Source organism: Ligilactobacillus animalis (assembly GCF_009933595.1).
In the GTDB taxonomy this organism is placed as follows: domain Bacteria; phylum Bacillota; class Bacilli; order Lactobacillales; family Lactobacillaceae; genus Ligilactobacillus; species Ligilactobacillus animalis.
The window spans coordinates 495,001-956,373 of the sequence record NZ_CP047141.1; the positions used below are offsets into that span (position 1 = coordinate 495,001).

Sequence of the window (461,373 nt, forward strand, 5' to 3'; positions counted from 1 at the left end):
TTTTGTTAGGGTTTAGACTCAATTTGATGAAATTAGCTCAGGCTGGTGTTAAAACGATCTTGATCGCTATTTTCTTAGTTGCCGTGACGATCTGTTTAACGTATTATCTCTGTGAACGTTTTGGAGCGGAAAGTGATTTAGCGATCTTAACAGCTGCCGGTTGTGGTATCTGTGGCGCGGCTGCTGTTATGGGTGTTTCACCACAGATCACCGGTGATGGTGTTGATGAAGAGACTAAGCGAGAAAATGAAGTTTTAGCGATCGCAGTGGTCTGCGTGATGGGGACTTTATTTACTTTGATCGAGATCGGATTAAAGCCAGTATTACATATGACACAGTCGCAGTTTGGGATCATGGCAGGGGGCTCACTACATGAGATCGCCCATGCCGTTGCTGCTGGTGGAGCTGGGGGGACACTTAGTTTAGATGATGCTTTGATCATGAAACTATCACGTGTCTTATTGTTAGCTCCCGTAGCGTTATTGATCGGTATTTGGTATCAAAAACTACTTGCTAAAAGAAATCAAGCTAAGGGCACAACGACTACTGGAAAACAAAAATTACCAATTCCATGGTTTATGGCTGGTTTCTTGATCTCAAGTATCATTGGAACTTTTATTCCGTTACCTCAAGTTTTGATCGATGGTTTAGTTCAAGCAGCTTATATTTTCTTGGGAATGGCAATGGCTGCTTTAGGAATGTCGGTCAACTTTGCGGTAATTGCTAAACGTGGTAAAAGCGTCTTTACAGCAGCTTTGATCTCTTCGATCGTATTATTGATCTTAGCCGCTGGGGCTGCTAAATTATTCTTTTAGTTAATAGCGTACTATCTGCTGATAGTACGCTATTTTTACAGGTCTTTGTTTGAAATGAAAGCGGAATTATGCTATTTTTAAATTGTAATTGAAAATAATTCTCAATTAGAATTGGGGGGGGAGATAATGCAAAAATTATCTGAAGTAATGACGCGGGGCAAATATGTCGTAGCTCAAGTGACGGCGGAGCATCAATTGAAAAAACGTCTCAGCGAGATGGGGATGGTGCGAGGTAAAGTTTTAACAGTGATCACTCAAAATATGCAGGCCAATGGGGCTATGATCCATTTTCAAGGGCAACGTCTAGCTTTAAGTGATAGTATTGCAAGTTGTATTGAGGTTTTAAGTGTTAATGAGCTAGCGGAGCAAGAATTAAAGCCGCTTTCCCAGTTGAATTTAAAACAAAGCTGTTTAGTTGCCAAGATAGGTGGTAAAAAAGAATTAAAGCGGCGCCTGATGGATATGGGATTGACGCAAAATACTTTAGTTACTCTAGTAAACACAGCACCATTAGGCGACCCGCTCGAGATCTTGTTACGGGGCTATAAGCTGACCTTACGTCGATCGGAAGCTGAGTTGATCATGGTAAGGGAGATAAGCATATGAAAGAAATAGCACTAGCCGGAAATGCCAATAGTGGTAAAACGACTTTATTCAATTATTTGACTGGAGCTAATCAGCGCGTTGGAAATTGGCCAGGGGTCACGGTCGAGCGTAAGGCAGGGTATTTAAAAAAGGATAAGGCGATCTTATTACAAGATCTACCTGGGATCTATTCACTATCACCATATACACCAGAAGAATTAGTCACACGTAAGTATTTATTGGAAAAACGACCAGCCAAGATCGTTGATGTAGTTGATGCGACCAATATCGAGCGCAATTTATACTTAACTTTGCAATTATTAGAAACTAAGATACCGCTTGTATTGGCGTTAAATATGGCCGATCTCTTAAAAAAACAAGGGCGACGGATCAATACGAAAAAGTTAGCTTATCTTTTGGGGATCCCAGTGATCAAGATCAGTGCGCTCAAACGGAAAAATATCGATATATTAGTGGGGGAGATACAAAAAAAGCAAGCCCCACCAGAGATTATTCCCAAATACGATCCCCGGTTAGAATCAGCTTTAGCTCAAATAGTAGACCAGTTACAGGGAATCGTAGCCAAAGATGAGTTGCGGTTTTACGCGATCAAGTTGTTTGAACGCGATGAACAGATCCGGGCTGAATTGAAGTTAGATGCTAAACGCCGAGAAACGATCGCTGACTTGATCCAAACAGCAGAAAAGATTTTTGACGATGAGAGTAGCAGTATTATCATTAATGCCCGCTATGACTTTATTTCACGCGTTATGGATCAATGTGTGATCGATGAAGGCGATTTTTCATTGAGCATCTCTGATCGGATCGATCTTGTCGTGACGAATCGCTTTTTGGCATTGCCGATCTTTTTTGGAGTCATGTGGGCTGTTTATTATTTATCGATCCAAGTTATTGGAACAGCTGGATCGGATTGGTTAAATGATGTTTTATTTGGAGAGTATATTCCTAAATTTACCGCAGATCTGCTTAGCTCATGGCAAGTAGCTCTGTTTATGCAAGGACTGATCATTGATGGGATCATCGGTGGGGTCGGAGCGGTGCTCGGCTTTTTGCCACAGATCATGATGCTTTTTTTATGTTTAGGGATCTTAGAAGACTGTGGCTATATGTCTCGGATCGCCTTCGTGATGGATCGGATCTTTCGGCGTTTCAATTTATCGGGCAAATCGTTTATCCCGCTATTAGTTTCTACGGGCTGTGGAGTTCCTGGGATCATGGCGACCCGAACGATCGAAGCCGAAAAAGATCGCAAGATGACGATCATGCTAACGACTTTTATGCCATGTTCGGCTAAATTGACCGTGATTGCTTTGATCGTGGGGACTTTTTTTAAGGGTCAAAGTTTAGCTGCTCCAGCGGCTTATTTTTTAGGGATCATTGCTGTGATCGGCTCGGGGATCTATTTGAAAAAAACGGCTTTATTTGCTGGCGATCCTCAGCCCTTTGTGATGGAGTTGCCCGCTTATCATCTCCCCAGATTAGATAATATCGTACGGTATGTTTGGCTAAAGAGTAAAGGTTTCGTCCAAAAAGCAGGAACGATCATTTTTGCTTCAATGGTCGTGATCTGGTTTTTATCGAATTTCAATTTTAGATTAGAACAAGTTCCCCAAGAAAGCAGTATGTTGAAGAGTATCGGAAGCTTATTAGCTCCAGTATTTGTGCCCCTTGGATTTGGCGATTGGCGTGCTGTCTCAGCTGTCTTGACTGGTTTGATCGCTAAAGAAAATTGTGTCGCGACTCTTCAAGTGGCTTTTGGCAATCCGCCGACCCAAGCGCGCTTTGACCAACTTTTGACAGCAGCCTATACCCCAATGGCAGCCTATGCTTTTCTGGCGTTCAATCTGTTATGTGCGCCGTGTTTTGCTGCGATCGGAGCAATGCATAAAGAATATGGGGATGCGAGTTGGACTTAGCGTGCTATCGGTTACCAAACGTTTTTAGCTTATTTAGCAGCCATGTTGATCTATCAGATCTCAGTCCTTGCAAGTGGTGATTATTCAAGCTATAATGTGATCCTTGTTTTATTAGGTATCACATTGATCGTTTACGGCTTATTTATCAAGAAAAGTAAACCACAACCGTTAGAACAAGCAATAGAAATGAGGGATTCAGAATGGTCGCAACGGTGATCTTGGGTCTAGTGATCTTTGGGCTAGTTGCATGGGTCGTGTATACTAGGATCATTAAGCAAAAAAACAGCGAATGTAGTTCGTGCCACAATGCCGGCTGTCCGCTGATCGATGTCCAAAAGATTAATAAAAAAGAACGTTTATAGTTTTAAAAGGGTGAGAAGTAATTCTTACTCTTTTTTTAAGGTATAAAATTTAACTATTTTGATACGATCTGTGCTAAACTATTCTTGTTAATGTAAGTGCTTTAATTGCTATTTTTAAAGGTTTACTAAATATTTAGAGAATGGGGTGTAGCGGAAGATGAGTACACGTGAAAGATTTGAAACGACTGAGATAAATGGGCGTAATCGCTTATTTTCGCCAACTAAAACGATCATTGAGACTGCCTTCTATGGAAATAATGTTCAGGCGGTAACTGACTTAAAGATGGCATACGAGCTAGCTAAAAAGAGTCCAAAAACGATCGTGACCGATCAACCGATCAAGCATACCAGTGAACTAGGTTTACCTAAAGATGCTGTGATGTTAGTCGATAATCATGGACGGATCGTGGGTCGAACAGCAGCTGCACGGAAGATCTTAGGTCGCCCTGGAGTAGATAATGATGAATTAGAGGCCGTTTTGCGTGAAGCAGTCTATCAAGGAAATGAGCGTCAATTTTATCAAGCACAAGCGATCGTAGGCTTGGATGAAGAGTTCATGTTAAAAGCGCATCTGATGGTACCAAAGGGTTATGAGGTCAATTTGCTATCATATTTACTGAATTTCCAGATCCTTGATTCAGAGTATGCTAAGCGCTATGCAGCTTCTAAAGCGTACAGTGAAGACGATATCTATCTTTACTGTGATCCTGAATGGAATGATCCTCAATATCCAGATGGCTTAGCGCTTTTTGATCCCGAACATAATGTAGCTGCGATCCTAGGGCTACGCTATTTTGGTGAGTTAAAAAAGGCAACTTTGACCCTTGCTTGGGCAACAGCGCATCGCAATGGCTATACTGCATGTCATGGAGGGGAAAAGACATTTCATTTCAAAGATAAAGAGGATAAAGTCTTTGCCTTCTACGGTCTTTCTGGTTCAGGCAAGTCGACTCTGACTCATGCCAAACATGCTGGAAAATTCGATGATATCACGATCTTACACGATGATGCTTTTATCATTGATCGTAAGGATGGGAGTTCGATCGCGCTTGAACCAGCATATTTTGACAAGACAAGTGATTATTTACCTGGATCAAAAGAAATGGAATACTTCACTACCGTAATGAATGTTGGAGTTACACAAGATATGCAGGGCAAGAAGATCTTAGTAACTGATGACTTGCGCAACGGTAATGGTCGTACGATCAAATCACGTTATTCGGCTAAAAATCGGGTCGATCGTGAACAAGCACCACTTGATTCGATCTTTTGGATCATGAAAGATGACAGTTTGCCACCAGTCGTTAAATTATCGGATCCCGTGATCGCAGCGACCTTTGGATTGACTTTAGCGACTAAGCGTTCGACGGCGGAAAATGTTATCGGTGAATCCCGCAATAAGCTAGTGATCGAGCCGTTTGCTAACCCATTTAGAGTCTATCCGCTGACAGAGGATTATCAAGACTTCAAGGAACTCTTTGAAAAACAGCAGGCTAATTGTTATATCATCAATACGGATTCGTATAACGGTAAAAATATCGATAAAGATACGACGTTGGGCATTTTAGAAGCGATCGCCAATGAAACAGCTGATTGGACTGAATTTGGTGCATTACCACAGATGAGTTATCTAAGTCTTCCAGGGTATGAGGTTGATTTAAATGATACCGCCTATGCTAAAAAATTACGCCAACGTTTGCAAGATCGTCTAGATTGGGTAAATAATTACACCAAGACGCATCCACAAGAAGAATTACCCGTTGAGATCACTACAAAATTAGAAGAATTGGTCGCAAAACTGGGATAAAAAAAGAGCGTTCGAAATTTAAAGAATTTCGAATGCTCTTTTTTATCAGCTCTTGAGCCAAAAGTAGTAAGTCAAAATGACTAAGCTTATAGTATAGATCGTACCTACGCTAAACAAGATCAGGCTTAACATATCTGTCCTAGAGTCAGCAAAAGCTAATAAGATCAAAGCCAAGCCAAAGCTGAGCATGATCAAAGCAACATGTTTACCAGCTTTAGTGGCTGCTAGCGGTGAAATGTCACCAAAAGTGTTACCAGCCAGCAAACGTAACCATTTACCTCTAAAAAATTGAATACATAGCACTAAAAATGATCCACCGACAGTTAGTAAAAAAATTTGCATTCTTATCACCCATTCAGTGTGTCAAGTCACCAAGCTAATTTACCATAGTAAGCTTTGTTCTTGGCTTTTAGGTCAAGACGTGCCCAGTGATCGAGGATCGCAGCAATACAAAAACATAGCGGTTCATCGGCCTGTTCAGCAATATGAAATTCTAAGGCAGTCCCAGTAGCGGTTTGAACTTCTGAGATCGTCATGATACATTGGCGTCCATGGTAGACTTTGTAGTTAAATGTCATTAGATTACCGATGATAAACCAATTGAGCCCTTTGACAAAGAGCATTTCATGGCTGATACCATAATAACGTCGCAAAGAACCAACATGGTGGCGTTTGTCATAGAGATCAAATTTTGGAAAAAAGCCCAGGGTCCGCTGTTTGATCTCGGCTAGTCGCTTACCTGTAACGTCATAGACTGATAAGACGCCAGGTGAAAGGCCCCATTTGCCAACTAATAGGTAGATCAGGCGACCAGAACTATCTTTGACGCGGATGGTCCCACGATTGGACAGTTCGGTGCGTCGAGTATATAGATTGCGCACATTAAGCACCTCGCTCTTGCTAGCACTGATTGACTTTAATTTTTCTTAGCCAAAACTTCTTCGATCGCGATCCCAGCGCCATCTTCGGTGTTAGGTGCAGTGACGTATTTAGCTAACATCTTAACTTCATCACTACCGTTGCCCATGGCATAGCTGATCCCAGCAGCTTTGAGCATCGAGACGTCATTGTTGTTATCACCGATCGCCATTACATTGTCCATTGGGATGTTCAAGCTATCCGCATAAGCTTGGAGTGCGACACCCTTTTGTGCATTGACGTGGTTGATCTCGATATTTCCGGGACCCGAAGATGTGATCACAAGATTGTCATTTTTAGAAAGTTCATCTTTGATCGGTCCTAAAACTTTTTGGCCTTCAGGACTAAAGACCACGATCTTACCGATAACAGTTTTAGGATCATCAACTAAGTCCATATAGTTGTCAACGTAATTGATATTCATAAGTTCCATGCGGGCCGAAGCCAGAGTCACAGCTAATTTATAAGGGGTATCAGGACTGATGCTAGCTAATAATTCAGCAAAATTTTCGATCCGTTTAGCCTTGTTATCAGAGCAAACGCCTTTAGCTGTGATCACTTCAAAGTAGAGTCCATTTTTCTTCAAAGTCAACATGATCTTTTTGGCAATGGAGTCTGGGATCGGAGCAGCGCTGATCTCTTTACCTTCTTCGTCTAAAACAAAGGCTCCATTCAAGGTGATCATTGGGCAGTTAAAGCCTGCTTCGGTGATCAACGGTTTAACTTCATCATAAGCACGTCCAGTTGAAACGATAAAATGGACCCCTTGTTTTTGTGCTTCCTTGACTGCAGCAGCATTTCGCTTGGAAATGACCATTTTGTCGTTTAACAATGTTCCGTCCATGTCAGACGCAATAATTTGAACCATAGTATAATATCCCACCTTAATTTATCTAATGACTTTATTCTAACATGAAAGTAAAAATTTTACACACCCAGCACTTGTAAGCGCTAACGGTGTTATTATTTTTCAGTTATGGTAAAATTAATGCGAGGTGTAATATATTGAAAGAATTGATTCATAATGATTGGCAGCAAGTTTTAGCGCCAGTGTTCGAATCGGAAAACTATGCCAAACTGCATAACTTTTTAAAATATGAATATGGTCATTACGCGATCCATCCAGATATGTACCACATCTTCGAGGCCTTTGAATGGACACCTTTTTCACAAGTCAAAGTGGTGATCTTAGGCCAAGATCCGTATCATGGCCCTGATCAAGCTCATGGTTTGAGTTTCTCAGTTTTACCTGGAGTCAAAGTCCCACCGTCACTGCAAAATATCTATAAAGAATTGCAAAGTGACTTAGGGATCGCACCGGTAAACCATGGTTATCTCGAAAAGTGGGCTAAGCAAGGTGTATTATTGCTCAATTCGGTCTTGACTGTCCGAGATGGGCAAGCATTTTCTCATCGTGGTCAAGGCTGGGAAGCTTTAACAGATCTAGCCATCCAGGAATTGTCCAAGCGACCTATGCCAGTTGTGTTTGTCTTGTGGGGAAAAGCAGCACAAAATAAGCTGGCTTTGATCGATCAGAGTAAAAATGTAGTCATCATGTCATCACATCCGAGTCCGTTATCGGCAAGTCGGGGATTTTTTGGTTCAAAACCATTTTCAAAAACGAATGCAGCCTTAGAGGCAATGGGGGAAACACCGATCGACTGGCAATTGCCACAGACCGTAAATGTGTCACAAAAAGGAGGATTTTAAATGGAGATCTTAGAAACATTAAAGCAAAAAGTAAGTAAGCAAACACTGACGTTGGTCTTCCCAGAAGGAAATGACAGTCGGGTCGTCAATGCAGCGGTTCGTCTAGCCAAAGAAGAATTATTGACGCCGATCGTGTTAGGCTCTAGAGAACAAGTTCAAGCGCATAGCCGTGAGCCTTTACCACAAAATTTACAAGCTTTAGATCCAGAAACTTATCCTAAAGAAGAATTTGATAAGTTAGTGGCTGCTTTTGTGGAGCGTCGGAAGGGCAAAAATACGCCCGAGCAAGCTGCCGAGATGTTAAAGGACGTAAACTATTTTGGGACGATGCTGGTTTATTTAGGTCAAGCCGATGGAATGGTCTCGGGGGCGATCCACTCAACTGGGGCCACAGTTCGACCAGTGTTACAGATCATCAAGACAAAGCCAAATGTCAGACGGACAAGTGGGGCTTTCTTGATGCTACGAGGCGATGAAAAATACATTTTTTCAGATTGTGCGATCAATATCGATCCCGATGCCCAAGATCTAGCTGAGATCGCGGTCGAAAGTGCTAAAGCAGCACGCTTATTTGATATTGAACCCCGGATCGCTTTGATGAGTTTTTCGACTAAGGGTTCTGCTAAATCACCATTAGTTGAAAAAGTGATCGAAGCAACTAAGATCGCTCAAAAATTAGCACCCGAAGAAGAGATCGATGGTGAATTACAATTTGACGCTGCTTTTGTACCCGGAGTTGCTGCTAAAAAAACACCCGAATCACCGGTAGCTGGAAAAGCCAATGTCTTTGTCTTTCCGGAATTACAATCAGGTAATATCGGATATAAGATCGCCCAACGTTTAGGCGGCTTTGAAGCGGTCGGTCCGATCTTACAAGGCTTGAATCAACCAGTTTCAGACTTGTCACGGGGATGTGACGAAGAAGAAGTCTACAAAGTATCATTGATCACAGCCGCACAGGCAGCAGATGGGAAGTAACATGGAATTTCAAGTAAGTAATGCAGAAGAAACACAAGCGCTCGCTCAAAAATTGGCGTCATATTTAAAGCCCCAAGATCTTATCTTATTAGATGGTGATCTTGGAGCGGGAAAGACGACTTTTACAAAGGGCTTAGCTAAGGGACTTGGGATCAAAAAAAATGTTAAAAGTCCGACTTTTACTTTGATCCGTGAGTACCATGAAGGTCGTTTGCCTTTGTATCATATGGACGTTTATCGTTTAGAAGATACTGGTGGAGCTGATCTAGGGTTAGAAGAATATTTTAATGGTGAAGGTGTCAGTGTGGTCGAGTGGTCACAATTTGTTGCTGATGAACTTCCAGCGCAATATTTGGTCGTCAAGCTGTTAAAAGACGAAACAGACGATGACAAGCGGACACTAGTCTTTGAACCACATGGAGCTCACTATGAACAATTGATAGCCAACTTATAGCGGGTAAAATTCAATACAACAAGGGACCTAGTACGATGTAAATTCATGCTAGGTCCCTTGTTGTTTATACGGTATTGAACGTTTTTACTATTTATTGTATTGACGCACAAAAGGCTTTAACTTTGTTGTCCCAAATTCCTTAGCTTGGTGCAATAAGATCTCAGCACAAGCATGACTGTCAAAAAGCGCATTGTGGTGATGTTTTAAGTCGATACCTAGGCTATCACAGACGGTGTTTAGCTTATGGTTGGGGAGATCTTGATAAAATTTCTTGCTGGTTTTGACTGTATCTAGGACCATGAAGCTCGGGGTCGCTAGATCATAAGCTGCTAGGGTCCTGTTTAAGACGCTACAGTCAAATGGAGCATTATGGGCTACCACTAATTGATCGGGAGTAAAAAAGTCACTGATATGGGGCCAGAGCTCCACAAACGTTGGGGCATTGGCGACGTCTTTGGCGGTAATACCGTGGATCTTAGTGTTAAAGCTCGAAAAATAAGTCTGGGGATCGATCAAAGAATAAAGCTCATCAACGATTTGACCATCGCGAACAACAGAAAGGGCTAATGAACAGGCACTACTGCGTTTAGCATTAGCAGTTTCGAAATCAAAAGCAATAAAATTCATTGATAACTTCCTTTCATAGTATGATAAATTTAATTTAGTTCATTGGTCTCTAGCATTACGGGGCAGTGATCAGAACCTAAGATCTCAGGTAGGATCTGACTGTCCTTTACTTGGGGGAGTAGAGCATTGGAGCAGATGAAATAATCGATCCGCCAACCAGCATTGCGTGCTCTAGCATTGAACCGGTAGCTCCACCACGAGTAAGCGCCAGTTTTATCAGGGTAAATGTGTCTGAAAGTGTCGGTGAAGCCCCGTGCTAATAAGGCGGTCATCGCTTGGCGTTCTTGGATACTAAACCCGGCATTTTTTTGATTTGGTTTAGGATTTTTGAGGTCGATCTCATTATGAGCCACATTTAGGTCGCCGCATAAGATAACGGGCTTTTTGGTTGCTAAGTTGGTTAGATGATCGCTAAAAGCTGCTTCCCATTGAAGGCGAAAATCCAAGCGCTTTAATTTATCTTGCGAATTAGGGGTATAACAATTTACGAGATAAAAATCTTCATATTCTAACGTTAAAACCCGACCTTCTTGATCGAATTCAGCAAGTCCGAGCCCTTTAGTTACAGCCAGTGGCTTTTTCTTGGTGAAGATAGCTGTTCCGGAATAGCCCTTTTTTTGCGCATAATTCCAATATTGATAGTAATCAGGTAGATCTAGGTCAACTTGACCTGCTTGGAGTTTAGTTTCTTGTAAGCAGAAGAAGTCAGCATCTAAGTCGGTAAAAACTTCTAAAAAATTTTTCTTTAAAACAGCTCGCAAGCCATTCACATTCCACGAAATAAATTTCATCAGCACGCCTCACTATTAAATAAACTTATTTACCTAAGGATAAGGCAAGGACTATCGCAAGTCAAAATAAAAAATGGTAAAATTAAGAAGATAAAAGAGATTTAAAGGTGTAAAACATGACAATGACAATAAATGAAAAAATCATAAATGAATTTCCAGAGATCAAGATCCGTTTAGCTGAACCGTTATCTTTGTACACCAACACAAAAACCGGTGGGCCAGCGGATATCGTAGCATTTCCCACAACGGGCAAACAAGCCCAAGCTTTAGTTGTATTTGCTAAGGAAAATGATCTGCCTTTGACTGTGATCGGCAATGCTAGCAATTTGATCGTCCAAGATGGTGGCATCCGTGGATTAGTGATGATCTTGACCGAATTAAATGAGATCTGGTGTGATGGAAACAAAGTTCACGCGACTGCTGGGGCTTCTTTGATCGAAACGACTGAAGTGGCATATCAACACGGTTTGACCGGTTTGGAATTTGCCGCGGGGATCCCCGGTTCGATCGGTGGCGCGGTCTTTATGAACGCTGGTGCTTACGGGGGCGAGATCAAGGATGTCTTAGCCCAAGTTACCGTGGTAACACCTCAAGGCGAGCTAAAAACTTACACTAACGAAGAATTAAGATTTGGTTATCGGATGAGCCGTTTACAAGCCGAAGACGATATCGTATTAGAAGCCGCCTTTGAATTGGCAACAGGTGATAAGCAACAGATCCGGCAACGGATGGATGAACTCAATTTCTTGCGGGCATCTAAACAACCACTGGAGTATCCGTCATGTGGGAGCGTCTTTAAGCGTCCAGTTGGCCATTTTACGGGGAAATTGATCCACGATGCAGGACTTCAAGGTTTTACGATCGGTGGGGCGCAAGTATCTAAAAAACATGCTGGCTTTATCGTGAATATCGGTGGAGCAACAGCGACAGATTATTTGGCTGTGATCAAGCATATTCAAGCTGTGATCTTAAAAGAATTCGATGTTCGATTGGAGACTGAGGTCCGGATCATCGGTGAAGAAAAATAAAATAAGAATGTAGTAAAAGACCCAGCATGATTTGTACCATACTGGGTCTTTTGCTAACCATTTATGTTAGAGAAGCTTATTTTGACTGTCATATTGGTTGATCAACTGGCGACCAATGGCGATCGCAGCCCAAATGATGAGTTGAATGATCGTCATAAAGATCACAAAGATCAACATGCGTGGGTTCCACATCGCAATGAGTTGCTTGATGACGGCATCAGGCTCGATAAAAAGATAAGCTGTGTGAAGGCGTAAGAAACGCCCCACATAGATCCCGATCGAAGCGGCTAAAGTCAAGATCAAAGCAAGCGATGTGCGCGGGATCCAGCCTCGTAATTTGAAACGGGCTTGCAGCGTCTGGGCAACATGCTCCAAACTCCACATCCCCATCAGTGCACAACCAAAGGCGCTGGCAACTAGATTGGTAAAGTTGAGCCACATATGAAGATCAAAGCTCATTAATCCGTTGGTGGGATTATACGGATCCATCCGCGCTAAGTGAAAAAGATCGGTGATCACATAAGGGGCATTGGGATAGAATAAAAGCCATAGTAAAAATAACCCCCAGTAGATCAGTTTAGGTTGTGTTTTGTGCATATGCATAGCGATCTCGATCGGAATATAGCCGAGGAATGTATTGAGCAAAAGAAAGCTGTAAAACGATCCTTGCCGATAAACGGTCAAGTAAACATAGAGCATATATAGCCAAAACGTGACCCTAACGATCCAAGTCAATTTTTTTGTCATAAAAATCACCTGCCATTATTGCCCTCTATTGTAGCAAAAATCAGGGACGATGAGTAATCTTTGACTCGATTTAGCGAAATCTTAAATTATTGGGTGAGTAAGTATTCCCTGCCCCAAAGTTTGTGATCCATGCTATAATACAAATTGTTGAAATGTAGCAGAGGGGGGAATTTATGTCTTTTGATTGGAGCAATCTATTTTCATGGCAGAATCTAGTTAGCTTACTAGATGTTCTGGTCGTTTGGTATGTGATCTACATGCTGATGATGCTCTTACGCGGAACCAAAGCGGTCCAACTTTTTCGTGGGATCGTAGTTATTATCTTGATCAAGTTGGTGAGTTGGTATATCGGACTTGAGACTGTTTCTTGGATCATGGACCAAGTGATCAATTGGGGGATCATCGCGATCATCGTGATCTTCCAGCCCGAGATCAGGCGCGGGTTAGAGCATCTAGGTCGTGGGTCGTTATTTGCTAACTATAATAAGAAAGAAAATGAAGCCGAGATAAAATTGGTCGATGCCCTTGATCAAGCGATCCAATATATGTCAAAAAGGCGGATCGGTGCCTTGATCACGGTTCAAATGAATACAGGGCTAGATGATTATATCGAAACCGGGATCCCACTGGATGCGGATGTCAGCGGGGCATTATTGATCAATATCTTTATCCCTAATACTCCGTTACACGATGGGGCTGTTATCATTAAAGATAATCGGATCGCCGTTGCTGCGGCTTACTTACCTTTATCTGAAAGTAATTTGATCCCAAAGGAATTAGGTACGCGCCACCGAGCAGCTGTTGGGATCAGCGAAGTGACTGATGCTTTGACGATCGTTGTATCCGAAGAGACTGGTGGTGTGACGATCACTAAAAATAATGAATTGATCCGTGATCTAACGCAACAAGATTATCGTAAACTCTTGTATAATGAATTAGTACCAACACAAGAAGAAAAGACGAGTGCCGTTGCGCGCTTTTTTACTGAGATCTTTGGTAAGAGGGGGCAAAAACATTGAAATTTGACAAAATTTTAGGTACTAAAAATATGTATCGGTTACTCTCGCTGTTTTTTGCACTGCTCTTATTTTTCTATGTTAGCTATCAAAGGCTAGGAACGACGCGGATCTCGGATAAAGAAGTTGCTAATTCGAAATTGACGACGACTAAGACGTTATCACTTAAAGTGCCGTTGACCTTAAATGTTGACAATAGTAAGTATTACGTTACGGGTTATCCTGAACAAGTCAAAGTTGATATTTCAGGACCTAGTGCGCTGGTCACGGCCTTGGACAATACCCGGAATTTTGAAGTCTATGCCGATCTATCAGATCTAAAGTCAGGTACACACACCGTTAAGTTAAAGACGAGCGGTTTCAATAAAGAATTGAGTGTAGCTTTATCGCCTGAAAAGATCAAAGTCAAGATCGCGCCTAAAAAGACGGTCAAGATGCCGATCCAGGTCAGATATGATACCAGCTTGATCCAAAATGGTTATGTGGCGGGCAGTCCGTCACTAAGTACCCAAACAGTCGATGTGACCGGGGCTAAAGTCGATATCAATAAGTTGGATAGTGTGGTAGCTAACCTCAATTTACCTGAAAATAGTCACGGCGATTATGGTCGGACCGTTTTATTGCAGGCGTTAGATAAAGAAGGGCATCCTTTGCCCGTCAGCTTATCGCCAGAAACGGTCAAGGTCAATTTACCGATCAGCCAAGCCACCGCAACTAAGGAAGTCAAATTAGAATTAGTGACCGAGAATAACGGCGTTCCTGGTAAAACGTATCAGCTTTCAACGGAAACTAAGTCGATCAAATTGCGAGGGACTAAGAGTGCTTTAAATAAGATAAATAGCTTGCGGGTCCCAGTCTCAGTTACTGGGGTCAATGAATCAACGACTAAGACGGTCAGCTTGAGTCCGACCCAAGCGGGAGTAGCCAGTGTTACGCCAGCTTCGGTCGTTGTGCAAATAACAGTTGGCGATGAGCAAGCTGATGCTCCGCTCGAACGCTCACTACCAACGAGTTCGAGTTCAAGTAAAGCGGCGGAAAGCACAAGTTCAAGTCAGCCAAGTTCAACGGATGAGTCAAAAAAAGATACGACTGAAACTTCCAGTGCAACAAGTAGTTCAGAAGTTTCAAGCGATCAAACTACTAATTGAAAATGAGTATATAAAGAAATGAGGATTTAAGATGAAATATTTTGGGACTGATGGTGTCAGAGGGATTGCAAATCAAACATTAACACCAGAATTAGCATTTAAGTTAGGACGCTGTGGGGGCTATGTTTTGACGCAACACGCTAAAAATAGCGAACAACCACCACGGGTCTTAGTCGCACGTGATACCCGGATCTCGGGCCAAATGTTAGAACAGGCGTTGATCGCAGGTCTACTTTCAGTCGGGATCGAAGTTTTTTCACTTGGTGTGATCACAACTCCAGGTGTTGCTTACTTAGTTCGTTTACAAGCCGCTGATGCAGGGGTCATGATCTCAGCTTCGCATAATCCAGTTCAAGATAATGGGATCAAGTTCTTTGGGGGCGATGGTTACAAATTATCCGACGATCAAGAAGAAGAGATCGAAGCATTACTTGAAAAAGATGAAGATATCTTACCGCGTCCAGCAGCTGAAGGCTTAGGAACTTTGAATAATTATCGTGAAGGTGCCTTAAAGTATACGCAATTCTTGGAACAAACGATCCCAGATGATCTCAGTGGAATGCGGATCGCAGTTGACGGGGCTAATGGTGCAACTAGTGCTTTAGTTTCACGGTTGTTTGCTGATCTGGGGGCTGAATTTGAAACAATGGCTACAAGTCCAGATGGTCTAAATATCAATGCTGGGGTAGGTTCTACTCATCCAGAAGCTTTGGCTAAGTTTGTTTTAGAAACTAAAGCTCAAGTTGGGGTAGCATTTGATGGTGATGGCGATCGCTGTATCGCAGTCGATGAATTAGGAAATATCATCGATGGTGACAAGATCATGTATATCTGTGGGAAATATATGAGTGAACGTGGCCGTTTGAAGAAGGATACGATCGTAACGACCGTTATGAGTAACATTGGTTTGTATAAGGCAATGGAACAACATGAACTAAATTCGGTCAAGACAAAGGTCGGTGACCGCTATGTGGTCGAAGAAATGCGTAAGAGTGGCTATAATGTTGGTGGTGAACAATCAGGACACGTAGTCTTCTTGGATTTCAACACAACTGGTGATGGGATGTTAACAGCACTTCAATTATTGAATGTGATCAAACAAACTGGTAAGCCACTTTCAGAATTGGCTGCCGAAGTGACGACTTATCCACAAGAATTAGTCAACGTTCGTGTAACAGATAAGAAATTAGCCCTTGAAAATCAAGCAATCAAGGCTGTTATCGCACAAGTTGAAGAACAAATGGGAAATGAAGGACGTGTGTTGGTTCGCCCTAGTGGTACCGAAGATCTTTTGCGTGTAATGGCAGAAGCACCAACTAAAGAATTGGTCCACGACTACGTGATGCAGATCGTAGATGTCGTTAAGGCTGAAATGGGTATCGAAGAATAGTATCAAAAAAAGCAGGTGTGTATACCTGCTTTTTTAATATTTCACTTTATCTAAATAAATTGATTATGTAATTTAAGACCCTGAATGCCAAGTAGATACAGCTAGTTACGATGAAAAAGTAAAGTAGGGCAAATAAGATCGGAACAAACCAAGCATTGGTATGAAACAAGACTAACATAGTCTGAAGTTCAGCCTTAGCGCCCTTTGTTTGATCTAAGAGTAAAAAAACTAGACGAATAAGCGAAATGAAGAATCCTAAGTAGAGGCTTGCTTTAAATTGAGTACGATTGATCATGAATAGTAGCCAGGCTATCTGCGTTAGTTTAAATAGCGAATCCTTTCTTTATCTATTACTAAAACGTTTAGACTAGTGAAGTCTAAAGTGTTAGAACTATAGATTTATTATAATATGGATAAGCTGACTTGAGTAGGGATTTTTTGAAGGACAATAAAAATTTAAAAGTTTGAGAGTTAAAGTTTGACATCGCTTTCAAAAAGGTATATCGTGAGAGTGTAAGGTATGATTAATTACCTTCTAATCAATTCTCTTTCTCTCTTATGCAACCGCTGTAGTCTTAGTAGTCTTACTAGAAGCTATAGCGGTTTTTGTGTATAATGAATGGGACTTTTGATAAAAGGGAGGACGCCATTAGATGAAAAGTAATGAAACTTTGAATTTGATCGAAGAGATCACGCGTAAAGATGGCACTAAATATTACGAGATCTCCAATATTCCGCAAAACGGTCGGGCTGAATTAGCGGCTGTACGGGGATTTATTGAGAGCGTTAGGATCTTACAACTGAATATCCCACGTTCAAGTAGTTTGATCAAGTACGAAAAATATATCAATGAAAATTTTGAAATGCCAGCTGAAGATTTTGATCATTTTGAGGAATGGGTCAAAACACCTGAAATGCAAGAAGTTGTAAATACGATCTTGCGGGAAAATCATATTGCCTAATTATATATAAAAACCAGAGTCAAGAGATGATATTCTCAAAACTCTGGTTTTTATTTTATCTTTAATATTTTATATATTAGTAAAATGTTAATTAAAGGCTCAATTAATTCTTAAAATTCGATTATACACCTTGTGGGAGTGAGTATCAAACAAAAAAACCTGTAAAAATACGGATATTTTTAAATATCTTAACAGAATGTTATATATTTTTTTGTTAAAAATACAGGGTATATTTTTAATGTTTTTTACATTGATATGTTATTATGTATACAGGATATGTGTTAATTATTTTGATAAGGAGGAAAGAGGAATGACCGCTGGTTTTGATTTGTCTCAGGAAATAGAAGCGTTTGCCCGAGGCAAAAATTTTCATGCGCAAACTTTTTTGGGGGCACATCCAGCTGCAGAAGCGGGATATGTCTTTCGCGTGTGGGCCCCAAAAGCTCAACAAATTTGGCTAGTTGGTGAGTTTAATGATTGGGAAGAAGATCTACCAATGAAGTTGGGAGATCATGGTATTTGGAGTGCGGTGGCTCCCAATGCCAAACGTGGCCAAATGTACAAATTTAAAGTCAAACAACATGATGGGCGTATCGTATATAAGATCGATCCATTTGCCTTTCGCTTTGAAGAACGTCCAAATGATGCTTCGATCATCTATGATATTCCAGAATATAAATGGCATGATGGACTATGGCGCGGACGTCATAAACGTTCGAATTACTTTGAACGTCCAATGAACATTTATGAGATCCATCCCGGTTCATGGAAGTCACATGCTGATGGTACCCCGTATACGATCGGTGATCTAACAAAAGAGTTGATCCCATACTTAAAGAAAATGAATTATACCCATGTTGAATTTATGCCTTTAATGGAACATCCCTTAGGTGCTTCTTGGGGGTATCAATTGATCGGGTATTTTGCGGTCAGTTCCGCTTATGGAACTCCTGAAGAATTCCAAGCATTCGTTGATGCATGTCATAAAGAAAATATCGGAGTGATCGTGGATTGGGTCCCAGGTCATTTTTGTATCAATGATGATACCTTGCCATATTACGATGGGACGCCGACTTTTGAATATGAAGATCCCGATCGCGCCAAAAATATCGGTTGGGGTTCGCAAAACTTTGACTTGGGCAAACCAGAAGTTCAATCCTTCTTGCTTTCAAGTGCCTTTTTCTGGATCGAAAAATTCCATCTAGATGGTTTACGGGTCGATGCGGTCTCCAATATGATCTATCTGGATTATGATGAAGGTCCTTGGAAACCAAACATTTATGGTGGAAACAGAAATTTAGAGGGTTGGCACTTTTTGCGCAAGTTGAACAAAGAAGTCAAGTTTGCGCATCCTAAGGTGATCTTGATCGCTGAAGAAAGTTCGGCTGGGACGAAAGTGACGGGCATGTTAGAAGAAGATTCATTAGGCTTTGATTACAAGTGGAATATGGGCTGGATGAATGATGTCTTGAACTTTTATCAAATGGATCCACTCTTTAGAGGAGATCACTTAGATATGTTGACCTTTTCTTGGATGTATCGCTTATCGGAAAATTATATTTTGCCATTATCTCATGATGAAGTCGTTCATGGTAAGAAGAGCCTGTTGCACAAAATGTGGGGTGGGGATCGCTACAAGCAATTTGCCCAACTTAGGAATTTACTCACTTATCAAATAACACACCCCGGAAAAAAATTACTCTTTATGGGGGGCGAATTTGGTCAATTTATCGAATGGCGCTACTACGAAGGGTTGACTTGGGATAGTTTAGATGACGAACTGAATAAGAAAATGCAACATTTCACAGCTAAACTCAATGAATTTTATCGTGAACACCGTGCGCTATGGGAGTTAGAGGATAAAGAAGAGAGTTTAGAAGTGATCGATGCTAATAACAAGACGGCGACCATCTTGAGTTTTATTCGCCATGGCAAGCGGAAGAAAGATTTCTTAGTGGTGGTCATGAATCTCACCACGATCGAGCAACAAAACTTCGAGATCGGCGTACCCTATCCAGGGAGTTATCGTGAAGTTTGGAACACGGAAATGGAAGAATTCGGTGGAACTTGGACTAAACATAACCCATTGGCTAAGACGAAAGAAAAAGTCTTTAAGAACTATGATCAAGTGATCAGCTTAACGGTTCCGGCTCTAGGCGTCGTGATCTTAAAACCAGAAGATGTGAATTTGCGCTACATCAACAAGAAATATCTCGAACCTAAAGAACCAAAGAAAGTTAAAGCAAAAACAGTCGCTAAAAAGCAAAAACAACAAGCTAAGGGAGGTAAAGGACGTCAGGTGAAGCGTCCGAAAAAATAATGAAAAACGAAATGTTAGCAATGATCTTAGCTGGTGGTAAGGGTACCAGACTAGGGAAATTAACGCAAAATATCGCTAAACCCGCCGTACCGTTTGGGGGACGGTATCGTATCATCGATTTTACTTTGAGTAACTGTGTCAATTCAGGGATCAAAAATATTGGGGTCGTGACCCAATATCAACCGCTCGTTTTAAATAATCATATCGGTAATGGTGCTAGTTGGGGCTTGGATCGTTTGGATTCTGGGATCACGATCTTGCAACCTTATTCAAATAATGAGGGTTCTAAGTGGTTTGAAGGTACCTCACATGCAATTTACCAAAATATCGACTACATTGATTCAATGGACCCAGAGTATCTCTTAGTTCTCTCAGGTGATCATATCTACAAGATGGATTATGAAGATATGTTAGCTAAACACAAAAAGAGCAATGCAACTCTCAGTGTGGCCGTGATCGATGTTCCTTGGGATGAAGCTAGTCGTTTTGGAATCATGAATACCGACGAAAATGACCGGATCATTGAATTTGAAGAAAAACCCGAAAAGCCAAAGAGCAACCACGCTTCAATGGGGATCTATATCTTTACTTGGGCTCGTTTGCGCGATGTCTTGTTGAATAGTTTCAAAAAAGACGTTGATATGTATGATTTTGGTAAAAACGTTATTCCATTTTACATTAAAAGTGGCGATAATGTGCAGGCTTATCACTTCTCAGGTTACTGGAAAGATGTTGGGACGATCGATTCTTTATGGACGACCAACATGGAATTTATCGACAATGAAGGCGATCTAGATGTGCGCGACAAGACGTGGCCGATTTATTCGAAAAATCCGATCGCACCACCGCAATTCATCACTAACACTGCACGCGTTAAAAACTCGATGATCGTGGATGGTTGCTTTATCTCAGGTAGGATCGATCACAGTATTTTAGCAGCTAATGTACAAGTCAAAGAAGGCTCAGTCGTGAAGGATAGTGTTGTGATGACGGGCGCTTCGATCGGTAAAAATGTGATCATCAACCGTGCGATCATCGGTGAAAATGCAATTATTGGTGATGGTGCTGTGATCGACGGAACTGATGAGATCGCAGTCGTAGGCAATTCAGAAGTATTAGGGGTGACAATTAATGAAGGCTAATAAGATGTGTGCGATTTTAGGTAATGAGCATGAATATAACGGGTTATTGCCATTAACGGCAAATCGCCCACTCTCTACACTTTATTTTGATTGTAAATATCGGATCATGGACTTTGCACTATCAAGTGCTGTCAATGCCAATGTCAGGACAGTTTACATGATCTTAAATGAAGGGCGCTTTAAGTCAGTTTTTGATCATTTAGGTGGTAGTCGTGAATGGGGCTTGGATAGCATCGGGAGTTACCAATATCTTGGCTTTTATCAAGATATCTTACGTAAAAAAGTTGAAGGTAAACCATATTTTAGTGATATGATCGGCTTTTTGAAGAAATCAAAATCAGAATATACGGTTTTCTTTGGCAATAAGATGTTATGTAATGTCGACTTGCGTTCGATCTTGGATGTTCATCAAGCTCACGATAGCAAGATCACGGTCGTCTTTAAACGGGTACCTAAAGAAAAGATAGCGCCCGATGATTGCATTTTGACGCTTGAAGACGATAATAGAGTTAAGCAAACAGATATTTTCAGCGAGCTTGATGAAGCTTCTGACCTTTACAACTTATCGATGAGCATCTTTTTAGTCAAAACTGATTGGTTGATCGATCTGTTACACAAGGGTCAAAATGCAGGTGCACCAGCAAGTGTGCAGGAATTATTGAACCGTAAGATGACACGGACCAACACACGTGCTTACGAATATACGGGTTACTTGAGCAATATTTATGACATCAAGAGCTACTATGATGCCAACATGGATATGCTTGATCCAGAGCATTTCAACACTTTGTTGTTCTCCAGTCAGCGTGTGATCACTCGGACTAAAAACGAAGTGGCGACCCACTTTTACGATTCTTCTGATGTCAACTCCAGTCAATTTGCGACTGGCTGTGTCATCAAAGGTAAAGTCGATCGCAGTTTGGTCTCACGACGGACTACGATCGAAGAGGGTGCGCGTGTCAAAGATTCTGTGATCATGAGTAATGCGCAGATCAAACGCGGAGCTAAGTTGCAATATGCGATCTTAGATAAAAATGTTGAAGTAGAAGCTGGCGTCACCATTCAAGGAACACCTGAAAATCCAGTTGTGATCACAAAAGATAGTCATATTGTGGCAGATATCTACGGGGGCGAAAACTAGTGAAGATCTTATTTACCGCAGCGGAATGCGCACCATTTTTTAAAACGGGGGGTCTCGGTGATGTGGCCGGGGCGTTACCTAAGAGCATGGCTAAAAAGGGCAATGAAGTTAAAGTCTTTTTACCTTTTTACACAAAAATGCCAGAAAAATATCAGTCACAGTTGACTGATCTCTTTAATTTTTATGTTGCTGTTGGTTGGCGCAATGAGTATTGTGGTGTCAAAGTTTTAGAATTAGACGGGGTCGAATATTATTTCTTAGATAACAAGTATTATTTTGATCGCCCTGATCTTTATGGCTATTACGATGATGGCGAACGTTTTGCTTTCTTCCAACAAGCCGTGATCGAATTGATGGGGCGGATCAATTATATTCCTGACATCTTACATGTCAATGACTATCATACTGCCTTTATTCCTTTCTTGTTACGGGAAAAATACGGTTGGATCGAAGCATTCAGCCACATTGCAACTGTGCTTACGATCCACAACCTTGAATTTCAAGGGCAGTATGGGCGTGAAGTTTTGCCTGAACTCTTTGGCATGTCGACTAAACGCTACGATGATGGAACGATCCAAATGGGCACAGCCGTAAACTTTATGAAAGCAGGTATTTTTTATTCTGATCGGGTCAATACGGTCAGTCCATCTTATGCCGCTGAGATCCAGACGCCTGAATTTGGATGTGGCTTAGATGAAGTTTTACGGATGGTCAATTACAAGCTCTCAGGTATCTTGAATGGGATCGATTATGATACTTTTGATCCTAAGACTGATAAGGCATTGCCGTATAAATTCGACCGTAAGAACTTAAAGGGTAAAGCTAAAAATAAGGCTGCTTTGCAAAAGAAATTTGGGTTGCCAGTCAGAAAAGATGTCCCATTGATCGGGGTCGTCAGTCGCTTGACTTATCAAAAGGGCTTTCAGTTGGTAGTCCAAGAGATGGCAAATTTGATGCAATTTGACGTCCAATTTGTCTTGTTGGGCACCGGATATGAGAATTTTGAGCATGACTTTACTTATTTTGCAGGACGTTATCCAGATAAATGCAGCGTCAGCATCGACTTTGATGTTAATTTAGCTCAGCAGATCTATGCTGGCTGTGACATGTTCTTGATGCCATCTGCTTTTGAACCATGTGGATTATCACAATTGATCTCAATGCGTTACGGTACTTTGCCGATCGTTCATCAGATCGGGGGGTTACGTGACAGTGTGTGGGCTTATAATCCAATTGAACAGGTCGGGACCGGCTTTGGTTTTGAGAAATTCTCTTCATTTTGGATGATGGAAGAGATCAAGTTGGCGCTTAGCGTTTACAATGATCAACAAAAGGTTTGGCAAAAGATGATGCGCATTGCAATGGAATCAGATTTTAGTTGGGATAGTGCAAGTCAAAATTATTTGGACTTGTATACACAGATTTTAAGATAGTCGCAAGGAGTTTGTCAGCTATCGGTTTATAAGGGAGGATACTTAATGAAAATCACACAGGAGCGTTTTGTACGCGAGTTTAAGAAGCAATTAGCCGAGAAGTTTGCTTTAGATGTCAAAGATGCTGCTCCGATCGAGTTGTATCAGACTTTAGTTTCAGTGGTCAAATCCGGTTACTCCGAAATTTGGCGTAATACTTGGAAGAGTTATATCAAAAATGACCAAAAGCAAGTTTATTATTTTTCGATCGAATTTTTACCAGGTCGTTTATTAAAGAGCAATCTTTTGAACATGGGTTGGTACGATGTGGTCGATAAAGGCTTAAAGCAAATGGGACTTAGTCTGGATAAGATCTCGGAGTCTGAAGTTGATATGGCACTTGGCAACGGGGGCTTAGGTCGTTTAGCTTCTTGCTTTATGGACGCTTTAGCTTCAGATGGCTTACCAGGTAATGGAAATGGTATCCGCTATAAATATGGCTTGTTCAAGCAAAAATTTGTTGATGGTTACCAGATCGAGTTACCAAATGAATGGCTGACTGACGGTAACAATTGGGCTGTAGCACGTGAAAGTAAAGCGGTCGACGTTTTGATGGGTGGTCAAGTCCACTTGATCGATAATGGTAAATATTTAGAAGCGATCTATGAAGGGGCCGATGTGATCAAGGCTGTCCCTTATGACACGGGGATCGTCGGTTATCGCAATGATCACGTTAATACGATGCGCCTTTGGGATGCTCAGATCCCAGCTTCTGAAGAAGTTAAATATCCAACGATCGAGGACCGTCGTCGGGTCGAGGATCTGACCTCAGTGCTTTATCCTGATGATTCGAACTACGAAGGACGTATTTTACGCTTGAAGCAAGAATATTTCTTTACCTCAGCTGGGATCCAAAGTATCATTCGGCACTATAAGAAATATGATCGTCCGTTAAATGAGATCAGTGAACATATTGCGATCCATATCAATGATACGCATCCAGCTATGTGTGTGGCTGAATTCATGCGGATCTTGCTCGATAAAGAACACATTGATTGGGATGAAGCTTGGCAACAAACAGTCAAGACGATGAGTTATACTAACCACACGATCATGGCTGAAGCTTTGGAAAAATGGCCTGTTGAAATGTTGGCCACAGTCCAACCACGTATCTTGCAGATCATCCAAGAGATCGATCGGCGCTATGCCTTGGAACTTGAAGGTAAAAAAGATCATGACTTTATCGAACGGACACGGATCATCAAAGACGGTATGGTCAAGATGGCTCACTTAGCAATTATTGGTTCACATAGCACTAATGGTGTAGCTAAATTACACACAGAGCTGTTAGAAAATGATGTTTTACGTGATTTCTACGAATTGTACCCTGAACGTTTCAATAATAAGACAAATGGGATCACAGTTCGGCGTTGGCTCCAAGTAGCTAACCCTGAATTGTCCAAGACGATCGATCAAGCTATCGGAACGGCTTGGCGCTTTGATGCTAAGAAATTACATGAGCTAGAAAAACATGTCGGCGATAAGAAGTTACTAGAAAAGATCGGTAGAGCTAAACTGGATAATAAGAAAAAGTTAGCAGCCTTTATCAAAGAAGATACCGGGATCGAAGTTTCACCGCATGCGATCTTTGATGTTCAGATCAAGCGACTTCACGCTTACAAACGACAATTGCTCAACTTGTTACACATCGTTAAATTGTATCTAGATCTTAAAGATGATCCAAACCGCGATGTTGAACCACGGGTATTTATTTTTGGGGCTAAAGCCGCACCAAGTTACCACTATGCAAAGGCAATCATCAAGTGTATCAATGAAGTTGCCAATATGATCAATAACGATAAGACGATCAATGATAAGTTAAAAGTTGTCTTCTTGGAAAACTACGGTGTTTCATTGGCAGAAAAAATCATCCCAGCTGCTGATGTGGGTGAACAGATCTCGACTGCAACTAAGGAAGCTTCAGGGACTTCTAACATGAAGTTGATGTTAAACGGTGCTTTGACAGTGGCGACCTTAGATGGAGCTAACATTGAGATCAAAGATCATGTTGGTGAAGATAACATCTTTATCTTTGGTTTAACCAAAGATGAAGTTTTAGAATACGAGAAGAATCATCACTACTATGCTGCCGAATACTACAATAGCAATCCTGTCATCAAACGTGTCTTAGATGCTTTTGTTGATGGAACGATCCCAAATATTGAAGTTGAAGGGCATGAGATCTATGATTCCTTATTGCGGGTCAATGATGAATACTTTGTTTTACGTGATTTTGCTTCCTATGTCCAAGCGCAAGAGGCTGTCAGTGAGGCTTACAAAGATAAGCAAAACTGGAACAAGATGTGTTTGATAAATATTGCCAATGCAGTCTATTTCTCAGCTGATGATACGGTTGAAAAATATGCTAAAGAGATTTGGGATATCAAGCCAAACTCAACTGAAATGAGGGGAAAAGCAAAAGATGTATATCCACTTTGATTCGTGGCAAGAAAAGTATAAAAAACCATTTGGGGCTATCAAAGTCGATCGACCGGTAAAATTCATGCTTGAGGCCTATGACGTTGATGTTACCAGTGTTGAACTTTACGTCTATGCTGATGGAAAGTTGATCCCGGAGATCATCGGAATGGAAAATAAGAGTTCAGGGCGTTATTATACGACTTACATCCCAAGAAAAAGTGGATTATACTTCTATTATTTCAAACTGGTGATCCGGCAAAATGAACATGAACTTGTGCGCTATTACTGTGCTAATGGTGGTGGTCAGGGACAGTTAACTGAGAGTAGCGAAATATTGGAAAATAATTCTTACCAGCTGACCTGTTATGATAAAACGGTCAATGCACCTGAATGGTATCAAAATGGGATCTGTTATCAGATCTTTCCCGACCGTTTTTACAATGGAAATCTCGATGGTTACATCGAAGGTAAAAAGCGGGATACTTTTATCTATGCAACGATCCAAGATGATCCGATGTACATCAGAAATCACGACGGCAGTATTGCCCGCTGGGATTTCTATGGTGGAAATCTCAAAGGGATCATTAAAAAGATCCCGTATCTAAAGGAATTAGGTGTCTCGATCATTTATTTGAATCCGATCTTTGAAGCTGCAAGTAATCACCGTTATGATACGAGTGATTATTTCAAGATCGATCCGATGTTGGGCAATGAAAAAGTCTTTAAAGAATTAGTGACTAAGTTGCATAAAGCTGGGATCCACTTGATCTTAGATGGAGTCTTCTCGCATGTGGGGCGTAACAGTAAGTACTTTAACTTTAACGGCAACTACGGTGAACATGTTGGAGCTGCGCAGGATAAGAATAGCGAGTATTATCCGTGGTTTAGTTTTGAACGCTATCCCGACAAGTACCGTTGTTGGTGGGGCAATGCCGATCTCCCAGTTGTAGATAAGAACAACCCGCAATTTCAACAGTTTATCTACGGTGAAAAAGACAGTGTTTTAGCTAAATGGAATCAATTAGGTGTAGATGGTTGGCGGTTAGATGTCGCCGATGAGTTACCTGATCCTTTTATTGCTAAGATCCGTAAGAATTTAGACGGTTATCGTGACCGATTGTTGTTAGGTGAAGTTTGGGAAGATGCATCTAATAAAGTTGCTTACAGTCAACGTCGCCACTATGTCAAGGGTGATGAGTTAGATGGTGTTATGAACTATCCTTTACGCGAAGCGATCTTAGATCTATTGGAGCAAAAGCGTTCCGCTGAGACGATCGCTAAAGAGATGATGAAATTACGGGAAAATTATCCCCTGGACTTCTATCTAAATTCGCTCAATAATATCGGGACCCATGATACAAAGCGGGTCTTGACCGCTTTAGGTGGCGATATGACTAAAGTCAAGCGGGCTTTTGAACTACTTTTCATGTTCCCAGGAGTACCATGTATCTATTATGGTGATGAAGCTGGGGTGCCTGGTGGAACTGATCCAGATAATAGACGCTTTTATCCTTGGGATCGTGAAGATCACGCTCTTTTGGAACATGTACGTTCATTGACGGTTAAACGTCAAGCTGAACCCGCTTTGACCAAGGGAGAGTTGACGCTGCTAGCTGGTGAAGGTTTCTTTGGAGTCGGACGCTATCAAGCTGGACGTGAGATAGTCTATCTGTTGAATGCCAGTGAAAAACCAAGTATATTCTATGCCGATAAATTACAGCAATTCCATGATGAATGGAATCTACGGGCAATGACGACTAAGGCCAATGGTAAAGAATTTGGACCGTTTGAAAGCCTCACGCTAACATCTGATAATTGTTAAATAAAAATAGTGTTTAGGAGCGAGTTCTTCTAGACACTATTTTTTTGTGATCGTGGTATTTTTTATAGTTCGTTCTGTGTGTTGAATACGCTTGTTTTTTTACATAATCTTTACATAACGACCCACATGTTTTTACAAAAAAGGCATAAAATTAAAGGTGTAATTAACTCTAATATTTTAGGAGAAATTAGGATGAAAAAAGCAATTGTTAGTTTCGTAATGCTCTTGACAGCAGTCCTCTTTCTTGCGGGCTGTGCGGGACAAAAGAGTGATAAACAAAATATTACGATCGTTGGATCAACTGCCTTACAACCAATGGTAGAAATGGCGGCTGAAGAATATCAACGCGATCACAGTGATGTAAGTATCACAGTCCAAGGTGGCGGTTCAGGTACAGGTTTGAGCCAAGTTCAGGCTGGGGCGGTCACGATCGGTAACTCAGATGTGTTTGCCCGAGAATTACCGGGGATCAAACCGAAAGAACTAGTCGATCATACCGTGGCAGTTTTAGGGCTAGCGCCAGTTGTCAATAAAGACAGTGGCGTAAAACAAGTAACAATGGCGCAATTACGTGGTATCTTTACTGGTAAGTACACTAACTGGAAGCAGTTGGGTGGTAAAGATCAAAAGATCATGGTCATCAATCGTGCCCAAGGTAGTGGGACACGTGTTGCTTTTGAAAATAACGTGATGCAGGGACAGAAAATGTTGAAAGCTCAAGAACAAGAATCAAATGGGACGGTGCAACGTATGGTCGTAAGTACGCCTGGTGCGATCAGCTATTTATCATTTTCATATATCAATAAGGATATGACGGCCCTAAAAGTGGATGGCGTCAAACCGACCGCTCAAAATATCAAAGATAATTCTTGGAAGATCTGGGCATATGAACATATGTATACTAAGGGCAAACCAGATAAAATGACAAAACAGTTTTTAGACTATATGTACTCAGATGTCGTGCAAAAGAATTTGGTGACAGCATTAGGTTACATTCCGATCAATGAGATGAAAGTGCAAAAAGATGCTAATAACCAAGTAACACCAATTATCACAGATGAGGTGAAACAAGATGGATCCAATTAGAGAAAAAATTTTAAAACCGTCTAAGGAGACGCGCCAAGACTTCATTGGTAAAACATTGAGTTATGCCAGTATTTTCTTGATCGTCGGAGTTGTGCTAGCGATCTTTTTATTTGTTGCGTCGAAGGGGATCGCGACTTTTACACAAAATAAAGCTAGCTTAGTGGAATTTTTGACAGGAAGTGAATGGAATCCAGGAGCTACTGGACCAAATGGCCGACCGCTAGTAGGAGCATTACCGATGATCTTAGGATCTTTTGGGGTGACTTTATTGGCTGCGCTGTTTGCGACCCCATTTGCGATCGGGACAGCACTTTACATGACAGAACTTTCGTCTAAACGAAGTCAAAAGTTTATGCAAAGTGTCATCGAATTATTAGTTGGTATCCCGTCGGTTGTTTACGGGTTTATCGGATTGACGGTCGTGGTACCTTTTGTGCGCGATCATTTTGGCGGTTCAGGTTATGGGATCTTGTCCGGGGCGTTTGTGCTCTTTGTGATGGTCTTACCAACGATCACTTCAATGACAGTCGATAGTTTACGCGCTGTACCAAAATATTACAAATCAGCTTCCCTAGCTTTAGGGGCGACTGAATGGCAAACGATCTACCGCGTCTTATTACGCGCGGCCTTGCCGGGGATCATGACTGCGATCGTTTTTGGGATGGCACGAGCTTTTGGTGAAGCTTTAGCTGTTCAAATGGTCATCGGGAATGCGACCCTGTTACCAGAAAGCTTATTGGCTCCTGCTTCGACCTTGACCAGTGTCTTGACGATGGGGATCGGTAATACGGTCATGGGCACTGTCTCAAACAACGCTTTATGGTCATTGGCGTTAGTCCTCTTGTTGATGTCACTTATCTTCAACATTGCAGTGCGCTTTATCAGTCGGAAAGGAAAGATGTAATCTATGAATACGAAAAAAGTAAATAAACTTGCTTTAGGTGTGATCAAATTGATCGCCGGGATCGTGGTCTTGATCTTAGCCTTTTTGATCGGTCGGATCTTATTGAACGGTTTACCACATGTTTCGTGGCATTTCTTGACGACACCTTCACGTTCCTTTACTGCTGGTGGCGGGATCGGGATCCAGTTGTTCAATTCCTTTTATCTCTTGGTCTTGACGCTGTTGATCTCATTTCCACTTTCTTTAGGCGCTGGGATCTATCTAGCCGAATATGCACCTAAAAATCGTGTGACCGAAACTGTGCGAATGGCGATCGAAGTTTTGAGTTCTTTACCGTCAGTGGTTGTCGGCTTGTTTGGCTTCTTGCTCTTTGTTGTTCAATTCAAGATGGGCTTTTCGATCATTTCGGGTGCGATCGCTTTGACATTTTTCAACTTACCATTATTGACGCGTAATGTTGAAGATTCATTGAATAACGTTCCTAAATTGCAACGTGAAGCGGGCTTAGCTTTAGGTTTATCTAAATGGCACACGGTCACAAAGATCATTTTACCTGAGGCCTTACCGGGGATCATTACCGGGATCGTCCTTTGTGCCGGCCGTGTTTTTGGTGAAGCAGCAGCCTTGATCTATACTGCTGGTCAAAGTGCAACTAATATCGATTTTATGAATTGGAATCCTTTTAGTGAATCCAGTCCGCTCAACCTTTTCCGACCAGCGGAAACTTTGGCGGTGCATATCTGGAAGATCAACTCGGAAGGGATCATGCCGGATGCTGAACAGATCTCAGCTGGTGCGTCAGCAGTTTTGATCGTAGCCGTTTTGATTTTTAATTTATCGGCGCGTTATTTGGGTAATCGCTTGTATAAACGTTTAACTGCAAGTAAATAGATGAGGAAGATGACAATGAATGTAGGTAAATATGATTTAAATGAGACATCGATCTTAAAGTTTGATCCAAAAGTTCAAGAAGTTGCGCTCTCGACCCATGATCTGCAAGTTTATTATGGTAACAAACACGCTTTTTTTGATGGGAACCTTCAATTTGAGCGCTATAAGATTACCGCTCTAGTTGGGGCATCGGGATCTGGAAAATCAACTTTCTTACGTTCTTTGAACCGGATGAATGACGATGTAGCAACAGTGACGGGTGAGATCATGTATCGCGGGATCGATATCAATTCTAAGAAGATCAACCTCTATGAGATGCGTAAACAGATCGGGATGGTTTTCCAACGACCTAATCCATTTTCTAAATCGATCAAAGAAAACATCACGTTTGCACTCAAGGAAAATGGGATCAAAGATAAGCAAAAATTAGATGAGATCGTCGAAAAGAGTTTGCGCGGGGCTGCACTTTGGGATGAAGTCAAAGATGACCTAAATAAGAGTGCTTTGGCCTTATCTGGGGGACAGCAACAACGACTTTGCATTGCGCGGGCGATCGCAATGGGACCTGATATCTTATTGATGGATGAACCTTGTAGTGCGCTTGATCCGATCTCAACTTTAAAAGTTGAAGAAACGATGCTTGAATTAAAGAAAAAATATACGATCATCATTGTGACCCATAATATGCAACAAGCTTCGCGGGCCAGTGACTATACAGCCTTTTTCCATATGGGGCATGTGATCGAATACGATAAGACAAAAAATATCTTTACCAATCCACGGATACAAGCAACTGAAGATTATATCTCAGGGAATTTTGGTTAGGACGAGGTTTATCATGGAAAAAGAAAAAATTATTACTAGTCAAAATGTCCATTTGTACTATGGGCAAAAAGAAGCTTTAAAAGGGATCGATCTAGATTTTCCTAAATCTGGTATCCATGCGCTGATCGGGCCTTCAGGTTGTGGGAAGTCGACTTATCTGAGATGTTTGAATCGGATGAATGATTTGATCGATAATGTTAAAATTACAGGAGCGATCAAATTAGACGGGCAAGATATCTATAGTCCTAAGACAGACACGGTCGAATTGCGCAAAAAAGTTGGTATGGTCTTTCAACAGCCCAATCCTTTCCCGTTTTCGATCTATGAAAATGTTGTCTATGGTCTACGGATCGCTGGGGTCAAAGATAAACAACTGTTGGATGAGCGGGTCGAAACGAGTTTGAAGCAAGCAGCCGTATGGGATGATGTTAAAGATGACTTGCATAAGAGTGCTTTAGCCTTATCAGGTGGGCAGCAACAACGGGTCTGCATTGCCCGGGTGCTTGCGGTCAAACCAGAAGTTATCTTATTAGATGAACCGACGAGTGCGCTTGACCCAGTTTCAAGTAATAAAGTCGAAGAGATGCTTTTAACGCTAAAAGATGATTATACTTGTATTATCGTGACCCATAATATGCAACAAGCTTCCCGGATCTCAGATACGACTTCATTTTTCTTGAATGGAAATCTGATTGAAACGGGACCGACGAAACAGATTTTTGTTAATCCGAATAAAAAAGAGACCGATGACTATTTAAGCGGTCGCTTTGGTTAATTGAACAAGGAGGAATTTTATGCAACGCCACATTGATACTCAGATCCAAGCTTTACGTCAGGAATTTATCACAATGGGCCTTGAAGTTAAGGCGTCACTTGAAAAAGCGATCATCTCACTTAAAGAAGATGACAAACAAGCTGCCAAAGAGATCATCGAACACGATGAAGTGATCAACAATCACGAGACACATTTAGAGAAAAAGACAGCTCAGATCATTGCCTTGCAAAGTCCAGTAGCAGGCGATCTGCGTGAGATCATTTCGATCTTAAAAGCTAGTTCTGATCTTGAACGTTTAGCCGATCACGCTGTAAGTATCGCTAAAAATGTGTTATTACTCAAAGAAGAACGCCGTGACGATGAGATCGATATGATGATCGTTAAGATGGGTGATAATGTTTTAGAGATGCTAGCAAGTATTTTGAAAGCCTACACTGAAATGGATGAAAAATTAGCGATCAAGATCGCCGAAATGGATGCCGGTAATGATGGGATCTTTTTGGATATCAGAAAGCGTGCGATGGATTTGATCAAAACAAATCCTAAATTTGCCAGTGAGGGGATCGATTACTTGCAGATCGCTAATCACTTAGAGCGCTCAGGCGACTATATCACTAATATCGCGGAATGGATCGTATATACCAAAAAAGGTAAGATCACTGAATTAGGGCGCAACGATTTCTAAGGATTTTTACGCTAGCTTGATGAAGTTTAATTAAAATCTTGGGAAAATAGTACGTTTTCTTAAGCAAGTGTGTTAAAATGTATGTGTACTCGAAAGTGAGTAATTTACTGTAAAATCTTTAGGAGGCTGTTTTATGTCATTCGTAAACGGTAGTGAAATTTTTTCTGCAGCTCGCAAGGGCCATTATGCAGTAGGTGCTTTTAACACAAATAACTTGGAATGGACACGTGCTATTCTTAAAGGCGCTCAAGAAAAGAACGTACCTGTATTGATCCAAGTATCAATGGGTGCTGCTAAGTACATGGGCGGTTACAAATTAGTTCGTGACTTAGTTGCAAGCGAAATGGAATCAATGAACATCACTGTTCCAGTTGTTATGCACTTAGACCATGGTAACTACGAAGCTGCTAAGGAATGTATCGAAGCAGGTTTCTCATCAGTTATGTTTGATGGCCATGACTTACCATTCGAAGAAAACTTGGCTAAGACAAAAGAAATCGTTGAATTAGCACATGCTAAAGGCATTTCTGTTGAAGCTGAAGTTGGTTCTATCGGTGGTGAAGAAGACGGTGTTGTTGGTGCTGGTGAATTAGCTGACGTTGAAGAAGCAAAACAAATTGCTGCACTTGGCGTTGACTACTTAGCATGCGGTATCGGTAACATCCACGGTCAATACCCAGCAAACTGGCAAGGTCTTAACTTTGACCGCTTGAAGGAATTAGCAGACGCTATGCCAGATATGCCATTAGTATTGCACGGTGGTTCTGGTATCCCTCAAGAACAAGTTGTTAAAGCTATCTCAATGGGTGTTTCCAAGCTTAACATCAACACAGAATGCCAAATCGCATTTGCTGAAGCAACACGTAAGTACATCGAAGAAGGCAAGGATAAAGAAGGTAAAGGTTACGACCCTCGTAAACTTCTTGCACCTGGTACACAAGCTATCACAGATACAGTTGAAGAAATCATCGACTGGATCGGTACACCAGAAGCTAAATAATCTAAAGATTGCCAAAAAGGCCCTAGGAAATTTCCTAGGGCCTTTTTTTAGATATGATCATGTTTACTCTTGTATTGCAATAGCTGTTCGCCGACCATTTTGTAGATCACAGCATTGATGATCACGTGTTTTGTTAGTTTGCTCAGTGATAGACCGGTGGGTAGTGGCTTGGTATAACCGCCATTTTGCAGTGCTTGATTGAAGATCTGCGCAAAACTATCATAGGATTCCTTGATCGAAAATTCATGTAACAATTGCTCATTATAATTTTTGATCGTTTCTAAAGGATAGACCGATTTTAAGAGACTGATCACCAATAGTTCGGCTAAGTGAGTTGCATTGTACTTTTTCTTAAGGGGACGTGACATGAGGCCTTTTTTGACATAACTGTTGATCATTGAAGGCGTCAAAGGTGCTCCTAAAAAGCCAGTCAAATAGCGATTGCCAAGATTGACCAATTGATCCATATATAGTTCGAAATCAGGGAAATCTTCCCAATAGGGCAATCGCTTATTCGTGAAACGATCTAATTGCTTTTGGATGTTTAACTTCTCCATCGCGCTCGTCCTTTTATCTAGTTTAAGTGTATTATAACACATTATTTTAAGAACTATTGATTTTTAAAAACTTTTAAACTAGACTTTAAATCTATATATAATTGACTTATATATACAATAGGTGTAGACTGAAACTAGATTTTAGAAGGTGGTGTCAAATATGGATCGACGTGAACAGATCACAAATGAAGTTTGGAGTGCGATCACACACGGTATCGGAGTAGGACTAAGTATTTGGTTACTAGTTTTATTGATCTTAAAGGGGATCGCAACACAAAATATTGTCAGTTTTATAGCATATTTGGTCTACGGTTTGTGTTTGTTGAGCTTGTATTTAGCTTCGACTTTATTTCATTGTCTATATTTCACCAAAGCTAGGCGGTTATTTCAAGCATTCGACCACTCCAGTATTTATTTACTGATAGCCGGTACCTATATGCCATATTGCCTGATCGGGATCGGCGGCAAGTTTGGTTGGGGATTATGGATCGCGGTAGCTCTTTTGATGCTCTTTGGGATCTTGTATCATGCTTTAGCTGACCCTAGGCGCCAGATCGTTGAGACCGTGATCTGTGTTTTAGCGGGATGGCTGTGTGTCTTAGGTTTTAAACCACTATTTCAGGTCTTAGGTTTTCCCGGGTTATTATTGCTGTTAGCAGGCGGCGTTGCTTTTACTTTAGGCGCGGTCGTTTATAGCTTAAAACTGAAGTATGTCCATATTTATTGGCATTTGCTGGTGATCTTAGGCTCAGCTTTGATGTTTTGTTCGATCTATTTTTATCTATAAAATAAAAATATTTTATTTTTAGGTGGAAGCGTTTGCGACGAGTGCTATTTAATGTTATCCTTATCTTAGAGGATAGTGTCTCAAGAAAGGAGAGTGGTACTCATGCCAACGATACAGTTGACGACAGAACAGCGCAGAGCGTTAAAAGGATTTGCTAACGAATTTGAAACTGTAAATGCATTAGCTGATCGCAATCGGCAAAAGATAATTCTTTTATTATGTGAACGACTCCATGAAGGAATGACTGTTACTGAAATCACCAAAATGATGGCCATTACCCAACCGGCAGTTTCACATCATCTAAAAATCTTGCGCGAAGCTGGTCTAGTTTCATTTAAAAAAGAGGGATTGCAAAGCTTTTACCATGTAACACTTGAAGCACCTTTAAAAAGCTTGGAAGATGCGATCCATCAAGTTCGTTTGACGGTGGATACAACAACTAAATAGTAAGATAGTTGTTTCAGCTTGCACTAGGCTTTTAAGCAGGCCGGGTGCGACCGTTGGGACAAATTTTTTTATTACGAGAATATAAAAAGAGACGCTAGAAATTTTCTAGCGCCTCTTTTGTTTTAATTAGCAAAGTAAGTCAGGATCTGTTCTTCAGTTAGATTCTCTTTGTCACGGGTATCTAAGACGATCTGACCATCATTCAAGACGATAATACGATTGCCGTAACGTAAAGCATCTTGAAGACGATGGGTGATCATTAGACAGGTCAGATTCTTTTCGGTGATCACTTCATCGGTCAGCTTTAATAGTTCAGCACTCGTGTTAGGGTCAAGTGCAGCTGTATGTTCATCTAAGAGTAAGATATCTGGGCGTGCGATCGTTGCCATCAAAAAGCTCAATGTTTGCCGTTGCCCCCCGGAGAGATCACCGGTGAAAGTTTGTAATCGCTCGGATAGATTGTTAGGGAGTTTAGCTGTCAATTCTTTGAATTGGGGGAGATGAGCTTGTAAGCGTCGGGGACGCAAAGTGCGTTTTTGCCCACGTTTTAAAGCGAGTAAAAGATTTTCAGCGACGGTCATTCGAGGAGCGGTGCCCATCTTAGGATCTTGAAAGACTTGCGCGATATAGGAAGCACGTTTGACTTCTGAGAGTGGGGTCAGATCAAGTCCGTCTAAAAGAAGCTGTCCGGTAGCTGGTTTGAGCGAACCGTTGATCACATTTAAAAGGGTCGATTTTCCAGCACCGTTTGTACCTAGAAGTGTGATAAAATCACCGGCTTCGATCGTAAGTGAAAGGTCTTTTAAGATCTTTTTTTCTTCACTTGTTCCGGGGTTGACCACAGTCGTAATATTTTTTAATTCGAGTGTCATGGCTTTTGGACTCCTTTCTTCAATGTCTTGCTGAAATTAAATTTCTTCTCTAAGACCGGTAACATTAGGCATAATGCTAAGATCAAAGATGAAAGCAATTTGAAATCATTAGTACTAAATCCAAGTTTTAAAACGATAAGTAAAACGAAACGGTAGAAGATGCTACCTAGGATGACCGCGACTAACCGAGCAGTCAAACTGAGTTCACCAAAGGCAACTTCACCGATAATGATCGCAGCTAGGCCGATAACGATCGTACCGACCCCCATATTGACATCGGCATAACCGTCATTTTGGGCGATCAAGCCACCGCAAAGACCGATCAAGCCGTTAGAGATCATCAAGCCTAAGATCTCCATGTTATCCGTATTGATCCCTAATGAACGAGCCATCAGTTTGTTATCACCCGTCGCGATAAATGCTTGTCCTAGATCAGTATTTAAAAATAAAGCTAGCAGTAAGATCAAAAGGGTAAGCAAGATCAAGCCCAGAGTTACTGAAGGAAAACTGTTAGGTAGTTCGCGTAACATCCCAGTGTTGAGTAAAGTATTTTGGTTGAGTAAGCCAACGGTCGCTTTTCCTAGGACACGGAGGTTGATCGAGTAGATCCCTGTCATGACTAAGATCCCAGCCAATAGCACAGGAATCTTTCCTTTGGTGTATAAGATCCCTGTCAAAAAACCGGTCAAAAGTCCTGCCCCAAAGGAAGCTAAAGTTGCGATAAAAGGTGATGTTCCTTGGGTGATCAGGGAAACACAGACACAGGCGCCAAAGGGAAAGGTCCCTTCAACTGTCATATCGGGGAATTTTAAGATCCTAAAGGTCAAGTAAAGTCCGAGACCAAGGATGCCCCAGAGCAAACCTTGTCCGATTGCTGATACGATTAGATTCATTTGATAACAACTCCTTTTTTACTGATCTGTGTAATTAATTCATTAGGGAGAGTGATCCCTAGTTGTTGGGCCTGCTTTTGGTTGAGGTAGGTAGTCCCTTCGGTCGGGTATTTGATCGCCATGTCGGCTGGATCTTTTCCTTTCAAGATCGCAGCGGTCATCTTCCCTGTCATTTTACCAAGTTCGTATTGGCTAACACTGACAGTGGCTAGTCCACCTTGACGTGTCATTTCAGAAGTTGAAGGAAATATCGGGATCTTATTTTGGTTGGCATTTTTGAGGACCGTTTGAAAGCCTGAGGCCACAGTGTTGTCATTTGGAATATAGATCGCTTGAACGTTGCTTGCCATTGTAGCGGAAACTTGTTGGATGTCATTAGTCGAAGTGATCGTGTATTCTTTGACTTGGATCCCCGATTTTTGAGCTAGTTTTGAGAACTCTTTGACTTCAGCTGCCGATGAATCATCGCTTGAAGTGTGTAAGACGCCAACGGTTTTTAGATCAGGCATGAGCGCTTTGATCAATTGAAGTTGGCGGGCGATCGGTTCTCGGTGCTGAACTCCCGTGATATTACCACCGGGATGCTTGAGATCTTTAACTAGGCCAGCTCCGATCGGATCACTGATCGCCCCCATAACGATAGGGGTCGTCTTAGTTGTATTAGCTAATGATTGGGCGGCTGGGGTCGCGATCCCAATCATGACCGCGGCATCTTCATTTTCAAAGCGTTGGCTCATGGATTTGAGGTTGCTTTGATCGTTTTGGGCATTTTGAAAATCGATCTTGATGTTTTTACCCGCGACAAAGCCTTCTTCCTTTAAGGCGGCAACGATCCCGCGATGGATCTCATCTAAAGCGGGATGTGATGTTAATTGTAAGATCCCAACAGTTGGGGTCTGATTTTTTTTTGCTTGATCAGTTGAGCGGAAAAATGCAAAGATCAAAAATAAAAATAAAACTGCAATTGTGCTAATTAAGCGTTTCATAAGTAAATTCCTCCTTTTGATTTTTTACGTTCGTATCTATTGCGATAAGAAAAAAAGCACTTCCCACTGAGCGCGGGAAGTGCTTTTAACAAGACCCGCATGGTAGTTGATCCATGCGGGCCGATCTAAGAGAACCAGCACAGATACGAACGATACGTTACGTACGGTCGCATCTGTGCACACAGAAGCAACCTAGTGCTGGCTTTGCCAACGAATATTTGTAAGTTGCATAACTGTCTTGTTCATAGTTCTCTTCCTTTCCGAATTGATTATGAGTGAATTGTACTATACTAAAAATTAGTTGTCAATTAAAAAAATCACTTTTTTGCTTTTCTAAAAAAGGTGTGCTACAATAACTCAGTAGTCAACTTGGGGATGTTTAGGATTCGACAGGTATAGGTCGGGCTTGAGTTGCGCTTAGTAGGTTGCGGCTACTATAAAACGCTCAGTTTAAATTATAACTGCAAAAAATAATAACAACTCTTACGCTTTAGCTGCCTAGTCAGCACTGCGTAGATCCGTCTGATATCGTCTGTGTGTCAGTTGCGGGTCCTATATTAGCAGACTACGCTCAGTGTTTTAGCCTGAAATACTGAGAAGAGACTTTTAGGCTAGTCGTTGATGTTGGCCCTGTCATCCGGCGTGATCAACGATGAAATTCAAATAGTATGACTATGAGCGTAGAGACTTGAGTTACGATATGCTTGGACGCGGGTTCGACTCCCGCCATCTCCATAAGTAAAGCCCTTATCGATAAGATTTTCGATAAGGGCTTTTTGTTATTGTGTATCCTCTAAAGTCGATTCAACGGTAGGGGCTTGTTCGTTAGTATTTTCGCCACTATCACTTTGTTTGAGCTCTGGAGCATCGGAGTGATATTTATCAGCCGTCGTGTGATCGTTATTTTTAGACCATAGACTAGTTGAACGTCCCTTGAGCGCGGCTTGGATCTTATCCAATTGCTCAACTTGGTTTTTATAGTTGAAATCTTTGGGATCGACCGGCGTAAAACCAGTTGGCACATAGAAGCGCAAGAGGTTCTTATTGTTGAGCGAATCTGAAAGTGAAAGCGCCGAGTTAACATATTCTTGTGCTGCTTTTAGTTGAGCTTGTACTTTTTTAGACGGATGCGTCACCACATTGCCAGTGCTGTTTTCGTAGGTCGTGCTACCAACAACGGTATATTTTGGTGTGATGAAATTCTCATTTCTAAAAGCGACAGTTTGATCGTGATCTTTTGAGAAGAGATCTGAACCAAACAAAAGATATTTTTTCGAATCGATCCCGGCTAGATGAAGTAACGTCGGCATGACGTCGATCTCACCACCGTATTGTTCGAAGATCCCACCATTTTCTTGACCTGGGATGTGGACCATAAATGGAACACGTTGCATTTGAACATTATCAAAGTCACTCCAAGTCGAGGAAGATTTGCCTAAAAGAGAAGCTAATTTTAAATTCCGTGAGTTAGAGATCCCGTAATGATCGCCATAAAGTACGATCACCGAATCATCATAAAGTCCAGACGCTTTGAGATAATCAAAGAATTCTTTAACGGCTTGGTCCAAATAGTGGGCCGTAACAAAGTAATTATCGACTGAACTGTCGCCCGTATTAGCTGCTTCAAAGCTCTTGTTTTGGTCGTCTAAACTGAATGGAAAGTGATTAGAGACCGTGATGAATTTAGCATAAAACGGTTGTTGTAACTTTTCTAAGTATTTAACTGAATCATGGAACAACAACTTATCTTTAAGGCCGTATTCACTTAGGTTGTTAGCGTCTTGGTTATAGTAGCTTGCATCAAAGAAGTATTGGTAACCAAAGTTCTTATACACCTTGTCGCGATTCCAAAATGAACCGGAATTGCCGTGAAAAACGGCTGAAGAATAGTTTTGACTCTGATTCAAGATCGCGGGCATAGCCTCAAAGGTGTTATCTGTGCCTAAAGTTGAAAACATCGAACCTTGAGGCAAACCATATGCGCCAGTCTCAAGCATCGTTTCAGCATCGGAAGTCTTGCCTTGTCCGACTTGATTAAAGAAATTAGCAAACGAGAACGTCTCTTTACCGTGATAAAGACTGTTTAAAAACGGTGTGACTTCTTGGCCATTTAATTTATAGTCGATCAAGAATTGTTGGAAACTTTCAAGATGGATGACGATGATATTTTTATTTTTAGCGATCCCAAACATCTTTGGATCGGGAGCAGCATAGTTAGCTTGGGTAAAATCAATGATCTTGTTTAGATCAGCCCCAGTAGCTTTAGACCGTGTTTGGCTCGTCTTAGCTGTTTTTAGCCCATCATATACGGTAAAGGCATCGATCCCTAGGTATTTGACTAAATAGTTGCGGTCAAAGGTCCGTGTCAGTAATTGCGGACGATCGATCTCACCTAATGTGATATTTAATAGTAGAAACATTAAGGAAAAAGATGTCATGGCGACAGCCTGATTTTTGGGGATGAAGCGTTTATCGAGCTTGATCTGCCGTGTTAATAGCAGCAGTAAGACAACTACTACATCGATAATGATCACAAGGTCTTGGGGCTTTAAGAGTGAGAAGGAACTGCCACTTAGCCCTTGAGAGACCGAAGAATACCCAAAGATCACGTTCATAGTCATAAAATCAGTAAATTCGCGGTAATAGATAACGCTGATCAATAAAAATGCCGTATTAGCTATGTAAAGTAATAATAGACATAAATAGGCAGGGATCGTTTTTCGGATGTAAAGTGCGATGCTAAAGAGCAAGAGTGTCGTCGCGATCGGGTTTATCAATAGGATGAAATACTGATAGATCCCGTGAACACCAAGGTGAAAATCGATCAAATAAACTAGGATCGTTTTTAACCAAAACAGGCACGAGACAAGTGCAAAAAAGCCCCACCGTGTATTGATAAAATTTCGTAATTTTGTCCAGTTCACAGGTGCAAACCGTCCTTTCAAAGTAATTGACATATCACCTAATTCTAAACCAGTTAGCGGTCAAGCGTCAATTTTTCAAGGGAATTTTAGCAAATATTAAAGATATCGTTGGGTAAGTTTGAAGTTATGAAAACAGAAAAATCGTTTTCAATTATTATGGATTTCTTAAAAAATATATATTTTATTCACATAAAACAAATTACTACTGTGGCAAAGCCTAGTGGTGATAAAGATGGGAATTTGTGAAAAAAAGTATGTGAAAAAAGTTTTCATATAAAATAAAATGAAAGAATTAACCTAAAATTCTTCTTGTAATGGTTTGCATAAAACTGCTAAAATATTATCTTGCATGAGAATTATTGAGAAAAGAATTAAAGAGAAACGAGGGAATTAATTATGTGGATAGCCTTGATCCCCGCTTTAGCATGGGGAAGTATTGGATTGATCAGTGGTAAGTTGGGTGGTAATGCTAATCAACAAACCTTAGGGATGACTTGGGGGGCTTTGCTCTTTGCGATCGTAATGACCGTGGTTGCTCCAGGAAACTTTTTAGCAAATAACAATTGGCAACTTTGGGTAGCCGGTATCTTATCTGGTTTGTTCTGGAGTTTAGGTCAAAATCAACAGTTCCACGCAATGAAAGCAGTCGGGATCTCCAAGACTGTGCCGATCTCAACGGGGGCGCAGTTGGTGACTAACGCCTTAGCGGGGATCTTCTTGTTCCATGAGTGGACAACAACGCGCCAATTATCATTAGGTTCACTAGCTTTAGTCATTTTAGTCGTAGGTGCTGTTTTAACGGCTTTACGTGATAAGAGTGCTAATAGTAGCGAACAAAATGAAGACTGGAAAAAAGGAACGACTGCCTTAGTGCTATCAACAGCTGGTTACTTAGGCTATACGGTCGTTGTCAACTTATTAAAAGTTGATGCCCAAGCGATGGTCTTACCTCAAGCTTTAGGGATGGTCGCTGGCGCTTCGATGTTTGCTTTAGGTAAAGATGCATTCAAGAAGGAAAGCTTCAAAAATATCATTACAGGTCTAGTTTGGGGCACAGGTAACTTATGTATGTTCCAAGCAACTGCAATGATCGGGTTAGCAGTAAGTTTTTCACTTTCACAAACCGGGATCGTTATCTCGACATTTGGTTCGATCTTACTCTTAGGCGAACACAAAACGAAAAAAGAAATGGTCTATGTTACAGTTGGTTCATTGATGGTCATCATCGGTGGCGTAATGTTAGGTCTTTTAAAATAATGATCTATATGCCATGGCGCACGAGCGGCATGGCTTTTTATATATGGAGAACGGTGGCGTTTACATTTATGGTGATCGTCTAATTGTAAAATTAAGGGTTTTTAAGCGTAAATCTTAATTTATATTTGATTTTGACTTTAAAATTCTGTATTTTATAGTATAATTAAACCCGTAATAAAATTGTAAAGGGAGAGCGAATTATAACATGGCACACATTAAATTTGATAGTTCAAACTTAACAAAGTTTGTTCACGACAATGAATTAAACGAAATGCAAGCAATGGTCAATGCCGCTGACGAACAACTTCGTCAAGGTACTGGTGCAGGCGCAGATTTTCGCGGTTGGTTAGATCTACCAGTTGACTACGATAAAGAAGAATTTGCCCGTATCAAAGAAGCAGCTAAAAAGATCCAAAACGATTCAGAAGTTTTAGTTGTGATCGGTATCGGTGGTTCTTACTTAGGTGCACGTGCTGCAATTGATTTCTTGCAAAACACATTCTACAACTTGTTACCACAAGAAAAACGCAATGCACCACAAATTTTCTTTGCAGGTAACTCGATCTCTGGTTCATATGTTCATGACTTGGTCGAACTCATCGGGGACAAAGATTTCTCTGTCAACGTGATCTCAAAATCAGGTACAACAACTGAACCATCGATCGCTTTCCGTGTCTTTAAAGAAAAATTGATCGAAAAATATGGTGAAGAAGGCGCTAAGAAGCGGATCTATGCTACAACAGACCGCGCACGTGGCGCATTGAAGACCGAAGCTGATGCAGAAGGTTACGAAACATTCGTGATTCCTGATGATGTTGGTGGTCGTTTCTCAGTCTTGACACCAGTTGGTTTATTACCGATCGCGGTTTCAGGTGCTGATATCGATGCTTTGATGCAAGGGGCTGCTGATGCTCGTAGTGAATATACTGATGCAGATCTTGCTAAAAACGAAGCTTACCAATATGCTGCTTTGCGTAACATCTTGTATCGCAAGGGTTACACAACTGAGATCTTGGAAAACTACGAACCTACCTTACAATACTTCGCTGAATGGTGGAAGCAATTGATGGGTGAATCTGAAGGTAAAGATCAAAAGGGTATCTACCCATCTTCAGCTAACTTTACAACTGACTTGCACTCCTTGGGTCAATACATCCAAGAAGGCCGTCGTAACTTGATGGAAACAGTTATCCACGTTGGAACACCAACACATGATACTGAAATTCCTAAGGAAGAAGAAAACTTGGACGGTTTAGCTTATCTTGAAGGTAAGACAATGAACTATGTCAACGATCGTGCAATGGAAGGTGTTGTGTTGGCTCATACTGATGGTGATGTGCCTAACATGATCGTTAACATCCCAGATCAAACAGCTTATACTTTAGGTTACTTGATCTACTTCTTCGAGATCGCAGTTGGTATTTCAGGCTACTTGAATGGTATCAACCCATTCAACCAACCAGGTGTTGAAGCTTACAAGAAGAACATGTTTGCTTTACTCGGTCGCCCAGGTTACGAAGAATTAACTAAAGAATTGAATGCTCGTTTAGATAAATAGGCATTAATAAAAAAGATCCGCAAACTGATCTCAGTTTGCGGATCTTTTTATTTGGTAAATAATGCTGAAAAGAGCATGAATAGTGCGGGCAAAATATTATTTAGGAAGTGGATCATAATGCTGACCAAGAGTTTACCTGTCTTTTTGTAATAATATGCTAAGACCCAGCCCAAAGTACAATATAAAAGGAGCGTCCAAAAAATATCACCGAGATGGAAATGAAGCATGCCAAAGACTAGTCCACTAAAAAAGATCGCTAAAACGGTATTTTTAGGGAAGAAGTAACGCATAAAAATCCCCCGAAAGAGCAATTCTTCACATAGCGGAGCAAAGATCGCTGTCATCAGAAACATCATGAGTGCGGCATTAGTCGAAAGTTTAAACATTTGTTGTAAAGCTTGATCATTTTGGGTCTGTCCAAATTGACTCATGAACATTCCGTAGATGATCTTAATGATAAACAAAGTGATAAAACCTGTGATAATGGCATTGATATCCTGATTAGATAATTTTTGGAAGATCTTATCAGTATTAGGCTGATCTTTTTTGAATTGCCAGTTAAAAATAACGATCACGAGTGCATATCCCAGTAAAAGTAAGCCCCATGTCAAAATATTTGTCGCTAACGGACTGAAGTTTTGGGGGAGAATATGAGGTAAGGAAAAAACTTGTTGCGGCAAGATCAAGCACAAGCCTAATAAAATGAATTTGATAGTGCGCCAGGCATAACTTCCTAGTGTTTTTAAGTTCATAGTAAAGTCCTTTCTGTAAAAAGTGTAATAAAAAAAGGCTGACGTTATGACGTCAAGCCTTAACATAGGTATTATAACCCAAAAATAGCTTTATATAAAAGGGTCGCGCAAGCACCGGCTGCAAATGGTGCGACAACTGGGATCCACGCATAACGCCATTGGGATGATCCCTTGTGCTTAAGTGGGAACAACGCATGGACGATACGAGGACCCAAGTCACGTGCTGGGTTCAAAGCAGGACCAGTTGGACCACCAAAGGAAGTTACGATAACCATAACTAAGAGACCAATACCGATAAAGCCGGCACCTTGGTTACCATGGTTGAAGATCGGTGAATGTGTGATCGCTAAAGCACTGAAAACTAAGGTGAATGTACCAAAGAATTCATTGACAAAACCATTGAAACGACTTTCAGTCGCATCGATCGTTGAGAAGGTAGCCAAAACAGCTTCTGGATCTTCGGTGATATCGTAGTGTGGCTTGAAACAAGCTAATACGACCAATTGTCCGGCAATTGCACCTAAGAATTGCATACTTATGTAAGGTAAGACTTCATGCCATGGGAAATCGCCTGCGATAGCTAAACCTAAAGTAAATGCGGGGTTGATGTGGTTACCTGAGATCTTACCAAACATCAAAGCTGGGATCATTACGGCAAAACCGTAACCGATCGAGATAACGATCCAACCACTGTGGTAACCCTTAGTTCCTTTCAATTCAACGTTGGCCACAGAACCGTTACCCAACATGATCATGAGGGCTGTTCCGAAAAATTCGGCCATTAATCTTGAGTTTAATGCGAACTCCATATTTTCCTCCTAATAAATAACAATGAAATAATACACTCATATAACTATAATGATTGCAATGGCGGGTGTCAATAGGCTTTCAGAAATATTTTTTTACTAAAAAAGTAGCGTTTTAGTGAGCTAAACAGGGGGTAAGGGTTGTGTTTTTCACTAAAACGCATACAATTATAGGAGTAGTATCAATATTTGGATGAAAGGATAGTTTTAAATAAAAGTTATATGATATCAAAAGCAGTTGCACAATTGCTAAATCAGCGTAAAGAAAAATTTTTGATCCCAGCTGAGATCGTAGCTAATGTCCAAGAGAATAATAGTCTTGAACATGCATTTTTAGTTTTAAGTAAGGTCAAATACGCTAAGATCCCCGTCTTAGACCAAGATCAACATTTCAAGGGACTATTGTCGTTGGCGATGATCACAGAGACGATGTTAGGCTTGACCGGGATCGATCCGACTCGTTTGGGCCGGATCCAGGTCAAAGATGTCATGCAGACAGATGTTCCAACGATCTGTCCGCCATATGAAATGGAAGAGATCTTGCATCTTTTAGTCGATCAGACCTTTTTGGCAGTCGTCGATGAAGAAGGAGTCTTTACCGGGATCTTGACCCGCCGCGAAGTGATGAAAGCTGTCAATTATTTAGCGCATGATTTAGAAAAAGAATATACAGTCGAAAAAAAATAACCAAAAAAATGCTCAAACTACAGATCTGCAGTTTGAGCATTGATTTTATGCAGTAGCACCTAAATTCAACGGTGAAGTCGGGATATTGAAGCCTGCATCTTTTAGGGCCCGTAAGTAGTTATCCAGTAAAATGCGCTGGACTGTAGCTTGAGCACCATTTTTAGTATATGCAGTGACCCGGAAAACTAATTCGCCATTTGTAAGGGGCACCACGCCTAAGATCGTTGGGCCTGTGACGATCTCGGGTAAATTAGGGACGACTTTTTGATTTACTTGGGCGATGATTTTTTTCATTTCACTAGCATCCTTTTTAGGATCTAAGCGAATATCGATCACAGCTTGCATATTGTTACGTGACATGTTGCTAACGACGGTGATACTGCGGTTAGGGATAAAGTTTAATGTTCCGTCATCACTGATTACTTGCGTTGTGCGTAGACCAATAGCGTGGATCTTGCCCGTGATCGCATTTATTTTAACGACATCGCCGACAGAAAATTGTTGTTCGAGTAGAATGAAAAAACCAGTCACAATATCAGTGACAAAGCCTTGAGCCCCTAAACCAAGCGCCACACTGACGATCCCAGCTGAAGCCAACAAGGTACTGACAGGGATGCCTAAGATCGAAAGGATGGCGTAAAAGTAGAAGAACAAAACACAGTAATGAAAGATGTTTTGGGTCAGCGTATAGATCGTTCCTAAACGCCCGATCGAGTAATTAGAATTCTTTTTCTTAGCGGTAGAAAAACTGCGAGTGATGATCTTTTTCCCGATAGAATGAATGATCAAGAAAAGTAGGGAGATCAAAACAAGTGAGATAGTCACCATGATGATCTTAGTGATAATGTTGTCCCAATTGATGTTTTTTATGTAATTGTCCAAGACGCCCGTTTGTTTGACCACTTGTTTTGAAACGTCGGATGAGAGCGTCTTATCGGTTGCAACTAATAGATACAAGTATGATCCGTCCTTTATGTTCAGAATTTATGTACTAATGATAGCAAATTTTTTTGAAAAGTGCGAAAGAAGTTTTTTTATTTTGAACAATATTTTTTGCGTAATAATTGCAGTTTTTGTAATTGAATGATATTCTAAAGACAATGAAGACTTAATGGAGGGTATAAAATGACAATAACGTTTGGACAGATTGCTGGGTTAATTGCAGCGTTAGCATTTTTGATCTTAGTTGTTTTCATTTGTACAGTGCTAAAGCATTTAGTGACGACTGTTAAAGAGATGAATAACAGCATTCAGATCTTGACCAAGGACGCTAACAGTATTGCTGGCAATGTGGATGAGCTTTTGGTAAAGACGAATGTTTTGATGGAAGATGTCAACCATAAAGTAAGCGAATTAGATCCTTTGTTTAAAACGGCGGCTGAGCTAAGTGAAAGTGTATCTGATTTGAACGTAGCAAGTCGTTCAATGGCTGATAAGGTAGTACGTTCAACTGAAAGTGCAGCTAAGACAAGTGCTGCATTGCGCGTCGGTAAAATGGCACTTGGCTTTTACCAACGACACAAACAAAAGCAAAGTAAGTAAACTTTAAGGAGTGGAGTATTATGAGTAAGAAATTGTTAGTTGGTCTAGGAATGCTTGCAGCTGGTGCAGGTGCAGCTTTGGTCGCTTCAAAGAAGTTGACTGCTGACCAAAAAGATAAGTTAGCGATGAAAGTCGATGAGACCGTCTTGAACGGACGCGAAAAGGCATTGAAATATAATCAATACTTGCAACAATTCTTGGAAGAAAATGGCGTAGATGACTTAAAAGAAAAAGTTATTAGCCGAGCTGACGAATTCAAGAATGAACAAGCTGTTCAAGATGCTTTGGCTTCATTGAAACAAGCAACTTCTGACTTAAAAGAACGGTTGGAGAATACTAAAGATAAGTTCGATGATCTAGCTGAAGATGAAGCTTCTGAAGATTGGAACGACGATATCGTGATCGATGGCCGTTCTGCTTTTGGTGAAGCTAAGGATAAAAAAGATCAACCTTACGAAAAACCAACTGAAACATTTTATCCACACAACGATTAGAGTACAAAAATAGCGCCCCATCATTGGAGCGCTATTTTTGTACTCTAATTTTCTAATCTAAAGGGATGATCTGAAGTTCTTTGGTCGTATGTGTGAATGGTTCATTACCATCTTTAGTCAAGTAAACACAGTCTTCGATCCGGACACCAGCAACTCCAGGAACATAGATCCCAGGTTCGATCGAGAAGCACATGCCAGGTTCAAGGACCAATTCATTTCCTTCCATGATAGATGGAAATTCATGATCGCTTTGACCGATACCATGTCCTAAGCGATGGATGAAGTATTCACCGTAGCCGGCTTTAGTGATGATGTCACGTGCGATCTTATCTAATTCAAAAGCACGCATCCCAGGCTTAGCTGCAGCTTGAGCGGCTAATTGTGCTTCTAAGCAGACTTGGTAGATCTCCTTAGCTTTATCGCTGACTTTACCAAAAGCAACCGTTCGGGAAGCATCAGACATATAGCCTTTGTAATCAACACCTAGATCAAACAAGCAAAGTTCATTTGGTTTGATAAGATCAGCTTTGGGAGCTCCATGAGGATCAGCAACATTAGCACCACTCTGGACGATCGTATCGAAACTCATATGCATAATACCGTTTTTCTTCATCGTGTATTCGATCTCGGCCACAACATCTTGTTCAGTCCGTTTGGTCGAAAGCGCCTTAAAGCCAGCTTCAAAGGCAATATCAGCCCATTTACCAGCTGTTTTTAGCAATTCGATCTCTTCTGGTGTCTTAAAGAGCTTTTCACGTTCGATCACAGGCGAGAGATTGCCGGAAAATTCAGCTTGGGGGAAATATTTGCGGAGAGCTTCAAAGCGAACTACCGTCAAGTTATCTTTTTCCAAAGCCCAATGCTTAGGCGATGCTAACTCGGTGATATGTTCTTTGATCAAAGCATAAGGATCTTCATGGTCTAAATAGCCATAGACAGGATATTTCCAGCCGGCTTTTTTGATCGCTTCGACTTCAAGTGCAGGTGCGAAGATGAAAGGATCTTTATCCGGGAAGATAAAGAGTGCTAGTGTCCGTTCAAACGGATCGCTACCAAAGCCGGTAAAATATTGGATGTTTTTCCAATCACTGATATAAGCAATATCCAAGTTGTTGTCAGCCAACCATGTTTGGATAGTATTAAGATGTGACATAAAAGCACTTCCTTTAATTGTTTTCAAAGCGACTACATTATAACACACTTTAGCAATAAGTGATGGCTAGATATCTTTGAAAATGAAAATACATGAAAAGAAGCTTGCAAATTCTTGAAACGCTTGCAATTGGCTAAAAACTTTGATAAATTAAATAGGGTCGCAATGAAAACGATTTTGAAAATAAAATTAGTGAGAGGATAAAACCATGGAAAAACAAACAATTACAATCTACGATGTTGCACGTGAAGCTGCTGTCTCAATGGCTACGGTCTCACGGGTCGTTAATGGCAACCCAAATGTTAAACCGGCAACACGTAAAAAAGTGCTTGAAGTTATCGATCGTTTGGATTACCGTCCAAATGCGGTCGCTCGTGGCTTGGCAAGTAAAAAGACTACCACAGTCGGGGTCATTATCCCTGATGTGACAAACGTCTATTTTTCTTCTTTAGCTCGTGGGATCGACGACGTAGCTTCAATGTACAAATATAACATTATTTTAGCTAACTCCGATGGCAATCCTCAAAAGGAAGCACAAGTTTTAAATACTTTATTGGCTAAACAAGTTGATGGGATCATCTTTATGGGCAACAATTTGACAGACGAGTTACGCGCACAATTTACCCACTCTAAGACACCGATCGTCTTAGCGGGTTCAGTTGATGCTAAAAATGAAGTTGAAAGTGTCCATGTTGACTACGTGGCTGCGGTCGAAGAAGCCGTAGCTGATCTGATCAACCACGGTAACAAGCGAGTAGCTTTCATCACCGGACCAATGAGTGATCCGATCAACGGTGAATACCGTTTGAAGGGTTACAAGAACGTTTTGGCTAAGCATGGTATCGAATATGATCCAGATCTTGTATTTGAAACAGACTATAGCTATCGTGCAGGTGAAGTTTTATGGCCTGCGTTGGCATCGGCTAAAGCAACAGCTGCTTTTGTCGGGGATGACGAATTAGCCTGTGGTGTTTTGAACGGGGCTAAGGATGCAGGGGTCAAAGTACCAGCTGAGTTTGAGATCATTACCAGCAACAATTCTAAGTTGACTGAGATCGTTCGACCACAGCTTTCTTCGATCACACAACCACTGTATGATATCGGTGCGGTCTCAATGCGCTTCTTGACTAAGATGATGAATAAAGAAGATATGTCTTCAGATGAAAAGACGATCGAATTACCATACGGCTATATCAAGCGCGCTTCAACTAAATAAGTCACCTAACGAGCAGGGAAAGCCCTTGCTCGTTTTTGGTCATAAGGATAAAAAATGAAAACAAACAAATTATTTAATTGGCAAAATTTATGTTTATTTGGGGCTGGGCTCATTATACTCGTATTGTTTATCAGTTCATCAATGCCCTACACTAAACAAACTTCAGTCCCATTTTTAGAACAGCATCTAGCCCAAAAGCCACTCGAAAATTGGTTAAGTCAAATTTCATTCAGATATGCTGGGAAAGAGATCAGTATCGCAAATATTGGCTATTATAAATTTGTGGAATTTTTTATCCGCAAAGGGGCCCATTTTGGGACATATTTTCTACTAGGAGGGCTTACCGCTTTAGGACTCGCCCGCTATTGGTCTAAGTTAGGACACGTAGCGTTTGTTAGTTGGGCGTTAGCAACGCTTTATGCCGAGACTGATGAACTTCACCAAATGTTTACTGGTGACCGGACACCACTGATCCAAGATGTGATCTTAGATTCCTGTGGAGCGTTATTAGGGGTCATGTTGGCAGTATTGTTTTTATATAGGTTGCAAAAACGGCGAAATCGTTGAGAATCTTGCAACGGATAATATTTTTTGTTAAAATATACACGGCTTATTGCTAAATTTTACTTTTCGGAAAGAGGTATTAGAAATGTCAGGACATTCAAAATGGCATAACATCCAAGGGCGTAAAAACGCTCAAGATGCAAAACGTGGAAAAATTTTCCAAAAAATCTCGCGAGATCTATACATGGCTGCAAAGAGTGGCGGTCCTGACCCAGACGCCAACCCACAATTGCGCCTTGTAATGGAAAAAGCACGTGCTGCTAACATGCCAAAAGATAACATCAAACGTGCCCTTGATAAAGCTACTGGTGCAAATGGTGCTAACTACGAAGAGATCACTTATGAAGGTTATGGCCCAGCTGGGGTAGCGATCTTAGTTCACGCTTTGACAGATAACCGTAACCGGACTGCTTCGGCTGTGCGGACTGATTTCAACCGTAATGGCGGTAACTTAGGTGAAACAGGTTCCGTTAGTTTCATGTTTGATCGTAAAGGTTACATTGCGATCGTGCGTGAAGACCTAGATGTGGATGAAGATCAAATGTTTGAAGATGTGATTGAAGCAGGTGCTGAAGATCTGCAAACATCTGATGAAGTCTTTGAGATCTATACAGAACCAAAGATCTTCGAAGATGTACGTGATGCTTTACAAGCTAAGTATGACTTATATTCAGCTGAGATCACGATGGTACCACAAAATACGGTCCCAGTTCCAGAAGACAAGGTCGAACAATTACAACGTTTGATCGATCGCCTTGAAGACGAAGATGATGTGTCTGAAGTATTTACTTCAGCTGAATTTCCAGATGAAGACTAATTAAACATAGGGTTGCAATTTTTGCAGCCCTTTTATTTTACATAAAAATCCAGGAATGCCAAGTATTTTAACGCTATTTATGCTATAATATGGACTGTGACTAAAGATTTGGATTTTCAAATTACGTTAAAAGATATGCTAGTAATAAAACTTATGGAGGGAACTATGGTCAATAGAGTAACAGTTTTAGGCAGCTTGAACGTCGATAATATCATGCAAGTCAAGCGTCTGCCGTTGCCCGGTGAAACAATGACGATGTCAGCTAAAAAAATTGCAGGAGGAGGCAAGGGTGCTAACCAAGCGATCGCTGCTGCTCGCTCTGGGGCCCAAACCGCTTTTATCGGTAAAGTAGGAGCTGACGAACAGGGACGTTTGATGAAGGGTTACCTCGAAGATGCAAAGATCGATGCAACTAGTGTGACGTTGGCAACTGAAGAAACTGGCCAAGCATTTATTTTATTACAAGAAAACGGTGAAAATAGTATTCTCGTCTTAGGCGGTGCTAATCAAGCGATCACTGATGACGATATCGAAGCTGCCAAGGAAAAGATCACAACAGCAGATTTCTTGATCACTCAGTTTGAAACACCGATCGAAGCTTCGATCACGGCTTTTAAATATGCTAAAGAAAATGATGTGGTAACGATCTTAAATCCTGCACCGGCCAAACGTGTGCCAGAAGCATTGCTTAAAAATGTTGATCTGATCGTATTAAATGAGACCGAAACAGAATTGTTGACTGAGATCAAGATCGATGAAGAAGAATCTTGGCATCAAGCTGCAGCTAAGTTAGCTAAAATGGGTGTGAAAAATACGATCATCACTTTAGGAAGTAAGGGTGCTTACTATAAGACGACAACTGCTGAAGGCTTTATCAAGGCTTTTAAAGTTGCTACTTTGGATACGACAGCAGCAGGTGACACTTTCCTAGGTGCGCTTAGTTCGCAATTACACAAAGATCTCTCTAATATTGAAGAAGCGATCGTTTTTGCTAGCATGGCTTCGGCTTTGGCTGTACAAAAATTGGGGGCGATCCCATCGATCCCACAATTAAGTGAAGTCAATGACGCTTTAGGTGAAGCGAATTTTTAATAATATAACGACATTTGATGACTGTTGCGGCAGTCATTTTTTTTATCCCAAAATTCAAAAAATATTTTTCCCTGCTTTGCGTATTTATAAAGTGAAGGAGGGATGAAAGATGGAATTAGCAACGAAACTATTGACGGATGCGGTAGCTGTATCGGCCTTAGATATTTTACTTTTGCCGACCAAAACGTGTTATCAAGTTAAATACTTTATCCGTGATCGTTATCTTGTCCAAAGTGAATTAACTTTTGAACAAGCCCAAAAGTTGCTGGCCTTTTTTAAGTTCAAAGCGGATATGATGCTAAGTGAACATCGGAGGCCACAATTAGGTGCGTGGCAACAAAAGATCGGCAAGCAGCAGCTGTACCTGCGTTTTTCGACAGTTGGTGATTTTTTAGGTCGAGAATCAATGGTCATTCGATTGATATATCCACTAAAAAGCGTCAAATATCAATATTTAGTACCTGAGCAATGGACGCTCTTAGAACAAGCGTGTCAAAAACGGGGACTGGTTATTTTTGCTGGTCCGATGGGTTCGGGAAAGACCACAGCAATGTATCAACTGGCTAAAAATCAAAAGCAACAGCAGGTAATGTGTAATGAAGATCCGATCGAGATCAGAGAAGATAGTTTTTTGCAAGTCCAAGTAAATCCAAAGGCTCAAATGGATTATTCGACTTTGCTCAAAGCCGCGTTAAGACATCATCCAGATATCTTTATCGTCGGTGAGATCCGTGATCGGCAAACTGCTCGTGCTGTGCTGACAGCTGCTTTAAGTGGGCATTTAGTTTTGAGTACGTTGCATGCAACCAGTGCTTATGGTGTTATCGAGCGTTTAGCCGACCTAGGGATCACGTGGTCAGAATTGGAAAGTGTTTTGCAATTGGTCTCATATCAACGTTTGCTACCATTAAAGTCAAAAGGCCAAGCGGTTTTGTTTGACATCATTCAGTAAGATGAGCTTTTTAGCGCAAATGTAGAGCGAGCAAATAGTGGGATGTCAGCAGATTGGGGGCGCTATCTTGAACAAAATGCGACTAAGGGAAAAATTACCGTTGCGACAGCGAAAAAATTTGTACATGGCTAAGTGGACTTTGCGACAACAAGCGAATTTTTTTGATCTCTTAGCTGATCTCTTAACGGCAGGCTTTTCACTCAAACAAGCCTTACAGAGTTTAAAGATGTTTTTGCCCAAAAATGGGTTGGCGACGGTGATCGCAGAGTTAGAAAACGGTCAAAGCTTCAGTCAGGCCTTAAGATCTAAGGTGACAACTAATATTTACTGTCAGCTTGTGATTGCTGAAAAACATGGTAGTGTAGATCAAAGTGTTTTGCAGTTAGGAAAGTACCTAAAAAAGCGTGTGCAACAACGTGAGAAGTTACAGTCATTGTTGTTATACCCAGCGATCATTTTAGGATTATTATTTTTTTTGATGATCGCTTTGAAGATATGGTTGGCGCCTGAGATCGCACAATTTTCAGTCTCAACGACTGGTAAAGATCCATTTTCCTATCTGAACTTTGTTAAATTGGGTGGTCTGGTCTTGTTGAGTTTATTAAGCTTAGGGGGACTCTACTTTTTTTACTGGTGGAAAAAGCAGTCGATCTTGGGGCGGCACAGTTGGTATAGCAGCTTACCGATCGTTGGTAGCCTATATCGTCAATATAATTGTTATTATTTGACCTTTAATTTGGGATTACTGATCGAAAGTGGTTTGGAGTTTCAACAAATTTGTAGATTGCTAGAACAGTTTGAGGAAAAAAGTCTACTTTATCACTTGGGTCATGCCTTTTCACGGCGGTTAGCCCGTGGAGAAAATTTGGCACAGATCTTGGGGTACTATCCATTTATTTCACCTGAATTGGCGCTTTTTTTTCAAAAAGGTCGTTCGAAAGAAGAGATCGGTAAAGATCTATTGGCTTATTCCAAACTCGCCTATCAAAAATTATTAGAGAAAACGAATCAGTTGTTAGCTTGGATCCAACCGTTATTGTTTATGGTGATCGCAATAGTGATCATTTGCACATACTTAGCGTTATTATTACCGCTATATTCAAGTTTAGGGGGACTATATAAATGAAAAAAACTAAGATGAAAGCCTTCACTTTGGTGGAAATGGCGATCGTGATCTTTATCATCAGTTTGTTGATCTTGATCATCATTCCTAACGTCGCTAAACAGCGTTCCAATGCTGAAAATGTCAACACTCAAGCCTTACAAGCCGAGTTGGATACCCAAGCTCAACTATATGCCGATGAAAAAGGAACGGCGATGGAAAATGTTGCTCCAACAGATCTCGAAAAAGCTGGATATTTGACAGCTAAGCAAGTCGCTGCCATCGAAAAACATCATCTTAAAGTCGAAAAGAAAGATCAATGACCATGAAAGTTCAAGGCTTTACGCTGGTTGAAGTGACCTTAACGCTTTTTATTGCAACTTGTATATTTTTATTTGGGATCGGTCCAGGGACGCATACATTAGCTAGTTTACAAGAAAAGCTGTTCTTTAATGAATTGCGTCAAACCTGGTTTGCAGCGATCTATCAAGGAGAGCAACAAAAGCAATATACTTGGATCCAATTTGAACCAAAACAGGTCAAGTTTAGTGTTGGCCAAAAGACCTTAAAAATTCTGATATACCCAAAATCATTGACGCCGACGACCGATCACCAAGAGTTATCGGTGAGTGGTCTAGGTTCACTTAGTCCTACGATGGAAACTTTTACTTCAACTTTAGGTAAAGAGTATCAAGTGCATTTTCAATTAGGGTATGGCACACAATATCGGATCGAAGAACATGTTAAAAGGTAGGTGATAGTGTGCACGTACGGGCTTTTTTGTTGGCTGATGCACTCAGTGGGATGAGTGTGTTATTAGTCATCAGTACGTTATTGTATCTGACAGATCTGCGTTTGCATCAAGCGACAACACAAGCTTATTTACAAGTTCAAGTAGCTCAAAAGTTACTAGTGCAGAGTCAAGCACAAACGACAAAAGCTAAAGGGGGAAAAATTGAAGTTCAGATCACAGATCGAGCCGGGCATCCAGTTACACTTGAATTGCACAAAGATTAGGGGCTTTACTTTGATCGAGGCCACGGTTGCGCTAGTAGTGACAGCTATGGGTCTAGCGTTATTAGCGGGTATCGGCTCGAATATGCAAAAACAAATGGTAGCAAAACAGGAAATTGATCAGTTTGAGTGGGAACGTTTTGTGAGTTTGCTACAAAATGAGCGCCAACATTTTGCCTTAGTAAAAAAGCCAGGTGAAAATGTGGAAAATATCTATTTGTATAGTCGAAAAGCTAAAAAAGATTATATCGTTCATTATGAAAGTGAACGTGATAAAGTGATCATGGAGACGGCATCTGGTGGTTATATGCCGTTATTATATCGAGTATCTAGTTTTCGTGCTATCAAGCAAGATAAGACGATAAAAATAACCGTCCAGATCGATCAAAGGACTTATCAGACGACCTTTAGTTTACCACTACAGAAAGAAAGTGGACTATGAAACTAAAAGGAACATTGCTGAGTTCAGCACTATTGATGTTAGTTTTGGTGACTGCTGTTTTTTATGCGCAATTGTTAGGACACCAGCTCCAGCAATTGACATATCAACGGCAAAGCATGTATTATCGTGCGCGTACCTTAGCTGTGTTAGCCCAAAAACTTGATTTAAAGCCTGGGCAAAAGGCGAGTTCAGCTCAAGGACAAGTGGAAATGTTAAAAGATCAAGTCAGAGTGCTTCTTCCCAATGGCCAAAAATATACCCTGGATCAAATCGACTAGATACCACGACTTGAAATTCTAGTAGGATGTGCGATAATAAGACATTAGTAAAAAAGTTGATTAGGGTGTAAAAAATGGCATTAGCAAAAGTAGAAGAAAAATTTCAATTATTGAATGAAGCGATCGAGCTCTTGCAAAAAAATGTGGAATGTTCAGCATTAGATGCTTTGATCGAGACATTCGAGAATTTGTTAGATGATGGTCGAGTTCATGTTGAAGATGGAACACCAGATGAAGCAACAGTCGCTAAGCTAAAAGATCTCTACCAAAAGATCGATTTAGCTTCTCTATCTAAAGAAGAACAACGCTCAGTATTGCAATTGTGCCTTTTACAAGCTTATAAGCGTGAAAAAGTCCAAGTAAATCACCAAATGACACCCGATACGATCGGATTTTTATTAGCATATCTGATCGAAAAAGTTGGGAAATATACGGCTGGCCTAAAATTGTTGGATCTAACAGTTGGGACAGGAAATTTGTTATCAGCGATCCTGAGCACCTTAGAGAAGAGTGGCTGGAAAGAGCTTGACGTCTATGGGGTCGACAACGATGATACGATGTTAGCTTTAGCCAATATCTCGGCTGAATTGATGCAAAGTAAAACGCAATTAATCCATCAAGATGCATTGGCTGAGTTGCAAGTACCACCAGCTGATATTGTCGTAGCTGATCTGCCGGTCGGTTATTATCCACTTGATAGTCGGGCAAAAGAGTATCAGACAGCATTTGCTGAAGGGCATTCTTACGTGCATTATCTATTGATCGAACAAGCGCTTGAGCAATTAGTAGCTGGCGGTTGGGGCGTTTTTGTCGTTCCACGTGGGATGTTTGAAGCGCCTGAAGCTAAACGATTACTGCAATTGATCCAAGAAAAAGGCTATTTGCAAGGACTACTCAATTTACCACAGCAACTATTTATCAATGAAAATTCACAAAAATCGATCTTGCTCCTGCAAAAGAAGGGAGCACAAGCTAAGCAAGCTGAACCTATCTTGCTAGGAGAATTTCCACTGATGAAAAATCAATCGGAGTTTGTTGAATTTATGAAAGAGATCGATAACTGGCAAGCCCAAAACTTTGCTTAAAAGATAAAGAGTTACTTTCCCTAAAAGGGGGAGTAACTCTTTATTTGTTCCTGTGGTTGAATTTTATTCATCTAAAAATGAAATAGTTGAATTTTACTTAACTAAAAGATTAAGCTAAACTTAATTATATGAAATATTAAAGGAGTTTTTTGATGGAAAATGAAGAGCAATATGCCCGTGGCTTAAAGAGCCGGCATGTCCAGCTGATCGCATTAGGCGGAACGATCGGGACCGGGCTATTTTTAGGTTCAGGAAAATCGATCCAGTTAGCAGGACCTTCGATCGTCTTAGCCTATCTTATAACAGGTGCGATCTGTTTCTTGTTGATGCGTGCGATGGGGGAATTGCTACTTTCAGATTTAAAGAGCCATTCGTTTATTGATTTTATTGAACGCTATTTAGGCAAAGATATTGGTTTTATCACCGGCTGGACGTATTGGGTCTGTTGGATCACGATCGCGATGGCTGATGTGACGGCAAGTGGGATGTACATCCATTATTGGTTCCCACATATTCCCGAGTGGATCCCTGGTTTTGTCATCTTAGCGATCTTGCTGGCCCTGAATTTGATCACCGTTGCTTTGTTTGGTGAAACTGAATTCTGGTTTGCGTTGATCAAGGTCATTGCGATCATTGCATTGATCGTGATCGGGATCGTTTTGGTCGTGATCGGTTATGAAACACCTAGTGGACATGCTTCTGTGATGAATTTAGTTGATTATGGTGGCCTTTTCCCTAAAGGTTTAGGCGGATTTTTGATGTCATTTCAAATGGTAACATTTGGTTTTATCGGGATCGAAATGATCGGTGTCACTGCTTCTGAGACACAAGATCCTAAAACCGTGATCCCTAAGGCGATCAATGAGATCCCACTTCGGATAATTATTTTTTATGTGGGCTCATTACTAGCCTTGATGTGTATCTATCCTTGGCGATCGATCACACCAGATCAAAGTCCATTTGTTCAAGTTTTTGAAAATATTGGTATTCCTGCTGCGGCTGGAATTATTAATTTTGTTGTTTTAACAGCAGCTGCTTCAGCATGTAATAGTTCAATCTTTAATACTGGTCGAATGGTCTTTTCTTTAACATATAAAGAAAAAGGTCGCTTTGCTAAAAAGATGAGCAAACTTTCACGGCATCAAGTTCCAGCTAATGCGATCCGCTTTTCAACAGCAGTGATCGCTTTAACAGTCGTAGCCAACTTGGTGATCCCAAACACATCTCTCTTTACTTTTATCTCGAGTGTAGCAACAACATGTTTCCTCTTTATCTGGGGTGCGATCGTGGTCGCTCACTTGAAATATCGTAAAGAGTTGAAAGCTAAGGGACAAAAAAATGAATCTAATTTCAAGATGCCACTTTATCCAGCATCAGACTATGCTGTCTTGATCTTTTTAGCTTTTGTTTGTGTGATCATGTGCTTTGAACAAGCCACTTTGATCGCGTTGCTAGCTTCATTAGTTTGGTTTGCAGCACTCTTTATGTTGAATAAATTGCGTAAGAAGCATTTATCTGAAAATCAATAGAATGTCGTATGAATAACGAGGGTCCTACTATGATGCGTATTTTTTGCATCGTGGTGGGACCCTTGGCGCATTTTTTGAGCGCCACTATTTTTGCTTTGGTCTAAGCAGTTACCTTTTACGTGATTTTCAGCTATACTATATTAGAGATATATCAATCATGATAGTATATGTGATTCACCCGAAAGACAAATGTGGTGTGAATGAGACAAAAAAATCTAAGAAAGGAGAGGCTATATTTCTTTCGCAAGCAATATGCTTGACTACATTTTATATAGCAGGAATTTTTTTGAATAGTGAAAAAAAGGAACGCAGAGAAGCACAGCTAGCTAAGAAAGCTGAGACGATCAAAGCTTTTGCGAGTGAAGTTATCTTGCAAAGTCCTACCCAGATGTTGATCGATGGGCGCCCATATATTTTAGAGAAGAATTATCGCAATGGATTTGAGGTCGAAAAGTTAGAGGAACGTTTTAGCAATATTTTGACCAAGTATGATTACATTGTAGGTGATTGGGGTTATGATCAATTGCGGCTGCGAGGCTTTTATGCTGCCGGTAGCAATAAAGGAACACCGACGCAAAGCATTGAACGCTTACAGGATTATCTTTACGAATACTGTAATTTTGGCTGTGCTTATTTTGTCTTGCGCAACTTAGACGTTCAGACTCCAACACCATCGCATAACAGTGGTAAAAATAAAAAGACCAGCCATAAGCGGCGGACACAAAATAGAAAAGAAAAGTCGCAAAAGCCATATACAGCACAACGTGTATATGATATAAATAAAAAGCAACCTCGGTCGAAAAAATATACGACAGACCAGGTCAAAAAACGCAAACGGCGCTTTACGATCCGCCAAAAAAATAAATAAGGGGTAGTTTACCAAAATGAAAAAATATGCAGGCTATATGATCGATCTTGATGGCACGATCTACCGTGGTAAGGAAAAGATCCCAGCTGCGAAACGTTTTATCGAAAATTTACAGGCTAAAAATATTCCATTTCTCTTTGTGACTAATAATAGTACACAAGCACCGGAAAAAGTCGTTGCTAATTTAGCGAAGAACTTTGATATTCATGTTACAGTCAATAATGTTTTTACTTCGGCCTTAGCGACAGCAGACTATATTGCTGATCTGGATAGTGAAAAAAGAACAGCTTATGTGATCGGTGAATTAGGGCTAAAACAAGCTATTTTAGATCGAGGCTTTAAATTTGAGGAGACAACACCTGATTATGTAGTTGTAGGGTTGGATTATGATGTAACGTATCATAAATTTGAATTAGCAACATTAGCGATCAAGCGTGGGGCTACTTTTATTGGAACGAATGCAGATACAAATTTACCTAATGAGCGTGGCTTAGTTCCTGGAGCAGGCTCAGTGATCGCCTTAGTTGAATGTGCAACACAGCAAAAAGCGCAATATGTTGGTAAGCCAGAAACGATAATCATGGAAAAAGCTTTGAAGCGCTTAGGTCTAGCTAAAGATCAAGTAGCAATGGTCGGTGACAACTACATGACGGATATTCAAGCTGGGATCAATTTTGGGATCGATACGATCTTAGTTTATACAGGCGTCTCAACGAAGGAACAAGTGGCTGATAAAGCTATCAAACCGACAGTTGAGCTCGATTCTTTAGACCAATGGAAAGTCTAAGCGTTCGATATCTAAAAGAGGCCGGGCTCCAGCTTTTGGTGCTGTTATTTTTAGTGACGTTTTGCATAACGCTAACGATCAATTTCCATCCACTTTACTGGTGGTTCATGCACCATTACAAACTGTATCAAGAGGTCGGTCTGACAAAACAAGGGCTACGGGATAACTATTTGTCATTGCTGGCATATCTCAATTATCCGTGGGTCACAGAGCTCAAATTATCTTTACCGATCTCCTATAATGGCATGCGGCATTTTGAAGATGTCAAACGGCTATTTTTCTTGAATTATAGTGTTTTAGCCCTGACTGCTTGGCCAGCGCTACGTTATTTATATGATCTGACACTAAAAAAACGGCTTTGGCTCTTACAAGGAAAGATCTATGGTCTAAGTTTGATCGTAGCCGGATTTATTTGTTTTATAGTGGTCGATTTTGAAGATTTTTTTATCTTCTTTCATGAAGTGTTATTTAGAAATGATGACTGGATATTTGATCCGAATTTAGATCCGATCATCAATGCTTTGCCAAGTGAGTATTTTTTAGCGTGTTTCGGCATATTTGTGGGAACATTTACTTTGAGTTTGCTTGGCATCTATCTTATTGGAAAATGGCAATTAAAAAACGTGGTCGCTTAAATTGACCACGTTTTTTTGTGTTGATATTATTTTTTTGAAGTTTTTGATTTGATTGCCCCAATGATCGCTGGAATCAAAGAAACAGCGATGATCCCGATGATGATCAAGGAGAAATGTTCTTTAACGATCGGGAAATTACCAAAGAAATAACCTGCACCACAGCAAAGTGTTACCCAAGCCGTTGCACCGATCAAACAGTAACGGATAAAGGTCTTGAAATTACCACCACTACCGCCGTAAACAAAGGGTGCCAATGTACGGATGATCGGCATGAAACGGGCTAATGAGATCGCGATCCCACCGTGCTTGTCGAAGAATTCTTCGGTTCGTTTTAAATCAGACTCTTTGATGATTCGACTGAAAAATTTAGTCTTAGTCAATTTTTTACCTAGATAATGCCCGATAAAGAAGTTAAGTGAGTCACCTAAAACAGCAGCGAACCAGAAGAGGGCAACAAAGATCCAAATATCTAGGCTATATTTAGGATTTGCCGACATTGCACTGGCGGCAAATAAAAGCGAATCTCCGGGTAAAAACGGCATAATAACAGCACCGGTCTCGATAAAGATGATCGAAAATAAGATCAGGTAAGTCCAATCACCGAAGAGATTAACGATCGTAACTAAGTGGACATCGATGTGTAAGATAAAATCAATTAGTTGTGACATTGCTATAGGCGTTCATTGTCGGCTGTAAAAACATGAACATATTCCTTTCGTAATTGTAGTTGTTGATTTTTGACAACTATAGGAGAGTGCCGACAGTAGCGTTTACTCTCTTATATAAATATACTACACTTTTAGCTTAATGTACTTAATTATCTTGAGCAGCTTCAAATTTTTTAATTAGCTGCGTACTATGAGCAGGTTGGCGTTTTTCCGGATAGATCCGCAGTAGTGCGCTATTGATGACGCTAGGAGCTTCGCCAAAACCGGTGGCCATCAAATTTAATTTATCAGCTTGGGCGGCGATATCCCCGATCGCGTAAACGCCAGGGATCGAGGTCTCATTTTTAGCATTGACCGCGATATTATGATGGTCAAGTTCGAGTGCCCAACTTTCGAGTAACTTGGAACTTGAGGCAAACCCGTAATTGACTAGAAGGTGATCGACAGTCAATTCTTTTTTCTCAGCACTTCGAGGTTTTTCCAGGCTGATGCAAAGTTTATCTTGGATAGAAGAAAGATCAGTGATCAAATATGGGGTGTGTAGGATCGTGTCGGTTTCTTTCAGCGCCGAAACACTAGATTCTAAAGCTCTGAATTTATCCCGTCGGTGGATCAAGTGAACAGCTTTAGCGATCGGTGCTAATTCTAAAGCCCAATCAACTGCTGAGTCACCACCACCTGCGATCGCCACTTCTTTATCACTAAAGTCCTTGAGATCTTTGACAAAATAGTGGAGTTGTTTGCCTTCGAATCTTTCTGCTGCTGCTACCTTTAATTTACGTGGTTCAAAAGCCCCAGCTCCAGTAGCGATAATGATCGTTTTTGAATAAGTTGTTCGCTTGGAAGTTTTGATCTCAAAGCCACCATCGATTTGGGTGAAGCTTTCCACGCGTTCATTTAAAAAGATATCAGGATCGAATTTTTCGACTTGTTGTTTTAGATGATCGATCAATTCTGTTCCGGTGATCTCGGGAAAAGCAGGGATGTCGTAGATCCTTTTCGCAGGGAATAAGGCGCTGACTTGACCCCCTAACTGTCCTAAACTTTCGATGATCTGGGTTTTGGCCAAGCGCATCCGAGCATAGGTCGCCGCAAACATGCCAACTGGACCACCACCGATGATCGTAATATCATAAAATTCTTTAGCTACCATAAAGAGGTTGCTCCCTTCATAATTCTTGTCGGTTAAAGTTACAATATCATATTAAAGGTGTAAAATAAAATTGGCAATAACTTGTGAGTTAAAGTATCATATCTAAATGAAAGATATATTTATAGAGATAAGGAAGAAATAATAGATGGAGTTTTTACAATTAGACACTGATAAATTGATCCCAAGTGCGGTCATCAAAACAAATTTGGGCGAGATAACCTTGGCACTTTTCCCTGAGCAAGCCCCTAAAACGGTCGAAAATTTTGTGACTTTGGCCAAAAACGGCTACTACGATGGCGTTATCTTTCATCGTGTGATCTCAGATTTTATGATCCAGACCGGCGACCCTACTGGAACTGGAATGGGGGGCGAAAGTATCTGGGGTGAAGCCTTTGAAGATGAGTTTTCCGAGGAGCTTTATAATTTACGGGGCGCTGTTTCAATGGCCAATGCTGGCCCTAATACGAATGGAAGTCAATTCTTTATCGTTCAAAATAAAAATATGCCTAAGCGTATTATCAAGCAATTAACGACCTATCCTAAAGAAATAGTTCAAGCATATCGTCAAGGCGGGACCCCTTGGTTAGATGGACGCCATACTGTTTTTGGTCAGGTCATTTCTGGTATGGAAGTAGTTGATAAAATTGCTAAAGCTAAGACTGGTTGGGGCGATAAACCTAAAAAAGAAATTGTAATTAAAAATATCGAAATACTATAGAGGTAGTTGATCATGGAAATAACTTATCGTATCGGAATGATACTGGAAGGATATGTGACCGGGATCCAACCTTATGGTGCTTTTGTCGCGCTTGACGAGGAGACACAGGGATTGATCCATATTTCCGAGTGCCATCATGGTTTTGTAGATGATATCCAAAATTATTTAAAAGTCGGACAAAGAGTGCGAGTGATGATCATCGATATCGATGAGTATACTCAAAAGATCTCGCTTTCGGTCAGATGTTTGGAGAAGACTTTTGATTTTAACCAACCACGGCATACGCGTTATCAGCATAAGAAATATTGGACTAATCGACATGTATATGAAGGTTTTACCCCAATAGCCAAACGTTTGGATCGTTGGGTCGATGAAGCTTTGGCCGACATTGCAGCCGGAAAATAAAGTATTTGGAGCAGAAATAAAAAATTTCTGCTTTTTTTTATAAAAAAATGTTGACGTTCTTTCACTGATGTTGGTATACTATAAAAGTTGCTGATGCAGAGCAGTTACTTAAAAATATAATATAAAAAAGATGTTGACATCATCTTGAAAATCATGATATTATATTTAAGCTGATTTGTTAAAGCATAACAAAAAAATTATTTTCTTATTGACATTGATTAATGGTTTTGATAAGATAAATAAGTCGTCTGATTACGACGTTGAAAAAATAATTTAAAAAAGTTATTGACAACGAAAATCAGATATGATATAATAATTATGTTGATTGTATCGGTTAGATAAATCAATTAAGTAGATCTTTGAAAACTGAACAAAGTTTCGATAAGCAAATGTGCAGGGTCTCTTATCTAAGTGATAAGAGCAATAAACATTTTGCGAAGTCAATTCGCTAGTAAAAATAAAGAGTCACAAACTTTAAATTGAGAGTTTGATCCTGGCTCAGGATGAACGCTGGCGGCGTGCCTAATACATGCAAGTCGAACGAAACTTCTTTATCACCGAGTGCTTGCACTCACCGATAAAGAGTTGAGTGGCGAACGGGTGAGTAACACGTGGGCAACCTGCCCAAAAGAGGGGGATAACACTTGGAAACAGGTGCTAATACCGCATAACCATAGTTACCGCATGGTAACTATGTAAAAGGTGGCTATGCTACCGCTTTTGGATGGGCCCGCGGCGCATTAGCTAGTTGGTGAGGTAAAGGCTTACCAAGGCAATGATGCGTAGCCGAACTGAGAGGTTGATCGGCCACATTGGGACTGAGACACGGCCCAAACTCCTACGGGAGGCAGCAGTAGGGAATCTTCCACAATGGGCGAAAGCCTGATGGAGCAACGCCGCGTGGGTGAAGAAGGTCTTCGGATCGTAAAACCCTGTTGTTAGAGAAGAAAGTGCGTGAGAGTAACTGTTCACGTTTCGACGGTATCTAACCAGAAAGCCACGGCTAACTACGTGCCAGCAGCCGCGGTAATACGTAGGTGGCAAGCGTTATCCGGATTTATTGGGCGTAAAGGGAACGCAGGCGGTCTTTTAAGTCTGATGTGAAAGCCTTCGGCTTAACCGGAGTAGTGCATTGGAAACTGGGAGACTTGAGTGCAGAAGAGGAGAGTGGAACTCCATGTGTAGCGGTGAAATGCGTAGATATATGGAAGAACACCAGTGGCGAAAGCGGCTCTCTGGTCTGTAACTGACGCTGAGGTTCGAAAGCGTGGGTAGCAAACAGGATTAGATACCCTGGTAGTCCACGCCGTAAACGATGAATGCTAAGTGTTGGAGGGTTTCCGCCCTTCAGTGCTGCAGCTAACGCAATAAGCATTCCGCCTGGGGAGTACGACCGCAAGGTTGAAACTCAAAGGAATTGACGGGGGCCCGCACAAGCGGTGGAGCATGTGGTTTAATTCGAAGCAACGCGAAGAACCTTACCAGGTCTTGACATCTTCTGATAATCCTAGAGATAGGACTTTCCCTTCGGGGACAGAATGACAGGTGGTGCATGGTTGTCGTCAGCTCGTGTCGTGAGATGTTGGGTTAAGTCCCGCAACGAGCGCAACCCTTATTGTTAGTTGCCAGCATTAAGTTGGGCACTCTAGCAAGACTGCCGGTGACAAACCGGAGGAAGGTGGGGATGACGTCAAATCATCATGCCCCTTATGACCTGGGCTACACACGTGCTACAATGGACGGTACAACGAGTCGCAAGACCGCGAGGTTTAGCAAATCTCTTAAAGCCGTTCTCAGTTCGGATTGTAGGCTGCAACTCGCCTACATGAAGTCGGAATCGCTAGTAATCGCGGATCAGCATGCCGCGGTGAATACGTTCCCGGGCCTTGTACACACCGCCCGTCACACCATGAGAGTTTGTAACACCCAAAGCCGGTGGGGTAACCTTTTGGAGCCAGCCGTCTAAGGTGGGACAGATGATTGGGGTGAAGTCGTAACAAGGTAGCCGTAGGAGAACCTGCGGCTGGATCACCTCCTTTCTAAGGATAATTTCGGAAACCTGCACTTTATCGTAAACTTTGTTTAGTTTTGAGAGGTCTACTCTCAAACTTGTTCTTTGAAAACTAGATAATATCTTTTATTTCTTTGTTAATTAAAATAACCGAGAACACCGCGTTTTAAAGAGTTTAAAACATTAATGTTTAATCGCTAAACTCATAACCATTATCGTAAGATAATATAGGTTAAGTTATTAAGGGCGCATGGTGGATGCCTTGGCACTAGGAGCCGATGAAGGACGTGACTAACTGCGATAAGCTTCGGGGAGTTGTAAGTAAACTGTGATCCGGAGATTTCCGAATGGGGAAACCCAACAGGAGTAAAGACCTGTTATCACTGAGTGAATACATAGCTCAGTTGAAGGTAGACGTGGGGAACTGAAACATCTAAGTACCCATAGGAAGAGAAAGAAAATTCGATTCCCTGAGTAGCGGCGAGCGAAAAGGGAACAGCCCAAACCAAGAAGCTTGCTTCTTGGGGTTGTAGGACTGGACATTTGAGTTACCAAGAAACGAAGTAGTTGAATGATTTGGGAAGATCAGCCAGAGAAGGTGATAGCCCTGTAAGCGAAACTTCGTTTCCTCAGCCCAGTATCCTGAGTACGGCGGAACACGTGAAACTCCGTCGGAATCCGGGAGGACCATCTCCCAAGGCTAAATACTCCCTAGTGACCGATAGTGAACCAGTACCGTGAGGGAAAGGTGAAAAGCACCCCGGGAGGGGAGTGAAATAGTTCCTGAAACCATGTGCCTACAAGTAGTCAGAGCCCGTTAATGGGTGATGGCGTGCCTTTTGTAGAATGAACCGGCGAGTTACGTTAGCGTGCGAGGTTAAGGCGCAAAGGCCGGAGCCGTAGCGAAAGCGAGTCTGAATAGGGCGAATGAGTATGTTGACGTAGACCCGAAACCAGGTGACCTACCCATGTCCAGGTTGAAGGTGCGGTAAGACGCACTGGAGGACCGAACCCGTGTATGTTGAAAAATGCTGGGATGAGGTGTGGGTAGAGGTGAAATTCCAAACGAACTTGGAGATAGCTGGTTCTCTCCGAAATAGCTTTAGGGCTAGCCTCGGAGTTAAGGATCGTGGAGGTAGAGCACTGTTTGGACTAGGGGCCCGTCTTGGGTTACTGAATTCAGATAAACTCCGAATGCCACAGATCTATATCCGGGAGTCAGACTGCGAGTGATAAGATCCGTAGTCGAAAGGGAAACAGCCCAGACCACCGATTAAGGTCCCTAAATATGTGTTAAGTGGAAAAGGATGTGGAATTGCACAGACAACTAGGATGTTGGCTTAGAAGCAGCCACCATTTAAAGAGTGCGTAATAGCTCACTAGTCGAGTGATCCTGCGCCGAAAATGTAACGGGGCTAAACACATTACCGAAATCGTGGATGCAACTATGTTGCATGGTAGGAGAGCGTTCTAAGGGCGATGAAGCTAGACCGTAAGGACTGGTGGAGCGCTTAGAAGTGAGAATGCCGGTATGAGTAGCGAAAGATCAGTGAGAATCTGGTCCACCGTATGACTAAGGTTTCCTGGGGAAGGCTCGTCCTCCCAGGGTTAGTCGGGACCTAAGCCGAGGCCGAGAGGCGTAGGCGATGGATAACAGGTTGAGATTCCTGTACTGGTTTGATTTGTTTGAACGATGGAGGGACGCAGGAGGCTAGAGATGCGTGCTGTTGGATATGCACGTCCAAGCAACGAGTCTGATGATGAGTCAAATGCTTATCGTCTTAAGGACAAGTTGTGACGGGGAGCGAAATTAAAGTAGCGAAGTGATCGATGTCATACTGCCGAGAAAAGCTTCTAGTTAGAATCAGACCACCCGTACCGCAAACCGACACAGGTAGTCGAGGCGAGTAGCCTAAGGTGAGCGAGAGAACTCTCGTTAAGGAACTCGGCAAAATGACCCCGTAACTTCGGGAGAAGGGGTGCTGCACAATGTGCAGCCGCAGTGAATAGGCCCAGGCGACTGTTTATCAAAAACACAGGTTTCTGCAAAATCGTAAGATGAAGTATAGGGGCTGACGCCTGCCCGGTGCTGGAAGGTTAAGAGGATGGGTTAGCGTAAGCGAAGCTCAGAATTGAAGCCCCAGTAAACGGCGGCCGTAACTATAACGGTCCTAAGGTAGCGAAATTCCTTGTCGGGTAAGTTCCGACCCGCACGAAAGGCGTAACGATCTGGGCACTGTCTCAACGAGAGACTCGGTGAAATTATAATACCCGTGAAGATGCGGGTTACCCGCGACAGGACGGAAAGACCCCATGGAGCTTTACTGTAGCTTGATATTGGGTGTTTGTACAACTTGTACAGGATAGGTAGGAGCCGTAGAAGTCGGAACGCTAGTTTCGATCGAGGCGCTGGTGGGATACTACCCTCGTTGTATGAACACTCTAACCCTCGCCGCTCATCGCGGCGGGAGACAGTGTCAGGTGGGCAGTTTGACTGGGGCGGTCGCCTCCTAAAAGGTAACGGAGGCGCCCAAAGGTTCCCTCAGAATGGTTGGAAATCATTCGCAGAGTGTAAAGGCATAAGGGAGCTTGACTGCGAGACCTACAAGTCGAGCAGGGACGAAAGTCGGGCTTAGTGATCCGGTGGTTCCGCATGGAAGGGCCATCGCTCAACGGATAAAAGCTACCCTGGGGATAACAGGCTTATCTCCCCCAAGAGTCCACATCGACGGGGAGGTTTGGCACCTCGATGTCGGCTCATCGCATCCTGGGGCTGTAGTCGGTCCCAAGGGTTGGGCTGTTCGCCCATTAAAGCGGTACGCGAGCTGGGTTCAGAACGTCGTGAGACAGTTCGGTCCCTATCCGTCGCGGGCGTAGGAAATTTGAGAGGATCTGTCCTTAGTACGAGAGGACCGGGATGGACATACCGCTGGTGTACCAGTTGTTCTGCCAAGGGCATCGCTGGGTAGCTATGTATGGATGAGATAAACGCTGAAAGCATCTAAGTGCGAAACTCACCTCGAGATAAGATTTCCCATTCCTTTATGGAAGTAAGACCCCTGAGAGATGATCAGGTAGATAGGATGGAAGTGGAAGTACGGTGACGTATGGAGCGGACCATTACTAATCGGTCGAGGACTTAACCAAGTCAAAAACGTAGCGTTTTCGGAAATAAAGATATTGTCTAGTTTTGAGAGAACAAGGTTCTCACAAAAAAGTGTGGTGGCGATAGCACAAAGGCTACACCTGTTCCCATTCCGAACACAGAAGTTAAGCTTTGTAACGCCGATAGTAGTTAGGGGATCGCCCCTTGCGAGGGTAGGAAGTTGCCACGCTATCATTATGGAGGATTAGCTCAGTTGGGAGAGCGTCTGCCTTACAAGCAGAGGGTCACAGGTTCGAGCCCTGTATCCTCCATCATGAGTCGTTAGCTCAGTCGGTAGAGCATCTGACTTTTAATCAGAGGGTCGACAGTTCGAGCCTGTCACGACTCATTAAAACAAAAAAAGCACTTGACAATTATTTATAATTGTTATAAAATAATTAAGTCACTTGCTTTTAGCGCCGACTTAGCTCAGCTGGCAGAGCATCTGATTTGTAATCAGAGGGTCGGAGGTTCGAATCCTCTAGTCGGCACCATTAATGCGGAAGTAGTTCAGTGGTAGAACACCACCTTGCCATGGTGGGGGTCGCGGGTTCGAATCCCGTCTTCCGCTTGATCAATAATTTAATATTAGCTGATCATGCCGGGGTGGCGGAACTGGCAGACGCACAGGACTTAAAATCCTGCGGTGAGTGATCACCGTACCGGTTCGATTCCGGTCCTCGGCATTAAATATTAATAATACGCACCCATAGCGCAACTGGATAGAGTGTCTGACTACGAATCAGAAGGTTGCAGGTTCGACTCCTGCTGGGTGCATATATCGGGAAATAGCTCAGCTTGGTAGAGCACCTGGTTTGGGACCAGGGGGTCGCAGGTTCGAATCCTGTTTTCCCGATTGAACGAAAGTTCTTAAAATCAACATCGCGGTGTAGCTCAGCTGGCTAGAGCGTCCGGTTCATACCCGGGAGGTCGGGGGTTCGATCCCCTCCGCCGCGATTTACGTACTAGTGCCTCGGACCTTTAGCTCAGTTGGTTAGAGCAGACGGCTCATAACCGTCCGGTCGTAGGTTCGAGTCCTACAAGGTCCATTTGATCTATTTATTAGATGGATCATAGTATGTAACTAAATATTATGGAGGATTACCCAAGTCTGGCTGAAGGGAACGGTCTTGAAAACCGTCAGGTGGGTCAAACCACGCAAGAGTTCGAATCTCTTATCCTCCTTTTTATTATCGCGGGATGGAGCAGTCTGGTAGCTCGTCGGGCTCATAACCCGAAGGTCGTAGGTTCAAATCCTGCTCCCGCAATAATGGTCCTATGGTGTAGGGGTTATCACGCCTGCCTGTCACGCAGGAGATCACCGGTTCAAATCCGGTTAGGACCGTAAATATGGCTCGGTAGCTCAGTTGGTAGAGCAAAGGATTGAAGCTCCTTGTGTCGGCGGTTCGATTCCGTCCCGCGCCATTAACAACATTATATGCGGGTGTAGTTTAGTGGTAAAACCACAGCCTTCCAAGCTGTTGTCGCGAGTTCGATTCTCGTCACCCGCTTAAGTGTTAAATGGGCCTATAGCTCAGCTGGTTAGAGCGCACGCCTGATAAGCGTGAGGTCGGTGGTTCGAGTCCACTTAGGCCCATCTGGAGAAGTACTCAAGTGGCTGAAGAGGCGCCCCTGCTAAGGGTGTAGGCCGGTAACACGGCGCGAGGGTTCAAATCCCTCCTTCTCCGTTAATATGACCCGTTGGTCAAGTGGTTAAGACACCGCCCTTTCACGGCGGTAACATGGGTTCGAATCCCGTACGGGTCATCACAATATATAATTATCGCGGGATGGAGCAGTCTGGTAGCTCGTCGGGCTCATAACCCGAAGGTCGTAGGTTCAAATCCTGCTCCCGCAATATGGTCCTATGGTGTAGGGGTTATCACGCCTGCCTGTCACGCAGGAGATCACCGGTTCAAATCCGGTTAGGACCGTTGTGACTTTATATTTTGGCTGCCGTTATGGTAGCTTTTTTTATGAAATCAACCTAACTTTATTTACAAGTAAAGTTAGATGTAGTATTATTATATAGTATATTGGCTATGGCGATAGTGGCGAAGTGGTTAACGCACCGGATTGTGGCTCCGGCACTCGTGGGTTCGATTCCCATCTATCGCCCTTGATGCCGGTGTGGCGGAATTGGCAGACGCGCTGGACTCAAAATCCAGTGTCCGTTGAGGACGTATCGGTTCGACCCCGATCACCGGTATTTCTTGGGACTAGGTAACTTTACCTAGTCTTTTTTTATATCTAAGAAAACCTTTTGCAAATATTTAGGCCTTTTACCTTGAATAAGTGAAATCTTGTGTTAGAATAAGAACGTTACAACTCACTCATTCCCGATAGGATTCACTATCTAGTGAAGATGCCTTGTAACCACAAAATTGAAATGGGGGAATTCAAAGTGTCAGAAAGACATTTATTTACATCAGAATCAGTCTCAGAAGGACATCCAGATAAAATCGCAGATCAAATCAGTGATGCGATCTTAGATGCATTGTTGGAAAAAGATCCCAATGCACGTGTAGCAGCAGAAACAACTGTTACTACAGGTTTAGTAGTTGTTGTCGGTGAAATTTCAACTAATAAGTATGTTGATATTCAAAAAGTAGTACGCGATACGATCAAAGAGATCGGCTATACTAATGGCAAATACGGTTTCGACGGCGATAATTGTGCTGTTTTGACTGCGATCGATGAACAATCAGCTGATATCGCTTTAGGTGTCGATAACTCATTGGAAACAAAAGAGGGTCAAGCAGATCCGCTCGATCAGATCGGTGCGGGTGATCAAGGCTTGATGTTTGGTTATGCGATCGATGAAACACCTGAATTGATGCCATTACCGATCGCATTGAGCCATCGGTTGATGCGTAAGATCGCTCAAGTGCGCAAGTCAGGCGAACTTACCTATTTAGGACCTGATGCTAAGGCACAAGTTACCGTTGAATATGCTGACGATGGTAAACCTTTGCGCGTTGATACAGTTGTTTTATCAACACAACATGCAGCTGAAATTGGGTTGGAACAAATTAGACAAGATATTTTAGAAAAAGTTATCCAAACGGAGATTCCAGCTGAGTTGCTTGATGAGAAAACAAAATATTTCATCAATCCAACTGGACGCTTCGTTATCGGTGGACCACAAGGCGATGCAGGGCTGACCGGTCGCAAGATCATTGTTGATACTTATGGCGGTTTTGCTCATCATGGTGGTGGTGCTTTCTCTGGTAAGGATGCTACTAAAGTAGACCGTTCAGCTAGCTATGCTGCACGTTATATTGCTAAAAATATCGTAGCTGCTGGGATCGCATCTCAAGTTGAGGTTCAGATCGCATATGCTATTGGGGTCGCACAACCAGTCTCGATCGCGGTCGACACATTTGGAACCTCGAAAGTAAGCAATCAAGCACTAGTTGCAGATATTCGCAAGATTTTTGATCTGCGCCCAGCGGGGATCATTGAAATGCTTGATCTTCGTCGTCCGATCTATAAGCAAACTGCTGCTTATGGTCATTTTGGACGGACTGATGTTGAGTTGCCTTGGGAAAAAACGGATAAGGTTGCTGAATTGAAGGCAGAATTGAATTTAGATTAAAAATTATAACTATTTTTGAGCATTAGTCGATACGGACTAGTGCTCTTTTTATATTAATTGGAGTGAAAAAGCTAGCATGAATCAGCGATAGAGGATATAATCGAAGTAAGGTTTTAAATTAAGCAATTATTATAATTTTTTAAATATTAGGAGGGTCGAATTTTGAAGAGTAGAAAAGAACGTCTTGAGAATAAAAAACAACAGCTGTTATCTGAAAATATAAAATCTGTCAAAAAAGCTACGACATATATTGGAACGACTGTTTTGATGGGAACAGCTGGTTTAGTTTTGAGTAAAGCTAAGGCGCAAGCAGATACGGTTCAGATCGATCAAAATACATCATCTAATAATAATAATGAAAATACTAGTGCAAATTCCAATAATATAAATGAACAAAGTCAAGTTTCGGCACAAACAGCGCAAACTCAGATACAAGATCGATCTGCAACACCTACCCAAGACCAAAGTCAAGTTGCTCCAGCTAGTCAAGCAGTACCTAATTCAGCTACTACACCAACAGTCAGTGTTTCACGGGCTTATCCAGGAAATGTGCAAATATTTTTGAATAATATCGCTGGTCCTGCACAACAGGTCGCTCAACAACGCGGACTATATGCATCTTTGATGATCGCGCAAGCTGCCCTTGAAAGCGGATGGGGTGGTAGTTATTTATCGACCTCAGCTTACAATCTTTTCGGGGTCAAGTGGTCAGGCTCAGGGGCATATATTGAGTTACCAACGCAGGAATTTTATAATGGTTCCTACCATACGATCTATGATAAATTCCAACGTTATTCAAGCTATGCAGAATCTTTAAATGGCTATGCAAATGTGATCACGACCCGTTTCCCTAAATCTACGCGGGCTAATTCGGCTAATTATGCAATTGCCGCGCAAAATCTGCGTTATGGGGTATATGGAACATATGCGACTGCACCAGACTATGCGGATAAATTGATCCGAGTGATCCAGGCCTATAATTTAATAGCTTATGATGTTGGGGGTTCGTCAGTTGACACGAATCAAACACCAACGACTAACAATAATAATGCGGGCCAAACGCAAACAAGTGGCAATGGGACTTACACTGTCAAGGCGGGTGACTCTTTATACCGGATCGCTAAAAACCACAATATGAGTTTGCAAGAATTGAAGAGCTTGAATAACTTGAGTAGCGATCTGATTTTTGCAGGTCAAGTTTTAAAAGTTTCAGGCCAAGTAACTACGAATCAGCCAAGTACGAATACAAATACATCACAAAACTCAAATCAAGCCCAAACAAGTGGCAATGGGACGTATACGGTCAAAGCAGGTGACTCTTTGTACCGCATCGCAGTTAACCACAACATGAGTTTACAAGAATTGAAGAATTTGAATAACTTGAGCAGTAATTTGATCATACCCGGTCAAGTTTTGAAGGTCTCAGGCCAAGCAACTTCGAACCAACCAAGTACAAATACATCACAAAATTCAAATCAGACCCAAGCAAGTGGCAACGGGACGTATACGGTCAAGGCGGGCGACTCTTTGTACCGTATTGCAGTCAACCACAATATGAGCTTACAAGAGTTGAAGAATTTGAATAACTTGAGCAGTAATTTGATCATGCCTGGTCAAGTTTTGAAGGTCTCGGGCCAAGCAACTTCGAACCAACCAAGTACAAATACATCACAAAATTCAAATCAGACCCAAGCAAGTGGCAACGGGACGTATACGGTCAAGGCGGGCGACTCTTTGTACCGTATTGCAGTCAACCACAATATGAGCTTACAAGAGTTGAAGAATTTGAATAATTTGAGCAGCAACTTGATCATGCCTGGTCAAGTTTTGAAAGTTTCAGGACAAGCAAATACAAGCCAGCCAAGTACGAACACAAATACATCACAAAATTCAAATCAAGCCCAAGCAAGTGGCAATGGGACGTATACGGTCAAGGCGGGCGACTCTTTGTACCGTATTGCAGTCAACCACAATATGAGCTTACAAGAGTTGAAGAATTTGAATAACTTGAGCAGTAATTTGATCATGCCTGGTCAAGTTTTGAAGGTCTCTGGTAAAACAGTTTCTAACAAGCCAAGTACAAATACTGCTCAAAATTCAAATCAAAATCAAGCAAATGGTAATGGAACGTATACGGTCAAGGCGGGTGATTCCTTGTGGGCGATCGCTAATTCACATAAAATGACGTTAAATGACTTAAAACAAGTCAATAACTTATCAAGTGATCTGATCTATGTTGGCCAGACGCTTAAAGTAACTAAAGGTGCAGTTACAACGGCTAATAAGACAAACGCCCAAAGTAGTCCAAAGAAAACATATACAGTCAAAGCGGGTGACTCACTTTGGCGGATCGCTTCCAATAATGGTACGACGGTAAATCAATTGAAAGCCTTGAATAATTTGACCTCAGACATGATCTATGTCGGACAAAATTTGAAATTAAAATAATTTTCTCTTGAATTAGTCGAGCGGTTTTGCTAAGATGAAGTAAATATTTGAACGCAGATAAGGAGTATTAGGAAGAACTGAGCTATTTTCAGAGAGTATACGGTTGCTGTGAGTATACAAGTTGGTTTTTCTGAACTCGCCTTTGAGTTTTTCACCGAAGTTAGTAAGTGAAAACGGTCCTTCCCGTTACGAAGTTAAGTGTCAACTTAGTGTTGGAATATGGGTGGTACCGCGGTTTTTCGTCCTATATGGAGTTTATAACTCTATATAGGACTTTTTTATTTTCTAGAAAGGAACTATGGATAGATGAGCTATAATCATAAAGAGATCGAAAAAAAATGGCAACGTTATTGGGATGAACATAAGACGTTCAAGACAACTGAGGATAAGGATAAAAAGAATTACTATGCTTTAGATATGTTTCCTTACCCATCGGGACAAGGGCTACATGTAGGCCATCCAGAAGGGTATACGGCAACTGACATCATTTCACGTATGAAACGGATGCAAGGCTACAATGTTTTACATCCAATGGGGTGGGATGCTTTTGGTTTACCAGCGGAACAATATGCGTTGAATACAGGTAATTCGCCACGTGAATTTACTAAGAAAAATATTAACAATTTTAGACGTCAAATCAAATCATTGGGTCTTTCTTACGATTGGGATCGCGAAGTAAATACGACCGATTCGGCTTATTATAAATGGACACAATGGATCTTTGAACAACTTTACAAACGTGGTCTAGCTTATGAAGCTGAGATCCCAGTTAACTGGAGTCCAGATCTAGGGACTGTAGTGGCTAATGAAGAAGTTATCGACGGTAAGACCGAACGGGGTGGCTTCCCAGTTATCCGTAAACCAATGCGTCAATGGGTCCTAAAGATCACGGCTTATGCGGATCGTTTGATCGATGATCTAGAAGATCTTGATTGGCCTGAAGCGATTAAAGAACAACAACGCAACTGGATCGGACGCTCAGTTGGTGCTACGATCGATTTTAAAGTTGATGGTCAAGATGAACAATTAGAAGTATTTACTACACGTCCAGATACTTTATTTGGTGCTTCAGCGATCACGATCGCACCTGAACATGAACTGGTAGCTAGTTTAACGACACCAGAACAAAAAGCAGCTGTTGAAGCTTACGTTGAAGAGATCTCACACAAGTCTGATCTTGAAAGAACAGATCTAGCTAAAGAAAAAACTGGGGTCTTTACCGGAAGTTATGCGATCAATCCAGTAAATGGTGAAAAATTACCGATCTGGTTAGCTGATTATGTCTTGGCTTCATATGGTACCGGAGCGGTTATGGTCTCGGCTGCCCATGATCCGCGTGATTGGGAATTTGCAAAGAAATATGATTTGCCGATCATCCCAGTCATTGCTGGGGGAGATGTTGAAAAAGAAGTTTACACCGGTGAGGGTGAATATATCAACTCCGATTTCTTGAATGGTTTGACCAAAGAAGAAGCGATCGGGACGATGATCAACTGGTTGAAAGAACACGGTGTGGGTGATAAGAAAGTAAATTACCGCTTACGTGATTGGACTTTCTCACGTCAACGCTACTGGGGCGAACCGATCCCTGTGATCCACTGGGAAGATGGCGAAACAACTTTAGTTCCAGAAGATGAATTACCACTTCTTTTACCTAAGTCAAATGACATCAAGCCTTCAGGTACAGGTGAAAGTCCATTGGCTAACCTCGAAGATTGGGTCAATGTAGTCGATGAAAATGGACGTAAAGGGAAACGCGAAACTAACACAATGCCACAATGGGCTGGTAGTTCATGGTACTTCTTGCGTTATATTGATCCACACAACAATGAAATGATCGCTGATCCTGAAAAATTAAAGGCTTGGTTACCAGTAGATCTTTACGTTGGTGGGGCTGAACATGCAGTCTTGCACTTATTGTATGCTCGTTTCTGGCACAAATTCTTATATGATCTAGGCGTTGTCCCAACTAAAGAACCATTCCAAAAATTGGTCAACCAAGGGATGATCTTAGGTAACAACCATGAAAAAATGTCTAAATCTAAGGGTAATGTGGTCAACCCGGATGATATCGTTGAGCAATACGGCGCCGATACATTACGTTTATACGAAATGTTCATGGGACCACTTGATGCTTCGATTGCTTGGAGCGAAGATGGCTTGAATGGGGCTAATAAGTTCATCAATCGTGTTTGGAACTTGCTGATCGATGAAAATGGTCAATTACGCGACCGGATCACAACGATCAACGAAGGTAATTTGGATTTGATTTACAATCAAACAGTCAAGAAAGTTACTGAAGACTACGAAAAATTGCATTTCAACACTGCAATTTCACAATTGATGGTCTTAGTCAATGAATTCTACAAGGCTGATTCCTTACCACTAGAATACGTTGAAGGCTTAGTCAAATTGATCTCGCCGATCACACCGCATATGGCTGAAGAACTTTGGACTTTATTAGGTAATGTTGGAAGTATCGCCTATGCTAAATGGCCAACATATGATGAAAATAAATTAGTCGAAGATACAGTTGAGATTGTTGTCCAAGTTAATGGTAAGATCAAGCAACACTTGAAGGTTTCGCGGACAGCTTCAAAAGAAGAGTTAGAAGAACTTGCTTTGAATGACGAAAAGATCAAGGCTGAGCTTGAAGGTAAGACGATCCGTCGGGTGATCGCAGTACCAGGCAAATTAGTCAATGTAGTTGCTAACTAATAGTAAATAAAGAAATGAGATCCAGTGGGGGTCTCATTTCTTTATTTTTTAACAGACGAAAATTAAAATGTGTTTGATTTTTTGAAAGAAATTTGCGAAATCAAAGTAAATTGGATAGAATAGAACGTAAACATATTTATAAAAAGGAACATTAATATCTCAGAAAGGATTTTAATAGCATGAAAAACGAACTATCTCGTGCATTGACGCACCGCCATGTACAGATGATCGCGATCGGCGGTGCCATAGGAACGGGGCTTTTCTTAGGATCTGGGAGTGCGATCCAAAAAGCAGGGCCTGCGATCATTCTCGCTTATTTGGTTGCAGGGATCTTTTGCTTTTTGATGATGCGTGCGATCGGGGAATTGATCTTATCTGATACCTCTAAAGCATCATTTATTGAATTTGTACGCCAATATCTCGGTGAAAAGTGGGAATTTGTTGTTGGTTGGACTTATTGGCTATGTTGGGAAAGTTTAGCTATGGCCGATCTGACCGCCAGTGGGATCTACATTCGCTACTGGTTCCCTAATATTCCCCAATGGGTGACGGCTTTAGCGATCATTTTGATCTTGTTAGCCTTTAATTTACTGAGTGTGGGAGTTTTTGGCGAATTAGAAGCTTGGTTTTCTAGTATCAAGGTTTTAGCGATCATGGCTTTGATCGCGACGGGGTTGATCTTATTATTGACCTCGGCTAATGTTGGTGGTCATCAAGTACAATTGAGTAACTTAGTCGATTACGGTGGCCTTTTTCCAAAAGGATTTTCCGGGTTATTAGCTGCTTTTCCGATGGTCATCTTTGCCTTTACAGGGATCGAAATGGTCGGTTTGACTTCGGGTGAAACGGCTGATCCTAAAAAAGATCTTCCACGGGCGATCAACACGTTACCGATGCGGATCGGTCTCTTTTATGTCGGTTCGATGTTTGTCTTGATGTGCATCTATCCTTGGAACGAGATCGCAACGACTTCAAGTCCATTTGTCCAAGTCTTTTCTGGGATCGGGATCAAGATGGCTGCAGCTGTGATCAATTTTGTGGTTCTGACTGCGGCACTATCAGCATGTAATAGTGCGATCTTTAGTACGAGTCGGACGCTGTTTGTTTTGGCCAATAGCGGACAAGCACCAAAGAAGATGGCTAAGATCAGTAATCGCAGTGTACCGGTCGGATCTTTAGTCTTTTCTTCGTCGGTCCTCTTTATTATCGTGATCTTGAACTATATTTTACCAAGTAGCATCTTTGAGATCATCTCAGGGGTGGCTACGGTCAGCTTTATCTTTGTTTGGATCATTTTAGTTTGGTGCCACTATAAGTATCGGCAACAAAATAAAACCGCTAAAAGTATTTTTCCGATGCCACTTTATCCTTGGACTAACTTCTTAACGATCGCCTTTTTTGTGATCGTCTTAGGACTATTGGCAACGAGTACAAGTACTTTGATCTCGATCATTTTTGCGCTGGTCTGGTTTAGTTTATTGTTCATCCTTTCAGGAAAACTCAAAACCACTAAAGAAAATAATTAAGCACAAACACCTTAGAGTTCAGACTCTGAGGTGTTTTTAAGTTGAAAATCTTTTTTAGTACTATATTTTTTGCTAGAATCTATACTGAAACAGTAGAAAGGAATATATGCTATGAAAGAACAAACGATGAAAGAAAAAATGCTTCGTGGTTCGGCGTGGATGACAGCTGGGAGTATCATTTCCCGCATCTTAGGTGCGCTCTACATCATTCCCTGGTATAGCTGGTTTGGAAGTGACAAACTGCAGGCAAATGCCCTGTATACAAAGGGGTATACTGTTTATAGTATTTTTTTGATGATCGCGATCTCGGGTATCCCTTCAGCTGTTGCTAAACAAGTTGCACATTATAATTCTAAAAATGAATATGGCGTTTCAAAAAGATTATTTAAGACAAGTTTAGTAGCTTTGTTCATCTTAGGGGCAGTCTGTACGCTGGTCTTTTGGTTGATCGCACCTTGGATCTCACAAGGTGATCCAAGGATGGTCTCGATCTATCGTTCCTTGGCCTTAGCTTTATTGATCATTCCGTCGATGAGTCTTTTGCGCGGATATTTTCAGGGCTTTCAGGATATGGCACCATCTGCTTTATCGCAATTGATCGAACAATTTTTGCGAATAATCTATATGTTGTTAGCGACCTATATCACGATCAAAGTTATGGGGTTACCATTTGAAGCCGGCGTTTGGCAGTCGACTTTTGCAGCTTTTATCGGCGCTGTAGGTGGAACTCTATTGTTAGTGGGATATTATCTCAAGCATAAAAAAAGATTAGATAAGCTAGTATCTCAGAGTAACGATCAGCTCAAAATAACCAATGCGACCTTATTAAAAGAGGTCTTATATCAGGCTTTACCCTTTATTTTTATTGCATGTGCGATGTCGATGTTTAATTTGGTCGATCAGTTTACCTTCCCTGTGATCATGCAACAAGCAGGTGCGTATAGTATGGCTCAGATCAATGCCTTATATGCTCTATTTGCGGGGAATACCAATAAGCTGATCATGATCGTGGTGGCACTATCGACTGCAATGGCAACGACAGCGATCCCACTTTTAAGTGAAGCTGTTGCTAAATGCGATAGTACTTTGATGAAAAAACAACTATTAGAATCTCTAGAGTTGTTGTTTTTTGTGATGTTACCAGCTGTCTTTGGTATGGCTGCAGTCAGTCGTCCGCTTTATCTAGTATTCTACGGTTATGAGGCAACGGGGATCTTTGTTTTAGCGATCTCAGCGTATGTGGCGTTAGCAATGGGACTATTCAATGTTTTAGGTTCATTATTGCAAGGGATCTATGAAAATAAACAAGCTATCAAATATACCGCTTGGGGGCTAGGGCTAAAATTAGTCCTGCAATATCCATTGACTCTTTGGTTGGGTGTTTTTGGACCACTTTTAGCGACAGGGATCGCGATGAGTTGGGCCAGCTATTTAATGCTGCGCTTTTTATATTTGAAATATAATTTACCGACAGGACAGTTACAAGTTAATGTCAATAAGATGTTCATGGTAGCATTACTGATGTTTGGTGTGACTTTACTGTTTGTAGGTGGTTATTATATGATATTTCCCGGGAATAGTCGCTGGTCAGCTTTGGTGAGTTTGAGCTTAGCTGCTGGGGTCGGGGGATACTTATATTTATTAGCGTGTTTTAAACTCGGTCTAGTACAACGAATCTTAGGCACAAAGGTGACAAGTAAATTACAAAAGATATTTAGGTGGAAATAAGATGAGATTAGATAAATATTTAGCGACGGTGGGTCTGGGAACACGCTCTGAAGTAAAAAAATTATTACGCAAAAAAAGTGTCAGTGTTGACGGTGCGGTCATCACTGACGGAAAATTTCAACTTGATCCTGCTATTTCCCAGGTTATGGTAGGACAAAAAGTACTGACGTATCAAAATTATTATTACTATATGCTAAATAAACCAAAAGGGGTTGTTTCAGCAACAACAGATCGGGTCGAGAAAACAGTTTTAGATCTGTTGGTCGAACCTGCAAGTAACCAAAAACTTTTCCCAGTGGGGCGTTTAGATAAAGACACGACGGGATTGTTGCTTTTGACAAATGATGGGGCCTTGAGTCATGAATTACTGAGTCCCAAAAAGCACGTGGCTAAAACTTATGTTGCCCAGATCGCAGGAATAGTAACACCAGCAACTTGTGTGACCTTTGCTAGTTCGATGACGTTAAAAAATGGCGAAAAAACTAAGCCCGCCAAATTGAAGATCTTGACTGTTGATGAAGCACATGAGCGGTCTAAGGTCGAGATCACGATCACGGAAGGTAAATATCATCAAGTGAAACGGATGTTTGCAGCGGCAGGGATGAAGGTCTTGGAGCTAGAACGTCTTCAAATGGGGAGTTTAAAACTCGATCCCACTCTAAAACGGGGAGATTACCGTCCCTTAAGCGAGCAGGAACTAGCTAAATTGCGCCATGAAAGCTTGTAGATGTTCAATGATATCGGTCGGTAAAACAACATATTTACTTTGCGAGAGGTCACTGGCAACGGCACTGTGTAAATAAACGGCAGCATCTAAAACGTCAGCTGGAGCTAGTGTTTTGAATTGCCCCATAAAAGCAGCAATGATCCCCGTTAAAGTATCGCCCATCCCACCAGTCGCCATGTAGGGACCGCCGATGGGTAACCGACTGATCGTACCATCTTGGTGATAGATCTCAGTGTGATATTTTTTTAAAACGACGTGAGCAGCTAGCCTTTGTTGGGCACTTTGATTGGCCTGAGGCAGTTGTTCTGCGATCGCTAGTCCAGATAAACGAGCCCATTCGGCCTGATGTGGGGTGTAGATCACCTGACATGTTGGGTGTAAGGGCTCGTTTTGTTGTGCAAGTAGTGTGATCGCTGATCCATCAATGATCAAAGTTGCGGTTGGGCTTACGGTTGATAAGGTAATTTTCAATATCTGTCTTGCAAGTTGATCGAGGCCTAGACCAGGGCCAATAACGATCGTATCAGCTTGCTTTATAGCTTGAGTCAAGGTCTCAAAATCACTGTGATCAACGACCATTGCTTCGGGTAAGCGAGCATGAAGTGCAAAAAAATTTGAACTATCTGTGGCACATGTGACAAGACCGGCACCGGCATGGACAGCAGCGCTAGCCGACATGATCGCAGCCCCACTCATATTTTTATTTCCGCCGATGATCAAGATCTTACCGAAATTTCCTTTGTGACTTTGCTTAGGCCGTGGCTTGATGACTTGTTTTAGACAAAGCGTGGTCAAATTTTTCATAGTTTCCATTTGTATCCAACTCCGATCACTCAAGGTATTCTATGTCCAAGTTAAGTCATTTTAGTATATTTTTCAACTGATAAGATAAGTGTTAAGGTGGAAGTTGTTAAAATTTATGCTAAAATAGGGGAGAGATCGAATCTAAATAAGAGGTGGATTTTTATGACAATCGATTGGAAAGAAGAAGCCGCTAAACGCAAAGACGATATGTTGGCGGACTTAAAGACCATGCTTCGGATCGAAAGTGTACGTGATGAAGCAAAAGGAACTCCTGAAGCTCCACTTGGACCTGGTCCTAAGGAAGCTTTAGACAAATTTTTAGAAATTGGTCAACGTGATGGCTTTGAAACACTTGAATTAGATGGCTTAGCTGGACACATTGAATATGGTGATGGTCCTGAAACGTTAGGGATGCTAGCTCACGTAGATGTTATGCCAGCTGGTAAAGGTTGGAATACTGATCCATTTGAACCTGTTGAAAAAGATGGCCGTTTATACGCACGTGGGGCTTCAGATGATAAGGGCCCAAGTATGGCTGCATACTACGGTTTAAAGATCGTTAAGGAACTTGGTTTGCCAGTTTCGAAAAAGGTACGTTTTATCTTAGGAACTGACGAAGAAAGCCAATGGCGTGGTATGACGCACTACTTTGAAAAAATGCCACAACCTGATTTTGGCTTTTCACCTGATGCCTTTTTCCCAATTATCAATGGTGAAAAGGGTAATGTTAGCTTTGTCGCTGATTTTGCTGGAACCAATGGTGGTAAAGTTGAATTAGTTAGCTTCGAAGCTGGTTTACGTGAAAACATGGTACCACGTGATGCTGAAGTTTACTTGAAAGCCGAAGACTCAAAGGCTATTTTGAGTGCTTTTGATGAATTTGTAGCCCAAAATCCTATTACAGGGACAGCTTACTTGAAAGAAGGCAAGGTCTACTTGCATATTATTGGTAAAGCAGCCCATGCCCAAGAACCACGTAATGGTGAAAATGCAGCTACTTATATGGCTACTTTCTTGCAACAATTTGATTTTGGTGGTGCAGCAGCTAACTTTATCAAGTTCACGGCTGACTACTTGCATCAAGATTCACGGATGGAAGCTTTTGGTGTTGCTTATACCGATGAGATCATGGGTGATTTAACGATGAACTCAGGGATCTACAATTTTGAAGCGGGCAAAGGTGGACAGATCACCCTTAATTTCCGTTTCCCTAAAGGTACAGATGAAAAAGATATCGAAGCTGGTTTGCAAAAAGCTGCCCAACCATTAGATATCGAAGTAAAACGTAGTGGTAAATTACAAGTGCCACATTACGTTTCCCCTGAAGATCCATTGGTCAAGACTTTGCTTAATGTTTACCAAGAACAAACAGGTGAACAAGCTGAAGGTAAAGTTGTCGGTGGTGGCACATACGGCCGTTTGATGGAACGTGGGGTCGCTTTTGGCGCGATGTTCCCAGGTGTACCCGATACAATGCATCAAGCAAACGAATTTATGCCGATCGATGACCTTGTGAAGGCAGCAGCGATCTATGCGCAATCGATCTATGAGCTGATCAAATAAGAATAGTTTTAGTAAAAGACTGTCGGATGGCAGTCTTTTTTGATAATTTCAAAAAAAGGGCGTAAAATGAAGTTAGAGCAACATTAGCCTAGCGGAGTAAGTAACAGTTAGAAAGTTCAAAATGTGAAGCTGGGATTACTTGAGATAAGGACCGCGGGCCATGTTTGCGGTAATTATAGAAAGGAAAAACTATATTTCTTTTGCAAGTATGAACGATGTACTTGTTTGCATTTTATATAGCAGGGAATTTAAGATGAAGAAAGGTTTTTTGGAAAAGAATTCAGCCCAAAGCGATGAGAAAACAACACTATTTAAAGTTTTAAGTCGGCGTGAAGATCTTTTTTTGCGAGTTGATAACAGCTTGTTGCCTAAATTAGACGATGATGCCAAGCTAAAAAAGATGCTTGATACTTTATTACGCAAGCGGTCTAAGGCAAATCGGCGCGAGATCATAAATATCACTCAGCATAATTACCGAATCTTTCTTTAATGATCAATGAGGTGAAGCAATTGTTTTTAACTACAGGTGAAGTCAAGCAAGCTTACACGATCAAAGGGATCGTAAATGCGACCGTCAAGAAAACTTTGACAGCAGAACAACTTGATGAAGTTGATAATTTCGATGAGCTCTATCGGCAAGTTCAAGATATTTTGATCGAACGCGCAGTCGCTAAAGACGGTGACGGGATCATTGGTGTTAGTTTTGAGCCCCAGATCGTCCGCGTTTCAGTGGGGCCTAAATATTTGATGTTGCATGGTTACGGAACTGTGATCAGTTTAAACTAGGTTGCTTGACTATTTGGGTTTTTAGTGTAAAATAGTAGAAGTTAATGCCACTATGGCGGAATTGGCAGACGCGCAACGTTCAGGTCGTTGTTTGGTTTATCCAAGTACAGGTTCGACTCCTGCTAGTGGCATAAGACTTTACCGTTCTTGTAGACTTGTAGGCCAGTGTTTACTGGCTTACAAGTCTTTTTTAGCTTACATGTGTCGCTCAGGACAATTAACAGAAAAAATGCTATAATCTAAGTATAGTTAAACATTTAAATAACCAGTTGGGAGTGGAGAATTATGGAATTGATCAAACAAGAATACCGCAACATTTTAGTGCCAGTTGATGGTTCCAAAACAGCTGAAAAAGCTTTAGAGCGTGCAACTGAGATCGCGTTACGAAATAAAGCACACTTAGATATTTTAAATGTGATCGATCTCAAGCAATTTTCCGTTAGCTTTGGTGGGATGGTCGACGCTAATGGTGATGCAGTCTACCAAGCATTTGAAGATGTTGAAGGCTATTTGAATACCTTAGTTGAACGTGTAAAAAAACAAGGGCTAGAAGATGTAACGGCTCACGCACGTTTTGGATCGCCACGGGCCGTGATCGCGCGCGAATTTCCTGATGACCATGAAAATGATCTCATCATCATGGGACCAACTGGCTTAAATCCAGTCGAACGGTTATTAGTTGGGGCGGTAACTGACTATGTTACTCGTGTCGCTAAGTGTGATGTTATCATTGCACGTTAAGAATTAATCTATTTTCAGAGAAAGGTCAAGAATGCAAATCAATACTATTTCACTTGTGATCTATGCAGCACTGATCGTTTTATCGGCGTATAATTTACGCTTAGCTTGGCGTTTATCTAAATTACAGACTTCGGCCTTGTTGCGCCGACCAGAAGATATTTTGCCTGATGAAAGTGCGCGCTTGCAAGCGATCAATCAAGACAAGAAGAAATGGAAAATTTTAGGGCGAGTCTTTTTCTGGGTGGCGTTGTTAGTTGCTTTTGTCGGTGAGATGGAAGAATTAGCGTTCTTTCTCAGTTTATATTCTATCTGCAATATCGTTGTATTGCGTGGAAATATTGCAACCCTAAATATTTTAGTAGCTAAATAATAAGTTTGTATGTGAGGCAGAGAAAATCAAACGATACAGTATGATATTATTAGATGGACTAGCGGCTGTGATCGTCTTATTGGCGTTATGTCGTTTAGTGCCTGACCAAGCTTGGCGGTCAGTATTGTATTACTATACGATCAGTAATTATTTGATGTTATTTCCATATAACCGACGCCAACAACTACTAACGAAACAAAGTAAGGTAGTCGTTGAAGAGAGTGGCCCATTGCGCCGTTCTAAACCCAAGACAAAGCGTCAGATCGATAGTGAACTTTTAACTAATTTAGTAAAATCATTTGCGAAAATTTGTTTAGAGATAATTATAGCTCCGTACTATTTTATGGGCTATTACTTTAAGACTGAAAAATAGTGACTTCGATGAGTGAAGTCACTATTTTTTTAGGCTTTATTAAATTAATTTACTATTAATGACTAGTAGAAGAAGAGATCGAAAAGGAGAAAATGCTGGTAGAGATTCAGAAGAGATATGAAAATATAATGAAATTTATTTAATTTTTCGTATTGACTAATCTCTAAATGCTTTGCTATAATCTGTTTATTCTAATGTAAACTTTCAGAAAAAATTTATATAGGGGGATTTTCTATGGGTAAACTGTGGAAAAAAATGACGCATAAAAAAGATCCGAAAGAGTATCAAAAAAAGGATGCCCATCTACTTCAAGTTTTAGGTGTTAAGGACTTTTTAGCGTTAGGTGTAGGGACGATCGTATCGACCTCAATTTTCACACTTCCAGGGATCGTGGCAGCACAACATGCGGGTCCTGCCGTTGTTTTATCCTTTTTAGCAGCAGCAGTTGTTGCAGGGCTAGTTGCCTTTGCATATGCTGAAATGTCTTCGGCTTTACCATTTGCTGGTTCAGCTTACTCTTGGATAAACGTTGTCTTTGGTGAAGGCTTTGGCTGGATCGCTGGTTGGGCTTTGCTAGCTGAATACTTTATCGCAGTCGCCTTTGTTGCTTCGGGACTTTCAGCCAATTTACAAGGTCTTTTGGAACCACTAGGCTTTAAATTACCAGTGCAGTTATCCGCAGCTTTTGGAACTAATGGTGGTGTAGTTGATATTTTGGCGATCTTAGTGGTCGTTTTAGTTGCTATTTTACTTTCACGCGGAACATCTGGTGCGGCAGCTGTTGAAAATTTATTGGTTATCTTGAAAGTGGCTGCGATCTTAGTTTTCATCGCTGTTGGTGCAACAGCTATCAAAACAGCTAACTATCATCCATTTATTCCAGCTCACAAAGTCAATGCTGATGGGACTTCGTTTGGTGGTTGGCAAGGGATCTATGCCGGTATTTCATCGATCTTTTTATCATATATCGGTTTTGATTCGATCGCAGCTAATGCGGCCGAAGCTAAGAATCCGTCTAAAACGATGCCACGCGGAATCTTGGGTTCCTTGTTGATCGCGGTCGTGTTATTCTCAGGTGTTTCTTTAGTCTTGGTCGGGATGTTCCATTATTCAAACTATGCTGGTAACGCTGAACCAGTTGGTTGGGCGTTACGCCATGCCGGTTATCCGATCGTTGCGACAGTTGTCCAAGCAATCGCTGTGATCGGGATGTTTACTGCTTTGATCGGGATGACCTTAGCAGGTTCGCGTCTGCTCTATTCATTTGGGCGTGATGGATTATTACCTAAGTGGTTGGGTGAGTTAGATAAGAATAACTTACCAAATCATGCGTTGATCTTACTGTCTGGTGTTGCGATCGTTTTAGGGGCAGTCTTCCCATTTGCCTTTCTATCACAATTGATCTCAGCTGGAACATTGATCGCCTTCATGTTTGTGACGATCGGGATCTACCGCTTACGTCCCCGTGAAGGTAAAGACTTACCAGTGCCAGGATTTAAGATGCCACTTTATCCGGTCTTACCAGCAGTAGCATTTTTAGGTGCGTTGTTTGTTTTCTTAGGTTTAGATCACATGGCAAAATTTGTTACCGGGATCTGGTTTGTCCTAGGACTTTTAGTTTATATTTTCTATGGAATGAATAATGTAGAAAAACAAAAATAGGTAAGAAAAAATGCGTGAAAATCTTTCACGCATTTTTTGTTTCTAAAAGGATATCAAGGCAAGACTAAAGTTGTATTTTCAAAGTTTTGCAACCATTTTTTACGCTCGACTCGCTTTTGAAAGGCTTCGAGCGTATTTTTTTCAAGATAAGCCGGTGTAGGGACGATCTTTTCTGAAAATAGATCAGTTAGCCCGTATGGCGCAATGAATTCAAAATCTGTTGCTGGCGAGTGGCAGATCCCAACGGCACTACAGGTTTCGGGGAAAGTCGCGATCACGTCAGCTATCGTATCTTTACCTTGAAAGTCTGGTCTATGAGGATTATTAAGCGAAATATTAGTCAATTCCCACAGATATTTAGAGTGACGCTGATTTAGTTCAGTTTTACGGGTTAGATATTGTTCATAGGACTCATTAGGATCACGGTAATAGATGTCTAAATTTCCAAGCATCAAATTGAATGGTTTTTCTTCGCGTTCAGACCAAACTAGGTCGCGGATACTGCCAGCACAAAGAAAAGCGTCTCCGAGATGCATTTTATCTAAAATCGTAAAAACTTCACGAAATTCAGGTCTTTTCTGGATCAATGTTAACAATTGTTCATCTAATGTCATAGGTAATGCGGCTTCCTTTCAAAGTATTTCGCATTTTTCTACAATAGCACATCAGTTTGGATTTGGCAAAAAGAAAAAAGCAGTCTTTTTGCTGTTAATTGTCAAGGGATTGAACTAAAATATAAGCGAAGATGTAGCTATATTTTGAAAAGAGGTCTTTACAGATGAAACACTATAAAACGATCTTAGTTGGCCTAGATGGTTCGACTAATTCACTTAGTGCCCTTGAAAAAGCCGGGGAATTGGCACAACTCATGGATGCTAAGTTGGTTTTGGTCACTGTAGTCAAACCAGAATTTCAAGTTGGTTTTGGTGGACCTGGACTTGAGGTCAACACTTTGTCAGCTAAGCAACTTGAAGAAAAACAAGCGCAAGCACAAAAAATGTTGACCGAATATCAAGCAAAGCTACCTGGGCAAGTCAAGCAGCAAGCAGTGGTCGTTCTCGGTGATCCTAAGGTGATGTTGAGCGAAACATTACCGCAGAAGTATCAAGCTGAATTGGTGATCGTTGGTGCAACTGGCTTAAATAAGCTCGATCGTTTTATTTTAGGTTCGACGGCGTCGTATGTAGTTCGAAATACCAAGGCAGATACGCTGGTCGTCAATGAATAGTTAAATTTTTTGATTATTACAGACGAAACTTTTTTGTAACGAAATCTTAAAAAAAGATGGTTAACAAATGCATTCAAAAGTGGTAAATTAGTCAAGTCGAGATCAATTTATATTTTTTGGGAGGATTTGTGATGGGCAACAAACTTGATATTTTGCATGAGTATCAGTTAGCGGAGCAAAAATGTGCCGAGCTCACCAATGTTTGCGAAAAATTACATGGAACTAAACGGGGTAGCCATCTGGTGGCTGTATATGATGCTAAGCTAAAAGATACAAAAGACCGCCGAGATCATTTAGGTGTGATCTTAAAAGCGATGGATGCTGCAGAAGATTAGAATTTGAAAAACAATTACGGGAAGTGATACGTCGCTTCCTGTTTTTTTTAGCATCTGACAGCATGGTGCAAAATGTAGCTTAAAATGATAAAATTAACAAGAGAATCAGTTTAGTAAGTGGGTGGAGCGGACCCATTTTTTAGTTTAGAAAGGATTTTTGGATAGATGCCACAAAAGACAAAAAAGACGCCAATGATGGAACAGTATTTGGCGGTCAAAAAACAGTATCCCGACGCCTTTTTATTTTATCGTTTAGGGGATTTCTATGAAATGTTTTACAACGATGCGGTCAAGGGAGCTCAGATCCTTGAGTTGACTTTGACGACGCGCAATAAAAATGCGGTCGATCCGATCCCGATGTGTGGTGTACCGCATCATGCTGCACAAAATTACATTGATATTTTAGTTGACCAGGGCTATAAGGTAGCGATCTGTGAACAAGTCGAAGATCCTAAGACAGCTAAGGGAATGGTCAAGCGTGAAGTGGTCCAACTAGTGACACCTGGGACGATCATCGACCAAAATGCAAGTGAAGCTAAAGAAAACAACTACTTAACAGCGCTACACGAAGAAAAGGGACAGTATGGTTTTGCGTATGCTGATCTATCGACGGGGGAGATCAAAGTTGCAACCTTAACAAGTACTGAATCGCTCTTAAATGAATTGATGAGTTTGCAGACTAAAGAAGTCGTGATCGATGATTCACTCAGTCAGCCAACGCAAACATTATTAGAACAGTTGAAAGTTTTGACGTCAACTCAGCCAGAAGTGACACCAAGTGCAGAAGTTTCGTATGTAAGTCAAGACCTCCAACAGACTTTAGAAAAGCAAACGGTCAAGCAATTGCTAGCATATTTGACGACAACGCAAAAACGCTCTTTAGCCCATCTACAAAAAGCTGTCCACTATGAACCATCCCACTATTTGAAATTAGATCACAATGCCCAACGTAATTTAGAATTATTGAAAAATTTACGGACACATAAAAAATCCGGGACCTTACTTTGGCTGTTAGATGAGACTAAAACAGCCATGGGAGCGCGTTTATTGAAACAATGGATCGGGCGCCCATTATTAGATCTCAAACAGATCGAGCAACGCCAAGCGATCGTGGAAGATCTATTAGATAATTATTTTGAACGCTCTGGGATCATTGAACAATTGACCCAAGTTTATGATCTTGAGCGTTTAGCCGGGCGCGTAGCATTTGGCAATGTCAATGGTCGCGATCTAGTCCAGTTGCGGACCTCACTCGCTCATATTCCGCAGATCCGCTATATTTTAGAACAACTAGATCAAGATATTTATCGTGATTTCTTAGCTGAATTAGATCCAGTCGAAGACGTCGCTGATCTGATCGAACAGGCGATCGTCGACGAGCCACCACTGTCGATCACTGAAGGTAATTTGATCAGAGCTGGCTATAATTCTCAGTTAGATGAGTACAACGATGCGATGAAAAATGGTAAACAGTGGTTAGCTCAGTTAGAAGCGCGCGAACGTCAAGTAACAGGGATCTCAAATCTAAAGATCGGTTTCAACCGGGTGTTTGGTTATTATATTGAAGTTTCGAAAGCTAATGTCAAAAAACTTCCGCAAGATCGTTATCAACGAAAACAAACGCTGACAAATGCTGAGCGCTTTATCACGCCTGAATTAAAGGAAAAAGAAGAATTGATCTTAGGTGCGGAGACTAAAGCTTATGAGCTAGAATATCAATTATTCACCCAGATCCGTGACCAGATCAAAGATCAGATCAAACGCCTGCAAAAATTAGCAGCTAAGGTCGCTCAATTAGATGTCTTGCAAAGTTTTGCGACTGTTAGTGAGGATAACCATTTTGTCCGCCCAGTGTTGAGTCAAAATGAGCGAACTTTGGATATCGTTGATGGTTGGCATCCAGTCGTCGAAAAAGTTTTAGGTAAGCAAAGTTATATTCCAAATGATGTCAAAATGTCTTCGGAGTTGGATATCTTATTGATCACTGGGCCAAATATGTCTGGGAAAAGTACCTATATGCGACAATTGGCACTCAGTGTGATCATGGCGCAGATGGGATGTTTTGTACCAGCTAAACAAGCCAAAATGCCGATCTTTGACCAGATCTTTACCCGGATCGGGGCAGCTGATGATCTGATCTCAGGGGAATCCACTTTCATGGTCGAAATGAAAGAAGCTAATTTAGCTTTAAAACAGGCGACCCCAAATAGCTTGTTGCTCTTTGATGAGTTAGGACGTGGGACGGCTACTTATGATGGAATGGCCTTAGCCCAAGCGATCATCGAGTATGTGCATGATAAAGTCAAAGCTAAGACATTATTTTCGACGCACTATCACGAACTGACTGTCCTCGAACAAGAATTACCACATTTGGCAAACATTCATGTTGGCGCAGTCGAAAAAGACGGTGAATTAGTCTTTTTACACAAGATGCAAGCCGGTCCAGCTGATCGCTCTTATGGGGTCCATGTTGCAAAACTAGCTGGTATGCCCGCAAGTTTATTGACCCGAGCCGATACGATCTTACATCAACTAGAAGGAAAAGAGGCACCTAAGACGACGACCACACTTAAGGAGGTCGCTCCAGTTCAAGTTGAAGCTGATGATAGTGAGGCCCAACTTTCGCTCTTTAGTCCCGAAGTTGTAACAACAAAAGAACCTGTTGGCAAAGAAATGGACGTCTTAAACGAGATCTTGGATCTGAATTTAATGGCAATGACGCCGATGGATGTAATGAATGCAGTCTTTAAGTGGCAAGAAAAATTAAAATAGCAAGGTGAGACGAAAATGGCTAAAATCCATGAGTTAGCGACTGTTTTAGCCGATCAGATCGCAGCCGGCGAAGTTGTTGAAAGGCCAGCCTCAGTGGTCAAAGAGTTGGTCGAAAATGCGATCGATGCTAACAGTACGCAGATCGATATTTATGTTAAAGAAGCAGGTATCAAAGAAGTTACTGTGATCGATAATGGTGAAGGGATCGCTGCTGAAGATGTCCCACTGGCATTTTTTAGGCATGCGACAAGTAAGATCAAGGATCGCCAAGACCTTTTTCAGGTAAATACGTTAGGCTTTCGGGGCGAAGCATTACCAAGTATTGCCTCAGTGGCCGACGTTTGTTTGGAGACTGCACTTCAGACTGAAACGCAGGGGACATTTTATCACGTGCGTGGCGGCGAAGTTACGGCTCATAAGCCAGCAGCCATGCGCCAAGGTACAAAGATCACGGTAACTGATCTATTTTATAATACACCTGCCCGTTTAAAGTACCTCAGTTCGCTTCAGACCGAGCTAGCAGCGATCAGTGATATCGTCAACCGTTTGGCTTTAAGTCATGGTGAGATCGCTTTTGCACTATATAATAATGGTAAGCGGATCTTGCAAACGGCGGGAAATGGGAAATTGATCCAAACGGTAAGTGCGATCTACGGGATCCAAAATGCCCGACAGATGGTGGCCTTTTCGGGCGAAGACCTAGATTTTAAGGTCCAAGGTTACGTGTCGTTACCTAAATTGACGCGTGCATCCCGAAATTATATCAGTTTACTGATCAATGGCCGGTACATCAAAAATAAGCAATTGCTAAAAGCAGTTTTACAAGGCTATGGCTCAAAGTTGATGGTCGGACGCTATCCCATTGGAGTTATCGATATCCACTTGGATCCTTTGTTAGTTGATGTCAATGTGCATCCGACCAAACAAGAGGTCAGGATCAGCAAAGAAGAGCAGTTAGCAAATTTGATCGAACAAACGATCTACGCGCGTTTAGCTAAAGAAAATCTGATCCCGAGTGCCTTGGAAAATCTCGGCTCAAAACCTAAAACTAAACGTGAACCTAAAGCCGAACAGTTGGATTTTACCTTAGCTGAAACTAGTGATAGTTATGAAGTAAAGCCAAAGCCAAAGCCAAAGCGTTCAACGGCTGAAATAACCCAGGTTTTAATGGGGAGCTCTTTAGCACAGACTCAAGAAACTACGCCTAAGCCTGCTAAAGCACAAGATGTGGCGCTAACTAAGCCAGTGATCATTGAAGATAAGCGCCAACTGGATTCTGACGAACTCAAAGCGTGGGATGAAAAGTATCGAGCAAAAGTGCAAGCCAAGCCAATAAATACCGCTGAGTTAGAAGTTGAACATGCTGATGATCAGAGTAGTCAAACACCGGTAAAAGAAAAATTTCCTGGGTTAACTTATATCGGACAACTCCATGGAACTTATTTATTGGCGCAAGCAGCAGATGGCTTATACTTAGTTGACCAGCATGCTGCCCAAGAGCGGTGTAAATATGAATACTACCGTGAAGCGATCGGTGAAGTTTCCAAAGCTCAGCAGGAGTTGTTAGTGCCGATCATCTTATCTTATCCGACGACAGATACGCTAAAGATCAGTGAAAATCGCGCTAAATTAGCCGAGTTAGGGATCGAACTAGAAGAGTTTGGACAAAACACTTTTATCGTAAGGCGTCACCCGACATGGTTCATCAAGGGACAAGAAGAAGACACGATCAGAGAAATGATCGAATGGTTTTTAGAAGATCATAAATTGACAGTTGCAAAATTTCGCGAAAAAACAGCGATCATGATGAGCTGTAAACGATCGATCAAGGCCAATCACCATTTAGATGATTTCCAAGCTAAGGCTTTATTGGAACAGCTGGCTAAATGTAATAATCCATTCAATTGTCCGCATGGTAGACCAACTTTAGTGCATTTTAGAAATTCAGAGCTTGAGCGGATGTTCAAACGGATCCAAGATCCCCACCAAGGAAAACAGACAGAATTGTAAAAAAGTTCGGTCAAGGTGCTGTTTCTGTGGTAACATTAAAAGGCATGTAGAAAAAGAACAGGTGAAAATTTATGTATGAATATATCATTGGGACGATAGTTAAAGTTACTCCGCGTTATATCGTAGTCGAGCGTGATCAAATGGGGTATTTAGTCTTTGTGGCTAATCCATTTCGCTATCAAGTCGATCTTGAGCGCCAGCAAAAGATCTATTTGCACCAAGCTGTTCGTGAGACTGAGATCATGCTTTACGGTTTTGTCGACGAAGCTGAAAAGCAACTTTTCTTGAAGTTATTGAATGTTTCAGGGATCGGGCCGAAAAGTGCGCTAGCGATCTTAGCTAGTGAAAACCACAGCGGTTTGATCAATGCGATCGAACAAGAAGATGATGGTTATCTGACTAATTTCCCTGGTATTGGTAAGAAAACGGCTAAGCAGATCATTTTAGACTTGAAGGGCAAGTTAAATGATCTAGACCAGACTAAGCTCGTCGGCCAACAAGGGATCGAGTTGACCACGACTGAGCAACCATATTTACAAGAGGCGATCGAAGCCTTGACCGCATTAGGGTATACGAAAACTGAGATCAAGCGCGTTGCTAAGAAGTTGGAAAATTACACTGGCGATTCGACCGATGCTTATTTGCGGCAAGGTTTACGCTTGATCATGAAAAAATAAGTAGAAGGGACTGATTTGGATGGAAGATGAGCGTCTGATCTCAAATGCGGCTTTTGATCAAAATGATGAGCAAACAGAATTGAGTCTACGTCCGCAAAAATTAGCGCAATATATCGGCCAAGAAAAGATCAAGCAAAAAGTGGCGATCTATATCGAAGCTGCCAAAAGTCGCCAAGAGTCACTCGATCATGTCTTGCTCTATGGGCCACCTGGTTTAGGTAAGACGACATTAGCGACGATCATTGCTAATGAATTGGAAGTTAAGATCAAGACGACGACAGGGCCTGCTATTGAGCGACCAGGTGATCTAGTGGCGTTATTAAATGAGCTTGAACCAGGCGATGTGTTATTTATCGATGAGATCCATCGGATGCCAAAGAGTATTGAAGAGATGCTTTATTCGGCGATGGAAGATTTTTATATCGATATCATCGTTGGCCAAGATGCGACCGCTCATCCAGTCAGATTCCCGTTGCCACCATTTACTTTGATCGGAGCTACGACTAAGGCTGGCATGTTGTCGGCCCCTTTGCGCGCGCGTTTTGGGATCGTCGAGCATATGAACTACTACACTGATGCTGAACTAGCGCAGATCGTTACCCGGTCTGCAAGTGTTTTTTCAACTGCGATCAGTGAGCAAGGCGCCTTGGAGATCTCGCGCCGTTCGCGGGGGACTCCGCGGGTGGCTAACCGCTTATTAAAGCGTGTGCGTGATTTTGCACAAGTAGCGGCCAAAGATCAGATCGACCTTGAGATCGTGAAATTTGCTTTGGAAATGCTACATGTTGATGATCGGGGCTTAGATGAGACCGATCATAAAGTTTTAAGAACAATGATCGAATTATACGGCGGTGGGCCAGTGGGCTTGAACACTTTAGCTGCCAATATCGGTGAAGATACGGAAACGATCGCCGATATGATCGAACCTTATCTCTTACAGATCGGGTTTATCAAACGAACTACTCGGGGGCGTGTGGTGACCCCGTTGGCGTATGAGCATTTACACCTACCATATAACAAAAATTAAAGAGGATGATTTTTTTGACAGAAGAACATTTAACGACCGAAGATTTTGATTATGATCTACCCGAAGAATTGATCGCACAAACACCGTTAGAGCATCGCGACCAATCACGGATGTTAGTTTTAGATTCTAAAACAGGAGAATATCAAGATGACTATTTTTACAATGTGATCGACCGCTTAAACCCTGGTGATGCTTTAGTCATGAACGATTCACGCGTTTTACCAGCTCGGATCTATGGCGTCAAACCAGATACTGGTGGACATTTAGAAGTGCTACTTTTAAATAATATCAAAGGTGATCAATGGGAGACCTTGGTCAAACCAGCTAAACGGGCTAAAGTTGGTACTAAGATCAGCTTTGGCAACGGTGAATTAACGGCCGTTGTCAAAGAAGAACTTGAACATGGAGGTCGCATCGTTGAATTTGAATACGACGGTATCTTCCTAGAAGTCTTAGAAAGCTTGGGTGAAATGCCATTACCACCATACATCAAGGAAAAATTAGACGATCCTGAAATGTATCAAACAGTTTATTCTAAAGAAGTCGGTTCGGCAGCTGCTCCTACAGCTGGGCTCCACTTTACGGAAGAATTACTGGCTAAGATCGAAGCTAAAGGTGTCAAATTAGTCTATCTGACACTACATGTTGGTTTAGGAACTTTTAGACCAGTCAGTGTGGACAACATTGAAGAGCACAAGATGCACAGTGAATTTTACCGTTTGTCAGAAGAAGCAGCAGAAACATTAAATGAAGTTCGCAAAAATGGTGGTCGGATCGTAGCTACGGGTACGACTTCGATCCGGACGCTAGAAACGATCGGAAGCAAGTTTAACGGTGAGATCAAGGCTGATAGCGGTTGGACCGACATCTTTATCAAGCCAGGTTACGAATGGAAAGTGGTCAATGCCTTTATCACTAATTTCCATTTACCAAAATCAACACTAGTAATGTTAGTTTCAGCCTTTACAGGGCGTGAAAATATTTTGAATGCTTATTGCCACGCAGTTGAAGAAAAGTATCGCTTCTTTAGCTTTGGTGATGCAATGTTTATTTATTAAAACAAGTATGATTTCCCTAGAAAGATGAAATGTGGGGGATAAGATAAAAAAGAATCAAGAAAGGAAGTATATAATTCTTTCTAAATGGCATAATGTATATGCTATTCCACATTTTTATAGCACGAATAGATGACTGAACCAGCAATTAAATATCGTTTGATCAAAAAAGAAAAACATACTGGCGCACGTTTAGGTGAGATCATCACCCCACATGGAACATTCCCAACACCGATGTTCATGCCAGTTGGGACCCAAGCGACCGTAAAAGCTATGTCACCAGAGGAACTAAAAGCCATGGGGGCTGGGATCATTTTATCCAACACCTATCACTTATGGTTACGTCCTGGTGAAGATCTAGTCAAAGAAGCCGGTGGTCTGCATAAATTTATGAACTGGGATCAAGGTATCTTGACTGATTCCGGTGGCTTTCAGGTCTTTTCACTAGCTGATATGCGTAATATTACAGAAGAAGGCGTCCATTTCAAGAGCCACTTGAATGGGGCACCGCTTTTCTTGTCACCGGAAAAGGCGATCCAGATCGAAAATGCTTTGGGCTCGGATATCATGATGAGTTTTGATGAATGCCCACCATTTTATGAAAGTTATGATTACATCAAAAAATCAGTTGAACGGACAAGTCGTTGGGCCGAACGTGGCTTAAAAGCACACCAAAATCCTGAAAAGCAAGCATTATTCGGGATCGTTCAAGGGGGCGGGCACGAAGACCTACGTAAGTTAAGCGCCCGTGACCTCGTTTCGTTAGATTTCCCAGGTTATTCGATCGGGGGACTATCAGTTGGTGAATCTAAAGCCGAGATGAATCGCGTCTTAGACTTTACGACACCGTTACTTCCTGAAGACAAACCACGTTACTTGATGGGTGTCGGTTCCCCAGATGCTTTGATCGATGGGGTCTTACGTGGGGTCGATATGTTTGATTGCGTCTTGCCAACACGGATCGCACGCAATGGTACATGTATGACATCACATGGACGTTTAGTCGTTAAAAATGCTAAATATGCGCGTGACTTCTCACCGATCGATGATAACTGTGATTGCTACACTTGCCGCAATTACACACGTGCTTATGTGCGTCACTTATTCAAAGCTGATGAGACCTTTGGCTTGCGTTTGACGAGTTATCATAACTTGTATTTCTTGCTCAATTTGATGAAGCAAGTTCGCCAAGCAATCATGGATGATAATCTGCTCGAATTTAAAGAACATTTCTTTGAAGAGTACGGTTTGAATGTTAAAAATCCAAAAAACTTTTAGTTCTTAAGGCAATTACGCTAGTTTTTAACAGATTTTTTTGATACAGTTATAAAGAACACATATACTAAGGAGGCAAATATTGTGAATTCTTCAATTTCAACAATTGTAATGTTTGTTGTTTTGATCGGTTTGATGTATTTTATGATGATCAGACCACAAAAGAAGCAACAACAACAACATCAAGAAATGATGAACGCATTGAAACCAGGCGATGAGATCGTAACTATCGGTGGTTTACATGGGGTCGTAAGTGAAGTAAATGCAGATAAAAACATCGTAACGATCGATTGCGATGGGGTTTACCTTGACTTTACTCGTTCAGCTATCGCACGCGTTTTAAAGAAAGCGGCTGAAACAACGACAACAGCCACAACGACTGAAGCCAAAAATGACTCAGTTGTGGCAGATGAAACAAAAGAAGATAAATAATTTTGGGGGATGTCTGTGTGACATCCTTTTTTAGTAGACTTTACTTGCGAGTTTTAGTAAAACGGAGTATTATGAAACAAACTAAATTGATGCCTGAGCATCAGTGGGGAGGAATTTTAAATGAGAAAATTAGGTGTTATCGGAATTGGTAATGTTGGTGTAACTGTGGCTTATACGATCGTTTCTCAAGGGATCGCTGATGAACTTGTGATGATCGATGCCAATGATAAAAAAGTCTTGGCTGAAAAGTTGGACTTTGAAGATGCAATGCCACGGATGCCATATCACACCGAGATCAAGATCCAAGATTATGCTGATCTAAAGGATGCCGATGTTGTGATCACTGCCTTTGGTGATATTCAAGCCAGTGTCAGAACCGGTAATCGTTTTGCCGAATTTGAGATCAACAGCAAAAATGCGGTCGAAGTAGGGCGTAAGTTAAAAGAAGCTGGTTTTAATGGGGTCTTGATCAATATTTCCAACCCATGTGATGCGATCACGACGATCTTGCAACAAGAGACTGGTTTACCTCGCAACCGTGTCTTTGGAACGGGGACTTTCTTGGATACCGCGCGGATGCAACATGTAGTGGGTGACTACTTGCATCAAGACAGTCGTAATATCGATGGCTATGTTCTAGGTGAACATGGTAATTCCCAATTCAACGCTTGGTCAACGGTTCGGGCTAATAATAAGCTGATCACGGAGATCTTGAGTCAAGCTGAGATCGAAGCTTTGGATAGTAAACCATCTGAAGGGGCTTGGACCGTGGCAAGCGGTAAGGGTTATACTTCTTATGCGATCGCAACTTGCGGGGTGCGTTTAGCGCAAGCAGTCATGTCTAACGCTAAATTGTTTGCTCCGGCTTCAGTATATGTTGAATCTCTAGGGACATACATCGGTTATCCAGCGATCATCGGAGCTGATGGGGTCGAAGAAGTAGTTGAGCTCAAGTTGAATGCTAAAGAAGAAGAACAATTGGCACGCTCAGTCCAATATATCAAAAATCACGTAGCCCAACTCGGTAAGGATTAAACCGAGCGTGTGAGAGCCTAAAGAAACGTCAGGATGCAAGTGCATTCTGGCGTTTTTTTAGTATTTGTTAGGTGTTATAGCATAAAAAAATAGGCACCTTGCCAACGCAAAGTACCTATCTAAAAATTAAACTTTTAATTTAAAGGTTCGAGTGTAAAATTAAGTTCCAGTGGTTTATCAGCTTTGAGCCAGTAAGCTTCGTGAACTGGTGCGCCCCAAGAATCATCCCCGCCGACACCCATTTGGTCAGCCATGAGACGTAACCAAGCAAAGCGCATTGGTGGTAATTCATCTTGATGGAGCGCTTCTTCAAGCATCATCGTGCTATACGGTAAAAGGCTAGCTGAAAATGCGTGTTTATCAGCGCTGATCGTTAAGCCAAGGTCTTTGTCATCCGTAAGTGCTAAGGCACGGACATCACAGTGGTTACCGGTCTCTTGTGGAACTAAATAAGGAGCGACACTATCTTTTGCAGTCGTAGTAAATGTTCCTAAGCGAGCTCCTAGTTTACGGTCGAGATAATTTTCGGCTGGACCGCGACCATAGTAAGTCATGTTGTCGTACTTAGCAGGTAACTTGAATTCAAGCCCAAATGTCGGTAAGGATGGCAAGTCGGGATGCCCTGGATATTTGGCATTGACGTTGACTTTACCTGTCCCATCGACCAAATATGTGACCTGAACAGTGACTTGCTTTGGTAATGGCAGTTCATAGGTGTAGCTTACTTCAACGGCGTGTTCTTTAGGTGTGACTTGAAGATCAACGACCTTGGCAAATTTGCCAGCACCTAACCACATTGCACGTTCAAAGCCATGACCACAGCCACGGTCATTATCAGTCATTGGACGCCAGAATAATAGTTGTGGCGTTCGCATGATAAATTCTTGGCCACTGTATTTAAGTGAGACTAAACCACCTTTGTCTTTAGATAAGAGCACTTCGAAGTTCTTACCCGAGATCCCGATATTGACATCACCCATAGCGACTTTAGGTGTACCCTGAGCTTTAAATTTAGGTAAAGCTTGGCGGATCACTGTTTGTCCAAAGTTGATCTCAAAGCCAGCTTTAGCCCAAGCTGTATCCTTGGCTAAATGTTGTTGAACTTCATAGATGATCTCACCTGTTTCGGGTAGTGGAAGCTCAAGGTCAAAGTGCTTGCTTTCTTGCGGTAAGACGATCAATTGATAGTCTTTTTCAAAAATAACTTTGCCGTCTTGTAAGACTCGAGCAGTAAAGTAGCTATCGACGCTATTAGTGAACAAGCCATCATTAGTCAAGGTGACACCCGTTTCATCGGGTTCGATCTTAATGTCAGCGTATAGATGCTTGACTTCCTGGGCTTTAGGTGAGATCATCCGGTCAGCAAAGACTAACCCATCGCCACAGAATTCATAATCACTTGGGCGGTCGTTAAAATCGCCCCCATAAGCTAAGCGCGTCGTATCACCTAATTTTTGATAGATCGCTTGGTCAATGTAATCCCAAATAAAGCCACCTTGATAGTGTGGATATTTTTCGAGTTTAGTGTAGAGGTCTAAGCCACCGACTGAGTTCCCCATCGCATGCATGTATTCACATGAGATATATGGCTTTTTAGGCTCGTTTTGGAGATATTCTTCGATCTCATGTGGTTTAGCGTACATTCGACTTTCGATATCTGTAATGTAGTCAAATTCGCGGTTCCAAGTCACACCTTCGTAATGAACGACACGGGTTGGATCTTTGTGACGTAAATAATCGCCCATGGCTGCAATATCTGTTCCAGCATAAGATTCATTACCTAACGACCAGATGAGCACGCTAGGGTGGTTTTTATCACGTTCAAACATGCTGTTTGCACGATCGATACAGGTCGGTTCCCATTCTGGGAGGTTGCCAGGGATGTTCCACGATGGTTCGCAGGCACCAAGTTTTTGCCAAGAACCGTGGGATTCAAGGTTAGCTTCATCGATCAAATAGATCCCATATTCATCACATAAACGATACCAAAGCGTTTGGTTAGGGTAGTGCGATGTCCGCACGGCGTTAATGTTATGGCGCTTCATAAATTTGATATCCCATAGCATATCTTCTTTGGTGATCGCCCGGCCGAGTTTAGGATCAAATTCGTGGCGGTTGACCCCTTTAAAGAGGATACGTTTACCATTTAGCAACATTAGCCCATCTTGGATCTCGAAGCGTCTAAAGCCGACTTTTTCCGGAACAAATTCGAAAACAGCTCCGTCTTTATCTTCTAAAGTCAATTCGAGTGTATATAGATTTGGAAGTTCAGCACTCCAAGGCGCTACTTGACTCAATTCTTGGCCTAAATTGATCGTTTGGGTCAAAGGTACTTTGGTCTCAAAAGCAACGCGCTTATCGGGATCTAAGAGGCGCGCATGTAAAAAGTTATCGTCAGTTTGCCCAGTTACAGTTGCTTTTAGTTCAAAAATGCCGGTCTCGTAATCATCATCTAAGTTTGCGGTAACATGGATATCAGCTAGATGAGCTTTAGGCAAAGCATACAAGAAGACATCCCGGAAGATTCCGTTCAAGCGCCAGAAATCTTGGTCTTCGATCCAGCTAGCACTGCTGTATTTGAAGACTTCAACGGCTAAGTGGTTTTGACCTTCAACTAAATATGGTGTCAGATCAAAGTCACTTGGAGTAAAGGAATCTTCACTATAGCCGATAAAGTGGCCGTTCAACCAAACATAAAAGGCAGTCGCGACCCCTTGAAATGAAATATGAACGGGCTTATCTTTTAGCGCATGATCTAATTCAAAGGTCTTGATATAAGATGCGATCTTATTTTTCTTAGGTAATTTAGGGGGCCGGAGTTCTTCGTGACCATCCCATGGATATTGGGTATTAACATATTTATAACCATCAAATCCTTGTGTTTGCAAATGACCGGGAACTTGAATGTAGTCAAAACGGCCAAAGTCAAAATCTGGTTTGATAAAATCAAGTTTTTGACTAGCGATATCAGGTTCGAGATGAACGCGCCAAGTTCCATTTAGACTTTGGTTTAGTGAATTTTTACCTGTTTTAGCACTGTAAAACTCGTGGTCGGAATGAGCGGCTAAACGATTTACGGCAAAGACAGTTGGGTCTTCAAGCCAAGATAATTTTGGTTTTGTTACATGCATCAGTAGGCTTCCTCCTTGGATAGATAGTAATTTTTAAGTTCTTGCTACATCTCTATCGTAAACGATTACATTTAGATATTCAAGTTATATTTAGTAAAAATATTACTTTTTAGGGAAAATTAAATTACTAAAATGTCTGATAGGTTATGGATAGAGTGCAGTGTTAAAAGTCAAGTGATACGACTTCAAATATGAATTTAAGTAATTTTTAGTAAATAATCCTTGATTTATCTTTTGAAAGCGGTTAATATTAGAGTTGTAAAAGAAATAGTAATTATAGTTAGGAGAATTATGATGGAAACAAAAGAACGCCCTGTAAGTAAATTTACTTCACGTTTATCATATACTTTTGGCGCTTTTGGTAATGACGTATTTTATGCTGCCTTATCAAGTTATTTGATCATGTTCATTACCTCACACCTTTTTAATACAGGTGATAAAGCAACTAATAACCGTTTGATCAGTTATGTGACTTTGATCATCATGATCTTGCGGATCGTTGAGTTATTGATCGATCCTTTTATCGGAAATGCGATTGATCGAACAAAAACGCGTTGGGGACATTTTCGTCCTTGGGTCGTAGTTGGTGGGACGATCAGTTCGATCGCACTTTTGATCTTATTTACTAATATGGGGGGCTTGAATAAATCAAACCCTTGGTTATACCTCTTTATCTTTGCCGTATTGTATATCACGATGGACATCTTTTATTCCTTTAAGGATATCGGTTTTTGGTCGATGCTACCAGCGCTTTCCTTTGATTCACGGGAACGTGAAAAGATCGCAACGTTAGCTCGTATCGGTTCAACGATCGGTGGTTCTTTAGTCGGGGTCGTCGTAATGCCATTGGTGTTATTCTTCTCACTTCAAAGTAATGGTGGGACTGGTGATGATCGTGGTTGGTTCTGGTTTGCCTTTATCGTCTGTGCTACCGCCTTTCTTAGTGCGTTGGCTGTTGGTTTTGGGACCCGCGAAGTTGAAAATGATCTCCGGAAAAACGAAGAAGATACAGCTGGTATCGGCGCTGTCTTAAAGATGTTAGTCAAAAATGACCAATTGTTATGGGTAGCGATCGCTTATCTCTTCTATGGTATCGGGATCAACTTGGTAAATGCGCTTGAATTGTATTACTTCACGTATATCATGGGCTTTTCTAAAGGCTTCTCGATCCTTTCATTCATCAATATGATCGTCGGGCTTTTCTCGGTCGCTTTCTTCCCATTCTTAGCGAAGAAGTTCAGCCGTAAGCCATTATTTATCGGATGTTTAACAATGATGTTGATCGGTCTAGCAGTCTTTTCTGTTGCCGGAAGCAATTTGGCTTTAGTTTTATTTGCAGCTGAATTGTTCTTCATCCCACAACCAGTCGTCTTCTTGATCATTTTGATGATCATCACTGACTCAGTTGAATATGGTCAATGGAAATTAGGTCACCGTGATGAATCATTAGCCTTATCCGTTCGTCCGTTAGTCGATAAATTCGGTGGGGCTATCTCCAACGGTGTTGTTGGTCAGATCGCTGTTTTAGCTGGGATGACTACGGGTGCGACAGCTTCTTCTATCACAGCAAGCGATCAATTTACCTTCAAGATCATGATGTTTGCGATCCCAGCAGTCATGATGTTGATCGGGATGTTTATCTTTGCTAAGAAGATCACTTTGACCGAAGAACGTCACGCACAGATCGTGGCTGAGTTGGAAAAAACTTGGGGTGATCAATTTAGCAGTGAAAGTAGCGAAGCCGGTGTCTTGATCAAAGATGATGAATTGACAGCCATGGTACCTGTAGCTGGTAAAGTAGTAGCTTTAAATGATGTCTCTGATCCAACCTTTGCTTCGGGCAAGATGGGAGCCGGTGTTGCGATCGTTCCTAGTGATGGTAAAGTTTATGCTCCATTTGATGGGGTCATCAAGACAGTCTTTGTCACACGCCATGCGATCGGCTTAGTTTCCGACAATGGGATCCCAGCCTTGATCCACGTTGGTATCGGAACTGTTAAGATGAAAGGGACAGGTTTTGTAACTTATGTCAATGAAGGACAACATGTGACAAAAGGTGAACAGATCATGGAATTCTGGGATCCAGCGATCAAGAAGGCTGGCTTAGATGATACGGTGATGTTTACATTTGCTAACTCAGATCTCTTTGAAAAATTTGAAGTTGAAGTCAAGCCTGGGACAGAAGTAAGTCATACAGATGTCGCAGTCGAGATCGAAAAATAGTTTTACTAAAAACCTCGCTGGTAACCCGGCGAGGTTTTTTGCGGTCGATAAGTAAACTATTTTAGTTGAAAAAAGTTTAATTTTCGGCTACAATACAGGAAATTATACCAACGAAAAGAGGGCGCTTAGATGAACTATCAAGAACAAGATCCACAATTATGGGCAGCTATTGCAGCAGAAAAGAAACGCCAACAAGGAAATATCGAGTTGATCGCTTCAGAAAATATCGTTTCTGAAGGGGTCTTAGCAGCGCAAGGCAGTGTTTTGACCAACAAATACGCTGAAGGTTATCCAGGGAAACGTTATTACGGTGGTTGTGAGTACATCGACGTTGTAGAAGACTTGGCGATCGACCGTGCAAAAGAACTTTTTGGAGCTAAATATGCTAATGTTCAACCGCACTCTGGTTCACAAGCTAATGCAGCCGCATATCGTTCCTTGATCGCACCAGGTGATACGGTCTTGGGGATGGATCTTGCTAGTGGTGGTCATTTGACGCATGGATCGCCCGTCAACTTTAGTGGGCAAACATATAATTTTGTCAGCTACGGTGTTGATAAGGAGACAGAACGCTTAGATTATGATGCGATCTTAGCTTTAGCCAAAGAGGTCAAGCCTAAGTTGGTCGTAGCTGGTGCCAGTGCGTACCCACGTGAGATCGATTTTGAACGCTTTGGTCAGATCGCTAAAGACGTCGGAGCTTACCTGATGGTCGATATGGCGCATATCGCAGGCTTAGTTGCAGCGGGTAAACACCAAAATCCAGTGCCGTATGCTGATATCGTAACGACTACGACACACAAAACTTTACGCGGACCACGGGGCGGTTTGATCTTGACCAACGATGAACAATTGGCTAAGAAGATCAATAGTGCTGTTTTCCCTGGCTTACAAGGTGGTCCTTTAGAACATGTTATCGCGGGTAAAGCAGTTGCTTTTGGTGAGGCATTGCGTCCCGAATTTAATGATTACGCTGCTCAAGTTATCAAGAATGCTCAAGCGATGGCAGAAGTGTTTGCACAAAATGATAAAGCCCGACTGATCTCTGGTGGGACAGATAATCATTTGTTATTAGTTGATGTTTTAGGCTTTGGCTTGAATGGTAAAGAAGCAGAGCAATTGCTCGACAGTGTTTCTTTGACCGTCAACAAGAACTCGATCCCATTTGAAACGCTTAGTCCATTTAAGACGAGTGGGATTCGCTTAGGTACGCCAGCAATCACGAGCCGTGGCTTTGATGAAGCCGATGCTAAGCAAGTTGCTGAATTGATCTTAGCAGTCCTTGAATCAAAAGGTGAAGCCGAAGTTTTAGCTGATGTGAAAGCTAAAGTAGCTCAGTTGACAGCCACTCATCCGATCTATGAATAGAAAATAATACAAAAGACCGTAAAAACGCAACCACGTTTTTACGGTCTTTTTTGGTATGAACTAATTTAAGCTACTGTCACGCTTGATCAATTTAGTTGCCAAGGTCACCATTTCGGGTGTCTCTTGATCTTGTTCAGCTAAGGTACTGAGTAAAGTCACCGCTGAACGTCCCATTTGTTCGGTGAAGACTTTGATACTGCTGAGAGCGGGGAAAGCAAATTTAGCTAAAGATGTGTCATTAAATGAGATCAAGCTGACACGCTCGGGTACAGGAATATCATTTTCTTGTAATGCGCGTAAAGCTCCGACGGCGATCGCATCGTTAGCGATGAAGAAAGCTTGCGGTAAGTCTTCGCCTAACTCTTTGATCGCTTGATTCATCATCTGATAACCTGATTCAGGTGAGAATTTTCCGATGTAAACATAACGCGGATCGTAAAGTTTTAGATCGCTCAAATAGTTTTTAAATGATCTAAAACGGGGATCGATCAAGGAATCGGTTTGATCGGCGGTTTTTTCTTCCCCCGCTAAAAGTCCGATCTTGGTTTGGTCTTGGTTCAAAAAGTGGTCTAAAGCCATTTTAACAGCACCATCAAAATCAGAAACGACACAATTGTAGCCCAAATTCAAAGTGTTGCTATCGACAAATACTAAATTTGAGTTTAAAGCAGCAATGTCGTGGCTTTCTTGGCGACTGTATTTCCCGATCGCGATCACGCCATTAGCTTGGGTCGCTTTTTCCAAAGGATCATTATGGAAGATCCGTGTGATCTCATAACCGAGCTTGTGAGCTTGTTTTTCGATCCCCAAGCGGATCGCGTAGTAATAAAGATCGTGGACTTCTTCTTGTTCGGTGTACCATTGAATGATCGCTAAACGTTTCTCTAAAGGTCGATCTGTTATTTGCTTTTTATTTTGAGTGTGCTTGACGTAATTTAGTTCTTCAGCGATCTTAAATATCCTGTTTCGAGTATCAGGACTGACAGACATTGTTTCGTCATAGTTTAAAACGCGTGAGACTGTAGCAGCAGAAACACCTGCTTTAGTTGCGATATCTTTGATCGTAGCCATATTTTCCTCCATTCATGATCGTTACGTATAAGTATATGTAATCTAGTATAGCATAAGCTTAGTAAAAAAACGCCTACAAGTTGTATATATTTTAGTAAAGGCCAGAATGAGCTTTTTTAAGAATGGGAAAAGAGACAGATTTATTTTACTAAATTTTAAGTAAAAACAGTTGCTAAATTCCGAAATTGTCTCTATAATTGTAACTGTAAATAAAACGCTTGCACAAATGAAGAGAGGTAATAAAAAATGGAAAAAACAGAATTAAAACAACGCTTTGAAGAGATCTTTGGTCGGCCCTCAGATGCAGAATTCTTCTCACCTGGTCGGATCAATTTGATCGGTGAACATACCGATTACAATGGAGGCCATGTTTTTCCATGTGCGATCACTTTAGGGACTTATGGTGCTGCTGCTAAACGTGACGATCAAACATTGCGCTTTTACTCAGAAAACTTTGCGGATGAAGGGATCATTGAAGTTCCATTAGCTGACCTACATTTTGATAAAGCCGATAAATGGACGAATTATCCTAAGGGCATGATCCATTTCTTAAAAGAAGCTGGACATAAGATCGATACCGGGATAGATGTCTATGTCAACGGTAATATCCCTAATGGTTCCGGTCTATCATCATCAGCTTCATTGGAATTGTTGATGGGTGTCATTGCCCAACATTTATTTGATCTCGACCTTGAACGCCTCGATCTAGTAAAGATCGGGATGAAGACTGAAAATGACTTCATCGGTGTAAATTCAGGGATCATGGATCAATTTGCCGTGGGTATGGGCCAAGCAAACAAAGCGATCTTGTTAGATACTAACACTTTGAAGTATGATCTTGTACCTTTGGACCTAAAAGACAACGTGATCGTGATCATGAATACAAATAAACGCCGTGAATTAGCTGATTCTAAGTACAATGAACGTCGCAGTGAATGTGAGACTGCGTTAGAAGAGTTGAACACTAAATTAGCTGCTAAGAGCTTAGGTGCTTTGGATGAGCAAACATTTGATGAATACAGTTATTTGATCGCTGATGAAGATCGTTTGAAGCGCGCACGGCATGCAGTTTGGGAAAATCAAAGAACTTTACAAGCACGTGAAGCTTTACAAGCAGAAGATCTCGAAAAATTCGGGCGTTTAGTAAATGCCTCACACGTTTCATTGGAACACGACTATGAAGTAACGGGTAAGGAATTGGATACGCTAGCTCATACAGCTTGGCAACAACCAGGCGTTTTAGGTGCCCGGATGACAGGTGCTGGTTTTGGTGGTTGTGGGATCGCGATCGTAAATAAAGCCGATGTGGAAGCCTTTAAGGAAAATGTTGGTAAAGTTTACGAAGAAAAGATCGGCTATGCACCAGCATTCTATATTGCTGAGATCGCCGACGGAACAAAGAAATTGTAAAAAAATGGGGGCATAAGAGATGAAGGTAGATGTAGTGACACGCTTTGTAGATGGCGTTATCGCAAATAGTGACTATACCGAAATGGATAAGCCTTACCTGTATAATCGAGTTTTAGCGCTAGTTGGTGAAGGCGAGCTTGAACAAGAAGTGGAAACGACTGACTTGATCGCGTTGAAAGATGAATTATTAACCATCGCGGCTAAAAATGGTAAAGTGGGCGAAACTCAAAATGAACGCGATAATTTAGGCGCTGAATTGATGAATTTCATCATGCCAGCACCGAGCGTTTTGAATCAACGTTTCTGGCAAACATATGAAACAGATAAACAAAAGGCGATCGCAGATTTCTATGCTTTGAGTAAACAAAATGATTATATCAAAACTAAAGCGATCGCTAAAAATATCGCCTATAGTGTGCCGACACAATATGGTGATATCGAGATCACGATCAATTTATCTAAGCCGGAAAAAGATCCTAAAGCGATCGCAGCTGCTAAAAAGATGAAACAAACAGGTTATCCTAAGTGCCAATTATGTATTGAAAATGAAGGTTATCAAGGGCGGCTCGATTATCCAGCACGGGCTAACCACCGGATCATTCGCTTTGATCTAGGTAACAAGACCTGGGGCTTTCAATATTCACCTTATGCATACTTTAATGAACATTGTATCTTTTTAGATGGCAAACATGAGCCAATGGCGATCACAAACAAGACATTTAGCCAATTATTAGCGATCGTGGACCGATTCCCAGGCTACTTTGCTGGGAGCAATGCGGATCTGCCGATCGTTGGTGGTTCGATCTTGACACATGAACACTACCAAGGTGGTAACCATGAATTTGCGATGCAAAAAGCACCGATCGAAAAAGCCTTACATTTTGCGGGCTTTGCCGATGTTGAGGCTGGGATCGTTAAATGGCCGATGTCTGTCATCAGACTACGAGCTAAAGATCAAGCTCGCCTAGTTGAACTAGCAAGTAAGATCTTGGATAAGTGGCGCACTTATTCGGATGAGAGCGTGGATGTCTTAGCCAGCTCAAATGGCGAACCACACCACACGATCACTCCGATCGCACGTAAGTCAGGTGCTGAATTTGAACTAGATCTAGTGTTACGGGATAATCAAACTTCCGCTGAATATCCAGATGGTATTTTCCATCCCCATCAAGATGTACAACACATTAAAAAAGAAAACATTGGTCTGATCGAAGTGATGGGCTTAGCGATCTTACCACCACGTCTAAAAGACGAGCTGACTGAAGTTGAAAAATACTTACTAGGAAAGCCCAACCAAATGGCCGACTACCATGCTAAGTGGGCTGAAAAGATCAAGGCTGATCATCCAGAAGTAAGTGAACAAAATGTTGATAATTTAGTCAAAGCTGAAGTCGGTAAAGTCTTTGCACGCGTTTTAGAGGATGCAGGAGTCTTTAAACGCGACCAAAAGGGGCAAGCAGCATTTGTGAGATTTGCTGAATTTGTAGGCTTAGAGGGGTAATTTAATTTAGAAAGTAGAGAGTGTATTGATGAACAAGTTGATTGAATTTGATGAAAAAAATAAAGTCTTTCATTTGCATAATGATAAGATCTCATACATTTTATCGGTAGAAGAAGGTGGCTATTTAAGTCACTTATACTTTGGGAAAAAAGTGAATGGGTATCATGGTCAGTTGCGTTATCCGCGGGTAGATCGAGGCTTTTCAGGGAATTTACCTGAGAGTCTAGACCGGACATATTCACTTGACTCGTTACTTCAAGAGTATAGTGGTGTTGGGAATTGTGATTATCGCACACCGGCTTTGGATCTACAAAATGCGGATGGTTCATTTGCAGCTCGTTTAGTCTATCAAGGCTACGAGATCACAGCGGGTAAACCTAAACTTGAAGGCTTGCCAGCGGCCTATGCTAACGCTGATGAAGCTCAGACCCTAGTGCTCTTTCTTAAAGATGAGGTCAGTGGTGTCGAAGTTACCTTGTTATACACGATCTTCAAAGATCTAGCCATTGTAGCCCGTTCCGCTAAGGTCACTAATGCAGGTGCTGAACCGGTAGAACTCAAAAAAGTCGCTTCTATGCAACTTGATTTTATCAAACAAGATATGGATGTCATCTCCTTACCTGGAGCTCATGCTAATGAACGCCATATCCAACGTGAGGCGATCGGACAAGGTAGAAAAGTCTTTGAAAGTCGCCGAGGTGCTTCAAGTCACCAAATGAACAGTTTTATCGCGGTCTTAGAGCACAACGCCGATGAATTTTCGGGTGAAGTTTACGGCTTTAACTTAGTGTATTCCGGTAATCACAGTTTTGAGATCGAGAAAGACCAATTCGAACAAACACGTGTGGTCGCTGGGATCAACGATTATAATTTTAGCTGGCACTTAGAAGCCGGTGAAAGCTTCCAAGCACCGGAAGTTTTACTAGCTTTCTCAGCTAACGGCTTGAATGAGATGAGTCAAAATTACCATGAATTGATCAGAGAACATATCGTCCGTGGTAAATTCAAACATCAAGAACGTGAGATCCTCGTAAATAACTGGGAAGCAACGTATTTTGAATTCAATGAAGATAAGTTAAAGACGATCGTTGATGATGCTAAAGAATTAGGGATCGAAATGTTTGTCCTAGATGATGGCTGGTTTGGTCATCGAGATGATGATAATACTTCGTTAGGGGATTGGACCGTTTATGAACGTAAATTCCCTCAAGGCATCAAGCATTTTGCTGATTATGTCCACGAACAAGGCTTGAAGTTTGGACTTTGGTTCGAACCAGAGATGATCTCCATCGATTCAAAGCTCTACCAAGAGCATCCTGAATATTTGATGCAAGTTCCTGGAAGAAAGCCAAGTCCTTCGCGAAATCAATTTATCTTGGATCTAACGCAAAAGGCTGTACGTGAAAACGTAGTAGCACAATTGAGTGCTCTATTAGATGGTGGCTTTATCGATTACATCAAGTGGGATATGAACCGTCATATCTCAGATGTTTATTCGGTGTCCTTGCCAAAACAACGCCAAGGCGAAGTCTACCACCGCTATATGCTAGGGCTTTACGAGATCTTAGAAACATTGACGACCAAATATCCAGATATCTTATGGGAAGGTTGTTCAGGTGGCGGTGGCCGTTTTGACACGGGTTATGCTTATTACATGCCACAGTCATGGACAAGTGATAATACCGATGCGATCGCACGTCAAACGATCCAATATGGTACTTCACTAGTTTATCCACCATCTGTCTTCACCGCGCATGTTTCGGCCGTGCCTAACCATCAAACTGGGCGGATCACGCCATTTGAAACTCGTGGTGCAGTAGCAATGAGTGCCGTCTTTGGTTATGAGCTCGATCTGACTCAATTGACAGCCGATGAAAAGGAAGCGGTCAAAGAACAGGTCAAGACTTATAAAGCGATCCGACCATTAGTCCAATTTGGTGATTTTATCCGCTTGAAAGATCCAGCTAAGGGTAACCAATGTGCCTGGATGTTTGTTTCCAGAGATAAAAATGAAGCTTTGGTCTTTGTCTTTGACCGCTTAGCTTCAGCACAACCAACCTTGACCTTGACTAAGTTAGCCGGTTTAGACCCAGCCAAAAATTATCAAGATCAAAAAACTAAGGCGCTCTTTAGTGGGAACGAATTGATGGAGTTAGGGTTCTATGATCCCGTTAAACGCCATGATTTCACGGCGGATATGTACCACTTTAAAGCCGTAACAGATTAATAATATCTCTTTTAAGGGCAAACTCATATGATGGAGTTTGCCTTTTTAGCTTGAAGAATAACCTTAGTATATGGTATCTTATCCGATAAACAGGCATAAGAAAGGAAGGTCGTGGATGAAAAGAAAGTTTTGGTGGCCGATATTACTATTGGTAGTCCTCATTTTTGGTGGCTGGTTGATCGTTTCACAAAGTTTACGTGATAATGCAAGCCAGCAATATGAAAAAACTAAAGTGCCAACTTTATTTTTGCACGGTTATGGCAGTAGTCATCGTGCAGAAGAGCATATGACGCAGGCAATCGTCAAGGCCGGAGTTACCCAAAATGTGATCCGGGCGACAGTGGCTAAAGATGGGACAGTCAAATTGCAAGGGGCGCTACCGCAAAGTGCATATAATCCACTAGTCGAAGTGGAATTTGAAGATAATAAAAATGCGAATTATCGTCAAAATGGGGTCTGGCTCAAAAATGTTTTGGTCAAACTCCAAAAAACGTATGGCTTTAAGAAATTTAATGCTGTTGCGCATTCGATGGGAAATCTGACTTTGGCCTACTACATGTTGGATAATGGTCAAAATAAAAAATTACCTCAATTGCAAAAGCAAGTCAATATTGCAGGGCATTATAATGGGATCATTGGTATGGATGATCAAGCCAATCAAATGCAGTTAGAAGAAGATGGTGCTCCTAAACAGATGACAGGAACTTACCAACAGCTATTGAAATTGGATGATAGTTATCCTAAAAAGCAGGTCTCGGTCCTAAATATCTATGGTGATCTAAATGACGGATCTGATTCTGATGGTCGAGTAAGCAATAATTCTTCACGATCAGAGAAATATCTTTTGCAAGAGGTTTACCGCAGTTACCAAGAGCTTGAGATCAAGGGTGAAGGCGGACAACATAGTAAGTTGCATGAAAATCGTCAAGTTGACCGAGCTATCATTAATTTTATTTGGAAAAAATAGTTTAAAAGAGATGTTTGCTACAAAAACGAGTGGTAGGCATCTCTTTTTATTATATTTTAATTAGAATTTTGGATAACAAAATAAATATCAGGAGAACAAGTTGCTAAAAAACATTTGTTATTTTTTATTGATGGATAATTTTTTTGTTAAGTATAAAGTGTGGATAAATATCAGTTCATTGGACAAAAAATGTGATCACAAGTCATTTATTTTGAAGTTATTAACTATTTTTCGGTTTTTTAGATAAATATAAATTATTTTAAATATCATTCGATATAAGAGCGGTTTTTTAGCAGTTTGACACCCAAAGCTAAATATAATAACATTCGACTATCGAATATTTTGGTATTCGAAATAAATTGAAAGAGGTGGCGTGTTTGAAAAAGTTAATGGACGCTCAAGAAGTAATGGAGTTGATCCCTAACCGCTATCCGATCTGTTATATTGATTATGTCGAAGAATTGGTTTTAGGTGAGAAGATCACCGCTGTGAAAAATGTGACGATCAATGAGTCATTTTTCCAAGGCCATTTTCCTAAAAATCCAGTCATGCCTGGGGTCTTGATCATTGAGACCCTAGCGCAAGCGGCTTCGATCATGATCTTAAAAGATCCTAACTTTTTAGGTAAGACCGCCTATTTAGGCGCGATCCATAATGCACGTTTTCGTCAAGTAGTTCGTCCAGGGGATGTCTTACAACTGGAAGTAACGATGGACAAACAAAAAGAAAACATGGGGATCGTCAAAGCTAAAGCCCTCGTTGAAGGGAAAAAGGTCTGCACGGCTGAGTTGATGTTTATCGTTGGTCAGTCTAAGGATAAAATTTAATGGTGTTAGGTACTTTTTTCTGGTATTATTTTGATAACCAAACAATATGGTAATCAAAATATTCAAGGTGAGGTAGTTATGGATAAAAGAAGTAGGTACATCAATGATGCTTTGGTCAAGATCTATAGTGATATTCTTTGGATCGAGGAAAAAGAACTTAAGAAGAGCCGTTTCAATGATTTAACGATCAAGGAGATGCATGCGATCAGTGCTATTTCAATGTATAACCATAAAACTGCTTCTGAAGTGGCTAAAGAACTCCATTTAACACCGGGTTCGTTAACTGCGACCGTTGATCGCCTCGTTAAAAAGGGTTATGTTGAGCGGATCAGAAGTAGTGATGATCGCCGGGTCATTCGCTTAGGTTTGACTAAAAAGGGCCGAGTAATGTTTCGCGCACATGATGCTTTTCACCATAAAATGGTCGAAGGGTTTCTCAAGGATACGACGCCGGCTGAGTTACAAGTGGTCGAAAAAGCGATCCGAAATTTGGAGTCGTTCTTAGCCGAGCATTCTTAAATCAAAAGACGGAAGTGGCGTAATGGACGAATTGAAAATTGTTGCAAGTGCGAGTTATGTACCGCCAACAGTCATCACAAATGACCAATTAGCACAAATAATGGACACTTCAGACGAATGGATCACGACGCGAACGGGGATAAAAGAGCGTCGCGTGAGTTTGAAGGCAAATACGTCAAGTCTGTGCGTCCAAGTTGCTAAAGAATTATTAAAAAAAAGTAAGATCAAGGCAGAAGAAGTCGATCTGATCATCGTGGCTACCATGTCACCCGATAGTAATACACCGGCAACTGCTGCGATCGTGCAGGGAGAAATTGAAGCTAAAAATGCATTTGCCTTTGATATCTCGGCTGCTTGCTCGGGCTTTGTCTACGGGTTAAAAGTGGCAGCTAATTTCTTAAAGGATGAACAGATCAAAAATGTTTTGTTGATCGGAGGCGAGGTCTTATCCAAGTTAGTTGATTGGACTGACCGCAAGACAGCTGTTTTATTTGGCGATGGAGCGGCAGGAGTTTTACTGACTAGTGCTGACACACAGCAGAGTTATTTATTGAGCTCTGATATCAAAACTTTTGGAGCTTCGCATGCTAAATTGACGGCTGGATGTGACCAAGTATCACCCAGCTTTCCGCCTACTGGACCACAAAGACCGACAGCTTTTGGGATGGATGGACGTGAGGTCTATAACTTTGCGACCCGTCAAGTACCTAAGTCATTGGTCCGGGCCTGTGAACAAGCGGGGCTGACGCCAGATCAAGTCGATCTATTTTTATTACATCAAGCAAATGCACGGATCATTCAAAGTGTAGCTAAGAAGATGAAGTTACCATTGGAAAAATTTCCAACTAATATCGCTAAATATGGAAATACCTCGGCGACAAGTATTCCGCTTTTACTAGCTGAGCTAAGTGAGCAGGGCGTGCTTGAACGCGGGCAGATCATTGCCTTTAGTGGTTTTGGTGGGGGCTTGACTTTGGGGACAGTTATCATCAAGTATTAATGATTTTTGGAGGAATAAAAAATGACAAAAGAAGAAATTTTAAACAAAGTACAAGAGATCGTAAGTGAACAATTAGATGTTGATGCAGCTGATATCGTTTTGACAGCTGACATCAAAGAAGATCTTGAAGCTGATAGCTTAGATGTGTTTGAGATCATGAACGAGCTTGAAGATGAATTGGATATCCAACTTGAAGCAGATGAAAGCATCAAAACGATCCAAGATGTTGTTGACCATGTGGCTAAACAACTCGAAGCTAACGACTAAGGTCAGGTGAGCTAAATGAAAAAAGCGGTCATCTTATTTAGCGGTCAAGGAGCGCAATTTGATGGAATGGGGCTTGATTTTTATCAAGCAGATCCTGATTTTCAAGCTGGGATCGCTCGAGCCACACAGCTGACGGGGCTTCCGCTACTAAAAATCTTTCAAAACAGCCAACAAGCAAGTACGTTAGAATTACAACCCGCCTTGACTGCTTTTGCATATAATGTCTATCAGCTCTTGGCTCGTGATCTAAAACTTGAAGTTGGCGGTGCTTTGGGCTTGTCATTGGGGGAATATCCCGCTTTGATAGCTAGTCGAGCGCTGAGTGAACAAGCTGGTCTAGAGCTAGTGAAAAAGCGAGCTCAATACATGGAAGCAGAAGTAGCTCAAAAGCCAGGGGCGATGTTAGCTGTGTTAAAGCCCGAGCTCGCTGAATTGGAGCGGTTATGTGTCAAATGCAGTACCCCAGAAGAAGGTGTTTGGATCGCAAATTACAATGCGCCCAAACAAGTTGTTGTTGGGGGACATAAGCTAGCAGTTGACAGGTTAGCTCAAGCTTTAGCTGCTGCAAATAAAAAAGTGATCGCTTTGAACGTAGCTGGGGCATTTCATACACCACTTTTTTCAACATCTGAACAGCAATTAAAACAAGCTGTCGTCCAGATCGAGTGGCAAGAACCGGGATTTACAGTCTTTAGTAATACGATCGAAGCTCCATTTACCAAGGCTAACTTAGCCCAGATCTTACCAAGACAAGTTGCTGCCCCGACCCATTTTGCGACCTGTCTATCTCAGATCGTTGCCCAAGAAAAGCCAGATGTCTTACTTGAGATCGGACCGGGTGACGCCTTGAGCAAATTTGCGCGTCAGATCGCTAAAAAAATCCCACGTTATCGGTTGGATACGTGGGAGCATTATCAAGCCACATTGGCAGAATTGAGGAATTAAAGATGGAATTAACGGGAAAAAATGTTTTTATCTCGGGTTCTTCGCGCGGGATCGGAGCTAGCATGGCGGTCGCTTTTGCTAAAAAAGGAGCTAATGTTGCGCTTAACGCTCGCAAAATAGTCCCAAGCGAATTGCTTGATGAATTAAAGCAGACTGGTGTTCAAGTCGAAGTTATTTTAGGTGATATTTCCCAGCCCGCTGACGTTAAGCGAATGGTCAAAGAAGCTAAAGCCAAATTTGGTCAGATCGACATTTTAGTCAACAATGCGGGGATCACCGATGATAAGTTACTGATCGGTATGAAAGAAGCAGATTTTACCAACGTGATCGATGTTAACTTGACGGGAACATTTCGCATGACGCAAGCTTTTTTAAAGCAAATGTATAAAAAACGTCAAGGGGTGATCATCAATGTCGCTTCTGTGGTCGGGCTTTACGGCAATGTAGGTCAGGCTAATTATGCTGCCAGCAAGGCGGGGATCATTGGCTTGACCAAAACGACGGCTAAAGAGGGTGCTTTGCGCAACATTAGATGTAATGCGATCGCACCGGGAATGATCGCCAGTGATATGACAGCTATCTTAAGCGATAAAGTCAAAGACCAAGTTAAAGAGCAGATCTTATTAAAACGCCTTGGGACACCGGATGAAGTGGCACATGCAGCGATCTTTTTAGCTGAAAATGATTATTTGACAGGCCAAGTGCTCACGGTCGATGGTGGGTTAGCCTTTTAAAGCAGAACAAAACGAGAGGTGTTTTAGATGACAAGAGTAGTAATTACAGGAATGGGGGCGGTCACCCCGATCGGTAATGATGTGACTGAATATAGTGACAATTTATTTCAGGGAAAGTTGGGGATCGCTCCGATCACTAAATTTGATGCCACTGAGACTGGAGTCACCAATGCGGGTGAAGTCAAAGATTTTGATACCACTTTACGGGTCGGTAAAAAAGCGGCCAAACGCATGGATCTTTTTTCACAATATGCCGTTGATAGTGCCCTTCAAGCAGTGAAGCAAGCTCAAATCACCTCTGAAAATACCGCTTCTAAAGATCTTGGCGTTATTTTTAGTTCGGGGATCGGGGGCTTGACGACGATCCAAGAACAAGTGATCAAGATGCATGAAAAAGGTCCTAAGCGGGTCTCACCGATGTTTGTTCCGACCTCGATCGTCAATATGGCAGCCGGGAATATCGCTTTGCGGATCGGGGCTAAAAATATCTGTACTTCGATCGTAACGGCATGTGCTTCAGGGACCAATGCGATCGGTGAAGCTTACCGCCAGATCAAAGAAGGGCGGGCCAAGGTGATGGTCGCTGGTGGGGCAGAAGCATCAGTCAATGAGATCGGGATCGCTGGTTTTGCAGCATTAACGGCTCTATCGACGCAAACTGATCCGCAAAAAGCCTCTATCCCATTTGATAAAGACCGCTCTGGCTTTGTCATGGGCGAGGGTAGTGGTGCTTTAGTCTTGGAGAGTTTAGAACATGCTAAGGCACGGGGCGCTAAGATCTTAGGTGAGGTCGTTGGTTATGGTAGCAACTGTGATGCCTTTCATATGACGGCACCTGATCCGACGGGCGAAGGAGCTGCGACTGCAATGCAACTGGCCCTCGCTGAAGCAAAGATCGAGCCAGCGCAAGTTGATTATATCAATGCTCATGGGACGGCAACTAAAGCTAATGATGCTGCTGAAGCAAAAGCGATCAATTTAGTTTTTGGTGAAGATAGTAAAGTTTTAGTCGGAAGTACCAAAGCGATGACAGGGCATTTATTAGGTGCTGCTGGGGCGATCGAAGCCATTGCGGTAGTTGCTAGCTTACAAAAGGGGCAATTACCTGTTAATATAGGTATGACAGAACAAGATAAAGAGTGTAAAGTTAATGTAGTAACACAGGCTAAAGCCCACCCTGAAAAACTTGAATATGCCTTGAGCAATTCATTAGGTTTTGGGGGCCATAATGCAGTTTTAGCTTTTAGAAAATGGAGTTGAGAGACTTGGACTTTAATGATATTGAAAAATTAATGGATGATTTTAAAAAGTCAGAAATGCGTGAATTAGAGATCACGACGGATGGCTTTCATATCCATTTGAGTAAAAATGAGATCCCATTTTTACCAGTGCGTGAAAAAGCTGAGCAACCAGCGATCACCGCCGTTGAAGAAAATGTGCCACCGGTAACAAAAGATACCAAGGCTGAAGGGGAATTCATCAAATCGCCGATGGTCGGTAGTGTTTATTTACAACCTAAACCTGATCAAGATCCTTATGTAACGGTGGGTTCACGTGTTCATAAAGGGGACGTGGTCTGCATCATCGAAGCGATGAAGATGATGACTGAGATCAAAAGTGATCAAGATGGTATCGTGACTGAGGTCTTGGTCGAAAATGAAGACTTAGTCGAATTTGATCAACCGCTGTTCAAAGTAGGGCGAGGTTAAATGATGAAGTTAAGTAGTGCAGAGATCAAAAAGATCTTGCCCCATCGTTACCCGTTGTTGCTGATCGATCGGGTCGAAGAATTAGAACCCGGAAAGTCAGCGCGGGCGCTTCGCTGTGTGACAGAACATGAAGCTTTGTTTGCAGGACAGGAATTATCTGTCTTGCCTGAAACTTTGATCATCGAGTCTTTAGCACAGACAGGGGCCTGTGCGTTGCTGACGTTGCCAGAGTTTGTTGGTAAGACTGCTTATTTTGGCGGGATCAAAGCAGCAGAATTTATACGCCCTGTGTACCCAGGGGATGTGTTAGAACTTGAGGTAAAACTTGAAAAGATCAAGAGCAGTATCGGCAGTGGTAAAGCGACCGCCAAAGTGGCTGGTCAAGTAGTTTGCCTAGCTGAATTGACTTTTATGATCGGATAAAAGAGGTAGTTACATGTTTTCTAAAGTATTGGTGGCCAACCGTGGTGAGATCGCGGTCCGCATTATTCGCTCTTTAAAAGAGCTTGGTATCAAATCAGTTGCGATCTACTCGACTGAAGATCGTGAAAGTTTGCATGTCAAACTGGCAGATCAAGCGGTCTGTGTTGGATCGGCTAAACCAAAAGATTCATATCTGAATATGAAAAATATCTTGGCAGCTGCTGTTTTGACGGGTGCTGAAGCGATCCATCCCGGATTTGGCTTCTTATCAGAAAACAGTCGCTTCGTAGAGTTGTGTGAGGCTTGTGGCTTAGTCTTTATCGGGCCACGTTCCGAGACGATCGAATTGATGGGAAATAAAGCCAATGCCCGGATCCAGATGCAAAAACACGATATTCCGGTGATCCCTGGCAGTACTGGCTTTTTAGAAGATGTTGCAGAGGCTAAGCGGGTCGCTAAAGAGGTCGGTTATCCGGTCTTATTGAAGGCGGCAGCTGGTGGCGGTGGTAAAGGTATCCGGCGGGTCGATACAGAAAAAGAGCTCGCTAATTCCTTTAATGAGGCTAAACGTGAAGCCCAGATGGCCTTTGGTGATGCGCGGATGTATTTGGAAAAGATCATGGAAGATGTTAAGCATATCGAAGTCCAGATCTTTCGCGATGATGCCGGCAACACGGTCTATTTCCCAGAACGGGATTGTTCATTGCAAAGAAATAAACAAAAGATGATCGAAGAAAGTCCGTGTGCGTTGATCACGGAAGCTAAACGCAAATACTTAGGTGAATTGGCGGTCAAAGCAGCTGAAGCGATCGATTACCGTAATACTGGGACGATCGAATTTTTGATGGATCAAGACCATAAATTTTATTTCATGGAAATGAATACGCGGATCCAAGTGGAACATACTGTCACAGAAATGGTGACTGGCGTTGACCTGGTCAAGGCCCAAGTCAAGGTCGCTTTTGGCCAAGATCTACCATTTGAGCAGGCTGATATCAAATTACTGGGGACCGCGATTGAATGTCGGATCAATGCTGAAGATCCCGCCAAGAATTTTACGCCTTCTGTTGGTAAAGTCGACTATCTGCACTTCCCGGTGGGTAACTTAGGGATGCGGATCGATTCTGATTTGTATGCTGGGGTCAAGATCTCACCATATTACGATTCGATGATTGCTAAAGTTATCGTTTTGGGTGAAAATCGCCATGAAGCGATCGAAAAGCTAAAACGTTTATTAAGTGAGATGGTGATCTCGGGTATCAAGACTAACCAGAATTTCTATCTGACTATTTTAGAAGACCAAGGTTTCTTGGATGGAACGTTTAACACTGATTACTTAGAACGTGTTTTATTACCAGAGTGGAAACGAGGAAATACCGATGAAACTGTTTGATGAGGCCAATACAGTCCAAAATAAACAAGTAAAGGCCAATAAAGCCGCTGAAAAAAAGGTTCCAGCTGGCTTGTGGGTCGCTTGTCCTAAATGTGGCTATGAGATCTTTCATCAAGATTTAGGCCCATTACAAGAATGTCCACAATGTTTTTATGGTTTTAGAATAAAGGCTAAAAAGCGTCTATCGTGGCTGGTCGATGAGTTTATTCCTTGGGATGAAGACTTGGTGACCGATGATCCGTTGGACTTTCCTGAGTATGCTGAAAAATTAGCTAAAGCGCAAAAAACGACAGAGTTGAATGATTCCGTTTTGACAGGTCTGGCTCAGATTGCAGACCAAAAATTTGCTTTAGGGATCATGGATCCATATTTTATCATGGGTTCATTAGGCAAAGTTACTGGCGAAAAATTGACGCGTTTATTTGAGCGTGCGACTAAAGAATGCTTACCCGTCGTCGTTTTTACGGCGTCAGGGGGCGCACGGATGCAAGAAGGGATCCATGCCTTGATGCAGATGGCTAAAGTTTCAAATGCCGTCGCTAAGCACTCAGAGGCTGGCTTGTTGTATATCTCAGTCTTGACCGATCCGACAACTGGCGGAGCTACGGCTAGTTTTGGGATGCAAGGTGATCTGATCTTGGCTGAGCCTCATGCTTTAGTCGGATTTGCCGGTAAGCGGGTGATCGAACAGACGATGCATCAAAAGATCCCAGCTGATCTGCAAAGTGCCGAAACGGTGTTGCAAAATGGCTTTATCGATACGATTGTTAAGCGGCGCGAGCAAAAACAAACTTTGGCACAGTTATTGAGATTCCATCAAAAGGAAGGTGAAGCTAATGGCAAATAGTAAGACGCCAGCTCAGGTAGTAGCTGCAGCTAGATCACAAGCTAAAATCACCACCCCTGAACTTATTGAGCATTTATTTGATGATTTTTTTGAATTACATGGTGATCGTCAAGGTTCAGATGATCCTGCGATCGTTGGTGGCTTGGCCCGATTTTGTGGCCGTCCAGTCACTGTCGTCGCAACTGACAAGGGTAAAACTCCTAAGCAGCGTGTGGCTAAGCATTTTGGCTCACCTGAACCAGCGGGGTACCGCAAATTATTGCGGTTAGCTAAACAAGCCGAAAAATTTGGTCGTCCAGTAGTGACTTTTGTCAATACAGCCGGTGCTTATCCGGGGCGTAGTGCCGAAGAACAAGGACAAGGTGAAGCGCTCGCCCGCTGCTTGTTAGAACTTGGACAATTGGAAGTGCCGCTGATCACGTTTATCTTTGGTGAGGGTGGTAGTGGAGGCGCTCTTGCCATGGCCTGTGGTGATCGGGTGTATATGTTAGAAGATAGCATGTACTCTGTTTTATCACCTGAAGGGTTCGCGTCTATTTTGTGGAAGGATAGTCAGCGAGCAGATGAGGCCGCTGAAGTGATGCAGTTGACCCCAGAAGCGTTGTTAGAGCACGGCGCGATCGAAGGGGTGATCGCAGAAGATGAAAATGACCATTTGGCGACGGTAGCAGCGATCAAGGCTGTTTTAAAACGTGATCTAGAGCTTTTAGTAAAAAAAGATCCAACCGAATTGTTAGCCGAGCGGTATGAACGTTTTCGGAAATTTTAAAGTAAGGAAATTATGATCATGGGAGATTTATTAGCAAATAAAACGATTTTGGTAATGGGTGTCGCTAATCGACGCTCGATCGCTTGGGGTTGTGCCCAAGTAATGCAAGAGCAAGGCGCTAATTTGATCTATACTTATCAAAATGAGCGCTTAAAAAAAGGTTTACTCAAGTTGACGGGCGATGAAGCTTCCTTACTTGAGTGTGATGTTGCAGATGATAACAGCATCGCCCAAGCTTTTAGTGAGATCAAAACACGATATGGCAAGATCGATGGGATCGTTCATGCGATCGCTTATGCTCCAAAAGCAGAACTTGAAGGTGAGATCACGAATGCGACTCGTGCTGGTTTTCAAACGGCACTCGATGTTTCAGCATACTCTTTGATCGCTGTTAGCAAGGTGGCGATGGAGTTAGAGCTTTTAAATGATCCTGCCAGTTTAGTAACTTTGACCTATATGGGTTCGACTCGGGCGATCCCAAGCTATAATACGATGGGGATCGCCAAAGCCGCTTTAGAATCTAGTGTGCGTTATCTAGCACGTGATCTGGGTAAGTTTGGGGTCCGGGTAAATGCGATCTCAGCGGGTGCGATCAAAACACTAGCTGTGACGGGGATCAAGGGTCACTCTGACCTCCTAGAGATCTCCAAGCAACGAACGGTCGATCAAGAGGCTGTGACGATCAGAGAAGTCGGGGGAACTTGTGCCTTTTTGATGAGTGACTTAGCGACTGGTGTAGTTGGCGATGTCATTTATGTAGATAAGGGTGTCCACTTGATCTAATGAAAACAAAGTAATACGCTCACGAGTGATTCGGGGCGTTTTTTTGTGCAATGGATCATACATGCAATTCTCCGCACTGAATTATGTCGGGCTGCGAATTGCAGGATCTAGAAAATAACAATGATATCCCTTCGAGGCCAAAAGTGCCTCCAAGTGATATTACCGTTATTTTTACGCTCCTTTTCGTAATTCTTCGCACTGAATTACTTGTTAAATATTAGCTGAATTAGTAAAATAAACATAACTATAATTAATCATGAAAGTGGTGCTTAACTTGGCTAAGAAAGAACAAAAAGCATTGTTTGTTATTTTTGGTGGGACTGGTGATCTTGCACAACGCAAATTGTATCCTGCCTTGTTTAATCTGTATAAGCGTGGCTACTTAAAAAAACACTTTGCAGTTATCGGTACAGCAAGACGCCCTTGGTCAAACGGCTATTACCGTGATGTAGTTAGATCATCGATCGATGGGATGGTCAACTCCCAGACCCAGATCGATGAATTTGCTAGCCATTTCTACTATCAATCACATAATGTCAATGATGTTGACCACTATGAGACTTTACGTGTTTTGGCCGATAAGTTAGACCAAGATTATGGCTTAGAAGGCAACCGCTTGTATTATTTAGCGATGTCACCTAGTTTCTTTGGGACGATCTGTGAACATTTGAAATCACAAGGTCTAACTAAAACGGCAGGTTATAATCGTGTGATCATCGAAAAACCATTTGGGCATGACTATGCTAGTGCTAAAGAATTAAACGATGAGATCAGTAAATATTTCCCAGAAGAAGCGACCTTCAGGATCGACCACTATCTAGGTAAAGAAATGATCCAAAATATTATGGCGCTGCGCTTTGGCAACAGCATTTTAAGTGCGATCTGGAACAATAAGATGATCAGTAATATCCAAGTGACACTCAGCGAATCATTAGGTGTCGAAGAACGTGGAGGCTATTATGATACAGCCGGCGCTTTGCGGGATATGGTCCAAAACCATATTTTACAGATCGTTGCGTTACTTGTGATGGATCGGCCGGATTCTTATTGTGCTAAAGACGTCCGGAAGCGAAAAGTTGAAACTTTTGAGGCGTTGAAGATCTATTCACCCGAAGAAGTCGCACAAAATTTTGTCCGCGGTCAATATGGTGAGGGTAAGGATATGGTGGCTTACCGTGATGAAAGTATGATCGCTCCCGATTCAATGACTGAGACTTTTGTAGCGGGTAAACTTGAAGTGGATAACTGTGATATGGCGGGTGTGCCGATCTATATCCGGACAGGTAAAAGATTAGCTACGAAAGCTACACGGATCGATATCGTCTTTAAACAAGATGATGATTCCTTATTTGGCGGCCAAGGTTTAGCCGATAATACTGTGACGATCAATGTTGAACCCGATACTGGGATCGACTTTACTTTGAACACCAAAAAGATCGGTCAAGAATTTGCAACACGGCAAACTAATATCGGTTATCGCTTGACTGAAGAACAAGTTGCTAAAGTTCCTGAAGCTTACGAACGCTTGATCTTAAATGCGTTGCAAGGTAATTCGGTAAACTTTACGCACTGGGACGAATTGGAATATTCTTGGAAATTCGTTGATGCGATCAGAAATGCTTGGGATCAAGAAGACCTACCAGTTGATTATTTCCCAAATTATGCCTGCGGGACGATGGGACCACAAGCATCAGATGAATTATTGGCTAAAGCAGGTCACCATTGGATCTTCTAAAAAAGTTGAATGATTAAATATTTGGGACCTTGGGATGTTTTAGCCTGGGTCCTATTTGTAATGTGAGGAAACTGATGAAACAACGTGATATCATCCATGTGGATATGGATTGTTTTTATGCTTCGATCGAGATGCGCGATGAGCCTAAGTTACGTGATAAACCAGTTGTGATCGCCCGTGACCCGCGTAAAACCGGGGGACATGGAGTCGTAGCAACGGCCAATTATCAGGCGCGGGCTTTTGGGATCCATTCGGCGATGAATGCGCAACAAGCCTTAAAACTTTGTCCTAAAGCAGTTTTTGTAACACCAAATTTTGAAAAATATCGTAAAGTATCGCGCCAGATCCATGCGATCTTTGCTGAGTTTTCCGATCTAGTTGAACCGATCGCTTTTGATGAGGCTTATTTAGATATTACGGCTGATAAACAAAAACTTGGCTCAGCGGTCTTGACCGCGCATCGCTTACAGCAAAGGATCTATGATGAAACGCAACTGACGTGTTCGATCGGCGTTTCGTACAATAAATTTTTAGCAAAATTGGCTTCGGATTTTTGCAAGCCGGTGGGAACGACCGTGGTCAGGCCAGAGGAGGTAAAAGCTTTCTTATTCCCACTACCGATCGAAAAATTTCGTGGCGTGGGTAAAAAGACTGCGCCTAAGATGCATGCTTTAGGGATCGAGAAGGGTGAAGATCTCTATGCCAAATCAGAGCGCTATTTAAATAAACATTTTGGCAAGATCGGTACGGTCTTGTACCAGCAGGTGCGGGGGATCGATGAACGACCAGTCGAAGTTCGGGAACGCAAATCGATCGGGACGGAGCGGACATTTATTCGCCCGTTAGTGAGTGAAGCCCAAGTCAATGATGAATTTAGGCAATTAGCCACACGTCTGGTAAAAGAATTAAATAACAAGCAAAAGCATGGCAAGACCTTGGTTTTGAAATTGCGGACAGCTTCATTTGAAACGGTCACGAAACGCTTGACTAAGCAAGACTATTTCTTAAATGATGTCGCGACCATCGTCTATTATGCCATGCAGTTATTTGAAGAAGTAGCCCCGGCAGAGTTAGAATTACGCTTGTTGGGCCTGACGATGACGGGGTTAGCCCCACTGGAATTTGAAAACTTGAGTCTACCATTGTTTGAACAATAGGGAAATAACGTGGTATACTACATTGTTATAGGTATTTAACTACAAAAAAAGATAAGGAAACGAAAAATGAAGGTTGAAGAAGAAATCTTAGCACAGATCAAACAGTATGATACGATCATTATCCATCGCCACCAGCGTCCCGATCCAGATGCCTATGGATCACAATGTGGGTTAGCTGAAATTATTCGCGAAACATTTCCGACTAAGACAGTCTATCAAGTCGGTAAAAATGTCAAAGGCCTAAGTTGGCTCGATACGCCCCAAGAGATCAGCGATGAATGCTATCGGGATGCTTTAGTGATCGTCACTGATACAGCTAATCAACCGCGTGTCGATGATGACCGCTATACTAAGGGCAAGTTTTTGATCAAGATCGATCATCATCCAAATGATGACCCTTATGGTGATATTTGTTGGGTCGATAGTTCAGCTTCCAGCTGTTCTGAGATCATCACGCGTTTAGTAGAAAATTTAGATGGCAAATTAAAACTAAATGCAAAAGCGGCGCGTCTATTGTATGCGGGGATCGTTGGGGATACGGGACGTTTCATGTATAATGCCACGACCCCAGCTACTATGCGGGCAGCGGCTAAATTGATGGAATATGATTTTGATGCCAGTCAAGTAAATCGGACTTTAGACGAAGTGACGCCAGAGGTTGCGCGGTTATCAGCCTATGTTTTAGAAAACATCAAGTACACTGAACACAATGCAGCTTACGTGGTTTTAGATAATGAGACGCTGGAACAATTTACATTAGAGGATGCTGGCACAGCTCCAATCGTACCATTAGTGGGTAAGATCTCTTCTGTCATTTGTTGGACCGTGCTCGTGCAACAAAAAGACGAGACCTATCGTTTACGGATCCGCTCCAAGGGGCCTGTGATCAACGAATTAGCTAAGGAATATGAAGGTGGCGGTCATACCCTAGCCAGCGGAGCGATTCTGAGAAGCCTAGATGAGCTGCCAACTTATCTTGCTAAATTAGATAAGATTGCTGCAAGCGCAGAAAAATAGAAATTGAGGATATTATGAATAAGACATTTAAAGATTTTAACTTAAAACCCTTCTTAAATGAAGCGTTGACCGAGATCGGATTTCAAGCACCGACTGAAGTGCAAAAACGCTTGATCCCGGTGATCAAAAAGGGCAAAAGTGTTGTCGGACAATCGCAAACGGGGAGTGGTAAGACTCATACTTTCTTGCTACCGATCTTTAATGCGATCGATCCAGCTGTCCATGCAGTCCAAGCTGTTATTACGACTCCGAGTCGGGAATTAGCCTATCAGATCTATGGTGCGGCTAAGCAACTAGCTAAGCATTCTGAAACTGAGATCTTAGTCCAAAACTATGTCGGTGGGACTGATAAATTACGCCAGATCGAAAAATTAAAGCATCACCAACCACAGATCGTGATCGGGACACCGGGACGGATCTTGGATCTGATGCGTTCAAATGCTTTAGATGTGCATAATGCGCATTATTTAGTCGTTGATGAAGCTGATATGACGTTAGACTTAGGTTTCTTAAAAGAGACCGATGCGATCGCATCAGCTTTGCCAAAAGATCTCCAAATGTTGGTCTTTTCAGCAACGATCCCCCAAAAATTAAAACCATTCTTACAAAAATATATGAATGATCCCGTGGTTGAAGTGGTGGAAAATAAAACAGTTATCAGTCCGACAATCGATAACTGGTTACTTTCGACTAAAGGACGCGATAAAAAGCAATTGATCTATCAATTGTTGACGATGGGTGAGCCATATTTGGCATTAGTTTTTGCTAACACCAAAGAACGGGCTGACGAATTGACGACTTATTTGCGTCATCAAGGTCTAAAAGTCGCTAAGATCCACGGGGGTATCCAACCACGGGAACGCAAACGTTTGATGCGTGAGATCCAAAATCTCGAATATCAATATGTCGTTGCAACTGATCTCGCAGCTCGTGGGATCGATATCGAGGGGGTCTCGCATGTGATCAATGACGATCTACCAGAAGACCTTGAATTTTTCGTACACCGTGTTGGTCGGACTGGGCGTAACAACCTTAAGGGCATAGCGATCACATTGTATGTCCCAAGTGAAGAAGCTCAGATCGAAGAATTAGAAAAGATGGGAGTCACTTTTGTCCCTAAAGCGCTCAAAAATGGTGAGATCGTGGATTCGTATGATCGCAATCGGCGCCAAAAACGCCGGACGAGACAAGAAAGTCTTGATCCTAAGATGATCGGGATGGTCAAAAAGGCTAAGAAGAAGCGCAAACCAGGCTACAAGAATAAGATCAAGCGGGCGTTAAAACGTGATGCTCAACAAAAACGCAAGATCGCACGCCGACAAGAACGTAAAAATCAACGTTCGTAAGCTTGACAAAAGGGTGATTTTTGCCTATACTTTGCATTGACTCAGGATATGTCAGTCAGCTATTTTGCTAAAGCGAGGGTCCGGTGGGTGAAAGGACTTGCAAAAACTGATTGGTGCTCCCTGAAACTAATATTATTACATGAAAATAACGTGCTCACGTATTTGAGCAGCTGAGAGGTTACGACTAACATCGTTGCAAGCAAGGTGGTACCGCGCTAAGGCGTCCTTGCTAGCAGCGGTGTTTTTTTGCCTTCAGCCCAGAAAGGATCAAAGATGAAAGAATTATCAAGTGCCCAAATCCGGCAAATGTATTTAGATTTCTTTGCACAAAAAGGTCACGATATCATGAAAAGTGCACCTTTAGTTCCTCAAGATGACCCAACTTTACTTTGGATCAACTCTGGGGTCGCTACGATGAAAAAATATTTTGATGGTTCTGTTGTGCCTAAGAACCACCGCATGACGAGTTCTCAAAAATCGATCAGAACTAACGATATCGAAAATGTTGGGCGGACTGCGCGCCACCATACGTTATTTGAAATGTTAGGTAACTTCTCGATCGGTGATTACTTCAAAAAAGAAGCGATCAATTGGGCCTGGGAATTGTTGACGAGTGAGGAATGGTTTGCTTTGGATCCCGAAAAACTTTACATCACAGTTTATCCAAAAGATACTGATGCTAAGAAGATCTGGCTTGAAGCTGGTGTCAAAGAAGATCATATCTACGAAGACGAAGACAACTTCTGGGATATCGGGGAAGGTCCATCTGGTCCCGACTCTGAGATCTTCTATGACCGTGGCCAAGCGATGAACAACGTGGCTGAAGATGATCCACAAAACTATCCAGGGGGCGAAAATGAACGTTACCTTGAGATCTGGAATATCGTGTTCTCTCAATTCAACCACAAGCCAGACGGCACTTACGAAGAACTACCACATAAAAACATTGATACGGGCATGGGCTTAGAACGTGTCGTTTCTGTTTTCCAAAACGCTAAGACAAACTTTGAGACTGATCTTTTCATGCCACTTATCAAGGAAACTGAAAAGTTAAGTGGTAAGTATCATTATGGTCAAGACCCTGAAAAAGATATCTCATTTAAGGTCATCGCTGATCATGCACGGGCTGTGACTTTTGCGATCGGCGACGGTGCTTTACCTTCAAACGAAGGACGTGGCTATGTTATCCGCCGTTTGATCCGGCGAGCTGTTATGCATGGTCAAAAACTTGGGATCGACCAAGCATTCTTGTATAAATTAGTACCGATCGTGGGTCAGATCATGGAAGCCGCTTATCCAGAAGTTTTGGAACAAGCTGACTACATTCAAAAAGTCATCCGCATGGAAGAAGATCGTTTCAATGAGACCCTAAAAGATGGGGTCGCTTTATTGGATGACTTGATCGAACAAACTAAAGCTGCTGGTCAAACTGAACTTTCTGGAGCAGGTGTCTTCAAGCTTTACGATACTTACGGTTTCCCATATGAATTGACACTTGAATATGCAAGTGATAATGGTCTAGGTGTGGATAAAGCTGGTTTTGATACTGAAATGGAAAAACAACGTGAACGTGCGCGAAATGCGCGTTCTGGGGCTAAATCCATGGGCGTTCAAAATGGCTTATTGACTGATATCACGACCCCAAGTGAATATGTCGGTTATAGCGAATTAAATGCTTTAGGGACTGTTGAAGATATCATTTTAGATGATGCTTTGGTAAATGAAGCACAAGCTGATACGACGGTACAAGTTATCTTTGACAAGACACCATTTTATGCTGAAATGGGGGGCCAGGTAGCCGATAAAGGTCTCGTCAAAGATGAAGACGGCAATGTGGTAGCTGAAGTGATGGACGTGCAACATGCACCAAATGGCCAAAACATGCATACCTTGAAATTACGCCAAAAATTGGTTAAGGGCATGACTTACCGCTTAGAAGTAAACCGTGAATTCCATAATAAGGTCAAAAAGAACCATACAGCAACTCACTTGTTAGACCAAGCCTTGCGTGATGTTTTAGGCGAACACACACATCAAGCTGGTTCATTGGTGGAACCAACTTACTTGCGCTTTGACTTCACGAACCTTGGCGCAGTTACAGCTGAACAATTGCAACAAGTTGAAGATATCGTTAATGCTAAGATCTGGGCTAATTTACCAGTCGAAACAGTGGTCACGGACCTTGAATCTGCTCAAAAGATGGGTGCGATCGCATTGTTTGGCGATAAATATGGCGATACCGTGCGTGTTGTTAAAGCCGGCGACTACTCCATGGAATTCTGTGGTGGTAATCACGTTGACAATACTAACGAACTTGGTCTCTTCAAGATCGTTTCTGAATCCGGTGTTGGTGCTGGGGTTCGACGGATTGAAGCGGTAACTTCTAAGGAAGCTTTTGAATTCTTAGAACAACGTAATAATTTATTGCAAGAAACAGCTGCTGAAATGAAAGTCGTACAATTAAAAGAAGTGCCACGTAAGGTCGAAGCTTTACAAGCACAGATCAAAGAGTTAGAACAACAAAAACAAGCACTTGAAGCTAAGTTTGCAAGTCAACAAGCACAAGATATCTTCAAAGATGTTAATGAAGTCAACGGTCATACGTTGATCGCGGCTAAAGTCAACGTTTCTGGAATGGATCAATTGCGTCAATTAGCTGATCAATGGAAAGAAAAAGATCTATCCGAAGTGTTAGTCTTAGCGACAGCACCAGCTAAGGATAAGGTCAACTTGATCGTGGGTGTTTCCAATGCCGGCATCAAAGCAGGCATCAAAGCAGGGGACTTGATCAAAGGCATCGCTCCACTTGTTGGTGGTGGCGGTGGTGGTCGCCCTAACTTAGCCCAAGCTGGTGGTAAGAACCCAGCTGGTATCGGTGAAGCTTTAGCTAAAGCCAAGACTTGGTTGGCTGATAAATAATTTAGCGTTAAAAGATCTTAGAAGGTGATTTCTAAGGTCTTTTATTCGTTAGCATGACGTTTAGTTTACAAACATAATCTTTTTGTAATATACAAATTGAGAGATATTCATTGTAGCGTAAGCATTTGTTTAGTAAAATAGAACTAGTAGACAAGATCACGGAGGTGTTTTGAGATGAGTTCGTTGGATAAAACAATGTATTTTAACTTTGATGACGGCGATAAAAAGGATGTGCGCGAGACGCTAGAAACCGTTTATGCGGCTTTGGAAGAAAAAGGCTATAATCCGATCAACCAAATAGTAGGCTATCTATTATCAGGGGACCCAGCCTATATTCCGCGGTTAAACGATGCGCGCAACCTGATCAGAAGACATGAACGTGATGAGATAATCGAAGAGTTGGTTCGTTCATATCTCAACAAGGAGGAAGAAAATTAATGGCGCGATTGATGGGGCTAGACGTAGGTTCAAGAACCGTCGGAGTAGCAGTCAGCGACGAATTGGGCTGGACAGCTCAAGGTGTTGAGATCGTTAGGATCAATGAAGATGAAGAACAGTTTGGGATCGACCGGATCGCTGAATTGGTCTTAGAATATGATGTTAAGGGTTTTGTTCTCGGATTGCCTAAGAATATGAACAATACTTTAGGACCTCGAGCAGAAGCTTCTAAAAATTATGGTAAACTTTTAGAAGAAAGATTTGCTTTACCCGTTGATTTTTGTGATGAACGATTGACAACGGTCGAAGCAGAACGTATGCTAGTTGAACAAGCTGATACTTCACGCAAGAAGCGCAAGCAAGTTATCGATAAACTAGCTGCGGGCTTGATCTTGCAAAACTATCTTGATAGCAAAGGCAAGTTACTCTCAGAATTATAAGAAAGAGCAGGTATTGATAATGAGTGAACAAGAAGAAAAGATGATCACATTAGTTGACGCAGATGGCAACGAAACTTTATACGAAATTTTATTCACATTTGAATCAGAAGATTACGGCAAGGCTTATATCTTGTTGATCCCAGCCGGTTCAGAACCTGAAGAACAAGTTGATGTTTTAGCCTTCTCCTTTAACCCTGACGAAGATGGTCAAGCTAAGGATGCTGAACTTTACGATATCGAAAGTGATGAAGAATGGGATATGGTCGAAGGTGTCTTAGATACTTTCTTGAATGACGAAAATCTCCAATAATTCTTTTCGCTTACAGGCCCTGGATATCTTTTGGATATTGAGGGCCTTTTTCTGTAAGTGGTGTACGGTGCGATCCGCATTTCTCCACACGTAGATATTAACGTGTTGCAAAAATCTAAGCCTAGCGTATAGCTACAGTCAAGCAATAATGCAAAAAACACATCATCGTTTGATTTAGGCTATCCGTACGGCTCAAAACGATTTTCTCCACACTTAGATATTATGCTAAAATATAGTATGTTAATTTTTAATTAGGGGGCTTTTTTGAGAATGCCTGAAAATAAGCGACGTTTTAAAGTTAAGATTGCAAATGAAGTTTATACGATCATTGGTAAAGCTGAACCAGATCATATGGCAGCTGTTGTCAAGATCGTGGAAGAACAATTGGCGGAGATCAAGGAATTGATGCCGTCATTGAATAATGAAAAAGCAGCGATCCTATTAGCGATCAATGCAGTCTCAGATCAATTATATAAACAAGAAGAATTGCTGAAATTAAAGCAAACAGAACCAAAAGAATAGAGAAAAAATGATTTTAACAATAGGTATTTTGATCGTACTAGTAGCAGCTTTTCGTCATGGAACGCATAAAGGACTAGCAGCGATCTTTATCAAGCTAGTTGGCTTTGTAGTGGTCGCAGGTCTGGGGCTTTACTTTGCGCCTAGTTTGGGACAAAAGTTAAGTAGTATATTTGCAACGACAGGAGTGAATCGGATCTTCTACCAGATGCTGGCCTTTTGGATGATCGCGCTCATCGGTGGCCTAGGACTACGGCTCATTACAAATGCAGTACGCCAAACAGCTAAGAAGATACCGATCATTTCCCAAGCTGACCGTCTATTAGGTGGGCTTTTTTCGTTGGCAATGACGTATGGGGTGATCTTCTTTTTGTTGCTACTAGTGGATACTTGGCCTGGTGTGCAACCAAAGCCATTTATTGCCGAATCTAGCGTAGCACAGTTTATGCTAAAAAAGACACCAGTCATCTCACAACAAGTATTAGATAACTGGTTACTTGAACCACAGGGGGATGGAAATGAATCGTAAAAGTTTAGCGATCCTCGAATACGACAAGATCAAACAAAAGTTGTTCCAACATGCGACAACTGAAATGGGTAAGCGGCAAGTCAAACGCTTAAGACCCAGCACCGATCTTGATGAGATCCAGGTGAAGCTCTTACAAACAAAAGATGGCGCAGATATTTTGCGCTTAAAAGGTGGGGTACCAGTCCCACAGTTAACGTTGATCACCGATCATCTCAAGCGCTTAGAGATCGGAGCAACGCTAAATGGCAAGGAATTAGCTGAGATCAGTCAGGTATTGCGCTCAGCTAACGAAGTGCATCGCTTTTTTATGGCTCTAGCCGATGAAAAAGTTGAATTGAACTATCTATATGAACTCGAAGAACAACTCGAGACGCTACCGCAATTAGCTAAGCGACTGCAAGTATCGTTGGAAGCTGATGGCTATGTGACCGATGACGCCTCTAGCCTCTTACGCTCATTGCGCCGTCAGATCTCAACGACTGAAGCCACGATCAGAAATCGTTTAGTGGCACTGACCCGTGGTAATAATGCCAAGTATCTAAGCGGAGCCAATGTGACGATCAGAAATGACCGCTATGTTATCCCTGTGCGAGCTGAGCATAAGGGCAAATTTGGTGGGATCGTTCACGACCAAAGTTCTTCGGGGCAGACCTACTTTATCGAACCACGTGAGATCGTAGAATTGAATAATCGCCTCAAGCAAGAGCAAGTGGCTGAAAAAGAGGAGATCTTGCGGATCTTGCGCGAACTATCGGAAGAGACGATGCCTTATACGGCTGAATTAGCCCACGATGCTAAGATCTTAGGTGAATTTGATTTTATCAATGCTAAAGCCAAATATGCTAAAGAGCTCAAAGCAACGCAACCTTTATTGTCAGAACAAAAAGATATTTACTTGCGCCAAGTTTGGCATCCGCTTCTAGAGATGGATAAAGCGGTCAAAAACGATATTATCCTAGGAAAAGATTATCAAGCAATGGTGATCACTGGACCTAATACAGGTGGGAAGACGATCACGTTAAAGACTTTGGGGTTAGTGCAAATGATGGGCCAATCAGGGCTATTTATCCCGGCTTTTGAAAATAGTCGGATCGGAGTCTTTAAGAATATTTTTGCTGATATCGGGGATGAACAATCGATCGAGCAAAGTTTAAGTACGTTCTCCTCTCATATGACAAATATCGTCAATATTTTAGAGCATGTCGATCAAGACTCCCTTGTTTTATTCGATGAGTTGGGGGCTGGAACTGATCCGCAAGAAGGGGCTGCGCTTGCGATCGCGATCTTAGACGCTATCGGGGCCAGTGGGGCTTACGTTTTGGCAACGACGCACTATCCCGAACTCAAGACATATGGCTTTGAGCGGACCCAAACGATCAACGCTTCGATGGAATTCAACGAAGAAACATTACGGCCGACATATCGGTTACTGATCGGGATCCCGGGCCAAAGTAATGCGTTCAATATTTCTGAGCGCTTGGGTCTATCCCAAACGATCGTCACAGCTGCGCGGAATTTAGTCGCTAAAGACAGCCAAGATCTCAATAATATGATCGCTGATCTGGTCGCAAAACGACGTCAAGCAGAAGAAGAGGCGATCAGTTTACAAGCTAACCTTGATGAGGCACAAAAATTGCACCACGATTTGGCAACGGCCTATGAACGTTTTGTCAATGAGCGAGAGCAAATGCAAGATCAAGCTAAGCAAAAAGCTAACGAGATCGTCGAACAAGCTAAACAAAAAGCGGATGAGATCATCGGTGAATTACGTGCCTTGAAACAAAATGCGGCGACTGAGATCAAGGAAAATGAATTGATCGATTCCAAAGCGCAGTTAAATGCGCTTGAGCAAAAACGAGCTTTGAAGAAAAATAAAGTCTTGAAACGTGCTAAGCGCAAACAAGCTTTCAAGCCAAATGATGATGTGATGGTGACCTCTTATGGCCAACGTGGGGTCTTGGTGCAAAAAGTCGGGGAGCATGTTTGGGAAGTGCAGTTAGGGATCTTGAAGATGAAGATCGATGAAGCTGATCTTGAAAAGGTCAATGTTGAACCAAAGAAAGTCAAACGTGCTGGGACTGTCTTGCGCTCAGCGTCAACGAGCCATGTTTCACCGCAACTTGATCTTCGGGGCAAACGCTATGAAGAAGCAATGACTGAGGTAGATCGCTATATTGACGCTGCTATCTTAGCGGGATATCCGTCAGTGACGATCGTGCATGGTAAAGGGACCGGGGCCTTGCGCCAAGGGATCACTCAATATTTGCAATCTAATCGCGCTGTCAAAAGCTTTAATTTTGCAGCGCCAAATAATGGTGGCAATGGGGCAACGGTCGTTTATTTCCGCTAAAACAAATAAGTTGCTTTTTTGTTTAGATGTGATATATTCTTACTGAATAAATACGAAATGAAAAGTGAGGGAACAGCTTATGGTAAAAGAATGGACAGATGAAGATTTTGCACAAGAAACTGCAAATGGTGTGACTTTGACTGATTTTTGGGCAACATGGTGTGGCCCTTGTCGGATGCAAGCACCTGTAGTTGAAAAGCTTGCCGAAGAGATGGCAGGCCAAGTTAAGATCGGTAAAGTTGATGTTGATAAGAACCAAGCTACAGCTGCTAAATATGGTGTAATGAGTATCCCGACCTTATTGATCCAAAAAGATGGTCAAGTGGTCGATACTTTGATCGGTTACCATGATAAAGGCGCACTCAAAGCAAAATTAGAACAATATCTTTAAGATACAACGCGGGAGCCACCATGATGTTTTGCATCGTGGTAGCTCCCGCGTTATTTGTTAGACTATTTTATTTTGCTTCTGGTTCAGTCAAGATGTTAAGCGGTTTTTGTTCTTCGATAAAGTCGAGATCAAGGGGATCTTTAGTGTCGACTTGGACTAAGAGCGTTATAGTATCATGTGTCTTTTTATCAATGATCGCTTCGGTAATGAAACCGAGTTGATTTTGGATCGTTTCGGCTAAAAATCCCGCTTCGATCAAAAATTCACAAGCTGAGTTCAGTTTTTGTCGTGTCTCAACGATCTGACCGGTCAATTCAAAGTATTGTTGTTCTTTTTTGGCTTTGACGCGCTTTAAGTGCCCCCAATTTGCCTGTTCAAAGAAGATCGGTAACTCTTCATCCTTAGCTAAAGGAAAGAGGCGAGCCAAACGTCTACCTGCCCAATAGAGAATATTGTTATCCTTACCTAGGATATCGGGGATCAAGGCATCGCGGATCAAGGTCGCGCTGAGCTGATTTTGCGAACTTGCCAGTTCATAAAAATTATCTTGCATTAAAAAAGACACATCCTTAATAATAGTTATTACTCTAATTATACCGTGTTACTAATGATTTTTAAACTCGAGGGTTAGTAGTTAGTTTGAAATCGAGGTGTGATTTAGTGCATAATTGTAGTGAGGTGATGTTCATGGATAAGATTTTAATAGCGACCAAAAATGAAGGTAAGGCTAAAGAGTATCGTAAACTATTTGAACCAAAGGGCTTTGAAATTGTGACGTTAAATGACCTAAATGATCCGATCGAGATCGTTGAAGATGGTGAAACATTTGCGCAAAATGCGGCTATCAAAGCGACAGCCTTAGCTGAAAAGTACCAAGTGATCGCTTTAGCAGACGATTCAGGTCTCATGGTCGATCAGTTGGATGGAGCGCCAGGGATCTATTCAGCGCGTTATGCTGGTGATCACGATGATGAGGCCAATAAGCAAAAATTGTTAGCTGAATTAGCTGGTGTTGCCCCAGATAAACGAACAGCTCATTTTCATTGTGCGATCGTCGTTGCTAGTCCGGCTGGCAAACAGTTGACAGTTGAAGGTGAGGTCAACGGTATGATCCTAGAAGAACAACGCGGCCAAGGCGGATTTGGTTATGATCCACTGTTTTATTATCCACCATTTGAGCGCTCCTTTGCCCAATTGTCAATGGAAGAAAAGAACAGTGTCAGTCACCGTGGTCGAGCAGTCAAAGCTTTGATGGAGCGTTTTGACGCCTGGCTAAACGAGGTACGATAAAATGAAATATTTAGTTGTTAGTGATAGTCACGGTGATAAGGCGATCTTGCAAAAATTGATCACGGCTTATGCGGGGAAAGTTGATCTGATGTTACATTGTGGTGATTCAGAGTTGCCCGCAACAGATGAAGTTTTCAAACATTTTAAAGTCGTTCGTGGTAACTGTGACTATGATCTGGAGTTACAAGATGAACAATTTTTTGATCGTGGTCAAGACAAGATCTTGTTAGTTCACGGGCATTTGCTCGGTGTAGGCTTTGGCTTGGGTGGTTTGCAAGCTAAAATGGAAGAGTTAGGTGCCAATATGGCTTTCTTTGGGCATACCCATCAATTAGGGGTCGAAGTGATCAATGGTAAATTTATTTTGAATCCGGGCAGTATCAGCTATCCACGTGGGAAATTCACTGCGCTCGGTGGCACATTTGCGATAGTTGAGACTTTCGCTAGTGAAAATGGTAAGCGGATCGAGGTCCAATACTATGATCGTAAGTTAAATGCGGTCCCGGAATTGCAAGTGACATTTAATGCCAAGTGAGAGTGCATATCTCAAACGTAAGCTAGTTATTTGGTGTGTTATCACATTGTTAGTGTTTGCGACTAGATTTTACCTCGCTTTTGCCTGGCTAGATCTAGTTTTTGTCCTCTGTGTTATTTGGACGGGACTGCTCTTTTTAGGCTATTGCTTTTTTGCGTTAAAAAATTTGGATAAATAGTTGACGTTATTTAAAAAGAGAGTATACTATTAAGAGTAGTCATTGCCCGTTGGTCAAATTGGTTAAGACGTCGCCCTCTCAAGGCGGAGTTACGGGTTCGATCCCCGTACGGGTGATAAATCAGAGCTGTTGGTTTAGCCAGCGGCTTTTTTTATAAAGTTATTGAATAATTCTTTTAAATTTGTTAATGTTAACAAATTGTTACCAAAAAATAAGTTTAAAGGTGCTATAATAGGTGAAGTAAGTAAAAGGATTACTATCAAGTTAGGAGGAGAAACATGCTTAGAAAAACGAAAAATTTTCTACGTGCACACGGTGTCGAGTATGAAAAAGAGCACGTTAATCCGTTGATGGTGCCTGAGAAAGTATATGTACTGAAGTTTGGCAAAAAAGACGGTAAGTTTTTGAACCGTTTTATCGTTGAACATAGCTATACCTGGACAGGACGTGACAAGATCAATAAGATCACTTTAAGGTTGCACGGCCAACAACATCCACGTGAATTTGCCAACGAGGCTAAATTATTACAGTACTTGAAAAAGCATGCCCACCGTTACGTTAAGGAAGAAGACCGTTATAAGCATAAACATACGGTCAAACGTAGGTAGGATATAAGACGGAGAGCTTGGGTGCAGGAACGCCCAAGCTTTTTTTGTGGATCCGAGTAGCTGAGGTGCATATGTAAGATTATACAAAAAGATCACTCAAATTTGGCAAAAATTCGAGTGATCTTTTTAAGTAGTTGGGCATACAGGGTTCGAACCTGTAAATTATGGATTCAGAGTCCACTGCCTTACCGATTTGGCGAATGCCCAATAAAAACTCAACTATTACAGTTTATGCCTGTCGCGTAGCTTTGTCAATACTTATAAATAGAATTATTTTGTTGCACTAGTAGATCAGAATATAACTCTTTTTGCATAGATAATCGTTAAAAATATTTTGATATACACTTTTATGTTGTTACTAAAAGGTGTATAATGAATAAACATTAATAATTATGTATAAGAAGAAGGGTTTAATGTGAATAAAAAGAAAATCAAACTTTTTGGTTTGGTAATGATGATCTTTTCAACGATCTTTGGATTTGCGAATTCGACCGTCGCTTATGAACAGATGGGATATGGGAGTATCATGTGGTATATCTTAGCGGCGATCTTTTTCTTTCTTCCCAGTGCTTTGATGTTAGCCGAGTATGGTGCTGCCTTTAAAGAAGCAAAAGGTGGGATCTATTCTTGGCTAGCGGGCTCAGTTGGAGAAAAGATCGCTTTTATCGGGACCTTTATCTGGTTAGCCTCGTGGGTGATCTGGCTAGTCTCGACGTCAAATAAGGTCTGGATTCCGTTATCGGCTTTGCTTTTCGGTAAAGATACCACCCAAAGCTGGAATTTTTTAGGTCTAGGCGCAACGCAGACGATCGGGTTATTAGCGATCATTTGGATCTTGGGGGTCACATTCTTCAGTACTCGTGGGATGGATTTTGTGGCTAAAGTTGGCTCGATCGGTGGGATATTCACGATCGCTTTGAATGTGATCTTTTGCGTAGCTAGTATTGTGATCTGGATCGCTGATCATGGGGCTTTAAAGCAGCCGATCACAGGCTGGAGCAGTTTTACAACTTCACCTAATCCAGATTTTAGTACGCTGGTCGCTTTGCTATCCTTTGTGGTCTATGCGATCTTTGCTTATGCTGGGATGGAATCGCTCGGGGGCGTCATGGATGACGTTGAAAAACCGGAAAAGACTTTTCCGCGAGCTGTTTTGATCTCGACTTTAGTGATCGCTCTTAGTTATTCGTTGATGATCTTTATGTGGGGGATCAGTACTAATTGGCAAGAAGTCATTGGAAAAAATGAAGCTAACCTGGGAAATATTACATATGTTTTGATGAATAATTTAGGGGTCGTTTTAGGTCAAGCGTTGGGCTTAACCGCACAAACGAGCCAATTTCTCGGCGTCTTGATGACACGTTTTGCTGGTTTGGGAATGTTTATCGGTTATGTCGGGGCCTTTTTCATCTTAGTCTATTCGCCGATCAAGTCATTTATTTTAGGTTCTGACCCTAAGCTTTGGCCTAAAAAAATGACAAACTTAAACAAAGCGGGAATGCCAGCCTTTTCAATGTGGCTTCAGGCGACGATCGTTTGTATCTTTATCTTTTTAGTTGCTTTTGGAGGCTCGGCTGCTCAAAAGTTCTATACGATCTTGACGGACATGGCTAATGTTTCAACGAGTTGTCCATATCTCTTTTTAGTTGGTGCGTTTCCGTTCTTCAAGCAAAGAACAGATATCGAGCGCCCATTTGAATTTTTCAAGAGTCGTAAATGGACCTGGATCGTCACGATCATTGTTTTGCTCGTCCTTGTAGGTGGGATAATCTTCACTTGTGTTGAACCTATTTTACAACACGAGTATGATACCGCCTTTTGGACGATCATTGGACCGGTCTTCTTTGGCGTGATCGCTTGGATCTTTTATCATCAAGCAGTAGCTAAGGGAAAACTCAATAAATAGTTGTTAAAGTACGAATGTGTAGGCAAAAGTTTACATATTCGTACTTTTTAAGTGCTATAATCAGGAAAAATCAAGTACTGGAGATGAGCTGATGAAAGTTGTCGTTGTTGGTGGGACTGGTTTTGTTGGACAAGGTATCTTACAGGTTCTGGTCAAGGATAAGACACTGGAACTACACAGTTTATCACGTGGTGGCAAGCGTTCACACAGTGTAGCTGGTGTTACGTATCAAAGAGTAGATCTAAAGCAGATGGGAGCTTGGCAAGTGTTGCTCAACGAAGCGGATTGGGTCATCGATTGTGTGGGGATCTTGTGGCCTGATCGCAAAAGACAGTTGAATTATCAAAATGCTAGTATTCAACCAGGTAAACAGATCATTACGACCATCAAAACAAGTGAGACCAAATTTTTGTTCATTTCCGCTAATGCGGGACCGCCAGCTTATTTAAAAGCTAAGCGGGCCGTTGAAAAATACGCACGTCAAGTTCTAGGCAAGCGTGCCTATGTTGTATATCCCGGCTTGATCTATGATCGTACTAAAAAGAGTACTTATTATTTAGGCAAGATCTTACACGTAATTACAGCTTTGCCTGGGCTAAAGAGGTATCGTCCGGTCGAACGAAAAATACTGGCGCAAGCGATCGAAAAAATTTTACAGGGGGAAACGAGCGAGTTTGAAATGTTTCGCAAATGATATGTTATGTTTTATTACATTTCCAGGGCGTGATTTTACTAGTGTTAATTTAATTATAAATGCTTTTGTTTTAGGGTTTTAAAGGGGGGGGTGGAATTTTGATTAGTAACATGCTACAAAAATTAATCAAAAATTAATTTTATTTTTGGAATTTGAGATAAACCCCGTTTTTATAGGCTTTTTTAATAGTATTATGATACGAAATCTAAGTTCTATATTATGGTTTTGATTTCCATGTACTATCTTCTGACAAAAGTTGTGCTATAATAATTTTATATTAAATTCTAGTAAAGGGGAGTTCCCATGAAGAAGTTTATTGCAATGTTAAGTGCAGTGTTTGGATTATTTATGTTGGGTGTTTTCTCCCAGCCACAGATCCAAGCTGCATCAGAAAAGACATATACGATCGACACGGATGTGACTTTCCCGCCGTTTGTGTATGCCAACACAGAGAATAAGTATGTGGGGATCGATTTAGATCTTTTACGTGCAATTGCTAAAGAAGAGGGTTTTAAAGTTAAGATCCGCCCCGTTGGCTTCAACGCTGCTGTTCAATCCGTAAGTGCTGGCCAAGCCGATGGGATGATCGCTGGGATGTCGATCACAGAAGAACGGAAGCAAAAATTTGATTTTTCTGATCCATACTATTCAGCTGGGATCGTAATGGCGGTCAAAGATGGTAGTGGAATCAAATCTCTATCTGAATTGAAGGGTAAAAAAGTTGCCGTTAAGACTGGAACAGCAGGGGCTGATTATGCTAATTCGATCAAGGATAAATACGGTTTTGAGATCGTAACATTCGATGATTCTGATGGTGTGTACAATGATGTCATCAATGGTAACTCTGCTGCTTGCTTTGAAGATAGTGCTGTGATGTATTATGCGATCAAAAATGGCTTAGATCTAAAAGTTGTAACTAAGCCAGCTAATACGACAGAAACGGGTTTTGCTGTTAAAAAGGGCCAAAACCAAGAGCTACTCAAGATGTTCAATGAAGGTCTAGCTAAGTTGAAAGCTAATGGTGAGTATGATAAGATCATCAAAAAATATACAGAAGGTAAAGCAACTTCTAAAACTAAAGTCAAATCACAAACAGAAACGGCTGAAGATCGAACAGTTTTAGGTATCTTAAAAGAAAACAAAGATGCCTTTATCTCAGGGATCATTGAGACGCTGAAGTTGACCGTTGTGGGTATCTTTTGTGCCACGATCTTTGGTATCTTTGTCGGTCTGTTAGGTGTCGTACCAAACAAATTCTGCCGTGGACTTTCAACAACGATCATATACATCTTCCGTGGGTTACCATTGATCGTGTTGGCACTGTTCATCTATAATGGTGTCCCAAGCTTGATCGGTAGCAAAGTGCCAGCCTTCTTAGCTGGTGTTATCACGTTGATGTTAAATGAAGGTGCCTATACTGCTGCCTTTGTTAAAGGTGGGATCGAATCGGTCGATAAAGGGCAGATGGAAGCCGCACGTAGTTTAGGGATGCCGTTTGGTAAATCGATGCGTCGGGTCATCTTACCTCAAGGGATCAAGATCATGGTCCCATCGTTTATCAACCAATTCATCATTACCTTAAAAGATACCTCGATCTTATCTGTTATCGGGTTACTTGAACTTACTCAGACTGGTAAGATCATTATCGCACGAAACCTCGAAGGCTTTAGAGTGTGGGCGATCGTTGCGGTGATCTATCTAGTCATCATTACAGTTTTAACGCTTCTTTCGAAGTGGATCGAACGGAGGATCAATAATTAATGACAGATTTAAAAGTAGATGTTACGAATTTAAAGAAAAACTACGGCTCAAATCAAGTGTTAAAGGGCATTGATTTTAAAGTTGCGAATAATGAAGTGGTCGTTTTGATCGGGCCTTCTGGTTCAGGGAAGAGTACTTTATTGCGTTGCTTGAATAAGCTCGAAGAACCAACTTCCGGGTCGATCGTGATCGATGGGCATGATATCAGTGATCCTAAGACAAATATCGATAAAGCCCGTGAAAATATCGGGATGGTATTCCAACATTTTAACTTGTTCAACAATTTGAGTGTGGGTGAAAACATCATGCTAGCACCGGTTGAGTTGGGCAAGGCCAATAAGGATGAAGCGATGACGACTGCTAAACAGTTACTGGAAACGGTCGGTTTAGCTGATAAGTTCGATGCGATGCCAGCCTCACTTTCCGGGGGACAAAAGCAACGGGTCGCGATCGCGCGTGCTTTGGCGATGAATCCAGATATCATGTTGTTTGACGAACCGACCTCAGCGCTTGACCCCGAAATGGTCGGTGATGTTTTGGAAGTTATGAAAGATCTAGCTAAAGATGGGATGACGATGGTCGTTGTGACCCACGAAATGGGCTTTGCCAAAGAAGTGGCTGATCGTGTTGTCTTCATGGCTGAGGGTCATGTTGTCGAAGAAGGACGTCCCGAAGCGATCTTTGAAGATCCCCAAAATGAACGGACTAAAGCGTTCTTGGAAAAAGTTATCAATATCTAATGTAGAGAGTTCTGCTGGAATATTGGCAGAACTTTTTATATTTTTTGGCAGATACCTATGTAAAAAAATATTGATATATACTATAATGAAAGAGCTTTGGTAAAGCAAAAAATTTTTAGGGGGGATCGAAGTGACGCAAGCGATTCTAGTCATGCACGAAAAAAACGGGGATTATTACCGGATGAACAAAACTTCTTTTGAAAAGTTACCGGTGATCGGTGAGCATATTTATAATAGTGACGGTCTGACTTATCTGATTGAAGACGTGGTATCTTTAGCCGGATATGAGTCGACTAAAGCAGTTACGGCGATCCTCGTAGTTAAACCGACTGCTAAGACTGATCCAGTCAGTGAACTTTACGGCTTGGATCCTGAAAAAGACTTTGAAATGTAATTAAAAAGTGAACTGCTCAAGGTAGTTCACTTTTTTGCTTGGGTTTGTAATTTGAAGTTATTTTTGCTAGAGTGTAAATATTATGATGACAGGAGTGATGAATATGGTAGCAGATCCTGAGCTGCCTGCTTCATGGCGCAAAACCTTTATGACCCTCTGGTTAGGGTGTTTTATGACGGGGTTGAATTTTTCGATGACGATGCCATTTATGGCGCTCTATATTGAAACCTTGCATCCCTATGGAAAATTTGAATTGAACTTATATGCGGGCCTAGCCTTTGCTGTTACATATCTAGCCCAGGCGATCGTTTCACCACTGTGGGGCAATCTTGCCGATCAAAAAGGACGCAAACTCATGTGTTTACGAGCTTCTGGGGTGATGACTTTTACGATCTTTGCTGTTGGCTTAGTCCACCATGCTTGGACGATCGTATTATTGCGCTTCGTTCAAGGAGCTTTTTCTGGTTATATCAATAATGCGACTGCTTTTATGGCAGGCGAGACCCCGCATAATCGTTCTGGGGCTGTGATGGCAAATATGATGACTGCCAACGTGACGGGGAATTTGCTCGGCCCTTTAGTTGGTGGTCTATTAGCTGGTTTTGCTGGCTATCGAGTAACGTTTTTTGTTTGCGGGGCGATGATGGGGATCGTCTTTTTGCTGACCTTATTTAATACAAAAGAGCATTTTACGCCGATCCCAGCTAAAAAGATGAAACCGATGAAAGAGATCTTTGCACAGTTAGAAAACAAACAGTTGATCATTGCAATGTTTATCACGACGCTGTTTATCCAATCGGCCTTGATGTCGATCGCGCCGATCGTCAGTTTGTTGGTCAAATCATTGATGCACGGTACGGGTAATGTATCCTTTGTCAGTGGGGTCGTAGCGGCAATGCCTGGTTTTGGGACGTTGTTAGTCGCTTCACGCTTAGGTGTCAAGATGGATAAGATCGGACCACTAAAAGTATTAGTCTTTGGCTTAGTGGCTGCTATGGTAGTCTTTTTGCCGATGTATTTTGTGACGTCACCGTGGAGTTTAGGCTTTTGGCGCTTCTTATTGGGGATCGCTAATGCAGCGTTATTACCAGCAGTTCAAACGGTCTTGACGGTCAGTGTTCCACGGGAAGCCTTTGGGCGCATCTTTAGTTATAATCAGTCATTTCAAGCGGCTGGGGCGATGCTTGGTTCAATGATGGGGTCGCTCATCTCGGGTCTGTTCGACTATCAAGCGGTCTTCTTGGTAACAGCAGCCTTGATGGCATTGAACTTGCTTTTGATCTGGAAAGTTCACCGTCCACTTGAAAACGAAGAATAATCAAAGCGCAAAGCACCAAGGACCTCATCACGATATTGGTGAGATCCTTGGTGCTTTGTCTCATACTATTCAAATGAGAGCTCCAATAAGTACATATTTTTCTCGGTCAAATGTGATGTTGTAGCCCAAATTTCATGATGATCGATGTAGTCGTGACCAGCTAGTTGCCAAAAGCTGTCTAAAAGATCACCGTTTTGAGCTAAAAAATCATCAGTCAGACAATTGACCATTAATTTGTTGTCAGGAAAATAAATATTTGCATCAGCGACTTTGACCGCATCTTTGAAAAAGATCTGGATCACATTGTCATAACGTGATCTCAAAGCAAAGATCTTTTCAGGATGGCGCTTCAAATATGATAAAACGTTGAAAATCGAATCAGAATTACTTGCCAAAAATACTACCCCCATTGTCTATCAACATTTTAGCACAATCATTTGAATTATGCTTGCGAGAAGTTTTAGGTAAAATGTTTTGCATGTTGGCGTGGTAAATCTATAATAGAGATAGGTGTTTTTAGAAAAAAAGAGTTGGTGAAAATAGTGATACATTTTTATTTAGTCCGCCACGGACAGACGCGTTTGAATCGATCACGCCGATTGCAGGGGACAACGAATTCTCCGTTGACCAAAAAAGGGATCCGCATGGCCAAGCGGCTAGGCAAAGAGTTGGAAAATATCCGGTTTGAGGCTGTTTATACGAGTGATCTTCAGCGGACCCAAGAAACAGCGCGCTATATTCTCGCGGAAAATAAACAGGGTTATCCACCGATCTATAGTGATCCCGATCTGCGTGAATTGAGTTTTGGTAAATTTGAAGAAGCCAATAATTTTACGATGGTCCCTACAGCTTTGCGAACGCTAGGGTTGCGCAAGATCTTGCGGGATTTTGCCAATGAAGAGCACGTCTCTGAGTTGACCGAGCTTTTTCGGACGATGGATGGTGAAGAAGAGATCGAGACTTCAGTTCACCTCGAACAGCGCTTTACCCGAGCTTTAAAGACGATCGCCTGTGAATATGAAGGCAAAGATTGCAACATTTTGATCGTAACGCATGGTTTGATCTTGTCGAATTTCTTAGAGTCGTTGAACGGCGATGTACCGCTATTTTTAGTCGACAATTCGCGGGCTAGTCGGGTAGACTATGCTGATGGTAAATTCGAGATCATCTATATCAATCAATTGAAACAAGAGGGAAATCGAGCATGAACGAAAAGACAGCTGCCTTACTACACCAGCTGGTAGACCAGAAGATCGTCCCTGGGGTCTCCTATGCTATGATCTGCCAAGACGATATCCAAACTGAAGTCTTTGGCAATAAGCAACTAGTTCCAACGGTAAAACCACTAGAAGAGGGAGCTTTATATGATCTGGCTTCGTTGACGAAGGTCATTGGGACGACGACGGTGATCTTACAGCTGTTAGAGGCAAAAAAACTACGATTAGACGATCGGGTCGCTAAATATTTACCGCGGTTCACCGATCAAAGGGTGACTCTACGCCACTTATTGACCCACACGTCTGCTCTTAGTGGTTACATAAAAAATCGTGATCAATTACCACCAGCGGAATTAATGGCGGCTTTATATACTTTGAAGCCAGCTGCTTGGTTGGGGAAAAAGGTCGTTTATGCAGATATCGGGCTGATCTTACTCGGACAGATCATCGAAGCTTTTTACCACCGACCGGTACAAGCGGTGATCACGACTGAGGTCTTACGGCCATTAGGCATGAAAGCTTCGACCTTTACTCCGGAAAAAAAGCAGTGTGTGCCCACTGAGTTAACGGCGACTAGAGGCTTGATCCAAGGTGAAGTCCATGATCCTAAGGCTTTTATTTTGGGTGAGCATTGTGGGTCGGCAGGGTTATTTTCTAATTTGGCCGATCTGGTGAAATTTGCTAAATGGATGCTTGCTCCCCAAACGATCCCGGGAGTGTTAGCGCCAGAAACGGTCGCGATGCTCTATGCTGATCATACTCCGACCCACGATCTTGGTCGTTCACTGGGCTGGGATCTGCGCTATGATCGCAATAACACGCCTTGTCTCTATCATACTGGATTTACTGGGACTTTTATGTTACTTGATCAAAAAGGGAAAAATGCCTTGATCGTTTTATCAAATCGCGTGCATCCAAGTGCTGATAATGAAGTGTTTTTAGAATGGCGTGATAAGATCATCGCAACGTATCTGGCAGAAAAGGACTGAGTGGAAAAGGTTTACAATTTATATGAGTGTGATAGAATAAAAGTATAGACTTTTAGATAAGGCGATGATGAATATGAGTAGTGAACCATTATTTTTAGAACCATATTTTCAAGAAAAAATTTGGGGTGGCGACCGGTTATATACCGAGTACGGTTATCAGATCCCAAGTGATCATACAGGCGAATGTTGGGCGATCTCAGCGCACCAACATGGACCGGCGATCGTTGAAAATGGACCATATAAAGGTTTGACTTTGACGGAGGTCTGGGATAAGCACCGTGAAGTTTTTGGTGATGCTAAGGGCGATGTTTTCCCACTATTGACGAAGATCTTGGATGCTAAAGCCGATCTTTCCGTACAAGTCCACCCCGATGATGCTTATGCTAAAGAACATGAAGGTGAATTGGGCAAGACCGAATGCTGGTATGTATTGGCTGCCGATGAAGGAGCTCAGATGTATTACGGTCATCATGCTAAGACGCGTGAAGAGTTAGCTGAGATGATCGAAAATAAACAATGGGATAAGTTGTTACGCAAGATCCCAGTCAAAGCCGGTGATTTCCTATATGTTCCAGCCGGTACGATCCATGCGATCGGTAAAGGGATCATGGTCCTAGAGACGCAACAAAGTTCAGATACGACTTATCGCTTGTATGATTTTGATCGGGTCGATAAAACGACTGGTAAAAAGCGGGAGTTGCATTTGAAGCAATCGATCGATATGACCAACGTTCCCCATGTTGATCCTAAATTGGATATTCAAACGACTGTAACAGGGGATAAAAAAGTTACCCGTTTTGTCGATACTGATTTCTTTGCCGTTTATAAATGGGAGATCGATGGTAGTGCGACCTTTGAACGCCAGCAAGCACCATATACACTGGCCTCAGTCTTAGATGGAAACGGCCAGTTGGAAGTAGAGGGTCGTACCTATGAACTCAAGAAGGGGATGCATTTTATCTTACCTTATGCCGTTAAATCTTGGACGTTGGCTGGAAAGATGATGTTGATTGCTTCTGAACCGGGTAAAAAAGCATAGTTAAAGTTGAAAAGTCGGGTGTCCGTCAACTGATATGGATAGACCCGTACGGCACTTCCTACAGAAATGTGGGAAGTGTTTTTTTACGCAAAAAACTGGTATGGAATTTTTATCCATACCAGAAAGTGTACACCCAACATTTTGGTTAATATGTTGGTTTGATTTTTAGTTCTTCTTGAGCAGTTAGATCAGCTTCAGGATACTTACGCTTCAAAGCTGTCAGTAAGATCCGCTTAGCCAATTCACCGTTGCGGGCTAAGATCGGGCCGTGGAAGTAAGAACAGTAGACATTCTTATAGATCGCACCTTCACCCTGGTCTTTACCGTTGTTACCGTGGCCACTGATGACTTTTCCTAAAGGACGTTCATCTTTACCGAGATAGGTGACACCATTGTGGTTTTCAAAACCATGGTATTTTTGCCCTGTTTCTTCGTTTTCGATCACGATATCGCCGATGAAGCGGTTATTGTCTTGGCTTTCGGTGTAATGATCAAGTGCGGAGATCCCCTCGATGCGCTCGCCATTTGCCCCAATATAATATTTACCTAGTAATTGGTAGCCCCCACAGATCGCAAGCATTGGACCGCCGTCTTCGATATAATCAGTCAAAGCTTTTTTTTTGGCTTGGATATCCTTAGAAACGATGACTTGCTCATAATCTTGACCACCACCGAAAAAGGCAATGTCGAATTTCGTAGCATCAAACGGTTGGTCAAGTGAGATAACTTCTGAAGTCAACTCGATATCCATCTGTTTAGCATAGTATTCTAAGACTAAAACATTACCGATATCACCATAAGTGTTCAGTAGATCGCCATAAAGGTGTGCTAAGTGAAGTTGGTATTTCATATTAATCCATGCCTCCCTTGATATAGCCTTCATCTGCTAAAAGTTTCCGTAATTGCAAGACTGCAGTGTAGGTTGCTAGTACGTAGATGTGTTCTGTTGGCATCGTTTTGAGATAAGCTAAGACGTCTTTTAGACTTTCACGTTGCGCAAAGTTTTCTTCGGGAACACCAGCTACGCGCAACCGGAATGTGATGTCTTTGTAACGTTCGCCCCCGGTCAAGACACTAGGGATCTTGTCAAACGGTAAGTTTTCAAAATCACCATCCCAGATCCAGCTCGTATCGATCCCGTCAGCGTAATTGGCATTCAACAAGACTGCCAGTGAAAATGGTTTATCATCGGTCTTGATCATTTCTAAAACTTGGTCAAGGCCAACTGGGTTTTTGACCAAGATCATAGTCACTTCTTTGCCATCAAGATCGATAACTTCTTGACGTCCAAAGACCTTTTCGTCATTTTGACTGAGCGCTTGGCAGATCGTTTCGGGTTCGACATCTAGCTGTGAGCCGACTGCATAAGCGGCTAGGGCGTTATAGATGTTGTAAGTCCCACCGATGTGCAACTCAACTTCATGTCCATTGATCGTAAATTTAGAAGATTGTGGAGTTTGAGCACTGATCTGATCGACTTTGTAAGTCAATTCAGGGCGCTTGAAGCCACAATGCGGGCAGAAGTATTTACCTAAGTTGCTGTAAGAACGGTATTTGAAATGCAAGATATGTTGACAACTAGGACACAACAGCCCATCGGTGTTAGCTGGTGCGAGTTGGTCTTTTTCAGCTTTATCTGCAAAACCGTAATAAATAACTTTATTAGGTAGTTCCTTACTATTAAATATAGGTGCATCTCCATTTGCAAGAACAAGTGCGTCAGGATGCATCAACACACCTTTTAAGATCTTGTCATAAGTCGTGTAGATCTCACCATAGCGATCCATTTGATCACGGAAAAGGTTAGTCAACACGAACATTTTTGGTTTGATATATTCACAGACGATCGGCACATTGGCCTCATCGGTTTCAAGGACAGCGAGCTTTTTGCCAGAGCTCGTTTTTTGAGCTGTCAAAAAGGCGGTCACGATCCCTTGTTTCATATTAGAACCGCTCTTATTAGTCAAAACATTACCGTATTTAGCTTGGAGCACTTTTACGGTCAAAGCGGTCGTCAGTGTTTTACCATTGGTCCCAGTGATGATCACGATCTCGTAATCTTTAGCTAAAGCTTTTAAAACATCAGGATCAATTTTTAAAGTTAATTTACCAGGCAGAGAGGTCCCACCGTGCATAAAGTTATGCAAGAACCAGTGAGAAGTTTTACCCGCAGTAATTGCGATTGAACTTTTAAATGACATGAAATTTCCTCCGATTTTTTTATGTCAACTTGTATCTTACCATAAAATCTAGATCAGTGCGCAGAAAAACGGGTCGAGCCTAGCTGATAGCAACATCTAACAAATTTATTAATGAAATTTACGCATAAATCATATATACTAGTTTAGGAACTATTAAAAGGATGGTGGCGTTAGTGGCACAGCTTTTTTTCCGCTATGGAGCAATGAACAGCGGCAAGACGATCGAGATCTTAAAAGTCGCCCATAATTATGAAGAGCAAGATAAAAGCGTAATTATTATGACTAGTGGCTTGGATGACCGCGATGAAGTCGGTTATGTTTCGAGCCGGATTGGCCTTAAGCGTAAGGCATTTCCGATCTTTGAGGAAGATGACCTTTTGGCTAAGGTCAAAGAACTAGACCCAAACGCTGCATGTGTTTTGGTCGATGAAGCTCAATTTTTGAGTAAGCATCATGTTTTAGAATTAACACGGGTGGTCGATGAATTAAATATCCCCGTGATGACATTTGGCTTGAAAAATGATTTCCGTAATGAACTTTTTGAAGGTTCAAAATATTTACTACTATATGCGGATAAGATCGAAGAGATGAAAACGATCTGCTGGTTCTGCAACAAAAAAGCGATCATGAACTTACGGGTCAATGATGGCAAGCCTGTTTATGATGGCAAGCAGATCGAGATCGGTGGCAATGAATCTTACTATCCGGTGTGCCGTAAACATTACGTCGCGCCACCAACTGATACAAATAATACTATTAAATAAGGAGAATTTTATGGATAAGTTATTTGACAGATTGCAAATGCTTGAAGATCGGTATGAAGAACTCGGCGAATTGCTCTCTGATCCGGATGTGATCGCAGATACTAAGCGCTTTATGGAACTTTCAAAAGAGATGGCCGATCTGCGTGAAACAGTCGAAAAGTATAACAAATATAAGCAAGTCATCCAACAGATCAAAGATGACGAAGAGATGCTCAGTGCTGGACTTGACGATGATGAAATGACAACGATGGTCAAAGAAGAATTGGCAAGTTCAAAGACTGAAAAAGAACAATTAGAAGAAGAGATCAAGATCTTACTTCTACCTAAGGACCCTAACGATGATAAAAACATCATCATGGAGATCCGTGGCGCTGCTGGTGGGGATGAAGCGAGTCTATTTGCGGGCGATCTATTCACGATGTACAGCAAGTATGCTGAACATCAAGGGTGGAACATTGAAGTTATCGACAAGACGATGACAGAAGTAGGTGGTTTCAAGGAAATCGCATTGCTCATCAATGGTCGAAGCGTTTACTCTAAGTTGAAATATGAATCTGGGGCTCACCGTGTTCAACGGATCCCTGTAACTGAATCTCAAGGTCGAGTGCATACCTCAACGGCTACTGTAGTTGTCATGCCCGAAGAAGAAGATGTTGAGATCGAGATCGATCCAAAAGATATCAGAGTTGACGTTTACCGCGCTTCTGGTGCCGGTGGTCAGCATATCAACAAGACATCTTCAGCTGTGCGGATGACTCACTTGCCAACGGGGATCGTTGTTGCTATGCAAGATCAACGTTCACAACAACAAAACCGTGAAAAAGCAATGAAGATCTTGCGCGCACGTGTCTATGACTATTATGCTGCCCAAGAGCAAAGTGCTTATGACGAAAACCGTAAATCTGCTGTCGGTACTGGGGATCGTTCTGAACGGATCAGAACTTACAACTATCCACAAAACCGCGTGACTGATCACCGGATCGGCTTGAGCTTGAACAAGCTTGACCGGATCATGAACGGTGAATTAGAAGATGTGATCGATGCTTTAGTTCTTTACGATCAAACTAAAGCCTTAGAAGAATTACAAAATGGATAAAATGACAGTTTTTAAAGCTCAGCAATGGGCTTTTTCTTTTATCAAAGATCATGGGAAAGATCCAAGTGCCGCTGATCTGCTCTTGCAAGGCCAGATGAATTGGAGTACAACAGAGATGTTGATGAACTATCAGACGCAATTGTCAGCTGAACAATTAGAGCGCTTTTTTACCAATGTCAAATTATACTGCCAAGATCACCCAGCCCAATATTTGCTAGGAAAAGCTAACTTTTTTGGCTTGGAGTTCAAAGTCAGCGAAGCAACCTTGATCCCACGACCAGAGACAGAAGAATTGGTCGAGTGGATCTTGGAAGCCGAGCCTAAAACTTCGCTGCGGGTCTTAGATATCGGGACTGGTACCGGAGCGATCGGGCTAAGTTTGAAACATGAACGTCCTGCTTGGGAAGTGACTTTAAGTGATATTTCTTCCCAAGCCCTAGCAGTTGCTAAAGAAAACAAGCAAGCCTTGAAGCTAGAGGCCACGTTGATCGAAAGTGATCTTTTCCAAAATATCACGGGCAAATTTGATGTGATCGTCTCAAATCCCCCGTATATTGCCGAATCAGAGGCAGAATTAATGGATAAAAGTGTTTTAGAGCATGAACCTAAAACGGCTTTATTTGCGCCAGATGAAGGCTTATATCTTTATAAGAAATTAGCTGAAAAGCTCAGCCAACATCTGACAGAACACGGTAAGCTCTATTTAGAGATCGGCTTTCAACAAGGTCCAAGTGTAGTCGAGATCTTTAGCCAAGCTTATCCGACAGCTAAAGTCGAATTACGCCAGGATATCACCGGACATGACCGGATGGTAAAAGTGAGTTTTTAATAGAAAAGAGGAAATAATAGTGCTGATAACTGAGATCTATACACCAGATAAAGTTGCTTTGGCCGCTAAAGAACTACAGTTGGGCGAGTTGGTCGCTTTTCCGACTGAGACCGTTTATGGGCTAGGGGCCGATGCAACTAACGCTCAAGCGGTCAAACGCGTTTATCTTGCTAAAGGACGTCCGTCAGATAATCCTTTGATCGTGACGGTTTGTTCACGGGAAATGGTCGAACGCTACGTCGAAAAATTGCCTACAGCAGCCCAAAAATTGATGGATGCCTTTTGGCCGGGCTCGTTGACAATCATTTTGCCGATTAAACCCGATTCACTGCCCGATGCAGTCACAGGTGGCTTAAAGACCGCGGCCTTTCGGATGCCTGACAATCAAACAACGCTAGAATTGATCAAAGAAGCTGGAGTCCCATTAGTTGGACCATCAGCTAACTCTTCGGGCAAACCGAGCCCTACGACAGCCGAACACGTCTTTCATGACTTGGAAGGTAAGATCAAAGGGATCGTTGATGATGGTCCGACTACGGTTGGGGTCGAATCCACGATCGTTGACTTAAGTACCGCTGTGCCGACTGTTTTGCGTCCGGGAGCAGTCACACCCGAGCAGATCAGCGAAATTTTAGGTTGTGAAGTGCGTTCAGATAAGCATCATGTTGGTCAAGCCGAGACACCTAAAGCCCCCGGGATGAAATACAAGCACTATGCTCCTGATGCTCAGGTCTTGATCGTAAATGCTGCTGAGTGGGAAGAAGCTTTGGCTTGGGCTAAGGCACAAACGGCTAAGATCGGCGTGATGGCTTTTGAGCCAGAAGTAGCTAAAGTGTCTAAGCTACCAGAAAATATCGCAGGCTACTCATTAGGCACAAACGTCAAGAGTGCTAGCAGTCGGCTCTTTTCGGGTCTCAGAACTTTTGATAGCCAAGACTACATTTTATGTGCAGGCGTTGCCGAGACAGGTTTAGGTGAAGCTTATATGAACCGCTTAAAGAAAGCAGCTGGAAATGTTTTCTTTAAGGAATTCAGTAAGAATAAATAATTTAACGCGAATAGTAGCAAATAGGCGCGTTTTCGGCTAAAATAAGTAGCAGAGCTAGACAAAGGAGGAATTTTAACAATGGGTAAATTTGAAGTCTTAGATCATCCATTGATCCAACATAAACTAACGATCATTCGCGATAAGGATTGCGGGACACGGGAATTTCGTCAATGTGTCGATGAGATCGCAACTTTGATGGCATATGAAGTTTCACGTGAGATGCCGTTAGAAGATGTTGAGATCGAAACACCGATGGGCAAGACATACAAAAAACGTTTGGCTGGTAAGAAAGTCGTCGTTGTACCGATCTTACGGGCTGGACTTGGGATGGTAGAAGGTATTTTGAATCTTATCCCTGCTGCTAAAGTTGGTCACATTGGGATGTATCGTGATGAAGAAACGATGCAACCACACGAATATTTCGTTAAGATGCCTAGCGATCTAGCTAGTCGAGAAGTTTTTGTGGTCGATCCAATGTTGGCAACCGGTGGTTCAGCTATCATGGCTGTAGATGCTTTGAAGAAACGCGGTGCGCAATCGATCAAGTTTGTGTGTTTAGTTGCTGCGCCAGAAGGTGTGGAAGCTTTACGTAAAGCACATCCAGATATCGATATTTTCGCCGCTGCTTTAGATGATCGTCTTGATGAAAATGGTTATATTGTTCCTGGTTTAGGTGACGCGGGTGACCGCTTGTTTGGTACTAAGTAGACAAGTCACGCAATGTGTCGCGTAGTCTAAATTAGTCAAACGCTTTAAATACGGTTGTTGCTCCATTTCTCCAACTTTTGAAATAAATTCATTTTCGTTTTGAATTTTGGGGGATTTGGTGGTATTATTGCTTTTGTATTCAAAAATAGTTTTCTATCTATGCTTGAATCTTAATCTTATGGTTCGACCATTTTGTTCAACCGTATTGATCACAATTGAAAAGAGGTGAAACTTGGTGAATGAAGAAGCTCAAGTTTTGAAGCTTTTTGGTATTCCTTTTAATGTAGGTAACTGCCTTTCAGGACTGGTTTCAGCATTGATCGTCTTTGGGCTCGTCTTTTGGTTTTCACGCAGATTGCAAATGAAGCCAAAGGGTAAGCAGAATATGATCGAGTGGATGATCGATTTTACAAATGGGATCGTCAAAAGCTCCATGCCTGATGAACAGGGGAAAAAATATGGACTCCTTATTTTTACTCTCTTCTTGTTTATCTTTGTTTCTAACCAAATAGGATTGGCTATTCAGCTTCCAATTAATGGTGTAAACTACATTAAAAGTCCAACTGCTTCGCCCGCGACGACTTTGACATTAGCATTTCTAGTCTTGCTCTTGTCACATCTCATGGGGGTTGCGAAGTTTGGCTTTAAGGGATATGTCAAGAATTCGTACTTTAGTCCAATGCCGGCCTTATTCCCAATTAATGTTTTGGAACAATTTACGAATTTCTTGACCCTGGCATTACGTCTTTACGGTAACATCTATTCTGGTGAAGTGTTGTTGACTGTTATCTATGAACAGTTGGCTAAATCACATACACCGTGGACGTATTTACCAGCGATTCCACTCGAAATGATTTGGCAGGGATTTTCAATCTTTATTGGATCGATCCAAGCTTACGTTTTCGTAACATTGACAATGGTATATATTTCTCAAAAGGTCGAAAAAGAATAATTAACTTATAGGATTAATTTTAAGGAGGATTTTTATTATGACAACAGCTTTAGCTTTACTTGGTGCGGGTCTTGCCGCAGGTTTTGCTGCTATCGGTACAGGTGTTGGTAACGGTTTGGTTATCGCAAAAACTTTAGAAGGTATGTCTCGTCAACCTGAACTTTCAGGCCAATTACGGACAACAATGTTTATCGGGGTCGGTTTGATCGAAGCTGTGCCGATCATCGCTATCGTTATCTCATTCATGTTGATGGCTAAATAATCTCTGATCTATCAGTATAACTTTGTCACATTATTGAAAGATTAGGAGGTGTCAATGAATGAACTCAGCATTACTATTGGCTACTGCTGAAGGTGGTGTACAATGGGGCGACTTCTTATTTTATCTCTGTACTTTCTTGATTTTGATCGCACTCGTTAAGCATTTTGCTTGGGGACCTGTGACCGAAATGATGGAAAAACGGGCCGATAAGATCGCAAACGACATTGATTCGGCAGAAAATGCCCGTAAAAAAGCGGAAGAGCTCGCAGCTAAACGTGAATCAGCGCTTAAAGATTCTCATGTTGAAGCTTCAAAAATCATTGATCGTGCAAAGAAGAACGGTGAACAGCAAAAAGCTACCATCGTAAATTCGGCACAAGAAGAAGTCAGCACATTGAAAAAGAATGCTAAAAAAGACATTGAACAAGAACGCCAAGAAGCGCTCTCCAATGTTAAAAACGATGTAGCTGCTTTATCTGTTGAAATTGCTTCAAAGATCATTCAAAAGGAATTGAGTGCTAAGGACCAAGAAGCCTTGGTCGACTCTTATATCGAAGGGTTGGGGAAGCAAGATGGCATTAGATAAGCAAACAATAGCTAAACGTTATGGAAAAGCTTTGTTTGAAACAGCTAAGGAACAAGATGTTTTGACAGAAACTTCTAGTGAATTAGTTCAGATCAAACAAGTCTTGCAAGCAGAACCACAATTTGTTGATTTCATGACAAGTGCAGCAATAAAACATGATGCTAAGCTTGAAATGTTAAAAAATCTACAAAGTGGTACTTCTGAATTGACATCTAACTTGTTAGCGATGTTATACGATTACAGACGGATCGCCAATTTAGAAGATATTATTGATGAATTCAACAGATTAACTGATGAAGACGAAAAGACAGTCCGTGCAACGGTGACAACTGCGGTCGAGTTGGATCAAACTCATAAAGATAAGATCGCAGCTTCCTTTGCTAAGGTAGTCGGAGCTAAAAAAGTAGAACTTGAAACAGTAGTTGATCCCGAGATCATTGGCGGGGTCGTCTTGAAATCAAGTAGCTATGTGTTTGATGGCTCCATCAAGTCGAAAATCGCAAACATTAAACGTCTGTTATTAAAATGATTTTTAAAGAGGTGAGACTTTTATGAGCATTAAGGCTGAGGAAATCAGTGCTCTTATCAAGCAACAATTAGCTAACTATAAAGACGAACTTACCGTTGATGAAGTTGGTACAGTTACTTACGTTGGTGACGGGATCGCTCGTGCTAATGGTCTTGATAATGCCCTTTCTGGTGAGCTTCTTCAATTCGAAGATGGTACATACGGAATGGCACAAAACTTAGAATCAAACGATGTCGGTATCGTTATCTTAGGTGCTTATAAAGGCATTCGTGAAGGCGATACGGTAAAACGTACCGGTAAGATCATGGAAGTCCCTGTTGGGGAAGCTTTGATCGGCCGTGTAGTAAACCCCTTAGGCCAACCGATCGACGGTTTAGGGGAGATAAAAACGGACAAGACTCGTCCGGTAGAACGTAAGGCTCCTGGCGTTATGGAACGTCAATCTGTTAATGAACCACTTCAAACAGGTATCAAAGCGATCGATGCACTTGTGCCGATCGGTCGTGGCCAACGTGAATTAGTTATCGGTGACCGTAAGACTGGTAAGACATCAGTTGCGGTCGATACGATCTTAAATCAAAAAGACCAAGACATGATCTGTATTTATGTCGCTATTGGTCAAAAGGAATCGACGGTTCGTACTCAAGTAGAAACATTGCGTAAATATGGTGCAATGGACTACACGATCGTTGTTTCAGCTGGGCCATCTTCACCAGCGCCATTGCTTTGGTTAGCTCCATATGCTGGGGCTGCTATGGGTGAAGAATTCATGTTCAACGGTAAGCATGTTTTGATCGTGTATGATGATCTTTCAAAACAAGCTGATGCTTACCGTGAACTTTCCTTGATCTTGAGACGTCCACCTGGTCGTGAAGCTTATCCTGGGGATGTTTTCTATCTTCACTCACGTTTGTTGGAACGTGCAGCTAAACTTAGTGATGAATTAGGTGGCGGTTCAATGACTGCTTTACCATTTATCGAAACTAAGGCTGGTGACGTTTCAGCTTATATTCCAACTAATGTTATCTCCATCACTGATGGTCAGATCTTCTTGGATAGCGATAACTTCTATTCTGGTATTCGTCCAGCTATCGATGCGGGTACTTCTGTTTCCCGTGTTGGTGGTTCGGCTCAGATCAAAGCGATGAAGAAAGTTGCTGGTACATTACGTTTGGACTTAGCTTCATATCGTGAATTAGAATCATTTGCACAATTTGGTTCTGATCTTGATGAAGCAACACAAGCTAAGTTGAATCGTGGTCGTCGGACAGTTGAAGTCTTGAAGCAACCACTTCACAAGCCACTTCCAGTTGAAAAGCAAGTCTTGATCTTATATGCTTTGACACACGGTTTCTTAGATTCTGTTGTTGTTGATGAGATCTTGCGTTATCAAGATGAAATGTTTGATTTCTTTGATAACAACCACAAAGATCTCTTAGATCACATTGCTAAGACTGGTCAATTACCAGACACAGATAAATTAGATACAGCAATCAAAGAATTTGCTGCTTCTTTCCAAGCAAATTCAAAATAAGAAAGGGTGGTGAGAGCTAATGCCAGCTTCTTTACAAGAAGTTAAGCGTCGAATCGTTTCGACTAAGAAAACTGGACAGATCACAAGTGCGATGCAAATGGTCTCGACTGCTAAGTTGAGTCAGATCCAAAAGCACTCTGTAAGTTATCAAGTTTATGCTTCGAAGATTCGTAGCGTGATTACCCATTTGGCACAATCTCATCTACTTGATTCTGCTTCAGCAGTTGAAAGTGGAAAAGACCAAGTGGGCAAACTCAACACCTTAGGTATGCTAAAACAACGTCCTGTGAAAAAGACCGGGATCGTCGTTGTGACTTCAGATCGTGGCTTGGTTGGTAGCTACAACAGCAACGTTATCAAACAAACGCTTGATCTGATCAAAGAAAACGGCCACACCAAAGATGATGTTGTGATCATCGCAGTTGGTGGTACCGGGGCTGAATTTTTCAGTAAACGTGGTTACAACGTTGCGTATGAATTTCGCGGTGTCAAAGACGTACCGACATTTAGAGAAGTACGTCCGATCGTTGAAGCTATCGTGACGATGTATAGCAATGGTCTGTACGATCAATTATTTGTTTGTTACAACCACTTTGTTAACACTTTGACCTCTATTTTCCGTGCTGAAAAGATGTTACCTATCACAGCTGAAAATATGGGTGATGATGACTTGACTGCACTTGATGAAGATCAAAAGTATCATATTGAATATGAAACAGAGCCTTCACGTGATGCGATCTTAGAAGTTATCTTGCCTCAATATGCGGAAAGTTTGGTTTATGGAGCTATTTTAGATGCTAAGACTTCTGAACATGCATCAAGTTCGACTGCGATGAAGTCAGCTTCTGATAACGCTAAAGATATTATTTCTGCGTTAGAACTTCAATATAACCGTGCACGTCAAAGTGCGATCACAACTGAAATTACGGAAATCACAGGTGCGCAAGCTGCCTTAGATTAGAACGATTAGGAGGAATTAACTAGATGAGTTACGGTAAAGTAGTTCAGGTAATCGGCCCAGTTGTCGATGTCCAATTCCCTCTTAGTGAATCCTTACCTGATATCAACAATGCTTTAACAGTTGAACGTGAAGATGGAACAAAATTGGTGATCGAAGTTGCTCTTGAATTGGGTGACGGCGTAATGCGTACGATCGCGATGGATTCCACTGATGGCCTTCAACGTGGGGCAAAAGTTGTTGATAACGGCGCAGCTATCAGCGTGCCCGTTGGTAATGATACTTTGGGACGTGTTTTCAACGTCTTAGGGGAAACAATTGATAATGGTCCAGAAATTAGTGCCGACCATCGCAGAGATCCTATCCACCGCGATGCGCCAGCTTATGACCAATTAAACACAAGTACAGAAATTCTTGAAACAGGTATCAAAGTTATCGACTTATTAGCTCCTTATATCAAGGGTGGTAAGATCGGTCTGTTCGGTGGTGCCGGTGTTGGTAAGACCGTTTTGATCCAAGAATTGATCCACAATATTGCACAAGAACATAACGGTATCTCCGTCTTTACTGGTGTTGGTGAACGTACACGTGAAGGTAATGACCTTTACTTTGAAATGAAGGAATCAGGCGTTTTAGAAAAAACAGCCATGGTCTTTGGTCAGATGAACGAGCCACCTGGAGCCCGGATGCGGGTTGCCTTGACTGGTTTGACGATCGCGGAATACTTCCGTGATGTTGAAGGCCAAGACGTGTTATTGTTTATCGATAACATTTTCCGCTTTACTCAAGCTGGTTCTGAAGTTTCCGCCTTGTTAGGCCGTATTCCATCTGCCGTTGGTTACCAACCAACATTGGCAACTGAAATGGGTCAATTGCAAGAACGTATCACTTCAACTAAGAAGGGTTCTGTTACATCTATCCAAGCCGTTTACGTGCCTGCCGATGACTATACTGACCCTGCGCCAGCAACGACCTTTGCTCACTTGGATGCTACAACTAACTTGGAACGTTCCTTGACTCAACAAGGTATCTACCCAGCTGTTGACCCATTGGCATCTACTTCAAGTGCTTTAGCACCTGAGATCGTGGGTGAAGAACATTACCGTGTAGCGACTGAAGTCCAACACGTATTACAACGTTACCGTGAATTACAAGATATCATTTCGATCTTAGGTATGGACGAATTATCTGATGAAGAAAAAGTTATCGTTTCACGTGCCCGCCGGATCCAATTCTTCTTGTCCCAAAACTTTAACGTTGCGGAACAATTTACTGGTGTTCCAGGTTCTTATGTACCAGTTGAAGAAACAGTTAAAGGCTTTAAAGAGATCCTTGAAGGTAAGTACGATGATCTTCCAGAAGATGCTTTCCGGAGCTGTGGTCCGATCGAAGATGTTGTGAAAAAAGCTGAACAGATGACACAAGGCAATTAAGGGGGTAGCGTCCAATGGATGAAAAACCTGTATTAACTGTCAATGTGGTTACGCCTGATGGATCAGTTTATGAAAATACAACTGATTTAGTGATCTGTACAACAACAGTCGGGCAAGTCGGTATCATGCCGAACCGCCTACCTTTGTTGGCATCACTGGCAATTGATAAAATCAGAGTCAAGACAGGTGAAGATACCTTTGATGAAGTCGCAGTTAGCGGTGGATTCATCGAATTTTCAAACAATGTTTTATCTGTAGTTGCATCAGCAGCTGAAAGAAAAGAAGAGATCGACACTTCACGGGCTGAACGGGCGCGTAAGCGTGCGGAGGCACGGATCGCTAAAGCTAAAGAAAACCACGATGATAATGAATTACAACGTGCTGAAGTTTCTTTACGTCGGGCGATCAACCGTTTGAGTGTTTCGAAGAAATAATCAAAAAGATCCTTGTCATTTTGGCAAGGATCTTTTTTTAACAACTGGGTAAGCATTTTATCTGATTTTTGCGTAGATATAGCTATATTTTTTTAGAGATTCGCCGTAAATGAGTGACTGAACTGAAAAATTATGCTATGATTATTTCGGATTGAGTAAAAGAGAAGAGGGAAAAAAGATGCAATATATAGGAATAATGGCGCTTTTGACGATCATCAGTCATTTTGTCTTTATCGCCTTGGCATTTGTGGGGCTCCAGTCTTTGAGACTCGATCGCTACATTGAACCGGCACGGCAAAATAGCTTCCGGCTTGTCTTAGTCATGGTCGCGGTAGCTCTTGGTTTTGCTTGCAGTTCGTTTTTTACGAGCTTTGTGGACAATGTGGTACATCTATCATATCTGATTTAAATAAATATAGTAATTTTCGGAGGAGTAACAATTGGAAAAGATTATTGTGCGTGGCGGGCATAGATTGAATGGAACAGTAGAGATCGAAGGAGCAAAAAATGCGGTCTTACCGATTTTAGCTGCGGGTATCTTACCAAGTGAAGGCCGCACCTTTTTAACAAATGTTCCGATCTTATCTGACGTTTATACGATGAACAATGTGATCCGCTTTTTAAACGTTAAGGTTGGTTTTGACGAAGAAAATAAAACGATTGCATTGGACGCAACTAATGAACTTTCTTATGAAGCACCATTTAAGTATGTCTCAAAGATGCGAGCATCGATCGTTGTTTTAGGACCACTTTTGGCGCGTTTAGGTCGTGCTAAAGTTGCGATGCCAGGTGGCTGTGCGATCGGTTCACGTCCGATCGACTTACATTTGAAAGGGCTTGAAGCTTTAGGGGCTGAGATCAACCGACATGATGGTTACATTGAAGCTTTTGCACCAAATGGACTCAAGGGTGCTAATATTTACCTTGATTTCCCAAGTGTTGGTGCAACGCAAAACATCATGATGGCAGCTACTTTAGCCAAAGGGACTACGATCATCGAAAATGTTGCGCGTGAACCAGAGATCGTTGACTTAGCTAACATTTTGAATAAAATGGGGGCTAAAGTCAAAGGTGCTGGGACTGAGACCTTGAAGATCACAGGGGTCGAGACTTTACATGGCACAGAACACGCGATCATCCAAGACCGGATCGAAGCCGGGACATTCATGGTGGCAGCCGCTTTGACTAAGGGTAATGTTTTGATCAAAGATGCCGTAGCTGAACATAACAAGCCGTTGATCTCTAAATTAGAAGAGATGGGCGTTCAAGTCTTAGAAGAAGAAAATGGTTTGCGTATCATTGGACCAGAACAATTGAAGCCAACAACGATCAAGACTTTACCACATCCAGGTTTCCCAACGGATATGCAACCACAATTTTCGATCTTGCAGTTAGCGGCTAAGGGTACGAGCATCTTGACCGAAACTGTTTTTGAAAATCGTTTCATGCACCTAGAAGAGATGCGTCGTATGAATGCTGACTTTAAGATCGAAGGTAATTCGGTCATCATTTACGGGCCAACTGATTTTTCAGGTGCTGAAGTAGCCGCAACTGATCTGCGGGCTGCTGCTGCCTTAGTTTTAGCTGGACTTTTGTCACGTGGGATCACTCAAGTCACACATTTACAATATTTGGATCGTGGTTATTACCACTTCCACCAAAAATTAGCTGCTTTAGGTGCAGAGATCAAACGGATCGACGATATCACAAACGAAGAATACGTTATTTCCAAGAAAAAGATCAAATAATAATTTTCAGGGCTGCAAGTTATCTTAGCAGCCTTTTTTAATAAAAAATTTTAAAATTAAACCAATTTGATTGGGGGAACACGGTTTTTCAGGTGCAATTAATATGCTATAATTGGCTGTGTGTATTTTAAAATGAATTGAACTGAGATCAACTCTCAGTCCTACTTACATGTTTAATTAAGAACAAAAGGAGAAAATTTTATGGCTAAAGATATCGGTATCGATCTAGGTACGGCAAATGTATTGATCAATGTCAAGGGTAAGGGCATTGTGCTAAATGAGCCTTCCGTTATAGCTGTCGATACGCAAACTGGCCGGGTCCTAGCAGTGGGTTCGGAAGCCTACAAGATGGTCGGCAGAACGCCAAGTAATATTCGTGCGATCCGCCCATTAAAAGATGGGGTCATTGCAGACTTTGACATGACAGAACAGATGTTATCGTATTTCATCAAGAAGTTAAATGTTAAAGGTGTGATGTCGAAGCCGGCCATTCTGATCTGCTGCCCAACTAATACGACTGACATTGAACGTAAAGCGATCCGTCAAGCCGCTGAAAAGTCTGGCGGGGGCGATGTTTATTTGGAAGAAGAGCCTAAAGTGGCGGCTGTTGGTGCAGGACTCGACATCTTCCAACCTTATGGCAATATGATCATTGATATCGGTGGTGGGACCAGTGATATTGCAGTCCTTTCCTTAGGTGATATCGTGATCAGTCGTTCTTTACGCAGTGCCGGTGATAAGTTGAACGCAAACATTGCTAATTACGTTCGCCAAGAATACGGTCTGATGATCGGTGAACATACAGCTGAAAAGATCAAGATCGAGATCGGCAGTGTCATCAAGGGTCACCGCAACAAGGAAATGACTGTGCGTGGCCGCGATGTCGTTAGCGGGTTACCAAAATCGATCCGCATCACGTCCGATGAAACGGTTGAGGCAATGCGTGACACGATGGATGCTATGATCGCAGCTGCTAAAGAAGTGTTGAGTGAAACTCCACCTGAACTTGCTTCTGATGTAATCGATCGTGGGATCGTGATCACTGGTGGTGGTGCCTTGCTTGACGGGATCGACACTTTATTTGCAGAAGAATTGACGATCCCAGTGATGATCGCAGACACACCACTTGATGATGTGGCAGTCGGTTCAGGTCAATTGCTCGAACAGATCGAAAAACTAAAAAAGAGTAAATAATGAAGATTTTTAGCAAGTTACTTATCTTACCGGTTAAGTTTTACCAAAAGGGGATCTCCCCCTTATTGCCACCGAGTTGTCGTTATTATCCGACCTGCTCAACTTATATGATCCAGGCGATCGAGAAACACGGCGCTTTATTGGGCTTGCTGATGGGATGTGCTCGTATTTTACGGTGTAATCCTTTCGTTAGAGGTGGCTATGATCCAGTTCCGGATCACTTTAGGTTACGTAGAAATAAAAATCCGAAAAAGTGAATTAACATAGGGGGATATACCTTGTCGAAAAAAGAACGTAATATTCAGATCATTGAAAATGAAAAGATGGTGAATGGTAATTTAGTCTTAGAATTGACGATCCAAGATGAAGTGATCGGTAGTGTCAAACAAGACGGAATGCGCTATATTGCCGTTTTATCCAATGGCGAAAAATTAAAGCTCAACTCAAGAAATGAAGCTGTTGACTATCTCTTGCGTGATTACCACTTACACCGCGGATAAGTTAATAAAAAAATAAGTTTGCCGACTGAGCCTTTCTTCAGTCGGCAAATTGTATATAATTAGTAGGAATCAAATAAAAGGAGTGACTTTTAATGGCGCGACAACAGTTCTTACACCGTGATGAAGACGATGATGCTCGTATCGACTGGGGCATTATCTTTTCGGTCCTTGTGTTAGCCGTGATCGGGATGATCTCGCTTTATGTTGCCTTGACCCATGATACAAGTACTGCTAGTGTGACTAGAACGATGATCACTCAGGCAATGTGGTACATCTTAGGGATCGGGGCTGTGATCTTTATCATGCAGTTTGATGCTGAACAGTTGTGGAAGATCGCCCCGTTGGCTTATGGACTAGGGATCTTCTTATTGATCTTAGTGCTATTCTTCTATAGTCGGCGAATGGCGATCCTAAACGGGGCCAAGAGTTGGTTTGCGATCGGCTCGTTATCATTTCAGCCTTCCGAAGTGATGAAACCTGCCTTTATTTTGATGATGGGGCGAGTCATTTCGCAACATAACAGTGAATATCCGGAACACACGACGCGTTCGGATTGGTTATTGTTAGGTAAACTCTTTGCGTGGACGATCCCAGTGGCAGTCCTCTTGAAGTTGCAAAATGACTTTGGGACGATGCTCGTGTTCTTTGCGATCTTAGGGGGGATGATCTTAGTTTCAGGTATCACCTGGAAAATCATTGCGCCGGTCGCGGGAGCCGTGACTGTTTTAGGTAGTTTAGCGATCTTTTTAGTTGTTTACGATAGGACTTTACTTGAAAAGATCGGTTTTCAGGCTTACCAGTTCAAACGGATCGATTCCTGGCTCGATCCTTCTGGAAGTACTAGTGGTAGTAGTTATCAGCTCTGGCAGAGTATGAAAGCGATCGGCTCAGGACAACTATTAGGTAAAGGCTTCAATGTTTCCAATGTTTATGTGCCGGTGCGCCAATCAGATATGATCTTTTCGGTCATTGGAGAAAACTTTGGCTTTATCGGTTGTTGTTTATTGATCTTTATCTACTTATTGTTGATCTTTCAAATGATCCAGGTGACTTTTGATACGAAAAATGAGTTTTATGCTTATATTTCGACTGGGGTCATCATGATGATCTTGTTCCACGTCTTTGAAAATATCGGGATGAACATCGGGCTCTTGCCTTTGACAGGTATTCCATTGCCATTTGTCAGTCAAGGGGGATCAGCTCTGATCGGGAACATGATCGGGGTCGGATTTGTGATGTCGATGCGTTATCACAATAAGAGTTATATGTTTAGTAATGGGACAGATTTTAGATAGGGTGAGTGTAAATGAAAAAATTTTATTGTTATGCACGTTGTAGTACCTGTAAAAAAGCCGAAAAATGGCTCTTGGAAAATCAAGTTCAATTTGACAAGCAAGATCTAGTTGCCGATCCTCCGACTAAAGAGGAGCTCTTAGCGATCTTTGCCAAAAGTGACCGACCATTGCGTTATTTCTTCAATACTAGTGGTCAAGACTATCGCAAGTTGAACTTAAAAGAAAAAGTTCCCACAATGACAAAAGAAGAAGCGGCAACGATGATGTCGGAAAATGGCAAACTCATCAAACGTCCGCTGATGGTCGATGAAAAGACCGTAACTTGTGGCTTTAAGCCTGAAGTTTATCAAGAAACTTGGCTTTGATCAAATAACCGTAATTCTAGCATGGTAAGCGTAGAATTACGGTTATTTTTTTCGCTTTAGGACGGCCTAGTGATGTATTTATTTTTACAGGGTGCTACTTTTTTATAAAAAATCCCCCAGCCGACAAGCAACTGGGGCACGCTTATCTATCGGTGGTCTTTCAACCAGTCATAGATAATGCTTGATACCAGATTGACTAGGATAGCCAAGATCAAGCTTAGGATTGTGGAGAGCATGGATTCATCCTAGCTCTATAATGCAAGCTGATCACTTGCGAACCAGTTTTACCTTCTGACATATATTTGTCAGAGGGTAATTTTTTTGCACTAAAAAAGGCGCTCCGTCCGATGAATTGAGCGGGGGAGAAAATTTTTTATTTGGAGTATATATTTATTTTCCGTAAGAAATAAAAGCAGTATTATTGAGTAAATAAAGAAGAACTCGAGGCGAAATGTTCACCACAGTTTACATATAAATAATAAGAAGCAATTATGGTAAGAGTAAGGATCCAGAAACAGAGATAGGGGGATCATATACAGAAGTCTTGAAATTAGAAAGGACAGCCGTAAGAGATATTGATGCGTAGCTGAAACGTATTCGATAAATGCAGCGTTTAGTAAACAATAGAGGCCTTACTATGATACAAGATCCGCATCATAATAAGGCCTCTGTTATTCATACGGTGCTGACCGCATTGTCTTACACGCTTTATCTTTGTTCGGCAAATTTTTTAGCTTCACCGACAAGATGGATGAAGAGCTTTAAGGAATTCTCGTGGTCTTGGTAAAGTGTTTCGGGATGCCACTGAACACCTAAGAAATTAAAGTTCTTACCGACTGCCGCTTCTACGATCCCGTCTGAACTGTAAGCTACCGGGATCAACTCCGGAGAGATATCTTTTAGCGCTTGATGATGAAATGAATTTACGCGTGCCGAAGTGCCAAAGAAGTCTTGGATCAAGTTGTCTTCTTTGACTTCGATCGAATGTGTCAGTGCTTGCCAAGGTGCTGTCTGGTATTGGTTGTGCTTGACAGCTAGCTTATCGTAGTCGCTTAGATCTTGGTAGAGACTGCCACCTAAAAAGACATTCGCGAGTTGGAGTCCGCGACAGATACCTAAAGTTGGAAGATCGCGTTCATAGGCTTGACGTAAGAATTCGATCTCAAAAGCGTCAAGCGCTGAGTCGATCGCACCTAATTTTAAGCTGGGTTCTTCATCGTAAAAATAAGGATCGATATCTTTACCGCCGGGCAATAAGAGACCGTCGATCCGATCGATCAAAGTACTGATGCTCTCAAGTGAGCTCTTAGGTGGGATGATCACTGGGATCCCACCGGCTTTTTTAACGGCATCTAAATAGCCTTGCCCGATATAGGAGATAGGTAAGTTCGCGTGTTCGGGAATCAAGGCGCCGTTGAAATTTCCGATAATGCCAATGATTGGTTGCACGTAGATGCCTTCTTTCGTAAATATATTTTGAACAAGGTTTTCCAATTGAAAGTAATTCTCAATTAGACTACAATGATGATAGTATACTTATTTAGTTTAGCGGAGGAATGAAAAATGTCAACTCTTGAAGTAAAAAATCTCCACGTTTCGATCGATGGAAAAGAGATCTTGAAAGGCCTTGATCTTAAGATGCAGACGGGGGAGATCCATGCAATCATGGGCCCAAACGGAACTGGGAAGTCGACTTTATCAGAGGCGATCATGGGTAACCCAGCTTACACGATCACTAAAGGTGAGATCTTATTAGATGGTGAAAATATTTTGGATTGGGCAGTTGACGAACGTGCACGCGCAGGGCTCTTTTTAGCGATGCAATATCCAGCTGAGATTCCAGGGGTCACGAATGCTGAATTTATCCGCAGTGCGATCAATGCGCGTTTGCCTAAAGATGAACCGATCTCGATACGAAAATATCTAAAAGACCTCGAAGAAACGATGGCCTTTTTAGACATGCCATTTTCCATGGCAGAGCGCTACCTCAATGAAGGTTTCTCCGGTGGGGAAAAGAAACGCAATGAGATCTTGCAACTGATGATGATCAAGCCTAAATTTGCGATCTTAGATGAGATCGATTCTGGTTTGGATATCGATGCCTTAAAAGTCGTTTCTAAGGGGGTAAATGAGATGTGCAGTCCAGATTTTGGCTCGTTGATCATCACCCACTACCAACGACTCTTGAACTATATCGTACCAGATGTCGTGCATGTCATGATGGATGGTCGGATCGTAACGACTGGTGGCCCTGATCTAGCTAAGCGCTTGGAAGCAGAAGGCTATGCGGGTCTCCGTGATGAATTAGGGCTTGATATCAAGCTAGCAGAAGATAAAGCTTAGGTGGTGGCAAAAATGAGTGCATTAACAACACAAGCCCAGGCACTAGTAGAGTTTGGTAAGCAAACTAATGAGCCTAGCTGGTTTACCCAAAAAAGGACCCAAGCTTTAGAAAAAGCTCAAGAACTTGAGATGCCACGCTTTGAAAAAATCAAATATAAACGCTGGCCGATCGAAGTGACTAAGCCGGTGCAAGTGCTCCAAAATGACTTGCCTGAAGCTAAGGCAGCTGAGATCACGATCCAAAATAATGTTGTGGTCGAATTTGGGCAAACAACTGCTAAATTAGAACTCGATCCAGCATTAAAAGCTCAAGGGGTGATCGTCTGTGATTGGCAAACAGCTCTGCAAGAACATCCAGAACTCATCGAAGAGTATTTCATGGAAGCGGTCAAAGACGATGAAAATCGCTTGAATATGCAACATGTGGCTAACGTTACCAGTGGATTGTTGATCTACGTGCCTAAAAATGTCGTCCTAGAAGAACCATTGACGTCGTATTTCATTCAAGATGCTACAACGGAACAAGACTTTGTGCACCATGTTTTATTGATCGCTGATGTCAACAGTGAAGTCTCATATTTGGAGAATTTGCAGACTTACGGTGAACAAAAGACAACAGCCAGCGTGATCGTGGAAGTCTTTGCCAAGGCGGGTAGTCACGTAAAATTTGCCAGTGTCGATCGCTTGGGTAAAAATACGACCGCCTATCTCAATCGCCGGGGGCATTTGGAGCAAGATGCTAAGATCGACTGGTCGATGGGGATGATGAATGACGGTAATATCGTTGGTGACTTTGATTCTGATCTGATCGGTGATGGTTCTCACGCCGAAACTAAAGTCGTTGCGATCTCAACGGGTAAACAAGTCCAAGGGATCGATACCCGCGTGACAAACTATGGTAGACATTCGATCGGCCACATTCTCCAACACGGAGTCATCTTATCGCGGTCATCGCTAGTCTTTAACGGGATCGGCCACATCATTCATGGTGCCAAGGGAGCCGATGCGCAACAGGAAAGTCGGGTCTTGATGCTTTCGACTAAAGCGCGTGGCGATGCCAATCCGATCTTATTGATCGATGACAATGCCGTTACTGCTGGTCACGCCGCCAGTGTTGGGCGGGTCGATCAAGACCAATTGTATTACTTGATGAGTCGGGGCTTGTCAAAAGAGATCGCTGAACGTTTAGTGATCCGTGGTTTCTTAGGCCCAGTTTTGACAGCTATTCCAAGCCGAAAAGTCCAAGCAGAGCTCTCCGACATGATCGAAAGGAAGCTTATCGATGGACAAGAAGAAAAATGATTTTCGTGCTGATTTTAAGATCTTAGATCAAAAAGTCAACGGTGAGCCGTTAGTCTATTTGGACAATGCGGCTACGACCCAAAAGCCCCAAGCTGTGATCGAAAGCTTAGTGGACTACTATGAACATGATAATGCTAACGTCCACCGGGGTGTGCATACCTTGGCTCAACGAGCAACGCAAGCCTATGAAGCTACGCGCCAAAAGGTCAAGGAACTGATCAATGCCGATAGTGAGCGTGAAGTCGTCTACACTAAAGGCACGACGGAAAGTCTCAATTGGATCGCACGGGGTTACGCCCAAAAGATCTTGCAGCCAGGCGATGAGATTGTTTTATCCTATGCAGAACATCATTCCAATATCGTTCCCTGGCAGCAGGTCTGCGAAAAAACAGGGGCAAAGCTAGTTTATTTGGATCTAAATACAGATGGGCAAGTTGACTTAGAGAACGCTAAGCAATTGATCAATGAAAAGACCAAGATCGTATCGTTAGCACAGGTGTCAAATGTCCTAGGTGCTGTCAATCCGATCAAAGAACTCGCTCAATTAGCGCATAAAAATGGTGCTATCATGGTCGTGGATGGGGCGCAATCAGTACCTCATATGCCAGTAGACGTTAAAGAATTAGACATTGATTTTCTAGCTTTTTCCGGCCATAAGATTCTAGGGCCAACGGGGACTGGGATCTTGTGGGGCAAGCTGGAATTATTGAACCAGATGTCACCGCTTGATTTTGGAGGCGAGATGATCGATTTTGTCGAATTAGAGCATTCGACCTTTAAAGAAGTTCCGTGGAAATTTGAAGGTGGGACCCAAAATATCGCAGGAGTGATCGCTTTAGGCAAGGCGATCGACTATCTGCAAGCAGTTGGGTTAGCCAATATCGCCCAGCATGAGACCGAGTTGATGGAATATGTCTTGCCTAAGTTGCAAGCGATCGATGGGTTTGAATTATACGGTTCAGCTGATCCAGCCAAACATGCCGGGATCATCTCGTTTAACCTTGCAGGACTTCATCCACATGATACAGCGACAGCACTCGATATGGAGGGAGTTGCGATCCGGGCTGGTCATCACTGTGCCCAACCGTTGATGAAAAAATTACAGATCGCAGCTTCGGCCCGAGCCAGCTTTTATCTGTATAACACTAAAGAAGATGCCGATAAATTAGTGGAGGCATTGATCAAAACAAGGGAGTTCTTTCGATGAGTTTATCCAGTTTAGATAATTTATACCGTCAAATGATCTTAGAACATGCTAACCGTCCCCATCATCATGGTAATCTTCCCGCAGTCGACAAACAGATCGAATTGCGTAATCCGACTTGTGGGGATGTGTTAGAGCTAGAAGTCAAGCTCGATGATGAAGGCAAGATTGCTGACATTGCTTTTAGTGGGACCGGGTGTACGATCTCGCAGGCTTCGGCTTCAATGATGACCGATGAAGTGATCGGTAAGACGCCAGAACAGGTCAGTGAGATGGTCGAGGCTTTTTCCGAGATGATCACTAAAAATGAAGATAAAGATTATGAAGACTTATTAGGCGATGCTGTCGTCTTAGAGGGGGTCGCTCAATTTCCCGCACGGATCAAGTGTGCAACTTTAGCCTGGAAAGCGATCTACCAAGCATTAGAGAAGGAGGACAAAGCCCATGAGTGAAAATACAATGCCTGAATTGGGTGGCGAATACAAATACGGTTTTAAAGATGATATTGAACCGCTTTTTACAACAGGGGAAGGTTTGACTGAAGATATCGTCCGTCAGATCTCGGCTGCTAAAAATGAGCCAGAATGGATGTTAGATTTTCGATTGAAAGCCTATGAATTATACCGCAAGTTGCCAATGCCTGATTTTGGCCCTGACTTGTCACCCCTTGATTTTGAACATATCAATTACTTTAGACGTGATTCCGACCGCGTTGTCCGTGATTGGGATGATGTGCCCGAAGAGATCAAAAGGACATTTGACCGCCTAGGAGTACCCGAAGCGGAACGTAAATACTTAGCGGGTTCTTCGGCGCAGTATGAATCCGAAGTAGTCTATCACAATATGCGCAAAGATTTTGATAACTTGGGGATCGTCTTTATGGATACTGATTCAGCTGTCCAAGAATATCCTGAATTAGTCAAAAAATACTTCGGAAAATTGATCCCACCAACTGATAATAAGATGGCTGCGTTGAATTCGGCTGTTTGGTCAGGTGGGACCTTTATCTACGTGCCAAAAGGTGTTAAAGTCTCAGTACCGATCCAAAGTTATTTCCGAATCAATGCGGGTAACTCGGGGCAGTTTGAACGGACTTTGATCATTGTCGATGAAGGAGCAAGCATCAATTATGTGGAAGGCTGTACCGCACCAAACTATTCTGAAGATAGCTTGCACGCAGCGGTCGTTGAAGTAAATGTCTTAAAAGATGCTTACTGTCGTTACACCACGATCCAAAACTGGTCCGATAACGTCTACAGTTTAGAGACTAAGCGGGCACGGGCTTTGGAGAATGCGACGATGGAATGGGTCGATGGTAACTTAGGTTCAAAGGTTACTATGAAATACCCAAGTGTCTACTTAGATGGCCGTGGTGCGCGTGGAACGATGCTCTCGATCGCCTTTGCGGGTAAAGATATCGACTCTGATACCGGGGCTCGGATGATCCACAATGCTAAAAATACTTCATCTTCGATCGTTTCGAAGTCTCTGTGTAAAGATGGGGGCCGGGTCGACTACCGTGGACAAGTCCGCTTTGGCCGGCATTCAGACGGTTCATTTGCCCATATCGAATGTGATACGATCATCATGGATGACAAATCAGCAAGTGATACGATCCCATTCAATGAGATCTTGAACGGCAATGTTTCCATGGAACACGAAGCCAAAGTATCTAAGATCTCCGAAGAACAGCTCTACTACTTGATGAGCCGTGGGATCTCCGAAGAAAAAGCGACTGAAATGATCATCATGGGCTTTGTTGAACCATTCACCAAAGAATTACCAATGGAATATGCTGTTGAGTTGAACCGCTTGATCGAATATCAAATGGAAGACTCAGTGGGTTAAAGAAAGCACATCTTGGCGTTGGCTGGGATGTGTTTTTATTTTGGCTAAAAATTTAAATTTGTTCATGCAATGATAGATGAAGTATTATAGTGGCAAAGAAGGTGAGTGACTTGGATGAAAAGAAGTTTTCATTTACTGCAGAAGAAGTAGCAGAGTTTTTCAAAGAAATAAATTTAGAAGCATTAGTGAACAGTTTACGTTTAAGCATTGATGATGAAAAAAATCCCCGACCAGAAAACACTGGTCAGGGAAAGGGTAATTAAGCGATATCGTAAGGATTAGGGATGATCCTTGTGTCTAAGAGATATTGTTTGATGAAGGTGAGAGTAGCTGTTGTTTACATGTGTGGCTTAAAACCTTCGTTAATAATGTTTCCATTTCAGCTTGAGAATATGACAATGTGTGCATATTGATTACCTCCAATTAATTAAAGTACTACACACAAAGAAAAGGGGCGAGTTTCTCGCCCCAAAACAAAAAGCAGCCGGATGGCTGCTTTTTGCGCACTAATTTGAAAATTTAAGCTAATCGTTTGCAGAGAGTTCCAAGAGTTGAATAAAAGCTTGACTAAATTTATCAGCTTTTTCATCATCTAATTTTCCAAGTTTATTGGTAAGTTCTACAATATTTCGATTTGATTCAAGTTCAGAGGTTGTGTTAGCGACGGCAACTAGATCAGAAAGCGATATATCGAATGCTTCTGCAATTTTTATAAGTGTTTTGATACTAACATTTTGATCACTAGTTCTTTCTAAGCGTGAAATAAAATTAACGGAAAGTCCGCTTTTTTCGGCTAGTTGTTCTTGGGTAAAGTGATATTTTTTACGAAAGTATCTAACGTTATTTCCAATGTTTACTATTTTTGAGACCTCCTTATCTCTTTTAATAGTAATTAAAATTTTAAAATTGGATAACGGCATAAATGAATACTTTTACAAAAATAAATTATTACTATGTGAATATATTAATTTATTGCAATAAAAAATGCAAAAACTGTTTATATGTGTATATAACAGTAGTATAATATCGGTATATTCTAATAAAAGGAGAGTGCTCTTAATGAAAAAGAAGAAACTATTGTTTGGTGCTACAGCTGTAGCAACCACTATCGCAACAGGGGTAACAGCACAAGCTGATAGTGTAAATAACAATGCGACTGCAAATGTAGCTCAAGTTAGTGTACAATCACCAACTAAAACTGCTGAAAATAAAGTTGCAACAGCCGACAAAGCAGTTGCCGATGCACAAACAAGTGTCGATACCGCCCAACAAACTGTCAAGCGAACAAAATCTGACTTAGATAGTGCCAAGTCTGATCTAGATTCAGCCAAAGATCTAAAAGATCAAGCAACACCTGAAGCTATCGATCAAGCTAAATCAGATGCTGATTCAACTAAAGAAGTTCAAGACTAAGCTCAAACTACTGTTGATCAAACTCAACAAGACGTTGAACATCAAAGCGCAGTTGTCGACTCCGCTAAACAAGACTTAGATTCTAAAACATCTGATTTAAAAACAGCACAAAAAGATGAATTAGACGCACAACACGCTGTCGATCAAGCCCAACATGACGTTGATGCGTAAAAAGAAGCTGAACAAAAGCTTCCGCAATTGACTGAAGATGCTAACCAAGCTAAAGAAGCCGTTGACAGTGCACAAACCAGTGTCGATCAAGCTCAAACTAATTTTGATACAGCCCAAAAGAACTTAGCTGATGCTAACACCAATAAAACAACAGCTGATTCACAAGTCGAAGCTAAGAAATCAGAAGTCTCAACTGCTAAAGATGCTGTTGACACAGCACAAAAAGCGCTTGATACAAAAGGTTCAAAAGCCGAACTTGATCAAGCTCAAACCGATTTTGATTCTGCGAAATCAGCTCAAGCAAACGCTCAAAAAGATCTAACCGAAAAACAAACTGCTAAAGAAAATGCCGATAAAGCTGTCGTACCTGCAAAAGAAGATCTTGCTACGGCTAAAGATACGCAAAGCTTGTTACAAGAGGCTGTTGACCATGCTAAATCAAAACAACAAGCTCAAGCCAACGTTGTCACTGATTTACAAAACAAATTGAATCAAGCAAACCAAACAGCAACTAAGACCAACGTTCAAATTCACGTTACAAATGAATTGAAACAAGCTGTTCAAAAGTATGTCAACGATGTATATGCTAACGCTGATAAAACAACGCTCAATAACGATGCTAAAGCTATTCAAGATGCACTAACAAATCCAAAAAAATATGGATTCCCACATACTGATATCACAGGATCTGGATCAAATTCTAAAATTGAAACTAAAAACAACGGTGGACCCTTATCAATAAACTATATTCCATCATCTGAAGATGAAGAATTAATGGAACAACATAATAATCATCCACTATATGCTTCGTCAAAACAACTTGTGGGAAATCTAACCAATAAACAACTACTAGAATTAGAACAATTTACAGCTGATATCATCAACGCCATGCGTGATGCTTTAGGCATTAGTGATAAAGTTGGACACGTTATTGTCAATCAAGACGCCATTAATATTGCTAATCAACTTGGAAAAAATGAAGTTGCAACAACCAATGCTAATATAACAAAAGATGTTGCAAATAAATATGGATTAGATTACTCAAAATTGCGAAATGAATTATTGATCGATCGATATGGATTCTTCTTTAACTTCGTAGCACAATCCTTACCATGGAAAATGTCATACGTAAAAGGTATGCTTGCTTATAATTTAAACGAATATATTTCATTAGGCATTTTACTACCAAACGGACAAACTGTCACAGATCGAAATGGTAATCCTCTATATGATCATGATCTTGTAGGACTTGAAAGTAAATCACTCTTAGGGATCACACCAAATCTCATTAAACAAGCTAAAAATAATACAAATAAAGATCAATACTTTGGTTGGTCTCACCCCGATTTTCCTAATCGAAAAAACGACATCAATGTATCAACCCGCTTCATCTTTATTCCCCAAAGTATGATCACTGACAAATCAAAATTTGATCAAACACCGTTGTTCCAAAATACAACAAATGATACTACTGCTTTACGTTCCGAATTTGATCAAGCAACCAGTCGCTTACAATCGCTGACTAATACCTTGACTCAAGCTCAAGTAAAACTCGACACCGCTAACGCTCAAGTAAAAACCGCTCAAACAGCTTATGATCAAGCACTCAAACAACAAACTAACGCTGATCAAGCGCTTGCCACAGCTAAAACAGCCCTTCAAACTGCTGACCAAAACTTAGCCACAGCGCAAACAAAACTTGATTCAGCCAAACAAGCTTATGCTGATAGCTTAAAAGATACGGCTACTAAACAAGAAGCGCTCAAACAAGCACAAACTACTTTAGCGCAAAAACAAGCCGAATTAGATAACTTAGTTGCGTTACAAACAAAAGCTAACTCCCACTTAGCTGACGCCAACATCAATTATCTAAACGCTGAACGTCAATTAAAAGACGCTCAAAATCAACTTGCAGTAGCAAAGGATGCGTTTAATAAGGCAACAAGTACGCAAAAAGAAGCACAAAAACAAGCTGATCAAGACCCAGCTGAACTTCAAGAAGCTTTAGTAACAGCTCAACAAAATTTAGTTACAGCTCAAACTAACTTGGCTCAAGCACAAGCACAAAAAGACGAAGCTCAAAAGATTTTCGATACTGAATCTGCTAAACTACAAGAGCTTCAAACTAAGTTGACCGAAGCTAAACAAGCCCTTGAAACAGCCAAAACTAACGCTACTAAAGCAAATAATCATTACGAATCACTGCTTAACGCTGATAAGAACTTAGCTCAAGCTCAAACTGCTTACGATCAAGCCGTACTTGCTTATAATAAAGTACAAGCTGATTTAGCAACTGCCCAAGCAAAACTTGCTTCCGCTAAGCAAACGCAGCAACAAGCTCAAGCAGAACTAGCTAAGGCTAAGCAAGAACAGATGACATTGATGAACTTTGAAAAAGCATATCAAGCAGCTCAAAGTGAAAATCCAGCACGTAAGCTAAATGTGCATACGGTTGGAAATGAAAAACAACAACCGGCTAAGAAAAATAACGTCTTACCACAAATGGGTGATAAGAATAGCCTAGCAGGTGTAGTTTTAGGAATGATGACAACGCTAACTGCTTTAGGTACAGCTATTGTTTCACGGCGTAAACGTTCATAATTGAATAACTTTTCTCCTCTGGGTACTTTAACCTGGGGGAGTTTTTTAGTTTGTAATAATATATTTGTATTTTTTGAAAAGAACTATTTATTCGTAAATAGTTGTGTGATAAAATAATGTTGTGAATGAGATAGTAGAGTATTTTGTTAGATTGGTTAAAAATTTGTGATTGAGATATTTGGCTAGAGATTTAGCTAGTGTTGAGCTTGATGATTCATTGGGGAATATTGTGATTAATAATGTAGGATAAAAAGTGTGGGATTTTCAGTAGTGTAGCAACTGTTAGGGGATTATAGGTATAGTTGTTGCAAATTAGGAAGAATCTGTTGAATTTGTGATGGATTTCAATTGAGATAGTGTGAAAAGTGAGAATCTTTAAGAAGATCTATAAGAGGAGTTTAGGTGGCTACTTTTATAGGTCTTTTTATTATAATCCACTCGGAGTACCCGAGTGACTTTTTTTAATGCCCGAATAAATCTTTGCCTGTTTTTCCCGAATAAGTTGTGAAAGAAAATAGGGTATATTACAATGGTAAATTTAAATGATTATCTAAGTCATGAGACAATTAAAAAATATAGGAGTGGTAAATTGGATTGGGAATATGATATGACGATTGATATGGATACTCTCTATAAATTAATTGTTGTGATCTTACTGGAATGTGTTCCTTGGTATAATTAAAATGAGATAGAGATATACATGAGTAAATTATTATCACAGTATAATAGTAGTAAAGCAGAGGAGGTAATAGTAATTATGAAAAAATTAGCAGTTATTTTATCACTTTGTAGTGTGGGGGTGTTGCTCACTGCCTGTGCTCAAAAAAGTGAACCGACTAAAAAGGTAGAATCATCATCTCAGGTAAAACATAGTAGTAGCTCCAAAAGTTCACGTAGCAGTGCAAGTAGTACGACACTAGATAAAAAGGCTAGTGAATCCCAAAGTTCAACACCTTGGAATGCAGATAAGGATGCACAGTTACAAAGCTTTATCAGTAGTTGGCAGGGAAAAATGGGACAGTCATATACTAAATATGATGGACAAAATTCACTAAAAGCATCAACTGGAACAACTTATCCGGATATTTTCAGCGGAAATGGTGTTTATATGAATAACTCCAGACTTTCGATAGGATATAGTCCAACTGGTGAAGGGCCGTATGATTATAATGTCGTAGCGATCTATAATCATGATGGGACTCAACCACCGTTGCCAAATCATATCACCTATCTATTCGCATTTCATAATGGTCAACCTGTAGCTTTAGTTGATCAATCACGTGAAGGTGAAGTTCGTGTGACAGAAACTAAGAATGCAGATGTTAGAGAAGCTTTCCAAAGGATCGCAGGTGAAAATACAACTACAAGTAGTGATGAAAAAGAGCGTGAACCATCATTTAACGAATTAGCTGTTATGACGTATGCCATTGGTTATGGGGATGGTGATATAAATGGTGCAAAAGTTGCAGCAGATAATGGCTTTTTAGATTTATATTATATGCAGGATTCGGGACGTTATGGTATTGGTCAAGGAACATCGGCAAGTACGATCTTATTGCAACAAGACGGTGATAAAATGAAGTACTGGACCAAGGATACCAGTGGTGGAAGATCTACGGCAACGGCCCGTGTAGTTGAGCATACGGTTTCGATCGCTGAATTAAAATCACGCTACTTTTCGACAGCCGAACAGCGTGCAACTATAGAGCAGATCGCAAGTAAATTAAAAACAGGAACTTCCGAATAATAGTTTATAGCTTCCAGAGAGATTGAATCTCTGGAAGCTATTTTTTATCGAGAAATCTACGTCATAAAATAATTATCTACGTCATTTTGGGGTAAAATGACGTAGAAAAAAAGTTGGTGAATACTCATTAGCTTTTTTAGTAGTGTTATTCAGAGCTAGCTTTACCGAACAAAATAAAGTTTCTGTGAGAGAATTTTAGGGGAATTTACATAAAAGTATTTTGGCTCAATTTGCGTATCTTATAAGTGTAGACCAAAAAATCCCCCACTCAGTCTACGGACTAAATAGGGGAAAGAAACTAGTTTTGACTAGGTTTTTTATGTGCGATCAAGACAAGTAAAGCCAGTGCTATCACGACTTCAATGATGATATAAACTAACCGCAAAGCAATCTTTGTTCCGCCGAGCCAAACATCAAAGACTACGGAGAAGACAACAAGTGCGATCATTAGATACCATTGTGACCGATCAAAAGCAGTCCCATACTTGAGCTCGCGTCGTCTGATCGAAGGTAACAAGGCGCCAAGTCCGATCAAGACCACGATCGAGACGATATTGATGACTAATTCGTACCACCATGTGTGGCTAAATTGTTCCACGTCTTGTGGAGCGACCCCAAGTAGGGTAGCCAAGGCTGTAACGAGTAACAATAAAAGTCCAACAAGATATGCCAATTTATCATTTTTGATGAAGACATATTGGGATGGATATTTGCTGGAGTTTTTGCGGATCCGCATGAAAGCGTAGAAGATCCAGCAAGTTACCCCAGGTGAGATGATCCCGTTTAAGTTCAAAAGCCAGTTGAAGACGTCGTTCATCTCAGGTAAGAATACACCCAAGAACATGATGAAGGCACATAGCGTACAGGTCAAAATGTAACCGTTGATCGGAAGCCCATCTTTGGTCGTCTTACGTAAGAATTCAGGCATGTATTTATCACCAGTATCTGAGATCAACATCCGTGTCATTGCATCCAGTAGCACCGCTAACAAAGCACACATGTAAACGACCGAAGTCCAAGCGTAGACATACATGAAGACATCGCCTAGCCCAAATTGTTCGCCCAAAGCTTGGAAAGCATAGTAGGAACCATTCATTTTAAGGTCATTTGGCAAGTGATAAGCGTTAAAGTAGATCCCCAAGGCAAAAGAACCAAAGATCGTTAGAAAGGCTGTCATAATAGCTAAGGCGATCATCGCTTTCGGGAATTCCCGCTGTGGTTTACGCATTTGTGTTACGTATGGTGCGATCAATTCGCTCCCGTTAACGGCGTAGATCAACATCCCGACAGTCGTCCAATATTTCAGATCAAAATTAGGAATGATCGTATGTACATTCATCGGTTGTGTTGCCATATGCCCACCATTTTTAGCTAAGCCAACAAAGGCTAAAACAACAAAGAGGATCGTCATGACAAACATCATGCCCCCACCGACAACGCTTAGAAATTCCATTGAGTTAGCTAAGCGCCGTTGAATGATGATAAAGATAATGAAAATAATAAAAGTCCAAAGAGTAAATTGTGCATTTGACATGGTGTCTTGGAATTTGTCCGAACCAGTAAACGCCCAACCAAAGCCAACGACGACTGAGTTAGCTGAGTCAACGACATAAGGCACTGAAGCAGCCCAATAAGTCCAAGCAGTAAAGTAACCAAGAAATTCACCATTAGTTCCGCGGATCCAAGAGCTAAGCCCGCCACCTTCTTTATTGAAGACCGAGCCGAGTTGTCCGACCATTAGAGAATAGGGAATAACATACAAGAAAAGCATCAAGACCCAAGATGTGATAACTGTCATACCTTGGTTTTTAAAGTTATACATAATATCATCAAATCCGATGACGGTCACAAAAGCCATCAATGTCAAGATCGGCCAACTGATATATTTTCCGTGTGTCTGTGTGTTGTCCATGAAAATAAACCTTCCTTTTTACATAAAATAATCATACCTACAAAGAATATCCTAACTAAAGATAAGTTGCAAGGGTGAATCAGGTATAAGATGTAAAAATAGGCTTAGATATAGTAATTTACAATATGTATTGCTAAGTTCTAAAATATGCTTAGAGAGGGATATCGATGCCACTTACCGGTAAAGAAATGCTGAAATTTCTTAGAAAGCATGATTTAAAGAAGTGCAGATTGGGTGTTTCTGTACATAGTAGTAAAGGAGGAAAGCCGATGTCTAAAAAGCTTATGATGGCCTATCCAGCGATTTTTAGAGCTGAAGAAAACGGGGGATACTATATTGAATTTCCCAATCTAGAAGGGGTCTATACCGGGATTTCTGAAAATGATCTTCCACTTGGCTTAGAAATGGCAAGTGAAGTTTTAGGAATAATGTTGTCTGAATTTATCCAAAATGGTGAAAAATTTAATGCGCCTTCTCCGATAAATATGATAAAGCATAAGGAATCAGAATTTGTGACGTTAGTGGCTGTTGATGTCAGCCAGTATTTTGAAAAAGATAAATTAGTTAAGAAAAAACTATCTATTCCTAAATGGGTAGATGAGCGTGGCAAAAAATTGGGTGTTAATTTCTCTGCATCATTGACGCAAGCGATCCTTGAAACTACGGAATAGTCTTTTAGCAGATTATGGACGTACCAGCAATGAATAAGTATAATAGGCGGTAGTAGTAATGAGAAAAGGGATGCGAGATTAATGTTGATCGATTTTTTAAATGAATACTATCAAGCTGATCTGGAAACGATCCATGATGTAGCGGGAAACAAGCATTTGACAGGTCACAGTGAGCGATTTGCGTGTGATCTATTCGTTAAGATCTTCAAGGACAAAGACAAGTTTTATGCAGAGCAACATGTAAATCAAGTCTATTGTCCAGATATTTACCTTGATAATGTGATCTATGAGGATAATTACGTTATCGTTTTGAAGGATCGAGTGATGAATGACGTTGAAAAAGAAGATCTAACGCCGGCTAAAGCCTATCAATTTGGCGAAAAATTAGCGCTGTTCCATGCTGGATTGACCGGAGAAGTTGCTGTGCCTGATGATAAACGTGTATTGTCACAACGTTTGGAAGAGCAGGTGGCTAAATTTGTTGGTACGGCGTATGAAACTGAAGTTAATGAGGTCTTTTCGCTCTTAGAAGAAGACTTAGCTCCAGCTGATACAGACTATGATCTATTGCCCAAAGTCGTTTTGCACGGTGATTTTAGTATCCGTAACTTGATGCTATATGGTGATCATGAAGTGTTGATCGATTTTGAACGGGCTCATATGGGAGTGGCTTACGAGGATCTGATCAAGTTTTTCTTCAATGAAGTTAAAGAACTTGATCTGCGAAATGAATTTATCGCCGGTTATCGCAGTCAAAAAGAACTTGAGATCCCGAATTATAGTCTGCAACATTGCCTTTTATTCTGGTGTGCTTTGGACATTTTGGAATTTCACTTGACCCATGAAAAGCAAAAATTTGGTCAAATGGCTCATGAAATGTTCGAAACTATCAAACAGGGCACGGCTGTCCTTGAATTGTGAGCGTATTTTACGTACTGAGTTATTTTTTTCTTAAATACATGACAAGAAAAGGCTTTTCGTGGTATCATTTTCTTAGTTATTGGAGACAAAAAGACCGCTGTTATGGCTGATTTGTGGACAATAAAAAGCCGTATAATAATATTATATATAAGAGGATGGATATACCATTATGGCAGATAAAAAATTGCACATTGCATTGCTTTTTGGCGGAAACTCATCTGAACACGATGTTTCAAAGCGTTCCGCACACACAGTTTACGACGCATTAGATAAGGACAAATATGAAGTTTCAGTCTTCATGTTCACTAAGGATGGTTTCTTACTTGGCAACGAAGACTCAATGAAGATTTTTAATGGTGCTGTGGAAGATGAAGTGGTTGCCGAAGCGATCAAAGATGTTGATTTTTCCAACCCATTAGCTAACTTACAAAATCTTTCAGAAGTTAAAGATGTTGATCTTTTCTACCCAGTTATCCACGGTAACATGGGTGAAGACGGTACTGTCCAAGGCTTGTTCCGTTTATTGAACAAACCTTATATCGGTAGTGGGATCGCTTCTTCAGGTGTTTCCTTTGATAAGGACTTGACTAAGCAACTCTTGACTTTACATGGGATCCGCAATACTAAATATGTGGTGGTCACACCAGAAACACGTGCTGATCATCCATACGAAGAATGTGCTGCCAAATTAGGTGAAACATTATTCATCAAACCAGCACGCCAAGGTTCTTCCGTTGGGATCCACAAAGTTGCTAACAAAGAAGATTTTGAAGCAGCTTTAGATGATGCTTTTCGTTATGATTACAAGGTCTTGATCGAAGAAACGATCAATAGCCCACGTGAAGTTGAATGTTCCGTATTGGGTAACCGTGAAGCTAAGGCATCTAAATTAGGTGCAGTTGTAGTTCCTGAAGGTGATGACTTCTACGATTACAACAACAAATTCGTGGATGCTTCAGGCGTGGTCTTTGAAATTCCAGTTGAATTACCAGAAGATCTAACAAAAGAGATCCAACAAATGTCCTTAGATGCTTTCCGCGTATTAGACAACCGTGGTATGGCTCGGATGGACTTCTTAGTTGATGAAAACAATGTTCCTTACTTTGGTGAAGTTAATACCTTACCAGGGTTCACCAACATTTCATTATATCCACAACTTTGGGCTGTTTCTGGTATCAACTACAAGGCCTTGATCGATGAATTGATCCGTTTAGCGATCGCTGAATTCGATGACAATGCTAAGTTACACTATGACTTCCAAGAATTAGGTTCTGAAAAGCTTGGTGCAGGTCTTTTAACAGACGAAGATAAGAAATAATCGTTATATTTGACAAGAGGATGCGGTTTTGCCGTATCCTTTTTTTGTGGGGTGAGAAATTTTGAAAAAATTGGATCAAAATTTAGTGATCCTAGGTTGTATTATTGTATTTTTGAATAGTTTGATGTTGCGCTGGCCGATCTTTGGTCTTGTGAGTCTCATACTCTTGCCACTTTTAGCGACAACTTTGACGAAACAAACCGGGAAGAACTATTTAGCCAAATTATTTTATATCGTTATTTTGTTGTTTTTATGGTTACCTTTCAGTGCACTAAGTTTTAGTTTAGAGCGCTTGAATCAAGTAGCCCTTTCGCTACCGCTCAGTGCTTGGATCTTTACCAATCGGCGGATCATACTGGGGATAGGGCTGCTGATCTTTTTAGTGCTCTATTATCTAGCTTTGCGTTCATTTTTGGGGATCATCCCGTACTTTACCACCTCAGCTTCACTTAAGGAGACACTCAAGCAGAGTTTTTCTAAGACCAAGCACCATTTTTGGCATTATGCTAAATATATTGTATTAGGTGGGGCAAGTCTTTGGGGCGTTGATCTATTAGGGCTATGGGCAACAACTTTGGTAACTACTCAAAGCGTAGCCATCATCTATGCGGTTAGTTTTTGGACGCTCAAACAGATCTTATTATTGAGCCTAGTCTTTTGGAGCATTAAAAGTGAGCTGATAAGTAGGCCAGCTGTTGCTTTACCAGCTAATTGGAAAAAGTGGGGGGCAGGAGTTTTAGTGCTTTTAGCATTGGGGATCCAGGTAAATTTGGCACATAAAGCGTTAAATGTTGATCCGGGCACACTACCTCTCGTGATCTCACACCGTGGAGTCGATGGTAAAAATGGGGTTCAAAATACGTTACCTGCCTTGGATAAGACAACGCACGCCGCCAAACCAGCTTATGTTGAATTGGATATCCAAGAGACCGCTGATCGTCGGTTTGTGGTGAGCCATGATGAAAATCTCCGTAAATTAGCGCATAAGAACTTAGTGATCGCTGATAATTCCTTAGAACAACTGACCCAAGTCAAGCTTAAAGAGAACGGACATGTGGCTTATGTGACCAGTTTTGACAGCTATTTGAAGCAAGCTCAAAAACTAAAGCAACCACTCTTAGTAGAATTAAAGATCAATCAAGGGACAGGGAAAAAATTTAGTGAGTATTTTTGTGAATTATATGGGAAAAAGCTAGCTAAAAGAGATGCTGTTCATTCGATGGACCTAGCTGCGATCAATGAATTAAAACAACGCCTTCCTAAAATGCAGGCGGGTTATATTTTGCCATTCAATCTCTTTAGTTTGGCTGAAAATAAGGCAGATTTTTATTCACTTGAATATAAGACAGCAACTAAAAACTTTATCCAAACAGCGCATGCTAACGGAAAAAAAGTCTATCTTTGGACGATCAACTCGCCTAAACAAGCTTTGATGGCTTGGGTCTTGGGGGCTGATGGTGTGATCACCGATGAACCAAGTAAGATCGAAAAAAGTTTAGCTGATCGCAGTTCAAAAACATATTTGAAAGCCAATCTAAAATTATATCTAAAGGGGATGATCTAATGCCACGCTGTGATTGGGCGGATAGTGACCCCAAAATGCAAGCTTATCATGATAAAGAATGGGGTCGTCCCGAATATGATGAGCAAAAATTATTTGAATTGATGAGTTTAGAGTTGATGCAAGCCGGACTGAGTTGGCAAACTGTCTTGAACAAACGGTCTGCTTTGCGAGAAGTCTTTTATGATTTTGATATCCAAAAGGTCAGTCAGATGGATCAAACCGATGTCACACGCTTACTGCAAGATGAACGCATCATTCGTAATCGTTTGAAGCTAGAAGCGATCATCAATAATGCCAAAGTCGTCTGTCAGTTAGAACAAGCAGGCTCGAGTTTAGATGAGCTATTGTGGCAGACAGTTGACTATGAGCCATGTATCAACTACTTTACCAAACCAGAACAGGTTCCTGCTAAGACGGAAACTTCGCTTGAGTTAGCTAAAAAATTAAAAAGGCAGGGGTTTAGATTTTTAGGACCAACGACAGTCTATTCACTGATGCAAGCAGCAGGGTTGGTCAATGATCATTTGGTTGGTTGCCAGGCATAAAGAAAAAAGCTTCGTTGTCCCAGGTTTGGGATAACGAAGCTTAAATATTATTATTTCTTGTCTTTTTTGTTGAGCGCAGGTTTGTTTTCTAAGTCTGTTCTGACTACTAAAACATCGCAATCAGCTGTGCGGGTCACGTATTCAGTTACCGAACCGATCAAGAGACGTTCAACGGCATTTAAACCAGTTGCCCCGATCATGATGAGATCGATATTTTTTTCTTCAGGAAGATCCTTAGCAATAACTGCCTTTGGAGCACCATACTCTACTGAATAAGAAATGTTCTTAAGACCTTGTTCTTTAGCTTGATTTGCGTAACCTTCCATTGTCTTTTTCGCAGTTTCAGTCACTTGTTCGACCATTGCTGTATCGAAACTGGAGATATTTTGGAATGCACGAGTATCAACTACATGGACCAAATACAAACTAGTATCGTCACCGTTACGCTTAGCGACCGCAACAGCTTTCTTGAACGCCAATTCAGATTCATGTGAGCCATCGACCGGCACAAGAATGTTTTTATATCTTTGTAACATCAGGATCACCCTTTCTTCTTTATCAATTCTATTTTACTTTATTTATTTGAAAAATGAAAGCAAGAACAACTACGGCATGCGTAAGTATGTCGGCATTAAGATCGACATGATAAAGACCAAGATCGCATCCAAAATGAGCATCGTGATCTGAAAGGCGAGGATGCCTAAGAAAGCAGCGATGATCGTTAAAACACCCAAGATCGTTAAGATATATGCCCATAATGTCATGGCTTTTTTTAGGGCCGGATCATCCTTTGGAGAAAAGACACCAAAGAGCGTTTTAGTGCGGTGGGTGAAGAGATAAAAGCCCATGTAAAATAAGATCAAGCCTAAAACGAGCGTTAGACCTAAAGTTAACATTTCTTTCACGTGACAAAAATTCCTTTCTCTAAATAAAGATAGCGGTCAAGATAAAATCCCAACCGCTATCCAAAGCTTTTAACTTTAGAATATCCGATAATGCCGTTAATCATCCTTGTAGTTGAACCCGCGTGTAAGCAGGAAAATGTGTATCCCTAGTCTAACTTTTGACTCCCAGTAAAGGTCTGCCAGCTATTAGACATTGCGAATAACAAAAATTAAAGTTGTTCGGTCAACCTTACATTTATAGGATAACGCGTACATCTCAGAAGTTCATTATCATAGTAGCACATTTTTTTTAGGAATGCAATGAAACCAAATGAAGCGTTATCAAAAATTTTAGCTTTTAAATTTGTTCAAACGCTCATACTGTTCTTGCAAGGCTTTCTCATAACGACTGTTTTCTTTAGGTGCATAATAGTGCTTAGTTTTAAGCTTATCAGGGAGATATTGTTGTTTTACCCAGCCGTGCGGGTGATCGTGAGGATATTTATATCCAATTCCACGACCTAATTTTTTAGCACCTTGGTAATGCGCATCCCGTAAATGATCGGGCACATCCCCGTAGTTGCCGGCTCTAACATCGGCTAAAGCGGCATCGATCGCCATGATCGCCGAGTTTGATTTAGGTGAAAGACAAAGTTCGATCACGGCTTGGGCTAGGGGGATCCTGGCTTCGGGCAATCCGATCTTTTCGGCAGCTGTGATCGCTTGGACCGCATGGGCACAGGCGTTGGGATTGGCGAGGCCAATATCTTCATAAGCGATCGTCAGTAAGCGTCGGATGACTGAAGGTAGATCGCCCGCTTCAAGGAGGCGTGCCATGTAATGCAAAGCGGCATCCGTATCTGAACCACGGATCGATTTTTGAAACGCCGAGATCACGTCATAATGGGCATCGCCATCTTTATCTTGCACCAAGACTTTCCGTTGGACGCATTCTTCGATCGTTGGTAGATCGATCGTGAGCACTCCCGAATCATCGGGCTCTGTTGACATTACCGCCAATTCCAGCCCATTTAACGCACTGCGCAGATCACCATGGGTAACACGGGTCAAATGCAGGCGGGCTTCGCCGGTCAGCACGACATTTTGCTCGCCCAGCCCATTTTCTTTATCGGTGAGGGCCCGGTCGATTGCTTGGCCAATATCAGCTTCGGTCAAGGGTTTGACTTCAAAGATCTGAGTGCGACTGCGGATCGCCGGGTTGATCGTGATATAGGGATTTTCGGTCGTGGCGCCGATCAAGATGATACTGCCTTTTTCCAAATGGGGTAAGAGGAAATCTTGTTTTGGTTTAGTTAAGCGGTGGATCTCATCGAGTAGTAAGATCACAGTCCCACTGATCTTGGCTTCTTCAGCAACCATTTCGAGTTCTTTTTTCGAGTCGGTAGCGGCATTTAGCATGCGAAATGCGTATTTAGTCGAACCGGCGATCGCGCTAGCAATACTAGTTTTGCCGGTCCCTGGTGGTCCATATAAGATCATCGAAGACAATAATTTAGCTGAGACCATCCGAGCTAAGATCTTCCCGGGGGCGACAAGGTGTTGTTGTCCCACGATATCTTCGAGTTTTTTCGGACGCATCCGATAGGCTAATGGTTTCAAAAACACTCATCCTTTCGTTTGCTTAATAGTAGTATTATAGCAAACCGACACCAACTGACAAGCAAATAGCGATCGCAGGACGGCAAGGGATTTGTTATAATGGTAAAAATGAGAACTGTAAAGGATGAACAAGATGAAATTTGATGAAATTGGTGATCAAATTATTGATTCAGATCTGACAGAAGCGTTGCATGCTTTCACATTTCAAGTGATCCGGCGCTGGCAGATCTTAGATAGACAAAAAAATTTAAATACGCAAGCACTGCCCTTAGTTGGAACTAAAAATGAATATGTCACCGTCCAAGAGGCACAGTTGACACTAAAAACAAAAGCCAATCTTTCGTTAGAGAGTGCTTTGACCGACATGGAATTGCAAGGCCAAGCTTTACGCAAACGGTTAGGTAGCCAAGTCGTATTGTGGCCATTTTCGGAAAAACTACATGCAAGTTTAGCTAAGGGTGTCGGAAGCAAGATCCGCTTAGCTTTGCCCGAACAGCTATTCACTGAACTCTATGCCGCTAAATTCAGTAAATCAAAGATCTCGTATGTGACTTTTAGAAATCAAGTCTACCACAAATTATTGGAAGAATTTAGCCTAAAAAAAGCATTTTTGATCTATTTATTTGGCGCGACTCCTTATGCCTGGGGGACAAAAGCAAGTGAGAGCCAAGTATCACCTAAGCGCAGTGTAGCTGCTCAAGCTAAGCTAGCTGATACTGGGATCAAACTCAGTGGGACTTATCAAGAACCAAGTGAGATGCAAACTAAAGGTGTTCACTATATGGAATTTGACCTCTTAGACTTTGATCCATTCCACGAAAATGGTGTTACTGCCCACCAGTTGCGCTTACTTGAAGTGATGGCAGGTTATTTCTTATTGAATGAAAGCACGACGACACCAAGTGATCTTCAAGCTGCTGAAAGTTTAGCTAAGGAAGTGGCGCGTGAGAATCCATTTGCCAAGAGCCAGATCTTCGTCCAAGCTAATACTTTCTTGAAACAATTAGACCGATTTGCGCAAAAATTTGGTTATGCTAAGTGGCAAGGGACCTTTGATGTTTTAAAGAAACGTCTAGAAACGCCGGCTGAGACTCCAAGTGCGCGTTTGTTAAGAACACAGGGCAAACACGAAACGTTAGCTGACTATGGTGTCTTTTTAGCGCAAAATTACCAAGAAGCCGCCTTATTAAAAGAACCAAGTCGAGATAAAAATACGCAAACGATCTTGGATGAAGCGATCATTTCAGGGCTTAGTTACCAAGAAGTGATGCCAAGTCAAGGAATCATCGAGGTAAATGGCAAAATGCTCAAACGTGGGATCCAGACGACAAGAGAAAGTGCGATCATGACTGAACTCTGGCAACAAAAGCAGTTGGCTAAGCAATATCTCAGTGGACAGGCAGTCAATACGTCACAAGCTTGGATCGTCAATAACCGCCAAGAACTCAAGCAACTGTATCCAACGCTGAAGGGGAAAGCTGTGATCGTCAAAAATGCGGTCGGAGATTCCAAAGCGCAGACACAGTTGTTTAGGTTACCGCCAACCCAAGCGGAATTGACCCGTGCTTTTGAAGAGCAAGCCAAAGAGACCACACAAGTTATGATCGAGCAAGTTGTTCAAGGTTCAGTCTACCGTGCCTTAGTCGTCAATGATGAGATCATAAGTTTAGTTGAGCGCATTCCAGCTAATGTCGTTGGGGATGGACGTTCAACTTTAAAGGAATTGATCAACCGTAAAAATGCGCGGGCCCGAGCTGAATTTGAGACGATCACGCTAGGTGAGGTCGAACGTGAGACCTTAAAAGCACAAGGATTGAAACTAGAAAGTGTCATTCCACGTGGGATCCAAGTCCTCTTGCGTTATGATGCGACGTTTAATACTGGTTTGCAGGCTTATGAGGTCTTAGATGAAGTCGATAGTTCATATTTGACTGAGATCAAGCGTTTAGCTGAGGCTTTGCAACTCCACGATGGGGCTTTAGACATCATCATTCCAAACATCTATCAACCATACACGGAACAAGCGCAATTGACCTTCTTAAATGCGCATGCTTATCCGGCATTAGCTTTGAATGAATATGTCTTATTACAGACAGAAAAACAACCGATCGCACAAAAAGTGATCGCCCAATTTAAATAGCCAAAAGAGGCTGTGACAACATAATGTTTTGTCACAGCCTCTTTTGTTGTTTATTCAAATAATTTATGCAGACGTTCAAGTGGGGATTTTTTATGTTCGGGCTTTTCTTCTGCTTTCGTTGTTTTAGGGTAACGCTTGGCGACGTCAACTTCTTCAACATGTAGTGCAGTGTTTTTATCACAGACAACGACCGCTAGATCTTTTGGTCCATGATGCAACGTTTGATCAGTGTTACATGTGAAGGTAACATTTGCTTCTTGGGCGAGCTGCATCAACTCACTTAGAAGTGGATTTTCTACTTGACCATTGATGATGACGTGTAGTTCGGGATGGAGGGTCAATTCCTGCTTGAGATCAGCGAGATATTCGGGATCTTTGATCTGTTCAAAGGTCAAAGTTAGTTCGACCCGTTCACGGAAGGTCCCAAGATATTTGCGCTTTTCATCAGGTTTGAGTTGGGGTGTACCATACATCCCTTTATTCATGTGATTTTGCAGTTCATCTGATCCACTCATCTTTTAACCACCTTTCTATGATAAAGTATAGCAGATTTTTAAGTAAAATAAAAAGAGCCCAGTCAAAACTGAGCTCTGAAATAATATCAAAATTGATATTAAAGTTTGTTGTAGTATTCAACAACGAGTGATTCGTCGATGTTTGCATCGAGTTCGTCACGTTCTGGTAAACGAACTAATGAACCTTCCATTGTGTTTTCGTCAAAGGAAACAAATGGTACACGACCAACGATTGCTTCCAAAGCTTCTTTAACAACTTTCAAGTCTTTTGAACGTTCACGCAAGGAGATAACTTGGCCTGGTTTTACTTCGTATGAAGGGATATCCACGCGCTTGCCATCAACTGTGATGTGACCGTGGTTTACCAATTGACGAGCTTGGCGACGAGTTGTAGCCAAACCTAAACGGTAAACAACGTTATCCAAACGACGTTCCAACAATACCATGAAGTTGTCACCGTGCTTACCTTCGCGGATCTTACCAGCCTTTAAGAAAAGGTTAGCAAATTGGCGTTCAGATAAACCGTATGTCATACGAAGCTTTTGCTTTTCACGCAATTGCAAACCGTATTCAGACAACTTACGACGGTTGTTTTGACCATGTTGGCCTGGTGCGTATGGACGACGAGCTAATTCTTTACCTGTACCTGAAAGAGAGATCCCTAAACGACGGGAAACTTTCCAGGAAGGACCTGTATAACGAGACATTAAAAATTCCTCCAATATTTTGTTTGGAGTAAAATAATGTGTGAGTTTAGTATTCGTGCATTTTATTTTGCGACTTTCACCCTTGCAGCCGAAGGGGTACTTGGCGAACCAAACTGGCAATAAAATGTTGACGAGCTTACCGCTCACTGCTGCATTATTTTACACAAACGCTATTGTAGCAATTATCAAGACTAGTGTCAAGTAAAAATAAATCAGTTATTTTTATGCAAATAGAGTATAATATTAGTCGATATTATTAATATATTGGGGGATAAAAATATTTAAACGTCTTATTTTATTGAGCTTAGCACTCGTATTAGGGGGAGCATTGTTGACTCAGACCGAGTTTGCCAGCAAAAAACATACCGTTAAATGGGAGAAGGCCAGTGCGCCGGTCAATTTGCCGATCTTGATGTATCACAGTGTGGAAAATAAGCCGGGTAATGGTTTGTGTGTACCGCCTGAGCAGTTAGAGCAATAGTTGAAATATTTACATGAGCAGGACTACTATACAGTCACACCAGCTGAAGCGTATAAGATCTTGGCGCAAAATAAGGTACCCAAAAAGCACAAGAAACTGGTCATGGTGACTTTTGATGACGGGTATGAAAATAACTATACCGCGGCTTATCCACTTTTGAAGAAGTATCATATCCATGCAACGATCGGCTTGATCACAAGTAAAGTCGACACCCAAGGGATGCTGACATTAAAACAGGTCAAGGAAATGAAGAAGAGCAAGTGGGTGAGTTTTGTTAGCCATACTCAAAATCACCAAGAATTGAATCGCCTCGATGAAGCTGGCCAAAGAGAAGAGATGCAAGCTTCACGGACTTGGTTGAAACAAGATCTACATCAAAAACCAGATCTATTGGTCTATCCTGTAGGACGTTACAATGAAGTTTCACCAAAAGTAGCTAAGGAAAGTGGCTACAAGCTGGCTTTGACGACTAAGCCAGGCCTAGCTAACGCAGAACAGGGGCTTTATGAATTGCACAGACAACGAGTGGTCCCAGATATGACGCAAGAAGTTTTTGCTAAATTATTGCAACCATAAACAACAAGGGTTCGCCACATCATATCGTGGCGGACCCTTCGTTATTTTATATGATCATTTAATAGTCGTTTGGATCGGCAGTCAAGGGGCCGTATTCGTCCATTTGACTATCGCGATAATCCCACCATTCATTTTCATAACCCACGAAGCCAGCTTGCGTCATCGCATCGTTTAGGATGGTGTAGTATTTTTCTTGTTCAGCGGTCCGTTTAGCGTTACGAAAAGCCGCTGCAGAAAAGTCGTCAAAGGCAGTTTGCATCGGCATATCATTGCCTTCAAGATCGGTTAAAGTCAGATCAAAGGTCACGCCTTTTTGATGACTGAAATTTGGATCAGGTTCGGCCACAAAATTGGGGTCAGGGTAGACTTCAAAGAGTCGCTTTTGGGCTGAGACGGGGCGGTAAGCATCCCAGACTTTGAGGCGGTAACCTTGTGCTTTGACAAGTTCACTAGCTTTAGCCAACTTATGAGCTGTTCCAGTGCGAGCGATTGCCGTGGTGAAATCATAGATGACTTGCCCAGTAAAGTTATCAGGCGTAGCGTACTTTAGATCGACCAAGATCTCAGGGTCGAGTTTTTGGATATTGGTAAAACCAGTTAGATGTTTTTCCATACTTTCCTCCATTTTAGAGATGTTTACATAGCGTTTCGACAAATTCACTTAACAAAGCTTCATCTTCAGCGCTGAAACGATCTAATTCAGGCGAATCGATATCTAAAACGCCGATTTTTTTCCCGTCTTTGATCAAAGGTAAGACGATCTCTGAATTTGAAGCCGAATCACAGGCGATATGACCCGCAAATTCATGGACATTAGCGACGCGTAAAACTTTACCTGCTTGAAAGGCAGTACCACAGACACCTGCTCCGTTTTTGATATGCATGCAAGCAACTTTACCTTGGAAAGGTCCTAGATCAAGCTGGTCAGTCGTTTCATCGTAGAGATAAAAGCCGACCCAGTTGATATTTTCCAGTGTATCGTTCAACAAAGCTGAAGCGTTGGCGAGATTTGCGGTCCGGTTCGTTTCATTTTCCAATAAAGCATCGATTTGTGCACTTAAAATAGACATTTTATTTCCTCCGTGTCGATTGTAGCGTTTATAGTGTATCAATATCAGTAACTATGATATAATTAGCTTTAGATTTTATACGTAATTGCCGATTCTGGCAAGTGATAAAGTTTAAGCTAGCAATTTAAAGGATGGGACATCAGATGGTAGTAGTTTTAGTTACAATTGTATTAGTTGCAGTCGCAATCTATGCAAGCGTACTTTTCTTTCAACGTTCATTTGAAGAACGGATCACAAAAGCTAAAAGTAGCATAGAAGAGATCCTCGACTCACCGCTTGAGAAGGAACTCGAGGAAGTTAAAAAAATGACCTTATCAGGAGATAGTCTAAGTGAATTTGAAGCGGTAGAACACTCCTATTATGCTTTGGTGAACCAACAATTACCTGAGATCTCAGAGTATTTGAACAAGTTGCAAGCTGAATTAGAGCAGTACCGCTTTTGGAAGATCAACGGAGAGCTCAAGCAAAATGAAGCTCAGGTAGCTAAAGCCCAACAACAATATGAGCAATTAAAGCTTGAGTTAGCTGAGATCAAACAGACGGCTGAGATCCACAAAAAAGCGATCGGCGAACTCAAAGAAGAGTACCAAAAGATCAGAAAGACTTTATTGGCAAAGAATTTCTCTTACGGGCCAAGTATCGATGAGTTAGAAAAAGAATTAGCGACATTAGAAAAAGATTTTGACGAGTATTCTAAGGTGACTGAAGAAGGCGACTATGCCAAATCAAGTGAACTTTTAGAAAAGCTCAAGCAACAAACACGTTTATTGAAGATCGCGCTAAAGAAATTGCCACCGATCTATCGCAATTTAAAGAATATTTTCCCAGAACAGTTGCAGGAATTAAAAGCTGGCTATTCCAAATTGCAAGCTGAGAAATATGGCTTTAAAAAGGATCTAGCCAAGCACTTGGAAGCGATCGAACAAAAGTGCAAAGAAAATGAAGCTAACTTAAAACAAGCTGATGTACCTAAAGCTGAAGCCCTTGACCAACAGATCGCCGATATGATCGATGAAGCCTATGAGATCATGGAAAATGAGTATAACGCTAAGCTTAAAGTGACACGGCAAGAAAAACATCTAGCTGACTTTATCGAACATGCCAAGCATCAAGAAAAAGAATTATTGATCGAACTGGATCGCTTGAGCCAAAATTATACGCTCAACCATAATGAAATGGAAGAAGCGCATGCGTTGAATGAACAATTAAAGAAGATCGACAAGAATTTTACCGCTTATATGCAAGCTAAGCCAAAAGATGTGATCGTTTATTCCGAAGTTTTGGAACAACAAACGGCTGATCTGGAAGCTTTAAAGAAGATCGAACTCAAGCAAAAAGAGATCGGTGAAAGTGTGGCTGATCTCTTTGAAGAAGAAAAAGAAGCCCAAGCAGCGGTCCAAGGCTTTGATAACGATATCCACCGTTTGAAGCGCGAGATAGAGATCTTGAATTTACCCGGCTTGCCAAGTGATTACATTGAGTACTTCTTTAAAGTCGGACGTGAGATCGAAAGTTTGGATCAAGACTTGAATAAGATCCAGATCGATATGGAACAGATCGCGCGTGATCTGATCAATACGCAATCAGATCTTGATGTTTTGGCACAAAAGACCCAAGAGATCATCGATAGTTCAACTTTGACCGAAGCGATGTTACAATATTCCAACCGCTATCGGACACGATATCCAGAAGTTGCATCTGCCTATGCCCATGCAGTCGAGCTTTTCAACAAGAATTATGACTATATGGGAGCTTTAGATGTGATCTCTGAGGCACTTGAGACAGTTGAACCGGGATGTTATAAACGGATTGAAAATGACTATAAGGCGGGAAATAATCGCCGCGAAGTCATCTAAATATTTACTAAGGACTAAAGCTAAGTTGCACAACTAAGCTTTAGTCCTTATAATTTGTAATGGCAAATTAATTTGTACTTTTTGTGATTATAAATTACAATAAGTAAGTTAAATTATTAAAGAGGGGTCAGCATGATATATTTTGATAACAGTGCAACGACAAAAGTTCACCCAGAAGTTTTAACGACCTATACAAAAGTCAGCGAAGCGATCTGGGGCAATCCTTCCTCGTTACACAAGATGGGTGAAAATGCCTATAATCTACTTGAACAATCTCGGGCGCAGATCGCAGAACTCCTTGGATGTCAAAAAGAAGAGATCTTTTTTACTAGTGGGGGCACAGAAGGCGACAACTGGGCGATCAAAGGCACAGCGCTCGAAAAAGGGATCTATGGTAAACATTTGATCACGACACAAGTTGAACATCCAGCGGTGCTCAATTCGATGAAGCAACTTGAAAAGTTAGGCTTTGAAGTCACATATCTACCAGTTGATGAAAATGGCAGAGTATCGGTTGAAGAGCTAAAACAAGCTTTACGTAAGGATACGATCTTAGTATCAGTTATGGCGGTCAACAACGAAGTCGGCACGATCCAACCGATAAAAGAGATCGCTCAAGTCTTGGCTGATCATCCTAAAGTTCATTTTCATGTCGATGCAGTTCAAGCGGTAGGTAAAGGTTTAACGGATCTGATCATGGATGAAAGAGTCGATCTAGTGACTTTTTCAGGGCATAAATTCCACGCTCCACGTGGCGTTGGTTTCTTGTATAAGAAATCCGGACGAAAATTAGCGCCACTTTTATCTGGTGGTGGCCAAGAGAAGAATTTACGCAGTAGTACAGAGAATCTTCCGGCGATCGCTGCAATGGCTAAAGCCTTACGCTTATTGCTGGAAAATGAAACAAAAAATGTCGCCCATGAGCAGGCGATCCGGCAAAAGATCTTTGAGCATTTACAAGCGTTTGATAAAGTAACGCTCTTTTCACAGCTAGATGATAAGTTTGCGCCACATATCTTATGCTTTGCGATCGCAGGCGTACGTGGCGAAACGATCGTCCATGCGTTTGAAGATCAAGGCGTCTTTATCTCAACGACGAGTGCTTGTTCATCTAAAAAAGGCCAAGTTTCATCGACCTTACACGCAATGCAAGTCGATGATAAGATCGCCACATCGGCTGTCCGTGTCAGTCTAGATGAAAATAATACGCTGTCTGAAGCAGATAAATTTAATCAGATCTTCGATGATATCTATCAAAAATTTTTAAAGATCAATTCGTAAAAACAGAAAGGAAGCAAGATGCAATATACAGAAATTATGGTTCGTTATGGCGAACTTTCAACTAAGGGTAAAAACCGACGTAACTTTATCGATCGCTTAGGTTTCAATGTTCGACAAGCAATGCATGATTTTCCAAAATTAGTGGTCAAAGCTCATCGTGATCGGATGCACATCCAATTAAACGGTGAAGACTCGACTAAAGTCATGGAACGTTTGAAACAAGTTTTTGGGATCCAAAACTTCTCACCTTCGATCCGGGTCGCTCGTGATGTCGAAGAAGTTAAAAAGGTCGCAACACAAATGGTGGCTGAACAGTTCCACGAAGGTATGACGTTTAAGATCAACACGCGTCGCTCTGATCATAACTTCCAATATGATACCAACGAATTAAATGATATGTTGGGGGGCCACATCTTAAAGACGGTCCCAGGGATCAAAGTCAAGATGAAAGAGCCGGACATGATCTTACGCGTTGAAGTTCGAGTTAACGGGATCTATCTTTCTTCTGAAACGATCGATGGTGCCGGTGGTCTGCCGGTCGGGACAGCAGGTAAAGCGATGTTGATGCTTTCTGGTGGGATCGACTCACCAGTTGCTGGTTATTTAGCGATGAAACGTGGGGTGGATATCGAAATGGTCCACTTCTTTAGCCCACCATACACCAGTGAACAAGCTTTGAATAAGGCTAAGGAATTGACGGCTAAGTTGACTCCATATGTTGGTCGGATCCAATTTATCGCTGTGCCATTTACTGAGATCCAAGAAACGATCAAAGAAAAAGTGCCATCTGGTTACTTGATGACGATCCAACGGCGCTTTATGTTGCGTTTAAGTGAAATGATCGCTAAAAAGCGCAATGGTCTAGCGATCTTCAACGGGGAAGCTTTAGGGCAAGTAGCTTCACAAACACTGGAAAGTATGGCTGCGATCAATGATGTAACGACGATGCCTGTTTTACGTCCAGTAGTTTCAATGGATAAAAATGAGATCATCAAGATCGCCCAAGATATCGATACATTCGATCTTTCCATCCAACCATTTGAAGATTGCTGTACGATCTTTGCACCACCAGCTCCAAAGACTAAGCCAAAGATCGATAAGGCACGTTATTACGAAGAACGCCTTGATGTTGAAGGCTTGTTAGCTCGGGCAATGGAAAATATCACGATCACAGATATCAAGATCGGTGATGAATTTATGAACGAAAAACAAGCAGATTTCGCTGAATTGCTATAAAAAGCGCTTGACGCGTGCTTGTTTCAAGGCTAAAATACATCTATAAGCTTTGAACAAGAGGTTTTGATCGCTAACTGTTTTCAGAGAGAGGCGGGTGGGTGCGACGCTTTAACAGACGATCAGATAGTAGCTTGTGAGCTGTCCTACTGAAACTAAGTAAGTAAGACCGGATATCTATTCGTTAACGCAGATCAAAGAGGGGTAAAAACCCAATTTAGGTGGTACCACGGCACTGTCGTCCTAAGCGGATGGCGGTGCCTTTTTGTTTAGAGCCGGTCAAGATAAGAAAGGAAGATAATAATGGCACGTGACATCGAAATGTCAACCAAATACGATCCTAGTCAAGTTGAACCAGGACGTTATCAAAAATGGGTCGATGCTGGGTTGTTCAAGCCAAATGGCGACAAAGAAGCTAAACCATATTCGATCGTGATCCCACCACCAAACGTAACTGGTAAGTTACACTTGGGCCATGCTTGGGATACAACGTTACAAGATATGTTGATCAGACAAAAACGGATGCAAGGTTTTGATACCTTATGGCTTCCTGGGATGGACCATGCCGGGATCGCAACACAAGCTAAAGTTGAAGCACGTTTAGCTGAAGAAGGGATCTCCCGTTACGATCTAGGACGCGAAAAGTTCATCGATAAGGTTTGGGAATGGAAAGGCGAATATGCTGATATCATTCATGCGCAATGGGCTAAATTAGGTCTTTCTTTGGATTATGATCGTGAACGTTTTACCTTGGATGAAGGCTTATCGCATGCTGTTCGCCGTGTCTTTGTAAAGTTATATGAAAAAGGCTTGATCTACCGTGGTGAATACATCATCAACTGGGATCCAAAGGCTCGGACTGCTTTATCTGATATCGAAGTTATCCACCAAGATGACGAAGGTGCCTTTTACCATGTGAAATATCCATTTGTTGATGGAACAACATTCAATGGGAAAGATTACATTGAGATCGCAACGACACGTCCTGAAACAATGATGGGTGACGTGGCTGTAGCAGTTAATCCAAAAGATGAACGCTACAAAGACTTGGTCGGTAAAGAAGTGCTCTTGCCACTCCAAGGGCGTCATATCCCGATCATCGCCGATCAATATGTTGATCCTGAATTTGGGACTGGGATGGTGAAGATTACCCCAGCACATGACCCTAATGACTTTGAAGTCGGTAACCGTCATGACTTAGAACGGATCAACACGATGAACGATGATGGTACGATGAATGAACGAGCTGGTAAATACAACGGCATGGACCGTTTTGATGCTCGTAAAGCGATCGTTAAAGACCTTGAAGATCAAGGCTACATGTTAAACATCGAAAAGATCACGCACAGTGTGGGTCACTCTGAACGGACAGGTGTGCCAGTTGAAGCTCGTCTCTCAACACAATGGTTCGTTAAGATGAAACCATTAGCTCAAGCAGCTTTGGCTAACCAAGATTCGGATGATCGGGTCGACTTTGTGCCAGAACGTTTTGAAAAGACCTTTACTCAATGGATGGAAAACGTTCATGATTGGGTCATTTCACGCCAATTATGGTGGGGCCATCAGATCCCAGCTTGGTATAACAAGCATACGGGTGAAACTTATGTTGGTGAAGAAGCTCCAGCTGATATCGAAAATTGGGAACAAGATCCTGATGTTTTAGATACTTGGTTCTCTAGTGCTTTATGGCCATTTTCAACGATGGGCTGGCCAGATACAGATGCGCCTGACTTCAAGCGTTACTTCCCAACTAATACGTTAGTCACAGGTTATGATATCATCTTCTTCTGGGTATCACGGATGATCTTCCAAAGTATCGAATTTACTGGTCGCCGTCCATTTAAGGATGTTTTGATCCACGGTTTGATCCGGGATGAACAAGGACGCAAGATGAGTAAATCACTTGGCAACGGGATCGATCCAATGGACGTGATCGACAAGTATGGTGCTGATGCTTTACGTTGGTTCTTATCCAACGGTTCAGCACCAGGCCAAGACGTTCGTTTCTCCTATACGAAGATGGATGCAGCTTGGAACTTTATCAATAAGATCTGGAATGCTAGCCGCTTTGTGATCATGAACCTCGATGAAGATACGACTGCTACTTTACCAGCTAAAGCAGAATGGCAATTAGCTGACAAGTGGATCTTGAGCCGCTTGAATGATACTGTCAAAGAAGTAACGCGTCTCTTTGATAACTATGAATTTGGTGAAGCTGGTCGTGCCCTTTACAACTTCATCTGGAACGATTTCTGTGACTGGTACATCGAAATGGCTAAGGAAAACTTGACGGGTGACGATGCTAAGGCTAAGCAAAATACGCAAAGCATTTTATGCTATGTCTTGGATCAAACATTACGTCTCTTACATCCGATCATGCCATTTGTGACCGAACAGATCTGGTTAGAAATGCCACATGAAGGCGAATCTTTGGTAACAGCTGCTTACCCAGTTGAACACCCAGAATTCGATGATCAAGCTGCCGAAGAACAAATGGATAACTTGATCGAATTGATCAAAGCTGTGCGTAACAACCGGGCTGAAGTTAATGCACCAATGTCTTCAGCGATCGATATCTTGATCAAGACGACTTCTGAAACGACTAAAGCAGTCTTTGAAAATAACCAAGAATATATCGAACGCTTCTGCCATCCAAAACATCTTGAGATCGGCTCTGACGTGACAGCTCCAGCTTTAGCAATGACTTCTGTGATCACAGGCGCTGAAGTTTACTTGCCATTAGCTGACTTGATCGATCTAAACGAAGAGATCGCACGTTTAGAAAAAGAAGCTAAGAAATTAGAATCTGAAGTAACACGTGGTGAAAAGAAACTTGGCAATGAACGCTTTGTTGCTAATGCACCAGCTGAAGTTGTTGCTAAAGAAAAAGAAAAATTAGCGGGTTACCGTGAAAAATTAAGCGCAACTAACGAACGGATCAAAGATCTAAAAGCTCAAGTTGATTAATTTTTAAACAACGCTTGCCTTTCGGGGTGAGCGTTTTTTTACGTGCTTTGTGTTATACTGGAAATAAGATATTTTTAGGTAAATGAGGCGAAAAGATGCAGATCAAAAGCTATACTGAGGCGGTCGAATTTATTCATGGACGTCGCAAATTTACAAAGTCCCCCGACTTAGAGCGGATGCGCCGGTTTGCTCATTATCTGGGTGATCCACAAGAAAAGACCAAGTTCATCCATGTCACGGGAACCAATGGCAAAGGGTCAACGGTGGCTTTTTTGAGCGAACTTTTGCAAAGTCAAGGATTTACGGTGGGAACCTTCACTTCGCCTTACATCACGCGCTTTAACGAGCGGATCGCACTCAATGGCGAACCGATCAGTGATCAAATGTTGGTCGAGCTGTTAAACGAGTTGTTACCGGTCATTTCACGGCTCGATGAAGAATATGCCGGTGAGGGACCTAAGGAATTTGAAGTCGTCACAATGCTGATGTTTTTATATTTTGCTAAAATGGCCCCTGATTATGTGGTCGTTGAAGTGGGCATCGGCGGACTCTATGATTCGACTAATATTTTGACCCCTGAGTTAGCGGTGATCACTGAAGTTGCGTTAGACCATACTCAGATCTTAGGCGATACTTTGGCTAAGATCGCCACGGCAAAAGCAGGGATCATCAAACAAGATCGGCCGGTCGTCGTTGGAAAATTAGCACCAGAATGTTTGGCTGTTATTCAAGCACAGGCTGAAAAAAGAAATGCTCCTTTGTATCAAGCGGGAGTAGATTATACGTTCTTACCTGAAAAAAGAGCTAGTGTTTGGGGTGAAAGCTTTACATATCAAGGCTTTGGGCTCAAGGATAAGCTAGCGATCTCATTGTTAGGTCAATATCAGGTCGCCAATGCTAGTTTAGCTGTGAGTGTATTTTTGGTCTTGGCTAAAAGAGCGGGTTTTTCGCCAACGCTAAGCGAGATCAAAATCGCTTTAAAACAGACGACCTGGGCGGGGCGCTTTGAAAAGATAAATGATGAGCCACTGATCGTCTTGGATGGAGCCCACAATGCAGATGCGGTCCAGCAATTGGTCCAAACATTAAAACAAAATTTTGCCGATAAACAGATCTATGTTATCATGTCGGTCTTGGCTGATAAGCAGGCTAAGACAATGGTAAATAAATTAGAGCAGTTACCTAATGTCGAACTATTTACGGTCAGTTTTGATGCGCCCCGTGCACTCAGTCATGAACAAGGTCGTTTCTATGAAGCGTGGCCCGAAGCTTTGGCTGAGGTCATGCAAGAGATCTCAAGTGATGATATGCTATTATTTACGGGTTCGTTGTATTTTGTGTCGGAAGTAAGAAATTATTTTATTTAGATCGTGAGGATATGAGATGGATTTGAAATTAGTGATCTTTGATATGGATGGTGTCGTATTTGATTCTGAAAAAGTATACTTTGAAGCTAACAGGCTAGCGGCTGAAAAACTCCAAATGCCAAACTACACTTTGGAATATTACAAGCAATTTATCGGAGCAGGGACAGAACCTATGCTGGCTCAAATGGCTAAAGATTATGGTAGCCGTGAGTTAGTTGATCGTTTTTACCAGATGAGTATGGATAATGTTTATCCGATCGTAGAAGCTGGAAAATTAGAATTAAAACCAGGTTTTAAAGAATTGACCGCTTATTTGGATGAACAAAATATCCCTTATGTCATCGCTTCAAGTAATTTTAGAAAAGATATCGAATACTATTTGGAAAAGACAAATATTTCAGGTCGCTTTGCGCATATCGTTTCAGCTGACGATGTGACCCATGCTAAGCCATCCCCAGAGATCTTTGAAAAAGCTTGGCAAAAAGCTGGCTGTCCAGCTAAAAATGAAACTTTGATCATTGAGGATTCATTGAATGGCGTCAAAGCAGCCAATAATGCTGAGATCCCAGTCGTTATGGTGCCAGATATCATTCAACCGACCGCATATGAAAAAGAACATACGGTAGCGATCTTGCCCGATCTAGTAGCTGTGCGAGATCTCATCAAAAAATAAATTATTTCTAGGCCCGTTTGCGAATTTTATAAAGTAAGGGGGCTTGAAAATGAATTTAAAAAATTTAACAGATAAGATCGTTTTAAGTGAATTATTAGGCTTTTTGCTGGATAAGCAAGCAGCTGGTCAAGTGGTCGACCGCTACTTTGCGCAAGCTGATTCGCTAGCGCAGTTCCAGTATTTTGGGGTCACTGATTGGACTAAGCTGACCATTGATACCAAACTCCAGGATTATTTATTGCTTTTATGCGAATTTGCTAAGCGCTATGCTTTAAAACCACCGTTAGAATTGGGGCAGATCTGTTCTAGTAAGGTGATCGGCGAGTATATGAGTGCGAAGTTGGCCCTGCGTAAGCAAGAAGTCCTGTGGGGTGTCTATTTAGATACCAAAAATCAAATCTTGGCTCAAGAAGAGATCTTTGTGGGAACGCTAAATGAAGCCACGGTCCATCCAAGGGAGATCTTGAAATTAGCGCTGAAGTATAGCGCAGCCCGCTTTATCGTGGTCCGTAATCACCCTAGTGGTCAGGTGACACCTTCCCCAAATGACATCGCCTTGACTAGACGTTTACAGTCGTGTGGTGAGCTCTTAGGGATCGCGTTATTGGACCACATTATTGTTGGTGAGCATACATATTTGAGTATGCGTGAAGAAAAAATATTAATTAGATAGGTGAATTACATGTTACAAGGAACAGTACGTCGTTTTAATAAGGATAAAGGTTACGGGTTTATCACCCCTGATAATGCGCCAAAAGAGGATCTTTTTGTCCACTATACGGCGATCGAAAAATCAGGTTATAAGATCTTAGAAGAAGGTCAAAGAGTTGAATTCGTTGAAGTTGAAGGTAAAAAAGGCTTTCAAGCAGCTTTAGTCACGATCCTATAAAGGTTAAGATATTTTAAAAAAATTAGTTGAAATAAAAATTTATCTAGATTAAATAAAAATTAAGCTTTGATTTATGATATAATACTGAAATTGAAGAGAATCAATTTCAACAATTTATAAAATTTTTGGCTAGCTGGAGCAACTGCTCGAGTAAGAGGAAAATTTTTTCAAAAAAGGATCAAAATTTTTTCTTTTTATTTGTCATTGCCAAGGTAAAACATGAAAATATGTTGGAAACACGGCGATTCAATGTTACAATTAAAATATCTTGAATTAAGTACTCATTTAGAGTTTGCGAAGGGATGAAACAACGTGTTCGGAATCGGAACAAAAAATATCGGAATCGATTTAGGGACTGCTAATACGATCGTTTATGCTGAAAATAAGGGAATTGTATTACGCGAACCTTCTGTCGTAGCTAAAAATACTAAAACTGGCGAAGTCGTATCTGTTGGTTCAGAAGCGCGTGATATGATCGGGCGCACACCAGCAAGTATCGTAGCGATCCGTCCAATGAAAGACGGTGTCATTGCTGATTATGATACAACTGTCTCCATGATGAAATATTATATTGAAAAAGCTGTTGGTAGCAAGACTGCTAAGCCATATGTCATGGTCTGTGTACCTAGTGGTGTAACTGAAGTTGAAAAGCGTGCTGTGATCGATGCTACTCGAGTTGCAGGGGCTAAAGATGCTTACGTGATCGAAGAACCATTTGCAGCTGCGATCGGTGCTGGTCTACCAGTTATGGATCCAACTGGTAGCATGGTCGTTGATATCGGTGGTGGGACGACTGACGTTGCAACGATCTCCTTGGGTGGGATCGTATCTAGCCGTTCGATTCGGATGGCTGGTGACAAGATCGATGATTCGATCATCTACTATGTACGTAAAAATTACAATTTGTTGATCGGTGAACGTACAGCTGAACAATTAAAGATCAACGTTGCCTCTGCTTCTGTTGAAGCTGCTAAGGAATTGGATAGTCAAACGATCCGTGGACGTGATTTAGTGACAGGTCTACCTAAGACGATCGAGATCCGCCCCGAAGATGTAGCTGAAGCGATCCAAGAAGTAGTGCAAGAGATCATCACAGCTATCAAAGAAACATTAGAAGAAACATCTCCTGAGATCGCAGCTGACGTGATCGATCATGGGATCGTTTTAACTGGTGGTGGTGCGTTATTACGCCACTTACCAGATGTGATCTCTGAAGCAACAAAAGTGCCTGTATTCGTGGCTCAAGATCCACTTGACTGTGTGGCTGTTGGGACAGGCGAATCACTTAAGAGCATTGATGTAATGAAGAAAAGATAAATAGGCGGTTAAAGTCTAAAGTTAGGAGGTTGGGGTTTAGTCGTCCAGCCTCTTAATTTTTAATGCGGATCTTATCGAGTTCAGGAGGTTTTTTATGCAAAAGTTTTTTTTCAATAAAAAACTTGTTATTACACTGGTCGCTTTGATCATCAGTTTTTTACTGATCGCATTTTCGATCACAGTGCGTAATAATCGATCGATGCCAACATTTGTGCAACAGTTTGGTAATGAAGCTTTTGGTCTAGTTGATCGGGTCATCAGTTTTCCGGTTGCTGGAGTCGCGCATGTAGGTGGCTCTGTTTCTGATCTACTCAACACGTATGAGGAAAATCAGAAATTAAAGCAACAGATCGATAGTTTGGCAGCCGATAAAGTTGAAAACCAAACCTTACGTAAGGAAAATAAACAATTAAAAGAACAGTTGAAATTAGATGAAAGCTTGACTGATTATTCAAAGATCAGTGCCCATGTTTTATCTCGGACACCATCTTCTTGGCAAAATCAGATCGTGATCTCAAAGGGATCATTTGCAGGTGTGACTAAAAATGCTGCCGTTTTATCACGTAAGGGCTTAGTCGGACGGGTCGTGGAAGTCAATAAGACCAACAGTAAAGTTGAATTGCTCACGACGCAAAATGATTCGGCTAACCGTTTTGCAGTCCAATTGGAAAGTGATGGCGAAGTGATCAACGGTTTGATCACGGGCTATGACCGACAAAAAAATCAGTTGATCATGGGACAGATCACTTCTAAGAAGAAGATCAAGAAGAATACTGAGGTCATTACCTCTGGGATGGGTGGTAATACTCCTAAGGGCTTATTGATCGGAAAAGTCGTCAAAACAACGGATGATGATGATGGGTTAGCGACAAAAGTTTATATCGAGCCAGCTGCTGATATGACAGATCTTAGTGTTGTGACTGTGGCTAAACGTGCAGACTAGGGGGCAGAATGATGGCAAATTCCAAGCTAAAATATTATTTTCCTCTAGGGTTGATCATCTGCATCGTTTTGGATGGGACACTTAGTAGCTTATATGCTCAGTATTTTTTTACAAGTTCAATTTCGATCGAGAGTCGCTTGACCTTGTTATGGCTAGTGATGGCGATTTTCTATGGTGAAGTTGACCGTTTGATGCTATGGGCATTTATTGCTGGATTGATTTTTGATATGTACTATACGGGGATCTTAGGGATCTTTATGATCATTTTTCCTTTGATCGTTTATTTGAACCGAGAAGTGTATCGTTTTTTCACTTCTAACTTTATTGTGGTACTATTAATATATCTGATAGATGTTACGCTCGTTACGGCTTTGGCATATTGGGCCAACTCCCTGATCGGACTGACGGCAACTGGTTCAGCTGATTTTGTGGTGCAAACTTTAGGGCCGTCACTGGCGTATAACTTGGCGGTGTTTTCGCTATTATTTATCCCAGTCAAAAATTTCTTTGAGAAGTATTCTTCTCGATAAATAAGGAAGGTGCAAGCTGATGCAGGCAGCTGTGTTAAAGGGCTACAAAGACGGATATGAACTGATCATACGTGATAATGCAGATTTTGATCAGGCGCTGTCCGAATTAAAAGACCTATTTCGAAAACTACAACTTGATACTGTCGGTGAAGAAAAACAGATCTCGTTTACGGTCAATACCGAAAGACGCTTGTTGAGTGCAAAACAAAAGCAAAAGATCGAAGAATTAGTTGGAAATTATCCTCGTTTTTCGATCTATAAGTTTGTTTCTGATGTGGTAGATACTAAAGATGCACTTGAATTTATGGAAGAACATACCGTCCATGTCAATAGTGATACGATCCGTAACGGTCAAGTCAAGTTGATCAAGGGTGACGTCTTGTTTTTAGGCAATATCCATAAGGGTGGCATTTTGCAAGCGACCGGGAGTATCTTTGTTTTAGGAAATGTCGAAGGGATCTTACATGCTGGCTATAGTGATAATGTGATCTCAGTGATCGCTGGGAATTTTAAACGGGCACAACAAGTTCGGATCAGTGATCTAGTAGACATCATCGAGCCAGATATGCAAGCCGATAAAGTCGTTGCTTATGTCAATGACCTGCATGCTTTAAGCTATACGACGCTTGCTGAATTAAAAACACTTAGGCCTAAAATTTTTACACAAATAGGAGGGTTTTAAATGGGAAAATCGATCGTTATTACATCGGGAAAAGGCGGCGTTGGTAAGACAACTACGACTGCTAATCTCGGAACAGCCTTGGCTTTGATGGGCAAAAAAGTCTGTCTGGTCGATCTAGATATCGGTTTAAGAAACCTAGATGTTATTTTGGGCTTAGATAATCGTATCATTTACGATATCATTGATGTGGCGCAAGGTAGAGCTAAGTTACCCCAAGCCTTGATCAAAGACAAGCGTTTTGGCGACAATTTATTCCTGTTACCTGCAGCGCAAAATACGGATAAATCGGCCCTTGAACCGGAAGAAGCTAAACAGATCGTTGATGAGTTACGATCTGAGTTTGACTATGTGTTGCTCGATTGCCCAGCTGGGATCGAACAAGGTTTTGCTAATGCAGTAGCTGGTGCGGATGAAGCAATCGTAGTCTCGACACCTGAGATCTCAGCCGTTCGAGATGCTGATCGGGTAGTCGGGTTGCTTGAACAACAGAATTTAGAAGAACCACCGATGCTTATCATCAATCGGATCAAAAAGAAGATGATGCATGATGGTCAAATGATGGATGTTGATGAGATCACGCGGCATTTATCGATCAAATTGATCGGGATCGTCTTTGATGATGATAATGTAATTGGTTTTTCGAACAAGGGCGAACCTGTTATTTTAGATGAAAAGAGTGAAGCATCTAAGGGATATCGTAATATCGCACGGCGTTTAGAGGGTGAAACGATCCCGTTGATGACACTTAAAGAAGACGAACAAGGTGGCTTTTTCAAGAAGATGAGTTCTTGGTTCAAACGCAAATAAGCCAGATTTGTTGTTGACAGTTTTACCGATAAATGTTAATCTTTATGAAAAATTATTTAACGATATCGAGCGGAAGAGTAGAAGATGTTTACCTGAAAAAGAGACTATCCGGGAGCTGAAAAGGATAGAGGTGGCATTTTTGAACCACATCCGTGAATTGGTACACTGAACCTAAAGTAGTAGGTGTATCCGGTCAGAAGTCCGTTACACTTGAGTTAAGTTAACTCACTGAGACTCCTTTTGTGAGAAAGGAGTAAATATGAGGTGGAACCGCGTAAAACGCCCTCTTGGATTTTTTCCAAGAGGGTGTTTTTCTTTTACCAGTAAGTTAAAAAATGGAGGAATTTGGGATGGATTATATCATGGAAGTCATGCCCTCGTTGATTTCAGGGATGGGAGTGACCTTATCAGTATTTTTTTGGACCTTAGTTGGTTCTTTGCCTTTAGGTTTGATCGTTTCTTTAGGGATGATGTCACGATTTAAGATACTTCAAAAAATATTAGGTATCTATGTTTGGCTGATGCGAGGAACACCGCTGTTATTGCAATTGATCTTTGTCTTTTATGGACTTCCGCTGTTAGGAACAGGGATCGTGTTACCACGGTATGAAGCTGCGTTGGTGGCATTTATTTTGAACTACACAGCATATTTTGCTGAGATCTTTCGTGGGGGCTTGCAATCGATCGATAAAGGGCAATATGAAAGTGCTAAGGTCTTACGCTTGAGCTACTGGCAAACGATCCGCAAAGTCGTAGCTCCACAGGTGATCAAGATCGTGATCCCTTCGATCGGTAATGAAGTGATCAACTTAGTCAAGGACTCAAGTTTAGTTTATGTGATCGGTCTAGGTGATCTCTTGCGCGCAGGTAATGTTGCGACAAGTCGGGATGTGACTTTAGTGCCACTATTGCTAGTGGGCGCGATGTATTTGATGATGACGGCCTTTTTCACTTATGTTTTGAAAAAGATCGAGCAGCACTATAGTTATTGGAAATAAGGAGTGATCAACATGTTAGAACTAAAAGAAGTAACTAAAAAATTTGGCGATAGAACGATCTTGGATCATGTTGATCTGACTGTAGAAGATGGCAAGATCTTGTGTATCGTAGGGCAATCTGGTGGTGGTAAGACCACACTTTTACGGTGTATCAGTGGTTTAGAACGGATCGACAGCGGGCAGATCTTGGTAGATGGGGTCGCCTTTGATCCATACGTCAATAGTACCAATGATGCTGTGATCGGGGTGGTTTTCCAAGAATACAATCTCTTCCCGCATTTGACCGTGTTACAAAATGTGATGCTAGCTCCAACGATGGTCTTAAAAAAAGATAAGAAAGAAGCGCAAGCAGAAGCCCAAGAGCTTTTACAAAAGTTAGCGCTTGGTGATAAAGGTGAACTTTATCCTTGGCAACTATCAGGGGGACAAAAGCAACGGGTCGCGATTGCCCGCGCTCTAGCGATGAAACCACGGATCTTGTGCTATGATGAACCCACTTCAGCCTTAGATCCAGGTCTGCGCGATACTGTCAAAGAGATCATTTTGGATCTGAAAAAAGATAAAATGACGCAGATCATCGTTACGCACGATATTGATTTTGCTGAAGAGATCGCTGATGATATTTTACGTGTGAAACCACTGGCTAATTAAAGGAATTGAGATAGATGAAACGATATTTAAAATTACTAGCGCTTGGTTTAGGTCTAAGTCTCTTATTAGTCGTTTCGGGCTGCAATGATGTCAAAAAAAGAGCCGATACGGTCGATACTTGGCAACAGATCGAGCAAAAAAAGCGGGTCGTGATCGGACTAGATGATAGTTTTGTACCGATGGGTTTTCGCCAAAAAGATGGTAAGCTCGTTGGATATGATATCGATCTAGCTAAGGAAGTCTTTAAACTATACGGGATCACGCCTGATTTTCAGACGATCGATTGGTCAATGAAAGAAACTGAATTGCGCAACCAAACGATCGATCTGATCTGGAATGGCTATACCAAGACGGATGAACGTGCTAAAAATGTGGCTTTCAGTCAGCCATACCTAAAGAATGAACAATACTTAGTAAGTAAAAAAAGCCAACAGATCGTAAATGACAGTTCCATGAAAGGCAAGATCTTAGGTTTACAAAGTGGATCTTCGGGCTATCAAGCCTACTTGGATGAACCAAAAGTTTTAAAACAATATGTCAAAGAAGCGATCCAATACGACACCTTCAACAATGCTTTCATGGATCTAGATGCTGATCGCATCCAAGGACTATTGATCGACAGCGTTTATGCCAACTACTATATTGCGCATAAAAAAGATCCGGCTAGTTATCGGAAAGAAAACGCAGGGTTTGCGTCTGAAGATTTTGTAGTTGGAATGCGAAAGGGTGACAAGACCCTACAAAAGAAGATCAATGAAGCGTTTAAAGTTTTAAAGGAGAATGGGACGTTAGAACGTTTGAACCGTAAATGGTTCGGGGAAAATGTAAACTGACCCTGACAGCCTTAAAACTAAGGTGTATACTAGGTTAATGATCATATAATGGAGGGGTAGAATTTAATAATGGACACATTAGTTAGTGTGCTGACAGTGATCTTACTATTGAACGTTATTGCAGCAATCATCACTGTTTTTAAAGAAAAACGTGATATTACGGCAACTTGGGCTTGGCTCTTGGTGCTCAATCTATTGCCAGTGATCGGTTTTGGGATCTATTTACTAGTTGGTAAAAATATCTCCAAAGAAAAGATGTTTGATCTCAAGATGCAAGAACGACTCGGGATCGATCAGCTCGTTGAGTTGCAAAAGGAACAATGGCAAGAAGAAGAGCTCTTGCCAGAAGGCTTGCGTACGCCTGAAGCCCGCCAAACGGTGCGCTTGTTACTGGAGACTGATCAAGCTATCTTGACCAAAAATAATCAAGTCGATATTTACGATGACGGGCACGATAAGTTTGCTAAATTACTAGCCGATATCGATGCTGCAAAACATCACGTGCACTTGGAATATTATTCCTTTTTCAGTGATCGGATCGGTAATAAGATCTTAGCCAGTCTTGAAGCAGCCGCTAAACGTGGTGTTAAAGTCCGTGTGATCTATGATAGCATGGGGTCACGGGGCCAAGAACGGCATTTCTTTGATGAATTGGAAAAACTTGGTGGCGAGGCAGAACCATTCTTTGCTTATAAAAAAGCTTGGATCCACAGTCCCCGGATCAATTACCGTGAGCACCGTAAATTAGCGATCATTGATGGTAAGATCGGCTATATCGGTGGTTTTAACATCGGTGATCAATATCTCAGTCGTTCCAAGAAATTTGGTCACTGGCGCGATACGCATCTCCGCGTTGTCGGTAATGCTGTTATTGCCATGCAATCGCGCTTTTTGATGGATTGGAATGCAACGATCAAAAATGTTCGGGGCAAAGAACCAGTAAAATATGAAGAGAGTTTGTTTCCATTGCAACGACAAAAAGGCAATGTTGGTCTTCAGATCATCTCCTCAGGTCCGGATAGTGAAGTTGAAGCGATCAAGAAGGGCTATCTCAAACTGATCAGCGGAGCAAATGACTACATTTACATCCAAACTCCGTATTTGATACCAGACGATTCGGTGTTAGAAGCGTTAGTCGTAGCGGCCTTATCTGGGGTCAAAGTCAAGATCATGATCCCTTGTATGCCAGACCACGCTTTTGTTTATCGGGCAACTGAATATTACGCTAAAGTTTTGGTCGATAGTGGCGTCGAAGTTTACACGTATGACGATGGTTTCTTACATGCTAAGACATTTGTCGTCGATTCCCAGATCACTTCTGTTGGTTCAGCTAACCTTGATTTTAGAAGTTTTAAATTGAACTTTGAGGCTAATGCTTTTGGATATGATCGTAAATTGGCACTTAAACTCAAGGAGCTCTTTGAAGCTGATTTAGCTAAGTGTACAAAATTAACACCAGAATACTTTGAACGTCAATCACGTTGGCGTAAATTTAAACAATACTTTTCAAGATTGTTATCACCGATCTTGTAGGCAAAAGGGAAAGAAAGATGAAAAAACACAGAAAAAAGATCATTATTGGGGTCATTGGACTATTGTTGTTGATCTACGTAGGGGTAAATGGGTATCTCATCAATTATGCTTTTGTGCGTGATTCAGCCAGTTTAGGGGCCTCAGCACCGAAAAAAGCCGAACTCTTGAAGAAAGATCAGGCCTGGTTGACTCAGACTAAGCAACAAACTTGGACAGAAAAGTCAGCTGATGGCAAGTTGACGTTGAAAGCGCGCTATGTACCAGCTAAAAAGGCAACCAATGAGACGATCGTGATCGCTCATGGTTATCGTGAAAATAGCTTGCGGATGGCAAGTTACATTCGGATGTTTCATGACCTCGGCTACAATGTCTTAGCGCCTGATGATCGCGGAGCTGGTAGAAGTGAAGGCCACTATATAACTTTTGGTTGGCAAGATCGACTAGATTATCAAAATTGGCTCAAGCAGCTCATTGCTAAAAAGGGACAAGATTCCAAGATCGGCTTGTTCGGAGTGAGCATGGGGGGCGCCACTGTTATGATGATGAGTGGTGAAAAATTACCTAAGCAAGTCAAGGTGATCGTTGAAGATTGTGGCTATTCATCGATCAATGAAGAATTAGGGACACAATTGAGTGCGCAATTTGGTTTGCCAAAAGAACCGATCTTAACAACAGCCAGTTGGATGGCTCATCCATTTATCGGATTTAATTTCAAAAATGGGAGTGCAACTGAGCAATTAAAACAAAATAAATTGCCGACGCTATTTATCCACGGCAGTAAAGATAGCTTCGTTCCAACGGAAATGGTGTATGAAAACTATCAAGCCAGTGCTGGTAAAAAGGAATTATGGGTCGTAAAAGGTGCAGCCCATGGAATGTCTTACTACCAAGATCCAACGGTATATACTGAAAAAGTTGGTGCTTTCGTCGCTAAATATATGAACTAAAAAGGAACAACCTAATTTTTAGGCTGTTCCTTTTTAGTTCATCATTACTTTTAGAAGAAAGCACTAAGTGAGCCGAGGATCACACTACCAAGTGTGAAGATCAACATGAGCCAAACAACGACCATGGTGATCTTTTGAAATGTTGTGCGTTTCTTTTTTTCTCTCACGATACTCGACACCTTTCCAATTTTTACTATACTATACCTTTAAAGGTCGGTCGCTGTCAAATCTCATAGTACAAGTGAGTTATTAGTTTCTTTTGATGAAGCGTTAAGTTTTCCTTGTTTTTGGTGTGTCTACAATTGATTTGTAGCAAAAATGCTTGGTATAATAGGGGTAATATTTTTAATTGAGGATGGTAGTGATGTTTACAGCGATCGCAACGTGGTATATCATGCCAATTGTCATTTTGATCATTTGGATGGCATTGACATTTTTAAAGAAAAATTTCGCTAAATATTGGCCTAAACGCTTAAGGATCATCGATATTATGATGTTGGTGTTATTGTTAGGAATCCACGGGCTTTCGGTCACTTTGACGGGGCTTTCGTTATTACCGTTTTTAGCATTTGCGGCTAGTGCTTTTGGTCTAGTTTTGACGGTGTATTTAGTGTATACCGAAGATGACTTTCGGGTCCGCCGTTTTTTTGTGATCTACTGGCGAACGTTAGATATTTTTATCGTTGGGATGTACATTATTTTATTGTTGATTCAGGTCGCAAGTTTTTTAGGTATTATGTGAGTTAAGTACAAACAGACTAATATTTAGTAAATATCTAAAACGTTTTATAAAAATCGCGAATTTGTTAGTTATTATTGTGGTTCAAAGCGTAGAACTATGGTAATATCTAATTGTATAACATATATTTAATACATATTTTGATGATCGTTTTTAGATCGTCGTTATACATTGGAAGCAAGAAAGATGAAAGCTGTAGGAATTAGAAAATGACGGAATTTAATCATGTGACTGTACTATTAGAGGAAGCAGTTGAACAACTCAATATCAAACCAGACGGCGTCTACGTCGATTGTACTTTAGGTGGTGGGGGTCACACCAGTTTAATTTTGTCAAAGCTTTCAGATAAGGGCAGGTTGTTCTCGTTTGATCAAGATCAAACTGCGATCGATTACAATACTAAACGTTTACAAAATGAGTTAGCCAGTAAGAAATTGACCTTTATCAAAAGTAACTTTCGTAATCTAAAGGAATGTTTAGCCGAGCAACAGATCACTAAAGTTGATGGGATCTTATATGACTTAGGAGTTTCTTCACCGCAATTTGATGTTGGCGAACGTGGCTTTAGTTATCAACACGATGCAACACTGGATATGCGGATGGATCAAAGTCAAGCTTTGACTGCTAAAACAGTGATCAATGACTGGTCCTACCAAGAATTAGTTCGGATCTTCATGCGCTATGGTGAAGAAAAATTTGCTAAATCGATCGCTCGGCGGATCGAAGCCGCTAGAAAACAAGCACCGATCGAAACAACAGGCCAACTAGTTGAACTGATCAAAGCTGGGATCCCGGCCAAAGCTCGACGTAAGGGGGGCCATCCGGCTAAGAAAGTCTTCCAAGCAGTCCGTATAGCTGTCAATGATGAGCTAGGTGCTTTGGAAGAGTCCTTAGATCAAGCGTTTGAAGTGCTTGATGTTGGTGGGCGGATCAGTGTGATCACGTTCCAGTCGTTAGAAGATCGTTTAGTTAAAACGATGTTCAAAGAAAAAGCGAGTTTACCAGAACTTCCTGCCGGATTACCAATTATCCCAGCTGAACTTGAACCAGAATTTAAATTGATAACACGTAAGCCAATCTTACCGTCTGATGCGGAACTCGAAGCTAATCATCGGGCACACTCGGCTAAATTAAGAGCAATTGAAAAATTAAAGTAAAGGATGTGAGACTTTGGCACAAGCAGTAAGAAAACTCGAAACACCTCAAGCTCCACAGGTAAAAACTACGCTAGATCAGCAACCACAAAATACAGCTAGACAGTTGCGAAGGATGTATTTTAAACAAGAGCGCAATGCAGCGATCGCTTTAGGTGTATTATTAGTGGTCATGTCATGTTTGGTGATCTGGTCGAATACGGCCGTGACCAAGACCCAAGCAACGATCCAAGATATCAATCAAAAAGTCTCAACTTTACAGACTTCAAATGCTAACATGAAAGAAGAGATCAGCGAACTGTCTAGCCGGACACGTTTGATGGAGATCGCCAAGGATGTTGGTTTACAAATGAATGATAAAAACATAAGGAATGTTACCAAATGAGTACTAAAAAACGGCAGATAAATGTAAAACAAGACCCGCGAAATCGCAGTTATTTTGGAAGAGCGTTATTTTTCATCGTCATCATCGTCTTTCTTACATTTATTGGTCGTTTTTTTTATGTGGGTTTGACACACACGGCTCACGGAAAAAATCTGACCAAATTAGCACAGGCAATGTATGCCGAACAAACTGAGATCAAAGCCAAACGCGGGACGATCTATGATGCGCAAAATCAACCGATCGCTGAAGATACGACGACTTATTCGATCTATATCGTCTTATCTAAATCGGCGAAGACCCTTGAAGGTAAACCGGATTATTTGCAAGATTCACAAAAGACTAAAGCTGCTAAGGTCTTGAGTCAAAATTTAGGGATGAATTATGATGACCTGCTCAAGCTCTTTGATGCCGACGATGGTCTCTATCAAGTTGAGCTTGGTAGCAAAGGTAAACATATCTCAATGGAGACCAAAAAGAAGATCGAAGCTGCTAAGATCAGCGGGATCAAATTTACACCTGCTCAAGCACGGTTATATCCTAACGGGGTCTTTGCGTCTCACTTAGTTGGTCTGGCAGAAAATGAACAATCTCACTTAGTTGGGGTCATGGGCTTAGAAAAGGTTTTTGAAAAACAACTAAAGGGCGTCAACGGAGTCAATAAGCTCGCGATCGATTCACGCGGGACGACTTTGCCTAATTCTAAATCACAAAGTAAGCCCGCTAAAGATGGCGATAATGTTTATACCACTTTAGATACGCGGACTCAGACTTATTTAGAGACTTTGATGAATAAAGCGCAAGAAACTTATAAGCCAAAATCGATGACAGCTGTTTTGATGAATGCCAAGACGGGCGAGATCATTGCGGCGAGTCAACGGCCGACCTTTAACCCTCAGACTGGAGAAGGGCTAAATGATATGTGGCGCAATATCTTGTTAGAAGATACTTATGAACCAGGTTCGATCATGAAGATCTTGACGATGGCAGCAGCGATCAATAGTGGAAATTATAATGCTAACGCCACTTTTAAGTCAGGTTCTTATCAGATCGACGGTCAACGGATCAATGATTGGAATACGACTGGTTGGGGTGATATCACCTATCGTGAAGGCTTTATTCGTTCTTCAAATGTTGGGATGGCTAAGCTCGAACAAGCAATGGGAGAAAAGACGTGGCTAAATTACATCAAAAAATTTGGTCTTTTGAAGTCAACAAATGCTGGTTTAGGGAATGAAGCAGCTGGTAGTATCGAATACAAATATCCGATCGAACAAGCTAACACTGCTTTTGGCCAAGGAGTAAATGTGACTGTCTTCCAAATGCTCCAAGCAATGTCGGCTGTGGCTAATAATGGTAAGATGGTCAAACCTTATCTAGTAAGCAAAGTTGTTGACCCAAATAATGGTAAGACGGTCTTTTCGCAATCACCAACTGTAGTCGGAAAACCGATCAGAAGCTCAACTGCTAAGGAAGTTCGTGAAATGATGCAAGATGTTGTGACTGATAAAGACGGGACTGGGACGGCCTACAAGATCGATGGTTATGATGTTGGGGTCAAGACTGGGACAGCGCAGATCGCCAACGAAAATGGCACAGGTTATTTAAGTGGTGAGACTAATTATCTATTCTCTGTTGCTGGGATGGCGCCGATAAATGATCCTAAATACATTTTATACATCACGATGAAACAACCTAAGACCTTTGCTGATCAAGGTGAAACGGGAATGTTAGCTTCTATTTTTGATCCTTTGATGAAACGCGTTTTGGATGAGGCAAATGACTCAAATGATGAAAAGGCACAAACCAGTGTCCCAGACGTGAAGGGGATGTCACCTAAAGAAGCTAGTGAAGAAATGACCCAAAGCGACTTAGTACCAGCAGTGATTGGCGAAGGTAAAAAGGTCGTTAAACAATCACAGACTGCCGGCACGAGCATGTTGACTGGTGAGCGTGTGATCTTAGTCACAAATGGAACGCTGACGATGCCAGATATCACTGGTTGGTCGCGCCTTGATGTGATGAAATTATCCGAGCTGACTGGTATTGACTTAGACGTTCAGGGGAATGGCTATGTTACTAAGCAAAGCGTTGCACCTGGTGAAAAGCTAAGTAAGCAAACAAAATTGACAGTTGAGTTAAAATAAAATAGATAGAAAAAAAGAGGAAGGAAAAATAACATGACTATTTTTCAAATGTTGATCCCGGTGATCAGCAGTTTAGTATTGACTGCTTTATTTACACCGATGTTTATCAGCTATGCACACAAAAAAAAGCAAGGACAAATGATCCGCAAAGAAGGGCCAAGTTGGCACCAAGTAAAAGCGGGAACACCAACGATGGGGGGCTTTACCTTTAATTTAGCGATCATTGTTACGGGGCTTTGGGTCCCACTAGGCTTGCACATGCTAAGTCCTAAGATCTTGGTCTTAGACTTTATCTTACTGTTATATGGCTTTTTAGGTTTCTTTGACGATTCCGTCAAATTATGGAAAAAGCAAAATGAAGGCTTGAAGCCTTGGCAAAAATTATTGGGCCAAATAATCGGGGGCTTGATCTTTTTAGCTGTCTATCATCATGAAAAGTTGCCTTTTGCACTTTCATTCTTTGGACATGAGGTCACTTTAGGCTTCGTTTATGTTTTATTTGTGCTTTTTTGGTTGGTCGGCTTTTCAAATGCGGTCAATTTGACCGATGGAATCGATGGGTTGGTCTCAGGCCAAGCGATCATTGCTTTTGGTGCTTATGCGATCATCGCCTATCATCAAGCACAATACGATGTTTTGATCTTTTGTTTATCCGTGATCGGTGCTTTGATCGCCTTTTTAGGGTTCAATCATAAACCAGCCAAGATCTTCATGGGTGATACTGGCTCATTAGCTCTAGGGGGAGCTTTGGCAGCCGTTTCGATCATCTTACACCAAGAGTTGTCGTTGTTGGTGATCGGGATCATCTTCGTCTTAGAAACGCTTAGTGTGATCTTACAAGTCGCAAGCTTTAAATTGACGGGTAAACGGATCTTCAAGATGAGTCCTATCCACCACCATTTTGAAGAATGTGGCTGGAGTGAATGGCGTATCGATCTAACTTTTTGGGCAATTGGTCTAGTAGCTGCGATCATTGCAGTTATGACGATAATTTAATATCAAAGGAAGTCGTTAGACATGAAAAATGTGACAGATTATAAGGGTAAAAACGTATTAGTCGTTGGTTTAGGTAAAAGCGGGCTCAACAGTGCCTATCTGTTAAAAGAGCTCGGGGCAAATGTAACGGTAAATGATAAGAATATTCCAGCAGATAAGCAAGTCTTGGCTGAGTTGGAAAATGCCGGTATCAAAGTCGTTGTTGGCTCACATCCGCTTTCTTTATTGGATGATGCGGAATTGATCGTCAAAAATCCTGGGATCACATATACGAATCCCTTGATCGCTGAAGCCCAAAAAAGAGGCTTTTTGATCATCACCGAACCTGAATTAGCCTATGAGATCTCTGAAGCTGAGCTAGTGGGCGTTACTGGGACAAATGGTAAGACGACAACGACGACTTTGATCTCCTTGATGTTAAACCACCTAAAGGATAAAAATAAGGCGTATGCTTGTGGTAATATCGGGATCTCAGCCGTCGAAACGGCCCAAAAAGCAACGGCTGACGATATCTTAGTCATGGAACTCTCCAGTTTCCAATTACTTGGGATCACTAAGCTCCACCCTAAGATCGCGGTCTTGACTAATATTTACGAAGCTCATACCGATTATCATGGTTCACGTGAAAATTATGTCAAGGCTAAGATGCGTTTGTTGAAAAATCAAACTGCAGCTGATCACTTTGTAGTCAATTTTGACCAAGCTGAATGGCGTGAACTTAGCCAACAAGCTAAAGCAAAAGTCGTACCATTTTCACGGACAGCCTTTACTAAAGAAGGAGCCTATGAAGAAGATGGGATCTTGTATTTCAAAGATGAAGCGATCATGCCTGCTGATGAGATCAAAGTTCCTGGCACACATAACATTGAAAATGCTTTGGCAGCGATCGCGGTCGCTAAACTCATGGGGGTAGCAACTGCCGATATCGTTGAAGTATTGCAGACATTTTCGGGAGTCAGACATCGGACTCAATACGTGACAACGTTTGATGAGCGCAAGTTTTATAACGACTCTAAGGCAACCAATATCGAAGCAACTGAAAAGGCACTTGCTGGTTTCAAAACCCCAGTTGTCTTGTTAGCTGGTGGGCTAGATCGTGGCTTTACCTTTGAGCGTTTAGTACCATATCTAAAGGAACATGTCAGTGCTTTAGTCGTCTTTGGTGAGACTAAAGACTTATTGAAAGAAGCCGGAAAACAGGCGGGCTTAGAACAGATCGTCGTGGCTAAAGATGCGGTCGACGCTGTGCCTAAAGCCTATGCTCTCAGTCGACCAGGTGATACGATCTTATTGTCACCAGCATGTGCAAGTTGGGACCAATGGAAGACATTTGAAGAACGTGGCGATAAATTTATCGAAACAGTAGAAAATTTAGAAAAAAAGGATGAATAGTATGCGACTATTAGTATCTGGTGGCGGAACGGGTGGTCATATCTACCCAGCGCTAGCACTGATCGAAGCTATCAAACAACAACGACCTGACACAGAAGTCTTGTATGTCGGGACAACTAAGGGATTAGAGAGTAAGATCGTTCCCAATGCTGGGATCCCGTTTAAAACGATCGAGATCCAAGGATTTAAACGTTCACTTTCACCTGAAAACTTTAAGACGGTGTACCTCTTTTTAAAGAGCGTGCATGACTCTAAAAAGATCATCAAAGAATTCAAGCCAGATGTTGTGATCGGCACGGGCGGTTATGTCTGTGGGGCAGTGGTGTATGCGGCTGCTAAAATGAAAGTCAAAACGATCATTCACGAGCAAAATAGTGTTGCGGGTGTGACGAATAAATTCTTGAGTCACTATGTTGATAAAGTTGGGATCTGTTTTGATGATGTGAGAGCTGATTTTCCAGCTAAAAAAGTTGTCTTTACCGGTAATCCACGAGCTCAACAAGTAGCAACGATGAAACCAACGGGTCGTTTGGCGACCGAATACCAGCTTGATCCTAACAAAAAGACGATCTTGATCTTTGGTGGTTCACGTGGGGCTTTAGGGATCAACAATGCTAGCATAGAAGCGATCGAATATTTCAAAGATCAACCCTATCAAGTATTATTTGTGACGGGACGCGTCCATTATGATAAGATCATGGAAGATAGCCGTGTCAAGGACCTGCCTAAAAATGTAGTGATCAAGCCTTATATTGCTGACATGCCATCGATCTTACCCGAGATCGATGCGATCGTGGGTCGTGCTGGAGCCACCAGTTTGGCCGAGATCACTGCTTTAGGGATCCCAACGATCTTGATCCCTAGCCCATATGTCACACATGATCATCAAACTAAAAATGCTCAAAGTTTAGTAAACAAAGGTGCGGCGTTGATGATCAAGGAAAGTGAGTTGAACGGCAAGGTCTTATTTGAAAATATCCAAGCGATGATGGCTGATCCACAAAAGCAAGCACAAATGGCGGCTAATGCTAAAAAAGCAGGGGTACCGGATGCAGCTGATCGTTTGATCAAGGTGATGGAAGATTTACTAAACTAGTAGTTAGTGAGAGGGGCTGAAGAGGATCAGATTTTGGAAGAAAAAGAAGCCAGTTGTCCCTAATCAGAAACTTCAACCATGGCTCGAAAAACAAGCAAAACGCGGTCAAGCAAAGCCAAAACCACCAGCCAAAGATCTGTTCAATGGCAAATTGATCCGGCTGACTGAACAGCGTAAAAAAGCATTGCGTCAACAAGCGTTATTTCCGTTAGTCTTTTTTTCGATAATGACACTATTGACGCTTTGTTTGATCTTGCCGATCAGTCGTATTAGATCAGTGACAGTTGATTCAAATGATAAGCAGTTACGCGTGGCAGTCATCAAAGCCAGTGGACTCCATTACTATGAATCCCTGTTCAATGTGTGGTTCAATGCTAGCAAGATCGAGGATAAGATCCAGAACAAAGTAGGCTTAGTCGAACAGGCAACATTGCGCTATGTAAATGTTAATAATGTGGTGATCGACGTAAAAGAAGAGCCCCAAGTTGGTTATATTTATCGGAATAATAAGTATTATAAGATCGGAACGACTGGTCAATCTTTGAGTGAAGGAACTCCTTCAGTCAAGGGCAGTTACCCCGTATTTTATGCTTTTAAAGATAAGGCCAAGTTGAAATTAGCAGTCACAAAAGTGCAAGAACTACCGACTGAATTGAAAAAGTCCGTCTCAGAGATCCATTATGACCCATCTAAAGTAAATCCAAACCGGATCAAGCTTTACATGAATGATGGCAATGAGGTCATCGCCGATCTTTCGACGTTGACAAAGAAGATGGAATATTACCCTCAGATCGCGACTAAAATGGATCAAAAAGGCATCGTTGACCTTGAAGTTGGGGCGTTTTCATACCCTAAAAATTAAGAATTAGAAATAACTAAAATGTTGTGAACTAAATTTTTTATTTTGAGGGGTTGACAAGTAGCCAATTAATATATTTTTGTGTTAAAATTAACCTATTGAATTTAAATAATAAACAATGAGAACATTATTAAAATCATAAGGGAGGCAAATTGATGGGAAACTCTAGTATCTATGTTGGCATAGACATCGGTACGACTTCGATTAAAGTCATAATAGCTGAGTATCTCAAAGACCAGATCAACATAATCGGTTACGGTAATACACGTTCTGCCGGTCTCAATCGTGGAGTGATCGTTGATATTGACCAAGTTGTTAAGGCGATAAAAGAAGCTGTGAAACAAGCCGAAGAAAAGGCAAATATTCAAATTTCTGAGGTGAGCGTTGGTGTTCCAGCTAATATGCTCCAAATAGAGCGTTGTAAAGGGATGATCGCCATTGGAAACGAAGACGGTAACTCTAAAGAGATCAGTGACATTGATGTTCGGCGTGTGACCGAAGCTGCTTTGGTCCAAAATTTACCACCTGAACGCGATGTGATCGATATTGTTCCAGATGAATTTATCGTTGATGGCTTTGATGGGATCCAAGACCCACGAGGGATGGTCGGCGTCAGATTAGAGATGCAAGGGGTAATGTACACAGGTCCCAAGACGATCTTACATAATACTCGTAAATGTATCGAACGGGCAGGGTTAAAGGTCAGAGATATGATCGTAGCCCCACTTGCATTATCGCAAGTTGCCTTGACCGATGGGGAAAAGGACTTTGGAGCGATCTTGATCGATCTTGGCGGTGGTCAAACGACTGCTGCTGTAGTCCACGATCATCAATTGAAGTACACTTATGTCGATCAAGAGGGTGGCGATTATGTGACCCGTGATATTTCGATCGTCTTGAATACTTCGATCGAGAATGCTGAGATCTTAAAACGCAATTATGGCTATGCCGATGAAACATTAGCTTCAAATGAAGATACTTTCCCAGTAACTGTTGTGGGACAACAAGAGCCAGAGATGATCACTGAAGAGTATCTAGCTCAGATCATTGAAGCGCGCTTACAGCAGATCTTTGGTAAGCTAAAAGCTGATCTAGATCGGATCAATGCTTTACAGCTACCTGGGGGGATCGTATTAACTGGTGGCTTAGCAGCCTTACCAGGTGTCAAAGAATTGGCCCAAAAGATCTTTGGGGTCAATGTTAAAGTCTTTATTCCTCAAGAGATGAATTTACGGATCCCATCTTTTGCACAGGTCATCGGGATCGTAGAATACGTCACGCAAGAAAATGAGATCGATCAGATCGTCAGACGAACGCTCGACGGTCAAGAATTCATCAGTAAACCAAAAGTAAACCAGCTCGATGAAGATGAGCAACAAGATATCAAGCCTGATTTTGAGCCGGTAGCTGATGAGTATGATACACCTAAGGATAAAAAGAAAGATGATAAACCTAAGGGAATGGATCGATTCAAGGCGATATTTGACAAATTCTTTGACTAAAAGATTAGGAGATGGAGGAATATAGAATGGAATTTTCATTAGACGCAGATCAAATGGAACATGGTGCCACAATTAAAGTTATTGGTGTTGGTGGCGCTGGTGGTAATGCGGTCAACCGTATGATCGCTGATGACGTTAAAGGTGTGGAATTTATCGTTGCAAACACAGATGTGCAAGCATTGAAGAATTCTAACGCTGAAACAAAGATCCAATTAGGGCCTAAATTGACTCGTGGATTGGGTGCAGGGGCTAATCCTGAGATCGGAAGTAAGGCGGCTCAAGAAAGTGAAGAAGCTTTAGCGGAAGCCTTGAGTGGTGCCGACATGATCTTTGTCACGGCCGGTATGGGCGGTGGTACTGGTACTGGTGCTGCACCGATCATTGCTAAAATCGCTAAAGAACAAGGCGCTTTGACGGTCGGGGTCGTAACTCGTCCATTTAGTTTTGAAGGGCCAAAGCGGGCTCGTTTTGCTGCTGAAGGTGTAGCCAAGATGAAAGAGCATGTTGATACTTTAGTTATCATTGCTAACAACCGCTTGCTCGAGATCGTTGATAAGAAAACGCCGATGTTACAAGCTTTCCAAGAAGCAGATAACGTGTTACGTCAAGGTGTGCAAGGGATCTCTGATCTGATCACCTCACCAGGTTACGTGAACTTGGACTTTGCTGATGTGAAGACCGTGATGCAAAATCAAGGTTCTGCTTTGATGGGGATCGGTTCCGCTAATGGTGAAAACCGGACCGAAGAAGCAACTAAGAAGGCTATCTCTTCACCATTGCTCGAAGTTTCGATCGATGGGGCAGAACAAGTCTTGTTAAACATTACCGGTGGTCCAGATCTAAGCTTATTTGAAGCTCAAGCTGCTTCAGATATCGTTTCCCAAGCGGCTACAAGTGATGTCAACATCATCTTTGGGACTTCGATCAACGAATCCTTGGAAGATAATGTAGTCGTGACCGTGATCGCAACTGGGATCGATAAAAAGAAAAAAGAAAGTAGCACATCTAAAGTTGTACCACCACGGACGTTCAACACGCCAACGCCAAGTGCACCAGAAAACAACACGGCTGCACGCCCAGCGCAAAATAATGATCCATTGGGTGATTGGGATCTTTCACGCGAGATCAATGGTACAAGAAAAGCAGCCCAACAACGTGAAACTGAATTTCAAAATGTTGAGAAGAAGGATTTTAACGTCTTTGGTTCCAATTCTTCAGCTGAACAAAGTAGTGACGAAGACGATCTAAATAATCCACCATTCTTTACTCGGCGTCGTCATTAAGACAAGGAGGCTGAAAAATGTCATTTTCAAGCAAACTCAGTAGTTTCTTCAGCGCAGATGATGATTTTGAAAATTACGAAGAAGAGCCACGTGAGGAAAGTTATCCAGAATCTAAGGCTACCACTGAAAGTCGAGATGAGAGAAACGTAATGGCTTTGCACAATGAACGTCGGCCGCTTGAAAAGAAGATCATGCTGTTTGAACCTCGGATCTTTTCTGATGTTAAAGCGATCGCTAGCAAGCTTTTAGCTGGGCAAGCAGCTGTCGTTAATTTTCAAAGGATCGATGATGAACAAGCACATCGTGTCGTTGATTTTCTTTCAGGCGTAGTTTTTGCAGTCGATGGTGAGATCCAACGCATCGGTGAACAGATCTTTTTATGTACTCCGCATGACTTTGAAGTTGAGGGCAACTTAACTGATACGATGCGTAATGGTGATTATAAGTATAATTAAGGAGAATAATTTGGGAATATTAAGTCTTATCAGTAGTTTATTTAGTTTGTACTCTTTTTTGATCATTGCCTACTGTTTGTTATCTTGGTTTCCAGGTGCTTATCAGACACAATTAGGTCAGTTATTGATCAAAGTGTGCCAACCATATTTGCGGTTATTTGATTTTATTCCACCGATCGCCGGGATCAGTTTTGCCCCAGTGGTCGCATTGATCGTTTTACAGTTTGTTGAAAAAGGGGTCTTTATGTTGTTTTATCTCTTTTAGTGAAATGGGGGAGTGTGGTGAATAGTGAGGTCTATCAACATTTTCGCGCGGAAGAAAAACCGGTGATCGATTCGTTGAACGATTATATCAACCAGGCGCAAAATGAATACCGCCCGATCTTGACACACTTTTTAGATCCTAGACAACAACATATTGCCCAGTTCTTATTACAGGCTGATGATATGATCAAAGTCAAAGCTGAGGGAGGTTTTGCTCAAGCAGAAAGAAAGCGGCTCTTATTTTATCCTGACTATTATGAACCACAGGAAAAGGATTTTGAGTTGCAACTGTTAGAGATAAATTATCCAACTAAATTTGTATCGTTGACCCACGGACAAATTTTAGGAACTTTAGCAAATAGTGGGTTAGAGCGCGAAGTTTTAGGCGATATTATCACAGATTCACAGCGCTGGCAGATCGTCGTTCAAAAAAATATCAGTGATTATTTGCTCCAACAAGTCGAACGGATCGGTAAGATCAATGTTCGCTTGGAAGAAATGCCACTGACCCAGCGACTTGTCCCTAATAATGATTGGGAGCTTGAGACTGTTTCGGCCAGTTCGCTTCGGATCGACACGGTGATCGCGGCGGTCTATAATATGTCGCGTAACCGTGTCAAGGAATTGATCAATGCCAAGAAAGTCCAGCTAAATTGGATGGTGTTGACCAAACCAGATACAGAATTAGGCGTTTTAGATATCGTTTCGGTTCGTGGTTTTGGCCGGATCAAGTTGATCGATGTATTAGGCAAATCAAAGCGAGGTAAGTTGCGCTGTGAAGTTGCTGTAATTAGAAAATGATTTAAAAATTTGGAGGTGTTGGGGATGTCATTGACCCCTTTGGATATTCATAATAAAGAGTTTCATACCAAGTTACGTGGTTATGATCAAGATGAAGTCAACGATTTCTTAGATCAGATCATCAAAGACTACGAGTTAGTCTTAAAAGAAAATGCACATTTAACTGAGAGCTTGAAACAAAGCCAAGAAAAATTGAAGTATTTCAATGATTTAAAAGATTCCTTGAATCAATCGATCATCGTTGCCCAAGAAGCTGCTGATAAGGTCAAAGCTAATTCGCAACGTGAAGCTGAGATCATCAATCGTGAAGCGCAAAAGCAAGGTCAAGATATTATTGACCAAGCCAATGAAAAAGCGCGTCATATTATCGATGAAGCTTCTAAGAAATCAAAACGTTTGGCTTTGGAGACCGACGATCTGCGCAAGCAAGCCCGTATTTTCCGGCAAAAGCTTCAAGTTATGTTGGAATCCCAGCTTGAAGTTGTTAAAGGTAGTGAATGGGACGATATTTTGCAACAAGGTGAAACAACGAGCTATGAAGCGATCCAAGAAGCAATTCGTCACGATGATACCCTTGACAAATCCAATGCAAAAGAAGTAAAATCATTCTCAAATGATACAGACGCCGAAAATGAAGTTTATGTTGCTGACAATACACCTGTGAGTGAACCAGTTGAAGAAGCAAAAGAGGCTGAAACAGTGGTCATCTTCCCTGATTCTAACGACAATGCTAGTTCACAACGCTTTGCTGATGACAGCAACAACGACTAGGCGTCTAGCTTAACAGATATAGTGCTAAGATTATAAGAGAACACGGACCTCTTTTTACGATGTCAGCGAGCCGGAAAAATGGTGCAAGGACCGGCCATCCCCTGAATTTAGGTTTATCATCTCTTTTTTATCAAACTGAAAGCAAGTAGGTTTGGTCGGTTGATCGCGTTATATGATCAAAGAGTGGAATTTATTTAAATTCTTAAATTGGGTGGTACCGCGAGATCTCGTCCCTTTGTGGGCGGGATCTTTTTGTTTTATCAAAAAGAAAGGATAGCTGTGTCTTACCACCTGAGCACAGTGGGTAAAGAGTATGCGAATCAAAGATACTTTGAACTTAGGGAAAACCAAATTCCCAATGCGCGGCAATTTGCCTGTTCGTGAATTAGAACGTCAAAACGAATGGGAAGAAAATAAGGTTTACGAAAAGCGCCAAAAATTAAACGAAGGTAAACCAACTTTTGTCTTACATGATGGACCTCCATATGCCAATGGTAACATCCACATGGGACATGCGATGAACAAGATCTCAAAAGATATTATTGTCCGTGCTAAGTCAATGATGGGCTTTAGAGCACCATATGTGCCTGGCTGGGATACACACGGGTTACCGATCGAACAACAGCTCAAAAAAGCTGGGGTCGACCGTAAAGCCTTATCTGTAGCAGATTTCCGGGAAAAATGTCGTGAATATGCTTTAGAACAAGTTGATAAGCAACGGACTGACTTCAAACGTTTAGGGGTCGCAGGCGAGTGGGATAACCCATATGTGACTTTAGATCCTGAATATGAAGCTCAACAAATTCGGGTTTTTGGTAAGATGGCAGAAAATGATCTTATCTACAAAGGTAAGCGCCCAGTTTACTGGTCTTGGTCATCAGAATCTGCTTTAGCTGAAGCCGAAGTTGAATATCATGACGTAACTTCACCATCTGCTTTCTATGCAGAACGAGTTCTTGATGGTAAAGGTGTCTTGGATGAAGATACATACATGGTAGTATGGACAACGACACCATGGACGATCCCAGCTTCAGAAGGTATCACGATCGATGCTTCCTTTGACTATGCAGTGGTCCAACCAGCAGGTGAAGAACGTAAATTCGTGATGGCAGCAGATCTGATCCAAAAGAATGCTGAATTATTCGGTTGGGAAGATGTTAAGACCTTGAAAGTCGTTAAGGGTCAAGATCTCGAATACATCACAGCGCAACATCCATTCTATGAAGATCGTGAATTATTAGTCATGTTAGGTGACTTTGTAACGACTGAATCTGGTACAGGTTTAGTCCACACGGCTCCTGGCTATGGTGATGATGACTACAAGATGGGGATGAAGTATGGCCTAGAGATCTTTGCTCCTGTGAGTGATACTGGTCATTTAACGGCTGAATGTGGTCCTGAATTCGACGGTGTCTTTTATGAAGATGCTAATGAAGTTGCTTTGAACAAATTACGTGAAGCTAACTTACTCTTAAAGGAAATGGATTATGAACACAGCTATCCATTTGACTGGCGGACTAAAAAGCCGATCATCTTCCGGGCAACACCACAATGGTTCGCTTCGGTCGATAAGATCAGAGACAACATCTTGAATGCGATCAATGAAGTTAAGTTCTTACCTGAATGGGGTCAAAAACGTCTCTACAATATGATTCGTGACCGTGGTGACTGGGTCATCTCACGTCAACGTGTGTGGGGCGTTCCACTTCCGATCTTCTACGCTGAAGATGGAACAGCTATCATGGAAAAAGAAACGATCGAGCATGTGGCTAAATTAGTCGAAGAACACGGTTCAAATATCTGGTTCAAGTTAGATGCCAAGGATCTCTTGCCAGAAGGTTACACTAACGAACATTCACCAAATGGTAAGTTTACTAAAGAAACTGACATCATGGACGTGTGGTTTGACTCCGGTTCTTCCCACCAAGGTGTTTGTGCTCAACGTGATTACTTGACCTATCCAGCTGATCTTTACTTAGAAGGTTCTGACCAATATCGTGGTTGGTTCAACTCAAGTTTGATCACCAGTGTGGCGGTTTCTGGTCATGCTCCATACAAGCAGATCTTATCCCAAGGTTTCACGCTTGATGCTGAAGGACGTAAGATGAGTAAGTCATTGGGCAACACGATCGTTCCTGAAGAAGTTATCAAGAAGATGGGGGCTGAGATCATCCGCCTTTGGGTCTTGAGTGTTGATACTTCAGCTGACGTGCGTGTCTCAATGGAAAGTTTTGCACAAATTTCTGAAAGTTACCGTAAGTTTAGAAATACGATGCGTTTCTTATTGGCTAACACAACAGATTTTGATCCAGCTAAAGATACCATACCATTTGACGAACTCGAAGCGATCGATCAATACATGTTGATCTTAGTCAATAAATTTACAAAAGAGATCTTGGATGACTATGCTAACTATAACTTCATGGACATTTACAAGAAAGTCATCAATTTTGTGACGACAGAATTATCTGCTTTCTACTTGGCAGTAGCTAAAGATGTTGTTTATATCGAAGCTAAGGATGCTAAGAAGCGTCGCTCAATGCAAACTGTTTTATACGAAACAGTTGTCCGCTTAGCTAAGTTGATGACACCAGTAATGCCACATACAACTGAAGAAATTTGGAACTTTGTCAAAGAACCTGAAGAATATGTGCAATTAGCTGAAATGCCTGCCGTTGAACATTTTGATAGTGAAGCACAGATCATGGAAAACTGGACTCGCTTCATGAAAATTCGTTCCCATGTTTTGAAGAGTTTAGAAGAAGCCCGCAATCAAAAATTGATCGGTAAATCTTTTGAAGCTCATGTAACACTTTATGTTTCTGAAGGTGTCAAACAAGAGTTGGCTAACTTAGGAGCTGACGTGCGTGAAGCCTTGATCGTATCACAATTAGATATCGCTGATCTAGCTGATGCTCCAGCAGATACGGATGATTATGGTGAAGTTAAGATCAAAGTTGAACATGCAGCTGGTGAAACTTGCCCACGTTGCCGTCGGATCACACCTGATGTTGGTACTGACGAACGTTTCAAGGAATTATGTGCTAGCTGTGCTAAGATCGTAGCTGACAACTTCCCTGAAGCTGTTACAGAAGGCTTAGAAAAATAATATTTCCTAACAAGCTGTGTTTTTGCCGTGGCAAGAGCATGGCTTGTTGATGTTTAGCCGGATCGTATTTTTTGCTATAATGACAAGTGAGGTGAACGAAATGGATTTTGAAGAAAAAGTTACAAATGTTGAACATTTATTTGATGGTAAAGTGATCGATCTTGATCGTGAAACAGTGATGCTTCCCAATGGAAAAGAAGCCTTGCGTGAGATCGTCCGCCATCATGGGGCTGTTGGTGTGATCGCGATCACGCCACAAGATAAAATGGTCTTTATCAAGCAATGGCGCTCACCTTTAGGGCAAGTGACCTTAGAGATCCCAGCGGGAAAGATCGAGCCCGATGAACAAAATTCGCCTTTAGAAACGGCAACGCGTGAGTTAAATGAAGAAGCACGTTACACGGCGGAAAATTTGGAATTGGTGATGCCATTTTACACATCACCTGGTTTTGCCGATGAAAAGATCTATTTATACCATGCAAGTGGTTTAAGCCCCGTAACAACTGAATTACCCCAAGATGAAGATGAATTTTTAGAAAAGGTAGAATTGACTTTACCCGAAGCTTTAAAAGCCATGCAAGAGGGTCTGATCTGTGATAGTAAAACGATCATGGCCGTGATGTTTTGGCAATTGATGAATTAGGTAACTGCCAATGACAGAAAACAATCCCGAAGAAAAACCATTGCGTCGGAGTAAAAAAACGGTCGAAGCCCCAGAAGATACTGGTTTTAGCCGGACTAAGACGCGTCAAAAACAAAAATTAGAAAGCCAAGCAGAAAAGATAAAGCAATTAGCAAAAAAACTGAACTATGCCATTATCGGTCTGATCGTTGCGATCATTTTAGTTTTTCTCTTTATGCGTTTTGTCAATTTCTAAGTTAGAAAGGTCGTTTATTGATGAAGTATGGAATTATTTGTGCGATGGAAGAAGAGATCAAGGAATTGCGGGCTCAATTGACCCACAGTACTGAAAAAACATTAGGTGGGATCGCTTTTTATGAAGGCCAGCTCAATGGTCACACTGTTGTTTTAGTGCGTTCTGGGATCGGTAAAGTTCAAGCCGGTGTGACGACAGCATTATTGATCATTGAATTTGGAGTCGATCACTTGATCAACTCAGGTTCCGCTGGTGGGATCGGTACGGGTCTTAGTGTCGGCGATGTGGTCTTTTCAACTGGGGCAGCTTATCATGATGCTGATGCAACCGCATTTGGCTACCTACCAGGTCAGTTACCACAGCAACCACAGATCTATCCAGCTGATGAAAAGTTGGTGCATGCTTTAGAAAAAGCAGCTAAAAAAGCTGATCTGACAACTAAGACTGGCTTGATCGTCACTGGTGATCAATTTGTGGCTTCAAGTGATAAGATCCAAGCGATCAAAGAGATCTACCCTGAAGCGCTTTGCTGTGAAATGGAAGGGGCTGCGATCGCACAAGTGGCTTATCAATTTAAAGTGCCATTTGTCATCGTCCGGGCAATGTCAGATGTCGGTGATGAAGATGCTGGACAAACATTTGACGAATTTATCATTGATGCTGGCAAGCGTTCAGCTAAGATGATCTTAAATTTGATGCAAGATTAGTGAGGAATAGACGTGAATAATATTTATTTGGATAATGCTGGGACAACCCCGATGGATCCAGCTGTTATCAAAACGATGACTGAGATGATGAACGATGTCTTTGGCAATGCTTCGGCGACCAATTCTTTTGGCCGCAAAGCGCATAGTATTTTAGAGCAAAGTCGTCAAAAAATAGCTGCTTCGATCAATGCACAAGATCCTAATGAGATCATTTTTACGAGCGGGGGGACCGAAAGCGATAATACTGCGATCATCCAAACTGCTTTGAAACGAAAAAATGAGGGACGGCATTTGATCACGACTATGATCGAGCATGAAGCTGTTTTAAAACCCATGGCTTATTTGGAGGAAAATGGCTACGAGGTGACCTATTTACCAGTCGATGAAAATGGTGTGATCTCGTTGGATGATCTAAAACAAGCTCTACGGCCAGATACGATCTTAGTTTCGGTCATGACTGGGAACAATGAAGTTGGTAGTCATATGCCGATAACTGAGATCGGAGCTATCGTGGCTAAAAGCAATGCATGGTTTCATACAGATGCAGTTCAAGCTTATGGGATCTTAGATATCGATGTCAAACGCGATCAGATCGATCTCATGTCAACTTCAGCGCACAAATTGAATGGTCCAAAACAAATGGGCTTTTTATACGAACGTGATGGCCTTGATCTAGCACCACATCTTATGGGGGGCGATCAAGAAATGAAGAGACGGGCAGGAACAGAAAATATTCCGGCGATCGCAGCATTTGCTAAAGCGGTCGAGCTCGAACAAAACGCTCGCGCTGAATTGACAGCACGTTACCAAGGTTTCAAGCGCCAATTAGTAGATAAGCTAGCTGAAAATGGCGTGGACGTGAAGGTAAATGGTAAAATGGGAGCAGATGAACTCCCACAGATCATCAATCTATGGTTTGAGGGATGCCAAAATGATGCGATGTTGACCAATTTAGATCTAGCAGGGATCGCAGCTGCCGCTGGCTCTGCCTGCACAGCTGGATCTTTAGAACCTTCACATGTTTTAGCAGCAATGTATGGTAAAGACCAAGCTCGGGTGAGTCAATCACTGCGCTTTAGCTTTGGTAAATACAATACAGCAGCTGAGATCGATGAATTGGTCGCTCAATTGACTAAGATCAGTCAACGTATCAAAAAATAAGTTAGAGGTGTGTAATTATGGCATATGGTACAACAGCTAAAATTTTAGGTGATACGACCACATATCAACTATCACCAAATGTTAGGAAGTATTCTTTACGTGATACGGGCTTTATTGAGACTAAAGGTGGTAAATTCCAATTAGAACGTTCACTAGATCCAGCCTCACCATTTAAAGGCTTTAAACTAAAGATCGTTGTTTCCGCTGATCTAAAAAGTTTCAAAATGGTAACGACGACCGCTAATGGCTTAAAAGAAGTCAACATCTTCAAGGGAAAAGATGCAGCGGCTAACCAAGAACAATTGGAATATATCTTAGCTGATCTCGTGGCGCGTAATGTTATCGAAAAAGCATAAAAATTTAATATAAAAAAGTAAGCGAACCTTGTCAAAGTTAGGAATAATCGTTATAATGGTAGCTACTGAATAAAACGACCTTCAAATCGTCTGGATTCAGAATCTAATGAAATGATGGTGAGTTCTTACATGCAAGATAATAGTAAGACAAGAGTTGTTGTGGGCATGAGTGGTGGCGTTGACTCGTCAGTTGTGGCTTATTTGCTCAAGCAACAAGGTTATGATGTTGTCGGAGTTTTTATGAAAAACTGGGATGACAAAAATGATAGCGGAGTTTGTACCGCAACTGAAGACTACCAAGATGTAGCTAAGGTAGCCGATCAGATCGGGATCCCATATTACTCGGTCAACTTTGAAAAAGAATACTGGGATGGTGTTTTCACCTACTTCTTAGATGAATATAAAAAGGGACGTACACCTAATCCCGATGTGATGTGTAACAAAGAGGTCAAATTCAAGGCCTTCTTGGATTATGCGATGGAATTAGATGCCGATTATATCGCAATGGGACATTACGCACAGTTGTCACGTGATGAAGATGGCACGGTGCATCTATTGCGTGGGGCTGATGAAAATAAGGATCAAACTTATTTCTTGAGCCAATTAACACAAAAAAATCTGCAAAAAGCAATGTTTCCGATCGGGAATATGGACAAGTCAGAAGTGCGTAAGATCGCAGAAGAGGCTGGTCTAGCAACCGCTAAGAAGAAAGACTCGACGGGTGTTTGCTTTATTGGTGAACGTGACTTCAACAAGTTTTTAAGTGAATTTTTACCAGCTAAGCCAGGTTTGATGAAGACTTTGGATGGTGAAGTAAAGGGCGAACACTTTGGCTTGATGAACTACACGATCGGGCAACGCCGTGGTCTAGGGATCGGTGGCGATGCTAAGAGCAATGAGCCTTGGTTTGTTGTCGGTAAAGATCTAGCAACTAATACTTTGTTAGTTGGACAAGGCTATCACAATGAGTACCTATACGCAACAAGCTTAAAAGCAAGTGAATTGAGTTTTGTTGCGCCGATCGAGGATCGTGGCAATGAGTTCCATTGTACAGCGAAGTTCCGTTACCGCCAAAAAGATTCGGGCGTTACCGTTCGTTTTAACGCTGATCGCACAGAGGTAGAAGTTATCTTTGACGAACCCGTTAGAGCGATCACACCAGGGCAAGAAGTTGTCTTTTATGATGGCGCTGAATGCCTAGGTAGTGGAACGATCGATCACGCTTATCAAAACGGCAAGCAATTACAATACGTTTAGAGATTTAGGGACTGTAGCTTAAGGCTATGGTCCTTTTTTCTTTGGGCTAGGTATGCTAAAATTTAGACAATAGACATGGAAGAGGGATGGATTTTGACAAAGTTGTTTTTTGTACGCCATGGAAAAACTGAATGGAATTTAGAAGGGCGTTATCAAGGGGCGCGTGGTGATTCACCATTACTCCCCGAGAGTTATCGCGAGATCGAAGAATTGGCGACTTATTTAAATGATTTTAAATTTGCTAAGGTCTATTGTAGTCCGATCCGCCGAGCTAAAGTGACCGCACAAAAGCTAGTCGCTAATTTAGCACAGCCGGTCAAGTTAGAGGCTGATGTAGCTTTCCAAGAATTTAACTTAGGAAAGATGGAAGGGATGAAATTTACCGAAGTCGCAGAAAAATATCCAGCTGAACTCGACGGTTTCCGGCATCACCCCGATAAATACGATCCAAGTAAGATCGAAGGTGAAAGCTTTGAAGAGTTATTTGAAAGAATGACCCCAAAGATCAAGGCGATCTGTGAACGTTATCCGAAAGATAATGTCATTATTGTCAGTCATGGAGCGGCTTTGTGTGCTGAGATCAGACATTTACTTGGGGTCCCGTTAGACCAAATCCGGGCTAAGGGTGGATTAGCTAATACAAGTACCACGATCTTAGAGACGAAAGATGGTCAAAACTTTAAGTGTCTGGCTTGGAATAAGACAGATTATCTAAAAAAGAAACTTGATCCGACTGATATTGTGTAAGAAGGTGTAATGATGAAACGGGCTAAACAAGATGAAAAGATGCAACAAGTCATCCAAGAATTGATCCAAAAGATCGATGCTGATCCATACGACCAAGAGAGTTATTATGCTTTAGGGACGGCGTTAACTGAAGAAAAGAGCTTTGCCCAAGCGGAAGAACTTTTTAAAAAAGCGCTCAATGCTTTGAGTGATCGGACAGAAAAAACAGAATTATTGCATTATGGACTGGGCAATGTCTATTATGCAAGTGAACTCTATGATGAGGCGATCGCACAGTTCAACTTGATCCAAGATGGAAAATTACAAGCCGAAGCCTATACGATGTTGGCTCAAGCTTATTATGCGAAAGCTGACTATCAAAAGGCTTTAGTCTTTGCTTTGACAGCAAGTGAGAAGATGCGATCAGCAGCAACTTTAAGTTTGATGGGCGATTGTTTTTTAGCCTTGGGCAATTTTGGCCCAGCCAAGGACTATTACCAACAGGCTTTGCAATTAGAACCAAATGACACGCGGATCAATTTTCAGTTGGGTGTGCTCGCAGTTGTGAACGGTGCTGACCCAACATCATATTTTGCGCGCGCCAAGCAAAGTGATCCTAAGCTCTATCAAACATTAAAGACACGTCTAAACGATGTGGAACAGACGATGCAGGCAACAACAAAGAAAAAATAAGGCGGTAGATGATGCAACAAGAGACACTGACACTATTTGATGAGGATAAAAATGAAGGTTATTTAGTCGCCGAAGTTCTAAATATCTTTTTTGAAGCACCAGCAAGTTTGTATAAAGTAGCGCTTGTGGGCATCACCGAGACCGATCTTGATCTAGACAGTGAAGTGACGATCACAGGGAATTTTCCCGAGCTCGTTGAGGGAACAAGTTACTATTTTAAGGGAAAGATCACCGAACACCCTAAATATGGCCGTCAAGTCCAAGTGCTCAGCTATAAGCCAGAGATCTTGTCTTCAAAAGATGGTGTGATCGCGTATTTAGCTGGTGATCATTTTGAAGGGATCGGTAAGAAGACAGCTGAAAAAATCGTTGCTCAGTTGGGCGAAAATGCCGTCGATAAGCTTTTAAATGATCCAACAGTTGCTGATGAGTTGGGTTTGAGTGCCAAGCAAAAGGAGAACCTATTAGCCGGGATCACAGCGGATAATGGGGCTGAACACACTCTGATCGGCTTGAGTACATTAGGCTTTTCCGAGAAAATGGCGGGTAAGCTCTTTGAAAAATATCGTGAAAAGACTTTAGATGTCGTCCATGAAAATCCATATCAGCTAGTTTATGATATTGAAGGCTTCGGTTTTAATCGTGCTGATCAGCTAGCTTTGAAACTGGGTGTGGCTGCGACAGCTGAAGTTCGCTTAGCGGCGGCGATCTTTGAAAGCATGGCCCAATTGAGCCTATATTTGGGAAATACTTATACGGATGGTCCCACATTATTAAAAGAGGCCTTACGCTTATTAGAGCAGAGCCGCCCTGAGAAGATCGAACCTGAATTATTAGCTGATCAGTTATTGAAAATGGGTGAAAAAGGCCAAGTGATCTCAGATGATAGTCGGATCTATTTACGACGCTACTATGAAGCTGAATATACGATCGCTGAAGAGCTCAAGCGTTTGGCGACTAAAACAAGTGAGCAAGAGGTAAGTGATACCCAGATCGATGACTTTATCCAAGCAATCCAAAAAGATCTCCAGATAACGTATGGTCCTGATCAAAAAGCGGCGATCAAAGCGGCTGTTAAAGCCCCAGTCTTTTTACTGACCGGGGGACCTGGTACAGGTAAGACTACGATCATTATGGGGATCGTGCGGACGTTTGCGGCGCTACACGAGCTTGATCTATCAGATACGAGTCAAACGCCGATCCTCTTAGCTGCTCCTACCGGAAGAGCTGCTAAGAAGATGAGTGAAGCTACTGGGTTACCTGCTTCAACGATTCACCGCCTATTGGGCTTGAATGGTCGTGAAGATGAATTGCCTGAAGAGACAAAAGTACTAGAGGGTCAATTATTGATCGTTGATGAAACTTCGATGGTCGATACTGTCTTGTTACAGTTACTATTAGAAAGTATTCCCGAACAGATGCAAGTTATCTTTGTGGGGGACCGTAATCAGTTGCCTTCAGTGGGACCAGGTCAGGTCTTTTCTGATCTGTTAGCCAGTGAAACTTTACCGCAAAAAGAGCTCGCCAAGATCTATCGGCAAGGTGATGGGTCAACGATCATCAAATTGGCACATGCGGTCAAGGATGGGATCGTCCCACCTGATCTAATGCAAAAGACCAATGACCGTTCATTTATTCCTTGTCATGCCGATCAAGTGAGTTCAGTGGTCGAACAAGTCGTTACAGCAGCTTTAGCTAAGCAAAATAAGAGTGATGATGTTCAGATCTTAGCGCCTATGTATCGTGGGGCTGCCGGGATCACTAACTTGAATCAGACGCTACAGGCACTCTTGAATCCTAAAAAAACACAACAAAAAGAGATCAAGTTTGGAAATAACGTATTTCGGATCGGTGACCGTGTTTTACATTTAGTCAATGACCCAGAAAATAATATTTTTAATGGCGATATTGGTAAGATAGTCGGGATCGAGTTGAAAAAAGATCGCCCCAAAGAAGATAAGGTGATCATCTCATTTGATGGTCAAGAAGTCGAGTTTGGTCGTAAAGATCTCATCAACTTGACACTAGCTTATTGTATGTCGATCCATAAATCACAAGGTAGTGAATTTCCGATCGTGATCTTACCTATGGTCCAACAGTATTCACGGATGTTTGCCCGGAACTTGCTCTATACAGCTTTAACACGGGCCAAGGAAAAGCTTATCTTATTGGGTGAACCAGAAGCTTATGCTAAATGTATTCAAACTGTAGCCTTAAACCGTAAAACTACGCTTACGACGCGTTTATGGGAAGTTTTGGGTAAACCGAAGAGTTCGGACACTAAAGAAGCTACTAAAGCGGGAAGTGCGCCCAAGTTTATTTTAACGCCAGCTTTGGTCAAAACGGGTGAGATCGACCCGATGATCGGGATGGATAATTTGACACCGGCGGATTTCATGCGGTAATAAAGTGAGTCAATGTAGTCTACAAAACGAGGGTCCTACTATGATGCGTTTTTGGCATCATAGTAGGACCCTCGTTTTAGATCGGCATTAATCGCGTTTGGTAACAGGTACCCCTTGGATATTGATCCAGAAAGGATATTTGATCGTCCCAAAAAAGATATCGTAGTATTTACTTCCAGCTTCTTCACCGTCGATCTGACCGTACTCTAAAGAATTGATGATCAGATGGATATTTTTATCTTTGTAGTGATGAAGATAGGGAAGTTTAAGTTGCTTTTGGAAATAGATCGCGATACTCAATGCTAAAAATTTAAAAAAGCCTAAGTTATCAGCGATGATCAAGTCAAGCTGATGATCATTGATATCAGCTTCCGGGGATAAGATGATCCCATTTTCAAAATAAGGATGGTTAGCGATATTGACTAAGCGGGCATGTTTAAAGAACTCATATTTATCACCGATCCTCAAAGTAACTGCAAAGGCTTCTTGATTTAAAAAAGCGGTGAAAACATTTACGAGATACGCCAAAAAGTTCAAGTGAAGCTTGAGCAAGATCTTACGTAAACGCATATGTTTATGCACGTTAGCATTTAGACTGATCGTATAAGCATCAAGGCCGATCCCAAAATCATTTAAAAAGTATCCTTGTTCGTTATGAGTCGTTTCTTGATATTCCCCAACATTATAGTAAGTCGGTTCAGTTGCAGCCAAGATCTGCTCTAGGGCAACTAAAGGATCTGAAGCGGTCCCGATCCCCTTGGCAAAACCGTTATTATGGCCAACGGGGATAAAAGCAAGTGGAACTTCCAAAGGAGCTTCGTGTTTGAGGGCATTGAGCGTCTCATTTAAAGTTCCGTCTCCACCCACGACTAAAACGACACGGTCTTTGAGATTTTCCGCTTTTTGCTTGCCAAAATTTAAGTGGATCAACTGTTTAGCATGGCCAACATGTGTGGTTTGATGCGCTTCATATTTAACTTGGCGAGTAAGCAAAACCTGTTCGACTTGCTCCCAAACGTTAGCAGCTTGACCATGATCAGCATTTGGATTAACAATAATAAAGAAAGTTTTCAAAACGAGCGGTGATATAAAATATGGACGTTATGGGAATAACGAGAAAGATCATATATGTCCTTTCCTTTATTTTCGAACTAAGCAAAGCCTGATCCATATTAACTTTCTTCAGGCGCTAGTAACTATTAAACAATTATAGCTAATATTTTAGCAAGCGACAAGCACAAAAAAGCAAGCCAAAATCTACTCTTGGCTTGCTTTTTGGCGTTTAAACTGTAACAAACATTGGTAAGATCATTGGATGACGCTCGGTTTGTTCGAAAAGGAACGTTTGGAGCTCAGCAATGATATTTTCACGCAACATTGCTTCAGTAACTTTTTCATTTTTCAAAGTCTGTCTGATCGTCCGATAAACACGTTTACGTCCTTGTTTGATCAATTCACCAGATTCACGCATATAGATGAATCCACGTGATAGTAGATCAGGCCCAGCTAAGATCTCGCGTTTTTGCATATCGATCGTAGCAACTACAACGACGAGCCCTTCCTCTGAGAGGATCCGGCGATCGCGTAAGACGATATTACCGATGTCACCGATCCCGGAACCATCGACATAGACGTCTTCAGCGTTGAAGTGCCCAGCATAACGGGCGGAATCTTTAGTCAAGGCTAAGACATCACCGTTTTCCAAGATAAAGGAATTTTCGGTAGGGACATCGCATTTTTCAGCCAATTCAGTATGGATCTTCAACATCCGATACTCACCGTGGACTGGCATGAAGAATTTAGGCTTCATCAAACGAAGCATCAATTTTTGTTCTTCTTGCCCACCGTGTCCAGAAGCATGGATATTATTGACCTTACCATGGATGACCGTGGCGCCAGCTTCTTCAAGTTCGTTGATGACTTTGTTGACACTCAAGGTGTTACCTGGGATCGGCGAACTTGAAAAGACGACCGTATCGCCTGGTTGGATCGCTACTTGACGGTGGGTCCCATTAGCGATCCGACTTAGAGCAGCCATAGGTTCACCTTGCGAACCGGTACATAAGATCATGACTTTATTAGCGGGTAAGCTATTGATCTCGCGTGCATCAACGATCGCATCATCTGGGATATCAAGATAACCTAATTCCCGTCCGTTTACGATAGCTGCTTCCATACTACGGCCAAAGACTGCGATCTTACGTCCCTTAGCGATCGCAGCCGCCGCAGCTTGTTGGACACGTGAGATATTTGAAGCAAAGGTCGCAAAGATGATCCGACCTTCGACTTGTTCGAAGATCCGTTTGATCGATTTGCCGACCCAGCGTTCAGATTTGGTGAAGTTAGGGACTTCGGCATTAGTACTATCGGATAGTAAGCATAAAACGCCTTCTTCACCCAAGCGCGCCATCTTTTGAAGATTAGGGGCTTGGTTTGTGATCGGAGTTAGATCAAATTTATAGTCACCGGTGCAGACAACAGTACCAGAAGGGGTCTTGATCGCAACACCTAGGGTATCAGGGATCGAGTGCGTAGTTCTAAAGAAGGACACGCTCGTCTTTCTGAAACGTAGGACAGTATCTTCATTGATCTCATGCAATTCAGTTGAGTTCAATAGACCATGCTCTTCTAGTTTGCTCTTGATCAAGGCAAGGGCTAATGGACCAGCGTAGATCGGAACGTTTACCTGTTTCAAAAGGTAAGGGATACCACCGATATGGTCCTCGTGCCCGTGTGTAATGACTAAAGCTTTGATTTTTTGCTGATTTGCGACGAGGTATTGATAGTCGGGGATGACGTAATCGATCCCTAAAAGGTCATCTTCAGGGAACTTGATGCCGGCATCGACGACGATGATCTCGTCTTGAAATTGGATACCATAAGTATTTTTCCCAATTTCGCCCAGACCACCGAGTGCAAAAACGGCGGTCTCGTTATTTTTAACATTTAGTTTTTTCATCTTTTAAAACTCCGTAAGTTTAAAAGCTGGACTTTCCTTTTCGTATTCTAAAGCTGCGTCGCTCAATTCTTCGATAAATTCAACATTGTATTCGGTATTTGATTCTACTAAAACGCGTGCTTCTGGTTCTGAGTCAGCTTCTAAATATAAAGATTCCGTGTTTTCACGGCGTGGATTGATTTTTTTCGTTGGTTGATAATATACTTTAAAGATCATTAATGATTCTCCTTTTATGAAATTAATTATAGTTATTTGCACTTATATAAAAGTTCAAATCAGCAAAAATAAACTTCCGAACAGGGATTGTTTACACAATAATTAATCCTATTTTACCATAGTTTACAAACTAAGTATATAAAGTTGATCAAACGCGCCAGATAAAAGACTAGACAAGGTCACGGGCGAGATAAAGGCTAAGATACTTTTAAGTTTAGATGTCCAATAATGCTAGTTTGTCTAAATTTGGTATATAATCAAAGAGTAAACAAGTAGGTGAAGTTATGGAATTTTTATATCTGATCATTGGAGTGGTCATTGTCGGAACATTAGCCTTTATTTTTCAGCGATATCGCCGAAAGAAAGCATTGAAATTGATCCAGCTGGACAGTCAAAAATTGACGGATTCAGTGATGGAGGCAAGTTTAAAAAATTTAAAGCTGTTAAATGAAAGTTTAGCAGCTTCAGCCTTGATCTCAGATGTTTGGGGCAAGGGAGTCATGGCTTTTGAATATCAGCTTGAAGTTAAAGATTTAACTAACGCCGATCTAAATGGTCTAAAAAAACAGCTCGAACAGCAACTAGCAGTACATGCTAAAGCGCAAGGAATCAGGGGCTATCAGCAAAATAGGGCTTTTGTAGTCTCTGATATCTGGTTGAAAGATGGTATCTTGCATATCGACGTCTCCTATCTAGTCAATAAGGCAACTGTTGAATATGTCAATGATATGAATACTTTAGAACAAAATAATTAAGCAGGTCACAAATAACGAGGGTCTCCGGTATGATGCGTATGTACATCATGTCGGGGACCCTCGTTGTTATATGATTAAAGCAAGATCAAGTCTTCAGTGGCAGCGAATGGATTTTCTTTATTGATGTGATCAAAGAACAAGACGCCATTCAAGTGGTCGATCTCGTGTTGAACGACGATCGCAACATAGTCTCGTAAGCGTTCAACGTGTTCGTTGCCATCTAGATCATACCAGCGCAATTTGATCCGAGCATGGCGTGGAACGTAGCCAGGGATCTCACGGTCGACCGAAAGACAGCCTTCACCTTCTGCTAGGGCAGCCATTTGGACTGATTCACTCAAGATCGTTGGGTTGATCAAGATGTGCTTAAATAGTGGTTCTTGACCTTCTTCTTCGCCAGGAACTAGGACTGCAGTCATCCGTTTAGATACATCGATCTGAGGTGCTGCTAGTCCGACACCGGCGCGGAGGTTGTATTTTTCTGCGATCTCAGGGTCTTGGCTGTTTTCTAAAAATTCCATCATTTTTTGAGCAGTTTGCTTTTCTTCATCGCTCAATGGAAATGTAAATTTTTCTGCTCGTGCCCGCAAAGTTGGGTGCCCTTCGCGGATAATATCATGCATAGTGATCAAAAATAATCATCCCTTCATTTATTTCTACCTTGATTTTAGCACATTTTAGGAAAAAAGTTTTCAGCTTTTTAGCGTAACGTTTTCGTGACAAAGCATGGTAGCTGTTACATTATTGTTAGATAAGGCTAGAAATTATTGTGCTATAATTAAAGAGAATTTTAAATGTTTACGAAAGTACGTTTGCGTTTTAACACTAAAAGAGATATACTTTTACTTTTGTATCGTGGCGGTCCAAAAGAGATCACATTTCGGCAAGATGAAAAGTGGAGGATTCAAATGGATAATAATATGATGATTTGTGGGGAAAACCCTGAACTGCAGTTATTTTTACAGACATGTATCTTACACGATGAGCATTTAAAATGTTTTTGGTTCCAGATCAATGAAACACCTACTGACCAAGTTGTTTCATTAGTTGAAAGTTCAGCTTTTGCCGATAATTTTGTATTAGAGGCAACTGCACATCCAAAATGGGATGAATTACAGCTGATCTTACTGGGAACACCACCCAAAGATTATGTTGAGGCTGAGGGGGAAAATGCACAACGTCGCTGGGTCCAACTGGTGATCAATCAAGCAATGGCTAATGGTTTTAGGGGTAAGATCTGCGTGGTCTTGCCCCATGATCATCTGTGGGTCTATTCGGCTTTGCGCTTTTCAGGCTTACCCGCTAACAATGTCTTTGGTTTAGGCACGATGGGACTTTCTGAAACGGTTGCCCGCTTATTGGGTGAACGTTTAGATATCGGGAGCGATCCGATCTACGCTAACGTCATCGGCACACAAGACGAGGCTTTTATCGCTTGGAGTCGTGCGCAGATCGCCGGTAATTCGGTTTTAGGGATCGTTGCGCAAGATAATAGTTTATTTGGACAGGCAAAATTAGACGAGATCACTAAAGATTACCAAGCTAAATTGGTGCAAGCAAAGGAAGTCGTAACAGTTTTGTGTTTACAACGGATCTGTCGGGCATTGTTTTTCAATCATCCGATCTTAGTGCCTTTGACCCATGAGATCGAATTTGCTAAGCAAAAGATCGCGGTCAGTGAGCCTGTTGTTTTGTCGAAACAAGGGGTAGCTGTTTTGACAAAATTGACACTCTCAGAAGAAGAATCGACACAGTATATGGAAGTAAAGCAAAACGTTTTAGCTGAATTAGAAAATTTACGTAAACAATAGATAAAGGTGAGGTTTAAGATGAAGATCAGTGAAAATTTTGAATACCCACTATTACCTGAGTGGACGACCGCAGAGATCATTACTGCAAGTGAATTTTACGAAGCAGTTGAGAAAGTTTATACTACTGGGATCGAACGCGAAGAGTTTTTAGCTAAGCATAAAAAATTTTTGCAAATGGAGCCAGCGATCATGACTCAAAAACAACTCGATCGAGATTTTGAGCAAGCTTCAGGGCTCAGTATTTACCAGGCGGTTAAGCTGGCTAAGGCAACGACTGGCAAACGAGTAAAATTTAAGGAAAAGGGTTGATGGTGGTGACTGACTGGAAAACGATCAATGCTAGTGTGCAAGAGTGGTTCAAAGAAGTTCGGTGCCAATTGTTGGCTGGTTGTGAGGAAGAACTACAAGTTGCCCAAAAAAGTGGACGCACCGATCTAGTGACTAATATCGATAAGCAAGTTGAAAAATATTTGGTCACTCAGATCAAGCAGACTTTTCCTGGTTCGCGTGTTTTAGGCGAAGAAGGCGATCATGACCAAGATCTGGCGACCTACCAAGGTTTAGTTTGGATCATCGACCCGCTGGATGGGACCTTGAATTTTGTGAAGCAAAAGGACCATTTTGCAAGTATGCTAGCAGTTTATGAAAATGGTCATGAAAAATTGGGCTATATTCTCGATGTGATCAACGATAAACTCTATTGGGGCGGACCGGAAAGTGGCGTTTTTTGCAATACGGCTCGGTTGCCCCAAGTGCCTGATCTTTCCCTGGAACAGGGATTATTCGATGTCAGTGGACGGATGCTAGTGCGCAATTACCGCAATGTTGCCCAAGTTGCCGAAAAAAGTATGGGGATCCGCGTCTATGGCAGTGCAGGGATCGGTTTTATCCATGTTTTGACCGGTAAAACAGTGGGCTATTGCTCCCATCTGCATCCTTGGGATCATGCAGCTGGAAAGATATTGGCAAAAGCGCATGGTTTGAGCGTAAAAAGCATTGACGATAGTGAATTAGATGTGCTATCATCAAGTGATGTATTAGTAGCGACGAAAAATGCTAAGAACGATATTATCAAGCTGATGCGCAAGCGTTAGTTTGAAACTGTGGCACTAAGTCACAGTTTTTTTATGTGGGTTCTTGAAAATGAGATAATTTTTTTCATAACATTCAAAGTCGATAGGCCGTTAGGGTTATTGAATTGAAGGGGCATTTCTCAAGCAGTAGATTTTGAAAGGAAGAAACAACTTTGAAAACACGTGATGATATTCGTAATGTTGCGATCATTGCCCACGTTGACCATGGTAAGACAACATTAGTTAACGAATTATTAAAACAATCAGATACGCTTGATGAACATACCGACATCGGCGATCGTGCAATGGACTCAAATGATATTGAAAAGGAACGTGGGATCACGATCCTTTCCAAGAACACAGCGGTAAAATATAACGGTAAACAGATCAACATCTTAGATACACCAGGACACGCCGACTTTGGTGGGGAAGTGGAACGTATCATGAAAATGGTCGATGGTGTTTTGCTTATCGTGGATGCGTTCGAAGGAACGATGCCACAGACACGTTTCGTGTTGAAAAAAGCTTTAGAACAACACTTGACACCAGTGGTCGTGATCAATAAGATCGACCGCCCAGGTGCTCGTCCAGAAGAAGTTGTCGATGAAGTGTTAGATCTCTTTATCGAACTCGGTGCTGATGAAGAACAACTTGAATTCCCAGTTATCTACGCTTCTGCGATGAACGGGACTTCTTCTTTTGATTCCGACCCAGCTAAACAAGAACACACAATGGATCCGATCTTCAACACGATCTTGGATGCTATTCCAGCTCCAAAAGATAATGCTGATGAACCATTGCAATTCCAAGTTGCAATGCTTGACTACGATGATTTCGTAGGTCGTATCGGTATTGGTCGTGTCTTCCGTGGCAAGATCAAAGTGGGCGATCAAGTTACAGTTATGAAACTTGATGGTACACAAAAGAACTTCCGTGTAACTAAACTCTTTGGTTTCTTTGGTTTGAAACGTCTTGAGATCCAAGAAGCTAAAGCCGGTGACTTGATCGCTGTTTCAGGGATGGACGATATCTTCGTTGGGGAAACAGTTTGCCCAGCTGATCATCCTGAAGCATTACCATTATTGCGGATCGACCCACCTACATTGCAAATGACATTTATGACAAATGATTCTCCATTTGTTGGCCGCGACGGTGACAAGGTTACTGCACGTAAATTAGAAGATCGTTTGAAGATGCAATTGCACACGGACGTTTCTTTGAAGGTCGAAGATACTGATTCACCAGATGCCTGGACTGTTTCTGGTCGTGGTGAGTTACACTTGTCGATCTTGATCGAAATGTTACGTCGTGAAGGCTTCGAATTGGCCGTATCTCGTCCTAAGGTTATTTACCGTGAGATCGATGGTCAATTATGTGAACCATTTGAAAGTGTGATCATCGATACACCTGATGAATACTCCGGTTCTGTTATCGACTCAATGGCACAACGTAAAGGTGAAATGTTGAACATGGAAACTGGTTTGAACGGCCAAACACGTTTGGTATTCTCAACTCCAACACGTGGTTTGATCGGTTATGATTCCCAATTCCTTTCCATGACACGTGGTTACGGTATCTTGAACCACACATTTGCCGAATACAAACCAGTTATTCGCAACTGGGAACCTGGTCGTCGTAACGGTGCCTTGGTTTCGATCAACCAAGGTAAAGCAACGACTTATGCGATCATGGGTGTTGAAGGCCGTGGTACGATCTACGTTGATCCAGGTACAGAAGTTTATGAAGGTATGATCGTGGGTCAATCTTCACGTGAACGTGATATCTCAGTTAATATCACTAAAGGTAAGAACATGACCAACGTTCGTTCTTCTAACAAGGACCAAACAGCAACGATCAAGAAACCAACACATTTGACATTGGAAGAATCGCTTGAATTCTTGAATGAAGATGAATTGTTGGAGATCACGCCAGAAAATATTCGTTTGCGCAAACGGATCTTGGAAACAAATGCGCGTGAAAAAGCAGCTAAAAAAGCAGCTAAAGCAACACAATAATAGTTAAACTAAACCACAAGTGTGATTTCGATCGCACTTGTGGTTTTTTAGTAATTTTGTAAATATTTTTAATGTGTTACAGTTGGACAGACATATTCAAGCGGTTTTATGATATAATTGCGGAAGTATGAGAGGAGATCAAGTTGATGGAAAACTTTATTTCAAAACAACAGGCTTTAGCTGTTTTACAGCAAGATGCAGCTGAGATCTGTGACCTATTAGGCAAGCAAAGTAATATTTTGTGTCGGACGGATTGTCCCGCTTTTGAAGAAGTTGCCGACACAAGGATCTATGGCTTTTCTTGTGAAGTCAAGTTTTTGATACGTAGTGGTTTATTGACCACTTCGGAGGGGCATCAGCTGATAAAAGAACTTGAAGAAAAATTGGGTAATATCCAAGCAAGGGTGACACCAGACGTTGGAGTGGAATGGGAATGAAGACAAAGTTTCTAAATAAACTAAAATATTTTGATTATGGCTTATTTATACCTTTTCTCATTTTAGCCTTGATCGGGATCGTGATGGTTTATTCGGCTAGTTCGATCAATCTATCATATTTGACCGGGAAGACGATGCAGTATTTTATCCGGCAATCGATCTATGTGATCATGGGTATCGGTCTGACAGTACTATTTGCGCAAACGAACCCACGGTGGTGGCGCAACCCGCGGATGTTGCTCTATGGCTGGGGCTTTCTAATGTTGCTCTTAGGTTATGCCAAGTTCTTTACTTCAGCTATCAATGGGGCAAATGGCTGGATCAATTTAAAAGTGATCAGTATCCAGCCTTCTGAAATTTGTAAGTTATACTTAGTGATGTTTTTAGCTAATCTTTTTGCTAATTACACAACCAAAGGCAAAAATGTCTTTTATAAAAGAATGATGAGAAAGCGTGTTACCAAGGAATTATTGATGTTACTGATGGTGCTATCAATGTTGTTACTGATCGCATTAGCGCCTGACTTTGGTGGTTTTGGTATCAGTTTTGCGATCGTTGTCGTGATGTATTTAGCGTATGCTGATATAAACTATAAAAAGAGCACGTGGATCATTATTTTAGGGACCGCATTCCTAGGGATCGGGACTTATCTTTTGCAGTTTACCACGGCGCTTAACAACACGAGCCTTGGTTATATCAGGCAACGCTTTTTGGCAGTGTTTGATCCATTTCAATATGCTAATTCGAGTGGTAAACAGTTGGTAAACTCATTTTATGCGGTCAGCAACGGTGGCTTGATCGGGCGCGGACTCGGTGAAAGTATCCAAAAAAGAGGCTATCTTCCCGAACCGTACACCGACTTTATTCTCTCAGTGATCGCCGAAGAATTAGGCGTATTGGGAGCGGTCGTCGTGCTGTGTTTACTGGCTTGGATCATTTTAAGGATCTTTTTGATCGGTATTCGATCAAAGAGCGTCTATGCGATGTATTTTTGTTATGGTGTAGGGACCTTTATTGCTGTTGAGACCTTCTTTAACGTTGGTGGGGCGATCGGCTTGCTACCGATCACCGGTGTTACATTGCCGTTTATCTCTTATGGGGGCTCAAGTATGATCGTTTTGACGGTTGCTTTGGGGATGGTGATGAATATTTCAGCAACGCAAAAACGGGGCCTTGAAGTAGAAGTTTTTGGTAAGTAAGTTTGTAGAAAATAGAAGAATTTAGGAAAGTGGTGTTTATTGATGAAAAAGATTTTAGTTGCTAACCGTGGCGAGATCGCTATTCGGATCATTCGAGCGTGTCACGAACTTAATTTACAGACAGTTGCGATCTATGCTAAAGAAGACGAGTACGGAGTCCATCGTTTTAGAGCCGATGAATCCTATCTTGTTGGAGCTGGAAAAAAACCGATCGAAGCTTATCTAGATATGGATGATATCATCCGGATCGCTAAAATGACAGGGGCCGATGGGATCCACCCAGGTTATGGTTTTCTGTCTGAAAATGAAGAATTTGCCCAAAAATGTGAAGATGCTGGGATCACATTTATTGGACCAACAGTTAAGCAATTACAAATGTTTGGTGACAAGATTGAAGCTAAAGAAGTGGCACATGCTGCTGGGCTAGAGACGATCCCCGGGACTGAAGATCCAGTTAGATCGATCACCCAAGTCCGTGAATTTGCCGATCAACATGGTTATCCGATCATGGTCAAAGCTGCTTTAGGTGGCGGGGGTCGTGGAATGCGGATCGTCTATTCTGAAGATGAATTAGAAGAAGCTTACAATCGTGCGCGTAGTGAAGCCATGCAATCTTTTGGCGATGATGAGCTTTATGTTGAAAAATACTTACAAAATCCTAAGCATATCGAAGTTCAGATCTTAGGGGATAAATATGGTAATATCTTGCATTTGTTTGAGCGTGATTGTTCGGTGCAACGTCGGCATCAAAAGGTGATCGAATTTGCGCCAAGCATCACCTTAGATGATAAGCGACGCCAAGAGATCTGCGAAGCGGCCGTTCGTTTAGCCAAAAGTGTCAACTATCAAAATGCTGGGACAGTCGAATTTTTAGTTACAGATGACAAATTTTATTTCATCGAAGTCAACCCGCGTGTCCAAGTTGAACATACAGTCACTGAAATGATCACAGAGATCGATATCGTTCAATCCCAGATCTTGATCGCTGCAGGTAAAGATCTCTTTAAAGATCTGCATCTGCCACACCAAAAAGACCTTAAATATCATGGCTGTGCGATCCAATGTCGGATCACGACTGAAGACCCTGAAAATAACTTCATGCCCGATACCGGTAAGATCGAAACATATCGTTCACCAGGTGGTTTTGGCGTGCGGTTAGATGGTGGGAATGCCTATGCCGGTGCCGTCGTGACCCCATTCTACGATTCACTGTTGGTCAAGACATGTGTGCAGGCACGGACCTTTAATGAAGCTGTAGCTAAAATGGATCGGGTCTTACGTGAATTTAAGATCCGTGGAGTCAAGACTAATATTGATTTCATGCGTAAAGTTATCAATAATGAAGTCTTTAAAGCCGGGGATGCTAATACGACTTTCATCGATCAAACCCCTAGCCTATTTGAGTTTGAACGTAAATCTAATACTGTCAACCAATTACTCAAATATATCGGGGATGTGACCGTCAACGGCTTCCCTGGTGTTAAGCAACAAAAGAAGATCTTTGTGCCTGATATCAAGTTAAAAGATACTTTTGCTCCAAGTGATGCTATCAATGCTAAAAAAGTCTTTGATGACTTAGGCGCTGAGGCAACGATGAAGTGGGTCAAAGACCAAAAAGAAGTTCTTTTGACCGATACTTCAATGCGTGATGCCCACCAAAGTTTATTTGCGACCCGGATGCGGACTAAAGATATGGCCCCAGTGATCGAAGTTTACGATAAAGCCTTGCCAAATGTCTTTTCCGCTGAAGTTTGGGGTGGGGCGACCTTTGATGTAGCCTACCGTTTCTTGAACGAAGATCCATGGCTACGCTTGCAGTTCATGCGTGAAAGAATGCCACATACGCTCTTGCAAATGCTTTTACGGGGCTCGAATGCGGTCGGCTATCAAAATTACCCAGATAACGTCTTAAAAGCATTTATCGATAAGAGTGCGGCTAATGGGGTCGATGTTTTCCGGATCTTTGATAGTTTGAACTGGATCGAACAAATGGAAAAGAGCATTCAATATGTACGTGATACGGGTAAAATCGCGGAAGGTACGATGTGTTATACCGGAGATATTTTAGATAAGAACGAAACTAAATATACTTTGGCTTACTATGAAAACTTAGCTAAACAATTAGTTGATGCCGGTTCTCAGATCATCGGGATCAAAGATATGGCTGGCTTGCTCAAACCAAAAGCTGCTTTTGAATTAGTCGGAGCTTTGAAGCAAAAAGTTGATGTACCGATCCATTTGCATACACATGATACGACTGGGAACGGGGTCTCAACTTATGTGGCTGCAACTAAAGCTGGTGTCGATATCGTTGATACAGCTATGAGCTCACTTTCGGGAACAACAAGTCAACCAAGTATGGGAAGCTTCTATTATGCATTAGAAGAAGATGCACGCCAACCAAAACTTGAAATGGAAAATGTTGAAAAGATCAACCAATATTGGCAAGGTGTAAAACCATTCTACCAAGCATTCATGAATGGAATGACTTCACCACAAACTGATATTTATCAAACAGGGATGCCAGGTGGTCAATACTCTAACCTACAACAACAAGCTAAGGCATTGGGGATCGATGACTTTGAATTAGTCAAGCAAACTTACCGCGATGTCAACGAACTTTTAGGTGATATCATCAAGGTCACACCAAGTTCAAAAGTGGTTGGTGACTTTGCGATCTTCATGATCCAAAATAACTTGACTAAAGATAACATTTTGACTCGTGGGCAACAACTCGACTTTCCTGAATCAGTAGTTGATTTCTTCTATGGTGATCTTGGCCAGCCATATGGTGGTTTCCCAGAAGAATTACAAAAAGTTGTCTTAAAAGGCAAAAAGCCGATCACAGTTCGTCCAGGGAGTTTAGCTGAGCCAGTTGACTTTGCTAAGATGGAAAAAGAATTGACCGAAAAGATCAAGCGTAAACCAACGGCTGAAGAAATGTTGAGCTATATTCTTTATCCAGATGTCTTCATGGGCTATGAAGAAAATACGAAACGCTTTGGTTCAATGGGTGTCTTGGATACGACCACGTTCTATCAAGGGATGCGCCCAGGCGAAACTGTTCGGGTCAAATTTAGACCAGGTCGTTCTTCGATCTTTAGATTGGATTCGATCTCTGATGCTGACGAAGATGGTAATCGCAGTCTCTTCTTCTCGGTCAACGGTCAAAACTTGCAGATCGTGATCCACGATAAGAGCAAGGAAGCTAAGGTCAATGCGATCCCTAAAGCCGAGCCAACTAACCCAAATCATATTGGGGCAACATTGAGTGGTTCAGTGCTAAATGTCTTAGTCAAAAAAGATCAAGTTGTTAAGAAGGGTGAACCATTAGTAGTTACCGAAGCGATGAAGATGGAAACTACGATCAAAGCACCGTTTGATGGTAAAGTAACGCATATTTACGTTAAAGATGGCGATATTTTAGCAAGTCAAGATCTGCTGCTTGAATTAGAGCCAGTTAAATAATGTTTGATCGTAACTTTTGGAAGAAAACGTGTGTGTGTTTTGTGATCATTTTGCCAGTCCTCTATTTATTGGCGATCTTTACAAGTGATGACAAGACTGATAAAAAAGAGTTGTCTCATTCAAACGAACCACACTCACAAGTTGTTCCTAAAGTAACTAAATTAAAAACACAAGGTTTGGCACGCTATATTGGCGTGTCAAATCTTGCTTTTAGCGCTGATTTTAGCCAACCAACGCAAGTGCTCACCAGTGCGGAAAATATCGAATGGCAGCAGTACCGCTGGGAAGATAAAACGTATATGTTGGTCGGGATCGATAAATATAGCGCTAAGGTCTGTGCTATCTATCTTTTAGGCGAATCGCCACTGGCAAGTGAGCTAAAAAATGGATTGAAAAAAAGCGAATTACAACAAAAATTTCCTCTAGCTATGGATTTTAAACTCAGATCAAATGAGCAAACGGCACAGATAAAATTAACGCAGACAGATCTGGCAACGAAGCCTTTGATCGCTTTTAAAAATGGCAGTTATGCGGTGAGCTATATTTCTAGGGTGACTAAAAAAGTAGTTGCAGTGGAATATCTTGATAAAGAAGAATTGCTACGCAGTGGTTTATATAAAGTTAGTTCACAGACTCCTTTACCAGTGCGTTATAGTACAGATGTTTTGTCCTCGGATGATCAAGATACGATGATACAAGAGATCTGGGAAGTGTTGACTTTTGAACGGGCACAGAGGAAAGTAGCGCAGTTGAGCCAGAGCGAAGAGGCGACAGCTGTAGCTCAAAGAATAAATCAGACGTTAGAAAACGATCCTAAAAAATATCTGTCCAAAAAACAATTAAAACAGTACCGGCGACTTAAGGCAGATCGCTTAAATGACGTTAAAGTTTTACAGTTAAGACCCAATGATGTGTCAGCCCAATTATTAGCCGATGCCCAAGTTGATGCTGAACGCTTTGATATATATATCAACGGACCAGTTGTGAATCCGGTGCAATTAGTAGCAACGACGGGAAAAAATCAAAGCTTTTGGAATAACATTTTGTTTTCTAAAAATACAAACATTGGATTTAACTATGAAAATTCATGCTTGATCGTAGTTTATGATAAAAATGGATAAAATATTTGAAAAATGATGATACAATAGTAGAAGATGTGTAGGTGATAAAAAGATGGCTTTTGAAGCAAAAAAACGTCGTGGCGTGATCGTATATCTTTATCATTTGCGCCAGAGTAAACAATTAAGACGTTATGGTAATCTTCAGTATGTTTCACGCAAGATGAAGTATGCCTTGATCTATATGGATGAGGTAGATGTAAAAAAGACGGTCGAAAAATTGAAACAGTTACGCTTTGTTAAAGCGGTCGAGATCTCGAATCGACCTGATATCACGACAGAATTTTCCAAACAGGATCATCAAGCATATAAACTGACTGAAGAAGATCAAGAGAAATTCAATTAGAAATTTAGATAAAGATCGCATATCTATAGTTGTGCGATGTGTTAGATCCCGATTGCGATCTAGTGTAGTAGTTGATAAAAGAAGAGAGCTGAGTTGTATGAGAATTGTAGCAGGAGAATATGGGGGGCGTCGTTTAAAGGCAGTACCCGGAATGAAGACTCGTCCCACAACGGATAAAGTCAAAGAGGCAATGTTTAACATTATTGGTCCGTACTTAGATGGGGGCCAAGTTTTAGATTTATTTGCTGGTTCGGGTGGTCTTAGTATCGAAGCTGTTTCACGTGGTGCTGACCATGCGACTTTGGTAGATCGACAATATCAAGCGATCAAAACGATCCATGAAAATTTGAGTGTTACCAAGGAAGAAGATAAATTTACAGTGCTAAAAGGTGATGCCTATAAGATGCTCAATAAATTGGCTAAACAAGAGCAAAGCTTCGATTATGTTTTTCTTGATCCACCGTATAAAAAACAACAGATCTTAGAATTGATGGAGCAATTAAAACAATTAGGGCTTTTAAATGCCGAGGCTTTGATCATTTGTGAAACAGATCAAGTTGCTGATCTGCCCGAAGAATTAGCTGATTTTGAACTTATTAAAAAAGCTGATTATGGGATCACAGAATTAACGTTTTATCGCTATAAGGAAGTGAACTGAAATGAAGGCGATCTTTCCTGGGAGCTTTGACCCCGTGACCAATGGACATTTAGACATTATCAAGCGCAGTGCGGCGATATTTGACGAAGTATTTGTCGTGGTTTTGACCAATACCGCCAAAAAGCCGATGTTTTCGGCAAATGAGCGTCAGAGCTTTATTCAAAAGGCAACTGAAAAAATCCCTAATGTCAAGGTTTTAGCTAAGGAAGCTGATCTAACGGTGAATGTTGCGCAAGAATTAGATGCCCAGATCATCATTCGCTCGGTCAGAAATACGCAAGACCTTGAATTTGAGCAAAATATTGCGGCGATGAATAAAGAACTGGCACCAAAGATCGAGACTTTGATCTTGTTGACCGATCCCAAGTATGCTTTTTTGTCGTCGACTTTGGTCAAAGAAGTTGCACGTTTTAAGGGTGAATTGGGGAATTTAGTTCCACCGATCGTTCAAGTAGCCTTGAGTAAAAAATAATTTTTTAAGAGTAGGAAATATTTCCTGCTCTTTTTTCGTATTTATATAGTAGGAGGCGAGAAAATGAATGATTGGTATGATTTTCTGATGGAATACAAGTGGCGGATCCTTTCAGGTGGTATTTTAGCGGTGATCTTGGCTATTGTAGGGATATTTGGATTTGAACGTTCAGCTACGAATGCGACTGAAGTTTTTGCGCCAAGTTCTTCAAGTCATCAGGTGATCCAAGCAGTTAAGTCAAAGAAAACAGCAGGCTACGTATATGTAGATGTTAAAGGCGAGGTCAACCATCCGGGGTTATATAAGCTTTCGGCTAGTGACCATGTGAGGCGACGCGATCGCTAGCGCTGGTGGTCCAACAGCTCAAGCAGAAGTTTCGCAGTTAAACTACGCCAAAAAACTGACCGACCAACTATTGATATATGTTCCTAAGCAAGGAGCAACTGTTGCTAGTGCTCAAACAGCAGTCGCTCCAGCAGAACCACAGACTTCTTTGACCGCGAACGCATCGGGAGCAGACGGTAGCAAAGTGAATTTAAATACAGCAACTAAAGAACAGCTGATGCAAGTCGATGGGATCGGTGATAAAAAAGCGACGAAGATCATCGAATATCGGCAACAGCATGGCTCATTCAAACAATTATCTGAATTAAAAGATATTTCGGGCATTGGTGATAAAACGTATCAGAAATTGAGTAAGTCTTTAACGATATAGGCAATAATAGTTATCTTTGATATACTATTACTAAATTTAGAGATGATGAGGTAGGAAAAAATGGAAAAACGCATCCCTTGGGATCAATATTTTATGTTACAAGCGGTTTTGCTATCGTTACGGAGTACTTGTACACGTTTATCCGTAGGGGCAATCTTGGTCAGAGATCAGCGAATGATCGCCGGTGGTTATAATGGCTCAGTTTCAGGTGATAAGCATTGCATTGATGACGGGTGTTACATGGTCGATGGGCATTGTTTACGTACGATCCATGCTGAGATGAATGCTGTTTTGCAATGTGCTAAGTTTGGGATCCCCACAGATGGGGCAGAGCTTTATGTCACGGATTTTCCATGTCTGCAATGTACTAAGATGTTATTGCAAGCAGGGATCAAAAAGATCCACTATCTCAGAAATTATAACAATGACCCTTATGCACTCGAATTGTTGAAGTTAAAAGAAGTTACACTCGAGCAAGTCAAACTCGATAAGGAATATATTGACACTGCTTTGTTCAAGCAATTGGTCGATAAAGGAGAGCCTAAGTAATTCAAGTCATGCTTTTATTGACAGCCTTTGTAGCTGTCAGTTTAAGTTTTTTGATACTTGACCATACTTGGATGGCAGGGATGGTCGTGTTAGTTTTATTCTTAAGACTGTTGGCCACTAAAAATATTCACCTGATCAGTAGTGTATTAGTGATTTGTGTGTTTTTTAGTATCCGGTTTTATACTTGGCAACAAAATGTACATCAAGTTATGCAAGTCACACCAGATGTGACCCAGAAGCAACATTTGCTGATCTACAGTGATGAAACTAAGATAAGTGGGGATCTATTGACATTTAAGGCCTGGTGGTGGGAAAAACGCCAGTGGGTGAATGGATATTATCGGATCCGAACTTTAGCTGAAAAAAAGACGTTATTACAAATAAACAAGACAAAGATCTGGAATGTGACGGGAAAAGTTTTACCGTTGCAAGCCCCGACCAATGAGGCTCAATTTGATTGGCGCCGTTTTTATCAAGGAAAGAACATCTTTTTAGCTTTTGCTGTGACACATTACACTTTGCAAAAGGTACCACCGGGACAAATGGCGTGGCGCGGGCGATTACATGATCTGCGCCAAGCATTGCGTTTAAAATTAAAAAGGCTTCCCCGACCATTAGATTGGTACAGTGCTACGTTGCTATTGGGGATAAGATCGTCTGACGCTAATAAAACTTTAGCTGATATCACGCGCTTAGGATTGTTGTATCTATTTAGTTTATCTGGCCTCCATGTTTTTTATGTAGTCAAAACTTTACGTCGTTTCTTAAAACTCTTGCGTTTACCAAAATGGCTAGAAATTCTAGTGGTTTTAGGTGTTTTGCCTGTTTATGCGATCTTAGGTGGGGCCTCTGCGAGTTTGGTACGTGCGGTCTGGATGTGTTGGCTAAAACTGGCAAAGAGGCTCATAAAAGGAGTGCGCTTAAAACTAGCCACTATTTGGGCAGTGGTTTTATTACTTGAACTATGGCGCTATCCGGCGTTGTTTTATCAACTAGGGGCACAGCTGAGCTATCTTTTGACTCTGGTGATCGTTACAAGTAAAACGAGTTCGAACTGGTTGTTTAATTTGAAGCTAAATGCTTTTAGTGCACCACTCGTATTATATTATACATATCAGTGGAATTTCTTGACCTTTTTGATAACAGGTTGGATGAACCTGATATTTGAGTATATTATTTTACCAGTGACCTTTATCGGTGCAGTAGTCCCATTTTTGCAGAATTTAGCAGCTCAGCTCTTACAGCTGATCTCAAGCGGTTTGAATTTATTAGCGCGCTTGCCGAGTAATTTGATTTTAGGTAGACCGCCATTGATAATGGTCTTGTTTTGGTTGGGTGTACTATTGTGGTTACAAGGTAGTTCGAAAAAAATTCGCTGGTTAGCTTTATTAGGGATGAGTTATTTTTTGACCTTTTTATTGTTACGTTATCCTTTGAGTAGTGAGGTCGTATATTTTGATATAGGTCAAGGTGACTGCACTTTGATCAGAGAACGTTTTTCGCGGCGAGTGATCTTGATCGATACTGGGGGTAAAGTTCATTTTTCAATGCCTAACTGGAAAAAGCATCCCACTAAGACAAGTGGTGAGACGATCGTGGCCAATTATTTGCTGAGCAAAGGGATCACCCGGATCGACCAACTATATTTAACGCATCAAGATGCAGACCATGTTGGAAATTTCCCAAGCTTGAGCCAATTGATCAAGATCAAACAGATCATCGTACCAGCTGGAATGGAAAATCTACCTAGTTTTAAGCATCGGTTGGCTAAGTCGGCGGTTATGCCTGAAGCAGTTAAAGGTGTAACTGATAGGGTGAAACTATCTGATCCACACTTGAAGTTGTTACATCCCTTCGCGCGTGGACAAGGAACAAATGCTGATTCACTCGTTTTGTGGCTCGATTTTTATGGCCTAAAATGTATTTTTACAGGTGATCTCGATCGCAAAGGCGAACTTGCGGTCAGCAAGAAATATCCTAATTTGACAGCAGATGTGTTAAAGACGGGGCATCATGGAAGTAAGACAGCGACTGATCCTAAATTCGTGCAACAATTAGCTCCTAAAGTTGCGATCATTTCTGCTGGGCGGCATAACCGGTACGGTCATCCAAATCAGGAAACTTTGGTGACTTTGCAGAAAGCAAAAGTTCCGTACTATGTGACGGCTAAAGTCGGGATGATAAAATTTACTGAAATGTTAGGGTATTTCTCATTTTGGGATCTTAAAGATAATTAGAGCTAATAGGATAAATATGGTATGATTGTTAAATCGGAATAATAGCAGAAGAAGGGAAGCGAGCTTTAGTTAAAACTATGGTGACGGTAGAAAAAGTCTTAAATGACATTGAAAAAAATCAGATGGCACCAGTTTATTTGGTCTTAGGTGAAGAGCAAGTCAATGCTGAGAAGATCAAACAAAAACTGATCGCCAATTTCCCGGAAGAAGAACGCGAATTCAATATTGGAATTTATGATATGGAAGAGGTAACGCTATCGACTGCGCTAGCCGACGCAATGTCGGTACCGTTTTTTGGAGAAAAGCGGCTCGTGTTTATAAATCGACCGTATTTTTTGACCGGTGAAGCTAAAAAAGTAAAACTCGAACACGATCTAGATGAATTGATCGCTTATGTAAATGATCCTGAACCGACGACGGTACTAGTTTTGATGGCACCTTATGCTAAACTAGATGAGCGTAAAAAAGTGGTCAAACAGATCAAACAAAAGGCTGTGGTAGTCGACAATAGTCCGCTGACAGAGATGGCTGTACGCAAGCATTTATCCGCCGAATTGGCCCAAAAAGGCTATACGATCGATCCTAGAGCCTTAGAGATCTTATTACAACGAACGAACGCCAACTTGACTGCGATCGCTAATGAGTTACCAAAGCTCTTATTGGTAGCTGAAGATAAGCAGATCACTGTTAATGAAGTATCTGCGATGGTCTCACGTTCTTTAGAGCAAAATGTGTTTGATCTGGTCGAACTTGTTTTGCAAAAAGATACGGCTAAAGCTTTGGAGCTATATCGTGATCTATTGCAACAAAAAGAAGAACCTTTAAAGATCAATGCGATCTTAGAAGGGCAGTTCCGGTTATTACTTCAAGTCGAGATCCTACAAAAACATGGCTATGCTCAAGGTAATATTGCAAGTACGTTAAAGGTCCATCCATATCGGGTCAAATTAGCTTTGCAAAAAACGCGGGTCTTTAAGCGCCAAGATTTAAAAAATGCTTATCTAGGTCTGATCCATATCGAGGAACGATTAAAAACTACGACGCAAGAGCCAGAATTACTTTTTCAACTATTTATGCTTAATTTTGCTCAAAAAGCGGTCGTGGTATAACAAAAAAGAGCTTGGAAATTTAATTTCCAAGCTCTTTTCAGTTATCATTCATTATTTAGCTAAACGTGCAGCCATACGAGACTTGTCACGCGCAGCCTTGTTAGCTTTGATCAAGCCTTTAGAATGTGCGCGGTCAACAGCTGAAACTGCTTCGCGGTAGAGTTTTTCAACATCTTCTGCACCTGCAGTCTTAGCTTTTTCAAATTTCTTGATTGCTGTACGCATCTTGCTTAATTCAGCAGAGTTACGAGCGTTAGCTTTTTCGTTTGTTTTTACACGTTCGATTGCGGATTTGATAATTGGCATGAATGTCACCTCCACCTGTATGATCCGTAACGGTATCATCTAAATTTTCAACATATCTCATTATACAAGAGCGTTTTAAACAATGCAACAGAAAAATGAATTTGATGTCAAGAAATATTCCTTGACACTTATTTATAAATTTAAGACTTGCATTTCAAAGCAAAATCTAGTAGATTAGATTAAGTACAGATGTACCGGACCTATAACTTAGTTTGGCGACGACACCGACGACTTACTCGGTTTTAGGCAGAATTTTTGAAAGGTGGAAATACAATGGCTATTTCAAACGAAAAGAAAAACGAAATCATGAAAAAATACGCACGTCATGAAGGCGATACAGGTTCAGCAGAAGTTCAAATCGCTGTTTTGACTGCAGATATCAACGAACTTAACGAACACGTACGTAGCCACAAGAAGGACTTTGCTTCCCAACGTGGTTTGATGAAGAAGATCGGTCATCGTCGTAACTTGTTGGCATACTTGCGTAACAAGGACGTTCAACGTTACCGTGAATTGATCAAGAGCTTAGGCTTGCGTCGTTAATCTTATTTTCGAAAGTGTTGCTAGGAGTGATTCTAGCAACACTTTTTTTCTGCCTGGATATAATTGTTAACTGGTACCGTAATTATGGTATAATCATATATTGATAGGTCGATTTTTCGACCCGTGTTAAATATGATAATTAAAATATTTTATACAAAAATCTAAAACAGAGGTGAGAATATGAGTGATATAAAGATCATTTCACTTGGTGGCGTACGTGAAAATGCTAAGAATATGTATGCCGTTGAAGTGAATGATGATATTTACATCCTAGATTGTGGATTGAAATATCCTGAAAATGAATTATTAGGGATCGATATCGTGATCCCTGATTTTGAATATTTACGTCAAAATGCACGCCGGATCGTCGGAGTATTTTTGACACATGGACATGCTGATGCAATCGGAGCATTACCATATTTTGTAAGTGAGTTTGATGTACCTGTCTTTGGTTCAGAATTGACGATTGCTTTAGCTAAAATTGCTTGTGAAAATGAAGAGATAGCAAAGAAATTCAATGATTTTCATGTTATCAATGAAAAAACAGAGATCGATTTTCCTAGCGCAACGGTGTCATTTTTCAAAACAACTCACTCGATCCCAGAAAGTTTAGGGGTAGCATTGAAAACAGATGAAGGAACGATCGTATATACTGGTGATTTCAAGTTTGATCAAACAGCTTCAGCGCAATATCAAACTGATCTCGCACGTTTGGCCGAGATCGGAAACGATGGCGTTTTAGCGCTGTTGAGTGACTCTGCAAATGCAGAAAATCCAAGTGAAACGGTCAATGAACGTGAGATCTATGATTTTATCAGTGAGACCTTTGAGTATCGTAAGGGGCGGATCATCGTTGCCTGCGTTGCTTCCAATATCTCACGGGTGCAACAAGTTTTGGATGCCGCCCAAGCTAACGATCGAAAAGTTGCTTTGACTGGACATGATGTTGAAAAAATCGTCCGGACAGCTTTGAAATTAAATAAACTTCACTTGCCGAGTGATGATATTTTGATTCCGATCAAAGATATCAAACGTTATGATGATGATCGGATCGTTATCCTAGAGGCTGGTCGTTCGGGTGAACCGTTGAAGTCCTTGCAAAAAATGGCTTTAAAACGGCATCGTTCCGTTTCGCTACATGAAGGTGATCTCGTCTTTATCACGACTACACCATCACATGCAATGGAGACCAACGTGGCTAAAACACGTGATATGATCTATCGCTCGGGTGCTGATGTCAAATCGATCTCAGATGAATTGAACTCTTCGGGTCATGCTAGCAAAAATGACTTGCAGTTGATGATGAATTTGTTAAAACCACGTTATGTATTACCAGTCCAGGGTGAATATCGTTTGTTAGCGGCTAATGCACACGCAGCGACAGAAGTTGGGATCCCAGCGGAAAATATCTTCTTACTAGCAAAAGGCGATGTGGCTGAATATACTCATGGCAAGATGTTAGTTGCCTCATCGGTCGAAGTCGGTAACACGATGATCGACGGGATCGGGGTAGGTGATATTGGTAATATTGTGCTTCGTGACCGTAAGATCTTGTCTGAAGATGGGATCTTTATCGCGGTAGTCACGATCGATCGCAAGAAGAAAAAGATCGTAGACCGACCAAAGATCACTTCAAGAGGTTTTGTTTACGTTAAGACAAGTCGCGATCTGATCGCTGAAAGTGCCGATATCATTACTAAAACTGTCCAATCAAATCTTGACAATAAAGAATTTGATTGGGGACATTTGAAACAAGATGTGCGTGAGCAGCTCAATCATTTTCTCTATGAGCAAACAAAGCGTCATCCCGTTATTCTGCCAGTGATCATGGAGATAAACCAATATCATGGTCATGGTAAAAACAAGAAGAATAATGGTTCGCACAAATAATGCGACTTAAAATTATGAAGGTTGTAACAAAGATATGTTACAGCCTTTTTGAATAAGGAAAGTGAACGATGGAACAAGAAGAATTATATGCGGCTGGTCAGGCAGCTTTAGAAAAAAGTGATTTTTTACAAGCTAAGGAATTATTATTACAAGCGTATCAAGCTAAAAAAACGTTTAAAGTAAATTATTTGCTCTTTACCGCACTAAAAGAATTGAAAGATCACCAAATGGCAAGTTTATTGGCTGAGGATTATCTGTTAGATTATTTACGAGATGATCAAAAGTTGACAGAATATGTAACAGAGATGATCTATGCCGGTAAGGTCAGAAAAATCGAGATGACCTTAAATTTGATGAGTGGTTTCATGTCAGCTAAAGAAAAAGCCAATTTCACGCGCTTATTTGATCAAACTTTGGCTACTGTAAGAACGCAAACGGATGTAAATGCTTTGACCAAAAGATTGAAGCATTTAGGTGCACTCGCTATTTTGGAGCAACGCCAAGTTTTTGAAGCTTCAGGAAGTTTGACGATTGCTGAATTTGTGGAAAGTGTTAGTGCTGACCTAGTGGATGAAGATGTGCATCCGTTAGTCAGAGCGGCTATTTTAGATGAATTGCGCTATCTTGGGAGTGAAAAAGCAGTCACATATCTGCTATTTACAGGTGAAAAACAAGACTTTGTTCCGGGTAACTTGAAAGAATTAGATGATTATGTGATGTATCAGCGTCTGACAGCTTTGCTGGAAAATGATCCTGAATATGCTGTAGATCAAAAGGAACAGATCTTAGCGGAATTAAAATTAAAATTGCAACTGCTTTATCCAAAATTGACAGCACCATATGCTGATCCGGAGAAACTTTATGCGGTATTGCTAGGAAAATCAGGCTTAGACGCACAAGAAAATGAATTTGCGCAGGCCTTGGAAAACAGCCTAGCACAGTGGACGGTTTAACTAATTCCAAATATTTTTTTAAAAAATTGGATTTTAGTATTTACAAAAATCAATAGTGACTATATAATAATTCAAGGTTTTCAGTTTAGAAGGAACCCGAGTAATAAATTACTTGGCATTCTTGACTGGAAGTAGTATAATAAAATTTAAAGGATTATCGGCAGAATTGCAGATTTTCTTTGCAAAATTACAGGAGGTTCTATTAATGGCAAAAGAACATTACGAAAGAACAAAACCCCATGTAAACATTGGTACAATTGGACACGTTGACCATGGGAAAACAACTTTAACAGCAGCTATCACAAAGGTTTTATCTGAAAAAGGTTTAGCTCAAGCTGAAGATTACGCTTCTATCGATGCTGCTCCAGAAGAACGTGAACGTGGTATCACAATCAACACAGCACACGTTGAATACGAAACAGAAGGCCGTCACTACGCACATATCGATGCTCCAGGACACGCTGACTACGTTAAGAACATGATCACTGGTGCTGCTCAAATGGACGGTGCTATCTTAGTTGTTGCTGCAACTGATGGTCCTATGCCACAAACACGTGAACACATCTTGCTTGCTCGCCAAGTTGGTGTTGAATACATCGTTGTATTCTTGAACAAGTGTGACTTGGTTGACGACGAAGAATTATTAGACTTGGTTGAAATGGAAGTTCGCGACTTATTGAGCGAATACGATTTCCCTGGTGATGATATTCCTGTTATCCGTGGTTCCGCTCTTAAAGCATTGGAAGATGATGAAGATGCTAAGAAGAAGATTCTTGAATTGATGGATACAGTTGACGAATACATCCCAACACCAGAACGTCCAACAGACAAGCCATTCTTGATGCCAGTTGAAGACGTATTTACGATCACAGGTCGTGGTACTGTTGCTTCCGGTCGTATCGATCGTGGTATCGTTAAAGTCGGCGACGAAGTTGAAATCGTTGGTTTGAAAGACGATGTTCTTAAGACAACTGTTACAGGTGTTGAAATGTTCCGTAAGACACTTGACGAAGGTGAAGCTGGTGACAACATCGGTGCATTGCTTCGTGGTGTTGACCGTACACAAATCGAACGTGGTCAAGTTCTTGCAAAACCAGGTTCAATCCAAACACACAAGAAGTTCAAGGGTGAAGTTTACGTCTTGACAAAAGAAGAAGGTGGCCGTCATACTCCATTCTTCTCAAACTACCGTCCACAATTCTATTTCCACACAACAGACGTTACAGGTGTTATCGAATTGCCTGAAGGTGTAGAAATGGTTATGCCTGGCGATAACGTAACATTCTCCGTTGAATTGATCGCTCCAGTTGCTATCGAAAAAGGTCTTAAATTCACAGTTCGTGAAGGTGGTCGTACAGTTGGTGCTGGTGTCGTTTCTGAAATCGACGACTAATATTCTTTTGAATATTGAAGAAGGCTTGGGTTCGTCCCAAGTCTTTTTTGTCTAAAAAATCGACTTTTTGTACTATAAACATTTACATTTAAAGCTTTCTAAGTTAAACTTAGTTAGTATGCAATTACTCAGTAAATTGTACAAACTATTTTACTCGGAGGGAAAATAATGTCTGTAAAATGGGAAAAAGAAGAAGGTACAAACAACGGTAAGTTGACCTTTGAAATCGAACCTGCAAAAATCAAGGAAGGTTTAGACACAGCATTTAACCGTGTCAAGAAAACTTTAAACGTACCTGGCTTCCGTAAGGGTAAGGTTCCTCGTCAAATCTTTAACAAAATGTTTGGCGAAGAATCACTTTACCAAGATGCTTTGAACGCTGTCTTGCCAGAAGCTTATGCTAATGCTGTAGCAGAATCAAACATCAAACCAGTAGCACAACCAGAGATCGACGTTGAATCAATGGAAAAAGATTCTACATGGGTCTTGACTGCTAAAGTTACGGTTGAACCAGAAGTTAAATTGGGTCAATACAAAGATCTTGAAGTTAAAGCACAATCAACAGAAGTTACTGACGAAGAAGTTGATGCTGAAATCAAGAAATTACAAGAACAACAAGCTGAATTAGTGTTGAAAGAAGATCAACCAGCTGCTGAAGGCGACACAGTTGTTATCGACTTTGAAGGTAAAGTTGACGGTGTTGCTTTTGACGGTGGTAAAGGTGAAAACTACTCACTTGAACTTGGCTCAAACACATTTATCCCAGGTTTTGAAGACCAATTAGTTGGTCACAAAGCTGGTGAAACAGTGGAAGTTAACGTAACATTCCCTGAAGAATACCATGCTGAAGACCTTAAGGGTAAAGATGCAGTCTTTGAAACAACGATCCACGAAGTTAAGACTAAGGAATTACCTGAACTTGACGACGAATTTGCTAAAGACGTTGACGAAGAAGTTGATACTTTAGTTGAATTGAAAGCTAAGACACGTGAACGTCTTGAAGCTCAAAAACAAAACGTTGCAAAAGAAGCTATCCAAGAAGAAGTTATCGATAAAGCAGTTGAAAATGCTGAAATCGGCGAGATCCCAGGTGCAATGATCGAAGAAGATGTACACCGTCAAATGGATCAATACTTAGCTGGTTTGCAACAACAAGGTATCAGTGCTGATATGTACTACAAACTTACAGGTTCTTCAGAAGAAGACTTGCACAAACAATTTGAAAGTGGTGCACAAAAGCGTGTTAAGACAAACCTTGTCTTAGAAGCTATCGTAGCTGCTGAAGATATCAAAGCTTCAGAAGAAGAAATCAATGCAGAGATCAAAGAATTAGCTACACAATACGGCATGGAAGAAGCTGCAGTTCGCTCAGCTCTTTCAGATGACATGTTGAACCATGACATTGCTATCAGAAAAGTCGTTAAAGAAATGACAGATTCTGCAAAACAAGTTTAATACTTGAGTGACAATATCAATTTAATCTTGTGATTTTAGGGATCGCAGCGGAATTTATCTGTTGCGATCCCTAAATTTATCCATTCACCTGATAAATAAAAAGTAAGTATTAGTTTTTAGTAGCAATGTCTGATAGAATATAAGTAATTATTAGATAAAGGTGATTTAGATGTACGAAAATACAGATCCAAACGAACCCGCAGTTTGCTCTTTTTGTGGCAAATCTGAGCGGCAAGTTAAAAGTATGATCTCGGGCCCTGGCGTGTATATATGTAATGAATGTGTCGAATTAGCCCAAACGATCATCAGCGAAGAAAATAAAGCTAGTGTTAAAGATGAATTTACTGATGTACCGACACCAAAAGAGATCGTTGATATTTTAAATCAATATGTTATCGGACAAGAACAGGCTAAAAAGACCTTGGCAGTAGCTGTATATAACCACTATAAGCGGATCAACGCTTCATTTGATACTGCTGACGATGATACGGAATTGCAAAAGAGTAATATCTGTCTTGTAGGGCCTACTGGTTCAGGTAAGACATTCTTAGCCCAAAGCTTAGCTAAGATCTTAAATGTCCCATTTACGATCGCTGATGCTACGACATTGACAGAAGCAGGCTACGTTGGTGAAGACGTTGAAAATATCTTGTTGAAGCTCTTACAAAATGCAGATTATGACGTTGAACGAGCTCAAAGAGGGATCGTTTATATCGATGAGATCGATAAGATAGCTAAGAAGAGTGAAAATGTCTCGATCACCCGTGATGTTTCGGGTGAAGGTGTCCAACAATCGCTTTTGAAGATCTTGGAAGGCACAGTCGCTAATGTTCCACCACAAGGGGGCAGAAAGCATCCACAACAAGAATTTATCCAGATCGATACGACAAATATCTTGTTTATCGTAGGTGGGGCTTTTGACGGTATCGAAACGATCGTTAAAAACCGTTTAGGAGATAAGACGATCGGTTTTGGTGCTGATAGCAAGCAAAGCTATGATGAATCTAAGAGTATTATGCAACAGATCATTCCTGAAGACCTCTTGAAATTTGGTTTGATCCCAGAATTTATCGGACGTTTGCCGATCTTGACGGCACTTGAAAAGCTTTCTGAAGATGATCTAGTTCGGATCTTGACTGAGCCTAAGAATGCTTTAGTCAAGCAATACAGCAAGTTGCTTGAATTTGATGGGGTAAAACTCGAATTTGAAGAAGATGCTTTACGTGAAGTGGCTCATTTAGCGATCGAACGTAATACTGGGGCCCGTGGCTTGCGTTCGATCATTGAAGCTACGATGCGTGATATCATGTTCGAGGTCCCAAGTAATAAGGAGATCGAAAAAGTTATCATTTCAAAAGATACGGTTTTAGGTAAAGCTGAACCTACCTTAGTGATGAAAGCCTAATTCTTAGTAAGCGTCTTTAAAATCTTAGGCAATTTTGGTAAAATTAAGTGCAGTAGGAATTTTAGGAGGTTAAGTTGGATATGAGTAAAGCACAAATCGGTGTTGTCGGTATGGCTGTTATGGGCAAGAACTTGGCTTTGAATATTGAAAGTCGGGGCTATAAAGTTGCGATCTTCAATCGTACAGGTTCAAAGACTGAGCAAGTTGTTGCCGATCATCCAGATAAAAATTTAGTTCCAAGTTATACGATCGAAGACTTTGTTAATTCATTGGAAAAACCACGTCGGATCATTTTGATGGTCAAAGCTGGTGCGCCAACAGATACAACGATCAAGAGTCTCTTGCCTTATCTTGATAAGGGCGATGTTTTGATCGATGGTGGGAATACTTTCTTTGAAGACACCATGCGTCGTAACGCTGAATTAGACAATTCAGGGATCAACTTTATCGGTATGGGTGTTTCTGGCGGTGAAAAGGGTGCCTTAGAAGGTCCTTCATTGATGCCAGGGGGACAAAAGGAAGCTTATGACCTTGTAGCGCCTATTTTGGATCAGATCGCTGCTAAAGCAGATGATGGCGAAGCATGTGTAACTTACATTGGACCTAATGGGGCTGGCCATTACGTTAAGATGGTCCACAATGGGATCGAATACGGTGATATGGAACTTATCGCTGAAAGTTATAACTTATTGCGTAACTTGCTAGATCTTTCAGTCGATGAGATCGCTGCTATCTTCCACGAATGGAAAGATGGCGAGCTTGATAGCTATTTGATCGATATTACGGCTGATATTTTGACCCGTAAAGATGATGAAGGTACTGATAAGCCGATCGTTGATGTGATCTTAGATCGTGCGGGTAATAAGGGAACTGGTAAGTGGAGTTCACAAAGCGCCCTTGAACTAGGTGTTCCACAATCATTGATCACCGAATCTGTTTACGCACGTTACATCTCTGCTCTTAAAGATGAACGCGTAGAAGCGGGTGAAGTTTTAGCTAAGCCAGAAGCATTTGATGCTAAAAAGCTTGATAAAAAAGAAGTTGTTGAAAAGATCCGCCAAGCGCTTTACTTTAGCAAGATCGTCAGCTATGCTCAAGGTTTTGAACAAATGCGCTTTGCCTCTGAAAAATATGACTGGAATTTAGATTATGGCTCTTTAGCTAAGATCTGGCGTGAAGGTTGTATCATTCGGGCTCAATTCTTGCAAAAGATCACAGATGCATTTGATAAGGAACCAGAATTGAAGAATTTGATGCTCGATCCATACTTTACTGAGATCACAGCTAAGTATCAAGCAGCAGTTAGAGAAGTAGCTGCCTTAGCTATTCAAGCGGGTGTACCTTGCCCAGGCTTTACTAGTGCAATTACCTACTACGATCAATATCGATCAGCTGTTTTACCAGCAAACTTGATCCAAGCACAACGTGATTACTTTGGGGCACATACTTATGAACGTGTCGACAAAGAAGGTAATTATCACTACGAATGGTATCACGAAGAATAAACTAGTTAGCAAAAGGTGGTACGAATTGATCGTATCCCTTTTTTTAGGCAAAAAATCAAGCATGATTATTATCTAAAAAATTATAATTAAATATCCAAATTTAATGTTGGGTGGCAAGATAATAAGAAGTATGCTATAATAAATCTTTCTTAAGGTAAAATTAAGGTATACTTATTGATGGCATCAATGTTAGAATTAAGTATGTTATCATTAAATAAATAATAAAAAGTTTAACAACAAGATATAGGAGTGTGGAATAATGAGTAAGATACTTATCATCGAAGACGAAGAAAATTTAGCTCATTTCGTTGAACTTGAATTAAAGCATGAAGGATATGAAACTTATACTTGTGAGAGTGGTCGGACTGGTTTAGAAGTAGCTTTGAGCGAAGAATGGGATGCCATCTTACTTGATTTGATGCTTCCTGACTTGAATGGCCTTGAAGTATGTCGTCGTGTCCGTCAAGTTAAAAACACCCCAATTATCATGATGACAGCGCGTGATTCTGTGATCGATCGTGTATCCGGTCTAGATCATGGGGCTGATGATTATGTGATCAAACCATTTGCGATCGAAGAGTTATTAGCCCGCTTGCGTGCCGTATTGCGTCGCGTTGATCTTGAAAGTGAATATAATTCATCTAAGCAAACAACAGTAAGCTATCGTGACCTTGTGATCGAAAAAGAAAATCGTGTTGTCCGTCGTGGCGATGAGATCATTGAATTGACAAAACGTGAATATGAATTATTGTTGACATTGATGGAAAATGTCAATGTAGTTTTGGCCCGTGATGTATTATTAAAAGAAGTTTGGGGTTACGAATCACAGATCGAAACTAATGTCGTGGATGTTTATATTCGCTACTTACGTAATAAGATCGATCGTCCAGGTGAGGATAGTTATATCCAAACTGTACGTGGAACCGGCTATGTAATGCGTTCCTAATGTGTATTCGAAAGGCTATTTTGCATAAAAAGCAGCTAAAAGATAGTCATGCAAAATCATTCTTCTCACTTAAGCTAAAATGGTCGGTTGGCACTGGGATCGGAGTTTTGCTGATTTTTGCTGTTTTTTCAGTCCTACTTTTTCAAAGTTTTTCGAGCCTATTACTAAATCAAGAAAAACAATATGCGCAGGAAGCGTTAGATACAGCCGTTGAAAGTTTAGCGACCAATACTAAAGAATTGACGCAAGATCGGGTTGAACATTCATTGAGTTTGCGGGTGCATAATGAACGGAATATAAAAGAACTACAGACACTTTATTCAAGTTCATTTTACACCTCACTAACACGGGAAAATATCAGTATCAGTGTCTACAACCTTTCAAACGAAATGGTTTTTGCTTCACGCGATGTGCCGGTAAAGTTTGATCAGGCTGAATTGACTGAGGAAAGTAAGATCGAACATACATCTGCGTATAATGTTTTGGTTTTAGGGAAAAAAGTTTTTTCTGAGAAAGATAAGCATTTGATCGGATATGTTCAAGTTACCAATGATCTGGTCAATTACGATCAGACTAGACGTAAATTGATCTTGATCTTTTTAGTATTCTCTTTGATCGCTGCGATCGGGATCGCTTTACTTAGTTATGGCTTATCGTCTTGGCTATTAGGACCGATTGATCTGATAAATGACACGATCGGCAAGATAAATGGTGATGATGAAAGTGATGCTTTAGCTAATTTACGTGTGCCTGAATTCAAGCATGAAGATGAATTGGCTGAACTAGGACGTTTATTTAACAAGATGCTCGATCGGATGCAACGATATATCGAACAGCAACAGCAATTCGTGGAAGATGTTTCACATGAACTTCGGACACCAGTTGCGATCATTCAAGGGCATCTCTCGCTTTTGAAACGTTGGGGCAAAGATGACCCAGCAGTCTTGGATGAGTCGATCGAGGCTTCCTTACAAGAGATCGCTCGAATGAAGAGTTTAGTTCAAGAAATGTTAGATCTTTCTCGAGCTGAACAAGTTGAGATCCAATTTGGCAAAGAGATCACTGATGCTAAGGAAGTCGGCTTACAGGTGTTCAATAACTTTCAGATGATCCATCCAGACTTTACCTTTGTGTTAGATGATGATCTTAAAGATATCACTAATGTTCAGATCTATCGGAATCACTTAGAACAGGTATTGATTATTTTAATGGATAATGCGGTCAAGTATTCACGTGAACGCAAAGAGGTCCATATGACGTTATCTAAAAACATCAATGATATTGATATCGTGATCCAAGATTTTGGTGAAGGGATCTCGCAAGAAAACATCGACCGGATCTTTGACCGTTTCTATCGTGTTGATAAAGCACGAAGCCGCGATAAGGGCGGTAATGGTCTAGGGCTTTCGATCGCTCGACGTTTGATCGAGGGCTATCACGGTAAACTAGTCGTTGAAAGTGCTGTGGGACAGGGTTCAGTCTTTCGTGTTTCCCTGCCTTTAGCCAAAAATAAAGATAAATAAAAAATAGGTTTTTCCTGCTTTGGAAAAACCTATTTTTTTATTTATGACGATTTTGTTTACCAGCGTTACGCTTCTTTTTAGAAGTAACTGAAGTAGTTGAAGGCTCAACTGTAGTTTCTTTAGCTTCAGTAACTACTTTCTTAGGCTGCTTAACTGGATTTTTCTTTAGATCTGCCAAGACTTCTTTTCTAATGCGAGGACGCATATAGTTGATGATCAAGGTTTGGATACATGCAAAGATCCCGCCAACAAAGAAGTAAAGCCCCAAACCAGCAGGGGAGATGTAAGTCATGAAAGTGATCATCAATGGACTAATGATCATCATTTGCCGCATTTGAGCTCGTTGTGCTTCTGGTACACCTAAAGTTGACAACCATCCTTGAAGTGCATAAACGACAAAGGAAAGAGCAACTAAGGTAAAACTCCGCTGCCCGAGGTTGATCCCATAGAAGTAGGATTGCGATAGTTCAGGTGAATATTGGATCGCAGCATAAAGTGCAGCAAAGATCGGCATTTGGATCAAAAGTGGTAAACAGCCGATCCCACCAGTCATTGAAATATTATTATCGCGGTAAAGCTGCATCATTTCTTGGTTGATCGCCATTCTTTCCGCATCGCTAGTAGCTTCTTTTTGCCGTTTGGTGATATCTTCCATCAATGGCTTGATGTGAGCGATCTTTTCTTGTTGGATCGTAGCATTTTTGGATTGCTTGATCATGATCGGCATCAAAACTAAGCGGACGATGAAAGTGATCACGATGATCGCCCAGCCTAAACTATTACCTAAGATCTGTGACAGCCAAACTAAAATATGTTGAGTTGGCACTGCCAAGTTGTCATAGACAAAACCATAAGGCTTACCTGAGGCAGTGTGTTGGACACACCCGCTCAGAAAGAACATTGCTGAAGCCATGATCGCAGTAATAGCTAATAATTTTTTATTTTTCATAGGTCAATTCCTTTCACTTATGAATAAAGGTATCGTTATTAACTATACTGGAAAAAAAGTGATATTTCAATGTATAATCCATAAGAACCGTTGTAATTACATATATGCTACGCTAAAACGTGTATAGCTATTTTCCGGGATCGATTTGAGAACGACCCGATCAACCCGTCCTGCTGGGGTAGGTGAAGCTTTGACGCCTTCGATAAAGGCAGAGAGCTTTTCAGGATCACCTTGTGCTTCAATATAAACAGAGCCATCATTTTTATTTAAAACTTTACCGGTGACTCCGATCTGATCAGCTAGGATCTTAGTCATATAACGAAAGCCAACTCCTTGAACGATACCATATACTTCTAAACTGATTGCTGCCATTTATCCCATTCCTTTCGTAAGATATTTCTAGCTATATTATACTACAGGAGAGAAATTTGCTAAAAAATAATAGTTGTCCTAGGGCTATTTTTAAAATTCTAGGGTCTCTAATTTCAGTAAAAAAGAGTTCGAATCATCTACAGGCGCCAAGGGGCTTTTTGATCATACTGTTTAGCTATATTATAATGCTAATGAGTACTTTAACAATTATTTAGTCATGTAGCATCCCAGTGATTGATTGTGCTGTGATGTTTTTTTATGTAGGAGCTAATCTATTTAGTTATCACAATAAAAAAGAGACGTCCCAGTGTATCTCTGGTTCATCCCTATTGGTGTTATTGCTGTAATTCTTTTTCACGATCTGCCAAGTAGTTTCTTAGATTCTGCGCTATCGTCAAGTATTACCATTTCCTTGATAAACTTGTGGGAGTAGGAACGGTAGCTATATACTTTGTTTTTTGTCCCACTTATCTCGGGCTCTTACTTGTCTTGTTTTCTATATCATAACGACTTAGCAGGGCTGTTGTTATTGTTACTGTCACGCTAAAAATTTGTAATGATAACTTGGCTAGTTTCGGAATGTCTTGGTTTGTTATTTACTCATACACACCCCACCAGCCAGTAACTGGTGGATCGCAAACGACCATTTCTTCTTTAATTCTTTTTCTCAAATGTTCTTTATCTTCTTCGGTAGCTTTATCGAACACTAACTCTTCTATATCGTTAAAGTAGACACTGCCTTCCATATCCACACGTCCATCTTTATCTCGTCTCAATGTATGAGTTTGTTCAATTTTACTATCAAATTTCATGAACTCGTATCTATCATCTGAATTCATATGTGTTATGGAAACATCATTAAGCAGCCACTCATAAGTTCTAGGGTTTATTTTGTATTTATACTCTATATACTTTAATTTTATGGGATCCATTCAATTTTCCCCCGATTCATCATATTAACTTCGACTGATATGTGATCCTTTCTGATTCCATCATACCCAGCTAATATCCCAATTATATCATGGTGAAGATCTGATCTAAAAGTATCCTTTAAATTCAAGTATTCTGCTAATTACGCTTTTTTCTATAAAGAGTAACTTAGTATCTTTTTATGACTCTAATTCAAGAAGTTCACTATCTTTTTTGCTAACATTTTCCCGGTAATAAGGTATTCATTCCCACATTTTCTAACATTTCGCCAATAGGGTAGCTTCCTGAGATAGTTAGGCTACTTTCAGGCGTGATCATCTGATAGATTGCTGATCAGTTGTAAATGGACTTAAAAACGTGTAACTTATGTAAATGAAAAAGGACTAGGAAAGTTAATTTCGTTGAATACTAATTACGATCGTCAAAATTGTGGTTAGTCTTTTTGTGTATCCGGCTTTGAAGCCATACAAAATAAGATAGCTCTAAAACTAAAACGTACGCTATCATCAAATCAATGGAGCATTTTCCGATATCAAGATCATTATCAAGGGATTATAAGGAAATTTGCTAAAAAATAAGAACTTCGCTAAACTTATAGAGTGAACAATCAGCAGTGAGAGGTGCGATGAAAATGAAAATTGGGATCGATAAGATCGGCTTTTTTACGTCACATTTATATGTAGATATGGCTAAACTAGCTCAAGCACGAAATGAGGATCCAAATAAATATTTGATCGGGATCGGCCAGACTAAAATGGCGGTCATCCCACCGACACAAGATGCAGTGACCTTGGCAGCTAATGCCGCGACTAAGATCTTGACGGTAGAAGATAAAGAAGCGATCGATCTAGTGATAGTTGCTACGGAATCAGGGGTAGATAACTCCAAATCAGCTGCAGCTTACGTTAGTGAATTGTTGGGTCTATCTCATGAGATCAGAACGATCGAGTTGAAACAAGCTTGTTATGCAGCAACGGCTGGCTTACAGTTAGCTAAGGGGCATATTGCTTTAGCTCCAGATAAAAAAGCTCTAGTGATCGGAAGTGATATTGCCCGCTATGGCTTGAAAACACCAGGTGAACCGACACAAGGTGGGGGCGCAGTGGCAATGTTAGTCTCTAAAGATCCTAAGCTTGTTGCCTTAGAGACTGAAAGCGCATATTATGCTAAAGATACTATGGATTTTTGGCGTCCGCTTTCTCAAACCGAGGCTAAAGTTGATGGCAAGTATTCAGCTAATATTTATCTAGAATTTTTTGAGAAAGTCTATCAAGACTATCTAGCAAAGACAGGGCTCAAGTTAACTGATTTTTCAGCGCTATTGTTCCATTTACCATACACAAAACAGGGGTTAAAGGGTCTACGTAAGGCCTTAGAAGGTGTCGATCCGACGATAGCTAGTCATTATTACAATGAATTTGAAGCAAGTCGCAAGTATAATATGGCAACTGGTAATCTATACACTGGTTCGTTATATTTGAGTTTGTTATCTCTTTTAGAAAACACGGATACACTAAAAGCTGGAGATCGGTTAGGTTTGTTTAGCTATGGTTCTGGAGCCCAGGGTGAGTTTTTCTCAGGACGCTTACAACCTAATTATAAAGAAGCCCTCACTTATCAAACTTCTGAAATGTTAGAGATGCGGACAGAAGTTAGTGTTGCTGAATATGAACAGCTCTTTTCTGCAATCTTAAAGGATGATCATAATCGAAAACTTGATGTTTCAAAAGATCCTGCCCAATTTGTATTAGCTGGGGTCAAAGATTTTAAACGACAATATTTGAAAAAATAAATTATAATGACCACCTTTTGCGTATCTATAAAGTATAGATAGTGAAAGGTGGTTATTTATATGAAGTTTGAAAATAGTGAAGAGATCGTTTTAGCCAAGTCAGCCCAAGTAGTGATCGACCGTTATTTGGAGCTCAGTATGAATGTGATCGCAGAATTTATTGCTAATTGTGATCAGATGTCATTTTTACAATGTAAGAAATTATTGAGTGCTAAATATCGCAATCGTTCGCAAAATACGTCAAATGAATTTTTTGAGTGTACGCTAGAGGCTACTTTTATTTTACTTGAAGAGATCTTTTTGAAAAATCAGCCTTTTTTTCCTGAACTTTTTATGGGGATCTGTAGTGGTAAAATGAAATTTTTGCTTGTTCAAGGGGTGATCGTAAGTCAAAAGATCGATCCTGAGCAACGATTTATTGTTTATCTACGCAAAGGGCGTTACTTTATTTACTTTATCGAACAAACTCCACCAGATAAAGCTAATTTAGCTAGATTAGATCTCTTTTTTGGCGGAAATAAGTTATTGAAATTGAGTAATGGTCAGCGTTTCAATTATTTTAGACAGCTCAGTAAAAAACAACATCGTTATTACAAACGATATAAGGATCCGATTCGGGCCTATCATGAGCAGATCTGCCAGCAGATCATGGCTTTACATCCACAAAAATTAGCTGTTACAGCCAATGATAAAATAACAGGTGCTTATTTAGAGGAACAATTGCTGTTAAGGAAGAGGTTAAATGAGATAATGAAGCAAGAACTCAGCCTTGATAATTGATAATTTTAAGTTTTTTTGTAACAATAGAGCTATGAACATCTTGCTCTCAACTGGGCAATTACGAAATAGAGGAGATACTTATGGCTAACCCAAATCAACTTAGTTTATCAGATCATAAACAAGCAACTAAAAGCTTGGCTAAGGCACTTTTAGATAAAGTGGCCTACCTAGAATCTTTTGAAAAAGCTGTTCAAAACCAAGATGATCGCTTGGTATACCAGCTGATCGATGGTAAACGTTATGCAACTGAGATCTTAAAACAAGATGGGGCTGAAGTTGATGATACCCATGAACATCTTGTACGTGATAGTTACGCTAAGATAAGTGATTATTTGAGTAAGAACTTGATCGATTATTTATGTGAGATGTACCCATTTTTCTATTTTGAAGAAACTGCGATCGGGCAGTATCAATTTTTCTTTGGAAATTGGTGGGGAAGACGACTATTTGGGACGTTAGATGTCTTAAACGTCAAATTCAATTTTGATGAAACTGAATATCAAAAATTAGCACGTGCTTTTGCTTTGGAAAGTGAAAATAAACGTTTGAATAGCGACCAGATCGCGCTCTTATCGCAACAATCAGACGAGTTACAAGAATTGATCGATGGTCAAAATGAGCGTGATCAACGTAAGGATGAACTTCGCCAAGAGATCAAACGAACTTCACAAGAAAAGGTGATGCCTTGGGAAACTTCAAAACTCAAGGAATCTAAGCAAAAATTGATCGATGAATTATCCTATCTATCTGAACTGGATGAAAAAGCGGGGAATGCTTACCGTCAGATCCGTGAAAATGAGGAAAAGGTCTTAGCACTTTCAAAGGAAGATACTTTGATGGGTTATGAGAAACAAAGTATCGTAGCTAAATTTGGTAGCTTTGAAAACTTTGAAGCGCATAATGACGCATTATACCGCAACTATATTGCAGATCTGATCGCTAAGTAAAAGTAGGTGAACAAAAATGACGAAAGAATATGAAAAACCAACGGAAACATTTCAACCAACTAGGGAGAATAATGCTGAAGAAACCAGTGCATATGCGGGTTCTTTGAGTACAACAGGGCGGTTGATGTCATATAACGATCAATTAAAAGAAAGCCTTAAGCGTGGGATCCACTTTACTGAAGTTTTAGATGAGTTGATCAATACTGATGACAAGAACGTTTTGCTAGAATCAGTCATGACTTTGACTGATTATCGCTTGGATACGGCATATTTGATCTTCCCGCAGCAATACAGTCGGGCTGACTATTACTTGATCTTTTTGAATCGTTTATTGCAACTTCATCAAAACGAGCAAGTTATTTTGCAATCCAGTGATCATCAAAATGAGCTTTATCATGAATTTCCAGGAATAAATATGGAAGGCTACTTTACTTTCAAGATCGATGAGAATATGCGTGAAGGCGCATATTACGTCGATAAAAGTACCGGTGCGCGTTTGTTTTACATCAACTTTAAGCGCCAGTTGATCCGTTTCAATAGTCAAGCTTTAACTGATTTATTAGTTGTTGATTATAGTGAAAAATTTGATTATAAGACCGTAAAACGTTTTGAAGAGTATTTAGTTGCAATCGGCAAGTATTTTAAAGAAGATTACGGTTTTGATGTTGATTTTAATCTACTTGATGCTTCTAATAATGCAAGTTATCAGATCTCTTCAGCTGATGAGCCACGTGAGGCATTAGATAAACTTTTCATCATCAGTGCAGATGCAGGTTACATGTTAGTAGCTGGTGAAAGTGGTCGTGCCGTCTTGCAGTTGAAGAATAAGGTAGTTGTTTCTATTTTGAGGCAAGCAGAACATGACGATCTAAACAATGCAAGTTGGGTCATTAAGGTCCATGATGAAGATCATAAAGTAGCTTGGTTCGATATTTTATACCAGTATGAGTTTATCAAGGATTGGTATTTAGATAATTTGACGAGCTTAGCTATCAAATCAGATGAGAGATTTTTTTAAGGACTAACGCATGGATATTACAAAATTAGCTAAAATTCAAAGACAGATCGAGACAAAGAATACTTTTCAAAATTTGACTAGTGAAAAAGATGAACTCGTTTACAGTGAGCTAAGTATAGCAGTGGCCGAACTGTTTAATAAGGTAGGCCAAGCAGATGAAACGACTTGCTTAAAAGCATATTGTAAAGCATTAGCTGCATTTTTAGGTGTTGCTAATACAAAAAAATGGGTCTATCTATTATTACTAACTCTAGAACAAGAAGAAAAGTTAGCTTCTAAATGGCGGTCGCGTTCTGTTGCAACGGTATATCTTACTTTGCAATAGCAGATCCTAAAAGCTCATTTAGAACGTCGAAATGAGCTTTTAGTACGGGCCTGGAATATTTTTATCAAGTTTGGTTTAACAGATTTAAAGTATTCACCTGAAATGATCGAAAACTGTTTTGCGGATCTATATATGAGAAAAAGTTAGATGATTTAATTTGACTAAATTAAATCGAATTTGAGTATGGGATAAGGCAAAAAACCACCACGAATAACTAGAGTGTAGCTAAAACTATACTCTAGTTATTTTTTGGCAAAATTGACGCTGACCTGTAAAACAGGCTATAATTGATAGTTAGAGAGTATTGAGTTGGGTGAAGGATCTTGCCTTCCCCACTAGAAAGTAGGAAGAGCGAAATGGATTTTGAAAAAATGTCGGAGCGCCAAAAGCATATTCGGAATTTTTCGATCGTTGCTCATATTGACCATGGGAAATCGACCTTAGCTGATCGCATTTTGGAATTGACTGATACGGTCTCAAAACGTGAAATGCAAGATCAGTTGCTCGATTCGATGGATCTGGAGCGCGAACGTGGGATCACGATCAAATTAAATGCGGTAGAACTTCATTACCATGCAAAAGATGGAGAAACTTATATTTTCCACTTGATCGATACACCTGGGCACGTGGACTTTTCATATGAAGTTTCACGTTCATTGGCAGCTTGTGAAGGTGCTGTTTTAGTGGTCGATGCAGCGCAAGGGATCGAAGCCCAAACTTTGGCAAATGTTTATTTAGCATTAGATGATGATCTTGAGATCGTACCAGTGATCAATAAGATCGATCTACCTTCAGCTGAACCAGAGCGTGTGCGCCAAGAGATCGAAGATGTGATCGGTTTAGATGCGTCTGAAGCGGTCTTGGCTTCAGCTAAAAACGGGATCGGGATCGAAGAAATGCTAGAAGAGATCGTTCAAAAAGTTCCAGCGCCAAGTGGAGATCTAAAAGCACCATTAAAAGCGCTGATCTTTGATTCGGTCTATGATGATTACCGCGGCGTTGTGTTGAGCTTGCGGGTCTTTGATGGAACTGTCAAGCCTGGTGATAAGGTCCGCTTGATGAATAGTGGTGCGGAATATGAAGTTATTGAAGTCGGGGTCAACTCGCCTAAGCCGATCAAGCGCGATTTCTTGATGGCTGGGGATGTAGGTTATTTGACTGCAAGTATCAAGGATATTCAAGATACACGTGTTGGTGATACTTTAACGCATGCTGATGATCCAACTGAAAAACCATTAGCGGGTTATCGTGAAATGAGCCCGATGGTGTATTCGGGGCTTTATCCGACCGATAATGCTAAATATAACGATCTGCGTGAAGCACTAGAAAAATTAAAGTTAAACGATGCAGCGCTAGAATTTGAACCTGAGACCTCACAAGCTTTAGGCTTTGGATTTAGATGTGGTTTCTTAGGGTTATTGCACATGGATGTTATCCAAGAACGTTTGGAACGTGAATTTGGAATGGACTTGATCACTACAGCGCCATCTGTAACGTATGATGTTGAGTTGACAGATGGCTCACATGTGAGTGTGTCTAATCCGTCTGAAATGCCAGATGTTCCAACGATCAAACAGATCAATGAACCTTATGTTAAAGCTGAGATCATGGTCCCAAGTGATTATGTTGGCGCAGTGATGGAATTATGCCAAGCTAAGCGTGGGAACTTTGTCACGATGGATTACCTTGATGATTATCGGGTCAATGTCATCTACGAAATGCCGTTATCAGAGATCATCTTTGATTTCTTTGATAAATTAAAATCTAGTACTCGTGGTTATGCTTCGCTCGACTATGAACTCGATGGGACCCGTCCAAGTGATCTAGTCAAGATCGATATCTTGTTGAACGGCGATAAAGTCGATGCGTTGAGTTTTATCGCTCACCGGCAATTTGCTCAACAGCGGGCTCGGGTCATTACAGATAAGCTAAAGACGATCATCCCACGTCAAAACTTTGAAATTCCGATCCAAGCAGCGATCGGAGCTAAGATCATTGCGCGGACTAATATCAAGGCTTATCGTAAAGACGTAACGGCGCGGATCCATACGGGTGACCCTGACCGGCGTGCAAAATTATTGGATAAGCAAAAACGTGGTAAGAAACGGATGAAAGCTGTTGGACGTGTAGTTGTTCCACAAGATGCGTTTATGGCTGTCTTAAAAACTGACGAAGAGATCAAATAGTTTAATTATCTCCCCAAAGCATATAACTTTAGGGAGATTTTTTTGTTTGATACAATGGAGAAAAATTAGTGATCATTGGAGGTAAGAAATGGAAGCTGAGAAAGTATTAGATTTTTGGTTTGAGGAATTGACTCCAAAACAGTGGTTCACTAAAGATCTAGTATTGGACAAGCAGATCGCAGAACGGTTTGGTGAACTACATAGGCAAGCTACGCAAGTAGAATTACAAGCATGGCGGAAGAGTGCTACAGGAAGTTTAGCCGAGATCATCATTTTAGATCAATTTTCGCGTAATATTTACCGTGATAGTCCACGTGCGTTTGCTTATGATGGGATGGCGCTCGTGTTAGCCCAAGAGGCGATCGCAAAGGGATTTAATACTGAGTTAGAGTTGGACAGGCGAGCATTTATGTATATGCCGTTTATGCATTCAGAATCACTAACAATCCATCAAGCAGCACTACGTTATTTTGCGACCCCTGGATTAGAGAAGAATCTTGAATTTGAAAAAAGGCATCTAGCGATCTTAGAGCGATTCAAGCGTTATCCGCATCGAAATGCGATCTTAGGAAGGGAGTCAACGGCTGAAGAGTTAGCTTTTCTCAAGGAACCAAATTCATCATTTTAGAAGAAAACTATGAGTTTCTAAGGGCTCATAGTTTTTTGTGTATCTTTTTTGGATAAAGGCTACTTATATGACAGAGATGTTTTTATTACTTAAATTAAAAAGTGGATTGAAAATAATTAGAAAAGATGCTAGTATTCATCTTGTATCTTAGTCATTTAGATTTTTATTTATGTAAGGGCTTTATAGGTCGAAGTTGAGCAGGCTGCGACTGACTATACCAGATATTTAGCAGATAGAGAACATGACGCAACTGTTGAATATAAACGACAGATCGATCGCAGACATGGTGGATAAAATTGCAGGTTGTTTATTTGGTGGTGCTTTAGGTGACGCACTGGGGTATCCGATCGAGTTTGATAAGGTCGATCAAATCGATCCTAAACATGATTTTACTAAGATCTCTGGACCACTATTGATCTCAGATGATACACAGATGACGCTTTTTACGGCTAATGCATTATTGTTAAACGGTGATCTAGCTGATAATACTTGGGCTTGTTACCAAGATTGGTTGGAGACTCAATTTAAACACGATCAAACTGAATTGAGCCATCGTCCAATCTCGTGGCTGATGGAATATCCCGAAATGTATGCTAGCCGTGAACCAGGAAGAACATGTTTATCGGCTTTGATGCGTGGTATTCCAGGAACTTTAAATGAACCGATAAATCAGAGTAAGGGGTGTGGTGCAGTGATGCGGGTCGCTCCACTGACTTTTGCTAGCAGAAATGAAGATATTTATTTACTGGCAGCTAGAAATTCGGCCTTAACTCATGGTCATCCAATGAGTATTTTAGCTTTGGCTGCATTAGTTGGGATCTTAAAACATATACTTGCAGGGCAAGATATTGCAAAGAGCATTACTTTAATGAGACAAGAGCTAAAGTCTAGCTTCAACTACAACGAACTTGTAGCATTTGATGAGTTGATACAAGAGGCTGTCTGGTTGAGTACAAGTGCTGAGGATGATCTACAAGCGATCAGTCAACTCGGTGAAGGTTGGATCGCAGAAGAGACGCTGGCTATTGCGATATATTGTGCTCTAAAGTATCAAGATGATCTTACTAAAGCCTTGCAAGTAGCTGTTATTCATGACGGTGATTCTGATTCGACTGGTGCAGTAACAGGGCAAATTTTAGGTGCAAAATTAGGGTTTGAAAAACTCCCTCAAGATCAGATCGCACGCTTAGATACTTTACGTCCATTGACAAAAATGGTAAAGCAGATGACAGATGATACACATACAAAATGATCTTCTTTGTAACTTTTTCTAACATGATATATTGTCAAATTAGTTCTTTCCGAATATAATAAGATATTTGGAGGGAATAAAATGAAAGCAACGTCTAATAACGTTATGAAAGGGATCTTTTGGTCAGCTGTTGCTTCGGCTGTCTGGGGGATCTCTGGTACAACGGTTCAATTTATTTCACAAAATCAAAACCTCCCAGCTGATTGGTATCTATCGATCAGAACTATGGGTGCAGGCGTGATTTTGTTGATCATTAGTTTATTTATGTATGGTAAGAAGACCTTTGGTGTCTTTTCATCATGGAGAACATTTGGATATTTATTAGCTTATGCAATTTTTGGTTTGATGGCTAACCTGTTGACCTTTTATATTTCGATTCAAAAAGGTAACGCTTCAGCAACTACGATCTTGCAATATCTAAGTCCATTGTTCATTGTTTTAGGTGGGATCTTTATCAAAAAGCAACGCCCATTATCGACTGATATGATTGCCTTTGTTGTTGCCCTAGTTGGGGTCATTTTAGCAATTACAAAAGGTGATTTCACGCAAATGTCGATCCCGATGGATTCATTACTTTGGGGGATCGGTTCTGGTATTACGGCTGCATTTTATGTTGTTTTACCAAAGCCGATCGCAAAAGACCATCCACCGATCGTGATCTTAGGTTGGGGGACATTTATCGCAGGGGTATTGTTTAACGCATATCGTCCTGTGTGGGTCGATCCGCCAGTGATCACAGGTGGGTTAGTTCTTTCGATCTCAACGGTCATCTTGTTGGGAACAATCATCCCATTTGGTTTATTGCTATACAGCTCACGTTTTGCGCCATCCGATGTTATTAGTATCATGGATGCCTTACAACCAGCTACGACAGCGGTCTTGAGTGTGATCTTCTTAGGTCTTGGTATGAATTGGATCGAAGTAGTCGGAATCGTATTGGTTATCGTAGCGATCTATATTTTACAGCGTGGCCGCAAGAATATGGAACAAGTCGGTTACCGCGAAGAAGATTTTTAAATATGATTTTATGACTGATCATGACAAGGTGTTATGGTCAGTTTTTTTATGGAAATGGAATTATGGAATTGTTAGAATGAAGCTAAGGTGGAGAGAGACGTATAATCTTGTAACGTTGTGATAAGGAGATGCTTTTATGACGTATCAGTTGCCTGATACTCTAATTTATGCAGAACATGAATATAGATTGGTTAGTATTTTGGATGAGAAGAATTTTTTTGATGTAGCTTCTTTGGGGATAACGATCAATGGATGTAGTACTGCGAATTATTCTGGGAGATTAGCCAGATTTGCGGTTGTAGATGATGAATCATTACTTAAAGATCTTGCAATAAGAACTAGTCAGTCTTTACCGATAAATAATGTCTTACCACGTAAAATAACTATAAAAGAACAGGTTGCTAACTTTGGCGATTATTATAGTGAATTTGGCAGTATCTTTTTGGGAGGAGACAATTACTATTTAGACTTAAATATACCAGTTGAATATACGGGCAAGTTATTAATTGCTGATGATTCCATTAAAGAATATCGTGTTGTTGGTATTTTCGATTCACCATTAAAGTTTAGAAAAAATCTCCTATTAATTGTTGAAGAAGGACTTGTTTTTGATGTGATTGATGTCTCTAATATAATAGAAAATGAGCGTAAACGTAGGATCATAACAGAAACAGAGATAAAGAACTTTTCTAATAACTCAGATGTTTTTAAGCTATTTAGCAAGGAATAGTGACCTAGGTACTTGATGAAATCGTGAAATGATCGGAAGTGACGAAAAGCCTAGATGGAAGCAAAAGATGATTTATTTACTTTGATAGATACGCTGAGCCTAGAAGGTAATGTTGAGCAAGCTAAAAGTATGTCAGCGTATATGCGTGATCAATTTGAATTTTTAGGTATAAAAACACCTAAGCGCCGGCAGCTTTGCCGTGAAGCTTTTAAAAATGCCAGAAAAACAGCTAAGATAGATTGGGAGTTTGTTGAGCTGTGTTGGCAAAAGCCTCAAAGAGAATATCAATATATCGCTTGTGATTATTTAGTGAAAATGAAGAAGTTTACGACCTTAGCAGATCTACCTAAATTGAAAAAATTGGTCATAACTAAATCGTGGTGGGAAACTGTTGATACTTTAGTCAAAGTATTCACGGACTTGTATTTGAGCTATCCAAGTGAAATGACGCCGATAATGCTTACTTGGAGTGAAGATAGTAATTTGTGGGTCAAAAGGGTCGCGCTCGAATTTCAATTGCTATTAAAAAAGCAAACTGATACAGAACTCTTAGCTAAGATCATCATAAATAATCTTGGTAGTGATGAATTTTTTATCAATAAAGCGATCGGGTGGGCCTTGCGTGATTATTCAAAGACAGATCCTAAGTGGGTGGCTGGATTTATTGCAACATACCGCAATGAATTGTCTGCTCTTAGTATTCGTGAGGGCAGTAAATATCTTACGTAAGCTAAAGATCAACTTTTTTGAAAAAATTAGTTGTTTCGAGCTGAAAGTTATGTTATTCTATAACAGTTGAGAAAAAAAGCAGAGGCTCCCGCTTCTCGCCTAGGGGACAAACAGTCCCGGGGCAGAATTATGAAATGTAATTCCGATAAAAACGGATCTGTGCGGGTGTCTTGTAAGTTTTACGAGATACCCGCATTTTTTCTGCATTTTCTCTGAATTTTTTTGGAGGTGAAACGCCATAGCAGTTGATAAGATGGTAAACGAAGGCATTCGCGCACGTGAGTTACGCTTGATTGCTGATGATGGTTCCCAGTTGGGGGTCAAATCTAAGCAAGAAGCTTTGAAGTTGGCAGAGCAAGCTAACTTAGACCTTGTTTTGGTAGCACCTAAAGCAAAACCACCTGTTGCCAAGATCATGGATTATGGGAAGTATCGTTTTGAGTTGCAGAAGAAACAGCGTGAAGCTCGTAAAAAGCAAAAAGTGATCAACGTTAAAGAAGTTCGTTTAAGCCCAACGATCGATACTAACGATTTTAATACTAAAGTTAAGAATGCACGTAAATTCTTGGCAAAAGGTGATAAAGTTAAGGTATCTATTCGCTTTAAGGGTCGTGCGATCACACATAAAGAGATCGGACGCGAAGTTCTTGATAGATTTGCTGCGGAAACAGATGATGTTGCAACAGTCGAATCTAAAGCAAAAATGGATGGACGCAGCATGTTCTTAATGCTTGCGCCTAAAGCCGAAAAATAGGCTGATAGTTTATTTAGGAGGAGTACAGTATTATGCCAAAACAAAAAACACACCGCGCATCAGCAAAACGCTTTAAGCGTACAGGAAATGGTGGTTTGAAGCGTGCTCACGCTTTCACATCTCACCGTTTCCACGGCAAGACAAAGAAACAACGCCGTCAATTGCGTAAGCCAGCAATGGTATCTGCTTCAGATATGAAGCGTATCAAGCAAATGCTTTCTCAAATGAAATAATTATTGAGATTCTATTACTCGGTTGCAATGTAAGATTGCATCATTATTGTGCTTTGCAGAAGCGATTGTTGGATCGTTTTTTCAGCGCACAGATCAGTTTTGTGAGTCCCGTATAACGTCGGGCTAAGTTTAAGGAGGAATTAACCATGCCACGTGTTAAAGGTGGAACAGTTACGCGTCAACGCCGTAAAAAAATGATCAAATTAGCTAAAGGATACCGCGGTTCAAAGCATATCCAATTTAAAGTAGCTAAGCAACAAGTTATGAAGTCTTACCAATACGCATTCCGCGATCGTCGTAAGACAAAATCAAACTTCCGTAAATTATGGATTGCTCGTATCAACGCAGCAGCTCGTATGAACGATATCAGCTACAGCAAGTTGATGCACGGTTTGAAATTAGCTAACATTGATGTTAACCGTAAAATGTTAGCTGATCTTGCAATCAGCGATGCAGCTGCTTTCACAGCGCTTGTTGATGAAGCTAAGAAAGCTTTGGCAAAATAATTTGTCACTCATCTAGTTAAAAGGCTGAGACTACTGTTGTCTCGGCTTTTTTCTTTAGCTGTCACATTAAATTTTGCTAAAAGTAGTTTTGCTAGCATATAATAGTAGTTAGAGACTATATTTTGAAGGAGATATACTTTGCTCAATAAATTTGAACCAACATGGATGGTCGAGTCGATCTATGATCTTTCACCGACTGAGTTAAGAGAAAAAGGGATCAAAGTTGTTTTGACTGACCTTGATAACACTTTGATCGCTTGGGATAATCCCGAGGGCACGCCTCAATTGCATGCGTGGTTACACAAGATGGAAGATGCTAAGATCCCGGTGGTCGTAGTGTCAAATAACAAGCATAAGCGGATCGAACACGCTTTAGCGGCCTTGGAACTACCTTTTGTTTCGCGGGCTTTGAAGCCACTTACCCGTGGGATCCAAATTGCTTTGAAGCGCTATGGCTTAAAGAAAAATGAGGTCGTTTTAGTTGGTGATCAATTAATGACTGATGTAATGGCTGCAAATAATGCTGGGATCCGTAGTATTTTGGTCAAGCCACTAGTGGATTCCGATGCGTGGAATACTAAGATCAATCGTTTCTTTGAAAAGATCGTTAAAAAACGTTTGATCAAAAAAGATAGATTGAGTACAAAATGGGGGCATACACTAGATGACTGAAAATGAAGAATTATACTGTATCGGTTGTGGGGCTAAGATCCAATCTGAAGATAAAGCCGAACCCGGTTATACCCCACAAGCAGCGATCCAAAAGGGCTTAGAAAATAGCGAGCTTTATTGTCAACGCTGTTTTAGATTACGCCACTACAATGAGGTAGCTGACGTTTCCTTAACTGATGATGACTTTTTGCGTCTGCTAAATCAGATCGGTCAAACTGATGCTTTGATCGTCAATGTCGTTGATATCTTTGATTTTAACGGTTCACTCATTCCAGGATTACACCGTTTTGTAGGGGATAACCCTGTTTTATTAGTCGGTAACAAGGAAGATCTTTTACCACATTCACTGAAGCGTTCTAAGATCAAAGATTGGATGCGTCAAGAGGCCAACAAACAGGGGCTTCGTCCAGTCGATGTCGCTTTGACTAGCGCAAAACGTGGTAAAGACCTCGAAGATCTGTTAGAATTGATCGACAAATATCGTGAAGGCCGCGATGTATATGTTGTTGGTGTTACTAACGTGGGTAAATCAACTCTGATCAATCGGATCATCAACCAAACGACAGGGGTCAAAGACTTGATCACGACTTCCCGTTTCCCAGGAACCACGCTTGATCGGATCGAGATCCCATTTGGTGATGGTCATTTCTTGATCGATACACCAGGGATCATCCATAAGCATCAAATGGCGCATTATCTATCACCTAAGGCTTTGCGTTTAGCTACGCCACAAAAAGAGATCAAGCCGAAAGTTTACCAATTAAATGAAGGGCAGACACTTTTCTTTGGCGCCTTAGCTCGTTTTGACTATATCTCTGGGGGAAAGCAAGGTGTGATCGTTTATACTGACAACAACTTAATGATCCATCGGACTAAGACCGAAAAAGCGACCGAGTTTTATGCTAAACATGCAGGTACGTTATTGACTCCACCGACAGCTGAAGAAATGAAAGATTTTCCTAAGCTAGTACGTTTTGAATTCAAGACGACCGAAAAAAGTGATCTTGTTTTCGCAGGTTTAGGTTGGGTCACAGTTAAAGCCAATAGCGTTGTTGCAGGCTGGGCTCCAGAAGGCGTAGCCGTTATTTTAAGAAGAGCGATGGTTTAAGAGAGGAATTAGAATATGAAACTTAAGGGTAAACAAAAACGCTATTTACGTGCTCAAGCACACGGAATGCGTCCGTTATTTCAAGTGGGTAAGGAAGGTTTGAGTGCAAACTGGCTCGCTCAGATCGAAGATGCTATTGAAAAACGTGAATTATTTAAGGTAAATATCTTACAAAATGCATTGGTCGAAGATGAAGAAGTGATCGCGTTTATCGAAGACAATACTGATATCCAAGTCGTGCAAAAGATCGGTCATGTTTTAGTATTGTTCAAACAAGCAAATAAACGCGATAATCGTTCATATTCACTTGAAGTTACTAAACTCTAAGAGGTGTAGGTAAGATGCTAAAGACCGAAACGACGGTGGCTTCTAAAGTCCAAGTTCAACCATTAAAAGCTGATAGCCGTGAACGGATCGGGATCATGGGGGGGACTTTTAATCCACCACATTTAGGACATTTGATCATGGCTAAGCAGGTGCAAGAGCAACTTGATCTAGATAAAGTATTATTTATGCCAGATAATTTGCCCCCACACATCGACCAAAAAGCTGCGATCGCTGCCAAATATCGCTTGCACATGGTCGAAATGAGTATTGCTTCTGAGCCTAAATTTCAACTCGAAGATATTGAGATCAGACGTGGTGGGGTCAGCTACACCTATGACACGGTCCAAGAGCTCAAGCAGCTATATCCCGATGCTGACCTCTACTTTATCATCGGGGGAGATATGGTCGAGTATTTGCCTAAATGGTACAAGGTCGATGAATTGGTCAAAATGATCCAATTTGTCAGTGTAGAGCGCAAGGGTTATGCGAAAAAAAGTGACTACCCTTTGATCTGGGTGGATGTTCCACGGATAGATATCAGTTCGTCGATGATCCGGGAAAGATTGCAACAAGGGCGCTCGATCAAGTACTTGGTAACAAGTGAAGTGGAAAATTATATCAGACAAGAAGGTCTTTATCATGACACAAACAGTTGAATACCAAAAACATTATTACGCTGGTTCGCGTGAAGAGCTGATCGCTAAAGTTAAAGAACAGGTCAGTGAAAAGCGGTTTAAACACATTTTAGGGGTCGAACAAGCTGCGTTAGAATTAGCCCGAGCTAACGATTATGAGCTTGAAAAAGCTAGTGTGGTAGCTTTAGTCCATGATTATGCTAAAGAACGTAGCGAAGCAGAGTTTAAAGCGATGATCGCTCAAGCTGGACTAGAGAAAGACTTATTGAATTGGAACAATTTTATCTGGCATGGAGTCGTTGGGGCTGAGATCATCAAAAAAGAATTACAGATCACTGATGAAGAGATCTTAAATGCGGTCCGGCGCCATACAGTTGGGGCCAAAGAAATGACAACGCTAGATCAGATCGTGTATGTCGCTGATTATATCGAACCAGGTCGTGATTTTCCTGGGGTCGACCAGGCACGTCAGATCGCTGCTAAAAGTTTACGGGCAGCAGTTGAGTTTGAAACTAAGCATACACTGCTCTATTTGATGAATAATAACAAAACAATTTATCCCGCTGCGATCTTGACATATAATGCATATGTCGCATCGTAGCCTATTTAGGAGGACTATATGAACAGTCAAGAATTATTAGAATTAGTTGTTCGCGCTGCAGATAGCAAGCGTGCGGAAGATATCATTGCTTTAGATGTCCAAAATATCAGTTTATTGGCTGATTACTTTGTGATCATGCAAGCAGGTTCTGAAAGACAAGTTAAAGCTGTAACTGAAGCGATCGTTGAAAAAGTTCATGAAGCAAATGAAGATATCAAGAGTGTTGAAGGTAAAGATGGTGCCAACTGGATCTTACTTGATCTAGGGGATGTGATCGTGCATGTCTTCAAAGAAGAAACACGTCAATTTTATAACTTAGAAAAATTATGGTCTGATGCACCATTAGTTGATATCGAAGAATGGGTCAAAGACTAAGATGATCTACTCGAGTTTTGCAAAGCTCTATGATGAGCTGATGGAACCAACGATGTATGATCAATGGTTAGATTTTGTTGAGCAAGAACTCCCCAAAACTACGGGACAGATACTGGATCTAGCCTGTGGTGCCGGCCGTTTAGCGGTCATGTTAGCTCAAAATGGTTATCAAGTTTCAGGAGTTGATCTATCAGAAGAAATGCTCGCTTTAGCTGAAATGCATGCTAGAGAAGCCAAGTTAGCGATCCCATTTATGCAGGGAAATATGCTAGACTTGAGTGAACTGGGACAGTATAGTGCGGTGACTTGTTTTGCGGACTCATTTTGCTACTTACAAGATGAAGTTCAAGTGCTTCAGGCTTTTAAAGAAGTCTATCAACATCTAGAAGATGATGGAAAATTTATTTTTGATGTGATCACACCTTATCAAACTGATGAGGTCTACCCCGGCTATATGTATAATTATACTGCTGAAGATCAAGCCTTTATCTGGAGTAGTTTTGCTGACGAATTTGAACATAGCGCGGTCCATGAATTGACCTTTTTTGTTTGGAATGAAGCGCTGGAGAGTTATGAAAGAATAAGTGAGATCCATCATGAACGGACTTATGAATTAGAGGTCTACCAGCGTTTGTTGACTCAAGCAGGATTTAAGGATATCACGGTAAGTGCTGATTTTGGTAAGGGCGACTTCACTTCGGAAACGACGCGGTGGTTTTTTAGTTGCCATAAGCAAATAGGGGGATAAAAAATGCCAGTTGCGGGAATTATTGCTGAATATAATCCATTTCATAATGGACATCTTTACCAGATACAAGAGGTCAAAAAAAAGTTCCCTGATGCACCATTAGTAGTAGCGATGAGTGGAAATTTTTTGCAACGTGGCGAACCAGCTAGCTTTGATAAGTGGACGCGTGCTGAACAAGCTTTAGCTAATGGAGCCGATCTTGTGGTCGAGATGCCTGTCTTGGCCTGTGTTCAACCAGCTGATCGTTTTGCTTTTAATGGTGTCTCGATCCTAGCCTCGTTAGGCGTGACGGATCTATTTTTTGGTGCCGAGCATGCGGAGTATGATTTTGCTGACTATGCGCGCCTAGTTCAAAGTGCACACGGTGATTTTAAAACGTATAGTGAATCTTATGCAGCAACATTTCAAAAAGCAGTTGCCGCTAAGATCGGTCATAATGTCGATCAGCCCAATGATCTTTTAGGGCTGGCGTATGCTAAAGCAAATTTAAAGTTGGGTGAGCCCTTGCGCTTGAACCCGATCCAGCGCAAAAATGCAAATTATCATGAAGTAGAATTAAAAGCGGGGACGATCGCCAGTGCAACTGCGATCAGGCAGCACTACTTAGCTGGAAATTTAGCGAAACTGAGTGCTTATGTCCCTGAAGCTACGTTAGCGACACTAAAAACACAAAGATTACTGACATGGGATGATTTTTTCCCATATTTAAAGTATAAATTGCTGTCAACTACACCCGCACGCTTAGGTGAGATCTATGGAATGGCTGAGGGGATCGAATATCGCTTAAAAGAGCAGATGGAACGATTACCAAGTACAGCTGATTTTGATCAGTGGTTAAAAGCAGTCAAGACCAAGCGTTTCACCTATACGCGTTTGTCGCGTTTGGCTTGTGCCTTATTGTTAGAACTGACCCCCGCTGAGGTCAAAGAGTACAATAAAGCCCCATATATGCGCCTGTTAGGCTTTAATGCCAAGGGACAACAGGTACTAAGTCGAGCTAAAAAAACAAGTGCGCACCAGATAATTGCTAAAGTTTCTAAAGATGATAAAAATGCAGCTTATCGGGTCGATTATCGCGCCGGAAAAATTTACCAGCTGCAAAATCAGCTGGAACAGGATCTAAAAAGAGCGCCAATACGCATTTTTTAAATAGGTGTCAAGGAAAAAGCATTGACAAAGCTTTTTAAAGCAAGTATAATCAATTTTGTTGCATTAGGAGGAATATAGCATGAAATGGTCATTAAATGAATTGCGCCAAACTGCTGATGAGCCGTTGATGTTTGAAGAGACTTTAGACCTTAAAGCTTCTTTGCAAAAACGGCGTCCAGAAATTCTGGATGTTTCCCCGGTTTTGGTCAAGGGTGTCTTTTCAGTTGATGAATTAGGCGTCTTAGGCTATGCCAAAGTTAAAACGACAGTCACTTTACCTTCAACGCGTTCACTTGAACCAGCTGAAGTCGACTTAGAGTTTGAATTTACGGAACATTATGTCAGTCACCATGAGCGTGATCTTTCACGGTTTGAGGATACAGATGTTGTGATCGTTTTAGAAAATGACATCTTAGATCTCAACAGTGTGATCGAAGACAATATTTTGTTACAAATTCCGATGCAGGTTTTAACGAAAGCCGAACAACAAGATGATGCGACAATGCCTAATGGTGGCGATTGGAACGTTGTCAGTGAAGGTGAGTTAAAGAAAATGCAAAAAGATGAAGATGGTGTTGATCCGCGATTGGCTAAACTCAAGGATTTTTTCGAAAATTCTAAAGATTAGTTGCAAAAGTGGTGAATAACAAGTAAAATTCTTTTTGTTGGATATTTTTAAAATTTTGAAGGAGGTGTTTCTCGATGGCTGTACCAGCACGTAAAACATCTAAAACACGTAAGAGATTACGTCGTACACACTACAAATTGTCAGTACCTGGCATGAGCGCTTGCCCTAACTGTGGTGAATTGAGAAAGTCACACCACGTTTGCCCAGCTTGCGGTTTCTACGGTGACAAAGAAGTTGTAAAAACAAAATAATTTTGTTAAATGATGATATGGGACCATGGCCCTGTCATTTTTTCTCAAAGTTCACGCCCCAGATCTGCGGATCATGGGGCGTTTCTTTTTAAGTACACGTAGTTGTGGATTTTGTGATAGAATTAGACATAAATGAATTTAACGGAGGTAGCAGATTTATATGGACGTACATAATGTTGAGCTGACGATCAGTGCAGTCCGCCCAGAACAATATCCAGCAGAAGGGTATCCTGAGATCGCCTTATCAGGGCGTTCCAATGTGGGAAAATCGTCACTGATCAACACCTTGATCAATCGTAAAAATTACGCCCGGACATCCAGTCAACCAGGTAAGACACAGACTTTGAACTTTTATAATATTGAAGATGAGCTATATTTTGTCGATGTGCCAGGTTATGGTTATGCAAAAGTTTCAAAAAAAGATCGTGAAAAATGGGGGAAAATGATCGAGACATATTTTGAAACACGGCAAGAATTGCGGGGAGTTATCTCATTAGTCGATGCTCGTCACGAACCGACCGAGCTTGATTGTCAGATGATCGAATTTTTACATTACTACAACTTGCCGATCTTAGTCGTTGGAACTAAGATCGATAAAATCGCTCGTGGTAAGTGGAATAAGAGTGAAAGCATCATTCGCAAAAAGTTGCGCTTACGTAAAGAAGATAAAGTCATTTTATTTTCAGCAGTTACTAAAACAGGTAAAGAACAGATCTGGGAATGGATCGATGCACATACAATGGGGGCTGAATAGATGGAATTTAATGAATACCAAGTAGCAGCAAATCGTACTTTATATGGAAATGAACAGGTTTTGACCAATTGTGCCTTGGGCTTAGCTGGTGAGAGTGGACAGTTGATCGATCTTGTGAAAGATTATACATTTAAGGGTAAAGATCTTGACCGTGAAAAATTAGTGGCTGAGATGGGAGATGTTTTGTGGTATCTATCTCAGATCGCACAATGGGCAGATATTCCTTTTGATGAGGTCGCACAAAAGAACATCGATACGTTGAATCGCCGTTATCCAAATGGATTCACTCCGAATGCATAATGATACAAATAATGAGAATGCCAGTGAAGTTTTCGTTCCTGGCATTCTCATTATTTTTTCTTATCCTTATCTTCTTTTTTAGGATCGGTACTTTCTTTTTCTTCGCGCTTAGCCTTTTTTTCCGGCTCGATCGCAAATTTACTGAAGAGATCTTCGAGTTTATTGGTTTGATTGATCTTAAGACCCATGAATATCACCTTGCTTTAACTTGTTTATCCCAAGGATAACAGGTCTTTGCCTAGATTTCAAATTAGATATATTCAATAATTTTTGTATAAAAACAACTTTTTTCGATTGTTTATTGCATAAATAATCTTATAGGGGTATAATACCTATAAATTAAAAAATAAGAAGTGGGAGTCAAGCCAAGTGGTGCGACACACAAATTTAAAAAAGGAGCTATTGGAAATGAATAAACTCAAGCAATTTATTTTAATGCTGGTCATGATGTTTGCGGTTTTTTTACCACTTAGTAATTTAACTGTCAAAGCTGACCAAACGGATACTTCTTTGGAAGATATCAAAAAAAGTGGAAAATTGGTAGTCGGTTTAAGCGCCGATTATCCACCATATGAATTTACAGCTAAAGTTGATGGCAAAACAGAGTATGTTGGGATCGATATTGAGATCGCTAAAAAATTGGCAAAAGATCTCGGTGTAAAACTTGAGATCAAAAATATGTCATTTGATTCGCTCTTAGTGGCTTTGGAAACAAATAAGGTCGATGCGATCATCTCGGCAATGAACCCGACGCCTGAAAGAAAAGAAAGTGTTGATTTTTCCGATATCTATTATTCGGGTAAACAATACATGGTCATCAACAAAAAAGATGCTAGCAAATACAAGACTTTAGCAGATTTTAAGGGACAAACAGTTGGGGCTCAAAATGGATCATTGCAATATAATTTAGTCAAAGATCAGATGCCTGGTACGACTGTCAAAGGACTTTCGAAGTTGAATAACTTAGTCTTAGCGCTACAATCAGGCAAAGTTAGCGGGATCGCCATGGAAGAACCAACAGCTAAAGCATATGTGGCTAACAATAGTCAACTATTAGCCTTTGATCCAGGCTTTTCTGTCAGTTCTGATCAAACCGGTTCAGCGATCGCATTTAGAAAAAATTCGCCTGCTCTAGTTGCTGCAGCAAATAAGACATTGGCTCAGATCAAAAAACAAAATTTACTTGATACAAAGTATGTGCCTGAAGCTGCTAAATACATGGAAACGACTACCAAAAATAATACCATGATGAGCTATTGGACATATTTTGCTAAAGGGATCGAATATACTTTGATCATCACGGTCACAGCGGTCTTCTTTGGTTTTATCTTAGGGACATTGCTCTCCTTGATGCGTCTATCTGAGAACAAGTTGTTGCATAGCATTGCAGTTTGCTATATCGAGTTTATCCGGGGCACACCGTTGATGGTCCAAGTGATGTTTGTCTACTTTGGTGTCGGTGCGGTGATCCAATCCTTACCAGCTTTGGTAGCCGGGATCATTGCGACTGCCTTGAATTCAGCGGCTTACATTGCTGAAGTTATTAGATCGGGGATCGAATCTATTCCAGCCGGTCAAACCGAGGCAGCTCGTTCGTTAGGGATGACACAAAAAGATACGTACCGTTATGTTGTTATTCCACAAGCATTGAAAAATATTTGGCCAGCTTTAGGTAATGAATTTGTGACATTGATCAAGGAAAGTTCGATCGTCTCGATCATCGGTGTCGGCGATCTGATGTATCAAACACAATTAGTACAATCTGCGACATATAAGGGTGTCATGCCACTGTTCATCGCAATGGTGATCTACTTTATCATGACATTTAGTTTGTCGAAATTACTCAACTTGTTTGAAAGGAAGTTAAACCATGGATAAAATGATCGAGATCAAAAACTTGAAGAAAAATTACGGTAAAAATGAAGTTTTAAAAGATATCACCGAGACAGTGAATAAGGGTCAAGTTATTTGTGTGATCGGACCTTCTGGCTCAGGTAAGAGTACATTTTTACGTTGCCTAAATGTTTTAGAAAAACCAACGAGTGGCAAGATCATTTTTGATGGTCAAGATCTAGCGCATATTTCTGAAAAACAACTAAATGTTTTACGTGAAAAGATGGGGATGGTCTTTCAAGGCTTCAATCTTTTCCCTAATATGAGCGTTTTAGAAAATATCAAGTTAGCACCGATGAAGGTCAAAAATGTCGATGAAAAGACCGCCACAGAACGCGGTAAGGAACTGCTTGATAAAGTCGGGCTTTTAGATAAAGCCGATCAATTCCCGGATAGTCTATCTGGGGGCCAAAAGCAACGGGTAGCGATCGCCCGTGCTTTAGCGATGGATCCGGAAGTTATTTTATTTGATGAACCAACTAGTGCGTTAGACCCTGAAATGGTCGGCGAAGTTTTGAAAGTTATGCAAGATCTAGCTGATAGTGGGATGACGATGGTCGTGGTCACACATGAAATGGGCTTTGCGCGTGAGGTAGCTGATGAAGTTTGGTTCATGGCAGATGGCTATGTCCAAGAGATCGGTAGTCCAGAAGAGATCTTTGAACATCCAAAATCTGCTCGTGCCAAAGATTTCTTAGCCAAAGTTTTATAAAATAAATGATCAGGGAATACGCTTGTCATTTTGATGGCAAGCGTATTTTTACGTATTGTAAAACTAATTTTTGCTGTATAATTAATATAGAGGAAGTAGTGAAAGGAAAAGTGAGATGGCATCAGAACATATTGAAAACAAATTAAAATTGTTACCTGATCTTCCCGGATGCTATCTGATGAAAGATATCAATAGCAAGATCATCTATGTGGGTAAGGCCAAGAATTTGAAGAACCGGGTCAGGTCTTACTTCAAAAGTAGTCATGAAGGTAAAACGGCTAAGTTGGTCTCTGAGATCTATGATTTTGAAACGATCATCACATCAACAGACAAAGAAGCGTTCTTGCTAGAAATAACGCTGATCCAAAAGTATACACCTCATTACAATATCAAGTTGAAACGGGGGACGGGTTACCCGTATATCAAGATCACTAACGAAAAAGACCCCGTGATAAAGATCGTTAGTCAAGTCAAAAAAGATGGGGGCTATTATTTTGGTCCTTATCCCAATGTTTACGCTGCGCAAGAAACATTACAGTTATTGCAAAAGGTGTATCCTTTAAGGCGTTGCAATGGTTATCAAAAGCGACCTTGCCTGTACTATCATATGGGCCAATGTTTAGGCGCGTGCTTTAAAGAAGTCGATCCAGCTGAGTATGAAAAAAACATCAAAAAGATCAAGTCTTTTTTGAGTGGTAATGTAGGTGGGATCAAGCGCAAATTGACCACAAAAATGCAACAAGCTGCAGAACAACTCGAATATGAGCGTGCCGGTGAGATCAGAGATCAGATCCGTTATGTTAAGATGACGGTCGAACGTCAAAAGATCATTTCTAATGACAATACGCCGCGTGATCTGTTCGGCTTTTATATGGATAAGGGGTGGATCTCTATCCAAGTTTTCTTCATTCGCCAAGCGCGGTTGATGAAACGAGAAAAACGCCTTTTCCCATGTATCGATACCCCTGAGGCTGAATTAGCTTCATTTATCTTACAGTTTTATAACCAAAAAAATCGGATCTTGCCTAAAGAGATCTTGGTTCCTGAAACGATCGATAAGGAGATCTTAGCTGATATTTTACAAACACCAGTTAGGACGCCAAAACGTGGGGCTAAAAGAGAATTGCTTGATCTGGCCAGCCAAAATGCTCAGCTAGTTTTAGAAGAAAAGTTTCGTTTACTAGAATTAGATGATCGTAAAACGACTGGAGCAATGAAAGAGATCACTGATGCCTTAGGTCTACCAGTGGGTCATCGGATCGAAGCCTTTGATCATTCGCATACACAGGGGTCAGACCTTGTTTCCGCGATGGTTTGTTTTGTGGATGGGCAACCAAAGAAAAATGATTATCGTAAATACAAATTGCAAACAGTCGATCATGCGGATGAAGCGGCTAGCACACGTGAAGTCATCTATCGGCGCTATAGTCGGTTATTGAAAGAAAAAAAGCCATTACCTGATTTGATCTTGATGGACGGGGCAGAGATCCAAGTTCAAGCAGCGGTCGATGTCTTGCATAATCAGTTAGGGTTGACGATCCCGGTAGCTGGAATGGTAAAAAATGAGCACCACAAGACGGCCGATCTTTTGCGCCAAGATGGCGAACGGATCGGACTAGATCCTAAGAGCGAGGGCTTTTATCTGTTGCAGAGGATCCAAGATGAAGTTCACCGATTTGCGGTGACGTTTCATCGGCAAGTTAGATCAAAAAATTCGCTTTCATCCAAGCTTGAACGGATCCCGGGTGTGGGACCAAAAACACGGATCAAACTTTTGCGTAATTATGGCTCTTTAAAGAAGATCGCGCAAGCTTCATTAGAAGAGCTCCAAGCTTTAGGGATCTCTAAAAAGGTCGCCCAAACGATCAAGCTAAGTTTAGATAATTAAGTGCTATTCTTGGTTGAAGAATGAGGCGTGAAACTGTTATACTTGTGCTTAGTGTTACAATATTTTGAAAATTTTTTAGGTAATATTGAATAATAATTAGAGATTATATAGAAACATCCCGGACAGCAGATGTTGTCGGATTATTTAGAAGGGTGAAATAAATGTTTGTAGATCAAGTTAAAATTCAAGTCAAAGCCGGTAAAGGTGGCGACGGTGCCGTGGCTTTCCGGCGCGAAAAATATGTTCCTAATGGGGGACCGGCTGGAGGAGATGGTGGTAAAGGTGGCAGTGTCATCTTGAAAGTCGATGAAGGTTTACGGACTTTGATGGATTTTCGTTATCACCGTATTTTTAAGGCTAAACCTGGCCAAAATGGAATGATCAAAGGGATGTATGGCCGTGGAGCAAAAGACTTATATATTGCAGTTCCACAAGGTACGACCGTAACGGATGCTGATACGGGTGAGGTCTTAGGCGATCTAGTCGAAAACGGAGCCGAGTTAGTCGTAGCCAAAGGTGGTCGCGGTGGCCGTGGCAATATTCATTTTGCTTCAGCTAAGAATCCAGCCCCTGAGATCGCTGAAAATGGTGAACCAGGGATCGAACGGAATTTAAAGCTCGAACTTAAAGTTTTAGCGGATGTCGGTCTAGTCGGGTTCCCATCAGTTGGTAAATCGACCTTACTTTCAGTCGTAACGAGTGCTAAACCTAAGATCGCTGACTATCACTTTACAACACTTGTACCAAACTTAGGGATGGTACGCTTGGATGACGGTCAAGATTTCGTCATGGCTGACTTGCCAGGGTTGATCGAAGGGGCTTCCCAAGGTGTTGGTTTAGGGATCCAATTTTTACGTCACGTTGAGCGGACAAGAGTGATCTTGCATTTGGTCGATATGTCTGGCACTGAAGGTCGTGATCCTTTTGAAGATTATCAAAAGATCAACGCTGAATTAAAGAAATATGATCCAGCTTTGTTAGAACGACCACAGATCGTAGTTGCATCCAAGATGGATATGCCAGATTCCGCTGAAAATTTGGCTAAATTTAAAGAACAACTTGCTAAAGATGATACTTTAGCGACTAAACCAGAAGTGTTAGCCATCTCTTCTTTGACACACCAAGGTTTAGATGAATTATTACACAAGACTGCTAAATTATTGGCTGAAACGCCAGCCTTTGAGACTAAAGCTGAAAAACTTCAAGGTGAACAGGCTAAAGTCTATGAGTTCGAGGAACAAGCAGCAGAAGCACCATTTACACTTACACGTGATGCAGATGCAACTTGGGTCCTTGGTGGTGCTAAGTTAGAAAAACTCTTCAAGATGACGAACCTAGATCACGAAGAAAGCATGATGCGTTTTGCTCGTCAATTGCGTGGAATGGGCGTTGATGATGCCTTGCGTGAGCGTGGAGCTAAGAACGGTGATCTTGTAAGAATTGGCAACTTTACATTTGAATTTGTTGAATAAGATTTAAAGGAAATATTTACAAATGGGAAAAAGGTTAAAGAAGAGTAGATATATTACAGGTTTTGATGGTATCAGAACGATCGCAGTCATCGGTGTTATCTTGTATCACTTAGCACCGTATCAATTTCAAGGTGGTTTCCTAGGTGTTCCGATCTTTTTTGTGGTTTCAGGCTATTTGATCACAGATCTATTGCTTCAAGAATGGCAACAAAATAAACGGATCGATATCAAGGGTTTTTATATTAGACGAATGAAGCGCCTATACCCAGCTTTAGTTACACTGGTATTAGTAACGACCGCCTACATTACTTTGTTTGCCCGTGATCTACTGACAAATATTCGGGCAATAATCGTGACCAATTTTTTATATGTTTATAATTGGTTTCAAGTGGCGCATCATGAATCTTATTTTGATAAGTTTGGGACCCAGTCACCGTTTACCCACTTATGGTCATTATCGATCGAAGGACAATTTTATCTTTTTTGGCCAATAATTATTTTATTACTGCTGAAATTTGTCAAGAAGAAGCAACCGATCTTTGATACGATGATCATTTTAGCGTTTATCTCAGCTTTGTTGATGGCGATCATGTATCGAAGTGGGCAAGATCCTTCCCGGGTTTATTACGGTACGGATACACGGATGTTTTCGATCTTATTAGGAACATCGTTAGCAGTTGTTTGGCCAAGTACAGCACTTAAAAAGAAATTGCAACCAAATTTTAGGTTAGCGCTAGATGTGATCGGTGGGGTCACAATGTTGCTGTTACTTTGGATGTTTATGCGCATGACAGGTGAAAGTACCTTGGTTTACCGAGGCGGAATGTTTTTCTTCTCCGTTTTATCGATGATCTTAGTCGCAGTTGTGGCTCATCCGGGGGCTGACATCAACCGGTTGTTGACAAATCCATTATTTACTTGGATCGGAAAGCGTAGTTACGGGATCTACTTATATCAATATCCGGTCTTAGTCTTTTTTGAAGATAAAGTCAATGTCGCTGATCACCCATTCTTGTATGGTGTGATCGAAGTAGCTTTGATCTTAGTGATCAGTGATCTTTCTTACCGTTATCTTGAATTGCCATTGCAACATTTTGACTATTCTAAGACATGGGCAACGATCAAGGAAGTTTTTGCACCAGAATCACGTTACGGCAAAAAACGCTGGTATCTAGCTGTGCCAAGTGTGATCATTTTGTTAGCTTTGACGGGTGCGATCATTTCACCGGCCCATGGTTCTGAAAGTAAGCAAAATTCAGCACTAGAAAAGGCGATCGAATCAAATAACAAAAAAGTGGCAACACAAAATAAGGAGATCCAAGCTGGTAAAAGCAGTCAAGCTTCAAGTGCTCAAACAGCAAGTTCAAGTTCTGAGCAAGCTGCAAGTAGTTCTGAGTCTAGTTCAAGTGATTCATTGACCCAAGCTGAGCTTACGCGAGCGCAAACTTTACCGATCACAGCGGTAGGGGATTCGGTCCTGGCTGATGCTTCAGCTACACTACAAGGGATCTTTCCTAATATGTATGTCGATGCTAAAGTCGGACGTCAGGTCAGAGAAGCAGTTCCGGTCTTGCAATCGTTAGCTCAAATGGGTAAACTATCTGACACAGTTTTGATCAGTGAAGGTACTAATGGTCCATTTACGGCAGATGAGATGCAACAGATCATGACGATCTTGGGTGATAAACGTAAAGTATATTGGATCAATGTTCACGTTCCGACACGGCGTTGGCAAGATCAAGTCAATGCTGATCTAAAGGAAGCAGCTAAGAAATATCACAATCTAAAGATAATTGATTGGTATGCTTACAGTAAAGATCATGCCGATTGGTTCTATAGTGATAATGTCCATCCAAATCCAGAAGGACTCAAATACTATGGACCTTTTGTAGCAAAACAGATACTAAAATAAATAAAAGATGCTTTCAGTTTTGAAGGCATCTTTTTTATTTAAGTAATAATTTTGCGGGGCTGATCTTAAGGCCAAAAAGTGGTCGGGGTGTCTCATTAGACATTAGACTCAGTGTTGTAGTTGACGCTACGGTTGCTAACTTTAAATGAAGTTCTTTTAGTGTCAGCGGTTTTTTAGTTGGCAATAAAATAACTTCGGTCGGCAAAAAGCGCACTATCCCCACTGGCAAAGTTTGCGTGGGCGTTGTGAAATAAACTTTTAAAGTTGGATCGAGTTCTGTGGTCAAATGTAAAAAATCACTGATACGCAATGGACTCACCTCGATCATATTATAAAACATTTGTTCGATAAAAACAAAATTTTTATTCTAGCGATCATGCTCCTCTGAGGTTTTATATCAGGGCACTTTGTCTACTTGGGGAAATGATGATAGAATATAAAAGGAATAATATGCAAAACTACTTCGGCTTTGCCGATTAGAATAGGAATATCAATTGATGGAATTAGAATTTTTAGGTACAGGTGCGGGCTCACCTGCGAAATTTCGCAATGTATCATCGGTCGCCCTAAAACTGTTAGATGAGGAAAATGCGGTATGGTTATTCGATGTTGGTGAAGGCACGCAACATCAGATCTTACGTACGACGATCAGACCACGTAAGGTCGATAAGATCTTTATAACGCATTTGCATGGAGATCATATCTTTGGCCTACCTGGTTTTTTGAGCAGTCGTTCATTTCAAGGGGGCGAAGAATTAAGGCCACTGACGATCTATGGACCTAAAGGGATCGCTGATTTTGTGAGGATAAGTTTGAAAGTTTCGCAAACACATCTTTCATACCCACTGCGTTTTGTAGAGTTAGCAGACGAAGGTGTGATTTTTGAGAATGATAAGTTCAAAGTTTCATTTTGTCGGCTAGATCATCGGATCGAATGTGTGGGTTACCGGATCGAAGAAAAAGACCATCCTGGTGAACTGTTGATCGATAAATTACGAGCTGAACATGTTCCTTCTGGCCCGATCTATGGTCGGATCAAAGCCGGTGAAGTTGTGACTTTACCCGATGGACGTACGCTTGATGGTAAGGATTATATCGGCGAACCTCAAAAGGGCCGGATCATTACGATCTTAGGTGATACTAGACAAACCCCAGGGATCTTAGAATTAGCTCAAGGTGCAGATGTGTTGGTACACGAGAGTACATTTGGCAAAGGTGAAGCCAAACTAGCACGTAACTATTATCATTCGACGTGTATCCAAGCCGCTAAGATCGCAAATAAAGCTGGTGTCAAGCAATTACTATTGAATCACATTTCGGCACGTTATGTCGGACCTTTAGCAGCGCAACTCCAAAAAGATGCTGCAAGTATCTTTAGCAATGTCAAGGTGGTCAAGGATTTCGATGTGATCGATGTTCCATTCAAAAAGAAAGGTGAGAAAAGCTAATGACAGGATATAAGCAATTAAAAGACCTAACGAATCGAGTTGTTTTGATCACAGGAGCTTCTTCTGGTTTAGGCGAACAGGTCGCTTACCAAGTGGCTAAGCAAGGAGCGATCGTAGTTGGGTGTGCGCGACGCAAGGATAAGCTTGAAAAGGTGATGGCTGTCTGTCGGGCGATCTCGGGGAGATTAGCCTATGCTTACCAATTAGATGTCTCTCATCCACATCAGATCGAAAAAGTGATCGATGAAGTAGAGGCAAATGTCGGTCCGATCGATGTTTTGATCAATGATGCAGGATTTGGCTTCATGCGTCAAGCTTTGGACTTTAGAATGGATATCGCCGAAAGAATGTTTCGGGTCAATGTCTTAGGCTTGATGTATGTAACTAAATATACAGCTTTAAATATGGCTAAACGTAAACGAGGCATGATCATCAATGTGGCCTCGATCGGTGGAAAGATCGCAACTCCGAAATCATCGATCTATTCAGCTACAAAAGCAGCAGTGATCGCGTATTCCAATGCACTGCGTTTAGAATTGAAGCCTTTAGGGATCGCAGTCTTGACGGTCAATCCAGGTCCAATCAGAACAGCTTTCTTTGAGATCGCCGATGAAACAGGCGAGTATATCGATCGGGTCAAGAAAATGTCATTGAATCCTGAGATCGTTGCTGAAAAGATCGTTAAAGCGATAGGGACGCGTAAACGTGAGCTCAATTTGCCATATTATATGGAATTAGCGCATCATGGATATCAAATTTTTCCTTGGCTAGGTGATCATCTGGCCGGTGGGATCTTTAATAAAAAATAATAAAGGATAGGTAAGATCTATGAAAAAACAATGGAGTTTGATCGGAATTTTAGTTTTAGTCTTAGTGATCGTGATCTTTTCATGGTTAAATGTGCAACCTGTGACCGTTAATTTTGGCTTTTCTCAAGTTACGATGCCGTTAGTGGTGATCTTAGTGATCTCGTTACTTTTGGGGGTCATTTTAGCAGTTCTTTTCTCGATGACGACGATCTTGCAACAAAAACAGGAATTAAAACAGGTCAAGAGTAAATTAGAATCTAACCAAGCAATGCGCCGTGCAGATAAAAACATTAAACAAGAGATAAAGCAAGATACAAAAACAGAAGAAAAATAGTTAGATGTAGGGGGAAAAATATTGGCTTCAGCAAAATATCAATGGCAAGAAGAAAACCTGGCCCCAACTCCAGCTAGCCAAGCGATCGCAGAAGAATTTGGCTTGGCTACGATAGCGGCTGAGCTGTTAGTGAAGAAGGGATATACGACGATCGAGGAAGTTCGTACATTCCTTGAGCCATCAAGTACGAGTTTTCACGATCCATATTTATTATATGATATGCAAAAAACAGTTGATCGGATCCAAGAAGCGATCGTTTCGGGTGAGCATATCACGATTTATGGGGACTATGATGCCGACGGGCTGACTAGTACTGCGATCATGTATGAAACTTTGACACAACTAGGTGCCGATGTTGATTACTATATCCCTGATCGGTTCAAAGATGGCTATGGACCTAATAAAGCTGCCTATGAGCGGTTGATCGCTGATGGAACTGAATTGATCGTGACCGTTGATAACGGTGTCTCAGGGCATGAAGCGATAACTTTAGCAAATGAAAAAGGGGTTGATGTGATCGTCACTGACCACCATGAATTACCACAAACGCTACCACATGCTTATGCGGTGATCCATCCCCGTCATCCTAAGGGAAAATATCCATTTGGCGATCTTTCAGGAGCAGGAGTAGCTTTCAAAGTAGCGACCGCACTCTTAGATGAGATCCCCCAAGATCTTTTAGATCTAGCAACGATCGGAACAGTGGCCGATCTCGTTTCACTGACGGGAGAGAATCGTGCTTTGGTAAAATTTGGTTTGACAGCTTTGGAAAATACCTTGCGTCCTGGCTTGTTGGCCTTATATGAAGTTGCAGGTGTTGACCAACAAACGATCACGTCGGAAACGATCGGCTTTTTGTTAGGACCACGCTTAAATGCGATCGGACGAATGCAGCATGCACAAAGCGGTGTTGAATTGCTGACAACATTAGATGATGAGTTAGCAACAGACCTAGCTAAAGAAGCTCAGAGCTTGAACATTCAAAGACAAAACATCGTTGAAGAGATCACGCAACAAGCATTGGACAAGCTTGAACAAGAACCAAAGCATTTAGTCAATGTTGTTGCCGGTCCTGATTGGCATGAAGGTGTCTTAGGGATCGTAGCGAGTCGGTTGGTCGAAAAAACAGGTCGACCAACTTTGGTGCTCAATATTTCAGATGAAGGCATTGCTAAGGGCTCGGGACGTTCGATCGAAGCCTTTCACCTATTCAATGCTTTGGATGGCCATCGGGAACTGATGACAAGTTTTGGGGGCCATCACATGGCGTGTGGGTTATCACTTGAAGCTAGCAATTTGTCTCAACTTCAAACGATCTTAGATGAAGAGGCAAAAGCTCAAGACCTTGATCCAACGAAAAAACCTGTTTTGCAGGTGACTGCTAAGCTTAAGGCCAGTGAAGTTACACTGGACCTGATCGCTTCGTTAGATAAACTAGCGCCTTTTGGAACGGATAATGAAGTCCCAGTGTTTGAGATCACGGACTACCAAGTTGTACAAGCTAAGGCTCTAGGCAAGACAAATGATCATTTGCGTTTGGATCTAAATACGGGTATGACTCAATTGGCAGCCTTGGCTTTTGGAGTCGGTGATGAATTACCGGAATTATTAGCTCAGCCTAAGTCATTAAAATTTGTCGCCGCGGTCGATAAAAATGAATGGCGGGGTAACATTAGTCCACAATTACTGATCAAAGACTTAGACCAAGTGGCTAAGAAAAAGCCACAAGTTATCATTGAACGCAGCGAACGATTACAAAAAGAGCAGTTTTTGAGTCCAGCTGTTTATGGCTTTTTCAATGCGAACCTGGCTAAACGCTTTGCTGCTCATCTGCCCGCTGGTTCAAAATGTGTCGTTTTTGATCAAAATCTACCACAGTTGACCGTAGATGAAGTAGTTTTGGTCGATCTCCCCCAAAATCTTGCGCAATTGGAATTTGTTTTAGGTAAACTTGATTGTGCCAAAGTCCGGGCTATTTTGTACACCAAGGCTAAAAGTGCACCGTTGCCCGAGCGAACAGATTTTACCAAGGTGTATAAATATGTTTTCCAAGTAGGACATCTGAATTTAAAAACAGACCTTGATCAAGCTGCAACTCAAGTGGGACTAGAAAAATCTCAACTAGTTTTAGTCTTAAAGGTGTTTTTTGAGGCGGGATTTGTTACAATAAAGAATGGAATTTTAGTCGGTGTAAAAAATGCACGTCCACATCGATTAGAAGATACAAATAGTTATCGCACACATGGCCAGCAAATACAAGTCGAAGAGCTAGTTTTGACTAGTTCAGATGAAGCATTGACTGACTGGCTATTACAACGTTTAGGTTAGTGGCGAGAGAAGGAGTTAAGAAAATGGCTTTGGATTTAAATAATTATGTTGAAAGCATCCCTGACTATCCTGAAAAAGGGATCATCTTTCGCGATATTACGCCCTTAATGGCTGATGGTGAAGCCTATCGTCAAGCAACGGATCGGATCGTTCAATTTGCCAAAGATAAGGGTGTTGAAATGGTCGCTTGTCCTGAAGCACGTGGCTTTATCGTAGGGTGCCCAGTGGCTTATGAGTTAGGTGTTGGCTTTGCTCCCGCACGTAAGGCAGGCAAGTTACCACGAGAAACGGTCGAAGCAAAATACGATCTAGAATATGGTACTTCTGCACTTTATATGCACAAAGATGCGATCAAACCGGGACAAAAAGTGTTGATCGTTGACGATCTATTGGCAACTGGCGGAACGATCGGCGCTACGATCGACCTAGTTGAACAACTCGGTGGTGAAGTAGTTGGCTGTGCCTTTATCATCGAATTAAAGGATCTAAATGGACGCGAACGTATCAAAGATTATGATACACTTTGTTTAATGGAATACTAAAAAGCAAGCCTAGTCAGCTAAAAGTTGACTGGGCTTTTTAAATATAGTAATTGCTTAAGCTATCAGAGTTAGTTTAGATAGAATATGGAATTACTATGTTGACGGTAGTAAATAAAATCAAGAAAGGAAAAGCTATATTTTATATAGCAGAAAAACGCATGGAAAAACAAACATTTGCCGTGATCGGGCTCGGGCGTTTTGGCGGTAGTGTCTGTCAAACACTAGCTGATGCTGGACAAGAAGTTTTAGCGATCGACCATGATGAGGCTAGAGTCAATGACTATAAAGATATTGCGACCCAAGCAGTTGTGGCTGATGCCCAAGACGAAGATGTTTTACGTTCGTTGGGGATCAGAAACTTTGACCATGTCATCATTGCGATCGGTGAAGATATTCAAGCAAGTATTTTGGTAACTTTAATGGTCAAAGAACAAGGCGTCAAATATGTAACGGCTAAAGCTCAAAATGAAAATCACGCTAAAGTGTTAGAAAAATTAGGTGTTGATCGGGTCGTCCACCCCGAACGCGACATGGGAGTCCGGATCGGGCGGAGTTTGACCTCTAAAAATATGATCGATTACTTGGATCTGGATTCAAACTTTAAGATGGCTGAGATCTTGATCACTAATCCGCGCTTCTTTGGACGGTCATTAGCTGAATTGAATTTTCGCGATAAGTACAAGCTAAATGTGATCGCGATCGCTCATAGTAAGAGTGAGATGAATCTGCCAGCCGCAGATGACGTTTTGGGCTTACACGACAGTATCTTGGTGGCTGGGCCGAAAGATGCGATCGATCAATTTGAAGAATTGATGAATTCTAAGTAAACTTAAAATATTCTTAATTATTGGCCCTTGCTTTTTGGGGGGCATTGGTCTTTAATTACTTTAGGGCAAGTGCTTGACTGATCAAGCCTTGTGCGATTAGTCTTGTAATCTAATATAAGAGTATTGTAATATAAATTAGTTGAGGTAGGTTTTACCTACGTATCAATATATAGATTAGGAGAAAAATATTGAAAGAAAAGTGGACAAAGTTTTTTAAAAATGAGTATGTCACATTTGCTTTAAAAACAGTTTTTTATTTTGCTGTTTTATTTGCACTGGTCTATCTCTATAGTTACAGTGGTGTAAATCAACCACACTTTATCTACAACGAATTTTAGGAGTGATTTGTTTGGCAGAAAATTTAATCAAAGCGATCGATCACTGGGGGATCGAAACGCCAACTAAAATTGCCTATGATTATTTAGGTAAGACCAATACGTATGCTGAGCTCAAGGCATATTCTGATGCTTTAGCTAGTTATTTGGTCGAATTAAACTTACCTAAAGGTGCACCTGTGATCGTTTTTGGTGGGCAGACATTTGAAATGATCGCTGCTTTTTTAGGTGCAGTCAAAGCAGGACATGCTTATATCCCTGTTGATGCTCATTCACCACTGGAACGGATCGAAGTTATAAATGAGATCGCTCGTCCAGCTGCTTGTATCGCAGTCGAAGAGTTGCCTTTAGAATTAGGGACATTACCCGTCGTTACACCAGCTAAGTTGGCAGAAATTTTTGCGACAAAGGCTACATATGAAGCCTCTGAAAACTATGTTGCTGGAGATGATAACTTCTATATCATTTTCACTTCTGGGACTACAGGGGTACCAAAGGGTGTTCAGATCAGCCACGATAATTTAGTCAGTTTCAACAATTGGATGCAAACGGATTTTGGTTTGGCTAAAGATGGCATCTGTTTATCACAACCACCATATTCCTTTGACCTCTCAGTGATGGATCTCTATCCAACTTTGACAGCAGGCCGGCAACTGACAGTCTTGCCTAAGGAAACAACGGATAACTTCAAGGAGTTATTTGCAGTTTTACCTAAATTGCATGTGAGTGAATGGGTCTCAACACCATCATTTATGGATATTTGCTTACTACAACCAACTTTTGATGCAAAAAATCTTCCTGAATTGACGCATTTCTTCTTCTGCGGGGAAGAATTAACGCACAAGACAGCTGCGACTTTAAAACAACGCTTTCCTGAAGCTAAGATCTATAATACTTATGGCCCAACTGAGGCGACTGTGGCTGTCAGTGCAGTTGAGATCACAGCTGAGATCTTGGAAAAATATCCACGGTTACCGATCGGCCAAGCTAAGGCAGATACCACTATCGTATTGATCGATGAAGAGGGCAAACCAGTTGAACAAGGGCAAAGTGGTGAGATCTTGATCGCAGGCCCAAGTGTTTCAAAGGGATATTTGAATAATCCAGAAAAAACGGCGCATGCGTTTGTTGAGTTTGACGGACGTCCTGCGTATAAAACCGGTGATCTGGGACAATATGATGAAGCCGGACAGTTGTTGTATAAGGGACGGATCGATTTTCAGATCAAGTTACACGGATTTAGGATCGAACTAGAAGATGTTGATCATCATTTAGATAAAGTGAGCTATGTTGCTCAAGCTACGACAGTCCCACGGTATGGTAAAGATCATAAAGTCAGTCAATTGATCGCTTATGTGGTCAAAGATGAGACTAAGACAGCAGATTTTGAGAGTGACTTCAAGCTGACCCAAGCGATCAAACAAGAACTCTTAGAAACGATGATGTCATATATGATGCCTCAAAAATTTATTTACGTCGATTCATTGCCGTTGACAGCTAACGGTAAGATCGATCGAAAATCTTTGATGAAAGAGGTTAATGACTAATGCTTAATATGCAACCGTACCAAGATCCGACCTATTTTGTATTACTGGCGATCGGTCTCTTGCCGATCATGGTAGGACTTTTATACGGTCGACGCTTTAGAGTTTATGAAACGATCATCTCGTTTCTATTTTTATTGCTGACCTTTGGGGGCGTAAAATGGGAACAAGGGGTCGCCTTGATCGGATATATTATTTTTGAACTTTTGCTGATCTATGGTTACCTTGCTTATCGAAAACGTAAAAATGCTTCTTGGATCTTCAATTTGACTGTTATTTTGTCGATCTTACCGCTAGTGATCGTTAAGCTAGCACCAGTCATGAATAATGGTCGTGAATCGATCATTGGCTTTTTAGGGATCAGTTATTTGACCTTTAAAGCTGTGGGGATGATCATGGAGATCAGAGATGGGATCATCAAAGAAGTTGGACTAAGTGAAGTTGTCCACTTCTTGCTCTTTTTCCCAACGATCTCATCTGGACCGATCGACCGCTACCGCAGATTTTTAGGTGATTATAAAAAGGTACCCGCACGTGATAAGTATTTAGCTTTATTAGATAAAGCCATGTGGTATATCTTTTTAGGCTTTGTCTACAAGTTTTTACTGGCATATCTATTTGGGGTCGTAATGTTACCTAAGATCTCTGCTTTGGCTTTAGCTCATGGTGGCTGGTCATGGTGGGTGATCGCGTATATGTATACCTACTCGATGGATCTGTTCTTTGACTTTGCAGGTTATAGTTTATTTGCGGTCGGGATCAGTTATATTATGGGGATCCAAACGCCGATGAACTTTAACAAACCATTTATTGCCAAGAATATCAAAGATTTCTGGAACAGATGGCATATGACTTTGTCGTTTTGGTTTAGAGATTACATCTACATGCGGTTAGTCTTCTTTATGATGAAGAAGAAATTGCTCAAGAGTCGTATTGCGATCGCCAATGTGGGTTATTTGACGCTCTTTTTGATCATGGGCTTTTGGCATGGAGTAACTTGGTATTACATCGTCTATGGTTTGTATCATGCAGTGGCGATCAATTTGTGTGATATGTGGTTACGCTTTAAAAAGCGCCACAAAGAGAAGATACCGCACAACAAATTTACGGAAGCTCTAGCTATCTTTATCACATTCAATGTAGTTTGCTTTAGCTTCTTGATTTTCTCAGGTTTTTTGAATACACTATTTTTTGCATAGATAATTTTTGGAGGTTTTAAACATGAAAGATACAGTATTGGACATTTTAGAAGATTTAACAGGTAGCGATGAAGTAAGAAACGATCTTGACATCGATATCTTTGAAACTGGTCTTTTAGACTCAATGGGAACAGTGCAAATGTTATTGGAATTACAAGCTCAATGTGGCGTTGACGTGCCAGTTTCTGAGTTTGAAAGAACTGAATGGAACACACCTAACAAAATTATCGCGAAAGTAGAAAGTATGCAGTAATGGACGTAAAAAAGAAGCTCTTTAAGATCTTCGGTCCGATCATTTTGGCGGCTGTCCTATTGACGCTTTTGTTGATCTCACCCTTTAATTTTCGTAAGATCAATGATAAGACAGTTGAGGTAGCTGCCTTGTCCCAGTCAAAGAATATTTTTAAAGGGACAGTGGTGAAGCAAAAAGCTCTGGAAGAAAATTATGTTCCATTTTTTGGTTCTTCGGAATTATCGCGAATGGACGCCTTTCATCCAGCTACCTTAGCTAGTCACTATGATCGCAGTTATCGCCCATTTTTACTTGGGGGACCAGGATCGACCTCGCTTTCTCAATTTTTTGGGATGCAAGGGATCAATCAACAGTTGAAAAATAAAAAAGCTGTGATGATCATCTCACCACAGTGGTTTGTGCCTAAGGGAACCGATCCCGGGGCCTTTGGTCTATATTATTCCAATCTTGAAGCTGTTACGTGGTTGCGTCAGGCACAAGACGATAAGATGGACCGTTTTGCGGCTAAGCGTCTATTGCAGATGCCATCAGTCCAAAATGATACGATCTTAAAACAAGCGATCCAAAAAGTTGCAGCTGGTCAAGAATTGTCTAGCTCGATGAAGACATATCTTGATTTGAAATACAACCAATTGCAACACGAAGATGAATTGTTTTCGACACTGGCTTTAAAGGATAATACGCAAAGGATCACTAGAGTTGCGAAAGTCTTACCCGATAAGTATGATTTTGAACAACTTGATGCGATCGCTTATAAACTAGGCCAAGAAAACACAACGAATAATCCGTTTGAGATCAGTAATAAGTTTTTTGATAAGAATTTGCGCAAAAAATACAAGAAGTTAAAGGGAAAGCAAAGCAAGTACAGCTATGTAAGATCGCCTGAGTTTGCTGATTTCCAATTAGTCTTGAATCAATTTGCCAAAAATAATACTGATGTGATCTTTGTGATCCCACCAGTAAACAAACATTGGTCAGATTATACTGGCTTATCACAAGAAATGTTGCAAGATTTTAACCAAAAGATCACTTATCAGTTGCGACAACAAGGTTTCAACAATATCGTTGACCTTTCTAAGGATGATGGTGAGCGCTATTTCATGCAAGATACGATCCACTTAGGTTGGCGTGGTTGGTTGAAGATGGATCAAGCAGTAGCTCCATTTTTAACTAAAGATCAACCAAAACCAAAATATCAGATCGATAATTACTTCTACAGTAAGTCTTGGCAACAGCTCGATGGTAAAGATCTAGATCAAGTAACAAAATAAAACGCATCTAATACGGCAACTTTTGCTGTATTAGATGCGTTTTTTTAAGCTTTATTTTCCCTTAGTCTTATTATGAAAACTAGCACTAGTGAAACTAAAGTCAATATTATTCCTAAATATAAGCCGGGTGGAGTAAAGGTCAAAGTCACTTGATGTTTACCTTGGCCGATATCAAAACCAACGAAGGTATCTTGGATCTTGTAGGTCTTGACTGCTTTACCATCGACCTTTGCCTGCCAGCCCTTGCTATAAGGGATCGTTGTCGCAAAGAGTTGGTTTGACTTAGTGATATCGATCGTGCCCGTTAATCTGTGAGCAGTAGCTTTTGTAAGCTGCCACGAACTCTTTTGGAGCTGGTTTAGTTTTTGTTCGACCAAGGATCTATCCATGCGGTAGAGGACGAAATTCTCCAACCAAAGACTGTTTTTCTTGAATTTAGCGGTAATAACGACTTCATTATCACTCCCAGATACAGTCGGATTTAAAACGATTGTATGTCTGAAGGTCTTATAGTAAGGATACTCTTTACTCCCTAAATACCAAGTAGCAGAATCGCCATCGAGACTAGCACCGAGTGTCAGGTAGTAAGGGTCATCAGTCTCAGGTGTGAATTTAAAGATAATCTGCGCGGGTTTAGCCAGATCGGTCTTTTTGAAAAAGGCACCCGTAAGGTTGATCTGCTTTTTAGTATTTTGAAAGACGACTTCATTAAAATTAGCAGCATAAAAATACTTAGTCGTATTAGCTGAGCCAGTCGCTGCATTTAGCCAATTCGTCTGATAGGTCAGTGGCTGATTATAGAGAACTTTGAGTTGCTTTAATTTTTTATCAGCACTATAACCAAGTCCGATCGCATAAGGATTTTGATAGATCCTAGTTTGATCAGTCTGGGCGCGTAGGGAATAAAGCTTGGTATCGGGACGATAACTGGTAACATTAAGGTCGACTTTATCTGAAGCTCTTAGATCAAGTTCGGCCTTATCTTTAGCTTGAAGGAGGTATTTCATATCGAGCAACGAATCGCTGATCAAAGTTCCATTATAGTAGCCCACATAGTTATCGCCATCGGGTTGACCTAATTGACCATAGAAATCAGGGATACTTTTTTCAAGGGCAGAACTAAAGTAAGAACCTGTTTTTAGATCATGAGCCAAGCTATCGTCTTTAGTCCGACCATAAAGCTGAGCCGTTCGATAAAAGCCAGTATCTAATTGGGCCAATTTCTTTTGATCTTGGGCGATGACTTTAGTTGGCCCAGCAAACTCAGCTTGAGTCAAATAGCTGATGTTATTGAGCGAATAAGCCGTATTAACTAACATTTCAAAGCATACCAAGAAAAAGATGACTAGCGGTGTTAGTCGTTGGTTGAGCGGTGTCTTTTTGACCGTCAAGACGAGTAAGAGCAAAACATTGAAGAGAGCTGTGAATAATAAAACTTGTTCTGATACGTAGTCAAAACTCTTGGAATTAAAATAAACATAGCTCAAGCCAGCTGTAAAGATCCCCAAGCAGATCAAAGATTGGTGATTTTTAAGGCAAAATTGATTTTCTTTGAGAGCCAAGGCAGCCAAGAAGATCATCCAAAAACTAACGACAAAGGAAAAGCGGTAGGGATACCATACGGGAAATTGCATCCCGTGCCACAATAGGTCAAGTGGTTCAAAGCATAAAGAAAGCCAAAGAAAGGTGCTCACTAAAAAGGCAGCTAGCTTTGAACGCCAGTCGGTCTTTAAGCTGATAAAATATAGCAGTGCGCCGATCAAAGCGAGACTACCGACAAAAAGGTTCGGGAATCCTTCGGGCATTTGTTCAAAATTAAATGCGCCGATCACAAATTTTGAAAGCATCTTGAGGGGAGCATATTCAAAGTGTAATTGGAAATTTTTTTCGGTGTATTGTCCTTTACTAGCGACCAACGAATAATAAGTTGGAACAAGGACAAGGGCCGAGACGCCAACAGCTAAAAGGGAACGACTTATAAAAAGGTAAAGCTGTGACCAAAACTTTTTGAGACCCGCAAAGTATGCTGTTTGATACCAAGCAAAAAATAAAACTAAAAATAGACAGATCATGTAAGCCATATAATAGTTGATGATCATCATTGCAGCTAGCCATAAGACGTAGGCGAGACTGCGCTTTTTTTGTAAGAGACGATATAAAGCTGAGATGATCAACGGTAAAAAGATCGGTGCATCTAGCCAAAGCATATTCAGTTGGTTAGCGATCATCCAGCCCATCAAAGCATAGCTGGTAGCAAGTGCTGGGATCATCCACCCATTCAATTTGAGTTCGTTTTTGAGTAAACGCCCAAAGGTATAGCCAGCACATCCGTATTTTAGTAGTAAGATGAGTAGACATCCAGCTGTCAGATATTTGCCAGGAAAAAAGACAAATAAGAGATTAAATGGACTCAATAGGTAATAGGCAGCTTCACCTATCATCGGGCCCCCTAAGGCTTTTGAAAATGAGTAGAGTAGTTCACTCGGGGAATGCAGCAAGGTATGGCGAAAATAAGCAAAAAAGTCGACATATTGCTGCCCCAGGTCGACTGTCAACACACTGGAGCTACCAAAGGGATAAAAGCCACGGTAGATAAAATACCCAAGCATGAGCAATACTGGAGTCCAAAAGCTCAAAACAAGGGGATAATGTTTTTTGAGATATTCTTTCATATCTAGCGTGATCCTTTCAAATTTTTGAATATTATCAGCTTATAGGATACCACAACGAGAAAAGGATTTCGAATAGTGCTTGTTTTAACTGGTCTTTTAAAAAATTTAGTATTTAAACGTCTGTATATCGTATATAATATAAAGGTAGTATCTGAGGTACCGATTTTAGTTAATTTGTGCTAGGATAATTCGTAGTGTTAATAATATTAGTAGAGGAGAATTGTGGTGAGATTCTTAAGAAAAGCGAATGCGCAAAATAAGCAAAAGCGTTCGCAAATACCATTCAGATTAAATTTTCTCTTTTTGATCGTCTTTTTACTTTTTGCAGCCTTGATCGGACAATTAGCTTATCTGCAGATCATTCATGGTCCTAAGTTCGAGTCGGAAGCAACTAGTAGTGACAATCAAACTGAGACCAGAAATGTGCAACGGGGTACGATCTACGATTCAACGGGAAAATTATTAGTCGCCAATAATACTTCACGTGCGATCACGTATACTAAACCGCTGAGCGTGACTTCAAGTCAAATGTATAAAGTCGCTAACAATTTAGTTAATTATGTCAGTGTTGAAACTGATACTTTGACCGAGCGTAATAAGGTCGATTATTATTTAGCTGATCCTAAACACACTGAAGCGGTCAATAAGCATATTCCCAATGCCGATACGATGCAAGATAATGAAAAATTGACTAAGTTGCAGACCGATTACGTTAAAAAGCACAACTTAGTCAAAAAGATGTCAGAGAAACAAGAACAAGCAGCTGTGTTATATGCCAAGATGGTAGGTGCTTATGCTTTATCGACCATCTATCTTAAGACAAGTGATGTCAGTGATACCGAGATGGCTGAAGTCGGCGAGCACTTGTCCTTATTACCAGGTGTCAAGATCGGCACTAGTTGGGCACGCTCTTATCCTAATGGTGAATCAGTTAAGAGTGTCATTGGGACTGTGACGTCAGAAAAGCAGGGACTTCCTAGCGATCAGATCAATAAATTACTGGCTGAGGGTTATTCGCGTAATGATAGTGTGGGTTCAAGTTATATCGAATCTCAATACGAAAATGCGCTCAAGGGAACAAAAGAGGTCATTAATGTTCAAACGCAAAATAATGAGATCATCAAAGAAGTCAAACAATATGGCGGTAGTCCCGGGGATAATCTGCAATTGACAATCAATGCGGATTTTCAAAATCAAGTCCAAAAGATCGTTGAGGATAATGTGAAAAATGCCGCTGGTAGCAATCCGTATATTCCAGGAGGCTATGCCGTTGTAATGAATCCTAAGACTGGTGGGATCTATGCTTTAGCTGGGGTCAGTCGTGACCTTTCCACGGGTGAAGTGAAAGAAAATGCACTGGGAACGATCAATCAGACTTTTGTAATGGGGTCTGTTGTCAAAGGGGCGATGGTCATGGGAGCTTTGAACGATGGTGTTATCACCCCGACCAACAATACTTTACTCGAAGAACCGATCAAGTTAGCCGGTACTGCGGCTAAGACATCTTGGTTCAACAAGACAGGGGCAGCTAACATGAGTCTTACCGCGGCCGATGCCTTACAGGTCTCATCTAACACGTACATGATGAAATTGGCAATGTTAGAAGGGGGCTTTAAATATACTTCGGGTGCAGCGCTCAATTTACCGACCTCGATCTTTGATAAATTGCGTCAAAACTTTAAACAATACGGTCTAGGTGTCAAAACTGGGATCGATATTCCAGGCGAAGCTAGTGGGTTTGAAGGGGCTGCCGATCAGTCACATATCGGTAATGCGTTAGACTTATCGTTTGGTAACTATGATGCGTATACTCCGATCCAATTAGCGCAATATGCTTCAACGATCGCTAATGGGGGCTATCGTTTGCAGCCACACATCCTAAAGTCGATCCGCAAGACGAATAGGGATGGTTCGTTAGGTCCTGTAAAATACGAAATGCAACCAAATGTTTTGAATGTCGTTGATGGTACAAAAGATCAATGGGATGTTGTTAAAACAGGTCTTTGGCGCGTGGTCCATGGTTCTAATACTTATCGGACTGGGGGCTCTATGGCTTCGGTAAAACCTGAGATCGCAGCTAAGACAGGGACAGCACAAACATTTTATAACAATACCGAGACTGAGACTTTAAGTGCGATCAGTTATGCACCAGCTAACGATCCCCAAGTCGTAGTTGTAGTTGCTTTCCCTAATATTACCGACTCCAACAGTAAGATCAATACTGAGACTGTCAAACAGATCTATGAAGCTTACTGGAAAACAGTTCAATCCAGTGATGGTTTTAAATAAATGATTTTTGATCGACTTTAAACAGGTAACAGGCGTGTTTAAAGTCAATTTTTTTGCTGTCAAGGAATTTTCCTTAACAAATAGCTAAAAAATACTGGTAATCGACGGCAAAAGATGATATGATATTAAACGTTGAAGATGCCAAGTGCATTTTTAGGAACTGATATGTATGGGAGGTTTAGAACATGCGTGTAAATATTACATTAGAATGTACAGAATGTCATGAACAAACATATTTGACAAACAAAAACAAGCGTAATAACCCAGATCGTCTTGAACTTAAGAAGTACTGCCCACGCGATCACAAGGTTACTTTACATCGTGAAACAAAATAACAACAGGTTTAAAACCCTGTTGTTTTTTTTTGAAAGTTTGATGAACCGGTTGCATAAAGGCAAGACCTCAGCTGTGGTTTGTGCTAAAATAGGATAAACCAGACCAAATTGGGGGACCAGTTATGAACAGCTTTCACAAAAAGCCGATCGTTACTTACGGACTGATTGCTGTCAATCTTTTAGTTTTTATTGGAATGACTCTAAGTGGCGGGACTCAAAATGCAGTCAACTTGATCGCATGGGGGGCTAAATACAACCCTTTGATCATTCAAGGTGAGCTTTGGCGCTTGTTCACGCCGATGTTTATTCATATCGGATTAGAGCATTTAGCCTTAAATCTATTGACATTGTATTTTCTGGGAGTACAGCTGGAACAGCTATTCGGCAAGTGGCGTTTTTTAGCCTTATATTTAATAAGTGGCGTGGGAGGCAACATCTTGAGTTTTGCACTCTCAAACAACATTTCAGCGGGGGCAAGTACTTCGCTGTTTGGGCTTTTTGGCGCCTATTTGATGCTAGGAGAATCATTTAGACAGAACCAGTATATCAGAATGATCTCACGGCAATTTTTAGTTTTGATCGTACTTAACCTTGGATTTGATCTCTTTGCAGGAGGTATCGATATTTGGGGGCACTTAGGTGGACTCTTGGCCGGCTTTTTGGCTTCTTATGCAGTCGGTGTGCCTAATGTAGGAGCTATTCCAAGGATGAAACGGATCGTTAGTGTTGTTGCTCTAGTAGTTGTATATGGATTATTGTTGCAGACCGGTTTCAATCACTGGCAATATCCAGTATAATTTTGAGGGAGAGGTTTTCATGAAGACGTTATATGATGTTCAACAGCTTTTGAAGCATTTTGGGATCTTTGTTTATGTCGGCAAAAGGCTTTGGGATATCGAATTGATGGCGATCGAGCTGGACAATTTATATAAAGCTGATGCGATCGATAAACAAGTCTTTTTGAGTGCCAAATTAGTCTTGACGCGGGAACACCGCATTGAGGAGCAATACGAAGCAGCTAAGGATATTTAGATTTGAGGAGACATATTAGTATGGACAAGAAACTTATCGGCGTTGACCTTGGTGGGACAACGATCAAATTTGCAATTTTAACAGCAGATGGTGAGATCCAACAAAAATGGAGTATTGAAACTAACATTTTGGATGAAGGTTCACATATCGTACCTGATATCATTGGATCGATCAACCATCACTTGAATTTATATGAAATGACACCAGACCAATTTATCGGTATTGGGATGGGGACACCAGGGACCGTTGATCGGGCTGCTGGCACGGTCGTAGGTGCTTACAACTTGAACTGGAAGACAGTTCAAAATGTTAAAGCTGAGATCGAAAAAGGCACAGGGATCAAGTTTGCGCTTGACAACGATGCTAACGTTGCTGCTTTAGGTGAACGTTGGAAAGGTGCGGGTGAAAATGCTGCTAACGTTGCATTTATCACTTTAGGTACCGGTGTTGGTGGCGGTTTGATCGCTGATGGCAACTTATTGCATGGTTTAGGTGCAGCGGGTGAAGTTGGTCATATCAACGTTCAACCTGATGGCTACCTTTGCACATGTGGTAACAAAGGTTGTTTAGAAACATATGCTTCAGCTACTGGTGTTGTACGCGTAGCACGTGATATGGCTGAAGAATTTGCTGGCGATTCTGAATTGAAGCGTGCTTTAGATAACGGTGAAGAGATCAGCTCCAAGATGGTCTTTGATCTAGCTAAACAAGATGATATCTTGGCTAAACGTGTTGTTGATCGTGTTTGTTATTACTTAGGGTTAGCAAGTGCTAATATCAGTAGCATTTTGCATCCAGAATATGTTGTTATCGGTGGCGGTGTTTCTGCTGCAGGGGACTTCTTATTGGATCAAGTTGAAGCTTACTTCAAGCAATTTGCATTCCCAACGATCCGCAATACGACAAAACTAAAATTAGCACAATTGGGTAACTCTGCTGGGGTTATCGGGGCTGCTTCTTTAGCTTTGGAATTTAAATAAACGTATTGATCAATTAAACAGTCTCGCTTTTGGGTGAGACTGTTTTAGTCTAGGAGGTTTTTTTTATGAATTTTGTATTGGGTGAAATTTCAGCATGGCTTTGGATCGACCTTGTTTTGGTCATTATCTTATTATGGATGCTTGGGACACAACTATATTGGTGGTACCGGGGCAAGAAAGTTGCTCATATCGTTGAAAGCGATGAGTTCAAACAAGGCCTACGTAAAGGACAAGTGATCGATCTACGCGATAGTGCAGAGTTTGGACGCTCACATATTTTAGGGGCAAGAAATATGCCATTTGCACAATTCAAACTCTATGAAAATGCCTTGCGCAAAGATGCGCCAGTTTATCTTTATGATACGACTAAAGCGATGCCGATCCGGATCGCAGCTCGTTTGAAAAAAGAAGGCTTTAACGACATCTACATTTTAAAGGGTGGTTACTCTAAATGGGATGGCAAAAAGAAAACTAAAAAAATCTAGTAGGTATGGGTGATGGCGATAAGGTTATCACCCATATTTTTGTAAAAAAGCTGTGAGGTAGGATCTGTTAGGCTTTAAAATATCAAAAACAGCTATGATGCGTAATTTTGCATCATAGCTGTTTGTCGTGCTGACCGACATTGAGGGCATTATTGATCTAACATTTTTTTGATAACAGGTACTTGTCCTAGTTCGGTAATATCTTCTTTGGAAAGTACGACTAGATTAGTATCTGATTCGGCAAGGTTGGTAAAAGCCGTGATACTTTGATCTTTGAAGTAATTATCATCAACGTTTTTTAAAGCTTCTTGGATCTTGGTGATCCGGTAACTTTCAGCGTCAGCCCGTGTTTTAGTCGCTTGGGCTTGGGCTTGTGCAGTTTCGACTAAGGCTTTATTTTTAGCGTCGGTCGTTAATTTGATGTTGCGTGCTTCCCCTTCGGCTCGAGCGATCGCAGCTACCCGTTCACGGTCGGCGGTCAACTGTTTGTCCATGGCTTTTTGGATCTCTTTAGAAGGGGTCAATTCATCGATATTGACCCGATCGACATTGATCCCATAGATATTTGTCAAATCTCCGATCGCATGTGCAAGTTCAGCATTGATCTTAGAGGTCGAACCTAACGCAGCGTTTAGATCCATCCGTCCGATGATATCACGTAGATGCCCCCGAACTAGTTGAGCCATGGATTCTACAGAGTCAGAGTTCTCATAAGTGTATTTTTTAGCATCAGTAACGTGATAGTTCAAAGTGACGCTTGCCTCGATCTCAGCATTATCTTGCGTGATGACAGAATATTTTTGTAAACGCAGTGGATGCATAGCTAATTCGACTGTCCGGATCTTTTGAAAGATAGGGACGTAGAATTGTAAGCCAGCATCGACTGAACGTGAGTATTTACCTAAGGTCTCAACGAGTCCCTTACAGTTTTGTCGAACGATCTTGATCCCAAACATAATAGTTCACTCCTCTTTATTATTAAGTGGTCGTAAAGTTAAGATATTCCCCACCGCTTCGATGATGATATAATCGTGACCGAGTTTTAAGGGTTGGTTACTTTCGATCAAGTAGCGATAATAGATGCCATCGACTTTAACTAGACCATCGAGTTCATCAAATTGCCTAGCCGAAACGCGTTTGCCTAAAAACATTCGTTTCTCTAAGGCCTCAGAACTAGTGGGCTTAGTTAAAGATTCATCAACGATCGATTGCAATGTTGCATTGACACTTTTATTTTCTTCTTTAGCCTTCTTACTTAGTTTTTCTTTTAATGAAGCTGGCAACCGAAATAAGAAGGTCGTCATTTCATCTTTGTCCATAAGCATCCTCACTTAAAAATATTTTAGCATTACGATATCATTATGATATCGCTAGGGAACGATAAAGTAAATAAAAATACCCACTCCAGAAAATGGAGTGGGTAGCTTATCTATTATCCTTGATGGGAAGAACGGCGCTTGCGCAATGCACGACGACGATGTTGATCCAACACAGCTTCGCGTTCTTCAATCGGTTCAACTACAGTCTTCTTGAATGCGTAAACACAACCTGCAACTGCACTAAAAGCAGTTAACGTGCCAACTAAGAAGCCTTTACCAAATGTCTTCATAGGGGAATTCCTCCTTTTTGAATTACTACTCCTATTATGAATGATTAGCCAAAAAATATCCAGTATTTAACTCTTTTGGCTAAAAAATATGATAGTATTAATCATGTGAATAAATTAGTCTTGTAGAAAGGAAAGATAATGGCACAAAAGCTACTATTGATCGTGGGACCAACTGCAGTGGGGAAAACGGCATTAGCTGTTGAATTAGCCCAAAAATTCAATGGTGAGGTCATCTCAGGAGATTCGATGCAGATCTACCGTGGACTGGATATTGGGACGGCTAAGGTGACTCCCGCCGAAATGCAGGGCATCAAGCATTATATGCTTGATATAAATGAGATCGATCAGCGCTTTTCTGTGGCGGATTTTATTGCGCATTGTAAACAAGATGCCCAAATGATCGCTAAGGAAGATAAACTGCCGATCTTAGCTGGGGGAACTGGTTTTTATCTTCATGCGTTATTAAATGATTTTAAGCTGGGGCAAGATAGTTATGATCAGGCTGAGACTAAACGCAACAAATGGCATGCTTTTGCAGCTGAATATGGGCAAAAAAAATTATGGGAAAAATTAGCTCAGATCGACCCTAAGGCAGCTGCAAAGATCCCATTTCAAAATGAACAACGGGTCGTGCGGGCTTTAGAGGTCTATGAAAAAACTGGGAATTTATTTTCTAGTCAGGCTGATCAAGAAAGTTCAGCTTACGATGCCTTGATCATCGGTTTGACGACGGAGCGGGCTTTATTGTACGAACGGATCAATCAACGGGTCGATCTGATGTTAGAACAGGGCTTGTTGGAAGAAGCTCGTTTTCTCTATGAGCAAGGTGGGGCTGAATTGCCTCCAGGAAAAGGGATCGGATATAAGGAATTTTATCCATATTTTGAGGATAAGAGCACGCTTGAAGAGGCTGTTTTGGCAGTCAAACAAAATTCACGACGCTATGCCAAACGTCAATTGACATGGTTTCGCAATAAAATGGATGTTAATTGGTTTGATATCGTACAACATCCAGCACAAAAAGAAAAAATTATTGAGTTGGTTACGGACTGGCTCGCAAAATAATGGAGGATTTTCAATGTTAAATTCATGGAAACAAAACTTACCAGAGGATCTGATCGCAAAGGTGGCGAAAGTTGATGAAAAGATCAGCGGTCACTTACAAAAGATCGATGAACAAGTGCTCTACAATCAACAACGCTTGTTAAGTTTATTTAGAAAACACCGGGTCGCTGAAGAAGATCTAGTTGGTTCAACAGGGTATGGCTTTGATGATATGGGACGTGAAAAACTTGAAGCGATCTTTGCTGACTACTTTAAAGTCGATGACGCTTTAGTTCGTCCGCAACTTATCTCAGGAACACATGCGATCGCAACTGCTTTTTACGGTGTTTTACGTCCTAAAGATACGCTTTATTATATGACAGGGATGCCATATGATACGATCCAACAAGTTATCGGTGTTGTGGGCGATAATCCAAAAACGCTCAAAGAATATGATATCAATTTTGACTACACTCCATTAAATGAACAAGGCAAAGTCGACTATGATGCAGTCAAAGAAAAATTACAAAATGATAAGTCGATCAAGATGGTCGCGATCCAACGCTCACGTGGTTATGCGACCCGCGATAGTTTCGTTGTTGATGAAGTTAAAGAAATGATCGAATTTGTAAAACAATATGCCCCCAATGCGGTGATCTTCATCGATAATTGTTACGGTGAATTTTCCGAAACAACAGAACCATCATTTTATGGAGCAGATCTGATGGCGGGTTCATTATTCAAAAATGCTGGTGCGGGGATCGCTAAAGGCGGTGCCTTTATCGTTGGGCGTAAAGATTTAGTGGCTCAAGCAGCGGCGCAACTTTATGCTCCTGGTTTAGGTAAGGCTGAAGGTCCAACTTGGGGCTATCTACGTGATTTCTATCAAGGTGTCTTTATGGCACCACATACAACAGGTGAAGCGATCAAGGGTGCGATCTATACGGCTGCTTTGTTAGAAGAACTTGGAATGGAAGTTTCGCCTAAATGGGATGCACCGCGAACAGATCTCGTTCAAACGGTCACATTTGGTAAGCCAGAACCAATGATCAAGTTCTGTGCTGCGATCCAGCATAATTCACCGATGAATGCTTTTGTTGATCCAGTGCCAAGTTATATGGATGGCTATGAAGATCAAGTTATTATGGCTTCCGGGAGCTTCACAGAAGGTTCAACGATCGAACTTTCCTCTGACGGTCCTTTGCGTGAGCCATACTGTCTCTATATTCAAGGTGGTCTATCTTATGCGCATGTTAAATTAGCCGTCACGGAAGCTGCCAAAGAAGCATTTTATAAGGATTAGTCAGTCAAAAGTCGGGTCTATACTCGGCTTTTTTATATAAAAAAATAAATATTTATTATTCTATGTTATAAAATGTAACATAAGTGGTTGACAATGCAATTTAGAGTTGCTATGATAATGGAGTGATCTAAAGGAGGATGTTATGAAGGAAAAAGAGTTACGCCGCTCATTGGCTGTTTTGCCGATCGGGACGGTCATGAAACTTACCGATCTAACTGCACGACAGATCCGCTATTATGAGGAACAGGGATTGGTCATACCTGAACGAAATGAAGGCAATCGTCGGATGTATTCGTTGAATAATATTGATAAATTATTAGAAGTCAAAGATTATTTAGCTGAGGGTATCAATATGGCAGGGATCAAGCAGATCTATGCTGAACGCGCCCAAGAAGAGGCAAAACGCCAAGCTAAACGTGAAAAATCGTTGACGGATGCTGATGTTAGACGGATCTTACATGATGAATTCGTGACTGTCAGCGGTTTGAGTAAACAAAATCAATTTTCTTTCCGAAATAACGGTCTCTAATCAAATTACAAGGAGCAATCAGTATGGCAAAACCTAACTACACCAAAGATGAAATTCGTAAAATGGCAAAAGATGAGCATGTGCAATTTTTGCGCTTAATGTTCACTGATCTCTACGGTACGATCAAAAACGTAGAAGTTCCGATCAGCCAACTTGATAAAGTGTTAGATAATAAGATGATGTTTGATGGTTCTTCGATCGATGGCTTTGTGCGGATCGAAGAAAGCGATATGTGGCTTTACCCAGATCTCTCGACATGGTTGATCTTTCCGTGGGGAAGTGAACACGGAAAAGTTGCGCGTTTGATCTGTGAAGTTTACAATGCTGATCGGACACCATTCTATGGAGATCCAAGAAATAATTTGATCCGTATTTTGGATGAAATGAAAGAATTAGGTTTTACTGACTTCAACATTGGACCTGAACCAGAATTTTTCTTATTCAAACTAGATCCTGAAACAGGTAAGCCAACCACACATTTAAATGACAAGGGAAGTTATTTTGACCTTGCCCCTGTCGACTTGGGTGAAAATTGTCGACGTGATATCGTGTTGGAATTAGAAAAGATGGGCTTTGATGTTGAAGCTTCACACCACGAAGTTGCTCCTGGTCAACATGAAGTTGATTTTAAATACGCAGATGCACTACATGCCTGTGATAATATCCAAACATTCAAACTGGTTGTTAAAACTGTAGCTAGAAAATATGGACTACATGCAACATTTATGCCAAAACCACTTGATCGGATCAATGGGTCAGGGATGCACTTGAATATGTCACTTTTCAATGAAAAGGGTAATGTTTTCTTTGATGAAAATGCTGAAGAACAACTTTCACAAGAAGCTCGTTACTTCTTAGGGGGCTTGATCAAACATGCGCGTAACTATACAGCGGTCATGAATCCAACGGTCAACTCTTATAAGCGTTTAGTTCCAGGTTACGAAGCTCCAGTTTACGTAGCTTGGTCTGGCCATAACCGTTCACCATTGATCCGTGTACCGATCGCTCGTGGTTTGTCCACACGGGTCGAATTGCGTAGTGTTGATCCATCCGCTAATCCATATCTTGCGGTAGCTGCTGTCTTAGCCGCTGGGTTAGATGGTTTGAAGAATAAGATCGAACCACCAAAACCAGTTGACCGCAATATCTATGTTATGGGTGAAGAAGAGCGCAAAGCTAATGGGATCGAGGATCTACCATCGACCTTGCATAATGCGCTAAAAGCTTTGCGGACTGATGAAGTGATCATCAATGCGATGGGCCCTCATCTATACAACAACTTTGTTGAAGCTAAACGTTTAGAGTGGGAAGCATATCGCCAAGAAGTATCCCAATGGGAACGCGATCAATACTTAGAACTCTATTAATTATGAAACATTAGTTAAAAAACCTGTCATTTTTACGACAGGTTTTTTTGCTATTTACTGATAAGAACTGGGTGGTGAAGGGTGATATCTTTAACAGAAAAACGTTCTAAACCGAGATGAACGATATCTTTGGTAAAGACGACACGGGTCTGCTTATCTGATATCTTAAGTGTCACAGCGTCGAAACGATTTTTGATCGAATCAAGTTTGCCACTGAGTGTTTCAGTCGAGCCATCTTTTAGGGCTAAAGTGAGGGTAGCTGTTTTTTGAGAGCGGATCGCTTGTTGTAAGAAAAGGGCAAGTTGTTTTGGTGGGATACTTGCAAAATCTGTTGTACGTGGAGTGGGCGTTGTTTGTTCGAGTTCAAAGAATAATTGTGCTTTAGTATGGAGATTTTTAGTCAATTTGCTCAAATTTTCAGGGCTGAAGAATTTTTTAAGTGTCATGGTAAATACCCTCCTAGAACATTTGTTTGATATTTATATTATATGAACATCCGTTCGATAAATCAAGAGAAAGTTTGGATAAAAATATATTGATGTAAATCAGAGGAGTGGTTAACTGTTACCAAAAACATAGAATAATGTGTTATAACAAACCATGGAAAGAAGTAAAAATGTGGGTGGTTATTATGACAATGTTAAAACCGAAAGAAATGGCTGAACGTTTAGGTGTTACAGTCAGAACTTTGCAAATTTGGGATAGTAAAGGTGTGTTAAAAGCATATCGGACTCCCACCAATCGAAGATATTATACTGAAGAACAATATTTAAACTATATTGGTAAATCCAGAGTCCAACAAGCGCAAAGTAGTCGCCTATGCTAGAGTATCAACAAATAGTCAAAGAGATGATTTAAAAAATCAAATTGACTTTATTAGGCAATACGTTAACGCTAGAGGCGTTGTTTTAGATGAAACAATTACTGATGTTGGCAGTGGGCTTAACTACAATCGAAAAAAGTGGAATAAATTGCTAGAAGAAGTAATGAATAATCAGATTGATACGATTTACATTACTTATAAAGATAGATTTATTCGTTTTGGTTATGAGTGGTTTGAACGATTATGTAAAATACACAATACTAAGATCGTGGTATTGAATAATGTTAAAGCTAGTCCAACGCAAGAAATGATTGATGATATGGTGAGTATTGTACACGTATTTTCCTGTCGTTTATATGGTTTACGTAAATATAAGCATAAACTAGAAAACGACAGATCTTTGAAGGGTGGTGAAAATAATGGTGTTAAGAACCCAAAAAGTTAGACTTTATCCAAATAAAACCATGCAGAAAGTCTTAGATGACTTGTGTGATTATCGCAGCTATTGCTGGAATGCTGGTTTGGCTTTATGGAATGATATGTATGAAGAAGCATTGATCTTAGATGATAAGCGCCTCAGACCAAATGAATACAAGGTTCGCAACGAGTTAGTGGCTAATAAAGCTGATTGGCAATACCGACTATCTGCACGTTGTTTACAGTTGGCGATCGAAGATTTATCTAAAGCGTGGAAGAACTTTTTTGATAAGGCACAAGTTGATTGGGGTAAACCACGTTTTAAATCAAAGAAAGCCACTAGACAGGGTTTTAAAACTGACCGTGCCAAGATTATTAAGGGTAAGTTACGATTAGATAAGCCACATGGTATCAAAAAATGGTACGATATTCGATTTAAAGGTGCTAAATCATTAGATGGTGAATTAAAAGTTGTTTCAATTTACCGTGAAAATGGTAAATATTGGGCAAGTTTACCTTTTGAGATCGAAGTGGCAAACAAAGCTAAAACTAACCGTGTAACAGCGGTCGATGTCAATGTTGGACACTTCAATTACACCGCTGGTCAAATCAACACTTTACCTAAACGTTTAAACCACCTCTATCAGCGTATCAAATATTATCAAAAGTCCTTAGCAAAAAAGCGCACAGTAAATGGGAAACGAGCTACTAAAAGTAATAATTACGTTAAGACGAGAGCCAAGTTGCAACGTGATTATCGCAAAGTAGCTAATATCCAACATGATATTATGCAGAAGTTTACAACTCAATTAGTTGAAGAATACGACAAGATCGTAATTGAAGACTTGGCGGTTAAAGAAATGCAGATGACTCATGTCGCTTCCAAAGGGCTACAACGTTCAATGTTTGGTTATTTCAGACAGATATTGAGCTATAAGTGCAATTGGTATGATAAGAAACTTATCTTAGCCGATAAATATTATCCAAGTACGCAACGTTGTTCTAAATGCGGTTATATTAAGACTGGTGAAGAAAAAGTTGGGCTTAATGGCAACCTAAAATATGGAACTAAGCATAACGAATATATCTGTTATGAATGCGGAAATATTATGGATAGAGATGAAAACGCAGTGTTGAATTTATTAGCACTGATATAAAAAATACAGGGGTGGGCTACACCCTTAAACTGTAAGAGTTAGTCACTGTCATTACCCTCTCGTTAGGATATGGGAATACTAATGTTGACGGCAGTAAATAAAATTAGGAAAGGAAAAACTATATAATTCTTTCTAACAATGTAGAAGAATGTACTTAAACTTCTATATTGTTCTACATTTTATATAGCAGAATTAGGAATTTTGGAAGTGGTACCATATATACAATAAGTGGTTCTTGATTAGGGGAATGCTCATGACATGAAAAGCCCTAGATTTTTTTGAGAAAATTTAATTAAAATCTGCAAAAATGGACATGACGACTTGAAAAAAGCCTTAAAAAAGTGCACAATGATATATAAACTTATAAATTGAGGAGTTATAAAGCGCATGGCTAAAAGAGGAATGTTGATCGTCCTTTCAGGTCCTTCTGGTGTGGGGAAGGGTACTGTGCGAAAGGAGATCTTTTCACAAGAAGGAAACAACTTTGACTATTCGATCTCAATGACGACTAGACAAATGCGACCAGGCGAAGTTGACGGTAAAGATTATTACTTCGTTTCAAAAGAAGAGTTTGAAAAAGAGATCGCTGACGGAGGCATGTTGGAGTATGCTCAATATGTTGACAATTATTATGGTACACCATTAAAATACGTTAATGAGATGCTTGATGCGGGTAAGGATGTCTTTTTGGAGATCGAAGTCAAAGGTGCAATGCAAGTACGTGAAAAAGTTTCTGACGGCTTGTTCATCTTCTTGACCCCACCTGACCTAATGGAACTTCGCCAACGGATCATCAATCGCGGGACTGATGATCTAGAAACGATCGATAAGCGTATGGAAAAGGCAAAAGACGAGATCGAAATGATGCAAAATTACGATTACGCGGTCGTAAACGATGAAGTTGCTAAGGCAGCTGAAAAGATCAAAACGATCATTCGGGCTGAACGTTGGCGTGTTAAACGTTTCTTGCCTGATTATAAGAAACAATTAGGGGTCGACTGACCGCTTTAAGTCGAGAGCTAAGAAGTTTAAATGTGAGGCAATAGCGCAATAAATCTAGGAAAGGAAGAGACTATATTCTTCACAAGTTTATTTTGACTTGTTCACATTCATATAGTCGAGAATATTCAATGATTTTATATCCATCAGTAGATGAACTTTTAGAACGTGTCGATTCACGTTACTCTTTGATCATGCTTGCATCTAAGCGTGCCCATGAACTTGATGCTGGGGCACATCCAATGTTAAGCGAATATGAATCGGTAAAAAGTGTTGGCCGAGCTTTAGAAGAAATCGTTGCCGGTGACCTTAAGATCAAATCTGAAGGTGAAGAAGGCTAATATAGTAGAGTGAGACTGAGGTTGACCTTGGTCTCATTTTTTTTGAACAACTAAAAATATTAAATTTGAGGAATGTGCTAAAATATGTATAGATAATTAAAGGGGCTGATTTTTTGGAGAAAAAACATATAGCGCTCTATGTAAGTGGTGGGATCGCGGCCTATAAAGCAGCTATTTTGGCGCGACTCTTCGTTAAACAAGGGGCAAAGGTCAAGGTCGCAATGACTAAAGCGGCGCAAGCGTTTGTTACACCACTAACTTTTAAGGGCTTGACCCATCAAGAAGTTTATACCGATCTCTTTGAAAATGATTCACCTGTACCACATATCAAGTTAGCCGATTGGACCGATCTAGCTGTGGTAGTACCAGCTACAGCTAATGTGATCGCTAAAATGGCTAATGGGATAGCTGATGACTTTGTAACGACTGCTCTATTAGCGACGGCAGCGCCTAAATACGTTGTGCCTGCCATGAATGATAAAATGTGGGCTGATCCTGCAACAAGGCGCAATATTGCACGATTACAGGCCGATGGTGTTGCAATTTTAGAGCCAGTGAATGGTCTATTAGCTGAAGGTTATGCCGGTAAAGGCCGGATGCCCGAACCAGAAGCTATCTATGCTTGGATCGCTGACGTAGAAAATATCGAACAAGATCTTAGAGGAAAAAAAGTTTTGATAAGTGCAGGCGGGACCCGAGAAGCGATCGATCCAGTCAGATATATCGCCAATCGTTCGAGTGGAAAAATGGGATATGCCTTAGCCAAGCGAGCTTTAGCCCGGGGAGCAGAAGTTACCTTGGTCACTGGCCCGACTAAACTAACGCCACCAGCAGGGGTCACGACATATGAGATCCAGACTGCCGCAGAATTAGAGGAAGCGATGCTCACCCATTATGCCAAACAAGATATTGTGATCATGGCAGCCGCAGTGGCGGACTATCGCGTTAAAACAGTTGCAGAACAAAAGATCAAGAAAAATGCTGAAACATGGCAGTTAGAGCTCGTAAAAAATCCGGATATCTTAAAACGGTTAGGCAAATTAAAGCGTGAGCAAGTATTGGTTGGCTTTGCGGCTGAAACGACCGATCTTTTAGCGCATGCAACTAAAAAGTTACAGCAAAAAAAAGCTGATCTCTTAGTTGCAAATGATGTTTCACGAAAAGATATCGGCTTTGGGGCTGACGATAATGAAGCCTGGCTATTGACAAGAAAAAACGCACCTAAAGCTACGGGTAAGCTAAAAAAGACGCAATTAGCTGATCTGATCTTGAGTTCTGCTTTGCAGTTACGAGGTGAGAGCTGATGGCACGTTATGCGCAAGTTATTGTTGATGTGCCCGCCATGCAGACTAATCGTCCCTATACGTATGAGTTACCGCAAGAATTACAGGATCAAGCTCAGGTAGGGATGCGAGTGATCGTTCCTTTTGGTAAAGGAGAACGCCAGATCCAAGGGTTTATCGTCGGTCTGACTGATGAATATGAGCTTGCGATCGCTCCTAAGCGCGTTACAAGTTTAATGGACTTAGCCCCAGTTTTGAATAATGAAGCTTTACAATTAGCCGATTGGTTAGCCCAAAAGACATTTTCATTTAAGATCCGTTGCCTGCAAGTGATGTTGCCTAATGTCATGCGTGCGAGTTATTCTAAGAGTTTACGTTTGCTTTCGGCTGTTGAATTACCGCAAGAACTGAACTCACTTTTTGCTGGAGGATCCGAGATCGAATTTGATGAGAGCAAATTGTCGGCACAACAATTGAATAAGTTAGCACAAATGCGCCAAGCTGGTCATTTAGAAGTGGTCTATCATGTTAAAGATCGGGCTAAAGCTAAGCTAGTCGGGGTGGTGACTTCACTGGTCGATGAACAAAATTATACTCAATTCAAAGCTAAAGTGCGGAAAAATGCCCATAAACAATTGGAGTTATTAGAATTTTTATACCAAAATCCGCACCAAAGTTTTTTGCAAACAAAGCTACAAGCAGATTTACAAGTCAGTCTAAATCAATTAAAAAAAGCGGCTCAGCAAGGCTGGCTAAAATTAGCTCAGCAAGAACGCTATCGTGATCCCTATGGTGATAAAACGCTCCAAGTAACTACGCCCAAGCAATTAACGCCTGAACAACAGCGAGCGGTCGAACAGATCGATCAAGCGATAACAGCTAAAAATGCGACTACATTTTTATTGGAAGGTGTGACTGGCAGTGGTAAGACAGAAGTCTATCTGCAAGCGATCGCCCATGCATTGAGCCAAGGACGTTCGGCTTTGATGCTCGTACCAGAAATATCGCTGACGCCACAGATGGTCCAAAGAGTCAAAGAGCGTTTCGGCAAAGATGTTGCGATGTTGCATAGTGCGTTATCAGATGGAGAACGTTATGATGAATGGCGTCGGATCGAGCGCAAGGAAGCCAAAGTCGTAGTTGGTGCGCGCTCAGCTATTTTTGCTCCTTTAGATGATCTTGGGCTGATCATTATTGATGAGGAGCATGAAGCGAGTTATAAACAAGAAGATATGCCCCATTATCAAGCCCGGGATGTGGCGCTTTGGCGTGGAAAATACCACAGTTGTCCCGTCGTTTTAGGCTCAGCGACCCCAGATCTAGCGACGCGTGCGCGGGCGCAAAAAGGTGTTTATCAACAATTGAATTTAACTAAACGGATCAATGGTAGCTCTTTGCCACAGGTCACTTTAGTCGATATGCGTGAAGCGGTCAAAACAGCGCCTGCTCCAGATTTTTCGCAGATATTGCTTGATCAGATCACCGAACGTTTAGCTAGAAAAGAACAGGTCGTCTTGATGTTGAATCGGCGTGGCTATTCGTCGTTTGTTTTGTGTCGCGATTGCGGCTTTGTCTTGAAGTGTCCGAATTGTGATGTTTCGTTGACCTTACACATGGATACGCACTCGATGAAATGCCATTATTGTGGTCATGAAGAAGCGATCCCGAATCGCTGTCCGAGTTGTGATAGCAAAAAGATCCGTTACTATGGGACCGGAACTCAAAAAGTCCAAGCTGAGTTAGAAAAGTTATTGCCTGAAGCAAGGATCTTACGGATGGATGTGGATACAACACGTAAAAAAGGCGCACATGAGCGGTTATTAGCTAAATTTGGAGCGCATGAAGCTGATATTTTATTAGGAACACAAATGATCGCTAAAGGGTTAGACTTCCCCGATGTGACTTTAGTTGGAGTTTTAAATGCTGATACATCTTTGAGTTTGCCAGATTATCGTTCGAGTGAACGGACTTTTCAACTTTTGACCCAGGTAAGTGGACGGGCTGGACGGGCCGATAAGACCGGCCAAGTGGTCATTCAGACTTATAATCCCGAGCATTATGCGATCCAGTTAGCCTGTCGTCAAGATTATGAGCAATTTTTCTTCTATGAGATGAATTTGCGCCATTTGAACAATTACCCGCCGTATTACTATACGATCAAGATCACAGTTAGTGCTAAAAGTGAGGCAGAAGCTGCTAAAGAAAGCTTTGCGATCAAAAAAGGACTCGACCAATGCTTGAGCCCACAAGCGCTAGTTTTAGGGCCAACGCCAAGTTCGATCTTAAAGATCAAGAATCGGTTTTATTACCAATTAGTGATAAAATATAAACAAGAACCCGCTTTGGAAAAATATTTACAAGACTTGCTCTTACAAAGCCAAAGCGGTGAGAAAAAAGGGATCATGGTCGTGATCGATCGTGAACCAGTCAATTTTTTATAATGTTAAGTAAAGAGGATGATAAGTGAAATGACATCAGTAGTATTTATGGGGACACCACAATTTGCTGCCCCGATCTTAGAAGGTCTAGTGACCAATGGATATGACGTAAAAGCAGTCGTGACCCAACCAGACCGTTATACAGGACGTAAACGAGTCTTGACAGCTTCACCAGTCAAAGAAATGGCTTTAAAACATGGGATCAAGGTTTTACAACCAGAAAAGATCTCAGGGAGTCCTGAGATGCAAGAGATCATTGATCTACATCCAGATTTGATCATTACCGCCGCTTTTGGTCAATTTTTACCTACTAAACTGATCCAAGCAGCAAAGATCGGCGCGATCAATGTTCACGGTTCCTTGTTGCCTAAATACCGTGGGGGGGCTCCGGTACAGTATGCGATCATGAATGGGGATGATAAGACAGGTGTCACGATCATCTATATGGTCAAGCAGATGGATGCGGGCGCAATGTTAGCTCAAAAAGAGATGCCGATCGGACCAAAAGACGATACAGCTTCGATTTTTGAAAAGATGAGTATCTTAGGGCGCGATACCTTACTAGAAATGCTACCACAATTGATCGCAGGTGAGATCAAACCAGTTGAACAAGATGAGACTAAAGTCGTCTTTTCACCAACGATCAAACCAGCAGAAGAGAGCTTGAGTCTAGATCTGACAGCTAAAGAACTCGACTGGAAGATCCGTGCATTACGCCCAGCTCCAGGCGCATACTTTGCCGATCTCAAAGGTAAGCGGACTAAATTATGGGAGATCGAACCATTGACGCAAACAACTGAGTTTGAAGCTGGGACAGTGGTCGAAGTTTCAAAACATGAGCTGATCTTAGCTGCAGCTGAAAATACGACTTATAGTGTCAAAATTTTACAACCAGCAGGTAAGCCTAAATTAAAGATCACCGATTATTTAAATGGTGTTGGTCAAGGACTAAAAGTAGGGCAAAAGGTAATTTCAGATGGCAAAGAAGATAAATAAGACACCACGTTATTTAGCGGTTGAATTGCTTGAAAAAGTCGAAAAGCAAGGCGCATATTCAAATTTAGCACTCAATCAAACGATCAAGCAAAATGAACTGACAAAGCGGGATGCCCATTTATTGACTAATATCGTCTATGGTGTGATCCAACATAAGCTTACTTTGGAATATTATTTAAAGCCTTTTATCAAACGGCCAAATAAATTACAAAGTTGGGTCAAACAACTGCTTTTAACGGCGCTTTATCAACAGATATATTTGGATAATATTCCTAAACGGGCGGTCTTTAATGAAACGATCGAGATCGCTAAAGTTAAGGGGCATGCTGGGGTCCGAAAGTTTGTCACAGGGATCTTACATGCGATCGATCGCCAAGGCATACCGAGCTTAGATGCGATCACTGATCCGATCGAAGCTTTGAGCATTGCGACTAGTACACCGCGGTGGTTGGTCGAGCAGTTGCAAAAAGAGGTCGGTACAGCTAAAACTAAAAGTATCTTAGAAACTATCAATCAAGCACCAAAGCAAACCGTCCGTATCAATACTAAAGTAACGACAGCTGAGGCCCTAGCGGCGCAGTTAGAAGCGGAAAAACTTGAAGTAGCTAAAAGTCCAGTCACGCCGTTAGCATTGCAAGTCAACACTGGCTTTATTCCAGCAACAGAAGCTTTTAAAACTGGTCAAGCGATCGTGCAAGATGAAAGTGCGATGTTGGCAGTTGAATCGATGGCGATCAACGCTGGTGACCAAGTTTTAGATGCTTGTGCAGCACCAGGCGGAAAGACTACGCAGATCGCTACCCAGTTAGAGACCGGCCAAGTTACTAGCTTGGATATCCATAAGCATAAAGTCGCTTTGATAGAACAAAATGCGCTCCGGGCCCATGTTGAGGCGCAAGTGAAAGCTTTACAAATGGATGCACGCAAGGCGTCCGAAGAGTTCGCTAAGGAAAGTTTTGATAAAATACTAGTAGATGCTCCTTGTTCAGGGATCGGTCTGTTACGGCGCAAACCTGAGGTCAAGTATGAGAAAAAATATCAAGACTCATTAGACCTTCACCGGATCCAAGTTAGCATTTTAGATGCGGTGGCACCGTTACTAAAAGTCGGTGGCACCCTGACATATAGTACCTGTACGATCTTAGACAGTGAAAATCAACAAACTGTCTCGGCGTTTCTAAAAGCCCACCCAGAATTTGAGCAGGTCAAAACCAAAACGGCTTTTGAGCTCAAAGCCGACCGTCAAGAGCTGGGCTTGACGATCTATCCTGATGATCACTTATCGGATGGATTTTATATCGCAACATTAGTTAAAAGAACTGAGGTGTAACAGATGAAGATCGCATATACAAGTGATGTTGGTCAAGTCCGCCAAGTCAATGAAGATCGCGTCGCAACTTTTAAAAATAAAGCTGGCTTTAGCTTTGCGATCGTAGCAGATGGCTTAGGCGGACATTTAGGTGGGGAAGTTGCCTCTGAAATGGCAGTTTCTCACCTCGGCTACCTATTTGAACAGACAGAATTAAGTGATGCAACAGCAGCGATAAAATGGCTCGAAGATCAAGTGATCGTTGAAAATAATAGTATTTTGAAACGAGCTGATCAATATCAAGATCTAGCTGGAATGGGAACGACACTTGTATGTGCGATGATCTTTGCCGACCAGATCGCGATCTCAAATATCGGTGATAGTCGAGCGTACTTGTTACATGCCGGTGAATTTGAGCAGATCACAGAGGATCACTCTTATGTCAATGAATTAGTCAAGCGTGGTGAGATCAGCAAGGAAGAAGCTAAACATCATCCGCACAAGAATATTATTACACGGACGTTAGGGGTCTCTAAGCAAGCTAAGATCGATTCATGCATTTTAAAGCTATTGCCGACCGATATGTATTTACTCTGTTCGGATGGCTTGACGAATATGTTAGATGATGAAAAGATCAAGCAGATCTTAGAGTTGCCCGAATTGTCTTTGCAAGCAAAAGCTGAAAAACTAGTTGAGCAAGCTAATTTAGCTGGAGGTTCGGATAATATCACAGTTTTGATAATTTGGTCAGATGAGGAGGACGATGAAAAATGAGAGCCGGTTATGCGATCAATGGTCGCTACCGCATCATCCGCTCTTTAGGCGAAGGTGGCATGGCTAATGTTTACCTAGCTTACGATCTGATCTTAGAACGTGAGGTGGCAGTCAAGCTCTTGCGTCTAGATCTAAGCGACGATAAAGCTGCAATCAGGCGCTTTCAACGTGAAGCCAATTCGCTGATCGAGCTCGATGATCCACATATCGTTGATATTTTCGATGTTGGTGAAGATCATGGTATGCAATATTTGGTAATGGAATATGTTAAAGGGATGGATCTCAAGCGCTACATCGAAAAGCACAAGCCATTAGCCTATGCTACAGTGATCGAGATCATGGAGCAGATCTTGTCAGCCGTAAAAGAAGCGCATAGTCATGGGATCATCCATCGCGATCTAAAGCCCCAAAATATCTTATTAGATGAAGCGGGAAATGTTAAAATAACTGATTTTGGGATCGCGATCGCCTTAGCCGAAGAAACTATGACTAAGACCAATACGCTGATGGGATCAGTTCATTATATCTCACCCGAACAAGCGCGGGGCAGCATGATAACTCAACAATCTGATATTTATTCATTAGGGATCATTTTGTTTGAAATGTTGACAGGGCGCGTTCCATATGATGGTGAAACAGCTGTTTCGATCGCATTGAAACATTATCGCAGTCAAATGCCATCGCCCCGTTCATTTAAGCAAGATATCCCCCAAGCCTTAGAAAATATCGTTTTGCATGCTACTGCTAAAGATTGCGCTGATCGTTATCAAAACGTGGAAGAGATGCAAGCTGATCTAGCAACTTGTTTAGATGAAAAACGAACAGCTGAGCCACGTTGGCGTCCGCGGATACATGTGGAAGAAGAGACTAAGATCTTACCTAATTTTTATGATGAGGTAGCTCGTGAAGATAAAAACTTAACTAAGACGGTACAAATTACACCAGAACCTAAAAAAGCCGTGAAAGTTCGGCCTAAGCGGTTGAAAATTTGGTTGCTAGTGATCTTAGCGTTACTAGTGGTTCTTGGGGCGATTGTTTATACGCTTCCAAGAGATGTATCGGTCCCTAATTTAAAGGGAATGCATAAGAAAGAAGCGGTCCAGTTATTGGAAAGTCAACGCTTGAGTCTAGGTAAAGTGACTTACCAATACGATGACCGCTATGATGTAGGCTGTGTGACCTTTACCTCTCCAAGTAAGGGAACGACAGTCAAACAGCGCACTAAGATCGATCTGATCTTATCTAAGGGGCTACCTAAAAAAGCTTTTGGCGATTATCGTGGTCGTGATTTTAGTGATGTTAGTCGTAAATTGAAAGCTCAAGGGGTCACGGTCAAACAAAAGAAACAGTATTCAGATAGCGTAGCAAGTGGTGAAATAATTGCCCAATCGATCTCACCTAAAAAGAAAGTTGCCTTTGCCAAAACGACGGTAACATTTACAGTCAGTCAAGGCCCTAACTTAGAAGGGATGATCGATCTAACAGGCTATACTTTGAGTGAAGCTAAGGAATATGCAAGTGAATGTGGTTTAGAATTAGTTGTGAAAAAAACATCAAGTTCAAAGAAGAAAGCTATGTTCGTGATCGCCCAAGAGCCAGCAGTAGGGACACCTTTGCACGAAGGTGATGTTTTGGAGATAACTTTGGGTAGTAAGACTGAAAATATTCCCTACAACTATGAAGTAGAATAGAAATGAAAGGTGATAGAGTAATTGACAAAAGGACAGATCAGACAATCTTTAAGTGGCTACTATGATGTGGTCACTACTGATGGTGTAGAGTATCGAACTAGAGCACGAGGAAATTTTCGCAAAAAAAAGCAAACTCCGCTGGTGGGGGATTGGGTAGAGTTTAAAGCGCAAAAAGCCGACGAAGGATATATTTTAGAGATCTATCCGCGAAAAAATCAGTTAGTCAGACCACCAATGGCCAATTTAGACACAGCTCTGGTAGTTACCGCATGTGTCCAACCGGATTTTTCCAGTAATTTACTTGACCGTCAGTTAGCGATGTTAGAGGCGAATGATGTCTCACCAGTTTTGTATTTTTCAAAATATGATCTTCTTACCGAAGAACAAAAAGCCAAGCTTGATCCGATCCTCAACTACTATGCTAAGTTTTATCCGGTCTATCGGGGCAGCTTGCCAGCTCGACCGGAGACGTTAGAGACGATGTTAGCAAATTTACATCATCAAGTCATCGTTGTTATGGGGCAGACTGGTGCGGGCAAGTCCACACTTTTGAATCAGTTAGAGCCCAGTTTAGAGCTAGCAACTGGCGAGATCTCTAAGGCCTTAAGTCGTGGACGGCATACGACACGTAAAGTTTCACTTTTGCCGATCGGAGATAATCTATTAGCTGATACGCCTGGTTTTTCATCCTTTGAATTATTAGAGATCACTAAAGAACAACTTCCAACGCTCTTTCCAGATCTAGTAGCTCATCAAGCTGACTGCAAATTCAGGGGATGTATGCACATCAATGAACCTAAATGTGCAGTCAAGGCAGCAGTCGAGGCGGGAGAGATCATGCCTAGTCGCTATGCTAATTACCAGTTGTTTCATGATATGATCATAAATCAAAAACCTAAATATAGATAACGGAGGAATTTAATATGAAAATTGCACCTTCAATTTTAAGTGCTGATTTTGCAAATTTAAAAGATGATGTTTCTGTAGTAGAAAAGGCAGGCGCTGAATATTTACACATCGATATAATGGATGGCCATTTTGTCGATAATTTAACATTTGGAGCTAATGTAGTAAAGGCTTTGCGCAAGCATTCAGAATTAGTTTTTGATTGTCATATGATGGTCGATGAACCAGAAAAATATATCACTGATCTAAAAAATGCAGGTGCTGATATCGTTGGGGTCCATTTAGAAGCCACACCGCATATCCATCGTGTTTTGAGCCAGATCAAAGCTAGTAGTCTGAAAGCAGAAGTTGTTTTGAATCCAGGGACACCAGTTATGGCGGCAGCAGAAATTTTACCGCTAGTCGATCAAGTTTTGATCATGACAGTCGATCCAGGTTTTGGTGGTCAAGCTTTTATCCCTGAAACAGTTGCTAAGGTAGCTGAATTAGCAGCTTATAAAAAAGAACATGGGCTTGACTTTGAGATCGAAGTTGATGGTGGGATCAATGCTGAAACGATCAAAGAAGTTGCCCAAGCGGGAGCAACAGTTGCAGTTGCTGGTTCATACGTTTTTAACGCAAAAGATCCAGCAATGCAGATCGCAACGTTAAAAGAAGCTGCTAGATAGGATGCAAGTAAATTTATTAGTCGGAGGTCCAGTGGATCATCTGCCACCAGGGCTTTTGCAAGCTAAGAAAAATGAACGCTGGGTCGGAGCTGATATGGGAGCAGTCCGCTTATGTCAAGCAAAAATCAAGCCCTTATTAGCTGTTGGCGATTTTGATTCTGCAACTGCAGAACAAGTCAAGTTAGTCACAGAAGCCAGTCAAGCTATCTGTAGTTTACCGGCAAAAAAAGACTATACCGATACTGAAGTAGCATTGTTAGAGATCGAGCGCCGGTATCATCCGGAACAGATCGTGGTCTACGGGGCCACTGGGGGACGAAGTGATCATTTTTTGGCTAATTTATTTAGCGTTTTACGTTTAGATTTTCCGACATTTGTGCCTAAAGTTTGCTTCAAAGACTGTCAAAATGAAATTCGATTTTATTTACCTGGAAGTTATACATTAACTAAGTTAGAAGAAATGAGTTATCTCTCATTTATTTCCTTAACACCGGTAACTAAACTAACGCTCCCTGATGAAAAATATCAATTATTTGAGCAAGATCTTTCACTGCCAACTGCATATGTCAGCAATGAATTTGTTGGCGAAAGTGCTAGTTTTAGCTTTGATAGTGGCGTGTTGTGTGTTATTCAAAGTAAAGATAGTTAAAGAAATAATGGTCGTCAATTATTTGGCGATCATATTTTTTTGCAAAAAAATATTGCTTTTTGATTTGTTTTAGATTGAAATTAACGAAACATTAATTAATGTTAAATGATATATAGCATGAGGGGGAGTATTATGAAATTTAAACGATTGGTGACTTGGGGCACTTGCTTTAGCAGCCACAGGCTTATTAGTGACAGCTTGTTCAAACAAGCAAAAGGCAAATTCTACAGGGCAGGTAGCTTCAAAACAAGTCTTGAATTGGAGTTATCTAGCTGAACTGTCAACGCTTGATCCATCGAAGGTCTCGGATGCCTATAGTGGTGATATCATCAATAACTCGATGGAAGGGCTATATCGCTTAGGAAAAAATAGCAAGATCGAACCAGGATTAGCGACACAAACAGAAGTCTCAGATGATAATTTGACATATACTTTTAAGTTAAGAAAAGATGGTAAATGGTCTAATGGAGATAAGGTGACCGCGCATGATTTTGTTTATGGTTGGCGCCGAACTGTTGATCAAAAAACGGCCTCACCATACGCTTATCTCTATAGTGGAGTCAAAAATGCTGATGCGATCGTTAAAGGTGAAGCTAAACCTGAAACTTTAGGGATCACAGCTAAAGATGATCATACCTTAGTGGTAACTTTGGAGAAGCCGATCCCATATTTCCAACTATTATTAGGCTTTGAACCATTCTTACCTCAAAATCAAAAAGCAGTCGAAAAATTTGGTGATGAGTATGGAACTTCGGCTAAAACCATGGTCTATAATGGACCATTCGTAGTTGAAGGTTGGACAGGTTCTAACTTGAATTGGAAACTTAACAAAAATCCAAATTATTGGGACAAAAAGAAAGTCAAACTCGAAACGATCAACTTTAAGGTCAATAAGAGCACAACGACATCGTATAATCTCTATCAAAGTAAGCAACTCGACTACACGACTTTGAGCAATGAACAGGCTAAGCAATTGGCAAAAGATCCAGCATATAGTGCCTTAAAACAAGCCCGGACTACCTACCTAGACTTTAACCAGACAAAGGAAAGTTTTAAGAATTTAAAGATTCGGCAAGTACTATCCTATGCTGTCGATCGCCAAGAATTAGCTAAAAATATCGTTGGCGGTGGTTCGCAACCAAGTCTAGGGATCGTTTCTCAAGGTCTAGCTGAGTACAAAGGCCAAGACTTTGCTCAGGCAGCGAAAACGACAGCTGGTGTCAGCTATGACAAGAAAAAAGCCAAGGAATTATTGAAGGAAGGTTTGGCTGAATTGGGCCAAGATAAATTATCATTTACTTTAATGAGTAGTGATGATGATATTTCAAAGAAAGTGGCTGAATTTATCCAAAGTCAGCTGGAAGAAAATCTATCTGATGTTAAAGTTTCAGTCCAAAATGTGCCATTGAAAACACGGATCGCCCGTGGTGAAAAAGGTGACTTTGATGTTCAGTTAAGTGGTTGGTCAGCCGATTTTGCTGATCCGATCAGTTTCCTAGATCTCTTTACAAAGGATAATTCTTATAACTTTGGTAAATAGGAAAATGCAGAATACGACCGCTTGATCGAAGCTTCCAAAACGACTGATGCGAGTGATAAAGCGAAGCGTTGGGATGATCTAGTTCAAGCGTCTAAAGTCTTAAGTGAACAACAAGGTGTGGCGCCGCTTTATCAAACTAATGTACCGCAGTTGATAAATGTGACTGTTAAAGGTTTGATCCAAAATTCGGCAGGTGCTACTAATAATTGGAAAGAAGTTTATATCATTGAGTAGATAAAAACTCCCCGTAAATAGCCTAGTGCTACCTACGGGGAGTTTTTATGTGTTTTTAAGGTAAAATAAAAAGCCCTCAAGTTGGGGCCTGTAAACGCCTCGATTAGACGCGTGTAACTTTACCGGATTTCAAAGCACGAGCTGAAACCCATACCTTCTTAGGCTTGCCGTCAACCAAGATGCGTACCTTTTGCAAGTTTGGCTTCCAGCTACGGTTTGTTTGGTTCAAAGCATGGGAACGCTTCTTACCAAAAGTTGTCTTACGACCAGTTACAAAATCTTTAGCCATGATTATATCCTCCCTTATCTCGAATTAAGGAGCAAGGGGTCTTGCTCATTCACTAAATAAAATTATCATAGATAGCGCGCGATTGCAATAGTTTTCTATAAAGTAATTTTGCTTGACAGCTATAAATGCCTAAAATATAGGCTTTTCCAAAAGTTAAATTTTTATCTAAACCAATATTAGTGGCCTAATAGGGGAGAATGCTAGTATTTAAAGGGTAAAAAAGATAAAATGAACAACTGTTTTTGGGCAATTGCGATAAACATGGTATAATGAAAGGACAAGTATTGATCGAGCAGTGAAAAACTGAACATCGATTTGATATTTCTTTTCCATTTTTTGGGAAAAGGGAATTGTCTTATTAGTTAAGGAGGCTGTATAAAATGGCTGTTAAAATTCAAAATCAATTTGGAAATATCGATATCAGCAATGAAGTGATCGCAACTGTTGTTGGTGGAGCCGCAACTGAAATTTTCGGGATCGTTGGTATGGCCAGCAAAAACCAGATTCGAGACAATTTGAATGAAATTTTAAAGCGTGACAATTACTCTAAAGGTGTTGTGATTCGTCAAGAAGATGAAGGCATCGCTGTGGATGTATATATTATTGTCGGTTATGGTACAAAGATCTCAGAAGTTTGCCGCAATGTACAAGATAAAGTTAAGTACAATTTAGATTCAATGTTAGGCATTACCGCTGAATCTGTGAATGTTATCGTTCAAGGCGTACGTGTCATCAACGATTAGTACCGCGAAATAACCAAGGAGGAGTTAGTAACTTGAAAGTGGAGAATATTACTGAAACAGAATTTCGTAAAATGATTCTGGTCAGTTCGAAAAGATTGACTAATAATGCAGAATTTATCAATTCATTGAATGTGTTTCCGGTGCCCGATGGGGATACAGGGACAAATATGAGTCTTTCCTTTGCGAGCGGTGAAAAATATGTTGCCGAGTCAACTTCAAGTAATGTTGGGGAATTAGCTAATGCTTTAGCTAAAGGTCTGTTGATGGGGGCACGTGGTAACTCGGGTGTTATTTTATCCCAAGTTTTCCGTGGCTTTTCAAAAAGTGTTACCCAAAAAGAAACTTTGAGTGCGGCTGATCTGGCTGTAGCCCTTCAAGGTGGGGTCGAAACAGCTTATAAAGCAGTTATGAAACCGCAAGAAGGTACGATCTTGACGGTAGCACGGAAGGCAGCTGAAGCAGCTAAAAAAACGGCTGCCCAAACAGCTGATGTCGTTGAAGTTATGAAAGCAACTTATGAAGCTGCGGAGGCTGCGTTACAAACGACCCCAGACCTTTTACCCGTTTTAAAAGAAGTTGGCGTTGTTGATTCTGGTGGTCAAGGACTAACTTTTGTCTATCAAGGATTTTATGATGCTTTAGCTGGCAATGAACGCCGAGAAGATGAAGTTCATACACCAAGCCCGATCGAAATGGATGAAATGGTCAATGCAGAACACCATAAGAGTGCCCAAAGTCAATTGCATACTGAAGATATTGAATTTGGTTACTGTACTGAGATCATGGTCCGTTTAGGGGCAGGACGCTTAGTCGACAAGGAATTTAACTACGATGAATTCCGGGAACATCTATCTAAGATCGGGGATTCATTACTCGTTATTGCCGACGATGAAGTGGTTAAAGTTCACGTCCACACAGAGCATCCAGGTAAGGTATTATCATATGGTCAAGAATTTGGTTCTTTGATCAAAGTCAAAGTCGATAACATGCGTTTGCAACATGAAACGATCTTGGAAAAAGATGATGAAATGCCAGCACCTAATATTCCGGCTACCCCAGAAGTTCAAAAAGAATATGGTGTGATCGCGATCGCTTCAGGTGAAGGGATCGCTAATATCTTCAAAAACTTGGGCGTAACGCATATCATCAATGGTGGTCAAACGATGAATCCAAGTACGAAAGATATCGTTGAAGCGATCGAGCAGACCAATGCTAAGAAAGTGATCATCTTACCAAACAATAAGAATATCTTCTTAGCAGCTCAACAAGCAGCTGAAGTAGCTGATGCTCAAGTTGCCGTAGTTTTGAGTAAGACGATCGCCCAAGGTATGAGCGCAATGCTTGGCTTTAATGATGCAGCTTCGATCGAAGAAAATACCGAAGCGATGACTGAAGAAATGGATGCAGTTCTTTCAGGGCAAGTTACGGTCGCGGTACGTGATACAACGATCGAGGGTCGCCCGATCAAGAAAGATGATTATATGGGGATCGTTGATGGTAAGATCGTAGTCACCCAACCAACTTGTGAACAAGCAGCGATCGAGATGGCTAAGGTGATGTTAGATGAAGATAGTGAGATCGTAACGATCATCTATGGTCAAGATGGTTCAGAAGAACAAGCAAACGAAATTGCAGCTCAGCTTGAAGAATTAGATCCTGAGATCGAAATTGAGATCCATGAAGGTGACCAACCAGTTTATCCATACTTGATCTCAGTCGAATAATGCGCGATAAATTCTAACTTCTAGCGAGCATAGAAGTTAGAATTTATTTGTTTGAGGGGGATTATTTATGGCACGAGCCTTGACGGACTCACCTGCAGTGTTGAAAGGCGTGGGTCCTAAAAAATTACAGGCGTTGAACAAATTAGGGATAAATACGATCGAAGACCTGTTGACCTATTACCCATTTCGCTATGAGGATCTGACGGTCAAACAACTAAGCGACGTAGCTGATGGCGAAAAAGTAGTCTTAAAGGGTGTCATCGCTGCACCACCAGTCGTTTCTAATTTTGGCCGGGCTAAAATGCGGTTGAATTTTGGCTTATTGGTCGAAAATGATCTAGTTAAAGTGACCTTTTTTAATCAAGGTTATTTAGCTAAACAATTGAGTACGGGGCAAGAGGTCGCGATCTATGGTAAATATGATCAACGCCGCCAGAGTTTGACTGGGATGAAAGTGATGTATCAGGCTAAAGATGAAGATCTAGCTGGTGTTTACCGGGCTTCAAAGGAGATCACGGCTAAAACGATCAAAGATCTTGTTTCACTAGCCTATGCTGACTACCATGATCTGATATTTGATATCGTCCCCGATAGTTTGCGCCAAAAATTTCGCTTAGAGACACGTGCGCAGATGATCCATGATATGCATTTTCCAGTGACTTTGGCTCAAGGAAAAGCAGCCCGGCGTTCAGCGATCTTTGAAGAGTTTTTTAAATTCCAATTGCGGATCCAACTGCTTAAGCAAAAACACCGTAAGGAAAACGGGATCGTTATCAAATACGACAATGATAAATTGCGTCAATTCATCAAACAGTTACCGTTTGAACTGACAGCGGCCCAAAAACGGGTCGTTAACGAGATCTGTCGGGATCTACACCGGCCGGAACACATGAATCGTCTCTTACAGGGGGATGTGGGTTCAGGAAAAACGGTCGTGGCGGCTTTAGCCATGTATGCTGCTGTTACAGCGGGGTATCAAACGGTCTTGATGGCACCGACTGAGATCTTAGCGCAACAACATGCCCAAAAGTTAGCCCAATTGTTTGAAGGTATACCAGAGGTCAACGTAGCCTTATTGACCAGTAGTGTGACTCGCAATCAAAAGGCTAAGCAGACTTTACTGGATAATTTAGCCAGTGGGGAGATAAACCTATTAGTCGGGACACATGCAGTGATCCAGGACAATGTCAATTTTAAAAAGCTAGGCTTAGTCGTTACTGATGAACAGCATCGCTTTGGTGTTGGTCAGCGTCAAGCTCTACGCCAAAAGGGAGATTCTCCTGATGCCTTAGCGATGACCGCGACTCCGATCCCACGGACATTAGCGATCACGACTTATGGTGAGATGGATGTTTCGATAATTGATGAACTACCTAAAGGCCGGCAAACCATTAAAACAAACTGGTTACGCCAAAAGCAATTTACGCAAGCACTTGACTTTATGGAACAACAGTTGCAAAATGGTTCACAAGCTTATGTGATCTCACCATTGATCGCTGAGTCAGAAATGCTAGATCTTCAAAATGCTACAGAGATCTATGAAAAGTTAAAGGCTCACTATGCAGGACGCTATGAGTTAGGATTGTTACATGGTCAGCTGACGTCCGAACAAAAAGATGAAGTAATGGATCGCTTTAAAGCAGGTGAGCTAGACGTTTTAGTCTCGACTACAGTGATCGAAGTTGGGGTCGATGTTCCTAATGCAACAGTCATGGTGATCTTAGATGCTGACTGCTTTGGTTTAGCGCAGTTGCATCAATTGCGTGGTCGTGTCGGACGGGGCAATAAACAATCATATTGTTTGTTAGTAGCTGATCCTAAGAGTGAGTATGGGATCGAAAGAATGAAAACAATGGTCGAAACGACAGATGGCTTTGTGATCGCCCAAAAAGATCTAGAATTACGCGGCCCAGGGGATGTTTTAGGTAAGAAACAATCGGGGCTACCGGATTTTAAGATCGGTGATCCAGTGAGTGATTTCAATATTTTACAAGTAGCACAATTAGAAGTGGCTAAACTTTTAGCCGACGAAAAATTCTGTTATCGTCAGGAAAATACTGGCTTGATGCGCTATTTGAATCAAGAGCTTACTTATTTTACCAGTTTTGACTAAAGAGAGGATGTATGAAATGAAAATTGCGATCGATGCAATGGGGGGCGACAATGCACCCGAAAGTGTTGTTAAGGGTGCGCTCAAAGCACGTGATGAGTTCAGCGACCTAGAACTTGTTTTGTATGGTGATAAGACCGCGATCGAGAAATATATAACTGATCAAACGCGGATCACGATCGTTAACACAACTGAAGTGATCGGGATGAATGATGAACCGGTCCGGGCGATCCGGCGTAAGAAAGATTCGTCTTTGGTCGTGGCAGCTAATGCAGTCAAGGCTAAAGAAGCCGATGCGCTGTTTTCTTGTGGGAACACAGGGGCTCTTTTGACAGCGGGACTTTTACTGGTCGGACGGATCAAGGAGATCACGCGTCCGGGCTTACTATCGACTTTACCTGTTGTTTCAGGACAGGATGGAGCATTCAACTTACTTGATAGTGGGGCTAATGCCGATAGTAAACCAGAGCACCTTTATCAATATGCCCTTTTAGGTACGTATTACGCTAGCAACGTTCGCGGGATCAAAGAACCACGGATCGGACTATTGAACAATGGGACTGAACCGCATAAGGGAAGTAAAGTGACACAAGAAGCTTACCAACTTTTAGCAGCTGATGAAAATTTGAATTTTATCGGAAATGTTGAGTCTAAAGATCTGATGAAAGGTGTCTGTGATGTAGTCGTTGCGGATGGCTTTACAGGGAATGCAGTCTTAAAAGCGATCGAAGGGACGGCTCTAGCTGTAATGAGTTTGTTGAAAGACACGATCGCCAATGCTGGTGCTAAAGGCAAATTAGGTGCACTATTACTAAAAGACGATCTAAAGAGCATTAAGGGTCGCATGGACCAAGCTCAATATGGTGGTGCGGTCTTACTTGGGGTCAAAGCACCGGTCGTTAAAGCGCACGGGTCAAGTGATGATCTGACGGTGTATTACACATTAAAACAGATCAGGACCATGATCAATGAAGAAATGGTGCCTAATTTTACAAAATACTGGCAAGCCCAACAAGCGAAAGAAGCTTTAGATAGCAAAGACGCTGAGTAATATGATATACTTGTTTGCGAAAAACTAGGATAGGTGAGGTTGATATCCATGACAGAAAACGAAATTCTTACAAAGATCACAACAATTATTGAGGATCACTTCGATGTCTCCACTGATAAGGTGACAGAACAAACAAACTTTAAGACTGATCTTGATGCCGATTCGATCGATCTGGTAGAATTTGTTTTGGAATTAGAAGATACTTTTGGTGCTGAAATTTCTGACGAAGATGCCGAACAAATCGTGACAGTTAAAGATGCTGTAGATTATATCGCTTCACATCAAGGATAGAATTATCTTAGACCAGCTGTAACAAAGCTGGTCTTTTTTGCTATAATGGATAATGCATTAATAAAGTGAGGAGAATCATTTTGATAATTGGACTAACACAAATGCTAAAGGATGATTTTGGCATTGATTTTAAAAATACAGCTTTACTTGACGAAGCTTTTACCCATGCTTCTTATGTAAACGAACATCCACGTGAAAAACTAAAATATTATGAACGGATCGAATTTCTAGGCGACGCTGTGATGCAACTTTGCGTCTCAGAATACCTATTTAAACGCTATCCTACTTTACCAGAAGGAAAACTCTCACGCTTGCGTGCGGCGATGGTCTGTGAAGACAGTTTCAGCAAATTTGCTAAGGAATGCCATTTTGATGAATATATCCGCTTAGGCAAAGGTGAAGAAAAAGCCAATGCACGTAATCGGGCGTCGTTACTTTGCGATATTTTTGAAGCTTTTATCGGGGCATTATACCTTGATCAAGGTAAAGGCGTCGTAGTCAGCTTTATCAGTCGGGTCGTCTTTCCTAAGCTTGATCTGGGCTGGTTTGATCACTATTTAGATCATAAAACTGAACTTCAAGAATTATTGCAACAACATGGGGATTGCAAGATCACTTATGTAAAAGTTGCTGAAAATGGTCCGGATAATGAAAAAGAATACACCATGGCGGTTTATGCTGATGGACAAAAGATCGGTGAAGGAAAAGGAATGTCAAAGAAAGCTGCCGAACAACAAGCGGCTTTCCAAGCATTAAAAGCACTCCAAAAAAATTAGTTTATTTGAAGGGAAGAAATTCAGCATGAAGTTAAAGTCGTTGACTCTAAACGGATTTAAATCCTTTGCTGACAAGACCAAGATCGAATTTCAAGGTGGTATGACTGGGATCGTTGGGCCCAATGGGAGTGGTAAAAGTAACATCATCGAAGCTTTACGTTGGGCTTTAGGGGAGCAATCCGCTAAGAGCTTACGCGGGGGAAAAATGCCAGATGTTATTTTTGCTGGTTCTCAAACAAGGGCTCCGCTAAATCATGCCGAAGTTGAATTAGAATTTGATAACTCAGACCATTTTTTAGATCTAAATGCCGATCAAGTTGTGATCTCGCGTAAGATCTACCGAAATGGCGACAGTGATTTTTTGATCAATAATGCTAAAGTCCGTTTGCGTGACATTGTAGAATTGTTCATGGATACTGGCTTGGGTCGGGAATCATTTTCGATCATCTCACAGGGGAAAGTTGAAGCGATCTTTAACAGTAAACCCCAAGATCGGCGTGTCTTGATCGAAGAAGTCGCCGGTGTGGTCAAGTACAAAAAAGAAAAGCAAAAAGCGCAACAAGAGCTAGCTGAAACTACAGATCACCTAGATCGGGTAGCAGATATTATTACTGAATTACGGCAACAAAGAGAACCACTAAAAGAACAAGCAAGTATTGCTAAGGACTATGTGGATCAAAAAGAAGAGTTTGATCATTATGAAAAAAGTCGGCTAGTCTTAGAGATCGAGCAACGTGCCAAAACTAAAGCACAGATCGAAACAAAACTTTCTGAGATCGAAAAATTGCTAGCGACTCACACGAAGCACGCTGAGCTCCAAGAGCAAAAATCGCAACAATTAGCCGATAAGCAAGCAAAATTAGAAGCAAAATTAGATGAAGATCAAAGAGAATTCAACCTTTTGACGGGACAACGTGAGAAGCTGATCGGACGTCAAGATATCTCAAAGCATGATGATGATCTCTTTAAAGAACGCCTCGCTGAGTTCAATGAAAATATCAAGCGCGATGAAAGTTTGGTTGCGCAATTACAAGCACAAGTTGATGATCTGACAACACAGCAAGCCAAAGCAGCTTCCTTACAAGATAAGTATACTAAGCAGATCCAGGATATCCAGGCGGCATTAGTCGATGATCCTGAGACTTTGGCTGATCAGATCGAAAAGCTACGGCAAGACCTGATCGATCTGATGCAGGCACAAGTTTCGGCTAAAAATGAATTAGCCTACTTAGAACAGGAAAACAAACGCAATTCAGATCAAAAGCAAGCTGACAAAAAGCGGATCACAAGTGCTAAAGAACAGTTGGCCACGCTCAAAGAAAAACAGGCAAAGGCAAGTAAACAAGCGGCTGAAGCTAAAGCGGCTCATGCTAAACTTCAAGCAACAGTGAACGAACTTCAAACGCAACAAACGACCGCTCAGCGTTTGCGCGAAGACCAACAAAGACGCTGGCTCAAGGCAAGTGAGATCTTGCAAAAGGCGCGTGCGCAGCATGAATCACTGCAAAATATTGCAGCTAATTATGCCGGCTATTATCACGGGGTCAAAGCGATCTTACAAGCAGATCTGACTGGTGTAGTAGGTTCGGTAGCTCAACGGCTTAAGGTCCCAGCTAAAGTAGCTAAAGCAATCGATGTGGCATTAGGTGCACAATTACAAAATGTGATCGTGACCGATGATAAAAGTGCAAAAGCGGCGATCAATTATCTGACGAAGCAAAAAGCTGGGCGGGCGACATTCTTGCCCCGTACGACTGTCAAACCACGCTTTTTAGCCCAAGGTCACTTACAGACGGTCAAGCAACAAGCAGGTGTTGTCGGGCTGGCCAAAGATCTGGTCCAGTACGATCCTTTGGATAAACCTGTTGTCGAACATTTATTAGGAGCGATCGTGATCGCCCAAGACCTAGATGTAGCTACTAAGCTTGCTGTAAAGCTCAATTATAGTGTCAAGATCGTAACTTTAGCGGGTGAAGTTATCAATGCTGGCGGCTCGATGACTGGGGGACAAGATAGAAAGCAACGAACTGGTCTGTTAGAACAACAGCAACAAGTTGAAAAACTGGCAGCTGATATTACTGTGATGGAACAAAAACTATCGCAGATCGAATTTGAAGGTGGCCAGACTAAAGAAAAAGTTGAACAACTAGTCCAAGAGCTAGAAGAAATGAAGCCAAGTGAACAACAGGCATTAGAAGAACAACAACAAGCACTCAAGGCTTTGGAACGCTGTGAGCTTGAAGTCGAACATCAAGCTAAGCAAGTTGAACAGTTAGAAGTAATAGCTAGCATGAGTGAGGCTGATCAAAGTCAGTATGAAAGTAAACGTCAAGCTTTGGTCGAGAAACAGGCAACGTTGGCAAAAGATATTGAAGCCAAGCAAAATGAGATAAAATTGCGAGTCGCTTTACAAAAAGATACCAGTGCGACACAAGCAAAACAGCAAGAGACTTTAAATGAACTCAAGCAAAAAGAAGCGATCGCCAAAGAAAGAGCGCAGTTGCTACAAGTTCAAGTCAAAGAAAGCCAAGTGCAATTAGACCAAACACATGCCCGGATCACTAAAGCACAAGCTAAGATCACTGAGATCAAAGAAAATCAAAAACAAAATCAGGTGCGCGACACCGATATCGAAGCTAAACGCCAAGATGTCGAACAGCGTTATGAAGAGCTTGAGCAAGCGATCGCAGATCAAAAACAAAAACGTCAAGATCTAGCGGTACGCCTTAAAAATGCCCAACAAGAATTGAAACGGGCAAATGAATTGCGTCAGGCTAGCCTGGATGAAAAGAGCGAGATCAAGGCACAACTGGGGAGTTGCAAAGCAGATCTAGCACGTGATCTAGATGAATTAGCTCAAAACTATGGCTTGAGTTATGAAATGGCTAAACAAGAAAACCAAGCAACAGATCTAGAATTTGTCAAAAATAAAGTCCATCTTTTGAAATTAGGGATCGAAGAGCTAGGTGAAGTCAATTTAGGGGCGATCAGTGAATTTGAACGGATCAATACGCGTTATGAATTCTTGACGCAACAACAAGCCGATCTGTTAGAGGCAAAAGCGCAATTAGTCCAAAGTATGGATGAAATGGATACTGAAGCCAAAAGTCGTTTTAAACAAGCTTTTGATGAAGTTGCAGCTGCCTTTTCTGAGATCTTTCCGCAGGTCTTTGAAGGAGGAAAGGCGCTACTTAGTTTGACTGATCCAGCCGATCTCTTGACCACTGGTGTCGAGATCATGGCTCAGCCACCAGGTAAGAAATTCCAGCATTTAAATCTACTTTCAGGTGGGGAACGGGCTTTGACTGCGATCGTATTATTGTTTGCGATCTTAAAGGTCCGCCCAGTACCTTTTGTAGTTTTGGATGAGGCTGAAGCTGCTTTGGATGATGCTAATGTTATCCGTTATTCACGCTATCTCCAACGGTTCAATGCCCAGACGCAATTTATCGTGATCACCCACCGTAAAGGGACGATGATGAACGCCGATGTCTTATATGGGGTCACGATGCAAGAATCTGGGGTCTCAAAGATGGTCTCGGTATCGTTGGATGAATTAGCATAGTGTTTTGGAAAATACAAATGAATTTGATAAAATAAAACAAAATAAGAAATGAGGGATGGGCATGGGCCTTTTTGATCGATTAAGACGAGCCTTTTCGGGTGAACCTGAAGAAGAGCCAAAAAAAGAAGACGAAATTGTTTCGACCTCAGAAGAAGAAAGCTCAGAACCTGAGGAAACTGCGACTGATGAAACGACAACTGTTACACCAGAAGAAGATCAGTCTGAAGTAACAGAAGCAAAAACTGATGAAGCAAAAGCGACTGAACCAGTCGATAAGGAAACTGAAGTGACTGAAGAAGTGGTCGAAACACCAGAAGAAGTAGAAGTCACAAAAGAAATTGAAGTAACATCAGAAAATGAAGAAGAAGTCGAAGAAGAGCTATTAGAACAACAAAGTGCTGAGTTAGAAGAAACTAAAGTGGCACCTAAGGAACCTGAAACAGAGACGACACCTTCTGAAACCGTGCGTTATGACAAAGGTTTGGCTAAGTCGCGTAAGGGATTTGGTGCTAAATTAAATGCTTTATTGGCTAATTTTAGACGAGTAGATGAGGATTTCTTTGAAGAACTCGAAGAAACTTTGATCGAAGCTGACGTTGGCTTTGAGACGGCGATGAAGATCAGTGATGAATTGCAAGATGAAGTAAAATTGCGTAATGCTAAAAGTCGCTCCGATGTCTCTGATGCGATCATCGAGCGTTTAGTCGACATCTATGAAAGTGAAGGCGTTGATGAAGACAATAGTTTACATTTTGCTAAGGACCCAGATGAACCGACCGTGTTCTTATTTGTTGGGGTCAATGGTGTAGGTAAAACGACAACGATCGGTAAATTAGCTCACCGTTACCAACAAGCTGGTAAAAAAGTGTTGTTAGCCGCGGGTGATACTTTCCGAGCAGGTGCGATCGAGCAGCTAGCTGAATGGGGCCGACGTGTTGGAGTCGATGTAGTTACTAAGCCAGAAAAAAGCGATCCAGCAGCTGTTGTTTACGATGCTGTGATCAAGGCTAAAAAAGAAAACTATGATATCTTATTGGTCGATACAGCTGGACGTTTGCAAAATAAAGTCAACTTGATGAACGAGTTGGATAAGATCAAGCGTGTCATTACGCGTGAATTGCCCGAAGCACCGCAAGAAGTATTATTGGCTTTAGATGCTACAACAGGTCAAAATGCCTTGACGCAAGCTAAACAATTTAAAGAAGTTACCGACGTTACCGGGATCGTCTTGACTAAGTTAGATGGGACTGCACGTGGGGGGATCGTGTTAGCGATCAGAAATGAACTTCATTTACCAGTGAAATTAGTTGGTCTAGGCGAAAAAATGGACGATCTCCGCGACTTTTCACCTGAAGAATTTGTCTATGGCTTATTCAAAGGCCTAGTTACACCTAAGAAAGATTAAGGTAAGAAAATGGCAATTGAAAAAACCAATCGGATAAATGCTTTGTTTGAATTCTATGAGCCTTTGCTGACTAAAAAGCAGATGAATTACATTGCTTTATATTACCGGGACGATTTTTCGTTAGGTGAGATCGCCGAAAACTATGAAGTTTCACGGCAAGCAGTCTATGATAACATCAAGCGGACCGAAAAAATTTTAGAAGAATATGAGCAGAAACTGCATCTGTATCGTGATTTTTTACAACAAAGCGAAAAAACGGATGAACTTTTAGCTTATGTGACTGAAAAATATCCGACCGATGAGAAATTATTAGCATTGGTCGAAAAATTAGAAATTTTAGAAGAAAAATGAAAGTTGGTGCACTAAATGGCATTTGAAGGATTAACAGAACGTCTCCAAAATGCGATCGGAAAATTACGGCGTAAGGGTAAGGTCAGCGAATCCGACGTCAAAGAGGTAATGCGCGAGATCCGTTTAGCCTTGTTGGAATCTGACGTTAACTTTAAAGTAGTCAAAGACTTTGTGAAGACCGTGCGTACTCGAGCTGTAGGTGCTGAGGTGCTAGAAAGCTTGACGCCAGCACAACAGATCGTCAAGATCGTTAATGAAGAATTAGTCAAGGTGATGGGGGAAGAAGCCACACCATTGAATAAGTCACCTAAGATCCCGACAGTCATTATGATGGTCGGGCTACAAGGTGCCGGTAAAACAACAACAGCAGGGAAATTGGCTAAGCGCCTAAAAGACGAACAAAATGCACGTCCATTGATGATCGCGGCTGACGTTTATCGCCCAGCTGCGGTCGACCAATTGAAGACGATTGGGCGTGAATTAGATGTCCCAGTCTTTGAAATGGGAACCGATGTCGATCCCGTTCAGATCGTTAAGCAAGGGATGGAACTAGCCAAGGAAAAGAAAAATGACTATGTGATCATCGATACGGCTGGTCGTTTACAGATCGATGAACGATTGATGGATGAGTTAGTCAATATCAAAGAATTGGCCCAACCAAATGAGATCTTGCTGACAGTTGATGCGATGACCGGGCAAAATGCCGTGGAAGTCGCCCAAGGTTTTAACGATCAATTGGATGTAACGGGGGTCGTCTTAACGAAATTAGATGGCGATACTCGTGGTGGGGCTGCGCTTTCGATCCGTGCGGTGACAGGTAAACCGATCAAATTTATCGGGCAAGGTGAAAAAATGACGGCCTTAGACGTCTTTTACCCTGATCGAATGGCATCACGTATCTTAGGGATGGGTGATATGCTCACATTGATCGAAAAAGCTCAAAAGGACTTTGATGAGAAAAAAGCCGAAGAACTCGCCGATAAAATGCGGGAAAACAGCTTTGATTTCAATGACTTTTTAGATCAATTAGAACAAGTTCAAAATATGGGACCGATCGAAGATATCATGAAGATGATCCCAGGGATGGCCAATAATCCAGCCCTAAAAAATATTAAGGTCGATCCTAAAGATATGGAGCATACCAAGGCGGTCGTTTACTCAATGACACCACAAGAACGGGAAGATCCAGATCTTTTGAATCCAAGTCGCAGACGCCGGATCGCAGCTGGTTCAGGACGTCCGATCCAAGAAGTGAACCGAATGATCAAGCAATTTAAACAAATGCGTGATATGATGCAAAAGATGTCTAAGGGGAATTTCAGTGGGATGGAAGGTCTCTTAGGTGATGGTATCAGTGGTAAATTAGCTAAGATGTCCATGAATCGCATGGTACGTAAAAATAAAAAACGTAAATTACAACGTTTGCGTAAGCGGCGCAAATAGGCGGTAAATCAAGGTTTTTCATTAAATTAGAAAAATTTTTTATAACTGTCAAGAATTTTCCCTTTACAGCAGACCAAATTACTGGTATATTATTTATCGTTGATAAGATATTAGGAGGTGTAATGCATGTCAGTAAAAATTCGTTTAAAGCGTATGGGTTCTAAGAAGCGCCCATTCTATCGTATCGTTGTAGCAGATTCACGTTCTCCACGTGATGGCCGTTTCATCGAAACAGTGGGTACATACAACCCATTGACACAACCAGAACAAGTTACACTTAAAGAAGAAGCTATCATGGGCTGGTTGAATAACGGTGCTCAACCATCAGATACAGTTCGTAACATCCTTTCAAAAGAAGGCGTTATGAAGAAATTCCACGAAGCTAAGTACTCCAAGAAATAAGGTTAGGTAAATGACAGAAGCAGATGTGAAACAATTGATCTTATCGATTGTCAAACCATTGGTGTCTGAACCTGAGGCGATTGCGATTACAACTGCCCAGGATGCACATTTTCTGAATTTTAACTTATCTGTAGCGCCTGAAGATGTCGGGCGTGTGATTGGAAAACATGGTCGGGTAGCTCAAGCGATCCGGACTATCGTTTATAGCATTCGTATTGACGGACCTTTGCGTGTTCGTTTAAATATTGTAGATGATTAATCAAACCTCTGTCTGAAACCTAGTTTCTTCAGAGGTTTTTTTAATAGCAAATACGAGGAGGGTTTTAAATGGAATTTTATCAAGTTGGAAAAATCGTTAATACTCACGGGATCTGTGGGGAAGTCAAGGTGATCGCAACGACTGATTTTCCAGAAGAGCGTTTTAAGCCAGGTAATAAATTATATGCTTTTAAGCAAAATGCAAGCACGGGAACGGAATTGACGATCCAAAAGAGTCGCCGCCATAAGCAATTTATCATGTTAGCGTTTGAAGGCTACGATAACATCAATTTAGTTGAAAAATTCAAGGGTGATGATCTAAAGGTTTCGGCTGATCAACAAGAAGAACTTGAAGATGGTTCATATTACTATCATCAGATCATCGGTTTAGATGTTGTAGATGAAAATGGCAACTCACTTGGGGAGATCAAGGAGATCTTATCGCCTGGTGCTAATGATGTCTGGGTCGTCAAACGTAAACAAAAAAATGATCTCTTACTGCCAGTGATCGATGAGGTGATCAAAGATGTCGATCTAGCTGCTGGTAAAGTACATGTTGAACTCTTAGAGGGATTGGATGACTAGATGAAGATAGATATTTTAAGTTTATTTCCCGAAATGTTCAAGGGACCATTGACGCAATCGATCGTGGGCAAAGCGATCGAAAAGCAACTCCTTGATGTCGAAGTGACCGATTTTCGTGACTATACGACTAATAAGCAACGTCATGTTGATGATACACCTTATGGAGGTGGCGCTGGCATGTTGTTACAAGCTCAACCAATCTATGATGCTTTAGATGCGATCGCTGCTAAAAATGATGGCTTAGGCAAAGTCATCTTATTAGATCCAGCTGGACGTAAATTTGATCAAAAAGTTGCCGAAGAATTATCGCAAGAAAAACATTTGACCTTTATTTGTGGCCATTATGAAGGCTATGATGAACGGATCAGAGAACGCGTGACAGATGAGATCTCATTAGGGGATTTTGTCTTGACTGGTGGTGAATTAGGTGCGATGGTCGTGATCGATGCGACGGTACGTTTATTGCCTGATGTTTTGGGTAACCGTGAGTCGGCTTTAGGTGATTCATTTTCGATGGGCTTACTTGAATATCCACAATACACCCGTCCAGCCGATTTTAGAGGAATGAAAGTGCCTGAAGTACTAACAAGTGGTAACCACCAAAAGATCGCTGAATGGCGCAATAAGGAAGCTTTACGCCGGACTTATGAGCGCCGGCCTGACCTTCTAGAAAATTACGAGCTTTCTGCTCAAGAGGAAAAATGGCTACGGGAGTTTAAAACACTTGAGGTAAATGACGATGAGTGAAGTCGTGATCAGACCGGTCCAAAAAGCTGATGCTGAGGCTTTGCGCCAGATCTATGCTTATTATGTTGAAAAGACAGCAATCACGTTTGAATATAAAGTTCCAACTTTAACCGAATTTACTGAACGGATCGAAAAGACTACGGCGATGTATCCTTATTTAGTAGCGGTAAAAGATGATATCGTAGTTGGATTTGCTTATGCAGCTTCTTTCAATCACCGAGAAGCGTACAAATGGGCCGTTGAAGTCACAGTCTACTTGGACCATGCTAGTCGAGGTGGTGGCATTGGCAAAAAGCTCTATCAGGCGTTAGAAAAAGCTCTTAAACGACAAGGGATCCAAAATATCAACGCATGTATCAGTGTTCCTGCGACTGAGGAGCAAGAGCATGTTGATTATGCCAGCATGCATTTTCATGAGCATTTAGGGTATCGGCTGGTCGGCCGTTTCCATAGCTGTGGCTACAAATTTGATACTTGGTATGATATGGTTTGGATGGAAAAGTTTATCGGGACTCATCCAGTGCCAGCACCACCATTAGCTAAACCAAATTTTTAAAATTGATGTTTACATTCAATTTTGAGTATGTTAAGATATTTATTGGCTATTTGCCGACGATTAACGATATTCCGCTGTATCTGGACATGAATGTCGAGGAAAAGGAGAACATATATAATGTCAGTAAACCCATTGATCCAAAAGATTACGGAATCTCAATTACGTAATGATATTCCAGAATTCCGCGCTGGTGATACAGTGCGTGTTCACGCTCGTATCGTTGAAGGTAAGCGTGAACGTATCCAAATCTTCGAAGGCGTTGTTATCAAACGTCGTGGCGAAGGTATCTCAGAAACTTACACAGTTCGTAAAATCAGTAATGGTGTAGGTGTTGAACGTACATTCCCATTGCACACACCACGTGTTGACAAGATCGAAGTTGTACGTTACGGTCGTGTACGCCGTGCTAAGTTGTACTACTTACGTGCATTACAAGGTAAGGCTGCTCGTATCCCAGAACGCCGCCGTTAATAAAAACGTCGAAACCCTTGAGTTTTCAAGGGTTTTTTTATTTGCAAAAAATTAGATGAGGCTAATTTGATCTAAAAAAATACCCTTTGGGGGGACAAATGGGAGAAAACTTTTTTAAAGCTCGTCCAATTTTGAATTCAATTGTTTCTTAGCCTGTTCTGTGACATGAAGATAAATCGTCTGTGTTATTTTGCTTGATTCATGACCAACACGATTCTAGATCACATATAGTGGCACACCTAGCTCTGCGAGTTTGGAAATATGCGTATGCCTAAAAATATGCGATGATACTAGGTTGCGCATTCCGGCAGCGGTTTTAGTTTGATCCGATTTGTATTGATTTGAAATGGCTATATTTTTATATTCTAGCGTTTCTGTGACACTGACGATAATTTTTCTCCCTTTTCTTGAATGTACGTTCTTTTATAGTTTTTTTAAAACTCATTGTAGTAACGGGTTAGGGGATTTTTCAGAAAGGGGCGCTGTGCCACGTAGGTCTCTTCTTGGGGTGAAGATTCTTTTATTGTAGTTACAAGAAATGGTAATATAGTTACAGCATACGAACCAGATCCAAGATACTTAAATAAACAAAAAGAAGGGAAGCGTCTATATTGATGAATTTTGAAAATATTAGTTTTAAATTAACTTCATACTTTATGGATGAAACAATACCGGCAATCGGTGAAAATTAGTTATATCGAGATTGTAGACCCAGCTGATTTTTTAAATGATCCATTTTTAGATAATATTGAAGTCAATAACTACAACGTCAAGAATTTGATCATGGTGGCGTATCGTCGATTAAACATTGAACAATTGACTTAATTTTTAAGTACTCATGGTTAAGTGCTTTTTTAATATACTGGAGTGATAAATGTGAAATCAAATTCCTACGAAGGAAAATTTGAATAAAATACAATTCTTGAACACGGACTTCGCAAGAGGATATTATGTAGGTAGAGTTGTTACTATAGATAACGAGTGACAACAGCTAAAATATACTATAGCAGTATAGGTGTTCATTTAGTTCCATGGAAAGGTGATTCGATTCAAATGATTTTAAGTAATTTTGAAAGGACTGCTAGGGGAAAAGTCGTTTTAAAAAATGGTAAAGTATTTATCGGAAAAATTGTAGATTATACTACTAGTTATGATAACAATGATGATGGTGCATACTTGACAATTGTCCCCGAAGCTGGTCCGTTAAAAGGTGGCTATATTTGTTGCTATGAAGATGAAGTGTCACATGCAGAATATCTAGAGTAGTCTAAATTTATTCGAGGGTGACTGTTCCATCGGGAATGTTTACGTTAGATTGGAATAGAGGAAACTGTATAACCAATAACTACTCTTGCAAGCGAGTTTAAAGTATAGAAAATTATAAAAATGGAGGAAAGTTGTATTAATGGACTTTGAGAACTTTAAGTTCAGTTTGACTGAATACGAATTAGATGAAACTATTCCTGAAATTGACATTGACTTCCCTAACAGGATTGGCCCCACATACCGCGGGGGAATAGAACTGCCTAAGGGGATTCAGTCTGTTCTTTTTGCAGAGTGGACAGAATTTTCTGGTGGTGAAATTTGTTCTGTTCAAGTTGCTGATCCTGAAGCGTTTTTAAAAGCGCCAGAACTGGATGACTTTGAAGTTGACGGCTATAATGTTAAAGAATTGATTATGGTAGCGTATCGCCGCTTGAATATTGTACAATTATCTTAAATCTTATGCACTCGTGATTGAGTGCTTTTTTAATATGTTGGAGTGATAGACGTGAAATCAAATTCCTATGCTCGAGTAACGTGTAAAATCTTGAAATACCTAAATGAATTGTTATAAGAACGATTTAGATATTAACATCGACAGTCTGAACGCTAGCATGTTAGATGTTTCGAATCGCCAATTATACGAAACGATGAAAATGCTGTCCGAGTATGGTTACGTCAAAGGAATGGAGTTCATGGACGTTATTTCACCAGAAAATAGTGTACTTAACCATCCGAGAAATTGGCATATTACTAGTCAGGGATAAACAAGCAGGCTACAAACCGCAGCTTGAGCCACCTAATATTCAAGAAAATTTTGCAAAAGGCATTTGGAAAGATGAAATCAATAAGCATGCTCAAAAAAGACATCAAAACAAGGATATACCACATACGCCACAAGACGGAAAAAGTAGAACGCTTTTTAACAGCAACATTGATATCGAATTATTGTATAATGAGTTTAAAGGAAAAGGAGAGTTTGAAAAAAATGAAAACTCCGAGTATGACCCTCGTGAAAGGGTATATGTAGGTGAGTTGTTGCTATAGATAACAAAGGACGAAGGCTTACTGGTGTAAAAATACACTAAGCAGTACAGGTGTTCATTTAGTTCCATGGAAGGGTGATTCGGATGATTTTGAGTAATTTTGAAAGAGTTGCTAGGGGCAAAGTTATTTTAAAAAATGGTAGAGTTATTATTGGGAAAATTGTAGATTATACTACTAGTTATGATAATGATGACAATGGTGCGTATTTAACGATTGTCCCCGAAAAGGGACGTGATAAGGGAGATTATATTTGTTGCTACGAAGATAACGTAGCGCATGCAGAGTATCTGGAGTAGTTTAAAATTATTCAAGGTTATAGTTGCTGTTCTATCAGGATATGATATAGTGAAAGAAAATAAATATGCTGTAGAATTGAATGTAATGAACAGGGGCAAGATAGGATGGGAAGGCATAATTACTTAGAGTATCAATATAAGATAGATTATTACGTGTTGAAAGAAATATGGGGTGCTACTGGTCCACTTTTATATGGAGCAGGTGAACAACTTGCTGAATTTAGGCATAAAGTCGGAATGGAACATTATATAATGCTTGATGAACAGGAGAGAATGAATAATCCTGATGGGTGCTATTATTTCAATGATGTCGATGAATTAGTATTTCAAGGGTGTAGAGAAGAAGATAAGATTATGATGCGTACTAAGATCAAAGAGAACATGGTATCAAGAAATACGGTGCTTTAGAGGAAAGACTATAGTAAGTGTTAGTTCAATGGAAAAAATTTCAATTGACTTTAAGTAACTATTGATGTGCATTCACAACAATAGTTAGATATAGTGATTATTTCCTAAAACAAAGTGTAGAAAACCTCCAACCGATAGCTTTAAATGGGTCGTCGCTGAAAATAGGTTCGAAGAAATATTCACGTCCACAAAATTCTATGCCAGTCTCCCTTTGAAGCTGCATCAGTTCTGTAAATTGCTCGATTTTTGCTTGGCTTTCTGGTGTGGTCATGGAACGATCTCCTCAGTACTTTTGAGTAAAAAGATAGCAGATGTTTGAGGCATCTGCTATCTTTTTACTCAAATTCGATCTCAAGGACACTTTCTTCCAACTGTTCTAAGAGTCCGTATTTTTCGATATAATCGAGCCAAGCTTGGCAATCATATTTGTCTTCAATCGCACTGCGTAATTTGGTGTAGATCCCAGTAAGAAAAGTATCGTACATTGCATCGGCGGCTCGTTGGACTTTGGCATCATTCCAGCGAGCCGATCTAGCGCGATTTTGATTTTTATTGGCTTGGTAGTCTAAAGCTCGTTCTTGAAATTTAGTTAAAGCCGAGCAGTGCTCATTTAAATAAGTCTCGAATTCTTGTTTATCCATAGCTAATACCTCTTTTGCGAATGCATGTTCTTTTTATGTATTGTAGCACATATGTTCGTTTACTGGACAAATAGATCCTGAATTTTTAAATTTATCTTTAAATTACTTAAAACGACAGCTTAAGGATTGCTTTTACAAAATAAAATAGTAAGATAAAGGGTGAGAAGTAGGGTTGGTTAGTAAAATATTGGTTAAAGGAGTTAGGCAGCATCTATGAAAAAAGACGTATGGCGTAATGATGAAGAATATATGAGCTATGTAGGTGAATTGCTAGAAAAGCCAGAAGTCCAACGGTTGGCTAATTATACGCAACACCATTTTTCAACGCGCTTAGAACATTGTATTGCTGTTTCCTATGAAAGCTATTTACTTGCTAAAAAATTCCACTTGGATGCAAAAGCTACAGCTCGTGCTGGCTTGTTGCATGATTTATTTTACTATGATTGGCGTGTGACTAAATTCGACCGTGGCACGCATGCGTGGATCCATCCGCGGATCGCTGTACGTAATGCTGAAAAGTTGACCGTACTAACTCCACGCGAAAAAGATATCATCATCAAACACATGTGGGGTGCAACGACTTGCCCTCCAAAGTATCCAGAAGGCTACATTGTGTCATTAGTTGATAAATATTCGGCGACTGAAGAATACAGTAAACATCTTTCTTTGAAAATAATTGGTTCATTAAAACAAGCTCTAGGCTTTGCGAAAGTAAGTGAATAGTGTAAAATAGTGTTAAGCACTATTGAAAGCACAGATAATAGGCCCGTATCACTCGATAGTGCGGGTCTATTTGTGTAATTTAGAAAGGGGTATGTGCCTTGAGTACACAATCAGTATTCAAAGTCTGTCCGAAGTTCCAAAAGACTTTTGGGATTTTAGGGAAAAAATGGAATGGTTTGATCATCGAAGTTTTATTGAACGAAGGGCCACAGCGTTTTAAAGAAATAGCACAAAAAGTTGAGAAATGCAGTGATCGCGTTTTAGTGGAACGTCTAAAAGAGTTGGAGAAGGAAGGGTTGGTAGAACGTGTGATGACTAGCAATAGTTCACGTGCGGTCTATCAATTGACCAACCGGGGCGCCGCTTTAAAAACGATCATGCAAGAGATACATATTTGGTCAGAAAAGTGGTATTCTGAAGAAGATTGCAAATAACTACTTGACTATTTATGCATGCGAGCTTAAACTGAATTGTAGAATATTTAAAGACGTAGACGGAAATTAGTAAGCTGATCGATCAAGACAGAAAAGAGCCGGGAGCTGAGAAGGCTTGCTTGATCTAAGGCCGAATTTCACTTCCTGAGTTGCTGTTGGGATTCCTTAGGATGAATAACAGATCGGTTCATGACCGTTTTATCATGAAAGAGTGCTGTTATTTGCTTAACAGAACAAGGGTGGTACCGCGAAGCCTCGTCCCTTTTTTAGGGATGGGGCTTTTTTACGTTGGAACAGCCGGATGAAAGGAAAGATTAGTGTGAATCTAAGAGAAAAACTTGAAGAGATCAAACAAAATGGCTTAGAAGAAATTAGGCGTGCTGAAGATACTAAACATATCAATGACGTTCGAGTAGAATTATTGGGTAAAAAGGGCTTAATTACTGAAGTTTTGCGGGGAATGCGTGATCTAAGCGCTGAAGAACGTCCTAAGGTCGGAAGCTTCGCTAACACGATCAGAGATGAATTGACCCAAGCAATCGCTGAAAAGCACGCTGAATTAGAGGAATTAAAGTTGGCTAAACGCTTAGAAAGTGAAACGATCGATGTTACTTTACCAGCGACTCCAGTTAAGACGGGGACACCCCATGTTTTAGTCCAAGTTATCGATGAGATCGAAAAACTCTTCTTAGGGATGGGCTTTCAAGTTGTCGATGGACCTGAGATCGAAGAAGATCATTACAACTTTGAAATGTTGAACTTGCCACAAGATCACCCTGCCCGTGATATGCAAGATACATTTTACATTACTAAACAATTATTGATGCGGACGCAAACATCACCTGTGCAAGCTCGGACGATGGAAGTTCATGACTTTAGCAAGGGACCATTGAAGATGATCTCGCCAGGTAAAGTTTACCGCCGTGATACAGACGATGCGACACACTCGCATCAGTTCCACCAAGTTGAAGGTCTAGTCATCGATAAAAATATTACGATGGGTGATCTAAAGGGTACGTTAGAGTTGATCGCTAAGACGGTCTTTGGCCAACAACGCGAGATCCGTTTGCGTCCAAGTTACTTCCCATTTACGGAACCCTCTGTTGAAGTTGATGTTTCCTGTTTCAAATGTGGTGGTAAGGGCTGTTCAGTTTGCAAGCAAACAGGTTGGATCGAAGTTTTAGGTGCTGGTATGGTCCATCCTAACGTTTTGAAGATGGCTGGTGTCGATCCAGAAGTTTATGGCGGTTTTGCCTTTGGTCTTGGACCTGATCGCTTTGCTATGCTCAAATACGGTGTCGATGATATTCGCGAATTTTATCTAAATGATGTTCGATTCTTACAACAATTCGCACAGAAAGGATAACTGATTCATGAAAGTTTCAACAAAATGGTTAAATGAATATGTGCCTGTCGCTGACCTTGAACCGTTAGCATTGGCTGAAAAAATCGAAAGAACGGCGGTCGAAGTTGCTAGCACAGGTAAACTTGAAGATGGACTAAAGAAGATCGTTGTAGGTTATACTTTGGATGTTAAAGATCACCCAAATTCTGACCACTTACACATTTGCCAAGTAGATATTGGTGAAGAAGAACCATCACAGATCGTGTGTGGTGCACCTAATATCAAGGCTGGTCAAAAAGTCATCGTTGCTTTACCAAATTCACGGATTGCTGGTAATGTGAAGATCAAACGCGGTAAGATGCGGGGCGAAGTTTCTGAAGGGATGATCTGTGCTTTACAAGAATTAGGTTTTTCTGAAAGTGTAGTTCCTAAAGAATTTGCTGACGGGATCTATGTTTTACCCGAAGATGCTAAACCAGGTGAACCTGTTTTTGGTTACTTAGGGATGGACGAAACGGTGATCGATCTTGATATCACACCAAACCGTGGTGATCTTTTAAGTATGCGCGGTGCTGCCCATGAGATCGCAGCTATCTATGATCGTGAAGTGACCTTGCCTGTGCCAAATGTGATCGAATCCGCTACAGATGAGATCGCTGATCACGTTACTGTCAGCGCACCTGAAGAATTAGCTAAACCATATATGATGCGGGTCATAAAAGATGTCAAAGTCAAAGAAAGTCCAATGTGGTTGCAAACACGTCTTTGGAATGCAGGCATTCGCCCGTTGAACAATATCGTTGACGTGACAAACTATATCTTGCTTGATTACGGTCAACCATTGCATGCTTTTGACTTGGATAAGTTAGGATCTAAGCAAGTCGTTGTGCGTTTAGCTAAAGAAGGCGAAATGCTAGTTACCCTTGATGGTGAAGAACGTAAATTACAACCAAATGACATTGTGATCACAGCTAATGATGTACCAGTTGCTTTAGCGGGTACGATGGGTGGCTTAGAGACTGAGATCAGCGACGAAACGACCACAGTTGCTTTGGAAGCAGCTGTCTTTGACGGTCATCGGATCAGAAAGACTTCACGGCGGGAAAACTTGCACTCAGAAGCTTCAATGCGCTTTGAACGTGGTGTTGACGTAGCAGCTGTGCGTGAAGCGTTAGATGCTGCTGCGGCAATGATCGCTGAATTAGGTGAAGGTCAAGTGGTCAAAGGGGTAGCTAGTGTCAACGAACTAGAAACTACTCCAGCTAAGATCAAGACCTCAGCTTCACATATCAATAAAGTTTTAGGTACAGAATTGACGGTGGAACAGATCCAAGCTATTTTTGATCGTTTAGGCTTTGAAACGATAGTCGCAGCTGATGAGCTGACAGTCTATGTACCAACAAGACGTTGGGATATTGCGATCGAAGCTGACCTAGTTGAAGAAGTAGCACGGATCTATGGCTATGATAATTTGCCAACAACACTGCCAGCAGGGCAAACAACACCAGGTAGCTACACTCCAGCTCAAAAATTGATCCGCCAAGCACGCCAAACTTTAGAAGCAACTGGCTTAGATCAAGCTATTTCATACGGGTTGACGACTGAAGAAAAAGCCAAACGTTTTGCTTTAGAAGAAGCTTTGCCGACTAATTTAGATTTTCCAATGAGCAGTGAACACACGACGGTTCGCATGAACTTGATCTCAGGGCTTTTAGATGATCTAGCCTATAATGCAGCACGTAAAGTTAACGATGTTGCGTTATATGAACAAGGACGGGTCTTCTTTAGAGATGAAGATCAAACACGCCCACGTGAAGTTGAACATATCGCTGGGGCAGTAACGGGCTTAGTCAGTGATGCTAACTGGAATACTACAAAACAAGAAGTTGATTTCTTCTATCTCAAAGGGATCGTAGCTAACTTGTTACATGAATTAGGTGTAACTAACGAATCTTATCAAGCAGTTGCCATGCCAGATATGCATCCTGGTCGGACGGCTGCGATCTATGCAGGAGAAACTTACTTAGGCTTTATCGGTGAAGTTCATCCTAACACAGCTAAGGAATATAAATTAAAACAACGGGTTTATGTTTTTGAACTTGATCTACAAAAAGTTATCGAGTTGCCAAAAGCAGCTAAACTTTATACACCTGTTTCAAAATATCCATCGATCACACGTGATATCGCTTTGGCAGTTTCGGCCGATGTGACAAATCAACAGATCGAAGATTGCATCCGCAAAAATGGTGGTGCTTTCTTGAAAGATATCAAGCTGTTTGATGTATATCAAGGTGAACATATTATGGATGGCTTTAAATCATTGGCTTATACTTTGGTCTACTCTGATCCAAATACAACTTTACAAGATGAAGCAGTTACCAAAGCTTTTGAAAAAGTGCAAGCTAAGTTAGTCGAAGAATTCGAAGCAGACATTCGTTAGAAATAAAATTAAAGGAGCTCATATGGGCTTCTTTTTTTAGAAATTAACCATGATACAATATTGCAATTAGGCAACCACGCTTATATAATGGTAGAGATAGAGTTTACACGGGAGTGGCTTAGATGAAATAATGCCATGGGTCAAAGAGATCATAGTCAGAAAGATCACAATGTGGGGCTAAAGATCTCATAAAATCGATAGATCCAGTGTATGATCTTTATACATAGCAAGTTAGCTAGGGGCTTAAAACGCAGGAAAGGAAAAACTATAATTCTTTCACAAATATATATTTATATTTGTTCACATTAGTGTAGTAAGGGTGATTACTTTGGGTAAAGAAAAAGCAAAGAAATCGGTTGCTAAAAAAATCATCACTGGGGTTATCTTGGTGATCGTAGTTTTGATCGTATTAGTCGGAGCATTTGGCTACCACTACGTTAAGACGGCTTTGCAACCACTTGACAAAAACTCGAATCAACGTATCGAGGTCAAGATCCCTGTTGGAAGTAACAACAAACAGATCGGCGCTATTTTGGAGGAAAAAAAGGTCATCAAGAGCGGCTTTGTCTTTGATTACTATGTTAAGACCAATAAACTAGGGAATTTTAAGGCAGGGTACTATGAACTAAAACCCTCGATGACACTTGAACAGATCTCAAAAGCTTTACAAAAAGGTGGCGCTAGTGAACCACTTGACTCAGGAAAAGTTCTTGTTAAAGAAGGGGTAACGATCGATGAGGTCGGAACTGAGATCCAAAATGCGACTAAGTTCAGTAAGAAGGACTTTTTGGCATTAGTCAACGACGAAACTTTCTTAAACGAGTTAAAAAACAAGTATCCAGAGTTATTAACATCAGCGCTTGAAGCCAAAGATGTTCGTTATCGTTTAGAAGGCTACTTATATCCAGCTACTTATTCAGTTCAAGATGATACGACATTAAAACAATTGGTCGAACAAATGGTAGCTAAGACTAATGAAATGTTGTCACCATACTACAGTAAGATCTCCGAACGTCACTACACAGTTCAACAAGTCTTGACCTTAGCTTCTCTAGTTGAGCGCGAAGGTGTGACTGCAGATGATCGTTATAAGATCGCAGGTGTGTTTGAAAATCGCTTAGAAAAGAATATGAAGATCCAATCAGATATCTCAGTTCTTTATGCTTTGGGTAAACACAAGCAAAATGTGACATATAAAGATCTTGAAGTTGATTCTCCATACAATCTATATCAAAATGAAGGTATGGGACCTGGGCCGTTCAATAACCCAAGTATTGCATCGGTAAAAGCTGTCTTAGACCCAGTCGATAAGGATAAAGGTTATCTTTATTTCATCGCAAATATGAAGACAGGTAAGGTCTACTTCTCCAAGACTTATGAAGAACATCAAGCATTGACCAAGAAACTCGAAAAAGATAATCAATAATTAATTTAAGGTAGGTATTTATTAATGTCAGAAGCAAAGAAGCGTCCACGTCCAATTATTATCGGTGTAACTGGGGGATCAGGTAGTGGGAAGACCTCTGTTTCCCGTGCGATCTTTGATCAACTTCATGGTCATTCCTTGATGATGCTCCAAGAAGATTCATATTACAAGAGTCAAGATGATGTTCCATTTGAAGAACGTACTAAAGTCAACTATGACCATCCAAATGCCTTTGATACAGATCTCTTGATCGAACAACTTGAAGATCTGCTCAACTGGAAGACGATCGAGATCCCGGTTTACGATTATGCTGCTCATACACGGAGCAAGGAAGTCGTAGTTCAAGAACCGCGAGAAGTTATCATTGTGGAAGGTATTTTAACGCTAAACGACGCACGTTTACGTGATTTGATGGATATTAAGATCTTCGTGGATACTGATGACGATATTCGGATCATTCGTCGTATCCAACGTGATATCGAAGAACGCGGTCGGACCTTGCAATCAGTGATCGATCAATATCTTGAAACGGTCAAGCCAATGTATCATCAATTTATTGAACCTTCAAAGCGTTATGCTGACATTATTGTGCCTGAAGGTGGCGAAAATCAGGTTGCGATCGATCTTTTGGTCACAAAAGTTCGTGACATCATTCGTAAAAACGAAGACTAGTTGTGGTATAATGAACCACGCAGTTAATGATATTAATGAGGTGTAAAAATGGCTGAAGAAAAAACATTTCCAATGACATTGGAAGGTAAAGAAAAACTTGAAGTTGAATTAGAAGAACTTCGGACAACTAAACGAGCAGAGATCATCGAACGGATCAAGATCGCTCGTTCCTTTGGAGATCTATCTGAAAACTCCGAATACGAAGCAGCAAAGAATGAACAATCAATGCTTGAAGGTCGGATCAAAGAAGTCGAAAACATGTTGAACCATGCTGAGATCATTGATAATGGCTCGATCGCTGCTGACGAAGTTGCGATCGGTAAAACAGTAGTCTTCCAAGAAGACGACGATGAACCAGAAACTTACCAGATCGTGGGTGCTGCTGAAGCTGATCCATTTGCTGGTAAGATCTCAAACGAATCACCGATCGCCCAAAGCTTAGTTGGACATAAAGTGGGCGAGACCGTGAGTGTTGAAACTCCTGGCGGTGAAATGCAAGTCAAGATCATTGAAGTTAAATAATTTTGTCCAAAGAAGATCTGCCAAAAAAGGCAGGTCTTTTTTTGTACGCAAAAAACTCCCTTAGCCATGACCAAGGGAGCAAATATTTAAGTTCTGAAAACAAATAGTCCAGTGCCGATCCCAATAAAGATACAAGCTAAACAAAGAAAGATACTTGTCCAAGCGTTGCCGATCCGAAGCCAAAAATTGCGCGCTGTCATAAGAAATATTAGGCAGGCGGTAATAAAAAATAGAAAGTAGATCAATTTTAGTGGCGCAAAAATAAATAAGACCATCAAAGCGCAGAGCAACAGTAAATTTCTAAAATTTTTGTACCAGTACAAAGTACCAAAGAAGGCTTGTTGGTAAGAAAAACTGCGGTTATGCGGTAAAGAACTAAATTTTAAGATGCCCAGCAAAAGCCAAAAGATATAAAGGGATATCCCAAGAATATTCATTGCTTAAGCCTCATCTTCCTAATTTTTGCTAAATAGCGTCGTCAAACGTTCCATGAATAAATCGACAAAGCGGGTTTTATCAACGTTGACGGCTGCTTTAGTCAATAAAGCGGGTTCGTTGATCCGAGTCTCATCCCCGATCGTGCGTCCGGCATAAGGCCCCTCGGTATCAACTTTCATGTTTAGATCAAGTGTTGTTACTAACGAAGGATCGATCGCTGCTGCTACAGCTAGTGGATCGTGTAAAGCACAGCCGCCTAAGTGAGGACTTGTAACTTTGTAAGCATCGATATAGTAATCTGTCAGATCAGCATATTTTTCACCAGCTAAAGTCTTTAAGTCACGCCACTTTTGAGTTTCTTTTGTAGTCAAGAGTGTTCGGGTCGTAACGTCTAAGCCGATCATCGTCAATGGGAATTCACTGCGAAAGACTTTATCAGCTGCTTCAGGATCTTGATCGATGTTAGCTTCAGTTACCGGGTTGACGTTACCAGGAACAGTCAAAGCTCCACCCATTAAGGTAACTTTACCTACAAGTTTAGCGATCTCAGGATCTTTTTCTAAGGCGGCAGCTAAGTTTGTCAAAGGACCAGTTGGAACGATCACGAGATCTTTGCCGTATTTGTGAGCAGCTTCGATGAAGAAATCGACTCCAGACATTGCTTCTGGTTTACGGTCAGCTTTTTTAAGTTTGACTTCACCGATCCCGTTTTTGCCGTGGATCTGGGCACTGATCGGCATAACTTCAAAGCTATCCTTAGTAGAAGCGTGTGGAAGCCCAGTGAAAACTGGAATATCTGGATGTCCTAACAGTTCAAGCAAGTCTAAACTATTTTGGACCCCATCTTCGACTAGAATGTTACCATATGAACCCACGATCCCGATCAGATCGCATTCTTCTGAAGCTAAAGCATAAGCGATGGCTAATGCATCGTCGATCCCAGTATCGAGATCAAGAATCATTTTGTATTTTGCCAAGTAAATCATCTCCTAAAGTTAGTAATTCACACTCTTAGTTTATCAGAAATTATAGCTTTTGTACTTACTTGAGTGTAAAAAATTAATAAAATATTGCTAAAAACGATAAAATATACGTTAAATCAGCTAAAAACAAAAGATTATCGAATTAAACTTGTTTTCTATCCCGCCTAGAGGTTACTATATTAGTATAACTATACACAGACAGGATTGATTGGATGGCAAAAACAGATCTTTTGACTTTTTTGGAAAGCAATATAGATAGCTTAGATTTTGATGGTAAGATCGAACTTTTTTGGAATAAACGCGCCAAAACATTTGAGATGGAATTGACTTTTTACGCCGAAAATTCTACTAGTCAAGTCATCACAGACGCGGAAGGAGTAAGTTCGGATGAAGCGATCATTTCATTTAGTGACAGTATTTTATTTTATGATGAGAAAAATGCAGCTCAAGTCGAACCAGAAGCGTATTTAGCGTGCTTGAGCTATGCTGGTAAAAAAGGTTGGACATTAGCACGTGGTAAAGCATTTTTTAGTTATTTACAGATCGTGTTAGACAATGGACGTTCGGATCTGCTTGACTTTTTAAATGACAGCGACAAGGAATTATTCGAATTGGCCTGGTCGATGAGTGAATTTGAAAGATTTGTGCAGGATGCGACTGAGAATACGGCTGCGGAAAATTTGCCGTACCCTAAATTTTAAGCAAAGGATGAATTTATTTTGGATTGGATCAAATTAACTGTAACGACGACAAATGAGGCGAGTGAAGCTGTGATCAATCTTTTGATGGAAAATGGGGCTGGTGGCGTTGAGATCGATGATTCAGATCTTAGTCAAGTTGAATTAGCTACATATTTTCAAGCACAGGCTGGCTTAGTAGAGCTACTCCCTGAATTAGAACAAAAGATCGCACAATTGCGCGAATTTGGCTTAGATCCAGGCAAGGGAACTGTCAAATTAGCCGAACTGGATGATGATTCTTGGGCAGATGTTTGGAAGAAATACTATCATCCAGTCCGTTTAACGCGCTATTTGACGATCGTGCCAAGTTGGGAAAGTTATACGCCAGAAACAACTGATGAAAAAGTTATCAAACTTGATCCCGGTCGTGCTTTTGGAACGGGAACTCATCCAACAACTAAATTAGCATTACAAGCATTAGAGACTGTTGTGCGTGGTGGAGAGACCATGATAGATGTGGGCACTGGTTCGGGTGTCTTGAGTATTGCAGCTAAGTATTTTGGTGTCGCTCAGATCGCTGCTTATGATGTTGATGCTGAAGCGGTCAAGGTGGCCGAAGAAAATTTGGCGTTAAATGGCATGCAAGATGCGATCACGGTGGGAGCAAATGACTTGTTGGCTGGGATCAAGACCAAAGTTGGGTTGATCACGGCTAATATCTTAGCCGAGATCATCGTACCTTTGATCCCTCAAGCTTATGAGTGCTTAAAGCCAGGTGGGATCTTTATCACTTCCGGGATCATCGCTGATAAAAAAGATTTGATCGTCAGTGAAATTGAAGCCAAAGGTTTTGTGATCGATCAAATCTTAAATATAAAAGATTGGTACTCGATCATCGCCCATATGCCAACGACAGATGAGGTCTAAAAAATGCAACGTTATTTTTATAATGAAATGTTAGCCAATGAGCAATTTGTTTTACCAAAAGATATCTATAAGCATGCAATCACAGTAATGCGGATGCGTGTTGGGGATAAATTTGAGTTGGTGACTCCAGATAAGCAAGTTCAATTGATGGAAGTGACTGCAGTCGATAAACAACAGGCACGAGCTAAGGTCATTGAAACTTTTAGTCATCAAACTGAATTGCCCGTTGTAACCACGATCGCTTGTGGCCTTTCTAAGGGTGATAAAGCGGAATTAATCGTGCAAAAGGGAACAGAATTGGGAGCTGATAGATTTATCTTTTTCAAAGGTGATTTTTCGGTCGCCAAGTGGGATGATAAAAAGCAAGCTAAAAAGATCGCACGGTTGGAAAAGATCGCTTTAGCAGCGGCTGAACAGTCACATCGCACAACGATCCCAACAATCAGCTATTGCAACAGCTTGAAAGAATTAAAACTAGCCACAGATGAGTCAGGTATCGTGGCCTATGAAGAAGCAGCTAAACAAGGGGAAAAAGCTAATTTAGTCAAAGTTATTGAACAACTTACTGCACACCAAGCCCCACATCTGACGGCAGTTTTTGGCCCAGAAGGTGGTTTATCAACAAATGAGATCGAGATCTTGATGCAAGAAGGTTTCATTCAAGCGGGGTTAGGGCCAAGGATTATGCGGGCTGAGACAGCGCCACTATATCTTTTAGCGACGCTTTCATATGCGTTAGAATTGGTCAAATAGCCTGTAGCAGAGTTTCTTCTATACTAAAATGTGATTTTACGGTAAAATAAAATTAATTAATTTTAGAAACAGGTAATGAGAATGCAATTAAGTAAAGTATCACCCCAAAAAATAATTTCATATTGGGCTTTTGCCACACTGTTTAGTTTCGTGATCCCGATCATTTTTACGGTTTTAAATGTTGATGAGATCACGAAAACGGGTGTGATCTTATTTGGTATCAATGTAGTTTATGCGATCGCAATTGGATTTTATGCAGGTAAACATGCCGATAAGTTTTGGCTAGTGCTATTTTTCCCAGTTATTTACTTGATCGGTTGTGATTTCTTTTTTGATAGCCATGCGATCTATTGTACCGTAGTTTATTTGATGTTGACATGCTTTGCCTATGGTGCTGTACGCAAATAAAATTTACAACAGCAATAGGCACTTTTTGCAGTAGTGAAAAGTGCCTATCGTGCATTCAAATGAATTTGGTAGATTGGTGAGAAAGGAAGCGCTACTGTCTTTAGTGGCGACGGTGATGAGATGGAAAAGAACGTAATTTGGAGTGCAGAAGATGTGATCAACAAATGTAGTGAATACATGAATGCAGAACATGTGGCGATTGTACAAAAAGCCTGTGATTTTGCTACCTACGTTCACCGTGAACAATTTCGTAAGTCAGGAGAACCATATATCGTCCACCCGATCCAAGTGGCTGCGATCTTAGCTGAATTAAAAATGGATCCTGAAACGGTAAGTGCCGGTTTTTTGCATGATGTGGTCGAGGATACGCCCGTTATTTTGGCTGATATTGGTGAGCTTTTTGGTAAAGATATCGAAGTGATCGTAGACGGGGTCACAAAATTGAGCAAGATCCGCTACAAGTCACACAAAGAACAGCTAGCTGAAAATCACCGTAAACTACTCTTGGCGATGTCAAAAGACTTACGGGTCATTATCGTGAAGTTAGCTGACCGTTTGCATAATATGCGTACCCTAAAACATTTGCGTCCAGACAAACAACGCCGTATTGCAAATGAAACGCTCGAGATCTATGCACCGTTAGCTGATCGTTTAGGTATCAGTACGATCAAATGGGAATTGGAAGATACCTCATTAAGATATTTGAATCCTCAACAATACTATCGCATCGTGCATTTGATGAATTCAAGACGTGACGAACGTTTACAATACATCAATGAAGCGATCGATGAGATCAAAGGTGCGATCGTGGATCTTAAGCTCAAAGATTGTGAGATCTATGGGCGACCAAAGCATATTTACTCGATCTATCGTAAGATGCGTGATCAGCACAAGCAATTCAGCCAGATATATGACCTACTTGCGATCCGTGTGATCGTTAAATCGATCAAGGATTGTTATGCGGTATTAGGGGCGATCCATACGAAGTGGACCCCAATGCCAGGCCGATTCAAAGATTATATTGCGATGCCTAAAGCTAATATGTACCAATCGTTGCATACGACTTTGATCGGACCAAATGGGACTCCATTTGAGGTGCAGATCAGAACTGAGGAGATGCACCGGGTGGCTGAATATGGTATCGCTGCTCACTGGGCTTACAAGGAAGGTAAGACAGATGGTGTTAAAGAAACGACAACGGGTGAAAAACTCAACTTGTTCAAAGAGATCATTGAGTTACAAAATGAATCCATTGATGCTAGTGATTTCATGGAAAGTGTCAAGGGTGATCTCTTTAGTGACCGGGTCTATGTCTTTACACCTAAAGGGGATGTCTTTGAATTACCTAAAGGAGCCGGTCCACTAGATATGGCTTATTCGATCCATACGGAGATCGGAAACCATACGACGGGAGCTAAGGTCAATGGTAAGATCGTTCCACTGGATTATCAGGTCAAAAATGGCGATATCGTTGATATTTTGACTTCGCAAAATTCGGCCGGTCCTAGCCGTGACTGGCTCGAGTTAGTGCATACGAATAAGGCGCGTAATAAAGTCAAGCGTTTCTTTAAACAACAAGATCGGATCCAAAATATCGACCAAGGTAAAGATATCTTAGAAGAAGCGCTGATCGAAGAAGGCTATAATGTACACGATGTTTTAAATACTAAAAATATTGAGCGGGTCTTGGCTAAACGGCATATTTCCACGAGCGACGATATGTATGCAGCGCTCGGATTTGGTGAATTACAGCCAGCTGGGTTCATTAATATTTTGACACAAGATATTCGTGAGCAAAAAGAATTACAACGTAAAAAACAACAAGAAAAAGATCTTCTTGAAGATCATAAAGGGATCAAAAATAACAATGCTAACAGTAAGAATAAGCATGATGAAAGTGTCTTGATCGAAGGGATCGATAATCTATTGGTCCGCTTGAGTCATTGTTGTAATCCGATCCCAGGTGATGAGATCGTTGGGTATATCACTAAAGGGCGTGGGGTCTCGGTCCATCGAACTGATTGTCCTAATGTGAAAAATGCTGAACAAAGTGGTACGCGTTTGATCGATGTAAGTTGGAATGTTGTTTCTGATGATCGGACACACTATAATACTGACCTTGAGATCCAAGGGTATAATCGTTCTGGTCTGTTGAACGATGTTTTACAGGCGATCAACAATACGACAAAACAACTCAATTCGATCAACGGACGGATCGATCATAATAAGATGGCAACGATCGATGTGACAGTAGGGATCAGAGATAAGGTACATTTGCAACGGGTCATCGATAATATCAAACGAGTCCCTGATGTTTATGTAGTAAAACGAACGATCCATTAAGTGAGGTAAAGAAAAGTGCGTGTAGTATTACAACGAGTAAAAAAAGCCAGTGTGGCGATCGCAGACCAAACTGTTGGTCAGATCGATCAAGGGCTACTGCTATTAGTGGGTTTTCAGGCTGGCGATGGTAGCGAGCAGATCGATTATTTAGTAAAAAAAATCGCCAATTGTCGGATCTTTAGCGATGAAGAGGGGAAAATGAATCTGAATGTCCAACAGATCGCGGGGAAAATTTTGTCGATCTCACAATTTACGCTTTATGCTGATACTAAGAAGGGAAATCGCCCAAGTTTTACTAAGGCCCAAGAGCCAGCTAAGGCGGTGGCTAATTATGCTGAATTCAACCAAAAGTTGCAAGCTTTGGGGATCGAAGTTCAAACTGGAGAATTTGGGGCCGATATGCAAGTGAGTTTGGTAAATGATGGTCCTGTAACGATCATCTTTGATACAGAGAATAGATAGTGAGGTCATAATATGTATCAAAATTATTTTTTTGATTTTGATGGAACCCTCTATGATACGTATCCTGGCATGGTCAAAGCTTTTGTTGAAGCTTTTGCACTTCAAGGAGTAGAACTATCAACAAGTGAAGTTTATCAAGTGATGCGTGAGGCTTCCGTGCGTGAAGCTTATCGACGATACACGACCGCACAGTTAGATGAGGCTAAATTGCATGCTGATTATCGACGTCTAGAAGAAAAGTATCAAGTTCAAGCTAAGCCGTTTTCAGGGGCGCGTGAGCTATTAGAGCGGATCATTGCTAATGGTGGGCAAAACTTTTTATTGACCCATCGCGATAAAAGTTCATTGACATTGCTCGAGCGTGATGGATTTTTGCAATATTTTACGGATCATTCGACGGCAGACGATGGTTTTAAACGTAAGCCAGATCCTGAAGCGTTGAACTTTTTGGTCGCTAAGCATGGACTAGATCCCAGTGTTTCTGTAATGGTCGGTGATCGGACTTTAGATATCATAGCGGGGCACAATGCTAAGATGGCGGGGATCTTATTTGATCCCGATAAGTTGATCAAAGCCGATGTTCATGCAGAACAGATCGTTCAAAACTTGAATGCTATTGAATAAAAATTGCTATAAAAAAAGAGGGGCCTACCACGAGCTTATCGTGATAGGTCCCTCTTTTTTTATACGGCACTGATCCTTAGTTAGTCTATGAGTTGAAACATCAAGATCCCGGCAGCAACGGCCACATTTAGCGATTCAGCATGGCCTTTGATCGGGATATAGAGATTGAGTGAAGTTTGTTGTAAGAGTTCTGCGCTCATCCCATTACCTTCATTGCCCATGATCAGAGCAAAATTTTGGTGTTGGCCAACTTCTTGATAAGAACGAGCATCTTTGTTTAATTCGCTTCCGAAAACAGGATAATTTTTAGCCTTGAAAGCTTGGATCCAAGTGCTCAGATCAGCTGTGACTAATTGAAGGTGGAATTGGCTACCTTGCATTGAGCGGACGACTTTGGGTTGATACATATCAGCTGTCTTAGGCCCAAAAACGACCCCTGAAAAACCAGCTGCATCAGCGGTTCGCACCATAGTTCCGATATTTCCTGGATCTTGAACACCATCAAGTAAGAGCCATGCACCAGAAGCAGTGGTCGGACTGATCGTAGTTTGGTCAAAGGCTACTTCAGCAAAGATCCCTTGGGGCGATTTAGTTTCGCTGAGATGCTTGGCGATCGACTCACTGATCGAGAAATATTGGATCTCGGGCAAGATCTCTAAGTCAGCTAGATACTTGAAACTCGGTGTGACTAGGATCTTTTGGATCGGTTCGTCAGAATTCAATGCCTCTTTGACTAAATGCCAACCATCGAGCAGATAAGTTTGACTTTGTTGACGCCCTTTTTTGGTGGCGAGTTTTTTCCAAGCCTTGACTTGAGGATTGGAGACCGATGTAATTTCTTTCATTATCCATGACCTCGTTTTCTAATTTACATAAAATTCAGTATAACATATTAACTGTAACAAGGAAGAATGTTTTTAAAAACGATAACTTATTATAAATTGATTATATAAGTTATGGTTGATGGAATTTTTGTGAACTAAGGAATATAATACGGATAAAAAGTAAATGGGGGCGGTAATTTGCCAAACTTATTAGAGAAAATCTATTTTGAAGAACAAGATCAAACAATGTTAGTTCTTAGTACAAAACAAAATTTTAAGGGTGCTACGGCGATCGTTGATGGAACAGACAAATGTTTTATGATCGTTCGAGTTCATTTTCGAAGTCTCAAAAGTTATCGAGCTAATCGGATCATCGTGATAGTCAAGGGAAACTATATCGCTGATAAGATCAAGGCGATCGTTTAGATTTTCTAGCGCGCATAGGTGTGTTATCATGAGATAAATATGGATCAAGGAAGGTATCAATGATGAATGAATTTGACCAACGTTGTCAACGCTTACGTCAAAAAATGCAAGAAGCTAGTGTAGATGCTTATTTGGTGACTTCACCAGATAATATCTATTATTTAAGTGGTTTTACCGGGGATGCCGGCATTCTGTTAGTAACAGAACAAGAACGTTATTTGATCACTGATGCACGTTTTGAGACGCAAATAGCTCAAACTAATCCGTGGTTAAAAGCAGTGATCACACGGGATTATTTTGGACGAGCCTTAGAGATATGCGAACGTGAGAAAGTTGTTGCTTTAGCATTTGAAGAAAGTTTGAGCTATCAAGTTTATGATCAGTTAGATGAATATGCTCCATGTGATCTAGTCGCATTGAGTGGTTTGATCGAAGCCTTGCGTTCACAAAAATCTGCTACTGAGATCGAAAAGATAAAAGCGAGTTGTCGCTTGGCTAAGGCTGGATTTGAGCATGTCTTAAAACTTGCTAGACCAGGACTTGGAGAACAAGAGCTAGCCTTGGAACTAGATTATTACATGCGAAAAAACGGAGCTAGTCAAGCCTCCTTTGAAACTATCGTAGCCTCAGGAACACGTTCGGCCTTACCACATGGTGTCGCAAGTAACAAGAAATTAGCTTCAGGGGATTTAGTAACTCTTGATTATGGTTATTTTTTAGACTACTATACTTCGGATGTGACCCGAACCTTTGCGCTAGGCAAGGTCGATCCTAAGCTAGAAGAGATCTATCATATCGTTGCTGAAGCTAAGCAACTGACGATCGAAGCAGTCAGACCCGGGATCACCGGAAAAGAACTTGATCAGATCGGACGCGACTATATCGCTCAAAAAGGTTATGCAAAATATTTTGAACACGGTATGGGACACGGGATCGGACTAAATGTTCATGAGGGCCCTTATATCGGTAAAACAAGCACAGAAGTTTTACAGCCAGGACAAGTGATCACTATCGAACCGGGGATCTATTTACCTGATCTGGGTGGGGTACGTTTGGAAGATGATATCTTAGTCACCGAAACGGGCTATGAGAATTTGACCGATTTTTACCAAGAATATTATGAAATTTAAGCGAGATAGCGGTGATTAACTTGCATTTACCGCTGTTCTTTTGATATTATAAAGTGTATGAATTATATTTGGATAAGTGTGCTACTAATGAGATAGTGGGGCTTATGTAATTATTTTAGGAGGACTAATATGATTTCAGTAAATGATTTTAAAAATGGCTTAACGATCACAGTCGATGGTGAATTATGGCGTGTGGTCGAATTTCAACATGTAAAGCCAGGCAAGGGTTCAGCTTTTGTCCGTTCTAAATTAAAAAACTTACGTAATGGTGCTGTTCAAGAAAAAACATTCCGTGCTGGTGAAAAAGTAGAACAAGCACAGATCGACCGCAAGAAGATGCAATACTTATATGCTGATGGTAACAACTATGTCTTCATGGATACAGATACTTATGAACAATTAGAATTACCAGGTGAAAGCTTAACAGAAGAATTGAAGTACTTGAAAGAAAACATGGTCGTTAGTGTTATCATGTACGGTTCTGAAACATTAGGTGTTGAATTACCAAATACTGTTGATCTTACAGTTGCTGAAACTGAACCAGGTATCAAAGGTGATACAGCTTCTGGTGGTTCTAAGCCAGCTACAATGGAAACAGGTGTTGTGGTCCAAGTTCCATTCTTCGTTAATGAAGGTGATGTATTAACGATCAACACAACTGACGGCACCTATATCTCACGTGCCTAATTTGGTCAATTGAACGTTATTTTCGCCAAAAATCAACCATTTAGCAATTTTAGCTATTTTTTGTGACAGTGACCGTAAGAAAGATAATATGGGATCGGGATTGTCCTGGCATAAAAAACTTGAAGACAGGTAAATTTTTAAAAAAGGATTTCTTGGTTGAATATTGGAAGTGAAAAAATTTAAGAAAGGAAATATATAATCTTTCTTGAGATATAGGGAGTTTCCCTATATTTTTCCATATTTTATATAGCAGGTTTTAGATATGTCTGAAGATAATAATATTGTTTTAACAAGTAAAGAACCCAGCTTAGGTGAAGTTCGTTTAGCACCAGAAGTGATCGAAGTGATCATTGGGATCGCAGCAAGTCAAGTTGATGGTGTATATTCGATGCGTGGTTCGATCGCCAACAGCTTTTCAGAACTCTTAGGCCGTCAAATTCGAGGTAAAGGTGTCAAAGTCAACAAAGACGAAGATCAATTAAAAGTTGATGTCTATGTCTTTTTGAACTATGGCGTCTCAGTTCCTAAAGTTGCGGCTCAGATCCAAGAAAAGGTTCGCCAACAAGTTCTCTTTATGACGGGAATTGAAATTTTAGGCGTTGATGTGCACGTTCAAGGGGTAATACCTGAAAAACAAGAACAAACAATTGACCCAAATAATTTATTTGGGGAAGAGAATGGTGAAGAATAGTGAGTATTAGTAGACATGATACGCGTAAACTGGCTTTTCAAGCACTTTTTGCGTTGAATAGCAACCCAGATGCCTTACCACAAGACGTTTACGAAGCTTTGTTGGAAGATGAGGCGACAACTACAGTACCAGCCTACTTGCCTGAATTGGTAGAAGGCGTACTTACACACCAATCTGAATTAGACGCAAAGATCGATCAACATTTGAGCGCAAATTGGACGCTCGCACGCTTGAACAGGATAGACCTCTTGATCTTGCGCTTAGCGATCTATGAAATGCTTTATGTTGATGATGTTCCGGCTAAAGTGGCTTTAGACGAAGCTTTGCAGTTAGCTAAGGAATTTAGTGATGATAAATCACGGCGTTTTATCAATGGTGTTTTATCAAATCTACTTTAAAGATGAAAAATGTCTGTACTAAAGTTTAGTGCAGGCATTTTATTTTTGAAAAAAATGTAGCTGAGTGTGCTAAAATATTAGGTATACACTAAAGTTAAGGTTGTGATTTATATGACAGTGATGATAGACGGACGCGGAACTGCTGAAAAAATCCGCAGCCAATTAAAGGGAAAGACAGAAAAGTTAAAGCAACAAGGGTTAGAGCCATGTTTGGCTGTTGTTTTAGTAGGGGATGATCCGGCTAGTCATGTATATGTCCGCAATAAAAAACGGGCAGCTGAAAAGATCGGGATCAAGACTAAAGACATCACTTTACCAGCTAACACGACACAAGCAGAGTTATTACAATTGATCGATGAGTTGAATGGCGATGTAACAGTCCATGCGATCTTGGTGCAGATGCCGTTACCAGCACAGCTTGATGAAAATGCAGTGATCGAACGGATCGATCCGAAAAAGGATGCTGATGGTTTGCATCCCGAAAATTTAGGCCATCTTTTTATGGACCAGCCTAAAGCTTTACCATGTACCCCACGTGGCATTATGGTCCTATTAGAAGAGTATCAGATCCCAGTGGCTGGTAAAAATGTTGTGATCATCGGACGCAGTAATTTAGTTGGACGTCCTTTAGCTGCTTTGATGATAAATGCAGATGCTACCGTCACTGTGGCGCATAGCAAGACTAAAGATCTTCAAAGAGTTGCTAGCCAGGCTGATATTTTAGTCGTTGCAACGGGACGAGCTGAAATGGTCGATGAGACTTATATCAAGGAAGGCGCAACTGTGATTGATGTTGGGATCAACCGTTTGGCTAACGGCAAATTAGTCGGTGATGTCAAACAAGCTAGTGCTGTAACTAAGGCAGCTTATTTGACACCAGTTCCCGGCGGCGTTGGACCGATGACGATCGCGATGTTGATGCAACAAACGCTTGAATTGGCAGAAAAGAGCAATAGCTAATGGAAAAAGATCAATATTTGACCGTCACTGCACTAACTAAGTATTTACATCGAAAATTCAGTGCTGATCCATATTTGAATCGTGTCTATCTGACTGGTGAGATCTCAAATTTCCGTTTGCGTCCCCGCCATCAATATTTTAGTTTAAAAGACGATGGTGCTAAAATAGATGCAGTCATGTTTCAATCGGCATTTAACAAACTGAAATTCAATGTTGAAGATGGAATGAAAGTCTTAGTGGTCGGAAGAGTAGATCTGTATGAACCTAGTGGAAATTACCAAATCACGATCGAGAAGATGGAACCAGATGGTGTGGGCGCTTTGTATCAAGCGTTTGAGCAATTAAAAACTAAATTAGCCACAGAAGGGTTGTTTAGCGCACCTAAGCGGCCATTAGTCCATTTTCCTAAACGGATCGCAGTGATCACTAGTCCATCGGGCGCAGTCATCCGTGATATCATCACGACTACTAGACGGCGGTATCCAATCGCACAACTAGTTTTATTTCCCGCAGTCGTTCAGGGCGAAAAAGCAGCTGATTCATTAGTTGGACGTTTAAAAGAGGTCAATGCTCGAGGAGATTTTGATACGATCATTATCGGTCGTGGTGGGGGCTCAATCGAGGATCTATGGCCCTTTAACGAAGAAAAAGTTGCCCGAGCGATCTTTGAAAGCCAGATCCCGATCATTTCTTCGGTTGGACACGAAACCGATACGACGATCGCTGATTTAGTAGCTGATGTCAGAGCGGCGACCCCTACTGCAGCAGCTGAATTGGCAACACCGGTCTTAGAAGACGAGATCTTACGGATCAAACAAGATAAGTTGCGCTTGATCCAAAGTTATCAAGCTATGCTGAAGTTACGCCGCCAACGGCTACAAAAATTGCAAAATTCTTACGTTTTTATGCAACCAAACCGTCTGTATGAAGGCTACCTTCAAAAGCTTGATGGTTACCAGAATCGACTCAAACAGGCTTACCGGGAACAGTTATATCAAAAAGAAAAGTCATTTTCGGAGTTGATGACGCGTTTGCAGAGTTCTTCGCCAAAAGATACGATCAACTTGCATAAACAACAAGTGGTACAACTCAAAAAAGATCTATTCCGGGCAACGGAAAAGTATGTTGGTGATAGGGAGCAACGTTTGATAAAGGCTACTAATGCCTTGGATATGTTGAGTCCGTTACGTGTCATGGGACGTGGCTTTTCTTACGTCACAGCGGATGAAAAGATCATCAAAAAGACATCTGATCTGACGGTCGGTTCGGAGATCAAATTGCATTTGAGCGATGGTAGTGTGAAGGCTAAAGTTACTAAAATTGATGGGATGAAGAAAAAATGACAGAAAATAATTTAACTTTTGAACAAGAATTACAAATGTTAGAAGCGATCGTAGGCAAACTTGAGCAAGGCGATGTTCCTTTAGAAGAAGCGCTAGCACAATTCCAAAAAGGGGTAGCTTTGAGTAAAAAATTACAAGAGACCCTCCAAAATGCCGAGGATACTCTGACCAAAGTTATCAACGAAGAAGGTCAAGAAGTCGTCTTTGAAGCAAACAATGACTGAGATTTAGCTGTGTATTGTGAGAAATTTGGTGGGAGCAATACTGTTAAAGTAAACAAGGAAGGAATCTAGGTTTTCTTGATGATCCCATACCTAGAGAGTGAAAAATGCAGTTAGCAACTTTTCAAAATAAAATGATCCCTTTGCTTGAACAGCATATGCGACATTACTTGGCGCAATTTACTGAGAATAAGACGCTACAAGCAGCTATGCAATATTCGCTTGAAGCGGGTGGTAAGCGGATCAGACCGCTTTTGATCATGTTGATCTGTCAAAGTTTAGGCAAAAAGATCGATCCAGATGTTTTGAGTGTGGCGGGAAGTTTAGAATTTCTGCACACCTACTCTTTGATCCATGATGATCTACCTGAGATGGATAATGATGATCTCCGACGGGGAAAACCGACAAATCATAAAGTTTTTGGTCAAGATATAGCGGTTTTAGCAGGTGATGCCCTTTTAACTGAGGCTTTTGGTTGGATAGCTAAAACAAAGCTGTCACCTAAAAAACGTGTTACCTTGGTGGCTGAACTCGCCAAAGCTGCAGGGGCAAATGGGATGGTCGCAGGCCAAACCAGTGATATCTTAGGTGAAAAGACCACGTTGACTTTAGCTGAGTTGATGCAAGTCCATAAAAACAAGACCGGACAATTGTTGGAGTATGCTTGTTTTGCCGGTGCCATTTTAGGTGGAGCGACTCCAAAACAAGAGCAGGCATTAGTTACTTTTGGCCAAAAATTTGGTCTAGCCTTTCAGATCTATGACGATATTTTAGATGTAACGGCGACGACTGCCGAGTTGGGTAAGACAGCTAATAAGGATGTGGCGGAAAATAAAAATACTTATCCGCGCCTTTTAGGACTAGAGGGAGCTAAGCAAGCGCTAGCTGATACGTTGGAACAAGCAAAAGATCAACTTGAGTTTTTAGCCGGAAGTGGTTTTGAGACTTCTCTTTTGCGTCAAGTGCTAGAGTATTTTAAATTATAAGTAAGGATGTAAGTATGAAAAAAGAACGTGTAGATGTATTATTGGTCAAGCAGGGTCTATTCGAGACACGCGAACAAGCAAAACGTGCAGTTATGGCAGGCGAGATCTTAGGTGAAAATGAAGAACGCTTAGATAAACCAGGTGAAAAGATCGATCCAAGTGTCAAATTACATTTTAAGGGTAAAAAAATGCCTTATGTTAGTCGTGGTGGCTTAAAGCTTGAAAAAGCGCTCAAAGTCTTTAAACTAAGTACCAAAAATAAGACAGTCCTTGATATTGGTTCATCTACGGGGGGCTTTACTGATGTCGCCTTACAAAAAGGGGCTAAGTTGAGTTATGCTCTCGATGTGGGAACTAATCAATTAGCTTGGAAGTTGCGCCAAGATCCGCGAGTCGTTGTGATGGAGAATACTAACTTTCGCTACAGTAAATTAGAAGATTTTACTGCTGGACGCCCTGATTTTGCGACGATCGATGTTTCTTTTATTTCTTTACAACTTATTTTGCCGACTTTACATGCGATCTTGGAGCCGGGCGGAGACGTGGTGGCTTTGATCAAGCCTCAATTTGAGGCGGGGCGTGAAAAGGTCGGTAAGCATGGGATCGTTCGGGATGAAAAGGTTCATTTAGAAGTAGTCCAAGAGTTGATCGCTTTTGCTGTCAAAGCAGGCTATGATGTTTTAGACCTTGATTTTTCACCGATCACGGGTGGTGAAGGAAATATTGAATTTTTAGTTCATTTGCGTTCAACCTCAGAGACTGCAACGATCAGTGCGAATGTCGATCCAAGTGCGGTGATCAAACAAGCCCATCAAACATTACTTCATCAAAAAGATAAGTAGGTAGGAAGGATGATTTCTCAGTGAGAAAACAAGATAGACAACGAATTATTAAAAAAATGATCCAGGATAATGCGATTTATCGGCAAGAAGACTTTGTTAGTCTCCTTTCAGCTAAGGGAGTTGAAGTGACTCAAGCTACTATCTCACGTGACGTAAAAGAGATGCAGTTGATCAAAGTCCCAACGCCAGATGGATCATATCGGTATAGTTTACCGACGACCAAGAAGGATAATACCGAAAAAAAACTAAGGAAAGTTTTGCGTGACGCCTATCTTGTTTCTGACTGTCACCGTGATCTATGTATGGTCAAAGTTTTGCCTGGTAATGGGCCAGCGCTTTCGAGCTTGATCTCACAAATGAACTATGATGAAGTCTTTGCTACTTTAGGCGATGATGACACGATCATGCTCTTTGCACGCTCAAATGAGGATGCATTGCAGATCGAGCGTAAATTATTGGCTTTGATCGATGATAAATAGGACTTTTAGATTTTGGGAAAGGAAAAACTGTTACTCTTAGCAACAGCAGGAAAGTACTTTGTTACAAGAATTAATGATCCGTGATTTTGCAATTATTGAGCAGTTGACCGTTGATTTTGGAACGAATATGACGGTCTTGACTGGTGAAACAGGGGCTGGTAAATCTATTATTATCGATGCTTTAGGACTACTAGCAGGTGGACGTGGCTCGAGTGATTTTATCCGCAAGGGAGCTAATAAGTCGTTACTCCAGGGGCAATTTACCATTCCTAAAGCGACGCGCACATATGAGCTTTTAGATGAATTTGGGATCGAATGTGAAGATGACGTTTTGATCTTACAACGCGATATTTATCGCAGTGGTAAAAATGTTTGCCGGATAAATGGTGTTTTGGTTAATTTGGGCACATTACGGCAGGTAGGGCAAACCTTGATCGATATCCACGGACAAAATGAGCATCAAGAATTGATGGATCCTGAGCGCCATTTAGCCCTAGTTGATAATTATCAGCCTGAGATCCTAGCTAAATTGACACAATACCAGGCACTTTATGCCAATTATCGTCGCCTTTCGCAAGCACTGGAGCAACGCGAGAAAAATGCGCATGAGTGGGCTCAAAGACTCGATATGTTACAATTTCAAGTTAATGAGATCAGTGAGGCGCAGTTACACGAGGGCGAAGAAGAAGAGCTCCAAGAACAAAAACGTCAATTAGATAATTATCAAACGATCCATCACGCCTTAGAGATGAGTTATCAAGCACTAAATGGTGAAGAATTAGATGTGATGAGCGTTCTAGGAAATGTCATGAGTGAATTAGAAGATGTGGCTGAGTTCAATTCTGAATTAGCCGCGATCTACGAAAAGGTTTCTGATGCTTTTTATAATCTGCAAGATGCAGCACATGAAGTTTCAGGGCAATTAAGTGATCTGGAGTGGGATGAAGAACTGCTAAATTCAATTGAGGCACGGCTCGAAACGATCCATCAGCTCAAGCGTAAATATGGTGATTCGATCGAAATGATCTTGGCTTATTACGATAAGATAAAACACGAGCTTGAAACGATGCAACAAAGCGATGAAAACTTAGAGCAGCAAGTCGAACAGGTCAAAGAAGCTCACGCCAAGGCAAAAGAATTAGCACTAGAGATCAGCGAGTTACGCAAACAGACTGCTAAACGCCTTGAAAATGAGATACATCAGCAATTAAGTGCGCTTTATATGGATAAAGCTGTTTTTGAAGTACGTTTTTTACCAGAGAACGGGCAATTGACTGAGACTGGGCTTGATCGGGTCGAATTTTACATTCAAACTAACCCCGGAGAAGAAATGGGCGCTTTAGCAAAGATCGCTTCTGGTGGTGAATTGTCGCGGATCATGCTCGCGCTAAAGACGATCTTTGCCCAAAATAAGGGTGTGACGAGTATTATTTTCGATGAGGTCGATACTGGAGTCAGTGGGCGCGTCGCCCAGGCAATCGCAGAAAAGATCAGTCAGATCGCAACTAATTCGCAAGTGTTGTGTATCACGCATTTACCACAGGTCGCAGCTGTGGCAGACCATCACTACTTTATTGCTAAGCATGTAGCTAATGGTCGGACTGAAACTTCGCTGACGATCTTAAACGATAAGGAACGGATCGAAGAATTAGCCCGAATGTTATCGGGTTCTTCGATCACGACTTTGACGCTAGAACATGCAGAAGAATTGCTAAAAATGGCTAAGGCAAGTAAATAGTTCTAAAAGATGCACTTTGAGGCATCTTTTTTTTGAATAAAAAAACTAGAAGTCGGTAAACTCCTAGTTGCTAAAATATTGACTTTAGATCATATCACGGTAGAGCCCAATGACTTTGCCTAAAATTACGACATTATCCAAGATGATCGGATCCATCGTTTCATTTTCAGGTTGTAATCTAAAATATCCGTCTTCTTTGTAGAATCGCTTGCACGTTGCTTCATCGTCTTCGGTCATGGCGATCACGATATCACCATTGTCAGCAGCAGATTGTTTTCTAACGATAACTTGATCACCATCTAAGATCCCAGCATCGATCATGCTTTCACCACGGATGTTCAACATGAACAAATCATTGGCATCGCTTAAATTAGGTGGTAATGGGAAATAATCAGTTGTTTCTTCAACGGTTAAGATCGGCATCCCTGCAGTTACCGTTCCGACAACGGGGATCTCATTTAAGGTCGTTTTGATCCCCAAAGCGTCTAGACCAGCTGGAGTAACTTCCATTGCCCGTGGCTTAGTAGGATCTTTTTTAAGAAAGCCTTTCTTAGTTAAGCGTGCTAAATGACCGTGTACAGTTGAGGTCGAAGAAAGGGAGACTGCTTGGCAGATCTCGCGTACAGTCGGTGGATAACCTTTGCTCTCAACTGTATTGTAGATAAAACGCAAAATGTTTAGCTGTCTTTTTTCGGATGCTTTTGTCATTTTGAACACCTCAATACATTTTTATAGGGTAATTATAACATAGAAAACCAACAGTTACAAACAAGCGTTTGCTTTATCTAGAGAAAGTGACTAAGTTAATGACTTTCTTAAAATTTTGAGATAGAATATAAATGATAGATCATCTTGGAAAAGAGGAATTTAACATGGAAAAAGACGAAAAATTAGAACAAGCGTCAGAAACGACGGAAGCAAAAAAAGGTGCGATCCCCCAAGAACTGATCGATCGCATCAATGAATTATCTAAAAAGAAAAAAGAAGGCACGCTAACAGAAGCTGAAAAAGAAGAACAACAAGAATTGCGTAAGACTTACTTAGCGATGTTTAGAGAAAACTTCCGTAGTCACGTAGAAATGTTACAAGTCTACGATAAAGATGGCAATGAAGTTACGCCAGAAAAGGTCAAAAAGATCCAACGTGAACGTGGTTTGCGTGATAATTAAAGCCGTTTAACGCTTTATTTTTAAGGATAACTTGTGTAGAATAAGTAGTTGAATGAATATAATGAGAAGGGGGTGCTGAAATGTCTACTGGAATTTGGATCGTACTTGTAGTCTTAGCGCTTATCCTTGGCTTTGTTGGTGGTTTCTTTGCTGCTCGTAAGTACATGGAAGACTATTTGAAGAAAAATCCGCCGATCAATGAACAGATGTTGCGGACGATGATGATTCAGATGGGGCAAAAGCCTTCTGAAAAGAAACTTCATCAAATGATGGCTTCAATGAAGCAAAATATGTCTAAAAAGTAATTTAAAACTAAAAATAGGTTGTGACTTGCGAGTCCAACCTATTTTTAGTTATTTTTTTGTTGTAGGATCGATGTAGTGGAAGTTTGGATCGATCGCTTTGTCCAGTTTGGTAAAGGCTTGTTCCATTTCATTGATGATCGTTGCTTGGGTCTCATCGGTCAATTTAGTTTTGCGATCAACGTAGATCGGTTCACCAAAGCGAACAGTTGTCTTTTTACGGCTAAAGAGTGTTTTTAAGGTCAAGGGCCCTTGGTAAACGGCAGGAACGATCGGGACACCAGTCATTTTAGCAATCAAAACGACGCCCCCTTTCATTTCCTGTGAATGTCTAGTCCCAGAAGGAAACATGATCAAAGAAAGATCACTTTTTTTAAGCAACTTGACTGGGGTCTTGATCACAGAGGGACCAGGATTTTTTCGGTCGACTGGAAAAGCGTTGGCATGTTTTAGGATAAACCGCAAAATTGGATTTTTGAAAAGTTCTTCTTTTGCCATGAAGCTGAATTTTTTAGGAGAAGCTGCTAAGGCAAAATACAAGGGATCAAACCAAGTGCGGTGTGGGCCAACCAAAATATAATTTCCTGAAGGTAAGTTTTCTTTGCCTTCAAAGTTTGGTTTACCGTTGATCAGATAAACAAGAAACCTAACTAGGCCTCGAATAAATGAATAAAACATGGTATTTACTGCTATAGACTGTGAGATATTTGAAAGTTCTATAGCCTTCCTTTCTTAGATAGCGCTGCTGCTAGCCGGCTCACAGTTTAACTTTCAAGTGGCTTCAATACTTGGACAGCACTATTTATTTATTATACATTTTTTAGTATGCTAAATTTATCTTAAAATTGCAAGTCACGTTAAAGAGTAAAAGAAGGTGTTTTGATTTGAATAAAATCGAATTGAGAGAAGATGAACGGATCGACCAGTTATACGCTAACGATATCAAAATAATTCAAAGCTCAAAAGTTTTTTCTTTTTCTTTGGATGCAGTGTTACTGGCCCATTTTGCCGAGCCAACAAAAAAAGAAAATGGCAAAGTAGTCGATCTCTGTGCGGGAAATGGAGCAGTTGGTCTATTTTTGACAAACAAAACTAAAGCTTCGATCGTGGCTGTCGAGATCCAACCTAAATTAGCTGAAATGGCTGAACGTAGTGTTAAATTAAATTCTTTAGAAAAACAGCTGACTGTCTTGAATCTTGATCTAAACGATTCGTTGACGCATTTGAAAAAAGATAGCTTTGATACGGTCACATGTAATCCCCCGTACTTTTCGGATCTTCCAACTAGCAAAAAAAATCCTAACCCTTATCTGGCATTGGCCCGCCATGAGATCACGGTGACTTTAGCTCAAACGATCGAAATGAGTAGTGCACTTTTAAAAACTAAAGGTAAAGCTTATTTTGTTCATCGTCCCGATAGACTGTGGGAGATCTTTGAATGCATGCAAAAAAATCGGCTAGCTCCTAAGAAGATCCAACTAGTCTATCCTAAAGCAGGTCGTGAAGCTAATATGGTCTTAGTCGAAGCGATCAAAGATGGACGCAAAGGCGGGTTGCGCTTTATGTCTCCGATCACAGTTTATCAGGCAAATGATGAATATACACCGGAGATGAGGGAAATTTTATATGGAACAGCAGAGTAAACAGTATTTTTTCTATGTTTTACGCTGTGCGGATGCTACTTTTTATACAGGCTTTACGACTGATCTCAAACAGCGTTTAATGACTCACAATAGTGGACAGGGAGCTAAGTATACCCGTGTTCGGCGCCCGGTGAAAATGATCTACCATGAGCAATTTGCGACTAAAAGTTTAGCACTTAAAAAAGAATATGCGTTCAAACAACTAACACGCCAACAAAAGGAAAGCTATTTGCGTGAACATGGAGTAGCTGAGAAATATTTGTTAAGATAGACTTATGTTATAGTAAGAGTTGAAGTGCTAACTTTAGATTTGAAGTTAAAATGTGAGATCATCAAGAAAAGTTAGCTAAAATTCAAGAAAGGAAGGCTGCATTTCTTCATTTGGAGTCACATTTGGTGCAGCAGTTCGTTATGAAGTTTATTGCTTATAATGTACGTCAAGATGAACGTGCTTATTTTGAAAATTGGTCTCAAAAAAATAATATTGAAATAAAATTAGTTGCCGATGAAGTTACGTCCGAAAATTTGAGCTTGTCCAAGGGATATGATGCTGTTATCAGCTTTCAGACTGGGACGTATCCAGCGGATCTTTTTAAGACTTTGGCTGGTTATGGTGTCAAAGATGTTTCGATCAGAAATGTCGGGGTCGATAATCTAGACCTAGCTGAAGCTAAGAAATATGGGATCGCGGTAACTAATGTGCCGGCATATTCGCCTAATGCGATCGCTGAATTTTCAGTAACGATCTTACTACAATTGTTGCGTAATCAAAATATTTTCCGCAAGCGAATGGCTTCCAATGATTATCGCTGGGCTCCCTTTGTTGGTAAAGAGATCAGAGCTTTGACGATCGGGATCGTTGGCACGGGGCGGATCGGTAAAGCTGCGATCGATATCTATAAGGGCTTTGGTGCTAAGATCTTGGCGTTTGATCCCTATCATGATCCTAAATTGGAAAGTGAAGGTATCTATGTTGATACGCTAGAAGATCTAGTGGCTAAAGCCGATGTGTTGACTTTGCATATGCCAGGCTCTGACAAAGATGGACATCTGATCGATGCTAAAATGATCGAAAAAATGAAAGATGGCGCTTATATCATCAATACTGCGCGCGGTTCTTTGATCGATGCTAATGCTTTACTTGCAGCTTTGAAGAGTGGCAAATTAGGTGGTGCTGGTTTAGATACGTATGAATTTGAGACACCGATCTTTAACCACGATTTAAATGAAACGGGTGTTGAAGATGAACTGTTCAAAGAGTTAGTTGCGTTAGATAACGTTGTGATGACGCCACACATTGCCTTTTACACTGAAATAGCTGTTGAAAATATGGTCAATATCTCATTAGATTCGGCTAAATCAGTGATCGAGACTGGAACGGCCCCGACTTTAGTTCAAACAAAATAAGCTTGATTTTTTAACAGAAACGTTTGCAATTGCTCTAGGAGTAGGTTATAATATCGAGAGTGCCTATAAAGGTACAATTCACACCTTATGCGATGGTCAAAAGGGTGCTCATTTGAGTTTTTTGATCGTTGAACATAGGGGAGGATAATAAAAACTATTTTGGAGGTTAATTGTAATGGCTGTTATTTCCATGAAACAATTACTTGAAGCTGGTGTACATTTTGGTCACCAAACACGTCGTTGGAACCCTAAGATGAAGAAGTACATCTTCACAGAACGTAATGGTATCTACATCATCGACTTACAAAAAACTGTTAAGTTGATCGACGATGCTTACGATTTTATGAAAGATGCTGCTGCTAACGATGGTGTTATCTTGTTTGTTGGTACAAAGAAACAAGCACAAGATGCGATCGAAGAAGAAGCAAAACGTGCAGGTCAATACTACGTAAACCATCGTTGGTTAGGTGGTACTTTGACAAACTGGAACACGATCCAAAAACGTATCAAACGTTTGAAAGAGATCAAAGCAATGGAAGAAGATGGCACATTTGAAGTGTTACCTAAGAAAGAAGTTGCTTTGTTGATCAAAGAACGCGATCGTCTTCAAAAATTCCTTGGTGGTATTGAAGATATGCCACGTATCCCTGATGTATTGTTCATCGTGGATCCTCGCAAGGAACGTATCGCTGTTAAGGAAGCACAAAAGCTTAACATTCCTATCGTTGCTATGGTCGACACAAACGCTGATCCAGATGAAATCGATGTTAAGATCCCATCAAACGACGATGCTATCCGTGCCGTACGTTTGATCACATCTAAGATGGCAGATGCGGTCATCGAAGGTCGTCAAGGCGAAGATGATGCACCTGTTTCAGAAGAAACTTTCCAAGCTGCTAACGGCGAAGAAGTTGAATCCATCGAAGAAATCGTTGAAGTTGTTGAAGGCAACAACGATACAGATGCTGAATAGTTAATAAACTTAGGCTGTCTCAGGTTTTAGGTAGGCATTTTGGCCTTAGTCTTGAGATGGCCTTTTTTAAATTTATGGTTTGGATACACCATGGTTTTTATGCCAAAAGTACTCCAAATTAATCACTCTAAGGAGGCCACTAGGCTATGGCAAAAGTTACTGCTGCTCAAGTAAAAGAATTACGCGAAAAAACTGGCGTAGGTATGATGGATGCTAAGAAAGCTTTAGTTGCTGTTGATGGCGACATGGACAAGGCTATTGATTTCTTGCGTGAAAAAGGTATGGCAAAGGCTGCTAAGAAGAGCGACCGTGTTGCTGCTGAAGGTTTAGCTGATGTTGAAGTTGTAGGTAACACAGCTGCAGTTGTTGAAATCAACGCTGAAACAGACTTTGTTGCTCAAAACCAACAATTCAAGGACCTTGTAAAACGTGTTGCAGGTTTGATCGCAGAAAACAAACCAGCTGATTTAGAAGCTGCTTTGGCTATCAAGACTGACAAAGGTACGATCAACGAAGAAATCATCGAAGCTACACAAGTTATCGGTGAAAAGATCACATTGCGTCGCTTTGAATTGGTTGAAAAAGCTGACAACGAAAACTTCGGTGCTTACTTACACATGGGTGGTAAGATCGCTGTTTTAACTGTTGTTGAAGGTGCTGATGAAGTGGCTGCTAAAGACGTTGCAATGCACGTTGCGGCTATCAATCCTAAGTACGTTAACCGCGACCAAGTGCCTGCTAGTGAAGTAGAACACGAAAAAGCAGTTTTAACTGAAGAAGCTAAGAACGAAGGCAAGCCAGAAAACATCATCGAAAAGATGGTTGCAGGTCGCTTGAACAAGTTCTTTGCTGAAGTTGCTTTGGATGACCAAGCATTTGTTAAGGATCCAGACTTGACAGTTGCTAAATTCATGGCTTCTAAGGACGGCAAGGTCAAAGCCTTCGTTCGTTACGAAGTTGGTGAAGGTATCGAAAAGAAAGCTGATAACTTTGTAGAAGAAGTTATGAGCCAAGTTAAATAACATTCGCTTATTTTAACGCTAGAACCCTTGATATATCAAGGGTTCTTTTTTGTGTTGGGAATGAAACTATTCCATATTAGCAAGAATAAGCAATTTTTGTGGTGTTTCTAATTATTAAAGAAAATGAGTAGCAGTACTTGACAGTAGTCGTTTTTCGGAAGAAAATTTAGTTAGTTTTATTTAGTATAATGGGTATTTATGGAAATATTGATAGAAGTGTTCTCTAAAGGGGGACAGAATGATGACTAATTTGATCTATCAGCTGTTAGTTGAAACGAAGACAGGCTTGAAAGTATGTAAATTATGGAACGAGCTTACTAAGTTATTTAATGCTTATCTGAGTTATTGTTCTAAAAATAAAGTCGTAGGTGTGATAAGTTATTTAATAACAATTATTGTTGGCGCGGTAGTACTTAAACTTTGGCTTATTCCGTTCTTGCTCAAGCTCATGCTTATTGGTGCCTATCTTCTGGGAGGATTAGTTTTTGGTGCAGTTTTGTCTGTTATCTTACTATTAAATTTCTTTGCCCAACACTTATGACCTGTCCGGATAAATAATATGTTAAAAAAGTTGAGATAGAACACTATTTTCTGAGAACATAATGATAATCTATGATATATTTAACGCAACAATTCGCAATCCATAGTGTTTTTAGGTAAAATAGAAAAAGAAGTTTCTAGTCAGAATAGTTAGGGAGCATAATAATAATGTTAAAAAATTTAATTGGACGCAATATAACTGCTATGGTCATTGATGAAAATGCAGATTATGTTTTTGCGCAAAAAGAAGGAACAACTTTTAGGATCGCCAAGAGCGAACTTTTGAAGTTACCTAAACCAGGGGCTATGATCTCAGGCTTTGCTTATGAAAATGAAGATCATGAATTACAGTTGACTAAAACTGAACCCAAGAGTGGTTTTGATCGTTATGCATGGGGTGAAGTAAAGAAGGTCCAACGTGGCTTAGGGGTCTTTGTTGATATCGGTCTACCTAACAAAGACATCGTAGTTTCGACTGATACTTTACCTGAATTGCAAAATCTTTGGCCTAAAGCAGGCGACCGTTTGATGATCGCTTTACGTGTAGATGATAAAGGCCGTCTTTGGGGCGAATTAGCTACAATGGAGATGTTTAAAGCTGTAGGTGATGCTGCAAGTCAAAAGATGATGAATAAAGACGTGATCGCAACGGTCTACCGTTTGAAGATGGTGGGTTCATATGTCATTACTAAAGATTACCAATTAGGCTTTATTCATCCGTCAGAACGTGATCAAGAACCGCGTTTAGGTCAAGAAGTTAAGGCCAGAGTGATCGGGATAAGACCAGATGGGACATTGAATCTTTCATTACGTCCACGTGCTTATGAAGCTATCAGTGATGATGCGCAAATGCTTCTAGCTGCTTTACAACATAATGCAGAAGGCCGTTTGCCGTTTACAGATAAGAGTGATCCGGCTGAGATCAAAGTCTATTTTGGAATCAGTAAAGGACAATTTAAACGCGCAGTTGGGCATTTGATGAAAGCTGGCTTAGTTGTGCAACGAGATGGATATTTGATCTTAGTCAAATAGAGTATAGAAAGGAAGGATGACCTTGGATCAGTTAGCAAAGATCGAACAAAAGTTACATGCACAAGGTTTTAAATTAACACCTCAAAGAAGAGCCACGATCGCAGTGTTACTTGAGCATCAAGCTAGGCATCTTTCGGCCGAAGAGGTTTATTCCTTACTCCATCAAAAACATCCTGAAGTTGGTTTAGCAACTGTTTATCGGACCTTGGACGTTTTGGCCGAGATCCAGATCGTCAATAAGATAAGTTTTGAAGATGGGATCGCACGCTTTGACCTAAAAACAAGTGATAAGGGACATTTTCATCATCATCTTGTATGTAGTGTTTGTGGCAATGTGACTGAGATCTACGAAGATATGCTGATCGACGTTGAAGAACGACTCGCCCGGCAATATCATTTTGAGGTCACAGATCATCGGCTAACTTTTTTGGGTATTTGTCAAGATTGTCAACGAAAACAAGTGATCAAGGAAGTGAAAGACGATGCCTCCAACATCTGAAGTGATAGCTGATTATTTGCATTATCTCATGGTCGAACGTGGTCTATCTAAAAACACACTTCTGAGTTATGGGCAAGATCTGCGCCAGTTTGCAGCATTTTTAGAGCAAAAAAAAGTTACGCTGACTCAGGTCGATCGTGATCTGATCATGTTGTATTTAGAGAGCCAATTACAACATCAAAAAGCCAGGACCACGATCAGTCGTTGTATTACAAGTTTAAGGCGTTTTTTTCGCTATTTGATGCAAGAAGAGCTCGTCACTAAAGATCCGATGCAACTGATCGAATTACCTAAAAAAGAAAACCATCTGCCGGAAGTATTGTCAGTGTCTGAAGTTGAAATGTTACTTCAGACACCTGATGTAGAAAAGCCATTGGGGTTACGTGACCGTGCGATCTTAGAATTGATGTATGCGACTGGATTACGAGTCAGTGAGGTCATCAATTTGAAATTAGCTGACCTACATTTAGAGTTAGGGATCATCCAAACACTAGGTAAGGGTCAAAAAGAGCGGCTCGTCCCGATCGGAGATACAGCTGTAATGTGGGTCCAGCGCTATTTAAAAACGGCGCGTCCTAAACTATTGCGAACACCAAATGATTATTTATTTTTAAATTTTCACGGAAATCAATTGACTCGTCAGGGGATCTGGAAAAATTTGAAACAGCAGGTCAAATTGGCGGGGATCAAGAAAAATGTGACTCCACATACGTTGCGACATTCATTTGCGACCCATATTTTAGAAAATGGAGCTGATCTGCGGATCGTCCAAGAACTATTAGGGCATGCAGATATTTCAACAACGCAACTCTATACGCACTTATCTAAGAAACGCTTAGCTAAGATCTACAATGAAGCTCATCCGCATGCGTGATTGTCTTTCGCGTGAATTTGTGGTAATCTAGCATAATCAGATGAGCAATTAGCTATTGGAGGAGAAAATGCTTTATAAGTATAAAAGCGACTATGAAAAAATCGCAATGGGATTGTTATCGTTTATCCCCGATTTAAAAGAGATCGCTAATTTGAAGACGGAAATTGAATGGTACGAAGCTGACAGCTCGCATGTGCTATATTTATGGAAGAATGAGAATCGTGATTTTGTCGGTGTTTTAGGGACCGAAATAAATGAAGATTTCATCATGGTACGTCAGATAGCAGTAACACCAACGGAAAGAAGTCAAGGACTGTGCTTTTTGATGCTAGATAATTTAGCCGAACTCTATCCGGATAAGAAGATAATGGGTAATATTGAAGCTTCGTCCTTGATAGCTAAATGGGAGCACCATAATGAAAAATGAAGCGACGCCAAATGTAAAAGAGTTACTATTTAAAGTTCCTGATTTTGAGGGGCCGTTAGATCTATTGTTGCACTTGATCAAGAAAAATCAAATGGATATCTATGATATTCCGATGGCGGAAATAACTACCCAGTATATTGACTACTTGCACCAGTTAAAGGAAATGCAATTAGACATTGCTGGGGAGTATTTGGTTACAGCTTCGATGCTGGTCAATATTAAAAGTAAGATGCTTTTACCAAATGAGCAAGCTAGCCTACAAACAGACGATGAAGTTGAAGATCCACGTGAAAGTTTAGTGCAACAATTGCTATTACACCAAACATTTCAAACTGCTGCCCAGAATATGCGCGGTTATGCTGATGAAAGGATGAAGTTATATCCGCGTGAACAAGCGCTCGTACCAGCTGGTGCTAGTTTAGGGAAACTTGACCCTGATAGCTGTGATATAACTGCATTGCAGAAAGCATTTGCACGTTTGATGCTCAAACGTAAGGCCCAAAAACCAGTTATGCGCAAGATCGAATCAGAACGTTATTTCTTAAAAGATCAGATCACGCGGGTCGAAAAATTGGTCAGGCAAGCAAAAGAGCCGATCGAATTTGAGGATCTGTTTGCAGCAAATGCAGCCTTAGAGCTAGTGGTGACGACCTTTTTAGCACTTCTTGAATTGGTCAAACAAGGAGCAATCAGAGCCACACAAGAAGATATTTTAGGACCAATAAAATTAGTGAGTGGTGAAGTAAATGCTGTCTAATCAAGCTAAAATAGAAAGTTTGCTGTTTGTAAGTGGAAATGAAGGCATAACAGCGCGCGAGCTTTCACAGTTGACAGGGATCATGAAACCGGCTGTCTTAGATCAGTTAGCTTTGATCGAAAAAAAATATAAACAGGATGCCAACACCGCCTTAAAGTTGATCCATGCAGAAGAGCGTTATCGGTTGGTGACTAAGAAAGCTGTGACTGAGCTAGTTAAACAGTATTTTGAATCACCGGCAATGACGGAATTATCTTCAGCTGCATTAGAAACGTTGGCCGTAGTGGCTTATAAACAGCCTGTGACTCGGATCCAGATCGATGAGATCCGTGGAGTGCAATCAAGTGGGATGTTGCAAAAGCTGTTAGTGTTAGATCTGATCAAAGAAGCTGGTCGAATGGATGCTCCTGGTCGTCCGATCATGTATGCAACAACGGAAAATTTCCTTAATTATTTTGGGATCGAATCGCTAGCACAATTGCCTGAATTACCACAAGATGACGAAAAAAATGAAGCTACTTCAGATGATCTAATGTCATTATTTAACGACGCATTAGATGATGAAGAGTAGTTGATAGTGAAAGGAAAAAACTGCAGTTGCTGCAGTAGGTGACTAAAAATGGCAGAAAGACTGCAAAAAGTGATGGCTAACGCTGGGGTGGCTTCTCGGCGTGCCAGTGAAAAGATGATCTTGGACGGACGGGTTCGAGTTAATGGTAAGGTCATCAAAGAATTAGGTCAAAAAGTTGACGGAAATGACGTGATCGAGGTCGGTGGACACTTGATCGAACGCGAAGAAAAGGTCTATTACCTTTTCTATAAGCCACGTGGCGTTATCAGCGCGGCTAAAGATGATAAGGGTCGTAAAGTGGTGACTGATTACTTTACTGATTATAGTGAACGTGTATATCCCGTTGGACGGTTAGATTATGATACTTCTGGTCTGCTTTTATTGACCAATGATGGAGAACTAGCTAATCGTTTGATGCATCCACGTTATAAAGTCAACAAGACTTATGTGGCTAAAGTCAAAGGAATTGTCCAAAATGATGAGTTAAAGCAACTACGTGTGGGCGTTCGCTTAAAAGATGGCAAAAAGAGTGCCCGGGCTAAGGCCAAGATCTTGTCTTTAGATAAAAAAAGTGATACTTCGATCGTGTCGTTGACGATCCATGAAGGTCGAAATCATCAGGTCAAGAACATGTTGCAAGCTGTCGGACATCCTGTTAAGAAGCTCAAACGTGAAACATATGGCTTTTTGACCTTAGCTGGATTGACTTCAGGGCAATATCGTGAGTTGACACGTGAAGAAGTAAAAGCTCTTTATGAGCTAGGAAATAAGTAAGTTACTTGTTTTTTTTAAGTTAGTATGCTAAAATAACTGTGATAATAATTTAGGTTTATCTTCAGGGCAGGGTGTAAATCCCGACCGGCGGTAAAAGTCCGCGACTCCTCGTTTATTGCGAGGACTGAACTGGTGTGATCCCAGTACCGACAGTTAAAGTCTGGATGAAAGAAGATAGGTTTTATATACATGGGTGGAGTGGATGCTTTACCGATGAAAATAGACCTCTGTTGCTCAAGATGAACAACAGGGGTCTATTTTTGATATAGGATCTACTGTGAGATGGACCTCTTAGGAGGAATTAGCTTTGGCAGTAAAACGTTGGGTAGTAGCAGCTTGCTTAGCTGCTATCTCGTATCTTTTGATGTTTCTATCATTTGTGATAGTTCCGATCGTACCTTTTATGAAGTTAGATTTTTCGGATATTCCGATCTTATTGGCTTTCTTTATTTTAGGTCCATTAGGTGGGATACAGGTCGCATTTCTACGTTCCTTGTTGTATTTTCTGATCACAGGGCCGTCATTACCACAATTGATCGGCGTCAGCTTGAGTTTTGTGGCGACGTTAGCGTTTTGTTTACCACTTTACTATTTGCTCAAAAACAAGTCATTGGTATGGCAAAATGTTGTAGGAGCTATTTTAGGGGCCACGCTGAGCTTAACAGTTGTATTAGCCTTACTTAACTGGCTTGTGACGATCCCGCTATATATGAGCTTGTTAGGGATGAAATTAAGCATTCCTTTAGGACAGATGATTTTATTTGGAGTCGTACCATTTAATTTGATCAAGGGGATCGTGATCGGTGCAGCTTTTATTTTGATCTATAAAAAGTTAAGTGTTTGGATCGAACATAAAAAATATCTCCAATCATAATAAAAAGAGGGCTCATAGCGAAAGAATTTTGCTATGAGCCTGTTTATTTAGAATTTAACAGTATAAAAATATCCGATCAAATTTCTCAAACATGGAATTTGATCGGATATTTTTAGCTTAGGCTAGTAGTTTTTCAGCCAATTATTTGTTATTACCTGCTTGGTAGGCAGCTAATTTTTCAGCATAGCGCTTATTACCTTTGTATAGCTCATACATTGTCCAGATCAAGAGCGCTGCGATCACAACGATCAAGGTATAAGCAATTCCGTTAGCTAATTGAAGTTGAGCAGCTGATGGCTTATCACCGAAGAAACCAGCCACCATATCTGGTAAGCCCTTGAAATCAAGGATCGTTAAGGTCAAGACAGAAAGCCAACCTAGAACTTTGACCCAAAGAGAGTTTTTGAAACGTTCGCCCATTTCAGTCTTACTATTTGTCATCATCAATAATGGTAACATTGAGAATGGTAAGGCTAAGGACAAAAATACTTGAGAATTGATCATCAAGTTGTTTAGCGCTTCGTGTTCTTGTTCAGCACTTTGACCAGCTGAAAGTGAAACACAGACCAAAACCGGGATAACAGAGATCAAACGTGTGATCAAGCGACGTGCCCAAAGTGGCATCTTCAAATGAACGAAACCTTCCATGATAACTTGACCAGTCAATGTACCTGTGATAGTTGAGTTTTGACCAGAAGCAAGCAAGGCAACAGCAAAGAGTACAGAAAGGATACCTGATTTAGCAACCGAGATCAAGACACCGTTACTGAGCATTGATGTATCAGATAAAGCTTCGTAAAGACCAAAGAATGATGGATCATCTACTGCACCGCTCTTGAAGACCGCTACACCCATGATCAAAAGTAATGAGTTAACGACAAAAGCAGCACTCAATTGAATGTTAGAATCCCAAGCTGAGAAACGTACAGCTTCGGCAACGTCTTCTTCGTTGTTATGATCGATCTGACGAGTTTGGGAAACAGCAGAGTGTAAGTACAAGTTATGTGGCATGACCGTTGCTCCGATGATCCCTAAGGCACCGTTCAATGGTGTCATACCATGAACTTCAGGTGAAGTTGCAAAAGTTTGTGAAGTTGGAATGAAACCTGCAAAAACAGCACCCCAATCAGGATTTGACAATGCAACTTGGTAAGTGAAGACGAACAAGATAACTAAAATTAAAGCAACAACGATCGCTTCGATCTTTCTAAAACCGATTTTTGTTAATAAAAGCAAAAGTAAAACGTCAAATACGGTAATAAATACGGCAAATACTAGTGGGATACCGAATAAGAGATATAAGGCGATCGCAGCCCCGATAACTTCAGCGATATCAGTAGCCATGATAGCTAACTCGGTCAAGATCCATAAAATGATCCCGAGCGTCTTGCCTGTTCTGGCACGGATCGCTTGGGCTAAGTCCATCCGGCTCACGATACCAAGTTTGGCAGCCATGTATTGTAAAAGCATCGCGATCAAACTTGACATCAAGATAACGGACATTAATAGGTATTGGAAGTTTTGTCCACCGGTGATGGAGGTTGACCAGTTACCTGGATCCATATAACCTACCGCAACTAAGGCACCTGGGCCAGAGTAGGCAAATAGGGTCCGCCAAAATCCTTTCCCTTTAGGCACTGTAACAGTACCATTGATTTCCTCTAATGAGGGACCATTCGCATATTCAACGAGTTTGTGTTTTTCGTGTTTTTTATCCACAATAAAAACCGTCCTTCCTTTTTTAGGTACTTAGACATTGTACACCTTATTAAGCCAAATTAAAAGTATTTTTTAGGTGTGCCTTACAAAAAATATTTTTAACCTAACTTATGTTGTTTGAAACAAATTTAGAAGAATTATTCAGGTTTAGCAAAAAAATCAGCAAATTTAGCGTATATTATATAGTGAAGACTTTTAGTGGGAGGTGGGCATATGGATTATGGATCAGAAAAATGGTTGCTTTATTTCTCTGAGAGTCAGCCGAGACGCCCCGCCGTCATTCGTCAACTCTTGAGTAACCATCTAACGACTTCGGCTTTATTTTGGGGGAGGGCATATGGACTTTTAGATATCATTGCTTTACCGCTAGATATAAATAACTTCGAGCCTACATTAGATGAACTATGCCAAAAGAAGTTGCTAGTGGAGACTTCGAAAGGGATGTGTTTGACTGCTAAAGGTAAATTACGGGTCGAAGAATTGAAAAGTAAGCACCAATTTTTGCGTGAACCGGCCTTTTTTAATGGATTTGATCTTAAGGGCTGGGAGAAGCAATTTTATTTATTAGTTCAAGTTGCGTCAGAATTGAGCTATCAAAATAATAAATATTTTGCGATCACCAATGATTTTAGAACGCAACAACTTTTCAAAAACTGGTTCAGACGATATGGAAAAGCTACATTATTAGAGGAGATAACGACATCATTGACTGATTTCTTAGCACATGAGCCTAAGTTGGATGCGCAACTCTTTTGTGAACAATTAACGGGACATGGACGTTTAGGACAGACTAAAGCACAATTAGCTGCAAGATATCGACTACAAATTGCTGAGATCGAGATGGGCTGGCGCGATATGTGTGCTCGATATGCTAAATATTTGCTTGAACAAAACTTTGAGCTGGCAAAGCTTGTTTTGAATTATAAACGCCTATCTAACTTGCCGGCTAGTACAGAGAAGACATATACTTTGTTTTTAGCGGGTAAAAGTATTGAAGAGATCGCAAATTTACGAAGGATACGGAAGAGTACAGTCCAAGAACATCTTTTAAATGTAGCTATTCTAGCAGATGATTTTCCAAAAGAACAGTTGTTGTCACCGAAGATAAAAAAGCAGATCGTGGATCTTTTTGAAAACTGTCCAGTCTTAGACTGGAAGTTTCAACAATTGCATGAAAGCTACCCTGAGATCTCATTTTTTGAGTATCGTTTATGCCAAATAGAAAGGATAATTGCAGGTGAAAGAAAAGCTTGAAGCCATCTTGAAAAGTGAATTTGGCTATCCAACATTTAAAACTGGTCAAAAAGAGACGATCGAGTCTTTATTAGCTGGTAAAGATACTTTAGCTATTTTGCCGACGGGAACTGGAAAATCTCTGTGCTACCAGTTTATCAGAAAATATCTAAAGCGTTCAGTATTGATCGTTTCACCCTTGATATCACTGATGCAAGATCAAGTCGAGCAACTGCGGTACAGTGGTGAAAAAGCGGTAGTTGCTCTAAATTCACAATTGAGTTTTGCTGAGAAGAGATTTGTATTACAAAATATTGCTAGTTTTCAATATATCTATGTTTCACCGGAAATGTTGGGCTCGGCTGAAGTTTTGAACGCACTTGGTCAATTAGAGTTAGGACTGTTTGTCATCGATGAAGCCCACTGTATCTCGCAGTGGGGACCTGATTTTCGACCTGAGTATCTAAATTTAGGCAAAATCAGAAAAAAGCTACATGAGCCCCTGACTTTAGCCTTGACTGCAACGGCAACTCCTAGAGTAGCACAAGATATAACTGCTAGTCTGGGATTAGCACAGACAGGAAATGTGATCCGATATCCGGTTGATCGGCCCAATATCTATCTAGGAACACAAAGTTTTATAAATGAACCCGAAAAACTTGCGTATCTCCTAGAATTACTTCCTAAGTTAAACGGGAAGGGAATCATTTACTTTTCAAGTAAGAAAAAAGCTGACGAAATAAACGAAAATTTGGTAACTAAGGGATTCAAGAGTGCAGTTTATCACGCTGATCTAGAGCTGACAGAACGTTTTTTGGTACAACAACAATTCTTAAATGATCAATTAGATGTTATTTGTGCAACTAGTGCTTTTGGAATGGGGATCAATAAGCCTAATATCCGGTATGTGATCCACTATCACATGCCAAATGATCTTGAAGCTTATGTGCAAGAGATCGGCCGTTGTTCGCGTGACGGGAAACCTGGGATCGCAGTGCTACTATATGAGCCTGGTGATCTAAAACGTCAGGAATTTTTGATTGAAAAAACCTTGCCTAACCCCCAACAGATCCGGTATTTTACCAAACACCAAGAGTTGCTCCAAAACTTTCCCAGTGAAGAAATGCAATTATTAGCACGGCTGTTAGCTAATGGTTATCAAAAAGATCAGATAGAGACATTGGTGAAAAAGCGTCAGACTGAACGTAATGTTGCTTTACAAAAAATGCATCAATATCTTAAAACTGGTAACTGTAAACGCCAATTTATCGCGCAATATTTTGGTGATAAAGTTGAAAACATCCATGGCTCAGGAACTTGTTGTGGCGCTGGTCAAGCGCTCCCATTAGAAAAACTTGGCTTATTAGGAGAGCCGGCAGTAAAGGTGGGTGAAATAAACGAGCTGGACTATCGCGAGATCTTACAGCAATTGTTTAAAGAAACTAACTAAATGAGAATTTCAAGCGATTATTTATATATTTTTAGGAGTATTTATGCTATTATATTTTGTAATATTAGTAGTTTTGTGAGTACTATGAGCTAATTGTAAAAACAAGCTATCGTTTATGAATGTCAACTAAAAAGTTAGAATGTGGAGCTGACATTTAATTACTTTGATATTGTTTTATACTGTTATCGGCGGTATCATAAATTTATGTAGCAAGCTCTAAGAGATATTATAATTGCTTCTAAACTATATAGTTTGCCATGCATGTATGGCATTAATGGTAATAATAAATTTTTAAGAAAGGAAAAAACTATATTTCTTTTTGATCATGACACTAAGTGATCTTAGTAGCATGATTCCATATTTATATAGTGGGATTTTAATAAAAATGAGTCGAAAGAATAACGACCACACCAAAAAACCTTGGGAAAAGACCTTTGAAGAGATAAAAGATGATAAGGGAAATTACTCGCGTAGAGCTAGCCGGCAGAGCAATAAACGAAATACGATGCTGACAACGATCTTATTGGGTGTCTTTGTGGTCATCATTGTAAGTACGATCGTATTTTACTTTGTTTCACAACGGGCCTCTAGGCAAACTGTAAGTACCGATGATTCGATCGAAGTGGTCTCTTCAAGCGAAAAAAAATCATCTTCGAGTAAGAAAAAGGCTGTGGCTAAGAAAAGTTCAAGCAAAAAGAAGGATACAACTAGAGAATCTAAGTCAAAAAAGAGTTCAGATACGCAATCTGATAGTACTGATAGCACACCACAAGCGCAAGCAAGTAGCGAACAGCCTGCAAATCACGAAAATCAAGCAAATGCTGAACACCAAGCAGCTGAAAGTTCACAAGAATCGCAACATTCAGAAGAACAATCTTCCCAACAAGAGCAGTACATCTCTGTTCCAGCAGGGCAAGGCTTGTATCGGGTAGCGGTCAATAATGGTTTGACGCTAGATCAGTTATTGCAGTTGAATCCAGGCTTAACAGCTAATTCAAGTATTTCACCAGGACAACAGATTCGTGTAAAATAAGCTTTAGAATAATAAAAGAGAGGAAAAACAATAAAAATGTGTCCTTAGTTTTCTTGGGACACATTTTTATCTGTTTAAATGGGGTATATTATAGTATGCAAACAAAAATGCAAATTGCGATCGATGGGCCCGCTTCTGCAGGTAAGAGTACCGTTGCAAAGTTAGTCGCTAAAAAATTAAATTACATTTATTGTGATACAGGCGCAATGTATCGCGCCACAACTTGGAAAGCACTCCAAACAGGTGTTGCACTAGATGATGATCAAGCTCTAGGGAAAATGCTCGAGACGATGGAATTGAGCTTTAAGCCTAGTGACCCAGAACAATTAGTATTTGTTGATGGAACAGATGTGACAACTGCGATCAGATTGCCAGAGATCACTAATAATGTTTCACTTGTCTCAGCTCAACCAAGTGTGCGCAAAAATTTAACTGAGCGTCAACAACAGATCGCAAGTGAAGGCGGGATCGTGATGGATGGACGTGATATTGGTACGACCGTTTTGCCAAAGGCTCAAGTAAAGATCTTTTTAGTTGCGAGCGTACACGAGAGAGCTTTACGGCGCTTTAAAGAAAATCAAGCTAAAGGTATCGATACGCCATTAGCTAAACTTGAAGCTGAGATCGAAGCCCGTGATTATAAAGACTCACACCGTAAAGTTTCGCCATTGACTAAGGCAGATGATGCGATTTTATTGGATACTACTTCACTAGATATTGCACAAGTTACCGATGAAATCATGAAAATTGTTAAAAATACAGAGAAATAGGTAATTTAACTAGCATTTTGAACTGCTTTCAGTTAAAATGGTTATTAGAGTTAGTCGTTAAGGAGGACAAAGTCCATGAGTGAATCAGAAAACAAGGATTTATTAGAAGCTTTAAACAGCGTTAAACCAGTTAAGGTTGGCGACGTTGTCAAAGGCGAAGTGTTGGCATTTGATGATAAAAAGCAAGTTATCGTAGGGATCGAAGGCACCGGTGTTGAAGGTGTTGTTCCTGCACGCGAATTGAGCGTTAAAGCAGATGAGATCGAAGATAACATCAAAGTTGGCGATGTGCTTGACTTAGTTGTTATTTCTAAGATCGGTTCTGACAAAGAAGGCGGTAGCTACTTATTATCACAACGTCGCCTCGAAGCCCGCAAAGTATGGGATGAAATCGAAAAGAAATTTGAAGCAGGTGAAACTATCACAGTTCCTGTAACTCAAATTGTAAAGGGTGGCTTAGTTGTTGACGCTGGCGTTCGTGGCTTTGTCCCTGCATCAATGGTTTCTGACCATTTCGTTGAAGATTTCAACCAATACAAGGGTCAAGAACTTGAACTTAAGATCGTTGAGATCGAACCAAGCGAAAACCGTTTGATCTTATCTCATAAAGAAATCGTTCAACAAGAACGTGAAGCTAAGAAACAAGAAGTTATGTCACAACTTGCAGCCGGCGATGTGCTTGATGGTAAAGTTGCGCGCTTAACTAACTTTGGTGCGTTTATCGACCTTGGTGGCGTTGACGGTTTAGTTCACGTTTCTGAAATTTCCTACGAACGTGTTGGCAAGCCATCTGATGTCTTGAAAGTTGGCGAAGATGTTAAGGTCAAAGTGTTAGCTGTCGATCCTGAAAAAGATCGCATCTCACTTTCTATCAAACAAACATTGCCACAACCTTGGGACAATATTGAAGAAAAAGTTGCTGAAGGTGACGTTCTTGATGGCAAGGTAAAACGTTTGACAAGCTTTGGTGCATTTGTTGAAGTATTCCCAGGTGTTGAAGGCTTGGTACACATTTCACAAATTTCACACAAGCATATTGCTACACCAAATGAAGTTTTGACATCTGGCCAAGACGTTAAAGTCAAAGCCTTGAATGTTAACGGTGCAGACCGTCGTTTAGCATTATCTATCAAAGCTTTACAAGAAAAACCAGCAGCTAATAAAAAAGAAGTTGAAGTTGTCGAAGAAGAACATGTTGAAATTCCAGAAGAAGATACAGGTTTTACTTTAGGCGACTTAGTCGGTGACGACTTAAAAAATGAAGACTAATCTCACATAATTGAGATTCATTTTGACTGGCCCAAGCGTAAAAGGTTTTGGGTCAGTTTTTTTGCTAAAACATTATTATAAGGAGTGATTAAAATGGCTAATCCAGTCGTTGCGATCGTTGGACGTCCAAATGTCGGGAAATCAACGGTTTTTAACCGGATCGCTGGTGAGCGGATCTCTATTGTTGAAGATACCCCTGGTGTGACTCGTGATCGTATTTATGCGAAGAGCGAATGGCTCGGACAACCCTTTAATTTGATCGATACAGGTGGGATCGATATGGGGGATGAACCATTTTTAGCCCAAATTACCGAGCAAGCTCAAATCGCGATCGATGAAGCTGATGTGATCGTTTTTGTGACAAGCGTCAAAGAAGGAGTCACGGATGCTGATGAAAAAGTAGCAAAGATCTTATATCGAACTGATAAACCAGTTATTTTAGCTGTAAATAAAGTAGATAACCCTGAACTTAGAAGTGAGATCTATGATTTCTATTCATTAGGGTTTGGCGACCCAATGCCACTTTCTGGAACTCACGGGATCGGTACGGGTGACTTATTAGATAAGGTCTGTCAGGCATTTCCTAAAGATGGAGCTAAAGAACAAGATGATTCGATCAAATTTAGCTTTATCGGACGCCCTAATGTCGGTAAGTCTTCTTTAGTCAACGCGATCTTAGGTGAAAACCGCGTGATCGTTTCTAACGTTGAAGGCACAACGCGTGATGCGATCGATACGAAATTCGTGGCTGAAGATGGAACGGAATTTACGATGATCGATACTGCAGGGATCCGTAAAAAAGGTAAAGTTTATGAAAATACAGAAAAATATTCTGTTTTACGGGCCATGCGTGCGATCGATCGTTCTGATGTCGTTTGCGTTGTTTTAAATGCTGAAGAAGGTATTCGTGAACAAGATAAACACGTAGCCGGCTATGCGCATGAAGCAGGACGTGGGATCATCATCGTTGTCAATAAGTGGGATACTTTGAAAAAAGATAACCACACGATGAAAGAGTTTGAAAAGACGATCCGGCAAGAGTTCCAATACTTGAGTTATGCACCGATCGTATTCGTTTCAGCTAAGACGCATCAACGCTTAGAACAATTACCAAAATTGATCGAGCGTGTAAATCACAACCATGAACGCCGTATCTCATCAGCTGTCTTGAATGATGTTATCATGGATGCGATCGCGCATAATCCAACCCCAACAGACAATGGACGTCGATTGCGGGTCTACTATGCGACTCAAGTGGCCACTAAGCCACCAACATTTGTCGTCTTTGTTAATGACCCAGAATTGATGCACTTTTCATATGAACGTTTCTTGGAAAATCAGATCCGAGCAGCGTTTGATTTTGAGGGTACACCGATCCATGTGATCGAAAGACGGCGTAAATAATCAAAGATAAAAAATTAAAAAAATTATGCCTAAATTTATCTTATTTTTTCAAAAAAATGATTAAAAACGTTGCTATATTAGGCTTTCTGTGCTATCTTATTAACTGAGCAATGATTTGTTAGTCATTGTTTCACCATTTCTGGCTAGTTTAGAAATGGACAAGAAGATATGCCTATATCTTTATCTTCACTTGAGGAGGTGAAACACATGGCAAACAAAGCACAATTGATCGAAACTGTTGCTGAAAAGACAGGTTTGACAAAGAAGGACGCAACTGTTGCAGTTGATGCAGTTTTTGGTTCTATCCAAGACTACCTTAAAGAAGGCGAAAAAGTTCAATTAATCGGCTTTGGTAACTTTGAAGTTCGTGAACGTGCAGCTCGTAAGGGTCGCAACCCACAAACTGGTAAAGAGATCCAAATCCCTGCAAGCAAGGTACCTGCATTCAAACCAGGTAAGGCGCTTAAGGATGCTGTTAAATAAGATTGACTTATTTTAGCTTCGACCCTTGATATATCAGGGGTCTTTTTTTGTATTAAAAAATACTGGAGCCATAGTTGATTTGAAGTCAACCATGGCTCCAGTATTATATTAGGCATTTAGATGTTGGATAAATTTTAAGTAAGCTTCTTGTTCACCGGTCGCTTGGATCTGACAAACATTGGGAGTAACTGTATTGTGATGTAAGTGATTTTCAGCAACTAAAATATCATGGGTGAAAGTTGCATTTCCGATCAACTGGATCTTAAATTGATCATCTAATTGTTGCACTTTAGTTTTGACCATTCCCCCGGGATTGAAGACTGTTATCTCTTGCGTGAGATCGCAGTGCTCGGGATGACTGAGATAAAAGGCTAAACTTGTAGCCGACATTCCAGTCCCACAAGCATTAGTAAAACCTACGCCCCGTTCGTAAGTACGCACAAATAGCTTGTTTGGACCTAGGATCTGAGCAAAGTTGACGTTGACACCATCTGGAAAATACGGGTTTGGGGCATTTAACTTAGCGCCTAATTCGCCTAAAAATGTTCCAGCTTTCTCAATATCGGGTACAAAACTGATCAAGTGGGGATTGGGTACGGCCATGATCGTAAAGTGTAATTTTTCCTGAGGGTCAAATTCCGCCAAGGGACGATCGATGACCTGCTCAGCTCCTAGGTTATCAAAGGGAAGATAGCGCTTCTCAAAATGAACGGGTGAGATCTCAACGCCAAAAGCAGGAACATTAGGCGCTAGGTCGGCTTGTTTTTGGACTTCTAGGTCACTTTGGCGAGTCTGAACTTTAAAAGCTGTCAGCGCGTGTTTTTCGGCAAAATAACGCGCAACTGTACGCAGACCATTACCGCACATTGATGCTTCGCTCCCATCAGCATTGATAACGCGCATTTGTGCCACCGTGTTGGGAGTAGAACTCTTTTGAACGACTAGGACGCCATCCGCGCCACCTAAGATACCGGAAGTTTTAGTCGTGAGTGTTTTGGTCAGTGTGACCAATTCTTGTTCGGTCAAAGGTGTAGTCAGTAATGTTTGATCTAAGATAAAAAAACTATTCTGTGATCCATGAACTTTTTTTAAGTTGATCATGAATATCCCTCCAATTTTTTAAGCGAATAAGGGCTTATTTTCCCCCATCTTGTATGATGAGAGGCAATCTCGCTTTAATTTTTCGATAACTGAATTGTATCATTTTTAATTTTAATGACAAGAGTCAAATATATAAAATTCTAGATTTTTTTATAAAAAAACCGATTTTCAAAAAAATAATATTAAAATCCCTTGACGTATCACATTAAAAATTATAGTATTATGTTAAATCGAAGAGGCGCAACTGACATGAGTAAGGTTCTTTAGCTGCTATAACAGTGTTTGAGTGGTCCTTGAAAGGGGAAGTTGCCGAAGTTTTAGGTGTTTATAGACACTTAACGCTGGGTTGTGGTTTAAGAGATCACAGACTGTCGCAAACTAAACTTTGCGGAGTGCTATCGATCAAACAGAATTTTGCAATTATTCCAGCAAGATCTTTTTAGGCGATAGGACTAAAAAGATCTTTTTTTTGTGCAATTTATTTATTGGAGGGGAACTTATGACGTTACCAACGAATAACGCCGGTCATTTGACGATCGGCGGTGTAGATGCGATCAGCTTAGCCCATCAATACCAAACTCCATTGGTCGTATATGATGTGGCTTTGATCAAGGAGCAGATCACTAAATTTAAACGAGTTTTTGAAGAGCAAGCTGTTGACTATGAAGTCAGCTATGCTAGTAAGGCATTTTGTTCGGTAGCAATCTACCAAGTGATCAATGAATTGGATTGTCATACAGATGTTGTTTCCGGTGGTGAATTAGCAACTGCTTTAAAAGCTGGTTTTCCCGCTGAAAAGATCAGTTTCCATGGAAATAATAAGTCGATCGCTGAACTTGAATTTGCGATCAAAGCCGGCGTCGGTGTGATCATCGTGGATAATTTTTATGAGATCGAACTTCTACAGAGGGTCTTACGGGAGCAAAAAGCTAAAGCTAAAGTCATCTTGCGCGTGACTCCGGGTATCTCAGCGCATACGCATGAATATGATCAAACGGGCCAGATCGATAGTAAATTTGGGTTTGATCTAGCTTCGGGGCAAGCTGATAAGGCTTTGACTCAGTTACTGGCTGACCCGCAGATCAAGGTTTTAGGGCTCCATGCACATATTGGTTCCCAGATCTTTGAATTAGGTGGCTTTGAGTTAGTTGGTCAAAAATTGATGGAAGTGGCTCATTCTTGGAAGCAAAAATACGATTATACAACTAAAGTTATCAACGTTGGTGGTGGTTTTGGTATCAAATATACCGCTGAAGATGATCCGATGGCACCAGAAAAATTTGTCGAGCAGATCATTAAGGCGGTAAAGCAAAAGGCGCTGGAATATGAGTTGGAGCTTCCAGCAATTTGGATCGAGCCCGGGCGTTCGATCACAGGACCAGCTGGATATAACCTATATACAGTCGGGGCACGAAAAGATATTCCAGACCATTTATCGTATTTAGCAGTTGATGGTGGCATGGGAGATAATATTCGCCCCGCCTTATATCAAGCTAAGTATGCAGCTGTTTTAGCTAATGAGCCAAACGCCAAAGTGACTCAGACAGTGCATTTAGCTGGAAAATACTGTGAATCAGGGGATATTTTGATCGATAAATTAGCTTTACCTGAAACAAAACCAGGTGACATCATCGCGCTGTTAGCAACGGGGGCATACGGTTATGCGATGGCTTCAAATTACAATCGTAACCCACGTCCCGCAGTTGTTTTTGTTGAAAATGAGCAGGCTAAACTAGTGGTCAAACGTGAGACTTACGCTGACTTATTGAAGTTGGATCTACCTTATAAATAAAATCAAGAAAGGAAAGCTACTTTTTGGTAGTAGCAATTAAAGAACATGGCAGAATTAAACGCACAAGAAATTATCAATTTTATCGCAAACGCAGACAAGAAGACACCGGTCAAAGTTTATTTGAACGCTTCGATCGCTGACCTTGATATTCCAAATGAGATCAAAGTTTTTGGCGGGGCAGATAGTGCTGTATTATTTGGTGACTGGCAGGTCGTCAAACCATTTTTAGCCACTAACCAAACTAAGATCAAAGACTATGTGATCGAAAACCAAACGCGAAACTCCGCTGTACCGTTACTAGATCAAAAAGATATCAATGCGCGGATCGAACCCGGCGCTTTGATCAGAGATCAGGTCTTGATCGGTGATAATGCAGTCATCATGATGGGGGCGATCATCAACATTGGAGCCGAAATCGGTGCTGGTTCAATGATCGATATGGGGGCTGTTTTGGGTGGCCGTGCGATCGTAGGTAAGAATTGTCATATCGGTGCGGGGACTGTTTTGGCGGGGGTAGTCGAACCAGCGTCGGCAACGCCTGTGATCATCGAAGACGATGTTTTGATCGGCGCTAATGCTGTTGTTTTAGAAGGTGTTCGGGTCGGTAAAGGCGCAGTCGTGGCTGCTGGTGCGATCGTGACTAAAGATGTTGAACCTTACAGTGTCGTTGCCGGGGTACCAGCTAAGTTTGTTAAATACACTGATGAAAAGACCAAAGAAAAGACAGGCTTAGAAGATGATTTAAGAAAGTTGTGAGCAAAATGTTAAGTGAAAGTAAGTTGACAAAGATCTATCAAGAGTTGCATCAGATCCCCGAGTTAGCACTAGAAGAAGTCAAAACGAAAGCATATTTACAACAAGAGATCGCTAAATTAGATCAAAGTTACTTAGAGATAAAAGAGATCCCTGAGTTGCCAACGGCTTTATTGGTCAAAGTGCGGGGAAGTGCCCCTAAAAAAACGCTCGGCTATCGCTGCGATATCGATGCGTTGCCCCTCACAGAAGAAACAGGCTTAGAGTTCAGCTCGAAAAATCCTGGGGTGATGCACGCTTGTGGTCATGATATCCATATGACAGTGGCATTGGGAGTCTTAGCTTATTTTACAACTACTCGTCCTAAAGATGACTTGATCTTTTTCTTTCAACCAGCTGAAGAAAGTAAGAATGGTGGTAAATTAGCTTATGAATTAGGCGTTTTTAGTGGAGAGTGGCGCCCCGATGAATTCTATGCTTTGCATGATGCACCTGAACTGCCTGCTGGTGCGATCGGATGTAATTTAGGAACATTATTTGCAGGAACAACTGAAGTCGATATCCATTTGTACGGCAAAGGAGGCCATGCAGCTTATCCCCATCAAGCCAATGACATGATCGTCTGCGCTAGTGCTTTGATCATGCAGGCGCAAACGATCATCTCGCGCAATGTCGATCCAACTAAGGGTGGTGTCTTAACGTTTGGTGAACTAAAGGCTGGTACGATCAGAAATGTGATCGCTGGTAAAGCGGTGATCAAAGGCACCATTCGTGGCTTGACCCAAGAGATGATCACCTTGATCCAAAAAAGATTACAGGAGATCTGCGATGGTGTAGCCCAGAGTTTTGATGCTCGAGTCGAGCTTACCTTGAATCAAGGTGGTTATCTACCCGTTGAAAATGATCCTGTATTGACGGCTTTTTTCATTGAACATATGCAAAAAGCGCCAGATGTTGAATTTATCGAGACTGAGCCGAAGATGACCGGGGAAGATTTTGGATACTTACTTTCCAAATTTCCTGGGACGATGTTTTGGTTAGGTGTAAATGATGTCCATGCTTTACATAGCAATAAGCTAGTGCCTGATCAAACAGCGATCCTCAAGGGAGTCAATGCAATAACTGGGTTTTTATGTGCCCGTATGAAACAAGAGAAAGAAGTGGATGCTTAATGTTAACCAGATCACAGATCATAACCGCGATCGTGACCCCATTTACGGCTGAAGGGCAGATCGATTATCCTACCTTAGAAAAATTGACTGAACACTTGTTACAAAGTGGGACCCAAGGCTTTGTGATCGGCGGTACAACGGGTGAGACGCCAACTTTGACACATCAAGAGAAATTAACGCTTTACCAAAAGTTTGCCCAAATAGTTGCTGGACGTGTTCCAGTGATCGCTGGTTGTGGAACGAATGCGACTCAAGCGACTTTAGAATTTATCAATGAAGTTGCAAAGATCACGGGAATAGATTACGCTTTGGCCGTAGTACCTTATTACAATAAACCAGATCAAGCTGGGATAAGAGCACATTTTGAATATTTGGCTAAAAAGGCTGAGCTTCCCTTGATCATGTATAATATACCTAGTCGGACTGGTGTCAAACTCGATAAAGAAGTGATCGTAGACTTAGCCAAATTGGATAACATTGCTGGGGTAAAACAATGTGGCAGTCTAGATGAGCTGGCATATATCATCGAGAATACACGTAATGAAGCTTTTAGTGTCTTTACTGGTGAGGATGCACAGGCTTTAGCAGCTAAGAAATTAGGCGCAGTTGGAGTTATTTCGGTGGCGGCACATATTTACGGTGAGCAAATGACACAAATGTATCAAGCATTTGCTAAAGCTGATCAAAGTAAAGCTAAGGCATTGGAACAATGGTTGCTCCCTAAGATGCAAGCTTTGTTTATGTATCCTTCACCAGCTCCAGTCAAAGCCGTGTTGAATGCCCAGGGCTTTGCTGTTGGTGGGCTTAGGTTACCGTTGCTTGCTTTAAATGAGGCTCAACAACAAGAATTAGCATCAAGCCTAGGATTAGCTAAAAATGCTTTATCAAAACGATTACCATTAGATTTGGGGGAGACAAAATGATCAATATTTTAGTTGCAGGTTATTCAGGTTCAATGGGCCAACAGGTCTTAAAGTTGATCGATGAGACACCTGATTTTGAATTGGTGGCGGTTTTTGCTTTAGGAGCTACCGAAAGTGATCGTCAACGCTTTGGTCTTGGTGAGCAGGTCAAGATCTACAATGAGCTGTCGCAGATCGAACATGGAGCTGATGTTTGGATCGACTTTACCGCTCCGAGTGCTGTGTTTGAAAATGTCAAATTTGCTTTAAAACACGGGATGCGTCCCGTAGTGGGAACTACAGGTTTGACCGATGAAGAGTTAGCTGAACTTAAGCAGTTAGCTTTAGCTCAGCAGCTAGGTGGCTTGGTGGCACCTAATTTTGGGATGTCAGCGGTATTATTGATGAAATTTGCCAAAGAAGCAGCCAAATATTTCCCTGATGTTGAGATCATTGAAATGCATCATGATAATAAAAAAGATGCACCCTCAGGGACAGCCTTGATGACAGCCAAGTTGATCGCACAAAATCGCGTACCGCATCATCAAGGAGCAAAGGATGAAACTGAGACCCTAGCGCATGTACGTGGCGGTGACTATGAAGGTATCAAGCTCCACTCAGTTCGTTTGCCAGGATATGTGGCTCATGAACAGGTCCTTTTTGGTGGTGCAGGTGAAGCCTTGACGATCCGCCAAGATTCATTTGATCGGGCTTCGTTTATGAGCGGTGTCAAGCTTGCGGTGCAAAAGGCTAAGGCATTAGACGGTTTAATCGTTGGATTAGAAAATATTTTATAAAAAGAAGGTAAAGTAAAATGAGAGAATATACAGTTGCTATTTTAGGTGCTACTGGTGCGGTGGGTTCACGGTTGATCGAACAATTAGAACAGTCAACGATCCCAGTCAAGAAGGTCAAATTGCTTGCTTCCAAGCGTTCGGCAGGTAAACAGCTCAGTTTTAAGGGCCAAGCGATCACGATCGAAGAGGCAACACCAGAGGTATTTGAAGGTGTTGATCTAGTTTTAGCTTCAGCTGGTGGTGCTGTTTCTAAGCAATTGCTCCCTGAAGCAGTTAAGCGCGGGGCGGTCTGTGTCGATAATACGAGTGCTTTTCGGATGGAGCCAGAAGTACCGCTAGTCGTCCCAGAAGTCAATGAACAAGCTTTATTTGAACACCGTGGGATCGTAGCTAATCCTAATTGTTCAACGATCCAAATGATGGTCGCTTTAGAACCGATCCGCCAAAAATTTGGCTTAGAACAGATCATCGTTTCGACTTATCAAGCAGCTTCAGGCGCAGGTCAAACTGCTTTAGATGAAATGCTTTCAGAGGCCAAAGATTATTTGAATGGGGAGACAATGGAAGGTAAGATCTTTCCAGTCAAGGGTGACAAGAAGCATTATCCACTAGCTTTTAATCTTTTGCCACAGATCGATGTCTTTGAAGAAGATGGTTACTCACATGAAGAGTGGAAGATGATCCATGAAACTAAAAAGATCATGCAAGGTGACATGAATGATCCAAAACTCAAAGTGACGGCGACCTGTGTTCGGGTCCCAGTCGTGATCGGCCACGGTGAATCGGTCTACTTTAAGACGGCAGATACCACTTTGACAGCTGAACAAGTCAAAGGAACGCTTAAAACTGCTCCTGGAGTCGTTTTACAAGATGATCCGGCTCACCAAGAATACCCACAGCCACTGACAGCTGAAGGTAAACGTGAGACTTTTGTGGGACGGGTACGTGCTGATAAGGAAAATCCGGGTAGTTTTAACATGTGGATCGTGTCAGATAATTTGTTGAAGGGAGCTGCATGGAATACAGTTCAGATCGCTGAACGCCTAGTTGAAAATGATCTCGTACATGTTCCAGCGGATCCATATTTAGGTTAATACCAAAGAAGTCGTTATTAATTTAGCGACTTTTTTATGTTATGATGGTAGCTAGAAGTTATTAAGTAAAGGTGGTAACCACATGACTTATTCGGAAGAAACACTAGATCATTTAGCGCAAGGAGATTTTACCAAAGCAAATGAAACTTTAGAGCTTGCGTTGACTAGGGATGAAGACGATATGCTATACAGTTTGGCCGAAGAGCTGTATTCACTAGGCTTTTCTGAGATGGCAGCTAAAGCATACGAAACTTTAGTCAAACGCTATCCCAATGAAGATAGCTTAAAGACCGCCTTAGCTGAGATCCAGATCGGTGAAGGTAATGATGATCAAGCCTTAGCGATCTTATCTCAGATCACTCCGGAATCAAATGCTTATTTAGAAGCTCTTTTAGTTAGCGCTGATCTTTATCAGACGCAAGGGGCTTTTGATGTCAGTGAACAAAAATTGCTAACGGCTTATCGATTAGCACCAGATGAACCGGTGATCGAATTTGCTTTAGCTGAGTTATACTTTAACATTAAAGAATATCGTAAAGCAGCTCAATTTTATCGTTCCTTGTTAAAACAAGGGATCTTAGAGTTTTCCCGGGTCAATTTAGTGGCTCGTTTGGGTCTTTCTTATGCCGGCTATGGCAAGTTTGAGACTGCATTAGGCTATTTAGAACAGATCCCAGAAGAACAACTCGATAACGATACGTTGTTCCAATTAGCCTTTACCCAACGTGAATTAGGTGATCTTGAAGCTGCGACGGCCAACTTTGAGAAGTTGCGTGAACGTACGCCAGATTATGTGACGGTCTATCCATATTTAGCTGATCTCTACGAACAAGCGGGTCAGTTTGGTCAAGCTTTGATCACGGCCCAAGAAGGTCTAGCCGTGGATGAATTTAATGAAGCCCTATACCAAAAAGCCAGTCAATTAGCTGCTAAATTGGGCAAAAACAAGGAAGCAACTGATTACTTGAAAGAAGCCTTAGCGTTAGATCCAAGTAATTTAACGCTAGTTTTGGAATTGAGTAACCAATTATTGGCTACGCAACAAGATCAAGAAAATATCGAACTTTTGAAAGATTATTTGGCTAAAGATGAAGTTGATCCGCAGATCTATTGGAATCTAGGGCGTTCATATGCCAACTTGGATGATTATGAACAGGCTTTGACTAATTACGAAACAGCTGCTCGTTATTTAGATGACAATGCTGAATTTTTAAGGGATGCAGCTTTCTTCTTTAGAAATGCAGGGCGCCGTACTGAAGCTAGTGCAGCAGCTAAAGCTTACCTCATGCAAGTTCCGACTGATTATGAAGTCGAAGATCTATTAGATGAATTACAATATTGATAGCAAAAAAGCGCTCGAATTCGGGCGCTTTTTTGCTATTGAAGTTCGTATCTGATCAGTTCTTGCCGATAATAGTTGAGTGAAGTCCCATCAAGATGCAATTTGTCACTAAGTTGTTGCTCATTTAAGTGTTGTTCGGTCAATAGAGCATGGAAGATCGCAGCTTGGTAGAACTTACGTGGGATCAAAGGTAAGAAGCATTTAGGTTGGTCAGCTTTGAGATATTTATGCAAGCCAGGCAAAGTCAGCCGGGGTTCAACTAGATTGATCCGCTGTTTTAAGAAAAGATCTTGACTGTGCTGTTTAGTTTGCAAAGGAGCAAGATATTCTTTAAAGCGGTCTAAGAAGAGCTGTTCATTGGGGGCAAAGTTTTCCGTGTCTAATATCTGATAAAAGCCACTTTGTAAGATCTCGGTGATCGTATAATAGTGTGAGATAAATAATAAAGTGGCACGCGTGTAATACGATAAGTCATCGTTTTCCAGCAATAGCGGTAGTTCTTCTTGCCAATTTACCGGGACCAGCTCATTTTTAGAGCGTTTTAGTCCTTTTAATGGTAGAGTAGGCAAGCTAGTTGAAAGACGTTCATTGAAGAGAAACGCAAAATAAACATTAAGGTGTGTCAGATATTTGTTGTAAGTCGTATTTTTGATCTCCCGTTTGACTTGGAGCATGTTTAAATAATCACGGATATCGCTTTCGGTCAGGTTAGAGAGATCAGGATCCGTGCGGTAAAGGCTGTTGAAATTTCTTAGATAGTTGAAGAGATCGGCGACATCACGACAAAGATCATCACAAGTATTTTTTTCAAGCACCCGATCGTATTCTAAATAATGCCGAAATCTATCTTCATAAGGGAATTGTGCCATATTTACCCACCTCGATAATAATAATTTGTTACTTTAACAATAGCAAAAAGTGTAAATGCTTGCAAGTTTATCAATAATAAAATGTTACTTTAACTTTAAGAAATAAAATAAAAGACTGCGCCAAAAACCGGCGCAGCCAACAAAACATTTTATAACTGATCTTAAGCTAGTAAGTTAGCGACCTACTTATGTTATTATAAAACTAGAGAGGGTGTGTTTGCATGGTATCAAATGAACGTTTAAGTATAATAGATCTTATCATGATAAGTTTGGGGTGTGCTTTTTATGGCTTGGGTCTAGTCTCGGTCAATATAGCAAATAATTTAGCTGAAGGTGGAGTTACAGGGATCACGTTGATCATTCGTTATTGGTTACATATCGATCCAGCGCTATCAACGATCTTGATCAATATTCCCTTGATCATCATTGGCTATCGCTACTTAGGGAAAAAAGCTTTAGTTTATACGGTTTATGGAACATTGGCTTTGTCATTTTGGATCTGGTTTTGGCAACGATTCTATATTCCGATAAATATTCATAATGATCTCTTTATTGCCGGGATCTTAGCTGGGATCTTTGGTGGTGTTGGCTCAGGGATCGTCTATAAATTCGGTGGAACTACCGGGGGGACCGATGTCGTAGCTCGGATCTTGGAGAAGGAAAAAGGGATCCAGATGGGAAAGACACTGCTTGCGTTAGATGCGGTCGTTTTGACGTTATCTCTGAGCTACTTGGACCTACGCCAAATGATGTATACCTTGCTCGCTTCGTATGTCTTTTCGCAACTAGTTAATTTTATCCAAGGTGGGGCATATGCAGCGCGCGGTGTTGTTATTATTTCACGCTTTCCAGATGAGATCGCTAAATCGATCATCCAAGATCTTGATCGGGGCGTCAGTTATTTAGCTGGACAAGGGGCATTTTCCAATCAAGATTTTAAAGCGATCTACTGTGTCGTCAGTCCCAGTGAATTGACGGCCATCAAGCGGATCGCAGAGCATCATGATCCCAAAGCTTTTATCTCAGTCTTAGATGTGACCGAAGCATTGGGTGAAGGTTTCACGTATAATCGGCCCAAGAAGAAATTACTATGAAATGAGTGTGAGCTAAATGAGCAAAAAATATAAAATATTTGCCGGTGACGTAGAATTTTCATATATGGGTAAAGAGTTGACTAATTGTACAATTTAACAAGTGATGAGAAAAGTGAATTGATGTTTTTCGTTTTTGAAATGACCGATCACCCTAATCCAGAGGACGCTTGCTTTTATTTTGATGATCTAGAAGAACTTTACTGGCCTAAGTTGACACCCGAAGAAAAAGAAAATGTCAGAAAAGCTATCGAACCACATATCATAAAATTAAAGTAATTTACCTTAGCATTCAGCGAAAGTTGAGTGCTTTTTTGTTAGATACTTTTAATTGTAACGCTGAATTGAGACGGCTATAATAATACTGACTATATATTTAGAATAGGTTGGATATAGATTATGCAAGTAGAAAAAATACCTCAAGAATTTACGGTAGCTTTACCGTTGTTACAACAGATAAGAGCTGCTGGCTTTGAAGCTTACTTTGTGGGGGGAAGCGTCCGGGATACGATCCTAGGCTTACCGATCCACGATGTTGATATTGCAACTAGTGCATATCCGGCCGAGATAAAAGCGATCTTTGAGCGGACAGTCGACACGGGGATCGAGCACGGAACTGTCATGGTATTAGACCATGGTGAAGGTTACGAAATCACGACTTTTCGGACGGAAAGTGGCTATCAAGATTTTCGGCGCCCTGATAAAGTCGAATTTGTGCGTTCTTTAAAAGAAGATCTCAAGCGCCGCGACTTAACGATCAATGCTTTGGCTTTAGCACCCGATGGCACTGTGATCGACATGTTTTCTGGCTTAGATGACTTAAAAAATAAAACGATCCGTGCTGTGGGTGATCCGACTGAGCGTTTCTTTGAAGACGCCTTACGCATGATGCGGACAGTACGCTTTGCTAGTCAATTGGATTTTAAGATCGAGCCTAAGACTTTACAAGCGATCAAAGCCAATGCACATTTACTCGAAAAGATCGCGGTTGAACGGATTCAAGTCGAATGGATCAAATTATTATTAGGTAAAAATGTGGTCCAAGGACTAGATGCCTTTTTAGAAACAGAACTTTTCAAATACTGCCCACAATTTGCGACACGTGAGCAAGCTTTACGTAAGATCGCCAAATTGCCTCAACTAAAACTAGGAGATGAATTAGAATGTTGGGCATTATTGGCCTATGTCTTTGAGCTTACCCCTAAACAAGTCCGCAGTTTTCTCAAAGCTTGGAAAACTTCAAATGATATCAGTATGGAAGTTCAAAACGTCCTATCGATCCTTGAGCAAGCCACACCTGATCTTGATCCGTTGGTCTGTTACCATGCTAAAGAACGTGCAACTAAAGCAGCGAGCCACCTATTAGATATCTTACAGTTACCTTTGACCGGTGCTAAACTTTTACAGACCTATACAGCGTTACCGATCAAAGATAAGGCGCAGTTAGCTTTGAATGGTAAGGATCTGATCCAAACACTGGGCCTAAAACCAGGACCAGGATTAGGCAAGATCTTGAATACGCTCGAACAAAAAGTTGTGCTAGGTGAACTAGCTAACGATAAAGCAGTTTTATTAGCTCAAGCTGAAAAATTAAGTAAGGAATTAAACTAGATGCAAACACTTCGAATTGAAAATTTAACTAAGACCTATGGCGATAAAACACTGTTTCAAGATGCGAGTTTTATCATCAATGAACATGACCGGATCGGCTTGATCGGGACTAATGGTTCAGGGAAGACGACTTTTTTGAATACGATCAGTGGTTTTGATCCCGCCGATTCTGGTGAATTGATCGCACCTAATAATTATCGGATCAGTTATCTAAAGCAACAACCTGAATTGGATCCAGAAAAAACGATCATGGAAGCTGTTTTTGATGGTGCAGCGCCAGTTTTTCAGACGATCAAACATTACGAACAAGCATTAACGGCCTACAGTAATGATCCGGAAAATGAAAAACTCCAAAAACGCTACGATGAGGCTGAAGCCAAGATGAATCAAGAAGATGCTTGGAGTGCTGATAGTGATATTAAGACTATTTTGACGCAGTTACACATCAACGATTGGCATCAAAAGATCAAGACACTTTCTGGTGGTCAGGTCAAACGGGTCGGCCTAGCCCAAGTTTTGATCCAAGAGCCAGACCTACTGATCCTAGACGAACCGACAAACCACTTGGACTTTGATTCGATCGCTTGGCTAGAAAATTACCTAGCTTCGTATAAGGGTGCGCTTTTAGTAGTGACCCATGACCGTTATTTCTTAGACCAGATCGCTAATCAGATCATTGAACTATCATTTGGCAAATTATATTTTTATACCGGGAATTATCAAGATTTTGTCGATCAAAAGGCAAAACGTGTCGAACGCGAATTGACTGCTGAACATAAGCAACAACAGCTCTATAAAAAAGAATTAGCGTGGATGCGTACCGGGGCTAAAGCGCGAACGACTAAACAGCAAGCTCGGATCAATAGCTTTAATGAACTAAAAGAAAATCTCAACAAAGTTCAAGTTGATGGTAAAGTCGATATCAATCTAGGGCAACAACGCTTAGGTAAAAAAGTTTTAGAGCTAAAACATGCTTCATTAAACTTAGATGAGCATGCGATCTTAAAAGACTTTGATCTGTTGATCCAAGCCGGTGATCGGATCGGGATCACAGGGGGCAATGGTGCTGGTAAATCAAGTTTATTGAATGTTTTAGCTGGGAAATTAGCTTTAGACAGTGGAAAATTGATCACAGGTGAAACGGTTAAGATCGCCTACTACCAACAAAAAACAGAAGACATCCCTGAGGACAAACGAGTTATCAGTTATCTAAATGATGTTGCTCAAACGATCGTCAATAAAGATGGCGAGCACGTCAGCACGACGCAATTGCTCGAACAGTTTCTCTTTCCAAGATCAATGCATGGTACCTTGATCAAGAAACTTTCTGGGGGCGAAAAACGGCGCTTATATCTTTTGAAACTACTGATGATGCAGCCAAACGTCTTGATCTTAGACGAACCGACAAACGATCTAGATATCGGTACATTGACGGTATTGGAAGATTATCTTGATCAATTCCAAGGAACCGTGATCACAGTTTCGCATGACCGTTATTTCTTAGACAAAGTAGCCGATTCACTTTTGATCTTTGAAGGCAATGCTAAAATAACACGGCATTATGGGCTTTTCACAGATTATCTAAAAAAAAATCTAGATAAACGACCTGCCAAAAAAGTAGTCAAGGAAAAGCCAGTTACCAAATCGACTGAACCAAAAGAAAAAACAAAATTGACTTATGCTGAGCAGCTTGAATTTGATAAATTAGAACAAGAGATCGAAATGTTGGATGAAAAGCTAGAACAATTACAGACGCAAATGGGTGAAGTGGATGGTTCAGATTATCCTAAGCTCGCCAGTTTACAACAAGAGATCGACGACCTAAATGCACAAAGTGAACAAAAAATGGCCCGCTGGGAAGAGTTAGGACAATACGTCTAATAAAACATGATATAATGATCTATCCCAAATAATTGCATCGGAGGAAGAAAATGACTGCACTTGAAGAACCGTATTTACAATTGATTCGAGATATTTTAGAAAAGGGTCATCAAAAAGGTGACCGGACTAAAACAGGGACGACCAGTTTATTTGGTTATCAAATGCGCTTTGACCTAAGCCAAGGTTTTCCTTTATTGACAACTAAAAAAGTTCCTTTTGGCTTGATCAAAAGTGAGTTGCTTTGGTTTTTGAAGGGTGATACCAATATTCAATACCTATTGCAACATAATAATCATATTTGGGATGAATGGGCTTTTAAAAATTGGATCGAAAGTGATGAGTACACTGGACCAGATATGACTGATTTTGGCTTACGTGCTCAAAAAGATCCAGCGTTCAAAGAAGTATATCTAACACAAAAGAAGCAATTTTGCGACCGGATCGTTAACGATGATGAATTTGCAGCTAAGTATGGCAATTTAGGTGACGTTTATGGTGCACAGTGGCGGCATTGGAAAACCCATACAGGCGAAACGATCGATCAGATCAAAGATGTGATCGAGACGATCAAAACTGACCCAAATTCTAGACGAATGATCGTTTCGGCTTGGAATCCTGAAGATGTACCTTTCAGTGCTTTGCCACCGTGCCATACGTTATTTCAATTTTATGTCAATGACAATAAGTTGAGTTGTCAGCTCTATCAACGAAGTGGTGACGTCTTTTTAGGAGTACCGTTCAATATTGCTAGTTATGCTTTATTGACACATTTGATCGCCCATGAAACAGGATTAGAGGTAGGCGAATTTATCCATACTTTAGGGGATGCGCATATCTACTCTAACCATCTTGAGCAAGTTAAAGAGCAATTAGCACGTACACCTAAAGTGGCCCCTAAGTTGTGGTTGAATCCAGCTAAAAAAGACGTTTTGTCATTTGAAATGGATGATATCAAACTAGAAGGCTATGAATCTTGGGGAGCTATCAAAGCACCTGTGGCTGTATAAGAAAAGGGGTAAAAAAATGATCTCATTTATTTGGGCTGAAGATAAGGCACATCATATCGGATACCAGGGGAAATTACCTTGGCATCTGCCAGCTGATCTAGCTTTCTTTAAAAAACAAACTATCGGTCACCCGATCGTTATGGGACGCAAGACTTTTGCTAGTTTTCCAGGCTTATTGCCGAAGCGCCAACATGTCGTCTTGACGCACAGTGAAGAATTAAAAAAAGAAGCACAAACGACTGAACGCTTAACGGTTTTTTCAGATCTAACTGAGCTAAAGACTTGGTTATCACAACAGTCTGAGGAAGTTTTTGTGATCGGTGGCGCTTCGCTGTTCAATAGTTTGCAAGAAGAAGTTGAGCGCCTGTATGTGACCAAGATCGCTGCTGAATTTAAGGGTGATACGCTTATGCCTGAGCTAGATTATTCAAAATTCAGAGTGATCTTTCAAGAAGACGGTGTGGTCGATGAAAAAAATCATTATCCACACACCTTCTATATCTATGAACGTAAATAAAAAACGGGGATGTTTTATTACGACATCCCCGTTTTTATCATCACTAACGGATCAATTGTATCAGACCTAAAAGCCAAGTCCAGATCAGCAATGTTTCTGCAAGACATGAGAGCCAAAGTAGTTTAGGCTGGGCTTTATTCCACCAATAGGAAAGGATCCCTAAGATGATGGCGATAATAAAGAGTGGTTCAAAGATCTGACCGGTAACGATCAAGATCAAACAGACCAACCAAACGACCAAGCTAACGGCATAGACCCATTGCCAGTATTTTAGATAAAAAACACATTCATAGATCAATGTTAAGACCGCCCAAGCAGTCACGAGTCCAAAAGCGACCCAGCCGGCTGCAAAAAACTTTACCCCAAAACAAAGTGGGTAAAGCAGCGTCATAAGCGTCAAAGCTCCTAAGCTACGTGTTATCGTGTCTAAAGGACGGTGAGCTTTAGTATTATACAGAGCTAAAGTAATGATCTTTAGCAATAGATACAGGCTAACAGTCCCTAAGATAAGCGAAAGCGCAACAATAAAGGCAGTTTTGGGATGCCCAGCTAGCAGCGTGATGATCGTTAAAAAGACAGAGCCTAGCAGCGCGATCCCTGTGATGATCGAACTAGCGATCAGATTTTTGTTAGTATATTTAGGCAAATAGATCGACCTTTCTGATAAAAAATTTTTAATCAATTACAATTGTAACATACTAGCAAATACAACTTACATGAGATAAGTATTTAAATTAAAGTGCATTTAGCTTACAATAAAGGCAAGACCAATTAAAGGGGGATATTTTTTGAAAGTAATCGGAAAAATAGCAGCATTTGTCGGTTGTATCGTTGGAGTAGCTGCTGTTTTTTATTTAGTTTTACAGCTTGTATTACCGCAGAAACAAGAATTGGACCCAGTCAAAAAAGTTACCGCTAAAGTGGAACGAGCTACTACCAAAAAAGCCAAACCGACCCTGACCTTGACTGCTTTAGGTGATTCTTTGACTTTTGGTGTGGGTGATACCACAGATAAAGGTGGTTATGTTGGCTTGATCAAGACCAAGCTCGAGCAAAAACAAGCTCTAACGGTGACCACACACAATTACGGCAAGACTGGTGATCGTAGTGATCAGATAAAACAACGTGTGCTTGATTCAAAACAGCTCCAGTCAGATCTTAAAAAGGCTGATGTGATCACGATGACGGTCGGCGGGAACGATCTAATGAAAGTTCTTCAACAAAACTTCAATAGTTTAGCTGAAAATAAACTCAGTAATGCAATGCCTAAAGCTAAAACTGAATATGCAGCTAATTTACAGAGTTTATTAGCGACTGTGCGGCAATATAACAAAACTGCACCGATCTTCTTGATCAGTGTCTACAATCCATTTTATGTATATTTTCCGACTTTAACACAAATGCAACAATATACTGATGAATGGAATGAAGTTGCTAAGGATACTATTAAAAATGAGTCGAAGATCTATTTTGTGGATGTAAATAAGCGGCTATCTGAGGGGCAATATTACGGTAGATCGAAGGCAACACTGCAAAAAAATGCGACGACCGATCTAAATGATGTTGCTGATAGTAAACTTGAGCAACTTTTAAGTGATGATAAGGAGAAAAATGACTATCTATCTGATGAAGATCATTTTCATCCTAACGATAAAGGTTATCGCTACATCACTTCTAGACTATATCAAGTGATGCTCAAACATAAAAGTACATGGTTAGAGGGTGAAAAATAAAATGAAACAAAATCCTTGGAAATGGGCGTTTGCGATCCTTTTAGGGCTAGTATTAGGCTTTATCGTCTTTGTTTGGTTTCAAGTAACGACTCCAAGCTCAGATCAAAAACAGATCGCAACGCAAACAACACAAAAACAAGGACAGTATGCCAATGTCAATGTTGTTTTGAATAAAGAGCAACTAAGTGCGGCTGTCAACTATTATCTACAACAAAACCAAAAGAAGGGTGCGATCAAGTACCGTTTCGTCTTGGATAAATCTGCGATCTTGATGGGGACGACAAAGATCTTAGGCAAAGATGTCTCCTTCACGCTATATGCGACGCCACAGCTTGACGATTCGGGAAATCTAGAACTAAAAACTAAATCAGTCGCGATCGGATCTTTGAATGTTCCACCAAGTTTTGTCTTAGGGTATATCAAAAATAATTACGATCTCGGTAAGTGGGCTAAGATCAATGCCTCCAAAGCAACGATCACCCTTGATCTAAATCAATTGACCAAAAAACAAGGGATCAAGATCCAAGGTGAAAAATTTGATCTCAAGCAAGATGATCTTCAATTTAAAGTCGCTTTCCCATTGAGTAATACTAATTAAAGGTAGGTAAATTTATGCGCGAAAGTTTTTATCGGTATTTGATGACTAAACGTGATCCCAATGGTGTAGATGAGATCAGTCATTTTGCCAATGCAGCGTTCTTTGATCAAGCTTTTCCTAAACATTCGGATGATTATCATGAGATCTCGCATTATCTCGAATTGAATGCGACTTATCTACCTTCAATGAGTGTTTTCGATGAAGCTTGGCAAGGATATTTGGAAGAGGTAATTTAAGTGGAAAAAGAGAAGCAAAAAGAACCAAAACTTAAAAGAGTGTTTTTACAAAAAAAGTACAATTTATTGACCACCGTGCTCGTTGCAGTTTGTGTCGCCTTGCTCAGTGGTGGTGGCGTGTTTTGGCTGATGGATCGTCAGGTAAAGGGGCTCGAGTCGGCTAACCAAGCAATGGGCAAGATCAATACGGTCTATAATGCCCTTTACTACAACTATTATAAAGATGTCAGTCAACAAAAACTGGTTGATGGTGCTTTAAATGGGATGGTCGGGGCTTTAGGTGATCCCTTTACCGAGTATATGAATGCGACTGAAAGTCAAGAATTAAATGATTCGATCTCGGGAAGTTTTGGCGGTATCGGCGCCCAAGTGCAAAAAAGTGGTTCAGAGATCAAGATCATGTCACCGATTGCAGGGACACCAGCTGCTAAAGCCGGTTTGAAAGCAAATGATGTTATCGTCAAGATCGATGGCAGATCGACTAAGGATTACTCCTTGAATAAAGCTGTTTCATTGATGCGGGGTAAAGTTGGGACTAAGGTTTCAGTTACGATCAAGCGGAATGGAACGACTTTCACGAAGACTTTGACGCGGGCTAAGATCCCAGTTAAAACAGTTGAGGGTAAATTAGCTACTGAAGATAAGCAGGTCGGTTATATTCAAGTAACTTCATTTTCTGAAAATACTGCCAAAGAATTTAAACAAACAGTCCAAAGCTTGCGCAAAAAAGGGGCTAAGTCCTTTATCATCGATGTACGTAATAATCCAGGTGGCTTGATGGATCAAGCTTTAGCGATGTCTTCAATGTTTGTTGAAAACGGCAAACCGATCTTACAAGTTGTTGGCCGTGATGGCAAGCCAACGGTCTATAAGGCAAGTAATGAATTGGATGACGGTTTCAAGGTCAAGGAAAAATCGATCGTCTTGATCAATGGCGGCTCCGCTAGTGCTTCAGAGATCTTTGCGGCGGCACTCAAACAATCAGGTAACAATGTCACTTTGATCGGAACTAAGTCCTATGGTAAAGGAACAGTTCAAAATACGCTACCATTCAAAGATAAGACTGAATTGAAATTAACGATCGCTAAGTGGTTGACGCCAGATGGAACTTGGATCCATAAAAAAGGGATCAAGCCAGATGTCGAAGCGGATTATCCGGATGTTGCCTACTTGACTGCGATCGATACAGCTAAAACCTATCAAGAAGGACAAAATTCAAAGCAGATCAAGAATTTGCAACAGATGCTGGTCTTTTTAGGCTATGATTTGGATGAAAAATCAGGTTACTTTAATGAGCAAACTAAGCAAGCTGTTGAAAAATATCAAACAGATAATGGGCTAACAGTTACCGGAACGGCTGATAAAGCAACCGTTGAAAGTATTGAAGCCAAAGTTGCTCAAAAAGTCACCGAATCAGACAATGCCTACCAAAAAGCTGTCGAAAAATTAAGTGAATAACTTTTTTAACGGGACGTCTCAAAACAGACGCCCGTTTTTTATCTTTACAAGAATTATGTTACAATATGGGTGTATTTTTCAGAAAGGGACGTAGAGATCATCATGAAAGTACATGTAGATAAACAAAAACTCAAAAAATGGAGTGGTCCCTTCGTATTGGCGCTCGTAATAGCGCTCTTCATTCGCTTTTTTTTAGTCACCCCTTTGGAGGTCAATGGCAATTCGATGTTACCAGCACTTCATGATCATGATGAAGTCTTGGTGCGACATTACGGTACGATCAAGCGTTTTGATATCGTCACTTTCAAGCTCGCTAATGGTGAAACTTATATCAAACGGGTGATCGGGTTACCTGGTGATGAGATCAAATATGAAAATAATCAGCTTTATGTAAATCAAAAGAAGGTCCCAGAAAAATTTCTAACGGATCCAAATTTGGGTGAAACTTCAGATTTTACATTGGATGATTTTTTTACGACTACTAAAGTCCCAGCGCGTAAATATTTTGTATTGGGAGATAATCGCCGGATCAGTCAAGATTCGCGTACTTTAGGGATGGTCGATGAAACGTGTATCTCAGGACGAGCCTGGATCATTTACTGGCCTATCTGGCATTTTAAAGTACTATAAGGCATGGTATAATAGCAAAAGCTAATTTAATTTTATGAAAGGATGCAAAAACATGGCAATTATTCAATGGTTCCCTGGTCACATGGCCAAAGCCTTACGTCAAGTCAAAGAAAACCTCAAACTGGTGGATGTCGTTTTGGAATTAGTCGATGCTAGACTACCTGAATCATCACGTAATCCCCAGTTAAAGGATCTATTACAAGACAAGCCAAGTATTATCGTGCTGACGAAAATGGACTTAGCTGATCCTAAGGAAACCCGTAAATGGATCGAGTATTACGAAAAAATGGGACAACCTGCTGTAGCGATCAACAGTGTTCAAGATTCATTAAAAGTGATCGATAAGAAGATCAAAGAAGTCTTAGCTGAAAAATTAGCAAATAAAAAAGCACGCGGGATCTTATCGCAACGCATCAAAGTCATGTGTATCGGCATCCCTAACGTAGGAAAATCTACGTTATTGAATCATTTGGTCAAAAAAAATGTTGCTCAAGTTGGCAATCGCCCTGGGGTCACCAAGTCGCAGCAATGGTTGAAAGCTGGCAAAGATCTCCAATTATTAGATACACCGGGGATCTTGTGGCCGAAGTTCGAAGATCCGATCGTGGGTAAAAAGCTAGCTTTGACGGGTGCGATCAAGGATACTTTATATGCAAAAGATGATGTTGCGTTATATGAGATCGAAGAATTCAGTGCAAAAAATCCACAAGCTTTGATCGAACGCTATAAGATCGACGAAGAACTTTTGGAATTGCCGACAGTTGAAGTTTTACTGGAACTGACGCGTAAATTGGGCTTTAAAGATGACTATGAGCGCGCAAGTGAACGTTTGATCTTTGATTGTCGCAAGGGCAAGTTAGGACGTTATACTTTGGATGACGTTCCTAAAGATCCAGCTAAAGTTTAGATCATATTCGAGAGGGACTTGCAGTAGCATGCCCCTCTTAATTTATTAATTGGGGGAATTATTTTGGCATACACGATCGCACAGATCAAAGCGCTATTAAAGGCTGAGCCTAGCGCTGAAATGTTAGCAGAATTGAAAAACGACCCGCGTAAAGGTGTTCAGACTGCCTTAGCAACGTATTATAAACAAAAAGAAAAACAGACACAAAAGCTAGTCAAATTTAAAGAACGCTTGCGTTTAGAAAAACAACTATGGAATAATGACGTTGAATACGTTGCCGGGATCGACGAAGTCGGTCGCGGCCCTTTGGCTGGTCCAGTCGTTACAGCAGCAGTGATCTTACCGCATGATTTTCAATTAGTTGAAGTCAATGATTCAAAGCAGTTATCTGAAAAAAAACGTGAAGAACTTTATAGTAAAATTTTAGAACAAGCGGTCGCGGTAGCCGTTGGAGTAGCCGAAAATGATCTGATCGATGAAGTCAATATCTATCAGGCAACTCGGATCGCAATGAAAGAAGCTTTGGAAGCTTTAACGATCAAACCGGGGCATATTTTGATCGATGCGATGCAGATCGATACTGACATCCCGCAAACAAAATTGATCAAGGGCGACGCTAAATCAGTTTCGATCTCAGCCGCTAGTATCGTTGCTAAAGTCAATCGTGACCACTTGATGAAATTTTACGATACGGTATATCCAGGCTATGATCTAGGTAATAATGCTGGCTACGGGACGCCTAAACATTTGGCTGGTCTAGCTCAAAAAGGAGTCACTCCGATCCATCGTAAGACATTTGAACCAGTTGTTAAATATTTAAGCAAATAAACTCATACCTTTTGCGTATTTATATAGCGAGAGGTGTTTTTCATGAACGAATTAGAATTTTTCTTGCTGAAGCTACATTTATGTAACCTAGATCTTAAAAATGAATTACGGGTCGTTCGTTATATGCTTTCATTTGAGCGTTGCCCTAGTAAAGATGAACTTTTTTTACTTCTAAAATTAGGACAAACGCAAAAAAATGATCTATGGGATGCTCTACAAAGTAAACAATTAGCGCAAAAGGTCCGCCAAAATCTAAAGGTCAGTCATTTTTTGACGATTTTAGATAAGCGTTACCCGTCACAATTACAGGAAATATACTCACCACCGGTCGTTTTGTTTTATCAAGGTGATATCGAACTGTTGGATTCTAAAAAACTCTTAGGTGTAGTCGGAGCACGGCAATGTAGTTCATATGCACTGCAAGCCTTGACTCAATTATTACCTAACGTGATCCAACAACAACTTGTCCTTGTCAGTGGGTTGGCCAAGGGAGTTGATGGTCTTACTCATCAGTTGGCTTTGAAACACCACGGAAAAACGATCGCTGTGATCGGTAATGGCCTAGATATCAGTTACCCAAGCTGTAATCGTGCTTTACAAACACAGATCGCACATGCTGGACTGTTGCTCAGTGAATATCCTTTGGAAAGTCGGCCGTTGAAATACCATTTTCCTTTGCGTAATCGGATCATTGCAGGATTGTGCCAAACAGTGTTAGTCGTTGAGGCAAGACATCACAGTGGCAGTTTGATCACCGCTAATCTTGCACTACAAGAAAATCGCAATGTTTTAGCTTTACCTGGGCGCATAAATGATATCAATTCGATGGGATGTAATGAGTTGATCGCAGCTGGAGCCAAACCAGTCCTGAATAGTAATGATATCTTAGAAGAATTTATTTAGGTAAGGTGAACAATAGCTGAGAAATGTTCAAACTGCTTGACAAAGTTAGTTTAAATAGCATAACATGAGTATCGAATTTCGTGACTGGTCGATCGATCGTGTCAGCAGATATTTTTAAATCAAGACTATATTATGAGGGAGTTGTTGGTATGCCGAGGTCTACAACTGGGACTGCTACCAAAAAGAAAACAAAACGCAAAGTAAAAAAAAATTTAGTGATCGTGGAATCACCTTCTAAGGCTAAAACGATCGAAAAATATTTAGGCTCACGCTATAAAGTTATGGCTAGTTTAGGGCATATTCGTGACTTACCTAAGAGTAAGATGGGGGTCGATGTTGAAAATAACTACGAACCACATTACATTTCGATCCGCGGTAAAGGTGATGTGATAAAAGAACTGAGAAAAGAAGCCAAAAAGGCTGCTCACGTTTATCTCGCAGCCGATCCGGACCGTGAAGGAGAAGCGATCGCATGGCACTTATCCTATCTTTTAGGGCTTGATCCAAAAGATAAAAACCGGGTCGTGTTCAATGAGATCACTAAAGATGCGGTTAAAAATGCTTTTAAAAACCCACGGGCGATCGATATGAATTTAGTTGATGCTCAACAAGCTAGGCGGGTTCTTGATCGTTTAGTAGGTTACTCGATCTCACCACTATTATGGGCTAAGATCAAAAAAGGGCTATCAGCTGGGCGTGTGCAATCGATCGCTTTAAACTTGATCATTCAACGTGAACAAGAGATCAAAGCTTTTAAGCCTGAAGAATATTGGACTTTAGATGCTCAATTCAAAAAGGATAAAGCTAAATTCGATGCTAGTTTCTATGGCTTAGACGGCAAGAAAGCTGAGCTAAAGAACAACGAAGCAGTGCAAAATGTTTTAGCTAAGTTAGACACTAAGAAGCCATTTACTGTTTCAAGTGTTACTAAGAAGGAACGTAAACGGATGCCACAGCCACCATTTACGACTTCGACGTTGCAACAGACTGCAAACAACACATTGAAATTCAAGACACAAAAGACGATGATGGTGGCCCAACAACTCTATGAAGGGATCAGTTTAGGCCGTGGCGGTGCTGTTGGGTTGATCACGTATATGCGGACCGACTCAACACGGATCTCTAGTGTAGCAAAGCATGAAGCTTCGACCTTTATTCATGAAGAATATGGTGAAGAGTATGCAGCTTTAAAGCCGCGTAAGGCTAAACTATCTGAAGGAGCACAAGACGCCCATGAAGCGATCCGACCTTCTTCAGTTATGCGGACCCCTAAATCGATCGAGAAATATTTGACTAAAGATCAAATGAAACTCTATTCTTTGATCTGGTCACGGTTTGTGGCAAGTCAGATGACACCGGCGATTGTCGATACGATGCGCGTCGATCTAACGCAAAATGGTGTGACTTATCGTGCAAATGGATCAAAACTAAAATTTGATGGTTTTACTAAGGTCTATGCTGAATCCAAGCGCAAAGATAATGTCTTACCAGACCTAAAAGAAGCTGATGAAGTTTTAATGGTCAAAAATCAACCCAATCAACACTTCACCTTACCACCAGCTCGTTATACTGAAGCTAGTTTGATCAAGACGCTCGAAGAAAATGGGGTCGGACGTCCTTCAACGTATGCGCCAACGCTAAATGTCATCCAAAAGCGTTACTATGTAAAATTAGCTGCCCGTAAATTCGAACCAACGGAATTAGGTGAGATCGTTGATAAGATGATCCAGGAATGCTTCCCTGATATCTTAGATGTTGATTTTACGGCTAATTTGGAAGGACAGCTAGATGAGATCGAAGAAGGTAAACAAGAATGGGTCTCCATTATCGACGAATTTTATCAACCATTCTCTGATGAGGTCAAAGAAGCTTCTGAAAAATTAGCTAAGGTCACGATCAAAGATGAACCAGCTGGTTTTAACTGTGAGATCTGTGGTGCCCCAATGGTCGTCAAAATGGGACGCTATGGTAAGTTTTACGCTTGTAGCCGGTTCCCAGATTGCCGTAACACCCAAGCAATCATCAAACAGATCGGGGTAAAATGCCCAGTTTGTGGCAAGGGACAAGTTGTTGAACGTAAATCCAAGAAGAATCGTGTTTTCTATGGCTGTTCGCGGTATCCAGACTGCGAGTTTGTTTCTTGGGACAAGCCGGTCGGTAGAAATTGCCCTAAATGTGACCACTATCTAGTCTATAAAAAGACGAAAAAGGGACAACAAGTTAAGTGTCCAAATGGTGACTATGAAGAAGCCATTCAAAAATAACTAAGGAGTAAAATAATGACAACTACTAGCATTAATGTTATTGGTGCCGGTTTAGCCGGCAGTGAAGCTGCTTGGCAGATCGCCAAACGTGGCCTCAAGGTTCGACTTTATGAAATGAGGCCTGAGAAAAAGACCCCAGCCCACCATACACAAAATTTTGCTGAATTGGTCTGCACTAACTCGTTGCGTGCAAATCAATTAACAAATGGTGCGGGGTTGTTAAAAGAAGAGATGCGGCGCTTAGATTCGATCATCATGGAGGCAGCCGATACACATAACGTTCCCGCTGGTGGAGCGTTAGCCGTTGACCGCGAAACGTTCTCGAGTGCGATCACAGAAAAATTGACAAATCATCCTAATGTGGAAGTTATCCGAGAAGAATTGACTGAGATCCCAGAAGGATTAACGGTCATTGCGACTGGACCATTGACTTCTGATCCATTGGCGCAAGCGATCAAGCGTTTAACCGACGATGAAGGTCTATATTTCTATGATGCCGCTGCTCCGATCGTTGAAAAATCATCCCTTGATATGGATAAGATCTATTTGAAATCACGTTACGATAAAGGCGAAGCAGCTTATCTCAACTGTCCAATGACAGAAGAAGAATTCTACAATTTTTATCATGAGTTGATCAATGCTGAGATGGCTGAATTACATGACTTTGAAGATCAAAAATTCTTTGAGGGCTGTATGCCGATCGAACAAATGGCTTCGCGTGGTGAAAAGACGATGCTTTTTGGTCCTTTAAAACCAGTTGGCCTAGAAGACCCTAAAACGGGTAAAGAACCTTTTGCCGCCGTTCAATTACGGCAAGACAATGCTGCGGGTAACTTATATAACCTTGTTGGGTTCCAGACGCATCTCAAGTGGGGCGAACAAAAACGGGTCTTTTCAATGATCCCAGGGCTAGAAAATGCTCAATTTGTCCGTTATGGTGTGATGCATCGCAATACTTACTTGCGTTCACCAGAATTTTTAAATGCAACATATCAAACTAAAAAGCGTGCTGATCTATTATTTGCAGGTCAAATGACAGGTGTCGAAGGCTATGTTGAAAGTGCAGCTAGCGGACTTTATGCAGGGATCAATGCAGCCTTGATCGCTCAAGGTAAAGAACCAGTCGTTTTCCCAGAAGAAACGATGATGGGGGCAATGGCTCACTATATCACCCATGCTAGTCCTAAGCATTTCCAACCGATCAATGCAAACTTTGGGATCATCCCACGTTTGGAAAAACGTATCCGTGAAAAACGCGAACGCAATTTAGCTTTATCACAGCGTGCGTTAGCTGTTTTAGAAGAATTTAAAACAACAGCTGATATTTAAAGAAAGAATAAAAACTCGTATTTCTCGTGTGAGATGTACGAGTTTTTTAGTGTGCTTATCACTTTACGCGAACATACTTTCGTTTTAGAATATACATGTTCATAGACGAAGAGATATCTCAAACGTCTAACCTTAAGAAAGTTTAAAAGTTTTAGACATATACGTATTTAGGAGCTTGACTAACATTGACCAATATTAGAAAATAGCTTTAGATAGGTGAAGGAGCAAGCAAATGGAAAAAAAGTGGATCACAGAATTTAAAGAATATCTTCGCGTCGAACGCCAATATTCGCCTAAGACGATCACTGCTTATTTAGAAGATGTTACTGAATTTGAGCAATTTTTAGCTGACAGTGGTCATCCTAAATCATTTGCAGCGATCACGACTTTTGATGTTCATGTCTTTATGAGTGAGCTTTACGATAAAGATCTCAAAATGAGTAGCATTTCGCGTAAAGTCTCAAGTCTACGGGCGTTTTATCGTTTTTTGTTGCGCAATGGATATGTGACTAAAGATCCTTTTGCATATGTGCAGATCAAACAAAATCCACGGCGCTTGCCACGGTTCTTTTATGAAAAAGAACTCGAGCTTTTATTTGAGGAAACAAGGCGCCCGGATAAGCTTTCGTTACGCGATAACGCCCTGCTTGAAACACTTTATTCGACAGGGATGCGGCTCAGTGAGTGTACTGGGCTCAAGCTTGAAGATATCGACTTTGAACTAAAAACGATGCTTCTTCACGGAAAGGGACGCAAGGATCGGTATGTGCCATTTGGGTCATACTGTTATACTTCACTTAAACGTTATTTGGCGAAGTCACGTAAGCCACTGATGGCTAAATACAAACGTGACCATGATCATGTTTTTGTGAACCATCATGGTGATCCCTTGACAGCTGCTGGTGTCTCTTATGTTTTAGACCAGATCGTTAAGCGCAGTTCGCTTTCGAGCACGATCCATCCCCATGAATTGCGGCATACCTTTGCCACACATTTGTTGAGTAATGGGGCAGATCTACGAGCGGTCCAAGAACTTTTAGGCCATAGTAGTTTATCGACCACACAAATATATACACACGTTACGCCGGAACACTTACAACGAGATTATCGGAAGTTCTTTCCACGAGCGTAAATTTAGGAGGAATTTACATGTCTGTTTCATTTCACGCAACTACGATCTGTGCTGTGCGCCACAATGGGCATACTGCGATGGCCGGGGATGGTCAAGTTACCATGGGCGAAAAAGTCATCATGAAAGGTTCTGCTCGTAAAGTTAGGCGGATCTACGATAATAAAGTCGTAGTTGGTTTTGCTGGAAGCGTTGCTGATGCTTTTAACTTGGAAGATAGATTTGAAAAAAAGCTCAATCAATATAGCGGAAATTTACAACGAGCAGCTGTTGAATTGGCCCAAGAATGGCGCAGCGACCAAGCTTTGCAAAAACTTGAAGCCTTATTGATAGTGATGGATAAAGAAAACTTACTATTGGTCTCAGGATCAGGTGAAGTCATCGAACCTGATGATAATGTTTTAGCGATCGGTTCTGGTGGAAATTACGCCTTTGCAGCAGCTAAAGCGATGACAGCTTATGCTAAAGATCTAAGTGCAGCTCAGATCGCTCAAAATGCGATCTCGATCGCTGGTGATATTGATATTTTCACCAATCACAATATCATCGTAGAAGAACTTTAATCAAGGAGTGACAGATTTCTATGGAACATAGTGAAAAAACACCTAAACAAATCGTAGCTGAATTAGATAATCATGTTATTGGCCAAGATCAGGCTAAAAAAGCGATCTCGATCGCTTTACGTAACCGTTACCGTCGAATGCAATTGCCCGAAGACATGCAAGAAGAGATCACCCCTAAAAACCTCATGATGATCGGGCCTACTGGGGTGGGTAAGACTGAGATCGCGCGTCGTTTGGCTAAAATCGTTGATGCACCATTCATCAAAGTCGAAGCAACAAAATTTACTGAAGTTGGTTACGTTGGTCGCGATGTTGAATCAATGGTGCGTGATCTAGTCGAAGTTGCTTACAAGATGGAACAAGATGAACTCTTTAAAAAGGTCAGAAGTCAAGCTGTCCAAAAAGCAGATAAACGCTTAGTAAAATTATTAGTTCCAGCTCAAAAACAACAAACCCGTCAAAATGAACAAGAAAACTTCATGCAGTTCATGCGTGATCTCCAAAGTGGTAAAATGCCAAACATGCCAGGGATGCAAGGTGCTGAAGAAAACGAAACCGTAACCGAGGGCGTTAAACGTGAACGCTCCAGTGTGGCTGAAAAACTCCAACGTGGCTTACTTGAAAATGAAGAAGTTACGATCCAAATGGAAGATCCTGCCCAAAAATTCCAAGGTGCTGATGGAATGTTAGGCCAAATGGGCTTAGATCTATCGGATACATTAGGTTCACTAGCACCTAAACGGATGGTGACCCGCACGATGCCAGTCAAAGAAGCTCGTGAAGTATTTGTGCGTGAAGAATCAGAAAAACTGATGAATACTGCTGATGCAGCTAATGCAGCGATCAAACGTGCAGAAAATACTGGGATCATCTTTATCGACGAGATCGATAAGATAACTTCAAAATCGCAACAAAATGCAGGTGAAGTCTCACGTGAAGGGGTCCAACGTGATATCTTACCGATCGTTGAAGGTTCGCAGATCAAAACTAAGTACGGGATCATTAAGACCGATCACATCTTGTTTATCACTTCAGGTGCATTTGCTCAAAGTAAACCAAGCGATCTGATCGCTGAATTACAAGGACGTTTCCCGATCCGAGTTGAATTAGAAGACTTGAGTAAAGACGATTTCGTTAAGATCTTGACTGAACCTAATAACGCATTGATCAAGCAATATATTGCGATCATTGGGACTGATAACATTAAGGTCACATTTACGATCGAAGCGATCGAAAAAATCGCCGAGATCGCCTATCGTGTAAACCATGAGACCGATAATATCGGAGCACGCCGCTTACACACGATCTTAGAAAAATTACTCGAAGATTTACTCTTTGAAGGACCAGACATGCAAATGGGTGAGATCACGATCACAGAAGCGTATGTTGAAGAAAAAGTAGGTAAGATCGTGGCTGATAAGGATCTTAGTCAATATATCCTATAGTCCGAACGTTTCGGTGATACTTAAAAGTTTTTCCTCGGGGGTTTTCGAGAGTTTGCCGAATTATATTTTGAAATGTACCTTATATAGTTCGATAATAACACGAAAACAGCACTTCCAATTTATATGGAAGTGCTGTTTTTTTTATTATCTAGTTAGAAAGTATCGATCGTGTAGTTAGCTTCAAAAACTTGTTGTCCATTTAACTTATTGATCGCATATTTTGTTTTAAAATCGCCATCAGTATCCAAAGTATCAGATAAAGCCCACCAAGGTTCGAGGCAAACAAAATCACCTTCAGCTGGGTAACTTGACCAGATACCCATTGCTTTAGCATCAGTCGTTGTGATCGTTACGCCATGGCCATGGTGTTTACTTACTAAGCTGATCTCATTTGGTTCTTGGGCGAGATCATAGATAAGAGCATCATTTATAAATAGATCATGGCTAACGGGCAAGGTTGCTGCGCCAGTCGTGATGTGTTCTAGATCGATAAAACCATCGACCAGCGGGATGCGCGGATAACTCTCTTTAGGACTTAGGCGAACTTCGTAATCTTGATAAGTATCGGTTGCTTTTAGTTTAGTTGAAAAAGCAGGGTGTGCACCTAAGCCAAAATACATTTCTTTAGTACTTGGATTGATCACGCGGTAGCTTACTTCAAGCTTAGTTTGTGTCAAATTATATTGAACTTGCAAAACAAACTCGAAAGGATATTTTTCAAGGGTCTGTTCATTAGAGCGTAATTCAAAACAAACTTCAGTTGGAGCTTGATGTAAGATCTCAAAATCCATATCACGGGCAAAACCGTGTTGTGTCAAGTGATAGCTTGTTCCATCAACTTGATATGTATCATCTTTTAAACGTCCTTCGATCGGGAAAAGAACCGCTGAGTGCCGTTTCCAGTACTTACTATCGCCACTCCACATATATTCAAACCCATTTTCCTTAGAGATCAAACTAGCTAATTCAGCCCCGTGTTCATTGATCACGACGCGTAATTTTTCATTTTCAAGCATAACTGCCATTATAATATCACCTCAACTTCATTATAGCACACAAAAAAAGCGTATCTGGGTAACTGTAGCCCCAAAGATACGCTTTTATTTATTTTGTTTTTGTTGTCGACGCTTATAACCTAGGCCAAATGGTACCATGTTTTCAGTCCCATTTTTGATCCGTTCAATGTTACCGTAGTGGCGAACAAAGACAAAAATCGTTAAAGTGATCGCAACGACTGAAAGTAGGGCATCTTTAAAGAAAAATGATACGATCGTGATCAGTAAAAAGCCTAGCATGCTAGCGACACTGACCATACTGGAGATGTAAAGTGTTACTAAAAAGATCAGCCAAGCAATAACAAAGAATAATGGATTATAAACTAATAAGACACCCACACTCGTAGCAACAGCCTTACCACCCTTAAAACCGGCAAAAATCGGAAAGACATGCCCAACGATCGCTGCCAGACCGATCAATAGTGGGTTAGCAGTGGAATGAAATAGGAAAGGTAATAGGGCAGCTAAAGTTCCTTTAAATATATCCATCAATAAAACGATCGTCCCAGCTTTTTTTCCTAGGACCCGAAATGTATTGGTCGTTCCCATATTACCACTACCGTAATCGCGAACATCTTTACCATACATCAGCTTCCCGATCCAAACACCTGATGGGATGGAGCCTAAAAGATAGCCAATGATCAACATCAAAATGATCTTTAATGTCTCTGACAAAAAAATTCCTCCTCTAAAAAGCAATACGTTCTATTGTACTGGCTTTTGAACATAAATTCAATAATGATCAGAAGATATAATTGAAAATAACAAAGACCCCAGCCGCTAAAAAGCCTAGACCAATCACCATAGTCATTGCCTTTAATTCACCAGGTGCTTCATCCCAAGCGACATTTTTTTCATTAGCAGTCAAAGCACCAGTATGGCGCAAAATAGCCATTGTAAAACCGGCGATCAAAAACATTAAGCTCATTAGGCCATAACCGATCAAAGAAATTAGCGGTAATGTGGCTAAATTCCCGATCACCAGTAAGATAACACTTAGTAACAAGCCAAGTGCAAAGAGCAAACGTCCATTCATATGATAAATTCTCCTTAAAATTAGTCTTATAGATATTATTACACTTTTTTAACGGCTTAACAAATGTTTGAGTAATTTACATAAAAAACTTGTGTTGTATTCAAATAAATAAATCGTTAAAATACATCTTGTACACAAGTTTTACCTCGCAATAAATTGGAGGAGAAATTTTGAAGATCAAAAAGATCATTTTAAGTTTCGTGGCTTTTATGCTACTAGGGATGTCAACGGCGCAGGCTAAGACGAATTTGGGCGACCAAAACACGATGGCAGTTGCATGGTATCAAACTTCAGCTGAAGTAAAGGCGTTGTATTTGCAGGGGTATAATGTTGCTCGCAATAATCTGGCAACTAAGCTTGCAACTCCGTCAGAAAAGCCGAAAGCTATCATTTTAGATATTGATGAAACGGTCCTAGACAATTCACCATATCAGGCGTATAACGCTTTAAATAATAGATCCTATCCCCATGGTTGGGATCAGTGGGTCAGAGCGGCTAAGGCTAAGGCTGTACCAGGAGCAAAAGACTTTTTGAATTATGCTAATGAGCAAGGAGTTCAAATTTATTATGTCAGCGATCGGGAACAGAGCCAATTAAAGGCAACGATCAAGAATTTAACGGCCGAAGGGTTGCCACAAGCCGATCGTGAGCATATCTTGCTCAAACAAAAGCAAGATAAGACTAAAGAACAACGGCGCCAACAAGTGGCACAAAAGGCTGATGTTATCATGCTGTTTGGCGATAATCTTTCTGATTTTAACGATCCAGCCGAAAACACTGTCGCAAAACGCACAAATGATGTTATGCAAAATGCGGCGCAATTTGGGGATAAATACATCATTTTACCTAATCAGATGTATGGTAATTGGGAAGCTGCACTATATAACAATAATTACCAACAGAGTGATTCTAAAAAGAGTAAGTTACGTAAATCACATTTAACTTACTTCGATCCAAAAACTAATAAGGTAAAACAAACGACTGTAACTACTAAATAATGAGCTAAAACTTGTGTACTTGAAAATTTGAATCTATCTCGGTCAGCCTGCAAGCTAGTAGGCTGACCTTTTGTAGTTTACTGGTAATTGTCCCTTAAATATATTAATATATTTAGATATAGTGTTGTTGGGATATAAAAGTGAAGGGGTAACGTAATAGACTGGAATCAAAGGAGGCGATATTTTTTGCGATTCTTTTATGGGATCATAGAGTCATTCACGAATTTCATGGGCTGTCTGTTCAGCTTGTTTTGGATCGGATTTTTGATAATGCTGACCTATGCAAGCGTAGTTGGTTGCATTTTTAGTTTGCTTTGGTACGGTATACTATTTTTTATAGCGATAGCACTTTTGCGCTGGGCGTTAGGTATCTAACGAAGGTGGTTACATATTTAAATTAGATATTGGCTGACCAGGAGAGTAGGTCGGCTTTTTTTTGCAGTTAATATTGATATTCACCCAATATATTCTAGTCCTGGATAGCAAAATTAATTGCAACATATTGTAAATATACCTTATTATATTAATATTTTAAATTACTAAAACTGTAAGTAACTTTGATATAATAAAATTTTGGAGATTAGTAGTTTATTCATAATATGTATGTTTATTAGTTTTAAGGAGTATGGTATGGTCTATACACATTTAACTTTAGAAGAGAGAGCTAAGATCGAGTTGTTATGGAATCAAGGAAAGCGGATGGCTGATATAGCTAGGGTATTAGGGAGACACAGGAGCACTATATCTAGGGAGATACGAAGAACGCAGGACTTTGATGATTATAAGGAGTTTATGCCTAAAAAAAGAATGAAGATCCTGCGATATAATGCTAGAAGCGCAGAACTGAAGTCTAGGAGAAGAAAGCAAAATGTGGGTAGAAGGAGTTTATACAGTAGCTACAATAGCCGAAAGATAAACAAATATCTACTGAAGAAGTATTCTCCTGAGCAAATTGCTTGCGGTACAAAAGACGTGACTGTATCCACGAACACAATTTATAACTGGATATATCTAGGAAAACTTAAGCTAAAACGTTCTGATTTGCGCAGAAAACGTAGAAGAAAAGGAAAAAGGGTGCGTGCATCAGAGAACGAATTGAATCGTGAATTGATAAAGAACAGATCTATTGAATTACGCCCTAAAGAAGCCAATGATCGTTCAGAATTTGGGCATTGGGAGTTAGATACAATTCTTCCAAAACGTGGCAGTAAAGATGTTATAGCTACGTTTAGCGAACGGAAAACACGTCTTTTATTTGCGGTAAAAATTAAATCAAGATCTGGCATAGCTCTTATCCCAGCAATCGACACGTTCATGTCATTATACGGGGAATACGCTAAATCTATAACATGCGATCACGGTACAGAATTTGCGAATAGTACATTGGTAAGGCAGATTGAGAATTACGGTGTACATGTGTATTTTGCGCATCCATATGCGCCACATGAGCGAGGATCAAATGAAAATTTAAATGGGCTTCTGAGAGAGTATATTCCAAAGAAAACGTCTTTTTCAAAATTATCTCAAGCAGAACTTAAAACTTACGTAAATGAACTAAATGACCGTCCTAAGAAATTGCATGGATTTAAAACTTGTCGAGAAGCGTTCAAAAGAGAATTGGGGAGACTTAAAGATGCCGAAAAATGGTAGGGTAGATAAATATATATTCAAAAACAATGTTCAAGATTTGTTTAAATTGTTGCACTTTTTATTGACATTCGCCCAATATATTCTAGTTTACATAATATACATTATAAAAAGTAGTTTTGGTAGCTAAAATAAACAGTTAGTATTATATACATAACTGTTTATTTTAGCTAGACCTTGATCACTAGCTCATCAGTATCGAGCCAGACTTCTTGACCTAGCGGGATCGTAAATATTGGCTGTGTATGTCCAAAATCTAGATCATACATTACAGGTATCCCTTTTAGGACCGGAAATTTGTCCAAGACGTATAACAAGCGTTGCTCTGTCATCTGTGATATTTTGGGAAAACGCCCTAATAAAAGCGCGCGTGGCCGTTTAGCTAGTTGTAACACTTGAGCTAACAACCTAGAAAAGTCGAGCCAAGTTTCACCATCATCTGCAAATTCAAGCAAAATTATCTTATCCTCAAAATCTGGTTGGTATTGCGTTCCGGCTAATAAAAACAACGTGTTGACATTGCCCCCCAACTGTTACACCACGGACACGTCCTGGTGTATAAATCTTCCAATCAGTTGGATAAAATGTCCGCTTGCTGTCGGATAAAAACCATTCATCGCTTGACCAGGTCTGTGATGGTCGGAGCTCGTAATGCTTTTTGGTCAGTGCTTGTAGGAAATTGTTATCTTGATAAGCCCCTGCTTTATCCAGCATTTTCAGCGTTATGTAAGCGGGTCCATAGTAGGTAACTAGCCCTGTTTTAGCTGTGATCGCATTAGCCAGCGCCGTGAAATCAGAAAAACCACAGATGATCTTGGGATTATTGGCTATCAGATCAAAATCTAGGTATGGTAATAACTCGTTTGAGGTAAACCCACCGATCACTGTTTGGATCGCTTTGACATTAGGATCGCTAAATGCCGCATGAATATCCTCTATCCGCTCAGAAATGCTGTTAGTGCCATCTAAAGTCATCCCTGAGGTGATCACCAAAAGTGACCTTAAATCCCATCTGGGTCAATTTTTCCTGTGCTATTTGATTAGCAGCAAGCCCACCGACACAATCAAGTGTCCGGCTAGGAGTAATGATCCTGATCTCATCATTTTGTTTCAAACGTGCGGGTATCAGCATAAACATTCCTACTTTCTAAAAGATATTGAACAAATTTTAGCATATAAATCGTCTAAAATAAAAAATATCGACCCTAAGCCACTTGACTTGAGGTCGATATTAGTTAATCACCATATGAATTGATATATTCGTGGGCATCATTCCAAAATGGAACTTTGACAACGCCTAAGATCTTAGAACGCGGGACAAAGCCATAGGAGCGGCTGTCATTGGAGACTTCACGATTATCACCTAAAACAAAGTACTCATCTTTAGGGACCGTGAATGAACGTCCAGTACCAAGTGTCACACCTTTATCTTCGGCACTTGCGATCGATAAAGTTCCTTCTTTTTGTTGCTCAGTAGTGATATACCCTTGAGATTGGAATTTTCCGTTAACATAGAGTTTACCATCATTTTTGTATTCGATCTTGTCACCAGGCAAACCGATGACCCGCTTGACGTATTTTGTAACGTCGGTCACACCAGGACGGTTATCGACGCCTTTAGCACTGAAAACAACGACAGTATCACGTTTTATCTCAGCATGTTTTAACATGATCACACGTTCGTTATTTTGTAGATTGGGATACATCGATAAGCCATCGACTTTGACCAATGATAATAGGAATGTATTGATCAAAAGTGCGATAAGTAGTCCGATAACAACGGGCCAGACCCATCCCATGATATTTTTAAATGTTGACATCTAGTTTTTCCTCCAACGTTTTTAAGTATTTAAAGCTGTTAACTTGTTCCAAAGCATTGGTCTGATCTTTTAAGACGATCTCAAAGATATTGGTCGCATCTTCATTCAGTAGAGGTAAGATATTTTCCCAAGCGATCTTTCCCTTACCAAGTTCTAAGCTATCATGTGTTTGCCCTAATGAGTCAACTAAATGATAATGAACGATATTTTGCTTCAAACGAGCTAAGGCGGTCATTAATTTAGCGTTATCCCCCTGCCACTTGATAAAGCAATGCGATGTATCAAAGGCTAAGCGATAATCATGAGCTAAGATCTTGGCATCTAACGCTTCATCCCCATAATAAAATACCGGTGAGATCGAATTTTCAAACATCACATGCTCTTTACCGAGATCTTTAAAATGGTCTAAGCGCTTAAAAACGTATTCTTCAGCATGCGCTAAATCAGGATATAAACTGAGAAATTCAGCCGTTTGGCGCGAATAAGACCCATGGATCAACACTTGAACATTTTTGTCATAAGCTAATTGTAACAAATCTAAGGAACTTTGCTCAATAAATCGATACAATTCTGGCAATTTAGCTTCGGGTGTCAAAAGTTCAGTAAAATACTCCCGGTAACGCATGGGGTGATGTAATACGATATGATTTATTCCCGCATCTTTGACTTGATCGATACCATAGGCCAGACGCTTTAGTCCATCCCTAGTAAAGTCGTTTTCAGCGGTGTAGAATTCAAAGACATTAGGCTGATATTGTAGACGATCCTTGATCTGTTCAGGGTCAGAACTAGCTTTCAAGCCTAAATCGATTTTTTTCATAAAATCAGCTCCTCCTCAAAAAACTGGATAGGTCATACTACCGATCCAGTTTAAAACATATATTATTATTTATCGATATCTTCCATCCAACCAAGTGCGAGTGCATTTTCACCTAAATGCGTCCCGATAACAGGCCCAAAATAGCTGATCTCGATCGAATTGTTTGGATATTTTTTAGCAAGTTTAGCTTGCCATTCTTTAGCTGCTTCTTCGTTGTTAGCGTGGATCACGAGCATCTTGATCGGATAAGTTAGATCTTTTGTATCTTCTTCAAATAGATCTTCTACGCGTTTTAAAGCACGTTTAGATGAACGAACTTTATCAAAAGCTACGATCTTGTCGGTCTCATCATCAAAAGTCAAGATCGGTTTGATCTTAAAGACACTACCGACAAAAGCTGCAGCATTAGATAAGCGACCACCACGCACTAAGTTTTGTAGGTCGTCAACGACAAAATATTCATTGGTCGTTTTCTTTAAATGATCTAAACGAGCTAAGATCTCATCTAGGTCTTTACCTTGTTTAGCCATCCGAGCTGCTTCGATCGCTAAGTAACCCATCAACATAACGGTGATCTCAGAATCCACAGGTACAACTTGGATATTATCGACTGTGTCTTTGACCGTTTCCAAAGTTTGAACTAGCCCTGAGATCGTACCTGCTAAATGAATGCTGATCACGGCATCATAGTCTTGGTCACCTAAGGACTCGTAAAGTTCGATCAATTTGCCGATCGGTGGTTGTGAGGTACTAGGGAAAGTTTCCGAAGTCCGTAGCTTTTCATAAAATTCTTCAGTAGTAATATCAATACCTTCATCATAGCTTTTACCATCGAGAATAAACGGGATAGGAACGATATGGATATCATTTTCTTTGATCTGTTCTGCGCTGAGATAGGCTGTACTGTCGGTAACAACAGCTATTTTCATAAAATTACACCTACTTTAATTATTATTGCAAATCCTATCATAACACACAAATAAGCTAGTTACTAGCACAGTTCTTACTTGTGCGCGTTCAATAAGCCACTTCAAACGGGCTTTAAAAATAAATTATATCATTTAGATAGCCAACTTTACACAGATAACTTTGCTCTTTTCTGAAATAAAGGCTACAATATTAAGTGAAACTTTTTTAAAGGAGGCTTTTAACATGGCATTTGATGGTATTTTTACCCGTGCAATGGCTAACGAATTAAATGAGCTTCTCTTAGATGGACGCGTGATGAAGATCTCGCAACCCTACGCCAATGAAGTCATCCTAACGATTCGCCAAAATCGCCATAATTATCCTGTTTTATTATCGGCACATCCCAATTATGCGCGTGTTCAGGTCACTGAGATCCCCTATACTAATCCCCCAGTCCCGACTAATTTTACGATGGTCTTACGTAAGTATTTAGAAGGTGCTAAACTCGTTAAACTGGAGCAATTGAACTGTGATAGAGTTCTCAATTTCTACTTTATGACTCGAAATGAACTCGGGGATCGGTTGCCGTTGGTCTTAAGTATTGAGATCATGGGACGTTATAGCAATATCATTTTAGTCGAACAAGAGACCAATAAGATCTTAGACACGGTAAAGCATGTCGGGATGGATCAAAACCGTTATCGGACCCTTTTACCAGGGGCTACCTATAAAACGCCCCCGGCTCAAACTAAAATTGATCCTTTTTCAGATCCAGATAAACTTTATTTAGCGCTAGTCAAAGAGTATCCGAATCGTGAAGTCTTAGCTACGCAACTTATCAAGACTTATCAAGGTCTATCGCGGCAAAGTGCCCTCCAATTAGCTAAGATGCTACACGAAGATCAAGATATAAGCGCTAGTTTTAACGCTTTTTTGGAACAAACTAAGCATCCCCAAGCTAATATCTTTACCGAAAAAAATAAGCTAGCCTTTGATATCTTTACGCACCATACGACCCAACAAGAGTTTGCGACTTTAAGTGAGATGCTCGATAGTTACTACCAAGAAAAAGCAGTACGCGATCGTGTCGCTCACCAAGGTGCAAAATTGATCCATGTCGTTAAAAAGGAACTGTCTAAAAATCAGACTAAGCTCAAAAAATTGACTAAAGAGCTCAAAAATACGGATAAAGCTGATGGTTTTCGGGTCAAAGGCGAATTGCTGACGACTTATCTTTACCAGGTAAAGCCAAATTCAACGAGTGTGACCCTACCTAATTATTATGATGATGAAAAGCCAGTTGAGATCATTCTCTCACCGCAACTTTCCCCAGCTCAAAACTCACAAAAGTATTTCAAAAAATACCAAAAGCTTAAAAATGCAGTTGCGCATATAGAGCAACAATTAGCTTTAACTAAAGCTGAGATCGCTTATTTAGAAAGTGTACAGATGCAATTAGAGTTAGCACAGCCAAGTGATCTAAATGACATCGAACTCGAATTACAAACAGCGGGTTATCTGACCCAAACTAAACAACAAAAAAAGCGTAAACCTAAATTGAGCAAACCAGAAAGCTTTGTTGCTACTGACGGGACCGAGATCTCAGTCGGTAAAAATAATTTGCAAAATGATCGTTTATCGTTAAAAACAGCCCAAAAAAATCACTATTGGCTCCACGTAAAAGACATCCCTGGCTCACATGTGATCGTGCATAGTGCTCAGCCGTCCGAGGAAACTTTACTACAAGCCGCTGGTCTAGCCGCTTACTATTCTAAGGCTCGAGGCTCAGCCAATGTTCCAGTCGACTATGTGCAAGTTCGGCACCTTAGAAAGCCTAATGGGGCTAAACCAGGCTTTGTGATCTATGAAGGCCAAAAGACCCTTTATGTTACGCCAGACGAAGCATTAGTCGCTAAACTAAAAAAATAGATATATCAAAAAGAGTATGCTATCACTTTGGATAACATACTCTTTTTGATCATTCAGTTTCAGTCTCTTCTATTGTATAGAGTCTGATATTTTGTGGCTCACCCTCGGTCTTAGCATCAAACACGTAAGAACCATTGGAATAGCGTTCATTAAAGTTATGAGCATTTGGTTCCACGATGATCACTTTTTCAGTCGCAGTCATGACTTCTAAACGTTGGTCAGGTGCGATCAAAAACGCAGTGAACACGCGATGGGGTTTGCTCTTTAGTTCTCGTAAGATCTGGACTCCGCGGCGCGCTCGTGATGTCAGTGGGATCTCAGTGACTTTCATCTTTTTAAATGATCCGCGTGTCGTCAATAGTCCAAGCGCACTTTGCTCATCGGCCAATAAGACAGCCACCAAAGTATCATCCCGTAGATCCATACATTTGACCCCCGCTGCGCGTGCCCCAGTCGTTGGGACTTCAGCTAGATCATAACGTAGACCGTAACCGTTATAAGATACACAGACTAATTGTTTATTTTCAGTGGTGTAATACAACGAAATAACTTCATCGGTCGGCGTTTTGAGTGTGATATAACGACTAGCCCGTGATTTATACGTCCGTCCAGGTTTTAGATCAACAAGTGCAGTCTGCTTGATAAAGCCTTCTTTAGTTGCAAAGACAAAGTTTCCGGGTTCGTCTAAACTCTTGAAAACTTTAGCAAAAATGACCCGTTCATCTGCATCTAGACCTACAGTTTGCGAGAGATGTTCGCCCGTATCTTTAAAGCGGGCTTCAGTGATCTCGTGAACTGGACGATAGATCACATTTCCCTTATTGGTAAAGATAAAGAGATGATCTAACGTATTGACAGTCGTTTGTAGGACTGGTTCGTCATCTTCGCGTAAGCCATTATCATTAGCATCCGATGCGTTGAAAGAACGCAATGAGGAGCGCTTGACATAACCTTCCCGCGAGATCTGAACGATCACATCTTCTTGGGCAACTAAGACTTCAGTTTCGATCTTAAGTGAGGCGATCTTAGCTTGGATCTCAGTTTTACGCGGGGATGCGTACTTTTTAGCGATCATTTGTAATTCTTGGCGAATGACCTTATCTAATTCCTTAGGATCACTCAAGATCTTTTCGTATTTAGCGATCGCTTTTTTCAGCGCAGCCGCTTCTTTTTCAAGTTCAGTCATGTCAGTATTCGTTAAACGATACAATTGTAAGGCAACGATCGCATCGGCTTGTTTATCAGTGAAATCAAACTGTTGTACTAAATTCTTAGTAGCATCTTTACGGTTTTTAGAAGCGCGGATGACCTTAATGACTTGATCTAAGATCGATAAAGCTTTGATCAGACCAACAACGATATGCTCTCTTTGCTTGGCTTTATCTAGATCAAATTCAGTCCGTTTAGTCGTAACTGTTCGTTGATGTTCTAAATATGAAGTCAAGATCTGTTTTAAGCCAACATGTTTAGGACGCATATGATCGATCGCGACCATGTTGAAGTTATATGAGATCTGAAGATCAGTATTTTTGAAGAGATAATTCAAGATCCCTTCAGCATTGGAATTTTTCTTCAGCTCGATCACGATCCGTAACCCGTCGCGGTCACTTTCATCCCGAACTTCGGCGATCCCTTCAACTTTTTTGAGTAAACGGATCTCATCTATTTTTTTGACTAAAACGGCTTTGTTGACTTCATAAGGGATCTCAGTGACTACGATCGCAGATTTCCCCCCACGGAGGGCTTCGATCTCGGTCTTAGCGCGTAACATCGCCCGGCCACGCCCAGTTTCATAGGCTTTCTTGATCCCATCTAATCCTTGTAAGATCCCACCAGTTGGAAAATCTGGTCCTTTGATAAATTGCATCAACTCTTCTAAGCTCGCTTCGGGATGTTTCATCAAGTAAATCGTTGCTTGGATCGTTTCGTCTAAGTTATGAGTCGGTATCTCAGTCGCATATCCCGCTGAGATACCCGTAGCACCGTTTACCAATAAGTTAGGGAAACGGGCCGGTAAAACAGTTGGTTCGTATTCCGTATCATCGAAGTTTAGGACCATATCAACTGTCTTTTTATCGATATCTTTAAGCATTTCAGCAGCGATCTCGGATAGACGTGCCTCAGTATAACGCATTGCAGCAGGCGGATCGCCATCCATTGAACCGTTGTTACCGTGCATTTCAATCAACGGTTCACGTAACTTCCAATCTTGACTCAAACGGACCATCGCTTCGTAGATCGAACTATCGCCGTGGGGATGGAAATTACCCATTACGTTCCCTACAGATTTAGCCGATTTTCTAAATGGCTTATCGAAAGTATTTTTATCTTCGTGCATTGCAAATAAGATCCGACGTTGCACGGGTTTTAAACCATCCCGAATATCAGGTAAGGCGCGTTCTTGGATGATGTATTTAGAGTAACGTCCAAAACGTTCACCCATAACGGCTTCCAAGGATAGTTCTTGGATATTTTGTTCAGACATTTATGAATTGCTCCTAACTATGCTTTATCTTCTGTTTCATGGGCTTTATTAGCTAAAGTCGTATCTAATAAGCTTCCATCTTCTTCCAGGGTGAACTGGACATTTTTCTCGATCCATTTGCGACGTGGTTCGACTTTATCACCCATCAAGGTCGTGACCCGCTTTTCAGCTAAGGCATCATCCTCGATCTTAACTCTGACCAAAGTTCTTGTTTCGGGATTCATGGTTGTTTCCCAAAGTTGATCAGCGTTCATTTCACCAAGACCTTTGAAACGTTGTAAGGTATAACCCTTACCGATCGCTTTAGCTTGTTTTTCCAATTCCTCGTCAGTCCACGCGTAACGTACTTGAAGTTTTTTGTTAACACTTTTTTGGAGCTTATATAATGGAGGTAAAGCGATATATACTCGCCCGGCATTGATCATTGGGCGCATGTATTTATAGAAGAAAGTCAACAATAGCGTTTGGATATGTGCACCGTCAGTATCAGCATCGGTCATGATGATGATCTTGTCATAGTTGGCATCTTCAAGCTCAAATTCAGCCCCGACACCAGCCCCGATCGTATAGATCATCGTATTGATTTCTTCATTTTTCAAGATATCTTGTAACTTAGCCTTTTGGGTATTCAAAACTTTCCCCCGTAACGGTAGGATAGCTTGGAATTTACGGTCGCGTCCTTGTTTAGCCGAGCCACCAGCTGAATCACCTTCGACAAGGAACAATTCATTGCGTTTAGCATTCCGTGATTGCGCTGGTGTCAATTTACCTGAGAGCAAACGATCTTTTTTATGCCGTTTTTTGCCATTGCGACTTTCATCACGCGCTTTCCGAGCAGCTTCCCGGGCCTCTCTAGCTTTGATGGATTTTTTGACCAGATCTTTAGCAAAATCTCCATTTTCCATCAAATAGTAGTTTAATTGCTCATTGACGATATTATCAACGATCGTCCGGGCTTCAGGGGTTCCCAGCTTACCCTTTGTTTGGCCTTCAAATTGTAATAATTCTTCCGGGATGCGCACAGAAACGATGGCCGAGAGCCCTTCACGCACGTCACTACCTTCAAGATTTTTATCTTTATCCTTTAAAAGACCAACTTTACGAGCGTATTCATTGAATGCTTTTGTCCAAGCGGCTTTCATCCCGGCTTCGTGTGTACCACCATCTTTGGTGCGGACGTTATTGACAAATGACATGATATTTTCTGAGTAACCGTCATTGTATTGACCAGCCACTTCAACTTCAACACCATCTTTTTGTCCTTCAAAATACATCACATCGCCTAATGTATCTTTATCTTCATTTAAATAGGAAACAAACTCTTTGATCCCTTCTTCAAATAAGAAAACATCTTGCGTATCTGCTCGTTCATCAGTCAAAACGATCTTGACACCTTTTAATAAGAAGGCTGATTCACGAAGACGTTCTGCTAAAGTATCATAGTTGAATTTGGTCGTCGAAAAGATCTCAGGATCAGGCTTAAAAGTGACTGTGGTCCCACTATTTTTCGTTGTTTTGCCTAATTTTCTGAGGGTCCCGACTGGTTGACCACCATCTTTAAAATCTTCTTCGTACTCAATACCATCACGCACTGTATTGACCGTCAAACTAGAAGAGAGTGCGTTTACGACCGAAGCCCCCACACCGTGAAGCCCACCAGAAGTTTTATAGTCACCTTGACCAAATTTACCCCCGGCATGCAACACTGTGAAAATAACTTCGACCGTTGGGATCCCCATCGCATGCATCCCAACTGGCATCCCACGACCATAATCAACGACTGTGATCGAATCATCGGGATGGATCGTGACGTCGATCTCTTTACCATAACCAGATAAAGCTTCGTCAACTGCATTATCGACAATTTCATAAACTAAGTGATGCAATCCACGACCATCAGTGGAACCAATATACATCCCTGGTCGTTTTCTAACTGCTTCTAAGCCCTTTAAGACTTGGATGGAGTCATCACCGTATTTTGCTTTACTCATACATTCATTTCCTTTATCAAATTTAAAAGTCACGTTATCTATCTTACCGTATCAAATGGATAACTATCAATATAAATTAATATTATCTTGAACTTGGTAGATCTCGGATAAAGTGTCATCAGCAAAAACTTTGTACATTTCATCAAAAGTCTTTGCTAGGTCTTGCTTTAGTAGATCACGTTCAGGCAACCAGAAGATCTCGCCTTCACTTGATGATTTAAGTTCACCTGAAAATTTAGTTGCGCGATAAAGCAAAACTATGTAGCGGGTCTCGTTGACAAAAAATTGTTTGATCCCACAAAGTTTAGGGTCTAACAAGGTCAAGCCTGTTTCTTCAAAAAATTCCCGGATCATTGCTTGGTGAAATGATTCACCCGCTTCAACATGTCCGCCTGGAAAAGTGATCCCTGGCCATTCCTTTTTACGGCGGTTTTCAACTAGCACTTGTTCACCGTTGCGCAATAAACACATATTGGTGAGTTCGATCGTCTCGGTTCGTGCCATTAAATTCACTCCTTTATATAACGCTGAGAAACGCATTTAAACGCAGCGTTCATGTTCTACTTAATAGATTATCAATCTTAGTGCAAAATATCAAACGATATTATTTGTCGAACATACATTCTATATTATACACAAATATCGGTAAAATGGGGATGATTTTGGCTAAAAAACTTCCAACTTCCGCTAATGTTAATTTGCGGAAGTTGGATTTTAAGGCATAAAAATAGTGCGATCAGTAATTGATACCGATCACACTAGCTATTGTTAATGTTTATTTTTATAGATCATAATTTCCCCAACTACCATAAAGCTCACCATCATCCCCAATTCGAGTAACCATGAATTTTTTAAACTAAAGAGCTGCAACATTGCAGTGGCAAGTAGTGAGCCACTTGTATTGGCTAACATTAAAACAAATCCCAACAGACTTTCAACTCGGGTCAAATATTCTTCGCCGATTTTTTGAACCAGATCTGTCGTGAACTTAGGTGAAAGGTATCCACTGATAATAGTTGTGGCTAACATAATGACCAAGACGATCAATAACGGTCCCCGATAAAAACAATTGAGTGTAGCCAAGATAAGGCATAAAAATTGCATCATCATTAATTGTTCATAACTTAATTTTTCAAGCCAATTAAATCTTAAAAAGGAACCGACAAATAAACCTAGGGTCATAACAGCCTATAGTACGACTAGAGTTTGTGCAAAATTACCAAAACGTAAATTTGCATCTACAACCATCGCAACTGTCAATATCAAATAGTAGCTAACATAAACTAATTTAAGGGATGTCATGACCCACATTGTTTGAAGGGCATGTTGTTTATGCATATAGTCATAGGCGGCTTTCATCTTCTTTAAAAAATCAGATACTGAGAAATGCTGATTTGTCGGCATGACACTTTTGACCGTATCATCGAATTTGATCTTTTTTAAGAAATAAAGACTTAAAGCAAATGTTACAGCGTTAAATAACGCAAGTCCAAAGAAATCATCAGGAAACCAAACTAACCAACTCGCTCCTAGTAACTGACCAAAGACTAAACTTAGCCCAAATAAGACGATCTCAAGTGAAGTCACGACCCGGCGTTCATCTGGGGCGATCCAAGTCCTGGAAAAAGGGATGAACATATTATTGATATAACTATCAAGATTGTCGGACACAACATTAGCCAAGATGATAAAAACAAATACCGCGAGCAGCATTTTGTATTTGAGCATTACAATGGCAAGAACGATATATATCAAAACTTGGATGACATTTAAAATAGCAGCTTTCTTGAGACGTTTGGTCTCACGGTCAGTCATATAGGCCAAGATCGGATCGATCCAACCCGGAATTCCACCTAACACGTTGACCAGTGAGATCGCCAAGGTACTGTATGTTTGTTTAGAAGCTAAGGTCAACATAGCTACATTATAAAGTGCACTACCGATGCGATTGACGGTGTTAGCACAGATCATATTGCGTAAATGTTTCTTTTCTTTTAAAACGACTAATAACTTAGTATTTGATAATTCCTTTAAGTTCATAATTTTTCCCCTTTTATTTATTTTTTGGAGCGATATATCGCGATTTCCCCACCTATCATAAAGCTCACTAGCATCCCCAGTTCGATCAACCAGCTTAGCCTTAAGCCAAAAAGTTGTAAGCAGATCGTCGCTTGTAAAATACCAACTGGATCAGCGAGCAACAAAATAAAATTATTGAGGCTTTCTACCCGCGTTAACTGTTCTTCGTCGATCTATTGAATGAGATCGGTATAATACTTAGGTGCCATATAACCACTGAGAAGCGTACCGATCAATTTTAAAATCATAATATTGATCAACGAGAGTCCCAGAAAGCAACTGAGTACAGATAGAATAATAGTC

Annotated in this window: 459 protein-coding genes, 24 tRNA genes, 3 rRNA genes, 1 other RNA gene, 5 pseudogenes, 3 riboswitches and 4 other annotated features (1 of these 499 only partly in view); of the genes and pseudogenes, 416 read left to right on the forward strand and 76 right to left on the reverse strand. The window is 41.1% G+C overall.

Going from position 1 to position 461,373, the window contains the following annotated elements; all coding sequences use genetic code 11:
* The 5 genes and pseudogenes from GSR62_RS02330 to GSR62_RS02350 form a co-directional block, all read left to right on the forward strand.
* Window positions 1–815, forward strand: the 3' portion of a protein-coding gene (locus GSR62_RS02330; protein WP_010688095.1) for a YeiH family protein. 226 nt of this gene lie to the left of the window's left edge; the window shows 815 of its 1,041 coding nt (coding positions 227–1,041); the start codon falls outside the window, past its left edge; its stop codon occupies window positions 813–815.
* A gap of 126 nt (window positions 816–941) precedes the next feature.
* Complete coding sequence (locus GSR62_RS02335) at window positions 942–1,421, forward strand: ferrous iron transport protein A (protein WP_010688094.1); 480 nt, start codon at window positions 942–944, stop codon at window positions 1,419–1,421.
* Window positions 1,418–3,553: pseudogene (gene feoB, locus GSR62_RS02340) on the forward strand (ferrous iron transport protein B). Before GSR62_RS02335 ends, feoB begins: the two are co-directional and overlap by 4 nt.
* Window positions 3,538–3,699 carry a FeoB-associated Cys-rich membrane protein gene (locus GSR62_RS02345; protein ID WP_010688092.1) on the forward strand — a complete coding sequence of 54 codons (162 nt, stop codon included), beginning with the start codon at window positions 3,538–3,540 and terminating at the stop codon, window positions 3,697–3,699. Before feoB ends, GSR62_RS02345 begins: the two are co-directional and overlap by 16 nt.
* 157 nt (window positions 3,700–3,856) lie before the next feature.
* Window positions 3,857–5,506 carry a phosphoenolpyruvate carboxykinase (ATP) gene (locus GSR62_RS02350; protein WP_010688091.1) on the forward strand — a complete coding sequence of 550 codons (1,650 nt, stop codon included), beginning with the start codon at window positions 3,857–3,859 and terminating at the stop codon, window positions 5,504–5,506.
* Window positions 5,507–5,551: 45 nt separating this feature from the next.
* On the opposite strand, the gene GSR62_RS02355 is transcribed toward GSR62_RS02350, so the two are convergent.
* The 3 genes from GSR62_RS02355 to GSR62_RS02365 are packed head-to-tail and all read right to left on the reverse strand — an operon-like array spanning window position 5,552 to window position 7,292.
* On the reverse strand, window positions 5,552–5,848 hold the full coding sequence (locus GSR62_RS02355) for a hypothetical protein (protein WP_066023770.1): 297 nt from the start codon (window positions 5,846–5,848) through the stop codon (window positions 5,552–5,554).
* A 26-nt stretch (window positions 5,849–5,874) separates the two neighbouring features.
* Complete coding sequence (locus tag GSR62_RS02360) at window positions 5,875–6,387, reverse strand: LURP-one-related/scramblase family protein (RefSeq protein ID WP_035449221.1); 513 nt, start codon at window positions 6,385–6,387, stop codon at window positions 5,875–5,877.
* Between the two features lie 35 nt (window positions 6,388–6,422).
* On the reverse strand, window positions 6,423–7,292 hold the full coding sequence (locus tag GSR62_RS02365; RefSeq protein WP_035449219.1) for a Cof-type HAD-IIB family hydrolase: 870 nt from the start codon (window positions 7,290–7,292) through the stop codon (window positions 6,423–6,425).
* Between the two features lie 137 nt (window positions 7,293–7,429).
* On the opposite strand from GSR62_RS02365, the gene GSR62_RS02370 reads away from it, so the two are divergent.
* From GSR62_RS02370 to tsaE, 3 genes are read left to right on the forward strand one after another with little or no spacing between them, the layout of a single operon-like run.
* On the forward strand, window positions 7,430–8,134 hold the full coding sequence (locus GSR62_RS02370) for a uracil-DNA glycosylase (RefSeq protein ID WP_010688087.1): 705 nt from the start codon (window positions 7,430–7,432) through the stop codon (window positions 8,132–8,134).
* A complete protein-coding gene (gene pta, locus GSR62_RS02375) occupies window positions 8,135–9,112 on the forward strand; it encodes a phosphate acetyltransferase (RefSeq protein WP_066023769.1) in 978 nt (325 codons plus the stop codon).
* A gap of 1 nt (window position 9,113) precedes the next feature.
* Window positions 9,114–9,566 carry a tRNA (adenosine(37)-N6)-threonylcarbamoyltransferase complex ATPase subunit type 1 TsaE gene (gene tsaE / locus GSR62_RS02380; protein ID WP_010688085.1) on the forward strand — a complete coding sequence of 151 codons (453 nt, stop codon included), beginning with the start codon at window positions 9,114–9,116 and terminating at the stop codon, window positions 9,564–9,566.
* 87 nt (window positions 9,567–9,653) lie between these two features.
* On the opposite strand, the gene GSR62_RS02385 is transcribed toward tsaE, so the two are convergent.
* The gene (locus GSR62_RS02385; protein WP_010688084.1) at window positions 9,654–10,193 is read right to left on the reverse strand and encodes a 3'-5' exonuclease; all 540 of its coding nucleotides are present in this window, start codon (window positions 10,191–10,193) and stop codon (window positions 9,654–9,656) included.
* Window positions 10,194–10,222: 29 nt separating this feature from the next.
* Window positions 10,223–10,984: an exodeoxyribonuclease III gene (locus GSR62_RS02390; protein ID WP_035449217.1), complete on the reverse strand. Its 762-nt coding sequence runs from the start codon at window positions 10,982–10,984 to the stop codon at window positions 10,223–10,225.
* Window positions 10,985–11,106: 122 nt separating this feature from the next.
* Between GSR62_RS02390 and murB the strand changes: the two genes are divergently transcribed.
* Window positions 11,107–12,012 (forward strand): UDP-N-acetylmuramate dehydrogenase, encoded by a 906-nt coding sequence (gene murB, locus GSR62_RS02395; protein ID WP_035449232.1) that lies wholly within the window; start codon window positions 11,107–11,109, stop codon window positions 12,010–12,012.
* 66 nt (window positions 12,013–12,078) lie between these two features.
* Here the strand turns inward: murB and GSR62_RS02400 are convergent, their stop codons facing one another.
* Window positions 12,079–12,759, reverse strand: a complete 681-nt coding sequence (locus tag GSR62_RS02400) for a DUF1361 domain-containing protein (protein WP_066023768.1) — start codon at window positions 12,757–12,759, stop codon at window positions 12,079–12,081.
* 173 nt (window positions 12,760–12,932) lie between these two features.
* Between GSR62_RS02400 and cdaA the strand changes: the two genes are divergently transcribed.
* From cdaA to GSR62_RS02485, 17 genes are all read left to right on the forward strand, one after another.
* Window positions 12,933–13,778 (forward strand): diadenylate cyclase CdaA, encoded by an 846-nt coding sequence (gene cdaA / locus GSR62_RS02405; protein ID WP_066023767.1) that lies wholly within the window; start codon window positions 12,933–12,935, stop codon window positions 13,776–13,778.
* The gene (locus GSR62_RS02410) at window positions 13,775–14,923 is read left to right on the forward strand and encodes a CdaR family protein (RefSeq protein WP_035449206.1); all 1,149 of its coding nucleotides are present in this window, start codon (window positions 13,775–13,777) and stop codon (window positions 14,921–14,923) included. The genes cdaA and GSR62_RS02410 overlap by 4 nt, the downstream gene beginning before the upstream one ends.
* 31 nt (window positions 14,924–14,954) lie before the next feature.
* On the forward strand, window positions 14,955–16,313 hold the full coding sequence (gene glmM / locus GSR62_RS02415; protein WP_066023766.1) for a phosphoglucosamine mutase: 1,359 nt from the start codon (window positions 14,955–14,957) through the stop codon (window positions 16,311–16,313).
* A 653-nt stretch (window positions 16,314–16,966) separates the two neighbouring features.
* Window positions 16,967–17,275, forward strand: coding sequence for a hypothetical protein (locus tag GSR62_RS02420; RefSeq protein ID WP_004051641.1), 309 nt, complete (start codon window positions 16,967–16,969; stop codon window positions 17,273–17,275).
* A 310-nt stretch (window positions 17,276–17,585) separates the two neighbouring features.
* Window positions 17,586–19,595, forward strand: coding sequence for a 1,4-alpha-glucan branching protein GlgB (gene glgB / locus GSR62_RS02425; RefSeq protein ID WP_066023765.1), 2,010 nt, complete (start codon window positions 17,586–17,588; stop codon window positions 19,593–19,595).
* A complete protein-coding gene (locus GSR62_RS02430; protein ID WP_066023764.1) occupies window positions 19,595–20,737 on the forward strand; it encodes a glucose-1-phosphate adenylyltransferase in 1,143 nt (380 codons plus the stop codon). Before glgB ends, GSR62_RS02430 begins: the two co-directional genes overlap by 1 nt.
* Window positions 20,727–21,878: a glucose-1-phosphate adenylyltransferase subunit GlgD gene (gene glgD / locus GSR62_RS02435; protein WP_066023763.1), complete on the forward strand. Its 1,152-nt coding sequence runs from the start codon at window positions 20,727–20,729 to the stop codon at window positions 21,876–21,878. The genes GSR62_RS02430 and glgD overlap by 11 nt, the downstream gene beginning before the upstream one ends.
* Entirely contained in the window at window positions 21,878–23,311 is a 1,434-nt protein-coding gene (gene glgA, locus GSR62_RS02440; protein WP_066023762.1) for a glycogen synthase GlgA, read from the forward strand. The genes glgD and glgA overlap by 1 nt, the downstream gene beginning before the upstream one ends.
* A gap of 45 nt (window positions 23,312–23,356) precedes the next feature.
* Window positions 23,357–25,789, forward strand: coding sequence for a glycogen/starch/alpha-glucan phosphorylase (locus GSR62_RS02445; protein ID WP_066023761.1), 2,433 nt, complete (start codon window positions 23,357–23,359; stop codon window positions 25,787–25,789).
* Window positions 25,773–27,593: a glycoside hydrolase family 13 protein gene (locus GSR62_RS02450; protein ID WP_035449182.1), complete on the forward strand. Its 1,821-nt coding sequence runs from the start codon at window positions 25,773–25,775 to the stop codon at window positions 27,591–27,593. Before GSR62_RS02445 ends, GSR62_RS02450 begins: the two co-directional genes overlap by 17 nt.
* 192 nt (window positions 27,594–27,785) lie before the next feature.
* Window positions 27,786–28,679: a phosphate ABC transporter substrate-binding protein PstS family protein gene (locus tag GSR62_RS02455; protein ID WP_010688072.1), complete on the forward strand. Its 894-nt coding sequence runs from the start codon at window positions 27,786–27,788 to the stop codon at window positions 28,677–28,679.
* Window positions 28,666–29,583, forward strand: a complete 918-nt coding sequence (pstC, locus tag GSR62_RS02460; RefSeq protein WP_010688071.1) for a phosphate ABC transporter permease subunit PstC — start codon at window positions 28,666–28,668, stop codon at window positions 29,581–29,583. The genes GSR62_RS02455 and pstC overlap by 14 nt, the downstream gene beginning before the upstream one ends.
* 3 nt (window positions 29,584–29,586) lie before the next feature.
* Window positions 29,587–30,474, forward strand: coding sequence for a phosphate ABC transporter permease PstA (gene pstA, locus GSR62_RS02465; RefSeq protein WP_004051651.1), 888 nt, complete (start codon window positions 29,587–29,589; stop codon window positions 30,472–30,474).
* Window positions 30,475–30,489: 15 nt separating this feature from the next.
* The gene (gene pstB / locus GSR62_RS02470) at window positions 30,490–31,299 is read left to right on the forward strand and encodes a phosphate ABC transporter ATP-binding protein PstB (protein ID WP_004051652.1); all 810 of its coding nucleotides are present in this window, start codon (window positions 30,490–30,492) and stop codon (window positions 31,297–31,299) included.
* A gap of 13 nt (window positions 31,300–31,312) precedes the next feature.
* Window positions 31,313–32,074, forward strand: coding sequence for a phosphate ABC transporter ATP-binding protein PstB (gene pstB / locus GSR62_RS02475; RefSeq protein ID WP_066023760.1), 762 nt, complete (start codon window positions 31,313–31,315; stop codon window positions 32,072–32,074).
* Window positions 32,075–32,093: 19 nt separating this feature from the next.
* On the forward strand, window positions 32,094–32,759 hold the full coding sequence (gene phoU, locus GSR62_RS02480; RefSeq protein ID WP_035449175.1) for a phosphate signaling complex protein PhoU: 666 nt from the start codon (window positions 32,094–32,096) through the stop codon (window positions 32,757–32,759).
* Between the two features lie 133 nt (window positions 32,760–32,892).
* Window positions 32,893–33,759 (forward strand): class II fructose-bisphosphate aldolase, encoded by an 867-nt coding sequence (locus GSR62_RS02485; protein WP_010688067.1) that lies wholly within the window; start codon window positions 32,893–32,895, stop codon window positions 33,757–33,759.
* Between the two features lie 47 nt (window positions 33,760–33,806).
* Here the strand turns inward: GSR62_RS02485 and GSR62_RS02490 are convergent, their stop codons facing one another.
* Window positions 33,807–34,316 carry a DUF1836 domain-containing protein gene (locus GSR62_RS02490; RefSeq protein WP_010688066.1) on the reverse strand — a complete coding sequence of 170 codons (510 nt, stop codon included), beginning with the start codon at window positions 34,314–34,316 and terminating at the stop codon, window positions 33,807–33,809.
* Between the two features lie 160 nt (window positions 34,317–34,476).
* Here GSR62_RS02490 and trhA point away from each other — a divergent pair, with 160 nt between their 5' ends.
* Together trhA and GSR62_RS02500 are read left to right on the forward strand one after the other, a co-directional pair.
* Window positions 34,477–35,103: a PAQR family membrane homeostasis protein TrhA gene (gene trhA, locus GSR62_RS02495; RefSeq protein ID WP_010688065.1), complete on the forward strand. Its 627-nt coding sequence runs from the start codon at window positions 34,477–34,479 to the stop codon at window positions 35,101–35,103.
* Window positions 35,104–35,205: 102 nt separating this feature from the next.
* Window positions 35,206–35,550 carry an ArsR/SmtB family transcription factor gene (locus tag GSR62_RS02500; protein WP_010688064.1) on the forward strand — a complete coding sequence of 115 codons (345 nt, stop codon included), beginning with the start codon at window positions 35,206–35,208 and terminating at the stop codon, window positions 35,548–35,550.
* 122 nt (window positions 35,551–35,672) lie between these two features.
* Here the strand turns inward: GSR62_RS02500 and GSR62_RS02505 are convergent, their stop codons facing one another.
* The 3 genes from GSR62_RS02505 to trpX are packed head-to-tail and all read right to left on the reverse strand — an operon-like array spanning window position 35,673 to window position 38,301.
* Window positions 35,673–36,422 (reverse strand): ABC transporter ATP-binding protein, encoded by a 750-nt coding sequence (locus tag GSR62_RS02505; RefSeq protein WP_066023759.1) that lies wholly within the window; start codon window positions 36,420–36,422, stop codon window positions 35,673–35,675.
* Window positions 36,419–37,315, reverse strand: a complete 897-nt coding sequence (locus GSR62_RS02510) for an ABC transporter permease (RefSeq protein WP_004051661.1) — start codon at window positions 37,313–37,315, stop codon at window positions 36,419–36,421. Before GSR62_RS02510 ends, GSR62_RS02505 begins: the two co-directional genes overlap by 4 nt.
* Complete coding sequence (gene trpX, locus GSR62_RS02515; RefSeq protein WP_066023758.1) at window positions 37,312–38,301, reverse strand: tryptophan ABC transporter substrate-binding protein; 990 nt, start codon at window positions 38,299–38,301, stop codon at window positions 37,312–37,314. Before trpX ends, GSR62_RS02510 begins: the two co-directional genes overlap by 4 nt.
* Window positions 38,302–38,672: 371 nt before the next feature.
* On the opposite strand from trpX, the gene ssrA reads away from it, so the two are divergent.
* Window positions 38,673–39,039, forward strand: a transfer-messenger RNA (tmRNA) gene (ssrA, locus tag GSR62_RS02520).
* Window positions 39,040–39,080: 41 nt separating this feature from the next.
* Here the strand turns inward: ssrA and GSR62_RS02525 are convergent.
* Window positions 39,081–41,225 carry an LTA synthase family protein gene (locus GSR62_RS02525; protein WP_035449164.1) on the reverse strand — a complete coding sequence of 715 codons (2,145 nt, stop codon included), beginning with the start codon at window positions 41,223–41,225 and terminating at the stop codon, window positions 39,081–39,083.
* Between the two features lie 396 nt (window positions 41,226–41,621).
* Between GSR62_RS02525 and GSR62_RS02530 the strand changes: the two genes are divergently transcribed.
* Complete coding sequence (locus GSR62_RS02530) at window positions 41,622–42,482, forward strand: GRP family sugar transporter (RefSeq protein ID WP_010688058.1); 861 nt, start codon at window positions 41,622–41,624, stop codon at window positions 42,480–42,482.
* Between the two features lie 205 nt (window positions 42,483–42,687).
* Window positions 42,688–44,040 (forward strand): glucose-6-phosphate isomerase, encoded by a 1,353-nt coding sequence (locus tag GSR62_RS02535; RefSeq protein ID WP_010688057.1) that lies wholly within the window; start codon window positions 42,688–42,690, stop codon window positions 44,038–44,040.
* A 47-nt stretch (window positions 44,041–44,087) separates the two neighbouring features.
* Here GSR62_RS02535 and GSR62_RS02540 read toward each other — a convergent pair whose 3' ends face one another.
* Window positions 44,088–44,792 carry a CPBP family intramembrane glutamic endopeptidase gene (locus GSR62_RS02540; RefSeq protein WP_010688056.1) on the reverse strand — a complete coding sequence of 235 codons (705 nt, stop codon included), beginning with the start codon at window positions 44,790–44,792 and terminating at the stop codon, window positions 44,088–44,090.
* 71 nt (window positions 44,793–44,863) lie between these two features.
* Window positions 44,864–45,601: an MIP/aquaporin family protein gene (locus GSR62_RS02545; protein WP_010688055.1), complete on the reverse strand. Its 738-nt coding sequence runs from the start codon at window positions 45,599–45,601 to the stop codon at window positions 44,864–44,866.
* Window positions 45,602–45,820: 219 nt separating this feature from the next.
* Here GSR62_RS02545 and cbpB point away from each other — a divergent pair, with 219 nt between their 5' ends.
* Window positions 45,821–46,285 carry a cyclic-di-AMP-binding protein CbpB gene (gene cbpB / locus GSR62_RS02550; RefSeq protein ID WP_035449159.1) on the forward strand — a complete coding sequence of 155 codons (465 nt, stop codon included), beginning with the start codon at window positions 45,821–45,823 and terminating at the stop codon, window positions 46,283–46,285.
* A gap of 45 nt (window positions 46,286–46,330) precedes the next feature.
* Here the strand turns inward: cbpB and GSR62_RS02555 are convergent, their stop codons facing one another.
* Window positions 46,331–47,242: a mechanosensitive ion channel family protein gene (locus GSR62_RS02555; protein WP_066023757.1), complete on the reverse strand. Its 912-nt coding sequence runs from the start codon at window positions 47,240–47,242 to the stop codon at window positions 46,331–46,333.
* A gap of 168 nt (window positions 47,243–47,410) precedes the next feature.
* On the opposite strand from GSR62_RS02555, the gene GSR62_RS02560 reads away from it, so the two are divergent.
* Together GSR62_RS02560 and GSR62_RS02565 are read left to right on the forward strand one after the other, a co-directional pair.
* The gene (locus GSR62_RS02560) at window positions 47,411–47,827 is read left to right on the forward strand and encodes a DUF948 domain-containing protein (RefSeq protein WP_010688052.1); all 417 of its coding nucleotides are present in this window, start codon (window positions 47,411–47,413) and stop codon (window positions 47,825–47,827) included.
* 20 nt (window positions 47,828–47,847) lie between these two features.
* Window positions 47,848–48,321, forward strand: a complete 474-nt coding sequence (locus GSR62_RS02565; RefSeq protein WP_010688051.1) for a hypothetical protein — start codon at window positions 47,848–47,850, stop codon at window positions 48,319–48,321.
* 52 nt (window positions 48,322–48,373) lie between these two features.
* On the opposite strand, the gene GSR62_RS02570 is transcribed toward GSR62_RS02565, so the two are convergent.
* Entirely contained in the window at window positions 48,374–49,474 is a 1,101-nt protein-coding gene (locus tag GSR62_RS02570; protein ID WP_066023756.1) for a M24 family metallopeptidase, read from the reverse strand.
* Between the two features lie 208 nt (window positions 49,475–49,682).
* Between GSR62_RS02570 and ccpA the strand changes: the two genes are divergently transcribed.
* From ccpA to GSR62_RS02650, 16 genes are all read left to right on the forward strand, one after another.
* A complete protein-coding gene (gene ccpA / locus GSR62_RS02575; protein ID WP_066023755.1) occupies window positions 49,683–50,690 on the forward strand; it encodes a catabolite control protein A in 1,008 nt (335 codons plus the stop codon).
* A 54-nt stretch (window positions 50,691–50,744) separates the two neighbouring features.
* Complete coding sequence (locus tag GSR62_RS02580) at window positions 50,745–51,257, forward strand: VanZ family protein (RefSeq protein WP_010688048.1); 513 nt, start codon at window positions 50,745–50,747, stop codon at window positions 51,255–51,257.
* Window positions 51,258–51,339: 82 nt separating this feature from the next.
* A complete protein-coding gene (locus GSR62_RS02585; RefSeq protein ID WP_035449154.1) occupies window positions 51,340–52,071 on the forward strand; it encodes a YebC/PmpR family DNA-binding transcriptional regulator in 732 nt (243 codons plus the stop codon).
* Between the two features lie 165 nt (window positions 52,072–52,236).
* Window positions 52,237–53,163, forward strand: coding sequence for a ribokinase (rbsK, locus tag GSR62_RS02590; RefSeq protein WP_010688047.1), 927 nt, complete (start codon window positions 52,237–52,239; stop codon window positions 53,161–53,163).
* Between the two features lie 109 nt (window positions 53,164–53,272).
* The gene (gene comGA / locus GSR62_RS02595) at window positions 53,273–54,115 is read left to right on the forward strand and encodes a competence type IV pilus ATPase ComGA (RefSeq protein ID WP_225362223.1); all 843 of its coding nucleotides are present in this window, start codon (window positions 53,273–53,275) and stop codon (window positions 54,113–54,115) included.
* A 76-nt stretch (window positions 54,116–54,191) separates the two neighbouring features.
* The gene (gene comGB / locus GSR62_RS02600) at window positions 54,192–55,241 is read left to right on the forward strand and encodes a competence type IV pilus assembly protein ComGB (RefSeq protein WP_081797098.1); all 1,050 of its coding nucleotides are present in this window, start codon (window positions 54,192–54,194) and stop codon (window positions 55,239–55,241) included.
* Window positions 55,238–55,540 (forward strand): prepilin-type N-terminal cleavage/methylation domain-containing protein, encoded by a 303-nt coding sequence (locus GSR62_RS02605; RefSeq protein ID WP_010688045.1) that lies wholly within the window; start codon window positions 55,238–55,240, stop codon window positions 55,538–55,540. The genes comGB and GSR62_RS02605 overlap by 4 nt, the downstream gene beginning before the upstream one ends.
* Complete coding sequence (locus tag GSR62_RS02610) at window positions 55,537–55,971, forward strand: comG operon protein 4 (comGD) (protein ID WP_225362222.1); 435 nt, start codon at window positions 55,537–55,539, stop codon at window positions 55,969–55,971. The genes GSR62_RS02605 and GSR62_RS02610 overlap by 4 nt, the downstream gene beginning before the upstream one ends.
* 29 nt (window positions 55,972–56,000) lie before the next feature.
* Window positions 56,001–56,234, forward strand: a complete 234-nt coding sequence (locus GSR62_RS02615) for a hypothetical protein (protein ID WP_225362221.1) — start codon at window positions 56,001–56,003, stop codon at window positions 56,232–56,234.
* Window positions 56,235–56,244: 10 nt separating this feature from the next.
* Complete coding sequence (locus tag GSR62_RS02620) at window positions 56,245–56,673, forward strand: ComGF family competence protein (protein ID WP_066023753.1); 429 nt, start codon at window positions 56,245–56,247, stop codon at window positions 56,671–56,673.
* A complete protein-coding gene (locus tag GSR62_RS02625; protein ID WP_010688041.1) occupies window positions 56,670–56,951 on the forward strand; it encodes a hypothetical protein in 282 nt (93 codons plus the stop codon). The genes GSR62_RS02620 and GSR62_RS02625 overlap by 4 nt, the downstream gene beginning before the upstream one ends.
* A 74-nt stretch (window positions 56,952–57,025) precedes the next feature.
* Window positions 57,026–58,036 carry a class I SAM-dependent methyltransferase gene (locus tag GSR62_RS02630; RefSeq protein WP_035449142.1) on the forward strand — a complete coding sequence of 337 codons (1,011 nt, stop codon included), beginning with the start codon at window positions 57,026–57,028 and terminating at the stop codon, window positions 58,034–58,036.
* 152 nt (window positions 58,037–58,188) lie between these two features.
* Entirely contained in the window at window positions 58,189–59,565 is a 1,377-nt protein-coding gene (locus GSR62_RS02635; protein WP_035449140.1) for an amino acid permease, read from the forward strand.
* Between the two features lie 286 nt (window positions 59,566–59,851).
* A complete protein-coding gene (locus GSR62_RS02640; RefSeq protein ID WP_035449137.1) occupies window positions 59,852–60,433 on the forward strand; it encodes a YutD family protein in 582 nt (193 codons plus the stop codon).
* 16 nt (window positions 60,434–60,449) lie between these two features.
* Window positions 60,450–61,220 (forward strand): TIGR01457 family HAD-type hydrolase, encoded by a 771-nt coding sequence (locus tag GSR62_RS02645; RefSeq protein ID WP_010688036.1) that lies wholly within the window; start codon window positions 60,450–60,452, stop codon window positions 61,218–61,220.
* 38 nt (window positions 61,221–61,258) lie between these two features.
* Window positions 61,259–61,855 carry a TIGR01906 family membrane protein gene (locus tag GSR62_RS02650; protein ID WP_235804189.1) on the forward strand — a complete coding sequence of 199 codons (597 nt, stop codon included), beginning with the start codon at window positions 61,259–61,261 and terminating at the stop codon, window positions 61,853–61,855.
* 26 nt (window positions 61,856–61,881) lie between these two features.
* Here GSR62_RS02650 and GSR62_RS02655 read toward each other — a convergent pair whose 3' ends face one another.
* Both GSR62_RS02655 and GSR62_RS02660 read right to left on the reverse strand, forming a co-directional pair.
* Window positions 61,882–62,523, reverse strand: a complete 642-nt coding sequence (locus GSR62_RS02655) for a VTT domain-containing protein (RefSeq protein ID WP_010688034.1) — start codon at window positions 62,521–62,523, stop codon at window positions 61,882–61,884.
* A 145-nt stretch (window positions 62,524–62,668) separates the two neighbouring features.
* Window positions 62,669–63,676 carry an NAD(P)/FAD-dependent oxidoreductase gene (locus GSR62_RS02660; RefSeq protein ID WP_035449131.1) on the reverse strand — a complete coding sequence of 336 codons (1,008 nt, stop codon included), beginning with the start codon at window positions 63,674–63,676 and terminating at the stop codon, window positions 62,669–62,671.
* A gap of 145 nt (window positions 63,677–63,821) precedes the next feature.
* Between GSR62_RS02660 and GSR62_RS02665 the strand changes: the two genes are divergently transcribed.
* The 32 genes from GSR62_RS02665 to GSR62_RS02820 all read left to right on the forward strand — a co-directional run bounded on the left by GSR62_RS02665 (window position 63,822) and on the right by GSR62_RS02820 (window position 82,700).
* Window positions 63,822–64,394 carry a peptidylprolyl isomerase gene (locus GSR62_RS02665; protein WP_066023752.1) on the forward strand — a complete coding sequence of 191 codons (573 nt, stop codon included), beginning with the start codon at window positions 63,822–63,824 and terminating at the stop codon, window positions 64,392–64,394.
* A gap of 12 nt (window positions 64,395–64,406) precedes the next feature.
* Window positions 64,407–64,799, forward strand: a complete 393-nt coding sequence (locus GSR62_RS02670; RefSeq protein WP_066023751.1) for a CvfD/Ygs/GSP13 family RNA-binding post-transcriptional regulator — start codon at window positions 64,407–64,409, stop codon at window positions 64,797–64,799.
* 475 nt (window positions 64,800–65,274) lie between these two features.
* Window positions 65,275–66,838, forward strand: a 16S ribosomal RNA gene (locus tag GSR62_RS02675).
* A 202-nt stretch (window positions 66,839–67,040) separates the two neighbouring features.
* Window positions 67,041–69,957, forward strand: a 23S ribosomal RNA gene (locus GSR62_RS02680).
* 71 nt (window positions 69,958–70,028) lie between these two features.
* Window positions 70,029–70,145, forward strand: a 5S ribosomal RNA gene (gene rrf / locus GSR62_RS02685).
* The 16S, 23S and 5S rRNA genes sit together here with 21 tRNA genes alongside, the layout of an rRNA operon.
* 9 nt (window positions 70,146–70,154) lie before the next feature.
* Window positions 70,155–70,227: transfer RNA gene (locus tag GSR62_RS02690), tRNA-Val, on the forward strand.
* A 4-nt stretch (window positions 70,228–70,231) separates the two neighbouring features.
* A tRNA-Lys gene (locus GSR62_RS02695) sits at window positions 70,232–70,304 on the forward strand.
* A gap of 69 nt (window positions 70,305–70,373) precedes the next feature.
* Window positions 70,374–70,449 (forward strand) — tRNA-Thr (locus tag GSR62_RS02700).
* Between the two features lie 5 nt (window positions 70,450–70,454).
* A tRNA-Gly gene (locus GSR62_RS02705) sits at window positions 70,455–70,526 on the forward strand.
* Between the two features lie 29 nt (window positions 70,527–70,555).
* Window positions 70,556–70,641 (forward strand) — tRNA-Leu (locus GSR62_RS02710).
* Between the two features lie 17 nt (window positions 70,642–70,658).
* Window positions 70,659–70,732 (forward strand) — tRNA-Arg (locus GSR62_RS02715).
* 5 nt (window positions 70,733–70,737) lie between these two features.
* Window positions 70,738–70,811, forward strand: a tRNA-Pro gene (locus GSR62_RS02720).
* Between the two features lie 27 nt (window positions 70,812–70,838).
* Window positions 70,839–70,912 (forward strand) — tRNA-Met (locus GSR62_RS02725).
* An 18-nt stretch (window positions 70,913–70,930) separates the two neighbouring features.
* Window positions 70,931–71,004: transfer RNA gene (locus GSR62_RS02730), tRNA-Ile, on the forward strand.
* A gap of 46 nt (window positions 71,005–71,050) precedes the next feature.
* A tRNA-Ser gene (locus GSR62_RS02735) sits at window positions 71,051–71,140 on the forward strand.
* Between the two features lie 9 nt (window positions 71,141–71,149).
* Window positions 71,150–71,223: transfer RNA gene (locus tag GSR62_RS02740), tRNA-Met, on the forward strand.
* Window positions 71,224–71,227: 4 nt separating this feature from the next.
* Window positions 71,228–71,300 (forward strand) — tRNA-Asp (locus GSR62_RS02745).
* A 7-nt stretch (window positions 71,301–71,307) separates the two neighbouring features.
* A tRNA-Phe gene (locus GSR62_RS02750) sits at window positions 71,308–71,380 on the forward strand.
* A 15-nt stretch (window positions 71,381–71,395) separates the two neighbouring features.
* A tRNA-Gly gene (locus GSR62_RS02755) sits at window positions 71,396–71,466 on the forward strand.
* Between the two features lie 12 nt (window positions 71,467–71,478).
* Window positions 71,479–71,552, forward strand: a tRNA-Ile gene (locus GSR62_RS02760).
* A 3-nt stretch (window positions 71,553–71,555) separates the two neighbouring features.
* Window positions 71,556–71,643: transfer RNA gene (locus GSR62_RS02765), tRNA-Ser, on the forward strand.
* A 7-nt stretch (window positions 71,644–71,650) separates the two neighbouring features.
* Window positions 71,651–71,722 (forward strand) — tRNA-Glu (locus GSR62_RS02770).
* Between the two features lie 17 nt (window positions 71,723–71,739).
* Window positions 71,740–71,813, forward strand: a tRNA-Met gene (locus GSR62_RS02775).
* Between the two features lie 3 nt (window positions 71,814–71,816).
* A tRNA-Asp gene (locus GSR62_RS02780) sits at window positions 71,817–71,889 on the forward strand.
* A gap of 111 nt (window positions 71,890–72,000) precedes the next feature.
* Window positions 72,001–72,073, forward strand: a tRNA-His gene (locus tag GSR62_RS02785).
* A 6-nt stretch (window positions 72,074–72,079) separates the two neighbouring features.
* Window positions 72,080–72,164: transfer RNA gene (locus GSR62_RS02790), tRNA-Leu, on the forward strand.
* Window positions 72,165–72,272: 108 nt separating this feature from the next.
* Window positions 72,273–72,362, forward strand: a riboswitch (SMK box riboswitch).
* A complete protein-coding gene (gene metK / locus GSR62_RS02795) occupies window positions 72,360–73,553 on the forward strand; it encodes a methionine adenosyltransferase (RefSeq protein ID WP_066023772.1) in 1,194 nt (397 codons plus the stop codon). (Overlaps the previous riboswitch by 3 nt.)
* A gap of 162 nt (window positions 73,554–73,715) precedes the next feature.
* Window positions 73,716–76,001 carry a LysM peptidoglycan-binding domain-containing protein gene (locus tag GSR62_RS02800; RefSeq protein ID WP_066023773.1) on the forward strand — a complete coding sequence of 762 codons (2,286 nt, stop codon included), beginning with the start codon at window positions 73,716–73,718 and terminating at the stop codon, window positions 75,999–76,001.
* A 45-nt stretch (window positions 76,002–76,046) separates the two neighbouring features.
* Window positions 76,047–76,251 (forward strand) — a binding site (T-box leader).
* A gap of 56 nt (window positions 76,252–76,307) precedes the next feature.
* Window positions 76,308–78,719: a leucine--tRNA ligase gene (leuS, locus tag GSR62_RS02805; RefSeq protein ID WP_010688556.1), complete on the forward strand. Its 2,412-nt coding sequence runs from the start codon at window positions 76,308–76,310 to the stop codon at window positions 78,717–78,719.
* A 179-nt stretch (window positions 78,720–78,898) separates the two neighbouring features.
* Window positions 78,899–80,245 carry an amino acid permease gene (locus tag GSR62_RS02810; RefSeq protein ID WP_010688557.1) on the forward strand — a complete coding sequence of 449 codons (1,347 nt, stop codon included), beginning with the start codon at window positions 78,899–78,901 and terminating at the stop codon, window positions 80,243–80,245.
* Window positions 80,246–80,356: 111 nt separating this feature from the next.
* Window positions 80,357–81,973 (forward strand): putative polysaccharide biosynthesis protein, encoded by a 1,617-nt coding sequence (locus GSR62_RS02815; RefSeq protein ID WP_035448800.1) that lies wholly within the window; start codon window positions 80,357–80,359, stop codon window positions 81,971–81,973.
* Between the two features lies 1 nt (window position 81,974).
* Entirely contained in the window at window positions 81,975–82,700 is a 726-nt protein-coding gene (locus tag GSR62_RS02820) for a pseudouridine synthase (protein WP_010688558.1), read from the forward strand.
* Here the strand turns inward: GSR62_RS02820 and GSR62_RS02825 are convergent.
* The gene (locus tag GSR62_RS02825) at window positions 82,671–83,513 is read right to left on the reverse strand and encodes an NAD(P)H-hydrate dehydratase (protein WP_081797091.1); all 843 of its coding nucleotides are present in this window, start codon (window positions 83,511–83,513) and stop codon (window positions 82,671–82,673) included. The genes GSR62_RS02820 and GSR62_RS02825 overlap by 30 nt on opposite strands.
* A 153-nt stretch (window positions 83,514–83,666) precedes the next feature.
* Here GSR62_RS02825 and pepV point away from each other — a divergent pair, with 153 nt between their 5' ends.
* The 8 genes from pepV to GSR62_RS02865 all read left to right on the forward strand — a co-directional run bounded on the left by pepV (window position 83,667) and on the right by GSR62_RS02865 (window position 88,999).
* On the forward strand, window positions 83,667–85,067 hold the full coding sequence (gene pepV, locus GSR62_RS02830; protein ID WP_066023774.1) for a dipeptidase PepV: 1,401 nt from the start codon (window positions 83,667–83,669) through the stop codon (window positions 85,065–85,067).
* Window positions 85,068–85,320: 253 nt separating this feature from the next.
* Entirely contained in the window at window positions 85,321–85,557 is a 237-nt protein-coding gene (locus GSR62_RS02835) for a hypothetical protein (RefSeq protein WP_004048435.1), read from the forward strand.
* Window positions 85,558–85,577: 20 nt separating this feature from the next.
* On the forward strand, window positions 85,578–85,853 hold the full coding sequence (locus GSR62_RS02840) for a hypothetical protein (protein ID WP_010688561.1): 276 nt from the start codon (window positions 85,578–85,580) through the stop codon (window positions 85,851–85,853).
* A gap of 46 nt (window positions 85,854–85,899) precedes the next feature.
* Window positions 85,900–85,984, forward strand: a tRNA-Leu gene (locus tag GSR62_RS02845).
* Window positions 85,985–86,138: 154 nt separating this feature from the next.
* Complete coding sequence (locus GSR62_RS02850; protein ID WP_010688562.1) at window positions 86,139–86,594, forward strand: universal stress protein; 456 nt, start codon at window positions 86,139–86,141, stop codon at window positions 86,592–86,594.
* A 31-nt stretch (window positions 86,595–86,625) separates the two neighbouring features.
* Window positions 86,626–86,964: a hypothetical protein gene (locus GSR62_RS02855; RefSeq protein ID WP_066023775.1), complete on the forward strand. Its 339-nt coding sequence runs from the start codon at window positions 86,626–86,628 to the stop codon at window positions 86,962–86,964.
* A 40-nt stretch (window positions 86,965–87,004) separates the two neighbouring features.
* Entirely contained in the window at window positions 87,005–87,337 is a 333-nt protein-coding gene (locus tag GSR62_RS02860) for a hypothetical protein (RefSeq protein WP_010688564.1), read from the forward strand.
* Window positions 87,338–87,571: 234 nt separating this feature from the next.
* Window positions 87,572–88,999 (forward strand): APC family permease, encoded by a 1,428-nt coding sequence (locus GSR62_RS02865; RefSeq protein ID WP_010688565.1) that lies wholly within the window; start codon window positions 87,572–87,574, stop codon window positions 88,997–88,999.
* A 53-nt stretch (window positions 89,000–89,052) separates the two neighbouring features.
* Here GSR62_RS02865 and GSR62_RS02870 read toward each other — a convergent pair whose 3' ends face one another.
* Window positions 89,053–89,613 (reverse strand): nucleotidyltransferase family protein, encoded by a 561-nt coding sequence (locus GSR62_RS02870; protein ID WP_010688566.1) that lies wholly within the window; start codon window positions 89,611–89,613, stop codon window positions 89,053–89,055.
* A 164-nt stretch (window positions 89,614–89,777) separates the two neighbouring features.
* On the opposite strand from GSR62_RS02870, the gene GSR62_RS02875 reads away from it, so the two are divergent.
* The 10 genes from GSR62_RS02875 to GSR62_RS02920 all read left to right on the forward strand — a co-directional run bounded on the left by GSR62_RS02875 (window position 89,778) and on the right by GSR62_RS02920 (window position 100,845).
* On the forward strand, window positions 89,778–90,227 hold the full coding sequence (locus GSR62_RS02875; RefSeq protein ID WP_035448807.1) for a universal stress protein: 450 nt from the start codon (window positions 89,778–89,780) through the stop codon (window positions 90,225–90,227).
* A 131-nt stretch (window positions 90,228–90,358) separates the two neighbouring features.
* On the forward strand, window positions 90,359–90,562 hold the full coding sequence (locus tag GSR62_RS02880; RefSeq protein ID WP_010688568.1) for a hypothetical protein: 204 nt from the start codon (window positions 90,359–90,361) through the stop codon (window positions 90,560–90,562).
* Window positions 90,563–90,727: 165 nt separating this feature from the next.
* The gene (mutS, locus tag GSR62_RS02885; protein ID WP_066023776.1) at window positions 90,728–93,334 is read left to right on the forward strand and encodes a DNA mismatch repair protein MutS; all 2,607 of its coding nucleotides are present in this window, start codon (window positions 90,728–90,730) and stop codon (window positions 93,332–93,334) included.
* A gap of 15 nt (window positions 93,335–93,349) precedes the next feature.
* Entirely contained in the window at window positions 93,350–95,344 is a 1,995-nt protein-coding gene (gene mutL, locus GSR62_RS02890) for a DNA mismatch repair endonuclease MutL (protein ID WP_066023777.1), read from the forward strand.
* A gap of 71 nt (window positions 95,345–95,415) precedes the next feature.
* Window positions 95,416–96,021 (forward strand): Holliday junction branch migration protein RuvA, encoded by a 606-nt coding sequence (gene ruvA, locus GSR62_RS02895; RefSeq protein WP_066023778.1) that lies wholly within the window; start codon window positions 95,416–95,418, stop codon window positions 96,019–96,021.
* Between the two features lie 19 nt (window positions 96,022–96,040).
* Window positions 96,041–97,048: a Holliday junction branch migration DNA helicase RuvB gene (gene ruvB, locus GSR62_RS02900; RefSeq protein ID WP_035448814.1), complete on the forward strand. Its 1,008-nt coding sequence runs from the start codon at window positions 96,041–96,043 to the stop codon at window positions 97,046–97,048.
* A gap of 5 nt (window positions 97,049–97,053) precedes the next feature.
* Window positions 97,054–98,106, forward strand: a complete 1,053-nt coding sequence (gene queA / locus GSR62_RS02905; RefSeq protein ID WP_179854465.1) for a tRNA preQ1(34) S-adenosylmethionine ribosyltransferase-isomerase QueA — start codon at window positions 97,054–97,056, stop codon at window positions 98,104–98,106.
* A 129-nt stretch (window positions 98,107–98,235) separates the two neighbouring features.
* Window positions 98,236–99,381, forward strand: a complete 1,146-nt coding sequence (gene tgt, locus GSR62_RS02910; RefSeq protein WP_010688575.1) for a tRNA guanosine(34) transglycosylase Tgt — start codon at window positions 98,236–98,238, stop codon at window positions 99,379–99,381.
* Between the two features lie 81 nt (window positions 99,382–99,462).
* Window positions 99,463–99,810 (forward strand): preprotein translocase subunit YajC, encoded by a 348-nt coding sequence (yajC, locus tag GSR62_RS02915; RefSeq protein ID WP_010688576.1) that lies wholly within the window; start codon window positions 99,463–99,465, stop codon window positions 99,808–99,810.
* Between the two features lie 120 nt (window positions 99,811–99,930).
* A complete protein-coding gene (locus GSR62_RS02920; protein WP_066023779.1) occupies window positions 99,931–100,845 on the forward strand; it encodes an L-lactate dehydrogenase in 915 nt (304 codons plus the stop codon).
* 134 nt (window positions 100,846–100,979) lie between these two features.
* Here GSR62_RS02920 and lacZ read toward each other — a convergent pair whose 3' ends face one another.
* Window positions 100,980–103,976, reverse strand: a complete 2,997-nt coding sequence (gene lacZ / locus GSR62_RS02925; RefSeq protein WP_066023780.1) for a beta-galactosidase, LacZ type — start codon at window positions 103,974–103,976, stop codon at window positions 100,980–100,982.
* A 294-nt stretch (window positions 103,977–104,270) separates the two neighbouring features.
* Here lacZ and GSR62_RS02930 point away from each other — a divergent pair, with 294 nt between their 5' ends.
* Both GSR62_RS02930 and glyA read left to right on the forward strand, forming a co-directional pair.
* Window positions 104,271–106,199, forward strand: coding sequence for a sugar MFS transporter (locus GSR62_RS02930; RefSeq protein WP_010688579.1), 1,929 nt, complete (start codon window positions 104,271–104,273; stop codon window positions 106,197–106,199).
* 129 nt (window positions 106,200–106,328) lie between these two features.
* Window positions 106,329–107,567 (forward strand): serine hydroxymethyltransferase, encoded by a 1,239-nt coding sequence (gene glyA / locus GSR62_RS02935; RefSeq protein ID WP_010688580.1) that lies wholly within the window; start codon window positions 106,329–106,331, stop codon window positions 107,565–107,567.
* A gap of 60 nt (window positions 107,568–107,627) precedes the next feature.
* Here glyA and GSR62_RS02940 read toward each other — a convergent pair whose 3' ends face one another.
* Window positions 107,628–108,638, reverse strand: coding sequence for a LacI family DNA-binding transcriptional regulator (locus GSR62_RS02940; protein ID WP_066023781.1), 1,011 nt, complete (start codon window positions 108,636–108,638; stop codon window positions 107,628–107,630).
* Between the two features lie 246 nt (window positions 108,639–108,884).
* Between GSR62_RS02940 and GSR62_RS02945 the strand changes: the two genes are divergently transcribed.
* From GSR62_RS02945 to trxA, 29 genes are all read left to right on the forward strand, one after another.
* Window positions 108,885–110,048 carry a galactokinase gene (locus GSR62_RS02945; protein ID WP_066023782.1) on the forward strand — a complete coding sequence of 388 codons (1,164 nt, stop codon included), beginning with the start codon at window positions 108,885–108,887 and terminating at the stop codon, window positions 110,046–110,048.
* Between the two features lie 19 nt (window positions 110,049–110,067).
* Window positions 110,068–111,549: a UDP-glucose--hexose-1-phosphate uridylyltransferase gene (gene galT / locus GSR62_RS02950; protein ID WP_066023783.1), complete on the forward strand. Its 1,482-nt coding sequence runs from the start codon at window positions 110,068–110,070 to the stop codon at window positions 111,547–111,549.
* 28 nt (window positions 111,550–111,577) lie between these two features.
* Window positions 111,578–113,776, forward strand: a complete 2,199-nt coding sequence (locus tag GSR62_RS02955) for an alpha-galactosidase (RefSeq protein ID WP_066023784.1) — start codon at window positions 111,578–111,580, stop codon at window positions 113,774–113,776.
* 115 nt (window positions 113,777–113,891) lie between these two features.
* Window positions 113,892–114,743: an alpha/beta hydrolase gene (locus GSR62_RS02960; protein ID WP_010688587.1), complete on the forward strand. Its 852-nt coding sequence runs from the start codon at window positions 113,892–113,894 to the stop codon at window positions 114,741–114,743.
* A 389-nt stretch (window positions 114,744–115,132) separates the two neighbouring features.
* On the forward strand, window positions 115,133–115,570 hold the full coding sequence (gene fabZ, locus GSR62_RS02965) for a 3-hydroxyacyl-ACP dehydratase FabZ (protein WP_033193014.1): 438 nt from the start codon (window positions 115,133–115,135) through the stop codon (window positions 115,568–115,570).
* A 78-nt stretch (window positions 115,571–115,648) separates the two neighbouring features.
* Window positions 115,649–116,089, forward strand: coding sequence for a MarR family winged helix-turn-helix transcriptional regulator (locus tag GSR62_RS02970; RefSeq protein WP_035448827.1), 441 nt, complete (start codon window positions 115,649–115,651; stop codon window positions 116,087–116,089).
* Between the two features lie 22 nt (window positions 116,090–116,111).
* A complete protein-coding gene (locus tag GSR62_RS02975) occupies window positions 116,112–117,089 on the forward strand; it encodes a beta-ketoacyl-ACP synthase III (RefSeq protein ID WP_066023785.1) in 978 nt (325 codons plus the stop codon).
* Between the two features lie 21 nt (window positions 117,090–117,110).
* Window positions 117,111–117,356 carry an acyl carrier protein gene (locus GSR62_RS02980; protein WP_010688591.1) on the forward strand — a complete coding sequence of 82 codons (246 nt, stop codon included), beginning with the start codon at window positions 117,111–117,113 and terminating at the stop codon, window positions 117,354–117,356.
* Between the two features lie 15 nt (window positions 117,357–117,371).
* Window positions 117,372–118,301, forward strand: coding sequence for an ACP S-malonyltransferase (locus tag GSR62_RS02985; RefSeq protein WP_066023786.1), 930 nt, complete (start codon window positions 117,372–117,374; stop codon window positions 118,299–118,301).
* Window positions 118,302–118,303: 2 nt separating this feature from the next.
* Window positions 118,304–119,035, forward strand: a complete 732-nt coding sequence (gene fabG, locus GSR62_RS02990) for a 3-oxoacyl-[acyl-carrier-protein] reductase (protein ID WP_066023787.1) — start codon at window positions 118,304–118,306, stop codon at window positions 119,033–119,035.
* A gap of 27 nt (window positions 119,036–119,062) precedes the next feature.
* The gene (fabF, locus tag GSR62_RS02995) at window positions 119,063–120,295 is read left to right on the forward strand and encodes a beta-ketoacyl-ACP synthase II (RefSeq protein ID WP_029507294.1); all 1,233 of its coding nucleotides are present in this window, start codon (window positions 119,063–119,065) and stop codon (window positions 120,293–120,295) included.
* 5 nt (window positions 120,296–120,300) lie between these two features.
* Entirely contained in the window at window positions 120,301–120,744 is a 444-nt protein-coding gene (accB, locus tag GSR62_RS03000) for an acetyl-CoA carboxylase biotin carboxyl carrier protein (protein WP_010688595.1), read from the forward strand.
* Window positions 120,745–121,167 carry a 3-hydroxyacyl-ACP dehydratase FabZ gene (fabZ, locus tag GSR62_RS03005; protein ID WP_010688596.1) on the forward strand — a complete coding sequence of 141 codons (423 nt, stop codon included), beginning with the start codon at window positions 120,745–120,747 and terminating at the stop codon, window positions 121,165–121,167. It abuts the gene before it with no gap.
* A gap of 13 nt (window positions 121,168–121,180) precedes the next feature.
* Window positions 121,181–122,560 carry an acetyl-CoA carboxylase biotin carboxylase subunit gene (gene accC / locus GSR62_RS03010; RefSeq protein ID WP_066023788.1) on the forward strand — a complete coding sequence of 460 codons (1,380 nt, stop codon included), beginning with the start codon at window positions 121,181–121,183 and terminating at the stop codon, window positions 122,558–122,560.
* Window positions 122,547–123,407 carry an acetyl-CoA carboxylase, carboxyltransferase subunit beta gene (accD, locus tag GSR62_RS03015; RefSeq protein ID WP_066023789.1) on the forward strand — a complete coding sequence of 287 codons (861 nt, stop codon included), beginning with the start codon at window positions 122,547–122,549 and terminating at the stop codon, window positions 123,405–123,407. Before accC ends, accD begins: the two co-directional genes overlap by 14 nt.
* The gene (gene accA, locus GSR62_RS03020; RefSeq protein ID WP_066023790.1) at window positions 123,397–124,176 is read left to right on the forward strand and encodes an acetyl-CoA carboxylase carboxyltransferase subunit alpha; all 780 of its coding nucleotides are present in this window, start codon (window positions 123,397–123,399) and stop codon (window positions 124,174–124,176) included. Before accD ends, accA begins: the two co-directional genes overlap by 11 nt.
* An 18-nt stretch (window positions 124,177–124,194) precedes the next feature.
* Complete coding sequence (gene fabI, locus GSR62_RS03025) at window positions 124,195–124,959, forward strand: enoyl-ACP reductase FabI (RefSeq protein WP_035448845.1); 765 nt, start codon at window positions 124,195–124,197, stop codon at window positions 124,957–124,959.
* A 256-nt stretch (window positions 124,960–125,215) separates the two neighbouring features.
* Complete coding sequence (gene zwf / locus GSR62_RS03030; protein WP_066023791.1) at window positions 125,216–126,694, forward strand: glucose-6-phosphate dehydrogenase; 1,479 nt, start codon at window positions 125,216–125,218, stop codon at window positions 126,692–126,694.
* A 74-nt stretch (window positions 126,695–126,768) separates the two neighbouring features.
* Window positions 126,769–127,851 carry a DNA polymerase IV gene (gene dinB / locus GSR62_RS03035; RefSeq protein WP_066023792.1) on the forward strand — a complete coding sequence of 361 codons (1,083 nt, stop codon included), beginning with the start codon at window positions 126,769–126,771 and terminating at the stop codon, window positions 127,849–127,851.
* A 66-nt stretch (window positions 127,852–127,917) separates the two neighbouring features.
* Window positions 127,918–128,868, forward strand: a complete 951-nt coding sequence (locus GSR62_RS03040) for a DHH family phosphoesterase (RefSeq protein ID WP_066023793.1) — start codon at window positions 127,918–127,920, stop codon at window positions 128,866–128,868.
* Between the two features lie 14 nt (window positions 128,869–128,882).
* Window positions 128,883–130,214, forward strand: a complete 1,332-nt coding sequence (locus GSR62_RS03045; protein WP_035448851.1) for a DEAD/DEAH box helicase — start codon at window positions 128,883–128,885, stop codon at window positions 130,212–130,214.
* A 273-nt stretch (window positions 130,215–130,487) separates the two neighbouring features.
* The gene (gene alaS, locus GSR62_RS03050) at window positions 130,488–133,133 is read left to right on the forward strand and encodes an alanine--tRNA ligase (protein WP_035448853.1); all 2,646 of its coding nucleotides are present in this window, start codon (window positions 130,488–130,490) and stop codon (window positions 133,131–133,133) included.
* A 174-nt stretch (window positions 133,134–133,307) separates the two neighbouring features.
* Window positions 133,308–133,571, forward strand: coding sequence for an IreB family regulatory phosphoprotein (locus tag GSR62_RS03055; protein WP_010688607.1), 264 nt, complete (start codon window positions 133,308–133,310; stop codon window positions 133,569–133,571).
* Window positions 133,571–134,011: a Holliday junction resolvase RuvX gene (ruvX, locus tag GSR62_RS03060; RefSeq protein ID WP_010688609.1), complete on the forward strand. Its 441-nt coding sequence runs from the start codon at window positions 133,571–133,573 to the stop codon at window positions 134,009–134,011. Before GSR62_RS03055 ends, ruvX begins: the two co-directional genes overlap by 1 nt.
* 19 nt (window positions 134,012–134,030) lie before the next feature.
* Window positions 134,031–134,321, forward strand: a complete 291-nt coding sequence (locus GSR62_RS03065; RefSeq protein ID WP_005920432.1) for a DUF1292 domain-containing protein — start codon at window positions 134,031–134,033, stop codon at window positions 134,319–134,321.
* Window positions 134,322–134,591: 270 nt separating this feature from the next.
* Window positions 134,592–134,843 carry a cell division protein ZapA gene (gene zapA / locus GSR62_RS03070; protein WP_005920434.1) on the forward strand — a complete coding sequence of 84 codons (252 nt, stop codon included), beginning with the start codon at window positions 134,592–134,594 and terminating at the stop codon, window positions 134,841–134,843.
* Window positions 134,844–134,850: 7 nt separating this feature from the next.
* Window positions 134,851–135,369 carry a CvpA family protein gene (locus GSR62_RS03075; protein ID WP_066023794.1) on the forward strand — a complete coding sequence of 173 codons (519 nt, stop codon included), beginning with the start codon at window positions 134,851–134,853 and terminating at the stop codon, window positions 135,367–135,369.
* Entirely contained in the window at window positions 135,359–137,719 is a 2,361-nt protein-coding gene (locus GSR62_RS03080; RefSeq protein ID WP_066023795.1) for an endonuclease MutS2, read from the forward strand. The genes GSR62_RS03075 and GSR62_RS03080 overlap by 11 nt, the downstream gene beginning before the upstream one ends.
* A gap of 79 nt (window positions 137,720–137,798) precedes the next feature.
* Window positions 137,799–138,110 carry a thioredoxin gene (trxA, locus tag GSR62_RS03085; RefSeq protein WP_010688614.1) on the forward strand — a complete coding sequence of 104 codons (312 nt, stop codon included), beginning with the start codon at window positions 137,799–137,801 and terminating at the stop codon, window positions 138,108–138,110.
* 67 nt (window positions 138,111–138,177) lie between these two features.
* On the opposite strand, the gene GSR62_RS03090 is transcribed toward trxA, so the two are convergent.
* Window positions 138,178–138,663 carry a YslB family protein gene (locus tag GSR62_RS03090; RefSeq protein ID WP_035448860.1) on the reverse strand — a complete coding sequence of 162 codons (486 nt, stop codon included), beginning with the start codon at window positions 138,661–138,663 and terminating at the stop codon, window positions 138,178–138,180.
* 134 nt (window positions 138,664–138,797) lie between these two features.
* Between GSR62_RS03090 and GSR62_RS03095 the strand changes: the two genes are divergently transcribed.
* The 4 genes from GSR62_RS03095 (at window position 138,798) to GSR62_RS03110 (ending at window position 140,721) form a co-directional block, all read left to right on the forward strand.
* Window positions 138,798–139,400, forward strand: a complete 603-nt coding sequence (locus GSR62_RS03095) for an XTP/dITP diphosphatase (RefSeq protein ID WP_010688618.1) — start codon at window positions 138,798–138,800, stop codon at window positions 139,398–139,400.
* 1 nt (window position 139,401) lies between these two features.
* On the forward strand, window positions 139,402–139,935 hold the full coding sequence (locus GSR62_RS03100) for a YfcE family phosphodiesterase (protein WP_035448862.1): 534 nt from the start codon (window positions 139,402–139,404) through the stop codon (window positions 139,933–139,935).
* 221 nt (window positions 139,936–140,156) lie between these two features.
* Window positions 140,157–140,229: transfer RNA gene (locus tag GSR62_RS03105), tRNA-Glu, on the forward strand.
* Between the two features lie 162 nt (window positions 140,230–140,391).
* Window positions 140,392–140,721: a thioredoxin domain-containing protein gene (locus GSR62_RS03110; RefSeq protein WP_035448865.1), complete on the forward strand. Its 330-nt coding sequence runs from the start codon at window positions 140,392–140,394 to the stop codon at window positions 140,719–140,721.
* 134 nt (window positions 140,722–140,855) lie between these two features.
* On the opposite strand, the gene GSR62_RS03115 is transcribed toward GSR62_RS03110, so the two are convergent.
* Window positions 140,856–140,928 (reverse strand) — tRNA-Gln (locus tag GSR62_RS03115).
* A gap of 208 nt (window positions 140,929–141,136) precedes the next feature.
* Here GSR62_RS03115 and yjeM point away from each other — a divergent pair.
* The 6 genes from yjeM to GSR62_RS03145 all read left to right on the forward strand — a co-directional run bounded on the left by yjeM (window position 141,137) and on the right by GSR62_RS03145 (window position 147,534).
* Window positions 141,137–142,627: a glutamate/gamma-aminobutyrate family transporter YjeM gene (yjeM, locus tag GSR62_RS03120; RefSeq protein ID WP_035448868.1), complete on the forward strand. Its 1,491-nt coding sequence runs from the start codon at window positions 141,137–141,139 to the stop codon at window positions 142,625–142,627.
* A gap of 91 nt (window positions 142,628–142,718) precedes the next feature.
* Window positions 142,719–143,321, forward strand: a complete 603-nt coding sequence (locus GSR62_RS03125) for an NAD-dependent epimerase/dehydratase family protein (RefSeq protein WP_035448869.1) — start codon at window positions 142,719–142,721, stop codon at window positions 143,319–143,321.
* A gap of 303 nt (window positions 143,322–143,624) precedes the next feature.
* Complete coding sequence (locus GSR62_RS03130) at window positions 143,625–145,082, forward strand: amino acid ABC transporter substrate-binding protein/permease (protein ID WP_029507296.1); 1,458 nt, start codon at window positions 143,625–143,627, stop codon at window positions 145,080–145,082.
* Complete coding sequence (locus GSR62_RS03135) at window positions 145,082–145,822, forward strand: amino acid ABC transporter ATP-binding protein (protein WP_035448872.1); 741 nt, start codon at window positions 145,082–145,084, stop codon at window positions 145,820–145,822. Before GSR62_RS03130 ends, GSR62_RS03135 begins: the two co-directional genes overlap by 1 nt.
* A 130-nt stretch (window positions 145,823–145,952) precedes the next feature.
* Window positions 145,953–146,216: a hypothetical protein gene (locus GSR62_RS03140; RefSeq protein WP_035448873.1), complete on the forward strand. Its 264-nt coding sequence runs from the start codon at window positions 145,953–145,955 to the stop codon at window positions 146,214–146,216.
* A gap of 103 nt (window positions 146,217–146,319) precedes the next feature.
* Complete coding sequence (locus GSR62_RS03145) at window positions 146,320–147,534, forward strand: MFS transporter (protein WP_066023796.1); 1,215 nt, start codon at window positions 146,320–146,322, stop codon at window positions 147,532–147,534.
* Window positions 147,535–147,599: 65 nt separating this feature from the next.
* Here GSR62_RS03145 and GSR62_RS03150 read toward each other — a convergent pair whose 3' ends face one another.
* A complete protein-coding gene (locus GSR62_RS03150) occupies window positions 147,600–147,929 on the reverse strand; it encodes a hypothetical protein (RefSeq protein WP_010688633.1) in 330 nt (109 codons plus the stop codon).
* A gap of 138 nt (window positions 147,930–148,067) precedes the next feature.
* On the opposite strand from GSR62_RS03150, the gene GSR62_RS03155 reads away from it, so the two are divergent.
* The 3 genes from GSR62_RS03155 (at window position 148,068) to manA (ending at window position 150,779) form a co-directional block, all read left to right on the forward strand.
* Window positions 148,068–148,742: a histidine phosphatase family protein gene (locus GSR62_RS03155; protein WP_179854466.1), complete on the forward strand. Its 675-nt coding sequence runs from the start codon at window positions 148,068–148,070 to the stop codon at window positions 148,740–148,742.
* On the forward strand, window positions 148,739–149,740 hold the full coding sequence (locus GSR62_RS03160) for a serine hydrolase domain-containing protein (RefSeq protein WP_035448876.1): 1,002 nt from the start codon (window positions 148,739–148,741) through the stop codon (window positions 149,738–149,740). The genes GSR62_RS03155 and GSR62_RS03160 overlap by 4 nt, the downstream gene beginning before the upstream one ends.
* 73 nt (window positions 149,741–149,813) lie before the next feature.
* A complete protein-coding gene (gene manA / locus GSR62_RS03165; RefSeq protein WP_066023797.1) occupies window positions 149,814–150,779 on the forward strand; it encodes a mannose-6-phosphate isomerase, class I in 966 nt (321 codons plus the stop codon).
* Between the two features lie 145 nt (window positions 150,780–150,924).
* On the opposite strand, the gene GSR62_RS03170 is transcribed toward manA, so the two are convergent.
* Both GSR62_RS03170 and GSR62_RS03175 read right to left on the reverse strand, forming a co-directional pair.
* The gene (locus tag GSR62_RS03170; RefSeq protein ID WP_066023798.1) at window positions 150,925–151,629 is read right to left on the reverse strand and encodes a type 1 glutamine amidotransferase; all 705 of its coding nucleotides are present in this window, start codon (window positions 151,627–151,629) and stop codon (window positions 150,925–150,927) included.
* A 1-nt stretch (window position 151,630) separates the two neighbouring features.
* On the reverse strand, window positions 151,631–152,980 hold the full coding sequence (locus tag GSR62_RS03175) for a Mur ligase family protein (protein WP_035448881.1): 1,350 nt from the start codon (window positions 152,978–152,980) through the stop codon (window positions 151,631–151,633).
* A gap of 173 nt (window positions 152,981–153,153) precedes the next feature.
* On the opposite strand from GSR62_RS03175, the gene GSR62_RS03180 reads away from it, so the two are divergent.
* From GSR62_RS03180 to GSR62_RS03275, 20 genes are all read left to right on the forward strand, one after another.
* Window positions 153,154–153,744 (forward strand): thymidine kinase, encoded by a 591-nt coding sequence (locus GSR62_RS03180; protein ID WP_035449071.1) that lies wholly within the window; start codon window positions 153,154–153,156, stop codon window positions 153,742–153,744.
* Window positions 153,745–153,754: 10 nt separating this feature from the next.
* Entirely contained in the window at window positions 153,755–154,840 is a 1,086-nt protein-coding gene (prfA, locus tag GSR62_RS03185) for a peptide chain release factor 1 (RefSeq protein ID WP_010688647.1), read from the forward strand.
* Window positions 154,833–155,669: a peptide chain release factor N(5)-glutamine methyltransferase gene (gene prmC, locus GSR62_RS03190; RefSeq protein ID WP_035448883.1), complete on the forward strand. Its 837-nt coding sequence runs from the start codon at window positions 154,833–154,835 to the stop codon at window positions 155,667–155,669. The genes prfA and prmC overlap by 8 nt, the downstream gene beginning before the upstream one ends.
* A 19-nt stretch (window positions 155,670–155,688) precedes the next feature.
* Entirely contained in the window at window positions 155,689–156,717 is a 1,029-nt protein-coding gene (locus GSR62_RS03195) for an L-threonylcarbamoyladenylate synthase (RefSeq protein ID WP_035448884.1), read from the forward strand.
* Window positions 156,718–156,795: 78 nt separating this feature from the next.
* Complete coding sequence (gene upp, locus GSR62_RS03200) at window positions 156,796–157,425, forward strand: uracil phosphoribosyltransferase (protein ID WP_010688651.1); 630 nt, start codon at window positions 156,796–156,798, stop codon at window positions 157,423–157,425.
* Window positions 157,426–157,660: 235 nt separating this feature from the next.
* Entirely contained in the window at window positions 157,661–158,377 is a 717-nt protein-coding gene (gene atpB, locus GSR62_RS03205) for a F0F1 ATP synthase subunit A (RefSeq protein ID WP_010688653.1), read from the forward strand.
* Between the two features lie 37 nt (window positions 158,378–158,414).
* Window positions 158,415–158,639, forward strand: a complete 225-nt coding sequence (atpE, locus tag GSR62_RS03210; protein ID WP_004049169.1) for a F0F1 ATP synthase subunit C — start codon at window positions 158,415–158,417, stop codon at window positions 158,637–158,639.
* A gap of 58 nt (window positions 158,640–158,697) precedes the next feature.
* Window positions 158,698–159,225 (forward strand): F0F1 ATP synthase subunit B, encoded by a 528-nt coding sequence (gene atpF, locus GSR62_RS03215; protein ID WP_010688654.1) that lies wholly within the window; start codon window positions 158,698–158,700, stop codon window positions 159,223–159,225.
* Window positions 159,212–159,754 (forward strand): ATP synthase F1 subunit delta, encoded by a 543-nt coding sequence (gene atpH / locus GSR62_RS03220; RefSeq protein ID WP_066023799.1) that lies wholly within the window; start codon window positions 159,212–159,214, stop codon window positions 159,752–159,754. The genes atpF and atpH overlap by 14 nt, the downstream gene beginning before the upstream one ends.
* Window positions 159,755–159,776: 22 nt before the next feature.
* Window positions 159,777–161,288, forward strand: coding sequence for a F0F1 ATP synthase subunit alpha (gene atpA / locus GSR62_RS03225; RefSeq protein ID WP_010688656.1), 1,512 nt, complete (start codon window positions 159,777–159,779; stop codon window positions 161,286–161,288).
* Between the two features lie 19 nt (window positions 161,289–161,307).
* The gene (locus GSR62_RS03230; RefSeq protein ID WP_035448887.1) at window positions 161,308–162,249 is read left to right on the forward strand and encodes a F0F1 ATP synthase subunit gamma; all 942 of its coding nucleotides are present in this window, start codon (window positions 161,308–161,310) and stop codon (window positions 162,247–162,249) included.
* A 23-nt stretch (window positions 162,250–162,272) separates the two neighbouring features.
* Complete coding sequence (gene atpD, locus GSR62_RS03235) at window positions 162,273–163,679, forward strand: F0F1 ATP synthase subunit beta (protein WP_035448888.1); 1,407 nt, start codon at window positions 162,273–162,275, stop codon at window positions 163,677–163,679.
* Window positions 163,680–163,693: 14 nt separating this feature from the next.
* Window positions 163,694–164,113 carry a F0F1 ATP synthase subunit epsilon gene (locus GSR62_RS03240; protein WP_010688659.1) on the forward strand — a complete coding sequence of 140 codons (420 nt, stop codon included), beginning with the start codon at window positions 163,694–163,696 and terminating at the stop codon, window positions 164,111–164,113.
* A 178-nt stretch (window positions 164,114–164,291) separates the two neighbouring features.
* Window positions 164,292–164,522, forward strand: coding sequence for a DUF1146 family protein (locus GSR62_RS03245; protein ID WP_010688660.1), 231 nt, complete (start codon window positions 164,292–164,294; stop codon window positions 164,520–164,522).
* Between the two features lie 31 nt (window positions 164,523–164,553).
* Window positions 164,554–165,861, forward strand: coding sequence for a UDP-N-acetylglucosamine 1-carboxyvinyltransferase (gene murA / locus GSR62_RS03250; RefSeq protein ID WP_035448890.1), 1,308 nt, complete (start codon window positions 164,554–164,556; stop codon window positions 165,859–165,861).
* A gap of 201 nt (window positions 165,862–166,062) precedes the next feature.
* Window positions 166,063–167,055, forward strand: a complete 993-nt coding sequence (gene mreB / locus GSR62_RS03255) for a rod shape-determining protein (protein WP_066023800.1) — start codon at window positions 166,063–166,065, stop codon at window positions 167,053–167,055.
* Window positions 167,055–167,312, forward strand: a complete 258-nt coding sequence (gene yidD / locus GSR62_RS03260; protein WP_010688663.1) for a membrane protein insertion efficiency factor YidD — start codon at window positions 167,055–167,057, stop codon at window positions 167,310–167,312. Before mreB ends, yidD begins: the two co-directional genes overlap by 1 nt.
* A gap of 21 nt (window positions 167,313–167,333) precedes the next feature.
* Window positions 167,334–167,555: a DUF2969 domain-containing protein gene (locus tag GSR62_RS03265; RefSeq protein ID WP_010688664.1), complete on the forward strand. Its 222-nt coding sequence runs from the start codon at window positions 167,334–167,336 to the stop codon at window positions 167,553–167,555.
* 92 nt (window positions 167,556–167,647) lie between these two features.
* Window positions 167,648–168,850 (forward strand): FtsW/RodA/SpoVE family cell cycle protein, encoded by a 1,203-nt coding sequence (locus GSR62_RS03270; protein WP_010688665.1) that lies wholly within the window; start codon window positions 167,648–167,650, stop codon window positions 168,848–168,850.
* An 11-nt stretch (window positions 168,851–168,861) separates the two neighbouring features.
* Window positions 168,862–169,215 (forward strand): arsenate reductase family protein, encoded by a 354-nt coding sequence (locus GSR62_RS03275; RefSeq protein WP_010688666.1) that lies wholly within the window; start codon window positions 168,862–168,864, stop codon window positions 169,213–169,215.
* Between the two features lie 708 nt (window positions 169,216–169,923).
* Here the strand turns inward: GSR62_RS03275 and GSR62_RS03280 are convergent.
* Window positions 169,924–170,664, reverse strand: a complete 741-nt coding sequence (locus tag GSR62_RS03280) for a gamma-glutamyl-gamma-aminobutyrate hydrolase family protein (protein WP_010688667.1) — start codon at window positions 170,662–170,664, stop codon at window positions 169,924–169,926.
* Window positions 170,665–170,778: 114 nt separating this feature from the next.
* Between GSR62_RS03280 and sufC the strand changes: the two genes are divergently transcribed.
* The 6 genes from sufC to GSR62_RS03310 all read left to right on the forward strand — a co-directional run bounded on the left by sufC (window position 170,779) and on the right by GSR62_RS03310 (window position 176,175).
* Window positions 170,779–171,558, forward strand: coding sequence for a Fe-S cluster assembly ATPase SufC (gene sufC, locus GSR62_RS03285; protein WP_035448894.1), 780 nt, complete (start codon window positions 170,779–170,781; stop codon window positions 171,556–171,558).
* Window positions 171,559–171,570: 12 nt separating this feature from the next.
* A complete protein-coding gene (gene sufD, locus GSR62_RS03290) occupies window positions 171,571–172,860 on the forward strand; it encodes a Fe-S cluster assembly protein SufD (RefSeq protein ID WP_035448896.1) in 1,290 nt (429 codons plus the stop codon).
* Window positions 172,841–174,067, forward strand: coding sequence for a cysteine desulfurase (locus tag GSR62_RS03295; protein ID WP_035448898.1), 1,227 nt, complete (start codon window positions 172,841–172,843; stop codon window positions 174,065–174,067). The genes sufD and GSR62_RS03295 overlap by 20 nt, the downstream gene beginning before the upstream one ends.
* On the forward strand, window positions 174,064–174,516 hold the full coding sequence (gene sufU, locus GSR62_RS03300; RefSeq protein WP_010688671.1) for a Fe-S cluster assembly sulfur transfer protein SufU: 453 nt from the start codon (window positions 174,064–174,066) through the stop codon (window positions 174,514–174,516). Before GSR62_RS03295 ends, sufU begins: the two co-directional genes overlap by 4 nt.
* Window positions 174,509–175,912 (forward strand): Fe-S cluster assembly protein SufB, encoded by a 1,404-nt coding sequence (gene sufB, locus GSR62_RS03305; protein WP_066023801.1) that lies wholly within the window; start codon window positions 174,509–174,511, stop codon window positions 175,910–175,912. Before sufU ends, sufB begins: the two co-directional genes overlap by 8 nt.
* Window positions 175,913–176,022: 110 nt before the next feature.
* Entirely contained in the window at window positions 176,023–176,175 is a 153-nt protein-coding gene (locus tag GSR62_RS03310; protein ID WP_010688673.1) for a hypothetical protein, read from the forward strand.
* Window positions 176,176–176,436: 261 nt separating this feature from the next.
* Here the strand turns inward: GSR62_RS03310 and GSR62_RS03315 are convergent, their stop codons facing one another.
* On the reverse strand, window positions 176,437–176,832 hold the full coding sequence (locus tag GSR62_RS03315; protein ID WP_066023802.1) for a helix-turn-helix domain-containing protein: 396 nt from the start codon (window positions 176,830–176,832) through the stop codon (window positions 176,437–176,439).
* A gap of 139 nt (window positions 176,833–176,971) precedes the next feature.
* Here GSR62_RS03315 and GSR62_RS03320 point away from each other — a divergent pair, with 139 nt between their 5' ends.
* From GSR62_RS03320 to GSR62_RS03330, 3 genes are all read left to right on the forward strand, one after another.
* Complete coding sequence (locus GSR62_RS03320; protein WP_066023803.1) at window positions 176,972–177,325, forward strand: hypothetical protein; 354 nt, start codon at window positions 176,972–176,974, stop codon at window positions 177,323–177,325.
* 198 nt (window positions 177,326–177,523) lie between these two features.
* Window positions 177,524–180,097 (forward strand): coiled-coil domain-containing protein, encoded by a 2,574-nt coding sequence (locus GSR62_RS03325; protein ID WP_066023804.1) that lies wholly within the window; start codon window positions 177,524–177,526, stop codon window positions 180,095–180,097.
* Window positions 180,098–180,854: 757 nt separating this feature from the next.
* Window positions 180,855–181,844 carry an Lreu_0056 family protein gene (locus tag GSR62_RS03330; RefSeq protein ID WP_010688681.1) on the forward strand — a complete coding sequence of 330 codons (990 nt, stop codon included), beginning with the start codon at window positions 180,855–180,857 and terminating at the stop codon, window positions 181,842–181,844.
* Between the two features lie 298 nt (window positions 181,845–182,142).
* Here the strand turns inward: GSR62_RS03330 and GSR62_RS03335 are convergent, their stop codons facing one another.
* Window positions 182,143–183,756, reverse strand: coding sequence for an APC family permease (locus GSR62_RS03335; RefSeq protein ID WP_010688685.1), 1,614 nt, complete (start codon window positions 183,754–183,756; stop codon window positions 182,143–182,145).
* A 269-nt stretch (window positions 183,757–184,025) separates the two neighbouring features.
* Here GSR62_RS03335 and GSR62_RS03340 point away from each other — a divergent pair, with 269 nt between their 5' ends.
* From GSR62_RS03340 to GSR62_RS03360, 5 genes are all read left to right on the forward strand, one after another.
* Entirely contained in the window at window positions 184,026–184,427 is a 402-nt protein-coding gene (locus tag GSR62_RS03340) for a type II toxin-antitoxin system HicB family antitoxin (protein ID WP_010688688.1), read from the forward strand.
* 81 nt (window positions 184,428–184,508) lie between these two features.
* Window positions 184,509–185,348 carry a phosphotransferase gene (locus GSR62_RS03345; protein WP_010688689.1) on the forward strand — a complete coding sequence of 280 codons (840 nt, stop codon included), beginning with the start codon at window positions 184,509–184,511 and terminating at the stop codon, window positions 185,346–185,348.
* A 169-nt stretch (window positions 185,349–185,517) separates the two neighbouring features.
* Window positions 185,518–186,666 (forward strand): D-alanine--D-alanine ligase family protein, encoded by a 1,149-nt coding sequence (locus GSR62_RS03350; RefSeq protein WP_010688690.1) that lies wholly within the window; start codon window positions 185,518–185,520, stop codon window positions 186,664–186,666.
* Between the two features lie 61 nt (window positions 186,667–186,727).
* Window positions 186,728–188,230, forward strand: a complete 1,503-nt coding sequence (locus GSR62_RS03355; protein ID WP_066023805.1) for a glycerophosphodiester phosphodiesterase — start codon at window positions 186,728–186,730, stop codon at window positions 188,228–188,230.
* Window positions 188,230–188,775 carry a DNA-3-methyladenine glycosylase I gene (locus GSR62_RS03360; protein WP_066023806.1) on the forward strand — a complete coding sequence of 182 codons (546 nt, stop codon included), beginning with the start codon at window positions 188,230–188,232 and terminating at the stop codon, window positions 188,773–188,775. Before GSR62_RS03355 ends, GSR62_RS03360 begins: the two co-directional genes overlap by 1 nt.
* Window positions 188,776–188,825: 50 nt before the next feature.
* Here GSR62_RS03360 and GSR62_RS03365 read toward each other — a convergent pair whose 3' ends face one another.
* The 3 genes from GSR62_RS03365 to GSR62_RS03375 all read right to left on the reverse strand — a co-directional run bounded on the left by GSR62_RS03365 (window position 188,826) and on the right by GSR62_RS03375 (window position 191,279).
* Window positions 188,826–189,311: a universal stress protein gene (locus GSR62_RS03365; RefSeq protein WP_010688693.1), complete on the reverse strand. Its 486-nt coding sequence runs from the start codon at window positions 189,309–189,311 to the stop codon at window positions 188,826–188,828.
* Between the two features lie 69 nt (window positions 189,312–189,380).
* Window positions 189,381–189,671 carry a hypothetical protein gene (locus tag GSR62_RS03370; protein WP_225361411.1) on the reverse strand — a complete coding sequence of 97 codons (291 nt, stop codon included), beginning with the start codon at window positions 189,669–189,671 and terminating at the stop codon, window positions 189,381–189,383.
* Between the two features lie 339 nt (window positions 189,672–190,010).
* A complete protein-coding gene (locus tag GSR62_RS03375; RefSeq protein ID WP_066023807.1) occupies window positions 190,011–191,279 on the reverse strand; it encodes a replication-associated recombination protein A in 1,269 nt (422 codons plus the stop codon).
* 133 nt (window positions 191,280–191,412) lie between these two features.
* Between GSR62_RS03375 and GSR62_RS03380 the strand changes: the two genes are divergently transcribed.
* Complete coding sequence (locus tag GSR62_RS03380) at window positions 191,413–193,419, forward strand: bifunctional glutamate--cysteine ligase/glutathione synthetase (RefSeq protein WP_052006381.1); 2,007 nt, start codon at window positions 191,413–191,415, stop codon at window positions 193,417–193,419.
* Window positions 193,420–193,469: 50 nt separating this feature from the next.
* On the opposite strand, the gene GSR62_RS03385 is transcribed toward GSR62_RS03380, so the two are convergent.
* Together GSR62_RS03385 and rpsD are read right to left on the reverse strand one after the other, a co-directional pair.
* Complete coding sequence (locus tag GSR62_RS03385; RefSeq protein ID WP_035448915.1) at window positions 193,470–193,934, reverse strand: YueI family protein; 465 nt, start codon at window positions 193,932–193,934, stop codon at window positions 193,470–193,472.
* 98 nt (window positions 193,935–194,032) lie between these two features.
* Window positions 194,033–194,641 (reverse strand): 30S ribosomal protein S4, encoded by a 609-nt coding sequence (gene rpsD / locus GSR62_RS03390; protein ID WP_004049031.1) that lies wholly within the window; start codon window positions 194,639–194,641, stop codon window positions 194,033–194,035.
* Between the two features lie 331 nt (window positions 194,642–194,972).
* Between rpsD and GSR62_RS03395 the strand changes: the two genes are divergently transcribed.
* Window positions 194,973–195,122, forward strand: coding sequence for a hypothetical protein (locus GSR62_RS03395; protein WP_161517658.1), 150 nt, complete (start codon window positions 194,973–194,975; stop codon window positions 195,120–195,122).
* The gene (locus GSR62_RS03400) at window positions 195,123–195,698 is read left to right on the forward strand and encodes a polysaccharide deacetylase family protein (RefSeq protein WP_136344466.1); all 576 of its coding nucleotides are present in this window, start codon (window positions 195,123–195,125) and stop codon (window positions 195,696–195,698) included.
* 58 nt (window positions 195,699–195,756) lie between these two features.
* Here the strand turns inward: GSR62_RS03400 and GSR62_RS03405 are convergent, their stop codons facing one another.
* Together GSR62_RS03405 and GSR62_RS03410 are read right to left on the reverse strand one after the other, a co-directional pair.
* On the reverse strand, window positions 195,757–196,311 hold the full coding sequence (locus GSR62_RS03405) for a M15 family metallopeptidase (RefSeq protein ID WP_066023808.1): 555 nt from the start codon (window positions 196,309–196,311) through the stop codon (window positions 195,757–195,759).
* A 13-nt stretch (window positions 196,312–196,324) separates the two neighbouring features.
* The gene (locus tag GSR62_RS03410; RefSeq protein ID WP_066023809.1) at window positions 196,325–196,768 is read right to left on the reverse strand and encodes a GAF domain-containing protein; all 444 of its coding nucleotides are present in this window, start codon (window positions 196,766–196,768) and stop codon (window positions 196,325–196,327) included.
* A 143-nt stretch (window positions 196,769–196,911) separates the two neighbouring features.
* Between GSR62_RS03410 and ezrA the strand changes: the two genes are divergently transcribed.
* The 18 genes from ezrA to GSR62_RS03500 all read left to right on the forward strand — a co-directional run bounded on the left by ezrA (window position 196,912) and on the right by GSR62_RS03500 (window position 216,275).
* Window positions 196,912–198,624 carry a septation ring formation regulator EzrA gene (gene ezrA, locus GSR62_RS03415; RefSeq protein ID WP_066023810.1) on the forward strand — a complete coding sequence of 571 codons (1,713 nt, stop codon included), beginning with the start codon at window positions 196,912–196,914 and terminating at the stop codon, window positions 198,622–198,624.
* Window positions 198,625–198,756: 132 nt separating this feature from the next.
* Window positions 198,757–199,905 carry a cysteine desulfurase family protein gene (locus tag GSR62_RS03420; RefSeq protein ID WP_035448923.1) on the forward strand — a complete coding sequence of 383 codons (1,149 nt, stop codon included), beginning with the start codon at window positions 198,757–198,759 and terminating at the stop codon, window positions 199,903–199,905.
* An 18-nt stretch (window positions 199,906–199,923) separates the two neighbouring features.
* Window positions 199,924–201,141 (forward strand): tRNA uracil 4-sulfurtransferase ThiI, encoded by a 1,218-nt coding sequence (gene thiI / locus GSR62_RS03425; protein ID WP_066023811.1) that lies wholly within the window; start codon window positions 199,924–199,926, stop codon window positions 201,139–201,141.
* Window positions 201,142–201,181: 40 nt separating this feature from the next.
* Window positions 201,182–201,387, forward strand: a binding site (T-box leader).
* Between the two features lie 54 nt (window positions 201,388–201,441).
* Window positions 201,442–204,105, forward strand: a complete 2,664-nt coding sequence (locus GSR62_RS03430) for a valine--tRNA ligase (protein WP_066023812.1) — start codon at window positions 201,442–201,444, stop codon at window positions 204,103–204,105.
* Window positions 204,106–204,200: 95 nt separating this feature from the next.
* Window positions 204,201–205,472 (forward strand): bifunctional folylpolyglutamate synthase/dihydrofolate synthase, encoded by a 1,272-nt coding sequence (locus GSR62_RS03435; RefSeq protein ID WP_066023813.1) that lies wholly within the window; start codon window positions 204,201–204,203, stop codon window positions 205,470–205,472.
* A 16-nt stretch (window positions 205,473–205,488) separates the two neighbouring features.
* Window positions 205,489–206,145, forward strand: coding sequence for an HAD family hydrolase (locus GSR62_RS03440; protein ID WP_035448929.1), 657 nt, complete (start codon window positions 205,489–205,491; stop codon window positions 206,143–206,145).
* A gap of 49 nt (window positions 206,146–206,194) precedes the next feature.
* A complete protein-coding gene (locus tag GSR62_RS03445; protein WP_066023814.1) occupies window positions 206,195–206,818 on the forward strand; it encodes a JAB domain-containing protein in 624 nt (207 codons plus the stop codon).
* 9 nt (window positions 206,819–206,827) lie between these two features.
* Window positions 206,828–207,034, forward strand: a complete 207-nt coding sequence (locus GSR62_RS03450; RefSeq protein ID WP_004049007.1) for a cold-shock protein — start codon at window positions 206,828–206,830, stop codon at window positions 207,032–207,034.
* Window positions 207,035–207,346: 312 nt separating this feature from the next.
* Complete coding sequence (locus GSR62_RS03455; RefSeq protein ID WP_004049006.1) at window positions 207,347–208,351, forward strand: rod shape-determining protein; 1,005 nt, start codon at window positions 207,347–207,349, stop codon at window positions 208,349–208,351.
* A gap of 94 nt (window positions 208,352–208,445) precedes the next feature.
* On the forward strand, window positions 208,446–209,294 hold the full coding sequence (gene mreC, locus GSR62_RS03460) for a rod shape-determining protein MreC (RefSeq protein ID WP_035448935.1): 849 nt from the start codon (window positions 208,446–208,448) through the stop codon (window positions 209,292–209,294).
* An 11-nt stretch (window positions 209,295–209,305) separates the two neighbouring features.
* Complete coding sequence (mreD, locus tag GSR62_RS03465; RefSeq protein WP_010688717.1) at window positions 209,306–209,824, forward strand: rod shape-determining protein MreD; 519 nt, start codon at window positions 209,306–209,308, stop codon at window positions 209,822–209,824.
* 19 nt (window positions 209,825–209,843) lie between these two features.
* Window positions 209,844–210,506: a septum site-determining protein MinC gene (locus GSR62_RS03470; protein ID WP_010688718.1), complete on the forward strand. Its 663-nt coding sequence runs from the start codon at window positions 209,844–209,846 to the stop codon at window positions 210,504–210,506.
* The gene (gene minD, locus GSR62_RS03475) at window positions 210,507–211,313 is read left to right on the forward strand and encodes a septum site-determining protein MinD (protein ID WP_010688720.1); all 807 of its coding nucleotides are present in this window, start codon (window positions 210,507–210,509) and stop codon (window positions 211,311–211,313) included.
* A gap of 56 nt (window positions 211,314–211,369) precedes the next feature.
* Window positions 211,370–211,603: a binding site (T-box leader), on the forward strand.
* A 60-nt stretch (window positions 211,604–211,663) separates the two neighbouring features.
* Window positions 211,664–212,311, forward strand: coding sequence for an amino acid ABC transporter permease (locus tag GSR62_RS03480; RefSeq protein ID WP_035448939.1), 648 nt, complete (start codon window positions 211,664–211,666; stop codon window positions 212,309–212,311).
* 12 nt (window positions 212,312–212,323) lie between these two features.
* Window positions 212,324–212,962 carry an amino acid ABC transporter ATP-binding protein gene (locus GSR62_RS03485; protein ID WP_010688725.1) on the forward strand — a complete coding sequence of 213 codons (639 nt, stop codon included), beginning with the start codon at window positions 212,324–212,326 and terminating at the stop codon, window positions 212,960–212,962.
* Between the two features lie 14 nt (window positions 212,963–212,976).
* A complete protein-coding gene (locus GSR62_RS03490) occupies window positions 212,977–213,795 on the forward strand; it encodes an amino acid ABC transporter substrate-binding protein (protein WP_010688726.1) in 819 nt (272 codons plus the stop codon).
* Between the two features lie 69 nt (window positions 213,796–213,864).
* Window positions 213,865–215,328: a cardiolipin synthase gene (cls, locus tag GSR62_RS03495; RefSeq protein ID WP_010688727.1), complete on the forward strand. Its 1,464-nt coding sequence runs from the start codon at window positions 213,865–213,867 to the stop codon at window positions 215,326–215,328.
* 17 nt (window positions 215,329–215,345) lie between these two features.
* Complete coding sequence (locus tag GSR62_RS03500; RefSeq protein ID WP_066023815.1) at window positions 215,346–216,275, forward strand: alpha/beta hydrolase; 930 nt, start codon at window positions 215,346–215,348, stop codon at window positions 216,273–216,275.
* A gap of 50 nt (window positions 216,276–216,325) precedes the next feature.
* On the opposite strand, the gene GSR62_RS03505 is transcribed toward GSR62_RS03500, so the two are convergent.
* Window positions 216,326–216,442, reverse strand: a complete 117-nt coding sequence (locus tag GSR62_RS03505; RefSeq protein ID WP_035448942.1) for a DUF4044 domain-containing protein — start codon at window positions 216,440–216,442, stop codon at window positions 216,326–216,328.
* A 197-nt stretch (window positions 216,443–216,639) separates the two neighbouring features.
* On the opposite strand from GSR62_RS03505, the gene GSR62_RS03510 reads away from it, so the two are divergent.
* The 24 genes from GSR62_RS03510 (at window position 216,640) to recD2 (ending at window position 241,408) form a co-directional block, all read left to right on the forward strand.
* Window positions 216,640–217,017: a DUF3397 family protein gene (locus tag GSR62_RS03510; protein WP_035448944.1), complete on the forward strand. Its 378-nt coding sequence runs from the start codon at window positions 216,640–216,642 to the stop codon at window positions 217,015–217,017.
* Window positions 217,018–217,223: 206 nt separating this feature from the next.
* Window positions 217,224–218,171 carry a 16S rRNA (cytosine(1402)-N(4))-methyltransferase RsmH gene (rsmH, locus tag GSR62_RS03515; RefSeq protein ID WP_035448946.1) on the forward strand — a complete coding sequence of 316 codons (948 nt, stop codon included), beginning with the start codon at window positions 217,224–217,226 and terminating at the stop codon, window positions 218,169–218,171.
* Window positions 218,172–218,184: 13 nt separating this feature from the next.
* Window positions 218,185–218,553 carry a cell division protein FtsL gene (gene ftsL / locus GSR62_RS03520; protein ID WP_066023816.1) on the forward strand — a complete coding sequence of 123 codons (369 nt, stop codon included), beginning with the start codon at window positions 218,185–218,187 and terminating at the stop codon, window positions 218,551–218,553.
* Window positions 218,550–220,697, forward strand: a complete 2,148-nt coding sequence (locus GSR62_RS03525) for a penicillin-binding transpeptidase domain-containing protein (RefSeq protein ID WP_066023817.1) — start codon at window positions 218,550–218,552, stop codon at window positions 220,695–220,697. Before ftsL ends, GSR62_RS03525 begins: the two co-directional genes overlap by 4 nt.
* 33 nt (window positions 220,698–220,730) lie before the next feature.
* Window positions 220,731–221,693 carry a phospho-N-acetylmuramoyl-pentapeptide-transferase gene (mraY, locus tag GSR62_RS03530; protein WP_066023818.1) on the forward strand — a complete coding sequence of 321 codons (963 nt, stop codon included), beginning with the start codon at window positions 220,731–220,733 and terminating at the stop codon, window positions 221,691–221,693.
* A gap of 21 nt (window positions 221,694–221,714) precedes the next feature.
* Window positions 221,715–223,085, forward strand: a complete 1,371-nt coding sequence (gene murD, locus GSR62_RS03535) for a UDP-N-acetylmuramoyl-L-alanine--D-glutamate ligase (protein ID WP_066023819.1) — start codon at window positions 221,715–221,717, stop codon at window positions 223,083–223,085.
* A gap of 1 nt (window position 223,086) precedes the next feature.
* Window positions 223,087–224,181, forward strand: a complete 1,095-nt coding sequence (gene murG, locus GSR62_RS03540; protein ID WP_010688737.1) for an undecaprenyldiphospho-muramoylpentapeptide beta-N-acetylglucosaminyltransferase — start codon at window positions 223,087–223,089, stop codon at window positions 224,179–224,181.
* 151 nt (window positions 224,182–224,332) lie between these two features.
* Window positions 224,333–225,043: a cell division protein FtsQ/DivIB gene (locus GSR62_RS03545; RefSeq protein ID WP_066023820.1), complete on the forward strand. Its 711-nt coding sequence runs from the start codon at window positions 224,333–224,335 to the stop codon at window positions 225,041–225,043.
* 152 nt (window positions 225,044–225,195) lie between these two features.
* Complete coding sequence (ftsA, locus tag GSR62_RS03550; protein ID WP_035448953.1) at window positions 225,196–226,542, forward strand: cell division protein FtsA; 1,347 nt, start codon at window positions 225,196–225,198, stop codon at window positions 226,540–226,542.
* Window positions 226,543–226,568: 26 nt separating this feature from the next.
* Window positions 226,569–227,825: a cell division protein FtsZ gene (gene ftsZ, locus GSR62_RS03555; RefSeq protein WP_035448954.1), complete on the forward strand. Its 1,257-nt coding sequence runs from the start codon at window positions 226,569–226,571 to the stop codon at window positions 227,823–227,825.
* Window positions 227,826–227,842: 17 nt separating this feature from the next.
* Window positions 227,843–228,280 (forward strand): cell division protein SepF, encoded by a 438-nt coding sequence (locus tag GSR62_RS03560; RefSeq protein WP_010688742.1) that lies wholly within the window; start codon window positions 227,843–227,845, stop codon window positions 228,278–228,280.
* Between the two features lie 10 nt (window positions 228,281–228,290).
* Entirely contained in the window at window positions 228,291–228,545 is a 255-nt protein-coding gene (locus tag GSR62_RS03565) for a YggT family protein (protein ID WP_103050405.1), read from the forward strand.
* A 17-nt stretch (window positions 228,546–228,562) separates the two neighbouring features.
* Window positions 228,563–229,345, forward strand: a complete 783-nt coding sequence (locus tag GSR62_RS03570; RefSeq protein ID WP_066023900.1) for a YlmH family RNA-binding protein — start codon at window positions 228,563–228,565, stop codon at window positions 229,343–229,345.
* A gap of 24 nt (window positions 229,346–229,369) precedes the next feature.
* Window positions 229,370–230,116 (forward strand): DivIVA domain-containing protein, encoded by a 747-nt coding sequence (locus GSR62_RS03575; RefSeq protein ID WP_010688746.1) that lies wholly within the window; start codon window positions 229,370–229,372, stop codon window positions 230,114–230,116.
* Between the two features lie 313 nt (window positions 230,117–230,429).
* Window positions 230,430–233,225: an isoleucine--tRNA ligase gene (gene ileS / locus GSR62_RS03580; protein ID WP_066023821.1), complete on the forward strand. Its 2,796-nt coding sequence runs from the start codon at window positions 230,430–230,432 to the stop codon at window positions 233,223–233,225.
* 100 nt (window positions 233,226–233,325) lie between these two features.
* Window positions 233,326–233,868: an NUDIX hydrolase gene (locus GSR62_RS03585; RefSeq protein ID WP_010688750.1), complete on the forward strand. Its 543-nt coding sequence runs from the start codon at window positions 233,326–233,328 to the stop codon at window positions 233,866–233,868.
* Window positions 233,869–233,878: 10 nt separating this feature from the next.
* Window positions 233,879–234,103, forward strand: a complete 225-nt coding sequence (locus tag GSR62_RS03590; RefSeq protein ID WP_035448958.1) for a hypothetical protein — start codon at window positions 233,879–233,881, stop codon at window positions 234,101–234,103.
* Between the two features lie 20 nt (window positions 234,104–234,123).
* Entirely contained in the window at window positions 234,124–234,810 is a 687-nt protein-coding gene (locus GSR62_RS03595; RefSeq protein WP_066023822.1) for a 5'-methylthioadenosine/adenosylhomocysteine nucleosidase, read from the forward strand.
* A 12-nt stretch (window positions 234,811–234,822) separates the two neighbouring features.
* Entirely contained in the window at window positions 234,823–235,971 is a 1,149-nt protein-coding gene (locus tag GSR62_RS03600) for a cysteine desulfurase family protein (RefSeq protein WP_066023823.1), read from the forward strand.
* 17 nt (window positions 235,972–235,988) lie between these two features.
* Complete coding sequence (locus tag GSR62_RS03605; protein ID WP_010688761.1) at window positions 235,989–236,327, forward strand: DUF1831 domain-containing protein; 339 nt, start codon at window positions 235,989–235,991, stop codon at window positions 236,325–236,327.
* 129 nt (window positions 236,328–236,456) lie between these two features.
* On the forward strand, window positions 236,457–237,584 hold the full coding sequence (gene mnmA, locus GSR62_RS03610) for a tRNA 2-thiouridine(34) synthase MnmA (RefSeq protein ID WP_035448964.1): 1,128 nt from the start codon (window positions 236,457–236,459) through the stop codon (window positions 237,582–237,584).
* A gap of 93 nt (window positions 237,585–237,677) precedes the next feature.
* The gene (locus tag GSR62_RS03615) at window positions 237,678–238,331 is read left to right on the forward strand and encodes a histidine phosphatase family protein (RefSeq protein WP_010688764.1); all 654 of its coding nucleotides are present in this window, start codon (window positions 237,678–237,680) and stop codon (window positions 238,329–238,331) included.
* 12 nt (window positions 238,332–238,343) lie between these two features.
* Window positions 238,344–239,003 carry a tetratricopeptide repeat protein gene (locus GSR62_RS03620; RefSeq protein WP_066023824.1) on the forward strand — a complete coding sequence of 220 codons (660 nt, stop codon included), beginning with the start codon at window positions 238,344–238,346 and terminating at the stop codon, window positions 239,001–239,003.
* A gap of 11 nt (window positions 239,004–239,014) precedes the next feature.
* On the forward strand, window positions 239,015–241,408 hold the full coding sequence (gene recD2 / locus GSR62_RS03625) for an SF1B family DNA helicase RecD2 (protein WP_035448970.1): 2,394 nt from the start codon (window positions 239,015–239,017) through the stop codon (window positions 241,406–241,408).
* A gap of 87 nt (window positions 241,409–241,495) precedes the next feature.
* On the opposite strand, the gene GSR62_RS03630 is transcribed toward recD2, so the two are convergent.
* The 3 genes from GSR62_RS03630 to GSR62_RS03640 form a co-directional block, all read right to left on the reverse strand.
* Window positions 241,496–242,482 carry a diacylglycerol/lipid kinase family protein gene (locus GSR62_RS03630; RefSeq protein WP_010688767.1) on the reverse strand — a complete coding sequence of 329 codons (987 nt, stop codon included), beginning with the start codon at window positions 242,480–242,482 and terminating at the stop codon, window positions 241,496–241,498.
* A gap of 208 nt (window positions 242,483–242,690) precedes the next feature.
* Window positions 242,691–244,367, reverse strand: a complete 1,677-nt coding sequence (gene rnjA, locus GSR62_RS03635) for a ribonuclease J1 (RefSeq protein WP_010688768.1) — start codon at window positions 244,365–244,367, stop codon at window positions 242,691–242,693.
* Between the two features lie 3 nt (window positions 244,368–244,370).
* A complete protein-coding gene (locus GSR62_RS03640) occupies window positions 244,371–244,583 on the reverse strand; it encodes a DNA-directed RNA polymerase subunit epsilon (protein ID WP_010688769.1) in 213 nt (70 codons plus the stop codon).
* Window positions 244,584–244,867: 284 nt separating this feature from the next.
* On the opposite strand from GSR62_RS03640, the gene GSR62_RS03645 reads away from it, so the two are divergent.
* Window positions 244,868–245,338 carry a hypothetical protein gene (locus GSR62_RS03645; protein WP_066023825.1) on the forward strand — a complete coding sequence of 157 codons (471 nt, stop codon included), beginning with the start codon at window positions 244,868–244,870 and terminating at the stop codon, window positions 245,336–245,338.
* A gap of 74 nt (window positions 245,339–245,412) precedes the next feature.
* On the opposite strand, the gene def is transcribed toward GSR62_RS03645, so the two are convergent.
* Window positions 245,413–245,970 carry a peptide deformylase gene (def, locus tag GSR62_RS03650; RefSeq protein WP_010688771.1) on the reverse strand — a complete coding sequence of 186 codons (558 nt, stop codon included), beginning with the start codon at window positions 245,968–245,970 and terminating at the stop codon, window positions 245,413–245,415.
* A 162-nt stretch (window positions 245,971–246,132) separates the two neighbouring features.
* Here def and GSR62_RS03655 point away from each other — a divergent pair, with 162 nt between their 5' ends.
* The 16 genes from GSR62_RS03655 (at window position 246,133) to holA (ending at window position 262,545) form a co-directional block, all read left to right on the forward strand.
* Complete coding sequence (locus GSR62_RS03655; RefSeq protein ID WP_066023826.1) at window positions 246,133–247,149, forward strand: Rossmann-fold NAD(P)-binding domain-containing protein; 1,017 nt, start codon at window positions 246,133–246,135, stop codon at window positions 247,147–247,149.
* 18 nt (window positions 247,150–247,167) lie between these two features.
* Window positions 247,168–247,458, forward strand: a complete 291-nt coding sequence (locus GSR62_RS03660; RefSeq protein WP_035448977.1) for a UPF0223 family protein — start codon at window positions 247,168–247,170, stop codon at window positions 247,456–247,458.
* Window positions 247,458–248,243, forward strand: a complete 786-nt coding sequence (locus GSR62_RS03665; protein WP_035448978.1) for an inositol monophosphatase family protein — start codon at window positions 247,458–247,460, stop codon at window positions 248,241–248,243. The genes GSR62_RS03660 and GSR62_RS03665 overlap by 1 nt, the downstream gene beginning before the upstream one ends.
* Window positions 248,244–248,395: 152 nt before the next feature.
* Window positions 248,396–250,237 (forward strand): translational GTPase TypA, encoded by a 1,842-nt coding sequence (gene typA / locus GSR62_RS03670; protein WP_010688776.1) that lies wholly within the window; start codon window positions 248,396–248,398, stop codon window positions 250,235–250,237.
* A gap of 146 nt (window positions 250,238–250,383) precedes the next feature.
* The gene (locus GSR62_RS03675) at window positions 250,384–250,674 is read left to right on the forward strand and encodes a DUF1507 family protein (RefSeq protein WP_004048930.1); all 291 of its coding nucleotides are present in this window, start codon (window positions 250,384–250,386) and stop codon (window positions 250,672–250,674) included.
* Window positions 250,671–251,873, forward strand: coding sequence for an FtsW/RodA/SpoVE family cell cycle protein (locus GSR62_RS03680; protein WP_035448980.1), 1,203 nt, complete (start codon window positions 250,671–250,673; stop codon window positions 251,871–251,873). Before GSR62_RS03675 ends, GSR62_RS03680 begins: the two co-directional genes overlap by 4 nt.
* Before the next feature lie 42 nt (window positions 251,874–251,915).
* Window positions 251,916–255,341 (forward strand): pyruvate carboxylase, encoded by a 3,426-nt coding sequence (locus tag GSR62_RS03685; RefSeq protein ID WP_066023827.1) that lies wholly within the window; start codon window positions 251,916–251,918, stop codon window positions 255,339–255,341.
* The gene (locus GSR62_RS03690) at window positions 255,341–256,462 is read left to right on the forward strand and encodes a CAP-associated domain-containing protein (protein WP_066023828.1); all 1,122 of its coding nucleotides are present in this window, start codon (window positions 255,341–255,343) and stop codon (window positions 256,460–256,462) included. Before GSR62_RS03685 ends, GSR62_RS03690 begins: the two co-directional genes overlap by 1 nt.
* A gap of 52 nt (window positions 256,463–256,514) precedes the next feature.
* Window positions 256,515–256,805, forward strand: a complete 291-nt coding sequence (locus GSR62_RS03695) for a YlbG family protein (RefSeq protein WP_010688784.1) — start codon at window positions 256,515–256,517, stop codon at window positions 256,803–256,805.
* 88 nt (window positions 256,806–256,893) lie between these two features.
* Complete coding sequence (gene rsmD, locus GSR62_RS03700; protein ID WP_258409073.1) at window positions 256,894–257,463, forward strand: 16S rRNA (guanine(966)-N(2))-methyltransferase RsmD; 570 nt, start codon at window positions 256,894–256,896, stop codon at window positions 257,461–257,463.
* A 1-nt stretch (window position 257,464) separates the two neighbouring features.
* Complete coding sequence (coaD, locus tag GSR62_RS03705) at window positions 257,465–257,935, forward strand: pantetheine-phosphate adenylyltransferase (protein WP_010688787.1); 471 nt, start codon at window positions 257,465–257,467, stop codon at window positions 257,933–257,935.
* 63 nt (window positions 257,936–257,998) lie between these two features.
* Window positions 257,999–258,280: a hypothetical protein gene (locus GSR62_RS03710; protein ID WP_035448986.1), complete on the forward strand. Its 282-nt coding sequence runs from the start codon at window positions 257,999–258,001 to the stop codon at window positions 258,278–258,280.
* 70 nt (window positions 258,281–258,350) lie between these two features.
* Complete coding sequence (locus tag GSR62_RS03715; protein ID WP_035448988.1) at window positions 258,351–258,650, forward strand: ComEA family DNA-binding protein; 300 nt, start codon at window positions 258,351–258,353, stop codon at window positions 258,648–258,650.
* A gap of 60 nt (window positions 258,651–258,710) precedes the next feature.
* Complete coding sequence (locus tag GSR62_RS03720) at window positions 258,711–259,199, forward strand: ComE operon protein 2 (RefSeq protein ID WP_010688790.1); 489 nt, start codon at window positions 258,711–258,713, stop codon at window positions 259,197–259,199.
* 8 nt (window positions 259,200–259,207) lie between these two features.
* A complete protein-coding gene (locus tag GSR62_RS03725) occupies window positions 259,208–261,436 on the forward strand; it encodes a DNA internalization-related competence protein ComEC/Rec2 (protein WP_066023829.1) in 2,229 nt (742 codons plus the stop codon).
* A 77-nt stretch (window positions 261,437–261,513) separates the two neighbouring features.
* On the forward strand, window positions 261,514–262,545 hold the full coding sequence (gene holA, locus GSR62_RS03730) for a DNA polymerase III subunit delta (protein ID WP_010688792.1): 1,032 nt from the start codon (window positions 261,514–261,516) through the stop codon (window positions 262,543–262,545).
* A 51-nt stretch (window positions 262,546–262,596) separates the two neighbouring features.
* Here the strand turns inward: holA and rpsT are convergent, their stop codons facing one another.
* Window positions 262,597–262,851: a 30S ribosomal protein S20 gene (rpsT, locus tag GSR62_RS03735; RefSeq protein ID WP_004048909.1), complete on the reverse strand. Its 255-nt coding sequence runs from the start codon at window positions 262,849–262,851 to the stop codon at window positions 262,597–262,599.
* Window positions 262,852–263,124: 273 nt separating this feature from the next.
* On the opposite strand from rpsT, the gene rpsO reads away from it, so the two are divergent.
* The 9 genes from rpsO to GSR62_RS03780 all read left to right on the forward strand — a co-directional run bounded on the left by rpsO (window position 263,125) and on the right by GSR62_RS03780 (window position 274,464).
* Window positions 263,125–263,394, forward strand: coding sequence for a 30S ribosomal protein S15 (gene rpsO, locus GSR62_RS03740; RefSeq protein ID WP_004048905.1), 270 nt, complete (start codon window positions 263,125–263,127; stop codon window positions 263,392–263,394).
* Window positions 263,395–263,574: 180 nt separating this feature from the next.
* Entirely contained in the window at window positions 263,575–265,284 is a 1,710-nt protein-coding gene (locus GSR62_RS03745; RefSeq protein WP_066023830.1) for a ribonuclease J, read from the forward strand.
* A 68-nt stretch (window positions 265,285–265,352) separates the two neighbouring features.
* On the forward strand, window positions 265,353–266,237 hold the full coding sequence (locus tag GSR62_RS03750) for a hypothetical protein (RefSeq protein ID WP_035448995.1): 885 nt from the start codon (window positions 265,353–265,355) through the stop codon (window positions 266,235–266,237).
* Window positions 266,238–266,442: 205 nt separating this feature from the next.
* Window positions 266,443–267,630 carry an elongation factor Tu gene (tuf, locus tag GSR62_RS03755; RefSeq protein WP_010688796.1) on the forward strand — a complete coding sequence of 396 codons (1,188 nt, stop codon included), beginning with the start codon at window positions 266,443–266,445 and terminating at the stop codon, window positions 267,628–267,630.
* A 168-nt stretch (window positions 267,631–267,798) separates the two neighbouring features.
* Window positions 267,799–269,085 (forward strand): trigger factor, encoded by a 1,287-nt coding sequence (tig, locus tag GSR62_RS03760; protein ID WP_066023831.1) that lies wholly within the window; start codon window positions 267,799–267,801, stop codon window positions 269,083–269,085.
* 169 nt (window positions 269,086–269,254) lie between these two features.
* Window positions 269,255–270,490 carry an ATP-dependent Clp protease ATP-binding subunit ClpX gene (gene clpX / locus GSR62_RS03765; RefSeq protein WP_035449000.1) on the forward strand — a complete coding sequence of 412 codons (1,236 nt, stop codon included), beginning with the start codon at window positions 269,255–269,257 and terminating at the stop codon, window positions 270,488–270,490.
* A gap of 80 nt (window positions 270,491–270,570) precedes the next feature.
* Window positions 270,571–271,995 carry an NADP-dependent phosphogluconate dehydrogenase gene (gndA, locus tag GSR62_RS03770; RefSeq protein WP_066023832.1) on the forward strand — a complete coding sequence of 475 codons (1,425 nt, stop codon included), beginning with the start codon at window positions 270,571–270,573 and terminating at the stop codon, window positions 271,993–271,995.
* A gap of 259 nt (window positions 271,996–272,254) precedes the next feature.
* Window positions 272,255–272,941 carry a response regulator transcription factor gene (locus GSR62_RS03775; protein ID WP_066023833.1) on the forward strand — a complete coding sequence of 229 codons (687 nt, stop codon included), beginning with the start codon at window positions 272,255–272,257 and terminating at the stop codon, window positions 272,939–272,941.
* Complete coding sequence (locus GSR62_RS03780; RefSeq protein ID WP_033193006.1) at window positions 272,941–274,464, forward strand: HAMP domain-containing sensor histidine kinase; 1,524 nt, start codon at window positions 272,941–272,943, stop codon at window positions 274,462–274,464. The genes GSR62_RS03775 and GSR62_RS03780 overlap by 1 nt, the downstream gene beginning before the upstream one ends.
* Window positions 274,465–274,501: 37 nt before the next feature.
* Here the strand turns inward: GSR62_RS03780 and yidC are convergent, their stop codons facing one another.
* From yidC to GSR62_RS03795, 3 genes are all read right to left on the reverse strand, one after another.
* Window positions 274,502–275,413, reverse strand: a complete 912-nt coding sequence (gene yidC, locus GSR62_RS03785; RefSeq protein ID WP_035449002.1) for a membrane protein insertase YidC — start codon at window positions 275,411–275,413, stop codon at window positions 274,502–274,504.
* Between the two features lie 96 nt (window positions 275,414–275,509).
* Window positions 275,510–275,785 carry an acylphosphatase gene (locus GSR62_RS03790; protein WP_010688804.1) on the reverse strand — a complete coding sequence of 92 codons (276 nt, stop codon included), beginning with the start codon at window positions 275,783–275,785 and terminating at the stop codon, window positions 275,510–275,512.
* 596 nt (window positions 275,786–276,381) lie between these two features.
* A complete protein-coding gene (locus GSR62_RS03795) occupies window positions 276,382–276,717 on the reverse strand; it encodes a hypothetical protein (protein ID WP_010688805.1) in 336 nt (111 codons plus the stop codon).
* A gap of 629 nt (window positions 276,718–277,346) precedes the next feature.
* On the opposite strand from GSR62_RS03795, the gene GSR62_RS03800 reads away from it, so the two are divergent.
* The 26 genes from GSR62_RS03800 to GSR62_RS03925 all read left to right on the forward strand — a co-directional run bounded on the left by GSR62_RS03800 (window position 277,347) and on the right by GSR62_RS03925 (window position 297,160).
* A complete protein-coding gene (locus GSR62_RS03800; RefSeq protein WP_066023834.1) occupies window positions 277,347–278,507 on the forward strand; it encodes a hydroxymethylglutaryl-CoA synthase in 1,161 nt (386 codons plus the stop codon).
* A gap of 60 nt (window positions 278,508–278,567) precedes the next feature.
* Entirely contained in the window at window positions 278,568–279,287 is a 720-nt protein-coding gene (locus tag GSR62_RS03805) for a hypothetical protein (protein ID WP_010688807.1), read from the forward strand.
* Between the two features lie 80 nt (window positions 279,288–279,367).
* On the forward strand, window positions 279,368–280,234 hold the full coding sequence (locus GSR62_RS03810) for an exonuclease SbcC (protein ID WP_066023835.1): 867 nt from the start codon (window positions 279,368–279,370) through the stop codon (window positions 280,232–280,234).
* 16 nt (window positions 280,235–280,250) lie between these two features.
* Window positions 280,251–281,252: a hypothetical protein gene (locus GSR62_RS03815; RefSeq protein WP_035449008.1), complete on the forward strand. Its 1,002-nt coding sequence runs from the start codon at window positions 280,251–280,253 to the stop codon at window positions 281,250–281,252.
* Between the two features lie 10 nt (window positions 281,253–281,262).
* Window positions 281,263–281,577 (forward strand): hypothetical protein, encoded by a 315-nt coding sequence (locus GSR62_RS03820; protein ID WP_225362224.1) that lies wholly within the window; start codon window positions 281,263–281,265, stop codon window positions 281,575–281,577.
* A 356-nt stretch (window positions 281,578–281,933) separates the two neighbouring features.
* Complete coding sequence (lepA, locus tag GSR62_RS03825; protein ID WP_035449010.1) at window positions 281,934–283,763, forward strand: translation elongation factor 4; 1,830 nt, start codon at window positions 281,934–281,936, stop codon at window positions 283,761–283,763.
* A gap of 88 nt (window positions 283,764–283,851) precedes the next feature.
* Window positions 283,852–284,391 carry a DUF924 family protein gene (locus GSR62_RS03830; RefSeq protein WP_066023836.1) on the forward strand — a complete coding sequence of 180 codons (540 nt, stop codon included), beginning with the start codon at window positions 283,852–283,854 and terminating at the stop codon, window positions 284,389–284,391.
* A 241-nt stretch (window positions 284,392–284,632) separates the two neighbouring features.
* Window positions 284,633–285,643 carry an ADP-ribosylglycohydrolase family protein gene (locus GSR62_RS03835; RefSeq protein ID WP_225362225.1) on the forward strand — a complete coding sequence of 337 codons (1,011 nt, stop codon included), beginning with the start codon at window positions 284,633–284,635 and terminating at the stop codon, window positions 285,641–285,643.
* 81 nt (window positions 285,644–285,724) lie between these two features.
* The gene (locus GSR62_RS03840) at window positions 285,725–286,660 is read left to right on the forward strand and encodes a DMT family transporter (RefSeq protein ID WP_010688814.1); all 936 of its coding nucleotides are present in this window, start codon (window positions 285,725–285,727) and stop codon (window positions 286,658–286,660) included.
* 136 nt (window positions 286,661–286,796) lie between these two features.
* A complete protein-coding gene (locus GSR62_RS03845; protein ID WP_035449018.1) occupies window positions 286,797–287,390 on the forward strand; it encodes a hypothetical protein in 594 nt (197 codons plus the stop codon).
* 54 nt (window positions 287,391–287,444) lie between these two features.
* Entirely contained in the window at window positions 287,445–288,119 is a 675-nt protein-coding gene (locus tag GSR62_RS03850) for a DNA alkylation repair protein (protein ID WP_066023837.1), read from the forward strand.
* 70 nt (window positions 288,120–288,189) lie between these two features.
* Window positions 288,190–288,327 (forward strand) — a sequence feature (ribosomal protein L20 leader region).
* Between the two features lie 45 nt (window positions 288,328–288,372).
* Complete coding sequence (gene infC / locus GSR62_RS03855) at window positions 288,373–288,873, forward strand: translation initiation factor IF-3 (RefSeq protein WP_066023838.1); 501 nt, start codon at window positions 288,373–288,375, stop codon at window positions 288,871–288,873.
* A gap of 32 nt (window positions 288,874–288,905) precedes the next feature.
* Window positions 288,906–289,106: a 50S ribosomal protein L35 gene (gene rpmI, locus GSR62_RS03860; RefSeq protein WP_004047272.1), complete on the forward strand. Its 201-nt coding sequence runs from the start codon at window positions 288,906–288,908 to the stop codon at window positions 289,104–289,106.
* Window positions 289,107–289,252: 146 nt separating this feature from the next.
* The gene (rplT, locus tag GSR62_RS03865; RefSeq protein WP_004047273.1) at window positions 289,253–289,612 is read left to right on the forward strand and encodes a 50S ribosomal protein L20; all 360 of its coding nucleotides are present in this window, start codon (window positions 289,253–289,255) and stop codon (window positions 289,610–289,612) included.
* A gap of 138 nt (window positions 289,613–289,750) precedes the next feature.
* Window positions 289,751–290,284, forward strand: a complete 534-nt coding sequence (locus GSR62_RS03870; protein WP_035449022.1) for a YqeG family HAD IIIA-type phosphatase — start codon at window positions 289,751–289,753, stop codon at window positions 290,282–290,284.
* On the forward strand, window positions 290,277–291,392 hold the full coding sequence (gene yqeH / locus GSR62_RS03875; RefSeq protein ID WP_066023839.1) for a ribosome biogenesis GTPase YqeH: 1,116 nt from the start codon (window positions 290,277–290,279) through the stop codon (window positions 291,390–291,392). The genes GSR62_RS03870 and yqeH overlap by 8 nt, the downstream gene beginning before the upstream one ends.
* Before the next feature lie 15 nt (window positions 291,393–291,407).
* Complete coding sequence (gene yhbY, locus GSR62_RS03880; protein WP_010688820.1) at window positions 291,408–291,719, forward strand: ribosome assembly RNA-binding protein YhbY; 312 nt, start codon at window positions 291,408–291,410, stop codon at window positions 291,717–291,719.
* A gap of 14 nt (window positions 291,720–291,733) precedes the next feature.
* The gene (locus GSR62_RS03885) at window positions 291,734–292,375 is read left to right on the forward strand and encodes a nicotinate-nucleotide adenylyltransferase (protein WP_035449026.1); all 642 of its coding nucleotides are present in this window, start codon (window positions 291,734–291,736) and stop codon (window positions 292,373–292,375) included.
* Window positions 292,359–292,955, forward strand: coding sequence for a bis(5'-nucleosyl)-tetraphosphatase (symmetrical) YqeK (yqeK, locus tag GSR62_RS03890; RefSeq protein ID WP_066023840.1), 597 nt, complete (start codon window positions 292,359–292,361; stop codon window positions 292,953–292,955). The genes GSR62_RS03885 and yqeK overlap by 17 nt, the downstream gene beginning before the upstream one ends.
* A gap of 18 nt (window positions 292,956–292,973) precedes the next feature.
* Window positions 292,974–293,330 (forward strand): ribosome silencing factor, encoded by a 357-nt coding sequence (gene rsfS, locus GSR62_RS03895; protein ID WP_035449030.1) that lies wholly within the window; start codon window positions 292,974–292,976, stop codon window positions 293,328–293,330.
* 1 nt (window position 293,331) lies between these two features.
* On the forward strand, window positions 293,332–294,078 hold the full coding sequence (locus tag GSR62_RS03900; RefSeq protein ID WP_035449032.1) for a class I SAM-dependent DNA methyltransferase: 747 nt from the start codon (window positions 293,332–293,334) through the stop codon (window positions 294,076–294,078).
* A 3-nt stretch (window positions 294,079–294,081) separates the two neighbouring features.
* Window positions 294,082–295,227 (forward strand): nucleotidyltransferase, encoded by a 1,146-nt coding sequence (locus tag GSR62_RS03905; RefSeq protein ID WP_066023841.1) that lies wholly within the window; start codon window positions 294,082–294,084, stop codon window positions 295,225–295,227.
* Between the two features lie 79 nt (window positions 295,228–295,306).
* Window positions 295,307–295,855, forward strand: coding sequence for a YceD family protein (locus tag GSR62_RS03910; RefSeq protein WP_066023842.1), 549 nt, complete (start codon window positions 295,307–295,309; stop codon window positions 295,853–295,855).
* Between the two features lie 74 nt (window positions 295,856–295,929).
* Window positions 295,930–296,106, forward strand: coding sequence for a 50S ribosomal protein L32 (gene rpmF / locus GSR62_RS03915; RefSeq protein ID WP_004047302.1), 177 nt, complete (start codon window positions 295,930–295,932; stop codon window positions 296,104–296,106).
* A gap of 160 nt (window positions 296,107–296,266) precedes the next feature.
* Window positions 296,267–296,860, forward strand: coding sequence for a ribosome biogenesis GTP-binding protein YihA/YsxC (gene yihA, locus GSR62_RS03920; protein WP_010688826.1), 594 nt, complete (start codon window positions 296,267–296,269; stop codon window positions 296,858–296,860).
* The gene (locus GSR62_RS03925) at window positions 296,861–297,160 is read left to right on the forward strand and encodes a nucleoside triphosphate pyrophosphohydrolase family protein (protein WP_010688827.1); all 300 of its coding nucleotides are present in this window, start codon (window positions 296,861–296,863) and stop codon (window positions 297,158–297,160) included. It abuts the gene before it with no gap.
* 50 nt (window positions 297,161–297,210) lie between these two features.
* Here GSR62_RS03925 and GSR62_RS09440 read toward each other — a convergent pair whose 3' ends face one another.
* On the reverse strand, window positions 297,211–297,348 hold the full coding sequence (locus tag GSR62_RS09440) for an SPJ_0845 family protein (RefSeq protein WP_004047308.1): 138 nt from the start codon (window positions 297,346–297,348) through the stop codon (window positions 297,211–297,213).
* Between the two features lie 220 nt (window positions 297,349–297,568).
* Here GSR62_RS09440 and GSR62_RS03930 point away from each other — a divergent pair, with 220 nt between their 5' ends.
* The 5 genes from GSR62_RS03930 to GSR62_RS03950 all read left to right on the forward strand — a co-directional run bounded on the left by GSR62_RS03930 (window position 297,569) and on the right by GSR62_RS03950 (window position 305,037).
* Window positions 297,569–299,038: an ABC transporter substrate-binding protein/permease gene (locus tag GSR62_RS03930; RefSeq protein ID WP_066023843.1), complete on the forward strand. Its 1,470-nt coding sequence runs from the start codon at window positions 297,569–297,571 to the stop codon at window positions 299,036–299,038.
* A 1-nt stretch (window position 299,039) separates the two neighbouring features.
* Window positions 299,040–299,765, forward strand: coding sequence for an amino acid ABC transporter ATP-binding protein (locus tag GSR62_RS03935; protein WP_010688831.1), 726 nt, complete (start codon window positions 299,040–299,042; stop codon window positions 299,763–299,765).
* Window positions 299,766–299,880: 115 nt separating this feature from the next.
* A complete protein-coding gene (uvrC, locus tag GSR62_RS03940) occupies window positions 299,881–301,653 on the forward strand; it encodes an excinuclease ABC subunit UvrC (RefSeq protein WP_066023844.1) in 1,773 nt (590 codons plus the stop codon).
* Between the two features lie 161 nt (window positions 301,654–301,814).
* Window positions 301,815–303,125 carry a GTPase ObgE gene (obgE, locus tag GSR62_RS03945; protein ID WP_035449042.1) on the forward strand — a complete coding sequence of 437 codons (1,311 nt, stop codon included), beginning with the start codon at window positions 301,815–301,817 and terminating at the stop codon, window positions 303,123–303,125.
* Between the two features lie 22 nt (window positions 303,126–303,147).
* Complete coding sequence (locus tag GSR62_RS03950; protein WP_010688834.1) at window positions 303,148–305,037, forward strand: acyltransferase family protein; 1,890 nt, start codon at window positions 303,148–303,150, stop codon at window positions 305,035–305,037.
* A gap of 34 nt (window positions 305,038–305,071) precedes the next feature.
* Here GSR62_RS03950 and GSR62_RS03955 read toward each other — a convergent pair whose 3' ends face one another.
* On the reverse strand, window positions 305,072–305,347 hold the full coding sequence (locus tag GSR62_RS03955; protein WP_066023901.1) for a hypothetical protein: 276 nt from the start codon (window positions 305,345–305,347) through the stop codon (window positions 305,072–305,074).
* A gap of 187 nt (window positions 305,348–305,534) precedes the next feature.
* Here GSR62_RS03955 and rnz point away from each other — a divergent pair, with 187 nt between their 5' ends.
* The 11 genes from rnz to dltD all read left to right on the forward strand — a co-directional run bounded on the left by rnz (window position 305,535) and on the right by dltD (window position 315,927).
* Window positions 305,535–306,485, forward strand: coding sequence for a ribonuclease Z (gene rnz / locus GSR62_RS03960; protein WP_010688837.1), 951 nt, complete (start codon window positions 305,535–305,537; stop codon window positions 306,483–306,485).
* The gene (locus GSR62_RS03965) at window positions 306,485–307,294 is read left to right on the forward strand and encodes an SDR family NAD(P)-dependent oxidoreductase (RefSeq protein WP_010688839.1); all 810 of its coding nucleotides are present in this window, start codon (window positions 306,485–306,487) and stop codon (window positions 307,292–307,294) included. Before rnz ends, GSR62_RS03965 begins: the two co-directional genes overlap by 1 nt.
* 19 nt (window positions 307,295–307,313) lie before the next feature.
* Entirely contained in the window at window positions 307,314–307,628 is a 315-nt protein-coding gene (locus GSR62_RS03970) for a LapA family protein (RefSeq protein WP_010688841.1), read from the forward strand.
* Window positions 307,629–307,649: 21 nt separating this feature from the next.
* Entirely contained in the window at window positions 307,650–309,956 is a 2,307-nt protein-coding gene (gene recJ / locus GSR62_RS03975) for a single-stranded-DNA-specific exonuclease RecJ (RefSeq protein WP_066023845.1), read from the forward strand.
* Window positions 309,957–309,979: 23 nt separating this feature from the next.
* A complete protein-coding gene (locus GSR62_RS03980) occupies window positions 309,980–310,498 on the forward strand; it encodes an adenine phosphoribosyltransferase (protein WP_029507309.1) in 519 nt (172 codons plus the stop codon).
* Window positions 310,499–310,656: 158 nt separating this feature from the next.
* Entirely contained in the window at window positions 310,657–311,325 is a 669-nt protein-coding gene (locus GSR62_RS03985; protein ID WP_004047340.1) for a potassium channel family protein, read from the forward strand.
* A 188-nt stretch (window positions 311,326–311,513) separates the two neighbouring features.
* Complete coding sequence (locus GSR62_RS03990) at window positions 311,514–311,663, forward strand: teichoic acid D-Ala incorporation-associated protein DltX (RefSeq protein WP_004047341.1); 150 nt, start codon at window positions 311,514–311,516, stop codon at window positions 311,661–311,663.
* 11 nt (window positions 311,664–311,674) lie between these two features.
* Window positions 311,675–313,207 (forward strand): D-alanine--poly(phosphoribitol) ligase subunit DltA, encoded by a 1,533-nt coding sequence (gene dltA / locus GSR62_RS03995; RefSeq protein WP_035449050.1) that lies wholly within the window; start codon window positions 311,675–311,677, stop codon window positions 313,205–313,207.
* A complete protein-coding gene (dltB, locus tag GSR62_RS04000; RefSeq protein WP_010688847.1) occupies window positions 313,207–314,403 on the forward strand; it encodes a D-alanyl-lipoteichoic acid biosynthesis protein DltB in 1,197 nt (398 codons plus the stop codon). Before dltA ends, dltB begins: the two co-directional genes overlap by 1 nt.
* A gap of 22 nt (window positions 314,404–314,425) precedes the next feature.
* Window positions 314,426–314,656 carry a D-alanine--poly(phosphoribitol) ligase subunit DltC gene (gene dltC, locus GSR62_RS04005; protein WP_004047344.1) on the forward strand — a complete coding sequence of 77 codons (231 nt, stop codon included), beginning with the start codon at window positions 314,426–314,428 and terminating at the stop codon, window positions 314,654–314,656.
* Window positions 314,656–315,927: a D-alanyl-lipoteichoic acid biosynthesis protein DltD gene (gene dltD / locus GSR62_RS04010; RefSeq protein ID WP_035449052.1), complete on the forward strand. Its 1,272-nt coding sequence runs from the start codon at window positions 314,656–314,658 to the stop codon at window positions 315,925–315,927. Before dltC ends, dltD begins: the two co-directional genes overlap by 1 nt.
* A 44-nt stretch (window positions 315,928–315,971) precedes the next feature.
* Here dltD and GSR62_RS04015 read toward each other — a convergent pair whose 3' ends face one another.
* Window positions 315,972–318,599, reverse strand: a complete 2,628-nt coding sequence (locus GSR62_RS04015; RefSeq protein WP_066023846.1) for a YfhO family protein — start codon at window positions 318,597–318,599, stop codon at window positions 315,972–315,974.
* Between the two features lie 225 nt (window positions 318,600–318,824).
* On the opposite strand from GSR62_RS04015, the gene GSR62_RS04020 reads away from it, so the two are divergent.
* From GSR62_RS04020 to GSR62_RS04045, 6 genes are all read left to right on the forward strand, one after another.
* A complete protein-coding gene (locus GSR62_RS04020; RefSeq protein WP_010688851.1) occupies window positions 318,825–320,888 on the forward strand; it encodes a peptidoglycan D,D-transpeptidase FtsI family protein in 2,064 nt (687 codons plus the stop codon).
* A gap of 185 nt (window positions 320,889–321,073) precedes the next feature.
* Window positions 321,074–321,223, forward strand: a complete 150-nt coding sequence (gene rpmG / locus GSR62_RS04025) for a 50S ribosomal protein L33 (RefSeq protein WP_004047352.1) — start codon at window positions 321,074–321,076, stop codon at window positions 321,221–321,223.
* Between the two features lie 122 nt (window positions 321,224–321,345).
* The gene (locus tag GSR62_RS04030) at window positions 321,346–322,020 is read left to right on the forward strand and encodes a rhomboid family intramembrane serine protease (protein WP_010688853.1); all 675 of its coding nucleotides are present in this window, start codon (window positions 321,346–321,348) and stop codon (window positions 322,018–322,020) included.
* 19 nt (window positions 322,021–322,039) lie between these two features.
* Window positions 322,040–322,255, forward strand: a complete 216-nt coding sequence (locus GSR62_RS04035) for a YqgQ family protein (protein ID WP_004047356.1) — start codon at window positions 322,040–322,042, stop codon at window positions 322,253–322,255.
* A gap of 20 nt (window positions 322,256–322,275) precedes the next feature.
* Window positions 322,276–323,235, forward strand: a complete 960-nt coding sequence (locus GSR62_RS04040) for an ROK family glucokinase (protein ID WP_035449055.1) — start codon at window positions 322,276–322,278, stop codon at window positions 323,233–323,235.
* 65 nt (window positions 323,236–323,300) lie between these two features.
* The gene (locus tag GSR62_RS04045) at window positions 323,301–323,720 is read left to right on the forward strand and encodes a rhodanese-like domain-containing protein (RefSeq protein WP_010688855.1); all 420 of its coding nucleotides are present in this window, start codon (window positions 323,301–323,303) and stop codon (window positions 323,718–323,720) included.
* A 149-nt stretch (window positions 323,721–323,869) separates the two neighbouring features.
* Here the strand turns inward: GSR62_RS04045 and GSR62_RS04050 are convergent, their stop codons facing one another.
* From GSR62_RS04050 to GSR62_RS04060, 3 genes are all read right to left on the reverse strand, one after another.
* Window positions 323,870–324,676, reverse strand: a complete 807-nt coding sequence (locus tag GSR62_RS04050; protein ID WP_035449058.1) for an SPFH domain-containing protein — start codon at window positions 324,674–324,676, stop codon at window positions 323,870–323,872.
* Window positions 324,677–324,682: 6 nt separating this feature from the next.
* Window positions 324,683–325,039, reverse strand: coding sequence for an Arc family DNA-binding protein (locus GSR62_RS04055; RefSeq protein ID WP_035449060.1), 357 nt, complete (start codon window positions 325,037–325,039; stop codon window positions 324,683–324,685).
* 113 nt (window positions 325,040–325,152) lie between these two features.
* A complete protein-coding gene (locus tag GSR62_RS04060; RefSeq protein WP_004047366.1) occupies window positions 325,153–325,329 on the reverse strand; it encodes a DUF3042 family protein in 177 nt (58 codons plus the stop codon).
* A 138-nt stretch (window positions 325,330–325,467) separates the two neighbouring features.
* On the opposite strand from GSR62_RS04060, the gene miaA reads away from it, so the two are divergent.
* The 4 genes from miaA to glnA all read left to right on the forward strand — a co-directional run bounded on the left by miaA (window position 325,468) and on the right by glnA (window position 329,572).
* Window positions 325,468–326,394 carry a tRNA (adenosine(37)-N6)-dimethylallyltransferase MiaA gene (miaA, locus tag GSR62_RS04065; RefSeq protein WP_035449062.1) on the forward strand — a complete coding sequence of 309 codons (927 nt, stop codon included), beginning with the start codon at window positions 325,468–325,470 and terminating at the stop codon, window positions 326,392–326,394.
* Window positions 326,395–326,407: 13 nt separating this feature from the next.
* Entirely contained in the window at window positions 326,408–327,676 is a 1,269-nt protein-coding gene (locus tag GSR62_RS04070) for a methionine gamma-lyase family protein (RefSeq protein WP_035449064.1), read from the forward strand.
* 142 nt (window positions 327,677–327,818) lie between these two features.
* Window positions 327,819–328,205 carry a MerR family transcriptional regulator gene (locus tag GSR62_RS04075; RefSeq protein WP_010688862.1) on the forward strand — a complete coding sequence of 129 codons (387 nt, stop codon included), beginning with the start codon at window positions 327,819–327,821 and terminating at the stop codon, window positions 328,203–328,205.
* A 23-nt stretch (window positions 328,206–328,228) separates the two neighbouring features.
* On the forward strand, window positions 328,229–329,572 hold the full coding sequence (gene glnA / locus GSR62_RS04080; protein ID WP_010688865.1) for a type I glutamate--ammonia ligase: 1,344 nt from the start codon (window positions 328,229–328,231) through the stop codon (window positions 329,570–329,572).
* 50 nt (window positions 329,573–329,622) lie between these two features.
* On the opposite strand, the gene GSR62_RS09680 is transcribed toward glnA, so the two are convergent.
* The gene (locus GSR62_RS09680; RefSeq protein WP_010688867.1) at window positions 329,623–330,018 is read right to left on the reverse strand and encodes a hypothetical protein; all 396 of its coding nucleotides are present in this window, start codon (window positions 330,016–330,018) and stop codon (window positions 329,623–329,625) included.
* Window positions 330,019–330,203: 185 nt separating this feature from the next.
* On the opposite strand from GSR62_RS09680, the pseudogene GSR62_RS04090 reads away from it, so the two are divergent.
* From GSR62_RS04090 to GSR62_RS04155, 14 genes and pseudogenes are all read left to right on the forward strand, one after another.
* Window positions 330,204–330,840 (forward strand): annotated as a pseudogene (locus GSR62_RS04090) (IS607 family transposase).
* Window positions 330,815–331,969 carry an RNA-guided endonuclease InsQ/TnpB family protein gene (locus GSR62_RS04095; RefSeq protein WP_066023848.1) on the forward strand — a complete coding sequence of 385 codons (1,155 nt, stop codon included), beginning with the start codon at window positions 330,815–330,817 and terminating at the stop codon, window positions 331,967–331,969. The pseudogene GSR62_RS04090 and the gene GSR62_RS04095 overlap by 26 nt, the downstream one beginning before the upstream one ends.
* Window positions 331,970–332,356: 387 nt before the next feature.
* Window positions 332,357–332,971 carry a guanylate kinase gene (gene gmk / locus GSR62_RS04100; RefSeq protein WP_010688870.1) on the forward strand — a complete coding sequence of 205 codons (615 nt, stop codon included), beginning with the start codon at window positions 332,357–332,359 and terminating at the stop codon, window positions 332,969–332,971.
* 128 nt (window positions 332,972–333,099) lie between these two features.
* Window positions 333,100–333,309 (forward strand): DNA-directed RNA polymerase subunit omega, encoded by a 210-nt coding sequence (gene rpoZ / locus GSR62_RS04105; RefSeq protein WP_004047376.1) that lies wholly within the window; start codon window positions 333,100–333,102, stop codon window positions 333,307–333,309.
* A 113-nt stretch (window positions 333,310–333,422) separates the two neighbouring features.
* The gene (coaBC, locus tag GSR62_RS04110) at window positions 333,423–334,613 is read left to right on the forward strand and encodes a bifunctional phosphopantothenoylcysteine decarboxylase/phosphopantothenate--cysteine ligase CoaBC (protein WP_066023849.1); all 1,191 of its coding nucleotides are present in this window, start codon (window positions 333,423–333,425) and stop codon (window positions 334,611–334,613) included.
* Window positions 334,613–337,033 (forward strand): primosomal protein N', encoded by a 2,421-nt coding sequence (gene priA / locus GSR62_RS04115; RefSeq protein ID WP_066023850.1) that lies wholly within the window; start codon window positions 334,613–334,615, stop codon window positions 337,031–337,033. The genes coaBC and priA overlap by 1 nt, the downstream gene beginning before the upstream one ends.
* A 27-nt stretch (window positions 337,034–337,060) precedes the next feature.
* Entirely contained in the window at window positions 337,061–338,026 is a 966-nt protein-coding gene (gene fmt / locus GSR62_RS04120; RefSeq protein ID WP_010688874.1) for a methionyl-tRNA formyltransferase, read from the forward strand.
* Window positions 338,007–339,356: a 16S rRNA (cytosine(967)-C(5))-methyltransferase RsmB gene (gene rsmB / locus GSR62_RS04125; RefSeq protein ID WP_066023851.1), complete on the forward strand. Its 1,350-nt coding sequence runs from the start codon at window positions 338,007–338,009 to the stop codon at window positions 339,354–339,356. Before fmt ends, rsmB begins: the two co-directional genes overlap by 20 nt.
* Window positions 339,357–339,359: 3 nt before the next feature.
* Window positions 339,360–340,109 carry a Stp1/IreP family PP2C-type Ser/Thr phosphatase gene (locus GSR62_RS04130; protein ID WP_010688877.1) on the forward strand — a complete coding sequence of 250 codons (750 nt, stop codon included), beginning with the start codon at window positions 339,360–339,362 and terminating at the stop codon, window positions 340,107–340,109.
* Window positions 340,106–341,800: a Stk1 family PASTA domain-containing Ser/Thr kinase gene (gene pknB / locus GSR62_RS04135; protein ID WP_035447867.1), complete on the forward strand. Its 1,695-nt coding sequence runs from the start codon at window positions 340,106–340,108 to the stop codon at window positions 341,798–341,800. The genes GSR62_RS04130 and pknB overlap by 4 nt, the downstream gene beginning before the upstream one ends.
* A gap of 21 nt (window positions 341,801–341,821) precedes the next feature.
* The gene (rsgA, locus tag GSR62_RS04140; RefSeq protein WP_010688881.1) at window positions 341,822–342,709 is read left to right on the forward strand and encodes a ribosome small subunit-dependent GTPase A; all 888 of its coding nucleotides are present in this window, start codon (window positions 341,822–341,824) and stop codon (window positions 342,707–342,709) included.
* 14 nt (window positions 342,710–342,723) lie between these two features.
* Window positions 342,724–343,374, forward strand: a complete 651-nt coding sequence (gene rpe, locus GSR62_RS04145) for a ribulose-phosphate 3-epimerase (protein WP_035447869.1) — start codon at window positions 342,724–342,726, stop codon at window positions 343,372–343,374.
* 1 nt (window position 343,375) lies between these two features.
* A complete protein-coding gene (locus GSR62_RS04150; RefSeq protein WP_035447870.1) occupies window positions 343,376–344,023 on the forward strand; it encodes a thiamine diphosphokinase in 648 nt (215 codons plus the stop codon).
* A gap of 132 nt (window positions 344,024–344,155) precedes the next feature.
* Window positions 344,156–345,797 (forward strand): annotated as a pseudogene (locus GSR62_RS04155) (peptide ABC transporter substrate-binding protein).
* Between the two features lie 103 nt (window positions 345,798–345,900).
* Here the strand turns inward: GSR62_RS04155 and rpmB are convergent.
* On the reverse strand, window positions 345,901–346,086 hold the full coding sequence (gene rpmB / locus GSR62_RS04160) for a 50S ribosomal protein L28 (RefSeq protein WP_004047397.1): 186 nt from the start codon (window positions 346,084–346,086) through the stop codon (window positions 345,901–345,903).
* Window positions 346,087–346,466: 380 nt separating this feature from the next.
* On the opposite strand from rpmB, the gene GSR62_RS04165 reads away from it, so the two are divergent.
* The 16 genes from GSR62_RS04165 (at window position 346,467) to rplS (ending at window position 362,564) form a co-directional block, all read left to right on the forward strand.
* Complete coding sequence (locus GSR62_RS04165) at window positions 346,467–346,829, forward strand: Asp23/Gls24 family envelope stress response protein (protein ID WP_004047399.1); 363 nt, start codon at window positions 346,467–346,469, stop codon at window positions 346,827–346,829.
* A 32-nt stretch (window positions 346,830–346,861) separates the two neighbouring features.
* The gene (locus GSR62_RS04170) at window positions 346,862–348,553 is read left to right on the forward strand and encodes a DAK2 domain-containing protein (RefSeq protein WP_066023852.1); all 1,692 of its coding nucleotides are present in this window, start codon (window positions 346,862–346,864) and stop codon (window positions 348,551–348,553) included.
* A 67-nt stretch (window positions 348,554–348,620) separates the two neighbouring features.
* Window positions 348,621–350,666, forward strand: coding sequence for an ATP-dependent DNA helicase RecG (recG, locus tag GSR62_RS04175; protein WP_066023853.1), 2,046 nt, complete (start codon window positions 348,621–348,623; stop codon window positions 350,664–350,666).
* 16 nt (window positions 350,667–350,682) lie between these two features.
* Entirely contained in the window at window positions 350,683–351,714 is a 1,032-nt protein-coding gene (gene plsX, locus GSR62_RS04180) for a phosphate acyltransferase PlsX (RefSeq protein ID WP_066023854.1), read from the forward strand.
* A gap of 48 nt (window positions 351,715–351,762) precedes the next feature.
* Window positions 351,763–352,005: an acyl carrier protein gene (gene acpP, locus GSR62_RS04185; RefSeq protein ID WP_010688893.1), complete on the forward strand. Its 243-nt coding sequence runs from the start codon at window positions 351,763–351,765 to the stop codon at window positions 352,003–352,005.
* Between the two features lie 80 nt (window positions 352,006–352,085).
* The gene (rnc, locus tag GSR62_RS04190; protein WP_010688894.1) at window positions 352,086–352,781 is read left to right on the forward strand and encodes a ribonuclease III; all 696 of its coding nucleotides are present in this window, start codon (window positions 352,086–352,088) and stop codon (window positions 352,779–352,781) included.
* Between the two features lie 25 nt (window positions 352,782–352,806).
* Window positions 352,807–356,346 carry a chromosome segregation protein SMC gene (smc, locus tag GSR62_RS04195; RefSeq protein ID WP_066023855.1) on the forward strand — a complete coding sequence of 1,180 codons (3,540 nt, stop codon included), beginning with the start codon at window positions 352,807–352,809 and terminating at the stop codon, window positions 356,344–356,346.
* Between the two features lie 61 nt (window positions 356,347–356,407).
* Window positions 356,408–357,751 carry a signal recognition particle-docking protein FtsY gene (gene ftsY / locus GSR62_RS04200; RefSeq protein ID WP_035447882.1) on the forward strand — a complete coding sequence of 448 codons (1,344 nt, stop codon included), beginning with the start codon at window positions 356,408–356,410 and terminating at the stop codon, window positions 357,749–357,751.
* 9 nt (window positions 357,752–357,760) lie between these two features.
* On the forward strand, window positions 357,761–358,102 hold the full coding sequence (locus tag GSR62_RS04205) for a putative DNA-binding protein (RefSeq protein WP_010688897.1): 342 nt from the start codon (window positions 357,761–357,763) through the stop codon (window positions 358,100–358,102).
* 15 nt (window positions 358,103–358,117) lie between these two features.
* The gene (ffh, locus tag GSR62_RS04210; RefSeq protein WP_035447884.1) at window positions 358,118–359,545 is read left to right on the forward strand and encodes a signal recognition particle protein; all 1,428 of its coding nucleotides are present in this window, start codon (window positions 358,118–358,120) and stop codon (window positions 359,543–359,545) included.
* A 126-nt stretch (window positions 359,546–359,671) separates the two neighbouring features.
* On the forward strand, window positions 359,672–359,947 hold the full coding sequence (gene rpsP, locus GSR62_RS04215; protein ID WP_004047418.1) for a 30S ribosomal protein S16: 276 nt from the start codon (window positions 359,672–359,674) through the stop codon (window positions 359,945–359,947).
* Window positions 359,948–359,957: 10 nt separating this feature from the next.
* Window positions 359,958–360,206 (forward strand): KH domain-containing protein, encoded by a 249-nt coding sequence (locus GSR62_RS04220; protein WP_004047420.1) that lies wholly within the window; start codon window positions 359,958–359,960, stop codon window positions 360,204–360,206.
* Window positions 360,207–360,274: 68 nt separating this feature from the next.
* Window positions 360,275–360,790: a ribosome maturation factor RimM gene (gene rimM / locus GSR62_RS04225; RefSeq protein WP_010688900.1), complete on the forward strand. Its 516-nt coding sequence runs from the start codon at window positions 360,275–360,277 to the stop codon at window positions 360,788–360,790.
* Window positions 360,791–361,537 (forward strand): tRNA (guanosine(37)-N1)-methyltransferase TrmD, encoded by a 747-nt coding sequence (gene trmD, locus GSR62_RS04230; protein ID WP_010688901.1) that lies wholly within the window; start codon window positions 360,791–360,793, stop codon window positions 361,535–361,537.
* Window positions 361,530–362,093 (forward strand): GNAT family N-acetyltransferase, encoded by a 564-nt coding sequence (locus tag GSR62_RS04235; protein WP_035447886.1) that lies wholly within the window; start codon window positions 361,530–361,532, stop codon window positions 362,091–362,093. Before trmD ends, GSR62_RS04235 begins: the two co-directional genes overlap by 8 nt.
* Before the next feature lie 117 nt (window positions 362,094–362,210).
* The gene (gene rplS, locus GSR62_RS04240; RefSeq protein ID WP_004047428.1) at window positions 362,211–362,564 is read left to right on the forward strand and encodes a 50S ribosomal protein L19; all 354 of its coding nucleotides are present in this window, start codon (window positions 362,211–362,213) and stop codon (window positions 362,562–362,564) included.
* 114 nt (window positions 362,565–362,678) lie between these two features.
* Here the strand turns inward: rplS and GSR62_RS09505 are convergent.
* Window positions 362,679–362,951, reverse strand: a pseudogene (locus tag GSR62_RS09505) (tyrosine-type recombinase/integrase); the annotation flags it as partial.
* Between the two features lie 294 nt (window positions 362,952–363,245).
* On the opposite strand from GSR62_RS09505, the gene GSR62_RS04245 reads away from it, so the two are divergent.
* The 7 genes from GSR62_RS04245 to GSR62_RS04275 all read left to right on the forward strand — a co-directional run bounded on the left by GSR62_RS04245 (window position 363,246) and on the right by GSR62_RS04275 (window position 365,578).
* Window positions 363,246–363,389 carry a hypothetical protein gene (locus GSR62_RS04245; RefSeq protein ID WP_225362226.1) on the forward strand — a complete coding sequence of 48 codons (144 nt, stop codon included), beginning with the start codon at window positions 363,246–363,248 and terminating at the stop codon, window positions 363,387–363,389.
* 156 nt (window positions 363,390–363,545) lie between these two features.
* Window positions 363,546–363,830 carry a hypothetical protein gene (locus tag GSR62_RS04250; protein ID WP_225361389.1) on the forward strand — a complete coding sequence of 95 codons (285 nt, stop codon included), beginning with the start codon at window positions 363,546–363,548 and terminating at the stop codon, window positions 363,828–363,830.
* 139 nt (window positions 363,831–363,969) lie between these two features.
* The gene (locus GSR62_RS04255; RefSeq protein ID WP_066023856.1) at window positions 363,970–364,284 is read left to right on the forward strand and encodes a hypothetical protein; all 315 of its coding nucleotides are present in this window, start codon (window positions 363,970–363,972) and stop codon (window positions 364,282–364,284) included.
* A gap of 103 nt (window positions 364,285–364,387) precedes the next feature.
* Window positions 364,388–364,594: a YjcQ family protein gene (locus GSR62_RS09510; RefSeq protein WP_225362227.1), complete on the forward strand. Its 207-nt coding sequence runs from the start codon at window positions 364,388–364,390 to the stop codon at window positions 364,592–364,594.
* Window positions 364,497–364,874, forward strand: coding sequence for a polymorphic toxin type 50 domain-containing protein (locus GSR62_RS04265; protein ID WP_066023857.1), 378 nt, complete (start codon window positions 364,497–364,499; stop codon window positions 364,872–364,874). Before GSR62_RS09510 ends, GSR62_RS04265 begins: the two co-directional genes overlap by 98 nt.
* Before the next feature lie 83 nt (window positions 364,875–364,957).
* Window positions 364,958–365,170: a hypothetical protein gene (locus tag GSR62_RS04270; protein WP_033193016.1), complete on the forward strand. Its 213-nt coding sequence runs from the start codon at window positions 364,958–364,960 to the stop codon at window positions 365,168–365,170.
* 105 nt (window positions 365,171–365,275) lie between these two features.
* Entirely contained in the window at window positions 365,276–365,578 is a 303-nt protein-coding gene (locus GSR62_RS04275) for a hypothetical protein (RefSeq protein WP_010688915.1), read from the forward strand.
* Window positions 365,579–365,675: 97 nt separating this feature from the next.
* Here GSR62_RS04275 and GSR62_RS04280 read toward each other — a convergent pair whose 3' ends face one another.
* Together GSR62_RS04280 and GSR62_RS04285 are read right to left on the reverse strand one after the other, a co-directional pair.
* On the reverse strand, window positions 365,676–365,849 hold the full coding sequence (locus tag GSR62_RS04280; protein WP_010688916.1) for a hypothetical protein: 174 nt from the start codon (window positions 365,847–365,849) through the stop codon (window positions 365,676–365,678).
* A gap of 64 nt (window positions 365,850–365,913) precedes the next feature.
* Window positions 365,914–366,219, reverse strand: coding sequence for a hypothetical protein (locus GSR62_RS04285; protein ID WP_066023858.1), 306 nt, complete (start codon window positions 366,217–366,219; stop codon window positions 365,914–365,916).
* 213 nt (window positions 366,220–366,432) lie between these two features.
* Between GSR62_RS04285 and GSR62_RS04290 the strand changes: the two genes are divergently transcribed.
* The 7 genes from GSR62_RS04290 (at window position 366,433) to greA (ending at window position 373,781) form a co-directional block, all read left to right on the forward strand.
* Window positions 366,433–366,942 carry an HD domain-containing protein gene (locus tag GSR62_RS04290; protein ID WP_035447892.1) on the forward strand — a complete coding sequence of 170 codons (510 nt, stop codon included), beginning with the start codon at window positions 366,433–366,435 and terminating at the stop codon, window positions 366,940–366,942.
* Window positions 366,943–367,040: 98 nt separating this feature from the next.
* Window positions 367,041–367,376: a winged helix-turn-helix transcriptional regulator gene (locus tag GSR62_RS04295; RefSeq protein WP_066023859.1), complete on the forward strand. Its 336-nt coding sequence runs from the start codon at window positions 367,041–367,043 to the stop codon at window positions 367,374–367,376.
* A 319-nt stretch (window positions 367,377–367,695) separates the two neighbouring features.
* The gene (pheS, locus tag GSR62_RS04300; protein WP_066023860.1) at window positions 367,696–368,742 is read left to right on the forward strand and encodes a phenylalanine--tRNA ligase subunit alpha; all 1,047 of its coding nucleotides are present in this window, start codon (window positions 367,696–367,698) and stop codon (window positions 368,740–368,742) included.
* A gap of 7 nt (window positions 368,743–368,749) precedes the next feature.
* Entirely contained in the window at window positions 368,750–371,161 is a 2,412-nt protein-coding gene (pheT, locus tag GSR62_RS04305; protein ID WP_066023861.1) for a phenylalanine--tRNA ligase subunit beta, read from the forward strand.
* A gap of 328 nt (window positions 371,162–371,489) precedes the next feature.
* Complete coding sequence (mltG, locus tag GSR62_RS04310) at window positions 371,490–372,587, forward strand: endolytic transglycosylase MltG (RefSeq protein ID WP_035447899.1); 1,098 nt, start codon at window positions 371,490–371,492, stop codon at window positions 372,585–372,587.
* Window positions 372,588–372,611: 24 nt separating this feature from the next.
* Complete coding sequence (gene udk, locus GSR62_RS04315) at window positions 372,612–373,259, forward strand: uridine kinase (protein WP_035447901.1); 648 nt, start codon at window positions 372,612–372,614, stop codon at window positions 373,257–373,259.
* A gap of 48 nt (window positions 373,260–373,307) precedes the next feature.
* Window positions 373,308–373,781 carry a transcription elongation factor GreA gene (gene greA, locus GSR62_RS04320; RefSeq protein ID WP_004047561.1) on the forward strand — a complete coding sequence of 158 codons (474 nt, stop codon included), beginning with the start codon at window positions 373,308–373,310 and terminating at the stop codon, window positions 373,779–373,781.
* Window positions 373,782–374,236: 455 nt separating this feature from the next.
* On the opposite strand, the gene GSR62_RS04330 is transcribed toward greA, so the two are convergent.
* A complete protein-coding gene (locus tag GSR62_RS04330; protein ID WP_066023862.1) occupies window positions 374,237–375,196 on the reverse strand; it encodes a nucleoside hydrolase in 960 nt (319 codons plus the stop codon).
* 218 nt (window positions 375,197–375,414) lie between these two features.
* On the opposite strand from GSR62_RS04330, the gene GSR62_RS04335 reads away from it, so the two are divergent.
* From GSR62_RS04335 to GSR62_RS04365, 7 genes are all read left to right on the forward strand, one after another.
* The gene (locus GSR62_RS04335) at window positions 375,415–375,903 is read left to right on the forward strand and encodes a DUF3013 family protein (RefSeq protein WP_066023863.1); all 489 of its coding nucleotides are present in this window, start codon (window positions 375,415–375,417) and stop codon (window positions 375,901–375,903) included.
* An 18-nt stretch (window positions 375,904–375,921) separates the two neighbouring features.
* Entirely contained in the window at window positions 375,922–376,809 is an 888-nt protein-coding gene (gene prmA / locus GSR62_RS04340) for a 50S ribosomal protein L11 methyltransferase (RefSeq protein ID WP_035447911.1), read from the forward strand.
* A 3-nt stretch (window positions 376,810–376,812) separates the two neighbouring features.
* A complete protein-coding gene (locus GSR62_RS04345) occupies window positions 376,813–377,562 on the forward strand; it encodes a 16S rRNA (uracil(1498)-N(3))-methyltransferase (protein ID WP_066023864.1) in 750 nt (249 codons plus the stop codon).
* A gap of 81 nt (window positions 377,563–377,643) precedes the next feature.
* On the forward strand, window positions 377,644–377,970 hold the full coding sequence (locus GSR62_RS04350) for a hypothetical protein (RefSeq protein WP_035447917.1): 327 nt from the start codon (window positions 377,644–377,646) through the stop codon (window positions 377,968–377,970).
* Window positions 377,971–378,090: 120 nt separating this feature from the next.
* Window positions 378,091–380,313, forward strand: coding sequence for a RelA/SpoT family protein (locus tag GSR62_RS04355; RefSeq protein WP_066023865.1), 2,223 nt, complete (start codon window positions 378,091–378,093; stop codon window positions 380,311–380,313).
* 15 nt (window positions 380,314–380,328) lie between these two features.
* The gene (gene dtd, locus GSR62_RS04360; RefSeq protein ID WP_035447921.1) at window positions 380,329–380,775 is read left to right on the forward strand and encodes a D-aminoacyl-tRNA deacylase; all 447 of its coding nucleotides are present in this window, start codon (window positions 380,329–380,331) and stop codon (window positions 380,773–380,775) included.
* 12 nt (window positions 380,776–380,787) lie between these two features.
* Window positions 380,788–381,399: an HAD-IA family hydrolase gene (locus GSR62_RS04365; RefSeq protein WP_010688939.1), complete on the forward strand. Its 612-nt coding sequence runs from the start codon at window positions 380,788–380,790 to the stop codon at window positions 381,397–381,399.
* 80 nt (window positions 381,400–381,479) lie between these two features.
* Here GSR62_RS04365 and GSR62_RS04370 read toward each other — a convergent pair whose 3' ends face one another.
* The gene (locus tag GSR62_RS04370; RefSeq protein WP_035447923.1) at window positions 381,480–382,244 is read right to left on the reverse strand and encodes a TrmH family RNA methyltransferase; all 765 of its coding nucleotides are present in this window, start codon (window positions 382,242–382,244) and stop codon (window positions 381,480–381,482) included.
* 177 nt (window positions 382,245–382,421) lie between these two features.
* Here GSR62_RS04370 and GSR62_RS04375 point away from each other — a divergent pair, with 177 nt between their 5' ends.
* From GSR62_RS04375 to recN, 12 genes are all read left to right on the forward strand, one after another.
* A complete protein-coding gene (locus tag GSR62_RS04375; RefSeq protein ID WP_010688941.1) occupies window positions 382,422–382,649 on the forward strand; it encodes a hypothetical protein in 228 nt (75 codons plus the stop codon).
* Window positions 382,650–382,711: 62 nt separating this feature from the next.
* Window positions 382,712–383,779 (forward strand): M24 family metallopeptidase, encoded by a 1,068-nt coding sequence (locus tag GSR62_RS04380; RefSeq protein WP_066023866.1) that lies wholly within the window; start codon window positions 382,712–382,714, stop codon window positions 383,777–383,779.
* Window positions 383,780–383,908: 129 nt separating this feature from the next.
* On the forward strand, window positions 383,909–384,466 hold the full coding sequence (efp, locus tag GSR62_RS04385) for an elongation factor P (RefSeq protein WP_004047589.1): 558 nt from the start codon (window positions 383,909–383,911) through the stop codon (window positions 384,464–384,466).
* Window positions 384,467–384,728: 262 nt separating this feature from the next.
* Window positions 384,729–385,157: an Asp23/Gls24 family envelope stress response protein gene (locus GSR62_RS04390; protein ID WP_004047591.1), complete on the forward strand. Its 429-nt coding sequence runs from the start codon at window positions 384,729–384,731 to the stop codon at window positions 385,155–385,157.
* Entirely contained in the window at window positions 385,157–385,555 is a 399-nt protein-coding gene (gene nusB, locus GSR62_RS04395) for a transcription antitermination factor NusB (protein WP_066023867.1), read from the forward strand. The genes GSR62_RS04390 and nusB overlap by 1 nt, the downstream gene beginning before the upstream one ends.
* A 111-nt stretch (window positions 385,556–385,666) precedes the next feature.
* Window positions 385,667–386,515, forward strand: coding sequence for a bifunctional methylenetetrahydrofolate dehydrogenase/methenyltetrahydrofolate cyclohydrolase FolD (folD, locus tag GSR62_RS04400; protein ID WP_035447934.1), 849 nt, complete (start codon window positions 385,667–385,669; stop codon window positions 386,513–386,515).
* A complete protein-coding gene (xseA, locus tag GSR62_RS04405) occupies window positions 386,515–387,858 on the forward strand; it encodes an exodeoxyribonuclease VII large subunit (RefSeq protein ID WP_010688946.1) in 1,344 nt (447 codons plus the stop codon). Before folD ends, xseA begins: the two co-directional genes overlap by 1 nt.
* The gene (locus GSR62_RS04410; RefSeq protein ID WP_010688947.1) at window positions 387,855–388,082 is read left to right on the forward strand and encodes an exodeoxyribonuclease VII small subunit; all 228 of its coding nucleotides are present in this window, start codon (window positions 387,855–387,857) and stop codon (window positions 388,080–388,082) included. Before xseA ends, GSR62_RS04410 begins: the two co-directional genes overlap by 4 nt.
* Before the next feature lie 104 nt (window positions 388,083–388,186).
* Window positions 388,187–389,065, forward strand: coding sequence for a polyprenyl synthetase family protein (locus GSR62_RS04415; protein WP_035447936.1), 879 nt, complete (start codon window positions 388,187–388,189; stop codon window positions 389,063–389,065).
* A 14-nt stretch (window positions 389,066–389,079) separates the two neighbouring features.
* Window positions 389,080–389,907 carry a TlyA family RNA methyltransferase gene (locus tag GSR62_RS04420; RefSeq protein ID WP_035447937.1) on the forward strand — a complete coding sequence of 276 codons (828 nt, stop codon included), beginning with the start codon at window positions 389,080–389,082 and terminating at the stop codon, window positions 389,905–389,907.
* A 20-nt stretch (window positions 389,908–389,927) separates the two neighbouring features.
* Window positions 389,928–390,386: an arginine repressor gene (locus tag GSR62_RS04425; protein ID WP_035447941.1), complete on the forward strand. Its 459-nt coding sequence runs from the start codon at window positions 389,928–389,930 to the stop codon at window positions 390,384–390,386.
* A gap of 58 nt (window positions 390,387–390,444) precedes the next feature.
* Complete coding sequence (gene recN / locus GSR62_RS04430) at window positions 390,445–392,124, forward strand: DNA repair protein RecN (RefSeq protein ID WP_066023868.1); 1,680 nt, start codon at window positions 390,445–390,447, stop codon at window positions 392,122–392,124.
* 84 nt (window positions 392,125–392,208) lie between these two features.
* Here the strand turns inward: recN and lexA are convergent, their stop codons facing one another.
* Window positions 392,209–392,832, reverse strand: a complete 624-nt coding sequence (gene lexA, locus GSR62_RS04435; RefSeq protein WP_010688954.1) for a transcriptional repressor LexA — start codon at window positions 392,830–392,832, stop codon at window positions 392,209–392,211.
* 164 nt (window positions 392,833–392,996) lie between these two features.
* Here lexA and GSR62_RS04440 point away from each other — a divergent pair, with 164 nt between their 5' ends.
* Window positions 392,997–393,293 (forward strand): DUF896 domain-containing protein, encoded by a 297-nt coding sequence (locus tag GSR62_RS04440; protein WP_010688955.1) that lies wholly within the window; start codon window positions 392,997–392,999, stop codon window positions 393,291–393,293.
* Window positions 393,294–393,373: 80 nt separating this feature from the next.
* Entirely contained in the window at window positions 393,374–393,598 is a 225-nt protein-coding gene (locus tag GSR62_RS04445) for a YneF family protein (protein ID WP_004047611.1), read from the forward strand.
* A gap of 48 nt (window positions 393,599–393,646) precedes the next feature.
* Here GSR62_RS04445 and GSR62_RS04450 read toward each other — a convergent pair whose 3' ends face one another.
* Window positions 393,647–394,273: a lysophospholipid acyltransferase family protein gene (locus GSR62_RS04450; RefSeq protein WP_035447947.1), complete on the reverse strand. Its 627-nt coding sequence runs from the start codon at window positions 394,271–394,273 to the stop codon at window positions 393,647–393,649.
* A 206-nt stretch (window positions 394,274–394,479) separates the two neighbouring features.
* Here GSR62_RS04450 and GSR62_RS04455 point away from each other — a divergent pair, with 206 nt between their 5' ends.
* The 14 genes from GSR62_RS04455 (at window position 394,480) to GSR62_RS04520 (ending at window position 404,988) form a co-directional block, all read left to right on the forward strand.
* On the forward strand, window positions 394,480–395,238 hold the full coding sequence (locus tag GSR62_RS04455) for a tRNA1(Val) (adenine(37)-N6)-methyltransferase (RefSeq protein WP_179854468.1): 759 nt from the start codon (window positions 394,480–394,482) through the stop codon (window positions 395,236–395,238).
* Window positions 395,222–395,509, forward strand: coding sequence for a GIY-YIG nuclease family protein (locus tag GSR62_RS04460; protein ID WP_010688961.1), 288 nt, complete (start codon window positions 395,222–395,224; stop codon window positions 395,507–395,509). Before GSR62_RS04455 ends, GSR62_RS04460 begins: the two co-directional genes overlap by 17 nt.
* A 140-nt stretch (window positions 395,510–395,649) precedes the next feature.
* On the forward strand, window positions 395,650–396,645 hold the full coding sequence (locus GSR62_RS04465) for a D-2-hydroxyacid dehydrogenase (protein WP_029507313.1): 996 nt from the start codon (window positions 395,650–395,652) through the stop codon (window positions 396,643–396,645).
* Between the two features lie 175 nt (window positions 396,646–396,820).
* The gene (gene rpsB / locus GSR62_RS04470; protein WP_035447953.1) at window positions 396,821–397,618 is read left to right on the forward strand and encodes a 30S ribosomal protein S2; all 798 of its coding nucleotides are present in this window, start codon (window positions 396,821–396,823) and stop codon (window positions 397,616–397,618) included.
* Window positions 397,619–397,764: 146 nt separating this feature from the next.
* A complete protein-coding gene (tsf, locus tag GSR62_RS04475) occupies window positions 397,765–398,640 on the forward strand; it encodes a translation elongation factor Ts (protein WP_010688964.1) in 876 nt (291 codons plus the stop codon).
* Between the two features lie 241 nt (window positions 398,641–398,881).
* Window positions 398,882–399,181: a hypothetical protein gene (locus tag GSR62_RS04480; RefSeq protein ID WP_010688965.1), complete on the forward strand. Its 300-nt coding sequence runs from the start codon at window positions 398,882–398,884 to the stop codon at window positions 399,179–399,181.
* 167 nt (window positions 399,182–399,348) lie between these two features.
* Window positions 399,349–400,212: a CvfB family protein gene (locus GSR62_RS04485; protein ID WP_035448358.1), complete on the forward strand. Its 864-nt coding sequence runs from the start codon at window positions 399,349–399,351 to the stop codon at window positions 400,210–400,212.
* 16 nt (window positions 400,213–400,228) lie between these two features.
* Window positions 400,229–400,711: a ferric iron uptake transcriptional regulator gene (gene fur / locus GSR62_RS04490; RefSeq protein WP_029507314.1), complete on the forward strand. Its 483-nt coding sequence runs from the start codon at window positions 400,229–400,231 to the stop codon at window positions 400,709–400,711.
* Window positions 400,695–401,585, forward strand: coding sequence for a site-specific tyrosine recombinase XerD (xerD, locus tag GSR62_RS04495; protein ID WP_010688970.1), 891 nt, complete (start codon window positions 400,695–400,697; stop codon window positions 401,583–401,585). The genes fur and xerD overlap by 17 nt, the downstream gene beginning before the upstream one ends.
* 67 nt (window positions 401,586–401,652) lie before the next feature.
* The gene (locus GSR62_RS04500) at window positions 401,653–402,012 is read left to right on the forward strand and encodes a GNAT family N-acetyltransferase (RefSeq protein ID WP_035448354.1); all 360 of its coding nucleotides are present in this window, start codon (window positions 401,653–401,655) and stop codon (window positions 402,010–402,012) included.
* A complete protein-coding gene (locus tag GSR62_RS04505) occupies window positions 402,002–402,769 on the forward strand; it encodes a segregation and condensation protein A (protein WP_066023869.1) in 768 nt (255 codons plus the stop codon). Before GSR62_RS04500 ends, GSR62_RS04505 begins: the two co-directional genes overlap by 11 nt.
* On the forward strand, window positions 402,759–403,340 hold the full coding sequence (scpB, locus tag GSR62_RS04510) for an SMC-Scp complex subunit ScpB (protein WP_035448351.1): 582 nt from the start codon (window positions 402,759–402,761) through the stop codon (window positions 403,338–403,340). The genes GSR62_RS04505 and scpB overlap by 11 nt, the downstream gene beginning before the upstream one ends.
* A 48-nt stretch (window positions 403,341–403,388) precedes the next feature.
* Window positions 403,389–404,114 carry a pseudouridine synthase gene (locus GSR62_RS04515; protein ID WP_066023870.1) on the forward strand — a complete coding sequence of 242 codons (726 nt, stop codon included), beginning with the start codon at window positions 403,389–403,391 and terminating at the stop codon, window positions 404,112–404,114.
* 53 nt (window positions 404,115–404,167) lie between these two features.
* A riboswitch (FMN riboswitch) is annotated at window positions 404,168–404,294 on the forward strand.
* A 127-nt stretch (window positions 404,295–404,421) separates the two neighbouring features.
* Window positions 404,422–404,988, forward strand: coding sequence for an ECF transporter S component (locus tag GSR62_RS04520; RefSeq protein WP_010688976.1), 567 nt, complete (start codon window positions 404,422–404,424; stop codon window positions 404,986–404,988).
* Window positions 404,989–405,129: 141 nt separating this feature from the next.
* On the opposite strand, the gene GSR62_RS04525 is transcribed toward GSR62_RS04520, so the two are convergent.
* Window positions 405,130–406,707 carry an Nramp family divalent metal transporter gene (locus GSR62_RS04525; RefSeq protein ID WP_066023871.1) on the reverse strand — a complete coding sequence of 526 codons (1,578 nt, stop codon included), beginning with the start codon at window positions 406,705–406,707 and terminating at the stop codon, window positions 405,130–405,132.
* Between the two features lie 213 nt (window positions 406,708–406,920).
* On the opposite strand from GSR62_RS04525, the gene GSR62_RS04530 reads away from it, so the two are divergent.
* From GSR62_RS04530 to GSR62_RS04560, 7 genes are all read left to right on the forward strand, one after another.
* Window positions 406,921–407,961 carry a helix-turn-helix domain-containing protein gene (locus tag GSR62_RS04530; RefSeq protein WP_066023872.1) on the forward strand — a complete coding sequence of 347 codons (1,041 nt, stop codon included), beginning with the start codon at window positions 406,921–406,923 and terminating at the stop codon, window positions 407,959–407,961.
* Window positions 407,945–409,390 carry a RecQ family ATP-dependent DNA helicase gene (locus GSR62_RS04535; protein WP_066023873.1) on the forward strand — a complete coding sequence of 482 codons (1,446 nt, stop codon included), beginning with the start codon at window positions 407,945–407,947 and terminating at the stop codon, window positions 409,388–409,390. The genes GSR62_RS04530 and GSR62_RS04535 overlap by 17 nt, the downstream gene beginning before the upstream one ends.
* A gap of 385 nt (window positions 409,391–409,775) precedes the next feature.
* Window positions 409,776–410,423: a LysM peptidoglycan-binding domain-containing protein gene (locus tag GSR62_RS04540; protein WP_066023874.1), complete on the forward strand. Its 648-nt coding sequence runs from the start codon at window positions 409,776–409,778 to the stop codon at window positions 410,421–410,423.
* A gap of 95 nt (window positions 410,424–410,518) precedes the next feature.
* Window positions 410,519–411,193, forward strand: a complete 675-nt coding sequence (cmk, locus tag GSR62_RS04545) for a (d)CMP kinase (protein ID WP_066023875.1) — start codon at window positions 410,519–410,521, stop codon at window positions 411,191–411,193.
* A 75-nt stretch (window positions 411,194–411,268) separates the two neighbouring features.
* Window positions 411,269–412,462: a 30S ribosomal protein S1 gene (gene rpsA, locus GSR62_RS04550; protein WP_066023876.1), complete on the forward strand. Its 1,194-nt coding sequence runs from the start codon at window positions 411,269–411,271 to the stop codon at window positions 412,460–412,462.
* Window positions 412,463–412,555: 93 nt separating this feature from the next.
* Window positions 412,556–413,866 carry a ribosome biogenesis GTPase Der gene (gene der / locus GSR62_RS04555; protein ID WP_066023877.1) on the forward strand — a complete coding sequence of 437 codons (1,311 nt, stop codon included), beginning with the start codon at window positions 412,556–412,558 and terminating at the stop codon, window positions 413,864–413,866.
* 207 nt (window positions 413,867–414,073) lie between these two features.
* Window positions 414,074–414,349: an HU family DNA-binding protein gene (locus tag GSR62_RS04560; RefSeq protein ID WP_004047651.1), complete on the forward strand. Its 276-nt coding sequence runs from the start codon at window positions 414,074–414,076 to the stop codon at window positions 414,347–414,349.
* 108 nt (window positions 414,350–414,457) lie between these two features.
* Here the strand turns inward: GSR62_RS04560 and dapF are convergent, their stop codons facing one another.
* Window positions 414,458–415,450, reverse strand: coding sequence for a diaminopimelate epimerase (dapF, locus tag GSR62_RS04565; RefSeq protein ID WP_066023878.1), 993 nt, complete (start codon window positions 415,448–415,450; stop codon window positions 414,458–414,460).
* Between the two features lie 226 nt (window positions 415,451–415,676).
* Window positions 415,677–415,856: riboswitch (Lysine riboswitch) on the forward strand.
* 78 nt (window positions 415,857–415,934) lie between these two features.
* On the opposite strand from dapF, the gene lysA reads away from it, so the two are divergent.
* The 7 genes from lysA (at window position 415,935) to GSR62_RS04600 (ending at window position 423,302) form a co-directional block, all read left to right on the forward strand.
* Window positions 415,935–417,242, forward strand: a complete 1,308-nt coding sequence (lysA, locus tag GSR62_RS04570) for a diaminopimelate decarboxylase (RefSeq protein ID WP_391503286.1) — start codon at window positions 415,935–415,937, stop codon at window positions 417,240–417,242.
* A gap of 45 nt (window positions 417,243–417,287) precedes the next feature.
* Complete coding sequence (gene dapD / locus GSR62_RS04575) at window positions 417,288–417,998, forward strand: 2,3,4,5-tetrahydropyridine-2,6-dicarboxylate N-acetyltransferase (protein ID WP_010688994.1); 711 nt, start codon at window positions 417,288–417,290, stop codon at window positions 417,996–417,998.
* Between the two features lie 5 nt (window positions 417,999–418,003).
* Window positions 418,004–419,167, forward strand: a complete 1,164-nt coding sequence (locus GSR62_RS04580; RefSeq protein ID WP_066023880.1) for an N-acetyldiaminopimelate deacetylase — start codon at window positions 418,004–418,006, stop codon at window positions 419,165–419,167.
* Window positions 419,167–420,090 carry a 4-hydroxy-tetrahydrodipicolinate synthase gene (gene dapA / locus GSR62_RS04585; RefSeq protein WP_066023881.1) on the forward strand — a complete coding sequence of 308 codons (924 nt, stop codon included), beginning with the start codon at window positions 419,167–419,169 and terminating at the stop codon, window positions 420,088–420,090. The genes GSR62_RS04580 and dapA overlap by 1 nt, the downstream gene beginning before the upstream one ends.
* Window positions 420,087–420,866, forward strand: coding sequence for a 4-hydroxy-tetrahydrodipicolinate reductase (dapB, locus tag GSR62_RS04590; protein WP_066023882.1), 780 nt, complete (start codon window positions 420,087–420,089; stop codon window positions 420,864–420,866). Before dapA ends, dapB begins: the two co-directional genes overlap by 4 nt.
* A 17-nt stretch (window positions 420,867–420,883) precedes the next feature.
* Window positions 420,884–421,960, forward strand: a complete 1,077-nt coding sequence (locus GSR62_RS04595; RefSeq protein ID WP_066023883.1) for an aspartate-semialdehyde dehydrogenase — start codon at window positions 420,884–420,886, stop codon at window positions 421,958–421,960.
* Window positions 421,961–422,042: 82 nt separating this feature from the next.
* Window positions 422,043–423,302 (forward strand): tetratricopeptide repeat protein, encoded by a 1,260-nt coding sequence (locus GSR62_RS04600; RefSeq protein ID WP_066023884.1) that lies wholly within the window; start codon window positions 422,043–422,045, stop codon window positions 423,300–423,302.
* Between the two features lie 35 nt (window positions 423,303–423,337).
* Here GSR62_RS04600 and GSR62_RS04605 read toward each other — a convergent pair whose 3' ends face one another.
* Window positions 423,338–424,171, reverse strand: coding sequence for a site-specific integrase (locus GSR62_RS04605; RefSeq protein WP_066023885.1), 834 nt, complete (start codon window positions 424,169–424,171; stop codon window positions 423,338–423,340).
* A 221-nt stretch (window positions 424,172–424,392) separates the two neighbouring features.
* Between GSR62_RS04605 and GSR62_RS04610 the strand changes: the two genes are divergently transcribed.
* From GSR62_RS04610 to GSR62_RS04635, 6 genes are all read left to right on the forward strand, one after another.
* Window positions 424,393–425,265, forward strand: a complete 873-nt coding sequence (locus GSR62_RS04610) for a YitT family protein (protein ID WP_035448327.1) — start codon at window positions 424,393–424,395, stop codon at window positions 425,263–425,265.
* Window positions 425,266–425,349: 84 nt separating this feature from the next.
* The gene (locus GSR62_RS04615; protein WP_066023886.1) at window positions 425,350–425,541 is read left to right on the forward strand and encodes a hypothetical protein; all 192 of its coding nucleotides are present in this window, start codon (window positions 425,350–425,352) and stop codon (window positions 425,539–425,541) included.
* Between the two features lie 120 nt (window positions 425,542–425,661).
* On the forward strand, window positions 425,662–426,873 hold the full coding sequence (locus GSR62_RS04620; protein ID WP_066023887.1) for a CCA tRNA nucleotidyltransferase: 1,212 nt from the start codon (window positions 425,662–425,664) through the stop codon (window positions 426,871–426,873).
* Entirely contained in the window at window positions 426,874–428,754 is a 1,881-nt protein-coding gene (locus GSR62_RS04625) for an ABC-F family ATP-binding cassette domain-containing protein (protein WP_066023888.1), read from the forward strand.
* Window positions 428,755–428,804: 50 nt separating this feature from the next.
* Complete coding sequence (locus GSR62_RS04630; RefSeq protein ID WP_035448320.1) at window positions 428,805–429,761, forward strand: thymidylate synthase; 957 nt, start codon at window positions 428,805–428,807, stop codon at window positions 429,759–429,761.
* Between the two features lie 16 nt (window positions 429,762–429,777).
* Window positions 429,778–430,278 (forward strand): dihydrofolate reductase, encoded by a 501-nt coding sequence (locus GSR62_RS04635; RefSeq protein ID WP_035448318.1) that lies wholly within the window; start codon window positions 429,778–429,780, stop codon window positions 430,276–430,278.
* Between the two features lie 43 nt (window positions 430,279–430,321).
* Here the strand turns inward: GSR62_RS04635 and GSR62_RS04640 are convergent, their stop codons facing one another.
* Window positions 430,322–430,924: a hypothetical protein gene (locus GSR62_RS04640; RefSeq protein WP_010689013.1), complete on the reverse strand. Its 603-nt coding sequence runs from the start codon at window positions 430,922–430,924 to the stop codon at window positions 430,322–430,324.
* A gap of 142 nt (window positions 430,925–431,066) precedes the next feature.
* Between GSR62_RS04640 and GSR62_RS04645 the strand changes: the two genes are divergently transcribed.
* The 13 genes from GSR62_RS04645 to hslU all read left to right on the forward strand — a co-directional run bounded on the left by GSR62_RS04645 (window position 431,067) and on the right by hslU (window position 444,301).
* Complete coding sequence (locus tag GSR62_RS04645) at window positions 431,067–432,011, forward strand: SGNH/GDSL hydrolase family protein (RefSeq protein WP_035448316.1); 945 nt, start codon at window positions 431,067–431,069, stop codon at window positions 432,009–432,011.
* Window position 432,012: 1 nt separating this feature from the next.
* Window positions 432,013–432,609 carry a YpmS family protein gene (locus GSR62_RS04650; protein WP_066023890.1) on the forward strand — a complete coding sequence of 199 codons (597 nt, stop codon included), beginning with the start codon at window positions 432,013–432,015 and terminating at the stop codon, window positions 432,607–432,609.
* Window positions 432,610–432,623: 14 nt separating this feature from the next.
* Window positions 432,624–432,845 carry a YozE family protein gene (locus GSR62_RS04655; RefSeq protein WP_010689018.1) on the forward strand — a complete coding sequence of 74 codons (222 nt, stop codon included), beginning with the start codon at window positions 432,624–432,626 and terminating at the stop codon, window positions 432,843–432,845.
* The gene (locus GSR62_RS04660) at window positions 432,846–434,303 is read left to right on the forward strand and encodes a S41 family peptidase (protein ID WP_066023891.1); all 1,458 of its coding nucleotides are present in this window, start codon (window positions 432,846–432,848) and stop codon (window positions 434,301–434,303) included. It begins immediately after the preceding gene.
* A 102-nt stretch (window positions 434,304–434,405) separates the two neighbouring features.
* Window positions 434,406–434,933, forward strand: a complete 528-nt coding sequence (lepB, locus tag GSR62_RS04665; protein ID WP_010689021.1) for a signal peptidase I — start codon at window positions 434,406–434,408, stop codon at window positions 434,931–434,933.
* Between the two features lie 52 nt (window positions 434,934–434,985).
* On the forward strand, window positions 434,986–435,840 hold the full coding sequence (ylqF, locus tag GSR62_RS04670) for a ribosome biogenesis GTPase YlqF (RefSeq protein WP_066023892.1): 855 nt from the start codon (window positions 434,986–434,988) through the stop codon (window positions 435,838–435,840).
* Window positions 435,841–435,903: 63 nt separating this feature from the next.
* A complete protein-coding gene (locus GSR62_RS04675; RefSeq protein WP_083213891.1) occupies window positions 435,904–436,668 on the forward strand; it encodes a ribonuclease HII in 765 nt (254 codons plus the stop codon).
* Window positions 436,669–436,710: 42 nt separating this feature from the next.
* Entirely contained in the window at window positions 436,711–437,571 is an 861-nt protein-coding gene (gene dprA / locus GSR62_RS04680; protein ID WP_010689026.1) for a DNA-processing protein DprA, read from the forward strand.
* 149 nt (window positions 437,572–437,720) lie between these two features.
* Complete coding sequence (topA, locus tag GSR62_RS04685) at window positions 437,721–439,835, forward strand: type I DNA topoisomerase (protein ID WP_066023893.1); 2,115 nt, start codon at window positions 437,721–437,723, stop codon at window positions 439,833–439,835.
* Between the two features lie 15 nt (window positions 439,836–439,850).
* Window positions 439,851–441,164: an FADH(2)-oxidizing methylenetetrahydrofolate--tRNA-(uracil(54)-C(5))-methyltransferase TrmFO gene (gene trmFO / locus GSR62_RS04690; protein ID WP_066023894.1), complete on the forward strand. Its 1,314-nt coding sequence runs from the start codon at window positions 439,851–439,853 to the stop codon at window positions 441,162–441,164.
* 232 nt (window positions 441,165–441,396) lie between these two features.
* Window positions 441,397–442,296 (forward strand): tyrosine recombinase XerC, encoded by a 900-nt coding sequence (gene xerC / locus GSR62_RS04695; RefSeq protein ID WP_035448306.1) that lies wholly within the window; start codon window positions 441,397–441,399, stop codon window positions 442,294–442,296.
* A gap of 17 nt (window positions 442,297–442,313) precedes the next feature.
* Window positions 442,314–442,856, forward strand: coding sequence for an ATP-dependent protease subunit HslV (gene hslV, locus GSR62_RS04700; RefSeq protein ID WP_010689035.1), 543 nt, complete (start codon window positions 442,314–442,316; stop codon window positions 442,854–442,856).
* Between the two features lie 20 nt (window positions 442,857–442,876).
* A complete protein-coding gene (gene hslU / locus GSR62_RS04705; RefSeq protein WP_066023895.1) occupies window positions 442,877–444,301 on the forward strand; it encodes an ATP-dependent protease ATPase subunit HslU in 1,425 nt (474 codons plus the stop codon).
* A 152-nt stretch (window positions 444,302–444,453) separates the two neighbouring features.
* On the opposite strand, the gene GSR62_RS04710 is transcribed toward hslU, so the two are convergent.
* The 3 genes from GSR62_RS04710 to GSR62_RS04720 form a co-directional block, all read right to left on the reverse strand.
* Window positions 444,454–445,326, reverse strand: a complete 873-nt coding sequence (locus GSR62_RS04710) for an aldose 1-epimerase family protein (RefSeq protein WP_066023896.1) — start codon at window positions 445,324–445,326, stop codon at window positions 444,454–444,456.
* Between the two features lie 75 nt (window positions 445,327–445,401).
* Window positions 445,402–446,004, reverse strand: a complete 603-nt coding sequence (gene plsY, locus GSR62_RS04715) for a glycerol-3-phosphate 1-O-acyltransferase PlsY (protein WP_033193018.1) — start codon at window positions 446,002–446,004, stop codon at window positions 445,402–445,404.
* A gap of 94 nt (window positions 446,005–446,098) precedes the next feature.
* Window positions 446,099–446,392, reverse strand: a complete 294-nt coding sequence (locus GSR62_RS04720) for a hypothetical protein (protein ID WP_010689041.1) — start codon at window positions 446,390–446,392, stop codon at window positions 446,099–446,101.
* 170 nt (window positions 446,393–446,562) lie between these two features.
* Between GSR62_RS04720 and GSR62_RS04725 the strand changes: the two genes are divergently transcribed.
* Window positions 446,563–447,390: a 5'-nucleotidase, lipoprotein e(P4) family gene (locus tag GSR62_RS04725; protein WP_136344399.1), complete on the forward strand. Its 828-nt coding sequence runs from the start codon at window positions 446,563–446,565 to the stop codon at window positions 447,388–447,390.
* 630 nt (window positions 447,391–448,020) lie between these two features.
* The gene (locus GSR62_RS04730) at window positions 448,021–449,040 is read left to right on the forward strand and encodes an IS30 family transposase (protein WP_010689043.1); all 1,020 of its coding nucleotides are present in this window, start codon (window positions 448,021–448,023) and stop codon (window positions 449,038–449,040) included.
* A 167-nt stretch (window positions 449,041–449,207) separates the two neighbouring features.
* Here GSR62_RS04730 and GSR62_RS04735 read toward each other — a convergent pair.
* From GSR62_RS04735 to GSR62_RS04750, 4 genes and pseudogenes are all read right to left on the reverse strand, one after another.
* Window positions 449,208–450,169 (reverse strand): annotated as a pseudogene (locus GSR62_RS04735) (S66 family peptidase).
* Between the two features lie 103 nt (window positions 450,170–450,272).
* Window positions 450,273–450,857, reverse strand: coding sequence for a signal peptidase I (gene lepB / locus GSR62_RS04740; RefSeq protein WP_066023916.1), 585 nt, complete (start codon window positions 450,855–450,857; stop codon window positions 450,273–450,275).
* A complete protein-coding gene (locus tag GSR62_RS04745) occupies window positions 450,844–451,677 on the reverse strand; it encodes a TIM barrel protein (RefSeq protein ID WP_010689048.1) in 834 nt (277 codons plus the stop codon). Before GSR62_RS04745 ends, lepB (GSR62_RS04740) begins: the two co-directional genes overlap by 14 nt.
* Before the next feature lie 65 nt (window positions 451,678–451,742).
* A complete protein-coding gene (locus tag GSR62_RS04750; protein ID WP_066023917.1) occupies window positions 451,743–452,606 on the reverse strand; it encodes a DegV family protein in 864 nt (287 codons plus the stop codon).
* A 223-nt stretch (window positions 452,607–452,829) separates the two neighbouring features.
* Here GSR62_RS04750 and GSR62_RS04755 point away from each other — a divergent pair, with 223 nt between their 5' ends.
* Window positions 452,830–454,515 carry an NFACT RNA binding domain-containing protein gene (locus GSR62_RS04755; RefSeq protein ID WP_010689050.1) on the forward strand — a complete coding sequence of 562 codons (1,686 nt, stop codon included), beginning with the start codon at window positions 452,830–452,832 and terminating at the stop codon, window positions 454,513–454,515.
* 49 nt (window positions 454,516–454,564) lie between these two features.
* Here the strand turns inward: GSR62_RS04755 and parC are convergent, their stop codons facing one another.
* The 5 genes from parC to GSR62_RS04775 form a co-directional block, all read right to left on the reverse strand.
* On the reverse strand, window positions 454,565–457,000 hold the full coding sequence (gene parC / locus GSR62_RS04760; protein WP_066023918.1) for a DNA topoisomerase IV subunit A: 2,436 nt from the start codon (window positions 456,998–457,000) through the stop codon (window positions 454,565–454,567).
* 17 nt (window positions 457,001–457,017) lie between these two features.
* On the reverse strand, window positions 457,018–458,991 hold the full coding sequence (parE, locus tag GSR62_RS04765; protein WP_066023919.1) for a DNA topoisomerase IV subunit B: 1,974 nt from the start codon (window positions 458,989–458,991) through the stop codon (window positions 457,018–457,020).
* 66 nt (window positions 458,992–459,057) lie between these two features.
* Window positions 459,058–459,495: an 8-oxo-dGTP diphosphatase gene (locus tag GSR62_RS04770; protein ID WP_010689053.1), complete on the reverse strand. Its 438-nt coding sequence runs from the start codon at window positions 459,493–459,495 to the stop codon at window positions 459,058–459,060.
* Between the two features lie 264 nt (window positions 459,496–459,759).
* The gene (locus GSR62_RS09515) at window positions 459,760–460,173 is read right to left on the reverse strand and encodes a hypothetical protein (protein ID WP_225362231.1); all 414 of its coding nucleotides are present in this window, start codon (window positions 460,171–460,173) and stop codon (window positions 459,760–459,762) included.
* A 6-nt stretch (window positions 460,174–460,179) separates the two neighbouring features.
* Window positions 460,180–461,031, reverse strand: coding sequence for an MFS transporter (locus tag GSR62_RS04775; RefSeq protein WP_225362232.1), 852 nt, complete (start codon window positions 461,029–461,031; stop codon window positions 460,180–460,182).
* Window positions 461,032–461,373 lie beyond the last annotated feature (342 nt).

Excerpts from the sequence above, each read along its gene's own strand:
- GSR62_RS03640 (WP_010688769.1), bottom strand. The coding sequence starts at position 244,583 with ATGATCTTTAAAGTATATTATCAACCAACGAAAAAAATCAATCCACGC.
- GSR62_RS03430 (WP_066023812.1), top strand. The coding sequence starts at position 201,442 with ATGGCACGTGACATCGAAATGTCAACCAAATACGATCCTAGTCAAGTT.
- GSR62_RS02610 (WP_225362222.1), top strand. The coding sequence starts at position 55,537 with ATGACCATGAAAGTTCAAGGCTTTACGCTGGTTGAAGTGACCTTAACG.
- ruvA (WP_066023778.1), top strand. The coding sequence starts at position 95,416 with ATGTATGAATATATCATTGGGACGATAGTTAAAGTTACTCCGCGTTAT.
- parE (WP_066023919.1), bottom strand. The coding sequence starts at position 458,991 with ATGAGTAAAGCAAAATACGGTGATGACTCCATCCAAGTCTTAAAGGGC.
- infC (WP_066023838.1), top strand. The coding sequence starts at position 288,373 with ATGGTAAACGAAGGCATTCGCGCACGTGAGTTACGCTTGATTGCTGAT.
- GSR62_RS03110 (WP_035448865.1), top strand. The coding sequence starts at position 140,392 with ATGCTTAGAAAAACGAAAAATTTTCTACGTGCACACGGTGTCGAGTAT.
- yihA (WP_010688826.1), top strand. The coding sequence starts at position 296,267 with ATGGACGTACATAATGTTGAGCTGACGATCAGTGCAGTCCGCCCAGAA.
- GSR62_RS02545 (WP_010688055.1), bottom strand. The coding sequence starts at position 45,601 with ATGGAGTTCGCATTAAACTCAAGATTAATGGCCGAATTTTTCGGAACA.
- GSR62_RS09510 (WP_225362227.1), top strand. The coding sequence starts at position 364,388 with ATGAATTGTTATAAGAACGATTTAGATATTAACATCGACAGTCTGAAC.
- miaA (WP_035449062.1), top strand. The coding sequence starts at position 325,468 with ATGGCACAAAAGCTACTATTGATCGTGGGACCAACTGCAGTGGGGAAA.
- GSR62_RS02420 (WP_004051641.1), top strand. The coding sequence starts at position 16,967 with ATGAAAAGTAATGAAACTTTGAATTTGATCGAAGAGATCACGCGTAAA.
- GSR62_RS02985 (WP_066023786.1), top strand. The coding sequence starts at position 117,372 with ATGAAAAAAGCGGTCATCTTATTTAGCGGTCAAGGAGCGCAATTTGAT.
- GSR62_RS02665 (WP_066023752.1), top strand. The coding sequence starts at position 63,822 with ATGGAGTTTTTACAATTAGACACTGATAAATTGATCCCAAGTGCGGTC.
- GSR62_RS02565 (WP_010688051.1), top strand. The coding sequence starts at position 47,848 with ATGAGTAAGAAATTGTTAGTTGGTCTAGGAATGCTTGCAGCTGGTGCA.
- GSR62_RS03270 (WP_010688665.1), top strand. The coding sequence starts at position 167,648 with ATGGCGCGACAACAGTTCTTACACCGTGATGAAGACGATGATGCTCGT.
- glnA (WP_010688865.1), top strand. The coding sequence starts at position 328,229 with ATGGCAAAACCTAACTACACCAAAGATGAAATTCGTAAAATGGCAAAA.
- GSR62_RS04205 (WP_010688897.1), top strand. The coding sequence starts at position 357,761 with ATGGCAATTGAAAAAACCAATCGGATAAATGCTTTGTTTGAATTCTAT.
- topA (WP_066023893.1), top strand. The coding sequence starts at position 437,721 with ATGCCGAGGTCTACAACTGGGACTGCTACCAAAAAGAAAACAAAACGC.
- glyA (WP_010688580.1), top strand. The coding sequence starts at position 106,329 with ATGAACTATCAAGAACAAGATCCACAATTATGGGCAGCTATTGCAGCA.
- GSR62_RS04165 (WP_004047399.1), top strand. The coding sequence starts at position 346,467 with ATGGCTGTTAAAATTCAAAATCAATTTGGAAATATCGATATCAGCAAT.
- der (WP_066023877.1), top strand. The coding sequence starts at position 412,556 with ATGGCTAATCCAGTCGTTGCGATCGTTGGACGTCCAAATGTCGGGAAA.
- sufB (WP_066023801.1), top strand. The coding sequence starts at position 174,509 with ATGAGTGAAAATACAATGCCTGAATTGGGTGGCGAATACAAATACGGT.
- GSR62_RS03240 (WP_010688659.1), top strand. The coding sequence starts at position 163,694 with ATGGATGAAAAACCTGTATTAACTGTCAATGTGGTTACGCCTGATGGA.
- GSR62_RS04280 (WP_010688916.1), bottom strand. The coding sequence starts at position 365,849 with ATGACCACACCAGAAAGCCAAGCAAAAATCGAGCAATTTACAGAACTG.
- upp (WP_010688651.1), top strand. The coding sequence starts at position 156,796 with ATGGGTAAATTTGAAGTCTTAGATCATCCATTGATCCAACATAAACTA.
- GSR62_RS03850 (WP_066023837.1), top strand. The coding sequence starts at position 287,445 with ATGGAAGCAAAAGATGATTTATTTACTTTGATAGATACGCTGAGCCTA.
- GSR62_RS04235 (WP_035447886.1), top strand. The coding sequence starts at position 361,530 with ATGAGTGAAGTCGTGATCAGACCGGTCCAAAAAGCTGATGCTGAGGCT.
- mraY (WP_066023818.1), top strand. The coding sequence starts at position 220,731 with ATGACTATTTTTCAAATGTTGATCCCGGTGATCAGCAGTTTAGTATTG.
- GSR62_RS04485 (WP_035448358.1), top strand. The coding sequence starts at position 399,349 with ATGTTAAAAAATTTAATTGGACGCAATATAACTGCTATGGTCATTGAT.
- GSR62_RS03350 (WP_010688690.1), top strand. The coding sequence starts at position 185,518 with ATGGCAGATAAAAAATTGCACATTGCATTGCTTTTTGGCGGAAACTCA.
- GSR62_RS02580 (WP_010688048.1), top strand. The coding sequence starts at position 50,745 with ATGAAAACAAACAAATTATTTAATTGGCAAAATTTATGTTTATTTGGG.
- GSR62_RS04775 (WP_225362232.1), bottom strand. The coding sequence starts at position 461,031 with ATGAACTTAAAGGAATTATCAAATACTAAGTTATTAGTCGTTTTAAAA.
- trmFO (WP_066023894.1), top strand. The coding sequence starts at position 439,851 with ATGACAACTACTAGCATTAATGTTATTGGTGCCGGTTTAGCCGGCAGT.
- mutL (WP_066023777.1), top strand. The coding sequence starts at position 93,350 with ATGGCTAAAATCCATGAGTTAGCGACTGTTTTAGCCGATCAGATCGCA.
- GSR62_RS04480 (WP_010688965.1), top strand. The coding sequence starts at position 398,882 with ATGACTAATTTGATCTATCAGCTGTTAGTTGAAACGAAGACAGGCTTG.
- murG (WP_010688737.1), top strand. The coding sequence starts at position 223,087 with ATGCGACTATTAGTATCTGGTGGCGGAACGGGTGGTCATATCTACCCA.
- dapF (WP_066023878.1), bottom strand. The coding sequence starts at position 415,450 with ATGATCAACTTAAAAAAAGTTCATGGATCACAGAATAGTTTTTTTATC.
- GSR62_RS03970 (WP_010688841.1), top strand. The coding sequence starts at position 307,314 with ATGAAAAAACAATGGAGTTTGATCGGAATTTTAGTTTTAGTCTTAGTG.
- tgt (WP_010688575.1), top strand. The coding sequence starts at position 98,236 with ATGACTGAACCAGCAATTAAATATCGTTTGATCAAAAAAGAAAAACAT.
- trpX (WP_066023758.1), bottom strand. The coding sequence starts at position 38,301 with ATGAAACGCTTAATTAGCACAATTGCAGTTTTATTTTTATTTTTGATC.
- GSR62_RS02535 (WP_010688057.1), top strand. The coding sequence starts at position 42,688 with ATGGCACACATTAAATTTGATAGTTCAAACTTAACAAAGTTTGTTCAC.
- GSR62_RS03980 (WP_029507309.1), top strand. The coding sequence starts at position 309,980 with ATGGCTTTGGATTTAAATAATTATGTTGAAAGCATCCCTGACTATCCT.
- mreB (WP_066023800.1), top strand. The coding sequence starts at position 166,063 with ATGGCTAAAGATATCGGTATCGATCTAGGTACGGCAAATGTATTGATC.
- GSR62_RS03040 (WP_066023793.1), top strand. The coding sequence starts at position 127,918 with ATGAAGGTTGAAGAAGAAATCTTAGCACAGATCAAACAGTATGATACG.
- rnz (WP_010688837.1), top strand. The coding sequence starts at position 305,535 with ATGGAATTAGAATTTTTAGGTACAGGTGCGGGCTCACCTGCGAAATTT.
- GSR62_RS03605 (WP_010688761.1), top strand. The coding sequence starts at position 235,989 with ATGGCATATGGTACAACAGCTAAAATTTTAGGTGATACGACCACATAT.
- zwf (WP_066023791.1), top strand. The coding sequence starts at position 125,216 with ATGAAAGTGGTGCTTAACTTGGCTAAGAAAGAACAAAAAGCATTGTTT.
- GSR62_RS04540 (WP_066023874.1), top strand. The coding sequence starts at position 409,776 with ATGAGTCGAAAGAATAACGACCACACCAAAAAACCTTGGGAAAAGACC.
- GSR62_RS04015 (WP_066023846.1), bottom strand. The coding sequence starts at position 318,599 with ATGAAAGAATATCTCAAAAAACATTATCCCCTTGTTTTGAGCTTTTGG.
- galT (WP_066023783.1), top strand. The coding sequence starts at position 110,068 with ATGAAGGTAGATGTAGTGACACGCTTTGTAGATGGCGTTATCGCAAAT.
- xseA (WP_010688946.1), top strand. The coding sequence starts at position 386,515 with ATGGAAAAAGATCAATATTTGACCGTCACTGCACTAACTAAGTATTTA.
- GSR62_RS03130 (WP_029507296.1), top strand. The coding sequence starts at position 143,625 with ATGAAGAAGTTTATTGCAATGTTAAGTGCAGTGTTTGGATTATTTATG.
- rpoZ (WP_004047376.1), top strand. The coding sequence starts at position 333,100 with ATGATTTTATATCCATCAGTAGATGAACTTTTAGAACGTGTCGATTCA.
- cbpB (WP_035449159.1), top strand. The coding sequence starts at position 45,821 with ATGATATCAAAAGCAGTTGCACAATTGCTAAATCAGCGTAAAGAAAAA.
- GSR62_RS04465 (WP_029507313.1), top strand. The coding sequence starts at position 395,650 with ATGAAGTTTATTGCTTATAATGTACGTCAAGATGAACGTGCTTATTTT.
- tsaE (WP_010688085.1), top strand. The coding sequence starts at position 9,114 with ATGGAATTTCAAGTAAGTAATGCAGAAGAAACACAAGCGCTCGCTCAA.
- GSR62_RS02400 (WP_066023768.1), bottom strand. The coding sequence starts at position 12,759 with ATGACAAAAAAATTGACTTGGATCGTTAGGGTCACGTTTTGGCTATAT.
- GSR62_RS04255 (WP_066023856.1), top strand. The coding sequence starts at position 363,970 with ATGGACTTTGAGAACTTTAAGTTCAGTTTGACTGAATACGAATTAGAT.
- GSR62_RS02335 (WP_010688094.1), top strand. The coding sequence starts at position 942 with ATGCAAAAATTATCTGAAGTAATGACGCGGGGCAAATATGTCGTAGCT.
- ruvB (WP_035448814.1), top strand. The coding sequence starts at position 96,041 with ATGGAAGATGAGCGTCTGATCTCAAATGCGGCTTTTGATCAAAATGAT.
- GSR62_RS04600 (WP_066023884.1), top strand. The coding sequence starts at position 422,043 with ATGACTTATTCGGAAGAAACACTAGATCATTTAGCGCAAGGAGATTTT.
- GSR62_RS09440 (WP_004047308.1), bottom strand. The coding sequence starts at position 297,348 with ATGGGTCTTAAGATCAATCAAACCAATAAACTCGAAGATCTCTTCAGT.
- GSR62_RS03710 (WP_035448986.1), top strand. The coding sequence starts at position 257,999 with ATGAATGATTGGTATGATTTTCTGATGGAATACAAGTGGCGGATCCTT.
- GSR62_RS03680 (WP_035448980.1), top strand. The coding sequence starts at position 250,671 with ATGAAGACAAAGTTTCTAAATAAACTAAAATATTTTGATTATGGCTTA.
- GSR62_RS04630 (WP_035448320.1), top strand. The coding sequence starts at position 428,805 with ATGACTGCACTTGAAGAACCGTATTTACAATTGATTCGAGATATTTTA.
- atpD (WP_035448888.1), top strand. The coding sequence starts at position 162,273 with ATGAGTTACGGTAAAGTAGTTCAGGTAATCGGCCCAGTTGTCGATGTC.
- GSR62_RS03365 (WP_010688693.1), bottom strand. The coding sequence starts at position 189,311 with ATGTTACAAAGATATAAAAACATTCTTGTGCCGGTCGATGGCTCACAT.
- fur (WP_029507314.1), top strand. The coding sequence starts at position 400,229 with ATGACCTTGGATCAGTTAGCAAAGATCGAACAAAAGTTACATGCACAA.
- hslV (WP_010689035.1), top strand. The coding sequence starts at position 442,314 with ATGTCTGTTTCATTTCACGCAACTACGATCTGTGCTGTGCGCCACAAT.
- GSR62_RS02390 (WP_035449217.1), bottom strand. The coding sequence starts at position 10,984 with ATGAAATTTATTTCGTGGAATGTGAATGGCTTGCGAGCTGTTTTAAAG.
- rpe (WP_035447869.1), top strand. The coding sequence starts at position 342,724 with ATGAAAATTGCACCTTCAATTTTAAGTGCTGATTTTGCAAATTTAAAA.
- GSR62_RS03525 (WP_066023817.1), top strand. The coding sequence starts at position 218,550 with ATGAGTACTAAAAAACGGCAGATAAATGTAAAACAAGACCCGCGAAAT.
- GSR62_RS03480 (WP_035448939.1), top strand. The coding sequence starts at position 211,664 with ATGGATTATATCATGGAAGTCATGCCCTCGTTGATTTCAGGGATGGGA.
- dprA (WP_010689026.1), top strand. The coding sequence starts at position 436,711 with ATGAACGAATTAGAATTTTTCTTGCTGAAGCTACATTTATGTAACCTA.
- GSR62_RS04060 (WP_004047366.1), bottom strand. The coding sequence starts at position 325,329 with ATGAAGACATTTGGTAAAGGCTTCTTAGTTGGCACGTTAACTGCTTTT.
- fmt (WP_010688874.1), top strand. The coding sequence starts at position 337,061 with ATGACATCAGTAGTATTTATGGGGACACCACAATTTGCTGCCCCGATC.
- GSR62_RS03840 (WP_010688814.1), top strand. The coding sequence starts at position 285,725 with ATGAAAGCAACGTCTAATAACGTTATGAAAGGGATCTTTTGGTCAGCT.
- GSR62_RS03485 (WP_010688725.1), top strand. The coding sequence starts at position 212,324 with ATGTTAGAACTAAAAGAAGTAACTAAAAAATTTGGCGATAGAACGATC.
- GSR62_RS02825 (WP_081797091.1), bottom strand. The coding sequence starts at position 83,513 with ATGGAAACTATGAAAAATTTGACCACGCTTTGTCTAAAACAAGTCATC.
- holA (WP_010688792.1), top strand. The coding sequence starts at position 261,514 with ATGGTGACGGTAGAAAAAGTCTTAAATGACATTGAAAAAAATCAGATG.
- GSR62_RS03100 (WP_035448862.1), top strand. The coding sequence starts at position 139,402 with ATGAAATATTTAGTTGTTAGTGATAGTCACGGTGATAAGGCGATCTTG.
- mnmA (WP_035448964.1), top strand. The coding sequence starts at position 236,457 with ATGCAAGATAATAGTAAGACAAGAGTTGTTGTGGGCATGAGTGGTGGC.
- thiI (WP_066023811.1), top strand. The coding sequence starts at position 199,924 with ATGCAATATACAGAAATTATGGTTCGTTATGGCGAACTTTCAACTAAG.
- glgD (WP_066023763.1), top strand. The coding sequence starts at position 20,727 with ATGAAGGCTAATAAGATGTGTGCGATTTTAGGTAATGAGCATGAATAT.
- GSR62_RS03500 (WP_066023815.1), top strand. The coding sequence starts at position 215,346 with ATGAAAAAACACAGAAAAAAGATCATTATTGGGGTCATTGGACTATTG.
- fabI (WP_035448845.1), top strand. The coding sequence starts at position 124,195 with ATGGGAGATTTATTAGCAAATAAAACGATTTTGGTAATGGGTGTCGCT.
- GSR62_RS04770 (WP_010689053.1), bottom strand. The coding sequence starts at position 459,495 with ATGGCACGAACCGAGACGATCGAACTCACCAATATGTGTTTATTGCGC.
- GSR62_RS03445 (WP_066023814.1), top strand. The coding sequence starts at position 206,195 with ATGAATTTAAAAAATTTAACAGATAAGATCGTTTTAAGTGAATTATTA.
- GSR62_RS02385 (WP_010688084.1), bottom strand. The coding sequence starts at position 10,193 with ATGAATTTTATTGCTTTTGATTTCGAAACTGCTAATGCTAAACGCAGT.
- GSR62_RS04045 (WP_010688855.1), top strand. The coding sequence starts at position 323,301 with ATGAATTTTGTATTGGGTGAAATTTCAGCATGGCTTTGGATCGACCTT.
- lexA (WP_010688954.1), bottom strand. The coding sequence starts at position 392,832 with ATGACAAAAGCATCCGAAAAAAGACAGCTAAACATTTTGCGTTTTATC.
- GSR62_RS03075 (WP_066023794.1), top strand. The coding sequence starts at position 134,851 with ATGATTTTAACAATAGGTATTTTGATCGTACTAGTAGCAGCTTTTCGT.
- gmk (WP_010688870.1), top strand. The coding sequence starts at position 332,357 with ATGGCTAAAAGAGGAATGTTGATCGTCCTTTCAGGTCCTTCTGGTGTG.
- GSR62_RS02855 (WP_066023775.1), top strand. The coding sequence starts at position 86,626 with ATGCAAATCAATACTATTTCACTTGTGATCTATGCAGCACTGATCGTT.
- xerD (WP_010688970.1), top strand. The coding sequence starts at position 400,695 with ATGCCTCCAACATCTGAAGTGATAGCTGATTATTTGCATTATCTCATG.
- GSR62_RS02875 (WP_035448807.1), top strand. The coding sequence starts at position 89,778 with ATGAAACACTATAAAACGATCTTAGTTGGCCTAGATGGTTCGACTAAT.
- GSR62_RS04605 (WP_066023885.1), bottom strand. The coding sequence starts at position 424,171 with ATGGCACAATTCCCTTATGAAGATAGATTTCGGCATTATTTAGAATAC.
- GSR62_RS04595 (WP_066023883.1), top strand. The coding sequence starts at position 420,884 with ATGAGAGAATATACAGTTGCTATTTTAGGTGCTACTGGTGCGGTGGGT.
- coaD (WP_010688787.1), top strand. The coding sequence starts at position 257,465 with ATGAAGGCGATCTTTCCTGGGAGCTTTGACCCCGTGACCAATGGACAT.
- GSR62_RS02365 (WP_035449219.1), bottom strand. The coding sequence starts at position 7,292 with ATGGTTCAAATTATTGCGTCTGACATGGACGGAACATTGTTAAACGAC.
- mutS (WP_066023776.1), top strand. The coding sequence starts at position 90,728 with ATGCCACAAAAGACAAAAAAGACGCCAATGATGGAACAGTATTTGGCG.
- ftsA (WP_035448953.1), top strand. The coding sequence starts at position 225,196 with ATGGGAAACTCTAGTATCTATGTTGGCATAGACATCGGTACGACTTCG.
- GSR62_RS02940 (WP_066023781.1), bottom strand. The coding sequence starts at position 108,638 with ATGGCTACGATCAAAGATATCGCAACTAAAGCAGGTGTTTCTGCTGCT.
- GSR62_RS03695 (WP_010688784.1), top strand. The coding sequence starts at position 256,515 with ATGGCTTTTGAAGCAAAAAAACGTCGTGGCGTGATCGTATATCTTTAT.
- GSR62_RS03230 (WP_035448887.1), top strand. The coding sequence starts at position 161,308 with ATGCCAGCTTCTTTACAAGAAGTTAAGCGTCGAATCGTTTCGACTAAG.
- GSR62_RS03435 (WP_066023813.1), top strand. The coding sequence starts at position 204,201 with ATGCAGATCAAAAGCTATACTGAGGCGGTCGAATTTATTCATGGACGT.
- GSR62_RS03055 (WP_010688607.1), top strand. The coding sequence starts at position 133,308 with ATGAGTTCGTTGGATAAAACAATGTATTTTAACTTTGATGACGGCGAT.
- GSR62_RS03835 (WP_225362225.1), top strand. The coding sequence starts at position 284,633 with ATGACGCAACTGTTGAATATAAACGACAGATCGATCGCAGACATGGTG.
- GSR62_RS03645 (WP_066023825.1), top strand. The coding sequence starts at position 244,868 with ATGGAATTTTTATATCTGATCATTGGAGTGGTCATTGTCGGAACATTA.
- GSR62_RS03815 (WP_035449008.1), top strand. The coding sequence starts at position 280,251 with ATGACGAAAGAATATGAAAAACCAACGGAAACATTTCAACCAACTAGG.
- rpsB (WP_035447953.1), top strand. The coding sequence starts at position 396,821 with ATGGCTGTTATTTCCATGAAACAATTACTTGAAGCTGGTGTACATTTT.
- GSR62_RS03820 (WP_225362224.1), top strand. The coding sequence starts at position 281,263 with ATGGATATTACAAAATTAGCTAAAATTCAAAGACAGATCGAGACAAAG.
- GSR62_RS04745 (WP_010689048.1), bottom strand. The coding sequence starts at position 451,677 with ATGAAAAAAATCGATTTAGGCTTGAAAGCTAGTTCTGACCCTGAACAG.
- GSR62_RS03320 (WP_066023803.1), top strand. The coding sequence starts at position 176,972 with ATGAAAAAGAAGAAACTATTGTTTGGTGCTACAGCTGTAGCAACCACT.
- tuf (WP_010688796.1), top strand. The coding sequence starts at position 266,443 with ATGGCAAAAGAACATTACGAAAGAACAAAACCCCATGTAAACATTGGT.
- GSR62_RS04625 (WP_066023888.1), top strand. The coding sequence starts at position 426,874 with ATGCAAACACTTCGAATTGAAAATTTAACTAAGACCTATGGCGATAAA.
- GSR62_RS02505 (WP_066023759.1), bottom strand. The coding sequence starts at position 36,422 with ATGACACTCGAATTAAAAAATATTACGACTGTGGTCAACCCCGGAACA.
- ileS (WP_066023821.1), top strand. The coding sequence starts at position 230,430 with ATGCGAATCAAAGATACTTTGAACTTAGGGAAAACCAAATTCCCAATG.
- GSR62_RS03925 (WP_010688827.1), top strand. The coding sequence starts at position 296,861 with ATGGAATTTAATGAATACCAAGTAGCAGCAAATCGTACTTTATATGGA.
- GSR62_RS04750 (WP_066023917.1), bottom strand. The coding sequence starts at position 452,606 with ATGAAAATAGCTGTTGTTACCGACAGTACAGCCTATCTCAGCGCAGAA.
- GSR62_RS04130 (WP_010688877.1), top strand. The coding sequence starts at position 339,360 with ATGAAGATCGCATATACAAGTGATGTTGGTCAAGTCCGCCAAGTCAAT.
- GSR62_RS04350 (WP_035447917.1), top strand. The coding sequence starts at position 377,644 with ATGCAATTAAGTAAAGTATCACCCCAAAAAATAATTTCATATTGGGCT.
- GSR62_RS02355 (WP_066023770.1), bottom strand. The coding sequence starts at position 5,848 with ATGCAAATTTTTTTACTAACTGTCGGTGGATCATTTTTAGTGCTATGT.
- ylqF (WP_066023892.1), top strand. The coding sequence starts at position 434,986 with ATGGCAATTATTCAATGGTTCCCTGGTCACATGGCCAAAGCCTTACGT.
- GSR62_RS03795 (WP_010688805.1), bottom strand. The coding sequence starts at position 276,717 with ATGGATCCCATAAAATTAAAGTATATAGAGTATAAATACAAAATAAAC.
- GSR62_RS03275 (WP_010688666.1), top strand. The coding sequence starts at position 168,862 with ATGAAAAAATTTTATTGTTATGCACGTTGTAGTACCTGTAAAAAAGCC.
- phoU (WP_035449175.1), top strand. The coding sequence starts at position 32,094 with ATGCAACGCCACATTGATACTCAGATCCAAGCTTTACGTCAGGAATTT.
- GSR62_RS02850 (WP_010688562.1), top strand. The coding sequence starts at position 86,139 with ATGGAATTGATCAAACAAGAATACCGCAACATTTTAGTGCCAGTTGAT.
- cls (WP_010688727.1), top strand. The coding sequence starts at position 213,865 with ATGGACACATTAGTTAGTGTGCTGACAGTGATCTTACTATTGAACGTT.
- GSR62_RS02945 (WP_066023782.1), top strand. The coding sequence starts at position 108,885 with ATGGAAAAAACAGAATTAAAACAACGCTTTGAAGAGATCTTTGGTCGG.
- GSR62_RS04370 (WP_035447923.1), bottom strand. The coding sequence starts at position 382,244 with ATGAAAGAAATTACATCGGTCTCCAATCCTCAAGTCAAGGCTTGGAAA.
- obgE (WP_035449042.1), top strand. The coding sequence starts at position 301,815 with ATGTTTGTAGATCAAGTTAAAATTCAAGTCAAAGCCGGTAAAGGTGGC.
- GSR62_RS04055 (WP_035449060.1), bottom strand. The coding sequence starts at position 325,039 with ATGGACAAAGATGAAATGACGACCTTCTTATTTCGGTTGCCAGCTTCA.
- smc (WP_066023855.1), top strand. The coding sequence starts at position 352,807 with ATGAAGTTAAAGTCGTTGACTCTAAACGGATTTAAATCCTTTGCTGAC.
- GSR62_RS04440 (WP_010688955.1), top strand. The coding sequence starts at position 392,997 with ATGGAAAAAGACGAAAAATTAGAACAAGCGTCAGAAACGACGGAAGCA.
- trxA (WP_010688614.1), top strand. The coding sequence starts at position 137,799 with ATGGTAAAAGAATGGACAGATGAAGATTTTGCACAAGAAACTGCAAAT.
- GSR62_RS03045 (WP_035448851.1), top strand. The coding sequence starts at position 128,883 with ATGAATAAGACATTTAAAGATTTTAACTTAAAACCCTTCTTAAATGAA.
- GSR62_RS02540 (WP_010688056.1), bottom strand. The coding sequence starts at position 44,792 with ATGAACTTAAAAACACTAGGAAGTTATGCCTGGCGCACTATCAAATTC.
- GSR62_RS03420 (WP_035448923.1), top strand. The coding sequence starts at position 198,757 with ATGATATATTTTGATAACAGTGCAACGACAAAAGTTCACCCAGAAGTT.
- GSR62_RS03745 (WP_066023830.1), top strand. The coding sequence starts at position 263,575 with ATGAGTGATATAAAGATCATTTCACTTGGTGGCGTACGTGAAAATGCT.
- GSR62_RS03170 (WP_066023798.1), bottom strand. The coding sequence starts at position 151,629 with ATGAAATACCAACTTCACTTAGCACACCTTTATGGCGATCTACTGAAC.
- GSR62_RS04050 (WP_035449058.1), bottom strand. The coding sequence starts at position 324,676 with ATGTTTGGGATCAAGATCGTTCGACAAAACTGTAAGGGACTCGTTGAG.
- GSR62_RS02445 (WP_066023761.1), top strand. The coding sequence starts at position 23,357 with ATGAAAATCACACAGGAGCGTTTTGTACGCGAGTTTAAGAAGCAATTA.
- ccpA (WP_066023755.1), top strand. The coding sequence starts at position 49,683 with ATGGAAAAACAAACAATTACAATCTACGATGTTGCACGTGAAGCTGCT.
- GSR62_RS03245 (WP_010688660.1), top strand. The coding sequence starts at position 164,292 with ATGCAATATATAGGAATAATGGCGCTTTTGACGATCATCAGTCATTTT.
- rsmH (WP_035448946.1), top strand. The coding sequence starts at position 217,224 with ATGACGGAATTTAATCATGTGACTGTACTATTAGAGGAAGCAGTTGAA.
- GSR62_RS04710 (WP_066023896.1), bottom strand. The coding sequence starts at position 445,326 with ATGGCAGTTATGCTTGAAAATGAAAAATTACGCGTCGTGATCAATGAA.
- GSR62_RS09515 (WP_225362231.1), bottom strand. The coding sequence starts at position 460,173 with ATGACCCTAGGTTTATTTGTCGGTTCCTTTTTAAGATTTAATTGGCTT.
- GSR62_RS03385 (WP_035448915.1), bottom strand. The coding sequence starts at position 193,934 with ATGAGTGGATCAGATGAACTGCAAAATCACATGAATAAAGGGATGTAT.
- rnjA (WP_010688768.1), bottom strand. The coding sequence starts at position 244,367 with ATGAAAAAACTAAATGTTAAAAATAACGAGACCGCCGTTTTTGCACTC.
- GSR62_RS03595 (WP_066023822.1), top strand. The coding sequence starts at position 234,124 with ATGAAGTATGGAATTATTTGTGCGATGGAAGAAGAGATCAAGGAATTG.
- folD (WP_035447934.1), top strand. The coding sequence starts at position 385,667 with ATGACAGTGATGATAGACGGACGCGGAACTGCTGAAAAAATCCGCAGC.
- pstA (WP_004051651.1), top strand. The coding sequence starts at position 29,587 with ATGAATACGAAAAAAGTAAATAAACTTGCTTTAGGTGTGATCAAATTG.
- dltB (WP_010688847.1), top strand. The coding sequence starts at position 313,207 with ATGCTTAATATGCAACCGTACCAAGATCCGACCTATTTTGTATTACTG.
- GSR62_RS03175 (WP_035448881.1), bottom strand. The coding sequence starts at position 152,980 with ATGTCATTTAAAAGTTCAATCGCAATTACTGCGGGTAAAACTTCTCAC.
- GSR62_RS09680 (WP_010688867.1), bottom strand. The coding sequence starts at position 330,018 with ATGACACTTAAAAAATTCTTCAGCCCTGAAAATTTGAGCAAATTGACT.
- GSR62_RS03490 (WP_010688726.1), top strand. The coding sequence starts at position 212,977 with ATGAAACGATATTTAAAATTACTAGCGCTTGGTTTAGGTCTAAGTCTC.
- GSR62_RS02835 (WP_004048435.1), top strand. The coding sequence starts at position 85,321 with ATGAAGAAAGGTTTTTTGGAAAAGAATTCAGCCCAAAGCGATGAGAAA.
- zapA (WP_005920434.1), top strand. The coding sequence starts at position 134,592 with ATGCCTGAAAATAAGCGACGTTTTAAAGTTAAGATTGCAAATGAAGTT.
- gndA (WP_066023832.1), top strand. The coding sequence starts at position 270,571 with ATGAGTAAAGCACAAATCGGTGTTGTCGGTATGGCTGTTATGGGCAAG.
- GSR62_RS03315 (WP_066023802.1), bottom strand. The coding sequence starts at position 176,832 with ATGCCGTTATCCAATTTTAAAATTTTAATTACTATTAAAAGAGATAAG.
- plsX (WP_066023854.1), top strand. The coding sequence starts at position 350,683 with ATGAAAATTGCGATCGATGCAATGGGGGGCGACAATGCACCCGAAAGT.
- GSR62_RS04275 (WP_010688915.1), top strand. The coding sequence starts at position 365,276 with ATGGGAAGGCATAATTACTTAGAGTATCAATATAAGATAGATTATTAC.
- GSR62_RS02670 (WP_066023751.1), top strand. The coding sequence starts at position 64,407 with ATGGAAATAACTTATCGTATCGGAATGATACTGGAAGGATATGTGACC.
- cmk (WP_066023875.1), top strand. The coding sequence starts at position 410,519 with ATGCAAACAAAAATGCAAATTGCGATCGATGGGCCCGCTTCTGCAGGT.
- clpX (WP_035449000.1), top strand. The coding sequence starts at position 269,255 with ATGTACGAAAATACAGATCCAAACGAACCCGCAGTTTGCTCTTTTTGT.
- acpP (WP_010688893.1), top strand. The coding sequence starts at position 351,763 with ATGACAGAAAACGAAATTCTTACAAAGATCACAACAATTATTGAGGAT.
- udk (WP_035447901.1), top strand. The coding sequence starts at position 372,612 with ATGTCAGAAGCAAAGAAGCGTCCACGTCCAATTATTATCGGTGTAACT.
- GSR62_RS02430 (WP_066023764.1), top strand. The coding sequence starts at position 19,595 with ATGAAAAACGAAATGTTAGCAATGATCTTAGCTGGTGGTAAGGGTACC.
- dapA (WP_066023881.1), top strand. The coding sequence starts at position 419,167 with ATGTTAACCAGATCACAGATCATAACCGCGATCGTGACCCCATTTACG.
- GSR62_RS03655 (WP_066023826.1), top strand. The coding sequence starts at position 246,133 with ATGTTTACGAAAGTACGTTTGCGTTTTAACACTAAAAGAGATATACTT.
- ezrA (WP_066023810.1), top strand. The coding sequence starts at position 196,912 with ATGGTAGTAGTTTTAGTTACAATTGTATTAGTTGCAGTCGCAATCTAT.
- lacZ (WP_066023780.1), bottom strand. The coding sequence starts at position 103,976 with ATGCATGTAACAAAACCAAAATTATCTTGGCTTGAAGACCCAACTGTC.
- prmC (WP_035448883.1), top strand. The coding sequence starts at position 154,833 with ATGGATAAAATGACAGTTTTTAAAGCTCAGCAATGGGCTTTTTCTTTT.
- GSR62_RS04635 (WP_035448318.1), top strand. The coding sequence starts at position 429,778 with ATGATCTCATTTATTTGGGCTGAAGATAAGGCACATCATATCGGATAC.
- GSR62_RS03845 (WP_035449018.1), top strand. The coding sequence starts at position 286,797 with ATGACGTATCAGTTGCCTGATACTCTAATTTATGCAGAACATGAATAT.
- atpE (WP_004049169.1), top strand. The coding sequence starts at position 158,415 with ATGACAACAGCTTTAGCTTTACTTGGTGCGGGTCTTGCCGCAGGTTTT.
- GSR62_RS03910 (WP_066023842.1), top strand. The coding sequence starts at position 295,307 with ATGAAATGGTCATTAAATGAATTGCGCCAAACTGCTGATGAGCCGTTG.
- GSR62_RS02530 (WP_010688058.1), top strand. The coding sequence starts at position 41,622 with ATGTGGATAGCCTTGATCCCCGCTTTAGCATGGGGAAGTATTGGATTG.
- rimM (WP_010688900.1), top strand. The coding sequence starts at position 360,275 with ATGGAATTTTATCAAGTTGGAAAAATCGTTAATACTCACGGGATCTGT.
- rplS (WP_004047428.1), top strand. The coding sequence starts at position 362,211 with ATGTCAGTAAACCCATTGATCCAAAAGATTACGGAATCTCAATTACGT.
- GSR62_RS04420 (WP_035447937.1), top strand. The coding sequence starts at position 389,080 with ATGAAAAAAGAACGTGTAGATGTATTATTGGTCAAGCAGGGTCTATTC.
- atpA (WP_010688656.1), top strand. The coding sequence starts at position 159,777 with ATGAGCATTAAGGCTGAGGAAATCAGTGCTCTTATCAAGCAACAATTA.
- GSR62_RS02345 (WP_010688092.1), top strand. The coding sequence starts at position 3,538 with ATGGTCGCAACGGTGATCTTGGGTCTAGTGATCTTTGGGCTAGTTGCA.
- GSR62_RS02605 (WP_010688045.1), top strand. The coding sequence starts at position 55,238 with ATGAAAAAAACTAAGATGAAAGCCTTCACTTTGGTGGAAATGGCGATC.
- GSR62_RS04030 (WP_010688853.1), top strand. The coding sequence starts at position 321,346 with ATGAACAGCTTTCACAAAAAGCCGATCGTTACTTACGGACTGATTGCT.
- GSR62_RS04500 (WP_035448354.1), top strand. The coding sequence starts at position 401,653 with ATGCTTTATAAGTATAAAAGCGACTATGAAAAAATCGCAATGGGATTG.
- sufC (WP_035448894.1), top strand. The coding sequence starts at position 170,779 with ATGTCAACTCTTGAAGTAAAAAATCTCCACGTTTCGATCGATGGAAAA.
- fabG (WP_066023787.1), top strand. The coding sequence starts at position 118,304 with ATGGAATTAACGGGAAAAAATGTTTTTATCTCGGGTTCTTCGCGCGGG.
- atpF (WP_010688654.1), top strand. The coding sequence starts at position 158,698 with ATGAACTCAGCATTACTATTGGCTACTGCTGAAGGTGGTGTACAATGG.
- GSR62_RS04730 (WP_010689043.1), top strand. The coding sequence starts at position 448,021 with ATGGTCTATACACATTTAACTTTAGAAGAGAGAGCTAAGATCGAGTTG.
- GSR62_RS04035 (WP_004047356.1), top strand. The coding sequence starts at position 322,040 with ATGAAGACGTTATATGATGTTCAACAGCTTTTGAAGCATTTTGGGATC.
- GSR62_RS04450 (WP_035447947.1), bottom strand. The coding sequence starts at position 394,273 with ATGTTTTATTCATTTATTCGAGGCCTAGTTAGGTTTCTTGTTTATCTG.
- accC (WP_066023788.1), top strand. The coding sequence starts at position 121,181 with ATGTTTTCTAAAGTATTGGTGGCCAACCGTGGTGAGATCGCGGTCCGC.
- GSR62_RS03410 (WP_066023809.1), bottom strand. The coding sequence starts at position 196,768 with ATGTCTATTTTAAGTGCACAAATCGATGCTTTATTGGAAAATGAAACG.
- plsY (WP_033193018.1), bottom strand. The coding sequence starts at position 446,004 with ATGTTGATCATTGGCTATCTTTTAGGCTCCATCCCATCAGGTGTTTGG.
- GSR62_RS02815 (WP_035448800.1), top strand. The coding sequence starts at position 80,357 with ATGAAAGAACAAACGATGAAAGAAAAAATGCTTCGTGGTTCGGCGTGG.
- GSR62_RS04270 (WP_033193016.1), top strand. The coding sequence starts at position 364,958 with ATGATTTTGAGTAATTTTGAAAGAGTTGCTAGGGGCAAAGTTATTTTA.
- rpsA (WP_066023876.1), top strand. The coding sequence starts at position 411,269 with ATGAGTGAATCAGAAAACAAGGATTTATTAGAAGCTTTAAACAGCGTT.
- GSR62_RS02980 (WP_010688591.1), top strand. The coding sequence starts at position 117,111 with ATGACAAAAGAAGAAATTTTAAACAAAGTACAAGAGATCGTAAGTGAA.
- yidC (WP_035449002.1), bottom strand. The coding sequence starts at position 275,413 with ATGAAAAATAAAAAATTATTAGCTATTACTGCGATCATGGCTTCAGCA.
- GSR62_RS03560 (WP_010688742.1), top strand. The coding sequence starts at position 227,843 with ATGTCATTTTCAAGCAAACTCAGTAGTTTCTTCAGCGCAGATGATGAT.
- GSR62_RS03935 (WP_010688831.1), top strand. The coding sequence starts at position 299,040 with ATGATCGAGATCAAAAACTTGAAGAAAAATTACGGTAAAAATGAAGTT.
- GSR62_RS03145 (WP_066023796.1), top strand. The coding sequence starts at position 146,320 with ATGGTAGCAGATCCTGAGCTGCCTGCTTCATGGCGCAAAACCTTTATG.
- murD (WP_066023819.1), top strand. The coding sequence starts at position 221,715 with ATGAAAAATGTGACAGATTATAAGGGTAAAAACGTATTAGTCGTTGGT.
- GSR62_RS04580 (WP_066023880.1), top strand. The coding sequence starts at position 418,004 with ATGTTAAGTGAAAGTAAGTTGACAAAGATCTATCAAGAGTTGCATCAG.
- dltC (WP_004047344.1), top strand. The coding sequence starts at position 314,426 with ATGAAAGATACAGTATTGGACATTTTAGAAGATTTAACAGGTAGCGAT.
- rpsD (WP_004049031.1), bottom strand. The coding sequence starts at position 194,641 with ATGTCTCGTTATACAGGTCCTTCCTGGAAAGTTTCCCGTCGTTTAGGG.
- GSR62_RS04655 (WP_010689018.1), top strand. The coding sequence starts at position 432,624 with ATGCGCGAAAGTTTTTATCGGTATTTGATGACTAAACGTGATCCCAAT.
- yidD (WP_010688663.1), top strand. The coding sequence starts at position 167,055 with ATGAAGATTTTTAGCAAGTTACTTATCTTACCGGTTAAGTTTTACCAA.
- GSR62_RS03330 (WP_010688681.1), top strand. The coding sequence starts at position 180,855 with ATGAAAAAATTAGCAGTTATTTTATCACTTTGTAGTGTGGGGGTGTTG.
- cdaA (WP_066023767.1), top strand. The coding sequence starts at position 12,933 with ATGTCTTTTGATTGGAGCAATCTATTTTCATGGCAGAATCTAGTTAGC.
- GSR62_RS02625 (WP_010688041.1), top strand. The coding sequence starts at position 56,670 with ATGAAACTAAAAGGAACATTGCTGAGTTCAGCACTATTGATGTTAGTT.
- GSR62_RS03470 (WP_010688718.1), top strand. The coding sequence starts at position 209,844 with ATGCAGGCAGCTGTGTTAAAGGGCTACAAAGACGGATATGAACTGATC.
- leuS (WP_010688556.1), top strand. The coding sequence starts at position 76,308 with ATGAGCTATAATCATAAAGAGATCGAAAAAAAATGGCAACGTTATTGG.
- GSR62_RS04095 (WP_066023848.1), top strand. The coding sequence starts at position 330,815 with ATGGTGTTAAGAACCCAAAAAGTTAGACTTTATCCAAATAAAACCATG.
- manA (WP_066023797.1), top strand. The coding sequence starts at position 149,814 with ATGAGTAGTGAACCATTATTTTTAGAACCATATTTTCAAGAAAAAATT.
- GSR62_RS04290 (WP_035447892.1), top strand. The coding sequence starts at position 366,433 with ATGAAAAAAGACGTATGGCGTAATGATGAAGAATATATGAGCTATGTA.
- fabZ (WP_010688596.1), top strand. The coding sequence starts at position 120,745 with ATGATGAAGTTAAGTAGTGCAGAGATCAAAAAGATCTTGCCCCATCGT.
- GSR62_RS02350 (WP_010688091.1), top strand. The coding sequence starts at position 3,857 with ATGAGTACACGTGAAAGATTTGAAACGACTGAGATAAATGGGCGTAAT.
- GSR62_RS02955 (WP_066023784.1), top strand. The coding sequence starts at position 111,578 with ATGAACAAGTTGATTGAATTTGATGAAAAAAATAAAGTCTTTCATTTG.
- GSR62_RS03590 (WP_035448958.1), top strand. The coding sequence starts at position 233,879 with ATGACAGAAAACAATCCCGAAGAAAAACCATTGCGTCGGAGTAAAAAA.
- uvrC (WP_066023844.1), top strand. The coding sequence starts at position 299,881 with ATGGCATCAGAACATATTGAAAACAAATTAAAATTGTTACCTGATCTT.
- GSR62_RS03345 (WP_010688689.1), top strand. The coding sequence starts at position 184,509 with ATGTTGATCGATTTTTTAAATGAATACTATCAAGCTGATCTGGAAACG.
- mreC (WP_035448935.1), top strand. The coding sequence starts at position 208,446 with ATGCAAAAGTTTTTTTTCAATAAAAAACTTGTTATTACACTGGTCGCT.
- GSR62_RS03335 (WP_010688685.1), bottom strand. The coding sequence starts at position 183,756 with ATGGACAACACACAGACACACGGAAAATATATCAGTTGGCCGATCTTG.
- GSR62_RS02500 (WP_010688064.1), top strand. The coding sequence starts at position 35,206 with ATGCCAACGATACAGTTGACGACAGAACAGCGCAGAGCGTTAAAAGGA.
- GSR62_RS02880 (WP_010688568.1), top strand. The coding sequence starts at position 90,359 with ATGGGCAACAAACTTGATATTTTGCATGAGTATCAGTTAGCGGAGCAA.
- GSR62_RS03125 (WP_035448869.1), top strand. The coding sequence starts at position 142,719 with ATGAAAGTTGTCGTTGTTGGTGGGACTGGTTTTGTTGGACAAGGTATC.
- GSR62_RS04410 (WP_010688947.1), top strand. The coding sequence starts at position 387,855 with ATGACAGAAAATAATTTAACTTTTGAACAAGAATTACAAATGTTAGAA.
- GSR62_RS03985 (WP_004047340.1), top strand. The coding sequence starts at position 310,657 with ATGGAAAAACAAACATTTGCCGTGATCGGGCTCGGGCGTTTTGGCGGT.
- rpmF (WP_004047302.1), top strand. The coding sequence starts at position 295,930 with ATGGCTGTACCAGCACGTAAAACATCTAAAACACGTAAGAGATTACGT.
- comGB (WP_081797098.1), top strand. The coding sequence starts at position 54,192 with ATGCGACTAAGGGAAAAATTACCGTTGCGACAGCGAAAAAATTTGTAC.
- accD (WP_066023789.1), top strand. The coding sequence starts at position 122,547 with ATGAAACTGTTTGATGAGGCCAATACAGTCCAAAATAAACAAGTAAAG.
- GSR62_RS04345 (WP_066023864.1), top strand. The coding sequence starts at position 376,813 with ATGCAACGTTATTTTTATAATGAAATGTTAGCCAATGAGCAATTTGTT.
- GSR62_RS02585 (WP_035449154.1), top strand. The coding sequence starts at position 51,340 with ATGTCAGGACATTCAAAATGGCATAACATCCAAGGGCGTAAAAACGCT.
- trhA (WP_010688065.1), top strand. The coding sequence starts at position 34,477 with ATGGATCGACGTGAACAGATCACAAATGAAGTTTGGAGTGCGATCACA.
- GSR62_RS03905 (WP_066023841.1), top strand. The coding sequence starts at position 294,082 with ATGCCAGTTGCGGGAATTATTGCTGAATATAATCCATTTCATAATGGA.
- GSR62_RS04150 (WP_035447870.1), top strand. The coding sequence starts at position 343,376 with ATGCAAGTAAATTTATTAGTCGGAGGTCCAGTGGATCATCTGCCACCA.
- GSR62_RS02810 (WP_010688557.1), top strand. The coding sequence starts at position 78,899 with ATGAAAAACGAACTATCTCGTGCATTGACGCACCGCCATGTACAGATG.
- GSR62_RS03685 (WP_066023827.1), top strand. The coding sequence starts at position 251,916 with ATGAAAAAGATTTTAGTTGCTAACCGTGGCGAGATCGCTATTCGGATC.
- GSR62_RS03405 (WP_066023808.1), bottom strand. The coding sequence starts at position 196,311 with ATGGAAAAACATCTAACTGGTTTTACCAATATCCAAAAACTCGACCCT.
- GSR62_RS04720 (WP_010689041.1), bottom strand. The coding sequence starts at position 446,392 with ATGAATGGACGTTTGCTCTTTGCACTTGGCTTGTTACTAAGTGTTATC.
- prfA (WP_010688647.1), top strand. The coding sequence starts at position 153,755 with ATGGATAAGTTATTTGACAGATTGCAAATGCTTGAAGATCGGTATGAA.
- GSR62_RS04285 (WP_066023858.1), bottom strand. The coding sequence starts at position 366,219 with ATGGATAAACAAGAATTCGAGACTTATTTAAATGAGCACTGCTCGGCT.
- GSR62_RS03720 (WP_010688790.1), top strand. The coding sequence starts at position 258,711 with ATGGAAAAACGCATCCCTTGGGATCAATATTTTATGTTACAAGCGGTT.
- GSR62_RS04560 (WP_004047651.1), top strand. The coding sequence starts at position 414,074 with ATGGCAAACAAAGCACAATTGATCGAAACTGTTGCTGAAAAGACAGGT.
- pknB (WP_035447867.1), top strand. The coding sequence starts at position 340,106 with ATGAGAGCCGGTTATGCGATCAATGGTCGCTACCGCATCATCCGCTCT.
- GSR62_RS02870 (WP_010688566.1), bottom strand. The coding sequence starts at position 89,613 with ATGACATTAGATGAACAATTGTTAACATTGATCCAGAAAAGACCTGAA.
- GSR62_RS04460 (WP_010688961.1), top strand. The coding sequence starts at position 395,222 with ATGGAACAGCAGAGTAAACAGTATTTTTTCTATGTTTTACGCTGTGCG.
- efp (WP_004047589.1), top strand. The coding sequence starts at position 383,909 with ATGATTTCAGTAAATGATTTTAAAAATGGCTTAACGATCACAGTCGAT.
- dinB (WP_066023792.1), top strand. The coding sequence starts at position 126,769 with ATGAAACAACGTGATATCATCCATGTGGATATGGATTGTTTTTATGCT.
- rpsT (WP_004048909.1), bottom strand. The coding sequence starts at position 262,851 with ATGCCAATTATCAAATCCGCAATCGAACGTGTAAAAACAAACGAAAAA.
- GSR62_RS03775 (WP_066023833.1), top strand. The coding sequence starts at position 272,255 with ATGAGTAAGATACTTATCATCGAAGACGAAGAAAATTTAGCTCATTTC.
- GSR62_RS03950 (WP_010688834.1), top strand. The coding sequence starts at position 303,148 with ATGGGAAAAAGGTTAAAGAAGAGTAGATATATTACAGGTTTTGATGGT.
- pstC (WP_010688071.1), top strand. The coding sequence starts at position 28,666 with ATGGATCCAATTAGAGAAAAAATTTTAAAACCGTCTAAGGAGACGCGC.
- GSR62_RS03575 (WP_010688746.1), top strand. The coding sequence starts at position 229,370 with ATGTCATTGACCCCTTTGGATATTCATAATAAAGAGTTTCATACCAAG.
- comGA (WP_225362223.1), top strand. The coding sequence starts at position 53,273 with ATGGAATTAGCAACGAAACTATTGACGGATGCGGTAGCTGTATCGGCC.
- trmD (WP_010688901.1), top strand. The coding sequence starts at position 360,791 with ATGAAGATAGATATTTTAAGTTTATTTCCCGAAATGTTCAAGGGACCA.
- lepB (WP_066023916.1), bottom strand. The coding sequence starts at position 450,857 with ATGTCAACATTTAAAAATATCATGGGATGGGTCTGGCCCGTTGTTATC.
- GSR62_RS03095 (WP_010688618.1), top strand. The coding sequence starts at position 138,798 with ATGGATAAGATTTTAATAGCGACCAAAAATGAAGGTAAGGCTAAAGAG.
- GSR62_RS04650 (WP_066023890.1), top strand. The coding sequence starts at position 432,013 with ATGAAACAAAATCCTTGGAAATGGGCGTTTGCGATCCTTTTAGGGCTA.
- GSR62_RS04445 (WP_004047611.1), top strand. The coding sequence starts at position 393,374 with ATGTCTACTGGAATTTGGATCGTACTTGTAGTCTTAGCGCTTATCCTT.
- GSR62_RS02570 (WP_066023756.1), bottom strand. The coding sequence starts at position 49,474 with ATGTCACATCTTAATACTATCCAAACATGGTTGGCTGACAACAACTTG.
- GSR62_RS02455 (WP_010688072.1), top strand. The coding sequence starts at position 27,786 with ATGAAAAAAGCAATTGTTAGTTTCGTAATGCTCTTGACAGCAGTCCTC.
- GSR62_RS04415 (WP_035447936.1), top strand. The coding sequence starts at position 388,187 with ATGCAGTTAGCAACTTTTCAAAATAAAATGATCCCTTTGCTTGAACAG.
- GSR62_RS02510 (WP_004051661.1), bottom strand. The coding sequence starts at position 37,315 with ATGAATCTAATCGTATCAGCAATCGGACAAGGTTTGCTCTGGGGCATC.
- GSR62_RS02630 (WP_035449142.1), top strand. The coding sequence starts at position 57,026 with ATGGCATTAGCAAAAGTAGAAGAAAAATTTCAATTATTGAATGAAGCG.
- GSR62_RS02660 (WP_035449131.1), bottom strand. The coding sequence starts at position 63,676 with ATGGTAGCTAAAGAATTTTATGATATTACGATCATCGGTGGTGGTCCA.
- GSR62_RS04380 (WP_066023866.1), top strand. The coding sequence starts at position 382,712 with ATGAATGAATTTGACCAACGTTGTCAACGCTTACGTCAAAAAATGCAA.
- murB (WP_035449232.1), top strand. The coding sequence starts at position 11,107 with ATGACAATAAATGAAAAAATCATAAATGAATTTCCAGAGATCAAGATC.
- greA (WP_004047561.1), top strand. The coding sequence starts at position 373,308 with ATGGCTGAAGAAAAAACATTTCCAATGACATTGGAAGGTAAAGAAAAA.
- ruvX (WP_010688609.1), top strand. The coding sequence starts at position 133,571 with ATGGCGCGATTGATGGGGCTAGACGTAGGTTCAAGAACCGTCGGAGTA.
- GSR62_RS03965 (WP_010688839.1), top strand. The coding sequence starts at position 306,485 with ATGACAGGATATAAGCAATTAAAAGACCTAACGAATCGAGTTGTTTTG.
- GSR62_RS02645 (WP_010688036.1), top strand. The coding sequence starts at position 60,450 with ATGAAAAAATATGCAGGCTATATGATCGATCTTGATGGCACGATCTAC.
- GSR62_RS04610 (WP_035448327.1), top strand. The coding sequence starts at position 424,393 with ATGGTATCAAATGAACGTTTAAGTATAATAGATCTTATCATGATAAGT.
- rpmI (WP_004047272.1), top strand. The coding sequence starts at position 288,906 with ATGCCAAAACAAAAAACACACCGCGCATCAGCAAAACGCTTTAAGCGT.
- GSR62_RS03360 (WP_066023806.1), top strand. The coding sequence starts at position 188,230 with ATGCCACGCTGTGATTGGGCGGATAGTGACCCCAAAATGCAAGCTTAT.
- alaS (WP_035448853.1), top strand. The coding sequence starts at position 130,488 with ATGAAAGAATTATCAAGTGCCCAAATCCGGCAAATGTATTTAGATTTC.
- GSR62_RS04335 (WP_066023863.1), top strand. The coding sequence starts at position 375,415 with ATGGCAAAAACAGATCTTTTGACTTTTTTGGAAAGCAATATAGATAGC.
- GSR62_RS03370 (WP_225361411.1), bottom strand. The coding sequence starts at position 189,671 with ATGTTAACTTTAGGTCTAACGCTCGTTTTAGGCTTGATCTTATTTTAC.
- GSR62_RS03690 (WP_066023828.1), top strand. The coding sequence starts at position 255,341 with ATGTTTGATCGTAACTTTTGGAAGAAAACGTGTGTGTGTTTTGTGATC.
- rsfS (WP_035449030.1), top strand. The coding sequence starts at position 292,974 with ATGAACAGTCAAGAATTATTAGAATTAGTTGTTCGCGCTGCAGATAGC.
- GSR62_RS04355 (WP_066023865.1), top strand. The coding sequence starts at position 378,091 with ATGGAAAAGAACGTAATTTGGAGTGCAGAAGATGTGATCAACAAATGT.
- GSR62_RS03885 (WP_035449026.1), top strand. The coding sequence starts at position 291,734 with ATGCTAAAGACCGAAACGACGGTGGCTTCTAAAGTCCAAGTTCAACCA.
- fabZ (WP_033193014.1), top strand. The coding sequence starts at position 115,133 with ATGGACGCTCAAGAAGTAATGGAGTTGATCCCTAACCGCTATCCGATC.
- GSR62_RS04530 (WP_066023872.1), top strand. The coding sequence starts at position 406,921 with ATGGATTATGGATCAGAAAAATGGTTGCTTTATTTCTCTGAGAGTCAG.
- GSR62_RS03660 (WP_035448977.1), top strand. The coding sequence starts at position 247,168 with ATGAAGATCAGTGAAAATTTTGAATACCCACTATTACCTGAGTGGACG.
- scpB (WP_035448351.1), top strand. The coding sequence starts at position 402,759 with ATGCTGTCTAATCAAGCTAAAATAGAAAGTTTGCTGTTTGTAAGTGGA.
- GSR62_RS03585 (WP_010688750.1), top strand. The coding sequence starts at position 233,326 with ATGGATTTTGAAGAAAAAGTTACAAATGTTGAACATTTATTTGATGGT.
- fabF (WP_029507294.1), top strand. The coding sequence starts at position 119,063 with ATGACAAGAGTAGTAATTACAGGAATGGGGGCGGTCACCCCGATCGGT.
- rpmG (WP_004047352.1), top strand. The coding sequence starts at position 321,074 with ATGCGTGTAAATATTACATTAGAATGTACAGAATGTCATGAACAAACA.
- GSR62_RS03440 (WP_035448929.1), top strand. The coding sequence starts at position 205,489 with ATGGATTTGAAATTAGTGATCTTTGATATGGATGGTGTCGTATTTGAT.
- GSR62_RS04515 (WP_066023870.1), top strand. The coding sequence starts at position 403,389 with ATGGCAGAAAGACTGCAAAAAGTGATGGCTAACGCTGGGGTGGCTTCT.
- GSR62_RS02930 (WP_010688579.1), top strand. The coding sequence starts at position 104,271 with ATGGAAACAAAAGAACGCCCTGTAAGTAAATTTACTTCACGTTTATCA.
- yqeK (WP_066023840.1), top strand. The coding sequence starts at position 292,359 with ATGACACAAACAGTTGAATACCAAAAACATTATTACGCTGGTTCGCGT.
- ftsZ (WP_035448954.1), top strand. The coding sequence starts at position 226,569 with ATGGAATTTTCATTAGACGCAGATCAAATGGAACATGGTGCCACAATT.
- mreD (WP_010688717.1), top strand. The coding sequence starts at position 209,306 with ATGGCAAATTCCAAGCTAAAATATTATTTTCCTCTAGGGTTGATCATC.
- sufD (WP_035448896.1), top strand. The coding sequence starts at position 171,571 with ATGAGTGCATTAACAACACAAGCCCAGGCACTAGTAGAGTTTGGTAAG.
- yqeH (WP_066023839.1), top strand. The coding sequence starts at position 290,277 with ATGACTGAAAATGAAGAATTATACTGTATCGGTTGTGGGGCTAAGATC.
- GSR62_RS02860 (WP_010688564.1), top strand. The coding sequence starts at position 87,005 with ATGATATTATTAGATGGACTAGCGGCTGTGATCGTCTTATTGGCGTTA.
- pheT (WP_066023861.1), top strand. The coding sequence starts at position 368,750 with ATGAAAGTTTCAACAAAATGGTTAAATGAATATGTGCCTGTCGCTGAC.
- GSR62_RS02920 (WP_066023779.1), top strand. The coding sequence starts at position 99,931 with ATGAGAAAATTAGGTGTTATCGGAATTGGTAATGTTGGTGTAACTGTG.
- GSR62_RS03790 (WP_010688804.1), bottom strand. The coding sequence starts at position 275,785 with ATGGCAGCAATCAGTTTAGAAGTATATGGTATCGTTCAAGGAGTTGGC.
- GSR62_RS04365 (WP_010688939.1), top strand. The coding sequence starts at position 380,788 with ATGTATCAAAATTATTTTTTTGATTTTGATGGAACCCTCTATGATACG.
- GSR62_RS03800 (WP_066023834.1), top strand. The coding sequence starts at position 277,347 with ATGAAAATTGGGATCGATAAGATCGGCTTTTTTACGTCACATTTATAT.
- ffh (WP_035447884.1), top strand. The coding sequence starts at position 358,118 with ATGGCATTTGAAGGATTAACAGAACGTCTCCAAAATGCGATCGGAAAA.
- pstB (WP_066023760.1), top strand. The coding sequence starts at position 31,313 with ATGGAAAAAGAAAAAATTATTACTAGTCAAAATGTCCATTTGTACTAT.
- GSR62_RS03665 (WP_035448978.1), top strand. The coding sequence starts at position 247,458 with ATGGTGGTGACTGACTGGAAAACGATCAATGCTAGTGTGCAAGAGTGG.
- GSR62_RS02865 (WP_010688565.1), top strand. The coding sequence starts at position 87,572 with ATGGGTAAACTGTGGAAAAAAATGACGCATAAAAAAGATCCGAAAGAG.
- GSR62_RS02490 (WP_010688066.1), bottom strand. The coding sequence starts at position 34,316 with ATGGAGAAGTTAAACATCCAAAAGCAATTAGATCGTTTCACGAATAAG.
- dapB (WP_066023882.1), top strand. The coding sequence starts at position 420,087 with ATGATCAATATTTTAGTTGCAGGTTATTCAGGTTCAATGGGCCAACAG.
- pepV (WP_066023774.1), top strand. The coding sequence starts at position 83,667 with ATGACAATCGATTGGAAAGAAGAAGCCGCTAAACGCAAAGACGATATG.
- GSR62_RS03750 (WP_035448995.1), top strand. The coding sequence starts at position 265,353 with ATGGAACAAGAAGAATTATATGCGGCTGGTCAGGCAGCTTTAGAAAAA.
- priA (WP_066023850.1), top strand. The coding sequence starts at position 334,613 with ATGGCACGTTATGCGCAAGTTATTGTTGATGTGCCCGCCATGCAGACT.
- rpmB (WP_004047397.1), bottom strand. The coding sequence starts at position 346,086 with ATGGCTAAAGATTTTGTAACTGGTCGTAAGACAACTTTTGGTAAGAAG.
- GSR62_RS04220 (WP_004047420.1), top strand. The coding sequence starts at position 359,958 with ATGACAGAAGCAGATGTGAAACAATTGATCTTATCGATTGTCAAACCA.
- GSR62_RS04040 (WP_035449055.1), top strand. The coding sequence starts at position 322,276 with ATGGACAAGAAACTTATCGGCGTTGACCTTGGTGGGACAACGATCAAA.
- GSR62_RS03295 (WP_035448898.1), top strand. The coding sequence starts at position 172,841 with ATGGACAAGAAGAAAAATGATTTTCGTGCTGATTTTAAGATCTTAGAT.
- recD2 (WP_035448970.1), top strand. The coding sequence starts at position 239,015 with ATGCAACAAGAGACACTGACACTATTTGATGAGGATAAAAATGAAGGT.
- GSR62_RS03900 (WP_035449032.1), top strand. The coding sequence starts at position 293,332 with ATGATCTACTCGAGTTTTGCAAAGCTCTATGATGAGCTGATGGAACCA.
- GSR62_RS03810 (WP_066023835.1), top strand. The coding sequence starts at position 279,368 with ATGGCTAACCCAAATCAACTTAGTTTATCAGATCATAAACAAGCAACT.
- GSR62_RS02970 (WP_035448827.1), top strand. The coding sequence starts at position 115,649 with ATGGATAAAAGAAGTAGGTACATCAATGATGCTTTGGTCAAGATCTAT.
- GSR62_RS04075 (WP_010688862.1), top strand. The coding sequence starts at position 327,819 with ATGAAGGAAAAAGAGTTACGCCGCTCATTGGCTGTTTTGCCGATCGGG.
- minD (WP_010688720.1), top strand. The coding sequence starts at position 210,507 with ATGGGAAAATCGATCGTTATTACATCGGGAAAAGGCGGCGTTGGTAAG.
- accA (WP_066023790.1), top strand. The coding sequence starts at position 123,397 with ATGGCAAATAGTAAGACGCCAGCTCAGGTAGTAGCTGCAGCTAGATCA.
- GSR62_RS03340 (WP_010688688.1), top strand. The coding sequence starts at position 184,026 with ATGTCTAAAAAGCTTATGATGGCCTATCCAGCGATTTTTAGAGCTGAA.
- GSR62_RS03675 (WP_004048930.1), top strand. The coding sequence starts at position 250,384 with ATGGAAAACTTTATTTCAAAACAACAGGCTTTAGCTGTTTTACAGCAA.
- tig (WP_066023831.1), top strand. The coding sequence starts at position 267,799 with ATGTCTGTAAAATGGGAAAAAGAAGAAGGTACAAACAACGGTAAGTTG.
- GSR62_RS04620 (WP_066023887.1), top strand. The coding sequence starts at position 425,662 with ATGCAAGTAGAAAAAATACCTCAAGAATTTACGGTAGCTTTACCGTTG.
- GSR62_RS03930 (WP_066023843.1), top strand. The coding sequence starts at position 297,569 with ATGAATAAACTCAAGCAATTTATTTTAATGCTGGTCATGATGTTTGCG.
- GSR62_RS02635 (WP_035449140.1), top strand. The coding sequence starts at position 58,189 with ATGGAAAATGAAGAGCAATATGCCCGTGGCTTAAAGAGCCGGCATGTC.
- GSR62_RS03080 (WP_066023795.1), top strand. The coding sequence starts at position 135,359 with ATGAATCGTAAAAGTTTAGCGATCCTCGAATACGACAAGATCAAACAA.
- GSR62_RS02975 (WP_066023785.1), top strand. The coding sequence starts at position 116,112 with ATGGACGAATTGAAAATTGTTGCAAGTGCGAGTTATGTACCGCCAACA.
- yhbY (WP_010688820.1), top strand. The coding sequence starts at position 291,408 with ATGAAACTTAAGGGTAAACAAAAACGCTATTTACGTGCTCAAGCACAC.
- parC (WP_066023918.1), bottom strand. The coding sequence starts at position 457,000 with ATGTCTGAACAAAATATCCAAGAACTATCCTTGGAAGCCGTTATGGGT.
- pta (WP_066023769.1), top strand. The coding sequence starts at position 8,135 with ATGGAGATCTTAGAAACATTAAAGCAAAAAGTAAGTAAGCAAACACTG.
- atpH (WP_066023799.1), top strand. The coding sequence starts at position 159,212 with ATGGCATTAGATAAGCAAACAATAGCTAAACGTTATGGAAAAGCTTTG.
- rbsK (WP_010688047.1), top strand. The coding sequence starts at position 52,237 with ATGGTCAATAGAGTAACAGTTTTAGGCAGCTTGAACGTCGATAATATC.
- GSR62_RS03065 (WP_005920432.1), top strand. The coding sequence starts at position 134,031 with ATGAGTGAACAAGAAGAAAAGATGATCACATTAGTTGACGCAGATGGC.
- rpsP (WP_004047418.1), top strand. The coding sequence starts at position 359,672 with ATGTCAGTAAAAATTCGTTTAAAGCGTATGGGTTCTAAGAAGCGCCCA.
- GSR62_RS03725 (WP_066023829.1), top strand. The coding sequence starts at position 259,208 with ATGCTTTTATTGACAGCCTTTGTAGCTGTCAGTTTAAGTTTTTTGATA.
- GSR62_RS04265 (WP_066023857.1), top strand. The coding sequence starts at position 364,497 with ATGGTTACGTCAAAGGAATGGAGTTCATGGACGTTATTTCACCAGAAA.
- lepB (WP_010689021.1), top strand. The coding sequence starts at position 434,406 with ATGAAAGTACATGTAGATAAACAAAAACTCAAAAAATGGAGTGGTCCC.
- GSR62_RS03780 (WP_033193006.1), top strand. The coding sequence starts at position 272,941 with ATGTGTATTCGAAAGGCTATTTTGCATAAAAAGCAGCTAAAAGATAGT.
- GSR62_RS04755 (WP_010689050.1), top strand. The coding sequence starts at position 452,830 with ATGGCATTTGATGGTATTTTTACCCGTGCAATGGCTAACGAATTAAAT.
- GSR62_RS03135 (WP_035448872.1), top strand. The coding sequence starts at position 145,082 with ATGACAGATTTAAAAGTAGATGTTACGAATTTAAAGAAAAACTACGGC.
- queA (WP_179854465.1), top strand. The coding sequence starts at position 97,054 with ATGATTTTTTTGACAGAAGAACATTTAACGACCGAAGATTTTGATTAT.
- rplT (WP_004047273.1), top strand. The coding sequence starts at position 289,253 with ATGCCACGTGTTAAAGGTGGAACAGTTACGCGTCAACGCCGTAAAAAA.
- GSR62_RS03380 (WP_052006381.1), top strand. The coding sequence starts at position 191,413 with ATGAAATTTGATGAAATTGGTGATCAAATTATTGATTCAGATCTGACA.
- GSR62_RS03450 (WP_004049007.1), top strand. The coding sequence starts at position 206,828 with ATGTTACAAGGAACAGTACGTCGTTTTAATAAGGATAAAGGTTACGGG.
- GSR62_RS02560 (WP_010688052.1), top strand. The coding sequence starts at position 47,411 with ATGACAATAACGTTTGGACAGATTGCTGGGTTAATTGCAGCGTTAGCA.
- rpsO (WP_004048905.1), top strand. The coding sequence starts at position 263,125 with ATGGCTATTTCAAACGAAAAGAAAAACGAAATCATGAAAAAATACGCA.
- GSR62_RS03160 (WP_035448876.1), top strand. The coding sequence starts at position 148,739 with ATGAACGAAAAGACAGCTGCCTTACTACACCAGCTGGTAGACCAGAAG.
- dltD (WP_035449052.1), top strand. The coding sequence starts at position 314,656 with ATGGACGTAAAAAAGAAGCTCTTTAAGATCTTCGGTCCGATCATTTTG.
- ftsY (WP_035447882.1), top strand. The coding sequence starts at position 356,408 with ATGGGCCTTTTTGATCGATTAAGACGAGCCTTTTCGGGTGAACCTGAA.
- glmM (WP_066023766.1), top strand. The coding sequence starts at position 14,955 with ATGAAATATTTTGGGACTGATGGTGTCAGAGGGATTGCAAATCAAACA.
- GSR62_RS02450 (WP_035449182.1), top strand. The coding sequence starts at position 25,773 with ATGTATATCCACTTTGATTCGTGGCAAGAAAAGTATAAAAAACCATTT.
- dapD (WP_010688994.1), top strand. The coding sequence starts at position 417,288 with ATGGCAGAATTAAACGCACAAGAAATTATCAATTTTATCGCAAACGCA.
- GSR62_RS03510 (WP_035448944.1), top strand. The coding sequence starts at position 216,640 with ATGTTTACAGCGATCGCAACGTGGTATATCATGCCAATTGTCATTTTG.
- GSR62_RS03620 (WP_066023824.1), top strand. The coding sequence starts at position 238,344 with ATGAAACGGGCTAAACAAGATGAAAAGATGCAACAAGTCATCCAAGAA.
- GSR62_RS02960 (WP_010688587.1), top strand. The coding sequence starts at position 113,892 with ATGAAAAGAAAGTTTTGGTGGCCGATATTACTATTGGTAGTCCTCATT.
- GSR62_RS04390 (WP_004047591.1), top strand. The coding sequence starts at position 384,729 with ATGTCTGAAGATAATAATATTGTTTTAACAAGTAAAGAACCCAGCTTA.
- GSR62_RS03830 (WP_066023836.1), top strand. The coding sequence starts at position 283,852 with ATGGAAGCTGAGAAAGTATTAGATTTTTGGTTTGAGGAATTGACTCCA.
- recG (WP_066023853.1), top strand. The coding sequence starts at position 348,621 with ATGGCACGAGCCTTGACGGACTCACCTGCAGTGTTGAAAGGCGTGGGT.
- GSR62_RS02655 (WP_010688034.1), bottom strand. The coding sequence starts at position 62,523 with ATGTCACAACTAATTGATTTTATCTTACACATCGATGTCCACTTAGTT.
- GSR62_RS04070 (WP_035449064.1), top strand. The coding sequence starts at position 326,408 with ATGTTAAATTCATGGAAACAAAACTTACCAGAGGATCTGATCGCAAAG.
- rsmB (WP_066023851.1), top strand. The coding sequence starts at position 338,007 with ATGGCAAAGAAGATAAATAAGACACCACGTTATTTAGCGGTTGAATTG.
- xerC (WP_035448306.1), top strand. The coding sequence starts at position 441,397 with ATGGAAAAAAAGTGGATCACAGAATTTAAAGAATATCTTCGCGTCGAA.
- GSR62_RS04505 (WP_066023869.1), top strand. The coding sequence starts at position 402,002 with ATGAAAAATGAAGCGACGCCAAATGTAAAAGAGTTACTATTTAAAGTT.
- GSR62_RS03805 (WP_010688807.1), top strand. The coding sequence starts at position 278,568 with ATGAAGTTTGAAAATAGTGAAGAGATCGTTTTAGCCAAGTCAGCCCAA.
- GSR62_RS02820 (WP_010688558.1), top strand. The coding sequence starts at position 81,975 with ATGAGATTAGATAAATATTTAGCGACGGTGGGTCTGGGAACACGCTCT.
- GSR62_RS03090 (WP_035448860.1), bottom strand. The coding sequence starts at position 138,663 with ATGCAAGATAATTTTTATGAACTGGCAAGTTCGCAAAATCAGCTCAGC.
- sufU (WP_010688671.1), top strand. The coding sequence starts at position 174,064 with ATGAGTTTATCCAGTTTAGATAATTTATACCGTCAAATGATCTTAGAA.
- GSR62_RS02485 (WP_010688067.1), top strand. The coding sequence starts at position 32,893 with ATGTCATTCGTAAACGGTAGTGAAATTTTTTCTGCAGCTCGCAAGGGC.
- glgB (WP_066023765.1), top strand. The coding sequence starts at position 17,586 with ATGACCGCTGGTTTTGATTTGTCTCAGGAAATAGAAGCGTTTGCCCGA.
- lepA (WP_035449010.1), top strand. The coding sequence starts at position 281,934 with ATGGATTTTGAAAAAATGTCGGAGCGCCAAAAGCATATTCGGAATTTT.
- pstB (WP_004051652.1), top strand. The coding sequence starts at position 30,490 with ATGAATGTAGGTAAATATGATTTAAATGAGACATCGATCTTAAAGTTT.
- tsf (WP_010688964.1), top strand. The coding sequence starts at position 397,765 with ATGGCAAAAGTTACTGCTGCTCAAGTAAAAGAATTACGCGAAAAAACT.
- hslU (WP_066023895.1), top strand. The coding sequence starts at position 442,877 with ATGGAACATAGTGAAAAAACACCTAAACAAATCGTAGCTGAATTAGAT.